Below are 388,828 nucleotides of genomic sequence, written 5' to 3' on the forward strand. Positions count from 1 at the left end.
TCGACTTGCATGTGTTAAGCACGCCGCCAGCGTTCGTCCTGAGCCAGGATCAAACTCTCCAACAAAACCCTGACAAACACCACGATCCATCGACGAGGCCGACCGAACCATGGCAAAAACAAACTGGCACAAAAACGCCAAAACAATAAATAGCTCGACACACTGTTGAGTTCTCAAAAGACACCCGCGCTCCGGCTTCCCGGCCCGATGACCGTTGCACCCGGGGGCGTTCGAGTCGCCCCTGCGGGGAGGCAACTCTCTTATGCTACTTGGACCGAAGCTCAGGGTCAACCCTTGCTCCGGGCGGCCGGATCTTCACCGAGGTGAACATCCGAGGTGATCGCCCTGGCCGGTCGCGCGGCCCGGCCTCTCGGCCTGCCCTGCGCTCTCCGTCCCGTCTCGGCGACGAGGAGAAAGTTACAGGACCCGCCCGGGGCCCTCTGCAGGGGGGTCCACTTTCGGCGTCGTCGCAGGTCAGGAGCCGTTCTCAGCGGCCGAGCCGGACACCGGCCAGGTTCCGCTTGCCGCGGCGCACCACCAGCCAGCCACCGTCCAGCACGTCGCCGGCGTCCGGAACCCAGTCCTCGTCGGTGACCTTGACGTTGTTGACGTACGCCCCGCCCTCCTTCACGGCACGGCGGGCGGCGCCCTTGCTCTCGGTCAGCCCGGTCGCCACGAGCAGGTCGACGATCGTGTCGGCGCCACCGCTGTCGGTGTGCGGGACCTCGGCGAGGGCCGCGTCCAGGGTGCGCGCGTCGAGGTCGGTGAGCTCGGCGCGCCCGAACAGTGCCTGGCTCGCCGTCGTCACCTGCCGGGTCTGCTCCTCGCCGTGCACCAGGGTGGTGAGCTCCGCGGCCAGCCGGCGCTGCGCGCTGCGCAGGTGCGGCTTCTCGGTGAGCTCGGCGCCGAGCGCCTCGATCTCCTCGCGGTCGAGGAAGGTGAACAGCTTCAGGAAGCTCAGCACGTCGCTGTCGGCGACGTTCACGAAGTACTGGTACCAGGCGTACGGCGAGGTCCGCTCCGGATCGAGCCACACGTTCCCGCCGCCGGTGGACTTGCCGAACTTGCGTCCCTCCGAATCGGTCACCAGCGGCGTGGTCAGCGCGTGCACGTGCGCGCCCTCGACCCGCCGGATGAGATCGACGCCGCCGACGATGTTGCCCCACTGGTCGGAGCCGCCGATCTGCAGCCGGCAGCCGAGCGTCCGGTGCAGGTGCAGGTAGTCCTGCGACTGGAGCAGCAGGTAGCTGAACTCGGTGTAGGACATGCCGTCGGCGGCGAGCCGGCGCTTCACCGTCTCGCGGGCCAGCATCGTGTTGACCGGGAAGTGCTTGCCGAGGTCGCGGAGGAACTCGAGCACCGTCTGCTGCCCGGTCCAGTCCAGGTTGTTGACCGTCAGCGCGCCGGTCGGCGAGTCGTCGAACCGGACGAAGCGCTCCAGCTGCCCGCGGATCAGGCCGGTCCACTCGGCGACGGTCCGCTCGTCGTGCAGGGACCGCTCCCCCACGTCCCGCGGGTCGCCGATCATCCCGGTCGCGCCCCCGGCGAGGATCACCGGCCGGTGCCCGGCCTCCTGGAACCGGCGCAGCGTGAGCATCTGGACCAGGTGGCCGGCGTGCAGGCTCGGTGCGGTCGGGTCGAACCCCGCGTAGAGGGTGACCGGCCCGTCACCGGCGAGCTCCTTCGCGAGCGCGTCGCGGTCGGTGCTCTGCGCGATCAGCCCGCGCCACTCGAGGTCGTCCAGGATGTCCGTACTCACGCCCCCATCTTCGCCGCCGCGCGACGCGACGCGCACCCGGGTTCCGCTCCCGGCCGTCGCCGGTGCGGCGGCACGGCCGGAGGCGGCCCCGGATCAACCGGTGCGGCGCCGGGAGCGCTTCGTACCGGCCCGGTAGCTGCTCACCGCGCGCGAACCGTCGATCCAGAACCGCCAGGGCAGCTCGGCCGCGGCCGCCACCCCGACCCGCGGCCCGCTGCGGATCGACGCGCGCGGGACGGGCTCGCCGGCCAGCAGCCGCACCCGGGAGGCCGGATCGGTCAGGTCGGTGCCGTCGTCGTCGCGGCCGAGCCCGAGCAGCGACGCCAGCCGGGCCGGCCCGCGGGCGAGCTCGGCGTCGTTGCGGGCGGTCGGGCGCCGGACCCGGGCCACCCCGGGATCACCGAGCACCTCACCGGCCCGGAACAGCACCGCGCCCGGCTCGCCGTCGGTCAGGCAGGAGACGTTCGCGCAGAAGTGCATGCCGTAGACGAAGTACACGTAGAGGTGACCGGCCGGGCCGAACATCACGCCGTTGCGCGGGGTGCGGCCGCGGTGGCTGTGCGATGCCGGATCGTCCGCCCCGCGGTAGGCCTCCACCTCGACCAGGCGCACCGCGACCGCGCCGTCCGGGGTGTCGGCCGCCAGCACGCAGCCGAGCAGGCGCTGCGCGGCCGGCAGCACGTCAATCGCCAGCTCGGACCGGTCGAGCAGCGCCGACGGGCCCGTCCGGCCACCCGCGCGGGGCGGCCCGACGGGCCCGTCGGTCGTGCGGTCCGCCACTCAGCGGCGGGACAGCGCGAGCTGCACGCAGGTGACCACGCCGGCCATCGCCTTCTCGACCTCGTCCTGCGGGGGCAGGGTCGGGGCGAGCCGGATGGTCGCGTCCTGCGGGTCCTTGCCGTACGGGTGCGTGGCGCCGGCCGGGGTCAGCACGACGCCGGCCTCCTTCGCCAGCCGCACGACCTCCGAGGCCAGCCCGTCCGGCACGGTGAGGCTCACGAAGTAGCCGCCCTTGGGCGTCGTCCAGCTGACGCCCTCGGTGTCGGCGAACGCCTCGGTCAGCAACCGCTCGACGGCGGCGAACTTCGGCGCGATCAGCGCGCGGTGCGCGGCCATGTGGGCCCGCAGGCCCGCGGCGTCCTTGAGGAACGCGGCGTGCCGCAGGTGGTTCACCTTGTCCGGGCCGATCGACTTCTTCGAGGTGAGCGCGAGCCACCAGCCGATGTTCGCCTCGGACCCGCCGAAGAACGCGACGCCCGCACCGGCGAGGGTGATCTTCGACGTGGAGCCGAACACGAACGGCCGGTCCGGGTTGCCCGCCTCGGCGGCGAGCGCCAGCAGGTCGGCGATCTCGATCTCGTCGGAGGTCAGGTGGTGCACCGCGTAGGCGTTGTCCCACATGATCCGGAAGTCCGGTGCGGCGGTCGGCATCGCGGCCAGCCTGCGGACTACCTCGTCGGAGTACACGACGCCGTCCGGGTTCGAGTACTTCGGGACGCACCAGATGCCCTTGATCGACGGGTCGTCGGCGACCAGCCGCTCCACCTCGTCCATGTCCGGGCCGTCGGCCGTCATCGGCACGGTGACCAGGTCGATCCCCAGGCGCTCGCAGACGCCGTAGTGCCGGTCGTAGCCGGGGACCGGCGCGATGAAGGCGACCCGGCCGGCGTCCACCCAGCGGGCGGGGGCGCCGGGGACCGGCGAGAGCAGGGCGTGCACCAGCACGTCGTGCATCAGCTCGAGGCTGGAGTTGTTCCAGGCGACCAGCTGACCGACCGGGACCTGCAGCGCGGGCGCGAAGATCTCGCGCAGCTCGGGCAGGCCCTGCAGGCCGCCGTAGTTGCGGGTGTCGGTGCCGTCCGCGGCGCGGTACTCGCCCGCGCCCGGCAGGCCGAGCAGGCCGTGCGCCAGGTCGAGCTGCTCCGACGACGGCTTGCCCCGCGTCAGGTCCAGCTTCAGGCCGGCGGCCTTGAGCTCCTCGTAGGCTGCGGCAGGGTCGGTCATGCGGTTCCTCCGGTGAACTCTCTCGCTGCGGCCGCCTCGGTGCGCAGGTCGGCCAGCTGCTCGGCGACCCGGTCGCCCGCCGTGCCGCCCCGCGCGTTCCGCGACGCGATGGAGCCTTCCACGGTCAGCACGTCGCGGACACTCGGGGCCAGTGCCGGGTGCACGGCGGCCAGCTCGGCGTCGGTCAGGTCGGCCAGTCCGACGCCGCGCGCCTCGGCGGCCCGGACACAGCCGCCGGCCGCCTCGTGCGCCACCCGGAACGGCACGCCCTGCCGGACGAGCCACTCGGCGACGTCGGTGGCCAGCGTGAAGCCGGCCGGGGCCAGCTCGGCCAGCCGCCCGGTGTGGAAGGTCAGGGTCGCCACCATCCCGGCCACCGCCGGCAGCAGGAGCTCCAGCTGCGCGACCGAGTCGAACAGCGGTTCCTTGTCCTCCTGCAGGTCCCGGTTGTACGCCAGGGGCAGGCCCTTGAGGGTGGTGAGCAGCCCGGTCAGGTTGCCGACCAGGCGCCCGGACTTGCCGCGGGCCAGCTCGGCGACGTCCGGGTTCTTCTTCTGCGGCATGATCGAGCTGCCGGTGGAGTACGCGTCGTCGAGGGTCACGTACCCGAACTCGGCGGTCGCCCAGAGGATGATCTCCTCGGACAGCCGGGAGAGGTCCACCCCGATCATCGCGAGCACGAACGCGGCCTCGGCGGCGAAGTCCCGCGACGCCGTCCCGTCGATCGAGTTCGCCGACGACCCGGCGAACCCGAGCTCGGCGGCGACGGCCTCCGGGTCCAGCCCGAGCGACGAGCCGGCCAGCGCGCCCGACCCGTAGGGCGAGTACGCGGTGCGCCGGTCCCAGTCGCGGAGCCGGTCGACGTCGCGCAGCAGCGCGTGCGCGTGCGCGCCGAGCTGGTGGCCGAGCAGCACCGGCTGCGCGTGCTGCAGGTGCGTCCGGCCGGGCATCGCCGCGCCCGGGTGTGCCTGCGCCTGCGCGACCAGCGCGTCGACGACGTCGAGCACGCCGTCGGCGACCCGCCGGGTGGCGTCCCGCAGCCACATCCGGAACTGGGTCGCGACCTGGTCGTTGCGCGACCGGCCGGCGCGCAGCTTCCCGCCCAGGTCCGGACCGGCCCGCTCGATCAGGCCGCGCTCCAGCGCGGTGTGCACGTCCTCGTCGCCGGGCTCGGGCCCGAACGCGCCGGACCGCACGTCGGCGGCCAGCTCGTCGAGCGCCTTGTGCATGCCGGCCAGCTCGTCGTCGGTCAGCAGCCCGGCGCCGTGCAGCACCCGGGCGTGCGCCTTCGAGCCGCGGATGTCGTAGGGCGCCAGCGCCCAGTCGAAGTGCGTGGACCGGCTCAGCGCGGCCAGCGCGTCGGCCGGGCCGGACGAGAACCGGCCGCCCCACAGGGCGGAGCCGCCGGCCATCAGTCGGTGCCCGCTTCCAGGGCGGCGTCGTCGAGCAGCGTCTCGTTGCCTCCGCTCCCCTCGCCCGCGCCGGCGATCCGGTCGAACCCGCCGGAGGGCAGCTCACCGAACAGGGTGCCGTGCTCGACGAGCACCGTGCCCTGCTCCTGCGGCTGCCCGGCGTAGGTTTCCAGCTTCGCGCGCGAGTCGGCGATGTCGAGGTTGCGCATGGTGAGCTGCCCGATCCGGTCGGCGGGCCCGAACGCGGCGTTCTCCACGCGCTCCATCGAGAGCCGGTCGGGGTGGTACGAGAACCCGGGACCGTCGGTGTCGAGGATCGTGTAGTCGTCGCCGCGGCGCAGGCGCAGCGTCACCGTGCCGCTGACCACCGAGGCGATCCAGCGCTGGATCGCCTCGCGCACCATCAGCGCCTGCGGGTCCAGCCACCGGCCCTCGTAGAGCAGCCGGCCCAGCTTGCGGCCGTCGGCGTGGTAGTTGGCGACGGTGTCCTCGTTGTGGATCGCGTTGATCAGCCGCTCGTAGGCGATGAACAGCAGCGCCATCCCCGGCGCCTCGTAGATGCCGCGCGACTTCGCCTCGATGATCCGGTTCTCGATCTGGTCGGACATGCCCAGGCCGTGCCGGCCGCCGACCGCGTTCGCCTCGCGCACCAGGTCCACCCGGTCCGCGAACTGCTTGCCGTTGATCGCCACCGGGTAGCCGGCCTCGAAGGTGACCGAGACGTCCTCGGTCTCGATCTCGACCGACGGGTCCCAGTACTTCACGCCCATGATCGGCTCGACGGTCTCCAGGGACACGTCGAGCTGCTCGAGCGTCTTGGCCTCGTGGGTGGCGCCCCAGATGTTGGCGTCGGTGGAGTACGCCTTCTCCGCGGAGTCCCGGTACGGGAGGCCGTGCTCGGTCAGCCACCGGCTCATCTCGTCCCGGCCGCCCAGCTCGGAGACGAACGCGTCGTCCAGCCACGGCTTGTAGATCCGCAGGCCCGGATTGGCCAGCAGGCCGTAGCGGTAGAACCGCTCGATGTCGTTGCCCTTGAACGTGGAGCCGTCGCCCCAGATGTTCACGTCGTCGGCCTGCATCGCCCGGACCAGCAGCGTCCCGGTGACGGCCCGGCCCAGCGGCGTCGTGTTGAAGTAGGTCTTCCCGCCGGAGCGGATGTGGAACGCGCCGCAGGCCAGCGCCGCGAGGCCCTCGTCGACCAGCTGCGGCTTGATGTCCACCGCGCGGGCGATCTCCGCCCCGTACTCCCTGGCCCGCGTGGGCACCCCGGACATGTCCGGCTCGTCGTACTGGCCGAGGTCGGCGGTGTAGGTGCACGGGATCCCGCCCTTGTCACGCATCCAGGCGACCGCCACGGAGGTGTCGAGCCCTCCGGAGAACGCGATGCCGATGCGCTCGCCCCGGGGGAGGGAGCTGAGGACCTTGCTCACGGGATGGATGCTCCTTCGTCAGACGTCGGGCTCGGTGTTCGTTCAGAGCTCGCGCAGCAGCGCGAGGAGTTGCTCGCCGGTGAGCGGCTCGCGGGCCACCACCAGGAGCGTGTCGTCGCCGGCGATCGTCCCGACGACGTCGTGCAGGGCGGCCCGGTCCAGCGCACTGGCCAGGTAGTGCGCCGCGCCCGGCGGGGTGCGCAGCACCGCCAGGTTCCCACTCGCGTCCGCGGAGACGAGCAGCTCCCCCAGCAACCGGGACAACCGCCCGGTACCGCCCTCGACGCCGCGCACCGGGCTGCCGTCCTCCGGGATGAGGTAGACCGGTGCGCCGCCGTCCGCGCCGCGCACCTTGACCGCCCCCAGCTCGTCGAGATCGCGCGAGAGCGTCGCCTGGGTCGTCTCGATCCCGCTGGCGCGCAACAACGCCAGCAGCTCGCTCTGGCTGCGCACGGCGCGCTGGGTGATCAGCTCGACGATCCGGGCCTGCCGTGCGACCCGGGTCGCCGCGCCGCCGCGAGCCCCCTTCATCGCTCCAGGAGCCACGTCAGCAACGCCTTCTGTGCGTGCAGCCGGTTCTCCGCCTCGTCCCAGACCGCGCTGGCCGGGCCGTCGAGCACCTCGTCGGTGATCTCGTCGCCGCGGTGCGCCGGCAGGCAGTGCAGCACGATCGCCCCGGGTGCGGCGTGCCGCAGCAGGGCGGCGTTGACCTGGTAGGGCCGGAACGGGGCGACCCGGTCGAGACCGTCGGCCTCCTGCCCCATCGACGTCCAGGTGTCGGTGACGATCACCTCGGCCCCGGCGACGGCGGCCGCCGGATCGGCGACCAGCGCCACCGAGCCGCCGGTCTGCTCGGCGCGGCCCTTCGCGTCGCGCAGCACCGCGGAGTCGGGGGTGAACCCGGCCGGCGCGGCGATCCGCACGTGCATCCCGGCGGTCGCGCCGCCGAGCAGCAGCGACTGCGCGACGTTGTTCGCGCCGTCCCCGAGGTAGGTCAGCGTCCGGCCGGCCGTGCCGCCGAGCCGCTCCCGGATCGTCTGCAGGTCGGCCAGGATCTGGCAGGGGTGGAACGAGTCGGTCAGCGCGTTCACCACCGGGACGGCCGCGGCCGCGGCCATCTCCTCGATCCGCTCCTGGCCCGAGGTGCGCCAGACGATCGCGTCGACGTAGCGGGACAGCACCCGGGACGTATCGGAGATCGTCTCGCCGCGCCCGAGCTGGCTGGCGTTGCCGTCCAGCACGATCGCGGTGCCGCCGAGCTGGGTGATCCCGGCCTCGAAGGACACCCGGGTGCGGGTGGAGGACTTGTCGAAGACGACGGCGACCGCCTTCGGCCCGGCGAGCGGGCGCGCGGCGAACCGGTCCGCCTTGAGCCGGTCGGCGAGGTCGAGGACCTCGGCCTGCTCGGCGGGCGAGAGGTCGTCGTCGCGCAGTAGATGGCGGACCATCAGCTGCCCTGCCCTTCCACCGCGGCCGCGGCGTCCAGGATCGCCGGCAGCGCTGACAGGAACTCGGCCGACTCGTCGTCACCGAAGGTGAGTGCCGGGGCCAGCCGGAGCCGCTCCGGGGTGGCGTTGTTGACCAGGTGGCCCGCGTCCCGGGCGGCCGCGGCGACCTGGGCCGTGACCGGGTGCCGCAACCCGATGCCGATGTGCAGGCCGTCGCCGGAGACGTCGGAGACCAGCGGATGGCCCAGCCCCTCGATGCCGCTGCGGAGGTCCTTACCGAGCCGGTCGACGTGCTCCAGCAGGCCGTCGGTGGCGATCGTGTCGAGCACCGCGAGCGCCGCGGCGCAGGAGATCGGGTTGCCGCCGAAGGTGGTGCCGTGCTGGCCGGGCCCGAGCAGCGTCCCCGCGTCGCCGATCCCGATGCAGGCGCCGATCGGCAGGCCGCCGCCGAGCCCCTTCGCCAGCGTGACGACGTCCGGCACGATGCCGTCGGCCTGGTGGGCGAACCAGCGGCCGGTGCGGCCGATGCCGGTCTGCACCTCGTCGAGCACCAGCAGGGCGCCGCGCTCGGCGGTGATCCGGCGGGCGCCGGCGAGATAGCCGTCCGGCGGCACCACCACGCCGGCCTCGCCGAGGATCGGCTCCAGGAACACCGCGGCGGTGTCGGCGGTGACGGCGGCGTCGAGCGCGTCCAGGTCGCCGTACGGGATGTGCGCGACGCCGGGCGGCATCGGCTCGAACGGGGCCCGCTTGGCGGGCTGCCCGGTCAGCGCGAGCGAGCCCATGGTGCGGCCGTGGAAGGCGCCCTCGCAGGCGACGATGCCGGGCCGGCCGGTCCGGCGGGCGATCTTGAAGGCGGCCTCGTTCGCCTCGGTTCCCGAGTTGCACAGCAGGGTGCGGGCGTCGTCGCGGCCGAGCAGCCCCTGCAGCCGCTCGGCGAGCTGCAGCGCCGGGTCGGTGATGAAGAAGTTCGAGGTGTGCCCGAGCGTGCGGACCTGCTCCGAGACGGCCTCGACGATCGCCGGGTGCGCGTGCCCGAGCGCGTTCACCGCGATCCCGGAGTACAGGTCCAGGTAGGCACGCCCCTCCGCGTCCCACACCCGGGAGCCCTCGCCGCGGACCAGGGCCAGCGGCGGGGTGCCGTAGTTGTCCATCACCGCGGCCTGCCACCGCGCCGTGTACGAGCTCATGCCGTTCCCCCAGCAGCCGGGTCGGGATCGGGAAGCACCATCGTCCCGACGCCCTCGTGTGTGAAGACCTCCAGCAGGACCGAGTGCGGCACCCGGCCGTCGATCACGTGCGCCTGGGCCACCCCCGACCGGACCGCGCGCAGGCAGGCCTCCATCTTCGGCGCCATCCCGCTCTCCAGCCGGGGCAGCATCGGCTCCAGCTGGCCCGCGGTCAGCGAGGTGATGATCGAGTCGGGATCGGGGTAGTTCGCGTAGAGCCCCTCGACGTCGGTCAGCACCACGAGCTTGGCGGCGTCCAACGCCCCGGCCAGCGCGGCGGCCGCGCTGTCGGCGTTGATGTTGTGCACCTGCCCGTCGACGTCCGGCGCGACGCCGGCCACGACCGGGATCCGGCCGGCCGCGATGATGTCGAGCACCGCGTCCGGGTTGACCTTCGTGACGTCGCCGACCAGGCCGATGTCGACCGGCTCGCCGCCGACCAGCGCGGTCCGCTTCTCGGCGGTGAACAGCCCGGCGTCCTCACCGGACAGTCCGACGGCGAGCGGGCCGTGCGCGTTGATCAGGCCGACCAGCTCCCGGCCGACCTGGCCGAAGAGCACCATCCGGACGATCTCCATCGTCTCCGGTGTGGTGACGCGCAGGCCGCCGCGGAACTCCCCCGGCATGCCGAGCCGCCGGAGCATCGCGCTGATCTGCGGGCCGCCGCCGTGCACGACGACCGGATGGATGCCGGCCAGGCGCAGGAACACCATGTCCCGCGCGAACGCCTGCTTGAGCTCGTCGTCGATCATCGCGTTGCCGCCGTACTTGACGACGACGATGCGGCCGTGGAAGCGCTGCAGCCAGGGCAGCGCCTCGGCCAGCACGCCGGCCTTCTCGCCGGCCCGCTTCAGCCGGTCCGGGGCGGCGAGCGGTTCAGGAGGAGTAGGCACTGTTCTCCTCCACGTAGGCGTGCGACAGGTCGGTGGTCCGGATCTCGGCGGTGTTGCCGTCGGCGCCGCCGGTCAGGCCCAGCTCGACCTCGATGGTGATGTCCTCGCCGGACAGGTCGCAGTCGGCCCGGTCCCCCGCGACGGCGGCGCCCTTGCAGAGCAGCACCCCGTTGATCGTCACGTCGAGCCGCTCGGGGTCGATCTGCGCGTCGGCGCAGCCCACGGCGGCGGCGATCCGGCCCCAGTTCGGGTCGGAGCCGAACATCGCCGTCTTGACCAGGGAGTCCCGGGCGACGGTCCGGGCGACGGTCACCGCGTCGTCCTCGGAGGCGGCGCCGGTGACCCGCACGGTGATCCGCTTGGTGACGCCCTCGGCGTCGGCCTGCATCTGCTCGGCCAGGTCCCGGCAGACCTGGGTCAGCGCGGCGGTGAACACGGCCGGATCGGCCGCCACGCCGGATGCGCCGGAGGCGAGCACCAGCACGGTGTCGTTGGTCGACATGGAGCCGTCGACGTCGAGCCGGTCGAAGCTGTAGCGGACCGCCTCGCGCAGCGCCGCGTCCAGCAGCGGCCGCTCGACGACGGCGTCGGTGGTGAGCACGGTGAGCATGGTCGCCATCGACGGGGCGATCATCCCGGCGCCCTTGGTGGTGCCGCCGACCGTCCAGCCCACCGGGTCGGTGACGTGCGCCTGCTTCGGGACGGTGTCGGTGGTCATGATCGCGGTGGCGACGGCGGTCGCCGCCTCGGGGGTGGCGGCCAGCTCCCCGGCCGCCTTCTGCACCCCGGCCAGCACGGTGTCCCTGGGCAGCTGATCGCCGATCAGGCCGGTCGAGCAGACGCCGACCTCGACGGCCCCGCAGCCGAGCACCTCGGCGACCTTCTCGGCCGTCGCGTGCGCGGTCCGGAAGCCCTCCGGGCCGGTGCAGGCGTTCGCACCGCCGGAGTTCAGGACGACCGCGCGCAGCGCACCGTAGGTGAGGACCTGCTGGGTCCACAGCACCGGCGCGGCCTTCACCTTGTTTCGGGTGACGACGCCGGCCGCCTCGGTGCGCGGGCCGTCGTTGACCACCAGCGCCAGGTCCGCCCGGCCGGATTTCTTGATCCCGGCGGCGATCCCGGCGGCCCGGAAGCCCTGAGCGGCGGTGACGCCGGTCGGCTCGCTCACGGTGCCACTCCTGTCGTCGGCAGTCCGGTCGTCTCGGGCAGGCCGAGCGCCAGGTTCATGCACTGCACGGCCCCGCCCGCGGTGCCCTTGGTCAGGTTGTCGATGGCGGAGACGACGACCAGGCGGCGCGCGTCCGGATCGACGGTCAGCTGCAGCGCCACCAGGTTGGAGCCCAGGGTCTGCGCGGTCGTCGGCCACTGCCCCTCGCCGAGCAGCCGCACGAACGGCTCGCCGGCGTAGGCCTTCTCGTAGGCCTGCCGCACGGTCGCGGTGTCGGTGGCCGGATCGGCCAGCGGCGCCGAGCAGGACGCCAGGATGCCGCGCGGCAGCGGCGCCAGCACCGGCGTGAAGCTCACCGAGACCGGCGAGCCGAGCGCGGCCGAGAGGTTCTGCGCGATCTCCGGGGTGTGCCGGTGCACGCCGCCGACCCCGTACGCGGACAGCGAGCCCATCACCTCGGCGCCCAGCAGGTGCGGCTTGAGCGACTTCCCGGCGCCGGAGGTGCCGGTGACGGCGGTGACCACCACGTCCGGCTCGACCAGGCCGGCGACCAGTGCCGGGAACAGCGCGAGGCTGATCCCGGTCGGGTAGCAGCCGGGCACGGCGACCCGGCTCGCGCCGACCAGGCGCTCCCGGGCGCCGGGCAGCTCGGGCAGCCCGTAGGGCCAGTGCCCGGCGTGCTCGCCGCCGTACCAGCGGTCCCAGGCGGCCGGATCGGTCAGCCGGTGGTCGGCCCCGCAGTCGATCACCAGCGTGTCGCCGCCGAGCTGCGCCGCGAGCTCGGCCGAGCGGCCGTGCGGCAGCGCGAGGAACACCGCGTCGTGCCCGGCCAGGCTCTCCGCGGTGGTCTCGGCGAGGACCCGGTCGGCGAGCGGCGCCAGGTGCGGCTGATGCTCGCCGAGACGGGTGCCGGCATTGCCGCCCGCCGTCAGCGTGCCGATCTCGACGTCCGGATGGGCGAGGAGCAGCCGGAGGAGCTCGCCCCCGGCGTATCCGCTGGCTCCCGCCACTGCGATGCGTACCACGGTGAATTATTATGCAGACCCGCGAGAGTTCATGCAACGCGGTTCGCGATCGCGATCAGGCTGCCGGGGCCGGCCGCGCAGCTGCCGGGCGAACCCTAGCCTCCCGCCGGTGCGGACGGAGCGGACGGTGCGGACGGAGCGGACGGAGCGGACGGAGCGGACGGAGCGGACGGTGCGGTGTCGACGGGGCAGGACCCGCGCGGGCGGTCGCGCCCGGCGGACGGGGTACGCGCTGGTGGCCGCGGTGCTCGCGCTGGCCCTGCCGGGGTGCGCGACGACCGTGCCCGGGACCGCGTGGCCGGCCGGTGCCGGGCCGGCCACACCCGCCGCGCCGGCCGCACCGGACGCGCCGGATGCCGGGGTGCCCGGCAAGCGGCCGGGCCCGCCGACGTCGTTCACCGGGCCGGCGGACCGGCTCCCGGCACCCGCCGTGCCGGCCCCGGGCCCGGGAGCCGACGGCGGCCCGGTGGTCGTCCCGACCCGGACGGTGCCCCCGGTCCCGGTCGGCGGCCGTCCCGGATCCGGCCCCGCCGCGGATGCCGGCACCGACGGCACCCGCGGCGCCGTCGTGCCGCTCACCGCCGACGTGCTGACCGACGAGTGCCTGGTCGGGGCCGAGGCGCTCGCCGGGCTGCTCGGCGCCGAACCCGCGGTGCCGGCCGCCAACGCCGAGATCGCCCGGCCGGACGGCGCCCGGACCCGGGCCTGCTTCGCGGTCGGCGGCTCGGCGACCGCCGCGGTGAACGTCTACACCACGAACCGGGGCACCCCCGCCGATCACGTCCGCTCGGCGGGCGGCGCGCGCGGGATCGGCGGGACCGGCGACGGGACCGTCGCCGTGCTGCTGGAGACGGTCGCCGGGCCGGCGGTGCAGGTCGGCGCCGGGCGCTACCTGGTCACGATCGCGGTGGCCGGCCGGAACCCGACCGACGAGCAGTGGCGGACCGCCGTCCGCAGCGCGGTCGCCGCGCTCCCCCGCTGACCGCACCGCCCGCGGGCGTCGGTCATCCTGGGGGCCGATCCACGACGGGCCGGGAGCGGGGTGAGGGGTGGGACAGCTGCTGCGGGCGTGCGTCCCGTCGGCCGACGCGGCCCCGCTGGCCCGGCTGGACGCGGAGCTCGCCGACGTCCTCGGGGCGTCCGGGCCGCGCTGGCACGACACCGTCGCGGCCGACCCGGGGCGGGCCCACCTGGTACTCGACGACGGCGGGGAGCCGGCCGGCTACCTGGTCCTGGCCGCGCCGCGCGGGCCCGAGCCGGGGATCGAGCTGCACCGGCTGGTCGTCGCCGCCGACCGGCGCGGCCGCGGCCTGGGCCGCGCGCTGCTGCGCACCGCGCTGGCGCTGGCCGCGGTGCCGCAGCCGCCTGCCGGGCTGGACCCGGATCCGGCCTGGATCCGCCCGGACTGGCTGCCGGCGGGCCGGCTGTGGCTGGAGGCGCACCCGGCGAACAGCGCCGCGGTGCACCTCTACCGGTCCGAGGGACTGCTCACCGAGGCCCGGCTGCCGTCGGTGCCCGGCGACCCGTCGTCACCCGCGCGGCGGCTGGTGCTCGCCCGCGGATGAGCGGGATCAGGAGTCGTCGCCGCCCTTGGGCAGGCCCTCGAAGATCTTCTTGCAGTCCGGGCAGACCGGCGAGCCGGGCTTCGGCGACTTGGTGACCGGGAAGGTCTCGCCGCAGAGTGCCACCACCATGTTGCCCAGCACCGCGCTCTCGGTGATCTTGGACTTCTGCACGTAGTGGAACATGTCCGGCGTGTCGTCGCCGGTGGTCTCGGTACCCTCCGGCCGGGTGTCGACCTCGGGAAGAGTCGTCGTGGTCATGCGCACATGATGCACCACGGCGCCGGTCAGCCGGTCGCACCGCGGGGCCCGGCGTCGCGGACCCCGTCACCGCCGGTGTCACCGGCGGGCTCGCGGCCCTCGTCACCGCCGGTGTCCCGGCCCTCGTCACCGCCGGTGTCCCGGCCCTCGTCACCGCCCTCGACGACCGGGTGCGGGCGCTCCTCGATCGCCCGGTGCTCGTGCCGGTAGCGGTTCGGCTTCTCCGCCTTGCGCGGCAGCCGGTCGTTCGCCACGAGCACCGCGATCCACGGCAGCGGCACCGAGATCGCCAGCAGGGTCACCGCCAGCCAGGGGATCTGGTAGAAGACCCCGGCCAGGATCATGCACGGGATCCGGAGGCCCATCGTCCACTTGTAGCGCCGCTTACGGACCTCCAGCTCCTCGTCGTAGGACATCTGCGCGTCCGTGATGAGCACGGGGTCCTCGCGTCGCTGGTCGCTCACGTGACCACCTCCGATTCCATGGTGACACCTGCGGCGCGACTTCGCGCAGCGCCCTCACCCGTGATCATGAGGGGGTATCGCGACGGACGCCGGCCCGGCGTCCGTCGATGTGGTTCGGCGCGGCGGCACCGCGCGGTTCGGCCGGTCAGGCGCCGTCGGGCCCGTTCCCGAGCAGCGGCTCGTCGGCCGAACGCACCTCGGAGCCGGGCAGCCCGTCCGGGTGCTCGGTGCGGACCCGCTCGACGGCGTCGAGCGCGATCCCCAGGTGCTTGCGCTTGCTGGCCTCGTAGAACGCCCGGGCGCCGCCGGCCAGCTTGGGCTCGGCGTGCAGCGGCTTGTCCGAGACACACAGCAGTGTGGCGTTCGGGATCCGGTAGCGGAACCCGTTGGCGGCGATCGTGGCCGACTCCATGTCCACCGCGACCGCCCTGGCGAGCCGCATCCGGTGCAGCGTCGCGGCCTGGTTGAACTCCCAGTTCCGGTTGTCCGTGGTGTGCACGACACCGGGCCGGTAGGTGGTGCCGGCGCGCTCGAGCGCGTCCATCAGGTAGCCGTTGAGCCGCAGGCTCGGGATCACCGGGACGTCCGCGGGCAGCACCTCGTCGAGCACGTGATCGGCCCGCTGGTAGGCCGTCGCCAGCACGAAGTCGCCCAGCTCCTGCCGGTTCCGGAGGCCGCCGCAGTGTCCGATCATGATCATCGTGTCCGGCCGGAGGACGGCGAGGTGGTCGGTGACCGTCTTCGCGTTGGCCGGCCCGACCCCGATGTTGACCAGGGAGACGCCGTCGCCGTCCGGGCGCGGATGGTGGTAGGCGGGCATCTGCACGCCGGCCCGGTCCGGCCGTTCGGCGTCCGGGAAGCGCTCCAGGAACGATTCGACGTGCATCGCGTAGTTGGTGAACAGGACGTGCCGCTGGAAGGACTCGGCGGGCGTCCCGGTGTAGTGCGACAGCCGATCCAGCGACAGCGCCATCCGCTCCGGCCCGAACAGGAACAGCTTCTTGACGCGCAGGTCGAAGCGGTCCTCGTCGAGCGCGGCGAAGAACTCCGGATCGGTGAAGGCACGGGCCGGGCGAGCGCCCCGCGCGGTGACCGTGGCGCCGGCGGCGACCAGGCCGCGCAGCTCGCGGTGCAGGTAGCGGCGGATCGCGCTGGGCCGGGCGAACTCGCCGGAGATCCGCGGGTTGTGCGCCGACCAGGGCCGCACCACCTCCAGCTCGGGGTACCAGCCGTCCCGGTGCACCGCGTCCAGCGCGTCCAGCAGCCGGTCGATCTCCAGGTCGAGCTTGTCCTCGGGGACCGGCGGACGCACCTGCTCCACCAGGGCCGGGGTCATGCGGAGTCCGACCGGTCGGCGGCGGGCTCGGCGTCGGTGCCGCCGTGCGCGTGCAGGTGGCCGGGTGCGACCGCCACCGACGACACCACCTCGAGCAGCCTGCGGGGCAGCCCGTCGGCCAGCCGGTAACGGACCAGCCTGCCGTGCCGGTGCGCGGTCACCATGCCGTGCGCGCGCAGCAGCCGCAGCGCGTGGGACACCGCCGAGTCGCTCATCCCGACCGCCACCGCCAGGTCGGAGACGCAGAGGTCCCCGGCGTGCTGCAGCGCGAGCAGGATGGACAGCCGGTTGACCTCGCCCAGAACGTCCAGGACGGTGGCCGCCTCGGCCACCTTGTCGCCGTCGGACAGCACCGCGACGGCGTCGCAGACCTGGTCCGGGTCGATCACACGAGCGCCGCTGAGTGCCTCCGGAACCTTGTGCACGGCACCGATGCTAGCCCTACGCCGGTGCTCACCCCGCCGCTGCGGCCTTCTTCTCCCGTGCGGCGGCCTTCAGTGCCTTCTTGGTGTCCCGTACCTCGGTCAGTGTCTGCGCGTCGACGACGTCGGCGGCGGAGAGCCGGGTGTCCGCCGCGCCGTAGTCCCCGGCGGCCTCCCGCCAGCCGTCCGGGGTGACGCCGTACTGCTTGCCGAGCAGCGCCAGGAAGATCTTCGCCTTCTGCTCGCCGTAACCCGGGAGGGCCTTCAACCGGCGCAGCACCTCCCGGCCGTCCGGCTCGCCGCGGGTCCAGATCGCCTCCGGGTCGCCGTCCCAGTCCTCGACGATCGCGCGGCACATCTCCTGCACCCGGCGGGCCATCGAGCCGCCGTAGCGGTGGATGGCGGGCGGCGTGGTGGCCAGCGTGGCGAACCCGGCCGGGTCGTGGTCGGCGATCACCCGGACGTCGAGCCCGCCGAGCCGTTCGTGCAGCTTGAGCGGACCGCGGAACGCGACCTCCATCTGGATCTGCTGGTCGAGCAGCATGCCGATCAGCAGCGCCAACGGCTCGCGCTCGAGCAGCGCGTCGGCCTCGGGATCCTGGGCGATGCAGATGCCGGTCATGCCGGACAGGATGGCACGGGACGGCCACGGGACAATGGGGTCGTGCCCCGCTCTCCCCGACCCAGCACCGAACCCGGCCTCGATCCGGGGCAGACCGAGCGCGTGCGCGGCTGCCTGCTCGACGCCGGCTACACCCCGGACGGCGTCCGGGCCCTGCTGGGCCGCGCCGCGCACGACGCGCTCACCCGCGGCGAGCCCGAGCCCGCCGCCCGGGCCAGCCGGGACGGCGACGAGCTCGGCACCCTCGTCCGGCTGTTCCTGCTGGAGGACACCGAGCCCGAACCGGCCGTGACCGCCGCGCTGGGCGATCTCGATCCGCTGCTGGCCGGCCGGATCCTGCGCCGCACGCCGGACGGGATCCGGGCGGCGCTCGACGTCCGGCCCTACGGCGAGGGCCCGGGCGACGACGGCGAGCCGGGCGCGGACTGGTGGGTGGTGTCGGACCTGGACAGTCCGGCCTCTCGGCAGGACCGCGAGCACGTGACCGGGGTGGGCGGGGCGTCGCTGTCACTGGCCGCCGCCGCGGTCCGCCGCCCGGTCGGCTCGCTGCTCGACCTGGGCACCGGCTGCGGCGTGCAGGCCCTGCACGGGTCCCGGCACGCGGTGCACGTGGTCGGCACCGACGTGCTGCCCCGCGCGCTGGCGCTGGCCCGGCTGTCCTGCGACCTGTCCGGGGTGCAGGTGGACCTGCGGGAGGGGCCGTGGTTCGCCCCGGTCGAGGGCGAGCGGTTCGACCAGATCGTGTCGAACCCGCCGTTCGTGCCCGGCCCGGAGCGGATCGACTACGTCTACCGGGACTCCGGGCAGGCCGGCGACGCCGCGCTGGCGGCGCTGCTCCGCGGGCTCCCCGACCGGCTCAACCCGGGCGGGATCGCGCAGCTGCTGGGCTCCTGGCTGCACGTGCGCGGCGAGGACTGGCCGGACCGGGTGCGGTCCTGGCTGCCCGACGGCGTCGACGCATGGGTGCTGCAGCGCGAGGTCGTCGACCCGGCGATGCACGTCGGCACCTGGCAGCGCGACGCCGGGCTGGTCCCGTCCTCGTCGGCCGCCCGGGAGCAGGCCGGTGCCTGGCTGGACTGGATGGCCGCCGAACGCGTCGAGGGCGTCGGGTTCGGCTTCCTGATGCTGCGGCGCACCGACTCCGAGCCCACCGTCGTCGTCGAGGACCTGCCCGGCGAGCTCGGCGAGGGCCTGGGCCGGGAGATGACCGGCTGGCTGGACCGGATCGACTGGCTGCGCGCCCACGAGCGGGACGGCGACCTGCTCGGCGCGACGCTGCTGATCGCCCCGGAGACGGTGCTGGAGAGCGCCTCCGCGGTCGATCCCGGCGGCGGCTGGTCGGAGCTGTCGACGACGGTGCGCCGCTGGGGCGGGCCGGGCTGGGAGCACCAGATCGACGGCCCGGCCGCCGCACTGCTCGCCGGGTGCCGCGGGCACCTGCCGCTGTCCGAGCTGGTCGCGCTGCTGTCCTACGCGCACGACCTGCCCACCGACGCGCTGGTCGCGGCGACCCTGCCCGCGGTGCGCGAGTTCGTCCGGCACGGGCTGCTGCTGCCGGTGGACGGCTGGCCGCATCCGGTCGCGCAGCGGGTGACCGCGGCCGACCCGGCCGGCCCGGTCGGATGAGGGCGGTCGTCGCCCGGGTGCGGCGGGCGTCGGTGACCGTGGAGGACGACGACGGCACCCCGCTGCGGGTGTCCGGCCGGATCGGGCCCGGGCTGCTGGTGCTGCTCGGCGTGCACCGCGACGACGTCGGGAACACCGACCGGCCCGTCACGATGGCCCGGAAGCTGCACGAGCTGCGGCTGCTGCGCGGCGCCGACGGGACCGAGGCGTCCTGCGCAGGCACCGGCGCCCCGCTGCTGGTGGTCAGCCAGTTCACGCTCTACGGCGACACCCGCAAGGGGCGCAGGCCGAGCTGGTCGGCGGCCGCCCGGCCGGCCGACGCCGAGCCGGTGGTGGACGCCGTCGTCGCCGCGCTGCGGGAGCGCGGCGCGACCGTCGGGACCGGCGAGTTCGGCGCGAACATGGCCGTCGAGTCGGTGAACGACGGCCCGTTCACGGTGCTGGTCGAGGTGTGAGCGCCGTGCGGCCCGTGGCCCGCCAGGACCGGGCGTGGGGCCCGTCCGCGGCGAGCAGATCGCGCGACAGGTCAGCGGATCCGCAGGGCCCTCTCACCGGACTCTCAGGTGTGAAGGGGACGATGAGGGCATGATCGCGTCGCTGCTCGGCCTGATACTGCTGATCTTCCAGTTCGTGCTCATCGCGCGGGTGATCGTCGACTGGATCGACGTGCTCGGCTCCGGCCGCGGCGGTGCCGCGCTGGACACCGCACGCCGGATCACCCACGGCGCCACCGAGCCGGTGGTGGCGCCGATCCGCCGCCGGCTGAACACGGTGCAGATCGGGTCGATCGGGCTCGACGTGTCCGTGCTGATCGTGTTCCTGGTGGTGCTGGTGCTGCGGATCGTCGTCGTCCCGCTGATCCCGTTCTGATCGCGGCTACCCGGCCGCGCCCAGCCGCAGTGCGGTGACCCGGCCCTGCGCGTCCAGCGTGGCGCGGGCGAGACCCTCGGCCCGGTCGCCGTCCGGCGTGCTGATGCGCACCGCCCACACCGCGTCGTCCCGGGCGACCTGCTTGCGGGTGGTGTCGATGGCGAACTCGCCGGCCAGGATCTCCCCGACCGCGTCGCCCAGCGGCGAGCCGCCGGGGGCGCGCTCGCGGAACGGCGCGGTGGACCAGAGCCGGGCGCCCGGGGCGATCGCCGCGGCGAGACCGGCGGCGTCCCGCTCGCGGACGGCCCGCTCGAACGCCAGCGCGCCGAGGAAGCGATCAGCCTGCGCCGCTCCGCGCCGCTGCAGCCGCTCCAGGAACACCGCGTCCCGGTTCAGCTTGGACGCCGACCCGAGGATCCGGGACGCGATCACCGAGGACGGCATCTCCAGGATCCGGACGGTGACGTGCCGATACCCCGCCTCCGGCCGCAGCTCGCCGTCGGCGAGCAGCCGGTCGATCGTCTCGATGAACCCCAGCTCCTGGTTCAGCGACAGGTTCCCGGCCAGCGCGTTGCGCCGCTCGGAGATCTCCACCAGGGTCCGCGGCTCGGACCGGATCCGGGACGGGTTGATCTGGATGACCCAGAGCTCGTCGGGGTCGGTGTCGAGCAGGTCCCGCACCGGCGGGTTCTGCGAGAACAGGCCGTCCCAGTAGACGCCGCCGTCGGCGTGCACGGCGCGGAACAGGTTCGGGATCGCCGCGGAGGCGAGCACCATCTCGCCGCTGATCGTGTCGGTCCGGCTGGAGAACGCGCGGAACCGGCCGTCGAGCACGTCGACGGCGCCGAGCAGCAGCAGCGGCTCCCGGCCTGCCGGGTCGGCGGCGATCGCGTCGAAGTCGACGTGCCTGCCCAGTAGCTCCAGGAACTGGCGGGTGCCGTCGATCGGGCGCGGGATCGCGTACGGCGTGCTCGCCGGCAGCAGCCCGAGCCCCTGCAGCGCGCCCACCCAGACCATCCCGGCGTTCTGCAGGCGGGCGATCGGGCCGCGCGCGGCGTTGTCCGCCCAGAACGCCTCCAGCGCGTCCGCGGCGGCGGCGCGGTGCTCGGGATCGTCGCCGTGCCGCAGCCGGTCCCAGGCGACGAGCGCGCAGATCGCGCCGCCCGAGGTGCCGGACAGGCCGACGATCTCGGTGCCGTCGAACGCGCCGGTGCGCAGCATCCGGGCCAGCACACCGGCGGTGAACGCGGTGTGGCTGCCCCCGCCCTGGCAGGCGATCGCGATCCGGCGGGGACCAGCGGAAGTGCTCATGCGCCAAGGTCTACCGGCGACCGGCCGGAAGGGACAGGGCCGGATGCCTGCGCGCCGGTCACTCGGACTCCGGGCCGGTGCGGCCCCGCACACGACGGGGCCCCGTCCGGGTGGACGGGGCCCCTTCTGCTGCGCCTGCTCGGCGGGACTACTTCGAGGACGGCCGCGCGGTGCGGGTCGACTTCTGGGCGGTCTCGGCGACCTTCTCGGTGCCGGCCGCGGTGTGCTCGGTCACGGCCTCGGCGGCCCGGCTCGCCTGCTCGGTGAGCTGGTCGACGACCGAGGTGCCGGCACCGACCACGGTGCGGGCGAGCTCGCGCTGGTGACCCAGCAGCTGCTCGTAGAAGTCGAAGACCCGGTCGACGGTGACGCCGGCGTCCGGCAGCTGCGGGCGGGAGCCGCCGGTGAACTGGCCGGCCAGGCCCTGGACGGTGTCGGTCCAGCTGCGGACGGACTCGGTGACGAGGTCCTGCCCGCGCTTGGCGAAGTCGGCGAACTGCTCGGTGGGGGCGCTCATGGCGAACTCCTCTCGTGGAGGTCTGCTCCGGAATGCCGGACGCGGTTCCGCGCCCCGGCCATGCCAGGGAAACTACGCACGATCGTTAAGTATGTCAAGCAAGCACTCAGCTCCGGCCGCGCTCCACGAAGCTCCGGTACACCCCGAGAAGGGCCGCCCGCTGCTCGTCGGACAGCCTCGGATCGACCGCGATCGCGGCCTCGACACCGGGCACCTCCTCGGCGACCGGCGCCGCCGGCTCCGCCTCGGCCTCCGCCGGGTCGCGGACCGTCCAGCCGGCCCGGCTCAGCATCTGGTCGGTGTTGAGGTGCAGCGCGTCCGCGATGGACCGCAGCACCTTCAACGACGGCTGGTGCAGCCCGCGCTCGACCTGGCTCAGGTAGGCGTTCGACACCTTGGTCATCGCCGCCATCTCGCGCAGCGAGAGCTTCGCCATCTGGCGCTGCGCCCGGATGAAACCGCCGAGCGCGTTCACCTGCGCGCTCCAGGCGTCCTCCGCGGCGCGCTGCCCGGCGTCCCGCAGCCCCTCCGCGGCCGACGCGGCATCGGCGCCGTCGGTCCCGGCCCGGCGGTGGCCGTTGCCGTGAGTGGCGGGATCGGTGCCCCGCTGCGCGCGGCTCACCGGCCGGCACCGGCGTGGATCGGTCCGCGCGGCGGGCGCCGGCGCGCGGACGGGAAACGTACGCGGTCCATGGCCGCGCATTGTCCCCGTTGCACGCCCGTTGCGCACCCACCGGCGCGGCGGCACCGGCGCGTCCCGGATCAGCCCCGCAGCACGTACCGGCCCGGCGCGGGCTCCAGCGGGGGGTGCGCGTCGCTGCCGATCCGCTTCGGGGCCGCGATCTCCGGACCGGCGTGCGCGGCGATCCACGGGGTCCAGTCCTCCCACCACGACGCCGTGCGCTCACCCGCGTCGTCGCGCCACTCGTCGGCGGACTCGGGGAGATCGTCGGACTCGCCGAACCAGTGCCGCGACTTCGGCGACGGCGGGTTCACCACGCCGGCGATGTGCCCGGAGTTCGACAGCACGAACCGGACCGTCCCGCCGATCTTCGCGGCTCCCGTGTAGACCGACCGCCACGGCGCGATGTGGTCGGACTCGGCGCAGATCACGTAGCTGTCCTGCCGCACGTCGGCGACGTCGAGCCGCTCCCCCGCCAGCTCCAGCTTGCCCTCGGCGAACCGGTTCTCCAGGTAGAGCGTGCGCAGGTACTCGGTCTGCATCGCCGCGGGCATCCGGGTGGAGTCGGCGTTCCAGCTCAGCATGTCGAACGGCTTCGGGTCCTCGCCGAGCATCCAGTCGTTGACCACGTAGTTCCACACCAGGTCGGTGGCCCGCAGCAGGTCGAAGGTGGTCTTCATGCTCGATGCCGGCAGGTAGCCGTCCTTGCGCATGCTGCGCTCCAGCCGGTTCACCGTCTTCTCGTCGGTGAACACGCCCAGCTGCCCGGGGCCGGTGTAGTCGAGGAGGGTGTTCATCAGGGTCAGCGAGTTGACCGACTGCCTGCCCTTCGCCTCCAGCCAGGCCACCGCAGCCGCCGACAGCGCCCCGCCCAGGCACAGCCCGGCGACGTTCACCCGGTCCTGCCCGGTGATCTCCCGGACGACGTCGAGCGCGGCGACCGGACCCTCCTGCAGGTAGTCGCTCATCGTGACGTCGGCGAGCGCCGAGTCCGGGTTGCGATAGCTGATCATGAACACGGTGTGCCCGTGCTGCACCGCCCACTCCACCAGCGACTTACCCGGCGCCAGATCCATGATGTAGTACTTGTTGATCCACGGCGGGCTCATCAGCAGCGGGATCTCGTGCACCGTGTCGGTCTGCGGCTCGTACTGGATCAGCTCGATCAGCCGGTTCCGGTACACCACCTGGCCCGGGGTGACCGCGAGGTCCTTGCCCACCACGTACTCCCCCGGGGTCACCTGGCGCGGCATCCCCCGGTTCTGGACGGCGTCGCGCAGCAGGTTCCGGGCGCCGCGCACCACGTTCAGCCCGCCGGTGTCGACGATCTTCTTCGGCCACGCCGGGTTGGTGACGATCGAGTTCGGCGGGGCGAGCGCCTCGATCGTCTGGGCGACCAGCCAGTCGAGCTTGCGCCGCGCGACCGGCGAGACCCGGGCGGCCGCGGACAGCTCGGTGAGCCGGTCGGCCAGCAGGGCGTGCTCCTGGCGAGCCAGGTAGTACCAGGCGTTGTCCTCCCAGGCCGGGTCGGCGTACCGCTTGTCGCGCTCCGGCAGCGACGCCGGGCCGGTGGTCGTCCCGCCGACCGCCCGGGACGCCGCGGCGGCGACCGCCCGCGCCGAGTCCAGGCCGAAGCCCAGGCCCGCACGCAGCACCGCGCCCGGGCTGGTGGCGAGCGACTTCGCCGCTTCGCCGAGCGCGCCGCCGAAGCCCACCGGATCGACCTTCGCGGCCACCCCCTCGGGATCGGCCAGCTCGCGCAGGTCGCGCACCAGACCGGCGGCCTGCCGGCGCAGCACCTCCGCCGCGTGACCGGCCTGACTCGCCGGGGTGGCGTCGTTCGCGGGCTCGGGCGTGGTCAGGGGCTGCGTCGTCACTGTTCGCCTCACTCCTGGAGGGCCGGGTGGGTGTCCGTGCGTTCCGCGCGGCCCCGAAAGGGGGTGGCGCGAAAGCGATGTCCCATCGTGACGGGGTACTCACCGGTAGGCAGCACGGGGCGCGCCGGGTCACGTTGAGACCCCTCTCACCTGCGCTTGATAGAGCAAGCACTACTCCTGAGTAGGCCGCTGCTTGCTTGACATACCGAACACGGTTTACCGTTCGGTAACCGGTGAGCCCCGGTCATCAGAGTTGATGGGAGAGGCCCATGAGCACAGCGACCTCGCACGCGAGCTCCCCGACCGGGGAGCGTCGCCCGCACGCACTGCCCGAGACCACCTCGGACGCCGCCCCCGAGAAGGGCGGACGGATCGACCCGCTGCGCTTCCTGATCTCCTACAACGCGCACAACGTCACCAAGGTGGTGACCGAGGTCGGCCGCGCGACCGGCGCCTACTGGATCGACGCCGTCCAGCGGATCGCCAAGCCCGGCGACGCGGCCCGCCGCTCGCTGCTCTGGCTGTCGACGATGGCCGACCGGCGCGAGCCGCAGTGGCACCTGCCGAACGAGATCGCCCTGGCGACCCCGTTCGCGCTGCTGCGCAACTTCACCGAGGCCGAGCACCGGGACGATGCCGTCGTCCCCACCCTGGTGCTGCCGCCGCAGGCCGGGCACTCCTCGACCGTCGTCGACTACTCGCCGCAGCAGAGCCAGCTCGCGATGATCCGCGCCGCCGGCCTGACCCGGCTCTACGCGCTGGACTGGCGGCCCGCGACGACGGCCACCCGCAAGGTCACCATCACCGACTACCTGGAGGTGATCGACCGCTCGATCCGGCGGATGGGCGGCCGGGCCAACCTGGTCGGCGACTGCCAGGGTGGCTGGCTGGCCACGATCTACGCGGCACTGCACCCGGAGCGGGTGAACACGCTGACCCTGGCCGGGGCGCCGATCGACTTCCACGCGGGCGACTCGGTGATCGCCGCCTCCACCAAGCTGATGGCCGGGACGATGGGGATGGCGCCCTACAAGGCGCTGGTCGCGGCGGGCGGCGGGAACATGCCCGGCTCCGCGGTGCTGTCGAACTTCATCTCGATCCAGCCGCAGTCCGAGATCTCCCGCCAGCTGCAGCTGCTGGAGAACATCGACGACCCCACGCACGTCGAGCGGTACCGGGTCTTCGAGGACTGGTTCAAGTACACCCAGGACATCCCCGGCGCGTTCTACCTGTGGCTGGTGGAGAACCTGTTCTGGAAGAACCGGCTGATCGACGGGACGCTGACGGTCGACGGACGGCCGGTCGACATGGCCGCGATCGACTGCCCGCTGCTGATGCTCGCCGGCTCGACCGACCACATCACGCCGGCTCCGCAGCTATTCGCCGCGGCGGACAAGGTCTCCACCCCGGCCGAGGACATCACCTACCGGACGGCCACCGCCGGGCACCTGGGCCTGTTCATGGGCCGGGACGCGCTGCGCCACGACTGGCCGGTGCTGATGGAGACGGTCTACGGGCACTCGGTGCACGAGCCGGCGAAGCGGAGCGGTGGCAAGGCCTCGCGCCGGCGCAGCAGCGTCCGGGCGGTGGCCGACCCGCGGAACACCCCGCGGGTGCCCGCGCCCTGAGGGCTCTCTAAGAGGGCCCTGAGAGAACCGCAACCTCATGTGACCGACGACACGGGCCCCGGCGACGATTTCCTGGTCGCCGGGGCCCGGTCGCGGGAACGATCCACTGCGACAGCGCGTTGGACCCCGTGTAGGGCGATGCGACGAGAACCCACCGTCCCTCGTCGCGCCCGAGCAGGGGAGGAATGCACATGACGGCGACCACGACCGCTGCGGCCGTGCCGACGGCCGAGAACCCGGCCGTTCCCGGCCCCCGCCTCACGACGGAGGCCCCCGCTCCCGGAAGCGTGACCAAGGCCGTGCCCAGTGCCCCGGTCTCCCGGCGCTCCCGGTCGGCCGGCTCGAACCGCGACACCACTCTCACGACCACCGTACCCGGTGCGGCTGCTGCCGTGGCCGAGGATCTGGACGCCCAGAGCCCGGCCGCCGACCTGGTGCGCGTCTACCTCAACGGCATCGGCAAGACCGCGCTGCTCACCGCGGCGGAGGAGGTCGAGCTGGCCCGCCGGATCGAGGCGGGCGTGTTCGCCCAGCACCGGCTGGACACCGCCGCCGCCGACGGCACGCTCGACGAGCTGGACCCGCAGTACCGGCGCGACCTGCGCGCGATCGTCCGGGACGGGCTGCTGGCGAAGAACCACCTGCTGGAGGCCAACCTCCGCCTGGTGGTCAGCCTCGCCAAGCGCTACACCGGGCGCGGGATGCCGCTGCTGGACCTGATCCAGGAGGGCAACCTGGGGCTGATCCGGGCGGTCGAGAAGTTCGACTACACCAAGGGCTTCAAGTTCTCCACCTACGCCACCTGGTGGATCCGGCAGGCCATCACCCGCGGCATGGCCGACCAGGCCCGCACCATCCGGCTGCCGGTGCACCTGGTGGAGCAGGTGAACAAGCTGGCCCGGATCAAGCGCGACATGCACCAGCGGCAGGGCCGCGAGCCCAGCGAGGCCGAGCTGGCCGAGGAGTCCGGGATCCCGGAGCACAAGATCGCGGACCTGCTCGACCACGCCCGCGACCCGGTGAGCCTGGACATGCCGGTCGGCTCCGAGGAGGAGGCCCCGCTCGGGGACTTCATCGAGGACGCCGAGGCCACCGACGCCGAGAACACCGTGATCTCCAGCCTGCTGCACGACGACCTCCGCCGGGTGCTGGCCACCCTGGAGGACCGCGAGCAGAAGGTCATCCGGATGCGGTTCGGTCTCGACGACGGGCAGCCGCACACGCTCGACCAGATCGGTCGCGCCTTCAAGCTCTCCCGGGAGCGGGTGCGCCAGATCGAGCGCGAGGTCATGGCGAAGCTGCGGGTCGGCGAGCGGGCCGACAAGCTGCGCGCCTACGCGAGCTGAGCCGGGCCGGGCACTCCCCCGCCCCGGCACGCCCACGGCAGCTACCCGACGGCCGTGCGGAGCGATCCGCACGGCCGTCGTCGTGTGCGGGGCCTGGCGGTCGGTACAGCTCGGTCCGTACAGCACGGGGCCGCGTCGCACTGGGTGGGACGGCGAGCCGGTGATCATTGGCCGCCGGGGCGCGGGTTGCCTAGGGTCGGGGCATGCCCGGATCCACGACCCACACGTCGTCCGTTCCCGGCCCGGTCACACCCGAGGCGATGCGCGACACGCTCGGTGCGTTCGCCTCCGGGGTCGTCGTCGTGACGGCACAGGGACCGGACGGTCCGATCGGCTTCACCTGCCAGTCGTTCTCGTCGCTGTCGCTGGACCCGCCGCTGGTCAGCTTCTCGCCGTCTCGCGGCTCGTCCACCTGGCCGCGGATCCGGGAGGTCCGCCGGTTCTGCGTGAACGTGCTGGCCGCCGACCACGAGCACCACAGCGCCGGGTTCGCCCGCTCCGGCACGGACAAGTTCGCCGGGGTCAGCTGGACACCGGCGCCGTCCGGTGCGCCGGTGCTCGAGGGGGTCGGCGCCTGGGTCGACTGCACCCTCTGGAACGAGTACGACGGCGGCGACCACACGATCGTCGCCGCCCGGGTCGAGGCGCTGGGCGCCGATCCGCAACGCCTGCCGCTGCTGTTCTACCGCGGCGGCTACCACCTCACCCCGCGGGAGTCCTCGTGAGCAGCATCGTCGGTGTCGTCGCAGGTCCGGAGCCGGGCGGGCGCACCGCCGCCGCGGTCGCCGGGATCCTCGCCGGAGCGGAGAAGGCCGGCGACAGCACCCGGCTGATCGAGCTGTCGCAGACCTCGTCCGAGGACGTCACCGCGGCGTTCGCCGAGGCCGACGCCGTGGTGTTCGGCAGCCCGGTGTACCGGGCCGGGCACACGGCGTCGCTGAAGGCGCTGCTGGAGGCGACCGAGCGCGGCAAGTGGGGCGAGCAGACCGCGCCGCTGCAGGGCAAGGCCGCCGCCGTCGTGCTGACCGGCGCGACCGGCCACCACTTCCTCGCCGTCGACGGGCTCCGCTCCGTGCTCGCCGGCTTCTTCGCGGTGCAGGTGCTCTCCCCCGGCCTGTACCTGGACCACTCCGGCTACGTCGACCGCAACACCCTCACCGGGGACTCCGCGGAGCTGGCCGCGGCGCACGGGCGGGCGCTGTCCGACCTGACCGCCGCGGTGCGGTCCTCGGAGGCGCTGCGGTCGATCACGCCGGTCGTCTGACAGCGGTCCGGCAGGTCCGGCAGGTCAGGCCGGTCCGGCGCGGCCGGCTCGTTCAGCCGCCGCCGGCTCGTTCAGCCGCCGCCGGCGCCGGGGCCGGCCAGCACCCGGGCCGCGCTGCGGTGCCCGGCGGCGGTCGCCGGGACCGGCCGGGCGCCGGCGAGCACCGCGGTCAGGTAGCCCGCCGCGAAGGCGTCACCGGCCCCCGTCGTGTCCCGGACGGTGTCGACCCGTTCCGCCGGGACCCGGGTGGGCGGCCCCGACGTCCACACCCGGGCGGGTGCGCCGCCGTCCTTGATGACCACGACCGTCCGGGGTGGTGCCGTCCCCGGCAGCCCCAGCAGGTCCGCCTCGTCCCGGTTCGCGAGCAGGTGCGCCGGGGCGAGCGCGGCCAGGTCGTCGAGGAACCGCCCGGGCCCGTAGGCCCGCAACACACCGGTCGACGACACGTCCACCGAGACCGCTCCCCCGGCGTCGCGGACCCGGGCGGCCAGCCCGCGCGCGGCCGTCGCGCACGGATCGGCCAGCAGCCCGTAGGCGGGCAGGTGCAGCAGCGTCACCCCGTCGACGACCGACGGATCCGGCAGCGTGTACCCGGCGGCGGCGCCCCGGTCCGGCAGCATCGTGCGCTCGCCGTCCGCGTCGACCAGCACGACCACGCAGCCGGTCGTCCCGTGCCGCTGCACCCGGACGTCCACCCCGCCGCCGGCCAGGTCCGCGACCAGCGCCTCGCCCACCCGGTCCGCGCCGACCCGGCCGAGGAACCGCACCGGCGCGCCGAGCAGCGCGGCGCCCGCGGCGACGTTCGCGGCGCTGCCGCCGCGCCGGCGGAAGATCCGGGCCGGGGTGTCGGTGCCGGGATCGAGCGGGCCGGACGCCCAGACGACGACGTCCTCGACCAGGTCGCCGAGCACCGCCAGCGTCCCCGCGGTACCCGGCACCGGATCAGCCGGCCAGCGCAGCGGCGATCCGGGCGCCGAGCGTCATGTTGTTCCGGTAGACCGCGACGTTCACCTCGAGGCTGCGGTCACCGGTGGCGTCCCGGACCCGCTGCAGCAGGAACGGGGTCGCGTCCTGGCCGGTGATCCCGGCCGCGCCGAGGGCGGCCAGCGCGTCCGCGAGCGCGGCGTCGTGCTCGGCGGGCGACAGCTGGTGCTCGACCGGCACCGGGTTCGCGACCAGCAGCGCGGCGTCCAGGCCGAGCTCGCGGGCCGCCCGCCAGGCGGTCGCCGCCTGCTCCGGGGACTCCACGCGCTGGGTGACCGGATGGCCGGAGTCGGCGACGTAGAAGCCGGGGAACGCGTCCGTCCGGTACCCGGCGACCGGGATGCCGAGGGTCTCCAGCCGCTCCAGGGTGGCCGGCACGTCGAGCACCGACTTCACCCCGGCGCTGACCACGACGATCGGCAGCCGGGCCAGCGCGGGCAGGTCGGCGGACTCGTCGAAGGTGGTCGACGCGCCCCGGTGCACACCGCCGAGGCCGCCGGTGGCGAACACCCGGATCCCGGCCCGGTGGGCGAGGTGCGCGGTCGCCGCGACCGTCGTCCCGCCGGACACCCCGGTGGCCGCGGCCACCGGGAGATCCCGCGCGCTGAGCTTGGCGACACCGGCGTCGCCCGCCAGCCGGTCCAGCTCGGCGCCCGACAACCCGACGACGGCCTCGCCGTCCAGGACGCCGATCGTCGCCGGGACGGCACCGAGCGACCGGACGAGCTCCTCGGCCTCCCGCGCGACCTGCAGGTTCCGCGGCCGGGGAAGGCCGTGCGTGACGATCGTGGACTCGCAGGCCAGCACCGGCCGGCCCGCGGCAAGGGCGTCGGAGACCTCGTGGGCGATCCTCATCGTGATCGACACTAGCGATCGGGCGCCGGGGCCGGGCGCAGGCCGGGTGCCGGCGGCGGGCCCGCCGCCGTCAGGGCACGGGGCTGCGCGCCGCCACCCGGGCACAGACCAGCGCCACGACCGCACCCACGATCGTCGCACCGACCGCGACCAGCACCGCGACGTGCCAGCCGACCAGGAGCTGCGCGGCGGTCTCCCCGCCGGTGGGCGCCGTGAGCACCGAGGTGACGGTCACCCCGATCGCGGCGCCGAGGTAGCGGCTGGTGTTGTTGATCCCGCTGCCGGTCCCGGCCCGGTCCGCCGGGACGGACGCGACGGCCTCCCGGCCCAGGCTCGCGTTCACCACGCCGGTCGCCGCGCCGGTGACGATCAACGATGCCAGGACCACGCCGGATCCGCCGCCGGCGGCCAGCAGGCCGACCTGCCCGCCCGCCATCACGAGCAGCCCGGCACCGAGCCGGACGCTGTCGCCGATCCGCTCGCTGATCCGCCGGGCGAGCAGCGCGGTGACGATGCCGGTGCCGGACCAGCCGAGCAGCAGCAGCGCGGAGACGGCGGGCGGGTCGCCGTGCACCCCGTGCATCAGGGCGGGCAGGTACGAGCTGAGCGAGATGATGCCGAGCCCGGTGGCGAGGCTGGCGACGGTCGCCGCGATCAGCCCGGGATTGCGGAACAGCTCCGGGCCCGCCATCGGGTGCGGCGACCGGAACTGCACGACGACGAACCCGGCCAGCAGCAGCACCCCGGCGACCAGCAGGCCCACGGTGCCGGCGCCGACCGGCAGCCGGCGCGCCTCGGTCAGGCCGGCCAGCAGCACGGCGAGCCCGGCGGCCAGCAGGACCATGCCGGGGAGGTCGACCGGGCGCGGGCGGGCGGCCGAGGACTCGACGAGCAGCGACCGGGCGGCGACCGCGAGCAACACCGCCGCGACCGCGATCAGCAGGTAGAGCCACCGCCACGGCAGCACACCGGCGAGCAGCGGGCCGGCGGCGATCCCGGCGGCCAGCGCGGCGCCCCACAGGCCGGTCGCCCGGGCGCGTTGCGGGCCGGGTGGCAGCGCGTGCCCGATCAGCGCCAGGCTGCAGGCGATCATCGCGGCCGCGCCGACACCCTGCCCGATCCGGCCCGCGACGAACCCGGCCGTGCCGGTGGCGAGCGCACCGCCGGCGGAGGTCAGTGCGAGGACGGCGGCGCCGGTCACGAAGGTCGCCCGCCTGCCGAACCGGTCCGCGAGGGTGCCTGCGGTCAGCAGCAGCGCGGTGAGCCCGAGGCTCATCGAGCTGAGGATCCAGGACCGCCCGGAGGGGCCGGTCCCGAGATCGGCCGAGATCGCCTCCAGGGTCGCGAGCGGGGCGGTGTAGGAGATCAGCGCGAGGGTCGTCCCGAGGGCCGCCACCGCCACCGTGCGTCGCGCCACGCGTTCCCCTCCCCGACCGATGAGCCGAGCCGACCGTACGCCCGGGCGCACGCGGTGGGACCTCACCGGGTGGCCGGGCTCAACCGGGCAGCCCGAGCAGCGCCGGGAGATCGGCCACCGAGTCGATGACGGCGTCCGCGCCGGCCGCCCGCAGCCGGGGCTCGCCGTGCGCTCCCCCGCGGACGCCGATCACCAGTCCGGCCCCGGCCCGGACCGCGGCGTCGATGTCGGCGGTGGCGTCCCCGGCCACCGCCACCTGCGACGCCGTGCAGCCGGTCCGGCGGATGGCGGCGTGCAGCAGGTCGGGCTCCGGCAGGCCCCGCCCGTCGACGTCGGCGGGTGAGAGCAGCAGGTCCACCCGCGCCCCGAAATCCAGGGCGACGACCAGCCGGTCCCGCAGGTCCGGATCGAAGCCGCAGATCACGGCGATCTTGAGGCCGGCGTCGTGCAGGGCGTCGAGCGCCTGCGGCGCGCCCGGGACCGGGCGGACCCGGCCGTCGTCCGCGGCGGCGGTCAGGTACTCGGTGAACGCCGAGTGTGCACGCCGGGCGCGGTACATGTCGCCGTCGAGCAGCTCGCCCAGGACGGTGATCGCGGACCGGTCCATCGTCGAGCGGGCCTGCCGGTCCAGCGCCGGGTAGCCCGGGCCGTCCACCCGGACCCGGGCCGCGCGCAGTCCGGCCCGCAGCGCCGCGAGGACCAACCCGTCGTCGGCCATCGTGGTGCCTGCGAGATCGAGGACCGCGAGTTGCACGGGGGAACTCCAACGTCCCCGGGTGTCCGGCGGGCGACCTCGACCTGACGCCGCGGTGAACCGGCCCGGTCACTCCGGGGCGGCGCCCGCACCGCGCGCGGTCACCAGAGCTCGCCGTCGCGCCAGTCGCAGATCAGCGGCACCGCCGGGTCCAGCGGCGCGTCCACCGGCAGGACGTGCACGCTGCCGGCCTCGTCCGGGGTGGCGACGACACCGTCCGGGGTGACCGCTGCCAGCGGTCCGCGCCACAGCTGCCAGCCGCGCCTGCGGTAGAGCGGCGCGGCGCGCTCGGAGGCGCCGAGCACGCCGAGCCGGTAGCCGCCGCGGACCAGCCCGTCGACGACGTCCATCAGCTCGCCGCCCAGCCCCTGCCGCTGCCGGGACGGGTGCACGGCGACCGCCTCGACGTAGCCGGTGCGCAGCGCGACGCCGCCGTGCAGCACCCGCCGGAGCACCACGGCGGCATGCCCGAACGGTGCGTCCGGCGGGCCCGCCAGCACATGCAGGCCGCCGAGCGCGTGGTCCCAGGACGCGTCGTCGAAGTCGTCGAACGCCGCGTCCAGCAACCCGCGCAGCCCGCGCAACCCGTCCTTCCCGAGGTCGGCGGTCGGCAGGACGCGGAGATCGGCACGCACGCCGCGATCCTTCCGCAGTCGGCGCCGCGCCGCCGCCCCTCGTCGTCCCGCCACGTCCGGGGCCGGTCACCCGTTACCGTGCTCCGATGACCACCATGACCCGGCCCGGCCCGGCCCGGCCGTTGCGGGCCGACGCGGCGCGCAACCACCGTCGGATCGTCGAGGCCGCGGCGGCCGCGTTCGAGTCCGACGGCCCGGACGTGGCGCTCGAGGAGATCGCACGCCGGGCGGGCGTCGGGGTCGCGACCCTGTACCGCCGTTTCCGGACCCGGGACCAGCTGATCCGCGCGGTGCTGGAGGAGGTCTTCGCCGACGAGATCGAACCGACCGCCGCGGCCGGCACCGACGACCCGTGGGCCGACCTGGCCGGGTCGCTGTCCCGCGCGGTCGAGGCGATCGCCGGCCGCCGCACGATCCTGCGGCTCGCCCGCGAGGCGGGCGCCTTCGACGTGGAGTCGGTGCAGCGCTACGGCCGGACGCTGAACCGGCTGCTCGACCGGGCCCGCGACGCCGGTGCCGTCCGGCCCGAGCTGACCGCCCGCGACCTGTCGGCGCTGCTGGTCATGGCGCTCGCCGTCGCCGAGGGCGCGGAGGGCGCCGGGGACACCACCGGCGAGGACCGGCGCCGCTATCTGGCCCTGCTGCTCGACGGGCTGCGCCCGGGCCACCCGCCGCTGCCCGCCGCCGGGTAGCGCGCCACGGCAACGATCGAATCTCGCCCGCTGTACTCGGCCACAGGTGTCGGGTTACGGTCACCGGCGTCCGCTCGGCAACGGCGCCGGGCGGATGCACCCACTCCCCCGCACCGCTCCCGGGTCAGCCGTCCGTGAACAGCTCCGGATGCAGCCGACCGGCCAGCGTGCGCACCGCGTCGGCGTTCCGGATGCCGGGGCTCACCTCGGCGAACGTCGTCGTGAAGACCTTGCCGTCCCGGACGGCGGGCACCGTGGCGAGCGCCGGGTCGTCGCGCAGCCGCTGGGCCAGCGGCTCCGCGGACTCCGGGCCGGCGTCGATCCCGCAGCAGGCCGGGATGACGACGACGTCCGGCCGGGCCGCGATGATCCCCTCGGGGCCGACCGTCCGCTGACGACCGGCGACCTCCGGGAACGCCTGGGTGCCGCCGGCCGCCTCGATGATCGTCGTCGCGACGTCGCCGGTGCCGAACACCCGCAGCTCGGTGCTGCCCGCCGGGGCGTTCAGCATCGCGACCCGGGGTCGTGCGGTGACCCCGTCGAGCCGCTCGGCGACGTCGGCCAGGGTGGCCTGCATCCGGCCGGTCAGCTCGGCGGCGCGGTCCTCGGCGCCGAGCAGCCGCCCGAGATCGGTGAGGTCGCGCTGCACGGCGTCGAGCGAGACGTCGTTGGCGGCCAGCGACTCCTGGGTGCCGCCGTCGGCGGCCGGGCAGAACGAGCTGAACAGGAACGTGTTCATCCCGGTCCCGGCCAGGTCGGCGCGGGTGCCGAGGCCCTCCCGGGTGAACGCGCCGGTGAACCCGGAGACCACCAGGTCCGGTGCGACCCGCAGGACCTCCTCCCGGGACGGGTACTCGTCCGGCCAGTGGACGGGCCGGTCGGTCTCCGGGTGGAACTCGCCGGCCAGCTCGGGCAGCAGCGGGTTGTCGAGGTAGGCCGCGCCGGCCAGCCGGTCGGCCGCGCCGAGCGCGAGCACCGCCTCCACCGCGTTGTGGAACATCGCGACGATCCGCTCCGGGCGCTCGACCGGGACGTCGACGTCGCAGTTGCGGATCGTCCCGGCGGCCGGCTGCTCCGCCGGGACGTCCGGTTCCGGTCCGGCGGCGCAGCCGGCGAGCAGGGCGGGCACGAGCGCCAGCGCCGCGATCAGCGACGCGGCCGGGATCCGGCGGGAGCGGGGCACCGGGACACGCTAGCCCGCACTCCCGCCGGGGTCGACATCTGTGCAGTCGTTCAGTCGTGATTCACAGCGTCTGCTGCAGCCGCTCCGCGAGGAGCCCGACGAACCGGGACGGATCGGGCAGGTCACCGCCCTCGGCGAGCAGCGCCATGCCGTGCAGCAGCTCGGCCGTCCCGCTCTCGTCGCGGCCCGCCGCCTGGGCGTCGCGCAGTCCGGTGACCAGCGGGTGCGACGGGTTCAGCTCCAGGATCCGCTTCACCTTCGGCGGCTCCTGGCCCATCGCCCGGTACATCTTCTCCAGGGTCGGGGTCATGTCGAACTCGTCGCCGACCAGGACCGCGGGCGAGGTGGTGAGCCGGGACGACAGCCGGACCTCCTTGACGTCGTCGGCGAGCACCCCGGCCATCCACTCGCAGAGCCCGCCGAACTCGGCCTGCCGCTGCTGCGCCTGCTCCTTCTCCTCGTCGGTCTGCAGGTCCACCTGGCCCTTGGCGATGGAACGCAGCGGGGTCCCGCCGAAACCGTCGACGGTGTCCACCCACACCTCGTCGACCGGGTCGGTGAGCAGCAGGACCTCGTAGCCCTTCTCGCGGAACGCCTCCATGTGCGGCGAGGACTCGATCGCGCTGCGCGAGTCGCCGGTCATGTAGTAGATCGCGTCCTGGCCCTCGCGCATCCGCTCGACGTAGGCGGCCAGGCCGGTGGGCTCCTCGCCGTGCGTGCTGAGGAACGACGACACCCCGAGGATCGTCTCCCGGTTGTCGGCGTCGGAGAGCAGCCCCTCCTTGAGCGCCCGGCCGAACTGCTCCCAGAACGTCGCGTACTTCTCCGGCTGCTCGTCGCGCAGCGTGCCGATGGTGGACAGCACCTTCTTGACCAGCCGCCGGCGGATCGCCGAGATCTGCCGGTCCTGCTGGAGGATCTCCCGGGAGACGTTCAGCGACAGGTCCGCGGCATCGACGACACCCTTGACGAACCGCAGGTACTCGGGGACGAGCGCCTCGCAGTCGTCCATGATGAACACCCGGCGGACGTAGAGCTGGACGCCGCGGCGGGCGTCGCGCATGTAGAGGTCCATCGGCGCGACCTTCGGCAGGAACAGCAGCGCCTGGTACTCGAAGGTGCCCTCGGCGGCGAGCCGGATCGTCTCCAGCGGCTCCTGCCAGTCGTGGCTGACGTGCCGGTAGAACTCGGCGTACTCCTCCTCGGAGACGTCGCGCTGCGGACGGGCCCAGAGCGCCTTCATCGAGTTGAGGGTCTCCGGCCCGGCCCCGTCGCCCTCGCCCTCGCCGTCGCCCTCGGCCGGCATCCGGACCGGCCAGGTGATGAAGTCCGAGTAGGTCTTCACCGTGCGGCGCAGCACGGTGCGGTCCGCGAAGTCGTGCAGCTGGTCCTCGGCGTCGGACGCCTTGAGGTGCAGCGTGACGGCGGTGCCCTGGGGCAGCCCCTCGGCCGGTTCGATCGTGTAGGAGCCCTCGCCGTCGGACTCCCAGCGGACGCCCTCGTCGGTGCCCGCCTTGCGGGTGGTCAGCACCACCCGGTCGGCGACCATGAACGCCGAGTAGAAGCCGACCCCGAACTGGCCGATCAGGTTGCGCTCGGAGGCCGAGTCGCCCTCGGCCTCCTTCAGCCGGGCGAGCAGCTCTGCGGTGCCCGACTTCGCGATCGTGCCGATCAGCTCGACGACCTCGTCCCGGGTCATGCCGATGCCGTTGTCGCGGACCGTCAGGGTGCGCGCCTCCGGATCGGGGACCAGCTCGATGTGCAGGTCGGACGTGTCGGCGCCGAGATCCTTGTCCTGGTAGGCGGCGAGCCGGACCTTGTCCAGCGCGTCCGAGGAGTTCGAGATCAGCTCGCGCAGGAACACGTCCTTGTTCGAGTAGATCGAGTGGATCATCAGCCGCAGCAGCTGGCGTGCCTCGGCCTGGAACTCGATCGTCTCCGTGCTCACGTCGGTCCTCTCTTCCCTGGTGCTGCCGTGTGCCCCGGTGCGGGTGACCCGATTCTGCCGAACCCGCCGGCGTGATTGACATCCCGTCCGCCTTGTCGCGGCCGGACCTCCCGGCCAAGATCGTTGCTCGCCGGAATCCCGACCGAGGAGGCACCGTGCGCATGGCAGCGGTCGCGTTGTGCGCCACCCTGGCACTCGGCGTGGTCGCCGGCTGCGCGGGGACGCCCCCCGGCGGCACGGCGGGCGGAGGAGGAACGGTGGACCTGGATCTCGACCGGACGGACCTGGCCGGGCTGGAGGCGGCGATGGCGGCCGGCCGGCTGACCTCCGCCCGGCTGACCACCTTCTACACCGATCGGATCGCCGAGCTGGACCCGCAGCTGCGCGCGGTCGTCGCCGTCGACCCGACGGCGGCGGCGCAGGCGGCCGAGAGCGACCGCAGGCGCGCCGCCGGGGAGCCGCCCCGGCTGCTCGAGGGCATCCCGGTGCTGGTGAAGGACAACACCTCGACCGGGCCGCAGCTGCCCACCACGGCCGGGTCCACCGCGCTCGCCGGGTCCCGCCCGCCGGCGGCCGCGATCGCCACCCGGCTGCGCGAGGCCGGTGCGGTCCTGCTCGGGAAGACCAACCTGTCGGAGTGGTCGAACTTCCGGTCCGGCCGCTCGAGCAGCGGCTGGAGCGCGGTCGGGGGGCTGACCCGCAACCCGCACTCCCCCGGGCGGACCGCCTGCGGGTCGAGCGCCGGCTCGGCCGTCGCGGTGGCCGCCGCCCTCGCCCCGGTCGCGATCGGCACCGAGACCGACGGCTCGATCGTGTGCCCCGCCGCCACCAACGGGATCGTCGGGATGAAGCCGACCCTGGGCACCGTGTCGCGCAGCGGCATCGTGCCGATCTCGGCGGAGCAGGACACCGCGGGCCCGATGGCGCGCTCGGTCGCCGACGCCGCCCGGGTGCTCGCCGCGATCGCCGGACCCGATCCCGCCGATCCGGCGACGGCGCAGGCACCGGTCCCTCCGCTGCCGGCCACACCGGCGGCCCGGGACCTCGACGGCGTGCGGCTGGGTGTCCTGCGGGTCGCCGAGGGGGCCAGCCCGGAGACCGACGCCGCGTTCGCCGCCACCCTGCGGACCCTGCGCGACCGCGGCGCCGTGCTCGTCGATCCGGTGGAGCTGCCCGGCAGCGCCGACGCCGCCGGGGCGGAGCTGACCGCGCTGGTCACCGAGTTCGCCCGGGACATCGACGCCTACCTGAGCTCGCCCGGCGTGACCGGCCCGGCCTCGCTGGCCGAGCTCGTCGAGTACAACCGCCGGCACGCCGACGTCGAGATGCCGCACTGGGGCCAGGAGCTGTTCGAGGCGGCACTGGCGACCGGCGGCGACACCGGCCGCGCCGACTACCGGGCGGCGCGCGACACCGCGACCACGCTGAGCCGCCGCGACCTCGACGCCGCGCTCGCCGGGCACCGGCTGGACGCCGTGATCGCCCCGACGAACAGCCCGGCCTGGCCGGTCGAGCTGGGCGCGGGCGACGACTTCGTGCTGGGCAGCTCGGGTGCGGCCGCGATGGCCGGATACCCGAACATCACCGTCCCGGCCGGCGGTGCGCCGGACGACGACGGCGGGACCCTCCCGCTGGGCGTCTCGCTGATCGGCCCGCGCTGGGGCGACGCCGAGCTGCTCGCACTCGCGGCGGCCGTCGAGGCCGCGCTGCCGGAGCGCGTCCGGCCGCCGCTGCCGGCGGCGGTGCTGCCCGCCGACGGCTGACCGCGCGGGCGCCGGTACCGTCGGGACGGAACCGCCGTATCCCTCCCGAACCGGACGGACCGCTCGTGAGCCCGACCCGCACACCCGCGCGACGCGTCGTCGCCGTGCTGCTGCTGTCGCTGTTCGCGGTCCTCGCCCCGGTCGCGGGGCCCACCGTGGCCGAACCGGCACCGGCGCCGACGACGGTGCACAGCGAGTTCGCGCCGAGCGCGTCGGCGCCGCAGTCGGCGCTGCCCGGCCGGGCCGCCCCGGGCGGCCCCGGCTCGGCGCCGGACGACAGCACCGTGCACGGGCATCCCGGACCCGCACTGGACGCGCTGGTCCTGGCGCTGCCGGAGGTCGCCGCGGACGGCGCGACGCCGGACCGGGACCCCACCACCGGGCCCGAACCGGGGCACCGGACCCCGGCCGATCCGCGCGGGCCGCCCACGGCCTGATCCGCGGCCGCCCTCCCGGATCGCCTCCGGCTCGCACCCCGCGTGCCGGAGCCGGGTCCGGGCCGGCGCGACGCGCACCCGCCCGCCGCCCCTCCCCCGTCCCACACCGGACGCTCCCCCGAGGATCCCCGTGCAGCAACGACCCGTGCTCTGGCGCTCGCTGATCGCGCTCGCCGTACTCGTCCTGTCCTCCGTCATCGCGCTGACCACCGCCCCCACCCTGGGCCTGGACCTGCGCGGCGGCACCCAGATCGTGCTGGAGACCCGCGACACCGAGGAGGTGGCCGCCGACGCCGAGGCCACCGACCGGGTGCTCGAGGTGCTGCGCGGCCGGATCGACGGTCTCGGCGTCGCCGAGCCGAGCCTGGCCCGCTCCGGCGAGAACCGGATCATCGTCGAGCTCCCCGGCCTCACCGACCCGGCCGAGGCCGCCGAGACACTCGGCCGGACCGCCCAGCTGACCATGCATCCCGTGGTCGGCCTCGGCGTGCCCGGCGAGGACCAGGCCAACACCGACGAGGAGGGGCAGCCGCTGCAGCTCGGCCCGCCCGCGCTGGCCGGTGAGCTGATCGGCTCGGCGATGTCGGCGCCGAATCCGCAGGGCGTCGGGCACGTCGTCGACGTCCGGTTCGAGGGCGAGGGCCCCGCCCGGTGGCAGGCGCTCACCGGGCAGGCGGCGTGCAACCCGCCCGGCGACCCGCAGCGCCGGGTCGCGATCGTGCTCGACGACCAGGTCATCTCCTCGCCGCAGGTGCACGAGACCATCCAGTGCAACATCGGCATGGTCGGCGGCCAGACCCAGATCAGCGGCAACTTCTCGCCGGAGCAGGCGTCCGAGCTGGCCGTGCTGATCGAGGGCGGCGCGCTGCCGGTGCCGGTCGAGATCATCGAGCAGCGGACCGTCGGCCCGACGCTCGGCGCCGACGCCATCGAGGCCAGCGCGCTGGCCGCGATCATCGGTTCGGCGCTGGCCGGTGCCTTCCTGATCGTGGTGTACCGGCTCGTCGGCCTGGTCGCCGTCGTCGCGCTCGGCGGGTACGCGCTGACCGCCTACGCGGTGCAGACCGGGCTCGGCGCGACACTGACCCTGCCCGGCCTCGCCGCGTTCGTGCTCGCCGTCGGTATGGCGGTGGACGCGAACGTGCTGATCGCGGAACGGTCGCGCGAGGAGTACGCGGTCAAACCACGCCTGGAACGCGCGTCGGAGAACGGCTACAAGAACTCGCTGTCCGCGGTCGGCGACGTCGCCGTCACCTCGCTGCTGGCGGCGGTGCTGCTGTTCGGCCTGGCCTCCGGGCCGGTCCGCGGATTCGGCGTCACGCTCGTCATCGGTGTCGTGGTGTCGCTGTTCTCGGCGCTGGTGCTGTCCCGGCTGCTGACCCTGGCCGTGCTGAAGATCCCCGCGGTGCGGCGCCGGCCGAAGATCACCGGTATCGCCGCCATCGGCCCGGTCCGCCGGAAGCTGGAGGCCCGCGATCCCGGCTTCCTGCGCAACCCGGGCAAGATCCTGGCCGTCGCCGGCGCCGTGCTCGTGGTCGCCGTCAGCGGGCTGTTCCTGCGCGGCCTCGAGCTCGGCGTCGAGTTCACCGGCGGCCGGCTGGTCGAGTTCACGACGACCGACGACATCACCGTCGAGCAGGCGCGCGACGCCGTCACCGCGGCCGGGTTCCCGAACCTGTCGGTCACCGCGACCGGCGACGGCGCGATCGGCCTGCGGGCCGGCGAGCTCGACGACGCCGGTGTGGCCGCGCTGCGCGAGGCCGTCGGCAGCGCGGGCGGCGGCGCCGAGGTGCTGCGCGACGAGATGATCGGGCCGAGCCTCGGCGCCGAGCTGGCCCGCGGCGGCATCATCGCGCTCGGCGTCGCGCTCGCCGCGCAGTTCGTCTACCTGGCCTACCGGTTCCGGTGGACGCTCGGCGCCGGCGCGGTGGCCGCGCTGTTCACCAACGTGATGGTCGTCGTCGGCGTGTTCGCCTGGACCGGCCGGACCGCCGACGGCGTTTTCCTGGCCGCGCTGCTCACCGTGATCGGCTACTCGGTGAACGACACCGTCGTCGTGTTCGACCGGGTGCGCGAGCACTGGGCGCAGCGGGCGAAGGAACCCTTCCACCGGGTCGTCGGGTCCGCGGTGCTCTCGACCCTGCCCCGGACGGTCAACACCGGCATCTCCACCCTGACGATCCTGGTGATGCTGCTGGTGCTCGGCGGGGCGACGCTCGCCGACTTCGCGCTGGCGCTGATCGTCGGCATCGTGGTCGGCACGATCTCGACGATCGTGGTCGCCGGCCCGGTCTCGATCCTGCTGCAGCGCCGCTGGGGCGGGATGCCGCCGCGGGTCGGGAAGTCCAAGCAACCGGTCGGCAAGGCGGGCCGGCGGAACCCGTCGCGGGCGGACCGGGCCCGCACCCGCAACTCCGACGGCGCCGTCGTGTGATCCCCGCGCGGGGGTCGCGCCCGGACCGGGCGTGACCCCCGCGCCTCACCCCGACACCGATCGGTCACCGCGGGCCAGCCGCTCGCCGCAGCGCTCGATCCCGGACCGGATCATCGCGCCGTAGCCGTCACCGGGGAGCGCGTCGACGCGCTCCGCCGCCTGCCCCAGGTGCCGGTGCGCCGCCGCGTCGTCGCCGAGCCTGCGGTGCACGTCGGCCAGGTTGAGGTGCAGCGACGGGTAGAAGCCGGCGATCCGCAGCGACGGATCGAGGCCGCGGGCCCGCTCGTCGGTGACCTCGCCTGCCGCGGCCAGCGCGCGCTCGTCCCACCGCAGCTCCTCGTGCACGTCGCCCGCCACATCGGCGGCATAGTGCGCCAGGATGCACCGGTACAGCGGGTCGCCCGCCGGACCGATGCGTTCCCAGAGCGCGGCGAGCAGGCCCCGCGCGGCCGCCGGATCGCCGGCTCGGCCCACCTCCACCGCTGCGGTGATCTCGGCCATCGTGGGGTCGCTCCCGGTCATCGCGCGCTCCTCGTCGTCGGTGTGCGCCGATGATGGCGCGCCCCACCGACAGTTCCGCGATCCAGGACAGCGCCTGACCGGGTTCGGCGGCACGGTCGGCGGTGTGCAGCTGCAGATCGCGTTCGACGCCGCCGACCCGCACGCGCTGGCCCGGTTCTGGGCGGCCGCCCTGGGGTACGAGATCGAGGACCACACCGCGGTCGTCGACGGGCTGCTGGCCGCGGGGCGGATCACCGAGGCGGAGACCGTCGCCGACGGCGACCGGCGGGCCTTCCGGGACGTCGCCACCTGCCGGGGTCCCGGGCCGCGGATCTTCATCGCCCGCGTGCCGGAGCCGAAGACCGCGAAGAACCGCGTCCACCTGGACCTGCAGGTCGGCCCGGACGCCGCGCCCGCCGAGGTGGCCCGGCTGGTGGCGCTCGGCGCCGCGGTGCTGTGGACGACGTCCGACCGCGGCCCGGTCACCACCACACTGCGCGATCCCGAGGGCAACGAGTTCTGTGTGTCCTGATCAGCCGGGCTCCAGGTCGTAGGTCCGGTTCCCCACCTGGATCAGGTCGACCGCGGACACCAGGCCCGCGGTGCCGCCGCCCTGGTTCACCCCGGCCGCGTACCCGGTGGCCTGCGGATACGTCTCGATGATCTGGTCCAGGGTCCGGCGCTCACCGCCGGCCACGCACTCCCGGTAGGCGTCCGCCGCGCCGACCTGCCGGATCAGGCAGAAGGTGCCGGAGCCGACGTCGTAGCGGGTCCACTCCCCGGCCGGCGCCGGTTCCGGGACGTAGCTCAGCACGTGCAGGTCGCGCGGCTCCAGGTTCCCGCCGTCGATGTCGACCGCGATCTGGAACGACGGCATCGCCGTCCCCGGCGACGCCGGGTCCCGCACCGCCCAGTAGCTGCTGGACCGGAACCGGCCGAGCGGGCCGGCGATCTCGTCGGTGCCGAACTGGATCCGGTCGTCGTCGCCGGGGGTGCGCAGCTCCAGCGCGCCCGTGCCGCCACCGGGCGGGGCGCCGAGCCGGGAGGTGAACCCGCGGCTGCCCGCGCCGCGGTCGTAGGTCCCGGCGAACTGGTTCGACGACGCCGGGGTGACCACCACGGTGCCGGACGGGCCGAACGGGTCGAACGCCAGTGCCGGATGCAGCGCCCCCGCCGTGACCAGGGCGGCGAGTGTCGCCGCGGTCGCCGCCAGTACGTTCCGTCGCCCTCGGCGCATGCGTCCCCCTCCACTCGCCGTGTCCTGCCCAACGAGCGGGACGGCGGGGGGTTACCGGCGGTTCACGGGCGGGCCGGTGGCCCGCCGTCGGTGCCGCCGGTGCCGTCGGTGCTGTCGGGCGGTCCGGGATCGAACGGTGACATCGTCCCTCCGCCCGGCGCCCACGCGTCGAGGAAGCCCTGCTGGGCATCGAGATCGACCAACTCCACCCGCGCCCCGACCCCGGTCAGGCGGTGGTAGGTGAAGGACCTGCCGTAAGGGCAGCCGTCGAAGTCGACGGGAGCTCCCCTGCGCACGAGCAGGTTCCGGTCCCGGCGGACGTCGGAGGACCAGTATCCGATGTGGTCGAACCGGGACCCGGTCTCCGTGACGTCCCAGGGACTCCCGGGGGAGCCCTCGATGACCTCGAAGAACGGCGGCCCGGCGGTCGAGAACACGATCCGGCAGGACCAGTCCCCCAGGCTGCCGTCCCGGATCGGGTTCCATTCCACTCCGAGCACGGCGGCGAGTTCCCCGGTCGCCGCCTCGATGCTCCGTACGGCGAAGCAGAGGGGGTAGGAGCCGCCCATGCCGTTGATCCTGGCAGCGGATCCGGCGCCCGCCCAGGCCCCGCCGCGCACTGCCCCCCGACGAGCGCGCCCGGGGCCCCACCCCGCGGGCGTCACGCCGGACCGGGCACACGCCCGTGACCTGAACCGCCGAGATGCGCGTGAGCGCGAGAAGCCGACCTCTGCGCAACACTGGTGCGCATCTCGGCGGTGCGGTCAGGCGGGGACGGCGGTACGGATGATGCGCGCCAGTTCGTCGCGGGTCGGTCCGTCGGACGGGGCGGGGCGCCAGCCGGAGTCGTAGACCTCCCTCGCCAGCGGTTCGGCGGCGGCCAGCGCGGACGGGCCCGCGGTCATCGCCAGGTAGTCCCCGCAGAACGCGCCGATCCGCGGATCGGCCTCGGCCGCGGCCAGCACCAGGCTCGACGAGAGCGGGCCGTCCGGGACGTCCGCGCCCGTCCAGAGCAGGCGGGTGCACGCGTCGGACCGGACGTGGTCGTCCACCCAGGGCCGCATCTCGGCGTCGCACCACGCCCCGAAGTCCCCGGGGGCGCCCCGGTCGAGGAGCCGGAGCAGCTCCCGGGCCTGCATCATCGTGGTGGCGAGGCCGCGGCCGAACATCGGCGTGGTGGTGCAGACGGCGTCCCCGGCCAGGACGAGGCCGTCGATCCCGGGCTGGGGCCGGTACCGGTTGTGCAGCCGGCCGCCGGGCAGCACGGGTGTGATCGGCGCGGCGCGGTCCGGGTCGGTCCAGTCGTCGAGACCGGGGACCGCCCGGCAGGCGGCGTCGAACGCGGCGTCGTGCCGCAGGTCGCGCAGCGTCCCCGCCGGCCGGACCAGCAGCACCGAGAAGATCCCGGCCTCGTACCGGAAGACGACCACCTGGTACCCGTCGGGATCGGCCTGCCAGGCCAGCGGGTTCGTCATCGGGCCGGGGCCGCCGGATCGTGCAGCCGGTACTGCCTGCTGACGTAGGCGATCCCGGTGTCGCCCGCCGGCGCCGGCGCCGGTCCGTAGGCGCGGGTCGCCCGACCGGACCGCCCGGACGCGTCGATCACCAGGTCGGACGGCAGCACCGCACCGTCCACGACCGGGCCGAGGGCGCGGCCGTCGGCGATCGCGACGGCGTCGACGTGCCCCTGCCGGACGGTGAACCCGGGCTCGCGCACCACGACCGCCCGCAGGGCGCGCTCGAACGTCTCGCGGCGCGAGCGCATGCCGCCGGACACGCGGCGCCCGTCCGGCAGGGTGAACGTGATCGGCTCCGCTCCGGCGGCCAGCCACGCGTCGTACGCCTCGGGGAGCTCGGCCCGCAGCGCCGCGCCGACCTGCGGGCGGACCCCGTGCGGATGGTGGAACTGCATGACGCCGCGCCGGTCCCAGCGCCCGTCGGCGGCCGGGCCGCCGTCACGGTCGACGGCGACGACCGCATGCCCGCGGCGCGCCAGCGCGGCCCCGAGGAACAGGCCGGCCGGACCGGCACCGATGATCGAGATCCGCACGACGCCTCCCGTATTATGACTGCACTCAGAGTGCACTGAAAGGTGGCCGATGTCGAGGACGTACCGCTCGGACCTGCGCGACGAGCGCGCGCGGGCCACCCGGCGAGCCGTCGTCGCGGCCGCCGCCGGCCTGTTCGAACGCGACGGGTACGCGGCCACCACCCTCGACGCGGTCGCCGCCGCCGCCGGGGTGAGCCGCCGGACCGTGGTCAACGCCGCCGGGGGCAAGCCCGCGCTGCTGTCGCTGGCCTGGGACTTCTGCCTGGTCGGCGACGACGAGCCGGTCCCGATGGCGGACCGGCCCGAGGTCCGGCGGATCGTCGCCGCCACCGACCCCGCCGAGGCGCTGCGCCTCTGGGCCGGGATGACCGTCGGCGTGCAGCAGCGCGCGGCGGCGCTCGGTGCCGTGATCGACGCGGCGGCCGACGTCGACGCCGACGCGGCCGCACTGCGGACGAAGGCCGAGACCGAACGGCTCGCCGGGGCGCGGGCGTTCGCGACCCACCTGGCATCGCTGGGCGGGCTGCGCACCGGGTTGTCCGTCGACGACGCCGCCGACCTGATCTGGACGCTGAACGACGGCGCGGCCTACCGTCGCCTCGTCGGGCTGCGCGGGTGGTCGGTCGCCGCGTACCGGGACTGGCTGGAGCGGGTCGCCGCGGCGAGCCTGCTCGGGGCGCGCGGGACGCCGTGAGCCGGGGCGCACCCGGCTTCGGCGCGTGCGGCCGCTACCGGCCGAAGTCCGGCAACGTGAGGGTGCCGTCGTCGGCCAGCGGGAACTCCGGGTTGTGCGCGACCTCCCACAGGTGACCGTCCGGGTCGGCGAAGACCCCGGAGCGGAATCCGAGCGGGGTGACGGCCGCCGGCCTGGTCACCGTGCCGCCGGCCCGCTCCGCGGTGGCGAGCGTGTCGTCGACCTCCGCGTCGGAGCGGACGTTGTGGGCGAGCGCCATCCCGCCGAACCCGCCGCCCCGCTCGTCGGGCACCCCGCAGTCCGCGGCGAGCTTCGCCCTGTCCCAGAGGACCAGTGCCAGCCCGCCGGCCTGGAAGAAGACCGTCGCCTCCACCTCCTGCCCCTGCCATCCGAGCGCCAGGTAGAACGCCCGGGCGCGCGGCAGATCGGCGACACCGAGCGTGATGAGGCTGACTCGCTGCTCCATGGTGTGGCAGGCTAGCGCGGGACCCGGAGCGAGGCGGGGGCCCCGCGGCCGGCGCTGGGGGGTGCGGACGAGTCGGTCTGTAAGCCGGATGTAGGGGTCGTTGCAGGTCAGAGACCTGCTATGCGCCGTGGGCCGTCTCCGGGCCGGACCAATCTGACGATCGCCGACAAGCGGCTCGGTCGGATGCATGGACTCGCCGCGGCGGTCGTGCCGCCTGTGCATCTGAAAGTGCACAATCGGCGAATTTACTCGTCATTCAATATGTGGCGCTCAAGAAATGCCATTACGACCCCGGCCACCTGCAAAATAATCGCAACCACGCCCCAGAACAGTAGCCCTGCCTCTGACATCACTATGAAAGGTTCGCGCATTCCTCGACCGACAGTTAATCCTCCTTGTATTACCAGCCCAATTGCCACGAAGAGTAATCCTGCAAGGACCACCCTGCCGCGAGCGCCCGATCGCACTTGCTCCCAGTTAAACCGAGCTTTGCCAATTCCGGTGAAAGTTGCAGTTGATTCGTCGTCAACCTTCGACAGTGTTCCCTTAGCTACAAAAATGGTTGACCCTTTAGCTCCACGTCGTTCCCGCGTCCTGAGAGCTACCCGGTCGTTACCAGCAGTTAGCATGATGTAGTCAGGGATCTTCGACGGGGGCGGATGGATCTCAGGGTAGAAGCCGTCCTTCCCCGAAATACGCACTTCACCAATAGTCGCCCGATGCCGTATCTTCCAGGGCTCGTCAATATCAGGCGTGCTCATAACGCCACTCCACGTGCCGCATCAGCTCGGACAGGTCTCGCCCCACGGCCCCCTGACCGAGCTCGAATCGGTGACACACGAAGAGCGCCAGTTTAACAAGTCGCTGAGGTAGCGGTGGCAACTCGTTCAAAGACGAGAACTCCTGCGTGAACGACACTTGCACTCTTTCAAGATCTGCAAAGAACTCGTCACCATAGCCAGGGCGCCGCCGCCTGAAGTCGTCGATATCTGTAATGGCCCAGTCTGCGGGATCCCGACCACTCCTCCACTGTTCGCAACCTGCTGCTACCGCGTCGATGACGGACGCAGGCTCGCTTGATAGCTCCGGCGCACCAATCTCGTCTGGAGATGCGACGCGTGCGCTAGCGGCCAGCATGGCCGGGTCACATTCGATACATCGATACTCCGGCACTTCGGCGTCTCGCATAGCGTGATGGCCACACGAAAATGCGTGGCAATTCTTACAGCAACCAGACGCAATTCTGTCGCCACCAGATATGTTCGACGTCAGGCGCGCACAGCCAGTGTTGCACAGGTAACAAGAATCGCCAACCATTTCGACCGTAGCCTCCTCGGCGCGAGAAAGTAGCATCCGAAGGTGATACCGGAAGTATCGATCCTTTTCGTGCAAGGCGAGGTGCTTGACCTCTAGATTGAGCGCTTCGCCCGTCTCCAAGACATAGACCCCGTCGACACAACTCACTGCAACGCCGTTGGTTGCGTGCAGCGTAAATGGACCTCGCTGTAAAAGCTCCTCCGGAGTAACGTCAAAGATCTTGATGTTGGGAAACTTGCCCATCCTTTCATTCTCTGAGACAACAAGAATCTTCTGACCTATCGCCTCTCTCTCAAGATCTGATCCCGCAGCACTCGACCGAAAGAGTACGAAATTCGCGCGATTGATAGACACGGCCTTCAAGAGTTCATGAATATCCAAGTCGCTGGCCTTTCTGACCCCGCATGGCAAGCATGCATGTCCGCAGTTATTCCGCGCCTAGACGCTCGCGCGCGCCGTGCGGTTCGTTACACGCTTCCGTCCGCTGGCACTCCAGGTTGCCCTTCTCATAAGCGACAGACACTCAACTGACGACCAGGCAGATTCCAGCGCGGCGCGCATCGCAAATAGAGCGCTATGCGCCGTGCCCGGCCTCCGTCGCGCCTGCGTTGCTCTCTCGAACCCCGAACACGGCGTCGATCGCACGACGGGTGCGGGCCGCGCTGGACGGCATCAGATGCGTGTAGGTCCGGAGCGTGAAGCCGGGATCGTGATGACCGAGGTACTCCGACAGCGCCCGGATGCTCTCCCGTGCGTCCAGCAGGACCGAGGCGTAGTAGTGGCGCAGCGCGTGCGTGCCGTCCTGCCGGGTCGGGTTCTCCACTCCGGCCGCCTTCCGGGCGGGCGCCCAGACACTCTCGTTGAAGTGGTTGCGGCGCAACGCTCCCCCGCGCTCGTCGGTGAGCAGGAGCCGGGCCGTGGCCGGTTCTCCGGCCGGGGTGCGCCACGGGAGCGTCACCGGGACCGGCGGGAACTGCTCGGCGTGCTCGTCGACCAGGCGCAGGATGCTGCGCGGCATCGGCACCTCGCGGGTCTTGTTGCGCTTCGGCGGCGCGAACACGAGTCGGCTGTCCACCAGCCGCACTTGCCGAATAACGTGCAGGACACCCGCCTGCCGGTCGACGTCATCCGGGGAGAAGCCGAACGCCTCCCCCTGGCGCAGCCCGCATCCGGCTCCGAGCACGACGAAGATCTCGAACCTGTCCTTCATCGCCAGCCGCAGCTTCGTCACCCGGGACCGCGACCACGGCACCACCTTGACCGGCGGGCGTTTAGGCCGGACCACCGAGCGGGCCTTCACCGGGTTCTCGCGGATGAGCCGGTCGTCCACGGCAGCGCTCAGGATTGACGAGACGTGCGCGAAGCAGCCTGCCTGGTAGCTCTCGGCGACGCCCCGGTCCTGCATGCCGCGTATCCACGTCCGGACGTCGGTGGGGGTGATGGCGCCCAGCTCGCGGCGCTCGAAGAACGGGAGGATCTGCGCGTTCAGCCGCCACGTCACGCTGTTGCGGGTCGACGCCTCGAACGTCTGGGAGGCCAGCCAGCGGCGCGCGTAGTCGCCGAACGTGATCCGGCCGGCCTTCGGGTCGATGTAGCTGCCGTGGCTCTTGTCGCTCTCCATGCTGATCAGGAACTCGTCGGCCGACCGCTTCCGGCGGTCCGCGAAGCTCCTGCTCCGCTCGCGTCCCTCCGGGTCGAGGAAGCGCACCCGGTAGCGGTTCCCGCGTCCGAAGCGTTCGGTCTTGTGCCGCAGCATCTTCCCGGTGGCCGGATCCCACTCGTCCCGCCACCAGCGATCTTCGAGGTGTCCCATCGCTACGCCGCCTCCGAACGCAGGGACGCGACCCAGGCGCGGACCTCGGCCGGGTCGTAGCGCAGGTGACGACCGATCTTGTGCACCGGCGGCCCCTGGCCGAGCCACTTCCACTGGTAGAGAGTCTGGACGGGAACTCCGAGGTAGTGGGACAGCTCGGCGGCCGTCCACAACGGATCGATCTCCGGTCGATCATGCTGCATGGCTGCCTCCCGTGCTGTTGTCGATCTCGGTTGCCGAACGGTCGGGTGGTTCGCCGGTCGCCATGAGCGCGGCGTCGTAGTCGGCCCGCCATCGCTGCCGTTGGTGGATCGCGTGCAACAGCAGCACCGGCCGCGAGGGCACGTCGGTGTCGCCAGGCTGGGTTGTCTCCCACACGAACGGGCCGTCGTCGACGGTGTAGCCCGGCTGTACGCCCGCCTTGTCGAGCAGTTGCCGAACGAACGCGGTCCGCTCGGCGCGGTGTTCGGCGAGGCTCTTGTTCGACCACTTGCGGGACACGAGGACGCGGCGTCCGGCGATGCCGAGGTGTTCAGGCTTGTGGGCCTTGCCCTTGCACTGGCCCGGCACCGTTCCCGGTCGGGCGCCCTTCGGTTCGACGCCGTAGAGCAGCCAGATCGGGCAGCGCGGCGAGCACGGGGTGATGGCAAGTTCGGCGGCCAGGCGGCGGGCGTGGTCACGCTGCCGATGGGTCGCAGTCTCGTCGAGGCCGGCGGCCTGGCCGACGCTCTTGGTGAGGTACTTGGTCAGGTAGCCGATGTGGCGCCCGGCCTCCTCGGTACCGCCCAGGATCCCCTTCACGTGGACCTGGTCGCCGAACGTGACGGTGTGCGCCGGGACGGTGAGCCGGTCCGGGTCGGTGGCCTCCTCCCAGGTCAGCAGCGGGTCGCGGGTGTCCGGGTCCACGAACGCCTTGTTATGGTTGTCCCAGCGCGGCAGCTTCTGTCCGGAGTAGACGATCGTGTCGTGCGGCGGCCACCACACCTGGTGATACGTCGCCGCCGTGATCGCGCGCAGCTCGGCGCGCGGGATGGTGCCGCGGATCGCGGCGTGGAAGTGCGGAGCACCGCGGCGTTGTGGTTCGACGGTGCCGAAGTACTGCACGTCCCAGCCGACACACCGGCGGGTGTTCTGCCAGAAGCGATCGATCAGGCGCGGGAAGTGGATCGCATCCCGCGCGGCGCGCCGGTAGTTGTAGTTCTCCGGGTCGACGGCCGCGCCGTTGCCGTCCACGCGCCCGTAGCTGTCCAAGGTCAGCGTGAGGAAGGTGGACGGGCGGTACTTCCCGCCGAACACCCGGCCAACGGTGCGGTCCTCCACCGGGCGCCGGGGCAGGTTCGGCGCGTCCTGACGACGCCGGGTCGAGCGCCTGACGGTCTGCGGTTCCGGGTCCAGGGCTGCCAGCCGGCCCCGCACGCCGAGCGCCCGTAGCTCCTGGTCGATCTCGGTGACGGTCTCCCGGATCTCCTCACACTCGTGCTCGTCCCCGTCCTCCCGGCCGCGCTGGTAGGCCGCGTGGAGGTCGGCGCGGGTGGCCATGAGGTCCTTCTGCGCCTGCGACGGATCGGCCGGCCTCGAGAGTGCTTCGTCCTCGAGATGCCAGCCCTCCCGGCACTGCACCATCCGCAGCCGCCGGGCCTTGTCCGAGCACGGGCGGCACTGGTCCTCCCGCGTCGACCCGCACGGCACCGGCACCACGTCCACACGTCCGGTGGTGGTGTCGATCCGGCGCATGGCCATCGGGCGCACACAGACGCCGTGGTCCTCCGCGAGCTGGGTCGCGACCTCGGTGGACAGCGCCAGGAGCGCCTTCTGCGCCCGCGTGAGCTGGTCTTGGTCCACGGCCTCGGTCGAGACGGTCGGGGGCTCGGTGGTGGTCATGCGGCACCTCCTGTCGGGGCTCCGGCGGCTTGCGGGAACGGCAGGACCGCGCGCGGTCCCGGGATGGCCAACGGCGCCGAACCGGTGACGAGCTGTTCCAGGGCCTTGATGGCGTCGTCGGGCACCCAGGCCGCGCGCACGCGCAGGGGTTCGCGGATGCCTTCGCCGAACAGGTAGCCGACGCCGGCCTCGGACTCGCCGACGCGGTTGGCCCAGGCGCCGCGGTCGTACGCGTGCTCTCCGAGCACCATCCCGACGTGGGACTTCGTGGCGACGCGTAGGCAGATGCGACGCGGGAACAGGTCCCGGACCGGGACGGTGTCCTTGGTGGGTTCCTGGACGTAGCCGCGCACCGTGTACCCGAGTGCCCGGCCCTGTGTGGTCAGTAGCGCCACCCGTTCTGTGATCGCTTCGCGGGTCTTGCGGTCGCCGACGTAGCGGACCAGGGCGCCGATCTCGTCGAACTCCAGCAGCTCCAGCGGGTTCTCCCGGGTGATCGGGACGGTGCGGACCTTCTGGGCGTGCTCGCGCTTGCGGGCCTCCATCCCGCCGATGAGGTCGTCGAGCAGCTCAAGGGCGTCCTTCGAGGTGACTGCGTAGCGGTGGAAGATGTCGCGGCCGTAGGCCAGCTCCATCCCCTTCGGGTCGATCCCAGACACTCGGCACAGGCCGTCGCGGATCGCCGGGCCGATCGAGACCAGCGGCGCCCACATGACGGAGTTCTTCCCGGCGCCGGTGGCTCCGGCGCACAGGATGTGGCCGCCGGCCAACGGCTGGTGCCAGTCGGTGCCGTACTCGGTGCGCCCGGACCACACCCGCGACAGGTCGAGGCCGTCCCCGGCGACCTGGCGCAGCTCGGCGACGTCCGGGCATGCGACGACGTCGGCGAGGAGGTTGCGGCGCTGGAAGTCAATCGACACGACGTTGGGCTCCAGCTCGCGGACCTGACAACGGGCGACGCCTCGGGCGACGGCCAACGCGCGGGCGGCCTCGTCGACGTCCTCCGGGGTCTGCCCCGGCACCAGCCGCACCTGGACCTCGTCCCAGGACGGGCCGGAGCGCACCCCGAGGATGCGCGGGGTCTGGTCGCGGCGGGGCCGCTGGCGGGGAACGGCGCCGCTGCGGCGCAGGGGGTTGACGTTGATGACCAGGGCGTGGCGGTCGTCGGGGACGGTCAGGCGGCAGGCGCGTAGCCACCGGGGCATGCGCGGGGCGTAGACGGTCCAGCGCTGCCACCACGCCCGGATCCGCCGCCCGGCCCGTACGTCGAACGTGCCGACCGAGCACCACCGCCACACGCCGAGCCCGGCTGCAGTCGCAGCGAAGGTGATCGCGAGCGAGGGCCAGCCGAGCCAGTGCCACCACGCGATCACGGCGGCGGTGGTGCCGACGGTGCGCAGGTGGCGGACGAGCCAGCGCGCCCCGAGGTAGGCGCCCTTGACCGCCAGCCAGAGCGCGACGAACACGGCCGCGATCGCGGCGAGCGATTCAAGTGCCTTGGTGACGGCGTGGCCGATCTTGGCGAGCACCCAGCAGCCGAGGGCGAGTCCGCCGCAGAGCAGGATCATGGTTCCGGCGTTCATCGCGAGCCACCTCCCTTCCGGGTGCTCTTGCGTGCGCGGGGTCGTCCCGGGACCTGGGTGAGCGGGACGAGGGCGAGTTGGTCGAGGTGATCGGCGCACCGCCGGCGACGCGGGTCGGGCCGCTCGTGCAGGACAGTCCGGCACACCTCGCAGCGGCCCGGGTGCTGGTTGTCGGTGGCGCTCACGCGGCACCACCCCCGGCAGTCGGGACGGTCGGAGACATCGGGGCCGGGGCGATGGTGAGTCCGGCGCGGTGCAGCGCGGTGCGCTCAGCCGGGGTAGTGCCGCCGCAGACGCCCCACCGTCGCGCGGGGTCCTCGGTGGCCATCACGTCGGCCAGGCAGGCGTCACGGACGGGGCAGCGGCCGCAGATCCGCCGCGCCGGGCGCACCAGCTCCTCGCGGCGGTAGGCCAGCGGGTAGAACGTCTCCGGGTCGCTGTCCCGGCACGCCGCGTTCTGGCGCCACTCCCCCGCGCTCATCGGGTCGTGGTGCGCCAGCGGGTCCAGGTACGGAGCAGTCGGCACCACCACCGTCGGCACAGCACCGGCGCCGGCCTGTCCGGTGGTAGCTGAGTCGGTCGTCCGCAGCGGGCGCAGCGCCGGACCACGCGCATGCCGGGTCACCGCCCGGCTCCGATCGGCGGGACCGTCTCCGCGAGGTGCGGGCGGCCGAGATCGCTGATGCCGAGGTCGTCCCAGTTCGACATCGCACCGGCGCAGTCCGAGGTCGGCCGGTCCAGGGCGCGGGCGGTCCAGTCGGCCGCCGTGTCGCGCCAGAACCGGGCGTCCTCCTCTGCCTTGAACCGAGCGCGAATCGCGGCGTCGACGTAGACGAACGGCACCGCCCGGTGATCAGAGTGCCGGACCACGACCGCCCACCACAGGGCCGTGCGGGCGTGCAGCTGCTCCAGACGCAGCGCGCGGGCCGCGTGCTCGACGTTTCCCGTGGGACGGACCGCGCCGACCGCCATGATCAGGTCGGCCAGGCGGGTAATGGACTGCTGGGCCAGCCGGATCGCGATCACCGTGGGGGTCTCGCCGGGGCCATGCGCGTATGGGGTTCGAGCGACGTACATCTACGATCGGTGTCCTTCCGGATCTGTGCTGCCTGCCAGGGCTTGTGCGTGATGCGGGAGACCGGAGGGGGGTCCGCTGCAACGGACTCCCCTCCACCCACGTGAGGGGCGGATCAAGCGGCCTCACCGTCGTGGCCGCTCTGCTGCTTGCCCCGGCCGCCGGACTGGTGGCCGTGCCCGCCAGGAGCCCGCATCCCGGCCGCGCGAATGCTGTAGGCGACTCGGGGACGGCCGCTGTTCTCGGCGACGTACGGGGTGACCGTCAGCCCCTCGAACTCGACCGGGCGGAACGGCAGCCCGGCCGCAGCCTCCGGCGGTACCGGCTGGTGGGTGGCCGCGATCTTCACCACGACCGTCTTGTCCTTGCTACGTGCCTCAGGGTCCGCGTCGAGCACCGACACCGACCAGACCGGCAGCCCGGTCTCCTTGTCGAGCTGCTGCACCGGACGGCCCGGCTGGGACTTGTCGAAGTCGCGCACCGGCTCGACCTCCGAGACGACGTAGGCGACGGCGTCGCGAAGATCGCCACCCAGCCGGTGCACATGCGTCAGGAAGGCGACCTGGTCCACATCGCCGCCACACAGCGCGGCCTCAGCGCCGACGAGGGCGGCTACCCCTGGACCGGGGAGCTACGCCTCTGGGACAACCAGGTCCTCACCGGCTGGTACGCCGCCACCGACGGCGCCGTCCGATCCAAAGGAACGATGTTTTACGCGATGCACCCGCACGGGATCTACATGACTGGGCGTTGGGTCGGCCTCGGCTATGACGACGAGGTAATGACCGGCTGGGCGAGCATGGGCAAAACCCGCGATGAATCCGAAAGTGCCATGACCGACCTCATCAGCAGCCGGGGAAGTATGCCATGACTGAACTCTGCGAGGTTGTTATCACCGCTCCAGATCCGGAATGGCTCCGCGAGTTCACCCGCGGCGCCTTGCGTCGAGCGTCCACAACTTCACCCCGGTCCAGTCGACCTACTGCTGGCAAGGCGAGATCCATGACCGCACCGAGGGCCGGGCTTCGCTACACACGCGGCGCGCGCTGATACCTGCGATCGTTAAGCGTGCTATAGCCGCACACCCATACCAAGTACCCGGGATCAGCGCCCGCCCAATCGTAGACGGAAACGCGGAGTATCTCGACTGGATAGCCGAGCAGACGAACGGCCCTGCTCACCGCTAGTTGAAGTAGGCGATCGGGAAGCCTTTGTAGTTAACCAAGGTTGTGATGCATCAAGATTCCCGCTCTGGCTCCGCCAGCCTAGTCAGAAGTTCTCGGCCATCAATCTCCTCTGGGGTAAATTCAGCCCTCGGTCGCAGTCTTGCAACATCGTCTACTGTAGGCGTAAAGAGGCGAACCACGAACGGGACTCGAAGAACTAAAACGACTTCGAGGAGAACAGTCATGCCTGCTGCAGCAATTGCAAGTATGCGAGGTACCGACCAGCCTCCAGGTCCAGGGATCAGAATCGATATAAGTCCACCTACAAAGAGAACAATTCCTGCGTTGAATGTGAACCTAGCGAGATCCGAGTAGTACTCGGCAAGTCGTTCACTTTTCCATTGATATCGCCGAACATCCTGGGCGCGAACATCATAGTGTTTCATCTCAGGGTTCCAGTCAACCCATTCAGACGGCTTGATATTGTACCTCGCACCGTTTATCGCTGTCTGTATCGCGACAATGAGGAAGCCAGCCGCTAGCGTGAATAGCAAGATTGCTATGTCGCCGCGTATACCTCGTTCGCTGCGCCCAACTATCTCAACCACAGCCGTAAGCGAGAAGCCCGCAAGAAGCGGCGCAGCGAGTGTGCCGAATCCCGACACCGACGAGGGCATCCCGAGCGGCGATGGCCTCTTCCAGACGTCCTTACCGTCGACACTGTGGTCACCCATCGACATTCAGCCTTCGCCATCTTTTCCCTGCGAGAACTGAATCATAACTGCAGGAAGTGGCTTCCAGCCGTACGCGGATGACTTTTCGTGTGACTCGAAACTCACATCTCTCGATTCGCGATAGAAGATGCCAACTCTTCCAGCGGCTCCGGGAAGGGTGCTCAGTATTGCACTCAGCTGCATCACCGATTCACGGCTGATGGTTCCGCAAATATCAACGCTATCAGAGATCACATTATTGGTGGCAGGTTCCATCGGCAGTTTCAGTACATCTTGTTCGTGTGATCTATCCTTGCGGACATAGGTATTTGGAGAACCCGGCAGGGGGGAGTACTGGAATTTTTCTCCACCCGGAGCGAAGACCAACACGCCCACTTTGGCAGACGGCGGGGTCGCAATCTCGTGGAACTTCTCAGCTATGGATTCGATCTCCGCAGCGTTGAATACAATTGTGTTGTCGGAACCGCCCATCTCCATCATCTTGTCTCACATCCTCACAGGCCGACGGCCAAGACTGGTGTTGGGTAGTCGCCAAGCGACGACCACGCGTTACGACCGCGCCCGCCCCCACGGGCCGAGGCTGCGGGCCCGCCGCTCATCAACAGCCAAGCCGTTGCGCGACCGAGCTCAATGGACACCTGGAACTTCTAGGGTGGTCTACGGCAACCCGGGGCGCACTGCGTGCCACCGCGGTACGAGACGGCATCTCGCAAATCGACAGAGAATCTCGAGACCTGGTTGCCGAATCCGACTCTATGGGATCAAGGCGCCGCCTCCGGCGGCGCGCGGGCCGGCCACGCCGGCCCGCCGTCCGACCCTCTACCTCCGGCCCGGGCGCGGCCGTCGGTCCGGCTACCCGGCCCGCAGCCACGGAGATGCGCCCAGATCGATAAGGCGATCGGCGACGAGCATCAGGGCGCCGAGCTGCGACCCCGGCACAGAGCGCCAAGACCGACAGAGCGGGCGGGCCACGTCCAACTACGACCTGCAGGTCGACGTGTAGGCACGCTCCGCGTCGCCGTACGCGAAGCTTGCCGCGAAGTAGGCGCGATCATCTTCGTTCTCGTACGCCTCGGACAGAGGCTCAATCGTGTTGGCCAGGTTGTCTGCGGCTGCGTTGTAGCTTTGCGCTGAGAAGTAGGCGGACTCGCCTGCACGCGTACGGAGCGCACTCTTCAACTCGTCCAAGGCGTCGACGATCTTGCCGTCGGGGTCACTTGCGCCAGGGCCATAGATCAGTTGCAGCTGGACAACCTTGTCGGTCGCGTCAATACCCTCCGGGCACGGCCGCTCCCCGGGCGGCGATTGCTCCGGCTGGCTGCTGCAACCGGCGACTGCGGCGACCGCGATCGCAGCTGCGCAGAGGGCGACGACTGTTTGGCGGCTACCCGTCATCACGAACCCAGGACCCTTTCGACGTAGGGGCTTCGTCCGATTGTCGTGACCTGGTCGCGATCGTTACCGGACGAACGGCCGAAGTACCCAGTTCTGATGACCACTCGGCTCGTATGGCAGCCCCCTCGGCCGAGGAGTGTCCACGCCGCAGAGTCGGCCACAAGGGCGCCTGACGGCGTCGCTGACGCGATGGCTGGCGCCACCCTTGTCCCCGCCTCTCCGACGGGCAGTGCGGCCAGGACGAGGGGGATGCCGGGAGAATGGGCACCAAGATCAATCCCTGGGCCGTGCCTGGGCCGTCGGACATCCGGGAGCGCCGAGAACTCGCCAGATGCCGCGAGACGGTTTCCGCTGGTCAGAACGGATGCCCCGCTCCCCCGGCGCATGTCGGGGAGAGCGGGGCGGACGAGCCGGTCTGTAAGCCGGATCCTGTTCCCGGGCACCTCACGGTGCACCGTTCGGCGACCATCCATCTCGGCCTGCCGTCGCCGGCAGGCTCCAGCGGTCCACCCGCAGGCTCGGGCGGGCAGCCCTCGAACGCCTGCGCAACCGCCCCGTCACGGATGACGGAGCCGTCTCTCGACCTTGCTCCGGGTGGGGTTTACCGAGCCACCCCGGTCACCCGGGGTGCTGGTGGTCTCTTACACCACCGTTTCACCCTTACCTCCGGGCGGACCCGGAGGCGGTCTGTTCTCTGTGGCACTGTCCCGCGGGTCGCCCCGGGTTGCCGTTGACAACCACCCTGCCCTGTGGAGTCCGGACTTTCCTCGACGGGACCCGTGGATCCCGACGCGGTCGCCCGACCGACTCGTCCGCACCGCGGATTCTAGCGATCCGGTTCGGCCCGGCCCCCGGTGGGCGGCAGGCCCGGCCGGGACTCGCCGAGACCGGCCCGGCGGGCCCGCAACACGGCCTCGGCCCGGTCGGCGGCCTGCAGCTTGCCGATCACGTTCGACACGTAGTTGCGCACCGTCTTCGACCGCAGCCCGAGCCGGCGGCCGATCGTGGCGTTGCCCAGACCGTCGGCCAGCAGGCCGAGGATCTCGCGTTCGCGCCCGGTCAGGTCCGGGAACGCCATCCGGTCGGGCATCGCCCGGTCGAGGCCCCCGAGCAGCCGCGCGGCGACCTGCGGACCGAACACGGAGTCGCCCGCGGCGACCGCGCGGACGGCGGCGACGATCCGGCCGGGCTCGGCGTCCTTCAGCAGGTAGCCGCGCGCCCCGGCCCGTACGGCCGCGGTCACCGCGTCGGCCGAGAGCATGGTCAGCACCAGCGGCGCGGTCCGTGGCGCGACGGCACCGAGCTGCCGGATCAGCTCGACGCCGTCGATGTCGGGCAGGTTCAGGTCGACCAGGACGACGTCCGGCGCGGTCCGCTCCACCAGCTCCAGGGCCGCTGCACCGGTATCGGCCTCACCCACGACGACGATGTCCGGCTCGGCCGACAGCCTGGTCCGCACCCCGAGCCGGAACACCGGATGGTCGTCGACGACCAGCACGTCGATCGGGCCCGCGGTGCCGTCGCTCACCGCGGGATCCTCGTCACGACGCGGGTACCGGTGCCGCCGGGTCCGGGGCCGACCGTGACCGTCCCGCCGAGCTCCGCGGCGCGCTCGCGCATCGACGCCCCGCCGATCCCGCCGAGGGCCGGATCCGGGCGGGCCGGCCGCTGCCCGCCGCCGTCGTCGGCCACGACGAGCACCGTGTCCGCCTCCTGCACCGTCAGCTCGATCCGCGCGGTGCGCGCACCGGAGTGCCGGACGACGTTGGCCAGCGCCTCCTGGGCGATCCGCAGGAGCGCGACCTCCGCGGCGGGGCTCACCGCGGCGGTCGCGCCCGGGTCGGTCCACAGGTGCACCGTCAGGCCGGCCGAGGTCAGCCGGTCGGCCTCGGCCTGCAGCGCCCCCGGCAGCCCCGCGTGGTCCAGCACCGGCGGGCGGAGGTCGTGGGCGACCCGGCGCACCTCGCCGATGGCGGACCGCACCTGCTCCTCCATCCGGGCCAGCAGCTCCGGCCGGTCACCGGTCACCCGGACCGTGTCCAGGATCAGCAGCTGGGACGCCAGGATCGTCCCGACGCCGTCGTGCAGGTCCCGGCGCAGCCGGCGGCGCTCGGACTCGCGCACCTCGGCCGCCGCCACCCGGGCCCGCCGCAGCAGCGTCGCCTCGTCCCGTGCGAGCAACACCAGCGCCACGAACGGCAGGACCTCGGTGAGCAGCCGCCGGTGGTGCCGGTCCAGGCGGTCCCCGTGCGCCGGGGCCAGCAGCAGCACGCCGCGGTCCCGTCCCGCGGCGTCCACGACGGACTCGCGGTGCGGGGCCGCCACCGGTTCACCGTGGCTCCAGAGCGGCGTCCCGGCGGCGTCGAGCACCTGCACGTACCGCAGCTGCAGGCCGGCCGCGAGCGTCGAGGCGAGGTCCCGGCCGGTCCCGGCGTCGGGCTCCCGGCCGTGCGCCGCGAGCGCCCTGGCCAGTCCGTGGCCGCCGAGGATCCGGCGACGCAGGCGTCCCCGCATGGCGTACCCGGCGAGTCCTGCGGTGAGCGCGAGGACACCGACCGCGGTACCGGCCGGCGCGGGCGCGGCGCGCCCGCTGAGCGCCGAACCGGCGACGGCCACCAGGCCGACGTAGACGACCGCCAGCCCGACCAGCGCGCCGCCGTACAGCACGGTCCGCCGCAGGACGACGTCGACGTCGTAGAGCCGGTGCCGCAGCAGGGCCCACCCCAGCCCGGCACCCAGCGCGGCGAACGCCAGGTAGTCGAGCAGCACGGCGACCGGCTGCACCGACGGGAGGGCACCGGTCACCCCCGCCACCGCGACGAGTGCCGCGTTGAACACCAGCAGCAGCACCACGAGCAGCAGCACCTTCGCCTGCTGCCGGGCAGCGGTGTCCGACACCGTCCGGTAGCGGTGCACCTGGATCCCGGCCAGCAGCAGCCAGGTGGCCAGCTCCGCGACCTCGTGCCCGGGCGGGCTGTCCGGGAACGGCGTCGTCCCGCTGACCAGCACCAGCGCCGGCAGCGGCCAGACCCACCGGTACCAGCGCGGATGCCAGCGGTCGTCCGGGAACAGGCCGACGAACACCGGGACGAGGACGGCCACCACCGCGGCACGGACGGCGTCCGCCCACCACATCGGCCCCGGACCGGCGGCGGCGAACGGGGCGAGTGCGGTCAGCGGGAGCAGCACCGCGGTGAGGACGACCAACCGGCCGGCCGGTCGCCGCAGCACCAGCGCGACGGCGACGGCGAGGAACACGAGAAGCTCCGCCCACGCCACGACGGCGACCACCACGGCATAGCCGGCCGGCCCCGTGCCTGCCGCCGCCAGCAGGTCCACCGCCTGCGGCGACGGCCGCTCGAACCGGCGGCAGATCCCGTCCGGGCACGGCTGCGCGACGGCGTCGACGAAGGCGGGCGTCCCCCACGCCGCCCAGCCGATCACCGCGACCGTCGCGGCAGCGGTCGCCGGCAGCCGCACCGCTCCGCCGGCCATCCCGCTCCCCGTGGGCTCGTCCCCGGCTCAGAGTGTGCTGGACCGGCGGGCCACAGCCAAGGGAGCACCGAGCACGGCGCCCAGCACGAACGGCACGAGCGGCGGGAGGGCGAAGCTCGCCACGACCGACGCGCCCGCCAGGCCGGCCACCACGGTGCCGGTCCGGCGTGCCACACCGCTCGGCCGCAGTGCCACCACGAGCGCGACGAGCGCGACGCCACCGGTCGCGCAGGTCACCGTCACCAGGACCGGCAACCAGCCCTCGACGGCCTTCCCGCCCACGCCCACCAGCAGCGCGACCACCTGCGCCGCACTCCATGCCGCCGCGCACACGACCGCCGCGGTCACCGCAACGGCGCCGGAGCCCCGCCGGGCCGGCCGCACGGCGCGCGCGACGGTGGCGATCCCGAACGCGAAGGCGGCGGCACCGGCGATCAGCAGGTACGGCATCGGGTCCAGCAGGCTCTGCTCGCCGTGGATCTGTGCGACGACCTCCGGCGGGAGCTCGTTCACGTCGACACCGAGTTCCTCGGCCGCCGCCGTCTCGGCGGCGAGCGAGCCGTCCAGCACGGTGCGGACCAGATCGACGACGATCATCGCGATGAGCACGGCGAACGAGCCGACCAGGAGGCGGGCGCCGCGCCGGACCCGGGGGACGTCGACGTCGTCACGGGACGTGCCCGTCGTGGCTGGACGTGTTCCGGACATCGGTCCTCCTGCGGCCTGGGACGACCGGGACGGTCGCCGGAGCACGACCGTGTCCGTCCTCGCGTCCCGGGTTCCAGGGACACCGCGTCCCGGCCCGCCCGGTCACCGAGATGCAGATCAGCGGGAATCGTCGATCTTCACGGCCCGCTGAGCTGCATCTCGGCGCGGAAACCGGTGCGAGGCGGGGCGGGGCCGGTCAGGTGCCGCAGAAGGTCATGAACGGCGGGGCGTCCGGGCCCGGCGGCCGGGCGTAGCGCTCGTAGCCCTCCCGCTCCTCGTAGGGATGCCCCAGCACCTGCAGCATCCACTGGATCGGCTCGAGATCGCCGTCGGCGACGGCCACGCCGAGCGCCTCCTCGACGAGGTGGTTGCGCGGCACGTAGACCGGGTTGACCCGGTCCATCGCCGCCGGGTCCGGCCCGGTCGCCAGCCAGGAGGCGAGCCAGCCGTCCACCGCGGCCGGGTCGTCGAACAGGTCGCGGACCGGTCCGGCGTCGCCGCGGGCCGCGTCGGCGAGGCGCCGGAGGAACAGCGTGTGGTCCGGCTTCCGCTCGGCGAGCAGCGTGGCGAGGTCGGTCAGCAGCGGCTCGGCGTCGAGCCCGTCCGGCAGGCCGAGCTTGTGGCGGTACCCCTCGTCGCGGGCGGCGAGGTAGCGGTCGGCGAACTCCTGGAGCACGCCGGTGGCGAGCCGGATCGCCTCGTCGGGGTCGTCGTCGAGCAGCGGGAGCAGGGCCTCGCCGAAGCGGGCCAGGTTCCACTGCGCGATGCCGGGCTGGTTGCCGTAGGCGTAGCGGCCGCCGTGGTCGATCGAGCTGAACACGGTCGCCGGGTCGTGCACGTCGAGGAACGCGCAGGGGCCGTAGTCGATGGTCTCGCCGGAGATCGTCATGTTGTCGGTGTTCATCACGCCGTGCACGAACCCGACCTGCATCCAGCGTGCGACCAGTCGCGCCTGCGCGTCCACCACCCGGCGGAAGAGCTCCAGGTACGAGCCGGCGCCGGGATGGTGCCGGGCGATCGCGTGGTCGGCGAGCCTGCGCAGCAGCTCGGTCTCGCCGGTGGCGGCGGCGAACTGGAACGTCCCGACCCGCAGGTGGCTCGACGCCGTGCGGGCCAGCACCGCGCCCGGTTCCGGGCCGCGCTCGCGCATGACGTGCTCGCCGGTCGCGACGACCGCCAGCGACCGGGTGCTCGGGACGCCGAGCGCGTGCATCGCCTCGGACACCAGGTACTCGCGCAGCATCGGCCCGAGCGGCGCCTTCCCGTCGCCGCCGCGGGCGAACGGGGTCCGCCCGGACCCCTTGAGGTGCAGGTCGCGGCGCTCCCCGGACGGCGTGACGAGCTCGCCGACGAGCAGCGCACGTCCGTCGCCGAGGCGCGGCGAGTAGTTGCCGAACTGGTGCCCGGCGTAGGCCTGCGCGACCGTCGTCGCCGACTCCGGCACCGCGGTCCCGGTGAGCAGGCCGAGTCCAGCGGGCCCGCGCAGCGCGGCCGGATCGAGGCCCAGCTCGCCGGCCAGCGCCTCGTTGAGCAGCACCAGCCGCGGTTCCGGCGCCGGTGCGGCGTTCCACGGCAGGTACAGGCCGTCCAGGTCGCGGACGAAGGTGTTCTCGAACGCGATCTCCGTGGCTGCGGTCATGCCGTCCAGGCTACGAGCCGCGGGCCGGACCGGCAGGGCCGGTGAGGGCGGCCCGCGTCACCCGCGCAGGGTCTGGCTGGGCAGCTCGCCGAACCGCTGCCGGTACTGCTGGGCGAACCGGCTCTGGTGCAGGAACCCCCAGCGGAGCGCGACGTCGGTGACCCGCACCGTCGCCGGGTCGCAGCGCTGCAGCTCGGCCCGGACCCGGTCGAGCCGGATCCGGCGCAGGTGCCCCATCGGAGACTCGCCCAGCTCCTGCTGGAACGCGGCGTGCAGGGTGCGGACGCTCATGCAGCCCACCCTCGCCAGCTCCTGCGGGGTCAGCGGATCGTCGGCGTGCTGCTCCATGTGGTCGAGGACCGGACCGAGCCGGCCGGAGCGCACCGGATCGGGCGGCCCCACCAGCGCGTCGCTGTAGCGGTGCCGCCCGGCGTGCAGCAGCTGCGTCATCACGAACGCCTCCAGCTGCTCGCGGGCGATCGGCATCTCGGCCAGCCCGCCGGGCCGGTCCAGCTCGCGGGCCAGGAACTCGACCGACGCGAGCAGCGTCCGGCCGGCCGGGGAGGTGAGGTCCAGACCGAACCCGAAGTCGACGACGTCGTGCACGGGCCGGTTGAGCTGCTCGCTCAGGTGGGTCTCCAGGCTGGTCCGCGGGATCTTGAGGATGAGCTGCTCGGCGTCCGGTGACCAGCGGACCGTGTTCGTCCGGTCCGGCAGCAGCACGATGCCCGACGCCCGGGCACCGGTCCGCGCCCGGTCGCCGTCGCTGCGTTCGGCCCTGGTGACGCCCGCGACCGTCAGGTTGACGTGGTAGTTGTCCTCGGTCGGTGGCATGACCAGCGTCGCCGGCGACCGGTAGGTCAGGTACCCGAGGGTGAACACCCGGTCGGTGGTGGCGTTCAGCGTCATCGCGACCTGCTCGTCGGGCGCGGTGAGGTCGTGCCGCAGGTAGGTCCGGGTGACCGCGTCGCGGGCCTGCTCCAGGCTGTGCGTCGCCAGTACCGGGAAGCGCTCGAGCGTGCCGCCGGACCGCATCGTCTCGACACCTCCTCGTGCCGCGGATCACTCGTCCCGCGCAGCCTATGTCCGTTCGCGGCGCCCCTACCAGCCGTTGCGTGCGTGCGGCCGTCCGCTGGGTGCAGATCCGCGCCGGTGCACGGAACGGCTGGACCGGCGCGGCGCGCGGATAGTCGCCGGCGCGCGGGCCGCCCTAGCGTCCGGATCCACCACCGACCGGCGACGGAGCCGGCCGGGGAGACCTGCGAGGGAGATGCCGGACACGATGTCGCAGACACCAGAACTGGAAGAGTTCGGGCTCTTCATCAACGGCCGGACGGTGCCCGCCCGGTCGGGGGCGACGTTCGAGTCGCAGAACCCCTACACCGGCGAGCCGTGGGCCCGGCTCGCCGACGGCTCCCCGGCCGACGTCGACGAGGCCGTCGCCGCGGCCCGCAGCGCGTTCGACGGCGAGTGGGGCGCGAGGACCGGGTTCGAGCGGGCCGCGATCCTGCGCCGCTGCGGTGACGCGATCGCCGCCAACGCGGAGCGGCTGGCCCGGCTGGAGGTGAACGACTCCGGCAAGCTGCTGCGCGAGATGCGCGGGCAGCTCACCGCGCTCCCGCAGTGGTACTACTACTTCTCCGGGCTGGCCGACAAGGTCGAGGGCCGCACCGTCCCGCCGGTCAACCCGAACTACTTCGGCTACACCACCCGCGAGCCGGTCGGCGTGGTCGGCGCGATCACCCCGTGGAACTCGCCGCTGCTGCTGCTGACGTTCAAGCTGGCGCCGGCGCTGGCGGCGGGCTGCACGATGGTCGTCAAGCCGTCCGAGCACTCCCCCGCCTCCACCGTCGCGTTCGCCCAGGTGCTGCACGAGGCCGGGCTGCCGGACGGCGTGCTGAACGTCGTCACCGGCTGGGACCGGGCGACCGGGGAGGCGCTGGCCGGGCACACCGGGGTGGACAAGGTCGCCTTCACCGGTTCGACGGCGACCGGTGCGGCCGTCGCGCAGGCCGCCGGGGCGAACGTCAACCGGGTCACCCTGGAGCTGGGCGGGAAGTCCCCGCAGATCGTGTTCCCGGACGCCGACCTGGACGCGGCGGCGAACGGGCTGGTCGCCGGGGTGTTCGCGGCGACCGGGCAGACCTGCATGGCCGGGTCCCGGCTGATCGTGCACGCCGACGTGCACGACGCGCTGGTGGAGAAGGTCGTCGCGCGGGCGAACGCGATCGTCCTCGGCGACCCGACCGAGCAGGCCACCGAGATGGGCCCGGTCGCGAACCGGCCGCAGTACGAGAAGGTGCTCGGCTACCTGCGCGGCGCCGCCGCCGAGGGCGCGACCTTCGCCTGCGGTGGCGAGGCGGACGCCGAGCGGGGCGGGCTGTTCGTCCGCCCGACCGTCGTGACCGGGGTGACGCCGGAGAACACCATCGTCCGCGAGGAGGTGTTCGGGCCGGTGCTCTCCGCCTACCGGTTCACCGACGAGGACGAGGCGCTCAAGCTCGCCAACGACACCCCGTACGGCCTGGCCGGCGCGGTCTGGACCAAGGACGTGCACCGCGCGCACCGGGTCGCCGGGCGGCTGCGCGCCGGCACGGTGTGGATCAACGCGTACCGGGTGATCGCCCCGAACATGCCGTTCGGCGGCTTCGGCGCCAGCGGCATCGGCCGGGAGAACGGCGTCGACGCGATCAACGAGTACACCGAGAACAAGTCCGTGTTCGTCGAGCTGACCGGCGGCACCCGCGATCCCTTCCAGCTCGGCTAGAGCCCGCCCGCACCCGATCCAAGGAGACACCCCCGTGACCGTCACCGCGAACGAGCGCCTCGGCCTCAACCCGACCGATCCCCGTCCGCCGGAGGAGACCCGGCCGCTGGTCGACCGCACGCAGACCAATCCGCTGTTCGGCGACCAGAAGATGAAGCTCGGCCTGTTCGGCACCAACTGCTCGTACGGGCTGATCATGAGCCACGCGCCGAGCGACTACCGGATCACCTGGGAGCACACCCGGGAGATCGCGACCCGGGCCGACGATCTCGGCTTCGACGTGCTCGTCCCGGTCGCTCGCTGGAAGGGTTTCGGCGGGTCGACGAACTTCAACGGCAACTGCTTCGAGACCTACGCCTGGGCCGCCGGGCTCGCCGAGGCGACCGAGCGGATCTCCATCGCCGCCACCTCGCACCTGCCGACCGTGCACCCGATCGTCGCCGCCAAGGCCGCGACGACCATCGACCACATCTCGGGCGGCCGGTTCGCGCTGAACCTGGTGATGGGCTGGGTGCCGCCGGAGATGGAGATGTTCGGCCACGAGCAGCGCGAGCACGACCAGCGCTACGCCTTCGGCCAGGACTGGATCGACTTCGCCACTCGGCTCTGGACCGAGGAGGGATCGTTCAGCCTGGAGTCGGAGTTCTTCCGGGGCGACCTGCTCGAGGCGTACCCCAAGCCGCACCAGGCGCCCCGCCCGGCGCTGCTCAACGCCGGCAACTCGCCGGCCGGCATCGAGTTCTCCGCGCGCAACGTCGACATCAACTTCGCGTCGCTGGACACCCTGGAGAACATCGCCGCCTACACCGACAAGGTCCGGTCCAAGGCGCGCGACGACTACCACCGCGACATCCAGGTGATGACCTACGGCCTGGTCGTCTGCCGGGACACCGAGGAGGAGGCCAGGCGGGCCTTCCAGCAGGTGATCGACGAGGGCGACTGGGGTGCCGCCGGCAACGTCATCAAGATCGCCGGATCGGGCGAGAGCAAGTCGTTCGACCACGCCGTCAAGGCGATGCAGGAGCGGTTCATCGCCGGCTGGGGCGGCTACCCGATCGTCGGCACCCCCGAGCAGGTCACCGAGGAGCTGGGCAAGCTCAACGAGGCCGGCATGGAGGGCATGATCTTCGGCCTGATCGACTACAACGAGGAGCTCAAGTACTTCGGCGAGCGGGTCATGCCGCTGCTGAAGGAGGCCGGGCTGAGGCACTGAGGAGCCACTGAGCAAGCACCCGGGCAGGTGCCGGTCACTCCCGCACGGCGGTGGTGGCCGGCACCGGGCGCTTCGACCAATAGCTCGCCAGCGCGGCGCCGGACACGTTGTGCCACACCGAGAACACCGCGCCGGGCAGGGCCGCCGCGGGACCGAAGTGCACGGTGCCCAGGGTCGCGGCGAGCCCGGAGTTCTGCATCCCGACCTCGATCGAGACCGCACGGCGCGCCGTCGCGTCGAGCCCGAACGCCCGGGCCACCGCGTAGCCGAGGGCGAGCCCGGCCAGGTTGTGCACGACCACCACACCGACGATCGCGAGCCCGGCGGTGAACAGCGCGTCCGCCGAACCGGCGACGACGATCATCACCACCACCGTGATGCCGACGACCGAGGCCAGCGGCAGCGCCGGCGTCACCCGGTCGACGACGCCGCCCGCGTACCGCCGGAGCAGGAAGCCCAGCACCACCGGGATCAGCACGATCTGCACGATCGAGAGGAACAGGCTGCCCGCCGAGACCGGCAGATACTGCCCGGCCAGCAGCAGCACCAGCAGCGGCGTCACGATCGGCGCGACCAGCGTCGACACCGACGTCATCGCCACCGACAGCGCGACGTCGCCGCGGGCCAGGAAGACCATCACGTTCGACGCCGTGCCGCCGGGTGCGCAGGCCACCAGGATCACGCCGACCGCGATCTCCGGCGGCAGGTCGACCAGCACGGTGAGCAGCCAGCCGACCGCGGGCATCACGACGTACTGGGCGCCCAGGCCGATCGCGAACGCCGCGGGCCGCCGCACGATGTAGCCGAAGTCGACCGGCCGCAGCGTCATGCCCATCCCCAGCATGATCAGCGCCAGCAGCCACGGCACGGCCGACGACCAACCCGTGAACACCCCCGGCACGGCGAGGGCGACCGCGCCCGCCGCGAGGACGATCACCGGGAACCATCGGCCGACCACGTCGCCCACCGCCTGCACGCGCTGCATCGCACTCACCCGTGCAGCCTCGCACCGCACCCCACCATCGGTGCAAACCGGACGTCCGGATGGCGGGACGCCGGCAGCATGATCGCCGTCGTGGTGCGTCCGGCCACGCGGATCGCGGCCCCGCGCACCACGATGGCGATCACGCAGGCGGGCGCGGGCCGGTCTACGGTCTGCTGGTGATCGACTGGACGCGACGGTCGTGCTGCTGACGCCGGTGGTGCTGGCCACCGCGGCCCGGCTGCGGATGCCGTCGCGGCCGCACTCCTTCGCGTGTGCGCACCTGTCGAACTCGGGCTCCGGGCTGCTGCCGGTGTCGAACCTGACGAACCTGCTGGCGTTCCCGGCGACCGGGCTGAGCTTCCTCGGGTTCGCCGGGCTGATGGTGGGGCCGTGGGTGGCGGTGCTCGCGGTGGAGTACCTGGTGCTGCGCCGGTACTTCGCCCGCGATCTGCGGGACGGGTCCGGCGGGGGCGGCGGCGGGACGGTCGGGCGGCGCGTCGGCACCGGGGATCCGGCTGCCGGGATGCCGGAGGGTCCGGTGGCCGGTCCCGAGGGGCCGGGGGCCGGTCCCGGGGAGCGGTTCGGCGGGGCGCCCCGACCGGAACCGGTGCCGGTGTTCGCGCTGTCCGTGCTCGCCGCGACGCTCGCCGGGTTCGCGATGTCCTCGGCGCTCGGCGTCGGCCCGGGCGTGATCGCCGCCGCCGGTGCCGCGGTGCTCGCGGTCCGGGCGCTGTGGCTCAGGGAGACCGGGCCGATGCGGCTGGTCGCGGCCGCCTCCCCCGGGTTCTGCCTGTTCGTGCTCGCGCTGGGCGTCGTCGTGGCCGGGGTGGCCGGGCAAGGGCTTGCCGCCGGGCTCGGGTCGCTGCTGCCCGACACCCCCGATCTCGCCGGGCTGCTGATCACCGCGGTCGTCGCCGCCGTGCTGGCGAACCTGGTGAACAACCTGCCCGCGACCCTCGTCCTGCTCGCCGCGCTCGGCCCGTCGCCACATGCCGGTCTGGTCCTCGCGATGCTGCTCGGGGTGAACATCGGGCCGAACCTGACCTACCCGGGATCGCTGGCCACCCTGCTGTGGCGGCGGATCGCGGCCGGGTACGGGGACCCGCCCCGGCTGGGGACGTTCGTCGGCCTGGGTGCCGTCACGGTGCCGCCGGCGCTGCTCGCGTCGACCCTGGCGCTGTGGGCGTCGCTGGCGCTGCTGACCTGAACGGCGCAGCGGCGGGGGCGGACGTGCGGCGGCCCCGCGCGGCGGGTGCCGGGCGGGGCCGTCGGTGGGTCTGCGCTGGGTGGGTCCGCGTTGGGTGGATCCGCGTTGGGTGGATCCGCGGTCGGTGGGTCAGATCTCGTGGGCCATGTCGTGCCCGAGATCGGTGTCCGGGTCCAGCTCGCGGGCCGGCGCACCGATCGGCCGGGACGTGCCGCGCCGCTGCTGGGGCAGCCGCGCGATCGTGCTCATCTCGTGGGCCAGGTCGTATCCGTAGTCGTGCTCGTGGGACAGCGCTCCAGAAGACCGCACCGACATTTGCCTCTCCGTTCCCCGACACCGAGACAGCGTTCACGCTCCGTACGAGTTCCACCCCGTACGGTGCTCGCAGATCATCGCCCGGGCGGGGTGGGGGGACAACGCTCCGCAGTCGACTCCGCCCGTTCGGGCCACGGTTGTATCGATCCAGCGGCGCGCCTGCGTGCACGGCGCGCCGTTCCGCGGTAGCGGGCCGGGCCCGGCCGCCCGCCGATTCAGTCCAGGTAGGACGTGTCGTTCACCAGGCGGACGGACGCCCCGCCGTCGGGGTAGAAGTCGGCGACGCTGGTGCACGCGAGATCGAGATGCATCCGGAACAGCACCTCGTCGCCGGCGCCGAGCGCGTCCCGGATCAGCATCTTGATCGGCGTCACGTGGCTGACCACGATCACCGTGGATCCCGGGAAGTCCTCGACGATCCGGCGGCGCTCCGCCTCGATCCGCTCCCCCACCGAGCGGAAGCTCTCCCCGCCGGGGGGTTCGACATCGGCCGAGCCGAGCCACCGGCCGTGCAGCTCGGGATCCCGCTCCCGCGCCTCGGCGAACGAGAGGCCCTCCCAGCCGCCGAAGTCGGTCTCGATCAGCGCGTCCCGGACCAGCAGATCGGCGCCGGTCGCCTCGGCGACCGCGGCGGCGGTCTGCCGGGCCCGGCGCAGCGGCGACGACAGCACCGCGGCCGGGGCGACGCCCTCCTTCGCCAGCCGGGCGGCGAGCGCGCGGGCCGCCGCGGCGGCCTGCTCCTGACCGACGGCGGTCAGCTCCGGGTCGCCGTGCCCGGAGTAGCGGCGCTCCACCGACAGCTCGGTCTGCCCGTGCCGCAGCAGGATCATCCGGACCGGGGTACCGACCTGCCCGGTCCAGGCAGCCGCCACCGCCGAGGAGTCGGTCGCGCCGATCTCGGAGGACTCGGTCGCCGATCCGGGCTTGGGCTCCGGGCCGGTCGACGGCTCCGGCGTCGGGTTCGATCCGCCGTCCATCGCCCGGTTCGCGAGCGCGTCGGCGCGCGCGTTGTCCGCACGCGGGATCCAACCGAACGTCACGGCGTCGAAGTGGCGAACCAGGTCCCGGGCCTCGTCGACGAGCTCCTGCAACGCCGGGTGCTTGACCTTCCAGCGACCGCTCATCTGCTCGACGACGAGCTTGGAGTCCAGCCGGGCCTCGACCTCGGTGGCGCCCAGCTCCCGGGCCGCGGCGAGACCGGCGATCAGCCCGCGGTACTCGGCGACGTTGTTCGTGGTGGTGCCCAGCCCGTCGTAGACCTCGGCGAGCACCTGCCGCCCGGTCGCGTCGAGCACGACCGCGCCGTATCCGGCGGGCCCGGGGTTGCCGCGCGACCCGCCGTCCGCCTCCACGACCAGCTTCACTTGCCACGCACCAGGATCGCGCCGCACTCCTCGCAGTGCACGATCTCGTCGGCCGGGGTACCGCGGACCTGCGCGATGAAGGTGCGGTCCAGCTCGAGCCGGCAGGCGCTGCACCGCGACTCGCGCAGCGCGCCGGCCGCGACCCCGCCCTTCGCCCGGATCCGCTCGTAGTCGGCGACCAGGTCGTCCGGCAGCGCGGCGACCAGCTCGGCCCGCGCGCGGTCCCGCCCGGCCCGGGACACGTCGATGTCGCCCTCGGCGGCGTCGCGGCGGACCCGGATCTCCGCGATGTGCTCCTCGGCGGCGGCCAGCTCGGCGCGGGCGTGCTCCAGCTCCGCCCCGACCGCCTCGCGCTCCTCCATGACGCCGAGCTGCTCGTCCTCCAGCACGCCCTGCCGGCGGGCCAGGGTGTCCAGCTCGTGCTGCAGCTCGGTGGCCTGCTTCGCCCCGATCCCGGCTCCGGCCAGCATCTTCTGGTCGCGCTCGGTGCGGGCCCGGACGCCGTCGACGTCCCGCTCGATCCGCGCGATGTCCCGGTCCAGGTCACCGGCCCGGGTCTCGGCCCGGACCGCGGCGTCGCGGGCGTCCCGGAGCCGCTGCTCGGCGTCGTCGAACTGCTTGTGCTCGGTCAGCGTCCGGCGCTGGTGGGCGAGCCGGCCGATCTCGGCGTCCACCTCGGCCAGCTGCAGCAGCTTCGCCTGGGCGGTGGGGTCGGCCTTCATGATCTCGCCTCCGTGTGATGGGGGATCGGCTGGTACGCAGCCGCTGAGGACGCGGCCCCGGGAGCGGCGGTGGCCGCCGTGGTCCACGGATCGGTGCGCAGCCGGGAGACCGACACCGAGACGCTACCGCCGAGCGCCGCCCGGACGACGCCCGCCGCCTGCTCGCACCACGGCCACTCCGACGCCCAGTGCGCGACGTCGACCAGCGCGGGCACCGGGCTGCCCGGCCCGGTGCCGTCGAGCAGGTGCTCGGACGCCGGATGGTGCCGCAGGTCGGCGGTCACGTAGGCGTCGACCCCGGCCCGGGCGGCGGCGCCCAGCGCGGAGTCGCCGGAGCCGCCGCTCACCGCGACCCGGTGGATCGGCCGGTCCGGGTCGCCCGCGCCGCGGACGCCCCACGCGGTGGCCGGCAGCGCCGCCGCCACCCGTTCGGTGAACGCGGCGAACGGCTCCGGCTCCGGCAGCGAGCCGATCCGGCCCAGCCCCCGCGACGACGGCAGCGGGGCCATCTCCAGCAGATCGTAGGCGGGCTCCTCGTAGGGGTGCGCGGCGCGCAGCGCGGCGACGACCTGGTTCCGCCGGGACCGCGGCAGCACCATCTCCAGACGGGTCTCGGCGACCCGCTCCAGCCGGCCGACCTCGCCGATCGCGGGCACCGCCCCGTCCAGCGGGAGGAACTGGCCGGTGCCGGCGGTGGCGAACGAGCAGTGCGAGTAGTTGCCGAAGCGACCGGCGCCCGCGTCCGACAGCGCGGTGTGCACCTGCGCGATCGCCGGCCCGACCGGGACGAAGGTGACGATCTTGTCCAGCGGCTCGGCGGGTTCCGGTTGCAGCGGGCCCGCCACGGCGAGGCCCAGTGCCGCGGCCAGCGCGTCCGAGACGCCGGGATCGGCGATGTCGGCGTTGGTGTGCGCGGTGAACAGCCCGACGCCGGCCCGGATCAGCGTGTGCAGCAGCGCGCCCTTGGGGGTGTCGGCGCCGACGCCGTGCACCCCGCGCAGCAGCAGCGGATGGTGCGTGACGAGCAGCCCGGCGCCCGAGTCGATCGCCTCCCGGACGGTCTCCGGGGTCGGGTCGACGGCGAACAGCACCGAGCCGACGGGCTCCGCGGGATCGCCGCAGACCAGCCCGACCGCGTCCCACTCCATGGCCAGGGCCGGCGGGTAGGCCGCCTCCAGCGCGTCGGTCACGTCGCGCAGGGTGGCGCTCATGCCGGCACCACCAGCGTGCGCAGGACCAGCTCCAGCTCCTCGACGAGCCGGCGGGCGAGCTCCGGCGGGCGCACCGCGACCCGGACGTGGTCCGGGCCCAGCCCGGGGAAGGTGTCGCCGCGCCGGACGCTGATCCCGGCCGCGCGCAGCAGCCGCCGGACGTCGTCCCCGGTGCCGTCCGGCAGGTGCAGCAGCAGGTACGGCGCCACACCGTGGGACACCGCGACGCCCTCGATCGCCTCCAGCACGGTCGTCATCGAGACCCGGTGCGCGGCCAGCTCGCGGGCCCGCTGGTCGGCGGCCGACAGCGCGTCCGGCTCGCAGCAGGCGATGATGGCCTCCAGGGCGGGCGTCGACACCGGCCACGGCGGGCGCGGGCGGGCCAGCCGGGCCAGCAGCGACGGCTCGGCGAGCGCGTAGCCGGCGCGCAGGCCGGCCAGCGCCCAGGTCTTGGTCAGCGAGCGGAGGACGAGCAGGCCGGGCACGTCGGCGGCACCGGCGAGCGACTCCGGTTCCCCGGGAACGGCGTCGGCGAACGCCTCGTCGACCACGAGCACCCGGCCCGGGCGGGCCAGCGCGCGCACGGTGCCGGCGGGGTGCAGCACCCCGGTCGGGTTCGTCGGGTTCCCGACGACGACCAGATCGGCCCGGTCCGGGACCGCCGCCGGGTGCAGCGCATGCCCGTCCGCGGCGTCGGTGTGCACCCGGACGACGTCCACCTCGGCGGCCCGCAGTGCGGCCTCCGGCTCGGTGAACCCCGGGTGGACGACGGCGGCGAGCCGCGGCCGCAGCGCCGGGAGCAGCGCGAACCCCTCCGCGCTCCCCGCCAGCGGGAGCACCTCGTCCGGGGTGCGGCCGTGCCGGGCGGCGGCGACCTCGCGGGCCCGGGCGTCGTGGCCGGCCCTCGGGTAGCGGCCGAGGCCGTCGAGCGTCGCGGCCAGGCGGTCGCGCAGCCAGGCGGGCGGCCCGTCCCCGACCACGTTGACGGCGAAGTCGAGCAGGCCGTCGGCCACCTCGGCGTCGCCGTGGTGGCGCAGGTCGTGGGCGCCCGGGTCACCGGGTCCGTGACCGGCCCGAGGGTGATCGAACGGCATCCGGACACCCTACGGCGGGCTCCCGCACGGACCGGCACGGCGGGGTGGGTGAGAATGGGCGGACCATGTCCGTCGCGCCCGCCCTGTTCCTGCTGTTCTCGCTGTCCGCCGTCAACGCCGACGTCCGAGCCCGTGCTCCCCGGGAGGGTTCACCGTGAACGTCGTCTTCGTCTGTACCGGCAACATCTGCCGCTCCCCGATCGCCGAGAAGATGCTGGCCGCCGAGGTCGAGGCCGTCGGCCTGGCCGACCGGGTGCGGGTGACCAGTGCCGGGACCGGTCACTGGCACATCGGCCAGCCGATGGACGAGCGTGCGGCCGAGGTGCTGACCGAGCACGGTTTCGACGCCGCCCACCAGGCCCGCCAGGTCGACTCGGAGATGCTCGCCGCGGACCTGCTCGTCGCGCTGGACGCCGGGCACCTGCGGTCGCTGCAGCGGTCGGTGCCCGACCCGAAGCGGGTCCGGCTGCTGCGCTCGTTCGACCCGGACGCGGCCGAGGGCGCCGAGGTCCCGGACCCCTACTACGGCGGCCCGGACGGGTTCACCGAGGTCTACGAGATGATCGTGGCGGCGCTGCCGGGTCTGGTCGAGTACGTGAAGCGGCAGGCGTGAGCGCTCCCGTCCACCGGTTGACCGGGCGGACGGTGACCGCGGACCTCGGCGGGCACCCGCCGCGGTTCCGGCTCGGCGAGGGGGCCGCGGCGGTCACCGTCGTCGTCAAGAACGGCGCCGCGGATCCCGGTTCGATCACCGCCGAGGCCGCCGGGCTGCGCTGGCTCGCCGTCCCCGGCGGCCCGCCGGTACCCGACGTCCTCGGCAGCGACGACGAGTGGCTGGTGAGCAGCTGGGTCCCGTCCGGGCGGCCCACCGAGGACGCCGCCGGGGAGCTGGGCAGGCGGCTCGCCGTCCTGCACGCCGCCGGTGCCGACGCCTTCGGCGCGCCGCCGCCGGGCGGCCCGGCGCAGGCGTGGATCGGGCACGCCCGGATGCGCAACGTCGGGCACGACGGGCAGTGGCACGAGTGGTTCGTGCAGGACCGGGTGCTCCCCTACCTGCGCGCCGCCCGCGACCGCGGCGAGCTCGACCCGGCCGGTGCGGCCGCGATCGACCGGGTCTGTGCGCGGATCGACCGGCTCACCGGGCCGGACGAGCCGCCCGCCCGGCTGCACGGCGACCTGTGGTCCGGCAACGTCCTGTGGTCCGGAGACACCGTCTGGCTGATCGATCCGGCCGCGCACGGCGGCCACCGCGAGTCCGACCTGGCGATGCTGGACCTGTTCGGGCTGCCCCGTCTCGACCGGGTGCTGGCCGGCTACGCCGGGGCGGCCGCCGACGCCGGGACGCCGCTCGCCGAGGGATGGCGCGACCGGATCCCGCTGCACCAGCTGTTCCCGCTGCTGGTGCACACCGTGCTGTTCGGGGGCGGGTACGCCGGCCGGGCCGTCGCCGCGGCCCGCCGGCTGGCCTGACGGTCGAGCGCCGCGGCCCGCCGGCCCGCCCGATCCACGCGATGCCGCACCCCTGGTCCGGCGCCGCACCGTCTGGAGCCGGTGCGAGACCACGCCGGGGGTGCGACACGGAAGCCGGGCCCCCGCGCGGAGCCCCGGGAGCCCCGCGCCCGGGGGCCTCCGGAGCCCGGGCCCGGTCAGTACGCCCCGTGCTGCCCGCGCAGCGGGAACCCGGCGGTGCCGTCGGCGTGCAGCTTCACCCCCAGCACCTGGTGCAGCTGGATGTTGTTCAGCTCGAACCCGAGGCGGCAGGCGGCCATGTAGAGCCGCCACACCCTGGCCCGCCCGATGCCGACCTCGGCGACCGCGTCGGTCCAGTTCCGCTCCAGGTTCGCGCCCCAGTCGCGCAGCGTCAACGCGTAGTGCTCGCGCAGGTTCTCGGCGTGCCGGATCTCGAAGCCGGCCTCGTTCATCGCGGTGACGAGGGTGCCGACCGGTTCGAGCTCGCCGTCCGGGAACACGTAGCGGTGGATGAACGGGTCGGTGTTGCGGTGGTCGGGCTTGTGCGGCTGGGTGATGCAGTGGTTGAGCATCCGGCCGCCGGGCCGCAGCTTGGCCTGCATCGCCCGGAAGTAGGCGTCGATGTTCGCCTTGCCGATGTGCTCGGTCAGCCCGATGGACGACACCGCGTCGTACGCGCCGTCCGGCAGGTCGCGGTAGTCGAGGTGCCGGACCTCGGCCAGCCCGTCGAGCCCCCGGCGCTCGATCTCGGCCTGCGCCCACGCGGCCTGCTCCCGGGACAGCGTGACGCCGAGCGCCTTCACCCCGTGCTCGGCGGCGGCGTGCCGGACCATGCCGCCCCAACCGCAGCCGACATCGAGCAGTGTCATCCCAGGCTCGAGATCGAGCTTGGCCGCGACCAGGGCGTACTTGTTCGCCTGGGCCTCCTCCAGGGTGGCGTCGGCGTGCGGGTACGCGGCGCAGGTGTAGGTCATCGACTCGCCGAGCACGAACTCGTAGAACCGGTTGGAGACGTCGTAGTGGTGCGAGATGGCCTGCGAGTCACGCCGCTTGGAGTGCAGCAGCCCGCGCGGCCGGGCCTCCAGGTCCGGTGGCGGCATCCGGTGCTCCCGCCAGTACGGCAGCAGCCGCCGGGCGAGCCAGAGCTGGTCCCGGCGCGGGATCGAGTGCAGCGTCACCTCGGCCATCGCGCGCAGCGCGGTGTAGAGATCACCCCGGACGTCGATCTCCTCGGTCACGTAGGCCCTGGCCAGCCCCAGCGACCCGGGGGCGCTCACCAGCCGGGCCAGCGCCCGTGGCGAGCGGACCTGCAGCGTCACCGGCGCGTCGTCGGGGCCGCTGCGGGACCCGTCGAACGCCTCGATGCGCAGTTCCGGCGCCCTGCCGATCACCCGGGACAGGATCCCGGCGACCGGTTCGGTCGTCGTGTCTCGTCGCTCCAGAACTCCCGTCATCGCCGATCCACCTTCCAGCTCCGCCGACCGCGGCATCCCCTCAGCGGCCGATCACCTTGCGGTACAGGTCGGGCGCCTGCCCGGCCGGGTCGTACCGCTGCTTCACCGCCCAGTACGCCTCGCCGTTGTAGTGCGCCCAGAACTCGTCCTCGCCGTAGTGCACGGTCGAGTACAGCGACTTGTGCCCGCCCAGCCGCGCGACGCACTCCTCGACCAGCCGGTTGTGCGCCCAGGGGTCACCGGGGCGTTCCGGCACCGACGACCAGAAGCCGACGTTGACGTAGAGCCGGCCCGGCTCCATCGGGTAGAGCGGCCAGGACCGCTCACCGCGCAGCCGCAGCGGGCACAGCCACACCGGGGCGATCCCCACCTCGGCGTGGAAGAACGCGAGGAACTCGGCGAGCCGCTCGACCGGGATCTCGACGTCCTGCACGACCATTTCCTCGGTCGGGACGCCGATCGCGCTACGGACCCGGTTCGACGCGCCGTAGCGCTGGTCGAGCGCGACCAGCCTGCGGTAGACGTCGGACCGGCGGTACCGGCGCGGCCAGAACCGGCGCACCAGCGGGTGCTGCACGCCGAACGCGCGCGAGCACCAGAACCAGTCCGGGTCCCAGCGCCACAGGTAGTCGTGCGTGGTCAGGTGATCGACCGGGCGGCGCTGCAGCGACCGGTAGAAGACCTCCTGGCCGGTGTAGTCGGAGATCCGGGCGCCGGGCATCGGGGCGTCGACGAACTCGCCGACGCTCAGGTAGTGCTCGCCGGGGCCGAAGACCACACCATCGAGGAAGTCCGCCCCGGAGCCCGCCAGCTCCTCGATCCCGGCCGCGACGGCGTCCGCGGTCGGGTACCGGTGATGGGTGAGCTTCACGAACGGGCGCACCGGCACCAGCTCGACGACCAGCCGCAGCGCGTAGCCGAGCGTGCCGTAGGAGTTCGGGAAGGCCGCGAACAGGTCGGCGTGCTCGCCGTCCGGGGTGACGTGCAGCAGCTCCCCGGCCGGGGTGAGCACGTCCATCTCCAGCACCGACTCGTGCGGCAGCCCGTTGCGGAACGACGTCGACTCCACGCCGAGCCCGGTCACCGCGCCGCCGAGCGTGATCGTCTTCAGCTGCGGGACGACCAGCGGCATCAGTCCGTGCGCGAGCGTGGCGTCCACGATGGTCTCGTAGGTGGCCATGCCCTGGACCTCGGCGGTCCGCGCGACCGGCTCGACGGCGAGCACGCCGTCCAGCGCGGAGGTGTCCAGCCGGGTGGCGCCGCGGCCGGTGTCCCGGTCGCCGAACCGGAACAGGTTCGACGACGGCTTGCCCAGCTGCACCCGCCCGGCGCCGGACCGCCGCCGGCGCAGCTCCGCCACTGCCGTGTCGTGCGCCGCACGGGATACGGAGGGGACGAGCGTCACCATGTCGGCGACGATAGACCTCTCTCGTTTGCGATGCGCACGGTTTTCATCCGGTCTACGTCACACCGCCACGTGACCGAAGGGTCCCCTTCCGCTGCTGGTCAGGTCGCGGGCGAGGGCGGGCAGCGCGCGCGGCCCGAGGGTCCGCCGCACGGCCGCGGCCGCCGCGGTGAGGCCGTCGTGCTCGTCGGCGGTGAGGGTGATCGCGGCGGCCGCCACGTTGGACTCCAGCTGGGCCAGGCTCGACGCACCCGGGATCGCGACCGTGTTCGGGTGGTGCACCACCCAGGCCAGCGCGACCTGCGCCGGCGTCGCGTCGTGCCCGGACGCCACGTCGCGCAGCACGTCGTGCAGCGGGCGCAGCGCCCGCAGGTTCTCCGGGAGCCAGGCGGTGTTGCGCCGCACCGCGTTCGACGGCCGGTTCGTCTCGTCGTAGCGGGCAGTCAGCAGGCCCTGGGCGAGCGGGCTGTAGGCGATCACGACCCGGCGCTGCTCGACCGCGAACGGCACCAGCTCGGCGGCCGGCTCGCGGCGCAGCAGGCTGAACTCCACCTGGTTCGAGTGCACCGGGGCGCCGAGCGCGGCGTCGGCGGTACGCCAGCGGGCCATCGGGTAGGCCGAGACACCGGCCGCGCCGACCAACCCGATCCGCTGCAGCGCGGCCATCCCGCGCATCGCGGAGCTGTCGCCGAGCAGCGGATGCGGCTTGTGGATCTGGTAGAGGTCGATCGAGGACACGCCGAGCCGGGCGGCCGAGGCGACCGCGCGCTGTTCGAGGACCGGCCCCAGCGGCAGCAGCGGGAGGAACTTGGTGGCGAGCACGACGTCGTCGGTGCCGCCGCAGGCGCGCAGCGCCTCGCCGAGGATCCGCTCGCTGCGCCCGAAACCGTAGACCTCCGCGGTGTCGAACACGGTGACGCCGAGCTCCCGGGCGCGGGCGACGATCCGCGCCGCCTCGCCGTCGAACCCGGCGCCGTAGCCCCACTCGGTGGAGCCGAATTGCCAGGTCCCCAGGCCGATCACCGACCACGGCGTACGGGTGGGCCCGGGGACGTCGAGAGACCGCATGGTCGCGATTGTTCCCCGACGTCCCCGGGCGCACATCCGCGCGGTGACCCCTCAGCACCGCGCGGGGGCCTCAGCGCAGGCGGTGCCTGCTGAAGAAGTCCCAGATCAGGTCGGTTGCCCGCACCGTGTAGGTGGTGCTGCCGCCGCCGCTGTAGAGCGTCGCGCCCGGCCAGGTGTGCCCGGCGTCGTCGATCGCGACGTGCTCGACGCGCGCCCGGTCGTCGCAGCCGGACCAGGTCGAGACGGTGACGTCCGGCTCGATCCGGCGGGTCGCCGGCTGCGGCGTGCAGGAGTTCCGGTCCGCCCAGCCGGCCACCCAGTCCGGGATCGCGGGGAGCCCGCGGGCGGCGTCGCCGGCGTAGGGGATCGTGACGTCGCCGGTGCCGTGGAACGACAGCACCGGCACCGCCCGGCCGGGCTCGCAGGGCGGCTCCCCCGCCCGGTAGTACGCGCCGGCGACCGGGGCGAACGCGGCGATCCGGTCGGCGAGCCGGCAGGCCAGGATCTCGGTGAACCCGCCGCCGTTGGACTTCCCGGTCGCGTAGACCCGCTTCGTGTCGACGCACAGCGTGGACTCGAGCTCGTCGAGCAGGTCGCCGGTGAACGCGACGTCGTCCACCCCCGGCGCCGAGTACGGGGCGCCCTGCCAGGCCCGGCGGTCCTCGCCGCCGGGCACGCCGTCCGGGTAGGCGAGGATCGCGGGCGGCGCGGACAGCTCGCTGAACTCCTCGGTGGTCGGGCCGCTGTTGCCGCGGCCGTGGAAGACCAGCACCACCGGCCACGCTCGGTCCGCGGTGTAGTCCGGCGGCAGGTGCAGCCGGACGGCGCGGTCCAGCCCGCCGGAGCGGACGGTCCGGTCCACGCTGGTGCCGGGCTGCTGCGGCGCGGGTGTGCCGCAGCCGGGGCTGCGCGGCGGCGGCCGTTCCCCCGCGGACGCCGTCGCGGCGGTGCCGATCACCCCCGCCACCGCGACGGACAGGCAGGCGGCGAGCGCGAGCAACCGTGCTCTCCTCGTTCCGGGCATACCGGCTCCCTTCGGACGGCGTCGTCGACGCCCGGTTCGGCCCGCCCGGGTGGTCCGGGCAGGGCGGGGGGGCGGCGGCACCGGTCGGCGCCGTCGCTGGTGCGGGACGGGGTGCGGGTGCTCCGGCCGTCGGCCGGTGCGGCTCAGCCGCCGACCGCCGAGCGGATCGCGGCCAGGTGCTCGGCGGTCAGCGACGCGGCCAGCTCCGGATCGCCGGCGCGGACGGCGTCGAGCAGCCGAACGTGTTCGGCGTGGTCGCGCTCACGGTCGTCGTAACGGTGCCGGATCTCGATCTGGTCCCGGGCTCGGACGTCGAGCAGCGCCTGCACGGTCTCCCGCAGCACGGCGTTGCCGCTGGTGGCGGCGAGCGCGACGTGGAAGTGCACGGCGGGGCGGAGATCACCCTGCGGCGGATGCAGCGCGTTGGTGACGCTGAGCTCCATCAGCCGCAGCCCCTCGGCTTCCCGGGTGCGGGCGGCCGCGGCGGCGATCGGTGGTTCGAGGACCAGCCGGGCCTCGACGAGCTCCAGCACGCTCTCCCGGGTGGCGGCGGGACCGTGCGGGTTGGCGAGCAGGCGCCGGTCGGCGCCGGGGCCGACGTAGGTGCCCGAGCCGTGCCGGAACTCGACGGCACCGGTGGCCTCCAGCCGGCGCAGCGCCTCGCGCACGGTCGGGGTGGTGACCTCGAACCGGCGGGCGAGATCGCGGGAGGACGCCAGCTGGTCGCCGGGGCCGAGCCCCTCGACCCGGATGATCCGCATGATGTCGTCGGCGAGCCGCTCCGACAGCGACAGCTGCCCCGCCATCTGCCCCGAACTCATAAAGTGACTAAATCACTTCGCTCCGACGCGGTCAAGGCCGGGCCGGGCGGGAAGGGTCAGCCGCCGGCGACCGCGTCGCCGGTGCTGCTACCGGTCGCGTCGTCGTCCCAGTCGGCGAGCGCCCGGTCCAGCTCCGGCCAGGTGCTGGTCCGGGCCCGCCGCCCGGTCAGCACGCCGAGGTGCCCGCCCGGCGCCGTCGTGAACCGCACCTCCGGACTGCCGGAGAGCAGCGGCACCGCGCTGCGGACCGCCTTGAGCGGGGCGATCACGTCGTCCCGGCCGGCGACGACCAGCACCGGCACGTCCACGTCGGACAGCTCGACGTCGCGCCCGGCCAGCCGCAGCCCGCCGGAGGCCAGGTCGTTGTTGCGCAGCAGCAGATGGAAGATCTGGCCGAACACCCGGCCCGGGTAGCCGTGCATGTTGGCCATCAGGTGGTCGACGGCCTCGATCTGGGCGAGGCAGTCCCGGTCGTCGATCCGGGACAGCACCGCGAGCGGACGGGTGACCAGCCGGTCCACCGCCGTCAGGTGGAAGGCCCAGCTCACCACCGGCGCCGGGAAGCTGCCGATGCCGCGGTAGATCGAGGAGACCATCCGGCCGCCCGCGACCTCGGCGAGCGGGCGCAGCGGCGCCACCAGCGGGACCCGCGAGATGTCGACCGGGGTGCCGATCGCGGCCACGCTGCGCACCGGCAGCGGCGCCCGGGACTGCACGGCGGCGGCGACCGCGAGCATCGCGAAGATCCCGCCCAGCGACCAGGCGACCAGGTGCACGTCGGAGCCCTCGGCGTCGGCGACCTCGCGGACCGCCGACGGCAGCAGGTCGTCCACCCAGTGCTCGATGCCCAGGCTCCGGTCGGAGAACGACTTCGGGCCGTAGTCGATCAGGTAGACGGTGCGCCCCTGCTGCAGCAGGTGCTCCACCAGCGAGCAGCCGCGCCGCAGGTCGTAGGCGAAGTCCGGGGCGCCGAGCGGCGGCACGAGCAGCACCGGGGCGCAGTCCTGGGCGTCCACCCCGGACAGCGGCCGGTAGCGGTAGAGGATCCCGGCCGGGGAGCCGACGACGGCCTCGCGCGGCATCCGTTCGAGATCGGCGAGATGCCCGACGACGGTCCGGTCCCAGACGTTGGCGACAGCGTCGACGAGGTGCACGCGCGCACCCTACGGCACTCGGGGGTCACCGACGGCCCGTGGAGACTCCCGTTGTTACCGACGGGTATGTGACACTCACCGCCATGCTGCGCGAGATCTTCGACGACGAGCACGACGCGTTCCGCGACCTGTGTCGCACCTTCATCGCGAAGGAGATCACCCCGCATCACGAGCGGTGGGAGGACGAGGGCCAGGTCGACCGGTCGATCTGGACCGCGGCCGGTGCCGCCGGGCTGCTCGGCATGGCCGTCCCCGAGGAGTACGGCGGCGGCGGGGTCGACGATTTCCGCTACAACGCCGTGCTGGACGAGGAGATCGTCGCTGCCGGCACCAGCGGGGTCGGCTACCCGCTGCACAACGACGTCGTCGCGCCCTACCTGCTGCGACTGTGCACCGAGGAGCAGAAGCAGCGCTGGCTGCCCGGGTTCTGCTCCGGCGAGCTGATCACCGCGATCGCGATGACCGAGCCGGGCACCGGCTCCGACCTGCAGGGAATCGCCACCTCCGCGAAGCAGGACGCCGACGGGGACTGGATCCTCAACGGCTCCAAGACCTTCATCACCAACGGCATCCTCGCCGACCTGGTGATCGTCGTCGCGAAGACCGACCCGGACGCGAAGCACCTGGGCTTCACGCTGTTCGTCGTGGAGCGCGGGATGCCCGGCTTCGAGCGCGGACGGCGGCTCAAGAAGGTCGGCATGAAGGCCCAGGACACCGCGGAGCTGAGCTTCACCGACGTCCGGGTGCCGGACGCGAACCGGCTCGGCGAGGCCGGCCAGGGCTTCGTGTACCTGATGCAGAACCTCGCCCAGGAGCGGCTGTCGATCGCCGTCGCCTCGGTGGCCGGCGCCGAGGCCGCGCTGCGGCTCACGCTGGAGTACACCAAGGAACGCAAGGCGTTCGGGCGTCCGGTGGCGAACTTCCAGAACACCCGCTTCGAGCTGGCGGAGATGGACACCGAGGTGTCGATCGCGCGGGTGTTCGTGGACCGGTGCCTGCGCGAGCACGTCACCTCCGAGCTGTCCGTGCCGGACGCGGCGAAGGCCAAGTGGTGGTGCTCGGACCTGCAGAACCGGGTGGTCGACCGCTGCGTGCAGCTGCACGGCGGCTACGGCTACATGCTCGAGTACCCGATCGCCCGCGCGTTCGTCGACTCGCGGGTGCAGGCGATCTACGGCGGCACGAACGAGATCATGAAGGAGATCGTGGGCCGGTCGCTCATCGGCTGAGCGCGGCCAGTGCCTGCTCCAGGTCGGCGACCAGGTCGCGCGGGTCCTCCAGGCCGACCGAGAAGCGCAGGTGGCCGTAGCGGCGGAACTCGGGCGGGAAGTGCGCGGCTCGGCCCTCGGCCCCGGCGCCGACGTGCACGATCAGCGACTCGTCGTGGCCGAGCGACACCGCGGAGGTGATGATCCGCAGGTTCGCGACGAACCGGTTCTGCAGCTCCGGCGGCCCGTCCAGGGCGAAGGCGAGCATCCCGCCGAAGCCGCCGTCCAGGGTGCGGGCGGCGAGTTCGTGCTGCGGGTGCGACGGCAGGCCCGGGTAGGCCACCCAGGCGATCTCCGGGCGGTCGTCCAGGAACCGGGCGATCTGCAGCGCGGCGTCGCAGTGCGCGCGCATCCGCATCGGCAGCGTCACCGAGCCGCGCATGATCAGCCAGGCGTTGAACGGGCTGATCACCCCGCCGGCGTCGACCATCGCGTCGGCCCGGATCCGGTCGACCAGCTCGCGCCTGCCGAGCACCGCCCCGCCCATCGCGTCGCCGTGCCCGTTGACGTACTTGGTCAGCGAGTGCACGACGAGATCGGCGCCGCGCTCCAGCGGCCGCTGCAGCACCGGGGTGGCGAACGTGGCGTCCACGCTGAGCAGCGCGCCGTGCTCGTGCGCGACGGCGGCGACCGCGTCGACGTCGGTGATCCGGGTCGTCGGGTTGGCCGGCGTCTCGACGTGCACCAGCCGGGTCTCCGGCCGGATCGCCGCCCGCACCGCCTCCGGGTCCGAGGAGTCGACCAGCGTCGCGGTGATGCCGTAGCGGTCCGGCAGCAGCTCGGTGAGCAGGCGGTGGGTGGCGACGTAGGTGACGTCCGAGCTCACCACGTGGTCGCCGGTGCGCAGGAAGGTGAACAGCACCGCGTGCAGCGCCGCCACGCCGGAGGCCAGCGCGACCGCCGCGCAGCCGCCCGGCGACACCCCGGACGGATCCTCCAGCGCGGCCAGCTTCTCCTCCAGCCACGCCTGGTTCGCGCCGCCGTTGCGGGTGTAGAGCCGGGTGCCGGTGCCCGACCAGTCCAGCTCGGACGGATCGTCGGGCAGCGCGTAGGAGTTCGCGGCGACGATCGGGCGGCGGATCGCCCCGGTGCCGGGATCGACGTCGTTCCCGGCGTGCACGGCGCGGGTCGCCAGGAACGGCGGACGGTCGGCAGGACGGTCGGCAGGGTCGTGCGGGCTCACCCGCCCGATCCTGCCCGACCGGGGATCAGCCGACGACACCCGCCAGCAGAAAGATCGGCAGCACCGCGGTGAAACCGACCACCGACTGGATGGTCTGCTGCACCGTCCAGGTCTTGAGCGTGGTCGCCACGTCGAGCCCCATCAGGCGTCCGACCAGCCAGAATCCGGAGTCGTTGACGTGCCCGGCGAACACCGAGCCGGCCGCGGTGGCCAGCACGATGCAGGCGACCTCGACCGAGTTGAACCCGCCGGCCAGCACCGCGGGCGCGACCAGCCCGGCCGAGGTGACCAGCGCCACCGTCGCCGAGCCCTGCGCGACCCGCAGCACCACCGCGATCACGTAGGCCGCCACGATCACCGGCAGCCCGACCGCGTCCAGCGCGTCGGCCAGCGCGTCGCCGATCCCGGACGCGCGCAGCACGCCGCCGAACATCCCGCCCGCGCCGGTGATCAGCACGACCGACGAGATCGGGCCCAGCGAGGACTCGAGCAGCTTCTCCATCGCGTTCTTGTCGGTGCCCCGGCGGCTGCCGAGCACGATCATCGCGACGAACACGCCGATCAGCAGCGCGATGCCGGCCGAGCCGAGGATGCTCAGGAACTGCACCCAGCCCGCGTCCGCGTCGACCACGCCGACCTGGGCGAGCGCGTCCAGCCCGGTGTTGCCGAGGATCAGCAGGATGGGCAGCGCGAGCAGCAGCACCACGGTGCCCAGCCGCGGCGGATCGGTGGGCTGGTCGTCGTCGACGGTGCCGAACAGCGCCGGGACCGGGTGCACGATCCGGCGGCCGATCCAGGTGCCCCACAGGTAGCCGGCCAGCCACCAGACGGACAGCACGATGATCAGGCCGATCAGCAGCACCAGGCCCAGGTTCGCGTCGAACTGGTCGGTCGCGGCGACCGGGCCGGGATGCGGCGGCAGGAACACGTGCATGACCGAGAACGCGGCCGCCGCCGGGATGCCGTAGAGCAGCACGTTGCGGCCGCCGTCGACCCGGCGGGCGACCGCGAAGATGATCGGCAGCATCAGCACGAGGCCGGCGTCGAAGAAGATCGGGAAGCCGATCAGCAGCGAGGCCAGGCTCAGCCCGAGGACGGCGCGCTGCTCACCGAACCGGTCGACCAGCGACTCGGCGAGCACCTTCGCCCCGCCGGAGTGCTCGATCAGCTTGCCCAGCATCGCGCCGAGCGCGATGAGCAGGGCGAGCGCGCCGAGCGTGCCGCCCAGGCCGTCGGTCAGGACGTCGACGACCGCGCCCAGCGGGACGCCGGTGGCCAGCGCGGTCAGCAGAGACCAGGATCAGGGTCAGGAAGGCGCGCACCCGGAACCGGATGATCAGCACCAGGATCAGTGCGATCGCCGCCGCGGCCATGCCGAGCAGCGGCCCCGCACCCAGTGTCTGTTCCCATTCGTCCACGTGTGCCCCCTTCGCCCGTTCCAGCCGGGAGCAGTGTCCATTTGCTTGATCATCGTGCTGACGGCAGGGGTGGTCCTCAGCCCTGCGCCACCGGGCCCGGTGCGTGCAGCGACGGACCGGCGTCCGGCACCACCAGCGGCGTCCCGGTGACCGGGTCCGGCAGCACCCGGGCGCGCAGGCCGAACACCTCGGCGAGCAGCTCCTCGGTGACCACCTCGGCGGGGGTCCCGGTGGCGACGATCCGGCCGTCCTTCATCGCGATCAGCCGGTCGGCGTAGCGGGCGGCCAGGTTCAGGTCGTGCAGCACCATGACGACGGTGCGGCCGGCCTCCGACTGCAGCCTGCGGACCAGCTCCAGCACGTCGACCTGGTGCGCCAGGTCGAGGAAGGTGGTCGGCTCGTCGAGCAGCAGCAGGTCGGTCTCCTGGGCCAGCGCCATCGAGATCCAGGCCCGCTGCCGCTGCCCGCCGGAGAGCTCGTCCACCGGCCGGTCGGCGAGATCGGACAGTCCGGTCCAGGCGAGCGAGTCCGCGACGGCGCGCTCGTCGTCGCCGGACCACTGGCGGTACCACGCCTGGTGCGGGTGCCGCCCGCGCGCCACCAGGTCGCCGACGGTCAGCCCCTCCGGTGCCAGCGGCGACTGCGGCAGCACGCCGAGCACCCGGGCGACCTCCTTGGTGGGGGTCCGGTCGATCCGCCTGCCGTCCAGCAGCACCTGGCCGGACCGGGTCGGCAGCAGTCGGCCCAGCGCGCGCAGCACGGTGGACTTGCCGCAGCCGTTCGGGCCGATCACGGTCGTGACCCGGCCGGGCAGCACGTCGAGATCGAGGTTCTCGACGATCGTGCGGTCGCCGTAGCCGAGCTCCACGCCCTCGGCCCGCAGCCGCACGACGTCGGGATCGACCGGGTCACCCCCGGTGGTGGTCCGAGCCTCGAGATGCGCGGTCATGCGCGGGCCTCCTGACGGGAGCGGGCGAGCAGGTACAGCAGGTAGGGCGCGCCGAGCACCGCGGTCACGATGCCGACCGGGAGCTCGATCGAACCGAGCGCGGTGCGTGCGATCAGGTCGGCGAGCACGGTGAGCGCGGCGCCGAGCATCATCGACACCGCGATCGGCGGGCTCCCGACCCGGCAGATCCGCCGGGCGATCTGCGGGCAGACCAGCGCGACGAAGGCGATCGGCCCGGCGGCCGCGGTCGCCACCGACGCGAGCCCGACCGAGACGAGCAGCAGCCCGGTGCGCGCGCCGTTGACCCGGATGCCCAGGCCGCGGGCGGTGTCGTCGTCGAACCGCAGGCCGCCGAGCAGGTGCGCCAGGATCAGCGCGGCCGGGACCAGCACCGCCATCGCGATGGACAGCGGCACCACCTCGTTCCAGCTGCGGGCGTTCAGGCTGCCGTTGAGCCAGACCTGGGCCTGCGCGGCCTGGTAGATCTGGGCGACCGTGAGCAGCCACTGCACCGCCGCGACCAGCACCGCCTGGATGCCGATCCCGATCAGCACCAGCCGGAAGCCCTGGATGCCGCGCCGCCAGGCCAGCACGTAGACGACCAGCGAGCTGGTCAGCCCGCCGGCCAGCGCGGCCAGCGGGATGCCGAGCGAGGCGAACATCCCGCCGACGCCGACCGCGCCACCGCCCAGCACGATCACGAACACCGCGGCCGCACTCGCCCCCCACTGCACGCCGATGATGTCCGGGCTGGCCAGCGGGTTGCGGGCGATCGACTGCAGGATCGCGCCGGACACCGCGAGCGCGCCCCCGACCAGCGCGCCGACCAGGGTGCGCGGCAGCCGTAGCTCCAGCACCACCAGCTGCTGGCCGGCATCGCCGGCGCCGAACAGGGTGGCCAGCACGTCGGTGATCGCGATCGGGTAGTCGCCGCGGCCCATGTTCGCCGCGGCCGCGAGCAGCAGCACCGCCGCGCACACCAGCAGCACGACGAGCGGGCGGACCCGCAGCACGCCGGAGAACCGGCCGTAGCGGATCGGGCGCCGGCCGGGCACCGCGGGCGCCGGGCGGGACTCGGTCGTGGCGCTCACACCGCCCCCAGCTTCCGGCGGCGCACCAGCGCGATGAAGAACGGCCCGCCGATCAGCGCAACCACGATGCCGACCTGCAGCTCACCGGGCCGGGCGACCACCCGGCCGACGACGTCGGCGAGCAGCAGCAGCACCGCACCGGCCAGCGCCGAGGCGGGCAGCAGCCAGCGGTGGTCCGGTCCGGTGAAGGCGCGCACCACGTGCGGCACGATCAGGCCGAGGAACACGATCGGCCCGCAGGCCGCGGTCGCGGCACCGGCGAGCAGGGTGATCGCGACGACGCCGACGATCCGGGTCCGGCGCACCGAGTGCCCCAGCGAGGTGGCGACGTCGTCGCCCAGCGAGAGCGCGTTCAGCGCGGGCGCGCTGGCCAGCGCCAGGATCGCGCCGGCCACGATGAACCACACCACCTGCCCGCCGACGGCAGCGTCCCGCCCGGCGAGCGAACCGACGCTCCAGAACCGGTAGGCGTCCAGGCTGGTCTCGTCGAGCAGCACGATCGACGACGTCAGCGCGCTGAGCAGGAAGGTCACCGCGGCCCCGGAGAGGGCGAGGGTGACCGGGGTGGCCCCGCCGGGCGCCCGGGTGCCGATCACGAACACCACCACGCTGGCCACCAGCGCACCGACGAAGGCGAACCAGACGTAGCCGAACAGTGAGGTGACCCCGAAGACGTAGATGCCGACCACCACGAAGAAGGCGGCACCGGCGTTCACCCCGAGCAGGCCGGGATCGCCGAGCGGGTTGCGGGTGAAGCCCTGCACCAGCGCACCGGCCAGGCCGAGCGCCATCCCGACCAGCACCCCGAGAGCGGTCCGCGGGATCCGCAGCGCGCGCACCACCACGTCGTTCTCGGTGCCGGTGGGGGCGACCAGCGCCGAGACCACCTCGCTCAGCGGGATGACCTTGGTGCCGATCGCGATGCTGGCCAGCACGGCGGCCAGCACCGCCGCCGTCAGGCCGGCGAGGCCGATCAGCCGTCTGCGCCGCAACGAGCGCTTCGGTGGCGCCGGAGGCCCCGTCGGACGGGATCGGACGCGGATCGCGTTCACCTGGCTGCGGTCTCCCTGCGCGTGGTTGCGGTGCGCACCCGTCTGGCGCGGCTCCGCTCACCATAAGTGAGCCTGACCTACGACAGAACACCCCGTGGGCCACGTCCTGATCACGCCGCGGGCACCCGGCATGCTCACGACGTGCAGCGACACCGGAACGGCCAACGGGTCACCGCGATCATGGTCACCTCGCTGGACGGCGCGGTCGCCGCGGGCGGGCGCGGTTCGCAGGGGCTGAGCACCCCGGCCGATCGCGAGCTGTTCCGCTCGGTGCGCCGGGCCGCCGACGTCGTGCTGGTCGGCGCGGGCACCGCACGGGACGAGAACTACCGGGGCGTGCGTCCGCGCCGGCCCGGCCCGGACGGCGCCGATCCCGGGCCACCCCCGCCGGTCGCCGTGGTCACCGGGTCGGCCGCGCTCGATCCGGCGGCACCGCTGTTCACCGACACCCGCACGGCGCCGATCGTGCTCACCACCGCGGCCGCGCCCGCGGCCCGGCGGGCCGCGCTGGCGGCGGCCGGTGCCGACGTCGTCGCGCTGGCCGATCTCGCGCCCGGCACGCTGCTGGCCGAGCTGGGCAGGCGCGGCCTGCGCGAGGTGCTGTGCGAGGGCGGCCCCACGCTGCTCGGCGCGCTGGTCGCCGCGGACGCGATCGACGAGCTGCGGCTCACCCTGGTGCCGGTGCTCGCCGGCGGCCCGGCCGGCCGGATCGCCGGCGGCCCGGACGCCGTCCCGCTGCGCCGGATGGAGCCGGTCGGGCAGCTCGCCGCGCCCGACGGGACCCTGCTGCTGCACTACCGGAGGGCCACACGTCCGCCGAACGAGTGAAGTCCCGTGAGGGCCGTCGCGCGTTGGGCATCACACGAGGGACCGCAGGACGAGTCGGCGGCCCGGGCCACGCCCGGGGCCGCCGCGAGAGGAGCACCACGATGACCTCCAGCAGCCCCGCCACCACCTCCGGCGCGAGCCCGGCGAAGATCGGCGACGACACCACCCAGGGCAAGACCTCGATCGCCGCGTCGGTCGTGCAGAAGATCGCCGGGATCGCCGCCCGCGAGGTCTCCGGCGTGCACTCGATGGGCAGCGGCGCGTCCCGCGCGTTCGGCGCCCTGCGCGAGCGCATCCCGGGCGGCAGCGCCACCGGCGCGTCGAACGTCGCCGGGGTCGCCGTCGAGGTCGGCGAGAAGCAGGCGGCGGTCGACCTCGATCTCGTCGTGGAGTACGGCGTCGCCATCTCCGAGCTGTCGAAGGCGGTCCGCCGCAACGTGATCGGCGCCGTCGAGCGGATGACCGGGCTGGAGGTCATCGAGGTCAACATCTCGGTGAACGACATCCACCTCGCCGGTGACGACGACGCCGACGCCCCCGCCGACCGCGCGCCCGCGCCGACCGGCCGCGTCGTGGAGTGACGACGGTGCCCGAGTCCCCCGACTCTCCCGCGGCCGTGGTCACCGGCCGTCCGGCCCCGGCCGCCGGTGCGGCCGGGCCCGCTGCCGACCCGGAGCCGGCCGCGCTGGCCGAGCTGGTCGCCGAGGCGGTCGCCGCGCATCCCTCGGTCGTCCGGCTGGACGGCGGGATCTTCGGCGCCGTCGCGACCTGGCTGCCGGGCCGGCGACTGGTCGGGGTGCACGTCGGCGGACCGGGCGAGCCGGTGGAGATCGGCGTGGTGCTGCACCTCGACCGGCCGATCCCGGATACCGTCGCGGCACTGCGCCGGACCGTCACACCGCTGGTCGGTGCGACGCCGGTCGACGTCACGGTGTCCGACGTCGTCCCGCTGGGCCCGATCGGCCCCGGTGCCGGCGGCGCCGGAGACCCGGCAGGCGCCCGATGACCCGCGGCACGGAGGTACGGATGGACGCTCGGGACGGCCGGGCCGGGCTCACGCCCGAGCAGCGCGCGGCGTACCGGTCGTTCGTCCGCACCCACCATCCCGACCGCGGCGGCGATCCCGAGGTGTTCCGGGCCGGCCTGGCCCGGTACCGGGCGCTGGCCGCCGGGCACGACCCGGACGCGGGCGCCGGGGCCCGGTCCCACGACCGGTACGACGACCGGCGCTACGACGCGCCGATCGAGATCGTCCCCGACCTGCCGCTGCCGACCCGGGTGCTGGTCGCGCTGATCCGCACCGTGCGCCGCCGCACACATCCCCGGGTCGACCGGCCCGGCCGGACCGACCGAAGCGAGCCCTGATCCCCGGCACCGGCGCCGGTCACACGGCACGGGTGCCCGTCTCGGAGGAAACGACATGAACGCCACCCAGACCGGCCTGCTGGCAGGTCTCCTGCTCGGCGTCGCCGGCTCCACCGCCGGATTCCTGGCCTTCGTCATCACCCTCGTGCTCGGCGTCATCGGCCTGCTGGCCGGGCGCGTGCTCGACGGTGAGCTCGACATCAGCGGCGTGTTCGGCCGCGGCCGCGACCGGTGACCGCACCGTGACCGAGCTGCCCGAGCCGGACGACCGCGGCTCGCTCGACATCGACCCGGCGGTCCTCAAGAAGATCGTCGAGTACGCCGCCGACACCGCACCGGCGACCCGGCACCGCGCCCGCACCGTGGCCGGGCTGGGGATGGGCGAGTCCGGGCCGAGCGCCCGGATCACCACCCGCTCCGCCGAGGAGATCGACGTCCGGCTGCGGCTGACGCTGGTCTACCCCGGCCCGGTCCGGGCGGCCGTCGCCGAGGTGCGCGAGCGGGTCGCCGCCGACCTGCGCCGGATGACCGGACGCCGGCTGCGCGGGTTCACCGTCGAGGTGGACGCGCTGCAGGCCGACCGGGCCGCCGGGCCCGAGACCACCCGGGTCCGCTGACCCGCCCTCCCCGACCCAGAAAGGCAGGTGGCACACCGTGCGTGTCCTGCTCCGCGTGCTCGCGCCCCTGGTCAGCCTGGCGCTCGCCGGGCTCGGCGCGCTGGTCGTCACCGAGGTCGTGGCGGCCTGGGTGAGCCCCGGGACCGGCTCCGGCCTGCTCGTCCCGTGGCGGGACTGGCGCGGCACCGCCGAGAACACCCTCTGGACCGCGCAGCCGGTGCTGTGGATCGCGGTCGCCGCGATCGTCGCCGGCGTGCTGCTGCTGGTCATCGGGCTGCTGGCCCGCCGGCACGACGTCGCGCTCGACTCGCCGTCGCCGGGCCTGACCGTCGCGACCGCGCCGCGGGTGCTGGCCCGCCTGGTCGGCAGCCGGGTCCGCGCACTGGACCCGGTCACCGCCGCCTCGGTCACCGCGTCGGCCCGCTCGGTCGTCGTCCGGGCCCGCGGGCGCGGCGAGACCGGCGCGCTGCGCGACGAGGCCCGCACCGCCGCCTCCGGCGTGCTCGACGCGCTGCCGCTCACCCGCCGTCCCCGGCTCACGGTGCGCGCCACCGCCGAGACGCCGGGCTCGACCCGCTCGGGAGTGCACTGATGACGACCGACACCACCCCGGCCGCCCCGGCCGGCGGCACCGACGACGGCGGAACCGACGCCGATCGCCCCCACTCCGGTGGCCCGCAGCCCTCGGCCGGCGGCCGCACCGTCGCCCCCGCCGACCCGCGCCGGGCGGCCAGGGCGGCCCGGCGGGCGCAGTACCGCTCGGCCGGCGGCGCCCGCTGGGGGCTGACCCTGCTCGGCGTCGTGCTGCTGGCCGCCGGCGTGCTCACCGTGCTGCTGGTGACCGGCGTGTTCGGGCAGAACCGCCCGCAGCGCCCGTTGCTCGATCCGCTGATCAGCGAGTTCCTCGTCGCGCACGGTACGGCGGCCCGGGTGGCCGCGATCGTCGCCGGGATCGTGCTGTTCGTGCTCGGCCTGCTCTGGGCGGCCCGCGGGCTGCGCCCGGAGCCGCGGCCCGACCTGGTGCTGGACGCCGGATCCGGCTCCGAGATCCGGATCGACTCGGCCGCCGCCGCGGACGCGCTCGCCGAGGGCGCCGCCGCGCTGCCCGGCGTCACCCGGGCCCGCGCCCGGATGGTCGGCCGGGCGTCGGCGCCCGCGGTGCGGGCCACCGTGTGGGTGGAGGAGGACGTCGCCGACACCGGCGTCGCCGAGATCTGCCGCCGGCTCGACAGCGAGGTGCTCCCGCAGGTGCGCGACTCGCTCGGCTTCCCGGACCTGCCGGTGGCGGTCCGCCTCGAGCTGGACTCCGGCCCCCGGGACCGGGGCCCGCGGGTCGCTTGAGACACCCCGTCGCACCAGTGTGATCCGCCTCATGGCGGACCGGCGCGCCGGGCGCCGTACGGTCGGCGGCATGGGTGCTCTGCTGGACGGCAAGAAGGCTCTCGTCACCGGCGCCGGGAGCGGGATCGGGGCCGCCGTGGCCCGCAGGCTGGTGGCCGACGGCGCATCGGTGTACGCGGTGGACCGCGATCCGGACCGGATCGCCGCACTGGCCGCCGACACCCCCCTGATCACGCCGCTGACCTGCGACCTGTCCGATCTCGACGCGGTCGAGGAGCTCCCCGCCGACGCCGACGTGCTGGTCAACAACGCCGGCCGCCAGCACGTCTCCCGGCTCGAGGAGTTCGATCCGGAGATCTTCTCGGCGATCCTGCGGCTGATGCTCGAGTCGCCGTTCCGGCTGATCCGCCGGTCGCTGCCGCACATGTACGCCCGGGGCTGGGGCCGGGTCGTGAACATCTCCAGCGCGCACGGGCTGCGCGCCTCGCCGTACAAGTCGGCCTACGTGTCGGCCAAGCACGGCCTGGAGGGGCTGTCCAAGGTGACCGCCCTGGAGGGCGCCGAGCACGGCGTCACCAGCAACTGCATCAACCCGGCCTACGTGCGGACCCCGCTGGTCGAGGCGCAGATCACCGACCAGGCCCGCACCCACGGCATCTCCGAGGACGAGGTGATCGAGAAGATCATGCTCACCCCGGTCGCGGTGAAGCGGCTGATCGAGCCCGCCGAGACCGCCGAGCTGGCCGCCGTGCTGTGGGGCCCGGCCTCGGCGTCGATCACCGGTGGCTCGCTCACCCAGGACGGCGGCTGGACCGCGCGCTGATCCGCCGGTCTCACCCGGTCCTCACCGGGCCGCGGGCACACTGGTGCACCGGCGGGACGACGAGCGGGGGATCACGGTGCGGCAGCGGTGCGGAGGCACCCCCGTCGGGGTGCCGGTGGTGCTGCTGGTCCTGACGCTGTGCGGGGCGCTGCTCGCCGGCTGCGCGGTCGGGCCGTCGCAGCGGCCACCGGTCGCGGTGCGCGGCGAGCTGCTGCCCGCCGCTCCCCCGCCCACCGCCGCCGGGCCCGCGGCCGATCCGGAGGCGCTGCCCGAGATCGAGGAGGTCCGCGGCGGACCGGCGTTCACCGACTGCACCGCCGACGTGCTGGCCGGCCTCGCCGCCGCCGGGACGCCGGTGCCGCCGGACCGGGAGCTGGCGGTCGGCTGCGGCCGGCTCACCGTGCCCGCCGATCGGAGCCGGCCCGATCTGGGCCCGGCCCGGCTCGGCCTGACCAGGGTCACCACGCCGGGCGCGCCGGCCGACCTGCCCGCACTCGTGGTGCTCGGCGACACCGGGACCGACGGCTCGGCGCGGGCCGCCGCGGCGGTCGCCGCCCGGATGCCCGCCGAGGTACTGGCGACCTACCAGGTGGTCGGCATGGACCGCCGCGGCGCGGGCGAGGACCTGCTGGACTGCGCGCCGATCGACGCCCGTGCCGCGCTGCTCGACGCCGCACCGGACCGCTGGGACGAGCCTGCGATGTCGGCGTTGCTCGACCGGTCCCGGTCGATCGTGCAGGACTGCTACCTGCTGCTGTCCGGCACGCTGACCAGTTACCGGGCCACCTCCACCGCCGACGACCTGGAGTCGCTACGCAGCGCGCTCGGCCCGGCCCGGCTGAACCTGCTCGGCATCGGCGACGGCGCGGACGCGGCCGCCGGCTGGGTCGCCCGGCATCCCGGCGCGGTCGGCCGGGTCGTACTGGACGGCCCCGGCGATCCCACCCTCGACGACCCGGCGCGCACCGAGGCGGCCACCGCCGCCGCCGAGGCCGCGTTCGACGCCTTCGCCACCGCCTGTGCGGCGGGCCCGGACTGCCCGCTCGGGCCGGACCCGCGGGCCACCGTGACCGGGCTGCTGGACCGGCTGGGGCGCACCGCGCTCCCGGTGGGCGACGGCGACGCGGTCACCGCCGGGGCCACCGTCCGGGCCGTCCGGTCGGTGCTGGCCCAGCCGGCGCGCTGGCCGGAGCTGCAGGCCGCACTGGCCGCCGCGGACGGCGGCGACGCGGCCGGGCTGGTCCGGCTGCTGGCGCCGCTGGGCGGGCCGCAGGGCCGGTTCGACGCGGCGCTGGCGACCCGGTGCAACGACAGCCGGGTCCGGGTCACCCCCGGCGAGGCGGCCGACCTGGCCGGGGACTGGTCGGAGCGCTTCCCGCTGTTCGGCAGCGCCGCGGCGCAGCAGCTGGTGTCCTGCGGGCCGTGGCCCTCCGGCGGACCGGTGCCGCCGTCCGCGCCGCAGGGCGGCGCGCCGCCGCCGGTGCTGGTGCTCGGGACCGCGCACGACCCGCGGACCGCGCAGAGCGGCGCCGAACGCACCGCCGAGCAGCTCGGCGACGGCCGGGTGGTCCGTTGGCAGGGTGCCGGGACCGGCGCCTACGGGCGCACCCCGTGCGTGACCGCCGCGGTCGATCGGGCACTCGTCGACGGGCGGGCACCGGCCGAGCCCGTCGTCTGTCCGCCGTAACCGCTTGCGGCCGACGGTGTACACGGAGTCACCACCGGTGCGACCGAACCGACACCGAAGGTCACGATTCCGTATCCAGCTGTTTCCGCGCCGGTTGCGCGAGCCACCGCCGCGCGCGGCGCGACCTGCAGAAACCGTTCGGGGAATCGTTTTTCCAAACCGCCACCACGCCGTCACGGAACGGACCGTTCGACTTACCCCGGCCGTGCCCGTCCCGCTAGGCTCCGTTCGGCGACAGGGTCACCGCAGGTCGTACCGGATCGCCGGGGGGCGCGCGGCCGAAGGCCGGCACGTCGTTCGGGAGGGTGTAACGCCGGTGGCACCAGTCGCCGAGTGGCGCAGAAGGACCGATCAGCCTGAGCCGCTCGGCGGGCACGGGATCCGGGCGGAAGGAGCACGGTGGATTTCTTCACCTATGTCGCGACACAGCTGAACCAGTTGGTGTTCTACGGCCAGCAGCACTTTCTGCTGGTCGGCATTGCAGTCGGAATCGCCGCCCTCATCTCGCTCGCGGCCGGGACCCTGCTGCACACGAACCGGCTCACCCCGGACTCGTGGAGCAAGCCGGTGCGGATGGGCACCCGGGAGGGATTGCTGATCGCCAGCTCGGCGGCACTCACCATTCCGTCGCTGGCCCTGTTCGGCATGCTGCAGCCGATCCTGGGCCTGGGCGCGACGCCGTCGCTGGTCGCGCTGACGATCTACGCGACCTACCCGATCCTGCGCAACGTGGTCGCCGGCCTCTCCTCGGTCGACGACGCGGTGCTCGAGTCCGCCCGCGGGATGGGGATGGGCCCGGTCCGCCGGATGCTGACCATCCAGCTCCCGCTGGCCTGGCCGGTGATCCTGTCCGGGATCCGGGTGGCCGTGCTCATCATCATCGGCATCGCCGTCGTCGCGGGGGCCATCAACGGCCCGGGCTTCGGCTCGTCGCTCCTGCTGGGCCTGCAGCGGCTCGGATCGGTCAACTCGTTCAACCAGGTTCTGGCGGCCACGCTCGGCTGCCTCGTCGTGGCTGCCGTCTACGAGCTCGTGTTCTGGTTCGTGCAGCGCTTCACCACCCCGAGGGGGATCCGTGTCTGATTCCGGCAAAACCATGATCGCCCTCGAAGGCATCAGCAAGACCTACCCGAAGGCCACCGCACCCGCGGTCCAGGAGCTCAACCTGGAGGTGCCCGAGGGCACCATCTCGATGTTCATCGGCCCGTCCGGCTGCGGCAAGACGACCACGCTCAAGATGATGAACCGGCTGATCGAACCCTCCACCGGCCGGATCATGCTCGACGGCGACGACGTCACCGAGGTCAACGCCGACGAGCTGCGCCGCCGGATCGGCTACGTCATCCAGCAGGTCGGCCTGTTCCCGCACTTCACCATCGGCGACAACATCGCCGTCGTGCCGCGGATCCTCGGCTGGGACAAGAACCGCATCTCGGCCCGGGTCGACGAGCTGCTGCACCTGGTCGGCATGGAGCCCAAGGACTACCGGGACCGGTACCCGCGCCAGCTCTCCGGCGGTCAGCAGCAGCGGGTCGGGGTCGCCCGCGGCCTCGCCGCCGATCCGTCGGTGATGCTGATGGACGAACCCTTCGGCGCGATCGACCCGATCACCCGCGAGCGCATCCAGGACGAGTTCCTCGAGCTGCAGCAGCAGATCGCCAAGACGATCTGCTTCGTCACCCACGACCTCACCGAGGCGGTCAAGCTGGGCGACCGGATCGCCGTCTTCGGCCCCGGCGGGACGCTCCAGCAGTACGACACCCCGGACATGATCCTCACCCACCCGGCCAACGAGTTCGTCGCCGAGTTCGTCGGATCGGGCGCCGCCGTGCGCCGGCTGTCGCTGCTCGAGCTGTCCCGGCTGGAGCTGCAGACCGTCGGGCTCGACGGGACCGCCGAGCGCAACGGCTCCCCTACCTACGAGGCCGACGCCGAGGGCCGCCCGGTCCGCTGGGCCTACCTCCCCGGCACCGAGGTGCTCCCGCAGCTGGTCACGGTGCCGCACTCGGGCACCGTCTACGACGCCGTCGACGTGATGCTGGACTCGCAGACCGAGCTGGTCGCCGTCGTCGACGACCAGCAGAAGCTGCAGGGCGCGCTCTGGTGGCGCGACCTCGTCGAGGGCCTCAAGACGAAGGCGGCGTCGTGAGCGCCCCGGCCCCCGAGGTCGCCACCGGCTCCGTCGAGGGGGAGGACGTCCCCCGCCGGGAACGCCGCAGGCTCGACAAGACGCTGATCGTCAACCCGCTGATCGCGGTGTTCGGCCTGGCCCTGGTCTTCGGCTACGCGGCGGCGACCGGCCTCGACGAGGTCGAGCGCTCGGTGATCAACCCGCAGGCGCTGGGCACCCGGCTCTGGGAGCACCTGGTCCTCACCGGGCTGTCCACCCTGGTCGTGATCGTGATCGCGATCCCGGCCGGGATCGCGATCAGCCGCCCGGCCGCCCGCCGGATCCAGCGGCCGGTGCTCGCCTTCACCGGCTTCATGCAGGCGCTGCCCGCCTTCGGTGTGATCGTGCTGCTCGCGTTCTCCCCGCTCGGGCTCGGCCTGACCACCGCCGTCGTCGCGCTCGCGCTGGCGGCGCTGCTGCCGGTGCTGACCAACACCGTCGTCGGGCTGCAGCAGGTCGACCGGGCGCTGATCGAGGCGGCCCGCGGGATCGGGATGTCCGCCCGGCAGACCCTGCTCCGGGTCGAGCTGCCGCTGGCCACGCCGGTGATGGTGGCCGGTGTCCGGGTCGCGCTGGTGCTCAACGTCGGCACCGCGGCGCTGGCCACCTTCATCGGCGCCGGCGGTCTCGGCGAGCCGATCAAGGGCATGCTCGAGCTCGGCCGGCCCACCGGGACCCTGATCGCGGCCGCGATCGTGGCCGCGCTCGCCCTGATCGTCGACTGGCTGGCCGGACTGGCCGAGTACCTGGTCGGCCGCTCCGCCGGCTGAGCCACCCTGATCTCCCCCGACGTTCCGTGCCGTTCGCAGTACCGCACTTCCTGGAGGACACCTTGAGATTCGGACGACGATCCCGGCGCATCGCGTGGACGGCCATGGCGGCCGTCACCGCGGTGGCGCTCGCCGGCTGTGGCGGCCTCGACGCCAGCGGCCCCTCGGCCTCCGGCGGCTCGCTCGCCGAGGCCGGCAACCTCGAGGGCGTCGACTACATCGTCGGCGGCAAGAACTTCGACGAGCAGCTGGTGCTCTGCGAGATCACGGTCGCCGCCCTGGAGTCGGTCGGCGGCAACGTCACCCCGCGCTGCAACCTCGGCGGCACCGACGTCGCGCGGCAGGCACTGCTCTCCGGTGACATCAACATCTACTGGGACTACACCGGCACCGCGTGGGCGTCGTTCTTCCAGGAGACCGAGCGCATCCCCGACGACAACGAGCTCTACCGCCTGGTCGCCGAGCGCGACCTGCAGGAGAACCAGCTCGTCTGGCTGGACAAGGCGGACTTCAACAACACCTACGCCTTCGCCGTCAACGGCGACCGGGCCCGCGAGGAGAACCTGGTCACGCTCTCCGACATGGCCGCCTACATCCGGGAGGGCAAGCCCGGCACGGTGTGCGTCGAGACCGAGTACAACTCGCGTGACGACGGTCTGCGCGGGCTGCAGCAGGCCTACGACTTCCAGGTGCCCGCCGACCGGCTGCAGGTGCTCGCCACCGGCGCCATCTACCAGGCCACCCAGAACGGCGACTGCACCTTCGGCCTGGTGTTCACCACCGACGGCCGGATCCCGGGCCTCGGCCTGACCGTGCTCGAGGACAACGAGCGGTACCACGTCACCTACAACGCGGCGCCGATCGTCCGCGAGGAGACCTACACCCAGAACGAGGCGATCCGTCAGGTGATGGCGCCGATCTCGACCGCGCTGGACTACGAGACCATGCTGCGGCTCAACGGCGAGGTTTCGTCCGAGGGTCGTGACGCCCGCGAGGTGGCACGCACCTGGCTGACCGAGGAGGGCTTCACCGGCTGACCGGTCCACCGGTTCGAACGCGGCCCCGCACAACCCCGTCCGCGGGTGGTGTGCGGGGCCGCGTCCTGTTCGCCGGGTTTGCGTCCGGCCGGTGCCGGAACCGGTGGCGCGGCGGTGTTGCACGGCGGGGCGTTCCGTGATCGGCTGACCCGCAACATACCTGCGACCTGGGACGACGCCGCGTGAGGATGCATCCGGACCGATCCCCCCGGCGGGCCGCGATGCTCGGCGCGATGCTGTCCGTCGTCGCCCTCGTGGCGGGCGGATGCGCGGGACTGGCCGGCAGCGGTCCGCGGGCGGCCTCCGGCTCGCTCGCCGAGGCCGTCGACCTGACCGGTCAGACCTACGTCGTCGGCTCGAAGAACTTCGACGAGCAGATCGTGCTCTGCCAGATCTCCGTCGCCGCGCTGGAGTCGGTCGGCGCGACCGTGACCGACCGCTGCAACGTCGGCGGTTCCGACGTGACCCGGCAGGCGCTGCTCTCCGGCGACATCTCGCTGTACTGGGAGTACACCGGCACGGCGTGGGCGTCGTTCCTGCAGGAGACCCGCAAGCTGCCCGACGACGAGGTGCTGCGCGAGCTGCGCACCCGCGACCTGGCGGAGAACGGTGTGGTCTGGCTGGACCGGGCCGGTTTCGACAACACCTACGCGTTCGTCGTCGACGGCGCCGAGGCCACCCGGCTCGGCCTGCGCACGATCAGCGACATGGCGGCCTACATCCGGTCCGGCCAGCCCGGCACGGTCTGTGTGGAGACCGAGTACCACTCCCGGGCCGACGGGCTGCGCGGCCTGCAGCAGGCCTACGACGTCGAAGTCCCCCGGGAGCGGATCTCCGTCCTGGAGCAGGGCCTGATCTTCCAGTCGACCGCCGACGGGGTGTGCCTGTTCGGCGAGGTCGCCGCCACCGACGGCCGCATCCCCGGCCTCGGGCTCACCGTGCTGGAGGACGACCGCGGCTACCACATCACCTACAGCGCGGTCCCCACGATCCGCCAGGACGTGTTCGACCGCGCGCCCCAGGTGGCCGAGGTGTTCGCGCCGATCGCCGCGGCGCTGGACCAGCGCACCGTCCAGGAGCTCAACGGCCAGGTCTCGGCCGACGGGCGGGACGCCCGCGAGGTCGCCAGGGACTGGCTCGCCGAGCGCGGCTTCATCGGCTGAGGGAGGATCCCGCGATGGCCCGCCGGCAGGTGCAGGAGGTCCGCGACGGGGTCGAGCTGACCAGCCTGGACGATCCGGTGTTCGACGGCGCCGGAGTCACCAAGCGGGAGCTGCTCGACCATCTCGACGCGGTCGCGGACCGGATGCTGCCCGCGCTCGCCGACCGCCCGCTGTCGGTGGTCCGGGCCCGGCCCGGGCAGCGGCCGTTCATGCAGAAGAACCTCCCGCGCGGGGCGCCGGACTGGATCCCGACGCTGCCGGTGTGGGCGGAGAGCTCGCAGCGCACCGTGCACTACCCGGTGTGCGCCGACCGCCGGACCCTGCTGTGGTTCGGCAACCAGCGGGCGATCGAGTTCCACCCGACCCTGCTGCGCACCGGCGCGACCGGCGCCGACGAGCTCGTGATCGACCTCGATCCGCCGCCGGACGGCGCGTTCGCCGCGGTCGTCGCCGCCGCCCGGCTGGTCCGGGCGGCGCTGCACGAGCTCGGGCTCGACGCCGTCGTCAAGACCAGCGGGGCGAAGGGACTGCACCTGGTCGTGCCGCTGTCGGCACCGCTCGGCGTCGACGACGCGTTCGCCGCGACCCGCGCGCTGTGTGCCCGGGCGGAGGCCCGCGGGCCGGACGTCGCGACGACCGCCTTCATCCGGGACGACCGCGGCGGCCGGGTGTTCCTGGACCCGACCCGTGCCGGCTGGGCGACCCTGGTCGCCGTCTACAGCCCGCGCGCCCGGCCCGGTCTCCCGGTCTCCTTCCCGGTGCCCTGGGACGCCCTCGACGGCCTCTCCCCCACCGACGTCACGCTGCGCACCGCCGCCGGGCTGCTCGGCGACACCGACCCCTGGCGGACGCTGCGCCCGGCGCCCGCGCTGCTGCCCGAGGTCCTGCTCGACGAGGGCCGGGCCATCCCGGTCCCCCGGGTGCAGGCCATGCACGAGGGGAAGCGCCGCAAGCGGGCCGGGGGACAGGGCTGACGCTCAGCGCGCCCGCCGGTAGATCCACCGGTCCGGGTCGTGGTGCGGGCCGATCAGGTCGTAATCGGCCGGCTCGCCGCCCGGGTCGGTCAGCTCGATCGTCCGAGGCGGGCGGCCCGAGGGCTCCGGGTCGATGCGCACGAGCTCACCGGCGTAGGGGCCGTCGTCCAGGAACGCGTACACGAGCGGTGATTCTGCCACCGCGCGCGCACGCATCCGGCTCGCCGCCGCAGTACCCGCCGGGTGTCAGTCCGCGGAGCCCGTCCGGGTCACGCTGGTGATCGCGAGGGTCGGCACGGTCGTCGAGCCGCCCATCGTGTTGGTGTAGGTGTACGCCTGCCCGACGACCACCTCGGCACGGAACAGGTCGCCCTGGACCAGATCCGCGACCGCGCCCCGTCCTCCGGTGAGCAGCGTGTTGGTCTGATAGTCGTACCACTGACCCTGCCGGACCCCGTCGACGTTGGCGCGGAAAGTGTCCAGCCCCGTGCCGGAGTCGAACTGGGTGATGTGTCCGTGCACGACGATGCTCTCGCCGAAATGGGAGCCCGGTTCCCGGGCGATCTTCTGCCAGTCCCGGGACGAGATCTCGCGGGCCGGCGCGGGCGGCGGCGGAGCGACGGTCGTGGTCGGCGGAGGTGTCGTGCGGGTCGTCGTCCGTATCGGCGCCGGCGTGGGAGACGTCCGGGTGTCGGATGATGCGGTTGCCGTCCCACCGCTCCCGACCGCCGACATCACGGCGACCACGAGCGCGGCGACGAGGACGGCGGTGACAGCGCTGCTCGCCGCCACCCACTGCCACAGCGGGCGCTCCCGCCGTGCTCCGGCCGGCCGGTTCGCCTGCGGTACGTACTCGTCGCCTTCCGGCGGGGGCGGGATGATGTTCACGCCGGGCATGTCCGGTGGGCGACCCGGAGTCGTTACCTGCTCGGCGGGCTCCGACCTGCGGATAGTCAGAACTGATGAGGATCGGCCACCTGGCGCAACATGCCCGTGGACATCTCCGACAACCGGATGTGCCCAGCCGTCAGCGTCCACCGTCGCCGTCGTACCCGCCGCCGTTGCGCCGTGGACGGTCGCCGTACGAACCTGGGGTGCCGCGGCGCAGGACGAGGCTCGCGACGTGGGCGCTGGGGCTCTCCGGCTGCGCGGTCCTGATCGGCCCGGTGCTGGGGTTCGGCCCGTTCACGGTGTCGGTGTGGTTGATCGCGACCGTCCTCGCCGCGGTGGCGCTGCGCCGGGCACAGTCCGGTCGGAGCGCCGGACGGGGCACCGCCGTCGTGGCGCTGGTGCTGAGTGGCGTCGCCTTCCTGGCGATGATCATCGGCTCGTCCGACTGGTCGGTCGCTCCCGGCGGGAAGGGCGCACTCGTCGTCGCACCGGAGGCGCCACGAGAGGTCACCGTCGCGGAGTGGAACGCGATCGTCCGCGATCCCGACTCGCACGCCGGGGAACGGATCGTCGTCCACGGGACCGTGCGTCAGGCCGATGCGAACACCGGAACCGAACTCGTACTGCTCTCTGCCGGACCGGTGCCGGCCGCGTCGTTCGACCATCCGACCACGCTCGCGCTGCGCGGAGACGTCCTCGCCCTGTCCGAGGGGGACACGGTGCACGCCGAGATCGAGATCAACGGGCTGCTCGCCTACGACACGACGCTCGGCGGATCCGACTCAGCGGTCGACGCCGACCTCCTGACACTCCGCTGACCCGGCACGGACGGCCCGGACAGCCACTCGTCGAGATGCGGCTCAGCGCGAATTGTCGATCTCCACGGAGCGCTGAGCCGCATCTCGACGGTCCTGTGCCGTTCAGGCGGGTTCGAACCGCAGGGCGAACCCCACGATGGCCCGGTCGGCGACCGAGATCCCGCCGACCGACGGGCGGGGGATCCCGTGGTCGGCCAGCGCGACCGGGACCTCGCCGGAGACGGTGACCTCGGAGGCCCCCCGGCCGACGGTCAGATCGACGGTGACCGGCCTGGTCACCCCGCGCAGCGTCAGCTCGCCGCGCGCCGGGACGGTGAACTCGGACCCGACGGCGGGACTGCCGGGCAGCTCCACCGGCCCGGTCAGCGCGAACGTGGCCGTCGGGTTGCCCGTCACGTCCATCAGGTTGTCCCGGAACTGGCGGTCCCGGCGCGGGTTGTCGGTGGCGACCGAGGCCATGTCCACCTCGACCCGGCCGGTCCGCACCGCGGTGCCCTCGATCTCGATCTCCCCGTCGACCTCGCCGGTCCGGCCGACCGCGGTGACCTCCTGGCCGAACAGGATCTCGTCGATCCGGTACTCGGCCTCGGATCCGTCCGCGGCGCGCCAGCTGCCGTCGAGCGGGGCCTCGGGCCCGTCGGTGGCCGGCTGCAGGCGCTCGGTGGCCAGCCCGGCCGGGGCGGCCTCGGCGACGTAAGTGGTGTAGACGTACGGGACGGCGGTCACCGCGAGGACGGCGAGCAGGACCCCGCCGATGCTCCACCGGATCCAGTGCCGCCGGATGTGGCTCAGCATGTGTCGTTCCTTTCCGTCGGTCCCCTCGGACGGATCGACCCCGCGGCCGGGCGGGGGCGCACGGCCCCGGCCGCCCCGGGACGATCCGGCGGGGGAACGGACACCCGCGGGCCGCTGTTTCCGGCCGGACCGGCCGGGGCGGCGCTTCTTCCGGGCACCGGAAACGAGCACCCGCCCGGCGCGGGTCGGCGTGCACGACAGGGCCCCGGGGCACGCCACGGCGGCACCGGTCGTCCGCCGGCCACAGCCGGACGCGGACCCGGACCGGAGCCGGACCGGTCAGGAGCTCACGCTTCCGGGGCCCTCACGCCGGGGGGTCGTCGCCGGCCGGACGCTTCGCCCGGGACGGCTGCACCCGCATCGGCTCGCCGGGCATCTTCGGGTACTCCGGCGGGTAGGGCATCTCCCCCAGCCCGCGCTCGCTCTCGTCCTCGGCGTACCAGCAGAGCGCGGTCCCGCAGTCCCCGCGATGATCGTCCATCGCCGCGTGCGGGTCGCCGTGCCGTTCCAGGATCCCGGGGACGGTGCGCAGGGTGAACTCGGCCGGATCGACGTCGGCGAGCGCGTCCCAGGTCAGCGGCATGGAGACGGTCGCGTCCGGCAGCCCGCGCACCGACCAGGCCGAGGCGATCGTCCGGTCCCGCGCGGCCTGGTTGAAGTCGAGGAACACCCGCTCGCCGCGTTCCTCCTTCCACCAGTCGACGGTGGCCCGCTCCGGGATGCGCCGGCAGACCCGGCGGGCGATCGCGATCACCGCGCGGCGCACCTCGATGAAGTCCCACTCCGGCCGGATCGGGGCGAACACGTGCAGGCCGCGCCCGCCGGACGTCTTCGGCCACCCGGTGAGGCCCGCCTCGTCGAGCACCTCGCGCAGCACCCCGGCGACGGCGACGGCGTCGGCGAAACCGGTCCCCGGCTGCGGGTCGAGGTCGATCCGCAGCTCGTCGGGCCGGTCGGTGTCCCGGCAGCGGACCGGCCAGGGGTGGAAGTCGAGGGTGTTGAGGTTCGCCGCCCACGCGATCGTCGCCGGCTCGGTGATCGCGACCGACTCGGCGGTCCGGCCGCTCGGGAACGTCACGGTGCAGGTCCGCACCCAGTCCGGGGCGCCCTTCGGCACCCGCTTGACGAAGAACGGATCGCCGTCGACGCCGTCGTTGAAGCGTTTGAGGTTGGTCGGACGGTCGCGCAGCGCACGGGTCATCGGCCCGCCGACGGCCAGGTAGTACTCGACCACCTCCCGCTTGGTGATCCCGAGCTTCGGGAAGGTGACCTTGCCCGGGCTGGTCAGCCGGACGTCCCGGGTCCCGTCCGGCCCGTCGACCTGCAGGATCACCACGTCTCGGCTCGCCACGCGGGGGAACCTACCGCGACGACTATCGTGGTGCCATGAACGACGACCGGTCCCCCCGGTTCGACGACGACCTCGCCGACCTCGATCCGGACGATCCGGAGGCGCGCGCGTTCGCCGCCCACCTGGACCGGATGCAGCGGGTGCCGTCCTGCTCGGTGGAGGGCTACATCCGCGGGGTCGGGGACTTCGCCGACGCGGCGAACCGGGTACGCGGACCGCATCGCACCGTGGCCGTCGCGGTCACCACGGTGCTGCTGCTGTTCGCGGCCTGGGTGATCGCGAACGCGGTGGTCTTCGTGGTCTCCACCTGGCTCTGAGGCAGCGCGCCCGGAGAAGGGTTAGCGTGGGTGCATGGGTCTGTTCAGCAGCAACACCGGCTCCGGGACGGAGCCCGCACCGAAGGTCGTCAAGTCCGACGAGGAGTGGCGGGCCCAGCTGAGCCCGGCCGAGTACCACGTGCTCCGCGAGGCCGGGACCGAGCGGCCGTTCACCGGCGAGTACACCGACGAGAAGCGGACCGGCGTGTACCGCTGCCGGGCGTGCGGGGCGGAGCTGTTCCGCAGCGAGACGAAGTTCGAGTCGCACTGCGGGTGGCCGTCGTTCTTCACCCCGCTGGCCGGTGAGGCCGTCATCGAGCGCACCGACTCCAGCATGGGCATGACGCGCACCGAGGTGCTGTGCGCGAACTGCCACAGCCACCTCGGGCACGTGTTCGCCGGCGAGGGCTACGGCACCCCGACCGACCTGCGGTACTGCATCAACTCGGTGTCGCTGACCCTGGAGCCGGGCGAGTAGCCCCGGATCAGGGCAGCGACGCGACCAGGTCGCCGACCTCGACCCGCGGGCCGGTGTAGAACGGGATCTCCTCCCGGACGTGCCGACGGGCCTCGGTGCCGCGCAGGTGCCGCATGAGGTCGACGATCCGGTACAGCTCGTCGGCCTCGAAGGCGAGGATCCACTCGTAGTCGCCCAGCGCGAACGCCGGCACCGTGTTGGCCCGGACGTCGGCGTAGTCGCGGGCCTCCTTGCCGTGGTCGGCGAGCATCGTGCGGCGCTCGGCGTCGGGCAGCAGGTACCACTCGTAGGAGCGGACGAACGGGTAGACACAGACGTAGCGCTTCGGGTCCTCGCCGGCCATGAAAGCCGGGACGTGGCTCTTGTTGAACTCCGCCGGGCGGTGCAGCGCGGTCTGGCTCCAGACCGGGACCGAGGCTCGGCCGAGCGCGGTGGTGCGGCGCAGGTCGGCGTAGGCTGCCTGCAGCGACTCGATCTCGGCGGCGTGCCACCAGATCATGTAGTCGGCGTCGTGCCGGACACCCGCGAGGTCGTACACGCCGCGCACCGCGACGTCCTTGTTCGCCAGCGACTCGAGGTACTCGGTCGCCTGCCGCGCCGCCTCGGACCGCTCGTCGCCGAGCCGGCCGGGCTCGACCCGGAACACCGACCACATGGTGTACCGGATGGTGTCGTTGATCGCTTTGACGTCGACGCGGGCCATGCAGCGCATGCTACGCCGGGTGGTCAGGGCGCCCTCACCACCCGGTCGGTGATCCGCCCGGCGGCGGCCCGCGCGGTGCCGACGCAGGCGGGCACGCCGACCCCGTGCAGCATCGCCCCGGCGACGGCCAGCCCGGGCTCGGCGGCGACCGCCGACTCGAGCGCGGCGACCGTGCCGCCGTGCCCGACGCCGTACTGCGGCAGCCCGCCGCCCCAGCGCTGCACGTGCACCGCCACCGGGTCGGCGTCGATCCCGTCGAGCTCGCGCAGGTCGGCGCGGACCCGGGCGACCAGCTCGGCGTCGTCGACCTGCAGGGTGGCCTCCTCGCCGAACCGGCCGAGCGAGGCCCGCAGCCGGACCAGGCCGTCCTCGCCGAGATGCGCCCACTTCGTCGACGCGTGGGTCACCCCCTTGATCGACAGCGGCTCGTCGGCGGCGACCAGGCAGCCGCTGGTCGCGGGCGGGTGCAGGTCGGACCGCCGGTAGGCGAGCGCAACCACGGCCGACGACGCCAGGCCGATCCGGGCGGCCGCGGCGGCCGCGGCCGGCAGGACCGGCTCGAGGAGCCTGCGCAGGGCGGGCGCCGGGACGGCGAGGACGACCGCGTCGACGTCCAGCACCTCGGGCGCCGGGACCGGGCCGAGCACCAGCCGCCAGCCCGCGGGGCGTCGTTCCAGGGCGCGCACCGCCGTCGCGGTGCGGACGGTCGCCGCGGACGCCGCGACCAGCGCGGCGACCACCTCCCGGTAGCCGCCGCGCACCGCACCGAAGACCGGTCCGGCCGGCGCCGGGCCCGGTCCGGCGGCGAGCGTCCCGCCCGGCTGCTGCCCGCCGGAGGTCATGCCGGCCGTGGCGGCGTCGGTCACCGACGACGCGCCCGCGTCCAGCGCCGCGGCCAGCGCCGGGACGGTCGCCCGCAGTCCGAGCGTGTCCACCCGCCCCGCGTACACCCCGCCGAGCAGCGGATCGGCGATCCGCTCGACCACCTCGGGCCCGAACCGCTCCCGCAGCAGCCCGCCGAGCGCGACGTCGTCCCCGGGCGCCCAGTGCAGCGGCATCGACGGTTCGGCGGCCACCCCGGCCAGTCCGGCCGCCGACAGCACCCCGGAGAGCTCGGCGGCGCGGCCGGGGACGCCCATCAGGGTCCCGCGCGGCAGCCGCACGGTCCGCCCGCCGGCCCGGATCGTGGCCGTCGCCGGTGTGGGGTGGGTGAGCGAGCCGGACAGGCCGAGCTCACCGAGCAGGTCGAGCATCTCCGGGCGGCGCACCAGGAACGCCTCGGCGCCGACGTCGAAGGGTGCACCGGCCAGGTCGACCGTGCGCAGCACCCCGCCGAGCCGGTCCCGCTGTTCGAGCACGGTGATCGCGGCGTCCGGGCCGAGCAGCGTCCGCAGCCGGTGCGCCGCGGCCAGCCCGGAGATCCCGCCGCCGACGACGGCGACCCGGGTCACCGGCTCACCCGGTCGGCTGGGCGTGGACGGTCTCGATCGTGCGGGTGACGACGTCCGGATCGGTCTGCGGGAGGACGCCGTGCCCGAGGTTGAACACGTGGCCCGGGCAGCGGGCACCCTCCGCGGCGATCCGGGCGACGTCGGCGTCGATCGCCTCCTGCCCGGCGAACAGCACCGCCGGGTCGAGATTGCCCTGCACCGGCACGGCGCCGCCGGCGCGGCGGGCGGCGACGTCCAGCGGGGTGCGCCAGTCGACCCCGATCACATCCGCGCCGGCCTCGGTCATCGCGCCGTACAGCTCGGCGGTGCCGACCCCGAAGTGGATCCGCGGCAGGCCGGTCCCGGCGAGCGCGCCGAGCACCGCCGCCGAGTACGGCAGGACGAACTCGCGGTAGTCCCGCTCGGACAGCGCGCCCGCCCACGAGTCGAACAGCTGCAGGGCGTCGACCCCGGCCGCCGCCTGCTGCTGCAGGAAGGTGCCGGTCGACCGGGACAGCTTGGCCATCAGCGCGTGCCACACCTGCGGCTGCGAGCGCATCAGCGCCTTGGTCCGCTCGTGGTTGCGGCTGGGACCGCCCTCGATGAGATAGGACGCGAGGGTGAACGGGGCGCCGGCGAAACCGATCAGCGGCGTCTCCCCCAGCTCGGGGAGCAGCAGCGCGATGGCGTCGGCCACCCGGGCCACCTGCTCGGGGGCCAGCTCCGGCAGGGCCTCGACGTCGGCGGCGGTGCGCACCGGAGAGTCGACCACTGGGCCGGTACCCGGGACGATGTCGACCCCGATCCCGGCCAGGTAGAGCGGCACCACGATGTCGGAGAACAGGATCGCCGCGTCGACGCCGTGCCTGCGCACCGGCTGCAGGGTGATCTCGCAGGTCAGGTCCGGGGTCAGGCAGGCCTCGAGCATCCCGTTGCCGGCCCGCAGCGCCCGGTACTCGGGCAGCGAGCGCCCGGCCTGGCGCATGAACCAGACGGGCAGCCGGGACGGCCTGCGGCCGCGCACGGCGTCCAGGAACGGGGACCCGGCCAGGTCCCGCCGGGCGGCGGCGGTCGAGGGGGCGGGAACGGTGCCTGCGGTACCTGCTGTCATGACCCCGCCATCCTCCCACGTCCCCGGCGCCGACCTGCCGCCCACCCCGGCGCGCCTGCCTGCGACGACGGGCGGTTCGCCCTAGAGTCTCCCGCCGTGCCGGACGCGATCTCCCCACCACCGCTGTTCCACCATGCGGTCACCTCACTCGCCTCGGTGGCGCCGCGCCCGGAGCTCGTGGTGCGCGCGCTCGAGGCGCCGCCCCGGCTCGCCCCGTTCAGCTGGGCGACGAGCGTCGAGGCCGACATCGGCCACCGCGGCGACGGCACCGACGACCTCGACGAGCCGGACACCTCCGGCCGGCTGATCCTGCTGCACGACCCGGACGGCCAGGACCGCTGGCAGGGCACCTTCCGGTTGGTCTGCTTCGTCCAGGCCCGGCTGGAGATCGGGCAGCTCGGCGACGACATGCTGCCGAGCATCGGCTGGTCCTGGTTGACCGACGCGCTCGAGCACTCCGGCGCGGAGTTCACCGCACTCGGCGGCACCGTCACGCAGACCTCGTCGGTCCGTTTCGGGGGGCTCCAGGGGGCCGGCGACGACCCTCCGCGGGAGGACGACGTCGAGCTGCGGGCCTCCTGGACGCCTACGGAGAGCGACGCCGACCTGTCCCGACACGCCGTCGCGTTCGGTTCCCTGGTGGCCACCGCGGCCGGACTGCCGCCGGTGGGCGCCGTACCGTTGAGTCGGTCACCCGGCTGATAGATGCAGGTCAGCGGCGCGTTGACGAGAAATGTCACCCGTCGGAGTGGGAGCGCACCCACATCCATGTAACTTTCCGGGGCAGAAGTTCGAATGCACACGCGACGTTAGGCCGCATGGAGGGATACCATCTCCCGCATGGCACCCACCCGGGCGGCCGAGCGCCACTCTCCGTCCCTCGGGTTCCGGTGTTGGTCGGGGGCTGACGACCGACTCCAGGAAGGTTGACGACGTGGCTGTACTTGGCCAGCAAGTGCCGGCGCAGAGCTCCGGCAGCACCACCGCAGGTGGCGCTCCGATCGGTGGAGCCGTGCTCTCGCCGGGGATCGTCCCGCAGCCACGGGAGGAGCTGTTCACGGTTCTCGTCGTGGACGACCACCCGCTGCTGCGGGAGGCGATCGCCGGCAGGCTCCGCTCGATGGGGGCCGGCACCGTGCACGAGGCCGCCTCGGTCACCGAGGCACGGGCCCGCGCCCACGCGGCAGGGCCGTGCGATCTCGCGATCCTGGACCTGACCCTGCCGGACGGCAGCGGTCTGGACCTGGTGAGCGAGCTGCGGTCGCTCGGCTGGAACCGGCTCGTGGTGCTGGCGTCCTCGGACGACCCGTACGCGGTCCGCTCGGCGTTCCAGGCCGGAGCGCAGGCGTACCTGCTGAAGTCCGCATCGCCGTCGGTCGTGACCGACGGCGTGAAGCGGGTGCTCGACGGCGGCGTCTACGCCGACCCGACGGTCGCCCCGCTGCTGGCGACCGGTTCCCGGGTGCCGGGCACCGACAACACCCCGCGGGAGCTGTCGGCCCGCGAGGTCGAGGTGCTCCAGCTCGTCGCGGACGGGCAGTCCAACAAGGAGATCGGCGAGGCGCTCAACCTCTCCGCGCTCACCGTGAAGAGCCACCTGTCCCGGATCGGGCGCAAGCTCGGCACCGGTGACCGGGCTCAGATGGTGGCGCTGGCGATGCGTGCGGGGGTCATTCGCTGAACCAGGGGACGCGGACGACAGGCGGTGCGGAGGTCCGGTCGCCCGGTCGTCCGTCCCCGGATGGTTCACCCGATCCGGTTCCCCTGCTCCGGCCGGCCGACGGCCTGCCCGAGGTGACGGCGTGCCCGGACGCTCTCGCCGAGGTGGCCGACCGGTTCGCCGGGGGCACCGGCCCGATCGCGGTGGACGCCGAGCGCGCGTCCGGTTTCCGTTACTCGCAGCGCGCCTACCTGGTGCAGCTGCGGCGGGCGGGCGCCGGGACCGCACTCGTCGATCCCATCCCGCTGCGCGGCGCACTCGCTCCCCTCGCCGCCGCGCTCGACGGTCCGGAATGGGTGTTGCACGCGGCGTCCCAGGACCTCCCCTGTCTCGCCGAGATCGACCTGCTCCCCGCGTCCCTGTTCGACACCGAGCTGGCCGGACGGCTCGCCGGCCTCCCCCGGGTGGGTCTCGGCCCGATGGTCGAGAACCTGCTCGGGCTGTCCCTGGAGAAGGGGCACGGGGCGGCCGACTGGTCGCGCCGTCCGCTCCCGGAGGACTGGCTGGTCTACGCCGCGCTCGACGTCGAGGTCCTGATCGAATTGCGCGACGTGCTCGCCGGGCTCCTCGAGGAGCAGGGCAAGACCGAGTGGGCGCGGCAGGAGTTCGAGGCGGTGCGCACCGCGCCGCCGCCGGGTCCGCGCGCCGAGCCCTGGCGGCGGACCTCCGGGATCCACAAGGTGCGCCGGCCGCGTCCGCTGGCCGCGGCCCGCGAGCTGTGGCACGCCAGGGACTCCCTGGCCGCCGAGCGGGACATCGCCCCCGGCCGGGTGCTGCCGGACGCCGCGATCGTCGACGCGGCCGTCCGGAACCCGGAGTCGCCGCAGGCGCTCGCCGAGCTGCCGGTGTTCCGCGGCCGCTCGCAGCGCCGGCTCGCCCGCTACTGGTTCGACGCGCTGCGCCGCGCCGCCGAGCTGCCCGAGTCGGAGCTGCCCCGCGGATCGGCGCCCTCGGACGGGCCGCCGCCGGTGTCCCGGTGGGCCGACCGCGATCCGGACGCCGCCGCCCGGCTCACCGCCGCGCGCGCCGCACTGGCCGCCGTCTCCGAGGAGCACGGCGTGCCGGTGGAGAACCTGCTGCAACCCGATCTGCTGCGCCGGCTGTGCTGGGCGCCGCCCGCCGGCGGCGACCTCCGCGGCGCGCTGGCCGCGGGCGGGGCCCGCGCGTGGCAGGTCGATCTGCTGGCCCCGCTGCTGGAACCGGTGCTCGTCACCGGCTGAGCGGCCCGGGATTCAGCGGTCCGGGAACGCCGGCAGCCGCCGGTCCGCGGAGCGCCGGCCGGTGACCGGCGATCCGTCGTCGGCCGCGGGCACGGTGTCCCGGTCGTCGACGCCCGGCAGCGTCACCCGGACCTCCAGCCCGCCGCCCGGCACCGCCTCGGCGGTCACCGCGCCGCCGTGCGCCTCCGCGACGGCCCGGACGATCGACAGCCCCAGCCCGGAACCGCGGGTGTGCGCGGTGCGGGCGACCGGCCCCCGCCGGAACGGCTCGAACAGCTCGGCCACCTGGTCCGGCGCCAGCTCCGGGCCCGACGACACCACCCGCAGCTGCGCCACCGGCCCCGGCGCGCAGCCCGCCTCGATCCATCCGCCGTCCCGGTTGTGCCGCACGGCGTTCTCCAGCAGGTTCGCCACCAGCCTGCGGAGCAGCGGCTCGTTCCCGGCGACCGGCGCGGTCCGCGGATCGGCGCGCACGGTCAGCGCCCGCGCGGTCACGTCCGGCGCGATCACCGACAGCTCGCCGGTCAGCAGCTCGGCGAGGTCCACCGGATCGCGGTCGGCGCCGCTCAGCGGCCCGGTCGCCTCGGTGCGGGCGAGCAGCAGCAGCCCGGTCACGAGCTCGTCGCAGCGGCGGCCCGCGTCCCGCACGACCTCGGCCATCCTGCGCAGCTCGGCCGCGTCGGCGTCCGGGTCCTGCAGGGTCACGTCGACCTCGGTGCGCAGCACCGCGAGCGGCGTGCGCAGCTCGTGCCCGGCGTTCGCGACGAACCGGCGCTGCGCGTCGAAGGCCGCCTGCAGCCGGTCCAGCATCGCGTCGAACGCCATCGCCAGCTCCGCCACCTCGCCGCGCGCCGGTCCGAGCGCCACCCGCTCGTCCAGCGAGTTCGCCGACAGTCGCGACGCGGTGTCGACCACCTGGCGCAGCGGGTCGAGCAGCCGCCCGACGAGCACCCACGCCGTCACCGCCCCGGCCAGCACGACCAACGGGAACGCGATCAGCCCGGCCCGCAGCACCTCGTCCCTGGCGGACGCGGCGATCGCGTCCCGGGCCGTCTCGGCGGGCACCGGCACGCCGTCGACGACGACCGTCCCCGGCAGCGCCGGGGTCCCCGCGACGGCCGACCCGACCAGCATCCAGCCCAGCCACAGCAGCAGGGCTGCGACCACCGCCACCAGCACGGTGGCCAGCGCGGTCAGCCGCGGCCGCAGGCGGTGCACCGGCTCAGCCCGCGGCCGACCCGGGCGGGATGCCGGTGTGCGCGGCGTCCGGCACCCGGTAGCCGGCGCCGACCACCGTCTCGATCAGGGCCGGCTCGCCGATCTTCTTGCGCAGCGTCATGACGGTGACCCGCACGGTGGTGGTGAACGGGTCGGCGTTCTCGTCCCAGACCCGCTCCAACAGCTCCTCCGACGACACCACTGCGCCGCCCGCGGCGAGCAGCACCTCCAGCACCCCGAACTCCTTTCGGGTCAGCTCGACCGGGCGCCCGGACCGGACGACGGTCCGCCGGGCCGGGTCGAGCACGAGATCGCCCGCGGCGAGGGTCGGCGGCAGCGCGGGGGTGGCCCGGCGGCCCAGTGCGCGGACCCGCGCGACCAGCTCGGGGAAGTCGAACGGCTTGGCCAGGTAGTCGTCGGCACCGCGGGACAGGCCCGCGACCTTGTCCGCCAGGGTGCCGGACGCGGTGAGCATCAGCACCCGGGTGGTGCCCCCGGCGGCGACCAGCTCGTCGCACAGCTCGTCGCCGCTGCGGCCGGGCAGGTCTCGGTCGAGCACGGCGACGTCGTACCGGGTCACCGACAGCTTCTCCGAGCCCTCGTCGCCGTCGTAGGCGACGTCGACCGCGATCCCGTCCCGGCGCAGCCCGCGGGCGACCGCGTCGGCCATGGCGGGCTCGTCCTCGACCACGATCACACGCATCTCAGGCCCCCCGGACCGCCCGGCCGGGCGCGCCCAGCTCCGGCACCGCCGGGGCGGAGGCGGCGGCCCACTCGGTGACCCGCCGAGCGACGTCCTGGACGGTCAGGCCGGTCCGGGCCAGCACGTCGTCCCGGCTGCCGTGCTCCAGGTACTCCTGGGGCAGCGCCAGGTCCCGCTGCCGGACGTCGATGTCGGCGGCCCGCAGCGCGTCGGACAGCGCCGAGCCGAAGCCGCCGTGCGTTCCGCAGTCGGACACCGTGACGACGAGCTGATGGTCCGCGGCGAGGGTGAGGACCTCGCGCGGGACCGGGAGCACCCAGCGCGGGTCCACCACGGTCACGTCGACGCCCTGGTCGGCGAGCCGCTCGGCGGCCGCCACGCCCAGCGCGCCGAACGCGCCGACGCAGACCATCAGCACCTGGGCGCGCCGGTCGGACGGCTCGTGCAGCACGTCGACGCCGGCCGGGCCGTCGAGCCGGCGGACGGCGGGCACCGACGACACGACGGCGCCCTTCGGGTAGCGCAGCGCGGTCGGCCCGTCGGTGACGGCGACCGCCTCCCGGAACTCCTCGCGCAGGGTGTCCTCGTCGCGCGGGGCGGCGACCCGCATGCCGGGCACGATCCCGAGCAGCGACAGGTCCCACATGCCGTTGTGCGACGGCCCGTCGCTGCCGGTGACGCCGGACCGGTCGAGCACCAGGGTGAGCCGCTCGGTGTGCAGGCCGACGTCCATCAGCAGCTGGTCGAACCCGCGGTTGAGGAACGTCGAGTACAGCGCGACGACCGGGTGCATCCCGGCCCGGGACAGGCCGGCGGCGGTGGTCAGCGCGTGCTGCTCGGCGATGCCGACGTCGATCAGCCGGTCCGGGTAGGCCGCGGCGAACGGGGCCAGCCCGGTCGGGCCGAGCATCGCGGCGGTGATCGCGACGACGTCGCTGCGGCGGCCGCCCAGCTCGACGACCTCCTCGGCGAAGATGTCGGTCCAGCCGGTGCACGGCGTGCCGGTGGGTTCACCGGTCGCCGGATCGAACGCGGCCGGGCTGTGCATCTGCTCGGCGTCGTCGTTCTCGGCCGGGGGGTAGCCGTTGCCCTTGCGGGTCACCGCGTGCACGATGACCGGCCCGCCGAACCGCTTCGCCCGGCGCATGGCCGACTCGACCTGCGCGATGTCGTGCCCGTCGACCGGGCCGAAGTACTTCAGCCCGAGATCGCCGAACAGCTCCTGCGGGCTGACCGCGTCCTTGACGCCCGCCTTGATCGCGTGCAGGCCGGCGTAGAGCGCCGGTCCGACGACGGGGGTGCCGCGCACCGTCCGCTTCCCCGCCTCGAGCATCCGCTCGTAGCCGGGCTGCAGCCGCAGCGAGGCGAGCCGGTCGGCCAGCCCGCCGATCGTCGGCGAGTAGGACCGGCCGTTGTCGTTGACGACGATCACGACGTTGCGGTCGTCGCCGGCCGCGATGTTGTTGAGCGCCTCCCAGGCCATCCCGCCGGTGAGCGCGCCGTCCCCGATGACGGCGACCACGTGCCGGTCGCGCCCGGCGAGCTCGTTCGCCCTGGCGATGCCGTCGGCCCAGGACAGCGACGACGACGCGTGGCTGGACTCCACGTGGTCGTGCTCGGACTCGGCGCGGCTCGGGTACCCGGACAGTCCGCCGGTCTTCTTCAGCCGGTCCCAGCCCTCGTGCCGGCCGGTCAGCAGCTTGTGCACGTACGCCTGGTGCCCGGTGTCCCAGATCACCGTGTCTCGTGGCGAGTCGAAGACCCGGTGCAGGGCGATCGTCAGCTCGACCACACCCAGGTTCGGGCCCAGGTGACCGCCGGTCCGTGAGACCGCCTTGATCAGGAACCCGCGGATCTCGGCCGCCAGCGAGGCGAGCTCGTCCGCACCGAGCCCGCGCAGGTCGGCCGGGCGCCGGATCGCGGTGAGCCCCCGGTTCGTCGTCACGTACTGCCTCCTCGCCGCCGGGGACCTCCCGCAGGCGGGGAACCGCCCTCGACGCCCCGGCATCGACTCACGCCCACACTCTACGGAGCGGTCGTCGAACGGGCCCGCGGGCGCGCGCCGGGTGGTGGTCACCACCCGGCGCGCCGCATCCCGTCACCGGCGGGTCCGGTTTCGCAAGATCAGAATCCCCAGTTGCGCATGATCGCTCCCCTCGCCTTGTCGATCGGCCGCGAAATGCATTCGACACGTCCGCCGGGCGGACTCAGAAACCCCAGTTGCGCACGACACCCTCGCTTTCGTGATCGAACTCCTGCGTGGCGCGCTTTCCCGGCCCCCACCTGGCGACCCTCTGCCGGACGGGTCGCTGCCGGCGGAGCCGGAAGACGAATAGGCGGCGGGTCCAGAATCGCGCGGTATGCCGGTGCGAACAATGCAGCAGGCACCATTGTGTGCAGGCGCTCCGCACTATCCACTTCGCGACATTACGCAGGGTAGTCGGGCCGGGGCGTGAGCTGCTGGGGCACTGTGCGAAAGGCGACTTCGGCCACTCCGAGCGACGGGCGGCCCGCTACGATCGGTCGCACCACCGCCTCCACGGCGGCTCCAGCCCGCGGCACGACGAGAGGGGGCGGCATGACCTCGCCGCCCGCCCCGTTGTTCCGGGTCGACCGCTGGCAGGTGTGGCGGGTCCCGTCGAGCCTGCTGGGCGCGATGCTGGCGGTGGAGCTGCTGGCCGGCGCGCTGACGTTCAGCGACCTGGTGCTGCGCCCCGATCTCGACCCGGCGACGCTGGGGCTGCTCGTCACCCTGGCGGTGGCCGGGGTGCTGCACACCGAGATCGTCGTCGGGATCGAGCGGATCCGGCGCTACACGGCCGACACCCACCACGTGAACCTGACGTCGGTCTGGACGCTCGCCGCGGCGCTGCTGCTCCCGCCGGCGCTGGGGGCCGTCGTGGTCGTGGTGGTCTACACCCACCTGTACTGGCGGGTGCTGCGCCCGGTGCCGCTACCCGACCGCCGCCCGGCCTACCGGGAGGTCTACAACGCCAGCACCGTGATCGTGGCTGTGCACGGCGCCTCGGCGATCGTCGGTGCCACCGGCCCCGGCGGCGTCTACGAGGGGCTGCCGCCGGTGCTCGGGCTGGTGCTGGCACTGCTCGTGTACACCGTGGTGAACACCTGCCTGGTGCTCGGGGCGGTCGCCATCGTCAATCCGGAGACCCGCATCCTGCAGATCCTCTTCGGCGGCGACGAGCTGGTGCTGGAGCTGGCGACGCTCTGCCTGGGCGCGCTGACCGCGGTCGCGCTGCTCGCCGTCGGCCCGCTCGCGGCGGTGCTGGCGGTCCCGCCGATCATCGTGCTGCACCGTACGATCCAGGTCCGGCACCTGCGGGAGAAGGCCGACCTTGACGCGAAGACCGGGCTGCTCAACCACTCCGCGTGGAGCGTGCGGAGCGCGCACGCGCTGCAGGTCGCCGAGCGTGAGCGGCGGCAGGCCGCGCTGCTGATCCTCGACCTGGACCACTTCAAGGAGATCAACGACACGCACGGGCACCTCTACGGCGACCAGGTGCTCGCCGCGACCGCGCAGGTCCTGCGCGAGGAGCTGCGCGACCACGACCTGGTCGGCCGGTTCGGCGGCGAGGAATTCGTGGTGCTGCTCCCCCGGCTCTCCGGTCACGACGGGCGCGACGAGGTCCGGCAGATCGCGGAGCGGCTGCGCGCCAGGGTGTCCGGGCGGCAGACCGGTCCCCCCGACGGCGCCGGCCCCACCAACGGCTCAGGGTCTGCCGACGGTGCTGCCGAAGGCGGGCCCGACCCGGGCCGCGGCGGGCTGGGCATCACCGTCTCGATCGGCGGAGCGCTGTTCCCGGCCGACGGCACCGGGACGACGGCGCTGCTCGAGGTGGCCGACTCCGCGCTGTACGCGGCGAAGCGGGCCGGGCGGGACTCGGTGCGGATCGGCCGGCAGCAGTTCCCGGCCCCGGAGCGGCCCTGATCCGCGCCGGCGGCTAGACCTCCGAGCCGGGCTCGGCCGCCGTGCGGCCCAGCCGGACCCGGTTGCGGCCGGCCCGCTTCGCCGCGTACAGGGCGTAGTCGGCGACCTGCATGAGCTCCTCCAGCGACTCGCCGTCCTGCCCGGTGATCGCCACACCGACCGAGACCGACAGGTCGGTGATGGTCAGCGGCCCGCCGGGCAGGTCGACGGTCACGGCGAGCCCGCGCACGGCGCGCCGGATCCGCTCGGCCGCGGCGTGCGCCAGCGTGCGGCCCTCCGGCCCGCGCGGCAGTCCGGCCAGCAGCACGACGAACTCCTCGCCGCCGAACCGGCCCACCGGGTCGACCTCGCGGACCTGCGCGGTCAGCGTCCGGGCCACCGCGGTGAGCACCTCGTCACCGGCCAGGTGGCCGTAGCCGTCGTTCACCGACTTGAAGTGGTCGAGATCGAGGATGAGCACGGCGACCGCGTCCCGGTGCCTGCGGCCGCGGGCGATCCCGCGGTGCGCACGGCCCCGCCAGGCCGCGGCGGTGAGCAGCCCGGTCTTGGCGTCGGTGTTGGCGCGCTCCTCGAGCTGGCGGATCAGCACCGCGCGGTGCAGCACCAGCAGCGGCGGCAGCACGAGCAGCATCAGCAGCGGCTGGCGGAGCGCGGCGAGCGCCGCCAGCACGGCCAGGCACAGCGTGGCGCCCTCGAGGATGTGGTCGTCCCACTCCCCCAGCACGCCGCGCAGGGCGAACCGGCGCCCGGTCGTCAGGGCCAGTGCCAGGGCGACCAGCAGCTGGTTGACCACCACGTAGACGGCCATCGCGAGCAGCAGCAGGCCGGCCGCCGGGAGCATGCCGCCCGGCCCGGTGCCGGCCCCGGCGACCGTCTCCAGCCCGTGCGGCGCGACCAGCGTCGACGCGGCGATGGCGGCGAGCACGACCGTCGAGGTGGTGTAGACGTGCCGGTAGAAGCCGGCGCCGGCGGGCCGCCAGACCCGCCACCACAGGTGGCTGTAGACGCCGATGACCACCACGCCGGCCAGCCCCGGCGGGAGCAGCAGCGCACCGGCGAACGTCCAGACGCTGGACAGGTCGAAGTAGGACGCGTGCGCCACCCGCCGCCGGACCCGTTCGATCCCGGTGGCGAGCTCGGTGTGCACCACCCCGAGCGCGATCAGGCCGAGCGCGCCGAGCGCGGCCAGGCCGGTCGAGCGGTCGGCGGGCAGCGCCGCCAGGCCGCCGATGACCAGTACGACGGTGAGCAGCTCGACGGTGAGCAGCACCAGGAGCATCGGTCTGGGCAGTTCCAGGGTCGGACAGCGGGGGCGCCGTCGTCGCTCTCCGGTCATCGGACCGCCCCCCACCGTGACACCGAACACACCCTAAATGGGACAGCACGATCGATTTCTCGTGGTGGCGTCACCCGAACGGGTACACTGGTGACGAGTTGATCGCGCACAGTGATCCACCCCGGCACCTGTCGTACAGGAGGTGACATCATGCGCAACCGTGGCTGGTGAGAACCGACGGAGCGACATCGGCTCCCGGGCGAGCCGGGACCCCGTTCCTGCGGGGTCACCCGGCTGCTCCCGGTTCGCCGACCGACGGGCACCCGACGAGCCTGCGCGCCCCGAGCGCCAGGAACACCCCGAGTACCCCGAAGATCCCCAGCGCGGTGGCCGGCTCGGTCCACTGCGCGAGCACCCCGCCGAGCAGCACCACCGCCCCCTGGCTGCCGACCAGTCCGGACGCCGCGACACCGGTGGCCCGGCCGCGCACCGCGGTCGGCGTCTCCCGGGCGAAGCCGGCCTGTGCCTGCACCAGGCAGGCCGTCGCGCAGGCGCCGGACACGGCCCACAGCCCCACCGCGGACCAGAGCCCCGGTGCGAACGGCGTGAGCGCCAGCGGGACCGCCGCGCCGACCGCCAGCGGCACGATCCACCGTTCCCGGAAGCGCGCCGGGAGCACGAAGGCGAACAGCAGCGCGCCGATCACGCTGCCGGCCGGATCGGCGGCCATCAGCAGCCCGGTCGCCATCGGCCCGGCGCCGATCGCGACGGCGTAGGCCGCGGCGAGCGCCTCGGGAAGCACGTAGATCCCGATCAGCCAGGCCACCAGCACCAGGTAGCGGCGGCGCGGGTGCCGGAACACCAGTGAGAGCCCCGACCGGGCGCCCTCCAGCCAGCTCCCCGGCCCGGGATCCCGGTTCGGGTCCGGGTCCACGGAACCGTCCCCGGCACGCCGGACCGCCCAGCGCGAGCGCATCCCGAACCCGACGACGGCGGCGGACAGGGCGAAGGTGGCCGCGTCGACCAGCAGCGCGCCGGACGGCGTCAGCAGCGCCACCAGCACCCCGCCGGTGCCGAAGCCGACAACCTGCGCCACCTGCACCGAGACCTGGCGCAGCGCGATGCCGCGGGCCAGCAGCGCGCCCCCGAGGAGGTCCGGGAGCACCGCCGACCGGGCCACGTTGTGCGGCCCGCCGAGCAGCACGACGACGACCAGCAGCGCGCACAGCACCGGCAGCGGGAGCCCGGGCAGCGCCATCACCCCGACCAGCCCGGCCCGGACCAGATCGGTCGCGACCATCACCAGCCGGCGCGGGAACCGGTCGGCCAGCTGACCCAGCAGCAGGCCCCCGGCGAGCGCGGGAAGGAAGGTCAGCGCGTAGAACGTGGCGGACCAGGCCACCGAGCCGGTCCGCTCCAGCACCAGTACGGTGAGCGCGACGCGGGCGACTTGGTCCCCGGCCGCCGAGAGCATCTCGGCCGACCACAGCGCGCGGAAGTCGGGGACCCGGAACGGGCTCCCGGTCGTGGACGGCCCGGTGCCCCGGGGGTTCCCGGACGCCGCACTCCCCCCACTGCCGGTCACTGCCATCCGGTACGGATCCCTTCGACGAGCCATGGGAGGGTCCGGCGGTTTCTCCGCCCGTCGATCCGACTCGGATGCCGTCGGGCTCGCAAACGGCCACCGGGATTCTCGTCGAGCGTATGTATACGGCCCGAGAACGTCAGGTCAGCGAGGGTGCGTACCGACGGACGGCAGCACGACGGCGACGAACGGCAACAACGGGTCGCATCCGGTTGCCCGATGGGGCGCACGACCGGACGGATGCACGGCCCGCCGTCGCCGGACGGTCGCCCTCCCCGGACGGGCCGTGCCCGCCCGCGGGCCCGTCCGACCGGTCACTTCGGACTCACACCAGGCCCCTGACGTGCGAGATGTCGTTGACCGTACGGGCCTTTCGCAGTCCGTCCCTGGCGCAGAAGACCCGGGTCACGCCGACGTAGTCCAGCGGGAACGGCAGCATCCGGTCGGTCCTCAGCACGGTCGCCAGGTAGGCGTTCACCACACCGGCGTGTGCGACGACGACGGCGGTCGCCCGGCCCGGATGGGCGGCGACGATCTCCTCGATCCCGGCCCGCACCCGGCCGACGAACCCGTCGACGTCGACGTGCGCGGGCAGGTGCCCGGCGCGCATCCGTTCCCAGGACTCCGGATCGGCCTCGGCCATCTGCGCGATCGGGACGTACTCGGTCCGCTCGGCGTCGAACTCCCGCAGGTCGGCCCGGGTGATGGCGGTGATCCCGCGGGCCGCGGCGAGCGGCGCCGCCGTCTCCACCGCGCGGCGCATCGTGCTGGTGTAGAGCGCGTCGACCGGCTCGCCGTCCAGCGCGGTGACCAGCCGTTCCGCCTGGGCGTGCCCCTCTGGTGTCAGGCCGGGATCGGCGAACGTGCCGTCGCCGTGCTCGACCCGCTGCGGGAGTGCGTGCCGGACCAGGATGAGCTGCACGGCCCGGTCAGGCCGGGACGTGGTCGCCGTGGCCGGCGGCGCGCAGCGCGCCGCGCAGCGCCTCGGCGTGCCCGTCCTGCTCGGCGGCGTCCACCGTCGCGGCGGCGTTGGCGAAGTCGAAGGACGCCATGTCCCAGGCCGGGAACACGTGCACGTGCAGATGCGGGACCTCGAAGCCGGCCACCAGCAGCCCTACCCGCGGCGGGTCCCAGACGTCGCGCACCGCGCCGCCGACGGCGTGCGCCACCCGGGTGAGGTGCGCGTTCAGCTCCACGTCGGCGTCCACCCACCGGTCGACCTCGGTGCGCGGCACGACCAGCGTGTGGCCCGGGCCGAGCGGGTTGATCGAGAGGAAGGCCACGCACCGGTCGTCGGACCAGACGAACCGGCCGGGGATGTCGCCGTCGATGATCTTGGAGAAGACACTGGTCACGGGTCCGGACCCTAGTACGCCGGGCGACGGCCGGGCCGCGGCCATACGCTGACCCGCATGCCGCGCACCATCGCCACCGCCACCCGCGTCGAGCTCGACGAGCTGCTCGAGTTCGTCCGGCCGCGCCACCACATGGTGCTGCTGACCGCCCGCTCCGACGGCGGCGTGCAGGGATCGCCGGTCACCGGCGGCGTCGACGACCGGGGCCGGATCGTGATCTCCACCTACCCGGAGCGGGCGAAGGCCACCAACGTCGGGCGGACCGGCACCGCCTCGGTGATCGTGCTGTCCGACGACTTCGGCGACGCCTGGGTCCAGGTCGACGGCGACGCCGAGCTGCTCACCCTGCCCGAGGCGCTGGAGCCGCTGGTCGACTACTTCCGGTCGATCTCCGGCGAGCACCCGGACTGGGACGAGTACCGGCGCGCGATGGCCGACCAGGGCAAGGCCCTCATCCGGATCACCCCGACCCGATGGAGCCCGGTCGCGACCGGCGGGTTCCCCGCCCGGCTCGCGGACACCTGAGCCCGGCTCCCGGCTCCGCGCGTCCCTCCTGGGACACTGGGCTGAGCCGAACGCACACCCAGCGCTGTGACGTGCACGTCACGCGGTCGCGGGTGACCCACGCGTCCCTGCGGCAACGGTGCCGGCCCCGATAGGTTTGAGCGCGCGCACGGCCGTCGGCCGCACGCGAGGAAAGGACCGCAGCATGCAGCCCTGGCCCGGGCACGCCTACCCGCTGGGCGCCAGCTACGACGGCACCGGCACCAACTTCGCCCTGTTCTCCGAGGTTGCCGAGGCGGTCGAGCTCTGCCTGTTCGACCCGGACCCGGACGACCCGGGCGCGCTGACCGAGACCCGGGTGAAGCTGACCGAGGTGGACGGCTTCGTCTGGCACGGCTACCTGCCCGGCGTCGAACCGGGCCGACGCTACGGCTATCGGGTGCACGGCCCGTACGACCCGGCGCAGGGCCTGCGGTGCAATCCCAACAAGCTGCTCATCGATCCCTACGCCAAGGCCCTCGACGGCCCGGTGGACTGGGACGAGGCCGTCTTCGGCTACAACTTCGGCGATCCCGACTCGCGCAACGACACCGACTCCGCGGCGTTCGTCCCGAAGTCGGTCGTGGTGAACCCCTACTTCGACTGGGGCTCGGACCGCCCGCCGAAGATCCCGTACAACGAGACCGTCGTCTACGAGGCGCACGTCCGCGGGCTCACCACGCTGCACCCGGACGTCGAGGAGGAGCTGCGCGGCACCTACTCCGGCGTCGCGCACCCGGCGATGATCGAGCACTACCGCCGGCTCGGGATCACCGCCGTCGAGCTGATGCCGGTGCACGAGTTCGTGCAGGACCACCACCTCACCGAGAAGGGCCTGTCGAACTACTGGGGCTACAACACGATCGGCTTCCTGGCCCCGCACCACGCCTACTCGGCGGGCTCGGTCCGGTCCGGGTCGCAGGTCGCGGAGTTCAAGGCGATGGTGCGCGACCTGCACGACGCGGGCATCGAGGTGATCCTCGACGTCGTCTACAACCACACCGCCGAGGGCTCGGACATGGGACCGACGCTGTCCATGCGCGGCATCGACAACCACGCGTACTACCGGCTGGTCGACGACGACCCCCGCTACTACATGGACTACACCGGCACCGGCAACTCGCTCAACGTGCGCAACCCGCACACCCTGCAGCTGATCATGGACTCGCTGCGCTACTGGGTCACCGAGATGCACGTCGACGGGTTCCGCTTCGATCTCGCCTCCACTCTGGCCCGCGAGTTCTACGACGTCGACCGGCTGTCGACCTTCTTCGACCTGGTCCAGCAGGACCCGGTGATCTCGCAGGTCAAGCTGATCGCCGAGCCGTGGGACGTCGGGCCCGGCGGCTACCAGGTCGGCAACTTCCCGCCGCTGTGGACCGAGTGGAACGGCAAGTACCGCGACACCGTCCGCGACTTCTGGCGCGGCGAGGCCGGCTCGCTCGGCGAGTTCGCCTCCCGGATCACCGGCAGCTCGGACCTGTACCAGGCCGACGGCAGGCGGCCCTACGCCTCGATCAACTTCGTGACCGCGCACGACGGCTTCACCCTCGCCGATCTCGTCTCCTACAACGAGAAGCACAACGAGGCCAACGGCGAGGACGGCAACGACGGCGAGAGCCACAACCGCTCCTGGAACTGCGGCGTCGAGGGCCCCACCGACGACGAGGAGGTGCTCGAGCTGCGCGCCAGGCAGCAGCGCAACTTCCTCGCCACCCTGCTGCTCTCGCAGGGCACCCCGATGCTGCTGCACGGCGACGAGCTGGGCCGCACCCAGGGCGGCAACAACAACGTCTACTGCCAGGACAACGAGATCGCCTGGCAGGACTGGGAGCTCGGCGACAAGCACGACGACCTGGTCGGCTTCGTCTCCGGGGTGACCGCACTGCGGCACGCGCACCCGGTGTTCCGGCGCCGCCGGTTCTTCGCCGGCAAGCCGATCGGCAGGTCCTCGGCCGACGACGCGATCGCCGACATCGGCTGGTTCACCCCGGCCGGGCGGGAGATGCGCGAGGAGGACTGGGACAACGAGCTCGGCCGCGCCGTCGTCGTGTTCCTCAACGGCGAGCAGATCGCCGACGTCGACCAGCGCGGGCAGCGGATCACCGACGACTCGTTCCTGCTGTGCTTCAACTCCTACTGGGAGGACATCGACGCCACCCTGCCGCCGGCCGAGTTCGGTGCGGCCTGGGAGACCGTCGTCGACACCCACTCGGGAGAGGTGCACCCGCCGGCCGGTGCCGGTCACGGCGGCGCCGACCTCGATCCGGTCTCCGCGGGCTCGGTGCTCACCCTGCCCGCCCGTTCCCTGCTCGTCCTGCGATCGAAGGTCTGAGGCGCACCGCATGAACCGCCTTCCGGGTTCCACCTACCGGCTGCAGTTCTCCCGGGACCACACGTTCACCGACGCCCGGGCGCTGACCGGCTACCTGGACCGGCTCGGCGTCGGCGCGCTGTACGCGTCGCCGCTGCTGGCCTCGGGCACCGGCTCGAACCACGGCTACGACGTCGTCGACCCGACCCGGATCTCCGCCGAGCGCGGCGGCGAGGACGGGCTGCGCGCACTGCTCGCGACGCTGCGCGAGCGCGGCCTCGCGCTGCTGCTCGACATCGTCCCCAACCACGTCGGGGTCGCGACGCCCGCCGAGAACCCGTGGTGGTGGGACGTGCTGATGCACGGGCCGGCGTCGCGCTGGGCGGGCCACTTCGACATCGACCGGGGCGCCGGGCCGCTGCTGATCCCGGTGCTCGACGCCGACGAGGACGACGCGCTGCAGAAGCTGACCGTCGTCGGGGACGAGCTGCACTACTTCGAGCACCGCTTCCCGATCGCGCCCGGCACTGGCGAGGGGTCCGCGCAGGATGTGCACGAGCGGCAGCACTACCGGCTGGTGTCCTGGCGGCGCGCCGCCGCCGAGCTGACCTACCGGCGGTTCTTCGACGTCTCCGATCTCGCCGCGGTCCGGGTCGAGGACCCGCAGGTCTTCGCCGACACCCACGCGACCGTGCTGCGGCTGCTGCGCGAGCACGACACGATCATCGGCCTGCGCGTCGACCATCCCGACGGCCTGTCCGATCCCGGTGGCTACCTGCGCAGGCTCCGGACGGAGATCGGGCCGTGGAAGTGGCTGCTGGTGGAGAAGATCCTCGGCGTCGGCGAGGACCTCCCGGCGTCCTGGCCGGTCGACGGCACCACCGGCTACGAGGCGCTGCGCGAGGTGTGCGGGGTGTTCGTCGACCCGGACGGCGCCGGGCTGCTCACCCAGTTCGCCGCCGAGCACACCGGGGAGAAGCGCTCCGCGCACTCCGTCGAGGACGACGGGCGCCACCTGGTCGTCGGGCAGATCCTGGTCGCCGAGGTGCAGCGGATCGCCGACGCGTTCCGGGCCGGCCCGGGCGCCGATGCCGGGCTCACCGGCGTCGACCTGACGACGGTCACCGCCGCGGACCTGCACGACGCCGTCGGCGAGCTGCTGTGCGGGTTCCCGGTGTACCGGTCCTACCTCACCCCGGCGATCGCCGAGGGGCGCGCCGCCGCGGACGTCGCGGTCGGTGTCGCCCGGACCCGGCGGCCCGATCTCGCGGCGCTGCTCACCGGGCTGTACCGGGGGCTGGTCGACGACCCGGGCTCGGAGTACGCGACCCGGCTGCAGCAGACCTCCGGGATGGTCACCGCGAAGGGCGTCGAGGACACCGCGTTCTACCGGTACAACCGGCTCGTCGCGCTGAACGAGGTCGGCGGCGCCCCGGCCCGGTTCGGCGTCTCCGTGCCCGAGTTCCACGCCGGGCTCGCGCACCGCGAGGCCGGCCGGTCGCGCACCATGACCACGCTGTCCACGCACGACACCAAGCGCTCCGAGGACGTCCGCGCCCGGCTCGCCGTGCTCGCCGAGCGGCCCGCCGACTGGGCGGACCGGGTGCGCCGCTGGTCGGTACGCCATCCGCTGCCGGACCGGTCGCTGGAGCTGCTGGCCTGGCAGTCGCTGGTCGGGGCGTGGCCGATCCCGGCCGACCGGCTCGCCGGCTACCTGAACAAGGCGGCGAAGGAGGCGAAGCTCGTCACCTCGCACGTCGACGCGGACGCCGACGCGGACGCCGCGATCGCGGACTGGCCCTCGGCGGTGCTCGCCGACACCGAGCTGGTCGAGGAGATCGAGGCGTTCGTCGCCGGGATCGCCGGGCCCGGCCGGTCGAACTCGCTCGGCCAGAAGCTGCTGCAGATGGCCGGACCGGGTGTGCCGGACGTCTACCAGGGCACCGAGCTGTTCGAGTACTCGCTGGTCGACCCGGACAACCGGCGGCCGGTCGACTTCGGTGCCCGGGACCGGCTGCTGGAGCGCATCGACGCCGGCTGGCAGCCGCCGGTGGACGTCGACGGCGGGGCGAAGCTGCTGGTCACGGCGGCGGCGGCGCGGCTGCGCCGGTTCCGGCCGGAGCTGTTCAGCGGCTACGGGCCGCTGCCAGCGCAGGGCGCGGCCGCGGAGCACGCCGTCGCGTTCTCCCGGGGCGGCGGCGCGCTGGTGGCCGTCGCCACCCGGCTGCCGGAGGGGCTCGACCGGCGCGGCGGGTGGGGCGACACCACGCTGCCGCTGCCCGGCGGGTTCGACGACTGGCACGACATGATCGCGAACCGGCCGGTGGGGAGCGCGGCGCCCCGGCTCGGGGAGCTGCTGGACCGCTATCCGGTCGCGCTGCTGGTCCGCCCGGCCTGAGTCCCGCGACGCCGGGCGCGGCGGGCCGCCGCGCCCGGCCGGCTCTGACCTCGTCGTCGCCGATCACGTGCACCGCGGCCTCCTCGGCGGACGCCCCGGCGCCGTCGATGCCCGCATCGCCCGCGGTGAGTTCCTTGGTGCCGCCCTCGCTGCCGTCGAAGGTCGGATCGTCGACGGTCAGCCGGCCCGCCCGGCGGTCGCCGACCTCGTCGTCACGCAGCTCGCCGTCGGTGTCGGTCGCGTCACCGAGGTACTCCCCCGTCGCGTCGTCGACGTCGCGCCGGTCGTCCGGCTCGGCGGCCGGGTCGGTGGCGTTCCACGGATCGGGCTCCTCGTCGGCGAGGCGCTCGTCGAGGGTCTCGTGGTCGCGGTCGTTCCACGGGCGTTCCGGCGGCGAGTAGCCCTCGTCCAGGACGTCGGTGAGGCCGCTGCCGTCGAGCGTGTCCTCGGGCTGGAGCTGGGCGTACTGGTCGAGGTCGCCGACCTCGACGCCGGAGTCCGGGTCCGTCATCGGTGCAGCGTAGAACGATCCGCGGCGCGGCGTGAGGGGCCCCACCCCGGCCCGGGCGGGCGGGAACCCGGCCCGGTGCGGAAGGATCGGCGTCCGTGACGGAGTTCGCCGTGTGGGCCCCCGACAGGAACCGTGTCAGCGTCGTGATCGGCGAGGACCGGATCGCGCTGGATCCGGCCCCCGGCGGGTGGTGGCGGACCGAGCTGCCCGACCACGGGCACGGCACCGACTACGCCTTCGTCGTCGACGACGACCCGGCCCCGCTGCCCGACCCGCGTTCGGCCTGGCAGCCGGGCGGGGTGCACGGCCGCTCCCGGGTGTACGAGCACGACACCTTCTGGTGGACCGACGACGGCTGGACCGGCCGGGCGCTCGCCGGGGCGGTGCTCTACGAGTGCCACATCGGCACCTTCACCGACGGCGGCACCTTCGACACCGCGATCGGGCGGCTGGACCATCTCGTCTCGCTCGGCGTCGACCTGGTCGAGGTGCTGCCGGTGAACGCCGTCGACGGCCCGGTGAACTGGGGGTACGACGGCGTCGGCTGGTACGCCGTCACCGAGAACTACGGCGGTCCGGAGGCGTTCAAGCGGTTCGTCGACGCCTGCCACGCCCGCGGGCTCGGCGTGCTGCTCGACGTCGTCTACAACCACCTCGGCCCGTCCGGCGCCTACCTGGACCGGTTCGGCCCGTACTTCGCCGGCTCGAACATCTGGGGCCCGTCGCTGAACCTGGACGGCGCCGGGTCCGACGAGGTCCGCCGGTTCGTGATCGACAACGCGCTGATGTGGCTGCGCGACTTCCACGTCGACGGGCTGCGGATCGACGCGGTGCACGCGCTGCGCGACACCCGCGCCCAGCACGTCCTCGAGCAGCTCGCGATCGAGGTCACCGCGCTGGAGGCGCACGTCGGGCGGCCGCTGTCGCTGATCGCCGAGTCCGATCTGAACGACCCGCGGATGATCACCGCGCGGGAGGGCGGCGGGTACGGCCTGGACGCCCAGTGGGCCGACGACGTGCACCACTGCCTGCACGCCGTGCTCACCGGCGAGGGCCAGGGCTACTACGGCGACTTCGCCGAGGCCGGGCTGGACGGGCTGGCCCACGTGCTGACCCGCGGGTTCCTGCACGAGGGCACCTGGTCGTCGTTCCGCGGGCGCAGCCACGGCGCCCCGATCGACACCGCCCGCATCCCGGGCAGCCGGCTCGTCACCTACCTGCAGAACCACGACCAGATCGGCAACCGCGCCACCGGCGACCGGCTCACCCACACGCTCTCCCCCGGGCTGCTGGCCTGCGGGGCGGCGCTGCTGTTCACCTCGGCGTTCACCCCGATGCTGTTCATGGGCGAGGAGTGGGGCGCCCGCACGCCGTGGCAGTTCTTCTCCCGGTTCCCCGATCCCGGCCTGCAGCAGGCGGTCCGCGACGGGCGGCGCGCGGAGTTCGCCGACCACGGCTGGTCCGACGCCGACGAGGTGCCGGACCCGAACGCCGAGTCCACCTTCGCCGACTCGACGCTCGACTGGTCCGAACCCGAGCAGGAGCCGCACGCCACCCTGCTGCGGATGCACCGCGAGCTGATCGCGCTGCGCCGGGCCTGGCCGGAGCTGTCCGATCCGTGGCTGGACTCGGTCGGCGTCGACGTGCACGCGCACGCGCGCACGCTGGTGGTGAACCGGGGCTCGATGCGGGTCGTGGTGAACCTCGGCCCGGAGCCGGTCACGCTGTCGCTGGGCGCGACGATCACCCGGATCCTGCTCGCCTCGGAGCCGACCCGCAGCGCCGACGACTCGTTCACCGTGCCCGCGGAGGCGTTCGCGATCTGCCGCATCGCGGGGTAGCGGGTCACCCGTTCGAGGGACGTCGTTCCACACGGCGCCGGACGTTCGACACCGATCGTCCACATCGGGCTGACACGGTCACGGGGGTCGCAAGGACGCGGTCCGCCGACCGTGTCCCCCGACCCGCCGTGAGGTCCGATGACGTCCACCATCACCCGTTCCGACGTGACGGCGCGGGACCGGCCGGTGCCGCGCCGGCGCCGCTTCAGCGGGCGTGACCGGCACGACTTCTGGGTGTTCCTGGCGCTGGTGGCGCCGAACGTCGCGCTGATCATCGTGTTCGCCTACCGGCCGGTGATCGAGAACGTCCGCTACTCGCTGCTCGACTGGACACTCGGGTCGCCGACGGCGAGCTGGGCCGGGCTCGACAACTACGTCCGGTTCCTGACCTCGCCGTCGTCCTGGACAATCCTCTGGACGACGCTGGTGTTCACCGTCGTCACCGTCGGCGGGTCGATGGTGCTGGGCCTGTTCGTCGCGCTGGCGCTGAACCGGCGGGTGCCCGGCACCGGCCTCGCGCGGGCCGCGGTGTTCTCGCCGTACGTGCTGTCCGGTGTCGGCGTCGGCCTGGTGTGGCTGTTCGTGTTCGACCCGACGATCGGCGTGCTCGGCGCGGTGCTGCGCGCCCTGGGCGGCACCGCCCCGGACTTCTTCAACGACCCCACGCTGTCGCTGGTCATGATCTGCGTGGTCTACGTCTGGAAGAACATGGGCTACGCCGCCGTGATCTACCTGGCGGGGCTGCAGTCGATCCCGCGCGACCTGCTGGAGGCGGCCGCGCTGGACGGCGCAGGACCGGTCCGGGCGTTCGTCCGGGTGGTGCTGCCGCTGCTGTCGCCGACGACGTTCTTCCTGCTGGTCACCAGCGTGCTGAACTCGCTGCAGGCGTTCGACCTGATCCGGATCATGACCCCGCTCGGCAACGGCACCACGACGCTGATCTACGAGGCGTACCTGCAGGCGTTCGGCGGGTACAACCGGGCCGGGTACTCGGCGGCGGTCTCGACGATCCTGTTCGTGCTGCTCGTGGTGTTCACCATGGTGCAGCTGCGCTGGCTGGAGAAGCGGGTGCACTACGCATGAGCACCCCCGCCGCACCGCGCCGGGTGCTGTCCGCCCGCAGCCTGCTCGACGCCGCGCTGTCCGCCTACCTGCCGCTGCTGCTCGCGGTGCTGGTGGTGGCGTTCCCGCTGGTCTGGATGGCGCTGACCTCGATCAAGCCGCTGCCCGAGATCATCACCCGGACCCCGACGCTGCTGCCGCTCGACCCGACCTGGGAGAACTACGCGACGGCGGCCGAGCGGCTCCCGTTCGGCCGGGTGTTCGCGAACTCGGTGCTGGTCACCGCGGTCGGCTCGGTGATCAAGGTGGCGCTGGCCGTGTGCACCGCCTACGGGCTGGTGTTCGTCCGGTTCCCCGGCCGGAACCTGATCTTCGCCGGGTTGCTGGTGACGCTGATGGTGCCGCCGCAGGTCGCGCTGCTGCCGAACTACACGCTGATCACGTCGCTGGGCGGGGCGGACACCTACTGGGGGATCATCCTGCCCGGTCTCGGCACCGCGTTCGGCACGTTCCTGCTCCGCCAGCACTTCCGGACGATCCCGCCGAGCCTGGTCGAGGCCGCCGAGCTCGACGGCGCCGGGCACTGGCCGCGGCTCACCCGGGTGGTGCTGCCGGTGTCCGCGCCGACCGTCGCGACCGTCGGGCTGATCACCATCGTGTCCGAGTGGAACGACTACCTCTGGCCGCTGGTGATCATCTCCCGGCCGGAGATGATGACCCTCCCGGTCGGGCTCACCCTACTGTCCAACGTGGACAACCGGGCCGCCGCCTACGGCCAGCTGATGGCCGGGTCGGTGGCCGTGATCGTCCCCGTGCTGATCGTCTTCATCGCCCTGCAACGGCACGTCATCGCCGGACTCACCCAGGGCGCCGTCAAGGACTGAGCGGAACCGCTCCCCCGTCGCCACCCGTCATCCCGGAAAGAGGACCCTGACATGACCCTGTCCGTCGACCGCCGCTCGTTCCTGAGGTTCGCCGGCATCGCCGGGGCCGCCGCCGCACTCGCGGCCTGCGGCGGGCCCTCCACCTCCGGCGGCGACGACGCCGCCGCGACCGACATCGACTACACGGGGCTGCAGCCGGCGAGCGAGATCACCTGGTGGTCGAACAACCCGGGCGGCTCGGAGGCCGTCTCCCGGCAGATCATCGAGGCGTTCCACCGGGAGCACCCCGGCATCCGGGTCGACCTGGTGACCGCGGGCACCAACTACGAGGAGATCGCGCAGCGGTTCCAGACCGCGCAGGCCGGCGGCACGCTGCCCGATCTGGTCGTACTGTCCGACGTCTGGTGGTTCCGCTACTACATGCAGCGCTCGATCGTGCCGATGGACCCGCCGATCGACGCGGTCGGCATCGACACCGCCGACTACCGCGAGCAGCTGATCGAGGACTACCGCTACGACGGCAGGCTGTGGGCGCTGCCGTGGGCCCGCTCGACGCCGCTGTTCTACTACAACAAGGCGCACTGGGCGGCCGCCGGGCTGCCCGACCGGGCCCCCGGGACCTGGGCCGAGCTGGGCGAGTGGGGTCCGCGGTTGCAGGCCGCCGGCACCGGGGTGCAGAAGGCGTTCCAGCTGCCCGCGCTCGCCGACTACGCCGGCTGGACCTTCCAGAACAACCTGTGGGGCGAGGGCGGCGGTTTCAGCCGGGACTGGGAGGTCACCTGCGACGCCCCGGAGGCGGTGCGGGCGATCCGGTTCCTCGCCGACGCGGTGTACACCGGCGGCTGGGCCGGTGTCGCGGCCACCGAGTCCACCACCGATCTCGCGGCGGGTGCGGCGTCGGCCACCGTCGGTTCGACCGGCAGCCTGGTCACCATCCTCGACGCCGCCGACTTCGAGCTCGGCGCCGGCTTCCTGCCCGCCGGGCCGGTCGCCGGGCCGGTCTGCCCGACCGGCGGCGCCGGACTCGGGATCCCGGCCGGGATCGAGCCGGAACGGCAGCTCGCGGCGGCCACCTTCGTCAAGTTCCTGACCTCGCCGGAGAACGCGGTGCTGCTCTCCCGGGCGACCGGCTACCTGCCGATCCGCACCTCCTCGGACACCTCGGCGCTGCTCGCCGAGTCGCCGCTGCGGCGGATCGCGATCGATCAGCTGGAGGTCACCCGCACCCAGGACCGGGCCCGGGCGTTCTTCCCGGGCGCGGACCAGGAGATCGCCCGGACCTGCGCGAACATCCTGAACCAGCGCGCCGACGTGGCCGCCGAGCTGAGCACGCTGAAGGGCACCCTGCAGGGCATCCACGACGCCGACGTGGCCCCGAACCTCTGATGGCGACGGTCAGCTTCGAGGGCGCCACCCGGATCCACCCCGGCGCGGCGGCGCCCGCCGTCGACCGGCTCGACCTGCAGATCGCCGACGGCGAGTTCCTGGTGCTGGTCGGCCCGTCCGGCTGCGGGAAGTCGACGTCGCTGCGGATGCTCGCCGGCCTGGAGGACGTCGACGCCGGCACCGTGCGGATCGGCGGGGAGGACGTCACCGACGTCCGGCCGCGGGACCGGGACATCGCGATGGTGTTCCAGAACTACGCCCTCTACCCGCACATGACGGTCGCGGCGAACATGGGCTTCGCGCTCACCAACGCCGGACGGCCGCGGGCCGAGATCGACCGGCGGGTGCGCGAGGCCGCGGCGATCCTGGACCTGCTGCCGCTGCTGGACCGCAAGCCGCGGGCGCTGTCCGGCGGGCAGCGGCAGCGGGTGGCGATGGGCCGGGCCATCGTCCGGGCACCGGCCGTGTTCTGCATGGACGAGCCGCTGTCCAACCTGGACGCGAAGCTGCGGGTGTCGACGCGCACCCAGATCGCCGGGCTGCAGCGCAGGCTCGGGATCACCACCGTCTACGTCACCCACGACCAGGTGGAGGCGATGACCATGGGCGACCGGGTCGCCGTGCTGGACCGCGGGGTGCTGCAGCAGTGCGCGTCCCCGCGGGAGCTGTACGCCCGGCCGGCGAACGCGTTCGTCGCCGGGTTCGTCGGGTCGCCCGCGATGAACCTGGTGACGGTCCCGGTCGACGGCGACGCGGTGTCGCTCGGTGGGGTGCGGATCGCGCTGCCGCGGTCGGGTTCCGGGGCTCGCCGGGGGGCCGGGGCGCGCCCGGGTGCCGGGGCCGATGGCGACCCGACCGGGGCCCGCGCCGGGACCGAGGTCCGGGCGGCCGCGACGGTGACCGTCGGGATCCGCCCGGAGCACCTGGTCCCGGCCACCGGGGCCGACGCGCTGGAGGTGACCGTCGACGTCGTCGAGGAGCTGGGCGCGGACGCCTACGTGTACGGCAGCCTCACCGGATCCGGCACCCCGCTCGTCGTCCGGGTGGACCCGCGCACCCCGCCCGACCGGGGTGCGCAACTCCGGCTGGTCCCGGACCCGGCCCACACCCACCTGTTCGACGGCGCCACCGGGAAGCGCCTCGGCTGACGTCCACACCCCCTGGCCCCGGTACGCACCCGCCGCGGCAGGTGCGAACCGGGGCGAAGGGCCGCGAACCAGGGGCCGCCCCAGCCGCTGCACACCCCTCCACCTCGCCGCACACCTGCTGCAACGGGTGTGCGGCGGGGCGGAGGGGTGTGCAGCGCGCAGCCGGGCGCTGCGCGGCCGGGGTCGGGGCTGTGCCGGATGGATGTGCGCGCCGGTCTCCCGGTGGAGCCGTCCCGGGAGCTCGCCGATCTCGTCGCGAGCCTGCGCTCCATCGACGCCATGTATCTCGAGTGGCGGCGGACGCTCGGCACCGGGACCCGGCGGCGGCAGCCGGCCTCACTCAAGCGGGAGGGTGACGCCCGGCTGCTGCGCTGGTACGAGCCGGTTCTCGTCCCGGGGTTGCTGCAGACGGCCGAGTACGCCGAGGCGGTCCTCCGGCAGGTGATCGAGTTCTACGGTGTGCCCGACGACGTCGCCGGCGGGGTCGCCACCCGCATGCAACGCCAGCAGGTGCTCTACCGCGGCGGCCGCCGTTTCGTGTTCGTGCTCGCCGAGCAGGCACTGCGGACCACGGTCGGCGACGACGACGTGATGGCCGGCCAGCTCGATCGGCTGCTCACCGTCATGTCGACGGCGCGGGTCGTCGTCGGGATCGTCCCCGCGTCGGCGCCGTACCGGGTGCCGACCAATCAGTTCATCCTGTTCGACGACCGCACGGTCAACGTGGAGACCGTCTCGGCCGAGCTGACGATCACCCAGCCACGGGAGATCGCGCTCTACGCCGCCGCCTTCGAACAGATCTGGGCGCAGGCCACCACCGGCGACGCCGCCCGAACCCTCATCCGATCGGCCCTGCAACAACGCAACCCCACCTGACCCGCGCCCCCGGTTGCCCCACACCCCTGCACCTCGCCGCACACCTGCTGCAACGGGTGTGCGGCGGGGCGGAGGGGTGTGCGGCGTTGCCGGGCGCTCACGGCAGTCGGACCGGTGGGGTCTGCGTCAGAGCAGGCCGAGCTTCTGCACGGCGTCGCGCTCCTCGCCCAGCTCGGCGACGCTCGCGTCGATCTTCGACCGCGAGAAGTCGTCGATCTCCAGGCCCTGGACGATCTTCCACTCGCCGTTCTCGGAGGTCACCGGGAACGAGGAGATGAGGCCCTCGGGCACACCGTAGGAGCCGTCCGACGGGATCGCGGCGGAGGTCCAGTCGCCGGCCGGGGTGCCGTTGACCCAGTCGTGGACGTGGTCGATGGCGGCGTTCGCGGCCGACGCGGCGGAGGAGGCACCGCGCGCCTCGATGATCGCCGCACCGCGCTTGGCGACGGTCGGGATGAAGTCGTTCTCCAGCCACTCCCGCTCGACCTGCTCGGCGGCGATCTTGCCGCCGACCTCGGCGTGGAACAGGTCCGGGTACTGGGTCGCCGAGTGGTTGCCCCAGATGGTGAGCTTCTTGATCTCGTCCAGCTGGACGCCGAGCTTCTTGGCGAGCTGGGCCAGCGCGCGGTTGTGGTCCAGGCGGGTCATCGCGGTGAACCGCTCGGCCGGGACGTCCGGCGCGGCGGCCTGGGCGATCAGGGCGTTGGTGTTGGCCGGGTTGCCGACGGCGAGGACGCGGATGTCACTCGCGGCGCCGTCGTTGATGGCCTTGCCCTGCGGGCCGAAGATCCCGCCGTTGGCCTCGAGCAGGTCGCCCCGCTCCATGCCCTTGGTACGCGGGCGGGCACCGACCAGCAGCGCGACGTTGGCGCCGTCGAAGGCGGCCTTCGCGTCGTCGTAGATGTCGATGCCGCGCAGCAGGCCGAAGGCGGAGTCGTCGAGCTCCATCGCGGTGCCCTCGGCGGCCTTGACGGCCTGCGGGATCTCCAGCAGGTTCAGCTTCACCGGGGTGTCGGACCCCAGGAGCTGACCGGAGGCGATCCGGAAGAGCAGCGCGTAACCGATCTGGCCAGCGGCTCCGGTGACGGTGACGGTAACTGGGGTAGCAGACACGAGCGGGACCCTAGCCCTGTGCGCCGCGGATCGCCGCGACGGGGAGCACAGGGATCGCTCCAGGTGTCCGGAACCACACCCGGTAGCGTCGCCTCGGTGCGTGCACTCCCGGTGGCGAGGCGTTCCGCTGCCCCGGACCTGGCCCGCGGGGCCGCACTGCTGCTGATCGCGGTGGCGAACGCGCACACCTTCGTGCACGACCGCGGGATCGGCGTCCGCGGCTACCCGCAGGACCTGTCCGGTGCCGACGCCGCGGTCGCCGCGGTGCAGCTGATGCTGGTCGACGGCCGGGCCTATCCGTTGTTCGGCGTGCTGTTCGGCTACGGCATCGCGGTGCTCGCCCGGCGCCGGACCGGGCCGGGGCAGGTCGCCGGGGAGGCGGTCGTCGCGCTGGCCCGCCGCCGCGGTGCGGCGCTGTTCGGGATCGGTGCGGTGCACGCGATCCTGCTGTGGTCCGGCGACATCGTCGCCGCCTACGGCCTGCTGGCGATGCTGCTGGCCGGGCTGCTGGTGCGCGGGAGCACCGCGGCGCTGGCCGGGACCGCCGCCGGGACGATCGCGGTCAGCTGCCTGCTGTACCTGCCGGTCGCGACGACCAGCGTGGACGTCGCGTCCGGCACGCCGTCGACGGTGACCGATTCGGCCACGGCGGCCCTGACCGCGCGGTTCGGCGAGTGGCTCTTCGGGTTCCTCCCGATCAACGCGCTCGCGCTCGCCGGGGCGGTCGCGGTCGGCGTGCTGCTGGCCCGCGCCGGCTGGCTGGACGACCCGGTCAGGTACCGCGGGCAGCTGGCCCGCACCGCCGCCGCCGGGATCGCGGCCGGGATCCTGGGCGGCATCCCGCTGGCGCTGGTCGCCGCCGGGATCTGGGTGCCGGGCACGGCCGCCGGGCTGATCGCGGGGCCGGTCCAGGCGCTGTCCGGCTACGCCGCCGGGATCGGGTACGCGGCCGCCGCCGGCCTGGTCGCGGCCCGCTGGGCCGGGCGCGGCGGGCCGGGGCCGGTGGGGGCGGCGCTGCTGGCCACCGGGCAGCGGTCGCTGTCGGCCTATCTCGCCCAGTCGATCGCCTTCGTCGCGCTGTTCCCGGCGTGGACGCTCGGGCTCGGGTCCGGGCTGCCGGTGTGGGCGGCGACCCTGTGCGGGATCGGGGTGTGGGTGGTGACGGTGCTGGTGGCCGCCGCCTCGGACCGGGCCGGTCTGCGCGGACCGGCCGAGACGGCGCTGCGCGCGCTCACCTACGGCCGGACGGCCCGGCGCGCGCCCTGAACGCGGGCCCGACGGCCCGGATGCCGACCGGCCGTACCGACGGGGATCCCGGGCGGTGGGTGGGAGCGCTACCGTCCGGGGGTGGGCGAGGAGCGCGACCCCTGGCAGGGCGCACCGGGCTGGTCCGGGGTGGACCCCGACCGGCTGGCCCCGCACGAGCCGATGCCGGGGGCGCCGCCGTACCCGCCGGGGACCGCCCCGGAGCCGGCCGCACCCACCGCACCGGCCGGTGCCGGCCCGGCACTCCCCCGCTGCCTCGCCGCGCCGGCCGGCTGGGTCGCCGTGGCACTGCTCGTGGCCGTGGTGACCGGGGTGGGTTCGTGGCCGCTGCGCGGGCTCGCGCTCGTGCTGCCGTGGCTGGCCACCGCGGCGGTGCTGGTGTTCCCGGCCCGCCGAGGGGCCGGTCCCGGCCTGCTGGTGGCGCTCGCGTCCGGACCGTTCTGGCTGCTGCACGCGCTCGCCGTGGGCCTGCTCGGCTGGTGACCTCCCCCGGCATCAGCGGACCGGCGGGATGTTCGCGTTCCGGGCGAAGACGTTGTCCGGGTCGTACACGGCCTTGATCGCGGCCAGCCGGTCGTACCGGTCGCCGTAGGTCGCCCGGGTGCGCGGGGCGTCGTCGGCCATCATCGAGTTGACGTAGACGCCGCCGCCGATCGCGTGCGGCAGCAGGCCGGCGTGCAGGTCGCGCACCCAGGCCGTCTCGGTGGGCAGCCCGGCGGCGTCCGGGGACGCGCCGACGACGAACGCGCCGAGCCGCGGGGTGCGGTCGCCGCCGAAGGCCGTCGCGTCGTCGGGCACCTCGCAGTAGGCGCCGTCGAGCGTGTAGAGGTGCACCAGCGACAGCGGCGACACCTTCCGGCGGGCGTGCTCGGCCAGCGTCTCGATCGCCCGGTCCGGGAGCCCGGGCAGGTAGCAGCCCTTCTCGTACCAGTGCACGCCCCGGGCGTTGGCCTCGTCGAACATCTGCTGCAGCGCGGTGAACGGCATCGGGGTGCGGAACTCGAACAGCGGGGCGGGTGCGGCGGCCAGGATCCGGTCGCGGGCGGCGTCGGCGTCCGGGTCCGGCTGCTCACCGCTGGTCCCGACGACGACGAGCGCCCAGCCGGTCCAGCCCTGCACGTCCGCGGGCACGAACGGGGCGGGCGGCGCCGTCAGGCAGATGATCTGGAACCCGAGGGTGGGCGGGAGCCCGGGGAGCAGATCGCGGGCCAGGCGCAGCACGGCGGCGCCGTCGTCGAGCCGGAAGAAGGTCATGCCGAACGACACCAGCGGCCCGACCGGCACCGCCGAGAACTCGAACTCGGTGACGATCCCGAAGTTCCCGCCGCCGCCGCGCAGCGCCCAGAACAGGTCCGGGAGCTCGTCGGCCGAGGTGCGGACCACCCGCCCGTCGGCCAGCACGACCTGCGCACCGAGCAGGTGGTCGACGGTCAGCCCGGCCCGGCGGGTCAGCCAGCCCATCCCGCCGCCGAGCGCGAGGCCGCCGATCCCGGTGTGCCCGACCTCCCCGGCGGGGACGGCGAGCCCGTGCTCCTGGCAGGCCGCGTCCATGTCGCGCAGCAGCGCCCCGCCGCCGACCCGGGCACGCCGGGCCGCCGGATCGACGACCACCTCGTTCAGCGCGGCCAGGTCGATCACCAGCGTCCCGTCGCCCACCGACAGCCCGGCCGAGCTGTGTCCGCCGGCCCGCACCGACAGCGGCAGCCCGTTGCGCCGGGCGTGGTCGAGGGCGACGACGACGTCCTCGACCCCGGCGCAGCGGGCGATCGCCACCGGCCGGTGGTCGATCGAGCCGTTCCACACCCGGCGGGCCTCGTCGTAGCCGGGATCGGCCGGGGTGACGACCTCACCGGCCATCCGTGAGCGCAGCTCCCCGAGGTGGTCGACGGTCGCTGTCATGGCGTCCTCCGTGGCGTCGGCGGTGTGCCGGACACCGTCGCGTCACGCCCCGCCGCTGTCACGGGAGCGGGGTGGATTTCGCCACGGTTGACGACGGGCCGGAGCCCGTCCGGGACGCCGCCGTCAGCCCCGTCGCCGGGAGCTGATCACCCCGGTGTTGAACCCGGCCAGGTGCAGTCCCCCGGCGAACCGGGCGTGCTCCACCTTGAGGCAGCGGTCCATCACCACCTCCAGCCCGGCCGCCTCCGCCCGGCGGGCCAGGTCGGCGTCGAACAGCCCGAACTGCAGCCAGAAGGTGCGCGGGAGCGGATCGAGGGCGAGCACCTCGTCCAGCACGCCGGACAGGTCGGCCGGCCTGCGGAACACGTCGACCAGGTCCGGCACGACCGGCAGCTCGGCCAGTGACCGGTACACCGGCCTGCCGAGGATCTCGGTCGCGTTCGGGTTCACGAAGTACACCTCGTACCCGGTCGACGCGAGCAGGTAGGTCGCGACGAAGTTGCTGGCCCGCGACGGGTTCGCCGAGGCGCCGACCATCGCGACGGTGCGGGTCTCGGCGAGGATCTGCTGCCGCCGCACGGCGGGCGGGTTCTCCCAGGTCTGCTCCGGGTTCACGGGGTCTCCTCGGTCGCGGCGGTCAGGGCCTGGTCGAGATCCCACAGGATGTCCTCGGGGTCCTCCAGGCCGACCGAGATGCGGATCATGTCCCCCGGCACGCCCGCCTGTTCCAGCTGCTGCGGGGTGAGCTGCTGGTGCGTCGTGGACGCCGGGTGCAGCACCAGGGTGCGGGCGTCGCCGACGTTCGCCAGGTGGCTGCACAGCTGCACCGCCTCGATGAACCGGGCGCCCGCCGCCCGGCCGCCCGACCGCTGCCCGCCCGGCTCGGCGACCCCGAACGCGAACACCGCGCCGGGCCCGTCCGGCAGGTACCGGGCGGCCCGCTCGTGGTGCGGGTGCGACGGCAGGCCCGGGTAGGTGACGTAGGAGACCCGCGGATCGGCGTCGAGCCACTCGGCGACCCGGCGCGCGTTCGCGACGTGCGCCGCCATCCGCTGCGGCAGCGTCTCCACGCCCTGCATCAGCAGGAACGCCGAGTGCGCCGACAGCGTCGCCCCGACGTCGCGCAGCTGCTCGGCGCGCAGCTTGGTCAGGAAGCCCAGCTCCTTGAAGTTGCCCCACCAGGTCAACCCACCGTACGAGGGCACCGGCTCGGTCATCCCGGGGAAGTTCCCGTTGCCCCAGTCGAACGTCCCAGCCTCGACGACGACGCCGCCGAGCGTGGTGCCGTGCCCGCCGAGGAACTTGGTGACCGAGTGGATGACGATGTCGGCGCCGTGCTCGATCGGCCGGCACAGGTAGGGCGTCGCCAGGGTCGCGTCGACGACCAGCGGCAGCCCGGCGGCGTGCGCGACCTCGGCCAGCCCGGCGACGTCGGCGACCTCCCCGCCCGGGTTGGAGACGATCTCGGCGAACAGGCACTTGGTCCCCGGCCGGATGGCCGCGGCGTAGTCGGCCGGATCGGTGCCGGGGACGAACGTGGTGTCCACCCCGAACCGGCGCAGCGTCACGTCGAGCTGGGTGATCGTGCCGCCGTAGAGCCCGGCTGCGGCGACGACGTGGTCCCCCGCGCCGGCGAGCGCGGCGAAGGTCAGGAACTCGGCGGACTGGCCGCTGGCGGTGCAGACCGCGCCGATGCCGCCGTCCAGACTGGCCAGGCGCTCCTCCAGCGCGGAGACCGTCGGGTTCGCGATCCGGGAGTAGATCAGCCCGTACTTCTGCAGCGCGAACAGCGCCGCGGCGTCGTCGGTGTCCCGGAAGACGTAGCTGGTGGTCTGGTGGATCGGCACGGCCCGCGAGCCGGTCGCCTCGTCCGGCACCGTCCCGGCGTGCACGGCCCGGGTGCGGAAACCCCAGGCGCGGTCCTGCTGCTGGCGCTCACTCACCCGGCCCATCCTGCCCGCACGCCCGGGACGGCGTCACAGGTGCTCCGCCAGGAACGCCAGAACCCGCGCGGTCGCGTCGGTCGCGGACGGCTCGTGGTACTCCAGGTGCATCGGCGTCCGGGCGGCCAGCGCGCCGGTGACGCCCGGCGTGCGGGTCATGAAGGAGTGGCCCGCGTCGGGGTAGACCTTCACGTCGTGCGGGATGCCGCGCTCGGCGAGATCGGCCTCCAGCCGCTGCGGGTAGCCGTCGCGGAACTCCAGGTCGCGGCCGCCGAAGCTGGCAACGACCGGGCAGAGCGGCTCCACCCGGGCGGCGGTGCGCCCGTAGAACGGGACCGCCACCCGGTACAGGCCGGTGCCCGACAGCAGCAGCGCGAAGCCACCTCCCATGCAGAACCCGATCACGCCGATCCGGTCGGCGTCGACGGTGGGCTGCTCGGCGAGCCAGCGCCGGGCCGACTCGCAGTCGCCCAGCGCGGCACCCCGGCCGGTCGCCATCGTGGTCATCGTGGACGCGACGCACAGCGGCTTCACCCGGCCGCGGGCGAACAGGTCCGGGATGAGCACGGTGTAGCCCTCGCGGGCGAGGTCGCGGGCGATCCGGCGCATCTCCGGGGTCATCCCGAGCGCCTCGTAGATCATCACCAGCGCCGGCCCGGGGGTGCCGCCGCCGTCCGGCCGGGCCAGGAACCCGGGCAGCCGCCCGCCGTTCACACTGGGGACCGACACGTCCGCCTCGATCGTCACGACTGCTCCCTCGACCCGGGGACCCGGACCAGGCCCTCCTGCATGGTGGTCGCCACCATCCGGCCGTCCTCGGTGAAGAACCGGCCCCTGGCCAGGCCGCGGCCGCCGGACGCGGCCGGCGAGTAGCACTCGTAGAGCAGCCACTCGTCGGCCCGGAACGGCTCGTGGAACCACATCGCGTGGTCCAGGCTGGCCATCTGCACCTCGCCGGTGGGTGCCGGGTGCCGGGCGAGTACGGAACCGAGCAGCGTCAGGTCGCTGGCGTAGGTGAGCAGGCATACGTGCAGCAGCCGCTCGTCGGGCAGCTCGCCGTCGGCCCGCAGCCAGAGCCGGGTCGGCTCGTCGGTCGGCCCGGTGGTGCGCGAGCGCGGCGGCTCGTCGATCAGCCGGATGTCCAGCGGCCGGGGCAGGCCCGACATCCAGCTGCCGTCCCCGCGCAGCGCGCGGGTGCCCAGGTCGTCCAGCTCGCCGGGCCGCGGCAGACCGGCCGGCATCGGCTCGGAGTGCACCAGCCCGTGCTGATCGAGCTGGAACGACGCGGAGAGCGCGAAGATCGCCTCCCCGCGCTGGACGGCCAGCACCCGGCGGGTGGTGAACGACCGGCCGTCGCGCACCCGCTCGGTCTCGTAGACGATCGGGATGCTCGGGTCCCCCGGCCGGATGAAGTAGGCGTGCAGCGAGTGCACGCCGCGGTCGTCGGGGACGGTGCGGCCGGCGGCGACCAGCGCCTGCCCGGCCACCTGCCCGCCGAACACCCTGGGCAGCGACACCGGTGGGCTGACCCCGCGGAAGAGGTTCTCCTCCAGGCGTTCCAGGTCCAGCAGCGCGACCAGGTCGTCGAGCACGGCCTGGCCGCGCGGCACGCCGTCGACGGCGGTCGGTCCGGTCGCGGGTTCGGGATCGGGACTCACGGGGACGGAGTATGCCGGTTCGTCAGGCGTGGTCGTCCTCGCCGAGCCGGTGCACCCGGATCAGGTTGGTCGAGCCGACCGTGGCAGGCGGCGAGCCGGCCACGATCACCACCAGGTCGCCGGCCTTGAACCGGCCGATCGAGAGGATGGCGTGGTCGACCTGGCGGACCATCGCGTCGGTGGAGTCGACCTTGTCGACCAGGAACGTCTCCACCCCCCAGGTCATCGCGAGCTGGCTGCGCACCGCCGGCTCCGGGGTGAAGGCCAGCAGCGGCAGCCGGGTGTGCAGCCGGGCGAGCCGGCGCACGGTGTCCCCGGACTGGGAGAACGCGACCAGCGCACGTGCGGAGAGCCGCTCGCCGATGTCGCGGGCCGCGTAGGACAGCACACCCCGCTTCGTGCGCGGCACGTGGTTCAGCGGCGGAACGGTCGCCGGGCCGGCCTCGACGGCCTCGACGATCTCGGCCATCGTGCGGACGGTCTTGATCGGGTACCGGCCGACGCTGGTCTCGCCGGACAGCATGACGGCGTCGGTGCCGTCGAGCACCGCGTTCGCGACGTCCGAGGTCTCGGCCCGGGTCGGGCGCGAGTTGGAGATCATCGAGTCCAGCATCTGGGTGGCGACGATGACCGGCTTGGCGTTCTCCCGGGCGATCTGGATGGCCCGCTTCTGCACCAGCGGCACGTTCTGCAGGGGCAGCTCGACGCCGAGGTCGCCGCGGGCGACCATGATCCCGTCGAAGGCCAGGACGATGGCCTCCAGGTTGTCGACGGCCTCGGGCTTCTCCAGCTTGGCGATCACCGGGATCCGGCCGCGGCCGGTGTTGTCCATGATCTTGTGGACGAGGTCGATGTCCGCGGGGCTGCGCACGAAGGAGAGCGCGACGACGTCGACCCGCAGCGACAGCGCGAACTCGAGATCGGAGACGTCCTTCTCGGAGAGCGCGGGCACCGTGATGTTCATGCCCGGCAGGTTGAGGCCCTTGTTGTCCGAGACCGGGCCGCCCTCGGTGACCCGGCAGACGACGTCGTTGCCGTCGATGGCGACGACCCGCAGGCCGACCTTGCCGTCGTCGACCAGCAGCCGGTCGTCGACCTTCGCGTCCTGCGCGAGGCCCTTGTAGGTGGTGGAGACGCGGTCGTGGGTACCGGCGACGTCGTCGACGGTGATCCGGACCTCCTCGCCGGTGCGCCACTCGGTGGGGCCGTCGGTGAACCTGCCGAGCCGGATCTTCGGCCCCTGCAGGTCGGCGAGGATGCCCACGGCGCGCCCGGTCGCGTCGGCCGCGGAACGGATCATGTCGTAGACGCGCTTGTGGTCCTCGCGGTCGCCGTGGCTGAAGTTGAGCCGGGCCACGTCCATCCCGGCGTCGACGAGGTCCCGGATCCGGTCCGGCGTCGCGGTGGCCGGACCGATGGTGCAAACGATCTTGGTTCGACGTGTCACGGCGCCCACCCTAGCGCCGTTCTGGAACGATCCGGTTCCCGCGACGCGGCCTGTCGGTGTCCGGTCCGGGCCGATCCGTCGATGGACACCCGCCGGGGTCCGCCCACGGGCGTCCGGCGGCCCGACCGGGCGGCCGGGCCGGCCGGGCCGCCCGGCAGACTGGGCCGGTGCGTGTCCAGCCGTTCGTCCTCGCGCTGCTGCTGAGCCTGGTGGTGCTGTTCACCCCCGCGGCCGGGGTACCGGACGCCCCGCCCGGCACCGACAAGGTCATCCACCTGGTGTTGTTCGCGATGCTCGCGGTCACCGGGCGGATGGCCGGGATCCGCCCGTGGCCGCTGCTGGCGGGTCTCACGGTGTACGCGGCGGCCTCCGAGGTGCTGCAGGCGCTGCTGCCGCTGGGCCGCAGCGGGGACCTGCTCGACGGGCTGACCGACGTCGCGGGCGCGCTGCTCGGGCTGGGGCTCTACGCGGCGCTGGACCGGTTCCGGGCCCGCGCCGGGTGAGCCCTCATCCCGACGGCCGCTCGGTGGCGTCGGCGAACCGGGCGACCGTCGCGGCGATCGCCCTGGTGTAGCGGTCGAACCGGTCGGGGTCGACGTTGCCGAGGGTGTCGCAGGCGGCGTGGTAGCAGCGGTCGTACACCTCGCCCGCCGTGCCGCCCCACTGCCGCGCCTGGTCGTCGGTCTTGCTGTCGCCGTCACCGGTGACGGCACCGGCCACCGGGATCCCGGCCGCCGCGAACGGGGCGTCGTCGTCGCCGTAGAGCGGGATCCGCTCGACCGTGACACCGGTCGCGGCGAGTTCCTCGGCGAGCACCCCGGCGACCGCGGCGGACCCGCTCGGGCCGGTCTCCTCCTCGTCGTCGCCGGTGCCGCCCTGGACGAAATATCCGCCGTTCGGCGAGCCGAGCATGTCAGCGTTGAGATAGAGCAGGTGCGCGCTGCGCTCGTCGGGGGACAGCGCGTTCGCGGCGTGGCCCGTGACGGTTCGGGGCGGGGCCGGGGTTCCGGCGGGACCGCTCAGCGGCGGGGCTGCTCGGTGGGCCCCACGTGGTCGTCCAGCCACTCGGTGACCGGACGCGCGGCGCGCCACACCTTCTGGACCCGGTCGCGGGCCCGCGGTCCGTGCAGCACGTCGTCCGGCGGCCAGCGGCGGGACACGAACAATCCCTTGTGCCGCAACAGGTCCAGTCTCGGGTGCGCGGGATCGGTGCCGCGCGGGCGGGTCGCGAGGGTTTCCCCGTCGACGGTCAGGCCGTCGCGCTCGGCGGCGGCCAGCCGGGCGCGGAGGTCCTCGCCGCGGCGCTCGTCGTCGACCGCGGTGCGGAAGCGGGCCAGCTGGTCGGGGGCCATCCGGTAGTAGCCGCCCGCGGCGAGCAGGCCCTCCGACGAGACCTCCACGTAGAACGGCGCGGTGTAGCCGCCGCAGTGCGTCTTGTAGGGCGTCTTGTCGGCCGAGAACCGGACGTCGCGGTACGGGCGGAACACCTTCCCGGCGCCGAACTCGGGCTCCAGGTCGGCGAGCAGCGCGTCCATCGGACCGCGGACGTCGGCGTCGTAGATCGCCCGCTGGTCGGTCCAGTACGCCTTCGAGTTGTCGGCCAGCAGGCCGTCGTAGAACTCGACCGCGCCGTCGCCGAAGCCCACGAAGGAGCTCACGCGTCCTCCCGGGTCGCGGGACTCTCCTCCGGATCCGGTTGGGAGAACTCCTCGCGGCCCTTGGGCGCGAGCACCAGGTAGGCGATCGCCCCGGCGAACAGCACCGCCGCCACCACCACGTTGATCCGCAGGTCACCGAAGACCCGGGTGGCCGGGTCCGTGCGCATCAGCTCGATGAAGAACCGGCCGAAGGTGTAGCCGGCGACGTAGACGGCGAAGGCGCGGCCGTGGCCGAGCCGCAAGCGCCGGTCCGCGTACACCACGAGCCCCGCGACGGCGAGGTTCCACAGCAGCTCGTAGAAGAACGTGGGGTGCACGACCGCGATCGGCGTCGGGTCCAGCGCGACGCCGCCGAGCGGGTCCTCCAGGCCGGTCCCCGGATCGACCCGGCGGTAGATCTCCAGGCCCCAGGGCAGCGTGGTCGCCGCACCGTAGAGCTCCTGGTTGAACCAGTTCCCGAGCCGCCCGACGGCCTGCGCCACCACGATGCCGGGGGCGACCGCGTCGGCGAACACCGGCAGCGGCACGCCGTGCCGCCGGCAGCCGATCCAGGCGCCGACACCGCCGAGCGCGATCGCGCCCCAGATGCCGAGCCCGCCGTTCCAGATCGCCAGCGCACCCCAGGGGTCGCCGCCGGGGCCGAAGTAGACGTGCCAGTCGGTGGCGACGTGGTAGAGCCGCCCGCCGACCAGGCCGAACGGCACCGCCCACACGGCGACGTCGAGCACCGTGCCGGGCAGCCCGCCGCGGGCGACCAGTCGCCGCTCGCCCCACCACAGCGCGATCGCGATGCCGGCGATGATGCACAGCGCGTACGCCCGGATCGGGATCGGGCCGAGGTGCCAGACCCCGCGGTCCGGGCTGGGGATGGACGCGAGGACGGTCGTGACCATCTCAGGCCCCGGTGCGGCTGCAGGACGGGTGGAAGCCCGCCGCGACGAGCCCGCGGACCGCGGCCGCCGGGTCACCGCTGGTGACCAGGCCCTCGCCGACGAGCACCGCGTCGGCGCCCCAGCCGGCGTAGGTGAGCAGGTCACCCGGGCCGCGGACGCCGGACTCGGCCACCTTGATCACGTTCGACGGCAGGCCGGGCGCGATCCGGCCGAACACCGAGCGGTCCACCTCGAGCGTGTGCAGGTTGCGCGAGTTCACCCCGATCAGCTTCGCCCCGGCCTCCAGCGCGCGGTCGCACTCCTCCTCCGTGTGCACCTCGACCAACGGGGTCATGCCGAGCGACTCGACCCGGTCGAGCAGCGAGTCGAGCACCGGCTGCTCCAGCGCGGCGACGATCAGCAGCACCACGTCCGCGCCGTGCGCCCTGGCCTCGTGCACCTGGTACGGCGTCACGATGAAGTCCTTGCGCAGCACCGGGACGTCCACCCGGGCGCGCACCGCGTCGAGATCGGCGAGCGAGCCGCCGAACCGGCGCTGCTCGGTCAGCACGCTGATCATCCGGGCGCCGTTCGTCGCGTAGGCGTCGGCCAGCTCCGCGGGATCCGCGATGTCGGCGAGCGCACCCTTGGACGGGCTGGCCCGCTTGACCTCCGCGATCACCCCGACGCCCGGCTCGCGCATCGCGGCCATCGCATCCCGGGGAGGCACCGCCGCAGCGGCCCGCCGCTTGATCTCCGCCAGGTCGACGGCACGTTCACGTTCGGCGAGGTCCGCGCGGACTCCGTCCACGATGGACTCCAGCACGCTCGGCACACGCCCGCCGTCCTCGTTCTGGCCCACCGCGTCGATTCCTCCTCCACCGGCGCTCCGCCCGGTCGTCGGCGCCATGCTAGTTGTCGCTCTCGCGCGGCCCGACGGTCGGGTCGCCGCCCGCGTCGAGCCGCTCCCAGGCCGCCCGGTCCGGGTCGGTCTCGGGCGGCTTCGCCCCGGGCGCGGCGTACCGGGCACCGAGCCGCGGCAGCCGGTGCTCCCGGATCACCAGCAGCACCGCGACGACGACGGCGACCGCGCCCCCGGCCACCGCCAGCCACGGCCACGGGGTCGCCTGCACCGCGCCGATCCCCTCCGGCGCGCCGCCGGTGTTCAGCCCGGCTCGGGCCGAGGCGAGCTCGGCCGGGGACGGCGGCACCGCGACCAGCCGCAGGGTCAGCACGACGGCGGCGCCCGCCCCGAGCGCGACGAGCATCCCGAGCAGCCGGCGCGCGATCCCGGACAGCGCCACCAGCGCGGCGACCGCGGCGACCAGCAGCGCCGCCACCGCGGTCACCGCGGGCTGCAGCTGCGCGCCGGTCGCCGAGGCCGCGACCGTCCCGCGGGTCGCGGTCGGCACGTCGACGGTGAACCACGGCGCGGTGCCCGACCCCCACAGGGCGGCGGCGCCGACGAGCAGCCCGAGCACCACGACACCCAGGCCGCGGCGGTCGTCGCGGGCGGCGGGCACGGCCGTCATGCGGTGACCTCGGGCGGTCGCAGCGACCCCGCGGCCGCGACGGCCGACAGCACCGCCCTGGCCTTGTTCAGGCACTCGGTGTCCTCGGCGGCCGGGTCCGAGTCGGCGACGATCCCGCCGCCTGCCTGCACGTACGCGGTGCCGTTGCGGATCAGCGCGGTCCGGATGGCGATCGCGGTGTCGGCGTTGCCGGCGAAGTCGAGGTAGCCGACAATGCCGCCGTACTGCCCGCGGCGGGTCGGTTCCAGCCGGTCGATCACCTGCATCGCGCGCACCTTCGGCGCCCCGGACAGCGTCCCGGCCGGGAAGCAGGCGAGGACGGCGTCGAAGGCCGCCCGGTCCCGGCGCAGCAGCCCGGTCACCGTCGACACCAGGTGCATGACGTGGCTGTAGCGCTCGATCTCGAAGAAATTCCGGACCGTCACCGTGCCCGGCTCGCAGACCCGGCCGAGATCGTTGCGGCCGAGATCGACCAGCATCAGGTGCTCGGCGCGCTCCTTCTCGTCGCCGCGCAGGTCCTTCTCGAGCTGCAGGTCCTCCTCCTCGGTGGCGCCGCGCCACCGGGTGCCCGCGATCGGGTGCGTCGTCGCGCGCCCGTCGAGCACGGTGACCAGCGCCTCCGGGCTGGAGCCGACGATCGAGAACGGCTCGCCGCCGGCGGCGTCCTCCAGCTGCAGCAGGTACATGTACGGGCTGGGGTTGGTCGTCCGCAGCACCCGGTACACCTCGAGCGGGTCGGCCGCGCAGGGCATCTCGAACCGCTGGGACAGCACGATCTGGAACGCCTCACCGGCCCGGATCTGCTCCTTGGCGTCCTCGATCGCGGCGTGGTGCTGCTCCGGGGTGCGGCGGCGGGTGAACTCCGGCTCGCCCGGCCGGTAGACCGCCACGGTGCTCGGCGCGGCGGCGCCCAGCTCGCCGGTCATCCGGTCCAGCCGGGCGACCGCGTCGTCGTAGGCCTGGTCGACCCGGGCGTCGGTGGCGTCCCAGTTGATCGCGTTCGCGATCAGGGTGATCGTGCCCTCGTGGTGGTCGAGCGCGGCCAGGTCGGTGGCCAGCAGCATCACCAGCTCGGGGAGGTGCAGGTCGTCGACGGCCGGATCGTCCGGGTCGGCGATCCGCTCGACCCGGCGGACGACGTCGTAGCCCAGGTAGCCGACCATCCCGCCGGTCAGCGGCGGCAGCCCGGGCAGCGGCTCGGAGTGCAGCTCGGTGACCACCGAGCGGAGCGCGTCCATCGGGTCGCCGGTGGTCGGCAGCCCGTCCGGGACCTCTCCGGTCCAGTACAGCTCGCCGTCGACGGCGGTCAGCGCGGCGGCGCTGCGGGCGCCGACGAACGACCAGCGCGACCAGGACCGCCCGTTCTCGGCGGACTCCAGCAGGAACGTGCCGGCGGCCCCCTGTGCCAGCTTGCGGTAGACCCCGACCGGGGTCTCGTCGTCGGCGAGCAGCCGGCGGCTCACCGGGATCACCCGGTGCTCCCGGGCGAGCTCCCGGAACTCCTCGCGGCTCGGGCTCACCGCACCCAACGCGGCCACGGGGACGGACGTGGTGGTGGGGCTCGCGGTCATGCGACCCATTGTCCCCGAGCCCGCCGGGCGCGGACGGCGGGGTGAAGCCGGGCCGCTATCCGGCCGGGAACCGCGGGTCGACGAAGCCGGACTCGTAGGCGGCGACGACGGCCTGGGTGCGGTCCCGGGAACCGGTCTTCGCCAGCACGGCGGCGACGTGCGTCTTGACCGTCTCGACGCCGAGGTGCAGCTCGGCGGCGACCTCGGCGTTGGACAGGCCGCGCGCCACCAGCCGCAGCACGTCGCCCTCGCGGGCGGTGAGCCCGGCGCCGGCGAGCCGGTCGCCGTCGCCGGTCGCGAACCCGGCGACCAGCTCCCGGACCGCGGCCGGGAACAGCAGCGACTCCCCCGTCGCGACGGTGTGCACGGCACGCACGATGTCCCGCGGTGGCGTGCGCTTCAGCAGGAAGCCGGTCGCCCCGGCGCGCAGCGCGTCGTAGACGTGGCGGTCGTGACCGAAGGTGGTCAGCACCAGCACCCGCGGCGGGTCCGGCCGGCGCAGCAGCTCCCGGGTGGCGGTGATCCCGTCCACCGCGGGCATCCGCACGTCCATCAGGACGACGTCCGGCCGCAGCCGTCCGACCAGGCCGGGGACCTCGGCCCCGTCGACGGCCTCGCCGACGACCTCCAGACCGGGCTCGGCCCCGATCACGGCCCGCAGGCCGGTGCGGACCAGCTCCTCGTCGTCGACCAGCAGCACCCCGGTCGTCATGTCCCTCCCCCGCCCGTGGGCAGGTGCGCGTGCAGCACCCACCACCCGTCGTCGTCGGGGCCCGCGCCGAACGTGCCCCCGAGCAGCGCGACCCGCTCCGCCGCACCGGCCAGTCCGCTGCCGGTCCGGCCGCGCCGGCGCCGGACGCCCGCCGGATTGGCGATCCGCAGCTGCACCGCGTCCCCGGTGCGGCCCAGCCGCAGGGTCGACGGCCCGGGGCCGCTGTGCCGCAGCGCGTTGGTCAGCCCCTCCTGGACCAGCCGGTGCAGTTCCCGGGACACCGTCGCGGGCAACCCGGCCACACTGTCCACCTCGGCGGACAGCTCCAGCCCCGCGGTGCGGGCGCCGGTCAGCAGGGCGTCCAGCGCGGCGGGGCCGGGGGCCGGCGCGTCCCCGGCCGTCGGGTCCCCGGCTGCGGTGTCACCGTCCCGCAGCAGGCCCAGGACGTGGTCGAGATCGTCGAGCGCGGCCCGGCCGGTGTGCTCGATCGCCTCCAGCGCCCGCCGGACGAACGCCGGATCGCTCTCCAGCACGGTCGCCGCCGCGCCGGCCTGCAGGGTGGTCACGGTCAGCGCGTGCCCGACCGAGTCGTGCAGCTCGCGGGCCAGCCGGGCCTGGCCGGCCTGCCGGTCGGCGCACCGCCGGGAGCGCTCCAGCTCGGCGGCCAGCCGTTCGGCCGCGGTGGGCCCCAGCAGCCGCGGCGCGATCCGGGCCTGCACCCCACCCAGCAGCACCGGGACGGCGGCGGCGACCGGCAGCAGCGCCAGGCCGGCGAGCGGGGTCCACCACGCCGCCGCACCCGTCGGCAGCCCGGGCAGCGGCTCCCACGGCGCGAGCAGCAGCCCGGCCGCCTGCGGGATCACCAGCAGCACCGCCGCGGCGGCGACGGTCCCGCAGGCGACGCAGAACAGCAGCCAGCAGGCGGCGCGCAGCCGGCCCTCGGCGCCCGGTGCGGCGGCCGGCCCGGGCAGCGTGGCGGCGGGTGGCTCAGCCGGCTCGGAGACCGGATCGAGCAGCGTGCGGGCGGCGGCCGTCGCCAGCTCCCGGACCCCGGGCAGCACCAGCACCCCGGCACCGACCAGCACCGCGGGCACCGCCAGCAACGTCGCCGCGGCCGCCCCGGCGCCGGAGCGCACGACCTCCGACAACAGCCAGGCCAGGCCGGCGTAGGGCAGCAGGACCACGGCGCCCAGCAGCACGTGCAGTGCACGGCGCGCGGCCCTCCCAGCACTCACCCGACGATCGTGGCAGATCGGGGGCCCCGCGGGCTCCCTCCCGCGGGGGACCCGGTCCCCTCGCCGGTGGGATCCGCCCGACGGCCCGGCCGCGCAGGCTCGACGGCATGACGACCGACACGATCACCGCCCGCCGCGCCCTCGGGGTCGCCGCGACGGCGGGCACGCTGCCCTATCTGTCCCTGAAGATCGCCTGGCTGACCGGGAACCCGGTCGGGATCGACGACCCGGCCCTGCTGCGGGACAACGCCTGGATCGCCGCCAACACGGTCACCGTGCTGCTCGCACTGTGCGTGGCCGGTCTGGCCGCGGTGCTCGGCTCGCGGTGGGCGCTGCGGGCGCCTGCGGCGGTCGTCCTGCTGCCGGCCTGGGTCGGGACCGGGCTGCTGGTGCCGGCCGCGCTCGTCGCCCCGCTCGCCCTGCTCACCCCCGCCGCGCCGGGCGGCGGGGTGGCCGGCTGGGTCACGCCGATGGTCTACGGCGGGTTCGCCTGGCAGGGCCTCTTCCTGCTCGCCGCGTTCGCGCTGTTCGCCGGAGACCGCTGGTGGACGGCCGTGCTGCGGCCCGGCCCGGCGCCGGAGCCGGTGCGCCCGCTGCTGCGCGCGACCGCGGTCGGCGGCGCACTGACCGCGGCCGGGTCGGTGACGCTGCATCTCGTCCTCGCCGCCGGGGCCGGGCCGGTCGGGGCCGTGGTGGACATCGTGCAGGCCGCGCTGGTCGCCGCCGGGATCGCCGGGGTGCTCGCACTCGCCGCCGGCCGTCCGGGACCGGTGGCGGTGGTCGCCGCGTGGACCGGGAGCGCGGTGCCGTTCGCCGGCGGGCTGTGGGTGGTCGTGTCGGCGGTGGGCATCGCCGGGCCCGGGAGCGCTCCGCCGCTGCGCGTGCTCGCCGACCTGGCCGGCCTGCTGGGCGGGTTCGCGCTGGCCGTCGCCGCGCTGCTGGCCGTCAGCAACTCGGTCACTTCGTACACAATCCAGCCGACTGCACATCGCAATCCAGCCGTCAACGGTTGAAAACCGGCACTGTCCGCCTTATTTTGTGCACAATCACGAGGAGGTGGTCGCGTGACCTGGGACGACGACGTTCCGGGCGCCGGCGAGCAGGCGGCGGACCGGGTGCACGCCACGCTGCGCGCCGAGATCCTCGACGGCGTCCGGACCGCGGGATCCCGGTTGCGCGAGGAGGAGATCGCCGCCGCCCAGGGCACCAGCCGGACCCCGGTCCGGGAGGCGATCCGCAGGCTCGCCGCCGACGGGCTCGCCGAGATCGCCCCGCGGCGCGGCGCCGTCGTCGTCGCCTGGGACGCCGACGACCTCGACGAGCTGTTCGACCTGCGGGTCGTGCTCGAGGGGCACGCGGCCGCCCGGGCCGCCGTCTCCGGGCGGGCCGATCTCGACCGGCTGCACGCGCTGTGCGACCGGATGGAGGCGCTGCGCACCCCGCCGGACTATCCCGCGATCACCCGGCTGAACCTGGAGTTCCACCGCGAGGTGCACCGCGCGGGCGGGCGGCGGGTGCTGCCCGAGCTCGTCGCACGCGTCGTCGAGGCCCCGCTCGTGCAGAGCACCATCCGGCGCTACACCCCCGCCCGGCTCGACCGCAGCTTCGCCCAGCACCGCGACCTGGTCGCGGCGATCGAGGCCGGCGACGCCGACTGGGCCCGCGCCGTCATGACCGCGCACCTGCGGGCGGCCCGCGAGGTCGTCCGGGACGCGGTCACCGCCGATCCCGCACCGACCGGCCCCTGACCGACCCCGTCCGATCCCGACCGATCCCGACCGATCCCGACCCCCGACGACGACGCCGCCGAGGAGTACCGCCCGTGGACCACCGCCGATCCGCACCGACGCCCCCGCCCGGGGAACGCGAACCCATCCGGTCACCGTGGCTGTTCGCGGTACTGCTGGCGATCGTGCTCGCCGGCACCCCGGTCTGGTACCCGACCGGGCTGATCGAGCCGCTGGTGTTCGGGGTGCCGTTCTGGTTCGCGATCTCGGTCGCCAGCACGCTGGCGTTCGCCGGGTTCGTGTCCTGGATCTGCCTGCGCCGCTGGAACATCGCCGAAGCCGCAGAGACCGCCGAGGCGGCCGCCGCCGCGGACCGGGGTGACGACCGGTGAACGACCTGATCTTCGCCGGGCCGAGCGGCATCGCGATCCTCTGCGCCTATGCCGTCGTCATGCTGCTGATCGGCTGGTACGCCGGGCGCAGCGGCAACACCGGCACCGCCCGCGGCTACTTCACCGCCGGCGGCGGCCTCGGCATGGTGACCCTGTTCTTCACCCTCTACGCCACCCAGTACAGCGGCAACTCGGTCGTCGGCTACCCGCCGCAGGCCTACCGCGAGGGCTTCCTGTGGTGGCAGTCGGTGCCGTTCATGATCGCGGTCATCGCGGTCTACCTGCTCTTCGCGCCGCGGCTCTACGTGCTCGCCAAGCAGAAGGGCTTCGTCACCCCGACCGACTTCGTCCGGGACCGCTTCGGCAGCACCCGGCTCAGCCTGCTGACCATCGCGCTGATGCTGTGGGGGCTCGGCAACTACGTCCTCGAACAGCTCGTCGCGATGGGGCACGGCATCGCCGGGCTGACCGGCGAGACGATCCCCTACGAGATCGGGGTGATCGGGTTCATCGTCGTCATGCTGGCCTACTCGTGGACCGGCGGGATGCGGGCGATCGCGATGACCGACGTCATGCAGGGCACCGCGATGCTGGTCGGCATCGGCGCGCTGCTGGCCGGCGCGGTGTACCTGACCGGCGGCCTCGGCACCCTGACGACCTACCTGGCCGATACCTCGCCGGAGCTGGTCGGTGTGCCGGAGACCGCCGACGCGGTCAACTGGTTCGCGATGATCGTCATGATCGGTTTCGGGGCCGCGGTGTACCCGCACGCGATCCAGCGCGTCTACTCGGCCCGCAGCGAGCGCACCCTCAAGCGCTCGCTCGCGTTCATGGCGTGGATGCCGCTGGTCACCACCGGCGTGGTGTTCGTCGTCGGGATCGCGGGCATCCAGCTGTTCCCCGGCCTGGACACCGCGGCGTCCGAGCAGCTGGTCGGCCTCATCGCGAACGAGGTCGCCGCCACCAACGTGCTGTTCTACCTGCTGATGATCCTGCTGTTCGGCGGCATCGTCTGCGCGATCGTGTCCACCGCGGACTCCGCGGTGCTGGCGTTCTCCTCGGTGGTGTCGAGCGACCTCTACGGCCGCTACATCGCCCCCGGCGCGTCGGACCGGCGCAAGGTCGTCGTCGGCAAGCTGGTCGGCGTGGCGATGGTGTTCGGCCTGCTGGCGATCGCCTGGAACCCGCCGGGGACGCTGTTCAGCATCTTCGTGCTGAAGTTCGAGCTGATCGTGCAGCTGGCGCCGGTGTTCATCCTCGGCCTGTACTGGAAGCGGATGACCGCCGGGCCGACGTTCTGGGGGATGCTGGTGGGTGCCCTCGTCGCCGGTGGCGCGACGCTGATCGGGTGGGGCCCGTTCTACGGAGTGCCGGCCGGGCTGGTCGGGCTGGCCGCGAACGTCACGATCGTCGTGATCGGGTCGCTGCTGCTCACCCGCGACGGCGTCCGCGACGACGTGCCGGCCACCCGCTGATCCGCCTGGCCGGGCCGGTGCCCGGCCCGCACACTGGACGAATGGTCGATCTCACCCCCCGGCTGCCGGGCGCCGTCACCGACCGGCTCGCGATCCTGCGGTCGCGGGCCGGTTCGGCGGTCTTCTCCCGGGTCGCCGGGGACGAGGGATCCGGCCGCCGGGCCCGGGTCCTCGGCGCGGAGGGGCCGCGCTGGTTCGCCGGGGACGCGCCGATCCGCCGGGTGCACGGCGACGCGTCGATGTTCGTCGGCGGCCTGCGGGCGTTGCTGCTGCAGTCGCTGCACCCGCTCGCCATGGCCGGTGTCGCCGGGCACTCCGGCTTCCGCGGTGACCCGTGGGGACGGCTGCAGCGCACCTCCTACTTCCTGGCCGCCACCACGTTCGGGCCGGCCGACGAGGCGCAGCGGGTGATCGAGCGAATCCGGCGGGCGCACGCACCGGTGCAGGGGGTGACCCCCGACGGGCGGCGCTACTCCGCGTCCGATCCGCACCTGCTGCGCTGGGTGCACGTCGCCGAGATCGACAGCTTCCTCGCCGCGCACGACCGCTACGGGAAGGAACCGCTGGACGCCCGGGGCCGGGACGGCTATGTCGCCGACACCGCACGGGTGGCCCGTGAGCTGGGAATACCCGACCCGCCGGAGACCGCCGCCGAGCTGGCCGAGCAGCTGGCCGGCTACCGGCCCGAGCTGGCGGGCACCCCCGAGGCCCGGGACGCGGCCCGGTTCCTGCTGCTGCAGCCGCCGCTGCCGCTCTCCGCGCGGGTGCCCTACGCGGTGCTGGCCGCCGCATCGGTCGGGCTGCTCCCGCGCTGGGCCCGGCTGCCGTTGCGGCTGCCCTGGCTGCCGGTCACCGAGGCCACCGTGGTCCGGGCCGGCGGGACGTTGATCACCGCCGGGATCCGCTGGGTGACCACCGGGTGATCACCGGGTGTGGAGCGCCGGGCCGCGCAGGCGGGTGCTGCGCTCCACGACCGGTGATCAGTCGGCGGCGAGCAGGACGTCGGTGTCGAAGCAGGTCCGGGTGCCGGTGTGGCAGGCCGGGCCCTCCTGGTCGACGACGACCAGCAGCGCGTCGCCGTCGCAGTCCAGCCGCACCTCGTGCACGTGCTGGACGTGCCCCGAGGTGTCGCCCTTGACCCAGTACTCCTGCCGGGACCGCGACCAGTAGGTCCCCCGGCCGGTGGTCAGCGTGCGGTGCAACGCCTCGTCGTCCATCCAGCCGACCATCAGGACCTCACCGGCCCGGGACTGCACCACCGCGCACACCAGCCCGTCGGCGTCCCGCTTGAGCCGGGCGGCGATCGCCGGATCCAGCGCCGACTCGGTGACCCGCACGCTCGCCGAGCTCACCGCACCTCCACCCCGTCGGTCCGCATCGCGTCCTTCACCTCGCCGATCCGCAGCGTCCCGAAGTGGAAGACGCTCGCCGCGAGCACCGCGTCCGCGCCCGCCCGCACCGCCGGGGCGAAGTGGTCGACCGTCCCGGCGCCGCCCGATGCGATCACCGGCACGTCCACCACCTTCCGGACGGCCTCGATCATCTCCAGGTCGAAACCGGCCCGGGTGCCGTCGGCGTCCATCGAGTTGAGCAGGATCTCGCCGACCCCCAGCTCCTGGCCGCGGGACGCCCACTCCACCGCGTCCACCCCGGCGGAACGGCGCCCGCCGTGCGTGGTCACCTCGTAGCCGGACGGCTGCGGGCGCTCCCCCTCGGGGACCCGCCGGGCGTCGACCGAGAGCACGATGCACTGCGAGCCGAACCGGCGCGACATCTCGTGCAGCAGCTCGGGGCGGGCGATCGCGGCGGTGTTCACCCCGACCTTGTCCGCGCCGGCGCGGAGCATCCGGTCGACGTCGTCGGGGGTGCGGATGCCGCCGCCGACGGTCAGCGGGATGAACACCTGCTCCGCGGTCCGGCGGACCACGTCGATCATCGTCGCGCGTTCCCCGGAGGACGCGGTGACGTCGAGGAAGGTCAGCTCGTCGGCGCCCTCGGCGTCGTACACCCGGGCCATCTCGACCGGATCGCCCGCGTCCCGCAGCTCCTTGAAGTTGACGCCCTTGACCACGCGCCCGGCGTCGACGTCCAGGCACGGGATGACGCGGACCGCGACGCCCATCAGCCCACCTTCCGCACGGCCTCGAGGGCCTCGGGCAGCGTGAACCGGCCGGCGTAGAGCGCCTTGCCGATGATCGAGCCCTCGATGTTCACCCCGCTCGCGGCGACCTCGGCGAGCCGGACCAGGTCGGCCACCTCGGAGATGCCTCCGGACGCGACGACCGGGGCGCTGGTGGCCTTCGCGACCTCGGTGAGCAGCTCGACGTTCGGTCCGGTCAGGGTGCCGTCCTTCGAGACGTCGGTGACGACGTAGCGGGCGGCCCCGTCACCGTCCAGCCGGGCGAGGGTTTCCCACAGGTCGCCGCCGTCGGCCGTCCAGCCGCGGGACGCGACCCGGCGCCTGCCGTCGATCATCCTGACGTCCAGCCCGATCGCGATCCGGTCGCCGTGCTCGGCGAGCACCTTCGCGCACCACTGCGGCTGCTCCAGGGCGGCGGTGCCCAGGTTGAGCCGGGCGGCGCCGGTGGACAGCGCGCGGTCCAGCGACTCGTCGTCGCGGATGCCGCCGGACAGCTCGACCTTCACGTCCAGCCTGCCGACCACCTCGGCCAGCAGCGGGGCGTTCGAGCCGCGACCGAACGCGGCGTCCAGGTCGACCAGGTGGATCCACTCGGCGCCGTCGCGCTGCCAGGTCAGAGCGGCCTCCAGGGGCTCGCCGTAGCCGGTCTCGGTACCGGCCTCGCCCTGTACCAGCCGGACGGCCGCGCCGTCGGCCACGTCCACCGCGGGAAGCAACGTGAAGCTCACCGGTCCAGCCTACGAGCGGGCCCCGAACCCCGGTCGGGCGGCATGCTCAGCCCGGGGTGAACCGCAGGATGCACGGGTAGCGGTCGGCGCGGACGTACGCGCGGTGCGTCACGGTGCTGCCGTCGTCCAGCGTGTGCGTGGTGTCGACCCGGTACACGGCGATCCCCTCCCCCAGCTCCAGCGCCTCCCGGACCGCGGCGGGCGGGACGTCGGGCAGCACCGACTCCGGACCGGGACGCAGCGCGACCGGTGGGGCGCCGAGCCCGAGCAGTCCCGGGGCCAGCTCGGCGGCCGGGGGTCCGGGGCCCTCGACCCGGCAGTGCGAGTCGGCCAGCGGGAGACCGTCGGCGCGCAGCAGGTGCCGGGCGGCGGTGGCGGCGCCCTGGCCGTGCGCGGTGTCCGGACCGGTCGGGCCGCCCTCACGCGGGTCCCCGCTGTGCGGGCCGGGGAGCAGCTCCAGCCGGACGCCCAGCGCCGCCAGGGTCCGGCCGAGCGCGGGGAGCGCCCCGGTGGCGGGCGCGCGGACCCGGCCGCCGAGCCGCGGCCTGCGCTCGACCACGCCGAGCCGGCGGACCGCCTCCCGGACGGTGTGCCTGCTGACCCGGTAGCGGTCCATCAGCTCGCGGTCGGTGGGGAACCGGTCGTCGAACTCGCGCGCCGCGAGCCGATCGCGGAGATCGGCGAGCACGGTGGCCCACAACGGATCCCGGCCGGGCGTTCCACTGGACGGCACGAGCGGGGATGCTACAGACTGGCCGCTGATTAGTCCGGACGAATGCAGGAGACACCGATGACCAAGAGCTGCTCGACGCTGGACCTGGCCACCCTCGAAGCCACCAGGGCGGCCGTCGCGGAGGATCCGTCCGTCGGCTCCGGGTCCTTCACCACCGTCACCAGCTGGGAGGACGGCGCCCGCGCGCGGACCACGGCCCGGTCGTTCGTGCTGCAGACCGACGAGCCGGCCCCGCTCGGCGGCACCGATGCGGCGATCGACCCGATGGAGCTCGTGCTCGCGGCGATCGGCACCTGCCTGACGATCGGCTGGGTGACCCAGGCGGTGCAGCGCGGCATCGAGTACCGCGACCTGCGGATCGAGGTCAGCGGCGACTTCGACCTGCGCGGCTACCTCGCGCTGGACGAGAAGGTGCGCCCCGGGTTCTCCGGGATCAGCTACACCGTGCACGTCGACACCGACGCCGACCAGGCCGTCCTGGACGAGATCCGGGCCGCCACCGAGGCGACCTCGCCGATGTTCGACAACGTCCTCAACGCCACCCCGGTCGCCGGCACGATCGAGCGCGCCTGACCCGGCCGGCGCACCCGTTCGCACGGGTCCGTCGCATCCGCACGGGATCGGATCCCGTGCGGATCACGTGAACCCGTGCGAACGGGCCCGGGTGCGATCAGGAGAGGGACTTCAGCCAGTTCTCCAGGACGGTGGCGCCGGCGTCGCCGGACTTCTCCGGGTGGAACTGGGTGGCCGCGAGCGCGCCGTTCTCGACGGCGGCGACGACGTCCTCGCCGTGCCGGGTCCAGGTGACCATGGGCGGGGTGATGGCGTGCGACTCCTCGAGCTCCCAGCGCCGGACGCCGAACGAGTGCACGAAGTAGAACCGGGTGCCGGCGTCGAGGCCGGCGAACAGGGTGCTGTCCCGCGGGGCGCGGACGGTGTTCCAGCCCATGTGCGGCAGCACGTCCGCCCGGATCCGCTCGACGGTGCCCGGCCACTCGCCGCAGCCCGCGGTGTCCTCGTCGAACTCGACGCCGCGCTCGAACATCACCTGCATGCCGACGCAGATGCCGAGCACCGGACGGCCACCGGCCAGCCGGCGCCCGATGAGCTGCGGGCCGCGCACCGCGTGCAGGCCGCGCATGCAGGCCGCGAACGCGCCGACACCGGGGACGACCAGCCCGTCCGCCTCGGCCGCGGTGTCGAAGTCGGGGGTGACGGTGACGTCCGCGCCGACGCGTTCCAGAGCCCGCTCGGCCGAGCGGAGGTTTCCCGATCCGTAGTCGAGGACGACGATCCGTGCCACGCCGACCAGCCTAGTCTCCCGGCCGGGCCGCGCCGGGGGCACCGTCGCACCGAGCGTGCTTGTCGGCGCCGTGGCGGCGGGCCTAGCCTCGATCCGTGGCCGCCGCTCCGCTCTCCCGCCCCGGACCGCGGCCGGGCGGGTACCTGCGCCCCTGCCGGTCACAGCGGCGCTGGCTCGACCTCATGCGGGTCCACGCCACCGCCTGTCCGGGCTGATCCGGCACCGGCCTGCCCGCACAGCTCCGCGGCCCACGGCGGACCTGCCGCCTCCCGCACCGCGACGTCGGGCCCATCCCGGGATCGACGACGCGCGGAGCCGCGGCACCGGCACGACCGTCGTGGCCGGGGCACCGGCGCGACCGTCGTGGCCGGGGCACTGGCACGAACGCCCGTGGGCGGGCCGCAGCGTGGCCGCGCGGCCGGGGCCACAGTGCCGCCGCGCGGCCGGGGCCACAGTGCCGCCGCGCGGCCGGGGGCCACACGCCGCCGCACACCCACCGAGCCAGACCTCATCGAGTCCGCACCGAAGGAGCACACCGTGTCCCCGATCCTGCCCCCGCTCGTCTCCGCCGACGAGCTCGCCGCGGCCGCCGACCGCCCCGACGTCCTGGTCGTCGACGCCACCACCCGTCTCGCCACCACCGTCGAAGGGGAGCCCTACCGGGTCGCCCCGGACATCGACGGCTTCCGCGACGCGCACCTGCCCGCAGCGGTGTTCGCCGACATCCCCGGCGCGTTCTCCGATCCGTCCGCGCGGTTCTCGCTCGCCGTCCCCACCGCCGAGCAGTTCGCCGCGGCGGCCGGCGCGCTGGGTATCGGCGACGGCACGCACGTCGTCGCCTACGACACCGCAGGCAACGCCTGGGCCACCCGGCTGTGGTGGCTGCTGCGCGCGTTCGGCCACGACGCGGTGTCCGTGCTCGACGGCGGGCTGCGGGCGTGGACCGCGGCCGGGCGCCCCACCGAGTCCGGCGAGCCGAAGCCGGTACCGGCGACCTTCACCCCGCGCTGGCGGCCGGAGCTGCTCGCCACCACCGACGAGGTGCGCAGCCTCAGCACCGGCGACGATGCCGGCGTCGTCGTCAATGCGCTCGACCCGGCCACCTACCGGGGCGAGCAGGAGATCAGCCCCTACAGTCGCCGCGGCCGCATCCCGGGCAGCACCAACCTGCCGCTGTTCGACCTGCTCGACCCGGCCACCGGGCGGTTCCTCGACGAGGCCGGACTGACCGCGAAGCTGCAGGAGGCGGGCATCCTCGACGCCCGGCGGGCGGTGACCTACTGCGGCGGCGGGATCGCGGCCACCCTGCCGGCGTTCGCCGCGTTCGTCGTCAGCGGGGCCGAGGTGGCGGTCTACGACGGGTCGCTGTCCGAGTGGACGGCGGACGCGGCGCTCCCGATCGAGACCGGCTGACCCGGCGGCCGGGGTCGGTACGGCTACGGAGTCCCGCACCGGGACGGCGCGCGACGATGCGGGCATGGCCGTCCGACGCCCGCGACCGCGCACCGTCCTGCTCGTCCTGCTGATCCCGGCCGCGCTGGTGTCCGGCGGGCTCCTGCTGCTGGCCCACCTGCTGACCCGGGTGCAGCACTGGGAGGGCGAGTTCCCGGCCCAGGTCAGGTACGTCGACGAGGCGGACGGAACCATGTCCGTGCGCCTGTCCCCGCCCGGACCGCCGGACGCCCTGCCGAGCGGCTTCGTCCGGTCCGACCGGATCGAGCTGCTCCCCGGGGTCCGGGCGGGAGACCCGCTCGTCTGTCACGTCCGGCAGACCTACATCGCGAACAAGCACCTCGCGACCGGTTCCGACACCGAGCTGCTCTCCTGCCGGCGCGCCTGACCGTGCGTCGTCCCGGACCGGCAGGCGGGTCAGTCCGGAGGGGGCAGCCTGGCGATCACGTCCTGCCAGAGATCGGCGCCGTCACCACCGGGCACCCATCTCGGACCGTGCATCGCGTCGTCCGGGAGCGACAGCACGTCGACCCCCCACTCCCGCAGGTTCCGGACGGCCGCACCGAAGGCGGGGTGCCCGCGGAGCGCCGGACTCCCGTACGGCACCGCCACCACCGGTAGCCGCCTGCCCACCGCCTCGACCAGCGCGCCGAGCGCCAGCGTGTCGCAGATCCCGGCGGCCCACTTGTTGACGGTGTTGACCGTCGCCGGGCAGACGACGATCGCGTCGCACTCGGGGACCGGCTTCGTCTCACCGCGGCCCGGTGCTCCGAGCGGACCGGATGGCCGGTCAGGCGCTCCAGCTCGGCGACCGGCGCCCACTTCGTCGCGCTCGGTGTGAGTGTCACGTACGGAGCCCATCCGGCCCGCCGCGCCAACGCGACCAGGTGCCCCACGTGCCGGGTCGGCGAGCAGCCGCACCCGATGATCTGCAGGACGTCGCCCATCGGCGCACCGATCCTCTCGATCCGGCTCAGATCCGGGCTCCGGCCCACGGTGCGAACGCGGACAGCGACCGGGTACTCCGACGGTCCTTCAGCGCCACCGTCCGGAGGACGTCGAGTGCCTGTGGATGGTATCGAGTGATCTGCGGCGATGATCGCCGGTCCCCATCGTCGTCCGGGCCGAGCTGTCGGCAGCACCCGGCCCGCCATCGTGTCCACCACTCGCGGTGGACGCCGTCGGGACCGACGGTGCAGGACCGCCAGCAGCTGCGTGTGCTGCTGCTGGTCGCCGCACCGTGGACGGTCACCGCGTGGGCCGGGGCCCGGGCCGCCCTCACCCGCACGGTGCTCGGTCCCCGCGGCACCGAGCTGGGCGAGGGGCTCGCCGACGTCGCGACCACCCGGGCCCGGCTGGTCGGGGCGTTCGAGACCGAGCGGGCCCGGATCGAACGGGACCTGCACGACGGCGCCCAGCAGCGGTTGGTCGCGCTGGGGGTGTCGCTGGGACTGGCCCGGCTCGACGTGGCGGACGGCTCGGCCCCGGCGGCCCGGCTGGACGACGCCCGCGAACAGCTCGGCCTGGCGCTCGGTGAGCTGCGCGACCTGGTCCGCGGCCTGGACCCACGGATGCTCACCGACCACGGCCTCGCCGCCGCCGTCACGGACCGGACGCGGCGCTGCCCGGTGCCCGTCCGGGCCGACCTGCAGCTGCCCGACCGGCTGCCCCCGCAGGTCGCCACGACCGTGTACTTCGTGCTCACCGAGGCGCTCACCAACATCGCCCGGCACAGTGGCGCCCGCTCGGCCTCGGTGTCCGGCCGGACGCACGCCGACCAGGTGATCCTCGAGATCCGCGACGACGGCCGGGGCGGTGCCGATCCGGCCACCGGCTCGGGCCTGGACGGGCTGGCCGAACGGGTCGAGCTGGCCGGAGGCCGGTTCCGGCTGTCCAGCCCGGCGGGCGGGCCGACGCTGCTGCGGGTGGAGCTGCCGTGCGGGTGACCGTCGCCGAGGACGCCGTGCTCATGCGCGAGGGTCTGGTCGCGCTGCTGGAGCGGTTCGGGCACACCGTGCTCGCCGCCGTCGGCGACGCCCCCGCCCTGCTCGGCGCGGTCCGCCGGGACCGCCCGGACCTGGTGCTCACCGACGTGCGGATGCCAGCCGGGGACAGCGACAGCGGGCTGCGTGCGGCGATCACGCTGCGCACCGAGGATCCGGCGCTGCCGGTGCTGGTGCTCTCCCAGTACGTGCAACCGGTCGCCGCGGAGGCGCTGCTCGACACCGGCGGGGGGACGGGGGTCGGCTACCTGTTGAAGGACCGGGTGGCCGACGTGACCGGCTTCGCGGCGGCCGCGGCGCAGGTCGCCGGCGGCGGGACGGTGCTGGATCCGGAGGTCGTGCACCGGCTGGTCGGACGGCGGCGGGACCCGGTGGCCCGGCTGTCCCCGCGCGAGCGGGAGGTGCTGGACCTGATGGCCCAGGGCCGGTCGAACGGCGAGATCGCGGAGGCGCTCGTGCTGTCCGGCGCCGCGGTGGGCAAGCACGTCCGGTCGGTGTTCACCAAGCTGGACCTGCCCGCCGAGACCGGTGGGCACCGCCGGGTGCTGGCGGTGCTGGCCTGGCTGCGGTCCGGCGGACCGGAGTGACCCGCTACAGCGCACCCTTGGTCGACGGCACCCCGCTGACCCGCGGGTCGGGCTCGGTCGCCGCGCGCAGCGCTCGGGCGACGGCCTTGAACTCGGCCTCGGTGATGTGGTGCGGGTCCCGCCCGTCGAGCACCCGCACGTGCAGCGCGAGGTGCCCGTGGAAGGCCAGCGACTCGAACACGTGCTTGTTCAGCACGGTCGGGTAGTGCCCGCCGACGACGAAGCCGCGCATCATCTCCGGCTCGCCGGTGCACACCGTGTACGGCCGCCCGGACACATCGACGACGGCGTGCGCCAGCGCCTCGTCCATCGGGATCCAGGCGTCGCCGAACCGGCGGATGCCCGTCTTGTCCCCGAGCGCCTGCCGGATCGCCTGGCCGAGCACGATCGCGACGTCCTCGACGGTGTGGTGCGAGTCGATCTCGATGTCGCCCGAGGCCTGCACCGACAGGTCGAACGACCCGTGCTTGCCGAACGCGTCCAGCATGTGGTCGTAGAACGGGACCTTGGTGTCGATGTCGGTCGTCCCGGTGCCGTCGAGGTCGATCTCGACGACGATCCGGGTCTCCTTGGTGACGCGTTCGACGCGGCCCACTCTGCTCACAACAGCTCCTTGACGGCGAGGTCGCCTGCAACCTGCAGGAAGACGTCGTTCTCCTCGGGGGTTCCGATGGTGACCCGCAACCGCTCTGGGATACCCACGTCGCGGATCAGCACACCCTGCTCGAGGAAGCCCTTCCAGGCCCGGCCGGCGTCGGCGAACCGGCCGAACAGCACGAAGTTGGCGTCGGACCCGATCACGTCGTACCCGGCGGCGGCCAGCTCCGCCGAGACCCGGTCCCGCTCGGCGGCCAGCAGCGCGACCGAGCCGAGGGTCGCGTCGGCGTGCCGCAGCGCGGCCCGCGCGGACGCCTGGGCCAGCACCGACAGGTGGTAGGGCAGCCGGACCAGCTGGACGGCGTCGACGACCGCGGGTGCGGCGGCGAGGTAGCCGAGCCGGCCGCCGGCGAAGGCGAACGCCTTGCTCATGGTGCGCGAGACGACGAGCTTGTGCCCGTGGCTCGCCAGCAGCGTGGTGGCGCTGGGCCGCCCGGTGGCCTCGGCGAACTCGGCGTAGGCCTCGTCGACGATGACCAGCCCGGGTGCGGCGTCGACCAGGCGGGCCAGGTCGGCGGGGGCGATCGACTGCCCGGTCGGGTTGTTCGGGCTGGTGACGAACGTGATGTCCGGCGCCTGCCGGCGGACGGTGCTGATCGCGTCGTCGATGTCGATCGAGAAGTCGGCCCGGCGCGGGACCGGCACGAACTCGGTCTGCGTGCCCGAGGAGATGATCGGGTGCATGGAGTAGCTGGGCACGAACCCGAGCGCGCTGCGCCCCGGCCCGCCGAACGCCTGCAGGAGCTGCTGCAGGATCTCGTTCGAGCCGTTCGCGGCCCACAGGTTCCGCTCGGTCAGCGCGACCCCGGTCTGCCGGGTCAGGTAGGCGGCGAGATCGGCGCGCAGGGCGACCGCGTCCCGGTCCGGGTAGCGGTGCAGCTCGCGGGCCGCCTCCTCACAGGCGGCGCCGACGTCGGCGACCAGATCGGGCGGCGGCGGGTACGGGTTCTCGTTGGTGTTGAGCCGGACGGCGACGTCGAGCTGCGGCGCCCCGTACGGGCTCTTACCGCGCAGGTCGTCGCGCAGCGGCAGGTCATCGAGCCGGACGCCGTCCCCGGGGGTGCTCATGCGCCGCCCTCGAACCGGGCGGTGACGGCCTCGCCGTGCGCGGGCAGGTCCTCGGCGTTCGCCAGGGTGACGACGCGGTCGGCGACCTCGCGCAGCGCCTCGGCGGTGTAGTCGACGACGTGCACCCCGCGCAGGAACGTCGAGGTCGACAGGCCGCCGGAGTGCCGGGCGCAGCCGCCGGTGGGCAGCACGTGGTTCGATCCGGCGCAGTAGTCGCCCAGCGACACCGGCGAGTAGGCGCCGACGAAGATCGCCCCGGCGTTGCGGACCCGGGCGGCGACCGCGGCCGCGTCGGCGGTCTGGATCTCCAGGTGCTCCGCGGCGTAGGCGTCGACGACGGCGAGCCCGTCGTCGATCGACCGGACCAGGATGACCCCGGACTGCGGACCGGTGAGCGCGGTGCGGACCCGCTCGCCGTGCTTGGTCGCACCGACCCGGGTCTCCAGCTCGGCCTCGACCCGGGCGACCAGCTCCTCGGACGTGGTGACCAGCACCGACGCCGCGTTCGGGTCGTGCTCGGCCTGCGAGACCAGGTCGGCGGCGACGTGCCCGGCGTCGGCCGTGTCGTCGGCCAGGATCGCGATCTCGGTGGTGCCCGCCTCGGCGTCGATCCCGACGACGCCGCGCAGCATCCGCTTCGCGGCGGTGACGTAGACGTTGCCCGGGCCGGTGACCATGTCGACCGGCTCCAGCTCGCCGCCGTCGGTGTCGGTGCCGCCGTGGGCGAGCAGCGCGACGCACTGCGCACCGCCGACCGCCCACACCTCGTCGACGCCGAGCAGCGCCGCCGCGGCCAGGATCGTCGGGTGCGGGAGGCCGCCGAACTCGGCCTGCGCCGGGGACGCCACGACCAGCGACTCGACGCCCGCGGCCTGCGCCGGGACCACGTTCATGATCACGCTCGACGGGTAGACGGCGAGCCCGCCCGGCGCGTACAGCCCGACCCGGCGGACCGGGACGAACCGCTCGGTGACGGTGCCGCCCGGCACCACCCGGGTGACGACGTCGGCCCGGCGCTGCTCGAGGTGCACCACCCGGGCCCGCTCGATCGAGGTCTCCAGCGCCGCACGGACGGCCGGGTCGAGATCGCGCAGCGCACCGGCGAGCGCGGCCGCCGGCACCCGCACCGACTCCGGGCGGACCTTGTCGAACCGCTCGGTGGCCTCCAGCGCGGCCTCGGCGCCACGCTCCCGCACGGCATCGACCAGCGGTCGCACGGCGGCGAGCGCACCGTCGATGTCCAGCTCTGCGCGCGGCATCGTCGCGCGCAGGACGGCGGGCCGGGGTAACGCGTCGGGTCGCAGGTCGAGACGACGGAGCATGGTCCCCAGGGTACGGCGGGGGTCCGACAGGAACGCGACCCGGCGGTGAGCACGGGCTCCGCCGCCGGAACCGCCGCCTGTGTCCCCATCGGATCCGTGTCCGCACCGGAGCTGTCGTACCCCCGGTCGATGCTGCCACCATGGACCCCGACGCCACGGAGGTGAGCAGCCGATGGCCGCACCCGCCTACGACCCGCAGCCGGACGCGCCCGAGCACTGGTCCGAGGAGAGCTTCCTCGAGCTGCCCGACGACCGGCGCCGGATCGAGCTGCTCGACGGGGGGCTCCTCGTGAGCCCCAGCCCGGGCAGCCCGCACCAGAAGCTGTCGTCGCGGCTCTGGTACCTGTTCGAACGGGCCCGCCCGGACGATCTCGACGTGTTCGAGGCGGTGAACGTGCGGCTCGGGCCGGACCGGATCCTCATCCCGGATCTCGCGGTGGTCGATGCCGGGCCCGGCATCGACCCGGATGCGGTGGTGTGGGAGGCCCGGCACGTCCGGCTCGTGGTCGAGATCGACCGGGCGAACCGGCGGCGCACCGAGGACCAGGTGAAACCCGCGCTGTACGCGGCCGCCGGGATCGGGCACCTGCTGCGGATCGACCTCACCGCGGCCGGGCCGGACGCCACCGGCTACGCGCTGCACGAGGGCCGCTGGGTGGAGACCGCCCGGGCCCGTCCCGGCGAGGACCTGGTGCTCGACGCCCCGGTGCCGCTCACCACGAACCTGGCCGCGCTGCTGGCCGCGCGCCGGCTCCCCGACTGACGGCTGTGAGATGCCGGTTGAGATGCCGGCTGTGGGATGACTGTCGGTACCCCGTGGCACCCTTTCCGGCCATGCGCACCGGTGAGCCCGTCCGGCACGTCGACGACGCCGAGCGCCGGGCCCGGCTGACGATCCGGCACCGGCTGGCGCCGCACGCCCGCACCGACGACGTGGTGGCCGTCGCCGACGACCTGGTCGCGCTGCACTCCACCGATCCGGTCACCGTCTACCTGTCGGCGGCGGCGCGGATGCGCTCCCCCACCCTTGAACCGGTCTCGGCCGCGCTGTACGACGAGCGCACCCTGCTCCGCCACCACGCGATGCGCCGCACGCTGTGGGTGTTCGGGCACCGGCACGCCGCGCTGGCCCACCACGCCGCCACCATTGACGTCGCCGCCGTGCAGCGGCGCGCCCTGCTGGGCGGGCTCGGCACGGCCGGGATCGCCGATCCCGCCGGGTGGTACGACTCCGCCGCCCGCGCGGTGCTCGAACTGCTGGCCGAGCGCGGCCCGACCACCGCCCGCGAGATCGGCACCGCGCTCCCGGAGCTGTCCGCGACGTCGGTGCCGATCGGCCCGGGCAGCTACCCGGCACACAGCAGGGTGCTGCTGGTCCTCGGGTTCGAGGGCCGGGTGCTGCGGGCCCGCCCGACCGGGACCTGGATCAACGGCCAGTACCGGTGGGCGGCCGCCGGGGACTGGCTGCCCGGCGGGCTCGGCGAGCCGATCGACCGGCGGGCCGCCGCGGCCGGCCTGGCCCGCGTGTACCTGCGGGCGTTCGGCCCGGCCACCCGCGACGACCTGCGCTGGTGGGCGGGCTGGACGGTGGCGACCACGAAGGCCGCGCTGGCCGACGTCGGCGCGGTCACCGTGTCGCTCGACGGCGGCGGCACCGGCCGTTTGCTGCCCGACGACGTCGACCCGGTCGGCGACCCCGGGCCCTCGGTGGCACTGCTGCCCGGCCTCGACCCGACGACGATGGGCTGGAAGGCCCGCGCCTGGTACCTCGGCCCCGAGGCGGCGCCGCTGCTGTTCGACCGCAACGGCAACGGCGGCCCGGCGATCTGGGTGGACGGGCGGATCGCCGGGAGCTGGGTGCAGCGCCCGGACGGCACGATCGCGACCCGGCTGTGCGCCGGGACCGACGTCGGCAGCGCGGCGCTCGCCGGGATCGACGCCGCCGCGCAGCGGATCCGCGAGCTGCTCGGCGACGTGCGGTTCTCGGTCCGCTATCCGGCGCCGGTCCAGCCGGAGCTGCTCGGCCGGTGATCCCGGAGCCCGCGCAACCCACCGGACCGGCTGCCCGGACGGGCCGGGCAGCCGGTGGCCGGGCGGTCCCGGGTGCGCCCGGCACCGCCCGGTCAGCCCGCGACGAGATCCAGTCCGAGGTCCAGCGCGGTCACCGAGTGCGTCAACGCACCCACGGCGAGGAAGTCGACCCCGGTCCCGGCGTAGGCGCCGGCGTTCATCAGGGCCAGCCCGCCGGAGGACTCCAGCAACGTCCGGTGCCCGGACGCGGCCGTGGCGGCGTCCCGGCGGCGGACGGCGGTCGCGGTGTCGGCCACCGTGAAGTTGTCCAGCAGCACCAGCTCGGGTGCCAGGCCGAGGACCTCGTCGAGCTGCTCCAGCGAGTCGACCTCGACCTCGCAGGGCAGGTCCGGCGCGGCGGCGCGGGCCGCGGCGAGCGCCGCGGTCACCGATCCGGCGGCGGCGACGTGGTTGTCCTTGATCAGGACTGCGTCGCCCAGCCCGAGCCGGTGGTTGACCCCGCCACCGCAGCGCACGGCGTACTTCTCCAGCAACCGCAGCCCGGGCAGCGTCTTGCGGGTGTCCCGGATCCGGGCGCCGGTGCCCTCGACGGCGTCCACCCAGGCCCGGGTAGCGGTCGCGATCCCGGAGAGGTGGCACAGCAGGTTCAGCGCGGTCCGCTCCGCGGTGAGCAGCCCCTGCACCGGCCCGTACACGACCAGCGCGGGCTCCCCGGCCCGCAGCCGGTCCCCGTCGGCGGCCGCCGAGACGACCGAGTAGCCGACCTCGTACTGCGCCTGCCCGGTGCCCGGGCCGATCCCGTCGCCGAGCACCGCGTGCAGCACCGCGTGCGCCGCGGGGAGTCCGGCGAGGACGCCGTCGGCGCGCGGGGTGAACGCGGCGTGCGCCATCGCGTCGGTGCGGACGGTGGCCCGGGTCGTCGCGTCCGGCCCGTAGCGCAGGTCCTCGGCGAGCGCGGTGCGCACCACCCGGTCGAGATCGTCCGGGTCGGGGACGCCGATCGACGCGGTCCCGCCGACGCCGGCCGCGATCCGCGCGGTCACGCCGCACCGACCAGGGCGTCGGCGACGACCACCGGCCGGCCGGAGCCGTCCAGCCGGACCGCCAGCGAGGCCCGCTGGTGGACGTCGTCGCGGTCCGGGAAGTCGGTGCGCACGTGGCAGCCGCGGGTCTCCCGGCGGGTGCCCGCCGCGGTGAGCACCGCCTGTGCGAGCAGGGTCAGCGCGGCGTCCTCCACCCCGGCGCGGGCGACCGGGACCGCCGTGACCGTGGCGGCCTCGATCGCGTCCGAGGCGGTCGCCAGCCCGGTCGCGTCCCGGCCGATGCCGGCGCAGGTGGTCATCGCCCGCTGCACCACCGCCCGGTCGGCGACCGGCAGCGCCGGAGCCGGCTCGACCGGCGCGGCCAGCGCCGCGAGCCCGCGGTCGGCCAGCACCGCACGGACCGCGCGCTCCCCCACCACCAGGCCCTCCAGCAGCGAGTTGGACGCCAGCCGGTTCGCACCGTGCAGGCCGGTGCGGGCCACCTCCCCGGCCGCGTACAGCCCGGGCACCCCGGTGCGGCCGTCGGTGTCGGCGACCACCCCGCCGCAGGCGTAGTGCGCGGCCGGGGTGACCGGGATCGGGTCGGTCGCCGGGTCGATCCCGACGGCCGCGCAGGAGGCGTGCACGGTCGGGAAGCGGCGGGCGAACCCGTCCAGCCCGGTGGCGTCCAGGTAGACGCAGTCGGTGCCGGTCTCGATCATCCGCCGGGTGATCGCGGCGGCGACGACGTCGCGCGGGGCCAGGTCGGCGCGCTCGTGCACGGCGGCCATGAAGGCGTGCCCGGTCCGGTCCCGCAGCACGGCGCCCTCGCCGCGGACGGCCTCGGTGACCAGCGGACGCCTGCCCGCGGTGTCCGAGCCGGGGCCGGACCACAGCACCGTCGGGTGGAACTGCACGAACTCCAGGTCGGACGCGGTCGCCCCGGCCCGCAGGGCGAGCGCGATCCCGTCCCCGGTGGCGGTCGTCGGGTTCGTGGTGGAGGCGTAGAGCTGGCCGTAGCCGCCGGAGGCCAGCAGCACCGCGGGGGCGCGCAGCATCCCGGTGCGGCCGTCGCCGTCCAGTACGGACAGCCCGACCACCCGGCCGGCGGCGTCGCGCAGCGCGTCCACCGCGACGTGCCCGTCGAGCACGGTCAGTCCCTCGGAGCGGGCGGCCTCGACCAGCGCGCGCTCGATCTCGGCACCGGTCGCGTCGCCGCCTGCGTGCACCACCCGCAGCGCGGAGTGGCCGCCCTCGCGGGTCCGTTCCAGGCGGGTGCCGCGGGCGTCGAACAGGGCGCCGCGCTCGCGGAGGCGGCGGACCGCGGCCGGCCCGCCGCGGACGATCGTGTCCACCGCGACCGGGTCGCACAGCCCGCCGCCTGCGGCGAGCGTGTCCGCGACGTGCGCCTCCAGACTGTCCCCGGCGATGTCGCCGAGCACCACGGCGACCCCGCCCTGGGCCCACCGGGTGGAGCCCTCGCCGATCCCGTCCTTGGTGACGACGACGGTGCGCAGCCCGGCGGCGGCCGCGTCCAGCGCGGCGGTCAGCCCGGCCACCCCGGACCCGACGACGACCAGATCGGCGCCGGCCTCCCAGGTCACTCCGCGCTCCCCGGGTTGCCGATCTCGATCATGCGCTGGACCGCGGCCCGACCGCGGGCGGCGAGATCGGGATCGACGTGCACCTCGTCGGTACCGTGCCGCACCGACCGGAGCAGCGCCTCCGGCGTGATCATCTTCATGTAGGTGCAGGAGGCCCGGTCGTTGACCGCCCGGAACTCGATCTCCGGTGCGGCCCGGCGGAGCTGGTGCAGCATGCCGACCTCGGTCGCCACCAACACCTCCTTCGCCCCGGTCGAGCGGGCGGCGTCGATCATGCCGCCGGTGGAGAGGATCTTGACCTGGCTCTCCGGGACGGCACCGGTGCCCGCCAGGTAGAGCGCCGACGTCGCGCAGCCGCACTCCGGGTGCACGAACAGGTCGGCCTCCGGGTGCGATCTCGCCTGGTCGGCGAGCTGGCGGCCGTTGATGCCGGCGTGCACGTGGCACTCGCCGGCCCAGACGTGCATGTTCTCCCGGTCGAGCACCCGGCGGACGTGCGCGCCGAGGAACTGGTCGGGCAGGAACAGCACCTCGCGGTCGCGCGGGATGGAGTCGACGACCTCGACCGCGTTCGACGAGGTGCAGCAGACGTCGGTCTCGGCCTTCACCGCCGCGGTGGTGTTCACGTAGGACACGACGACGGCGCCGGGGTGCTCGGCCTTCCACTCCTGCAACTGCTCGGCGGTGATCGAGTCGGCGAGCGAACAGCCGGCCCGCGCGTCCGGGATCAGCACGGTCTTGTCCGGGGCCAGGATCTTCGCGGTCTCCGCCATGAAGTGCACGCCGCAGAAGACGATGGTCGACGCCTCCGACGCGGCCGCGATCCGGGACAGCGCGAGCGAGTCCCCGACGTGGTCGGCGATGTCCTGGATCTCGGGCAGCTGGTAGTTGTGCGCCAGCAGGACCGCGTCCCGCCTGCGCGCCAGGGTGCGGACCTCGTCGGCCCAGGCCGGGTCGACCGCTGTCGCCCCCGGTGCCGTCAGCGTTCCGGTCATCTCGCCCTCCCGGGCCGATCAGGTTTTCGCCTAGTGAGCGGAAACTAGGCGGATCGTAGCACCGGGGCCGGGGTCCGGACACCCACGGCGTGACCGGGACCTCACCTTGTGGCTACCCGGCCGTCACCCGCCCGTGCCTCTCGAAACGCCCCCTAGGCTCCCCCCGTGACGTACCCGCCGGCCCAGCACGAGGTACTCGCCGCCGTGCTCGGCATCCGGGACGGCCGGCTGCGGGTGCTGCTGTGGCAGCGCGCGCTCGCCCCGGACGCGGGCCGCTGGTCGCTGCCCGGCGGGCGGCTGGCCGCCGACGAGGACGTCGAGAGCTCGGTCCGCCGCCAGCTCGCCGAGAAGGTCGACGTCCGGGAGATCGCGCACGTCGAGCAGCTGTCGGTGTTCTCCGACCCGCACCGCACCCCCGGACCCCGCACGATCGCGACCGCCTTCCTCGGCCTGGTGCCCTCGGACGCCGATCCGGAGCTGCCCGCGGACACCGCCTGGCACGAGATCGAGGCGCTGCCGCCGACCGCGTTCGACCACGCCGGCATCGTCGAGTCCGCCCGCGAGCGGCTCCGCGCCAAGCTGTCCTACACCAACCTCGGGTTCGCGCTCGCGCCCGCCGCGTTCACCATCTCGGCGCTGCGCGAGCACTACGTCGCCGCGCTCGGGCACCCGGTGTCGGCGACCAACCTGCAACGCGTCCTGACCCGGCGGGATCTGCTCGAGCCCACCGGCGGCACGGTGCCGCCCGGCCGGGCCGGCGGGCGTCCGGCCGCGCTGTTCCGGTTCACCGACCGCACGCTGCGGGTGACCGACGCCTTCGCGGTGCTCCGCCCGCCCGCACGCGGCGCGGCCGACCGGCGGTCGGGCGGGCCGACCGACGTCGTATTACCGTGAACCGGTGGCCGCGACGATTCCGCTGTTCCCGCTGGGGACGGTGCTGATGCCCGGCGCGGCGCTCCCGTTGCACATCTTCGAGCCCCGCTACCGGCAGCTCACCGTCGATCTCATCACCGGCACGGTGCCGGACAAGGAGTTCGGCGTCCTCGCGGTGCGCGAGGGGCACTCCCCCGACCGGTCCGGCGCGGCCGGGATGCACCGGGTCGGCTGCACCGCGGTGCTGCTCGACGCGCGCCGGCTGCCCGACGGGCGCTACGACATCGTCACCCGCGGGGGACGCCGGTTCCGGCTGCTCGACGTCGACCGGGAGAGCCGGTCCTACATGTGCGGGACCGTCGAGTTCCTGCCCGACCGCACCCCCACCGGCGGGACCGATCCGCGCCTGGTCACGATGCTGGAGGGGGCGGCGCGGGCGGCGCACCGCAGCTACTGCGGGACCGCCTGGCGGGCCGGTGACTGGTCCGAGCCGGGCGACGACACCCCCACCGCCGAGCTCGCCCACCTGCTCGCCGAGGACTGCCTGCTCCCGCTGGCCGACCGGCAGGACCTGCTCGAACAGACCGACCCGGTGCAGCGGCTGCGCGAGGTGCGCCGGCTGCTCGCCCGGGAGCGCGGGCTGCTGGACCGGCTCCGTGCGGTGCCGGCACCACAGGGGACCTTCCCGGACGAGCAGAGCCTCAACTAGCGGCCCGCAGCTCCAGCACCGGCCCCTCCCACCGCCGCCGCAACCACCGGTCGTGCGAGGTGACCAGCACCGTCCCCGGCGCCGACCCGAGCGCCTCCTCCAGCTCACCGGCGAGCCGCAGCGAGACGTGGTTGGTCGGCTCGTCGAGCAGCAGCAGGTCCGGCGCGTCGGCGATCGCCACCGCCAGCGCCAGCCGGCGCCGCTGGCCCAGGCTCAGCTCGCCGACCCGGGTGCCGTGCTCGCGCGGGTGCAGCAGGCCGAGTTCGCGCAGCGGCATCCGCTCGGCGAGGGCCGGGCCCAGAAGCGCGGCGTAGGCGTCGGCCGCGGTGCGCTCCGGCGGCCCGACGTCGGGGTCCTGGGCGAGCAGCCCGGTCCGGCGGGCCCGGACGTCCACGGTGCCCGACGACGGCGCGAGATCGGCGTTCAGCACCGCCAGCAGCGTCGACTTCCCGGACCCGTTCGGGCCGGTGACGAGCAGCCCCGATCCGGCGGGCAGGTCCAGCCTGTCGAGCCGCAGCCGGTCCGCAACGACCAGGTCGCGGACCCGCACCGCGAGGCCCCCACCGACGCTGCCGTTGCCGGTCAGCCGGCCGGCGAAGCGCAGCGGCTGCGGCGGCCTCGGCAGCGCCGCCCGCTCGGCGACCTCCAGGCGGCGCTGCGCGTCGTGCACCCGGCGGGCCCGGGTGCGCTCCACGTTCGCGCCCTTGAAGGCGTGGATGAACTTGTCGTTGTCCCGCGGGCCGCGGCCCGGGGCGATCGCGGACGTCGCGGTCCGGGCCCGCTCGCGGAGCCGCCCGATCTCCTCCTGCTGGGCGGCGAATGTCTCGGCCCAGCGCCGCCGGCTCGCCGCCCGCGCGCCCAGGTACTCGGTGAACGACCCGCCGAACCGGCGGCCGCCGTCGCCGTCGGTGCCGAGCGCGCCCGCGTCGAGATCGAACAGACCGGTGCAGACCCGGTCCAGGAACATCCGGTCGTGGCTCGCCGCGACGACCACCCCGGGCAGCTCGTTCAGCGAGCGTTCCAGCAGGTCGAGCGCTGCGTCGTCGAGGTGGTTGGTGGGTTCGTCGAGCAGCAGGCAGGCCGGGCGGCGGACCAGCGCGGCGGCCATCGCGAGCCGGGTGCGCTGCCCGCCGGACAGCGTCCCGACCGGGCGGTCCCGGTCCAGATCCGCGACGCCGAGCGCACCCGCGGTGACCTCGGCGCGGCGGTCGGCGTCCCAGGCGTCGTGCGCCACCGCCCAGGCGAGCATCCGGTCGTAGCCGGCGGCGGCGGACGGGTCGTCGACCAGCTCGGCGGCGAGGCGTTCCAGCTCGGCGACCGCGTCGTGCAGCGGGCGCAGCGCGTCGTCGAGCAGGTCACCGACGGTGCCGTCGGCGTCGAGCACCGGTTCCTGCGGCAGGTACACCAGATCGGCCGGTGCGCGGACCTGCCCGGCGTCCGGCCGCTCGACGCCGGAGAGCAGCCGCAGCAGCGTCGACTTCCCGGTGCCGTTCTCCCCGATCAGGCCGAGCCGGGTGCCGGGCGCCACGGTGAGATCGATGCCGTCGAGCACCGGTGGCCGGCCCGCCCGGGCGGCGTAGGAATGGGTCAGGCCGTGCGCGGTGAGGGCCTGGAGATCAACAGCGGAGGACACGACGACGCTCCGGGACACGGAGGACGACCGGCGGGGGCGAGAGCCACGGCCGCGGTCGGGGACGTCGTCAGAGCCTCATGATGATCGGGACCCTACACCGTGCTCAGCGCCAGCCGTAGCGGTTTCTCAGCTCGGTGGCGACCCGGTCGAACCGGCTGCGGTCGAGCACCGCACCCTCCCGGCGGATGCCGTGCTCGTCGATCTCCAGCACCCGGTCCAGCCGGATGAAGGACTCCCGGCCCTCCCGGTCCCAGGCCCCGGAGCCGATGCCCACCCAGTCCGGGTCACCGGACCGCCGCTCCTGGCTGGACAGCATCAGCGCGAGCAGGTCCCCGCCGGACCGGCCGACGACCAGCAGCGGGCGGTCCTTGCCCTGGTCCGGGTCCTCCTCGTAGGGCACCCAGGTCCAGACGATCTCGCCCGGGTCGGCGGAGCCGTCCGGCTCGGGGGCGTAGACGACCTGCCGGGCGCGCTCGCCGGTCGGCGCGGCGCGCACCCGGCCCGCCGCCGCCGGTGGCGCCGACGGGCGCGCGGACCGGGGCCGCTGCTTCTGCTGCCCCTGCTGCTTCTGGGAGTCCTTCAGCAGCCGCAACGCCAGGTCGGCGGCCTTGCGCAGCAGCGGGCCCCACGAGATCGCCATGCCGCCAGCCTGCCGTATCGGCATCCGCCGTCCGGCGCCGGGGGTGGCACCGGTCTCACCCCGCAACGCGGCGCGCATGGCCCGGCACGCATACGGGAATCCGGGCGCCATGAAGGCCACCCTCATCCACGGCAGGCACGACATCCGCGTCGCCGACGTCCCGGACCCGGTCCTGCGCGACGACGCCGACGCGATCGTGCACGTCCTGCGCTCCTGCATCTGCGGCAGCGACCTGTGGCCGTACAACTCGGCCGTGGACTCCCCCGGCGGCAACCGGATCGGCCACGAGTTCCTCGGCGTCGTCGAGGACACCGGCTCCGCGGTGCGGACGCTGCGGCCCGGTCAGCTGGTCGTCGCCCCCTTCGTGTGGGCCGACAACACCTGCGACTTCTGCACACAGGGTCTGCACACCTCGTGCCGGCACGGCGGCGGCTGGGGCTCCGACGGCACGGACGGCGGCCAGGGCGAGGCGGTCCGGGTCCCGTTCGCCGACGGCACGCTCGTCCCGATGCCGGGTGAGCCGGACGACGCCCTGCTCGCGTCGATGCTGACCCTGTCCGACGTGTTCCCGACCGGCCACCACGCCGCGGTGTCGGCGAACGTGCGCCGCGGCGACACCGTCGCGGTCGTCGGCGACGGTGCCGTCGGGCTGTCCGCGGTGCTCGCCGCGCACCGGCTCGGCGCCGAGCGGATCATCCTGCTCGGCAGGCACACCGACCGCACCGACCTGGGCCGCACGTTCGGCGCCACCGACGTGGTCGCCGAGCGCGGCGACGAGGCCGTCGAGCGGGTCCGCGAGCTCACCGGCGGGGACGGCGCGCACGCGACCCTGGAGTGCGTCGGCTACGTCGAGGCGCTGCGCACCGCCATCGAGTCCACCCGTGACGGCGGCCTCGTCGGGCGGGTCGGCGTCTCCCAGTACACCGACGTCCCGCTGGGCGTCGGCTCGTTCATGCGCAACGTCGGCATCCGCGGCGGCGTCGCCCCCGCCCGCGCCTACATCGAGGAGCTGCTGCCCGACGTGCTGGACGGGACGGTCCGGCCGGGCCGGGTCTTCGACCGGACCGTCGGCCTGGACGGGGTTCCGGACGGCTACCGCGCGATGAACGAGCGCGAGGCGCTGAAGGTCCTCATCGCGCCCTGATCTCGCCGTGCCGCGAGCAGCGCGCGCTCCAGCCGACCGGATCGACCTGCACCACCATCCGCCGCGCACAGGACGGGCAGAACCGGGGCGGCTCCAGCTCGCGGCGGGCGGCGCAGCGCGGGTGCGCCGGCGCGGCCGCCGGCTCCCCGCACTGGTCGCAGTACGGCCCGCCCGCCTCCCGCGGGTGGGCCGCGGCCGCAGCGCTCACAGCGACTCGTTCAGAGCCTTGATCGGCATCTCCAGCTCGCCGAGCAGGTCGATGTCCGCCTCGGCGGGCCTGCCGAGCGTCGTCAGGTAGTTGCCGACGATCACCGCGTTGATCCCGCCGAGCAGGCCCTTGCGCGCGCCGAGGTCGCCGAGGGTGATCTCCCGGCCGCCGGCGAACCGCAGGATGGTGCGCGGGAGCGCGAGCCGGAACGCGGCGACGGTGCGCAGCGCGTCCGGGCCGGACATCGGCTCCAGGTCACCGAAGGGCGTCCCCGGGCGCGGGTTGAGGAAGTTCAGCGGCACCTCGTCGGGCTCCAGCTCGGCGAGCTGCCCGGCGAACTCGGCGCGCTGGTCCAGGGTCTCGCCCATCCCGACGATGCCGCCGCAGCAGACCTCCATCCCGGCCGCGCGCACCATGCGCAGGGTCTCCCAGCGCTCCTCCCAGGTGTGCGTGGTGACGACGTTCGGGAAGTGCGAGCGGGCGGTCTCCAGGTTGTGGTTGTAGCGGTGCACGCCCATCTCGGCGAGCCGGTCGACCTGGTCCTGGGTGAGCATGCCCAGCGAGCAGGCGATGTTGATGTCGAGCTCGTCGCGGATCGCCTGGACGCCGGCGGCCACCTGGGACATCAGCCGCTCGTCCGGCCCGCGGACGGCGGCGACGATGCAGAACTCGGTCGCCCCGGTCTTCGCGGTCTGCTTGGCCGCCTCCACCAGCATCGGGATGTCCAGCCAGGCGGAGCGGACCGGCGAGGCGAACAGCCCGGACTGCGAGCAGAAGTGGCAGTCCTCCGGGCAGCCGCCGGTCTTCAGCGAGATGATGCCCTCGACCTCGACGTCCGGCCCGCACCAGCGCATCCGCACCTCGTGGGCGAGCTCCAGCAGGTCGTCGAGGCTCTCGTCGGGCAGGTCGAGCACCTCGCGCACCTGGGCCGGGGTGAGGCCGGTCCCCTGCTCGAGGACCTGGGCGCGCGCAGCGGTGAGGACGTCGGTCCGGGCGGTCGTCATGATCCGGCATCCTGCCAGCGCCCCAGCGGCGACGGGCCCAGTGTGTGACACGCAACGGTGCGGAACCGGTCCGGCGGGGCGGTGCCGAGGCGGGCCGGCAGCGCGCCGAGCAGCGGCACCCCGGTCGTCGCCGGGAGATCGGCGAGATTGCACTCCGCCGCGAGATCGGGCGTGTCCGGCCACTCCCCGACGACGACGCCGGCGCAGACCAGTCCGCGCGCGTGCAGCGCCTGCACGGTGAGGCTGCTGTGGTTGAGCGTGCCGAGCCCGGCCACCGCGACGACGACGACCGGCGCGCCGAGCGACCGGGCGACGTCGGCGAGGGTGCCGCCGTCGTCGTCGAACCGGACGAGCAGCCCGCCCGCCCCCTCGACCAGCACCAGGTCGTGGTCGCGGGCCAGCGCCCGGGCGGCGCCGGCCGCGGCGTCCGGGGTCACCGGCGGCCGGCCCGCCCGCCGGGCCGCGGTCGCCGGGGCCAGCGGATCCGGGTAGCGGGCCAGCTCGCGGACGGTGACCCCGGGCACCAGGGCGGCGACCACGTCGGCGTCGCCCGGCTCGTCCGGCCCGATCCCGGTCTGGGCGGGTTTGAGCACCGCCACCCGCTGCCCGGCGGCCAGCGCGACCGCGGCCAGCGCGGCCGTCACGATCGTCTTGCCGACCCCGGTCCCGGTGCCGGTGACGACGACGGTCGCGCTCACCGCGGGCTCCCGGCGCGGACGCCGTCGAGCACCTCGGCCAGCACCGACCCGGCCCGCCCCAGCTCGGCGCCGGAGAGCCCGGCCCGGGCGGTGAGCCGCAGCCGGGAGGTCCCCGGCGGCACCGACGGCGGTCGGAAGCACCCGACGTGCACCCCGCGGGCCAGGCAGGCCGCGGCCGCTGCGACGGCCGGACCGGGCTCGCCGAGCACCACCGGCACGACCGCCGAGACCGGGACCGGCGCCCCGGCGGCCGCCGCCAGCACCCCGGCCACCCGCAGCACCTCGCCCGCCCGCTCCGGCTCCGCGGCCAGCACCCGCAGCGCGGCGAGCGCGGAACCGGCCGGTGCGGGCGCCAGCCCGGTGTCGAAGATGAACGACCGCGCCGCGTCGACCAGGTGCGCGATCACGGAGGGCGGACCGAGCACCGCGCCGCCCTGGCTGCCGAGCGCCTTGGACAGCGTGACCGTGGCGACGACGTCGTCCTGGCCGGCCAGGCCGGTCTCGGCGAGCAGGCCGCGCCCGCCCGGCCCGCGCACGCCGAGGCCGTGCGCCTCGTCGGCGAGCAGCACGGCGTGGTGCTCCCGGCAGGCCCGGTGCAGCGCCCGCAGCGGCGCGAGATCGCCGTCCGCGGAGCCGACGGTGTCGGTCACCACCAGCGCGCGCTCCTCGGTGCGGGCGGCGAGCGCGGCGGCGACGGCGGCCGGATCGGCGTGCGGGACGACGACCACCCGGGCCCGGGACAGCCGGCAGGCGTCCACCAGCGACGCGTGCGCCGCCGCGTCCGACACGATCAGCGCGCCGGGACCGGTCAGCGCGGTGACGACGCCGAGGTTCGCGGTGTAGCCGGAGGAGAACACGAGCGCGTCGGCGAACCCGCAGAAGCCGGCCAGCTCGGTCTCCAGGTCGCGGTGCAGCGTGGTGCTGCCGGTGACCAGCCGCGAGCCGGTGGAGCCGGCGCCCCACACCCGCAGCGCCTCGATGCCGCCCGCGACCACTCGCGGATCGGCCGCGAGGCCGAGGTAGTCGTTGCCGGCGAGATCGATCGGCGGATCGGCGCCGGTCGGCGGGCGGGGCCGCAACCTGCGGCGCAGCCCGGCCGCGGTGCGGGCGGCGGCGCGCTCGTCGAGCCAGGCCAGCGGGTGCGCGTCGGGGCGGATCACGCCCCGGAGCCTAGGCAACCGGGGCGCGACGACGACCGGCCCCGCACACCGTGGTGTGCGGGGCCGGGACGGCGGCGGGGCGGATCAGGCCTGCGGGGCGCCCCCGCCGGCCTGCTTCTCCTGCTCGGCGACGGCGGCGCGGACCTCGTCCATGTCGACGGCCTTCACCTGGCCGATCAGGTCCTCCAGGGCCTCGGCGGGCAGCGCACCGGGCTCCGAGTAGAGGACGACACCGTCGCGGACGGCCATCACGGTCGGGATCGAGGAGATCCCGAACGCGCCCGCCAGCTCCTGCTGCGCCTCGGTGTCGACCTTGCCGAAGGTGACGTCCCGGTGGTTGTCGGACGCGGCGTCGTAGACGGGTGCGAACTGCTTGCACGGGCCGCACCAGGACGCCCAGAAGTCGATCAGGACGGTCGCCCCCGGCGCGCCCACCACGTCGTTGAAATTGTCGGTGGTCAGTTCCACGGTGGCCATGCCCGGCTCCAACGAGCAGCGGGGGCCGGATGTTCCCGGCGCGGACCACCCGATCGGGTCCGCGCCGGGACCGCTCGCGTCACACCCGCAGCAACCGGGCCGCGGTCGTGGCCACCCCGTGTCCGTGTCCGGCGGCGATCCGCTCCAGGTCGGAGCCGGGGGTGGCGTCGTCCGGCCGGATCGGGACGAACCGCCCGGCCTCCTCGTCGAGCACCAGCACCGCCGCCGTCCCGATGTCGTAGAACAGCCCCATCAGCGCCGGACCCGGACCCGGATCCGAGCCCGGACCGGACTGCTTGGCGCGCAGCATCTCCAGCTGCAGGGCGACGTTGACCATGGCCAGCTGGTCGGTCTCGTCGAAGCCGTCCGCGGCGGCGGCGACGCCGACCGGATGACCCTGCTCGAACGCCCGCAGCACCGGCCGCGCCTCGAGCAGCCACCGGCCGAGGGCGCCGTCGGACCCGGCCAGGCCGGACCGGAGCCCGTTCATCGCGCCGCAGCCGGAGTGCCCGCAGACGGCGACCAGCGGCACGTCGAGCGCCGAGGTGGCGAACTCGACGGCGGCGGCGGTGCCCGGGCCCACGGCGAGGTTGCCGACGTTCTGGACGGTGAACACGTCGCCGGGACCGCTGTGCGTGATCACGTGCGGCAGCACCCGCGAGTCCGCGCAGGTGATCATCATCGCGGCCGGCGCCTGGCCCCCGGCCAGCTCGGACATGGTCGGGCGGATCCGGTCCCGGGTGTTCTCGTGGTACGCCGCGACGCCGGCCATCATCGGCTCGTGCGGCTCCTGGTGCACCGGCTGCACCGACTGCCACTGCGACCAGGTCGCGTAGGACGGCGTCGGGGCGGGCCGGGCGGCGTCCGGCTCGATCACCGTGACAGTGGCCCCGGTCCCCTCGTGCCGGGCCTTCCAGGCCAGCAGGTGGTCGTAGGCGGCGTGGTCGAGGTAGTCGGTGACCAGCCGGACGGTGGTGTCGACCCCGCGCGGAACGGTGGTGAGCTCGCGGGACAGCCGGGGCACCGAGAGGAAGCACAGCGATCCCTCGACGACGAGCTCGCAGTGCCCGTCGGCGTGCTGCTCCAGGTGCGGGCGCGACCGGACGGCCCGCCACAACAGCATCAGCCCGGCCAGTGCGAGGCCGATCAGCACGCCCTCCAGCAGGTTCAGCACGACCACACCGGCCAGCGTCGCCAGGTAGATGGCCAGCTCGCCGTGCGAGCGGGCGGTGCGGATGTCGGCAGGCTTGACCAGCTGCAGGCCGACGACGACCAGCAGCCCGGCCAGTGCGGCCATCGGGATGAGCTCGATGACGTCGATCAGCACGATCGCGAACAGCGCGATCCAGATGCCGTGCAGAACGCCCGACGCGCGGGTCCGGGCGCCGGCGCGCACGTTCGCCGAGGACCGGACGATCACGCCGGTCACCGGGAGGCCGCCGATCATGCCGGAGACGGTGTTGGCCGCGCCCTGGCCGAGCAGCTCCCGGTCGGCGTCGGTGCGGGTGCCGGGTCGCATCCGCTCGACGGCGACCGCCGAGAGCAGCGACTCCACGCTGGCGATCAGTGCGACGGTCAGCATCCCGCCGAGCACGCCGGCCCAGTCCGACTCGGGTAGCACCGGCGTCGACAGCGCGTCCAGCAGCGAGCCCCCCAGCTCGACCCGGACCACGTCGGCGGCGCCCGGGAGGACCAGCGAGAGCGCGGTGGCGGCCAGCACGGCGACCAGCGCGCCGGGCACGGCGGTGACCGGCCGCGGCAGCCGCGGCCAGGTGAGCATCAGCGCGATGACCAGGGCGCCGAGCAGCAGCGCGACCGGCGACAGCGCGGCGACCGAGCCGGGCAGTGCGGCCAGCGACTCGACCGCGCCGGTGCGCGACTCCCCGCCGAACACCACGTTCAGCTGGGAGACGGCGATGGTGACCCCGATCCCGGCGAGCATGCCGTGCACGACGGCGGGCGGGATGGCCTGCGCGAACCGGGCCAGCCGGGTGAGCCCGAAGACCAGCTGCAGGACTCCGGCGCCCGCGGTGATCAGGCAGGTGACCTCCCAGCCGAAGCGGTTGACCAGCTCGGCGACGATCACGGTGAGGCCGGCCGCGGGGCCGGAGACCTGCAGCGGGGAGCCGCCGAGCAGCCCGGCCACCACGGCGCCGACGACGGCGGCGACCAGCCCGGCGAGGATCGGCGCGCCGGAGGCGACGGCGATGCCGAGCGAGAGCGGCACCGCGACCAGGAACACGACGACCGACGCCGACAGGTCGGCGCGGGCGTGCGGGAACATCCGGCCGAACCGGCCGCCGGGCGGGGAGTGCTCGCCCCGGCCGGACTCGGCGGGCGCGTGCTCGTCCTGGGTCGAGCGGGTGGAACTGGTGTTACGAGTGTTGCTGATGTTGCTGGAGTGATTGTGCGAATGCACCGGATCCTCCGAGATCGGTCCGTTGGGGGCGCCGGACCGCGACGATGCGGTCACTGCACGGCTGTGCCTGGGCGACGCCGACCGGGTTCGTGGCCCGGTCCGGCGTTGCACCACCTCACGCAAACGGATCTTGATGAGAGCCGTTCTCATCGATTCGGTCGCTCACGACGAAACGCCCGGTCAGGACCGTTCACCCGAGCGTAACGTGACTCGGATCACAGTGGCTTCCACTCGGTCCGGTGGTTCAGGTCACCGTCGATCCTGTTGTCCGGCAAGGGCTGCAGCGCGCATGGCGGCAGCGATCAGGCCGATCTCCTCGCGCGAGCAGACGAACGGCGGCATCGCGTAGACCAGGTTCCGGAACGGTCGCAGCCAGGCGCCGGCGAGCACCGCGGCGGCCGTCGCGGCGGGCAGGTCGATCTCGCCGTCCAGCTCGATCACGCCGATCGCGCCGAGGATCCGGACCTCGCGCACCCCGGGCAGCGACCGCGCCGGGGCGAGCCCGGCGCGCAGCCCGGCCGCGATGTCCTTCACCTCCCGCCGCCAGTCGCGCTCCAGCAGCAGGCTCACCGAGGCGTGCGCCACCGACGCGGCGAGCGGATTGCCCATGAACGTCGGCCCGTGCATGAGGACCCCGGCCTCGCCCTCGCTGATCCCGGCCGCCACCCGGGAGCTGCACAGCGCGGCGGCCATCGTCAGATAGCCGCCGGTGAGCGCCTTGCCCAGGCACATGACGTCCGGGGCGATCCCGGCGTGGTCGGCCGCGAACAGCTCGCCGGTCCGCCCGAAGCCGGTGGCGATCTCGTCGAAGACCAGCAGCACGTCGTGCGCCAGGCACAGCTCGCGCAGCACGTGCAGGTAGCGCGGGTCGTGGAAGCGCATCCCACCGGCGCCCTGCACCACCGGTTCGACGACGACGGCGGCGAGCTCGTCGGCGTGCGTCTCGACCAGCTCGGCCAGGTGCGCGACGTAGGCGTGCGAGAAGTCCTCGGGCGGCGCGTCGGCGAACACCTGCCGGGGCAGCACGTCGGCCCACAGCGAGTGCATGCCGCCGTCCGGGTCGCAGACGCTCATCGCACCGAACGTGTCCCCGTGGTAACCGCGCCGCCAGGTCATCAGCCGGTGCTTGCCCGGGCGGCCGCGGGACCGCCAGTACTGCAGGCACATCTTGATCGCGACCTCCACCGACACCGAGCCGGAGTCGGCGAGGAAGACGTGCTCGAGGCCCTCGGGGGTGATCTCGACGAGCAGCCGGGCCAGGTCGACCGCGGGCCCGTGGGTGATCCCGCCGAACATCACGTGGCTCATCCGGCCGAGCTGATCCTGCACCGCCCGGTCCAGCCTCGGGTGCCGGTAGCCGTGGATCGCCGACCACCAGGACGACATGCCGTCGACCAGCTCCCGGCCGTCCGGCAGCCGCAGCCGCACGCCGGACGCCGACTCGACGACCAGCGGCGTCGCCGTCGCCGGCATCGGGGCGTAGGGGTGCCAGACGTGCGCCCGGTCGGCCGCGAGCAGTCCGGAGGTGCCGTACGGGGTCTCCCCCGGCGTGCTGTCGGATCCGGGGGCGGTCACGGACCCACCGTAGTACCGGCGGACGGGTGTGCCCGGCCGGACCGATCACCGCGCCCGCCCGCCCGTCAAACCGAGTTAGTCACCGTTGACAAAATGCCCGTGCAGGCCGCTAGTCTTGCCCTTGAATGCGGCCCTCTCGGCGGGAGCGGCCGACACTCACTATTAGCTCTGACTGACTTGCTGAGGCTGTGAGGCTTGACCATGAGCGAACGGGACTTCATCGACTTCTCGGCCGACGGCACGATCGGCCTGGTACAGCTCGACCGCCCCCCGGTGAACGCGGTGAACGGGGCGATGTACCGCGAGATCACCCGCTTCTTCGGCGACGTCACCACCCACCTGCCGGACGCCCGGGTGATCGTGCTGTCCGGTCGCGGCAGGCACTTCTGCGGCGGCAACGACCTCGCCGAGTTCCAGACCATGACCGCCGAGAACGCCGCGGAGCGGATGCGGCTGGTCCGCGAGGCGTTCTTCGCCATCTACGAGTGCCCGGTGCCGGTGATCGCCGCGGTGCACGGGGTGGCCGTCGGCACCGGGCTGGCCATCGCCGCGTCGTGCGATCTCGTGGTGGCCGCCGAGGGCGCGCGGTTCGGGCTCCCCGAGGTCAACGTCGGGGTGATGGGCGGCGCCAAGCACCTGTCCCGGCTCGTACCGCAGGGCGTGGTCCGGCGGATGCACCTGCAGGGCGATCCGGTCCCCGCCGAGGAGCTCCTGCACTACGGCGGGATCACCGAGATCGTCCCGGCCGACCAGCTCGACGCCGCCGCTCGCCGGCTCGCCCGCTCGATCGCCCGGCACAGCCCCACCGTGCTCCGCTTCGCCAAGCGCAGCCTCAACGCGATCGAGTACCTGCCGCTCAAGGAGGGCTACCGGCTCGAACAGGGACTCACCGGCGAGCTCGCCGCGTACGACGACGCCAAGGAGGCCGTCAACGCCTTCCTCGAGCGGCGCGAGCCGGTCTACACGGGCCGCTGAGATGGTCACCTCCGCCGATCCGGACACCGCCGACCTCGGGCGATACCGGGAGCGCTGCCGCAGCTGGCTGGCGGCCACGCCGATCCCCGAGGTGCCACTGGACCTCACCGAGCGGTTCCGGGTGCTGCGCGGCTGGCAGCGCACCCTGCACGACGGCGGCTGGACCGGCATCGCCTGGTCCCGGGCGGCCGGTGGCCAGGGCCTGTCGCACCGGCACCAGCTGGTCTTCTCCGAGGAGCTGGCCCGGGCCAGGGCCCCGCAGCCGATCGGGCTGATCGGGCTCGACGTCGTCGGTCCCTCGATCGACCGGTTCGGCACCCACCGCCAGCGCACCGAGCTGCTGCCGCGGCTGCTGTCCGGTGCCGACATCTGGTGCCAGGGCTTCTCCGAGCCCGACGCCGGCTCGGATCTGGCGTCGCTGCGCACCCGCGCCGAGCCCGACGGGGACCACTTCGTCGTCACCGGGCAGAAGGTGTGGACCAGCTGGGCGCATCTCGCGTCCTGGTGCGCGATGCTGGTGCGCACCGATCCGGACGCGCCGGGCAGCCGCGGCATCAGCTACCTGCTGGTCGACATGTCCACCCCCGGCATCGAGACCCGGCCGCTCACCCAGATGACCGGCGACCAGGAGTTCTGCGAGGTCTTCCTGGACGAGGTCCGGGTGCCCCGGGAGAACCTCGTCGGTGGGCTCCACCAGGGCTGGCCGATCGCCCGGCACACCCTCGGCACCGAGCGCGCCGCCTACACGCTGCGCCGCCGGGTCGAGTACGAGGTCGCCCTGCGGGACGCGATCGCCGAGCTGTCCGCCTGCGGCACGCTCGACGCCGACCCGCACCGCGCGCACCGGGTGCGCAGCGCCGTCGGCCGGTCGCACGTGGCACTGCGGGTGCTCGAGGCACGGACCCGCGGCACGATCGACCGGCTGGCCGCCGACACCGGGCCGGTCCCGGCGGACTCGGTCGACAAGCTCCTGCTCAACGACGTCGAGCAGCAGGTGTACGGGTCCATCGGGGACCTGCTGGGCCCGCTGCGGGCCACCCCGGCCGGCCGGCCGCTGGGTCTCGACCCGGCCCGGTGGGCGCACGACCACCTGTACTCGCGGGCCGCGTCGATCTACGGCGGCACCTCGCAGATCCAGCGCACCATCATCGCCGAACGACTCCTCGGACTGCCCCGTGACTGACACCTCCCGCACCGCGACCGGGGCTCCCGCAGCCACCGTGACCGAGATCGAGAAGACGGTCGACGCCTACCTGACCCGGTCCTACGACGCGGACCGCAGGCGCGCCCTCATCGGACGCCAGGGCTGGGACCCGGCCTTCCTCGGCGAACTCGACGAGCTCGGCTGGTTCGCGCTCGCCGTCCCCGACGAGCACGGTGGGCTGGGCCTGCCGCTGTCCGCCACCGGCGCGGCGATGCTCTCCGTCGGCAGGCACCTGGTGCCCGGCCCGCTGCCCGAACGGCTGCTGCTCCCGGCGCTGCTGCTGCGCCACCTCGGCAGCGCCCACCCGGGCCCGGACCTCACGGGCGCACTCGTCGCGCTCGTCGATCCGGCCGCGCTGGGGAGCTGGGCCGCCGACGACGCCGGGCTGCGCGCCGGACCGGACGGGCCGATCGGCGGCATGCTGCCGGTCCGGTTCGCCGCCGAGGCCGATCTGCTGCTGACCGTCGCCCGCTCGGCGGACGGCAACGGCACCGTCGTGCACCTGCTCCCGGCCGACGCGCCCGGGATCGCCGTGCAACCGGTCCGGAGCGCCGATCCGACCGCCCGGCTCGCCCGGGTCACCCTCACCCGGACCGGGCCGCCCGGGCCCGCGCCGGTGCTCACCGGCCCGGCCGCCGACCGGTTCGCGACCGAGCTGCGGGCCTGGGCCCGGATCCTGGCCGCCTGCGAGCTGTCCGGGATGGCCACCCGGCTGGTCGAGGACACCACCGCGTTCGTGCTGGTCCGCAAGCAGTTCGGCCGGCCGATCGGGTCCTTCCAGGCGGTCAAGCACCTCCTCGCCGACCTGTACACGCTGGCGAGCTCGCTGCGGAACCTCTGCGACGTGACCCTGGCCGACGCCGCCGCCGGGACCACCGACACCGCCACCGGGCAGGCCCGGTCGGCTGCCGTCGCCAAGGCGTACGCGGCGGACGTCGCGGTCCGGGTCGCCGAGGGCGCGATCCAGCTGCACGGCGGGACCGGTTTCACCACCGAGACCGACCTGCACCTCTACTACAAGCGTGCGCTCGCCCTGCGGGCCTGGTTCGGCGATCCGGAGGAGCTCGCCCACGAGATCGGCGACGGCCTGCTCGGCGGGGCCGGGGGCGCGCCGTGACCGGCCCGGCACGTCCCGCGGCCCGGCCCGGCGCCGCACCTGCGCCGGGCCGGATCGACGCCCACCTGCGGGCCGCAGCCGCCCGGCACCCGGACCGCCCGGCGCTCGTCGACCGCGGACGCACCTGGACCTACGGCGAGCTCGACCGCGAGACCGACCGCTGGGCCGCCGCCCTGGCGCGGCACGGCGTGCGACCCGGCGCGGTGGTGTCCTGGCAGCTGCCGAACCGGGCCGAGGCGGTCGTCCTGCACCAGGCGACACTGCGGATCGGCGCGATCAGCAACCCGATCGTCCCGATCTACCGGCACGCCGAGGTCGGCTTCATCCTCCGCCAGGCCCGCTCGGAGATCGTCGTCGTCCCGGCGGAGTTCCGCGGCTTCGACTTCCCGGCCATGGTCGGCGACCTCCGCGCCGACCTGCCGGACCTGGCCACCGTGGTCGTCGTCGGCACCGCCCCACCCGGGGACGGCGTCGTCGGGCTGGAGGACTTCCTGTCCGCTCCGGCGACGGAGCCGACGCCACCGGAACCGGCCGTCCCGGACGACCCGGACGCGCTCGCCCTACTGCTCTACACCTCCGGCACCACCTCGGACCCGAAGGGCGTCCTGCACACCCACGCGACGCTCGAGCACGAGAACCACAGCATGATCGAGTTCTTCGGGCTCACCGGCTCCGACGTGGTGTTCATGCCGTCGCCGGTCACCCACGTCACCGGGGTGCTGTACGGCCTGCAGCTCCCGTTCATGATCGGGGCGCCGGTCGTGCTACTCGACGTCTGGGAGCCCGGCGCCGGACTGGACCTGATCGAGCGCCACGGCTGCACGTTCGTCGTGGCCGCCACACCGTTCCTGCACGGGCTGGTGCACCACCCGGGCCGCACCCCGGAGTCGACCCGCACGCTGCGCGTCTTCGCCTGCGGCGGCGCGGACGTGCCGCCCGATCTCGTGCGGCGGGCCGGCGAGCAGCTGGACTGCCTGGTCGTCCGGATCTACGGGTCCACCGAGTTCCCGACCGCGACCAGCACCAACCTGTCCGATCCGGTGCGCACCCGGGCGCACACCGACGGCAGGCCGATCGGCCGGGCGCAGGTAAGGGTGGTCGACGACCGGGACCGGCCGGTCCCGCCCGGAACCGCCGGGCACCTGCTGGTGCGCGGGCCCGAGCGGTTCGTCGGCTACCTGGACCCGACGCTGGACGCGGACGCCTTCACCGCGGACGGCTGGTTCCGCACCGGCGATCTCGCCGTCGTCGACGACGCGGGCTACCTGGAGATCACCGGCCGGGAGAAGGACATCATCATCCGCGGCGGCGAGAACCTCAGCGCCAAGGAGATCGAGGACCGCCTGTTCGAGCATCCCGGGGTCGCCGACGTCGCCGTGGTGGCGGTCCCCGATCCGGTCCTGACCGAGCGCGCCTGCGCCGTCGTCGTGCCCGAGCCCGGCGCGGACGTCACCCTGCCGGCCCTCACGACCTGGCTGCGCGAGCGGCACCGTCTCGCCGTCCAGAAGCTGCCCGAGCGGCTGCTGCTGGTGGACGAGCTGCCCCGCACCGCCAGCGGCAAGGTGCAGAAGTTCAAGCTGCGCGACCGGCTCCGCCGGTCCGCCCCGTGACGGGGCAACCCGCACGTACCGACAGGGATCAGGAGGAACAATGAAGCTCCACCGGACCACCCCGTTCTCCAGCGGCCACCAGTTCCTGGAGGCTCCGCGCTGGCACGACGGCCGGCTCTGGGCCAGCGACTTCTTCGCCGGCCACGTGCTCCGCATCGAGGCGGACGGCAGCCACCAGCCGGTCGCCGAGATCGAGGGGGCACCGTCGGGACTCGGCTTCCTCGCCGACGGGTCGATCCTCGTCGTCTCCCAGGCCACCGCCACCGTCCGGCGGATCGCCCCGGACGGCGCGGTCACCGAGTACGCCGACTTCAGCCACATCGCCACCGGGCTCGGCAACGACATGCTGGTCTCCCCGTCCGGCCACGCCTACGTGGGGAACTTCGGGTTCGCGCTCGGCTCCGAGGACCCGCGCACCACCAACCTCGCGCACGTCGATCCGGAGGGGAAGGTGCACCGGGTGTTCGGCGACGTGCTCTTCCCGAACGGCGCCGCGCTGACCGCGGACGGGCGGACGCTGCTGCTCGCCGAGACCTTCGCCCACCGGATCAGCGCGTTCGACATCACCGAGGACGGCTCGCCGGCGAACCTGCGCACCTGGGCGCAGCTGCCGGACACCGTGCACCCGGACGGCATCGCGCTGGACACCGACGGCGGAGTGTGGTTCGGCAACGCGCTCGACCCCGGTCCGGCGTCGGGGTTCTACCGGGTGCTGGAGGGCGGCGAGATCACCGACCACATCCCCACCCCGGACACCTGGTCGATCGCCTGCGCGTTCGGCGGCGCCGAGCTCGACGTCCTCCACCTCATGTGCAACACGACCACGCTGGAGGAGTTCCACGAGGGCCGTTCCGCCGGTGAGGTCCGCACCGCGTCGGTGGGCCGTCGCGGGGTCGATCCGGCGCGGACCGGGTGAGCCCGCGGCCGGGTCGCCGCGCACGGCACCGCTGCACCCGGCGATCCGGCCGCTGCGCACGGCTGCCTAGGATTCCGGACGGGCCACGGCAGCCGAGGAGGAGCGATGAGCAGCGCAGGCGCGACGGGCGGTGGCGCCAAGCGCCCCAAGACCCGCCGCGCCGACATCGGCCTCTCGGCCGGTGCGCTGTTCGCCGCGCGCGGGTTCCACTCGGTCCGGATGGACGACATCGCGCAGGCCAGCGGGATCACGGCGCGGGCGCTCTACCGGCACTACGCGAACAAGCAGGCCCTGCTGTCGCACGTCGTGCACGAGGACCAGGCGCGGCTCGTCGAGCTGCTCACCGGGTTCGACGCGACGCCGCCTGCCGATCTCGGCACCGGGCTCCGGCGGCTGGTCGAGACCGCCCTGCAGAGCCTGCGCCTGTCGCTGCTGTGGCAGCGCGAGGCCCGCCACCTCGGCCCCGACGACTACGCCGCGGTACGGGCCCGCACCCGCTGGATCGCGGACCGGATCGACGCGGTCTGCGTCGCGCCGGCCCGGCCGGACCTGGACCCGTACCTGACCGAGCTCCGCAGCTGGGCGGTCATCGGGCTGGTGACCAGTCCCGGTCACTACGACACGAGCCTGTCCACGACCCGGCTCACCGATCTGCTGGTACAGGCGGCCACCCGGCTGGTGCACTGCCCGGCCGGGCGGGCGCCGGACCCGGACGGCGGACGCGAGCCGGTCGACCGGCTCCCCACGTCGCGGCGGGAGCTGCTGCTCCGGGCGGCCGCGCGGACCTTCCGCAGGCGCGGCTACGGCGGCGTCACGATCGACGAGATCGGCGGCGCGGCGGGCGTGGTGGGGCCTGCGCTGTACCGGTACTTCGACACCAAGGCCGATCTGCTGGTCGCCGTGGCCACCCGGTTCGGCGAGTGGTCGGCGCTGGAGACCTCCCGGGCGCTGCGGCTGCCGGTGCCCGACGACGAGGTCGTCACGGCCCTGGTCGACGGCTACGTCCGGCTCAGCGTCGAGGAGACCGACCTGGCGTCGGTCTCGATCACCGAACGGCTCTACCTCCCGCCGGACGTCGACGAGCGGCTCAACCGGATGGCCGGCGACACCGTCGGCGAGTGGCTGCGCCGGCTCGGCGCGGCCCGCCCCGATCTTCCGGAGACCGAGGCGCTGACCCTGGTCAACGCCGCACGCACGACCGTCGACGGAATCGTCCGCATCCCGCACCTGCGGGCCGACCGGCGCTTCGCCCCGGAGCTGGCCCGGCTGACGGGGGCCGTCCTCGGCCTGCCGTCCGGCACCGCCTGAGCGCGACCCACTCCTCCGCTCCGTCCCGCCAGACGAATGAGCGCTGATGGACATTTTTCGTGCGCTCGACTCTCCGTGCGCGGCACCGGAATGAGCCAGCGTTACCCCATCGCGGTCCGCTGCTCTGCGCAAACGCCACGTGAAGCGGACTTCCAACCACGGCAAGCCTGCGATCTTGGGCCAGAAATCAGTTAGCCGTCATTGACAACACCGAGCAGAGGCTCTTCAATGAGGCGGTGACCAGGGTCACCCTTCGGCAGCCCTGACTGACACTTCGTCCGCGCCGAGGTGAGCCTCCGACGCCCGGGACTCACCACCCACAGGAAGGAACTCGCATGGAGACGTCTGTCGTCGAGGAGCTCGACGTCCTCGTCATCGGAGGCGGTTTCTCCGGGATCTACCAGCTCGAGCGGCTCCGTTCACTGGGCTTCTCGGTCTCGCTCTACGAGGCCGGGGCCGACGCTGGCGGGGTGTGGCACTGGAACCGCTACCCCGGTGCCCGGGTCGACACCGAGGCGACCCTCTACCAGTTCTCCGACGAGCGGATCTGGCGGGAGTGGAACTGGTCGGAGATCTTCCCCGGCCAGGAGGAGCTGCAGGCCTACTTCCGGTTCGTGACCGACCGGCTCGATCTCGCCCGCGACATCCGCTACAGCACCCGGGTCGTCGCGGCCCGGTTCGACGACCGGACCGACACCTGGACGGTCGAGTCCCGCGACGAGCGGACCGGCGAGACGTTCCGGACCAGGGCCCGCTACGTCCTCCCGCTGCTGGGCACCGGCTCGAAGGCGCTGGTCCCGGAGATCCCCGGGCTGGCCGACTTCGCCGGCGACCACTTCCACACCTCCCGCTGGCCGCAGGGCTACGACATGACGGGCAAGCGGGTGGCCGTCATCGGGACCGGGGCCAGCGGGGTCCAGGTCGTGCAGTCCATCGCGCCCGAGGTCGCGCAGCTCACCGTGTTCCAGCGGACCCCGGCGACCGCGCTGCCGATGATCTCCCGCAAGCTCGACGCGGCCGCCAACGACGAGCTGCGCCGCGGCTACCCGGAGCTGTTCCGGTACCGCGAGACCACCTTCGGCGGGCTCGAGTACGACGTCATCTACACCCCGACCGCCGACGTCTCCGACGAGGAGTTCGAGGCCACCCTCGAGGAGCTCTGGGCGAAGGGCGGCCTGCAGATCTGGCTCGGCGGCTACGCCGACATGTTCTTCAACGCCGAGGTCGGGCACCGGATCTACGCGTTCTGGCGGAAGAAGACCCTCGCCCGGATCAAGGACCCGGCGCTCGCCGAGAAGCTCGCACCGGAGACGCCGCCGTACCCGTTCGGGACCAAGCGCTGCCCGCTCGAGTACACCTACTACGACGCCTTCAACCGGGACAACGTCGAGCTCGTCGACGTCCGGGAGACGCCCATCGAGAAGGTCACCCGGACCGGGATCGTCACCGCCGACGGCCGCGAGCACGAGTTCGACGTGATCGTCCTCGCGACCGGCTTCGACTCCTTCACCGGCGGCCTCACCGACATCGACGTCCGCTCCACGTCCGGGGAGTCGTTCGCCGAGGTGTTCCGCGACGGCGCCCGCACCGCACTGGGCAGGGCGACCTCCGGCTTCCCGAACATGCTCTACGTATACGGCCCGCAGAGCCCGTCCGCCTTCTGCAACGGGCCCACCTGCGCCGAGCTGGAGGGCGAGTGGGTCGTCAACTGTCTGGTGCACCTGCGCGACAACGGCCTGACCCGGATCGAGGCGACCCCGGAGGCCGAGAAGGAGTGGCACGACCACCTCGAGGCCCTCGCGAGCGCGACCACCTTCCCGCTCGCCAACTCCTGGTACATGAACGCCAACGTGCCCGGCAAGAAGCGGGAGCTGCTCGCCTACCCCGGTGGGCTGCCCACCTACCTGGAGAAGTGCCGGCAGTCGGCGGAGAACGGCTACGCGGGCTTCGCCCTGTCCTGACCGCGGCCGCCGGACCGCGGGTGCCGCCCGTCCGGGCGGCACCCGCGACGTCCCGCATCGCCCGCTGGTGCCCGGGCACCGGGGTTCTAGGCTGACCCGACCATGGCCACCCCATTCCGCGATCCCGCCTCCACCGAGCCGGACCCTCCGGACGACGCGGCCGACCCGGCACTGCGCCGCCGCGAGCTCGGCCAGACCTCCGCCCGGTCGTTGCTGCTGACCGTGCTCGGGGAGTTCGTCCTACCCTCCGGTGAGCCGGTGTGGACGCGGGCGCTGCTCGAGGTCCTGGGCGGGCTCGGCGTGGAGTCGAAGTCGGCCCGCCAGGCGCTCGCCCGCACCGCCGGCGAGGGCCTGCTCAGCTCCGACCGCGCCGGCCGGCGGGTCCGCTGGTCGCTGACCGCGTCCGGGCACCGGCTGCTGTCCGACGGCGCCGCACGGATCTACGCCTTCGGCCGGCCCGCCACCGGGTGGGACGGCCGCTGGCTGGTGCTGCTCGCCAGCGTCCCGGAGTCCCGCCGTAGGCTGCGCCACCGGCTCCGCACCCGGCTCGCCTGGGCCGGGCTCGGCTCACCGGCGCCCGGGGTGTGGGTCTCCCCCGACCCGGGCAAGGAACCACAGGTCACCGCCGTCCTGGACGAGCTGGACCTGCGCGGCATGAGCAGCTCGTTCATCGGGCACTACGGCGGCATCGGGCGCCCCGCCGACGTCGTCGAGCAGGCCTGGGACCTGGACCGGGTCGAGCAGGCCTACCAGGAGTTCCTGGACGAGTTCGATCCCGACCTCTCCGGTGGCCCGGCTCCCGGCCAGGGGGTGCTGACCCGGCAGGTCCAGCTGGTGCACGCCTGGCGCCGGTTCCCGTTCCTCGACCCGGAGCTGCCCGCCGAGCTGCTCCCCGACCGGTGGGCGGGCGCCCGGGCCGCCGAGCTGTTCAGCACCCTGCACGCCCGGTGGGACGCCGAGGCCCGAGCGGCCTGGGCCGCCCTCGCCACCGGGCCCTGACCTCGCGCGCGCCGCACCCGCACCCGCACCCGCGGGAATGCGCTCCGCGCCGCACCCCGCCCTGCGCGTCGCACCCCCGTCGCTCGTCGAGATGCAGCTCAGCGGGCCGCGAAGATCGACAATTCCCGCTGAGCTGCATCTCGGCGGGCCGAGGGGTGCGACGTCAGCCGAGGCAGCCCGGGCCGAGCAGGGCTTTCAGGTCGCCCATCAGGGCCGAGGTGTGGAGCACCTTCAGCGAGTCGTCCAGCTTGAGGGCGGTGACCTTCTTGCCGTAGACGAGCGACAGGTGCACCTCGGAGGTCCCCGGGTGGTGCGTCAGCACCTCCTTGAGCTTCGCGACCCGCTCGGGGGTGCACTGGTCGGTGCGCAGCGACACCCGGATCGGCAGACCGGCCTCCCCGGCCGCGGCGAGCTCGGGCACGGCGAGGTCGTTGGCGATCAGCGAGACGCGATCGTCCCGCTTGTTCACCCGCGCCTTGACCAGCACGATCGCGTCCTCCGCGACGTCCACCCCGACGACCTGGTAGGCCCGCGGGAAGAACAGCACCTCGATGCCGCCGGCGAGGTCCTCGATCTGCGCGGACGCCCAGGGCTCGCCGTTCTTGTTCACCCGGCGGTTCACGTTCGCGAGGATCCCGCCGACGGTGACCTGCGCGCCCTCGGGCACGGTGCCTTCGACGATGTCGGCGATCGAGGTGTCGGCCTTCGCGGCGAGCGCCTGCTCCAGGCCCTGCAGCGGGTGGCCGGACACGTAGAGCCCGAGCATCTCGCGCTCGACGGCCAGCTTGTGCTTGGAGTCCCACTCCTCGTCGGGGACCTTCACGTCGAAGATCCCGCCCAGCTCGTCACCGCCGTCGCCACCGGAGCCGTCCATCGACCCGAAGAGGTCGAACTGGCCCATCGACGCGGCCTTCTTGGTGCTCATCACCGCGTCGATCGCGTCGGCGTGCACCAGCAGCAGGCCCTTGCGGGAGTGCCCGAGCGAGTCGAACGCGCCGGCCTTGATCAGCGACTCGACGACCTTCTTGTTGCAGACGACCGCGTCGACCTTGCGCAGGAAGTCGGAGAAGTCGACGAAGTTCCCCTTCTCCCGGCGTGCCGCGACGATCGCGTCGACCACGTTGTGCCCGACGTTGCGGATACCGCCCAGGCCGAACCGGATGTCGTCGCCGACCGGGGCGAAGTTGCGCACCGAGTCGTTGACGTCCGGCGGGAGAACGGTGATGCCCATCCGCCGGCACTCGGCCAGGTAGACGGCGGCCTTGTCCTTGTCGTCGCGGACCGAGGTGAGCACCGCGGCCATGTACTCGGCCGGGTAGTTCGCCTTGAGGTACGCCGTCCAGTACGAGACCACGCCGTACGCGGCGGAGTGCGCGCGGTTGAACGCGTAGTCGGAGAACGGGAGCAGAATGTCCCAGAGCGTCTTGACGGCGTTCTCGGAGTAGCCGTTCTCCTTCATCCCGCCGGCGAAGGTGACGTACTCCTTGTCCAGGATCTCCTTCTTCTTCTTGCCCATCGCCCGGCGGAGCAGGTCCGCCTGACCCAGCGAGTACCCGGCGAGCACCTGGGCGATCGACATGACCTGTTCCTGGTAGACGATCAGGCCGAACGTCTCGCCGAGGACCTCCTTGAGCGGCTCCGCCAGCTCCGGGTGGATCGGCGTGACCTCCTGCCGCCCGTTCTTGCGGTCGGCGTAGTCGTTGTGCGCGTTCGCGCCCATCGGGCCGGGGCGGTACAGCGCGCCGACCGCGGAGATGTGCTCGAACTCGCTGGGCGCCATCCGGCGCAGCAGGTCCCGCATGGGGCCGCCGTCCAGCTGGAAGACACCGAGCGTGTCGCCGCGGGAGAGCAGCTCGTAGGTCTTCGGGTCGTCGAGCTCGAGATGGTCGAGATCGACCGCGGGCTTGCCGTTGAGCTCGATGTTCTCCAGGGCATCGTCGAGGATCGTGAGGTTGCGCAGCCCCAGGAAGTCCATCTTGAGGAGACCGATGGTCTCGCAGACACCCATGTCGAACTGGGTGATGATGGCGCCGTCGGACTCCCGGCGCTGGATCGGGATGACGTCGATCAGCGGCGTCGACGACATGATGACGCCGGCCGCGTGCACGCCCCACTGGCGCTTCAGGCCCTCCAGGCCCCGCGCGGTGTCGATGATCTCCTTGACCTGCGGGTCCGCCTCGTACAGCGCACGGACCTCGGTGGCCTCGGAGTAGCGCTTGTGCGACGGGTCGAAGATCCCGGACAGCGGGATGTCCTTGCCCATGACGGCGGGCGGCATCGCCTTGGAGATCCGGTCGGCGACCGAGTAGCCGGGCTGGCCGAACAGCACCCGCGCCGAGTCCTTGATCGCGGCCTTCGCCTTGATCGTGGAGTAGGTGATGATCTGGGCGATCCGGTCCTCGCCGTACTTCTCGGTGGTGTACCGGATCATCTCGCCGCGCCGGCGCTCGTCGAAGTCCATGTCGATGTCGGGCATGGAGACGCGGTCCGGGTTCAGGAACCGCTCGAAGATCAGCTTGTGCCGGATCGGGTCGAGATCGGTGATCCCGAGGACGTAGGCGACCAGCGACCCGGCGGCCGAGCCGCGGCCGGGGCCGCAGCGGATGCCGACCGACTTGGCGTGCTGGATGAGATCCGCGGTCACCAGGAAGTAGCCGGGGTAGCCCATCTTGATGATGACGCCGACCTCGTAGTTGGCCTGCTGCCGGTACCGCTCGGTGACGCCGTTCGGGAACCGCATGTGCAGCCCCCGCTCGACCTCCTTGATCAGCCAGGACTCCTCGGTCTCCCCCTCGGGCACCGGGGCCTTGGGCTGCAGGTCCTGCCCCGTGGTGAAGTCGATGTTGCAGCGCTCGGCGACGAGCAGCGTGTTGTCGCAGGCCTCCGGGTGGATCGGGTCCCACAGCGCGCGCATCTCGTGCGCGGGCTTGAGGTAGAAATCCTGCGCGTCGAACTTGAAGCGGTTCGGGTCGGCGAGGGTCTTCCCGGTCTGGACGCACAGCAGCACCTCGTGCGCCTTCGTGTCGTCCGGGTAGGTGTAGTGCAGGTCGTTGGTGGCCAGGCCGGGCAGGTCGAGCTTGTCCTTGAGCCGGAACAGGTCCTCCTGGACCCGCTTCTCGATCTCGATGCCGTGGTCCATCAGCTCCAGGAAGAAGTTGTCCTTCCCGAAGATGTCCCGGTAGTCGCTCGCCGCCTGGCAGGCGCCGTCGAAGTCGTTCTGCTGGAGCAGCCGCGCGACCTCGCCGGACGGGCAGCCGGTCGTCGCGATGAGCCCCTTGCCGTACTGCTCCAGCAGCTCACGGTCCATACGCGGCTTGTAGTAGTACCCCTCGAGGCTGGCCAGCGACGAGAGCCGGAAGAGGTTGTGCATCCCCTCCGTGTTCTCGGCGAGCAGCGTCATGTGGGTGTACATGAGGTCGGGGTTGTTGTCGGCGGCCGCCGGATTGCTCCCGCCCAGCGCCGTGCGCTTGCGCTCGTGCCGGGAGCCGGGCGCGAGGTAGCCCTCCATGCCGATGATCGGCTTGATGTCGTGCGCCTTGGCCTTGCGCCAGAACTCGAAGGCGCCGTAGACGTTGCCGTGGTCGGTCATCGCGATCGCCGGCATCTCGTACTTGGCGGCCTCGGAGAACAGGTCGTCGAGCCGGGCGGCGCCGTCGAGCATCGAGAACTCGGTGTGGGTGTGCAGATGGACGAAGGAGCCCGTTCCGGATGTGCCGCCGGCCATGTGTCTTCCGCGCTCCTCTCCCGCGCCCTGGGGTGACGCGGTGCTCCCCGTGCCGCACGCTGCGCACCTGCCGGGGCGCACCGTGCCGTGACCACTCACCCACCGGCCCCGACGGCCGGCAGCGCGCCGGACGACCCCCTGTCGCGGCTCCTGGCGGGGGCCACGAGGGTGCCGGTGGGACTCCTGCGCGGGGCCGGACCGACCGGATCGGTGAGGGCTTCAGACTAGCCGCGGGGTCCGACAGTTCCGGCGACCGCGGGGGTCCCCCGCGGCCCCCGGTGCATCGGTCCTGCTCACCGGTGCCGGTCCGGTGGCGACGGCGTGTCGGGGTCCGGCGGGCGGCCCGCCGGCCGCGCACCCCGGGCCCGGCGCGGGGGCCGACCCGGCGCGCCGCGCGGCCGATGGGACCGGCGCGACGACGCCGCCCCGAACCGGGCCGGACGACCTGCGTCCGACCGGCCCGCAGGCCCCCTCCGGGGGTTACGCTCCCCCGACGATGGATCATCACACGGCACGCGGCCGGGAACCCAGGTCCGACAGCCCACCCGACCACGAGCGCCGGACGGTGGTGTTCGATCTCGGCGAGGTGCTGGTCCCCTCGCAGGGCCTGGAGCGGCGGCTGGCCGCCGAGCTCGGCGTCCCCGAGCCGGAGCTGCGGGTGGCCTACCGGGCGCACCGGCGCCGGCACGACCTGGGTGATCCGCCGCACCGCTACTGGTCGGCGGTGTTCGCCGATCTCGGCCTCCCGCCGGATCCGGACCGGATGGACGCCGCCGAGCGGCTCGACGTGACGTTCTGGTCGGCGCTGCCGCCGAGGTCGTCGATGCTGCTGGCCGATCTCGCCCGGGCGAAGGTGCGGCTGGCGGTGCTGTCCAACGCCCCCCGCGGGCTGGCCGCCGCGGTCCGGGCCGCGGCCTGGAGCGGCCCGTTCGACCGCATGCTGTTCTCCGCCGACGTCGGGCTGGTCAAGCCGTCGCAGGATGTCTACCGGCGGGCCGACGTCGAGTTCCGGACGGTCCCCGAGCAGGTCGTGTTCTTCGACGACCGGGTGGACAACGTCCGGGCGGCGGTCGCGCACGGCTGGGACGCGCACCTGTGGCGCGGCGCCGCCGCGGCGGTCCGCCTGCTGCGCGACCGCGGCGTGCTCGGCTGATCCGGGCTCACCCGGCGGGCACCGGGCCGTCGTCGGGCGGCGGGGTCGCCGCCGTCGTCTGCTCGGGCAGCAGCGGGGACAGCGCCAGCTGTGCCGCGCTGGAGCGCTGCGGCGCCGCGTGCACCGCGCGCACCCCGGCGGTGCCGGCGAGCGCCTCCAGCGCGTCCCGGTCGGCGGTGACCACCAGCCCGATGACGCAGGCGCAGTCCGGCGCGGCGAGCATCCGCTGCTCGGCGGCGGCGATCGCGGCCCGCCGGGTGAGCAGCGCGCCGGTCTCCGGGTCGGCCGCCGGGTCGGCCGCCCGCTCGGCCCGCTCGCGGTCGGCCTCGGCGCGGAACGCCGCCTGCTCCCGGGCGACGCCGAGCGCCGCCGCGGGGTCACCGGTCCCGGTCACGTGCTCGAACCGCAGCGCCGTCTGCACCCGCTCCAGCGGCACCCGGAACACGACGGTCCCGACCGGCGACGTCCCGGCGAGCGCCGCCGCGTCCGGCACGTCCAGCGGGCGGTCGAACTGGACCAGCGCCGGCACCGGCATCCCCTCGGGCGGCAGCTGCCCGGGCAGCGAGGCGAGGTACTCGCCGACGTCCTGGCCGGGTTCGGGGCCGAGCCGGATCGAGCCGGTCGAGGTGCCCGCCGGGACGGGCGGGCCGGACCCGGCCACCCACAGCGTGCCGAGCAGCACCACGCCCATCAGCGCGACGACCACCCACAGGCCGCGCGTGCTCAGCCCGGTCACGGGTCCCGCAGTGCCTCGAGCGCCGCGGCCAGGTCGTCCGGGTAGGGGCTGGTGAACTCGACGTGGCGGCCGTCCGCCGGATGCTCGAAGCCGAGCGTCCTGGCGTGCAGCCACTGCCGGCTCAGCCCGACCCGCTTGGCCAGCGTCGGATCCGCACCGTAGGTGAGGTCGCCGACGCAGGGATGGCGGAGCGCGGAGAAGTGCACCCGGATCTGGTGCGTACGCCCGGTCTCCAGGTGCACGTCGAGCAGGCTGGCCGAGCGGAACGCCTCGATCGTGTCGTAGTGGGTGATGCTCGGCTTGCCGCTCTGCATGACGGCGAACCGGTAGTCGTGCCGCGGGTGCCGGTCGATCGGCGCGTCGATGGTGCCCGACGACGGATCGGGATGTCCCTGGACGACGGCGTGGTAGCGCTTGTCGACGGTGCGCTCCTTGAACGCCCGCTTCAGCGCCGTGTACGCGTGCTCGGAGGTGGCGACCACCATGACGCCGGTGGTGCCGACGTCGAGCCGGTGCACGATCCCCTGGCGCTCGGCGGCGCCGGAGGTGGACAGCCGGAACCCGAGCGCCGCGAGGCCGCTGGTGACGGTCGGCCCGGTCCAGCCCGGCGACGGGTGCGCGGCGACGCCGACCGGCTTGTCGACGACGACGATGTCGTCGTCGGAGTGCAGCACGGTCAGCCCGGCGACGACCTCGGCCGGGCCGGCGATGACCGGCTCGGCGGTCTCGACGTCGGGCAGCTCGATCTCCAGCCACGCCCCGCCGAGCAGCCGATCGGACTTGCCGGCGACGCTGCCGTCGACCTGGATCCGGCCGGACTCGGCCAGCCCGGCGACGACCGTGCGGGACAGGCCCAGCAGCCGGGAGAGGCCGGAGTCGATGCGCATGCCGTCGAGGCCGTCAGGGACGGGCATGCTCCGCAGGTCACCCACGGCTCAGCCACCCACCCGTCCGTCGATCTCCACCCCGCGCAGCGCCATCAGCACCAGCAGGATCCCGCCGCAGGCGATGCCGGAGTCGGCGATGTTGAACACCGGGAAGACGCTGCCGTCCGGCGCGAACACGGCGAACATGTCGACGACGTGCCCGCGCATCGGGCCGGGCGAGCGGAAGAACCGGTCGACCAGGTTGCCCAGCGCGCCGCCCAGGACCAGTCCGAGCCCGATCGCCCAGCCGATGGAGACCAGCCTGCGGGCGATCCGGATGATCACCCCGACGACGACGACAGCGACGATCGTCAGCACCCAGGTGTACCCGGTGGCCATCGACCAGGCGGCGCCCGGGTTGCGCAGCAGCGTCAGGTAGAACAAGCCGTCGATCACGGTGACCGGGTCGCGGTCCTCCAGCGTCGCGACGGCGGCGATCTTGGTGGCCAGGTCGAGGGCGAGCACCACGCCGGCGATCCCGGCCAGCAGGAACACCCCGCGCCGCCGTAGCGCGGGATCGACGGGTGCCTCGCCGGCGGCGGGATCGGAACTCACCCCCCGAGTATGACGAGCGCCGGCGGCGCACGTTCCGGCGGTCCGGTCCGGCGGTCGCCGACTCAGGGCGACCAGACGATCGTGACGGCGTCGGTGCGCCGCGGCGGCACCGTCGCCAGCGCGGACTCGACCTCCGCGAGCCGGGACGCGGGCAGGCACAGCCGGCGGGCCACCCAGCCCGCGTCGTGCGGGAGCCGCCGGTCCCGGGTCCAGTGCCGCACCTCCGGCGCGACGCCGAGCTCCTCGCGCAGCACCGCGACGGCGTCGTCGGCGGTGGCGCTCGGCGGGCGGTCCAGGTCGTGGAAGTGCCGCCACAGCGGGTCCAGCCAGGCCATCGGGTGCTCGGGCAGCATCTCGACCACCACGCCGCCCGCCGGGCCGCGGGCGGCGGCGTGCAGGGCGGCGAGGAACGGCGGGAGATCGACGACGTTGTGCAGCACGTGATGGCAGACGACGACGTCGTGCCGGTCGGCGTCGGCGGCGACCTCCGGCCAGGAGCCCTGCACGGTGCCGTACGGGATCCCGCGCTCGTGGGCCGTCGCGGCGAACACGGCGAGCATGTCGGCCTGCCGGTCGACGCCGACCACCCGCGCCACCGGCGACGGATCGGGCCGGACGACGGCGAACGCGGCGTCACCGCCGCCGCAGCCGACGTCGAGCACCGACGCGCCGGCGCAGCTCCAGGCCGCGGCACGTTCGGCGAGCGCCCGGGCCGCGGCCCGGGACGGGGTGTCGGCGGGCTCGGCGGGCGGCGCGAAGTCGGCCGCGCGGTGCGTCCACGGATCGGCGGGGGCGGCGCGCCGGATGTGCTCCGGGATCCCCCGTCCGGACTGGAGTTCCCGCCACCGATCCGCTGCCGCGCCCACCCGGCGAGCCTACGGGGGCGCCGGGCCGGGTGACCGGCCCGGCACCCCGGGGTTCAGGCGCGCTCGACCCGCGCGCGCAGCTCGACGGCGGACCCGTCCGGGCCGACCACCTGCCCGGCCGAGGCCCCGTCGGCCACAGCGCCGTAGGCCACCGCGGTCGCGAGCACCTCCCCGCCGACGAACGACTCGTGCGTGCGGACCGCGTCCAGCACCACGTCCGGCCCGTCCAGGGTCAGCGCGATCCGGTCGGCCACCGCCAGCCCGGCGTCCCGGCGGGCCTGCTGCACGACCCGGACGACGTCGCGCGCGGTGCCCTCGGCCGCCAGCTCAGGGGTGACGGTCGTGTCGAGCACGACCAGCCCGCTGTTCCCCGGCAGCGCGACGGTGTGCGCCGGGTCGGCGGCGACCAGCCGCTCGGTGAACTCGCCGTCCTGCAGGGTGATCCCGGCGGCGACGACGGTGTCCAGGCCGCCGTCGGTCTCCCGGCTCCACTCCCCCGCCTTCACCGCGCGGATGCACTTCTGCACGTCGGCGCCCAGCCGCGGGCCGGCGACCCGGGCGTTCACCGCGATCTCGAAGCGTCCGTGCTCCGCGACGTCCTCGGTGAGCTCGACCGTGCGGACGTTCACCTCGTCGCGCAGCAGGGCGATGAACGGCTCCAGGTCCGCGGCGTCGGCGGCGGCGACGGTGAGCCCGGGCAGCGGCTGGCGCACCCGGACCTTCGCCGACTTGCGCAGCGACAGCGCCGCCGACGCGACCTGCCGGATCCGGTCCATCCCGGCGACCAGCTCGGCGTCGTGCGGCAGCCCGGCCCCCGCCGCGGCCGTCCCGGGCAGCGCCGGGTCGGACCCGCCCGGCCAGTCGGCGAGGTGCACCGAGCGGCCGCCGGTGAGGCCGCGCCAGATCGCCTCCGCGGTCAGCGGCAGCAGCGGCGCCGCAACCCGGCAGGTCACCTCCAGCACGGTGTGCAGGGTGTCGACGGCGTCCCGCCGGACGGCCTCGGCGTCGGCCGATCCGGTCGCCCAGAACCGCTCCCGGGAGCGCCGGACGTACCAGTTGGTCAGCGTCTCGGCGTGCTCCCGGATCCGCTCGCAGGCGCCCGCGATGTCGTAGGCGTCCATCGCCGCGGTGACGCCGTCGACCAGGTCCGCGGTCTTGGCCAGCACGTACCGGTCGAGCACGTGCTGGCTGTCGATGCGGAACGTCCCGCGCTGCCCGCCGGCGTAGAGCGACAGGAAGTACCAGCTGTTCCACAGCGGCAGGATCGCCTGCCGGACGCCCTCCCGGATGCCCTGCTCGGTGACGATCAGGTTCCCGCCGCGCAGGATCGGCGACGCCATGAGGAACCACCGCATGGCGTCCGAGCCGTCCCGGTCGAAGACCTCGTTGACGTCCGGGTAGTTCTTGCGCGACTTGGACATCTTCGCACCGTCGTCGCCGAGCACGATGCCGTGCGCCGAGCAGTTGCGGAACGCGGGCCGGTCGAACAGGGCGGTGGCGAGCACGTGCAGCGTGTAGAACCAGCCGCGGGTCTGGCCGTTGTACTCGACGATGAAGTCGCCCGGGTAGTGGTGCTCGAACCAGTCGGCGTTCGCGAACGGGTAGTGCACCTGGGCGAACGGCATCGAGCCGGACTCGAACCAGCAGTCCAGCACCTCCGGGACCCGGCGCATGGTGCTCACGCCCGTCGGGTCGTCCGGGTTGGGCCGGGTCAGCTCGTCGACGTACGGGCGGTGCAGGTCGGTCGGGCGCACGCCGAAGTCGCGCTCCAGCTCGTCGAGCGAGCCGTAGACGTCGGTCCGCGGGTAGCGCGGGTCGTCGGACTGCCACACCGGGATCGGGCTGCCCCAGTACCGGTTGCGGGAGATCCCCCAGTCGCGGGCGCCCTCCAGCCACTTCCCGAACTGGCCGTCGCGCACGTGCGCGGGCGTCCAGTCGATCTGCTGGTTGAGCTCGACCATCCGGTCCCGGAACTGGGTGACCCGGACGAACCAGGAGTCGACGGCACGCTGGATCAGCGCGTTACCGCAGCGCCAGCAGTGCGGGTACGGGTGGTCGTAGGTCTCGTGCCGCAGCAGCACGCCGCCGACGTGCTCGGACGTGCGCTCCTTCAGGTCCCGGATGATCTGCGGGTTCGCGTCGAACACCTGCATGCCGGCGTACGGCGGGACCTCGGTGGTGAACTCGCCGCGGGAGTCGACCGGGTTGACGACCTCGATGCCGGCCGCGTCGGTGACCTCCTTGTCCTCCTCACCGAAGGCGGGGGCGATGTGCACGAGCCCGGTGCCGTCCTCGGTGGTGACGTAGTCGGCGGCCAGCACCCGGTGCGCGTTCTCCCGGCCGGTGAAGAAGTCGAACGGCGGGGTGTAGGCGGCGCCGAGCATGTCGGAGCCCTTCAGCACGGTGACGACGTGCGGGTCCTCGCCCAGCTCGCGGGCGTAGGCGGCGACGCGGGCCTGCGCGAGCACCCAGCGCTCCCCGTTCGCCTGCACGACCGCGTAGTCGACGTCCGGGTGCACCGCGACGGCCAGGTTCGACGGCAGCGTCCACGGGGTGGTCGTCCAGACCAGGGCGAGCGCGCCGTCGAGGTCCGCGCAGCCTGAGTCGGACAGCCGCAGCCCGACGGTGACGGCCGGGTCCTGCCGGTCGAGGTAGACGTCGTCCATCTTGGTCTCGGTGGCGCTCAGCGGCGTCTCGCAGCGCCAGCAGTACCAGAGCACCCGGAAGCCCGAGTAGACCAAGCCCTTGTCCCACAACGACTTGAACGCCCACATGACGGACTCCATGTAGTCCAGGTCGAGCGTCTTGTAGTCGTTGTCGAAGTCGACCCAGCGGGCCTGGCGGGTGACGTAGTCGCGCCACTCGCCGGTGTAGCGGAGCACCGAGGTGCGGCACGCCTCGTTGAAGGCGGCGACGCCCATCTCCTCGATCTCGGACTTGTGCTTGATGCCGAGCTGGTTCTCGGTCTCGACCTCGGCGGGCAGGCCGTGGGTGTCCCAGCCGAAGCGGCGCTCGACCCGGTTGCCGCGCATGGTGCGGTAGCGCGGGACGACGTCCTTGACGTAGCCGGTGAGCAGGTGGCCGTAGTGCGGCAGGCCGTTGGCGAACGGCGGGCCGTCGTAGAAGACGTACTCGCACGAGCCGTTCTCCCCGGCCGGGCGCTGCTCGACGGACGCGCGGAACGTGTCGTCGGCCTCCCAGGACGCCAGGACGTCGCGCTCCAGCGCAGGGAACGTGGGATGTGCGGGAACCTCGGGGTAACCGGTGTCGCTCATGGCGCTCCTCGTGCGAATGTCGGTTCGCACGGGGACGACGACGGCCCGTGGAGGCCGTGCCGCGGTACCACCCCGCTTGCGCACCCTGGCTCGCGTGCGCCTCTCGTTCGACGGCGATGACGGGCCGCACCCGTCCGGTTCTACTCCGGCCCGCGCAGGACGGGCCGTTTCTTCCGGAGGCTCCCCGGTGATGGCCGGATCGGTGCCTGTGGAACCAGAGTAGCGCGGGCGGGCACCCGGTTATTCCACAGCCCGGCGAAGCGGGCTCATTCACACAGCCCGGCGAAGCGGGCTCATTCACACAGCCCGGCGAAGCGGGGGCCGGCTAGCGGACCTGGGCCGGGTGCCGCTCGCCGAGCGAGCGGTTCGGCGAGCACCAGCCACACGGGGTGAACCCGAGCTCGACGGCCTCGCTGACCGGGAGCGGGATCACCGGCCTGCCGGGCAGCGCCCGGCAGGTCTGCACGTGGTAGCGCGGGTGCTCGTCGATCACCAGCACCTCGTCCGGGAGTCGGGCCACCAGGCCCGCCAGGGTCGGGTCGCGCGGCTCCTCGGGGGCCTCGCCGGCGATCGGCTGCTGCTCCGACGCGGCGCCCACGTCGGACGGCGGCCGCCCGGCATCGGCCCCGGCGGCTCCGTTCTCGACACCGCCGGCGCGGGTATCGGCCCCACCGGAGCGGGAGTCGGCCCCGCCGGCTCCGCTGTCGGCACCAGCCGCGCCGGCTGCACCGGCAGCGCCTGCGGCCAGGCCCGCGCCGCCCGCGGCCTGCGCCGCGGTGGTGCGTCCGGCGGATCCCGCCGGTACCGCTGTGCCGCCGAGCGGCACAGCGGTGGTCGCGGACTCCACCGATCCTGCGCCGGCCGCCCGGGCTGCGGCAGTCCGGTCCGGCGTGTCGCCCGGCCCACCGGCAGCGCCGGGAGCCGATCCGGCAGTCCCGGAACCTGGTCCGCCGGCGCCGGGAGCCGATCCGGTGACCCCGGTGGCCGTGGTCCGGGCGGCGTCACCGGCACCCGGCGCGCCCGCCGGGGCCGAACCGGAGCCGAAGCCCGGGTCGTCGGCTCCGCCGCCGGCGGCGGAGCCGGTCCCGGCGGCCGTCGTCGTGTCGCGCCGGCTCACCCCAGCGGAGCCGGCCGGCGACCGGTCGGAGCCGTGCGGCGGGACCGCATCCCGGGGATCGGCCTGCGCCGCCCCCGTCGTGCCCGGGGCCCGGGCGTCCCCGGGCGGGCCGTCGGGACGTGCCGGGTCGCCGCCACGACCCGTGTCGTCCCGATCGGCCGGCCCGGAGCCGTCCTGGGGGTTCGGGGCCTTCGAAACCCCCCGGGCATCCGAAGCAGCCGGAGCGTCGGGCGTCGTCGGCACCCGGGCCGCAGTCGTCGCCGCGGCCGCGGACTCGTCCGGCGACCCGGCCGGGTGTCCGCCGGACGACGTGTCGCCGTCCGCAGCCGCCCCGTCCGTCACTGAGCGTGATGAAGAACCACCCGATCGGGAAACGGCGGGCGGTCCCTCCTCAGAGCCGGACGGCCGGATCACCGGGATCTGGATGGTCGCATCCGACGCGTTGGCCGCGTCCGGAACTCCACCCGCGGCCCCCGGCAGGCCGGCACCGGCCCGGCCGGGGCCACCCGTCTCCGGCCGGACGACAGGCAGGATCTGGGTGGCGGGTTCCATGTCCGGGCCCTGGTGCCGGGGCGGACCGGGCCGCTCCGGGGTCGGTCCGGCATCGGCGCTCTCCGACCGGTCCCCGGCCCGTACGGCGGACCGGGTCTGCCACCAGTCGTAGAGCAGCACCAGACCGGCGATCAGGCAGACCCCGACCGACGTCCAGAACAGCGCAACGACCTGCAGGAACCATCCGGCAAGCCAGAGCGCCAGCGCGATCGCTACCAGCACCAGCACCAGCATCAACATCGGCGAACTCCGTCGGTCGGCAGTGGCACCCGGCCGCTACCCCATCGTCGTCGGGCATCCCGGCGCGCATTGCTCGCGCGCCGGGCGTCAGCTCCCGGTGTCGGCCCGCTGGCCGTATCCGGAGGCGGCGTAGCCACCGTTCGAACCGGAGCGGTTCGCGTTGCCGGAGTTGTCCGTCGGCGCCGCAGACCCGCGGCCCTCCAGGTCGCGCAGCTGCGACTCCAGATAGGTCTTGAGCCGGGTGCGGTACTCGCGCTCGAAGGTGCGCAGCTCGTCGATCTTCTTCTCCAGCACGGACTTGTCCCGCTGGATCGCGCCCATGATCTCGTTCTGCTTGCGCTCGGCATCGCTGACCAGGCCGGACGCCTTGTCACGCGACTGACGCTCGAGCGTCTCGGAACGGGTACGGGCGTCGTTGAGCATGGTCTCGGCACGCGAGCGCGCGTCGTTGACCAGGCCGTCGGCCTTGGTACGGGCGTCGGAGAGGAGCTGCTCGGACTTGGTCCGCGCATCCGACAGCATCGTGTCGGCCTCGTTCTTCGCCTCGGCCGTCAGCCGGTCGGCCATCTCCTGGGCCAGGCCCAGGACCTTGGCCGCCTGCACGTGATGGTCCCCGCCCTCGGCGTCGGCGGATCCCCCCACTCCGGCGAGCTGGGGCGCGGGGGCTCCGCCACCACGTCCCATCGGCGACGGCGACGCCTGCAGCGCCTGCGTCTGTGCCGGGGCCTGCTGGTTGCGGGCCTCGTCCAGGTCGGCCTCGGCATCGCCGAGGCGCTGCTCGAGCTGTGCGACCTGGTCTCGGAGGTCGTCGTTCTCCCCGATCAGCCGGGCCAGTTCGGCCTCGACCAGATCGAGGAAGGCGTCGACCTCGTCCTCGTTGTACCCCCGCTTCCCGATCGGGGGTTTGCTGAACGCGACGTTGTGAACGTCGGCGGGCGTCAGCGGCATCGGATCACCTCATGCGGTCCTCGGCGGCACTCCCGGGTGACTGGGGCTCAACCCAGGAGCTGTGATCTGACGGCGCTCATCGAGATGAACACCACCAGCAACAGCACCATAATCGACAGGTCCAGTCCTACGCCTCCGATACGGACCACGGGGATCACTCTCCGCAGCAACTTGACCGGAGGGTCGGTCGCGGTGAAGACGACCTCGAGCGCCACCGCGGGGGCTCCGGCCGGTCGCCACTGACGCGCGAAGGACCGGACCATCTCGACGACGATCCGGGCCGCGAGCAGCAGCCAGAAGAAGAACAGGACGTAATAGATCAGGAAGCCGATGGCGGTGGACACGCGTCAATCCTGTCGGAAAGCTCCGCGCTCGGCGAGCCTCCGCGCGTCGTCGGCGGACACCTCGACGTCCGCCGGGGTGAGAAGGAACACCCGGTCGGTAACCTTGTCGATCGATCCGCGCAGCGCGAACGCAAGGCCGGCGGCGAAGTCCACCAGGCGTTTCGCGGCCGCGCCGTCCAGATCGGTGAGGTTCATGATGACCGGCACACCGTCCCGGTAGCGCTCGCCGATCGTGCGCGCCTCGTTGTAGCTGCGCGGGTGCAGCGTCGTGATCGAGGCCGGCGCGACGGCCGTCCGGTCGCGCTGCTCGGGCACCGCCGAGGGCGCGGGCGCCGACGCGACGGGTGTCGGCCGTTCCTCGCGCTGATGTTCCCGAGAGGGGCTCCGGAACGCGTCCGGATCCATCGCGAGCGACCCGCGGACGGCCGCTCCGGCGGCCCCGCCGATCGGCGAGACCCGCCCGAGGTGATCACCGGGCTCCCGCTCACCGCGCGGATCCGGCCGCACACCGCGCGCCGGACGGGGGGTGTCCCGCGCCGTGCGGGGTCCCCAGCCGTCGTCGAAGCCCGCGGCGGGCTCGTATCGTTCGTCGTCGTAACCGTCCTGGTCGGCGAACCGACCCGCACCGGTCGCCCAGCGGTCGCCGCGACCGCTCGAGGAGTGCTCGTGGGCCGCCCGGTAGTGGGCCGGCTCGTCCACGTAGTCCATCTCGTCGGCCGGGACCATGCCGAAGTACGCCTTCAGCCGGTACATCGCGCTCATCCGCTGTCCCCTCGCAGTACTGCTCGACTCCGTACGCGCTCACCTCGCGCGCGCACCCGCGTTCTGGCGACGGTCTCGCCGATGGCCTCGTACCCGCACCGACCAGCGATTACTCCGAGGTTATCCGCCGGTCCCCCACAAGGGCCGTACCGACACGCACCACTGTCGAACCGTGATCGACCGCGATCTCCAGGTCCCCGCTCATCCCGGCGGACAGGGTGCGGGCCGCCGGATGCCGCTCCCGGACCCGGCCGGCCGCGGCGGCGATCGCGGCGAACGACGCACCGGCCTCCCGGCCGAGCGGCGCGACCGCCATCAGGCCGGCGAGCTCCAGGCCGGGCAGCTCCGCGACCAGGTCGGCCAGCTCGTCGAGCCCGTCGCCGGGCACGCCACCGCGGGCCGGATCGCCGTCCACGCTGTACTGGACGAGCACCGGCAGCGGGGCGTCCCGCTCCCCGCCCCCGCGCAGCCGGCCGACCTCGCGGTCGATCGCCCGGGCCAGTCGTGGCGAGTCGACGGACTGGATGCAGGTCACCCACGGGAGCACCGTGCGCACCTTGTTCCGCTGCAGGCCACCGACGAAGTGCCATCGCGGCTCCGCGCCGGGCCGGGCGGCCGAGACGTCGGCGACCTTGGCCGCCAGCTCCTGGGCCCGGTTCTCGGCGAACTCGGCGAGCCCGAGGTCGATCAGGGTCGCGACGTCGGCCGGGGGCACCGTCTTGGTCACCGCGAGCAGGGAGACCTCGGCCGGATCACGGCCGGCGGACCGGCAGGCCGCCGCCAGGCGGGCGCGGACCGCGGCGAGGCGTTCGGTCAGCTCGGCGGTGCGTTCGGGGGTGTCGGGATCGGCCACGCCGATCATCGTGCCGCGCGGGCGGTGGTGCTGCGAGGGTCGCGCACGTCACGCGGGTCGAGCCAGGTGATCGCGGCCTGCCGGCCGCACCGGCCCTCCCGGCGGTGGCTGTACAGGTCGGGATCCTCGATGGTGCAGCGCGGGTCGGTGCCGACCTGGGTCACGCCGAGATCGGCGAGCCTGCGGGCCAGCCCGGCCCGCAGGTCCAGCCCGGCGGTGCCGGTCCGGGTGGTCGACGCGCTGCCGGGCAGCGCGGCCTCCACCTCGTCGCGCATCGCGGGCGGCACCTCGTAGCACCGGCCGCACACCGCGGGCCCGAGCAGCACCTCGAGCCGCTCGACGGCGGCCCCGAGCCCGGTCATCCGGTCGATCACCGCGTCGAGCACGCCGGACGCAGCACCCACCCGGCCGGCGTGTGCCGCCCCGACCACCCCGGCGACCGGGTCGCCGAGCAGCACCGGGACGCAGTCCGCAGCCAGGACCGCGATGCCGAGCAACGGGACGTCGGTGACGACGGCGTCCACATCGGGCACATCCGGCGCGACCCCGCCGGTGCCCGGGCGGGCCCGCGGCGCCTCCCGGAGGACGGCGACGTCGCGGCCGTGCACCTGACGCAGGAACACCAGCCCGGTCAGGCCCAGCTCACGGACGATCCGGGCCCGGTTGGCGGTCACCGCCGCCGGGTCGTCGCCGACGCCTAGCGAGAGATTGAACCGGGAGTACGGGCCGGCCGACCGGCCGCCCGCCCTCGTCGTGGTGACCCGGCGGACGCGGACCGGCGGCGAGTCGGCCTGCGTCATCGGTCAGCGCCGCATGAACGGCGGGACGTCCACCTCGTCCTCGACCGGATCGGCCGGGCGGGCCGCCGGGGCGGAACCGTTGCCGGTGGCGGTCGGCGCCGGATGGTGCTCGGTGCCGGCCGGGGACTCCGCACGCAGGTCCGGCTGCCGCGGCGCGGGCGCGGTGGGCTGCGCGGGCGGCAGCACGCCGGTCCGCTCCGGCGACGACGGCACCGAGGCCGGCAGGTCCGGCGTGGTGGCCTGCGCGCTTCCGGCACCCGAGCCGTACCCGGTCGGGTTGTTCTGCTGCGGTGCCTGCTGTGCGGGCTGGGCCTGCTGCGCCGGCTGGGACTGGGACTGGGACTGGGACTGGCCCGCACCGGCCGCCGGCTCGGACGCCTTCTGGGTGCCGCGGCTGAACACGGCCGGTTCCAGCTTCTTGTGGGTCGGGGTCCCGCCCTCGAAGCCGGCCGCTATCACGGTGACCCGCACCTCGTCGCCGAGCGAGTCGTCGATCACGGTGCCGAAGATGATGTTGGCCTCGGGGTGCGCCGCCTCCTGGACCAGCGACGCCGCCTCGTGGATCTCGAACAGACCCAGGTCGGAGCCGCCCGCAATGGACAGCAGCACGCCCTGCGCACCGTCCATCGACGCCTCGAGCAGCGGGGAGTTGATGGCCTTCTCGGCGGCCTGCACCGCCCGGCCCTCACCGCGCGCGGACCCTATTCCCATCAGCGCCGAACCCGCGCCGGACATCACCGACTTGACGTCGGCGAAGTCCAGGTTTATCAGGCCCGGGGTGGTGATCAGGTTGGTGATCCCCTGCACGCCGGAGAGCAGCACCTCGTCGGCGGAGCGGAAGGCGTCCATCAGCGAGACGCCGACGTCGCCGAGCTGCAGCAGCCGGTCGTTCGGGATGACGATCAGGGTGTCGCACTCGTTGCGGAGCGCCTGGATGCCGTCCTCGGCCTGGCCGGCGCGACGGCGGCCCTCGAAGGTGAACGGGCGGGTGACGACGCCGATCGTCAAGGCGCCGAGCTTGCGGGCTATCGAGGCGACGACCGGTGCACCACCGGTGCCGGTGCCGCCGCCCTCGCCCGCGGTGACGAAGACCATGTCGGCCCCCTTGAGGACCTCCTCGATCTCCTCGGCGTGGTCCTCGGCGGCCTTGCCGCCGACATCGGGGTTCGCGCCGGCGCCGAGCCCACGGGTGAGCTCGCGGCCGATGTCGAGCTTCACGTCGGCGTCCGACATCAGGAGGGCCTGGGCGTCGGTGTTCACCGCGATGAACTCGACCCCCTTGAGGCCGACCTCGATCATGCGGTTGACGGCGTTCACGCCGCCGCCACCGATGCCGACGACCTTGATCACGGCCAGGTAGTTGTGCGGGGGCGTCATGCGCGGCACCTTCCAGTCGCTCGGGGGGTCCGGTCCAGCTCCGGGTGCCCCGGGCCTTCGGGCGAAACGCTAGGTCGCTTCCCCGGCCCGGGTCCAGCAGGCGCGCCGCGCGCCGACAACACCCCGCCCGGGTGGTTCACCGTTCCGGTCACGTGAAACGCGCTCAGTCGCCGGCCGGTGACCCTACGCCGACCCCGCCCTCGGTACGGAAGGGATCGCGCCGAGGTTGGCCCGCACGGGCCCGGCGGCCGGGGTCCGGCCGGGCGTGGCGCGAGGGCCGTTCGGGTGGCATCGCGGCACGTTCGTGCGCGGGCCGGTTCACCGGCGGACCGTGACCAGGGCCGGGCTGGACACGTCGTAGACCGAGCCCTCCCGTTCGAGCAGCGGCCCGAGCACCTCGGCCCGCTGCGCGGTGGCGGCAGTGTCCGACCACGGTCCCCACAGCACCCGCCTGCCCTCGGTCAGTCCCAGCTCGAAGGTGCTCCCGCCGGCCCCGAGGGACAGCGTCTCCACCTGGCCGCGCACCGGTTCCGGGAGGGCGCGCAGGGCGCCGACGGCGGCCAGGGTCGCCGGGTCCTCCGGGCCGACGGACGGCAGCTGCAGCCGGGGCAGCCGCAGGTCCGGCGGTGCCTTCCGGTAGACGAAGCCGGTCACGTCGACGAGCTGCAGCCCGTCCTGGGTCTCGACGAGCGCGGCCGGGGTGCGTTCGGTCACGGTCACCGACAGTGTGTCCGGCCAGATCCGGCCGACGTCGACGCTCGCGACGCCGGGGATCGCCGACACCCGCGCGGCGACGGCGCCGGTGTCGACCGCGGCGAGCGGGACACCGGTGCCGACGTCGGCGGCGGCCTCGACGTCGTGCACCGGGATCTGCCGGGTGCCGCTCACCTCGACCGCGGACACCGGCGGCCCGAAGCTGCCGAGCGCCCACCAGACCGCGGCGGAGAGCCCGATCAGCACCACCAGCACGGTGGCCGCCAGCGCGACCAGGCGCCGGCGGCGGTGCCGCGGGTCGGCGGCGCGCTCCCGCGCGGCCGTCCGTGCCGCCGTCCGTGCCGCCGTCCGTGCGGCAGTCCGTTCGCGGGCCGTCCCGCCGGTGTCCCGGGGGGCGGCGCGGTCAGCGGTCCCCCGGCCGGCGCGGCCCGGGTCGCGGGTCCCGGCGGCGTCCGGGGTGGCGGCGTCGTCGTCGGTCTGCACGGCGGTGGCCGGGCGCGCCGAGTCCCGCTCGCCGGCCCGGTCGGCCCGGCGCGGCCGCCCGGTCTCCCCGGTGTCCGCCGAGCCTGCGGACCGCTCGGCCGCGCGGCGTTCCCGGATCCGGCGGGCCCGCTCGGCCGCCTGCCGTTCCTGCTCCGGGGTGCGACGTGCGGTGCCGCCGGGCCCGGTGCGTGCGCCGGTCTCGTCGCCCCTGCTCATCGCGCCCCCTCGGCGGTCGTCGGTGCCGGGTGCGCCCGGCATCCGGTCATTCCCGGTCGCCCCCGGCGAGCTCGCGCAGGATCTCCGGGCCGAGCGCCGTGACGTCCCCGGCCCCCATCGTGATCACGGTGTCGCCGTCGACGGCGAGCGCGGCGACAGCCGCCGGCGTCTGCTCCCACGACGGGGCGCGGTGCACCCGCTCGGCGGGCAGCCGCACCTCGTCGGTGATCAGCGCCGGACCGACCCCGGGTTCGGGGTCCTCCCGGGCACCGTAGACGTCGAGCACCACGACCTCGTCCGCGAGCGACAGCGACTCGCCGAACTCGCGCGCGAACAGCCGGGTCCGGGAGTAGAGGTGCGGCTGGAAGGCGACGAGCACCCGGCCGCGCCTGCCGTGCACGGTCGGTGCGGACTCGCGAGCGGCGCGCAGGGTCGCCGCGACCTCGGTGGGGTGGTGGGCGTAGTCGTCGTAGACGGAGACGCCGCGGACCCGGCCCTTGAACTCGTACCGGCGCTGCACCCCGCCGAACCCGGCGAGCCCGTCGAGCAGGGTCTCCGGGTCGGCGCCGGTCTCCCCCGCGGCCAGGTAGGCGCCGAGCGCGTTGAGCGCCATGTGCTCGCCGGGCACGCTCAGCCGCAGCTCCCGCTCGGCGCCGCCGTGCCGGAACAGCGACCGCGAGCCGGTTCCGTCGGGGGTGAAGTCGAGCAGCCGGGCGTCCAGCGCCCCCGGTGCGGACCGGCCGTAGCGCAGCACCCGGATCCCGGCCCGCTCGGCGGCGGCGGCGACCGTCTCGGCGCCGGGGTCGTCGGCGCAGGTGACCAGCACGGCGCCGGGCACCAGCCGGTCGAGGAACCGCTCGAACACCGCGTAGTAGGTCTGCGCGTCGCCGTGGTGGTCCAGGTGGTCCGGCTCGACGTTGGTGACGACCGCGACCGACGGTGCGAACGCGGTGAAGGAGCCGTCGCTCTCGTCGGCCTCGACGACGAACACCTCGCCGCTCCCGTGGTGCGCGCCGCTTCCGGAGATCGACAGGTCACCGCCGATCGCGAAGGACGGATCGGCGCCGGAGTGCTGCAGCGCGACGGTGACCATCGACGTCGTCGACGTCTTGCCGTGGGTCCCGGCGATCGCGATCAGCCTGCGGCCCTCGGTGAGCGCGGCGAGCGCGACCGCCCGGTGCACGACGGGCAGGCCCTGCTCGCGCGCGGCGGCGAGCTCGGGATTGGTCTCCCGGATGGCGGTGGAGACGACGACGGTCGGTGCGTCCTCGCCGTCGTGCCGCAGGTGGGCGGCGTCGTGGCCGACCTCGACCCGCGCACCGAGCGCGCGCAGCGCGGTGACGGTCCGGGACTCGCGGGCGTCGGAGCCGGACACCGCGGTCCCGCGGGCCAGCAGGATGCGGGCGATGCCGCTCATCCCGGCACCCCCGATGCCGATCAGGTGCACGTGCGTTCCGAGCGGGCTCGGGGTGTTCACCGGCGGGCCACCTCCATCACGATCCGGGCGAGCTTCTCGTCGGCCTCGCCGTGGCCGGCCGCCCTGGCCCGCCGACCCATGGCGAGCGCCAGGTCCGGGTCGGTGAGCATCGGCATCAGCTCGTCGACGGCGCGCGCGCCGCTCATCTCCTCGTCGGGCACCAGTTTGCCGCCGCCGGCCTGGACGACCGGGCGGGCGTTGAGCGCCTGTTCCCCGTTGCCGTGCGGGAGCGGGACGTACACGGCGGGCAGCCCGACCGCGGTCAGCTCGGCGACCGTCGTCATCCCGGACCGGCCGAGGACGACGTCGGCCGCGGCGTAGGCCAGGTCCATCCGCTCGATGTAGGGCGTCGGGAAGTAGCCGGGCCGCGGATCGGCCGGGGTCCCGTTGCGCCCGTAGGCGTGCAGCACCGAGATCCCGCGTTCGGTGAAGGCGGGCAGCGACTCGGCGATGGCGTCGTTGAGCGTGCGGGCGCCCTGCGAGCCGCCGAAGACCAGCAGCAGCGGAGCGTGCGGCGGCACGTTGAAGTAGGTGCGTGCCTCGGGCCGCAGCGCGGCGCGGTCGAGCGTGGTGATCGAACGGCGCAGCGGCATACCGACGACCTGCTCGTGTGCCAGCCCGGTGCCGGGTACGGCGGTGGCGACGGCGGCGGCGAACCGGGCACCGACCTTGTTCGCCAGCCCGGCGCGCGCGTTCGCCTCGTGCACGACGATCGGCACCCGGCCGCGGGCGCCGAGGTAGGCGGGCAGCGAGACGAACCCGCCGAAGCCGACGACGACGTCGGCCTGCACCGCGTCCAGCACCTCGCGGACCCGGCGGACCGCGCCCCGGACGTTGCCGGGCAGCTTCAGCAGGTCGGCGGTGGGCTTGCGGGGCAGCGGCACCGGCGGGATCAGCTCGAGCGGGTAGCCGCGGGCCGGGATGAGCTGGGTGTCCAGTCCCTTCTCGGTGCCGAGCGCGGTGACCCGGGCGCCGGGGACGAGCCTGCGGATCGCGTCGGCGACGGCCAGCGCCGGCTCGATGTGCCCGGCGGAGCCGCCGCCGGCGACGACCACGGACAGCGCGCCGGGCGCCGGGGGCTGGAGCTGCTCACCGGCGGGACGGGTGGTGGCGGGCGGGAAGGCACGGGCGCCCTCGGGGCCGCCGGCGTTGCCCGGGTTGTCCGGACTTCCGGGGTTGCCGGGGTGCCCCGGGTTGCCGGGATGACCGCCGCCGGGGGCTGCGGGGCCGGGGTTGCCCGGAGCCGCGGGGTTCCCCGGACCGCCGGGATGCCCCGGACCGGCCGGGCTGCCCGGTGCGCCGGGGGTGCCGGGCTCGGCGAGGCTCGCGGGCCGTCCCGCCGCCGGGCGGGCGTCGGGCCGGGCCGGGAACACCGGCTGGCCCGGGCCACCGTCCGCCGTGGCCTGGCCGAGCTGGGCAGGGCGGACCGGCTGGTCCGGAAGACCGGGCGCGACGCCCTGGCCCGGGTGCTGGGCGAAACCGCCCGGCTCCGGTGCACGGCCCGGCTCGGTCCGCCCGGCACCGGACGGGCCCTGCCGGGGCTGGCCGGCATCGGGACGGTTCGGAGCACCGCCCGGCCGCCCGCCGAACGGCGGCTGCGCACCGCCGGGCCGCTGGCCGCCCGGCGACGGCAGGGCACCGGGCGGCTGCGGGCCGCCGGGGGGCTGCGGGCCGCCACGCCGTGCCGCACCGTCGAAGGACTGCGGCATCCCGGCCGACCGACCGGGCTGCGCCGGGCCGCCCGGACGGTGCCCCACCGGGCCACCGGACGGCGGCTGCTGCCCGCCCGGGCGGGCGCCGGGTCCCGGGCCGGCCGGCGGGACGGCGCCGCGCGGACCGGACGCGGACAGCGCGGCACCACTCTGCGGGCCGGTCCCGGAGACGCCGCTCGGCCGGCCCTGGCGGGACGGCCCGTTGCCGGGGCGTCCCGCGCCGTGCTGGTCGCCCGCGGACGACCCGGCGACGTCGCGGCCGCCGGGGACCGGGTTACCAGCCGGCGGAGTGCCGGCGTCCTGCGGCGCACCGCTCGGCGGGGTCGCGACCGGGTCGTCGGGACGGGACGCGGGACCGTTCCCGGGATTCTGTGCAGGCTGCTGTGCGGGGTGCTGTCCCGGGTTCCGGTTGCCGGGTGTCCCCGGTGCCCGGTCGGGGGCACCGGCGGCACCCGGACCGCCGGGGGCACCGGGTCCCTGCGTTCCGGTGCGGCCGGCGCCGGGACGCTCCGGTCCGCGGGCACGCGGTCCGGCCGGCGTGAACAGTCCGCCGGGCGGCATCGCACCGGGCGGGGTCGGCCCGGGCTGGTGGGGACCGGGCCGCTGCCCGGCGTCGCCGCTCGGCGGGCGCGCGCCGTCCGACCGCTCCGGCTCGTCGGCGCGGGAGGCGCCGTTGCGCCGGACGCCGTTGCGCGGGCTTCCGTTGCGCGGGCTCCCGTTGGCCCGGCCACCCGGGCCGGGGGCCTCCCCCTGGCCCGGCCGGAACGGCGGCCGGCCGCCGTGGGTGTGCGGGTCCCAGCCGGTGGAGGGCAGCCGGCTGGGGCCGCGGACGCCCCCGGTGTCCGGCAGCTGCGTCCCCGGCCCGCCCGACGCGGCACCCGAACCGGAGCCGGCGACGGTACCCGGAGCCGAGCCGGACGCAGTCCCCGGAGCAGAACCGGCTGCGGTGCCCGTAGCGGCGTCGGACGCGGTGCCCGAAGCAGCGCCCGCGGAAGCGCCATCAGCTGCGCCCGCAGCAGTGCCATGCGCAGCGCCCGCAGCAGTGCCATGCGCAGCGCCCGCAGCAGTGCCATGCGCAGCGCCACTGCCAGTGCCAGTGCCGGCGGCACCACCCGGAGCAGCGCCCGCGGCGGAGCCGGACGCAGGACCCGGAGCGGAGCCTGCGGCTGGGTCGGACGCAGCGCCCGGAGCAGCGCCCGCAGCAGGGTCGGACGCGGGGCCCGGACCGGATCCCGCGGCAGTGCCCGAAACAGGGCCCGACGCGGAGCCGTCGGCAGATCCAGAAGCAGATCCCGGAGCCGATTCCGCACCAGTGCCCGCGGCAGAGCCCGAGACAGAGCTCCCGACGGAGCCCGAGACAGAGTTCCCCGCGCTGCCCGGGACGGCGTTCCCGGCAGCACCCGGAGCGGAGTCCCCGACGGTGCCCGACGCACTGCCCGAACCGGCGCCGGACGCCGAGCCCGCGGCACCCCCGGCGGATTCGTGGGGCGGACCCTCGGCGGAGCCGGATGCGGAGCCCTCGGCCGCCTGCCCACCGGCGGGCGCCACCGGGTCCGCAGACCCGGGCTCCGCCTGCGGGGAGCCGGTACCCGGGGCGGCGATCCCCGCCCGGGCGCCCGGGCCCATCGGGGCGGGTCCATCGGCGGGCGGCGCGGCCGGGCCACCGGGCTCCCCCGCACCCCCGTCCGGCCGGGACCCGGTTGCCTCCGGTGCGTCCGGGACGATCTCGAACGCCGCCGTCGGCCCGGCGGGTTCCGGGCCGGGCGCGCCGGCGCCGGTCCGCCGCTCGGGGCCGGACACCTCCAGTCGGACGGTCCGCCGCTCCCCCCGCGACGGCCGGGACGGACCGGGACGGCCCGGGCCGTCCGGCCGTCCGAACAGCACTCCGTCCGGCTCGACCGGCCCGGTCTGCGCCGGGCGTCCCATCGTCGGCCGCCGGGGCGGGCCGTCGGCGGCGCCCGGGGCGGCCGGGTCGGCGCCGTGGCCGTCCCGGCCCGCGCCGGGTCCGCCGGTGCCGCGGTTACCGCCGGTGTGATCCGTGCCCGTCACGCTCTCGTGCCCCTCGCGTCGTCCGACTTCATCTGCTCCCGGCCCGCAGGAGCGTTCTCATCGTGCCGCCCACCGTGACGACGGCCCCGGCGCCCGGTAGGGCTCCGGCAACGGCAGCCGCAGCAGCTTCGCCACCCGGCCCTGCCCGTCCTTGCGGAGGGCCGCGACGGCCTCCGGTTCGTGCCGGGCGGCGTTGGTGAGCAGCCCGAACAGGAACATGGTCACCACCAGCGAGGTCCCGCCGGAGGAGATCAGCGGCAGCTGCAGCCCGGTCACCGGGAGCAGCCCCACGACGTATCCGATGTTGATGGCGGCCTGGACCACCAGGCCGGTTGTCGAGGTCGCCACGACGATCCGCAGCCACGGGTCGGTGTTGCGGGCCGCGATCCGCATCCCGGTGTAGGCCAGGGTCGCGAACAGCGCCAGCACCGCGAACGCGCCGACCAGGCCGAGTTCCTCGCCGATGATCGCGAAGATGAAGTCGTTGTGCGCGTTCGGCAGGTAGTCCCACTTGGCCCGGCCCTGGCCGAGGCCGACCCCGAGCAGCCCGCCGTCGGCCAGCGCGTAGAGCGCCTGCGTCGCCTGGTAGGCGGGGCCCAGCGGATCGGCGGTGGCCGGCGAGAGGAACGCGGTGATCCGGCTCGCCCGGTAGCCCGCGGTCAGCCCGAGGATCACCGCGCCGGCCAGCCCGCCGCCGGCGATCAGCGCGAGCAGCTTGACCGGGGCGCCGCCGAAGTAGAGCAGCGCCAGCATCACGATGCCGATCGAGATGGTCATGCCCAGGTCGGGCTGCAGCACGAGCAGCGTGAAGACCAGCAGGGTGACCGGGACGACCGGGTTCAGCGCGTGCTTCCAGCGGTGCATCACCGCCCGCCGGGCGACCAGCACGTGCGCGCCCCACAGCGTCAGCGCGATCTTGATGGCCTCGGACGGCTGCAGCGACACCGGCCCGATCGCGAACCAGGAGCGGGCGCCGCCGCGGACCACGCCGATCCCCGGGATCAGCACCGCGACCAGCGCGACGATGCCGACGATCAGCAGCACCGGGGCGGCCGAGCGCAGCGTCGCCGGCCGGACCCGCAGGCCGACGTAGAACAGCACCAGGCCGACCGCGCAGAACATGAGCTGCCGGGTGAACACCGAGTACGACGAGCCGCCGGCCGACACCGCGGACGCCGACAGCACCATGACCAGGCCGAACAGCGTGAGTAGGCCGAAGACGCCGAGGATCAGGTGCAGCGAGGTGAGCGGGCGGCGCAGCCAGCGCCGCAACCGGCGCGAGCCGCCGCGGATCCCGCTGACCAGGGCCGCACCCGCGGTCCGGCGCGGCCCGGAGCGCGGTACCGCCGGGCTCACCGGCCACCGTCCAGCGCGGCGACGGCCGCCGCGAACGCCGCACCGCGGTGCGCGTAGTCGCGGAACTGGTCCATCGAGGCCGCCGCCGGAGCGAGCAGCACGACGTCGCCCGGACGGGCGATCGCAGCCGCCCGCCGAACCGCCTCGGGCATCGGATCCGGCTGGTCGGAGGGCACCATGACCCCATCGTGACGCTGCCCGACCTCCACGACCGGGAGATCAGGGGTGTGTCGCGCAAGGGTCTCGACGATCGGCGCCCGGTCCGTCCCGATCACGACGATCCCGGCCAGCTGCGCCGCCCGCGCCGCGGCGAGCTCGCCGAGCGCATCCGGTGCGACCCCCTTGAGCAGCCCGCCGACCACCCAGACCGTGCGCGCGCCCGGGCGGCGGGCGGCGATCGCGGCCAGCGCCGCCGCTGCCGCGTGCGGGTTGGTGGCCTTCGAGTCGTCGAGGTAGTCGACCCCGGCGTGCGTCCCGACCGGGGCACTGCGGTGCGGGCCCGGGGTGAACGACGCGAGCGCCCGCCCGATCGGCCCGGTGCCGACCCCGTAGGCCCTGGCCAGCGCGGCCGCGGCGAGCGCGTCGGTGATCCCGGGCGGTCCGGGCGGCACGACGGCGCCGGCGGCGACCAGCTCCCCGCCGCCGAACGCGCGATCGACCAGCATCCCGCCGGACACACCCAGCTGGTCGGGGCCCGGCTCGTCGAGGGTCACCCCGATCCGGCGGGCGGCCGGTGCGGCGGCCAGCAGCCGGGCGGCCACCGGATCGTCCACCCCGGCGACGGCGACGTCCCCGACCAGCGCGGCGGCCTTCGCCGCAGCGTAGCCGGCCGCCCCGCCGTGCCAGTCGAGATGATCCTCGGCGACGTTCAGCACCACCCCGGCCAGCGGGCGGACCGACGGCGACCAGTGCAGCTGGAAGCTGGACAGCTCGACGGCGAGCACCTCGTGGCCCGCGGCGACCGCGCTCACCACGGGATAGCCGATGTTACCGCAGGCGATCGCGTCCAGCCCGGCGGTGTGCAGGACGGCGGCGAGCATCTCGGTGGTGGTCGTCTTGCCGTTGGTGCCGGTGACCACCAGCCAGGCCGGCGGCTTGCCGGTCAGCTCGCCGAGCCGCCAGGCCAGCTCCGGCTCGCCGATCACCTCGGCGCCGGCCGCGGCGGCCTCGGCGACCAGCGGGTGGTCCGGGCGCCGGCCGGGCGAGGTGACGACGGTGCGCACGCCGTCCGGCAGGCCGGGCCCGGCCCAGGCGCGCACGCCGTCGGGCAGCCCGGCCAGCGCCGCGGGGCGGTCGTCGGAGACGAACACCGGGGAACCGGCGTCGCGCAGCGCCACCGCGGCGGCCAGCCCGGACACGCCGGCCCCGGCGACGAGCACCGGACCGCCGGCCGCCGGCTCGCTCACGCCGAACCCGATGCGGCGAGCCACTCGCTGTAGAAGATCCCCAGCCCCATCGCCGCGCAGATCGCGGCGAGCAGCCAGAACCGGATGATGACGGTCGTCTCGGCCCAGCCGGCCAGCTCGAAGTGGTGGTGGAACGGCGCCATCCGGAACAGTCGCCGGCGCGACGTGCGGAACACCAGGATCTGCAGCGACACCGACAGCGCCTCGACCACGAACACACCACCGATGACGACCAGCAGCAGCTCGGTGCGGGTCACGATGGACAGCCCGGCGAGCAGCCCGCCCAGCGCCAGCGAGCCGGTGTCGCCCATGAAGATCCGGGCCGGTGCGGCGTTCCACCAGAGGAAGCCGATGCAGCCGCCCATCGCGGCCGCGGCGACCAGGCCGACGTCGAGCGGGTCGCGCACCTCGTAGCAGCCGGCGGACGCGGCGATCGCGCAGCTGTTGCGGAACTGCCAGAAGGCGATGATCACGTAGGTGCCGAGCACCATCGCGGCGGTGCCCGCGGCCAGGCCGTCCAGCCCGTCGGTCAGGTTCACCGCGTTCGACCAGGCCGCGACGATCAGGTTGCACAGCAGCACGAACCCGACCACGCCGAAGCTCAGCACGGTGATGTCCCGGACGAACGACAGGCTCTCCGAGGCCGGGGTCAGGTTCCGCTCGTTGGCGAACCGGACGGCCAGGATGCCGAAGATCGTCGCCGTGAGGACCTGGCCGACGATCTTCGACGTCTTGTTGAGGCCCAGGTTGCGCTGGCGGCGGATCTTGAGGAAGTCGTCGATGAACCCGACCAGGCCCAGCGCGGTTGTCAGGAACAGCACCAGCAGCGCGGACGCGGTGATCGGTTCCCGGGTGAAGGCGTGCGAGCCCAGGTAGCCGACCCAGATGGCGATCAGGATCGCGACGCCGCCCATCGTCGGCGTGCCGCGCTTCGACTGGTGGCTCTGCGGGCCGTCCTCGCGGATCTCCTGGCCGAAGCCCTGCTTGGCGAAGAACCGGATCAGGTACGGGGTCAGCAGGATGGACACCGCGAGCGCGAGGCCCGCGGCCAGGAAGACGCCCCTCACCGGCGCACCAGCCCGTCGGTCGCCAGCAGCCCGGCGGCGACCCGCTCCAGCCCTGCGCTGCGGGACGCCTTCACCAGCACCACGTCGCCGGGCTCGATCTCGGCGCGCAGCAGGGCCAGCGCGGCCCCGACGTCGTCGACGTGCTCGGCGTCCGGGCCGTAGTCGGGGGCGCCGACCGCGACCACCCGGCGCACGCCGGTGTCCCGGGCGCGCCGGGCCGCCGTGGCGTGCTCCCCGGCCGCGCCGTCGCCGATCTCGGCCATCGGGCCGAGCACCGCCCAGGCCCGGCGGTCGGTCCCGGCGATCGAGGTCAGCGCGGAGATCGCGGCGGCCATCGCCTCCGGGTTGGCGTTGTAGGCGTCGTTGACGACGGTGACGCCATCGGCCCGGTCGGTCACCTCCATCCGCCAGCGCGACGCCGGGGTGGCCGCCGACAGCGCGGCGGCGGCCTGCTCCGGGGTGCCGCCCAGCTCCAGTGCGACGGCCGCCGCGGCCAGCGCGTTGGCGACCTGGTGCCCGCCGACCAGCTGCAGCCGGACCTGCGCCGACCCGGCCGGGGTGACCAGCCGGAACGACGCCCGCCCGGCGTCCAGGACGACCTGCTCGGCCCGCACGTCCGCGGCCGCGGAGCGGCCGAACAGCACCACCCGGGCGGAGGTGCGGTCGCGCATCGCGGCGACCGCGTCGTCGTCGGCGTTCAGCACGGCGACGCCGCCGCGGTCGCCCGGCAGGTCGCCCGGCGGCAGCGCCTCGACCAGCTCGCCCTTCGCCCGGGCGATCCCGGCCCGCGAGCCGAACTCGCCCAGGTGCGCGGATCCGACGTTGAGCACCACCCCGATCCGGGGCGGGGCGACCGCGCAGAGCGCGGCGATGTGCCCGGTGCCGCGGGCCGAGAACTCCAGCACCAGGTGCCGGGTCGCGGCGTCGGCGCGCAGCGCGGTCCACGGGGTGCCGAGCTCGTTGTTGAACGACTCCGGCGGGGCGACGGTGCGGCCCAGCGGCGCCAGCACCGCCGCGATCAGGTCCTTGGTGGAGGTCTTCCCGGCGCTGCCGGTGACCCCGACGACGGCGAGCCCGGGCAGCGCACCGAGCACGTGCCGGGCGAGCCTGCCGAGCCCGGCGAGCACCGCCGCACCGTGCCCGTCCGGGTCGACCGCGCCCAGGTAGGTGTGCGCGTCGCGGGCGGCGGCGGGCGGCACGACGACAGCGGGCGCATCGACCTCGCGGCCGGCGAGCACGCTCGCGCCGCGGGCCGCCGCGGCGGCGGCGAAGTCGTGACCGTCGGCCCGCTCCCCGGGCAGCGCCAGGAACAGCCCGCCCGGCCCGACCACCCGCGAGTCGAACTCGACCGCGGTCACCGTGGTCGCCGCGGCATCCGCCTCGGTCAGCCGGTGCAGCCTGCCGCCGGTCACCGCGGCGACCTCGGCCAGCGTCATCTCGATCATCGCCCGCTCGTCTCCACCGGCTCGGTCCGTCCTCCTGTCATGGCACCCGACGTCGTCACGAGGCCGCCCGGATCGCGGCGACCAGCTCGTCGGCGTCGTCGAACGGGTACTTGACCCCGTGCACCTCCTGGCCCGTCTCGTGCCCCTTCCCGGCGATCACCACCGCGTCGCCGGGGCGGGCCGAGCGCACGGCGTAGACGATCGCACTCCGACGGTCGCCGATCTCGATCACGTCCCCCCGGGCGGGCTCGTGGGTGGCGCCGTCGAGCATCGCCCGCCGGATCGCGACCGGGTCCTCGCTGCGCGGGTTGTCGTCGGTGATCACCAGCAGATCGGACCGGATCGCCGCGGCGGCCCCCATCAGCGGCCGCTTGCCGGTGTCCCGGTCGCCGCCGCAGCCGAGCACCGTCAGTACCCGGGCGTGCGGCTTGATCTGCGCGCGGAGCGCGTCGAGCAGCGCGGCGACGGCGGCCGGCTTGTGCGCGTAGTCGACCACGGCCAGCCACGGCTGCCCGGCGTCCACCCGCTGCATCCGGCCGGGCACCGACAGCTGCGCGAAGCCCTCCGCGGTGACCTGCGGCGGGATCCCGTCGGCGTCCAGGCAGGCCAGCGCGACCAGCGCGTTCGCCACGTTGTACCGGCCGGGCAGGGCGAGCGTCACCGGCTGGGCGAGGCCGCCGGGGCCGATCGCGGTGAAGGTCTGGGTGCCGTCCGGGTGAGCGGCGAGATCGCGCACCGTCCAGGTGGCGTGCGGGCCGTCGTCGGCCGCGCTGACGGTGACCGCCTCCGGCCGGCGGGCGGCCAGCCGGCGGCCCCACTCGTCGTCGATGCAGACGACGCCGTGCCGGGCCGGCTCCACACCGGCTCCGCCGCCGACGAGCAGCCGGGCCTTGGCCTCGAAGTACTCGGCCATCGTCGGGTGGAAGTCCAGGTGGTCCTGGGAGAGGTTGGTGAAGGCACCGGCGGCGAACCGGGTGCCGCCGACGCGGCCCAGTGCCAGCGCGTGGCTGGACACCTCCATCGCGACGTCGGTGACGCCCGCATCCACCATCACCGCGAACAGGGCCTGCAGGTCCGGGGCCTCCGGAGTGGTGAAGGCGCTGGGCAGCGCCCGCGGCTCGTGCCCGGGCACCCGCACCCGGGTGCGGACGGTGCCGAGCAGCCCGCTGGCCCGGCCCGCGGCGGCCAGTCCGGCCTCCAGCAGGTGCCCGACGGTGGTCTTGCCCGAGGTACCGGTGACACCCAGCACCCGCAGCCGGGCGGTCGGCTCGCCGTACACGGCGGCCGACACCGGGCCGAGCACCTCCCGCGGGTCCGGGTGCACCAGGACGGGCAGCCGGGAGTGCCGGATCTCGGGCCGGTCGGCGCCCGCCGGATCGGTCAGGACGGCGGCGGCGCCCGCCGCGATCGCCTGCGCAGCGAAGTCGGCGCCGTGCGCCCGCGCGCCCGGCAGCGCGGCGAACAGATCGCCGGGCCGCACCGACGCGGCGCGCAGCGTCACCCCGGTGACGGTGTGCGGGCCGGCCGCGGCGTCGAGCAGCGGGCCGGGGCCCGCTCCGGCGGTGCGCGGGTTGAGCTCGGCTCCGGCCAGCCGCCCGAGCAGGGCGACGTCGACCGGGCGCACCATCTCCGGGCGGTCCGGGAGCGAACCGGGGTGCCCGCTCATCGACGGGATCCCGGTGTCGACGTTCCCGGCCGGGGTGGCGTACGCAGCGTGGACGTCGGGCACAGCGCGGGAGGTTACCGACCGCCGGGGGTCGCCCTCCGGCCGGATCCGGCGGTCGCGACCGCTCACGGGCCGGGCCGCGCCGGACGGCGGGACGAGCGCCGTCGCAGACCCGGACGGCAGGCCGGATACGCCCGTCCGGCGCAGGCATCCGGCCGGTCGACGGGCCGCGTCCCGCGCATCCCGTGACGGCCGCGGCCGGCCGGACGGTCGGACGGCCGCCGGGACCGCCGGGCGCTTCCGGCCGGGTCCCGGCCGCCCGGGCGGCGCTCACGGCAGCTGCAGGGTCTGCACCCGCGGCGGCTCGCTCTGCACCGGGATCCGGTCCCGCTGGGCCAGGTAGGACGCGATGTCGTGGAACAGCGGCGCCGCGCTGGTGCCCCCGCGGGGGGCGTCGAGCATGATCCCGACCACGAACCGCGGATCCTGCGCCGGGAGCATCCCGGCGAAGGTGATCCAGTACTGGGAGCGCGAGTAGGCGCCGGTCTCCGGGTCGACCTGCTGCGCGGTGCCGGTCTTGCCCGCCACCTCGTACCCGGCGACGGCCGCTGCCGGGCCGGTCCCGGCCTGCCCGCGCTCGTTCTGGGTGACGGCGGTCAGCATCGTGCGCAGGGTCTGCGCGTTCTCCGGGGACATCACCCGCACCGGCTCGGGTGCCTCGGTGGGCACCCGGACGCCGTCCGGTCCCTCGGTGGCCGCGACCACCCGCGGCGGTACCCGGAGGCCGTCGTTCGCGATCGCCTGGTACATCCCGGCCATCTGCAGCACGGTCATCGACAGACCCTGCCCGATCGGCAGGTTGCCGAAGGTGGAGCCGGACCAGGTGGCGCGCGGCGGAACCGAGCCCGCGCTCTCACCGGGCAGCCCGACGCCGGTCCGCTGCCCGACCCCCATCCGGGTGAGCATGTCGGAGAACGCGTCCTCGCCGACCTTCTGGGCGGTCATCAGGGTGCCGACGTTCGACGACTTCGCCAGCACGCCGGTGAGCGTGTAGCGCTCGACGCCGTGCGCCCAGGCGTCCCGGATGGTGCGGTCGGCGACCTGGATCTGACCGGGGACCTCCAGCACGTCCTCCGGTTGCACGACGCCCGCCTCGAGCGCGGCCGCCATCGCGACCACCTTGTTCACCGAGCCGGGTTCGAACGGCGTGGTGACGCCCTTGTTGCCCAGCGTCGCCGGGTCGGCCTCCAGCAGGTTCCCCGGGTCGAACGAGGTGTTGTCGGCCAGTGCCAGCACCTCGCCGGTCTCCCGGTCCAGCACGACGGCCGAGCCGCTGCGGGCGCCGGACTCGGCGGCGTAGCCGGCCAGCATCCGCTGCACCTGGAACTGCAGGTCCGAGTCGATCGTGAGCTGCACGTCGGAACCGGACACGGCGGGCTGCTCGGACCGCACGCTGCCCGGGATGACGGTGCGGCTGCCCTCGGCGGTGTCGGCGATCTGGAAGCCGTCCCGGCCGGCCAGCAGGTCGTCGTCGGCGGACTCCAGGCCGATCCGGCCGACCAGCTTCTGGGCGTCGGCGCTCCAGGTGGCCGCACCGATGATGTTCGACGCGAGGTTCCCGCCGGGGTACTGGCGGGCCTCCCGGCTCTCCTCGGCGATCTCCGGGAACCGCTCGCGCAGCTCGCGGGCCGGGGCCGGGTCGACCGCGGTGGCCAGCACGATGTAGCCGCGGTCGCGGGCCAGCGCCCGCCGGAGCTCCTCGGGATCGCCGCCGGTGACCCCGGCGACCGCGTCGGCCATCGCGTTCTTGTAGTCGACGGCCTCGGCGCCCCGGGTCCGGTTGATCAGCCTCGGGTTGGTGACGAGCGCCTTCGACTCGGTGGAGAACGCGAGGACGTTGCCGTCCCGGTCGGTGATCGAGCCGCGCTCGGCCGGGATGACGATCCGGCTGGCGCGCTGCTTCTCCGCGTCCGCCGTCAGCGAGCCGGCCTGGACGGTCTGCACCACCACCAGCTTCGCGCCGGAGACCAGCAGCAGCGCGGCGAGCAGCACCCAGGCCAGCCGGAGCCGGAAACGCGGGTCGTCGGCGGCCGAACGCCTGCGCCGGGGCGGGCCGCCGCGGGGCGGCCCACCGCCGTACCCGGGGCGGCGGCCCCGGGGTGGTGCGTAGGTCATCAGTCCTGACCGCCCGCCGCACGGGCGTCGGCCGGGACCTCGCGATCGGCTCCCTCCTGCCGGTCGATGTCGGCACCGGCCTCGGCGCCGGCCGCCGCGGCGGCGTCGCCGCCCTCGGCCTCCGGGTCGGAGGTGCCGCCGCCGGGCACGGCCTGCGGCTGGGCCGCCTCCGGTGCGGCCGGATCTGCCGGCGCGGCCGGGTCGCCGGGTGCGGCCGGGTCCGGGGCAGGCGGGGCAGGCGGTGCGACGGGCGCCGCGGCCCGGGGCTCGCCGACCACCTCGACCTGCCCGTCCGGCCCGACGACCAGCCGGGCCGGGTCGGACACCGGGACCATGCCCTGGGCGGCGGCGCGCTCGGCCAGCGAGCCGGGGCTCTGCAGCACCGTCACCTCCTTGCGGAGGGCCTCGGAGCGCTCGGTCAGCGCGGCGGTCTGCTGCCGCGCCTCCTGCAGCCGGTAGGAGTCGGCGGCCGCCGCGGTGGACAGCCACAGCGTGGCGATCAGGCCGACCGCCAGCAGCACCATCACGACCAGCACGAACTTCGCGCGGCCGGTGTTCTCCCTGGCCACGGCGCGGGTGCGGCGCTGCTCCTGGGCGCGCCGGTTCTCGCCCGGACCGCGCTGTGCCGGGATCCGGGGCGGCGCCGCCGCCCGGCGGGCCTGCGGACGTGGCCGGGTACCGGGCGTCCCCGGGCGATCGATGACGGGTGTGCTCATCGGTTCCTGCCTCTCCGCCGTGCCCTGCCGCTGGTGGTGTCCGTCGTGACGGTGGTCATGACGCCACCCGTTCCGCTGCCCGCAGCCGCACCGGGGCGGCCCGCGGGTTGCGCGCGATCTCGGTGTCGGTCGCCGTCTCCGAGCCGCGGGTCAGCAGCCGGAACTCCGGCTCGTGCCCGGGCAGCTCGACCGGCAGGTCGAGCGGGGTGCGCGACCGGGTGCGCTCGGCGAGTGCCCGCTTGGTCATCCGGTCCTCCAGCGAGTGGTAGGACAGCACGACGATCCGGCCGCCCGGCGCGAGCGCGTCGAGGGCGGCGGGCAGCGCGCCGCGCAGTGCGTCCAGCTCGGCGTTCACCTCGATCCGCAACGCCTGGAAGGTCCGCTTCGCCGGATGCCCGCCGGTCCGGCGGGAGGCGGCCGGGACGACCGCGTAGAGCAGCTCGACCAGCTCGGCGCTGCGGGTGAACGGGGTGGTCGCGCGGTTGCGCACGATCGCGTTCGCGATCGGCCCGGCGAACCGCTCCTCGCCGTACTCGCGCAGGATCCGGCGCAGCTCGGGCGCGGAGTAGCTGTTGAGGACGTCGGCGGCGGTCGGCCCGGTCGTCGGGTCCATCCGCATGTCGAGATCGGCGTCGCGGGAGTAGGAGAATCCGCGGGCGGTCTCGTCGAGCTGCAGCGAGGAGACGCCGAGATCGAACAGGATGCCCTGCACACCGTCGATCCCGAGCTCGGCGAGCACCTCGCCGATCCGGTCGTACACGGCGTGCACCGGGCGGAACCGGTCGGTGAAGGCGGTGAGCCGCCTGCCCGCGATCTCCAGGGCCTGCGGGTCCCGGTCGAGGCCGACCAGGGTGAGCTGCGGGTACGCGGCGAGCAGGGCCGCGGCATGGCCGCCCATGCCGAGGGTGGCGTCCACGTGCACGGCGCCGGGTCCTGCGAGCGCAGGACCGAGGAGCTCGCTGGCGCGGTCGAGGAGGACCGGGACGTGCCGCTCGCCGGGCGCGGGCCCATCAGCGTCGTACGCGCCGTCGTTCGCGCCGTCGTGGATCGCGCCGTCGCCGTCGTCGGGAGTACCTGCCACGTCCCACCCCCGAGTCGTGCGTGCCGTCCGTCCCCCGTGGCCGTCCGGTCTGCCGGTTCCGGTCCCGGCCCGGTCGGGCCGGAACCGGTCGGACCAGTCCCTGGGTGCACCGCTCGCGCCGGTTCCCACAACCGGCATGCGATGCGCCTGTGGACAACGGCCGCCATCCCGCCACCCGAACTCCCCAGTCAGGGTGGGCGCCGGCGCCGTCCCCACCCGGGGGCCGTGCCGGTGAGGACCTGGCACCGGGGAAGGTGTGCCAGGGCCGCCGATCACGGCACCCGGGTCGGGACGGCGACGGTGATGCCGTCCGTCGTGTTGCATGCGATGCCGTTCCTCTCCCCCGCCCGCCAGCGGGGGTCAGAACAGCCCGGGCAGAACCTCCTCCTGCGCCTTCGCGAACTCGTTCTCGTGCTGCTCCTGGTACTCCTGCCAGGCCTGCGCGTCCCAGATCTCGGCGCGCGTGAACGCGCCGATCACCACGCAGTCCTTGGTCAGTCCGGCGTACCGGCGCAGCTCGGACGTGATCGCGATCCGGCCCTGGCCGTCGGGGTTCTGCTCGTCGGTGCCCGAGAAGAGGTTCCGCTGGAAGACCCGCGCCGACTCGTTGGTCAGCGGCGCCGCGGCGATCTTGCGTGCCATCTCGGTGAAGGCGTCACGGGTGAACACGTAGAGGCAGTGGTCCTGCCCTTTCGTGATCATGCAGCCGCCTCGCAACTCGTCGCGGAATTTCGCGGGCAGCGTGAGCCGCCCCTTGTCGTCCAGCTTCGGGGTGTAGGTGCCGAGGAACACCGACCCCACCTCCACCTGGGGCACCTGTTCGCCCCAGCGATCACCACACTACCCCACAACCACCCACCGTCAACCCGAGATGATTCCCGCACCTCCTGTTCATCGACTGTTTCCGCAGGTGAGAGGCAGTGGGGGGTGGTGGGGAGCCACCCGGTAGCGCGACCCCGGAGCGACCGTGGAGGGCCCGGACGGCCGGATCGGGCACTCCGCTCCCTCGCCGGCGTCGTCGCAGGTCGAAGGGGTTGTGCCGGGTCCGGTGCGGGCAGCCGGTGGGGAAGGGTGGGGCAGCCGGTGGGAGCGGGTGAGGACACCGGTGGGGAGTGGTGGGGCGGCGGGTGGGAGGCCGGTGGGGACGCCGGTGGGGACGCCGGCCCCGGCGTTCGACCGGGCCCCGCCCGCCCCGCCGCCCGGAGCAGCACCGCGCCGGATCTGATGACCCGTCCGGCCGTAGCCCGGCGGCCGGACGGCGGCGGCCGATCACGATCGGGCGACGTTTGACAGACTGGTCGTGCCCCGTCATCCCTTGAGGAGGCCCGTTGTCCTCGAGCGCACCCTCTGCGCCGTCCGTGCCGTCCGTCCCGTCCCCGCAGCCCGGGGTGCCGGGCCGCCGCGCGGAACCGACCGGCGCCACCCCCGGGTACGGCGCGGACCAGCTCGACGTCGGCGCGGTCGCCGAGGTCGCGGGCCGGATCGCCGGAACCGTCGGCCGGGTGATCGTCGGCAAGCCCGAGGCGATCCGGCTCGCGCTGGTCGCGATGCTCGCCGAGGGCCACCTGCTCGTCGAGGACGTGCCCGGCGTCGGCAAGACCTCGCTGGCGAAGGCGCTCGCCCGCTCCGTCGACGGCGCCGTGAGCCGCATCCAGTTCACCCCGGACCTGCTCCCCGGCGACATCACCGGCACCTCGATCTACAACCGGCAGACCTCGGAGTTCGAGTTCCGGCCCGGCCCGGTCTTCGCGAACGTCGTGATCGCCGACGAGATCAACCGGGCGTCGCCGAAGACCCAGTCCGCGCTGCTCGAGTGCATGGCCGAGCACCAGGTCACCGCCGACGGCGGCACCTACCCGCTCGGCGACCCGTTCATGGTCGTCGCCACCCAGAACCCGGTCGAGATGGACGGCACCTACCCGCTGCCCGAGGCCCAGCGCGACCGGTTCACCATCCGGATCAGCGTCGGCTACCCGGACCCGGCCGCGGAGCTCGCCATGCTCGACGAGCACGGCACCGACCAGCCGCTGGAGCGGATGCGGCCGGTCACCGACCTGCACACGCTGCGGTCCATGGTCGCCACCACCCGCGCCCTGCACACCGCGGCCGAGGTCCGCCGGTACTGCGTGGAGATCGTCGGCGCGACCCGGCGACTGCCCGAGGTGCGGCTCGGCGCGTCGCCGCGCGCGACGCTGCACCTGCTGCGCGCCGCCCGGGCGTGGGCGGCCACCGCCGGGCGCGGCTACGTCATCCCGGACGACGTCCAGGCGGTCGCCGTGCCGGTGCTGGCGCACCGGCTGATCCTCGGCCCGGAGGGGGTCGCCGCCCGCCGTTCGACCACCGATCTGGTGCGCGGCGCGCTGGGCCGGGTCGCGGTGCCCTCCCCGCCGCGGAGCTGACGTGACGGTGTCCTCCGGGACCGGCCGGTCCGCCCCGGCCCGCCCGCCGGTGGGGCAGGCCGCCGCGCCCGCCGCCCGCAGCGCCGCCCCCGGCGAGCGCGCGGACCCGACCCCCGGCCCGCTCGCCCACCGGCCCGGCATCGCCCGCCGGGAGCGGCCCGCCGGGCTGACGGTGCGCGGCCGCAGCCTGCTCGCCGGCGGACTGGCGATGGTCGTCTGCGCGGTCGTCCTCGACGAGCGCGACCTGGTGCGGGTCGGCGCGTTCGTCGTGCTGCTGCCGCTGCTCGCGCTGCTCGTCGCGCTCCGGTCCCGGCGCACGCTGCAGGTCACCCGCATCCTGGAGCCGTCCCGGATCCAGGCGGGCGAGGCGGGCACCGCGCTGCTCCGGATCGCCGGCGGATCGCTGCTGGGCTCGCTCCGGATCGCCGACACCGTGCCGGACGCGGCGGGCCCCTCGGACCGCTATCCCCCGCGCTTCACCGTGCACCGGCTCGGCCGCCGCGGCGCCCGGGTCGGCTACCCGCTGCGGCCCGCGGTCCGCGGCGCCTACCGGATCGGTCCGCTGCGCGGACGCGGCACCGACGCGCTCGGCCTCGCCGAGTTCCGGCACGACGTCCTCGCCGCCGACCGCTGGCTGGTGCTGCCCCGGGTCACCCCGCTCACCGGGCGGCCCGCGCTGACCTCCACCGCGGCCGGGCGGGGCGCCGAGGGCGGCAGCCGGCCGGGCGCGGGCACCCCGGACGTGCTGATCCGGCCGTACCGGCAGGGCGACGAGCTGCGACGGGTGCACTGGCGCTCCAGTGCCCGGCGCGACGAGCTGATGGTCCGGCTCGACGACCGGCCGGACCCGACCGGCGTGACGCTGCTGCTCGACCGGCGCGACGCCGCGCACCGCTGGCACGGCGCGCGGTGCAGCCTGGAGTGGGCGGTCGAGTTCACCGCCAGCGTCGCCGTGCACCTGCTGCGCCGTGGCGAGGCCGTCACCCTGGTCGACGAGTCCGGCACCCGGCTCGACGACGGCGGCGGCATCCTGGACGCGGTCTCCGGCGAGGACGCCGTCCCGCAGCGCCTCGAGACGCTGGCCGTGCTCCGGCCGTCGGCGACCGCTGCGCTGGGCGGCGCCCCCGATCCGGGCACCGGGCAGCCGGACGGTGTACTCGCCGTGCTCGGTGCCACCGCACCGCAGGACGTCACCGCGCTGGTCGCGGCCTGGCCGCGAGGCGGCCACGCGATCCTGCTCGACGTCGACGACTGGTCCTCCGGCACCTCCCCCGGCCGGCCCGCCGCGCTCGCCGCCGCCGCCCTGCGCCGGGCCGGCTGGCAGTCCACCGTGGTGTCCGGCGGGACGACCGTGCAGCGGGCCTGGGCCGACGCCTGCGGCACGCAGACCGCGCCCGGCGGGATCCGGTGAGCGCCCCCGCGACGCTCCCGCCGCCGTCGACCGCCCCGGCGCCGGGCGGGCCGCCCACCCCGCCCGGGAACGCCCTGCTGGGGCCGGTGGCGTCCGCGCTGGCGGTGCTGCTCGCCGGATCGGCCACCGGCGCCGTCGTGCAGGGGTTCGGCTGGCTCGGGTACGCGGTGCTCGCGGTCGCGGTGACCGCCGCCACCGGTGGCCTGCTGCTCGCGTTCCGGCCTGCGCTCGCCGCGCCGGGTCAGCTCCTCGCGCTGGTGCTGCTGGGCACCGGCCTGTTCACCGGCAGCGGCGTGCTCGGCGTGCTGCCCGGCCCGGCCGCGCTGGGCGAGCTGGCCGCGCTGCTCGGCGGCGCGGGCGCCCAGATCGACACCGGGCTCCCGCCGGTCGCCGCGACGCCGGAGATCCTGCTGCTGGTCACGCTCGGGTTCGGTGCGCTGACGATCGCGGTGTTCGGGCTCGCGGTGACCATCGGCGCGCCCGCCGCGGCCGGGGTGCCGCTGCTCGTCGTGTTCGCGGTGCCGGTCGCGCTGCAGTCCGAGCTGCTCCCGTGGTGGTCGCTGGTCGCAGCGGCCGCCGGGTTCGGCGTGCTGCTGCTCCTGCGGCCGGAGCGGTTGCGGCAGGCGCCGGCCGGTGCCGCGGTGGTCGCCGTCGCGGTCGCCGGGGCGCTGCTCGCCGGTGCCGCGGCGACCGCCGTCGGCACCGCGGGGCGGTTCGACGCGGCCGGTGGCGCCGGGGCGGGCGCCGGCGCCGACGGGTCGATCGGGCTGAGCCCGTTCACCTCGCTGCGCGGCCAGCTGACCCGCAGCGAGCCGCGCGAGCTGTTCCGGGTCCGCGGTATGGACGCTCCGGCCTACCTGCGCGCGCTGACCCTGCAGACCTACGTCCCGCAGGAGGGCTGGACCGCCGGCCGTCCGCAGCCCGGCATCCCGCTGACCGGGCCGCTCCCGCCGTCCACCTCGGGGCCCGCCGCCGAGCAGACGGTCCAGGTGGACAATCTCGGGTTCCGCGACTACTGGCTGCCGGTGTTCGGCGACCCGACGGCGATCGACGTCGGCCCGGAGGGCTGGGCCTACGACGCCTCGGGCGGCATCGCCTACAGCGAACGGCCGCGCGAGGAGGAGGGCTGGTCGCAGTCGATGCGGCTGCCCGAGCCCTCCGCCGAGCAGCTACGCGGCGCGTCCGGCCCGGTCACCGTGGACCGCGCCTACCTCGACACCGAGGGCGTCGATCCGCGGGTGGTGCAGATCGCGTGGGACGTGACCGCGGGCGCCACCAACCCGTTCGACCGAGCGATGGCGATCGAGAACCACTTCACCGGCCCGGACTCCCCGTTCACCTACAGCCTGGCGACCGCGCCCGGTGCCGGCGACGACGCCCTGGTCGACTTCCTGACCGTCGGGCGGACCGGGTACTGCGAGCAGTACGCCTCGGCGATGGCGGTGATGCTGCGGGCCGTCGACGTGCCGGCCCGGGTGGCGGTCGGGTTCACCGCGGGCACCGACGGGCCGGACGGCCGGACGATCTCCACCGAGAACGCGCACGCCTGGGTCGAGGCCTGGTTCCCCGGCTACGGCTGGATGACGTTCGACCCGACACCGCTGGCCGACGGGCAGACCATCGAACCCGGCTACGTCCAGCAGGCCCAGGAGCAGGACGGCGGGGTGCCCGCGCAGGAGCAGCCGGCGCCGGAGCCCGCGCAGGAGCAGCCGGCGGACGGCGGGGACGCCGCGCCGGAGCCGCCGGCCCCCGCCGAGGGGCAGCCCGCGACGACCGCCGGTGGCGGGTCGCCGTGGGTCACGCTGGTCGTCGTCGCGGCGCTGGTGGCCGGTCTGGTGCTGCTCGCGCTGACCCCCGGCCTGTGGCGGCGACGGCAGTACGTCCGCCGGGCCGGGCTGGCCCGCGCCGGTGGGACGGGTGCGGCCGCGGCGGCCTGGGAGGAGATCCTGGCCGCGTCCCGGGACCACGGGGTGCCCGTCCCGCCGGAGGACACCGTCCGCGCGGCCGCCGCGCGGATCACCGAACGGCACGGTCTGACCGGCCGCCCGTCCGCGGCGCTGGCCGAGCTGGCCGGCCGGGTGGAGGCGAGCTGGTACGGCGGTGTGCTGCCCGGGCCGGAGACCCTCGACGGCCTGGTCGACGAGGTGCGAGCCGCGATCGCCGCCGGTGGCGGCTCGCTGCGCTCCCGGATGCTGCCGCCGTCGGTGGTGCCCTCGGTGCCGTCGGCCGGGCGGGGCCGGGCCGGCCGTGCCGATCAGGACGATCCGGGGCCCACCACCCGGGACTGAACCGGACCGACCCGGCCGGTGGCCGGGTCGAGCCGGTGCCCCGGCCGGGGACGCGCGCCGCTGGTCAGCCCTCGTACGGCTCAGCGCCTCGTACGGCTCAGCGCCTCGTACGACTCAGCTCCCCGTACGACGACGGCGGGGCGGGACATCGCGATGATGTCCCGCCCCGCCGTGATGACGTGGAGGTGGGGTCACTCCTGCTCGAAGCGACGCCGGAAGCGCTCCTCCATCCGACCGGTGAAGCCACCGTTCTCGCCGCCGGACTTCGGGTCCTTGGGCGCCTCGGCACCTCCCTCGGCCTCGGCGTCCTGACCGCGGGCCCCGATCGAGGTCACCGCGAGCAGTGCACCGCCCAGCATGGCGAGGAATCCGACGACGCTGAGCACCGGGATGTCGCCCAGGTACAGCGCCTGGAACGGAATCCCGGCCACGAGCAGGACGAGGCCCAGCACGAAGACGACGGCCCCCTGGATGCGGCGCCGACGAGCAGGCTTGCTCATCCGGTTGCCGCTCACAGAAGAGGCGAACTTCGGGTCCTCCTGGTAGAGGGCCCGTTCGATCTGTTCGAGCAGGCGCTGCTCGTGCTCGGAGAGCGGCATGCCTTCACCTCCGGAACACGAATCGGACGGTAGGTCGCCCCGATCCGGGCTTCCCGGCCCCGATCGGCACGACGGGCGCCCCACCTGGGCGTCTGGACATAAGAGTACGAGGCGAATCGTGCTGCGACCACCCGGACCGGGCAACCTGCTCGGCTGATCGTCGAGCGGGCGGCGCGGCGCGGCGTGTCACCGGTCACGCGGGTGCCGGCCGGACCACCCGGACGGCGGCGGATCCGCAGGTCGACGGTGGTGGCACGGTCACCGTGGGCGACCGTCCGCCGGCCGTCCGGGGCGTCAGGATGCCGTCAAGACGCCGCGCGACCCGGGTTCAGAACCGCCGGGCGAGCAGATGCAACCGCGGAGCGACCTCACCCAGGGCCGGGACGGCCGACGCCAGCATGTCCAGTTCGTCATGCTCGTCCCGACCGGCCGGTTCGCCTTCCTGTCCGGGGCCGGGCAGCCACGCCTCCAGGGTCCCGTCGCCCTGCAGCACCTCGACGTCCAGCCGGCCGGTGCCGGCGGCCAGCTCGCGCAGCAGGGCCGCGTCGAACCGGCGCAGCAGCCGGTCCTCCGGGCCGGTCCGGCCGTCCGGGTCGGTCAGCAGCTGCCGGGCCTCGGCGAGCCGGCCGGCGGCGACCCGGCCGATGAAGGCGCCGTAGCGGCCTGCGGTGAGCACCGACACGCCGCCCCCGGGGGCCGCCGCCGACGCCAGCGCGGTGAGCACCCGGCCCGGTTCGTCGACGACCTCCAGCAGCCCGTGCCCGAGCACGAGGTCCGCGCCGTCGGCGGGCGCCACGTCGGCGAGCGTGTCCACGTCACCGTTCACCGGGGTGATCCGGTCGGTGACGGCCGCCTCGCGGGCCCGGCGGGCCAGCGTGGCCAGCGCGTTCGGGCTGGTGTCCACGACGGTGACGGTGCAGCCCGCGGCGGCCAGCGGCACCGCCCAGGTGCCACTCCCCCCGCCGACGTCCAGCACCCGGGGAGCGGCGCCGGTCCCGCGGCGGACGCGCTCGACCTCCCTGTCCAACACCCGGAACACGGCGGCACCGCGCGCTGCTCCGGCCTGCTCCCGTGTCGGCGATCCCACGCCGGCAGCCTAGTGGTCACCGGACCGGTGGCCACCCGCGCATGCGCCGGGCCCGGCGGCGGCCGGACCGGACACCCTCCGCGACACACCACGGTGGAACGACACGGTACGTTGAAGCGGTGCAGGTCGTCGCCACTCTGAGTCTCAAGGGCGGCGTCGGTAAGACCACGGTCGCACTCGGTCTGGCCGGCGCGGCGCAGCGGCACGGCGTGTCCACCCTCGTGGTCGATCTCGATCCCCAGGCGAACGCCACCACCGCGCTGGATCCCGAGCCCACCACCGCCACGGTCGCCGACGTCCTCGACGAGCCGCGCCGCGCCGTCGTCGAGCGGGCGATCGCCCCGTCGGCCTGGGGCGAGGGACTCGACGTGCTGGTCGGCGCGGAGCAGACCGAGCGGCACAACCATCCCGATCCGGGCGCCGCCCAGCTGCACCGCCTGGACCGGGCGCTGCAGCGGCTGGCCGACGAGCTGATCACCGACCCGGCCGACGAGGCCCGGGGCCTGGCCGAGGAGCGCTACCGGCTGGTGATCGTGGACTGCCCGCCCTCACTCGGACAGCTGACCCGCAGTGCGCTCTCCGCGGCCGACCGCGCGATCCTGGTCACCGATCCCACGATGTTCTCGGTGTCCGGGGTGCAGCGCGCCTTCGACGCGGTGCAGACCGAGCGCGAGCGCTCCAACGACCGGCTCCAGCCGCTCGGGGTGCTGGTGAACCGGGTCCGCCCCCGCAACACCGAGCACGACTTCCGCATCTCCGAGCTCCGCGAGCTGTTCGGGCCCCTGGTGTTCAACAGCGTCCTCCCGGACCGGTCCGCCGTGCAGCAGGCGCAGGGCGCCTGCCTGCCGATCCAGGCCTGGGACACCCCCGGCGCCCGCGAGATCTCGGCCGTGTTCACCTCCCTGCTCGGGCGAGTGCTGCGCAGCGCCTCCCGCGACCGGCCCGCCGCCTCGGCCTGACGGTCACCCCGCGCCCCGGCCGTCCGGCGGCCCGGCCGTGATCCCGCGGCCCCGCTGTGATCCCCGCGGCCCGGCGGCCGCCCGGCGCCCCGGCCGTCGCTCAGCGCGGCAGCAGTTGCTGCACCCGCCCGACGAACTGTTCGGCCTGCCGCAGCAGGTCGTCGGCCCCGCGCCGATCCACCATCCGTTCGATCCCGGCCTCGGCCGCTGCCCGCACCCGCGAGCAGGAGGCGAAGAACGACGCCCACTCCTCCAGCTCCGGTGCGACCTCGGCGAGCAGCCGCCAGACGTCCCGCGGCGCTCCCCGCCGCGGCCGCGGCCGTGCCCGCATCGCGAGCACCGCCGCCCCGGCCCGCAGCGCCGCCAGGTAGGCGGCGGGATAGCGGCGCATCGGATCCGGATCGCGATGCGCCTCGGCCAGCTGGTCGGCGGCCTGGCGGAGCAGCGCCAGCGCATCCCGCGACGGGGGCGCCCCCGCCCCCCCGTGCGACCCCGCACCGCCGGCCCGCGAGGTGCGGGCGACCGCACCACCGCCACGTGAGGCGGCGGCCCGCGGGGAAACGGTGGAGCCGCCGGACCGCGGAGACGCGACGGTCCCGCCGGACCGCGACGACCGTCTGCCGGTGCCGCGCTCGCCCCCGCGGCAGACGCCCCGGGGCGCCGGAACGACCGGCCGGCCCGGCTCGTCCGATCCGGTCGACCGGGTCACCGGCTCCCCCGCCGGGCCCGCCTGCCCCGGGTCGCGACCACCCGGCGCGGCCGGCGGCCACAGGTCCAGCTCCATCGTCGTGCTCATCGCGGCACCTCCATCCCGTGTCCCACCCGCATCCGTCAGTCGTTCACCTGCACGAGGTCCCAGACCCCCGGCCCGGCCCGCATCCGGAGCACCACCTCGCGGGGCGGCTCGAGCGGCTCCTCCACCGACCGCGCCTGCACCCGCCAGCAGCTGAGCCGGTCGCCGCCGATCGGCATCGGTGACGGGAACGGCCACGGCGACTCCTCGACCCACTGGTCACGCACCCCGGTGACCAGGAACCGTTCGCCGCGCCGCGACGGACGCCGCTGGAACTCGACCGGCTCACCGTTCTGCCAGCGCACGTCGACGGCCGCCGGCTGCCGCGCTCGGAACAATCGCGAGAAGCCACCCACTCCCACCACGCCCCTTCCCGCGGAGCGGGCCTCGGCCCCCGCTCCCCGGCATCGGTTCCGGGTCGCCCGGCGACGGAATGCTTCCCCCACCCCGCACCGGACGCCCGGATGTCGAACGCGCGTTCGACGTACTTCAGTAGAACGCGTGTTCGATCGGCAGTCAAGTCCGGCGGTCGGGTGGTCCGGTCGTCGGTGGTGCCGGTCCGGGCACGGTCCGGCACACCCGGGCCGCGGGACCGTTCGGAGCGTGATGTGATGGGTGCATGCGCGCCTCCACCCGTCCCGCTGCGGACGCCGGCCCCGCGGCCCGCCGCGGCGCGTGGGGCCCGCGGTGACCGCCGCGCCGGCACGGCCACGCCTGGTCGGGCTCAGCCGCAGCGACTTCGCCGGCCGGCTGACCGACGCCATCGACGTGTACGTGACCGCGATGGGTTACCCACGCTCGACCGCCCGGCAGCGCCGCTCGCTCTGGCTGGAGCACTCCTACCGGCCCGGCTGGCGCGCGGTCGGCTGGGTGGACGAGCGGAACCGGCTCGGCGGGATCGGCTACGGCTACTGGGGCGGGCCCGGCCAGTGGTGGTTCGAGGAGGTTCGGCGCGGCCTGCGCGCCCGCCGGGGCGATCCCGACGGCGTCGGCGCGGACTGGCTGACCGACTATTTCGAGCTGACCGAGCTGCACGTGCACCCCAGGACACAGGGCGCCGGCATCGGGGAGGCGCTGCTCCGCGCGCTGGCCCGGGACGCCGGGCGGTCCCGGATGCTGCTCTCCACGCCGGAGTACGGCCCGGAGCCCCCCGGCCGGGCGTGGCGGCTCTACCGTCGCGCCGGCTTCCGGGACGTGCTGCGCGAGCACCTGTTCACCGGCGACCCGCGCCCGTTCGCGGTGCTCGGCCGCGAGCTCCCGCTCGCCCCGCCCGCACCGGCCGCGACTCACCCGGGACACGACCCGGCGTGACGCCGGGCGGGCCGCCCCCGGGTGGCACGATGTCCGGCATGCCGCTCCCCCGCAGCTCCACCGTTCCGCACCGGCGGCGCACGAAGGCCGCGGTGCTGCTCGCGGTGCTCACCCTGCTCGCCCTGACCGGTTGCGCGCGGGTGCAGGTCGCGCTGGCCGTCCAGCCCGACGACACCGTCGACGGCACGATCGTCATCGCGACCCCGGACGGCAGCGGGCCGGAGGTCACCGTGCCCCCGGCCCTGGAGGACAAGGTCGATCTCGCGCCCTACGACGAGGACGGGTTCGTCGGCTCCAGGGCGTCGTTCGAGGGCCTGACCTTCCCCGAGGTCTCCGAGCTCGCCGCGCTCGGCGGCACCGCCTCGGCCCGGGCGAACCTGGAGATGCGCCGGGTGGGCGAGCGGATCGCGGTGCGCGGGCGGGCCGACCTGACGACGATGCCGGTGGACCGCTCGGACGTCCGGCTGGCGATGAGCTTCCCCGGCGAGGTGGTGGAGACCGACGGCGAGGCCGACGGCGGGACGGTCACCTGGACCTTCGCCCCCGGCGAGGTCTCCCAGCTGAACGCGTCGGTGGTCTCGACCGACCCGAACGCGCCGTCGGTGGTCGGCTGGTCGCTGCTGCTGGCCGGGCTGGTGGCGGTCGCCGCGGGGGCCGTGGTGTTCCTCGCCCACCGCGACCGGAACCCGGCGATCCGCCGCTGAGACCGTCCGGCACCCGGACGGTCCGGCGTTGAGACCGTCCGGACGCCCGGACGGTCCGGCGCCGTGGCGGCCCGGCCGCCGGTCCGGCCGGTCCGGCGCGGCCCGAGGATCCGCGGCGGATCCGGACCGGATCCGCCGCCGGGAACCTCAGACGGTGGCCGACGCGGTGGCCGACCGACCGGCCGCCGAGCGCCGCGGCTCGGCCAGGCCGAGCCGGTCGATCAGCTCGGTGGTCGCCGTCGACCGGTTCAGCGAGTAGAAGTGGATCCCGGACACGCCCTCGGCGATCAGCCGCTCGCAGAGCTCGCCGGTCACCTCCATACCCGCCGCGCGGAACGCCTTCGCGTCCCCGGAGTACGGGGCGAGCCGCTCGACCAGCGCGGGCGGCAGCGGCGAGCCGGACAGCTCCGGCCCCTTGTGGAAGGTCTTCTCCGAGGTCAGCGGCATGATCCCGGGGATGATGGGCTGATCGAACCCGGCCGCGGCGACCCGGTCGCGCAGCCGCAGGAAACCCTCGGGCTCGAGGAACAGCTGGGTCACGGCGAACTCCGCGCCGGCCCGGAACTTGCCGACCAGGCGCTCGGTGTCGGCCGCCAGGTCGGCCGAGCGGGGGTGGCCGTAGGGGAACGCCGCGACACCGACGCAGAACGGCCCGGACCGCTTGATCAGCGAGACCAGCTCGTCGGCGTACTCCAGTCCCTCCGGGTGGCTCACCCACTCGCCGAGCGGGTCGCCGGGCGGGTCGCCGCGCAGCGCCATGATGTTGCGGACGCCGGCCGCCGCGAGCGAGCCGATCACGTGCCGCAGCTCGTCCACCGAGTGCGACACCGCCGTGAGGTGCGCCATCGAGCACAGCGTGGTGTCGGTGGCGATCCGCTCGACGGTGCGCACCGTGCGGTCCCGGCTGGAGCCGCCCGCGCCGTAGGTCACCGACACGTAGGCCGGGTCCAGGACCTCGAGTCTGCGGATCGCCCGCCAGAGGTCCGCCTCGCCCTGGTCGTCCTTCGGCGGGAAGAACTCCACCGCGAAGAAGGGGCGGTCGACGCTGATCCGTTCGGTCACCGTGGATGCAGAGGTCGTCGTCACCCGGATGACCTTACGGTGCGAACGTGCCGCTGTGGGCCCCTGAAGCGCCCCGGGCCACCCGGCCGGGCCCCCGCACGCGCCCCCACCTGCGGTCGCCGGGTGAGTGTCGGTGACCACCGTTAGCCTGGCTCCGTGGTCGATCCCGCTGCTCCCGCCTCCGCCCCGCTCGGCCCCGGCGACATCACGACGGCCGGGCCCGCCCCGCTCGACGACGCGTTGCCCCAGCACGTCGAACGGGTGCTGGCCGGCTACCTGGACCGGCGCCGCACGGACGTGCTGGGCATCGACCCGGCCGTCGCGCAGGCGGCGGACTCGCTGGCCGGCTTCGTGCTCGGCGGCGGGAAGCGGCTGCGGCCCACCTTCGCCTGGTGGGGCTGGCGCGGCGCCGGCGGCGACCCGCAGGACGAGCACGCCCAGGGCGTGCTCACCGCGATCGCCGCGCTGGAGCTCGTGCAGGCGTGCGCGCTCGTGCACGACGACCTGATGGATGCCTCGTCCACCCGCCGCGGCCGCCCGACGGTGCACGTCGAGTTCGCCCGCACGCACGCGTCGAACGAGTGGTCGGGGCCGCCCGCCCGGTTCGGCGCCGCGGTCGCGATCCTGGTCGGCGACCTGGCCCAGGTGTGGGCCGACGACATGTTCCACTCCGCGTCGCTGCCAGACGGCGGGCACGCCAGGGCCGCCGAGGCGTGGCGGGCGATGCGCACCGAGGTGCTCTCCGGCCAGTACCTGGATGTGCTCGCCCAGGCCTCCGGCGACGCCGCCGAGTCGACCGCCCTGAAGATCGACCGGTTCAAGACCGCCGCCTACACCGTCGAGCGCCCGCTGCACCTGGGGGCGGCGATCGCCGGCGCGGAGCCACGGCTGCTGGGCGCCTACCGCCGCTACGGAGCCGACATCGGCGTCGCGTTCCAGCTCCGCGACGACCTGCTCGGCGTCTTCGGCGACCCCCGGGTGACCGGCAAGCCGGCCGGCGACGACCTGCGCGAGGGCAAGCGCACGCTGCTGGTCGCCGCCGCGCTGCAGCGCGCCGAGCAGCGCGGGGACCGGTCCGCGCAGGAGGTGATCACCGGTGCGCTCGGCGATCCGGGGCTCGCCGGGGAGGCGCTCGACCGGGTCCGCTCGGTGCTGTCCGAGCTGGGTGCGGTGCAGGTCGTCGAGCAGCGGATCGCCGCGCTGACCGGGTCCGCGCTGGACGCACTGGACGCCGCGCCGGTACTGGAGCCCGCCCGCGCCCGGCTGTTCGAGCTGGCCGAGCGCGCCACCCGGCGTGCCTGGTGAGCGGCGTGCGGACGGTGCCCGGCCGCACCGAGCACGTGGTCGTCGTCGGCGCCGGGCTGGCCGGGCTGTCCACGGCGCTGCACCTGCTCGGCGCCGGCCGCCGGGTGACGATCCTGGAGCGGGAGGAGTTCCCCGGCGGGCGGGCCGGGCGGCTCGACGTCACCGACGAGCACGGCGGGTACCGGCTCGACACCGGGCCGACCGTGCTGACCATGCCGGAGCTGCTCGACTCGGCGTTCGCCGCGGTCGGCGAGCGCACCGCGGACCGGCTCGACCTGGTGCGGCTCGATCCGGCCTACCGGGCGGAGTTCGCCGACGGCTCGGCGATCTCCGTGCACACCGACGCCGCGGCGATGGAGCACGAGGTCCGCGAGACCTGCGGCCCGGAGTCCGCGCAGGGCTACCGGCGGCTGCGGCGCTGGCTGACCGACCTCTACCGGGCCGAGATGGACTCCTTCATCGACGCCAACCTGGACTCGCCGCTCTCCCTGGTCGGGCCGGACCTGGCCCGGCTGGTCGCGCTCGGCGGGTTCGGCCGGCTCGGCCGGCGGATCGACCGGTTCCTGCCCGACGAGCGGCTCCGCCGGATCTTCTCCTTCCAGGCGCTCTACGCCGGCGTCGCCCCGCAGCGGGCGCTCGGTGCCTACGGCGTGATCGCCTACATGGACACCGTCGCCGGGGTGTGGTTCCCGCGCGGCGGCATGCGCGCGATGGGCACCGCGCTGGCCGACGCCGCGGCCGACGCGGGTGCCGAGGTCCGGTACGGCAGCCGGGTGACGCGGCTGGTCCGGTCCGGGGACCGGGTCACGGCGGTGCGGTCGGTCCCGGCCGGCGGCGGCGAGGAGATCGAGACCGCCTGCGACGCCGTCGTCCTCACCCCGGAGCTGCCCGCGGCCTACGACCTGCTCGGCGGCGCGCCGCGCCGTCCGCTGGGGCTGCGCTGGTCGCCGAGCGCGGTCGTCGTGCACGCCGGGATGCCCACCCCGTCCCCCGGCGTGGCCCGGCACCACCACACGATCTCGTTCGGCGGCTCGTGGGAGGGCACCTTCCGCGAGATCATCGACCGCGGCCGGCTGATGAGCGACCCGTCGCTGCTGGTCACCCGGCCCGGGCTGACCGATCCCGGGCTGCAGCCCGACGGCCGGGAGCTGATGAGCGTGCTCGCGCCGTGCCCGAACACCGCCGTCGCCCCCGGCATCGACTGGGACCGGATCGGCCCCGCCTACGCCGAGGAGCTGTTCGGCGTGCTCGTCGAGCGCGGCCTGGCCGATCCGGGGGCCACCCCGAGCTGGACCAGGCTGTGGACGCCGCGCGACTGGGCCGCCGCCGGGATGGCCGCCGGGACGCCGTTCTCCGCGTCGCACACGCTCGCCCAGACCGGGCCGTTCCGGCCGCGGAACCTGGTGCGCGGCGTGTCCAACGCCGTGCTGGCCGGCTGCGGCACCACCCCCGGCGTCGGTATCCCCCCGGTACTGGTCTCCGGGCGGCTCGCGGCGGAGCGGATCACCGGGCCGCGCTCGCCCGAGCGGGCCGGTCGCGGCGCGGGGTCGCGGGTCGCCCGCTGAGCCGGGCGTGGAATCATTCCGGCCACGATGACCGCCCAGCCCTCGCCCCCGATCCCCCGCCCCGCGGCACCGGAGCCGGTGACTGCGGCCGGTGACCCGAGCGACCCGCGCAGCGGGTCCCCGAGGTCCCGCTGGGGCACGCTCACCGCGCGGCGGGGCGACCCGCCGCGGCGCACCCTGCTGCTCGGCCTGGCCGGCACGGTGCTCATGTTCCTCGGCGCGCCGGGCGCCGGCGGGATCCCGGTGCGCGATCCGATCCTGGGCAACTCGCCGCTGTCGTTCTGGCGCTACGGCCACGGGGCGATGATCGCCGGGATCGTCGTCTACACCGGGCTGGCCCTGATGGTCTGGGCGTGGGTGCGGCTGGGCCGCGACGTCCTCGCCCACCGGGTCGGCGGGCGCGCGGTGCTGACCACGGCCTGCGTCTGGATGATCCCGATGCTGGTCACCCCGCCGCTGTTCACCCGCGACCCGTACAGCTACCTCGCCCAGGGCGCCCTGCCGCTGGCCGGGTACGACCCGTACCGGTTCGGGCCGGACACGATGGGCGGGATCTTCACCGACAACGTGCACTTCTTCTGGCAGGACACCCCGGCGCCGTACGGCCCGCTGTTCATCCTGCTGGCACAGGGCATCGTGCTGCTGGTCGGCCAGAACGTCCTGCTCGGCGTCATCGCGATGCGGCTGATGCTGGTCAGCGGCCTGGTGCTGCTGGTGGCGGTGCTCCCGGCGCTGACCCGGCGGCTCGGCGGCCGGCCCGCGGTCGCGCTGTGGATCGCGGTCGCGAACCCGGTGATGGTCGTGCACATGGTCGGCGGCGTGCACAACGACCTGCTGGTCGTCGGGCTGCTGCCGCTCGCGGCGCTGCTCGCGCTGCGCGACCGGTTCCTCTGGGCGATCGTCGTCGCCTCGCTCGCGATGGCGGTCAAGGCCTCGGCCGGCCTGATCCTGCCGTTCCTGGTCCTGGTCTGGGCCGCGAAGCTCACCGGGCCGTTCTGGTCCCGGCTGATGCGGGCCGGGCTCCCCTCGGTCGCCGTGTTCGGCGCGGTGTTCGGGGCGTGCACCTGGGCCACCGGCTACGGGCTGGGCTGGCTGCCCGCGCTCAGCGCACCGTCGATGATCGTCAACTGGCTGTCCTGGTCGACCGGCGCCGGGCAGGTGGCGCACGCCGTCGCCGGGATGTTCGTGGACGGCCTGAACCAGCAGGCGTTCGTCGAGGTCTTCCGGGCGATCGGCGCGGGCGTGCTGGGCGTGCTCGTCGTCGCGCTGTGGTGGCTGGCACGCGACGGCGGGACGATCGCGATCCGCAACGCGGCGATCGCGCTGGCACTCGCCGCCGTGCTCGCGCCGACGACGCTGCCGTGGTACCTGAGCTGGGGTTTCTGCCTGCTCGCGATGACCGCGTGGAGCGCTCGCGGACTGCAGTGGGCGGTCTTCGGCTCGATCTGGCTGATGATCGTCTACTTCCCGGACGGCGAGACCGCGCTCTACGCGCCGCCCTATCTCCTGCTGTGCGCCGCCGCCGGGCTGCTCGCCGCCGTCGCGCTGCTCCGGCCGGACCCGCTCGGCCTGCGTGCCGGCCGTCACCCGGCCGGCTCCTCCCCGGTGACCGACGGTGCCCGCGACGGCGGCTGAGCGGGCGGGGCGCGCGGAGCTCGACGCCGCCGGGCTGACCGACCCGGCGCTGCGGGCCGCGTACACCGCCTGCCGCGCCCTGCACGCCGAACACGGCCGCACCTACTACCTCGCGACCCGGCTGCTGCCACCGGAGCGGCGGGTCGACATCCACGCCCTCTACGGGTTCGCCCGGTACGCCGACGAGATCGTCGACGACCCGGACGGTGCGGGCGGCGGCCGTCCGCGGGCGGCGCTCGACGCCCTGGACGCGCAGCTGACGGCCGCGCTCGACGGGGCACCGCAGCCGGGGAGCAGGCCCGAGGTGCTCGCCGTCGCCGAGACCGCGCGCCGGCACGCGCTGGACCCGTCGCTGTTCCGCGACTTCATGGTCTCGATGCGGATGGACCTCACGGTGGAGGGCTACCCGACCGACGCCGATCTGGCCGTCTACGTGCACGGCTCGGCCGCCGTGATCGGGCTGCAGACGCTGCCGGTGCTCGGCACCGTGGTCCCGCGGGCCGAGGCCGAGCCGCACGCCGCGCTGCTCGGCGTCGCCTTCCAGATGACGAACTTCCTGCGCGACGTCGGCGAGGACCTGGACCGCGGCCGCGTCTACCTCCCGGCGGACGAGCTGGCCGCGTTCGGCGTGGACCGGGAGCTGCTGGCCTGGTCGCGGCGCACCGGGCGGCCCGATCCGCGGGTGCGGCGCGCGCTCGCCCACCTGGTGGCCCGCACCCGGGCCACCTACCGGCGCGCGGACCCGGGGATCCCGATGCTGGAGCCGGTGTCCCGGGCCTGCGTGGGCACGGCGCGCACGCTGTACGCGGGGATCCTCGACGAGATCGCCGACGCCGGCTACGACATCCTGCAGCGGCGGGTCGCGGTGCCGAACCGGCGCCGCGCCGCCGTCGCGCTGCCCGGCCTGGGCCGGGCGGTGCTGGCCAGGGGCCGGGAGCTGGCCCGGGAACGGACCGGGCGGGCCGCGCCGGTCAGAACGCCATCGCCTGGGCGCGGCGCTTGACCTCCTTGTGCCGGCCGGCGCCGATCGCCCCGATCGGCGAACCGGGCAGGGAGTCGTCCTCGGTGAACAACCAGGTCAGGATCGCGCGGTCGTCATAGCCGCCGTCGCGCAGCACGCTGATCGTGCCGCTGAGGCCGCGCACCACGTCGTTCCCGTCCAGGAACACGGCGGGGACGACCACCTGGCCGTCGTGCTTCAACGACAGGAGCTGGCCTTCCCGGACCAGCTGGTGGACGCGGGATGCGGGGATCGACAGCCGGGAGGCGACGTCGGAGACGGTCAGCGTCTCCTCCGTGACGGCCGCGGGGAGGGTCTCGCTCACAGACGGACACTGTTCCACATCCGCTCCCCGCACCCCACACTCCGGGACCCGGGCCGTGTCGCGCGCGGTGGCCGGGCACGCACCGTCCGCGGGCGGACGCTCGGCGTGCCGTACCCACCCGGACGGCGGGTAAGGGTCGCTGAAGTAGCCTTCCCGGCGTGAGCGCACCGTCCGGACCGGTCGATCCCGGCACGCCGGATGGGGCCGGTCCGGTGATGGCGGACGGCCCCGGCCCCGCCCTGCTCGACGGCCGGTACCGGGTCGGGCCGGTCCTCGCCCGCGGCGGCATGTCCACCGTCTACCACGGCACCGACACCCGGCTCGAGCGTGCGGTGGCGATCAAGGTGATGGACCCCCGGATGGCCGGGGACCACGCGTTCCGCACCCGCTTCGACCGGGAGGCGCGGCTCGCCGCCCGGATCGACCATCCGGCCGTGGTCGCGGTGTACGACCGCGGCACGGTGCCTGCCGGACCGCTCGGCGAGCCGAGCCTGTTCGTCGTGATGGAGCTGGTCGACGGCGGCACCCTGCGCGACGTGCTGCGGGCCCGCGGCGCGCTCGGCCTGTCCGCCGCGGTGCGGGTGCTGGAGCCGGTGCTGGCCGGTCTGGCCCGCGCGCACCGGCTCGGCATGGTGCACCGCGACGTGAAGCCGGAGAACGTGCTGATCTCCTCGTCCGGCGAGGTGAAGGTCGCCGACTTCGGATTGCTCACCGCGGCCGCCGAGGCCGGCGTCAGCCACGCCGGGATGATCCTCGGGACGATGGCCTACCTCTCCCCCGAGCAGGTCGTGTCCGGCCGCGCGGACGGCCGCAGCGACGTCTACGCCGCCGGTGTCGTGCTCTACGAGATGCTCACCGGCCACCCGCCCTACACCGCCGACAATCCGCTGTCGGTGGCCTACCGGCACGTGAACGAGGACGTCCCGCCGCCGTCGGCGACGGTGCCCGGCCTGCCGCCCGCGGTCGACGCGCTCGTCGCGCGGGCGACCGCCCGCGATCCCGCGGAGCGGCCGGTCGACGCCGAGCACTTCCGCCGCGAGCTGCTGGAGGTCGCCGACCGGCTGGGGCTTCCCCGGACCGGCGTGCCGCGGCCGCCCGGCCCGCCGCCGGTCGACGACGGCGCGACCCTCCCGGCCGGGCCCCGGCGGCACCGGGCGACCGGTGCCGAGCCGCGCGGCCCCGGCGGTACCCGGGCGCAGGCCCTGGTCGGCGCGCACGGCACCGCCGTCACCCCGGCGAGCGAGCCGGAGGCGCTGTCGGCGGCCGACCTGCGCGCGGACCGGCGCCGCAGCCGCCGCGTCTTCACGCTCTGGATGGTGCTGCTGGTGCTGCTCGCCGCGCTGGCCGGCACCGGGGCGTGGTGGCTCGGCTCGGGCCGCTGGACGACGATGCCCGCGGTCACCGGGCTGGACCGGGACCGGGCGACGGCGCTCGTCGCGGAGGCCGACCTGACCCCGTCGATCACCGAACAGGCCGACGACGACGTCGCGGCCGACCTGGTCGCCTCGGTCGATCCGGCCCCGGACACCCGGGTGCTGCGCGGCTCGTCGGTCACCCTCGTCGTCTCCACCGGCCGGCCCGCCGTCCCGGACGTCCCGGCCGGCAGTGCCGTGGAGACCGCCGAGGAGGCGGTGCGCCGGGCCGGGCTGACCCCGGTGCGTTCGACGGCCGCCGAGGAGTTCAGCACCGAGGTGCCCAGCGGCGCGGTGATCCGGACCGACCCGGCGGCGGGCACCCGGCTGCCGGGCGGCTCCGCCGTCACCCTGGTGACCAGCCGCGGCCCGGAGCCCGCCCCGCCACCGCCGCCGCCGAGCGACGAGGAATCCGACATCACCTCGGTGCCGTTCGTGATCGGCATGCGCGCCGACGACGCCGAGGAGCTGCTCGAGTCGCAGGGCTTCGACGTCGACATCGACCGGAGCTTCCCGTTCGGCCGCCGGGACGGCCGCGTCGTCGGTCAGGATCCGTCCGCCGGCGACGCCGAGCGGGGTGACACGATCACCCTGACCGTGCTCTGAGCCCGGCCGGACCGCCCGTCACACCAGGAACGCGAGCACCGCGAGGACGACGGCGCCCGCACCGAGCCCGGCCGCGGAGCGGATCGCGTCCCGGCTGCGCCGGCGTTCGGCGTCGAGATGGTCGCTGCGGTCCGCGGTGGTGAGGGTGAGCGGCTGCTCCGGGCCCGCCGCGACCCGCACCCCGCCGGCCGCGCACCGGGCCTCCCCGACGACGGTGATCCGCTCGCCCGGCTCGATCCGCCACTCGGTGCGCTCGTAGCCCTGGGTGCCCGAGCCGATCCGCAGCAGGCCCAGGTCGATCCCCTCGTCCGGGTCCGGGCCCTCCTCGCGGCGCTCGGCGACCGGGAGGTCCATCCGGGCGTCGACCGGATCGACGGTGACGACGGCGTCGCCGTCGCGCAGGGTGAACCGGGTGCCGCCGCGGCGGTCGCCGACGATCTCGGTCTCGGTGCCCTTGTCACCGCGGTAGCGGCGCAGCGTCCGCTCCCGGAACCACAGGCAGTCCGCGCCGCTCAGCGGGGCGGCGCGGGTCTCCCCCTCGGCGACGCCGGTGAGCGTGACGACTCGGCGGAACGCCCCGGAACCCACCTGGGCCGACGCGGCCCCGGCCATCTCGACCAGATCGGCGAGACCGACCTCGGCGGCCCCGAGGCCGCGGGTCCACCGCTCGTGGTTCTCCCGGGCGAGCAGGAACCGCTGGTATGCGAGGTAACCCATGATCCCCGCGATACCCAGGAGAACGATGTGGAAGGTCGTCACGCGGGCGACAGTAGCCGGACGAAGCGGACACGCTGCCCGGTAGGACTACTCAGCCGCGCAGCATCTCCGCGACCAGGAAGGCCAGCTCCAGGCTCTGCTGGGTGTTGAGCCGCGGATCGCACGCCGTCTCGTAGCGGCCGGCCAGATCGGTGTCGGAGATCCGCTGCGCGCCGCCCAGGCACTCGGTGACGTCCTCGCCGGTCACCTCGACGTGGATGCCGCCCGGGTGCGTGCCGAGCGAGCGGTGCACCTCGAAGAAGCCCTGCACCTCGTCGACGATCCGGTCGAAGTGTCGGGTCTTGTAGCCGGTGGACGCCTCGTGCGTGTTGCCGTGCATCGGGTCGCACTGCCAGATGACCTTGTGCCCGGACGCGGTGACCTTCTCGACGATCGCCGGCAGCACGTCGCGGACCTTGTCGTTGCCCATCCGCGAGATCAGCGACAGCCGGCCGGGCCGGTTCAGCGGGTCCAGCCGCTCGACGTACTCGACGGCCTGGTCGGGCGTCGTCGACGGGCCGATCTTCATGCCGATCGGGTTCGCCAGCAGCTCCGCGAACGCGACATGCGCGCCGTCGAGCTGGCGGGTGCGCTCGCCGATCCAGAGGAAGTGGGTGGACAGGTCGTAGAGCTTCGGGGCTTCCCCACCGGTCTGGTCCCGCTCCAGGTCCAGCCGCAGCATCGCCCGCTCGTAGTCGAGCAGCAGCGCCTCGTGGCTGGCGTAGAACTCGACCTGGTGCAGGTTGTGGTCGCGCACGCCGCAGGCGTCCATGAAGCGGACGGCGCGGTCGATCTCGGCGGCGACCGCCTCGTAGCGGACGCCCGCGGCGGAGGTGCGGACGAAGTCCTTGTTCCAGTCGTGCACCTTCGTCAGGTCCGCCATGCCGGTCGCGGTGAGCCCGCGGACCAGGTTCATCGCGGCCGAGGCGTTGGCGTAGGCGCGGATCATCCGGGACGGGTCCGGGACGCGGCCGGCCGGGTCCGGCGCGAGCCCGTTGACGATGTCGCCGCGGTAGGACGGCAGCCCGGCCGAGTCGACCGGGGAGCTGCGCGGCTTGGCGTACTGGCCGGCGATCCGGCCGACCTTGACCACCGGCATCGACGCGCCGTAGGTGAGGACGACGGCCATCTGCAGCAGCGTCCGGATGGTCGCCCGGATGTGCGGCTCGGTGTTGTCGACGAAGGTCTCCGCGCAGTCGCCGCCCTGCAGCAGGAACGCCTCGCCGTTGGCGACGTCGGCGAGCCGCGACTGCAGCCGGTCGACCTCCGGCGGGAGCACGACCGGTGGGACCGACTCGAGCACCTTCCGGACGTCACCCACCCGCGACGGCTCGGGCCACTCGGGCTGCTGCTGGGCGGGGCGGGAGAGGGCGTCGTCCAGCGCGGAGCGCAGGTCCGCGGGCAGCGGCGGCAGCTCCGGGAGGACGTCGATCGGCGCGTCGACGGACCAGTTCACGACACCCAGACTAGGCCCGTGCGATCGGCGCCGGAGCCCCGGCCCCTGTGCCGAGCGCCTCGGCGATGACCTCCCAGCGGCGCAGGTTGTGCCGGGCGTCGGCGAGCGCGTCGTGCGCGTCCCGCGGCGGCGGGGGCAGCGTGGGGCGGCCGGCGTCCTCCCAGCGCTGGCGCAGCTCCCGGGTGAACCGGGGCATCGGCCGGGGCAGCGCGGGCATCGCGCCCCACAGCTGGCAGAGCGCGACGTGGTCGTAGGCGGCGATCCAGGCCCACAGCTCGACGTCGCCCGGCGCGGAGGTGCAGAATTCCAGCAGCTCGTCGCGGATCCGGGCCCGCGACATCCACGCCCGGTCGGCCGGCGAGGGGAGCTTGGGCAGCACGTTCGCGCGGACCCACCTGCCGGCGCGGTCCGGGTCGAACTCGGTGGACACGGCGTAGAACTCGCGGCCGTCCTCGCCGACGACGCCGATCGACACCAGGTCGATCGTGGTGCCGTCCTCGATGAACTCGCAGTCGTAGAAGAAGCGCATGGTGGGACCTGTGTACCCGGCCGCTCAGCTGGCGCGGGAGTCGGGCACGTTCGCGTCCGGACGACGGGGGCCGGGCCGGGCCGGCGCGGGGGGCGGCGAGCCGGTGGCGGCCCGCTCCTTGACCGAGGCGGCGTAGAGGTCGACGTAGGTCTGCCCGGACAGCTCCATCAGGTTGTACATGATCTCGTCGGTCATCGAGCGCTCGATGAACCGGTCGCCGGCCATGCCCTCGTAGCGGGAGAAGTCGATCGGCTCGCCGATCACGATGCGGACCTTGCGCGGCCGCCACATCTTCGAGCCGATCGGGTTGACCTTGTCGGTGCCGACCATCGCCACCGGGATCACCGGGACACCGCCCTCCAGGGCCATCCGGGCGACGCCGGTCTTGCCCTTGTAGAGCTTCCCGTCCGGCGAGCGGGTGCCCTCGGGGTAGATGCCGAGCAGCTTGCCCTCGCCGAGCAGCCGGACCGCGGTGTCCATCGCGGCCCGCGCGGCCGAGCCGCCGGAGCGGTCCACCGGGACCTGGCCGACGCCGGTGAAGAACTGCTTCTTGAGCCAGCCGCGGATCCCGGGCTCGGTGAAGTACTCGCGCTTGGCGAGGAACGTGACCCTCCGCGGCAGCATCAGCGGCAGGAAGAACGAGTCGGCCACCGCGAGGTGGTTGCTGGCGAGGATCGCACCCCCGCGCTCGGGCACGTTCTCGGCGCCCACGATCTCGGGTCGGCAGAAGACCCGCATCAGCGGGCCGAGCAGCACGAACTTGGACCACCAGTACAGCACCCTGCGCTGCCTCCCTACGACTTCCGGCGACAGCCTACGGAGCCCTCGGTGCTCCCCACAACGGGGCCGTGCCCGCACCCGGCCGGGCGGTGCCCGGCCCGGTGCGGCCCGGCGGCGGGGCGTGACAGGATGGCCCGGCATGCGCCGGTGGGGCCGGGAAGGACGGGCATGGACCCAGCACGCGGCCGGGGAGACCGACCGGAGGACGACTTCGAGTCCATCGTCGCGGGATGGCGCGACGAGGGCTCGGTGCCCGACTGGCCCGGCGAGCGCGCCGAGCCGGCCGAGCCCACAGTGCAGCCCGGCGAGCGCCCCGTGCACCGGCCGGGCCCGTCGGCCGAGACCGAGGACGACGACCACTACCACCCGCCCGAGCCGCCGCCGCTGCCGCGGCCGGGCCCGCCCGCCGTCGTCGGCGGCGGGCTGATCGGGCTGGGCCTGGTGCTGTGCATCTCGCCGGGACTGATCGGTGTGGGCGGCAGCTGGCCGCTCCCGCTGGGGCTGGTGCTGATGGCGGCCGGACTGACCTGGCTGGTGCTGCGGCTGTGGACCGGCGAGCCGGGCGACGACGGCCCGGACCCGCACGACGACGGCTCCCGGCTCTAGCCGGCCCCCGCGCCGGCGACGGCCTCCCTGGCCAGCGTCGCCGCGCCCACGACGGCCGCGGCCGCGCCGAGCTGCGCGGTGCGGATCCGGGCCAGCGGCCGGTTCCCGGCGCCGGTGGCGATCCGTGCGTAGTGCTCGCGGGCCGCGTCCAGGAACTGCGGCGCGGACGCCGACACCCCGCCCGCGATCACCACCAGGTCCGGATCGAACACGTCGGCGACCAGCGAGAGCCCCTCCCCCAGCCAGTGCCCCAGCTCGGCCATCGCGGCCCGGCCGATCGGGTCGCCCTCCCGGGCCGCCGCGCCGACCCGCCTGCCGGTGATCCGGCCCGGGTCCCGTGCGGCCTCCCTGGCCAGCACCGACGGGCCGGGCGGGTGCGGCCCGGAGATCAGCTCCAGCGCGGTCGCGGCCAGCGCGGTGCCGCTGCAGTAGCGCTCCCAGCAGCCGCGCTTGCCGCACGGGCAGGCCCGGCCGTCCGGGACGACGCGCAGGTGCCCCAGCTCGGGTGCGACGCCGTGCGCCCCGCGGTACAGCTCGCCGTCGAGCAGCAGCGCCGCGCCGATCCCGGTGCCCAGCGCGATCAGCACCGCGGCGGACGCGCCCGCGGCGGCCCCGTGCCGGCGCTCCGCCAGCGCGGCCGAGTTCGCATCGTGCTCGACGACGACCGGCAGCCCGCCCAGGCGCTCCGAGATCCGCTGCGCGACCGGGGCCTCCCGCCAGGACAGGTGCGGGGCGTAGCGGACCAGCCCGCGACCGGCGTCGACGAACCCGGCCAGCGCGAGCCCGGCCGCGGACACCCGGTGCCTGCCGCGCAGCTCGTCGACGGCGCCGGCGATGGCCGCCTCCAGCGCGTCGTCGGTGCCGGGGGTGGGGGCCGAGACGGTGTCCAGGACCTCGCCGTCGTCGCCGACCGCCCCGGCCCGCACGCTGGTCCCTCCCACGTCGACGCCGACGGTGAGGGCGCGGGTCATGTCCGGTGCACCACGATCCGCTGCACGGACCGGCCGCCGTGGGTCCGGGTGCCGGGGCGGCCGTGCCCGGGGCGGGTGTGACCGTGCTGGCCGGGCCGGCCGTTCGGGGCGCCGCCCTCGTCGGGCCGGCCGTGCTCGCCGGACCGGCTGTGCTCGCCGGGCCGGCTGTGCTCGCCGGGCCGGCCGGGCGCGCCGTCCTGTTCCAGCACCGCCACCAGCACCGCGAGCAGCCCGGTCGCGTGCCCGGCCAGCGACTCCGCCAGTTCCGACCGCTCGCCCCGGAACACGGCGAGCAGCGCGCACACCGGGCAGGCGGTGCAGGAGCCGGCGGCGCCGGGGGCCGGCTCGGTGCCCGCGCCGCCGGCGACCGGCTCCAGCGCGACCCGCAGCCGTTCGAGCAGGTGCAGCGCGGTCTCCCGCAGGTCGTCCGGGAAACCGCCGTGAGTGCCGCAGGAACCGGCGGTCACGAGGTCATCCAGGTGCCCGGATCGGGCACGAAGGTGATCACCAGCCGGGCCTGCGCGCCGGTGCCCTCCAGCCGGGCGCCGGTGGCCTCGCAGCGCCGCAGCACCGACGGCAGCGACACCATCCGCCGGGAGAACCCGATCCCGACGACCATGTCGTCGCCGACCCGGGCCAGGTCCAGCGGGGCGTCCTCGGCGCCGGGCAGCGCGACGTCCAGCTCGAACTCGGTGTCGGCGGAGACGCCCTGGCCCGCGGTGCGGCGCAGCTCCATCAGCGGCCGCGGCGCGCGCTCCTCGGGCACCCCGGCCGGGTCGCGGTCGCCGTAGATCGAGCGGGCCAGCTCGCGCAGCGACCCCACGCCGGTCGGCTCGGCGGCGGTGTAGCGGACCGCGGTGACCGGCACGTCCGCGGCGAGCTGCTCCAGCTCGCCCAGCACCGCCTGCTGCTCGGTCGCCCGCTCGCGCAGCCAGCGGGCGGCCGGCCCGCGCAGCGACGGCGGCGGGCCGGGCATCACCCGGTTCGCCATCAGCGCGTCCACCCGCAGCTCGTGCAGGGCGAGCGCGGTCAGCGTGCGGCGGGTCTCCGCGGCGACCACCCGCTCCGGGGTGAGGACCAGCCGGATCGAGGTCCGGGAGCGGTCGGCGAGCAGCCCGCGCAGCCCGGCGAGCTGATCGGCCAGCGCGCCCAGCGCGGCGACCGTGCGCTCCCAGCCTGCGCCGTCGTTCTTCGCGCCCGCCAGGTTCGCGACCAGCCCGCGGACCGCCCTGCGGTGCGCCGGGAACAGGCGTTCCAGGTAGCCCGACAGCGCCTCGGGCAGGGTGAGCAGCCGCAGGGTCTCCGCGGTCGGTCCGCAGTCGACGACCACCACGTCGTACTCACCGGAGTCGGCGAACCGCTGCACCTCGACCAGCGCGAGCAGGTCCTCCACACCGGGCAGCACGGTCAGCTCGTCGGCCACCAGCTCGTCGACCCCGGCGCCGGCCAGCATCGTGCGCAGGTGGCCCTGCAGCTCGCCCCAGGCACCCTCGAGCAGGTGCCGGGCCTCGATGTGCGCGGCCCACAGGTTCTCCGCGACCGGGGTGGGATCGGCGCCCAGCTCGGCGTCCAGTGCGTCGCCCAGCGAGTGCGCGGGATCGGTCGAGACCACCAGCGCGGACCGGCCGGACCCGGCGAGCAGCGCGGCAGTGGCCGCGGCGAGGGTGGTCTTGCCGACCCCGCCCTTGCCGGTGAACAGCACGACGCGCACGCCGCGGAGCGTAACGATCGCTGCGACACCGGCTCCGCCTGACCCGCCGAAGCGGATCGCGAGGCGGGCCTCAGCCCTTCTCGACGCGCCGCTTCAGTCCCTTCAGGGCGGCGTCGATGATCACCTTCTCGGCCTTGCGCCGGAGCATCCCGATCATCGGGAAGTTGACCTCGACGGACAGCTCGTAGGTGACCGTGGTGCCGGAACCGTCCGCCTCCAGCCGGTAGGCGCCGTCCTGCGCGCGCTGGATGCCGCCCTTGACCAGCGTCCACCAGACGGACAGGTCGTCGTCGGCCCAGGTGTAGTCCAGTGTGTACGAGTCCTTGATCGCGCCGGCGTCCATCGAGAACCGCACCTGGGAGGCACGGTCGCCGCTGCCCGGGTCGAGGATCTCGACCGCGGTGATCTGGTCGGTCCACTCCGGGTACGACGCGAAGTCCGCGATCACCGCCATCACCTGGTCCGGCGGGGCGTCGATATGGATCGAGGAGGTGGTCGCGTCGGCCATGGCGGGAGGCTATCCCGTGCTCACAGGTGCAGCACGCAGGGCCGCTCGAGTGCGCGGAAGTGGCCGACGTTGACGCACTCCGTCCAGCCGAGCCGGGTGCGCCGGTGCAACGGCTGGTGGACGTGCCCGAACAGTGCGTGCGACGGCTGCTCGCCGCGGATCCGGGCGGCCAGCGGCACGCTGGCGATCTCGCCCCGCCGGGTGACGACATCGTAGGTCAGCAGCGGGAGGTCCGGCGGGACGTGCGTGCACAGCAGATCGGCCGGGCCGAGCGCGTCGAGCCGGGCGGTCCAGTCCTCGTGCCGCAGGAAGTGCGGCTGCCACGGTCCGCTCCGGCGCGGATCGACGCCGGGCGGGAGCGGCACCCCGCCGAGGAAACCGATCCGGCGCCCGCCGATCTCGATCACCCGGCCGTCCGCGCGGACCACCCCGTCGACGTCCGGCCAGACCTCGGGCATGTCGACGTTGCCGGGGATCGCCCAGACCGGGACGTCCAGCCCGCCGAGCACGCCGAAGATCTCGGCGTACTGCGCGGTGACCGCCTCGACGACGGCGGCGGCCGGATCGGCGAACCGGCTCCAGGACCGTTCGAGCAGGCCCTGGACCTGGGCGCGGGGCGCGCCGATCCGGCGCATCCGGCCGAACTCGGCGGCGATCCCGGAGCCGAGCAGCCGCGAGATGATGCCGTTCTCCGGGTCCCGGTAGTCGACGAACTCCAGCAGGTCGCCGAGCACGAGCAGGCCGTCCGCGCCGTCCGCGGCGCGGGCCAGGGCACGGGTGTTGCCGTGGACGTCGGAGACGACGTGCAGCCGCACTCAGCGACCCCCGTCCGGCGCGACCCCGGCCCGGCGCCCGGCCTCCAGCCTGCGCTTCAGCGCGAACGCGTGCGCCTTGAACGCGCGGTGCCGCCGGTCGGACTCGGCACGGCTGCGACCTGCGCGCCGGCCGCCCGGCCGGTCGGCCGACGCGCGCAGGAACCAATGCAGGACGGTGCCGTCGAGCACCTCCTCGCACCAGACCTCCATGGTCCCGGTGAGCGCGCCGGTGACGGTCCAGCGGATCCCGGCGGGGCCGCGGTCGTGCGCGACCTCCGGCGCCAGGTCCGGCCAGTAGGACGGCCAGCGGGCCGGGTCGGCGAACTCGGCAGCCACCCGCTCACGGGGGACGGCCAGGAACGTCTCGTCGACGACGTCCACCGACGGGGGCACGAACCGGCCCGGCTGCACTGGTGACGCGCTCGGCACGACGGTCAGCGTGCCACCCTGCCCACGGTCCGCCGACAGGGGTACCGTGCCGCCGTCGATACGGCCGGACGGGTCCGTTCCGTATCCGTTATGCCCGAGTCGATGTACTCGGACCCTACTTGACGGTAGGTTCGTGTCCCAGCAGGTCGGCATGCGTGCCGCCGACCGCATTCTGCCTGTCGAGGCCGCCAGGAGGTCGATCCCCGTGCGTGAGTACAGCGTCCCCGCCACGGTGTCCGTGGGTGCCGACGAGTCGGTCTCCGATGCCGTCTTCGAGAACGCCGCGCAGCATGCCGCCGACGTCCTCTACCGCCGCAAGGGCGCCGACGGCGTGTGGAGCGACATCACCGCAGCCGAGTTCGCCGAGCAGGTCACCCGGGTCGCCGCCGGCCTGATCGCGGCCGGCGTCCAGGCCGGTGACCGGATCGGTCTGCTGTCCCGGACCCGCTACGAGTGGACCCTGTTCGACTACGCGATCCTCGCCGCGGGCGGGGTGACCGTGCCGATCTACGAGACGTCCTCGCCGGACCAGATCTCCTGGATCCTCTCCGACTCCGGTGCGGTCGGGATCGTCGTCGAGACGGCCGAGCACACCGCGTCGATCGAGAAGATCCGGGCCGACGTGCCCGAGCTCCGGCACGTCTGGCAGATCGAGCCCTCGGGTGCCGCGCCGGACAGCCCGTCCGCGGTCGAGCAGCTCACCGGGCTGGGCTCGGACACCGCCGACGACGTCGTGCACGAGCGCCGCAACGCGGTGCGCGCCGACGACCTCGCCACCCTGATCTACACCTCCGGTACCACCGGCCGGCCCAAGGGCTGCGAGCTGACCCACCGCAACCTGCTCAGCGAGTGCCGCACGATCGCCTCGACGATCCCGGACCTGCTCGCCCACGGCGGTTCGGTGCTGCTGTTCCTGCCGCTCGCGCACGTGTTCGGCAAGGTCATCCAGTGCGGCGCGCTGACCAGCCGCACCGTGGTCGGGCACAGCCCGGACGTGAAGAACCTGCTGCCCGACCTGGCCGAGTTCAAGCCGACCTTCCTGCTCGCGGTGCCGCGGGTGTTCGAGAAGGTCTACAACGGCGCGCGGCTGCGGGCGCACAACGATGGCAAGGGCCGGATCTTCGACGCCGCCGCCGACACCGCGATCGCTTACTCCGAGGCGCTCGACACCGGCGGCCCCGGTCTGGTGCTCAAGGCCAAGCACGCGCTGTTCGACAAGCTCGTCTACGGCAAGCTGCGCGCCGCGGTCGGCGGGAACGTGACCGCCGCCGTGTCCGGCTCGGCCCCGCTCGGTGCCCGGCTCGGCCACTTCTTCCGCGGCATCGGGCTGCCGGTGCTCGAGGGCTACGGGCTGACCGAGACCACCGCGGGCATCACCCTGAACACCCTCGACGCCCAGCGGGTCGGCTCGGTCGGGCGCCCGGTGCCGGGCTGCGCGGTCCGGATCGCCGAGGACGGCGAGGTCATGCTGCGCGGCGACATCGTCTTCCAGGGGTACTGGCACAACGAGGACGCCTCGAAGGAGGCCCTGGAGGACGACGGCTGGTTCCACTCCGGCGACATCGGCGAGCTCGACGACGCCGGCTTCCTGACGATCACCGGCCGGAAGAAGGAGATCATCGTCACCGCGGGCGGCAAGAACGTCGCCCCGGCCGTGCTCGAGGACCGGCTGCGGGCGCACCCGCTGGTCGGCCAGTGCATCGTGGTCGGCGACCAGAAGCCGTTCATCTCGGCGCTGGTCACCATCGACCCGGAGGCGCTGCCCGGCTGGCGCGAGCGCAACGGCAAGCCGGAGGGCGCGGGCGGGTCCGCGTCCGACCTGGTCGACGACCCGGAGCTGCGCGGCGAGATCGCCGCCGCGGTCGAGGAGGCCAACCAGGCGGTGTCGCGGGCCGAGCAGATCCGCAAGTTCCGGATCCTGCCCGCCGACTTCAGCGAGGCCGGCGGTGAGCTGACGCCGACCATGAAGGTGAAGCGCAAGGTCGTCGTCGACACCTACTCCGGCGAGATCGAGGCCCTCTACTCCGGGGCGGCCGCCGAGCGGAGCTGATCCGCCGCCGTCCGTCCGGCCAGGTGGGCGTGCAGCCGTGTCGCCGCGGCCCGGCCACCCCAGATCCGCCGCACCCGGTCCCGCCCGGCCCGGCCCATCGCCAGGGCCCGGGCGGGATCGGTGAGCAGCCCGGCCAGCCGGTCCACCAGGGCCGCGACGTCCCGGCCCGGCACGACGTGGCCGGTGACGCCCTCGGCGACCGTCTCCGGGGCGCCGCCGGAGTCGCCGGCGACCACCGGTAGCCCGGCGGCCGCGGCCTCCAGCAGCGCGATGCCCAGCCCCTCGACGTCCAGCCCGCCCAGGTGGGTCCGGCAGGGCAGCGCGAACACGTCCGCCGCCGCGTGGTGCGCGGCGAGCTCGGCCGCAGGCACCCGGCCGGTGAAGACCACCGCGTCGTCCGTCCCGTGCCGGGCGGCGAGCCGGTGCAACCGGTCCCGGTACGGGCCGCCGCCGACCAGCAGCAGCCGGGTGCCGGGGACCCGGCGGCGCAGCAGCGGCAGCGCGGCGACCAGGGTGTCCTGGCCCTTGCGCGGCATCAGCCGGGACACACAGCTGACGACCGGCGCCTCACCCAGCCGGTACCGCGCCCGGATCTCCGCGCGGGCCGCCGGATCGGGCGCGAACCGGTCGGTGTCGACCGGTGGCGGCAGCGGCTCCAGCGCGGCGTACGGCCCGAACGCGGCGGCGATCCGGTCCCGGGTCCAGTGGGAGACGGTGGTGACGACGTCGGCGTCGGTCCCGATCCGGCGCAGCGCCTGCCGGGCCACGGGAAGCATCGACCAGCCGACCTCGTGCCCGTGCGTGCTCGCGACGACCCGGCCGATCCCCGCCCGCCTGCGCAGGTGCGGCCCGAGCAGGCCGAGCGGGGCGGCAGCGCCGAACCACGCCGTCTCCGCGCCGTGGCTGCGGGCGAGCCGGACCGCGCGGCGGGCCACGTCCGGTCCGGGGAGCATCAGCGGGCCGGGATGGCGGTGCACCGGGAACGGGGCGAGGGCGTCGAACTCCGCCGCGCCGGGCCAGTCCGGCGCGTAGACGGCGAGCTCACCGGGCGGCAGTGCGCGGGCGAGATCGTGCAGGTAGCTCTGGATCCCGCCGGTGCGCGGCGGGAAGTCGTTGGTCACCAGCAGCGTGCGGGGCACGTCCGCGACGGTATCCCGGGTGGTCGGGGACCGATGCGCACGGCGTCCGACGGCCGGTGCGCGCGCCCGGGCCGGGGGCACGTCCGGGACGGGGACGGCCGGGACGGCGGCGCCGCACGCGGGGGACGCGTCGGGGATGCGGGCCGCCGTCCGGCTCTCGGGGAGCGGACGAACCGCGCTCCGCACCGGTCCGCCGTGTCGCCCTCGGGGTGGGCTCCACGACTCGGCCGTCCGGGTGGCGGGGGACCATCCGTCGACACGGCCGGTGAGGAGGTCGTGCTGTTCAGGTGAACGAGCGGGAACGTCTCCGGTTACGGATCGGCAACGAAAAGATCTGCCGGGTCCCCGCAGCGGTCCGGTGGGCCGTTTCTGTCGGACCCCTGCCCTAGCGTCCGCGGTGATCGATCGACGACCCACCGGTACGACCCAGAAGGAGGCGTGATGATCGTCGACTGCGACCGCTGCCAGGTGCGCGACACCGCCTGTGGCGACTGTGTGATCGGGGTGCTCATGGATGTGCCCGAGATCGACCGCCCGATCCCCTACCTGCCCGTCGACATGCCCGGCGAGCTGCTCGGCACACCGGTCCGGGCCGAACACGCGGGCGGCCCGGCGAGCGGGCCGCTGGAGTTCTCCGAGCCGGAGCGGCGCGCGCTGCAGGTGCTCGCCGAGCAGGGGCTGATCCCGCACCTGCGGCTGGTGGAGGCCGGCGCCGGGCGGGCGCAGCAGCCGGCCCGCCCGATGCTGCCGATGCCGGTGGTGCCGCCCCGGCAGCGCGATGTCGGCTGAGCCCGGCGCGACCGGCCGGGGCCCCGCCGCCGGTGGGGTGTGCCGGTCAGCCGCCGAGCCGGCGCAGCAGCACCGCGGAGGGCACCGAGTGCGCGCCGCGGCGCCGGACCGAGCGGACGACCTCCTGGTCGGAGGTCGCGACGAGCAGCGGCCTGCCCCGCGGCTCGGCGGCTACCAGATCGCGGATCACGTCGTCGGCGATCACCCCGGCCTCGCTGAACAGCACCCGCACGCCGCGGGCGCCGCGCAGCGGGGCCGCGCTGACCGCGGCGCCGTCGAACACCACGGTGATCTCGGCGCCGGTCCGCGCGCCCAGCGCGCCGAGCTGCCCGACCAGGCGGGTGCGCTGGTCGGCCAGCGGCAGGTCCGGGTACCCGGTCTTGCTCACGTTGTAGCCGTCGACGATCAGGTGCACCGAGGGCATCGCGAGCAGCGTGTCCAGGGCCGCGAGACCGTCGACCGGCAGCCCGGCCCGGCCGCCGGTCGCGCCGGCGGCGGTGTCCGCCGTGCCCGCGACGAGATCGGCCGGTCGCGGGCCGCCCGCCCCGACGTCGAGCTCGCGGCGGAGCCCGGCGATCGCGCCACCCACCGTGTCGAGCAGCAGCTCGAGGCGCACCTCGTCGCCGCGCCGGGCCTCGCGCGCCGCCTGCCGCGCCGCCGCGACCTCGCGCGCCGCGGCGTCCGCCCGCCTGCGCTCGGCGGCGGCCCGCTCCCGTTCCCGCTCGGCGTCCGCGCGCGCCTCGGCCAGCCGGTCGTCGGCGCCCGCCCGCAGCGTCGCCACCTCGGCCTCCAGCTCGGCCCGCGCGTCCAGCGCCGCCCGCAGCCGGGCCCCCTGCTCACTGACCCGGCGGCGCATCTGCTGGTACTCGGCCTGGTGCTCGGTCACCACCGACCGGACCCGCTCGCGCTCCTCGGCCAGCTCGGCCTGCGCGCGTTCCAGCTCGGCGGTGACCTTCTCCACCTTCGCGATGGCCTCGTCGCGCTCGGCCCGCAGCGAGGACAGGTCACCGGTCTGCTCGGCCTCCGCGACCCGCCGGGCGGCCAGCGGATCACCGGTGAGCAGGGCGACCGCCGCGGCGTCCAGCTTGTCGACCGGGGCGGGTAGCGGCGGGTGGTCCCCGTCGGCGCCCGCGGCGGATCCCACCGGGCCCGGTCCGGTGGCTGTGCCGCTGTCCGGGGCCCCGGCCGGCGGGAGCTCCAGCTCGCCCGCCCGGTTCTCGGCCCACCAGGCGACCACGGCCGCCCGGAACGCCGGATCCCGTTCGAGGCGGGCGACCAGCGCCTGTCCGCCGAGCCGGGCCCGCTTCGCCGGGGTGAACCTTGCGAACCGGCGCAGCGGGCCGGGCACGTCCGCCACCGGCATCGCGGCGAGGGCGGTGCCGGCGATCTCCGCGAGCCGGGAGCGCAGCGGCGCAGTCAGCGGCGGCCAGTCCTCGGCGTCCGCGGGGGTGGCGGCAGCAGCGTCCGCGGGGTTGGCGGCAGCAGCGTCCGCGGGGGCTGCGGCGCCCGGTGCGGCCACGGCGCCGCGGGGCTCCGGGCCCGCGCACGGGGCTCCGGCGGGCTCCGGGCCCGACGGGGCGCCGCGGACCGCAGGCCCCGGTTGCTCTCCGTCGTTGTGCGCCATCGGTCAAGGCTATCTCCGACTGTGTCGGGGCGCCGCCGCCCGCGCCGGGCCGGTGGCCGGTCGCGCCCGATCGGTGACCGACTCCGCGGTCGCAGAATCGTCTCGAAAAGCGAGAATGAGACGCATCAGCTGGTTCTGATCGAATTTTGCTCCGCCTGAGCGGTATCGGACACCCTGCCGCACGGCCACCGGGTCCGGGCGCACTCGAACATACTGTCGGGCCCCGGCGCTACCGTCCGGCCGTGACCACCTGCTCCCCGCAGCTCACCTTCGACGAGCTGGGCACCCCCCTGCGCGACGTCACGTTCTGCGTCGTCGATCTCGAGACGACCGGTGGCAGCCACCGCACCGATGCGATCACCGAGGTCGGCCTGGTCTCGGTGCGCGGCGGCGAGCGGCTCGCCGAGCTGTCCACCCTGGTGGCGCCGGGCACCCCCGTTCCGCCGGACGTGTCCCGGCTCACCGGGATCACCGACGCGATGCTCGCCGGGGCGCCACCACTGGGCGCGGTGCTGCCCGGCGTGCTCGACCACCTGCGCGGATCGGTCCTGGTCGCGCACAACGCGCCGTTCGACACCGGGTTCCTGCGGGCCGCCTGCCAACGCCAGGAGCGCCCGTGGCCGTCGCCACCGGTGCTGTGCACCGCCCGGCTGGCCCGCGCCGTGCTGCCGCACTCCGAGTGCCCCAGCGTCCGGCTCGGCGCGCTCGCGGCGCACTTCGGCTGCGCCACCACGCCCGACCACCGGGCCCTCACCGACGCGCGGGCCACCGTCGAGGTGCTGCACCACATGCTGGAGCGGATCGGCAACCTCGGCGTGCAGAGCATCGAGGAGCTGCTCCAGCTGGTGCGCGACCGCGCGCCGCACCGTCCGACCACCGCCCAGCGCCGGCGCAGGCACCTCGCGAACGACGTCCCCGCCGCCCCCGGCGTGTACCTGTTCCGGGACGGTCGCGGCGAGGTCCTCTACGTCGGCACCAGCGGCGACCTGCACCGCCGGGTCCGCTCGTACTTCACCGCCGGGGAGCGGCGGCGCCGGGTGCGCGAGATGGTCGCCCAGGCCGAGCGGGTCGACACCGTCGTCTGTGCGCACGCGCTGGAGGCGTCGGTGCGGGAGCTGCGGCTGATCGCGGCGCACCGCCCCCGCTACAACCGGCGCTCCCGCAACCCCGGCCGGGTCTGGTGGGTGGCGCCGACCGCGGAGGCGTTCCCGCGGCTCTCGGTCGTCGCGACGCCGCGGCCCGGAGCGCTCGGCCCCTTCACCTCCCGGCGCGGCGCAGCCGACGTGCTCGACGCCGCGCTCGACGCGGTGCAGCTGCGCCGGTGCACGATCCGGATCCCGGCCCGCAATCCCGCGGCCACCCCGTGCGTGCTGCACGAGCTGGGGCGGTGCGCCGCCCCGTGCGCCGGCCTGCAGCCCGCCGAGGAGTACCGGCCCGCGGTGGACGCCTGGCACGACCTGGTCACCGGCCGCGACGACGCACCGCTGCGGGCGCTGGCCGCCGATGTCGCGTCCCGGGCCGCTGAGGGGCGCTACGAGGCCGCGGCCCGCGCCCGGGACCGGCTGGCCCACCTGGCCTCCGGGATCGACCGCGCGGGCACCCTCTCGGCGCTGGCCTGTCTGGACGAGGTGGTGGGTGCCCGGCCGGACGGTGCGGGCGGCTGGCAGCTCGCCGTCGTCCGGCACGGACGGCTGGCCGCCGCCGGGAACGCGCCGCGCGGGGTGCGGCCGATGCCGGAGGTGGAGTCGCTGCGGCGGAGCGCGCAGACCGTGCTGCCCGGGCCGGGGCCGCTGCGCGGCGCGCACGCCGAGGAGGTGCGGCTGCTGCACCGCTGGCTCACCGACGGCGGCACCCGCCTGGTGCGCAGCGATCCGCCGTGGGCCGAGCCCGCACACGGCGGGGGGCCGTGGCGGTCCTGGGCGGAGCAGGCCAGGGACGCGGCGCACCGCACCGGCGAGGAAGCGCGATGATCGCCGCGGTGGTGCGCAGGGCCGCGCGGATCGCGGTCCCGTGCACCACCGCGGTGATCACACGCGGAAGGGCCCCGCCGGTGGCGGGGCCCTTCCTATCGTGCGTGTCGTACGCGGGGGTCAGTCGCCCGGCTGCTGCGGGCGGCCGCCGTCGTCCGGTCGGCCGGACAGCTCCTCCCGGCGGGACTCCAGCTCCCGCCGGGCCGCCGCGCGCTCGTCGCGCTCGGCGAGCTCGCGCTCGTGCACCTCGTGCCGGGCCCGGGCGAGCGCCCTGGTCTCGTCCGCCGGGTCCGGCGAGAGCAGCGAACCGGGGACCGGCTCGCCGGCCGAGCCCAGCTGGTTCATCCGCTTCGGGACCGAGGTGCCCTGATACTCCAGCTCGATCGGGTGCCCGTGCGAGTCGACACCGGCCAGCGGCTGGTGCACCTCGATGAACTCGCCGTGCGGCAGCCGCTTGATGATGCCTGTCTCGATGCCGTGCTCGAGCACGGCCCGGTCCGACTTCTGCAGGCCCAGGCACCAGCGGTAGGTCACCCAGTACACGATCGGCGGCACGATCAGCAGACCCAGCCGGCCCGCCCACGTCGTCGCGTTCAGCGAGATGTGGAAGAACAGCGCGATCCAGTCGTTGAACCCGCACATCACGAGCCACAGGTAGAACGAGATCGCCATCGCGCCGAGCGCCGTGCGGACCGGGACGTCCCGCGGGCGCTGCAGCAGGTTGTGGATCGCGTCGTCCCCGGTGAACCTGCGTTCGATCGCCGGATAGGCGGCCGCCACCAGGAACAGCACCGGGAGGAAGCCCGCCGTCGGGATGAACGCGGACGGGATCGTGTACGTGTCGAAGAGGTAGAACTCCCACGGCGGGAAGATCCGGGCCATCCCCTCGGACCACAGCATGTAGAAGTCCGGCTGCGAACCCGCGGAGATGTGCGAGGCGTCGTACGGGCCCAGATGCCAGATGCCGTTGATCTGGAACAGGCCGCTGATCAGGCAGATCACGCCGGCGGTGACGGCGAAGAAGGCGCCGCCCTTGGCCGCGAACTGCGGCATGATCCGCACGCCGACGACGTTGTTCTCGGTCCGGCCCGGCCCCGGGAACTGGGTGTGCTTCTGGTACCAGACGAGCCCGAGGTGCACCGCGATCAGCGCCAGGATGATCCCGGGCAGCACGAGCACGTGGATGATGTAGAGCCTCGGGATGATCTCCGTGCCGGGGAACTCACCCCCGAACAGCGCCCAGTGCACCCAGGTGCCCATGACCGGCACGGTCAGCGTGATGCCCGAGGCGATCCGCAGGCCGACCCCGGAGAGCAGGTCGTCCGGCAGCGAGTAGCCGGTGAAGCCCTCGAACGTGCCGAGCAGGATCAGGACGATGCCGATGACCCAGTTCGTCTCACGCGGCTTGCGGAACGCGCCGGTGAAGAACACCCGGAACATGTGGATGATCATCGAGGCGACGAAGAGCAGCGCCGCCCAGTGGTGCACCTGGCGCATGAACAGGCCACCGCGGACCTCGAAGGAGATCTCCAGCGCCGACTCGTAGGCGCGCGACATGTGCACGCCGCGCAGCGGGTCGTACGGGCCGTTGTAGACGATCTCCTCCATCGAGGGATCGAAGAACAGCGCCAGGTAGGTGCCCGACAGCAACAGGATGATGAAGCTGTAGAGCGCGACCTCACCGAGCATGAACGACCAGTGCGTCGGGAAGACCTTGTTGAACTGCTTGCGCAGCCCCGCGGCCGGGTGGAAGCGCTGGTCGAGCTGGTCCAGTGCGTCGGCGGCCTTGGACGACCCCCCTCCCGGGGAGGACGTCGGTGTGGTGATCGAACTCATGTCGTCTTCGGCCTCTCCCAGAACGCAGGTCCGACGGGCTCGACGAAGTCGCTCACCGCGACGAAGTAGCCCTCATCGTTCACCGTGATCGGCAGCTGGGGCAGCGGGCGGGCGGCCGGCCCGAACACGGGCATGGCGTCCTCCGTCGCCAGGAACTGCGACTGGTGGCAGGGGCACAGGATGCGGTTGTCCTGCGCCTGGTACAGCGACGTCGGGCAGCCGACGTGCGTGCACACCTTCGACCAGGCGTAGTAGTCGCCGTAGTTGAAGTCCTCCTGACCGGGGCGCGGGTTCACCACGGTGCCGGGCCGGAGGCGGATCAGCATGACCGGCGCGTCGGAGGCGCGCTGCGCGTGCAGCAGCTCCTCCTCGTTCCCGCGCTCGCTCTCCCGGTACGGGAAGACGGTCATCATCGATCCGGGCTCCATGTCCTCGGGCCGCACGCGTGCGATCTCGCTGAGGATACCGGTGTCGGTGCGCAGGTACACCGTCTCGCCGTTCTCCGGGCGCCATCCGGTGTGCCACAGCGGGGCCTCGTCGCCCTCGGCCCACGGGTTCCGGATGATCCCGCCGAGCGCGACCACACCGGTGCCGATCCCGACCACCGTGGCGGCCAGCCCGGCGCTGCGGATGATCAGCTTCCGCCGCCCGAGGGTGGTGCCCTTCCCGGCGTCGGTCAGCTGGGCGATCACGGTCCGGCGGTCCAGCTCGTCGGACGGCCCGTCGTGCCGCTGCTGGACCGACACCTCGTGCGGGAACAGCTTCTTGACCGCCTGGATCACCGCGATGCCCAGCGCCAGGATGGAGAACCCGAAGGTGAAGCCGATCACCGGCGTGTACATCGAGTAGATCGTGTAGCCGGGCTCGCCGACGTTCACGTACTCCCACGGCCACCAGATGAAGGCGACCACGAACGCGAGCCCGGACAGCGCCGAGATCACGAACCACAGGGCGACCGACCGCTCGGCCCGCTTCTCCGCCCGCGTCCCCGGGATCGGGAACGCCGGCGTGTTGTGCACGACCTCGACCTCGTCGAGCTCGCCGGCCAACCGGGCCAGCTGCTCGGGCGACATCTCGTCGAGCTCCTCACGGGTCGGACGCCTGTCCGCCCCGGTGCTCACCTCGCTGCTCAACTCTTCGCCCCCAACCAGATCGCGAAACCGACCAGCCCGGACATGACGAACACGAACACGAAGATGCCCTCCGCCGTCGGGCCGAGGCCCAGCAGCGAGTACCCACCCGGGTCGTTGGTCTCGTTGACCGACTTGATGTACGCGATGATGTCGCGCTTCTCCTCCGGCGTGAGCTGCTGGTCGGAGAACCGCGGCATGTTCTGCGGACCGGTCTGCATCGCCGTGTAGATCTGCGACTCGCTGGCCGGGGCCAGCGCCGGGGCGTACTTGCCGGACGACAGCGCGCCGCCGACACCGGTGAAGTTGTGGCAGGACGCGCAGTTCAGCCGGTAGAGCGTGCCACCGCGGCCCGGGTCGTCCCCGCGCAGCGCCTCGCCCCGCTCGGCCGGCGTGATCGGCCCGCCGCCGTTGACCTGGATGTAGGCGCCCAGCGCCTCCAGGTTCGCGCGGCCCTCGGCGGTGTCCGGGTCGAAGATCGGCAGCGGGTGCTTGCGGGCTGCCTGCGCCTCCTGGCGGGCCATCGGCATCCGGCCCGACGAGACCTGGAAGTACACCGCCGCATCGCCGACGCCGATCAGGCTCGGCCCGCGGTCCTGCTCGCCCTGCAGGTTCGCACCGTGGCAGGTGATGCAGGTGTTGTTGTAGAGCTGCTCACCCTGCGCGATCAGAGCGGCGTCCGGCTGCGCCTCGGCGACCTGCGGCTGGGGCGCCAGGGCGGTGTAGAGGAAGCCGACGGTGACCAGGCTGAGGCCGATGGCCAGAGCACCCGCGATCCTGCGGTGGGTCTTGCCGTGCGGGCGGGAGCGGCGTCCGGCCTTCTGTTCGGGCCGGCCGCCCGGTGGTGGGTTCTGGGCTGCGCTGTCAGCGCCCTCGGGATTCTCGGTCATCGCTGGGGGTCTTCCAACCTCGACGTCGTGGCGGGTGCGGTCAGGGGGTCAGCCGGCTAGCGGATGAAGTAGATGACGGCGAACAGCGCGATCCACACCACGTCGACGAAGTGCCAGTAGTAGGACACGACGATCGCAGCGGTGGCCTGTGCCGGGGTGAACTTGCTCAGCTTGGTCCGGATGATCAGGTAGACGAACGCGACCAGACCGCCGATGACGTGCAGGCCGTGGAAGCCGGTCGCCATGAAGAAGACCGACCCGTAGGCGCTGGACGAGATCGTCGTCGCGTGGTGGGTGGCCAGCACGTAGTACTCGTAGGACTGGCCGATGACGAAGAAGGTGCCCATCAGCAGGGTCACGACGTACCAGCGGCGGAGCCCGAACACGTCGCCGCGCTCGGCGGCGAACACACCGAACTGGCAGGTGAACGACGACGCGACGAGGACGATCGTGATCGTCAGCGCGTACGGGACGTCGAGCTCCGTCGGGGGCGGGGGCCACGGTCCGTCGTTCTGCGCCCGCGCGGTGAAGTACATCGCGAACAGCCCGGCGAAGAACATCAGCTCGCTGGCGAGCCAGACGATGGTGCCGATACTGACCAGGTTCGGGCGGTTCAGCGAATGGATCCGCGCGCTGATGTTGGGTGCCGCTGTCGTCACGCCGGGCATTATGACCCGAGCCGAACTTCTACGGCTTGTCGGGATACCCATCCGCGCATCACGATCGGCGAACGGTGCCCGTGATCAGCAGATCCTCGGCCGGCCGGAGCGGCGGCCGTGTCGCGCCCGGTGCCGCAACGGTGGAACGGACGACGCCCCCGCCGGGTTCCCGGCGCCCGGCCGCCCGGCCGGGCCGCGCGCACCGTCTACTATCCGACGGGTGGCGAGCGGAGCAGCGGCAGAGATCGGCGGCGCGACCGGCGGGACGGCGGGCGGCACCAGCACCGTGCTGGTCTACAGCCACCGTCCCGAGGTGCGCGAGGGCATCATCAACGCGGTCGGGCGACGGCCCGCACCGGACGTCGGCCGGGTGACCTACCTCGAGGCGAGCGGCATCGCCGAGGTGCTCGCGGCCTGCGACGCCGGCGCGGCGGACCTGCTCGTCCTCGACGGCGAGGCGCAGCCGACCGGCGGGATGGGCGTCGCCAAGCAGCTGCGGCACGAGATCGTCGACTGTCCCCCGATCGTGCTGACCGTCCGGCGCCGCGACGACCGGTGGCTGGCCACCTGGTCGGAGGCCGACGCCGTGCTGGTGCACCCTCTCGACCCGATCGAGTCCGCCGAGGTCGTCGCCCAGGTCCTGCGCGAGCACCGCGCCGGAACCCTGACCGCACAGAAGTAGAAGGACACATCGCGTGAGCGCACCCACCTGGCCCTCCGTGATCGGCCGGCTGGTGAGCGGCCGGGACGTCAGCGCCGAGGAGGCCACCTGGGCGATGGGTCAGGTGTTCGCCGGCGAGGCGACCCCGGCCCAGCTCGCCGGGTTCCTCGTGGCGCTGCGCGCGAAGGGCGAGACCCCCGCCGAGATCTCCGGCATGGCCGACGCGATGCTGGCGCACGCACTGCGGGTGGACGTGCCCGGGCGGGCCGTCGATGTCGTCGGCACCGGCGGCGACCAGGCGCACACGGTGAACATCTCGACGATGTCGGCGATCGTCGTCGCCGCCGCCGGTGCGCCGGTGGTCAAGCACGGCGGGCGGGCCGCGTCGTCCCAGTCCGGCACGGCGGACGTGCTGGAGACGCTCGGCGTCGCGATCGAGCTGACCCCGGCCGCCGTCGAGCGGTGCGTCGCCGAGCTGGGCATCGGGTTCTGCTTCGCGCAGGCGTTCCACCCGGCCATGCGCTTCGCCGGCGGGGTCCGCCGCGAGCTGGGCGTGCCGACCGCGATGAACCTGCTGGGCCCGCTGTCCAACCCGGCCCAGCCGGCGACCGGGCTGATCGGCTGCGCCGATCCGGTGCACGCCCCGACGATGGCCGAGGTGTTCGCCCGGCGCGGCAAGTCGGTACTGGTCGTCCGCGGCGACGACGGCCTCGACGAGCTGACCACCACGACGTCCAGCTCGGTCTGGATCGCCGACGGCGGCGAGGTCCGCCGGGCCCGGCTGGATCCGGCCGATCTCGGCGTGCGCCCGGCCACCGCCGACGACCTGCGCGGCGGGACCCCCGAGGTGAACGCCGCCGTGGTGCGCGACCTGCTGGCCGGGAAGACCGGCCCGGTGCGGGACGCGGTGCTGCTCAACGCGGCGGGCGCGCTGGCCGCGCACCGCGGGATCGGGGACGACCTCACCGCCGCGATCGGCGACGCGCTGGAGACGGTCGCCCGGGCGATCGACTCCGGGGCCGGGGCCGATCTGCTGGCCCGCTGGGCGGCGCTGTCCACCGAGCTCGCCGCGGGCTGACGCCGAGCGCGGCCATCGCCGGCCCGACGACCCGTTCACCGAGTTCCGCCCCGGCCGGACCGGACGGGCTGGGTGCCCGTTCCAGCAGGATCAGCCCGGCGACGAGGTCCGGCCGGTCGAGCGCGGTCTGCAGCGCAGATGGCGCCGCCCGAGGAGTGCCCGACGATCCAGGACCGGCCGGCCCCCAGCCGGTCGGCACGGCGGCGCCGTGCCGGGCTAGCGGAGGGCCTGGTCGAGGATCGGGCCCGCCTCGTCCGGGCGGTCCGCGAGGACCCGGCCCCGCGCCACCCACATCAGCGCATGCCCGCGCACCCCGTCCAGGCGCAGCCGGGCCGCCCGGGCGGCGCACCCCATCGGGGGACGGCGACGTGGGCGGCCTCCCGGCCGTTCAGCAGCCGGGTGAGGCCGTCCGGTCGTCGCTCGTCGCTGCGGGCGGCGCCGACGATCCGCACCCCGGAGCCGGGCAGCGAAGGGGCGACGTACTGCAGCACCGCGAGGGTGTCCTCGTCCGCCGAGTGCAGGTCGTCGAGCAGCTCCAGGACCGCCTCGGCCGGCGGCCGGAAGGCGCCGCCGCCGGGGACCGCCCGGCCGCGGAACACCCGCTAGCCTGGAGGCGACCACCGGTCCCGACCCGAGGGGGAGTCCCCGTGATCACCGCGATCGTCCTGGTGCACACCGCTGCCGACCGGATCCCGGAGACCGCCCAGGCGATCGCGGACCTGGACGGGGTCGCCGAGGTGTACTCGTGCGCCGGGGACGTCGATCTCATCGCGATCGTCAAGGTCCGCGAGCACGAGCAGCTCGCCGACATCATCGCCGGCAAGCTGGGCCGGGTCGACGGGGTGATCGGCACCGACACGCACATCGCGTTCCGCTCCTACTCCAGGGCCGACACCGACGCCGCCTTCGCGATCGGGCTGGACTGACCGTCCGCGGCACCGGGCAGGTGTGGCGCAGGCCGCACCAGCTTGCTACTGTGATCGTCATGCGCCCCGTCGAGCACATCCTTGCTCCGGCCGCAGCGCTGCCCGCAGCACGACTTACCGCGGCAGTAGCACTGCGCGTCGGCTGATCCAGGCTGCCGACGCGCCGCGCCCCATCCAGGCGCACCCCTCCCGTCCACTGTCACGACGGTCGAGACCTGGCTCGCGTTCTGAGCCTCACTCGCGCAACGCACGGAGCCCTCCCATCATGAGCATCACCGCCGACCGACCCACCACCTTCAGCTTCCCCGCCGCCTCCGGTGGCCCCGCGGACATCGCGGCCCGGATGCCCCGCCGGCACACCGTCGTCACCGGCGACGGGATGGACGGCGTCATGCAGCTCGCGACCGCGCTGCAGGCCTGCGGCCGCCCGCTGCGGGAGTTCTCGGTCGACGTCCGCGAGGGCGTCGCCTACAGCTCGGTCACCTGCACCATGTCGATGACGCCCGCCGAGGCCGACGAGTTCGAGAGCCGGATGCTCGCGCTCCCCGGCGTCCTGGCTGTCGACCCGTACTGAGCGCCGCACCGCCCGGCGACCCCTCGGCGACCGCGCGGGACCTGCTCGCGATCGGCGGCTCCGTCGTGGTCGCGGCGGTGCTCGACGGGTTCTGGATCGCGATCGGGCCCGGCCATCCGTGGTCGCCGGGTAAGGCTGGGGCGCGCTGTGGCTCCTGCTCGGCGGCCGGGCCGTGCACGCCTGGCCGGCGCTGCTGCAGCGGTCGCTGCGCCTGCGGCTCCGGCCACTGGTCCCGCGCGCCGGCTGACGCTCAGGACCGGGCGCCGGTCCCCCGGGCCGCGTCGAGCATCAGTGCCCGGTCGGCGATCTTCACCCGCTCGGTACCGCCGCGCCGGACGCCCAGCCCGATCTCGGCGGCGTCCAGGCGCAGCCAGTCGTCCCACAGCACCGGCTCGATCCCGTGGTCGCGCAACCGGTCCAGCACCGCGTCGCCACCCGGCCGGGGCGGCGTGCCGAGATCGGGCAGGTCCGCCAGCACCGACGCCGCGGTCTCCGCCCCGTCGGCCTTGTTCGTGCCGATCACGCCGGTCGGGCCGCGCTTGATCCAGCCCGCCACGTAGCTGCCGCGCAGCGGCTCCCCGCCGAGCACGACCCGGCCCGCCTCGTGCGGCACGGTGCCGGTCGCCGCGTCGAACGGCAGGCCGGCGATCCGCTCGCCGCGGTAGCCGATCGCGCGCACCACCAGGCCCGCGTCGAGCACCTCGGTCTCCCCGGTGCCGCGGATCCGGTCGTCGGCGGTGATCTCGTTGCGCTCGACCTCGACGCCGGCGACCCGGTCGCCGGTGCCGAGCAGCCGCACCGGGGAGCGCAGGAAACGCAGGTGCAGCCGCCGGCGGCCGCCCCGCCCGGGCGGCTCGGCCGCCCACTCGGTCAGGGTCTCGACGACCTGGCGCATCCGCCGCTCGGCCGGTTCCGGGACACCCGCGGCGAGCACGCCGTCGTCGTGCACCCGGATCTCGACGTCGTCGAGCTTGGCGAGGGCGCGCAGCTCGGCCGGGGTGAACCGGACGTGCTGCGGGCCGCGCCGGACGAGCACGTGCACGTCGGTGACCGAACCGGCGCGCAGCGCGTCGAGCACCGCGTCGTGCGCGTCGGTGGCGGCCAGGTCCTCGGCCGGGCGGGCGAGCACCCGGGCGACGTCGATCGCGACGTTCCCGGCGCCGACCACCACCGCGCCGGGCCGGTCCAGCGCCGGGCCGGGGCCGCTCGCGTCCGGGTGACCGCAGTACCAGGACACGAACGCGCCGGAGCCGACCGACCCGGTCAGCTCCTCCCCCGGGACGCCGAGATCACGGTCCACCGCGCTGCCGGTGGCGTGCACGACGGCGTGGTAGTGCTCGCGCAGCGCCTCGCCCGGGATGCCGCCCTCCCCCACGTGGACGTTGCCGAGGAAGCGGACCCGGTCGGCGTCGTCGAAGGTGGTGACCAGCGCGCGGATCACCGACTTCATCTTCAGGTGGTCGGGCGCGACGCCGTAGCGGACCAGGCCGTACGGCGCGGGCAGCCGGTCGATGATGTCGACGTGGACACCCGGATCCCCCTCCAGCAGGGCCTCGGCCGTGTACAGCCCGGACGGACCGGAGCCGATCACCGCGACCCGGTACGGGCGGGGGGTGGGCACCTGCGCGGACGTCACGATCGCACCTCCGTGAGCGGATGGTGACGACGCTAACAGCCGCCCCTCGTCCGGGCGATCACGCAGCGGGACGCAGTCCGGATCCGGTCGCACGGACCGCGACGCGGCCGTCGGGCAGCAGCAGCTCGGTGCGCATCGCCCAGAACCGCCTGCCGTCGCGGACGGTCGTCGTGCGCGCCCGCAGTGCGACGTCGACGTGCGCCGGGCGGAGGAATTCGACGGCCAGCGACAGCGGGCGGGCCGCGGGGTCGCCGAAGTGGGCGACCTGCGCGGCGGCGGCGAAGCCGCTCAGCACGGCGCCGTGTGTGGTGCCGTTCAGGTTCACCGTGGACGGGCCGGGGGTGAGCACCGCGTCGGCGCCGTCGAACTCGAGCCGCTCGGGCCGCAGCCGCTGCGGGTCGAACGGCGGGATGGCGGACCGGAAGTCGGTGCCGGGGCCGGACCCGCCGTCCCGGGACCCGCCGGCGGCGGGATCGATCGCGCCGCCGGGCCGGGCGAGCCCGCCGGGCCGGTCCGGGACGGCGGTGACCGCCATGCTGACGACGGCGTGCGCGACCAGGACCCCGGTGTCGTCGCGCATCTCGGCGCGGCCGACGCCGATCTCGTCGTCGAGGTGCAGCAGGCTCAGCTCGGCGGTGAGCCAGGCCGCCTCCGGTGCGGGCGTCCCGGCGAGATCGAGCCGCAGCTCCACGGTGGGCGCGCCGGCGGCCAGCTTCCCGGTGGAGAACACCAGGTAGCCGATGCCGGAGTCGGCGAGCAGCGCCGGGAGCAGCGGCAACACCCGCCCGGTGGCGTCCCGGACGCCGTCGTGCAGCGGGATCCGCAGCCGCACGTCGTCCCGGGTGGACGCAGGATCGGGCGCCATCCCCAGGCCGGTCTCGACCGGGGCGCGGCGCATCCGCTCCCGGGTGGTGGTGGTCGTCGGTGCCGGTCCGGTCATCCCGTCATCGTGCGATACGGATGCGTTTCGCAGGCCGCGAGGGGCCTGTGGAGTAGGTCACGCGGGCTGCTGCTGCTCGTCCCGGTTGCAGCGGAAGGTGCTCCGGTAGTCCGCGGGTGAGACGCCCAGCGCCCGCCGGAAGTGGTGCCGCAGCAGGGCCGCGGTGCCGAACCCGGCACGGGCGGCGACCGCGTCCATCCCGAGCTCGGTCTCCTCCAGCAGGGTGCGCGCGTGCAGCACCCGCTGCGCGGAGATCCACCGGTGCGGGGTGGTGCCGGTCTCCTCGACGAAGCGGCGGGCGAAGGTCCGCTCGGACATCGCCGCCCGCCGGGCGAGCGCGGCGACGGTGTGCTCGGCGTCGAGGTGCTCGAGCAGCCAGGCGAGCAGCGGGGCGAGCGAGTCCGCGGTGCACTCGGGCACCGGCAGCTCGACGAACTGGCGCTGGCCGCCCTCGCGCTGCGGCGGGACGACCATCCGGCGGGCGATGCCGTTGGCGACCGCGCCGCCGAGCTCGCGGCGGACCAGGTGCAGGCAGGCGTCGATCCCGGCGGCGGTGCCGGCACCGGTGACCAGGTCGCCGTCGTCGACGTAGAGCGCGTCGTCCTCGACCAGTGCCTCGGGATGGGTGGCACGCAGCTCATCGGCGTGCTTCCAGTGCACCGTGCAGCGCCGGCCGGTGAGCAGCCCGGCGGCGCCGAGCACGAACACGCCCGAGCAGACGGACAGGATGGTGGCGCCGCGGGCGCGGGCCTCGCGCAGCGCGTCCAGCGCGGCCGGCGGGAACTCGCGCAGCGCGGTGGCGGCGACGCAGACCAGGTCGGCGCCGGGCAGCGCCTCGAGCCCGCGATCGGGGGTGATGGTGAAGCCGTTCTTGGTGGTGACCGGGCGGCCGGCCTCGGGGCCGCAGACCACCCAGTCGAGGACGGGCAGGCCGTCGTCGGAGCGGTCCAGCCCGAACACCTCGCAGAGCACGCCGAACTCGAAGACGGCGAGCTCGTCGAGCACGAGCACCGAGACGCTGCGCAGCATGCACCGACGGTAGGACGGCAGGAACGCCCGGTCCAGCAAGATCCTGCCAGTCGGTGTCAGTTTCCGGCCGGGGCGGCGTCAGGTTGCGTGCCAGGCCGCCAGCCGCTCCGCCTCGTCGGCCACCGCGCGGGCGTCGGCGGCGCGCAGCGGCGCGAACGGGACCGTCTCGATCCGCCCGTCCCGGTGGGTCCAGGTGCCGGCGACCCGGCCGTCGACCAGGAAGGTCGGCGCGGACCGGGGCCGGGTCGTCGCGAAGACGTGATGGCGGTGCGCGGCCGGCAGGATCCGGGCGCGCGCGGCGTGCCCGAGCAGCAGCACGGCGTCGAACGGGCCGAGGAAGCGCACCGGCGCCGGGGTCCGCGGATCGGGCAGCGGCGCCCGGGGAACGTCGACCAGCTCGGCGCCGTCCTCGCCGGTGAACCGGCGCAGCTCGGTCCCGGCCAGTGCGGTCCGGGCGACGCCGACCGGCCAGCCGGCGAACCGGGCGACGTCCGGTACCGACGCCGGACCGAACGCGCGCAGGTAGCGGCGCGCCAGCCCGGTCCGGGCGGCGCCTGCGCCTGTGCCTGTGCCTGTGCCTGTGCCTGTGCCTGTGCCTGTGCCTGTGCCTGTGCCTGTGCCGGCAGGGGCGAGGCCGTAGACGTGCGCCCGCGGCGAGTCCCAGGTCCCGGCGGGCGGCACCCGGACCAGGTCGATCCAGTGCTGGACGCCGGGGAAGGCGGCGGCGGGCAGCCCGCGGGCGGTGAGCCCGGCGGTGATCTCGGCCTGTCGCAGCGGCCCGCCGGCGAGCAGCTCGATGACCGCGGCCGCAGCCGCGGTCATGTCGTCGGCGGTGAGCTCGCGGCGCAGCCGCAGCCAGCCCGCCCGCTGCTCGGCCCGCACCGCCGCGGTGAACGAGGCGTGATCGCGGCGGGCGAGCATGTGGATCGTCGAGCGCATCGCCCACGCCTGCACGACCCGGCCGTCGTGCAGCATCGTGGTCAGCTCGCCGCGGTCGAACCGGGCCAGCCGCGCGTGCAGGCCCAGGTAGCCGGACGGCGCGTGCTGGGTCTGCAGGCCGCACAGCCGTTCCAGGGCGCGCGGCACCGGCAGCTCGGCCCGTTCCAGCAACAGCTGGCGGGCCAGCAGCGCACGCAGACTCTGGTCCGCGGTGAGCTCTCGCACCCCGCGGAGTCTGCCGGTCAGGCGACCGGGGCGGTGTACCGGTTCGCCGGGCGGGACAGGCCGAACCGGTCGCGCAGGGTGCCGTCGTAGGGGGCGGGCGCCCAGGTGTCACCGAGCGCGGGCAGCAGGCCGTCCACGATCTCGTCGATGCCGGTGGGCAGCGCCAGCGGGACCAGCACGAACCCGTCCGCGGCGCGCTCCTCGGCGGCGTCGCGCAGCAGCTCCGCCAGCTCGGCCGGATCGCCCACGTGCCGCAGCGTCGACGGCGCGATGTCCGCCCCGGTGGGGGCGAGCCGGTCCAGCTGGGCGAGCCGGTCCGCGGCGCCGGGCCCGAGCAGCGTCTCCACGTCGAGCAGCACGGCGACCTGCTCGGGATCGCGGCCCGCGTCGGCGACGGCGGCGCGCACCCGGTCCCGGGCCTCGGCCGCGGCGGCGATGCCGTCGGCGGCGACCCGGACGACGTCGGCGTACCGGGCGGCGACCGCCAGCGCCGCCGGCTCGTCGCCGCGCAGCACCGTCAGCGGGTGGCCCTGCGGCGGCCGCGGGGTGATCGAGGGCCCCTTCACCGAGAAGTACTCACCGGCGAAGTCGATGTGGTGCAGCTTGGACCGGTCGGCGAACCGGCCGGTGGCGGCGTCCCGGATCTCGGCGTCGTCCTCCCAGGAGTCCCAGAGCCGGGCGACGACCTCGGCCACCTCGCCGGCCTCCCGCCACAGCGAGCCGGGCTCGCGCGGGTCGGTGGTGCGGCCGAACAGGTCGGCCTCGGCGCGGGTCCGGGACACGTCCGGCTGCCAGCCGGCCCGGCCGGTCGCGACGAAGTCGAGCGTCGCGATCGCCTTCGACAGGTGGAACGGCTCGGTGTGGGTGACCGTCACGGTCGGCACCAGCCCGATCCCCGGCACGACCGGCGCGACCCGGGCGGCGATGCCGACCGCGTCGAGGGTGCCGGGCAGCGCCGCCGGGTCGTCGGACGGCGGGAGCAGCGAGTCGGGCAGCGCGACCAGGTCCAGCCCGCCGCGGGCGGCGGTGCGCACCAGCTCCACGTGGTGGCCGGCGCCGAAGAGCCGTTCCGGATCGGTCACATCCCGCCAACCCGCAGGATGCCGGCCCGCCGCGCCGAGTTCGACCGCCAGGTGCAGACGTCCGCTCACCGTGCCTCCGTAATGCTCGTGCCTCGTCCTGGCCAACCCGCACCGCCGTCCCGATGTTCCCCGGCCCGGCCGGCCGGCGTCACCCGGAGGCGCGCAGGTCCAGCTCGATCGCGGCCGCGCAGGCCCGCAGCTCCGGCAGCACCTCGGCGCGCAGCGCGGCGGCGTCCCGGCGGGACGCGTGGGTGGACACGTTCGCCGCCGCCGTCACCCGTCCGGAACGGTCGTGCACCGGCACCGCGATCGATCGCAGCCCGGCCTCCAGCTCCTGGTCGACGACGCAGTGCCGGTCCGCGCGTACCCGGTCCAGTTCGGCGCGCAGCGCATCGGCGCCGGTGACCGTGTGCTCGGTGAGCGTCTCCGGCCGCAGTCCGTCCAGGTAGGTGTCCAGTGTGGAGTCCGGGAGCGCCGCGAGCAGCACCCGGCCCATCGACGTCGCCCAGGCCGGGAACCGGGTGCCGATCGTGATCGTCACCGTCATGATCCGGGCGGTCGGCACCCGGGCGACGTAGACGACGTCGTAGCCGGTCGCCGGGTCGCCGTCGAGGACCGAGACCGACGCCGAGTCGCGCACGGTCGCGACCAGCCGTTCCAGGTGCGGTGCGGCGACCTCGGGCAGGCCCATCGCGGACAGGTAGGACCAGCCCAGCTCCAGCACCCGCGGGGTCAGCGCGAAGAGCCTGCCGTCGGTGCGGACGTAGCCCTCGTCGGCCAGGGTGAGCAGGAACCGGCGGGCGGCGGCGCGGGTGAGGCCGGTGGACCGGGCGACGTCGGCGAGCGTCTGCTGTGGGTGGTCGGCGTCGAAGGACCGGATGACGGCCAGCCCGCGGGCCAGCGAGCGGACCTGCTCACGGCGCTCCTCGCTCATCCGGGCCGCCCGGCGAGCACCCGGTCGACCAGCTCGGCGGCGTGCCCGCTGCCCGCGCCCTGCGCGCCGGCGGCGAGCGCGAGATTGCGGGCCATCGCGTCGGGGTGCACCTGCAGCCCACCCAGGCAGATCCGCAGCCGGGCGGCGGCGCCCGCGGTGACCCGGAGCAGCTCGGTGAGCGTCCCCCACTCGGCGTGCCAGGCACCGGCGGCCCGCTGGAACTCGTGATCGGCGTTCGCCAGCAGGGTCGCGACCAGCCCGGGTGCCCGGCGGGCCGAGCCGCGCGCGGTGACGGCGGCCGCCGGGTTGCGCTTGTGCGGCATCGACGACGAGTCGCCGGGCGCGGCCTCGGACACCTCGCCGAGCTCGGTGGCGGACAGCAGCACGACGTCGGTGGCCGGCTTCGCGCACGCCCCGGCGGCGACGCCGAGCGCACCGGCGAGCTCGCCGATCCGGGTCCGCTCGGTGTGCCAGGGGACGCCCTGCGCGGCGAGCCCGAGCCGGGCGGCGAGCGCGTCGGCAACGGCCGGGCCGTGCGGGTGCGACGCGGCGAGGGTGCCCGCGGCACCGCCGAACTGGACGGGCAGCGCATCGAGCAGCACGCCGAGCCGGACCCGGGCCCGGTCCAGCCCGGTGCACCAGGTGGCGGCGACCAGGCCGAACGTGGTCGGCAGCGCCTGCTGCCCGAGCGTGCGGGCGGCGCACGGGGTGTCCCGGCGGGCGGCCGCGAGCGCGGCGGCGGCGTCGGCGCAGGCGGTCAGGTCCTCGACGATCCGGTGCCCGGCCCGGCGGGTGAGCAGCACCAGCGTGGTGTCCAGGACGTCCTGACTGGTGGCGCCGGGGTGTACGGCGCGCTCGGCGCCCGGCTGGATCCGGGCCGCGGCCGCCTTCAGCCGCTTCACCAGCGGGATCACCGGATTGCCGCCCTCGACCGACTCGGCGGCGAGCGCGGCCGGGTCGAGCCCGGCAACGGCCGCGACGGCGCGCTCGACGCCGTCGGCGTCGCCCGGGTCGACGGTGCCCTGCTCGGCCGCGACGGCCGAGAGCGCCAGCTCGACCTCCAGCAGCGCCGCGATCCAGGCGGCGTCGTCGAGCACGGTGTCGACGCGTGCGGTGCCGGACAGCGGACCGAAGAGACTGTTCGACATGCGGACGAGTGTACGGAAGCCGCACGAACGGGATAGGCACAATGGTGCCGTGCTGACCCACATCCTGCTCGATCTCGACGGCACCCTCGTCGACTCCGCCCCCGGCATCCTCGGTTCGATGCGCCGCGCCATCGACGAGGCCGGCCTGGAGGTTCCCGACTCCGCGCTGGGCACCCACCTGCTCGGCCCGCCGCTCTACCGCTCGCTGCCGCCGATCCTGGGCGAGGAGGGCACCGCCCGGGTGCTCCCGATCTACCGGCGGATCTACGGCGACGAGGACGGCTGCCTGGACTGCGCCCCCTACCCCGGCATCGAGGACCTGCTCCGCGCGCTGTCCGACGTCGGCGTGACGATGGCGCTGGCGACCAGCAAGGCCGAGCCGTCGGCGCGCAAGATCCTCGCCCATCACGGGTGGACCGACCTGTTCGCCGAGATCGTCGGCGACACCCGCACCGCGGACCGGCCGACCAAGGGTGCGGTCGTCGCCGAGGCGCTGCGCCGGCTCGGCGGGCCCACCGGCGCCGACGAGCCGCTGATGGTCGGCGACCGCCTGCACGACGTCGAGGGCGCGGCCGAGCACGGCCTGCGCTGCGTCGGTGCGGGGTGGGGCTACGCCGAGCCCGGCGAGCTGGTGGCCGCCGGGGCCACGACGGTGTACGCATCCGCGGACGAACTGCGCACAGCCCTCCTCGGCTGAGGAACTGCTGGTCCGGGCGGGTTCGCGACCGGTAGACACACCGCCATGACCGTCGTCTCCCTGCACCGGTACCCGGTGAAGTCCATGCTCGGCGAGAGCCTCGACCGGGCGGACGTCTCCGCGCGCGGCCTGCTCGGGGACCGGGCGCTGGCCGTGTACGACGTCGAGTCGGGCACCGTCGCCAGCGCCAAGGTCCCCCGGTTGTGGTCCGGGCTGCTGGACTTCTCCGCCCGGTTCGCCGCCGATCCCGAACCCGGCCGGCCACTGCCCGAGATCGAGATCCGGTTCCCGGACGGGTCGATGCTGCGTTCCGACGATCCCGGGATCGACACCGCGCTGTCGGCCGCGCTGGACCGGGAGGTGCGGCTGATCACCGAGCCGCCGGAGGGCAGCCAGTTCGAGGAGGTGTGGCCGGAGATCGACGGCCTGCCGGTGGACCAGCTGGCCCCCGAACAGCTGATCGCAGGCACCACCGCCCGGCACGAGGAGACCGGCGAGCGGGTCAGCCGGTTCGACGTGTCCATGTTCGGCGCGCCCGGCACCTTCTTCGACCTGTCGACGCTGCACGTGCTCACCGAGTCCACGCTGGACCGGCTGCGCGAGCTCGCCCCGGAGGCGACCTTCGACGCCCGCCGGTACCGGCCGAACGTCGTGCTGCGCGGGGCCGATGCGGGCTTCGTCGAGAACGACTGGCCCGGCCGGGAGTCGCTGATCGGCGGCGTCCGGGTGCGGTTCTCGTTCGCCACCATGCGCTGCGTGATGACCACGCTCGCCCAGGGCGGCGACCTGCAGCGGGACCCGGACACGCTGCGCGCGGTCGCGAAGCACAACCGGATCGAGATCCCGCAGATCGGCGGGGTGTGGGCCTGTGCGGGGGTGTACGCCGACGTGGTGGCCGACGGGGCGATCGCGGTCGGCGACGAGCACTCCGATCCCGTTGCCGGGTAGGTGTTCGCACAGCGAACGTTTGTGCGTGAGTCGAACACCGCAGTACCATGGCGCCCGACGGAGGTGCGTGATGGACAAGGTGGTGTCATCCGCCGCGGAGGCGGTCGCCGACATCGGCGACGGCGCGTCGCTGGCGGTCGGCGGGTTCGGCATGTCCGGGGTCCCGACGGTGCTGATCGCGGCGCTGCTGGAGCTGGGCGCGACGGACCTGGAGACGATCTCGAACAATCTCGGCGTCGACGGGTTCGGCCTGGGCACGCTGCTCGCGGCCGGCCGGATCCGGCGCACGATCGGCTCCTACGTCGGCAACAACAAGGAGTTCGCCCGCCAGTACCTGGCCGGCGAGCTCGAACTCGAGCTCACCCCGCAGGGCACCCTGGCCGAGCGGTTGCGGGCCGGCGGCGCCGGGATCCCCGCGTTCTTCACCCCGGCCGGGGTCGGCACCCTGGTCGCCGAGGGCGGACTGCCGTGGCGCTACGCGCCCGACGGGTCGGTCGCGGTGATGTCGCCGACCAAGGAGGTCCGCGAGTTCGACGGCGTGTCCTACGTCCTCGAACGCGCCCTGACCCCCGATTTCGGGCTGGTCCACGCCTGGAAGGGCGACCGGCACGGCAACCTCGTCTACCGGCGCTCGGCGCGCAACTTCAACCCCGACGCCGCCGCCGCGGGCCGGATCACCATCGCCCAGGTCGAGCACCTGGTCGAGCCCGGCGAGATCGATCCCGATCACGTGCACACCCCCGGCATCCACGTGCAGCGCGTGGTGCACGTGCCGGACGTCGACAAGCCGGTGGAGTTCCGGACCGTCTCCACCACGACCGGGACGGAGCAGGGCTGATGGCGCGCACCCGCGACGAGATGGCGGCCCGGGTCGCCGACGAGCTGCCCGACGGCTCGTACGTCAATCTCGGCATCGGCATGCCGACCCTGGTCCCCGGCCACATCCCGGCCGGCCGCACGGTGATCCTGCACTCCGAGAACGGCATCCTCGGCGTCGGCCCCTACCCCACCGACGACGAGGTCGATCCGGACCTGATCAACGCCGGCAAGGAGACCGTCACCGTCAACGACGGCGCCGCCTACTTCGGCTCCTCGGACAGCTTCGCCCAGATCCGCGCCGGGAAGCTCGACGTCGCCGTGCTCGGCGGGATGGAGGTCGCGGCCAACGGCGATCTCGCCAACTGGGCCGTCCCCGGCAAGATGATCAAGGGCATGGGCGGGGCGATGGACCTCGTGCACGGCGCCCGCACCGTGATCGTGATGATGGACCACGTCTCCCGGGACGGCACACCCAAGATCGTCGAGCGGTGCAGCCTGCCGATCACCGGTCTGGGCTGCGTCACGAAGATCGTCACCGATCTCGCCGTCGTCGACGTCACGCCGGACGGCCTGACGCTGGTCGAGACCGCCCCCGGGGTGACCGCCGAGGAGGTGCGGGAGAGGACCGGGGCCCCGCTGCGCGGGTGACCGCGTCGCGGACGGGCCGGGCGCCCGTCCGCGACGAGCGGGGTCAGGCGCTGCGCGGCCCCGTCGTGACCGGCATGCTCGTCAGGCCGCGGACCAGCGTCGACTCCCGGTAGGTCAGGTCGTCGAGCCGGACCGCGAGCGCCAGCTCCGGGCGGTCGGCGAACAGCCGCCCGATCGCGACCCGACCCTCCAGGCGGGCCAGCTGGGCACCGAGACAGAAGTGGATGCCGTGCCCGAAGAACACCCCGCCGGAGGCGTCCCGGGTGATGTCGAGCCGGTCCGGCTCGGCTGCCCAGTCGCCGTCCCGGTTGGCGGCGGCGAGGCCGAGCATGACCATGTCGCCGGCCGGGATGGTCACCCCGGAGTAGGTGACGTCCTCCGCCGCGAACCGGATCGAGGCCTGCGCGACCGGCGAGTCGAAGCGCAGGAACTCCTCGACCGCCGAGCCGATCAGCGACGGATCCTCGGCCAGCAGCTTCCGCTGGTCGGGGTTGGTGAGCAGGGCGAGCACGCCGTTGCCGATCAGGTTGACCGTCGTCTCGTGCCCGGCGATCAGCAGCAGCATCGCCATCGCGACGAGCTCCTCCTGGGAGAGCCGGTCGCCGTCCTCGTCGGACACCGCCAGCAGCGACGACAGCAGCGCGTCGTCGGGCTCGGTGCGCTTGCGCTCCAGCAGCTCGGACAGGTACCCGTGCAGCTTGCCCATGGCCGCGTTCTTGTCGTCGGCCGGGGACTCGTCGACCAGCACCGAGGACCAGGCGGAGAAGTCGTCGCGGTCCTCGGCGGGCACACCGAGCAGCTCGCAGATCACCTGCACCGGGATCAGGAAGGCGTACTCGCGCATCAGATCGACGGTGCCGTCGTCGGGCATGCCGGCGAGCAGGCCGTCGGTGATCTCGGTGATCCGCGGCTCCAGCTCGTTCATCCGGCGGACCGTGAACGACCGCCCGACCAGCTTGCGCAGCCGGGTGTGGTCCGGCGGGTCCATCAGCAGCATCATCGGCGTCGGCGCCGCGGGCATGTCCGCCCGCTGGTCCTCGGGCAGCGTGTAGCGCCAGTCCTTCGACAGCCGCGCGTCGACGAACGCCTCGCGCACGTCGTGGTAGCGGGTGAGCAGCCAGACGGGGCCGTCCGGCAGCGCGAGCCTGCGCACCGGCTCCTCGGCGCGCAACGCGGCGTAGGCGGGGTGCGGGTTCTGCCAGAAGGTGCCCGAGAACAGATCGTGCCGCTCGGAGCCGGTGGTGGTCAGCGCCATGGGCCCATCGTGCCAGCGTGACGTAAGCAGGCGCTTACATCAGAACAGACGAGTGACCGAGCACACAGCCGGGTCGAGCGCGACGTCGTCCGGGACCGCGGTGCCGACGATCACCGACGCGGCCAGCGCCGCCAGCGCCGGGGACGACTCGATGCCCGACCCGCCCTGGCCGGCGACGAAGTGGAACCCGGGATGGCCGGGCCACTCCCCCAGCACCGGGGCGCGGTCGGGTGCGAACGTCCGCAGCCCCGCCCAGGCCGTGCGGACCGAGCGCAGGCCCAGCGTGGTGACCTCGCCGACCCGGTCCAGCCCGCGTGCGACGTCCAGCCCGTCCGGCCGGGCGTCGCCGGGCGGCTGCGGGGTCTCGTCGGCGGGCGACACCAGCACCGTGTCGGCCTCCGGCTTGAGGTACCAGCGCTCGGCGGCATCCGCGATCAGCGGGAGCGGGGCGCCGGCCACCCGCAGCGCGGCCGGGTCCGGCACCGGACAGGCCGCGATCGTCCGGCGCAGCGGGGTGAGCCCGGCCCGGGGCACCCCGGCGAGCCCGGCGATCTCGTCGGCCCACGAGCCGGCCGCATCGACGACGGCGGCGGCCCGCACCCGGTGCCCGGCCGCCGTCGCCACCCGCCAGCCGGCGCCGTCCCGGGTCACCGCGGTCACCCGGGCGCCGCGCAGCACCGTGCCGCCGCGGGCCCGCAGGCCACGCCGGTAGCCGTCGTGCAGGGCGATCGCGTCGATGTCGGCCGATCCGGCGGTCCAGGCGGCGGCGCGCGGCGCCCGGCGCAGGACCGGTGCCCGCCGCAGCGCCTCGGCCGGATCCAGCTCGACCGGGGCGTGCGGCTCGCCGCGCTGCTCGTCGAGCATCGCCGCGATCCCGGCGGCGCCCGCGTCGTCGTCGCCGAGGTGCAGCACCGGGCGCGGGGACAGCAGCGGCGGCGTGTCCAGCTCGGTCTGCAGCGCGCCGAACCTCGGCCCGGACGCGTCGATCAGCGCCCGGAACGGGCCGGACCCGTGCCCGGGGATGTAGGTCGCCGCGGACCGTGCGGTGGAGTGCACCGGCATGTCCGCCTCCGCCTCCAGCAGCACGACGCGGCCGTGCGCGGCCAGCTCGTACGCCACCGAGACGCCGGCGATGCCGCCGCCGACCACCACCAGGTCCGTGTCATGCGCGTCCACCGGGCCGACGGTAGCCGCGGAAAACCGGTGGACCGCCGGCCGGGCCCGGCCTATCGTCGCCGTCATGCTGATCCGGTTCCTCTGAGCGGCCCGCGGACGACCGTCCGCGCTCCCGCCGGCCCGTGACGTCCCACGCACGCAGGCCCGGAACCGATGCTGCGCCGTCCCTCCGGCTTCCCTGCGTCCGGCAGTGCGTCACCGGCCCCCGGTCCGTGCGACCGCCCCTGCCCGACCCGACCTGTTGGAGGCCCGTATGCGCACCACCCCGTCCCGATCGTCCGGAACCGCTCCGGCGCCGCAGCCGGCCAACCGCGCCGAGCGCCGAGCGGCCCGCCGCGGCCGCCCGGTGGAGGACACCGGCACCGGTCCGGCGGCCCCCCGCCTCACCGGCCCGGCGCCGCACGCGAAGCCCGCGCACGTCCGAACGGACTTCGCCGCCCGGCGCAGCGGCTGAGCCACGCTGATCACGGATCGGGCACCGGAACGGTCGCCGCGCGACCGTCCGGGTTCCCGATCCGTGATCGGCCGGCGCGTGCGAGGCTGGACGCCGTGACCGTGACCGTGTGGTGGGCCGCCCCGACCGATCCCGGTGGGCGGCCCGATCTCGTGGCCCTGCTGGACGCGCACGAGCGCGAGCGGATGGCGGCGCTGCGCCGCGCCGGGGACCGGGCCCGTTACCTGGCCGCGCACGCGTTGGCCCGGCTGGTGCTGGCGGAGCACCTGGGCGCCGATCCGGCGTCGATCGACATGGACCGCACCTGCCGCTGCGGGAAGCCGCACGGCAAGCCGCGACTCGCCGGGCACGGCGACGCCGCCCCCGGCTTCTCGCTGACCCACTCCGGCGCGCTGGTCGGGGTGGCGCTGGGGCCCGGCCCGGTCGGCGTCGACGTCGAGCAGCACCGCGAGCTGACCGGGCTGGAGGGGCTGGCCCGGCACGCACTGTCCCCCGGCGAGCGCGAGCGGGGACTGCCCGGCCCGGCCGGGTTCCTGGTCACCTGGACCCGCAAGGAGGCCCTGCTCAAGGCCACCGGCGACGGGCTGTCCGCGCCGATGGACGCCATCACGCTGTCCGCGCCCGGCGACCCGGCGCGGGTCCTGCACTGGCCGGACGCGACCGGCTCGTGGTGGCTCGCCGACATCGACACCCCGCACCCGGACCATCCCGGAGCCGTCGCCGGCGCCGGTGCCGACGTGCCGCTGATCACGGTCTCCGACGGCGACGCGGTCCTGTCGGTGGTCCGGGGCACCATGGGCGGGTGAGCTCGCCGGACCGGCCGGGCGCGACCGGGGCGCGCTGGGTGCTGCACCTCGACATGGACGCGTTCTTCGCCTCCGTCGAGCAGCTGACCCGGCCCACCCTCGCCGACCGTCCGGTGCTGGTCGGCGGGGCGGGGCCGCGCGGCGTCGTCGCGGGCGCCAGCTACCAGGCGCGGGTGTTCGGGGCGCGCTCGGCGATGCCGATGGGGCAGGCCCGGCGGCGCTGCCCGCACGCCACCGTGCTGCCGCCCCGGTTCCCGCTGTACAAAGCGGTCTCGGACGAGGTGATGGCGGTGCTCGCCGAGTTCTCGCCGGTCCTCGAACCGGTCTCGGTGGACGAGGCGTTCATCGAGCCCCCGGCGCTGGCCGGCGCCTCGCCGGACACCGTGCGGGACTTCGGCACCCGGCTGCGCGCGGCGGTCCGGGAGCGGACCGGGCTGCCCGCCTCGGTCGGCGCGGGCTCCGGCAAGCAGATCGCCAAGATCGCCTCCGAGCTGGCGAAGCCGGACGGGCTGCGGGTCGTCGCGCACGCCGAGCAGGGCGCCGTGCTCGATCCGCTGCCGGTGCGCTCGCTGTGGGGCATCGGGCCGGTGTCCGGCGAGGCGCTGCGCCGGATCGGGATCGAGACGATCGGCCAGCTCGCCGCGATGGACGGCCGGGAGGTCACCGGGGTGCTGGGCACGGCGATGGGCACCGAGCTGCACCGCCTGGCCCGCGGGATCGACGACCGGCCGGTCGCCCCGCGCGGCGCGGCCAAGCAGATCAGCGCCGAGACCACCTTCGACACCGACCTGACCGCGATGTCCGCGGTGCACGCCGCCGTCGAGTCGATCTGCGTGGCGGTGCACCGCAGGCTGGTCGCCGACGGCCGGGCCGCGCGCACCGTCACCGTCAAGGCGCGCACCGGCGACTTCGTCACCCACACCCGGTCGGAGACGACACCGTTCCCCAGCCGGGACCTCGCCACGCTGGTCGCGGTGGCCCGCCGGCTCGCCGACACCGCGGTCGGCGAGGGCGGGGTGCGGCTGCTCGGGGTGTCGGTGTCGGGCTTCGGCGAGGAGCCGCCGCTGGCCCTGTTCGACGCGGTGCCCTCGGCACAGGGGTGGCGCGCGGCCCCGGTGGACCCGGACGGCACGGGACCGGGCAGGGCGGCCCCGGGAGGCGAGGCCCCCGGCACAGCGGCCCCGAGCGGCGCTGCGGCCGGGCGGATGAGCACGCCGGTGGCGGTCGAGGAGCCGGCGGGGCACCCGGCGGTGCCCGGGGAGGAGCCGGCCGGCCGGGCGGCTCCCGGGGAGCCGCCCGGCGACGACCGGCCGTGGCGGGCCGGCGACGACGTCGGCCATCCCGAACACGGCCACGGCTGGGTACAGGGCGCCGGGCACGGCCGGGTCACCGTCCGGTTCGAGACCGCGCTGACCGGGCCGGGCCGCACCCGCACGCTGGACGCCGCCGATCCGCAGCTGACCCGCGCCGATCCGCTCCTGAGCTGGCGGCCGGCCGGGTGAACCGGCCGGACCGGGCCCGGCCGATCAGCGGACCCGGCCGATCAACGCTCAGCCGACCAGCGGGCTCGGCCGACCGGCGCTCTGCTGACCAGGCTCGGCCGACCGGCGCTCAGCCGATCAGCGGGCTCCGGTGCGGCGGGGCGACCCGGGTGCCCGCGGCGACCCGGATCCCGAGTCCGGGTGCGGTGCGGGCGAGGCCGTCGAGCACCGCGCCCAGCGCGACGTCAGCGGCGGGCTCGCCCGCCACCAGCAGCACCCCGTTGCCGGCCGGGTGGTCGCCGGCCCAGGCGGTGATCCGGCCGACCGCGTCGCGCGGGGAGATCCGTTCGACCCGCCACGCCTCGGCGTAGAACAGGGCCACCGACTCCGGCCCGCGGGGGAACGTGAAGACGGTGTCGGCGTCCGCGAGCAGGCCCTCCAGCCCGTGCCCGGCCGACTCACCGGCCGGCTCGGTGCCGAGAACGACCAGGGTGGGGAGCGGGTCGACGCTCATCGCAATGTCCTCCTCGAGGGTCCGCGCCCTCAACAGTGGGAACTCCTGCGACGACGGCCAGTCTCCTGGCTCCCGGATCGACGCGCTCCCCCGCCTTCCCACCCTCGCCGGGCAGTGGCCTGCGGGGTGGGGAGCGCTCCCCGGTGACAGTGGCGGGACCGCGCCGGACTCGCACCGGCTTCCTGCACCGTCGTCCGGGTCAGCCCATCACGAGCCGGTCGGGGGGTCAACAACGAGTGACGGTGACGCCTGCCCGGCGGCGAGGTCCCGCACCACCGGGACCAGCGCACCGGCCAACCGCCGGTGCGAGTCCGCATCGAGATGGCAGCCGGCTATCCCGGTCCGGGTGATCGGGGCCGCATCGAGGAACGCGTGACCACCGGCGGCCGCCAGCGCGCGCAGCGGCCCGGCGAGCCGTCGTGACGCGGCGGCCGAGGCCGCGTCGTAGCCCCCGGGGGGCATCGACGCGACGAACCGCTCGGCGGTCCCGTCCATCGGCGGCGGCGCGACGACCACGAACCGCGGCGCCGGCAGCCCGAGCGTCGCCGCGGACCCGGCCGGATGGTCCAGGTAGCGGCCGAGCGCGCGGGCGACGTCGTCCGGGGTGCGGGCGTAGCGGGTCCGCAGGTCGTTCGTGCCGAGCATCAGGACGATCACGTCCAGCGGCAGGTGGCTGTCCACGCAGGCGGTGAAGTAGCCCGGCGCGGCCGGGCCGGCCGAGGATCGTGTCCTGGAGATCGGTGGTGCGCCCGGGGAGCCCCTCCTCGACGACGTCGTGACCGGCGCCGAGCAGCTGCTGCAGCACCCCCGGCCAGCGCACGCCGGCGGCGTACCTGGCCCGCTCCCCGGGACGATCCCGTAGGTGTTGGAGTCGCCGAAGCACAGCACCCGGGAGGAGCCGGGCACGGTCGTCACGGCCGGGGCTCCGGCGCCGGCCTGCGCCCGGGAGGGATCACCAACAGGCAGGCCAGCGCGGTCACCAGGGACAGCCCGGACGCGACCGTGAAGGCCGCGGCGCAGCCCTGCACGGTGGCCTCCGCCCCGCCACCGGCGGCGACGGCGACGGCGACCGTCGCGGCGACGGTGGACAGCGCCGCCGTGCCGAGCGAACCGCCGAGCTGCTGCATGACGTTGGTGGTGGCCGGGGCGACCCCGACCTGGTCGGCGGGCAGGTCGCGGGTGGCGCTGCTCATCGAGGTGCTGGAGGTCATGCCCTGGCCGACGCCGGACACGATCAGTGCGGGCAGCAGCCCGGTGGAGTAGCCGGTCCCGGTGTCGATCAGGGCGAGCACGGCCAGCGCGGGTGGACTGGGACATGTGGGGGTCTCCGCTCAGCTGAACACCGTCCGGAGTAGCGCGACCGCGCGCTCCACGTGGGGCAACGGGGAGTCGCCGGCGTCGGTCGAGCGCGCCCAGTTCTCCATGCCGGTGCGGACGGCGGCCATCGCCATCGAGGCGATCAGCACCGGGAGCTGCGGATCGACGTCGGGGCCCATCCGCAGCGCGGCGGCGTCGGCGAGCCTGCGGGTGGAGGACCGGCGTCACGGTCCGACGGGGGCCTCCAGCCCGGCGACCGGGCCGATCACCACGATCGCGGGCGGGCTGACCTCCTCCGCGGCGGCGACCTCGGCGGCCGTCGCCAGGGTCGCCCGCACGGTCCGCTGGATCCGGGTGGTGCCGTCCTGCACGATCAGCACCGGGGTCGCCGGGTCGCGGCCGTGCTCGACGAGGACCTCGGCGAACCGGCCGAGCCGCTCCACCGCCATCATCAGCACGATGGTGCCGGTCATCCGGCCGAGCGCCGTCCAGTCGGTGAGGCTGCGCGGGTCCTCCGGCGCGACGTGCCCGGAGACGACGACGATCTCGTGCGCCACCCCGCGGTGCGTCACCGGTGTCCCGGCGACGGCGGGCGCGGCGAACGCGCTGGTGATGCCCGGGACGACGGTGACCGGCACCCCGGCAGCGGCGCACGCCTGCACCTCCTCGAACCCGCGGCCGTAGACGAACGGGTCGCCGCCCTTGAGCCGCACCACGAACTTCCCGGCCCTGGCATGCTCCACCAGCAGCTCGTTGATCTTCTCCTGGGTCATCGCCCGGCCGTACGGAATCTTCGAGGCGTCGATGACCTCGACGTCCGGCGGGAACTCGTCCATCAGGTCGCGCGGGCCGAGCCGGTCGGTGACGACGACCTGGGCCCGGGACAGCAGCCGCCGCCCGCGGACGGTGATCAGCTCCGGATCGCCGGGGCCGCCGCCGACCAGCGCGACACCCGGCTGCGGGGGCTCCGCGCTCTCGTCGACGACGCCGGACTGCAGCGCCTCGACCAGCGCGGTGCGGACCGCCGCCGAACGCCGGTGCGCGCCCCGGGCCAGCACGCCGACGGTCAGCCCGTCGTGCGCGCCGGTGGCCGGGGTGACCGCGGTGCCCCGGGCCCCGTCGTCGGCGCGGACGCAGAACACCCGGTCCCGCTCCGCCTCCGCGGTGACCGCCCCGTTCACCGCCGCGTCGTCGGTCGCGGCGATCGCGTACCAGGCGCCTGCCAGGTCACCCTCGGCGTAGCGGCGGGCGGTCCAGGTGATCTCACCGGCCGACACCATGCCCTCGACGGCCGGGGTGACCTCGGGCGACACCACCTCGACCAGCGCCCCGGCCGCGATCAGCCGGGCGACCCGGCGCTGGGCGACCTGCCCCCCGCCGACCACGACGACGCGCCGGCCGGACAGGTCCAGACCGACCAGGTACTGCTCGTGCTGCGCGCTCAACGACGATCCTCTCCCGGGCGCTCCGTGCCCATCCCCCGGCGGCCCGTCCCCGGTGCCCCGTGCCCGCCCCGGCGGTGCGTGCCCGGTCCGGTGAACCCCGGCTCCCGTGCGGCGGCGGTCGAGGATAACGAGCCGGACGCCCTCGGCAGGCCCCGCGGAGGCCAAACCCACACCGGACCACCCATACCCCGCCCCAGCCCCGGCCCCGGCAGCCGCGCGGGCACGGGCCACGGCACGCGGCGCGCAGCCGCACCCGGCCACCGCCACCGCCCTGGCCACGATTCGCACGGGATGGCTGCGTTCGCACGGCATCGGATCCCGTGCGAACGCAGCGAACCCGTGCGGCTGGCGGGGCGAGGCCGGGTGCCGGGGGGGGGGAGGAGGGCCGGGCAGGTGGCGGCGCCGGGGGCGAGGGCGTGAACGGATCCAGGGGCGGCGCGGGATTCGAGGCAGGAGCGGCTCGGGGGGCCGGGGACCGTGCGACCGCCACGGTCACTCCCCGGCCCGCGGTCTTGGGCACCAGCAGCACCGCGCCGGGGCCGGCCGCCAGCAGCGCCGCGGCCTCGGCGACCGCGGGCGTCCCGGTGGCGGCGGCGACCAGATCGCTGGGGGTCGGCACCGGAACCCGGGCGAGCTGCTCGGCGGTGAAACCGCGCGGGATGCGCGGCGTGACGGCCTGCAGCAGCCCCGGCTCGGCGATCCGCCGGTCCAGCGTCGCGACGACGGCGGGACCAAGCTCCAGGCCGTGCTCCGCCGCCACCCGGCGCAGCAGCCCCTGCACCGCAGCGGCCGTCACCCCCGGCCGCATCCCCACCCCCACGGTGATCACCGGTTGTGGAGCCGGATCTCCACCTCGCGGGCGTTCCGCTCCAGAACCGGTGATCATGCGCCGGCGACCAGGCGGGCAACGGCGTCGGGGTTGCCCGCCGGATGGGTGTGCAGGAAGGAGGCGTGCACGCCGCGGGCCACGTGGCCCTCCGGCTCCCCGCCGCGCCACGCCCAGGCGGGTTCCGCACCTGCCCGCGGGGTGACCGCGCAGCGGTGGAACTCGTGCGCCCCCACCCGCGCCCCGGCGTCGAACAGCGGCGACGCCGACACCGCCACCGCGTCCCGGTAGCCGAGAGTGAGCCGGTCGGTCATCGCGGCCGAGGCGTCGAGCACCCCGCACATGGGAGTGCCGTCGAGGTCCCGGCACAGGTAGAGCAGCCCGCCGCACTCGGCGTGCACCGGTGCGCCGGACGCGGCCAGCCGGGCCACCGCCGCCCGCAGCGAGCGGTTCTCCCCCAGCGCGCCGACGTGCTCTTCCGGGAAGCCGCCGGGCAGCACGAGCGCCGACGTCCCGTCCGGCAGGTCCGGATCACGCAGCGGATCGACGACCACGACCTGCGCCCCGGCGGCGGCGAGCAGCTCGACGTGCTCGGCGTAGCCGAACCCGAACGCCGGGCCGCCGGCCACCGCGACCACCGGCCGGGCAACACCCGAGGCCACCCCCACCGGCCGGGCAGCGTCCCGGACTGCGAGGGCGGCGGCGATCTCGGCGTCCGGGTCCCAGAGCGGGCCGTCGGGCAGCGGCCGGGCGAGGGCGAGCACCGCGTCGAGATCGACGTGCGCCGCGACCAGCTCCGCCATCGCGTCCACGGCGGCGGTCGCGGCGGCACCGTGCTCCGCGGCGGTGACCAGACCGAGATGCCGGGAGGGCACGGCGAGCTCGGCCCGCCGCGGCACCGCGCCGAGCACCGGCAGCCCGATCTCGTCGGCGGCGGCGCGCAGCACCTCCTCGTGCCGCGCCGAGCCGACCCGGTTCAGGATCACCCCGGCGACCGTGACCGACGGATCGAACGACCGGAAGCCGTGCAGCAGCGCGGCCAGCGACCGGGACTGCCCGCGGACGTCCACCACCAGCACGACCGGCACGCCCAGCGCGGCGGCGACCTGCGCCGTCGAACCGGAGCCGTCCGGGATGCGGCCGTCGAACAGGCCCATCACCCCCTCGACGACGGCCACGTCGGCGTCCCGGGAGCCGTGCCGGGCCAGCGGGGCGAGCCGTTCCGCGCCCTGCAGCACGACGTCGAGATTGCGGCCCGGCCGTCCCGCCGCCAGCGTGTGGTAGCCGGGATCGATGTAGTCCGGGCCGACCTTGAACGGCGCGACCCGGGTGCCCCGGCGGCGCAGCGCGGCCATCAGGCCGGTGGAGACGGTCGTCTTCCCGCTCCCCGACGACGGTGCCGCGACCACCAGGGCGCGCGCGGTCACCACTCGATCCCTCGCTGCCCCTTCTGGCCGGCGTCCATCGGGTGCTTGACCTTCGTCGTCTCCATCACCAGGTCGGCGGCGTCGACGAGTGCCTGCGGCGCGTCCCGGCCGGTGATGATCACGTGCTGGTGCCCGGGCCGGTCGGTCAGCTCGGCGACCACCTCGTCGACGTCGATCCAGCCCCACTTCAGCGGGTAGGTGAACTCGTCGAGCACGTAGAGGCCGTGCCGCTCGTCGCGCAGCCGGCGGCGGATCTCGGCCCAGCCCTCGCGGGCGTCCTCGGCGTGGTCGGTCTCCGAGCCCTGCTTGCGCGACCAGGACCAGCCCGAGCCCATCTTGTGCCATTCGACGGGGCCGCCCTCCCCGGTCTCGTCGTGCACCCGGCCGAGCGCGCGGAACGCCTCTTCCTCGCCGACCTTCCACTTCGCCGACTTCACGAACTGGAAGACCCCGATCGACCAGCCCTGGTTCCAGCCACGCAGGGCCATCCCGAACGCGGCCGTCGACTTCCCCTTCATGACGCCGGTGTGCACGACCAGCAGCGGCCGGTTGCGGCGCTGCCGGGTGGTCAGCCCGTCTGCGGGGGTGACGCTCACCTGTCCCTGCGGCACGGCGGGCCCTCCTCTCAGGCGGTGCGGGCGGACCGGACGAGGTCCCCCACGCTCTCGGCGGTCAGCTCGTCCAGGGTCACCAGCTCGCCACCGGCGGACGCGGCGAGCGGCCCGGCCAGCCCGAGCCGGACGTGCCCGGACTCGCAGTCGACGACGACGGTGTGCACGCCGTCGTCGGCCAGCAGGCCGGCCGCGCGCCGGGCGTCGGCCACCGGATCGCCGCCGGGGCGGGCCGGCACGGTGGCGCGGCCGTCGGTCAGCAGCACGACGAGCGGGCGGCGGCGCGGATCGCGGCGGCGTTCGGCGGCGAGCACCGAGCGGGCCCGCAGGATGCCCTCGGCGAGCGGGGTCCGGCCGCCGGTGCGCAGCGTCGCGAGCCGCTGCTGCGCGGTCGGGACCGACGACGTCGGCGGCAGTGTCAGCTCCGCCGCCCTGGCCCGGAACGTCACCAGCCCGACCTTGTCGCGACGCTGGTAGGCGTCCCGCAGCAGGCCGAGGACGGCGCCGGAGACGGCCGTCATGCGGGTGCGCGCGGCCATCGACCCGGACGCGTCGACGACGAACAGCACCAGGTTCCCCTCGCGCCCCTCCCGCTCGGCGCGGCGCAGGTCACCCCGCTGCACGAGCAGCCCGGGGCCGCTGCGGCCGCGCTGCGCCTGGTGCGGCGCCGCCGCCAGCACGGTGGCCGGCAGGTGCAGGTCGGCGGCCCGGGCGGTGCCCCCGTCGGTCGGCCGGACGACCCGGCCGGTCTCGGTGCGGGCCCGCGACCGGCGCCCGGGTGCGCCCGCGCCGAGGCCGGGGACGGCGAACTTCCGGATCGTCGCCCGGCGCAGCCGCGCGGCGGCACCGACGACGACGGCGTTCCCCTTCCCGCCGTCGCCACCCGGCCGCCGGTCGGTGTCCCCCGAGCCGTCGGGACCGGGGTCCTGCTGCGCGTCCGTGCCGGCGGGATCGCCGGGGCCTGCGTCGTGGCTCGGGTCGTCCCCGGCCGGGCCACCGTCCGCGCCGGGCCGGTCCGGCCCGTCCTGCGGGCCGCGCCGGTCGTGCGGACCGGAGCCGCCCGGCGGTCCGGCCCCGTCCGGGCCGGATTCCTCGCCGGTTCCGTCCGGGCCGGATCCGTCGTGCAGATCTGATCCGTCGGGACCGGCCCCGCCGTCCGGGCCGTCGGGGTCCGGGCCGTCGGGGTCCGGGCTGTCGGGGTCCGGATCGTCGTCGGGGCCGAGCTGGTCCTCGGCGTCGCGCAGGGCCTCCTCGAGGTCCTTCTCGTCGATCCCCGGCTCGTCGAACGGGTCGCGCCGGCGCCGGTGCGGCAGCGCGAGCCGGGCGGCGACCCGGACGTCGTCCTCCACCACGGCGGTGCGCCCCTCCCAGGCGGCGTGCGCCGCGGCCGCCCGGCTGATCACCAGGTCGGCGCGCATCCCGTCGACGTCGAACCGGGCGCAGACGAACGCGATCCGGCGCAGCTCCCGGTCCGGCAGCCGGACCGCGGTGACCCGCTCCCGGGCGGCGCGCAACCGGGCGGCGGTGTCGGTCTCGGCGTCGGCGAACCGGGCGGCGAACCCGGCCGGGTCGTCCTCGAACGCCAGCCGCCGCCGGGTCACCTCGACCCGGGTGTCGACGTCGCGCGAGGCCCGCACCTCCACGGTCAGCCCGAACCGGTCGAGCAGCTGCGGGCGCAGCTCGCCCTCCTCCGGGTTCATCGTCCCGACCAGCAGGAACCGGGCTGCGTGCGCGACCGAGACCCCGTCCCGCTCGACGTGTGCGCGGCCCATCGCGGCCGCGTCGAGCAGCAGGTCCACCAGGTGGTCGTGCAGCAGGTTGACCTCGTCGACGTAGAGCACCCCGCGGTGCGCGTCGGCGAGCAGCCCCGGCTGGTACGCGCGCCTGCCCTCGGACAGCGCCCGCTCCAGGTCGAGCGACCCGACCAGGCGGTCCTCGGTGGCACCCACCGGCAGCTCCACCAGCCGGGCCGGGCGCCGGGCGCTGGGCTCGCCGAGCAGGTGCGGGCCGTCCGGGCAGCCGGGGTCCGGGGCGGCCGGATCGCAGCCGAACCGGCAGCCCTCGACGACGTCGAGATCCGGCAGCAGCGCGGCCAGCGCCCGCACGGCCGTCGACTTCGCGGTGCCCTTCTCACCGCGCACCAGCACACCGCCGACGCCCGGGTGCACGGCGTTGAGCAGCAGCGCCAGCCGCAGGTCGTCGTGCCCGACGACGGCGGAGAACGGGAATCGGGGGGACGTCACCGCAGCGCTCACCCGGCCGAGGCTGCCAGACCGGACGTCAGCACCGGGAGGTCGGCGGGTCCATCGTGTCGGATCACATGTTCAAGTGACGACGTGTCAAGGTGTCGTTCCACCAGGTCGGCCAGCAGATCGGCCTGCCGGGTCCGCTCGGCGGCGAACGACGTGTCGTCCGCCACCCGGAAGCCGTCCCGGCCCGCCTCGGCGGCCAGCCGGGTCAGCAGCGCACGCCGGAAGCCGTCGTTCTCGGCGAGCCCGTGCCAGTGCGTGCCGAGCACGTGGCCGCGATCGGAGCCCTCGTCGCCGACCAGGCCGGGATCGCCGGAGCGCACGACCCGGCCGTGGTGGATCTCGTACCCGGTCACCGGATGCCCCCAGGCGGTCGACGACGGCGTGGCCAGGTGCTTCGCCCGGTCGAAGGCGATCTCCAGGTCCAGCAGGCCGAGCCCGTCGACGGCGGTCCCGGCCGGCGCCTCGACGCCGTGCGGGTCGGCGATCGCGGCGCCCAGCATCTGGTAGCCGCCGCAGATGCCGAGCACCGGCCGTCCGGCGGCGGCGTGCGCGAGCACCGCGTCGGCCATCCCGGACGACCGCAGCCACCCGAGATCGGACACGGTGGACTTCGACCCGGGCAGCACAACGACGTCGGTGTCGGCGATCCGGGACGGCTCGGTCACGTACCGGACGGCGACGCCCGGCTCGCAGGCCAGCGCCTCGGCGTCGGTGGCGTTGGAGATCCGCGGCAGCCGGACCACCGACACCCGCAGCCACTGCCCGCCGCGCGGCGGTGCGGGCCGGCCGAGGATCCCGTCGGCGACGGCGGACAGCGAGTCCTCGGCGTCCAGCCACAGACCCTCGACGAACGGCAGCACCCCCAGGGTGGGACGGCCGGTGCGCGCCCGCAGCTGCCCCAGCCCCGGTTCGAGCAGCCGGACGTCCCCGCGGAACTTGTTGATCACGAATCCGGCGACCAGCGCCTGGTCGGCCGGTTCGAGGACGGCGAGGGTGCCGAACAGGTGCGCGAGCACCCCGCCGCGGTCGATGTCACCGACGACGAGCACCGGCAGGTCGTTGCGCCGGGCGAAGCCCATGTTCGCCAGGTCGGTGGCGCGCAGGTTGATCTCCGCGGGGGATCCGGCGCCCTCGCAGACGACGACGTCGTAGCGCTCCCGCAGCCGGGCCAGCGAGTCGGCCACGACCTCGGCGAGTGCCGCGGTGCGGTGCCGGTAGGACAGCGCCGACACCTGCCCGTCGGCCCGCCCCCGCACGACGACCTGGGAGGTCCGGTCGCTGCCCGGCTTCAGCAGCACCGGATTGAGATCGACACCGGGGGCGATCCCGCAGGCGTGGGCCTGCATCGCCTGGGCCCGCCCGATCTCCCCGCCGTCCGGCGTGACGACCGAGTTGTTGCTCATGTTCTGGGCCTTGAACGGCGCCACCGACACCCCGCGCCGGTGCAGCCAGCGGCAGATGCCGGCGACGACGGCGCTCTTTCCCGCGTCCGAGGTCGTCCCGGCGATCAGCACCGCGCCCGAGAGGTCGACTGCCACACCGGTCAGTATCCCTGTGCGGCACGACTACCCTGGACGGCGTGCGTTTCCTGTTCCGGCCCGGCTGGCTCGCCTTCATCGGCGTCGTCTGTGCGTTCGTGGTGGCCTGCTACACGCTGCTCGCGCCGTGGCAGTTCGATCGCGAGGCCGAACGGGAGGCGCAGAATGCCGCCATCGCCGCCGCCGACGGCACCCCGGCCGTCCCGTTCGCCGAGCTGGTCCCGCCGGGCGAGGCCGTCTCGCCGGACGACATCTGGCGCCGGGTCGACCTGACCGGCACCTACGAGCAGGACGCCGAGGCGCTGGTCCGGCTCCGGGTCGTCGACGGCGCACCCGCCTACGAGGTGCTGACGCCGCTACGGCTCACCGACGGGCGACTGGTCGTCGTCAACCGGGGCACGGTCGCCGGCGGCGAGGGCGGCGTCGTGCCCGGGTTCGCGCCCGCCCCGACCGGCACCGTGAGCGTCGAGGGGCGGCTGCGGCTCAACGAGAACGACCCGCAGGGCAGGCCGCCGCTGCTCGACGGCGGCACCCGGCAGATCTACGCGGCCGACTCCCGGGCCCTCGCCGAGGCGACCGGCACGGATCCGGTCGAGGGCGTCGTGTCCCTCGACGAGGACCAGGCCGGGGTGCTGAACCCGATCCCGATCGCACCGCCGGGCGGCGGGGCGCCGTTCAGCAACTTCTCCTACGCGCTGCAGTGGCTGACGTTCGGCGTGGTCGCGCTGGTCGCGCTGGTGATCTTCATCCGGCTGGAGATGCTGCAACGACGCGGCGGCCGGGACACCCGCGGCAGCCTGCGCGAGCAGCTGTCCGGCCGGGACGGCTACGGCTCGGACGGTCCCGGCTCAGAGGGTCCCGGCTCGGACGGTCCCGCGATGGCGACCGGCGAGGGTGTCGAGGGTCGCGCGGACCGGTGACGGCCCGGCGCTAGGGTCTCGCGCGCACACATCGGCGCTCCCCGAGGAGAGACATGGACCGCGCGACCGCATTCCGGGCCCTTCGTGACGTCGGCGCCGCCGCCTGGTTCGGCGGCTCGCTGATGGGGGTCTCCGGCCTGAACGCCGCGGCCGACGCCGCCGGCGGGCCCGCCGACCGGCAGCGGGTCGCGCAGGCCGGCTGGTCCACCTGGACCCCGATCGCGCGGGCCGCGCTCGCCGCGACCCTGACCGGGGGTCTCGGTCAGCTGGCGACCCGTCGCGGGAGCGGTGACGCGGTCGGGATCGGGCTGACCGTCGCCGCCGCGGGCGTCACCGCGGGCACCGCCGTGCTGGGCGGCCGCGACGACACCCCGGCGGCCGCGATCCGCGCCGCCGAGTGGGTCGTCCCGGCGCTGCTCGCAGGCGTGATCCTGAGCGGCGCGCGCCGGTAGGTCGCCGCCGGGTCGGGCCCCCGGGCGATGTCCGCCCACCTCGCGGGTGGGCCCGGGCAGCGCCGTCACGCCCCGGCGCGGGACCCGGCCGCCGTGCGGGCTGCGCCGACCGTGCAGGCTGTGCCGATCGCCAGCACCCCGGCGGCCGCGGCCACCAGCCGCGACAGGCGTGCGGCCCGCGCCAGGTCGGCCCGGCGCGGCGGGTGGCCGTCGCCGAGGGTGGGCCGGTTCTCGGTGCCGTACGGGTAGGTCGTCGGCCCGCCCAGCCGCAGGCCCAGTGCGCCGGCGGCGGTCGCCTCAACCGGTCCGGCGTTCGGGCTGGGATGGGCGGCGGCGTCGCGGCGCCAGGCGCGCAGCGCGTCCCGCGGCGATCCACCGACGACCGGGGCGAGCGCGACGGTGAGCAGGGCGGTGATCCGGGACGGGACGAGGTTCGCCACGTCGTCGAGCCGGGCCGCCGCCCAGCCGAACCGTTCGTAGCGTGCCGAGCGGTAGCCGACCATGGCGTCGAGGGTGTTCACGGCGCGATAGCCGAGCAGCCCGGGCACGCCCGCGACGGCGCCCCACACGAGCGGGCCGATCACCGCGTCCGAGGTGTTCTCGGCCAGCGACTCGACGCCGGCCCGGGCCATGCCGTCGGCGTCGAGCAGTTCCGGATCGCGGGCGCACAGGTGGGTCACCCGGGTGCGGGCCGCGGCCGTGTCACCCGCGTCGAGCGCCGCGGCGAGCGCGGTGCCCTCGCCGACCAGGGACGTCCCGCCCAGCACCGCCCAGGTGGACGCGGCGGTGACGGCGGTCCGGGTGACCGGCCCGCCGATCCGGCCGACCAGCACGCCGGCGGCGACCGTCCCGCCGACCAGCACCGTCGTGTACAGCACCCCGGCGGCCCGGGAGTCGCGGTACAGCCGCCGCTCCAGCGCGGCCGCGAGCGTGCCGAACGCCGCGACCGGGTGCCCGTGCCGCGGGTCGCCGAGCGTCGCGTCCGCCAGGATCCCGATCATCAGCCCGGCCGCCCGGGCACCGTCGCGCATGCGGGTGACGGTAGGTCGGCGCGCCGATCACCGAGCAGGCAGGATCACCCCATGCGCACCGACCACACGCCGGACGAGCTGGGCGCCGGCCCGTTCTACAAGCTGCTGACCAGCGTCGTCGTCCCCCGCCCGATCGCGTGGGTGTCCACCCGCTCGGCCGACGGCGTCGACAACCTGGCACCGCACTCGTTCTTCACGGTCTCCTGCGTCGATCCGCCGATGGTCCAGTTCACCTCGGTCGGGAAGAAGGACTCGCTGCGCAACGTCTCGGAGACCCGGGAGTTCGTGGTGTGCCTGGCCGGCGAGCCGATGTTCGAGAGGATCAACGCCACCGGCACCGACTTCCCGGCCGAGATCAGCGAGTTCGCCTCGGTCGGGCTGACCGCGGAGCCGAGCACCGCCGTCGCCCCGTGCCGGGTGGCGGAGTCCCCGGTCGCGCTGGAGTGCGTGCTGCACTCGGCGATCGAGCTCGGGAACTCCACCGTCGTGATCGGGCGGGTGGTGAACGCTGCGATCGACGACGACGTGTTCACCACCGACGAGCGCGGCCACTCGCTGCCCGACGTGCGCCGGCTCGCCCCGCTGGCCCGGCTCGGCCGCAACGAGTGGTCCCGGCTCGGCGAGATCATGGAGATCACCCGGATCCCCTACCGCGACTGGCCGGGCCACTACGCGAACGACTCCGACGGCTGACGGCCGGCCGCCGCCGGGCCCACTAGAGCGTGTACTCCGTCCCGACCGTGGCCTGCGGGTCGGAGTGGATCTCGCTCTCCCGGCCGCGCAGCTCCACCCGGCGGATCTTGCCGGAGATCGTCTTCGGCAGCTCGAAGAACTCGAGCCGGCGGATCCGCTTGTAGGGCGCCAGGTTGTCGTAGGCGAACCGCAGGATGTCGGTGGCGGTCGCCTCGGTCGGCTCGTGCCCGGCGGCGAGCACCACGTAGGCCTTCGGCACGGCGAGCCGCACCGGGTCCGGCGACGGCACCACCGCGGCCTCGGCGACCGCCGGGTGCTCGATGAGCACGCTCTCCAGCTCGAACGGGCTGATCCGGTAGTCGCTGGCCTTGAACACGTCGTCGGCCCGGCCGACGTAGGTGATGTAACCGTCCGCGTCCCGGGACCCGACGTCGCCGGTGTGGTAGAAGCCGCCGGCCATCGCCTCGGCGTTGCGCTCCGGGTCGTCGGCGTAGCCGACCATCAGCCCGGTCGGGCGGTGCTCCAGGTCCAGGCAGATCTCGCCCTCGTCGCCGACCTCGCCGGTCGCCGGATCGACCAGCGCCACGACGAACCCGGGGATCGGCCGGCCCATCGATCCCGGCTTCACCGGCTGCGACGGCGAGTTCCCGATCTGCACCGACGACTCGGTCTGCCCGAACCCGTCCCGGATCCGCAGCCCCCACGCCTTCTCGACCTGCTCGATGACCTCCGGGTTGAGCGGCTCGCCGGCCCCGACCACCTTGGCCGGCGGCGTCGCCAGCACCGACAGGTCGGCCTGGATCAGCATCCGCCACACCGTCGGCGGGGCGCAGAAGCTGGTCACGCCGCAGGAGTCGAGCACGCCCAGCACCGACTCGGCGTCGAACCGGGCGTAGTTCATCACCAGCACCGTCGCCTCGGCGATCCACGGCGCGAACACGTTCGACCAGGCGTGCTTCGCCCAGCCGGGCGAGGAGATGTTGAGGTGCACGTCGCCGGGTTCCAGCCCGATCCAGAACATCGTCGACAGGTGTCCCACCGGGTACGACGTGTGCGTGTGCTCCACCAGCTTCGGCTTCGCCGTGGTGCCGGAGGTGAAGTAGAGCAGCAGCGTGTCGGCGGCGGCGGTGCGGCCGTCCGGGGTGAACTCCGCGTCCGCGGCGTACGCCTCGCCGGTGTAGTCGCGCCAGCCGTCAACGGCGCCGCGCACCGCGATCCGGGTGAAGTCGCCGGTGACGCCGTCGAACTTCGCGGTGTCCGACGCGGCCGCGACGACGTGCCGGGCCGCGCCGCGGTCCACCCGGTCCTGCAGGTCGGCCGGGGTGAGCAGGGTCGTCGCCGGGATGACGACGGCGCCGAGCTTCATCGCCGCGAGCAGCGTCTCCCACAGCTCCAGCTGGTTGCCCAGCATCAGGATGATCCGGTCGCCGCGGCCGACGCCCTGGGCGCGCAGCCAGTTCGCCACCCGGTTCGACCGCTCGGACAGCTCGGCGAAGGTCCAGTGCGCCTGCGACCCGTCCTGCTCGACGATCCAGAGCGCGCGCCGCGCGCCGCGCTCCGGATCGGCGGCGACGACGTCGAAGTGGTCCAGCGCGAAGTTGAACTCCTCGAGCTCCGGCCAGCGGAAGTCCCGGTAGGCGGTGGTGTAGTCCTCGCGATGGGTGAGCAGGAAGTCGCGTGCTGCGATGAACTTCTCCGTCGCCGCGGTACCGGACGCCATTCTCGTGCACCTCGTCGGGCTCGTGCCGGGGCCGCTCCCCGTCGTTCACCGGCGACCCTAATCACTCCGGCGGCAACCGGCACCGTTCGTCCCGCCGGGTCGTCCGCCGGGCGTCGATCACCGGAACGGGATGGCGTCGCCTCCGCGGTCCGGCGCCGTCCCGGTCGTAGGGTGCCCGCGTGACCGCACCGGACCTCCCGCAGGTGACGCCGGCCGGGGCCGCACCGGGCCGCCCGGCCGGGATCCGGGTGGCCAGGTTCGGGCCGCGGGTGATGCTGCGCGGCGCGTTCGTCGGGCTGGCCCTGCTGGTGCTGGTGGTGCTGCTCGTCGGGTGCGGGAACGCCGCGCTCCCCGGGGCGCCGCAGGCACCCGGCCCGCAGCCATCCGCACCGCCGACGTCCGGAGCGTCGTCCGGGTCGTCGTCCGAACCGGTGCCGGAACCGTCGCCGGAGACCGGGACCGCAACCGGCTCCGGACCAGGATCCGGACCCACCGGCGGCGCGCCCGGTCCGGCCGGGGACACCGCGCGGCCCGCGCCGCCGCCCGGCGGGCACCCCGGGCCCCCGCAGGCGATGCAGGCACCGCGCGCCGAGCAGGACGTCCCGATGTGGCCGGCCGGCGACGCCGACACCGCGCAACGGATGCAGCAGCAGGCCGACCGGGGCGGCGACCCGTGGCTGCTCGACCCGCAGGAGGTCGCGATCTCCTACGTCGGTGCCGAGCTGGAGTACCGCAGTCCCGAGCTGACCGAGCTGGCCCCGGGCAACTACGACGTCGCCGACGGCCGGTCCGCCGCCCGGGCGACCGTCACCCTGGAGCAGACCGTCCGCCGGGGCCCCGGCGGGATCTGGGTGGTCACCGCCGTCACCCGGCGCTGAGCGCCGCACCGGTGCGGCCGTGCCGCCGCGGGGAACTACCCGGTGTCACCGGATCCGGCGACCCACCCGGGCCGTCCCCTCCGGCCCAGCCGGTCGTTGGACCTGCTGTGCCACTTCCGTATCGTGACGTGAACGACAGATGGCGCGAACGGGTGAATCCTCGCCCGAGGTGCAGCGCCGAGGGGCTCCCCGGCGATGTTCCTGGTGAGACCGCGGCACACACGGCGGTCCGGGGCACGGTTTTCGGAGGGCGAGCAGGATGACCAGCGACTCGATCCAGCAGGACGTCTTCACCGTGCTGCACGGCCAGGCGTCCCCGATCGTGAGCCGCTGGGCGTTCCGGGCGGCCGATCCGTTCGCGATCTCCTTCTCGGTGCGCCGCTCCGCCGACCGCTGGATCGAGTGGCTGGTCGCCCGCGACCTGGTGATCGAGGGACTGACCACGCCGACCGGGATCGGCGACATCCGGATGGCGCCGCGCCGGGTCGACGGCTACGACGTCGTCGAGATCGAGATCCGCTCGGACGGCGGGTCCGCGGTCCTCGAGGTCGACCGCGACCTGCTCGCCCAGTTCGTGGAGGCGACGCTGGAGATCGTCGACCTCGGCGAGGAGAACGACCACCTCGATCTCGACGGTGCGATCGCCCGGCTCACCGGCAGCGCGGCCTGAGCGGCGCCCCCTGAGCGGCGCCGTCTGAGCAGCCCTGCCCGAGCAGGGCCGGCACGGCGTCCGGCGCCGGTCAGCCGCGGTCGGCCCAGCCCGGATGGTTGTCGGCGTCCCACTCGGCGTGCGCGGCGGCCTCGTCGGCCCGGTCGGCGTCCTCCGCCAGCTGGGCGCTGACCTCCGGGTCACCGGCCGGGGACTCGTCGACCACCGGCACGATCAGGCGGTCCGCCTCGTGCACGGCGGCCTCCTCCGCACCGGCCGCCCCGCCGTCGATACCGACGTCGTGCGCCGCGCCGTCCACCGCAGGCTGCCCGGCCGGCGAGTCGGCCGCGTTCACCAGCCGCCCGGAGCGGTCGGCCCCCGCCGTGGACAGCTCGTCCGGGACCTCCTTCGCGAGCCGCTCGTCGAGCGTCTCGCCGGCCCGCTCACCGGCCGGCGTCACCGCCTTTTCCTCGACCCCGTACGGACGGTCCGGCGGCACGTAGCCGGCGTCCAGCGGATCGCTGTCCGACGGGCCGGTCAGCGCCTCGTCGGTGTCCAGCTGCAACGCCGACGCCAGGTCCGGCGCCTCCGGCTGCAACTCGTTCTCCTCGCCTGCGGCCATGGGTCCCACGTCCTCCTCGGTTCGGGTCTCGCACTCACCGGTCGCGGTGTCGCACTGCACGTACCCGGGCACCGGGAGTGCCATGCGCCGCCGGACGGGCGCTACCGTCCACTCACCTGATCACCGTGACCTGCAGGAGAGGAGGCCGCCCGTGAGCGCCGACTCCGGTGCCCCGCCGGTGCGTTCCGGCGACGCCACCCGGCGCGCGCTGCTCGCCGCGGCCGCGGACCTGTTCGCCGAGCACGGCTACGACCGCACCCCGGTCCGGGCGATCGCCGAACGTGCCGGGGTCAACCAGGCGCTCCTGTTCCGCTACTTCGGCAGCAAGGACGCGCTGTTCGCCCGGGTTGCCGCGGAACGCGCGCTGGCGGTGCTGCACGGCGGCCCGCCGGAGGAACTGCTGGAGCGCACCATCCGGTCGATCTTCGACGGCGGCAACGGGCCGGAGCACGACCTGTTCGGCTCGGTGGTCCGCTCGGCGGGCACCTCGGAGGCGGCGGCGGCCGTGCGGGTGGAGCTGGCCGGTGCGTTCACCGCGGCGTTCGCGGCCCGCGCGACCGGCGCCGCCGACCACGCCGACGCCGAGCTGCGGGCCGAGCTGCTGCTGGCCTGGCTGCTCGGGCTGAGCCTGGTGCATCCGCTGCTGCCGGACGGCTCGATCGGCCGGTCCGACCCGGCCGACGTGCTGGTGCACGTCCGGCGGACCGCGGCGGCGCTGCTCGACGGGCCGCTCACCCGGTGAGCCGGTCCACCTCCCGGGCGAAGCGCTCCCGGTCCGCGGCGCTCTCCCGGGTCCGCGACAGGTAGTGCTCCGGGCGCGTTGCCCGGTCGTGCCAGAACCGCCCGGTCCCGATCTCCGACGACGGCGTCGCGGCCAGCCACACCGCGGTGTCCGCGCCCTGCGCCGGGGTGCGCAGCAGCGGCCCCAGCAGCTTCCCGAACAGCGGCAGCGACCCGGTCACGCCGGGCGTCGCCGCCCATCCGGGGTGCAGCGCGTGCACGGTGACCTTCCGGGGCGCCAGCTCGTCGGCGAGCAGCCCGGTCATCACGACCTGCATCCGCTTGGTCCGCGCGTAGGCGGCCGTCCCGCCGTAGCTGCCCTGCTCGAACTGCAGGTCGTCGGCGCGCAGCGGCTGGGCGTACATCCCGCCGGACGACATGACGATCACCCGGGAGTCGGTGCCGGACCGCTGCGCGCCGTCGGCGAGCCGATCGGCCAGCAGCCGGGTGAGCAGCAGCGGGCCGAGGACGTGCACGGCCAGCGTGGTCTCGTTGCCCTCGGTGGTCTCGGCGCGCCGGTCGGGCAGCAGCCCGGCGTTGTGCACCAGCAGGTCGAGCGCGCCGACCTCGGTGGCGAACCGGGTCGCGAACGACCGCACCCGGGCGAGCTCGCCGATGTCGCAGATCTGCACCGGCAACCGGTCCCGGGACAGGCCGGGGACGGCTGCCAGGATCCGGTCCTGCGCGGCGCGGCCCTTGTCCGCCGAGCGCACCAGCAGGTGCACCGTCGCGCCGAGCCGGACCAGCCCGGTCGCGACGGCCTCGCCGAGCCCGCCGCCCGCACCGGTGACCAGCGCGGTCCGGCCGGTCAGCGCGCCGCGCGGCGGATCGGCCCGCGGGCCGGTCCAGCCGCGCCGGCGCAGCAGGTACCCGATCCGCGAGTAGCCGGGGACCACGGCACGGTCGAGTACGGTGTCCAGCACGCTGCACACGGGTCCGATCCGACCACAGCCGGGCCGGTCCCGCCCGCCGACCCGCGCCCGGCTCAGCCCGCGCCGCCCCGGCGCCTGCGGTGGCGCACCGCCCCGGCCAGGCATCCCCCGGCCGCGGCGGCCACGAACAGGGCCTCCACGACGCCGCCCCAGCGGGTGGCCGGGGTGATGTCGGTGCGCAGCGGCACCTGCTCGACCAGCGTCGCCGGGGTGTACATCGCGGTGGAGCGGGCGACGCTGCCGTCCGGCCGGACGACCGCGCTGACCCCGCTCAGGGCCGGCACGACGGCCGTCCGGCCGTGCTCGACGGCGCGCAGCCGGGCCATCGCGAGCTGCTGGTAGGTCATCTCGCCGGGGCCGTACCAGGCGTTGTCGGTGGGGACGACCAGCAGCTCGGCGCCCTGCGTGGCGGCCTCCCGGAGCACCCGGTCGTAGGCGACCTCGTAGCAGATCCCGACGCCCAGCCGGGTGTCCGCGAGATCGATCCGGCCCGGCCGGTCCCCGGCCACCAGGTCGGGGACGTCGACGAACGGGGTGACCAGGCTGGCGATCGGCCGCAGCGGGATCCGCTCGGCGAACGGGACGAGCTCCTGCTTGGCGTACCGCTCCCCCGGCCCGGTCCGCGGGCCCCAGGCGACGACGGCGTTCTCGGTGCCGCCCGCGTCCCGGTACATCGCGCCGATCAGGGTGGGCACCCCGAGATCGGCGACGGCGCGGTCGATCGCCGGGTCGGTGCCGTCGGTGCCGGTGGCGCCCTCCGGCCACAGCACGAGGTCCGGGCGCGGCACGGTACCGGCCCGGATCTCGTCCGCGAGCTGTGCGGTGACGGTGAGGTGGTTGCGGCGCAGTAGGTCACGCGCACCGAGCAGGCCCAGGCCGAGATCCGGCGCGTTGCCCTGGACGAGCGCGACGGTGCGGGTGCCGTCCTGCGCGTCGGTCGGCGGTGCGGGCACCCCGATCACGGCCAGCACCAGCACCAGCACCGGCACCGCCCGCAGCACGCTCGGCCGGGTGAGCAGCGCAGCCACCGTGAACCCGGTCGCGACCACCGCGAAGGTCACCAGCGGGGCGCCGCCGAACGCGGCCAGCGGCAGGTAAGGGCCCTCGACCTGGCCGAACGCCACCCGGCCCCAGGGGAACCCGTTGAGCGGGATCCGGCCGCGCAGCGACTCCTGCAGCACGAACGCCGCGGCCGCCCACAGCGGCGCCCCGGGCAGGCGGCACAGCAGCGGGACGACCGCCCCGAACGCCGCGGTGAACACCGCCATCAGCGCGGACAGCCCGATCCACGGCGCGGGCCCGAACTCGCGGCCGAGGAAGTCCTGGATCCACACCAGGTGCGGCAGGAAGAACGCCAGCCCGAACACGAAGCCGACCAGCGCGGCGCGGCGCACGGTCGTCCGCTGCAGCGCCCACCACAGCAGGGCGAACGCGATCGGCGCCGTCCACCAGAGCAGCCGGGGCGGGAAGGACAGGTGCAGCAGCACCCCGGCCGGGAGCGCGGCGGCGTGCCGCAGCGGGACGTGCCGCAGCGCGCGCAGGCGCTCCCGCCACGGGCCGTCCGCACGCCCGGTCACGACACCGCTCATCGGCTCATCCGTTCCTCCGGGGGTCCCCCGGGATCGACGCCCCCCATGATCCGGGACGTCCGGGCCGGACGGGCGCACCGGGGTGCGCATCACACCGCCGCCGGTCCGGCCGGCGCATCACGCCCGGCCGACGCATCAGGCCGCGGCCGGCCCGGCCGGTGTCCGCTCCCGGCGCAGCAGCACGGCCAGGGCGAGCCCGGTGACCAGTGCGGCCGTCGCGTAGGCCGCGACCAGCGTCCCGGGCCGGTCGCCGTGGTCCCCGGCGAGCGGCGGGAGCAGCACCGCGAACACCCCGGACAGCACGGCGACCCCGGCCCGGGCCCGGGTCGTCAGCGGGGACGCGGCCAGCGGCAGCACCGCCCACAGCAGGTACCACGGGTGCAGCACCGGCCCGAACAGCACGATCAGGCCGAACACGGCGCCGCAGGCCGGGACCGGCTCGATCCGGCCGCGCAGCTGCCGGTGCAGCACGAACGCGATCCCGGCGACGGTGAGCACCGTGCCGACCGCCCGGCCGGCGGCGATCACCGGGCCGGTGAGGTCGGCGCCGGCGAGCGCACCGATCCCGCCCGCGGCGAAGCCGGCCCAGTTGGTCGGCGCCATCCAGCTCCACAGCATGCCGGGGGTGCCGACCGACCCGATCCAGCCGGACCCGGCGCCGGTGAGCACCGACGTCACCGCCGCGACGACGGCGAACGCGACAGTGGCAGCGAGCCCGGCCGCCAGGAACGCCATGGGTGTCCCGCCGCGGCGGCGGGCCAGCGCCGTCCCGACCACCGCGAGCGCCGCCAGCACGGGCAGCTTCACCAGCGCGCCCAGCGACACCAGCAGCACGCCCGCGCCGAGCCGGACCGGACCGATCCGCTCCCGGTCCGCGTCGAGTGCCTGCAGCGCGAGCGCGGTCCCGGCGAGCCCGAGCCCGAGCATCAGCGCGTCGTTGTGCACCCCGCCGACCAGGTGCAGCAGCACCAGCGGGTTCCCCGGGCCGAGCCACATCGCGACCGCGGGCGGCGCACCGGACAGCGCGCACAGCCGGGGCACCGCGACGACCACCAGCACCAGCCCGGCCACCGCGGCGAGCCGGTGCAGCGCGACCCCGGCGACCGGGCCCTCCCCGGCGACCGCGGCGACCGCCCGGGCGACCGTGGTGAACAGCGGCCCGTACGGCGACGGGGTGTCCAGCCAGTACCCGTCGACCAGCGCCCCGATGCCGGATCCGGTGCCGAGCGCCGCGCGCGGCCCGACGAGATGCGGATCGAGCCCGCGGTGCGCGATCTCGCCCTGCGCGAGGTAGCTGTAGACGTCCCGGCTGAACAGCGGCGGCGCGACGAGCAGCGGCGCCGCCCAGAGCAGCAGCGTCCGGAGCGACCAGCCGGCGGTCGGCGGGCTGCCGCGCAGCACCCGGCGGCCGAGCAGCGCCCAGGCCGCCACCAGCAGGCCGGTGCCGGCGACGCCGGCGGCGAGCGCGGGGCCCGGCGGCGTGGGGCCGAGCAGCGCCCAGGCGCCGCCGGTCAGCAGCACGGCACCGGCGAACCCGGTCCACCGCAGCGGACCGGCCCCCGTCGCGTCGCCGCCCATGCCCGCCGGTCTCAGCGCTCCTCGGCGCCCCGCCGGAGCAGGTAGGTGTCCATGATCCAGCCCTTGCGCTCGCGGGCCGCGGCGCGCACCCGCAGGATCTCGTCGCAGACCTCGTCGAGCGGGCCGGCGACCAGCAGCTCGTCCGGGGTGCCCAGATAGGCGCCCCAGTAGACGTGCAGGTCGGCGCGCTGCTCCGGCGGGAGCGTCGCGAACGCGGTGCGGCCGTCGAGCATCACCACGACGTCGTCGACGTCGGCCGGCAGCCCATCGGCGATCCGGCGGCCGGTGGTGATCAGCACCGGCCGGCCGACCCGGTTGAGGATCAGCCGGTGCGCGGCGGCCAGCGCGGCGACGCTGGAGATCCCGGGGATCGACCGGACCCGCCAGTCGCCGTCCGGCGCGTCGGCCAGCACCCGGTCCAGCAGCCGCAGCGTGCCGTCGTAGAGCGACGGATCGCCCCAGACCAGGAACGCGCCGGTCGCGCCGTCGGCGAGCTCGGTCTCCAGCATCGTGCGGTAGAGCTCGGCCCGCCGGTCCTGCCAGTCGACGACGACGTCGCGGTAGCGCGCGTCGTCGTGCACCACGTCGGCGCCGCGGTTGCGGTCCACCTCGGGTGCGACGACGACCCGGTGCCCGCCGTCCGGGCGGTGCCGGTGCAGGATCCCGGTGCGCAGCGCGAGCAGGTCGTCCTTCACGTCGCCCTTGTCGATCACGAACACGACGTCGGTCCGCCGCAGGGCGTCGACCGCCTGGAGCGTCAGGTGCTCCGGGTCGCCCGCCCCGATCCCGATCACCAGCACCGTGCGCACGCTGCGACGGTAATCGACGGTCCGGCCCCGCCCGGCTCCCCTCCCCCGATACGCGCAGCGTCCCGGCCGTCACGGACCGCTGTCACTCGGTAGTGTCGGTGCCCCGCCGACCGACATCCCAGATCCATCCCGGGAGGCCGAAGCAGGATGAAGATCGGACACCTGGTCGAGTCGCTCGACCCGCGCGGCGTGGCGGCCGCGCTCGCCGACCTGGCGGCCGCGGGCCCCGCGGCCGGGTACGGCCTGGTCGTGGTCGCGCTGACACCGACCGACCAGCCCGGCATCGCCGCCCGGCTCGACCGGACGGCCACCCCCGTCGTGGAGCTGAACGTCGCCCCGTGGGACCCGCGGGCGGTGCCGAAGGTGCTCCGCGCGTTCCGCGAGCACGGGGTGGACCTGGTGCACACACACGGGCTCCGGCCGGACGTCGTCGGCTCGGCCGCCGCGGCCCGGCTGCGGGTGCCGGCGATCTCGACGCTGCACCACATCCACGCCCAGCCCGCGGACCGCGCCGACCACCTGCGGCGGACCGCGAAGACGTTCGCCCGCAAGCGGTTCATGACCCGCACCATCGCCACGTCGATGCTGCAGCGGGACTGGTACCGGGCCGCCGCCGGATCGACGGCAGGGCTGTCGGTGATCCCGGACGGCGCCGCCGATCCCGGCGTCGGGACGCCCGAGGCGGCGCTGAGGTTCCGGCACGGGCTGGGTGTCGGCGAGAACGAGGTGGTCGCCGTCTCGGTGGCGCCGATGCGCCGCGGGCAGGGCCAGGACATGCTGCTCGACGCCGTCGCCGAGCTGCCGCCGGACGAGCCGGTGACCGTCGTGCTCGGCGGGGACGGCCCGCTGCGGCCGTGGCTGGAGTCCCGGGTGGCCGGCGACGAGCTGCTGTCCGGGCGGGTCGCGTTCCGCAAGGACACCGATCTCGTGGAGCTGCTGCAGGTCGCGGACGTGCAGCTGCACACCAGCCGGCACGACACGATGCCGCGCCGGCTGGTGCTCGGGCACGGCACCGGGACGCCCGCGGTGGCGACCCGGGTCGGCGGGATCCCGGAGATCGTCACCCGGGAGACCGGCGCGCTGACCCCGGTGTCGGCGTCCCGGATCGCCGAGGAGCTGGTCCGGATGGCCCGCGACCCGCAGCTACGGGCCCGCCGCGGCGCCGCCGCCCGGGCCCGGTTCCTGGACCGGTTCGAGGCGTCGGTGTGGGCCCGCGCGCTCGACGAGGTCTACCGCAGCGCGCTCGGGCACGCCGACGCCCCGGCGCCCGCCGAGCTGGACGCGCCGGAGCCGGTGCTGCCGCTGGGCGGCGGCTGAGCCGTCGCGGCGGGATCAGCGCCGGACGACCGGGTTGGTGAGGGCGCCGATCCCCTCGATCTCCACGGTGACCCGGTCCCCGGGGGCCATCGGCCCGACCCCGGCGGGGCTGCCGGTGAGCACGACGTCGCCGGGCGACAGCGTGATCCAGCGGGTCACCCAGGCCAGGATCCGGGGCACGTCGAAGATCATCGCGCCGGTGTCGGAGCACTGCACGGTCTGCTCGCCGAGCCGGGTGGTCAGGGTCAGCGGCCCGGTGCCCGGGTCGGTCTCGATCCACGGCCCGAGCGGGCAGAAGGTGTCGGCGCTCTTCGCCCTGGTCCACTGCCCGTCGGCCCGCCAGTCGTCGGCGGTGACGTCGTTCGCACAGGTCAGGCCGAGGACGTGGCGCATCGCGTCGGACTCGTCGACGTCCCGGGCCAGGGTGCCGATCACCACCGCCAGCTCGCCCTCGTACTCCAGCCGGGTCACCTCGCGCGGGTGCCGCACCGGCTCCCCCGGCCCGACGACCGCGTTCGGCGCCTTCAGGAACAGCGCCGGCCGGTCCGGCCAGGGCCGCCGCTTCTCCTCGACCTGACACGGGTAGTTGCTACCGACGCAGACGATGGTGCGCGGCTCGCAGGGCGCGGCCAGCCGCAGCTCGTCGAGCCGCCCGGCGACCGCTCCCGGGCCGGACCGGCCGAGCTCCCGCACGATCCCGGCCGCCGGGCCCGCCGGACCGGGTTCGACGCAGCCGGTGCGCACCGGCCCGCCGTCGCCGTCGAACCGGACGATCCGCACCTGTTCAGCCCTGCCCGCGCAGCGCGTCGCGCACCAGCTCCAGCGGATGCCACGCGGTCCGCCCGACGCCGTGGAAGATCTGCTGCCGGCAGGACACCCCGGTGGCGGCGACCAGGGTGCCGGCGGACTCGGCCTCGATCGCCGGGAACAACCGGTCCCGGCCGACCTCCATCGACGTCGCGTAGTGCTCGACCTCGAAGCCGAACGAGCCGGCCATCCCGCAGCAGCCCGAGTCGATCTCGGCGACGTCCAGTCCGGGGATCCGGCGCAGCAGCGCCAGCGTCGCGGCGGTGCCGACCTCGGCCTTCTGGTGGCAGTGGCCGTGGTAGACGACCCGTCGCCCGCTCAGCCCGGACCGCTCCGGCAGCACCAGCCGGCCGTCATCGATCGCCTCGACCAGCAGCTCCTCGACCTGCCGGACCCGCTCCCCGACCTGCGCGGCCTCGGCCGAGTCGCCGAGCAGCGCGATCGTCTCGTCCCGCAGGGTGAACACGCAGGACGGCTCGCAGCCGACGATCGGCGAGCCCGGCAGGGTATCCCTGGCGAGCGCGGTGACCAGCCCGGACGCCTTGCGGCGGGCGTCGTCGAGCAGGCCCTTGGACAGGCTGGACCGGCCGCAGCAGCCACCGGAGGCGAGCTGCACGGCCCAGCCCGCGGACTCCAGGAGCTCGATCGCGGCCCGGCCGATGTGCGGCTCGGTGTAGGTGGTGAAGGAGTCGGCGAGCCAGGTGACGGTGCCGGCACTGCCCGGCGCCGGGCGGCGCCCGCGCTGCCAGCGGACCAGGTCGTCGCGGACGAACCGGGGCAGCGGCCGGGCCGCGGCGATCCCGACGGTGCGTTCCATGATCCGGCGCAGGAAGCCGATCCGGCCGGGCAGGTTGGACAGCGGGGCGGTCGCCGCGCCCAGCCGGTTCAGCGTCCGGATCGCCCCGAACAGCCGCGACCGCAGCGGGGTGCCGTGCCGGGCGTGCTGCTGGTGCAGCGCCTCGGACTTCAGCGACGCCATGTCGACGCCCATCGGGCACTCGCTCTTGCACGCCTTGCACATCAGGCAGAGATCGAGGATCTCGTGCAGCCGCTCGTCGCCCAGCGCGGCCGCCGGGTCCGGCTCGGACAGCGCCTTGACCAGCGCGTTCGCCCGGCCCCGGGTGGAGTGCTCCTCCTGCAGGGTGACCTGGTACGACGGGCACATCACCCCGGCGGTCGTCTTGCGGCAGAGCCCGATGTTCATGCACCGGTCGGCGGCGTCGCGCATCCCCGACGCGGAGCCGGAGCCGATCACCTCGAACGACAGCGCCGTGGTCAGCGGCGGGGCGGGCGGCAGCGCGTCCCGGTCGCGCAGGTTGTCGGTCATCGGCGGGGCGTCCACGATCTTGCCGGGGTTCAGCACGCCCGCCGGGTCGAACAGCGCCTTGACCTGCCGCATCGCCTCGTAGAGCCGGTCGCCGAAGATCTCCCGGTTGAACTCGGAGCGGGCCAGGCCGTCGCCGTGCTCGGAGGAGTTCACGCCGCCGTACTCGGCGACCAGGTTCTTGATCTTCTCGGCGACCACCCGCATCGTCTCGACCTGCTCGGGATCGGTGAGATCGACGAACGGCCGGATGTGCAGGCAGCCGACCGAGCAGTGCCCGTAGAACCCGGCCTCCAGGCCGTGCTCGGTGAGGATCTGGGCGAACCGCTCTGTGTACTCGGCCAGGTGCTCGGGGGCGACGGCGGTGTCCTCGATGAAGGCCAGCGGGCGGCGGGTCCCCTCGCCGGCCGCCATCAGCAGCCCGAGGCTGGACTTGCGCACCTTCAGCAGCGCGGCCTGCTCGGCCGGGGTGACCAGCCGCAGCGTGTGGTAGCCGTGCCCGTGCCGTTCCCACAGCGCGGTCAGCGCGTCCAGCTTCGCGACCAGCTCCGGCTCGTCGTCGCCGGAGAACGACACGAACAGCAGCGCCGCCGGGTCCCCGACCAGATGGTTGCCCAGGTCGGCGTACTCGATCTTCTGCCGGGACAGGTCGAGGATCGTCCTGTCCATCATCTCGACCTGGTGCGGCGCGCAGCTCAGCGCGTCCAGGGTCGCCGAGATCGCGCCGTGCACGGTCGCGAAGTGCCCGACCGCGTACACCGTCCGCCTCGGCTTCGGCACCAGATCGACCACGGCGCGGGTGGCCACCACCAGCGTCCCCTCCGCGCCCACGACGAACTTCGCCAGGTCGAACGGGCTCGCCCCGCCGTGGCCGGCCAGCCGGTCCAGCCGGTAGCCGCAGGCCCGCCGCCAGAACAGCGGCATGCCCTCGGCGATCGCCTGCTCGTTCGCCGCGACCAGGGCGGGCAGCTCGCGGTGGATCCGGCCCTCCAGGGTGTCGGCCGCGGCCCGGCGCAGCCGCTCGGCCTCGTCGACCGGTTCGAGGCGGGCGGTGGACCCGTCGGCGAGCACCACGTCGAGCGCCCGGACGTGGTCGATCGTCATCCCGAAGGTCAGCGAGCCGCTGCCGGCGGAGTTGTTGCCGACCATCCCGCCGATGGTGGCCCGGTTGCTGGTGGAGGTGTCCGGCCCGAACATCAGCCCGTGCTCGGCGGCGGCCCGGTTGAGCTGGTCCTGCACCACCCCGACCTCGACGACGGCGGTGCGGGCCGCCGGGTCGATCTCGACGATCCGGTTCAGGTGCCGGGAGGTGTCCAGCACGATGCCGGGGCCGACGGTCTGCCCGGCCAGGCTGGTCCCGGCGCCGCGCGGGACGACCGGTACGCCGAACTCGCCGGCGATCCGGACGGCCTCGGCGACGTCGTCGTGGGTGCGCGGGAAGACCACGCCGAGCGGCGTGATCGCATACATGCTGGCGTCCCGGGAGAACAGGTGGCGGCTGTAGTCGTCGAATGCGACCTCCCCGGCGAGCCGGGAGCGCAGCGTCTGCTCCAGGCCGGGGACGGCGGTGGCGGGCCGGGTGGTGGTGCCGGTCAGCTCGGCGGTCATGCGGGGCGTTCCTCTCGCGACGGTGCGTGTGCGGGCGGGCCGGCCCGGGTTCAGGACTGCTGCAGGACCTCCAGCGCGGCGTCCAGCCCGCGCCCGTCCACCTCGACGCCGGCCAGGCCGAGCCCCATCTGGACGCCGGCGAGGGTCCCGGCGAGCGTCAGGTCGTTGAACGCGCCGAGATGCCCGATCCGGAAGACCCGCCCGGCGAGCCGGCCCAGCCCGGCGCCGAGCGACATGTCGAACCGGTCCAGGATCACCGCGCGCACCTTGTCGGCGTCGACGCCGTCCGGGACCAGCACCGCGGTGAGCGCGGCGGAGTACTCGCGCTCGTCGAGGGCGAGCACCTCCAGTCCCCAGCCGCGCACGGCGGCGCGGGTGGCCTCGGCGTGCCGCAGGTGCCGGGCGAAGACGTTCTCCAGGCCCTCGTCGTCGAGCAGCCGCAGCGCCTCGCGCAGGCCGTAGAGCAGGTTGGTGTTCGGCGTGTAGGGGAAGTAGCCGCGCTCGTTCGCGGCGAGCATCGGGCCCCAGTCCCAGAACGTCCGGGGCATCCGGGCGGTGCGCGAGGCGTCGAGCGCCTTCGCGCTGATCGCGTTGAAGCTCATCCCGGGCGGGAGCATCAGGCCCTTCTGCGAGCCCGCGACGGTGACGTCGACGCCCCACTCGTCGTGCCGGTAGTCGATCGAGCCGAGCGAGGAGATGGTGTCGACGAGCAGCAGCGCCGGATGGCGGGCGGCGTCGATGGCCGCCCGGATCTCCGGGATCCGGCTGGTCACGCCGGTGGAGGTCTCGTTGTGCACCACGCAGACCGCCCGGATCCGGTGCGCGGTGTCGGCGGCGAGCCGCTCGGCGACGACCGCCGGATCGGCGCCGTGCCGCCAGTCGCCGGGGACGAAGTCGACCTCCAGCCCGAGGCCGCGGGCCATGTCCTGCCAGAGCGTGGCGAAGTGCCCGGTCTCGAAGGTGAGCACCGCGTCGCCCGGGCTGAGCGTGTTGACCAGCGCGGCCTCCCAGGCGCCGGTGCCGGTGGCCGGGTAGATCACGACCGGGCCGGTGGTGCCGAAGACCGGCCGGACGTCGCGCAGCAGCTGGGCCCCGAGCTCGCCGAACTCCGGGCCGCGGTGGTCGATCGTGGCCGCCGACATCGCGCGGAGCACCGAGTCCGGCACGTTCGTCGGCCCCGGGATCTGCAGGAAGTGCCTGCCGGCTGCGTACGTCATGGTTCCCCTCCACGCTCGGTGCCCGCGGTTCCGCATCACGGAAACCGGGTCTCGCGCAATCGACGGTATACCGTCTACAGTCTGCCGTCGATACGGATCGTCCCGAACATCCCTGAACCCTGACTGCGTCAACGCCGACCACAGAGGATCAAGATGTCCATCGAACTCATCACCGTCGTGGCCCTCGGCCTGGTGTTCCTGATAGCGACGGTCCTGCCGGTGCACATGGGGGCGCTGGCCTTCGTCGCGGCCTTCGTGGTCGGCACGGCGTTCGTCGGCGAGGACACCGACGACATCGTCGGCGGCTTCCCCGGGGACCTGTTCGTCATCCTGGTCGGGGTGACGTTCCTGTTCGCGATCGCGAAGGGGAACGGCACCGTCGACCGGCTCGTCCAGCTCGCGGTGCGCGCCGTCGGCGGCCGGATCGCGCTGATCCCGTGGGTGATGTTCGGCGTCACCGCGGTGCTCACGGCGGCGGGTGCGGTGGTCCCGGCGGCCGTCGCGATCATCGCGCCGATCGGGATGGGCTTCGCCCTGCGCTACCGGATCAACCCGATGCTGATGGGCCTGCTGATCATCAACGGGGCGAGCGCGGGCGGGTTCTCGCCGATCAGCATCTTCGGCAGCATCGTCAACGGGGTGGTCAGCCGGAACGGGCTGCCGAGCAACCCGGGCCTGCTGTTCGTGTCGTCGTTCGTGTTCAACCTGGCGCTGAGCATCGTGGTGTTCCTCCTGTTCGGCGGGCGCGAGCTACTGCGCCGCTCGGCGGAGAACGCCGCACTCGGCGGCTCCGGCCGGATCGCGGTCGCCGCGGAGCCCGGGACCTCGGTGGCGCTCGGCGGCGGGGCCGTCGGGCACTCGCGGACGTCCACCACGACCGGCGGCAGCGGCGGCAGGAGCGGCACCGGCACCGCGGGCTCCGGTGGCACCGCCGAGCCGGAGCACCTCCCGCTGGAGCGCGACCACGTGCTGACCGTGCTCGGCCTGGTGTTCCTGGCCGTCGGCGCACTGGCGTTCGGCCTGGACGTCGGGTTCACCGCGCTGACCGTCGCGGTGGTGCTGTCCCTGATCTCGCCGGCCTCGGCGAAGGCGGCGGTCGGCCAGGTCGCGTGGCCGACGGTGCTGCTGATCTGTGGGATCGTCACGTTCGTCGCCCTGATGGAACGGGTCGGCACGATCGACTGGCTCGGCAACCTGGTGACCCGGATCGGCGCTCCGCTGTTCGCGGCGATCCTGATCTGCCTGATCGGCGCGATCGTCTCCGCGTTCGCCTCGACCACCGGCATCCTGGGCGCGCTGATCCCGCTGGCCGTGCCCTTCCTGCTGGCCGGCGAGATCGGCCCGATCGGGCTGATCATCGCGCTGTCGATCTCGTCGTCGGTGGTGGACTCGTCGCCGTTCTCCACCAGCGGCGCGCTGGTCGTGGCGAACGCGCCGGCCGAGCAGACCGACCGGGTGTTCCGCGGCCTGATGATCTGGGGCTTCAGCATGTGCGCCGTCGCGCCGCTGCTCAGCTGGCTGATCTTCGTCGTGCCCGGCTGGGGCTGATGGCGAGCGGGGTCCAGTCCGTCGCCCGCGCGTTCGGCATCCTGGAGCTGCTGGCCGGGGCGGGTGGCGGGCTCTCGGTCAGCGAGCTGGCCCAGACCTCCGGGCTGCCGCTGCCGACCATCCACCGGCTCGTCCGGACGCTGGTCGATCTCGGCCACGTCCATCAGCTGTCCGACCGCCGCTACACCCTCGGTCCGCGGCTGATCGGGCTCGGCGACCGGGCGTCGGAGGTGCTGGGCGCGCGGGTGGGGACCGATCTGCGGTCGCTCGCCGAGCGGATCGGCGAGACGGCGAACATGGCGGTACTCGACGGCGAGCGGGCCGTCTACACCGCGCAGGTGCCGTCCCCGCACTCGATGCGGACGTTCACCGAGGTGGGGCGGCGGGTGTTCCTGCACAGCACCGGGGTGGGCAAGGCGCTGCTCGCGCAGCTGCCCGTCGTACAGGCCCGGCGGCTGCTGGAGACCGCCGGGATGCCGGGGCAGACCGGGCACACCGTGGTCGACGTCGGGACGCTGCTCGACGAGCTGGACGTGGTCCGGCTGATCGGGCACGCGGTGGACGCCGAGGAGCAGGAGGACGGCGTGTTCTGCGTCGCGGTGCCGGTGCCGGGCGCGCCGAGCCCGTCCGCGCTCTCGGTGTCCGGGCCGACCAGCCGGTTCTCCGCCGACCGCACCGACGAGGCCGCCGTGCTGCTGCGCGCGGCGGCGGCCCGGCTGGCCGGGCGGTTCGGGTGAACCCGGCCGGGTCAGCCGGTGCCGCGGCGCCGGGCGAGCCACTCCTCGGACTCCGGGCTGCCGCCGTCGAGCTGGTCGACGACGTCGAGCAGGAACGACCCGTGACCGTGCTCGGTGAGCGCCCGCTGCACGGCCTGCGGGTCGCCGTCCTCGATCACGGCCAGCAGCTCGCGGTGCCGCTCGACGTTCTCCAGCAGGCTCTCCCGGTCCCGCCGCGCGGTCCGGTTCAGTGCCATGCAGAGCTGCAGCTGCGAGGACAGCGCGCGGTAGGCGTCGGTCAGCCGGGAGTGCCCGGCGAGATCGACGACGGCGAGATGGAAGTCGAACTTGCGCTGCAGGAACCGGCTCTCGTCGGCCTCGCGGGCGGTCCGGTCGAAGGCGCGCAGCGCGTCGTGGCAGCGGGCCAGCCGGGCCGGCGAGCGCACCGGGATCCCGAGCCGGACGGCGATCGACTCGAGCTCCTCGCGCAGCGTCACGATCTCGTAGACGTCGTGCCTGCTCAGCATGCGGACGGAGGCGCCGCGCCGCGGGTGCGACACGACGAGCCCTTCGTGGCCGAGCCGCTGCAGTGCCTCGCGCAGCGGCGGCCGGGAGACGCCGAGCCGCTCGGTGAGCCGGGCCTCGACCAGCCGGTCACCGAGGGCGAGCTCGCCGGAGAAGATCATCGCCCGGATCGCGTCGGTCGCCAGGTCGGCCATGCTCGGCGGCGCGACGATCCGCCCCGACAGCCCGGACTGCACCGCGGTCATGGTCACCACCTCGAATCGGACAGTTCTCCGTATACCGTATAGCAGGTCGTCGCGGCGGCCCGCAGGATCCAGGAGTACCCAGCATGACGACGGACCCTCCCCTGACCGGGGTACTCGTGATCGAGGTCGGTGCCTTCATGGCGGCCCCCTTCGCCACCATGCAGCTGGCGGATCTCGGCGCCCGGGTGGTCAAGATCGAGCCGCCCGGCACCGGCGACCCGACCCGGTCCGCCGGACCGTTCCTGGACGGCGAGAGCTCGCCGTTCCTGCGGCTGAACCGGAACAAGGAGTCGGTCGTCCTGGACCTGAAGGACGAGCGCGGCCGGGACGCGTTCCTCGACCTCGCCGACCGGGCCGACGTCGTCGTGGAGAACCTGCGGCCGGGCGCGATGGACCGGCTCGGGCTGGGCGCCGGGACGCTGCGCGGGCGCCGGCCGGAGCTGGTCTACGCCTCGGCGTCGGGCTGGGGGCAGGACGGTCCGGCCGCCGGGCGCGCCGGGCTGGACATCATGGCGCAGGCGGCGAGCGGGCTGATGAGCGTCACCGGGGAGCCCGGCTGCGATCCGGTCAAGGTCGGCGTCCCGGTGTGCGACCTGGTCACCGGGCTGTACCTGGCGCTGGCGGTGACCGCGGCGCTGCGCGAGCGGGACCGGTCCGGGACCGGCCAGCAGATCGACGTGTCGCTGCTGGAGTCCGGGGTGTCACTGGCCGTGTGGGAGGCCGGGATGTACCTCGGCGACGGCGAGGTACCCGTCCGGCACGGGTCGGCGCACCAGCGCTACGCCCCCTACCAGGCCGTCCGCACCGCCGACGGGTACGTGACGGTCGGCGCGAACACCGAGCGGTTGTGGGTGTCACTGTGCGAGGCGCTCGCGCCGGCGCTGCGCGACGACCCGCGGTTCGCCGGCAACACCGCCCGGATGGCCGCCCGCGCGGAGCTGGTCGGGCTGATCGAGGAGACCACCACGACGATGACGACGGCCGACGTGGCGGCCCGGCTGGACGCCGCCGGTGTCCCGTGCGCGCCGATCGCCGGCTACGACGAGGTGTTCGACGATCCGGTGCTGCGCGAGCGCGGATTCTTCTGGGAGGCGCCGCACCCCCGTCTCGGGCCGGTGCGCCAGCTCGGCTCGCCGATGCGCTTCTCCCGGACCCCGGCCCGGCGCGGCGACGCCGGTCCGCCGCTCGGCTCGGACACCGCAGCCGTGCTCGGCGAGCCGGCCGGTCGCCCGGCCGGCCCATCGCAGCGGCCGGGGGACTGAGCCGACCCGGCGGCCGGGTGCGACCGCCGGGTCGCCGGGTCAGTTCCGGTCCGGCGCGGTCAGCGGCGGGCAGCTACCGCCCTCGGCCAGCACCTGCCGCCGGGTGCGCAGGTACAGCACCGGGCCACCGGCCAGGCCGCGCAGCTTCCGGGCCGCCGCCCCATCGGGCAGCGCGACCGTCTCGTGCCGCCGCTCCTCCGGGTCCGCCGGCACCTCGGCCACCTCGGCCACCTCGGCCACCGCGACCGCCGAGGGCCCGGCGCCCGGGGTGGCGTCCGCCGCCCCGGCGTCGCCACCTGCCGGGGCAGGCCCCGGGACGACCGCTCCGGCGGCGGGCTCCGGCTCGGGAGCGTCCCCGGCGCCCGCGGACTCGCGGCGCACGATCTCGCGCAGCCGGGCGATCCCGGCCGGGAACCGGCGCAGCGCGAGCCGGCGGGCCCGCCCGTCCAGCGCGACCTTGCCCAGGAACGCACCCAGCCCGAGCGCGTAGCCGCCGAGCTGGTCGCGCAGCTCGCCGTCCGAGGGCCGGTGGTGGTGCCAGACGTAGGCGGCGGGCAGGTAGCCGAGGGTGCCGCCGTCGAGCACGATCCGGACCAGCAGCTCGATGTCCTCGCCGCCGCGGGTCGGCCGGCCCGGGCCGAGCGCCTCGTCGAAGCCGCCCAGCTCACGGACCCGCCGGGCGCGCACCGCGAGGTTCGCGCCGATCCCGAACAGGCCCGGTGAGAACGGGAACACCGGCGAGTCCGACGGCGGGTCGTCCAGCCGGAACCGGCGCGGGGCGAACCCCTTGTTCCAGGCCAGGGCGACGTCGGCGGCCCGCTCCTGCGGGGTGTCCAGCCGGGCGGCCAGCACCGGCCCGCTGAGCCCGGTGAGCCCGGGATCGGCGGCGAACGCGCCCGCGATCCGGGACGCCCAGCGCCGGTCCGGCTCGGTGTCGTCGTCGGTGAAGGCGACGACCTCGGTCCGCGCCTCGGCCAGCCCCCGGTTGCGGCCGACCGACACGCCGCGCCGCAGCTCGTGGACGTAGCGCACCCGCTCGTCGCCGAACGCGGCGACCACGTCGCGGGTGCTGCCGTCCGGCGGGTCGTTGTCGACGACCAGCACGGTCACCGCCGCGTGGTCGCCGGCCAGGATCGCCGCGAGGCAGCGGCGCACGCTCTCCGGGCGGCCGCGGGTCGCGACGACGACGGTCATCGGCTCGTCCGAGGTCGGGGGCGGCTCCGGCGGGGTGGCCGCGACCACCGCGGCGGTCGCCCGGCCGATCTCCCCGGCGGAGGCGCGGCCACCGGTCAGCGGGACGTCGACCTGGCCGACGGGCAGGCCCGCGTCGGTGACCAGGAGACGGGCGGTGGTGAACCGCGGGGGGACGTGCAGGCCCGCCCCGGGCGGCCCGCCCGGGCCGCGCCGGTGGGCGGTCTCCCCGACCCAGATCGGGCCGGGTGGTCGGTCCGGCACTGCGGGGACCTCCGGTGTGTGTCGTCGACATGTGGTGGTGGTGGATTCGTACCGGATGCCCGGTCCGGTTCGGTCCCGGCGGCCCGCCCGGACGGGCAGGTGCGGGACGGCGCGTCGGTCGTGGTTCAGGTCGCGGCCGTCGTGGTGCGCGTTTCGGCACCGCACGGGTCGGTGCGGCCACACGATCGTGGCAGAGCACCCGGTTTCCGACACCGTCGCACCGGCACCGGCGGCCGGAGCGGCCGTGCGAACGGCATCCCTGCGCCGTCCGGCCCATCGGCCGATCCGGCACCCGGACCGTCACCCACTCGTACCGACCGTTCGTCGCAGAATTCGCTTCGGGAACCTCGAACGGCGCAGTACATCCACCGTTCGGCGGCCGCTCTGTGCGTGAATCGCGCGGAAAGCGCCGCTCGTCGCACGCGCGGCGGGGCTGACAAGCATGTGAGTCACGGAGCGGTTACGGTCCTGAGTGCTGGCCGACGAAACGTCGGCTGGTGCGCCTGGTCGGCCGTCCGAGCCCCGCCTGCCGACACTCCCCCTGGCGCCCACCAGCACGCGGCGGGGACGGGTTCGCAACCGGCCGAGGGCCGGGGTGGGCCCGTGGCGGCGAGGAACCACGTATGACCACTGCACTGAATCCGGTCGACTCCCCCGCGACCGAACTCCCCGACATCGGCACCCCCCGGCGCCGCCGCGATCGCGACTCCGGCGCCGGCATCTCGGCCGCCGAACTGCTCTCCCGCTACGCCGAGGCAGGCTTCGACACCCCCGCGTCCGGCGGCCGTCGCGCCGCCCGGGCCGCCGGTACCGGCGCGTTCGGCCCGGCGATCGAGCAGATCGACACCCCGGCCACCGGGTTCCCCGGCCTCCCCGGCACCGGCCTCCCTGGCACCGACGACTCGATCGTCTCCCGGGACCTCCCGGCCGGCGTCACCTCCCGGTCCGCGATCGGCCTGGTGCGCGGCACCTCCGACACCGGGCCGTTCGGCCGCAACCCGCGAGCGGTCGCCGCGACGATGTCCGCAACGCTGGTCGGCGCCACCGCTGTGATGGGCGTCGTGACGGCCATCAGCACCCCCGGCGAGCAGGCCGCCGAGGAGCAGGCGGCCGGGGTCGACCTGGCTGGCGTCAACAACGAGGCGACGATGACACTGTCGCTGCCCGCCGCCGGCTCCGAGCAGGGCGGCGCGGGCACCAGCGAGGCCGCGACCACGCTCGGCAGCGGGCTGGAGCAGGCCACCGCCGCGGTACCGCAGGCGTTCGAGCAGGCCGACGCGGCGCGGATCGCCGCGGTCGCCCAGCAGGAGGCGCAGGAGCGCGCCGAGCAGGAGCGCGCCCGCGCCGGTGAGCGCGCCGCGAACAACGCGGGCCGCGGCGCCGGATCGGGTGCCGGCGACATCGTCGGCGACCTGACCGGGTCCTCGGCCGGCATCCAGGCGCTCGCCACCGCGAAGACCGCCCTCGGGTCGCCCTACAAGTGGGGCGCCACCGGGCCGAGCGCCTTCGACTGCTCCGGGCTGATGGTCTGGGCCTTCGAGCAGGCCGGCATCGACCTGCCGCGGACGTCGAGCGCGCAGTCGCAGATGGGCGGCCAGTCGGTCTCCAAGAGCGAGCTGAAGCCCGGCGACATGGTGTTCTTCTACTCGCCGGTCAGCCACGTCGGCATCTACGCCGGCAACGGCCAGATCCTGCACGCGTCGACCAGCGGGGAACCGGTCAAGTACTCCGACATCGACGCGATGCCGTTCCACAACGCGATCCGGGTCTGACCCGGAACACCGCACGACGGCCGAGGCCGGGTCCCTGGGGAGGGGCCCGGCCTCGACGCATGTCCGGGTCGGGTCAGCGCGTCGGTGCCGTGAGTCCGGTGCCGCGGCCCGCGGACCCCGCACCCCGGCTACTACGTCGCACCTCCCGCACGTCGTCGCACCGGCTCGAGCGGGTGCGGCGTCGCGGTCGGGGTGCGGCGTCGCGGCAGGGGTGCGGCGCAGCGCCCGCCCACCCGTTCCGGGCGCCGGCTACAGCCCCCGCAACCGCTCCGCGACGGCCTCGGGGAGCACGTCGGAGATGAACGCCCCGGCCCCGGACTCCGACCCGGCCAGGTACTTGATCTTCCCGGGCGCCCGCCGGATCGAGTGCAGCCGCAGGTGCAGCCGGGCGTCACCGCGCCCGTCGGCCGCCCGGACGGGGGCCTGGTTCCAGGCGGCGACGTAGGGCAGCTCGTCGTCGTGGAGGGCATCGAGCCGGCGCAGCACGTCGAGGTAGACATGCCCGAACTCGGCGCGCTGCGACTCGTCGAGCGCCGGGAGGTCCGGCGTCGGGCGGTGCGGGTAGAGGTGCACCTCGACCGGCCAGCGGGCCGCCTCGGGCACGAAGGCCGTCCAGTGCTCCCCCGCCACGACGACCCGCTCCCCGGCCCGCTCGGCGGCCAGCCGGACGTCGAACAGGTTCTCCCCGGTCGCCTCCCGGTGCGCGGCCACCTGCGTGAGCATCCGCTGCGGGAACGGCGGCAGGTACGGGTAGGCGTAGATCTGGCCGTGCGGGTGCGAGAGCGTCACGCCGATCTCGGCGCCCCGGTTCTCGAACGGGAAGACGTACCGCACCCCGGGCCGGGCGCCCAGCTCGGCGGTGCGGTCGGCCCACGCCTCCAGCACCAGCCGGACCCGGCGGGCGGACAGCCGGGCGAACGGGGTGTCGTGGTCGTCGGTGAAGCAGACCACCTCGCAGCGCCCGGACTCCGCGACCGGTGTGTCCCCGGGCGGCTCGGCGACCGGCGCACCCGGCGCCGACCCGAACGCCGGGAACCGGTTCTCGAACGCGACCACCTGGTACTCCGGCGACGGCACCTCGGTGAGCCTGCCGTCCCGGCTGGGGCACAGCGGGCACTCGTCGTCCGGCGGCTGGTAGGTGCGGTCCTGGCGGTGCGCGGCGATCGCGATCCACTCCCCGGCGAGCGGATCGAGACGCAGCTGCGAGGCAGGTGTCACCCGGGGCAGGTCGCGCCGGTCCACCAGGGCGGCCGGATCGCGCGGCGGCGAGCCGGGCTCGTCGAACCAGAGGATCTCCCGGCCGTCGGCCAACCGGGTCGCCGAGCGGCGCACGTTCTCCATCACTGCTCCTCCGTCCGGACGACGATCACGCGGTCGATCTCGCCCTCGAGCACCGCCAGGTCGGCCCCGGCCAGACCGGAGTCGGTGACCAGCACGTCCGCCTCGCCCAGCTCGGCGATCGTCGAGATCCCGACGGTGCCCCACTTCGTATGGTCGGCGACGACGACGAGCTGCCGGCCGGAGTCGACGAGTGCCCGGTTGGTGTCGCGCTCGGTGAGGTTCGGCGTGGAGAACCCGGCCGCCGCGCTCATCCCGTGCACACCGAGGAACACGATCTCCAGGTTCAGCGAGCGGAGCGCGGCGATCGCGACCGGCCCGACCAGCGCCTCGGACGGCGTGCGCACCCCGCCGGTGAGGATCACCGTGCTACCGCGGGCCTCCGCGCCACCGGTGTGCAGCACCTCGGCGACGGCGAGCGAGTTGGTGACGACGGTGAGCCGCGGGATCCGGGCGAGCCGGTGCGCGAGCCGCCACGTCGTCGTGCCGGCGGACAGGCCGACCGCGGCACCGGGCTCGACGAGCGCGGCCGCGGCGGCCGCGATCGCCTCCTTCTCGGCGGGCTCGCGGACGGCCTTCGCCGAGAAGCCGGGCTCGGTGGTGGTCTGGTCGCCGACCGCCGTCGCGCCGCCGTGCACCTTGTCGACCAGCCGGCGGCGGGCCAGCACGTCGAGATCGCGGCGCACCGTCATCTCGGACACGCCCAGGTCCCCGGCCAGCTCGGACACCCGGACCGCGCCGCGGGCGCGCACCCGCTCCACGATCATCTCGCGGCGCTGCTCGGCGAGGAGGCTCACGGCGGCGGATCCGGGACGGCCATCACCCGCACAGGTTGCAACAAAACCGAACGCAGGACAACCACACACTCCGTGTTCACTTCTGTCCGGCTGCGGTTTATCTTGTTCGATGATTTGCGCAACGCAACCCTGCGCGTACCCCACTCGACGACGAGGAGCGTCCGGATGGACCAGTGCGAGACCGCCCTGCGGAAGGGCGTGGCATGACGACCGAAGAGATCCTCCGGCTCGATCCGAACCTCGTCGACTACCTGCTCGTCGCCTTCTACTTCGTGCTGGTGCTGGGCATCGGCTTCGCCGCCCGCCGCTCGGTCTCGTCCAGCCTGGACTTCCTGCTGTCCGGCCGGTCGATGCCGGCCTGGATCACCGGCCTGGCGTTCATCTCGGCGAACCTGGGCGCGATCGAGCTGATCGGCATGGTCGCCAACGGGGCCCAGTACGGCGTCCCGACCGTGCACTACTACTGGCTCGGCGCGATCCCGGCGATGGTGTTCCTCGGCATCGTGATGATGCCGTTCTACTACGGCTCGCAGGCCCGCAGCGTGCCGGAGTTCCTGCTCAAGCGGTTCAACCGGACCACCCAGCGGGTGCAGGCGGTGACCTTCGCCGTCGCCTCGATCCTGATCGCCGGCGTCAACCTGTTCTCGCTCGGCCTTGTCCTGGAGGCGCTGCTCGGCTGGTCGCTGTACCTGGCCATCCCGGTCGCCGCTGTCGTCGTGCTCGGCTACATCTCGCTCGGCGGGCTGTCCGCCGCGATCTACACCGAGGTGCTGCAGTTCTTCGTGATCCTGGCGCTGCTCATCCCACTGACCGTCGCCGGTCTGAACCGGGTCGGCGGCTGGGACGGCCTCACCCGCGCCGTCACCGAGGGTCCCAGCGGCGGCGCCGACCTCAACGCCTGGCCCGGCACCCCGCTGACCGAGATCCAGAACCCGTTCCTGTCCGTGCTCGGCATCGTGTTCGGGCTCGGCTTCGTGCTCTCCTTCGGCTACTGGACGACGAACTTCGCCGAGGTGCAGCGGGCACTGTCCGCGAAGAGCATGTCCGCCGCCCGCCGCACCCCGATCATCGGCGCCTTCCCGAAGGCGCTGGTCGTGCTGGTCATCGTGACCCCGGGCATGATCGCCGCGATCCTGGTCCCGCAGATCAGCGCGGTGAAGGAGGGCGGCGGCGGGGCCGTCGACGGCATCACCTACAACAACGCGCTGTCGCTGCTGATGAAGGAACTGCTGCCCAACGGCATCCTCGGCGTCGCGATCGCCGGGCTGCTCGCCGCGTTCATGGCCGGCATGGCGGCGAACATCAGCTCGTTCAACACCGTCTTCACCTACGACATCTGGCAGGACTGGGTCCGCCCGGACCGGGACGACCGCTACTACCTGCAGATCGGCCGGCTGGTCACGATCATCGGCTGCGTGCTGGCGATCGGCACCGCGTTCATCGCGTCCGGCTCGGCGAACCTGATGGACTACATCCAGTCGCTGTTCAGCTTCTTCAACGCCCCGCTGTTCGCGATCTTCATCCTGGGCCTGTTCTGGAAGCGGATGACCGGCCCGTCCGCCTGGATCGGGCTGCTGTCGGGCACCACCGCCGCGGTCACCGTGGACGTCCTGGTCCGCACCGGGGTGCTCGAGATCTCCAACCAGGCGGGCAGCTTCCTCGGTGCGATCGCCGCGTTCGTGGTCGGGGTCGGGGTGGCGGCCGGGGTGTCGCTGGTGACCGCACCCCGGCCGGACGCCGAGCTGGTCGGCCTGGTCTGGAGCCTCACCCCGAAAGAGGCCAGGGTGCACTCCACCGACGGCGACGACGCGGGCTGGTACCGCTCGCCCGCCGTGCTCGCCTCCGCGGTGCTCGCCCTGACCGTGGTCCTCTACGCCGTGACCGGCTGACCGGAACAGGAGCCCAGAGATGACCGACGATCCGGCAGGCGCCCGGGCGGGCGCCGACGCACCCGTCTCGACGACCGCCACCAACCTGTTCGACCTGCGCTCGGTGATCGCGCTGCTGTTCGGCGTCTACGGCGTGGTGCTCGTGATCATGGGCCTGGTCTCCGGTGACGACCCGGAGAACCTGGCCAAGACCGGTGGGACGAACCTGAACCTGGACACCGGGATCGCCATGCTGGTGATCGGCGCGCTGTTCGTGCTGTGGGTGTGGCTGCGCCCGCTGCGCATCCCGGCCGCACCCGCGGACGGCGGCCCGCCGCCACCGCCGTGACGGGGGTCAGCGGCGGCGCGCGGCGGGCGTCGGGTAGACCGGGTTGAACGCCTGCAGCGTGTAGGCGTCGATCCGGCGGCCCAGCCGGCTCAGGGCGGCGCGCAGTCCGCGCGGGAGGTGCAGCGTGGCGACGGTGTCGCTCATGGGCGGAGATCCCTTCTCCGTCGGGGACGTGCGGGGCGGTCGCCCCGCCGGACCGTTCCAGGATGCACTGAATCGATCCGGAAGGGCCATCGACGGCGACCCGGGTCACCCTGTGACCTGCATCGGGGCCGCTCCGTGCGGGTGATCGCCCGGGACGGGGCGCACGAGATCGAGATCCAGCGCTCCCGGTTCCTGTGCACGGTGGCCCGGGTCGCCGACGTCGCGGCGGCTACCGCGGTGATCGACCGGGTCCGCCGGGCCGGCCCGGACGCCACCCACCACTGCACGGCGCTGCGGATCGGCGACCCGGCGACCGGGGCGATGACCGCCCGCAGCAACGACGACGGCGAGCCTTCCGGCACCGCGGGCGTCCCGATGCTGGAGGTGCTGTCCCGGCGCGACCTGACCGACGTCGTCGCGGTGGTGTCCCGCTGGTTCGGCGGCACCAAGCTCGGCGCGGGCGGGCTGGTGCGGGCCTACTCCACGGCGCTGTCGGAGACCCTGGACCGGGTCGGCGAGCTGCGCCGGGTCCGGCACCGCGAGCTGCTGCTGGCACTGCCGCACGACCGGGCCGGACGCCTGGAGCACGACCTGCGGAACTCACCCTACCTGCTGCGCGAGGTCGAGCACGGCGCCGACGTGACGTTCACGGTCGCCGTCGCCGAGTCCCGGCTCGACGACTTCGGCGGCTGGCTGGCCGAGCACACCGGGGGCGCCGTCGAGGCCCTCGACGCCGGGCCGCGGGACCTCTATCTACCCTGATCACGTGCAGATCCGTGACGCCCACGACGACGACTGGCCCGCCGTCTGGCAGATCCTGCGGCCGATCTTCGCCGAGGGCACCACCTACACCGTGCCGGCCGACGTGGACGAGGGATGGGCCCGCTCGATGTGGATGCTGCGCCCGCCGGGCCGGGTGGTGGTCGCGGTCGACGACGACGGCGTGCTGGTCGGCACCGCGAAGACCGGACCGAACCAGCCGGGCCCCGGATCGCACGTGGCGACCGCGAGCTTCGCCGTCGACCCGCAGCGGGCCGGCCGGGGCACCGGGCGGGCGCTCGGCGAGCACGTCCTGGCGCTGGCCCGCTCGCTCGGCTACTCGGCGATGCAGTTCAACGCCGTCGTGCAGACCAACACCCGGGCGGTCGCGCTGTGGCACTCGCTGGGCTTCGCGACGGTCGGGATCGTGCCGGACGCGTTCGCCCTCCCCGACGGCACGACGACCGGGCTGTACGTCATGCACCGCCACCTGGGCGGCTGAGCCGGGCTCACACGCCCTTCCACACCGGCGCCCGCTTCTCGGCGAACGCGGTCGCGCCCTCCCGCGCGTCCTGCGAGCTCATCACCGCGGTGGCGATCTCCTCCTGGCGGGCCCATCGGTCGGCACCCCAGTCCGGCCCCTCCAGCACGATCCGCTTGCTCGCCGCGACGCCGAGCGGACCGTTGCCGGTGATCCGGGCGGCCAGCGCCAGTGCGGCGTCCAGCGCGCCGCCGTCGTCGACGACCTGGTTGACCAGCCCGGCTGCCTCGGCCCGGGCTGCGTCGATCGGGTCGCCGGTGAGCAGCATTTCCAGGGCGAGCGCGCGCGGCACCCGGTTCGCCAGCTCGAGTGCGCCGCCGGCCGCCGCGAACAGCGAACGCTTCACCTCCGGCACCCCGAACCGGGCGCCCCGGGCGGCGACCACCAGGTCGCAGGCCAGCATCAGCTCGAAGCCGCCGGCCAGCGCCCAGCCCTCGACCGCGGCGATCATCGGCTTGCGCGGCGGGGTCTGGGTGATGCCGCAGAGCCCGCGCCCGGGCAGCCCCGGCCGCTCGCCCCGCAGGAACGCCTTGAGGTCCATCCCGGCCGAGAAGACCCCGCCGGCGCCGGTGAGGACGCCGGCCCGCAGGTCGTCGTCGGCGTCCAGCTCGTCGGCGGCGGCGGCGATCGCGTGCGCGACGTTCTCGTTGAGCGCGTTCCGGGCGGCCGGCCGGTTGATCGTGATCACCTGGACGCCGTCGCGGCGCTCGACGAGCACCTCGCCGGCGGAAACGGTCAACTCTGACTGTTCGGTCATGGGGCCACAGTAGCCGCCGGATCCGGCCGTGCCGAGCGCAACGCCGGATGGAGGGCGGCGAGCAGCCCGCCGAGCAGGCAGGCGACGGCCGCGACGAACGCCGGGACCCCGGTCCCGAGCGTGTACAGGGCGGTCCCGGCCAGCGGGCCGATCACGAACGTCGATCCGTTGGTCGCGTTCACCAGCCCGGCCACCCCGCCCTGCCCCTCCGGCCCGGCCTGCAGGGTCGCCGCGGTGGTGTAGCCGGGCATCGCCAGCCCGAGACCGGCCGCGAGCAGCGTCATCGCCAGCCCGATGGTGAGCACCCCGGGTGCGACGGCGAGCAGCAGCAACCCGACAGTGGCGATCGGGAGGCCGACCCGCAGCAACCGGACCGGCGGCCAGCCCAGCCGGGGCACCGCGACGCCCTGCATCAGCACCAGCGCGACCCCGGACAAGAACGACATCGCGCCGGACACCCCGACCGTGCCCGCCGCGTCCAGCCCGAGCCGGTCCTGGACCAGGAAGCCGAGCACGATCAGCACCAGCCCGAGCGACAGCATCACCAGGAATCCGGTCAGCAGGACCGGCCACATCCCGGCGTCCCACGGGCGGACCGGGCCGGGCGGCGGGGCGGCGGGCCCGGTGGCCGGTGGCGCCGCGGGGGCCGGCCGGACACCGACCGCCACCACCGCGATCGACACCAGCACCGCGACCGGCGCCAGCCAGACCGGCCCGAGCAGGCCGGCGAACGCGAGCAGGGCGCCCAGCGCGGGCCCCAGCGCGACCGCGACGCCCTGCACCGCACCGAGCCTGCCGATGCCGGCGGTTCGCTCCGGGCCGGGCGCGGTCCGGGCGGCGATCAGCGCCATCGCCGCCGTCGGGACCGCGCCGAGACCGATGCCGAACACCACGCTGCGGGTCGCCATCATCCCGGCGAGGGCGGCCCCCGGCGACAGCGTCCCGGCCAGCGCGGCCTGCGAGACGAGCGCGAACCCGGTCAGCCCCAGCCCGGCCGTGGTCAGCCCGGCCAGCAGCACCCGGCGGTGCCCCCACCGGTCGACCACCCGCCCCCAGAACAGGCTGGTGACGGCGAACAGCCCGGCGGCGACCGTCATCACCAGCCCGAGCTCGACCGGGGTCAGCCCGACCTCGCGGGAGAGCGGGGCCAGCACCGGCACCAGGACCTGCTGCGAGACGATCGCGGCCAGCACCGCGAGCAGCAGGATCCGCTGTGCGCTCCCCGCCGACCGCCCGGACTCCCCCATCATGCCTCCCCGGCGCGGCCCGCACGGACCCACGCCGGGTGAGGTTAACCTAACCCACCGCCTCCGGTGCGGTCACCGGCACCGAGTACTCCCAGTCGGCCAGCAGCGTCCGCAGGGCGCTGAGCAGGGCGAGCGGCTGGTCGATCATCACGTGGTGCCCGGCGCCCGGGATCTCGATCACCGGGGCGGCGCGGCCCATCCGGTCCACCACCATCTCGCCCATGTCGGCCGGGACCAGCCCGTGCTCGGCCCGGAACAGCCCGATCCGGCAGCCCGGCCGGCCCAGGTCGGCCGGGGTGAGCCCGATGCCGGCGAAGATCCTCGGGTCGAACTTCCAGCGCCAGCCGCCGTCGACGGCGGTGATGCTGTGCTCGGCGATGTGCCGGTGCACCCAGGGCAGGTCGCCGTCCTGCTCCGGGACGGTGCGGAAGCGGGCGAGCAGCACGTCCCGGTCGGGATGCACCGTGGCCGGGCCGAACGCACGCTTCTGCCGGGCCGCCTCCTCCTCCGGGGACCGGTCGCGCACCGGCGAGTCGACCGCGACCGCCCCGGCCAGCTCCTCGCCGTAGCGCAGCGCCCCGGTCAGCGTGACGAAGCCGCCCATCGAGTGCCCGATCAGGGTGGGCCGCTCGCCGAGCCGGGCGTCGTCGATCACCGCCCGTACCTCGGCGGCCCAGCGGTCCAGGTCGTAGGACGGCGCCCGGCCGGAGTCGCCGTGCCCGGACAGGTCCACCGCGACGACCCGGCGCGAGCCCTCCACCAGCAGCGGCGCGATGTGGTCCCACCAGTGCGAGTGGGCGGCACCGCCGTGCACCAGGACGACGCCCGGCCCGCCCGGCTCGCCCCACGTCCGGTAGGCGATCGGCACCCCGTCGACCTCGACGCTGCCGGAACCGGACGGCGTGTCGACGGCCGAGGTGAACCAGGCGGGCGGGACGTCGGGCACGTGGGCCTCCGGCGGTGGTGTCGGGAACGGGATCGGGACGGCTCGAACGTACCTTCTCGCCAGTTCTGACTACGCGCGGTAACGAACGGTGGCAACCGGGCGACGCACCCGACAACGTCGGTACGGCCGAGGGGGCACATGAACGGATCGACGGGCGGGACGGTGATCCGGGCGGTGCCGCGCGACCGGATCGGCTGGGCGACGGCCGACCGGGTGCTGTGCACGGCGCTGGTCACGCTGTCCCGGGACGACGCACCGCCGGACGCGACGGCCGCCGCGGTGCGGTCCTGGTCCCTGCTCTCCGGGCCGCTGCGCGCCGCGCAGGCGCGACCGGGCTATCCGCCGGGACCGTGCCCGGACCTCTGCCTGGTCGCGGTCCATCCCGCCGACATCGAGCCGATCGGGCGGCTGGCCCGCGAGCTGGGACGATGCCTGCTCCCCGGTGCCCGCCCGACGACCGCGCGAACGCTGCTGCGGGCCGCGAGCGCCGCCGCCACCGGGCCGTGCGGGCTGGTCGTCGAGCTGGCCCGGATGCACGGCGTGCTCGATCTCGACCACGGCCAGGACGCGGAGCTGCTCTACGCGCTCGCCGGCGTCCGGACCACCGGCGCGACCATCCTCGCGGCGCACGACCGAGTGGCCGGACGGGTGGCGGCGATGTGGGCGGCGGGCGAGCCGGATCCCGGCCCGGTACCGGCCGACGGCCTGCCCGGGAGCGGGTACGGGCGACACACCGGCCCGCGGTGACACTGCGCGATCACGCGGGATACCGACCGTTCCCGTCTCGACTCTTGTTGACGGGTTTTCTATGATGACGTCGTGTCTCACAGTGATGTGGTGGAACGCACGACCGTCGTCACGACGCCGGACGGCCTGGGCCTCGCGGTCGAGGAGCGGGGCGACCGCACCGCGCCGACCGTCGTCGCCGTGCACGGGTACCCGGACGACCGGCACGTCTGGGGCGGTGTGGCCCGCCTGCTCGCCGCCGACCACCACGTCGTCACCTACGACGTCCGGGGGCACGGCGGCTCGGACGCCCCGGCCGGACGTGCGGGCTACGATCTCGAGCTGCTCGCCGCCGACCTGCGCGCGGTCTGCGACGCGGTCTCCCCGGACGCCCCGGTGCACCTGCTCGCCCACGACTGGGGCGCCATCCAGACCTGGCATGCGGTCACCGGCGACGCGCTGACCGGGCGGGTCGCGTCGTTCACCTCGATCTCCGGGCCGTGCCTCGACCACGTCGGGCTGTTCCTGCGCCGGCGCTCCCCGCGGGACCTGCGCGCGGTCGTCCGGCAGGCGCTGCACTCGTGGTACACGCTGGCGTTCCGGCTGCCGGTGCTGCCCGAGCTGGTCTGCCGCAGCGGGCTGCTCGGCGGGCTGATCGAGCGGACCGAGCGGATCCCCCGCCCGTCGGTGCGCGACGCGGTGAACGGCCTGGAGCTCTACCGGCGGAACCTGCCCCGCCGCCTGGGCCGCCCGGAGCAGCGCCGCACCGGCGTGCCGGTCCAGGTGCTGGTGCCGCGCGGGGACGCCTACGTGACCCCGGCGCTCGCCACCAGCGCCGCGCAGTTCGCCCCCGACCTGCGGGTCCGCTACCTGCCGGGCGGACACTGGATGGTGCGTCACCGGCCCGAGGTGATCGCCCGGTGCACCGCCGAGATGGTCGCCGGAACTGCCCGGCCGGACTCCCAGCCGGACGCCCGGCCGGATTCCCAGGCGCCCGCGCCCGCGCTCGCCCGGGCCGCGGCCCGGGGCCGCGCGCTGGTCGCCGCCGGTGGCCGGCCCGGGCGGCCGGTCCGCTGGGAGGGCGGTCTGGCCGTGGTCACCGGCGCCGGGAGCGGGATCGGGCGGGCCACCGCACTGGCGCTCGCCGAGCGCGGCAGCCGGGTGGTGGTCGCCGACCTCTCCGCGGACGGTGCCACCGAGACCGCCGGGATCATCGGGCGCAGACACGGCAGCGGCCGGGCGTTCGCGGAGACCGTCGATGTCGCCGACGACGACGCCGTCGCCGCACTGGCCGCCCGGGTGGCGGCGACGCACGGGGTCCCCGATCTGGTCGTCAACAACGCCGGGATCGCCGTCGCCGGGCCGTTCGCGGACACCACAGCCGAGGAGTGGCGGCGGATCGTCGACGTCAACCTGTGGGGTGTGGTGCACGGCTGCCGGCACTTCGGGGCGCTGCTGCGCGCGCACGGCGAGGGCGGGCACCTGGTGAACGTCGCGTCGGCGGCGGCCTACCTGCCGTCCCGCGCGCTGCCCGCCTACGCGACGACGAAGGCCGCGGTGCTGATGCTGTCCGAGTGCGTGCGCGCCGAGCTGGCCGAGGACGGCATCGGTGTCACGGCGCTGTGCCCGGGGTTCGTGGACACCCCGATCACCGCGCACACCCGGTTCGCCGGCACCGACGAGGCCACCCAGGAGGCCCGCAGGCGGGCGTCCGCGGCGGCGTACGCGCGCCGCGGCTACACCCCGGAGCGGGTCGCGTCGCGGCTGGTCCGTGCGGTGGAGCGGAACGTGGCGCTGGCACCGGTCACCGCGGAGGCGCACGCCGGCCTGCTGGCCTCCCGGCTGTCCCCCGGCCTGCTCCGTGCCGTCGCCCGGATCGACGGCGGAACCCGCTGACGCACGCGTCCCACCACGCCCGGAGAGAGGAGCACATCGATGAGCACGCTCGGCAAGCGCGGCACCCGGATCACCCGTGACCGGACCGCCGACGACCGCACGCCCCACGACCGGACGATCCATGACCGGATGGCCCATGACCGGATAGCCCATGACCGGATGGCCCACGACCGGATAGCACTGCACGCCCGTGACGTCCGGTTCGACTTCTCGGCGCTGCGCACCGACTGGATCCCCGGCGAACCGTTCGCGTCGCACCTGATCGACGTGCTGCACCTGCTGCTGCCGGAGGGTGAGCGCTGGTTCGTCGAGGTGTTCTCGCAGGCGTTGCCGATGGTGCGCGACGACGCGCTGGCCGAGGACGTCCGCGGGTTCATCGGGCAGGAGGCGATGCACGCGTCGTCGCACCAGGGCGCGCTGGACCACCTGGGCGAGGCCGGGATCGACGTGTCCCGGTACGTCGAGCAGGTGGAGTGGATCTTCGGTGAGCTGCTCGGCGAGCGCGGGCTGTCCGGGGACGCGGCGCGGGAGTGGCTGGTCGAGCGGGTCGGGCTGGTCGCCGCGATCGAGCACCTGACGGCGGTGCTGGGCGAGTGGATCCTGCACTCTCCCGAGCTCGACGCGGCCGGCGCCGACCCGCAGATGCTGGACATGCTGCGCTGGCACGGCGCGGAGGAGGTCGAGCACCGGTCGGTGGCGCACGATCTGTACGTGCATCTGGACGGGCGTTACCTGCGACGGATCCGGGCGATGCTGGTGACCGCACCGGCCCTGATCCGGTTGTGGGCGTCCGGCACGGCGCAGCTGTGCGCCCGGGATCCGGAGTTGCGCGGGACACCGGCGCGGCGGGCCCGGATCCGGGACTACCTGCGGGCGTCGCGGCGGGGTCTGGTGCCGGGTCCGATGCTGTTCGCCAGGGCGATGCTCACCTATCTGAATCCCCGGTTCCATCCGGCGAACCACGGCGACACCGACGCGGCGGTCGCCTACCTGGCGGTCTCCCCCGCGGCCCGCGCAGCCGACGGTGGGCCGGCGGACGGCGCCCCGGCCGAGCCGCGGCGGAGCGGCATGAGCGCGGCATGAGCGGCATCGCCCCGCCCCCGCATCCCAACCGGAGCGCACGGGCACTGGCGACGGTCACCGCCGTGGCCCAGAGGGTGTCGGTCCGCAGCGGCCGCCGCCGTCGCCCGGCCGCCCCGGTCGACCGGGAGCTGCCGGTCACGGTCCGGTCGGTGACCCACCCCTGCCCGGATGTCGCCGAGGTGGAGCTCGTCGGGGCCGGGTCGCTGCCCGGCTGGCGGCCGGGCGCACACCTGGACGTCGTGCTGCCGTCCGGCCTGCTCCGCCAGTACTCGCTGTGCGGCGACCCGGCGGACCGGTCGGTGTACCGGATCGCGGTGCGCGCGGTCCCGGAGGGTTCGGGATCGGCACAGGTGCACCGGCTCACCCCGGGCACCCGGCTGACACTGCGCGGCCCGCGGAACGCGTTCCCGCTGGCGGCGGCCCCGTCGTACCTGTTCCTGGCGGGCGGCATCGGGATCACCCCGATCGCGCCGATGGTGCGGTCGGTGCACGCCGCCGGGCTGCCGTGGCAGCTGGTGCACACCGGGCGCGACCTGGCGTCGATGCCGCTGTCCGGCGGTCTCGCCGCGCTCGCACCGGGGCGGGTCCGGCGCAGGCCGGACGACGCCGGCGGGATCCCGGCGGCGGCCGAGCTGCTGGCCGGGACGGACCCGTCCGCGGCGGTGTACTGCTGCGGCCCACCGGCGATGATCGATGCGGTGCGCCGGGCGCTGCCGGCCGGCCGGCGGTTCCACTCGGAGCGGTTCTCGCCGCCGCCGATCCGGGACGGCCGCCCGTTCACGGTGGCGCTCGCCGGCGGACCGGAGCTGCCGGTGCCGGCGGACCGGACGGCGCTCGACGTGATCCGCGAGGTCCGGCCGGACGTCCCCTACTCCTGCCGGCAGGGGTTCTGCGGGACCTGCCACGTGCGACTGGTCGAGGGGTCGACGGTGGGCGATCCGGCGGGCCCGGGCCTGACCGCCCTGTGCGTCGGGCGGGCGGAGGGTGCGCGTGTCGTCGTCGATCTCGGTCGCTAGGGGTGGCGGTTCCGTACCCTTTCCGGTGATGACCTCCTCACCCGCCCGTTCACCGCGTCGGATGACGCCCGAGGCCCGGCGCGCACAGCTCGTGTCGGCCGCGCTCGACCTCTACGGCAGCCGCTCCCCGGACGAGGTGGCCGTCGAGGACGTGACCCGGGTCGCGGACGTGTCGCGGGCGCTGTTCTACCGCTACTTCTCCGGCGTCGAGGAGCTGCACGTCGCGGCGCTGGGCAGCGTCGCGGACGAGCTGATCGCCCGGGTCGCGCTGGCCGGCGAGGGGCCGCTGGAGGAGCAGCTGGCGGCGGCGCTGGACGTGTTCCTGGACGTGGTGCAGCGGCACGCCCGTGCCTACGTCGCGCTGCTGCGCAGCGGATCGGTGGTGTCCACCGGCGAGACGGACGCGCTGGTCGACGGGGTCCGCGACCACATCGTGGACCTGCTGTGCGTGCGCGGCGGGGTGCCGGAACCCGCGCCGCTGCAGATGATGACGCTGCGCGGCTGGGTCGCGCTCGTCGAGGGCTCGGTGCTGGCCTGGCTGGAGGCCGGGCGGGTCCCGGACCGCGCCGGGCTGCGGGACTGGCTGGTGGAGCAGCTGTTCGCGATGCTCGAGGTGACCACCCGGCGGTCCTGACCGGTCCGGATCAGGGTGCGACGATCCCGAACGCGTTCGGGACGGCGCGGTGCGCGTCCTCGGACGGCGCGTTCACCACCCGGCCGCGGAACACCATCGTCGACGACCCGCCGCCGTCGACGTTGACGCCGTGCACCGCGCCGGCCCGGCGCAGCTGTTCGGCGGTCTCGGCGAGCGTGATGCCGACGCTGGTGGAGTCGCGGCCGTCCGCGGTCAGCAGGACCAGCCGTCCGTCGTCGGTGATCCCGGCCGCGCTGCGCGGCTCGCGGACGGCGTCGTCGAGGCCGGGGACGGGTGCGCCGTCGCGCAGCACCGGGCTCCCGCCGACCGCGGTCCGCGGCGGCACGCCGGACGCGGCAGCCAGCCGGTGCTCGACGACGACCCGGTCGCCGGGCGCCAGGCCGCGCAGCGCCGCGGCGCCGGCGTCCCGCCCGACCAGGATCTGCTCGCCGTCCGCGACCGGCCCGGTGCCGGGCGGTCGGACCTCGGCGACGGCGCCGTCGCGGACCGCGACCTCGATCCGGTCCGGCGCGCAGGGTGCGTCCCGGTCGGTGTCGCTGCCGCAGAGCGTGGCGTTGCGGTCGCCGTCCCAGTCGGGGGTGAGCAGGCCGATCCCGTCGACCGGGACGGCGTAGGCGTTGAGGGTGCGGATCGGCAGCGTCGTGCCGTCGGCGGTGCCGACCGAGGCGTCCAGGGTGAGCCGGTCGAGGCGGGGACCGCCGGCCGCGTCGACGGCGAGCACGTCGCCGGGGTCGCCGCCCGGGACGGCCGGTGCGAGCCGGCGCCCGGGCGGGACCGGCGAGGTGAGCGCCCGGCCGTCGCGCACCGACGGCCCGGCAGGCGCGTTGCTGCGGGCGAAGTCGAAGAAGTCACCGTTGACGGCCGCGGCGACGCCGGCCCGCCCGGCGTGCACCGGGACGGTCGCGCGCTCGCCGACGGTCGCGCCGGTGAGCAGCTCGGCCCGGACGCCGTCCCGGCGGAGGTCCGCGACGACGACGTCGGTGCTCACCGGGCCGCCCGGGGTGTCGATCCGCTCCTCCCGGTGGGTGATCGCGGGGGCGGGCGCGACGGTGTGCACCGCGACGATCGGTGCGGGCGCGGGCGCGGTCGCGGGTGCGGGCGCGGTGACCGGGCCCGCCGGCAGCAGCACGGCGAGCACCGCGGTGACGGCAGGCGTCACCATCCGGTCGCGCACCCGCCTCGTCATCGCACTCCCCCCGGTCGCCGGTCGGCCGGGGAGAGACGATCACAACGGGCCGGGCCGGGGCGCGCCGGTGCGGCACACCCCGGCCGTAACCACCCGGTCGTGGGACATCCGGCCGGGCTTGGGGGCGATCGGGATCACCGGAACGGGGTCCGGCGTCCGGGTGCCGGCGGACCGCCGGGGATCAGCGCTCCCGCACCCGGGTGTACAGCTCGGCCCAGTGCCCCGGCCCGAGGTCCCGGGGCAGCGTGCGCGCGTCCAGCCCGGCCCCGGCGGCCCAGCCGCGGGCGGTGGTGCGGCCGTACCGGCGCGCGACGACGTCGACCACGCCCCGCCCGCGGCCGGTGAACACCTGGTCGACCATCCGCTGGTAGGGCCCGGCCGGGCCGCCGACCAGCGGCCGGGCCCGGCGGGTGATCTCCAGGATGCCGCCGTCCACCGAGGGGACCGGCCGGAACGCGCCGGCCGGGACGCGCCCGACGAGGCGGAAGCCGAACCAGGGCCACCAGCGGGCGGTCAGCGCCGTCGTCGGGCCGACGGCGGCCCGCTTGCGCGCCACCTCCCACTGCAGCAGGAGCAGCGCGTGCGCCCAGCGCGGGGCGGGCAGCAGCCGGCGCAGCAGCGGGGTGGTCAGTGCGTACGGGACGTTGGAGACGACGTCGACCGGCCGGTCGAGCCGTTCGCGCAGGAGATCGCCGTGCCGGACGGTGACCCGGGCGCCGAACCGGCGGCGCAGCCGGTCGACCCGGTGCGGGTCGATCTCGACGGCGGTGACCGGCCGGTCGAGCCGCAGCAGCGCGGCGGTGAGCGCGCCGTCGCCCGCGCCGAGCTCGAGGACCGACCGCGCCGGGTAGCCGCCGACGACGGCGGCCAGCGCGGCCGGGACGGCGGGATCGACGAGGAAGTTCTGGCCGTGCTCGTGACGGCCGAGTGGGCGTGCCAAGGGAAGCTCCCGGGGCGGGGAGCCGGACGCGCACGGGGGCGCCGCCCGGCAGTGGTCGGGGACCGGCTGCGGGGACGGCGGTGCCGCGGAAGAGGGCGCCGCCGTCAGGCGACGCGCAGGCGTATGGAGGCTGCCACGGGACGTACGGTAGGCACCCGGTGCGGGCGGCGCACCCGGTTTCCGCGCCCCGGCGGGGCCGCGGTGTCAGCCCGCGGGAACGCAGCGCCGGGTCGACACCGTCACGCCGCCGTCGAGCCTGCCCCCGGCGATCCGGGCGGCCCGGATGCAGGCGTGCGTCCACATGTTGAGCTGCACCTCCTTCGCCACCCGCAGCCGGTCGTACATCAGGTGCGAGAGCCGGTCCCCCGGCCGCGCCCAGGACTCGATCGTGAACAGCAGGCGATCCCGGTCGCCGGGCTCGCCGGGCTCCCCGGGATCGCGGCCGGCCCGGAACCCGATCCGGCCGGCCTCCAGATGCCCGCGCAGGGTGACGAAGGAGAACCCCTCCGGATCGGCCGCGCAGACCCGCACCGGGCCGTCCCACGGGCCGGGCATCCGGATCAGGAACTCGTCGCCGACCGCCATCGCGCCCGGGGTGCCGCGGGTCCGGCGGAACACCGCGAACTCCGGCGACCAGCGGTCCGGGTCGGCGGTGAGGCGGCCCATCAGCTCCCGCGGGCCCAGGCCGGAACCGGCGATCCGGACCTGGTAGACGCGGTGCAGCAGGGTGCCGTACCCGTCGGCCGGGTGCTGGACGCCGTCCTCGTCGGTCCCGGCCGGGTCCGGCGGCGGCAGGTCGGACCGGTCGCCGGCGACGTCGCTGCGGTGGATCGGGGTGGTCCGCCAGAAGTACCGCCAGGACACCAGCGCGCAGCCGACCGGCCAGCGCAGGGCGGCCGCGACCCGCCGGGATCGGCGGTCACCGGTGGCCGGGGCGCTGCGTGCGTGCATTCCGGCATCGCAGCACGGGTGTAGGCGGCGCGCGAGCGGGGAACCGTCCGGCATGACGGTCGGACGGGTCCTGCTCCGCACTGGTCTGCGCGGCGCGCAGCTCCAGTGGCTCTCGCTCGGGTCGGTGGGCCTGTCGATCGGGTTGTGGTTGCGCGCCAAGACGGTCGACCAGGACGAGCGCGGCAACGCCGAGCGCCGGGCCGTGTTCGTCGGGCTGTGGCCGTCGATGCTCTGGATGATCGGCGAGTCGATGCGCCACGAGGAGAAGGGGGGCCGGTCCTGATCCGCACCCGCCTCGGCCGCCCGTCCGCCGCCCGCCGGGCCGCGGACCTGGACGCGCTCGCCGGGCTCGCCGTGAACGTCGATCCGGCGGACGAGCCGCGGGCCGCCGACGACCCGGCCTGGCACGTCGACCACGGCCGCGCCCTGGTCGGCGCCGAGCCGCCCGGCGATCCGGTGCCCGGCGGCGACTGGGAGCGCGCCTGCACGGTGGTGCGCGGCTACCAGTTCACCGACCCGCACCGGCTGCGCGGCATCTTCCGGCCGGACGATCCGCTGCTCGGCCGGGACATGCTGCTGGAGGGCCGGTTCGGGCCGCTGCGCTTCCACCTGGGGGTGCGGATCACCGGGATCGTCGACGAGGTGCGCGACGGGACCCGCGTCTGGGGCTGGAGCTACGACACGCTGCACGGCCACCTGGAGCAGGGCCGGCTCACCTACGAGGTCGTCAAGGATCTCGCGACGGGCGAGGTCGAGTTCGTGATCAGGGCCTTCTCCCGGCGGGCGCCCATCCCCGATCCGGTCCTCGTCACCGGGTTCGCCCTGTTCGGGCGGGCGGTGCAGCTGGAGTTCTACCACCGCGCCGGGCAGCGGGTCCGGGACCTGGTCGGCGCGGCGCGGGGCGGGCGGCCGCTGCCCCGGCCGGTCCCCGACCCGGACGGCATCGCGGTCGCACCGGAGGGCAGCAGGCACCTGCGGGGCGACTCGCTCGCCCTGCTCGTTCGCCGCCCGGGGCCGTCGGCGCCCCCCGCAGCACGCCGGGTTAGGGTCACCTGACTTGGAGGACGTCATGCAACGGCCGAACCCCTTCCGCTGGCTCGCCTACGCCTTCGGTGCCCGGCTGCCCGAGCGGCACCGGCGCTGGGTGCTGCACGACGTCACGTGCCGCACCTGGTGGCTGCGTCATCTCGCGCGCACCGCCGTCCAGCTGACCCCGCTGCTGGCGCTGCTCTACCTGGTCGTGCCCGGGCCGCCGTGGGTGCGGCTCGGCGCGATCATGTCGGGCGCGTTCATCGGGTTCTTCTACTCGCTGGTCTACATGGTCGAGGCCGCGGAGACGCGGGTGATGAAGGCCGGGTACCCGGTGGGTGCGGCGGCCTCCACCCGCGAAGCCCGCCGGTCCGAGCAGCACGTCGAGGCCCGCCGCCGGTACGACGAGATCCACCGCGACGAACGCGGCCGGGGCGACCGTCCGGGCTGAGCGTCAGCCCGTTCCGTAGTGCGCGATCTTCTCGTCCGGCACGGCGAGCGCCGCGTCCAGCCGGGACCGCCGTTCGAGCAGCTCCGCCCGGTGCGCGGCCAGGAAGGCCGCCGGGTCCGGGGCCCCCGGCCCGGTCGTCGAGCCGGAACTCGCGCAGATCGGCGATGCCCAGCCGGCGCGGCGCAGACAGCCGACCATGCCGATCCAGGCCAGGTCGTCGTCGGTGTAGATCCGGCGCCCGCTGCGGTCCCGGGCCGGCGCCGGGACCAGGACGATCTCGGTGCGTTCGCGGCCGGATCGCCGCGCTCGCCGGCTGACCCACGCACGCCGGTGGGCCCGGACCGCGACGGTCCGGGCCCACCGGGAGGGACCTGTGATCAGGGGATGACGACCGGGCCGCTCGTCGGGGCCGGGTCGTCGGCCCAGCGGTGGCCGCTCTCCCGCGGCGTGACGCCCTCCTCGGCCCACGCGGCCAGCAGCGTGGCGACCTTGGCGTGCATCACGGTGCGGAGCCGGTCGAACGAGTTCTGCGGGTCGTCGTCGACCTCCCCGAGCAGCAGCCACCAGGCCCAGGCGACCGCACCGGCGTTCGCGACGAAGTCCGGCAGCACCGGGACGCCGCGGGCGGCCAGCATGGCCTCGGCCTCCGGGGTGGTCGCGGCGTTCGCGGCCTCCACGACGACCCGCGCCCGGACGTCGAACGAGTTGTCCGGGGTGATCGCGTAGGAGATGGCCGCCGGGACCAGGATGTCCGCCTCGGCGGAGAGGATCGCGTTGCGCGGCAGCTCCTCGACGCCCGCCGGCAGCCGGCTGCGGTCGATCTCGCCGTAGCCGTCGCGCAGCTCCAGCAGGGCCGGGACGTCGAGCCCGTCGGCGCAGTGCAGGGTGCCTGCGGCGTCGGCCACGGTGGTGACCTTCATCCCGGCCTCGTGCAGGTAGTAGGCGGCGGCTCCGCCCATGGTGCCGACACCCTGGATCGCGACCGTCGTCTCGGCCGGGACCTGGCCCCAGGAGACCGCGGCGGCCAGGCAGGCGTGCGCAACGCCGTAGCCGCCGATCACGTCACCGAGTTCGAAGCCGCCCTCGACCTCGGCCGTGAGGCCCTTGCGGACCCGCTCCAGGGTGGCCGCCGGGTCGTCGGCGCGGCTGATCGCGGCGTGGTAGCTCTGGCCGAGGCCGAGCCGGGCGAAGACGTCGTCGATCAGGTGCTGCGGGACACCGAGGTCCTCCGCGGTGACCCAGTGCCGGTCGATCCACGGGCGCATGGCCTCGCAGAACCGCTCCAGCACCTCGACGGCGCGCGGGTCCTTCGGGTCGAAGTCGATGCCGCCCTTCGCCCCGCCGATCGGCAGATCGAAGGTCGCGGTCTTGTTGGCCATCCCGCGGGCCAGGTCCTCCACCTCGCTGAGCGTGCAGCCCGCCCGCATCCGGGTGCCGCCGGTGGCGAGGCCGCCGCGCAGGGTGTGCACCACGAGGTAGCCGACGGCGCCGGTCACCGAGTCGTTCCACTGCAGGCGCATGTACGGCTCGGAACGGCGGACCGCCGGTGCGACGGGCGCGGCGCCGATGCCCGGGACGGCCGGGGCGGCCTGAACCGCTGTCTGCGGGGTGCTCCCGGCGGGGTTCTGCATCGTGGTCATGGCGACCCACCTCCTCGTCGTGCTCGTGCCGGTCGCCTGGCCTGGGGCCACGCCGGTCGCGTCATCGCCTGTGCGGACCTCGTCGTCCCCCCGGCCCTGCGCTCGCCGACCGGTGACCCCAGCCTGCGGGCGCAGCGGCGGCCCCGTCCATTTACGGATCATTCACGGCGGTGTTCAGCGTTCCTGCACAACGCCTAGGCTCCGGTCCATGGACCTGTCGCTGCCCCGGCTGCGGATGCTGCGTGAGCTGCACCGGCGCGGGACGATCACCGCGGCCGCGACGGCACTGCACTACACCGCGTCCGCGGTGTCCCAGCAGCTGGCGCAGCTGGAACGCGACGTCGGCACCCGGCTGTTCGAACGGCGCGGCCGCCGGGTGCAGCTGACCGACCTCGGCGTGCTGCTGGCCGAGCACGCCGAGGAGATCCTGGCCGCCGTGGAACGCGCGACCCAGGCCATCGAGGAGGCCGGCGAGTCGGTCGCGGCGAAGGTCACAGCCGGGGTGTGGGCGTCGGTGGCGTCCGGGCTGCTGCCGGACGCGCTGACCGCACTGGCCCGCACACATCCGGGCGTCGTGGTGCGCAGCCGGGAGCTCGCCCCGGAGGAGACCGCGGCCGCCGTCCGCGACGGCGAGCTCGACCTGTCCTTCGTGATCGACTACTCCAACTACCCGATGACCTGGGACCGCAGCCTGGAACGCTCGGTGATCGCGGTGGAGCGGCTCTACGCCGCCGTCCCGGCCGGCGCGGTGCCCGCGGCGAGCGTCACGATGGCCGAGCTCGCCGAGCACCCGTGGATCATGTCCCCGGCCCGGTCGCACTTCGGACACGCCGCCCGGCTCGCCTGCCAGGCCGCCGGGTACGTCCCGCGGATCGAGCACGAGGTGGAGGAGCAGGCCACCGCGATGGCGATGGTGTCGGCCGGGCTGGGCGTGACGCTGGTGTCCGACCTGGGGCTGGCGCTGCGGCCACCCGGGGTGGACGTCGTCGCACTCGGCGACGCACTCACCCGCACCGTGTCGCTGGCCTACCGGACGAACTCCGGCCGGCGGGCCGCGCTGCTGCTGGTCATCGACGCGATCCGGACGGCCGCGGCACAGATGGGGCTGGGCGCCGACACCGCGCTGCCCGCCCCGGCGCCCGCCGCCGCTCCCCCGGCTGCGCCGCCGGCCCAGCCCCCGGGGTCCCGCACGGCGCGACCGCCGGCCCCGGACGCCGGGCCGGAGGTCAGCCGGGACGGCCGCACCGGCGTCGCACCTGCGTCGGAGGAGATCGGCTCGGGCGGCGATCGGCTCGGGCTGAGCTGACCCGGCCCCGCTCACCGGGCGAGCATTTGGGGGGCGAACAGGAAATCCTCCGAACCGTGCGGCCCCGCATTCTCGAAGAACAGGCGTGAGCAGCGACGAGCGGGCACCGGGAAACGCGATCACCGTTCTGTCACGGCGGGTCGCGATCGGCGTGGAACTGCTCGCTGTCGGCGCCGCGGTGGCGTCCGGGCATCTCGTCGCCGGGCTGCTCGCGCCGGCGTCGTCGCCGTTCGTCGCGGTGGGTGACGCCGTCGTGCGGCTGTCCCCGCAGCCGGTGGTCGAGTTCGCCAAGTCCGCGTTCGGCACCGCCGACAAACCGGTGCTGCTCGCCGGCACGGCCGTGCTGCTGGTTCTGGCCGGGGCGCTGGCCGGGCTCGCCGCCCGGCGCCGTCCGCTGCCCGGGACCGTCGCGGTCGCGGTGCTCGGCGCCGTCTCGGCGGCCGCGGTGCTCACCGCGCCCGCGCTGCAGCCACCGGACGTGGTCGCGCCGCTCGTCGCCCTGGTGATCGGGCTGGTCACCCAGCTGTGCCTGCACCACGCGGCCCGATCCGCGGCGGCCCACGCGGCAGGCCCGGCAGACCGGGCCGGCCCGGCAGCCGCACCCGGCGCGGCCGGCCCAGCAGGCGCGGCAGCGCCGGACGCGCCGATGCCCCGCGGCGGACCGGTCGCGACCCCGGTCCGCCGCCGCTCGGTCCTCGCCGGCGCCTCCGCAGCGGTGGCGCTGGGTTCACTGGTCGCGGGCGGAGCGGGCGTCGCGCTGGCGGCCTCCGGCCGCGGTATCGCCGAGTCCCGGTCGGCGCTGACCCGGCGGCTGGCCGCGGCCCGGCTCACCGAGCGGGCACCCGCGGTGCCGGAGTCGGCGGGCTTCGCCCGGTTCGGCACGGTCCCCTTCGTCACGTCGAACGCCGACTTCTACCGGATCGACGTCGCGCTGCGGATCCCCGCCGTGCGCGCCGAGGACTGGAGCCTGCGCATCCACGGCCGGGTCGACCGCGAGCTCACCCTCGGTGTCGACGACCTGCTGGCCCGTCCCCTCGTCGAGCGGACGATCACGATGACCTGCGTCTCCAACACCGTCGGCGGGAACCTGGTGTCGACCGCGAACTTCGTCGGTGTCGACCTGGCCCCCCTGCTACTGGAGGCCGGCGTCGATCCGGGCGCCGACCAGATCGTCTCGACCAGCCGGGACGGCTGGACGGCCGGCACCCCGACGGCGACCGTTCTGGAACCGGGCCGCGGCGCGATGCTCGCGATCGGCATGAACGGCGAGGCACTGCCGGTCGAGCACGGCTTCCCGGTCCGGATGGTGGTGCCCGGCCTGTACGGCTACGTCTCGGCCACCAAGTGGCTGACCGAGATCGAGCTGACCACCTTCGCCGAGCGGACCGTCTACTGGCGCGACCGCGGCTGGGCGGAGCGGGCGCCGATCAAGACCCAGTGCCGGATCGACTCTCCGACCGGGTTCTCCCAGCAGGCGGCGGGGGCGGTCCGGGTGGCCGGTGTCGCGTGGGCGCAGCCGGTGGGCGTCGCGCAGGTCGAGGTACGGGCCGACGACGGGCCGTGGGTGCGGGCCGAACTGGGCACCGAGGTCAATCCGAACACCTGGCGGATGTGGACGGCCGAGCTCGATCTCGGACCCGGCAACCACATCCTCACCGCGCGGGCCAACGACCGGCGCGGGCTCACCCAGACCGAGGAGCGGGCCGATCCGATACCGGACGGCGCCACCGGCTGGCCATCGGTGATCGTCACCGTCGCCTGACACCGCCCGAACGCGGTTCCGGGGCACCCCCATGCCATTTCCGGAAATCGTTGGGCCGACTCCTCAGAATATTTCCGGGATTGCCGAACCAATCGCCTCCCCGGATCGAACAACTCCACGACGGTCACGATTGATGAATGTATGGAACCGGACCGGAAAATCCACGGAAGGAACATCGCGATGCGCGCATCCCGCACCATGGCCACCGTCGGCCTGCTGGCCGCACTCTCACTCGGCCTGACCGCCTGTGGTGGCAGCATGGGCGGCGAGGAGGAGCCGGCCGCCTCCGCCCCGCCCGCGATGTCGTCGGCCCCGGCGGAGCCTGCCGCCGCCGACGGCGTCACCACCAACGACGACGTGTTCGGCCCGGCCTGCAGCCAGCTCCCGCAGGGCGACGAGCCCGGCTCGCTGAACGCGATGGGGCCGCAGCCGGTGGCGACCGCCGCGGGCAGCAACCCGCTGCTCAGCACGCTGGTCACCGCCGTCGGTGAGGTCCCCGGCCTGGCCGACACGCTCAACCAGCAGGAGGCCATCACGGTGTTCGCGCCGGCGAACCCGGCGTTCGAGGCGGTCCAGGAGCAGCTGGGCGAGGAGCAGTTCAACGCGCTGCTCGCCGACACCGAGCAGCTCCAGGGCCTGCTGTCCTACCACGTGACCCCGGAGCGTCTGGACGCCGCCGGGATCGTCGAGAAGGGCACGCTGGCCGAGCTGGCCGGCGGCGACCTCACCATCGGCGGCACCGCGGACGCCCCGACCGTCACCGACGGCCAGGGCAACACCGCCAACGTGCTCTGCGGCAACATCCCGACCGCGAACGCCACCGTGTTCGTGATCGACAAGGTGCTCATGCCGGAGGCCTGACCTGCGACATCCGCCGACGGGCCCGGGGAGAGCCCCGGGCCCGTCGGCGTGCCCGGCCGGTCGGGGTCCCCGTCCGGTCGGAGGGCCCGACCGCGCGGACCCGACTGATAGACAGGATGCGATACCCGCGTGCTTGCGGCGGCCGGTTCCACCACACCGTGTTCGCACTCGACGGCGGCATGCTGTTCGGGCTGCACACCCACCAGGGCCGGGAGTCCGGCGAGCCGTTCGACGAGGAGCGCACCGGGCTCGACCACGTCGGGTTCGCGGTCGGATCGCACACGGAGCTCGAGCAGTGGGCGCAGCGGCTCACCGAGCTGGGCGTCCCTCACGACGGCGTCAAGAGGGCGCACTACGGCAGCGGCATCTCGTTCCGCGATCCGGACAACATCGCGCTGGAGTTCTTCACCGGTCCGGACACCTGACCGATGCCGGTGGACACGGGACGCCGTTCGTGCTGTCGGCGGTACCGATCGGAGAATCCGCCGGCCCCCGACTTGCGCGCGGTGGGCCTGCACGGTCGAATCATGCTGTGATGCGCACCCGGCTCGAGTCGTTCTGGCCCAGCCGTCGCATCGTGCAGTTCGACGAGTTCTGTCGGTGGGCCGCGTAGCGACCCGTCGCACCGTGCGACCGGTGGGTCGCCGCGTGGCCGCCCCGTGCCCTTCTGCGCGGGCACGACGCCCGCGATCCCCCACGCTCCAGGAGAGCCCGTGTCCGTCACCGACGAACTTCTCGAGAACAACGCCCGCTACGCCGAGTCCTTCTCCGGCCCGCTGCCGCTGCCGCCCGCCCGCAAGCTCGCCGTGGTCGCCTGCATGGACGCCCGGATCGACGTCTACCGCGTCCTCGGCCTGAACGAGGGCGAGTCGCACGTCATCCGCAACGCCGGTGGCGTCATCACCGACGACGAGATCCGCTCGCTGGCGATCAGCCAGCGGCTGCTCGGCACCGAGGAGATCATCCTCATCCACCACACCGACTGCGGGATGCTGACCTTCACCGACGACGCCTTCAAGAAGTCGATCCAGGACGAGACCGGCATCAAGCCGGAGTGGGCCGCCGAGTCGTTCAACGACCTGGACACCGACGTCCGCCAGTCGATCGCCCGGATCAAGGCGAACCCGTTCGTGCCGAAGAAGGACTCGATCCGCGGGTTCGTGTTCGACGTCGCCACCGGCAAGCTCAACGAGGTCGTGTAGCACCGACCGATCGCCCGGCCCCGCACCGCGCGGGGCCGGGCCCGGTCACCCGGCCCACCGAGCCGGTCAGCCGTCGACGAGCACCAGCACCGCCGCCCCCGGTGCCCCCGCCTCGCCGAGCAGGAAGGCGGTCCGGTCGCGGTCGCCCAGCCGCACCCGGGGCCTGCCGAACGCGCCGATCCCGCGGCAGTCCCAGAGCGCGGCACGCTCGGGCGCGTCGTGCCGCAGCGCGTCCCGCACCCGGTGCGCGGCGGGCCGGCCGGGATCGAGGTCCGAGGCCATCCGGAACCGGCGGTGCAGCGCGGCGAGCAGCTCGTCGGTCCTGCCGATCCGGTGCCGGGCCGCCGGGTCCGCGGCGAGCTGCCACAGCACGTTGCGCCGGCCGGCCGTGTCCTGCGCGGGCGGGCCGACCGCCGCCTCCCAGGCCCGGTTCGCGGCGACCACACCGAGCAGGTCGTCGAGCAGGACGGCGGGCTGGTCGGGCCAGCTCGCCAGCAGCGGGCGCAGCGCGCCGGCGGCCGGCCCGGGGACCGGGTCGTCCTCCCGGGCGAGCCGGCACAGGTGGGCCACCCCCACCTCGTCGATGCCCAGGACCCGGCCGACCGCCCGCAGCACCTGGTCGGACGCGCTGACCCGGCCCTGTTCCAGCCAGGTGTACCAGGTCAGCCCGACCCCGGCGAGCGCCGCAACCTCCTCCCGGCGCAGGCCCGGTGTCCGCCGGCGCGCCCCCTCCGGCAGGCCGACCCGCTGCGGGGTGACCCGCTCGCGGTAGGAGCGCAGGCAGCGTCCCAGCTCCCGGCGGCGGGCCACCGTCGGCGCCGTGCCTGTCACCCCGGGTACCCCCATCGGTTCACTCCTGGTTCGTCGCGGGACCGGCCCGCACGGTGGTCGCATGATCGGTATCGGTGTCAACCTCGCGGCCGGGCTCCCGGATTCCACGACGCCCGGCTGGAACGTCGTCGACGCGGTGCTGGCCCGGGCCCGCGCCGCCGCAGCGGCCGGGCTGCGCACGGCGTGGCTGCCGCAGACCTACGGCTTCGACACGCTGACCCTGTTCGCCGCAGTGGCCCGCGAGGTCGGCGGGATCGAGCTGGGCGCGTCGGTCGTGGTGGTGCAGCCGCGGCACCCGCGGGTGCTGGCGGCCCAGGCGCAGACCGTGCAGGCGGCCGCACACGGGCGGCTCACGCTCGGCCTCGGGGTGAGCCATCCGGGCCTGCTGGAGGTGTACGGGATCCCGTTCGAGCGCCCGGTGGCGGCGCTGCGCGAGCACCTCGACGTGCTCGCACCGCTGCTGCGCGGCGAGCGTGCGCCCGGGGCGGCGGGTGCCGGTTCGTCGCCCGCGGAGACGGCGGTACCCGGTGCCGCTCCCCCGGTGCCGGTGCTGCTCGGCGCGCTGGGGCCGGTGATGCTGCGGCTCGCCGGGGAGCGCGCCGGCGGGACGATCACCTTCCTGGCCGGACCGCGGACGATCGGTGAGCACGTGCTGCCGCTGCTGAGCGCCGCCGCGGCCGGACGCCCGGCGCCGCGGGTCGTGGCCGGGGTGCCGGTGTCGCTGACCGCCGATCCGGACCGGGTGCGGGCCGAGGTCGCTGCCCAGTACGCGGGATACGCGGCACTGCCCACCTACGCGCGCACCCTGCAGCGGGACGGCGTCGCCTCGCCCGGGGAGCTGGTCGTCGCCGGTGACGTCGCGGCGATCGACGCCGGCCTGCGCCGATACGCCGACGCGGGCGCGACCGACCTGCTGGTCAGCCCGGTCGGCGACGCCGCCGAACGGGCCCGGACGCTCGACGTGCTCGGCGCGCTCGCGCGGGCGTGACGCACCGCGGGCCCGGCCGGAACCGGCCGGGCCCGCGATGTCGGTCAGGCCGACCGCGGGACGCGCCGCAGCGCGTTGCGGGCCACCGCCAGCTGCTGGGCCACCTCGGCGGTGATCAGCTCGGCGTGCAGCGTGCCCGCGGTGTCGCGGGCCAGCGCCCGGTGCCGCCGGACGAGGGCCTCGAGCCCGTCGAGCAGCTGGGCGCCGGGGTCCACGGCGCCGGATCGGCTGGTGCGGTCGGTCGGAAGGGTACGGACGGGAGTGCTCACGGCGGCCTCCTGGGCTCTGCGGTCTGGTCGGGTCGAGGTGGACCGGCCGGACGACAGAGCGTGGTGTGGGTGAGCCCGAAGTCGACGATCCGCCGCCGCGAGGTCACGGTGCGGCTCACCGGGCGGATCACCTGGCGGTTCACGGGGCGACCTCCGCCCGGCGGCCGGCGATCGCGGCCAGCAGCTCCCGGGTGTAGTCGTCGCGCGGGTCGTCGAACAGCTCCGCGGTGGGCCGCAGCTCGCGCAGCACCCCGTCCCGCATCACCCCGGTGCGGTGCGCGACCCGGCGCACGACGGCCAGGTCGTGCGAGATGAACAGGTAGGCCAGCCCGTCGCGCTCCTGCAGCTCGGCGAGCAGCTCCAGCACCTGCGCCTGCACCGACACGTCCAGCGCTGACACCGGCTCGTCGCAGACCACCAGGTCGGGCGACAGCGCGAGCGCCCGGGCGATCGCGACCCGCTGGCGTTGCCCGCCGGACAGCTCCGCGGGCCGGCGCTCCAGAAGCTCGGCGGACAGCGCGACCCGGTCGATCAGCTCGGCCGCCCGCTGCGCCTGCTCGGCCGCGGTGCCCACGGAGAACGCCCGCAGCGGTTCGGTGACGATCTCACGCACCCGGAACCGCGGGTCCAGCGAGGCGTACGGGTTCTGGTAGACGAGCTGGGCCCGGCGCCGCAGCCGTCGCCACGCCTCGCCCCGGACCCGGGTGACGTCCGCGCCGTCGATCAGGATCTCGCCGGACGTCGGGTCCTCCAGCCGCAGCAGCAGCCGCGCCGTCGTCGACTTGCCCGAGCCGGACTCGCCGACCAGGGCCAGGGTCTCGCCGCGGGCGATGCTGAACGACACCCCGTCCACCGCGCGGTGCGTGGGGCGCCGCCACTGCCCGCGCACCCGCGGCAGCGGGAAGTCCTTCACCAGGTCCCGGACCTCGGCGATCGGGGTGCCGGTGGGATCGACCGCGGGCCGCGGCGGCGGTGCGGTCACCGCCAGTCCCGGCGCCGCCGCCAGCAGCTCGCGGGTGTACGGGTCGGTCGCGCCGGCCAGCAGCTGCGCCGCGGGCCCCTGCTCGACGATCCGGCCGTGCCGCATGACGACGATCCGGTCCGCCCGGTCGGCGGCCACCGCCAGGTCGTGGGTGATCAGCAGCAGCGCGGTGCCGGAGCCGCGGCGCAGCGTGTCCAGATGGTCCAGGATCCGGCGGGCGACGGTCGCGTCCAGCGCGCTGGTCGGCTCGTCGGCGACGACCAGCGACGGATCGGCGGCGATCGCGATCGCGATCAGCACCCGCTGCCGCATCCCGCCGGACAGCTCGTGCGGGTACTGCCCGGCGCGGGTCGCCGGCTCGGTGAGCCCGGCCCGCTCCAGCAGCTCGACGGCCCGGCCGGCCGCCGAGCGCCGGTCGGCCAGGCCGTGCGTGCGCAGCACCTCGGCGACCTGCTCGCCGACCCGCTGCACCGGGTTGAGCCCGACCCCCGGATCCTGCGGGACGAGCCCGATCCGGGCGCCGCGCACGGCGCGGTACGCCTTCTCGGACAGGCCGGTCAGCTCACCGGCGCCGGCCAGCGAGATCGACCCGCCGGTGACCGAGCCGTTATCCGGGAGCAGCCCGAGCACCGCCTGGGCCAGCGTCGACTTGCCCGATCCGGACTCCCCGACGATCGCGACGACCTCGCCGGGCGCCACGTCCAGGTCGATCCCGCGCACGGCGTGCACCGGTCCCGCGGAACCGCGGTAGGTGATCTCCAGGTCGCGGGCCGACAGCAGCTCCCCGGTCATGCCGAACGCCTCCACTCGCCGTCCAGGGCCCGGGAGATCCGGTTCACCGACAGCACGGTCGCCGCGATCACCAGGCCGGGCATCGCGCACATCCACCAGGCGACGGCCAGGTAGTTGCGGCCGTCGGCGACCAGCGACCCCCACTCCGACGCCGGCGGCGGCGCGCCGTAGCCGAGAAACGACAGCGCCGAGATCGCCAGGATCGCCAGTCCGAACTCCAGCACGGCGAGCACCGCGACCGGCCCGGCGGCGTTCGGCAGGACGTGCCGCAGCAGCGTCACGTGCCTCCGGGTGCCGACCGCGCGGGCGGCCTCCACGTAGAGCGAACGGCGCACCCGCAGTGTCTCGGCGCGCATCACCCGGGCGAAGCTCGCGACGCTGGCGATGCCGACCGCGATCGCCACCTTCACCGTGCCGAACCCCAGTGCGGTGATCAGGGCCAGCGACAGCAGGATCGCCGGGATCGCCAGCAGCACATCGACGATGCGCATCAGGACCTCGTCCACCCAGCCGCCGGCGAAGCCGGCGACCAGGCCGATCAGGCCACCGGCGATCAGCGCGACGGACACCGCGATCACCGTGGCCTGCAACGACAGCGACGCGCCGTGCACGACCCGGGTCCACACGTCCCGGCCCAGGTGGTCGGTGCCGAAGAGGTGCCCGGGGCCGGGCGGGAGCATCCGGTCCGCGGTGTCGCCGATCGCCGGGTCGCCGGGGGCGAGCAGCCCCGGGACGAAGGCGGCCGTCAGCACCAGCAGCACGACCGCGACCGCGACCACCAGCCCCGGCCGGGCCCGCAGGAACCGGCCGAGCCGGGCGGGTCCACCACCCGGCCGTCGGGCCGGGCTGGTTCCGCCGCGGCCGCCGGAGCCGGGGCGGGCCGCGGGATCGGGTGCGCCGCGGGCGGCGCGGTCCAGCAGCTCGGTCATGACGCACCTCCGGGCGGGGGCAGCAGGGTCACCGCGTTCACCGGACGACTCCGGTGACGGCGACGCGCGGATCGAGCAGCGGGTAGGCGAGATCGACGATCAGGTTGACCACGACGAACGCCAGCGCCGCGAACAGCACGACGCCCTGCACGACCGGGATGTCCTGCACCCCGACCGAGGCGACGGTGAGCCGGCCCAGCCCGGGCCGGGTGAACACCGTCTCGACGACGACCGACCCGGCGAGCACGTTGCCCACGACGTAGCCGAGCACCGTCAGCGCGGGGATGACGGCGTTGCCGAGCGCGTGCCGCAGGTGCACCGCCGCCGGGCCGACGCCCTTGGCCCGGGCGGTGGTGACGAACGACGCCTCCAGGGTCTGGCTGAGACTCTTCGCCAGCACCTGGGCGATCAGCGCACCGGTCGGCAGGCCGAGCGTGATCGCCGGGAGCACCAGCGCGGCGAACCCGCGGTCGCCGACCGACGGGAGCCAGCCGAGCCGGAACGAGAACAGCTGGACCAGCATCAGCCCGACCCAGAACACCGGCAGCGACACGGCCAGCGAGGGCAGCCCGGCCAGCACCTGGCGCAGCCACGGGCGGCGGGTCCAGGTCGCGGCGACGGCGAGGGCGGTGCCGCCGACGATCGCGACCAGCAGACCCGCCCCCGCCATCTGCAGGGTGGGGGGCAGTGCCTCGGCGATCGCCGACCGGACGCCCTGCCCGGTGGCGAACGAGGTGCCGAGGTCGCCCTGCACCGCAGCCAGCAGCTTTGTCACGTACTGGACGATCAGCGGCTGGTCGAGCCCGTACCGGGCGCGCAGCTCGTCCAGCTCGGCCGGGCTGAGCTGCTCGCCGTCCCCGCCCCCGGCGGCCATGGTGGCCACCGGGTCGCCGGGGAGCAGGTAGAGCACGACGAACGACACCGTCCACGCCGCCCACAGGACGACGACGGCCAGGCCGAGCCGGCGCAGCAGGTACGGGACGGTCATCCGGACTTCCACGTGTCGTGCAGCTGGATCCGCGACGACGCGTCGAACGCCACGTCGTGCGCGGTCGGGCCGACACCGAGGACGGTGGTCAGCTCGACCACCGGCACGTTGTGGTTGCCCTCGGCGAGCAGCCGCTGCGCGGTCCCGGCCAGCTCGGCCCGCTGCGCCTCGTCGGTGGCGGCGGCCTGGCCGGCCAGCGCGTCGTCGAGCGGGCTCGGCGGGAACCGGTAGTAGTTGTTGCCGCCGGTCCAGTACTGCGACCGGAGGATGTCCGGGTCGGCCCGGGTCAGGTTGCCCCACAGGGCGACGAAGTCACCGTCCTGCTGGACGACCGGGGTCTCGGAGATCTGCACCTCGCGCAGCTGCAGGTCGATCCCGATCCGGCGCAGCTGCTGCTGGATCAGCTCCAGCGACGGCTTGGCGGTCGCGATGTTCTGCGCGAAGGTCAGCGGCAGCGTGAGCGGCCGGCCGTCCTTGGCCCGGATGCCGTCCGGCCCGGGCACCCAGCCCGCGGCGTCCAGCGCGGCGGTGGCCGCCGCCGGGTCGTAGTCGACCAGTGCGGACTGGTCGGCGTAGCCCGGTGTGGTCGAGGACAGCGAGCTGGTCGCCTTGACCGTCTGCGACGGGTAGACGGTCGTGACGAGCTCGTCCCGGTCGATGCCCCGGGACACGGCCTCGCGGACCGCGGGATCGGCGCCCAGCGGGGTCTCGTGGTTGAAGGTGATCCCGAACGGGATGCCCGGGTTCGGCCGGGCCACCAGCTCGACACCGGCAGCGGTGAGCGGTGCCTCGTCCTGCTGGCCGACGCTGGCGATCGCGTCGATCTCGCCGGACTGCAGGCTGCCCGAGCGCACGCCGGACTCCGGGACGACCCGGAACTCGGCGCGATCGAGGTAGGCCTCGCCGGGGCGGGTGAACAGCGACGAGCCCCAGTCGTAGCCGGTCCGCTTCGCCAGGACCGTGATGTCGTCCTTGACGTAGGACTCGAGGGTGAACGGCCCGGAGCCGATCACGCCGGCGCAGCGCTCCTCGTCGGTCCCGGCCGCGCTGGCCGGGGAGAGCAGGCCGAGGCTGTGTGTCGAGGTGCCCTGCAGGAACTGCACGTTCGGCTGCTCGAAGCGCACGGTGAACTCGGTCGGGCTGGTCACGTCGGTGCCCGCGTACCCGGCGAGGTAGCCCTTCGGGAGGGTGCCGCGGGCGCCGATGTCGGGGACCCGGTCGAAGTTGGCCTTCACGGCCGCGGCGTCGACCGGGGTGCCGTCGGAGAAGGTGGCGCCCTCGCGCAGGGTGAACGTCCACGCGGTCGCGTCGTCGTTGGACGACCACTCGGTGGCCAGCCACGGGACGATCTCGCCGGTCTCCGGGTCCTGGTCGGTGAGCGAGTCGACGACCTGGCGCAGCGAGTAGATCGAGTCGTTCGAGCCGACCTGCTGCGGATCGGCGCAGCCCTGGTCCGACGACACCGCGAACACCAGCGTGCCGCCGGGCTGCGGTTCCCCGGCGGCGCCGGCCGCCTCCGGCCCGGAGCCGCAGGCGGTCAGCGTCAGCGCGGTCGCCGCGAGCAGCACGGCACCGCGGCCCGCGGGGAGCCCGCGCAGCGCGCCGGGCAGCTGCGGGCGGCCGGTCAGCAGCCGCCGGAGCCGGGACGGCCGGTTCGCGGAGGCGCCGGCGGCTGCCGGACGGGCGGGGCTCACGACGCCACCGCCGCGCGCTCGCCGGAACGGCGTTCGCCGAACCGGGAGGGTGGTGCGAGGCCGAGGTTTTCGCGCAGCGTGCCGCCGTCGTAGGCGGTCCGGAACACGCCGCGCTCCTGCAGGATCGGCACCACCCGGTCGACGATCTCGTCCAGGCCGGACGGGGTGACGTGCGAACCGAGGATGAACCCGTCACTGGCGTCGGACTGCACGTAGCGGTCGATCTCGTCGGCGACATGCTCCGGGGTGCCGACGAACACGGCCCGGTCGAAGACGTGCTTCACGGTGTCCCGCAGGCTGTACCCGTTGGCCTCGGCGATCTCCCGCCAGGCGGCGGCGGTGGCGTGCGGGTCCTGGGTCAGCGGGGCCCGGCCCTCGATCCAGCGCGGCGCCTCCGGGGTCGGGTCGACGTCGGGCAGCGGGCCGTCCGGGTCGTAGGACGACAGGTCGCGGTTCCAGACCATCTCGGCGAGCACGATCGCGGTCCACGGGTCGACCTGCTGGTCGTGGATGTGCTCGTGCCGCTCCCGGGCCTCGGCGTCGGTGTCCCCCAGCACGACACCGGCGCTCGGCAGGATGCGGACCTCGTGCGGGTCCCGGCCGGCCTTGCGGACCCGGGCCTTGACGTCGTCGTAGAAGGCGCGGGCCTCGTCGAACTTCTGGTAGCGGGAGAAGATCGCGTCCGCGTTCGCCGCGGCGAAGTCCCGCCCGGCCGGCGACTCGCCCGCCTGCAGGATCACCGGATGGCCCTGCGGGCTGCGCGGGGTGGTGAACCGGCCGGCGATATCGAACTGGTTGCCCGACACCGCGAAGTCGCCCACCTGCGGATCGGACAGGAACCGGCCGGACTCCTGGTCGGCGACGACCGCATCGGACCCCCAGGAGTCCCACAGCGCGCGGACCGCGGCCAGCGTCTCGCCGGCGCGCTCGTAGCGCTGGTGGTGCCCGAGGAACGCGCCGCGCCGGAAGTTCTCCCCGGTCGGGGCGTCCGAGCTGGTCACGACGTTCCAGGCGGCCCGCCCGCCGGACAGGATGTCCAGGGTGGCGAACTTGCGGGCCAGCTCGTAGGGCTCGTTGTAGGTGGAGTTGATCGTCCCGGCGAGTCCGATGTGCTCGGTGACGGCGGCCAGCGCGGCGAGCACCGTGAAGGTGTCCGGGCGGCCGACGACGTCCTGGTCGAAGATCTCGCCGCCGCGGGTCCGCAGCCGCAGGCCCTCGGCGAGGAACAGCAGGTCGAGCCCGCCGCGCTCGGCGGTGCGCGCCCAGTGCTCGAACGACTCCCAGGCGATGTGGCTGCCGGACGCCGGATCGCTCCACACCGTGTCGTGGTTGACGCCCGGGAAGTAGGCGCCCAGGACGATCTGCTTGCGGGTCATGCGGGACTCCCGGTGGTGGTCGGGACGTGCGCGGGGACGAGCGCCGGGTCCGCATCCGGTGCGTAGCGGCTGGTGGGGCGGGGCAGGCCGAAGCGCTCGCGCAGGCCGGCCTCGGCGTAGCCGGTGCGGAACGCGCCGCGCCGCGCCAGCTCGGGGACCAGGCCGTCGACGATCGCGTCGAGGTCGGTGGGGAGCACAGCCGGGCGGAGCCGGTAGCCGTCCAGCCCGGCGGCCTGCCAGTCGAGCAGCGTGTCGGCGAGGCCGGCCGGGGTGGTGGCGAGCACCAGCGCGTCGCTGGAGAGCGGATCGCGGGCATCCAGCCGGGCCAGCCGGTCCCGCGCGGCCGCCTCGGTGTCGGCGAGCACGACGACGAGATCGGCGAGGATCTTCAGCGGTGGCGCGGTGCGCCCGGCGGCCCGCTCGGCGGTGCGGACCTGGTCGACGGTCCGGACGGCGTCGTCGGCGTCGTGCGGGGTGGTGAACACGACGTCGCCGACCTTCGCGGCGAGCAGCGACGGCTCGTAGCCGTGCGACAGCGACACCACCAGCGGCTGGCCCTGCGGCGGCCGCGGCACGATCGACGGGCCGCGCACCGAGAAGTGCGACGCCTCGACGTCGACCGTGTGCAGCCGGTCCCGGTCGACGAACCGGCCGGTGATCGCGTCCCGGATCTCGGCGCCGTCCTCCCAGGAGTCCCACAGCCGGCGCACCGTGTCGACCACCTCGGCGGCCTCGCCGAACAGCTCGGCGACCAGCGCGCGGCCCTGCGGGGTGTCCAGGTCGGCGCGGCCGACCGCCGGGACCTGCCTGCGTCCGAAGTGGGCGGCCTCGTCGGGGCGCACCGAGGTCTGCACCCGCCAGCCGGCCCGGCCGTGCGAGTCGTGGTCGAGCGTGGCCAGCGCGGAGGCGACGTGGAACGGCTCGGTGTGCGTGGTGGTGACGGTCGGGACCAGCCCGATCCGCGACGTCAGCGGGGCCAGGAAGGCGGCCACCAGCGAGGCGTCGAGCCTGCCCTGGACCCGGTCGGTCCGCCGCTGCGGCTCGGACAGGTGGTCGCCGGACTGCAGGCCGAGGCCGTCCTCGATGGTGATCAGGTCGAGCAGCCCGCGCTCGGCGGTGCGGGCCAGCTCCACCCAGTGGCGGGCGGTGAACAGCTCGCCGGGGCGGGTTCCCGGCTCGCGCCAGGCGGCGGGGTGCCAGCCGGCGCCGTCCAGCGCGACCGCCAGGTGCAGCGGCCGCGCCGGACGGACAGGGGTGTCCGATGAGGACATCAGGGCATCGCTTCCTCGCCGCGCGGCGGCGCGCGGCGGAACGTGTGTGGGGGCGGGAGGCGGGGACGCGCAGTCAGCCGCGACAGGCAGCGCTGGTGACCCGCAGCAGGTCGACGTGCCTGCGGTACCGCGGGTGGTGCGCGCCGCGCACCCGATCCGCCACCGACCGCATGATCCCCTCCATCGTGCCCGGCAGGAGCACCCGCACCCGCGTGCTGCGGGGGGTTGCTGCGGCGTCGTCGAGCCGGGTCTCTCGGCCGCTCCGGATGGTGTCCGACCACGACTCTAAGGAGTATCGCCACGGATGTGTCAACCCGCGCGAACCGGGAGTGACCTGCGACGCGTCCGGAATATTCCGGTCGTCCCGGGCTACGGACGGATGATCGTCGATTCCGGCCGATGTTGTCCGGACAGGATGTCCCGCTTCCTGGCGGGTGGACCGAGGGTTGTCCGGAGAGGTGACCGCACCGCACGCTGTCCGGGTGACGACGTGCCAGGGACGGCCATCGCGTCCCGGTCCGCGTCTCCGGGGCGTGCTCGAGGCTCCGGACACCACGACGCGGGGTGACCGGCCCGCCGCCGTGCGGTTCCGCATGCGGCGCTGCACGGTCCCCGTCCGCCCGACCGGCCTCGAGCCGTTCTGGCCCAGCCGGCGCGCCCCGGCCTTCAGCGAGCACTGTCGCTGAACCTCCACCCGGGGGACTCCCCCCGGCCGCCGGCCCGGCCGGCTCCCCGGTGTGCCGTGTCCCCGGCGCGCCCCGACCCCCGGCGACCGCACCGGGTGTCCCCGCCCCGCGCCCACTCTCCGGCGCGGGCCCCACCACGGAAGGACCACGTCCCGATGCCCCCGCACGTCCTGCGCCCCGGTTCCCGGAGGCGCACCACCGCCGTCCTCGTCGCACTGCTCGCCACGGTCGGTGTGCTGGCCGGTTGCTCCCGCGCCGACGAGGGAGCCGGCGCGGCCGCCTCGGGCGAGACCTCCCCGGCCGCCGAGGTCCGCCTCGGCTACTTCCCGAACATCACCCACGCGCCGGCGCTCATCTCGGTGCAGAACGGCCTGTTCGCCGAGGAGCTCGGCGACACCGCGCTCACCCCGCAGACCTTCAACGCCGGCCCGGACCAGGTCGCGGCGCTGCTCGGCGGCTCGATCGACGTCGCGTTCATCGGCTCCGGCCCGGCGATCAACGCCTTCTCCCGCTCGAACGGCGAGGCCGTCCGGCTGGTCGCCGGCTCCACCTCGGCCGGCGCGCAGCTGGTGACCTCCCCGGACATCACCACCCCCGACCAGCTCCGCGGCAGGACGATCGCGACGCCGCAGCTCGGCAACACCCAGGACGTCGCGCTGAAGACCTGGCTGAAGGAGAACGACCTCCCGATCGGCGACGGGCCGGACGCCGTCACCGTGCAGAACATCGAGAACCCGCGCACCCTCGACCTGTTCCGGACCGGCGAGGTCGCCGGCGGCTGGCTGCCCGAGCCGTGGAGCTCCCGGCTGGTCGACGCCGGCGCGTCGGTCTTCCTCGACGAGCGCACCCTCTGGCCGGACGGCGAGTTCCCGACCACGGTGATCATCGTCCGCACCGAGTTCCTGCAGCAGCACCCGGAGACCGTCGAGGCGATCCTGCGCGCCGAGCAGCGGGCGATCGAGTTCATCCGCGAGCAGCCCGAGCAGGCCCGCACGATCTCCAACCAGGCGATCCAGGAGATCACCGGCAACGCCCTGACCGAGCCGGTGCTGGAGCGGGCCTTCGGCGAGCTGACCTTCGACACCGACCCGCTGGCCGCGACCTGGCCGCAGCTCGCCGAGGACGCCGTCACCGCCGAGATCGCGGACACCCCCGCCGATCTCACCGGCTTCCTCGACCCGACCGCGATCGACACCGTCCGCGAGGCCGCCGGCGAGCCCGCCATCGACCCGGCCGGGCTCGACGCGAGCTGACGACCGCCACCACGACGAGGGGGACCCCCGCGATGCCCGCAGACCTCACCGACCTCACCGACCGCACGAGCCGCGCCGACGGCACCGGCGGCACCGACCGGGCCGGCGCCCGCTCCGCCACCGCCGCCGTGGAGCTGCGCGGCGTCGGCAAGACCTTCGGTCACGGCCCGGCGGCGGTGACCGCGCTGAAGGGGATCGACCTGCAGGTCGCCGACGGCGAGTTCGTCTGCCTGCTCGGCGCCTCCGGCTGCGGCAAGTCGACGCTGCTCAACCTGCTCGCCGGCCTGGACGACGCCACCGCGGGCTCCGTCTCGGTCGGCGCGGCCCGGCCGTCGTTCATGTTCCAGGAGGCCGCGCTGATGCCGTGGCTGACCGCCCGGCGCAACGTCGAGCTGCCGCTGCGGCTCGCCGGGCACGGCCGGGCGGCGCGCACCCGGCGGGCCGAGGAGCTGCTGTCGCTGGTCCGGCTGGAGGGCGTGGGCGACAAGCGCCCGCACGAGCTCTCCGGCGGCATGCGGCAGCGCGTCTCGCTGGCCCGCGCGCTCGCCGCGGCCACCGGTCTGGGCGCCGAGGACCCCGGTTCCGACGCGACCGGCCTGCTGCTGATGGACGAGCCGTTCGCCGCGCTCGACGCGATCACCCGGGACGTCCTGCAGGGCGAGCTGCTGCGGGTGTGGCGGGCCACCGGCACGACCATCGTGTTCGTCACGCACGACGTCCGCGAGGCCGTCCGGCTGGCCGAGCGGGTCGTGCTGCTGTCGTCGCGGCCCGGCACCGTCGTCCGCGAGTGGGAGATCCCCACCCACGGACACGGCGCCGAGCAGCAGGCGCAGCTGCACGACGACATCACCGGACGGCTGCGGCAGGTGATCACCAGCCATGCCGCGTGAGGACGGACGCCGCCCGGTCGGCGTGACCGGCGGCACCACGCTGGACGACCGCACCGCCCCGGACACCGACACCGCCGACGCGATCGCCGGCCTGGACGCGCTGGACACCCCGGTCGTCCGGCGGACGCCGTGGTGGCAGATGCTGCTGCGCACCTGGCTGCCGCCGCTGGTCGCGCTCGCCGCGATCATCGGGATCTGGCAGGCGGTGTGGGCCTCGGCCGTGCTGCCGGAGTTCCGGCTGCCCTCGCCGTCGGCGGTCGGCGAGGAGTTCGCCGCGATCGTGATCGACGGCTCGATCTGGTCGATCCTGTGGACCTCGGTCAGCCGGGCCGCGATCGGGTTCCTGTTCGCGCTCGCCATCGCCACCCCGCTCGGCCTGCTGGTGGCGAAGGTACCGCTGGTCCGCGCCGCGATCGGCCCGCTGCTGACCGGGCTGCAGTCGCTGCCGTCGGTCGCCTGGGTGCCCGCCGCCGTGCTGTGGTTCGGCCTGACCGACGCCACGATCTTCTACGTGGTGCTGCTCGGCTCGGTGCCCTCGATCGCGAACGGGCTGGTCGCCGGGATCGACCAGGTGCCGCCGATCCTGCCCCGCGCCGGACGGGTGCTCGGGGCGACCGGGTTCGCGATGGCCCGGTTCGTGCTGCTCCCCGCGGCGCTGCCGGGCTACCTGGCCGGCTGCAAGCAGGGCTGGGCGTTCGCCTGGCGGTCGCTGATGGCCGCCGAGATCATCGCGATGGGGCCCGCCCTCGGGCTGGGGCTGGGGGCCTATCTCAAGAACGGCGCCGACGTCAGCAACATCTCCCAGGTGTTCGCCGGCATCCTGCTGATCCTGATCGTCGGGATCGGGATCGAGCTGCTGGTGTTCCGGCCGCTGGAGCGCCGGGTGCTGCGCGCCCGGGGGCTGGCCCTGACGGTCTGAGCCCGCCCCACCCGTCACGAGCGGGCCTGCCGTGGGACGGTTCCCACGGACGGCCCGCTCGTGACGTGTGACGGGAGCGTGCAACGTGTCCGGACGGGTGCACCGGGTCCCACCAGCCGAAATGCAGTGAGGTCAATCCCAACCTCCGGGGTTGGGTTTCGGGCCGCGCCGGGTTACCGTCCTCCCATGACCGGATCGGTGCTGCTGACGACGCGAGGTCACATCGACCTGCTGCGCGTCGCGTCGGCGCTCTGTCGACCCTGACGGCACCCCCGGCTCCAGTTCGCACGGTCCCGGTCCGCACGGCCCCGGCCGGCTCCCGGACCGCGCGGCCGGCACCGCAGCGCGACCGGCCGCGCCGCACCCGCCCGCACCCGCAGGCACCCGATCCGCCCGTCGCCCGTCCCGGGCCGGGCGGTGCACCGGTGTGCCCGCACCCGCCCCGAATCCCGCTGGGAGCAGCCATGACCACGACCTCCGAACGGGCGCGCACCCAGGCGCCGCCCGACGTGGAGACCCTCCGGACCCGGCACGAACGCGGTGCCGGCCGGGTCCCGCGCTGGGTGGTGAAGACCGCATCGCCGGTGGCGCTCGTCGCGCTGTGGCAGCTGCTGTCCAGCACCGGCGTGCTCCCCCGCGACGTGCTCGCCGCCCCGCTCACGGTCGCCGTCACCGCCACCGACATGTGGGCCGACGGCGCGATCCAGAGCGCGGTGCTCGCCTCCACCGGCCGGGTCGTCGCCGGGATCGCCATCGGCCTGGTCACCGCGGTCGTGCTCGCCACCCTGTCCGGGCTGTTCCGGCTCGGCGAGGACGTGATCGACGCCCCGGTGCAGATGCTGCGCACGGTCCCGGTGATCGGCCTGATCCCGCTGCTGATCATCTGGTTCGGCATCGGCGAGGAGCCGAAGATCGCGCTGATCGCGCTGGCCGTCACCTTTCCGCTCTACATGAACCTCTTCGGCGGCATCCGCAACGTCGACGCCACCCTGGTCGAGGCCGCCCGCACCCTCGGGCTCGGCTGGTTCGGCCAGGTCCGGCACGTGATCCTGCCGTCGGCGATGCCGCAGTTCCTGGTCGGCCTGCGGTTCTCGCTGGGCACCGCGTGGCTCGCGCTGGTGTTCGGCGAGACGATCAACGCCACCTCCGGCATCGGGTACGAGATGAACACCGCCCGCGAGTTCTTCCAGACCGACGTGATCGTCGTCTGCCTGGCGCTCTACGCGCTGCTCGGGCTGCTCGGCGACTTCGTCGTGCGGATGCTGGAGAGGGGGTTCCTGTCGTGGCGACCGGCGTTCAGCGGGAGGTGACCCGCCCCGTCTCGGTGCGCGGGCTGACCCGCCGCTTCGGCGACCGCACCGTGCTGGAGGACCTCGATCTCGGCATCGAGCCCGGCCAGTTCGTGGCGCTGCTCGGCGCGTCCGGCTGCGGCAAGTCCACGCTGCTGCGGATCCTCGCCGATCTCGACCACGACGTCACCGGCGACGTGACGGTCGCCCAGCGGCGCGCCGTCGGGTTCCAGGCGCCTCGGCTGCTGCCGTGGAAGAAGGTGTGGCGCAACGTCGTCATGGGCCTCCCGGGGCGGCCGGACCGGGCCCGCGCGGAGGCCGCGCTGGCCGAGGTCGGCCTGTCGCACCGCACCGACGTGTGGCCGAAGGTGCTCTCCGGCGGCGAGGCGCAGCGCGCCGCGCTGGCCCGGGCCCTCGTCCGCGATCCGGACCTGCTGCTGCTCGACGAGCCGTTCTCCGCGCTCGACGCGCTCACCCGGATCACCGCCCGCGGACTGGTCGACGAGCTCTGGCAGCGGCACCGGTGCGCGGTGCTGCTGGTGACCCACGACGTCGAGGAGGCGCTGGTGCTCGCCGATCGCGTGCTCGTCATGGAGGGCGGCCGCATCTCCTACGACGCGCCGGTCGGGATCGACCGGCCGCGCGACGTCACCGATCCCGACTTCCAGCGCCTGCGCGCCGAGCTGCTCGGCCGCCTCGGCGTCCACTGACCGGAGGCACTCCATGTCCGTCGAGTTCATCGGCATGATCGGGACCCAGGAGGTCTCGGAGATCCGGGCGGCGACCGGCCCGGTGATCGACCGCGCCACCGTCCGCGGCTTCGTCGCGGCGCACGAGGAGGCCGGCTTCGACAAGGTGCTGGTCGGCCACTCGTCGTCCACCCCGGACGGTCTGCAGGTCGCCGCCTACGCGGCCGCGCACTCCGAGCGGCTCGGGTTCCTGGTCGCACACCGGCCCGGGTTCACCGCGCCGACGCTGGCCGCCCGCCAGTTCGCGACGCTGGACCACTTCACCGGCGGCGGCCGGGTCGCGATGCACGTCATCTCCGGCGGCAGCGACGTCGACCAGCGGCGCGACGGCGACTGGCTGGGCAAGGACGAGCGCTACGCGCGGACCGACGAGTACCTGTCCGTCGTCCGCCGCGCCTGGACCGAGCCGGACGCGTTCGACCACCACGGCGAGCACTACCGGGTGGCCGGCGTCCGGCAGGAGATCCGTCCGCTGTCGCCGATCCCGGTGTACTTCGGCGGATCGTCCGAGGCCGCCCACCGGGTCGGCGGCCGGCACGCCGACGTGTTCGCGCTGTGGGGCGAGCCACTGGCCGGGACGGCCGAGCAGATCGCCCGCGTCCGGGACGCGGCGCACGCGGCCGGGCGCGCCGAGGCACCGCGGATCAGCGTGTCGTTCCGGCCGATCCTCGGCGACACCGAGGAGCAGGCGTGGGCCAGGGCTCGCGACGTGCACGCCCGGATCGTCGCGGCGAACGGCGGCCACGGATCCTTCACCGGGACCCGGATGCGCGAGCCCGGCGCCCCGGCCAACGTCGGCTCGCAGCGGCTGCTGGCCGCGGCCGCCGCCGGTGAGGTGCACGACCGCTGCCTGTGGACGGCGACGGCGGCGGCGTCCGGCGCGGCCGGGAACTCCACCGCGCTGGTCGGCACCCCGGACACGGTGGCCGCCGCGCTGGCCGACTACGTCGACATCGGGGTGGGCACGCTGCTGATCCGCGGCTACGACCCGATCGCCGACGCCCGCCGCTACGGCAGCGAGCTGCTGCCCGCGGTGCGCGCCGAGCTGGCCCGCCGGGGCGCCGCCGTGGGGGTCCCGGCATGAGCGCACCCGCCACCGCGTCGATCCGCTGGACGCCGGAGAGCGCGTCCCGGGGCACCGTCGTCGTGCTCCCCGGCCGCGGCGAGCACCCCGGCCTCTACTCCCGGCTCGGTCGCCGGCTGGCCTTCGACGGCTGGACGGTCGTCGCCGCAGAGCTCATGGACGACTCGGACGGCTCCGGCAGCAACGGCAGCGGCAGCACCAGTAGCGGCACCGGCAGAACCGGCGCAGGCGGCATCGGCATCGCCCCCGGCGCCGATCCCGGCCCCGGCGCCACGACCGCGGCGGTCGCGGCGGCGCTGGACGGCGCGACCGGCGCCCGGGTGCTGCTCGGCTCGGACACCGGCGCGCTGCGCGCCTGGGAGATCGCCGCCGCGGGGTCCGTCGGGCTGGACGCGCTGGTGCTGGCCGGGCTGCCCGCCGCGCCGCCGGACGGCGGTCCGCCCCGCGACCGCACCGGCGAGCTGGACGCCCGCACCGCCTGCCCGGTGCACCGCGGCGTGCTGCAGGACGATCCCGGGTTCCGCTGGGGCGAGATCGCCGAGCCGGCCGGGGCGGTGCCGTCCGGCGAGCTGCCCGGGGTGCCGGTGCTGTGGCTGCACGGCGCCGCCGACGCCGTCGCCCCGGTCGCCGCGGTGCGGCCGCTGGTGCGGGCCGCCGACGAGCTCGCCGTCGTCGCCGACGGCGTGCACGACGTACTGAACGACCAGTTCCACCGGATCGTCGCCGCCCGCCTGGTGCTGTTCCTGGAGAAGGTCGCGAAGGGGGCGGCCTTCCTCGCCCCAGCCGTGGCGGAGCCCGCGGCGCGTGCCCGGCGGGCCGCACCGCTGAACGTGTCCGCCCGGCTCGACCACGCGCTGCGGGCACTGGCCGAGCTGGCAGCCGCGGCCGGGGGCGGCAGCGCAGCAGGGGACGGAACCGTCACCTGCGACGCCATCGCCCGGTCCCGCGGGATCCCGCTGAACTCGCTGGTCAACATCATGCTGCAGCTGCGCCGGGCCGGGCTGGTCACGAGCAGGCGCGGCTGCGAGGGAGGCTACCGGCTCGCCCGGCCGGCCGGCGCGATCAGCGTCGCCGACGTCGTCCGGGCCACCGAGGGCGCGCTCGCGACGGTCCGCGGAACCGGACCGGCCGCCGTCCTGTGGGCGGACCTCGAACGCACCGTGGCCGACTTCCTGACCGGCCACACCCTGACCGCACTCACCCCGGAGCGTGACCCCCGATGAGCAGTACCGACGCCTTCCATCCCGATCTCCCGGCGACCCCCGGCCACCCGCCGGCGCACGCGCGGGTGCACCTGGTCCGCGGTGCCGACCTGTCCGCGGACACCGCGCAGACCAGCGGCATGTCGCGGCGCGAGGCGGTCAGCGGCCGGACCGTCGGCTCGCGGAAGCTGTGGACCGGCGAGACGCACGTCGCGCCGGACACCAACTCCGGCGACCACCACCACGGCGAGGCCGAGACCTCGATCTACGTGGTCAGCGGGCGGCCCCGGTTCGTCTTCCACGACGGCACCGGCGAGGTCGTGCTGCAGACCGAGCCCGGCGACTACGTGTTCGTCCCGCCCTACGTCCCGCACCGCGAGGAGAACCCCGACCCGGACGATCCGGCCGTCGTGGTGATCTCGCGCAGCACCCAGGAGGGGATCGTCGTGAACCTCCCCTCGCTCACCCCGCTCACCGATCCGGAGCCTGCCCCGTGAACCGCCTGCTCGCGCTCCCCGCGCTGCTCGCCGCACTCGCCGTCGCCCTCACCGGCTGCGCCGGCGGCACCCCCGCCGACGACGACGCCCCGGTCGACCTGTCCCAGGTGACGCTGCGGGTCGGCGACCAGGCCGGCATCCAGTCCGCGCTGGTCGAGGCCTCCGGCGCGCTCGACGGCGCCCCGTACACCGTCGACTGGGCCCAGTTCCCGGCGGCGGCGCCGCTGCTGGAGGCGCTGCGCAGCGAGGCGATCGACATCGGCATCGCCGGTGACGCGCCGACCCTGACCGCGCTGTCCTCCACCGACAGCATCAAGATCGTGAAGGCCACCCGGTCCCCGGCGAAGGGCGGCCTCGCGCTGCTGGTGCCCGGCGACTCCCCGGTGCAGTCGGTCGCCGACCTGCGCGGGAGGACCGTCTCCCCCACCACGCAGGGCAGCATCGGGCACTACCTGCTGCTGCGGGCGCTGGAGGAGGCCGGGGTGCCCGCCGAGGAGGTCGAGATCTCGTTCCTGCAGCCGGTCGACGCGGCCGCCGCGCTGAACTCGGGTGCGATCGACGCGTGGTCGACCTGGGACCCGTACACCGCGGTCGCCCAGCAGGAGTCCGGCGCCCGGATCCTGCGCGACGCCGAGGGCCTCGGCACCGGCCTGACCTTCCTGGACGCGAACACCGCGGCCCTGGAGGACCCGGGCACCCGGGCGGCGATGGCCGACTTCACCGAGCGCTACGCCACGGCCCTGCAGTGGGCGCGGGAGAACCCGGCCGAGAACGCGGCGATCTACTCGGAGCTGACCGGCCGCCCGGCCGAGGTCGCCGAGCTGATGGCCGACCGGGCACAGCGTGAGTCCGAGCAGCTGGACGACGATCTGGTCGCCGAGCTGCAGGAGGTGGCCGACCGCTACGCCGACTACGGAGTGCTGCGCAGCCCGGTCGACGTCGGGTCGGCGGTGGAGGACCTGGCCGCACCGGCCGGTTCCTGACCTCGGTCCGTCCGGCGGCGGGCCCGCGATCCGGGCTGGACAGTCGTCCAGTAAAATCCTGACACCTGTACAGATCGTCCGGGCCGGGCCCGGATCCGGATCCACGGCCCGCCCGGGGCGGTGGGGGCCACCCGTGGGCTCCCGACCGGTGGCCCGCGTGTTCCGGGGGGGATACGCGGGCCGCCGGCGTGCCCGCCTGCTACGACAGGTGGTGCCGCTCCTGCAGCCCGTACACCGGCGTCGGGATGCCCTCCTGCCGGGCCTTGAGCTGCAACGCCAGGTACAGCGAGTAGAACCGGCTCTGATGCAGGTTCCCGCCGTGGAACCACAGGTTGGGCTGCTGGGTGGGCTTCCACATGTTGCGCTGCTCGCCCTCCCAGGGGCCGGGGTCCTTGGTGGTGTCCGAACCGAGGCCCCACACCTTGCCGACCGCGTCCGCGACCTCCTGGCCCACGATGTCCGCGGCGAGCCCGTTCATCGAGCCGTAGCCGGTCGCGAAGACGACCAGGCCGGCGTCGAGCTCGGTGCCGTCGGACAGCCGGACGCCCTTCTCGGTGAACTCGGTGACCTGCCCCTTGGCGAGCTTCACCCGGCCGTCGGCGACCAGCTCGGCGGCGCCGACGTCGATGTAGTAGCCGGAGCCGCGGCGCAGGTACTTCATGAACAGCCCGGAGTCGTCGTCGCCGAAGTCGAGATCGAACCCGGCGTCGGTGAGCCGCCGGTAGAAGTCGGCGTCGACCTCGCGGGCCTTGTCGTAGGTCGGCTTCTGGAAGGTGTGCATGATCCGGTACGGCAGCGACGCGAAGATCATGTCGGCGGTGTGGGTGTCGATCCCGTTCGCGACCGCCCGTTCCGAGTAGAGGTCGCCCAGACCGAGATCCATCAGGGTGTCGGACTTGATGATGTGGGTGGAGGACCGCTGCACCATGGTGACGTCGGCGCCCACCTCCCACAGCGCGCCGCAGATGTCGAACGCCGAGTTGTTCGACCCGATGACGACGACCTTCCGCCCCCGGTAGGCGTCCGGGCCGGGATGCTGCGACGAGTGCTGCACCTCCCCGGCGAACCGCTCCCGCCCCGGGACGTCCGGGATGTTCGGCTTCCCGGACACCCCGAGCGCGAACACCAGCTGCCGCGGCCGCAGCGTGATCTCCTCGCCCGCCCGGTCGACGACCACCGCCCACCGGCCGCTCGCCTCGTCGAAGGTGGCCGAGCGCGCCGTCGTCGATCCCCAGTAGGTGAGCTCCATGATCCGGGTGTAGAACTCCAGCCAATCGCCGATCTTGTCCTTCGGCGCGAACACCGGCCAGTTGTCCGGGAACTTCAGGTAGGGCAGGTGGTCGTACCAGACCGGGTCGTGCAGGGCGAGGCTCTTGTAGCGCTTGCGCCAGGAGTCGCCGGGCCGCTCGTTGCGCTCGACGATGATCGTGTCGACGCCGAGCTGCCGCAGCCGCGCACCCAGCGCGATCCCGCCCTGCCCGCCGCCGACGATCACGACCTCCGGGTCACGGGTGCGGCCGAGCTCGGCCAGCTCCTGCTCGCGCTGCTCCTTCCAGGTGACCCGGTTCGGGTTGGCGCCGTGCTCGGTGCCGAACGGCCGGTTGTCGCCGCGCGGCTCCTCGTGGCCCTTCAGCTCGTCGAGCGTGGTGAGGAAGGTCCAGGCCCGCGGCGCGCCGTCCTCGGACACCAGCCGGGCGTGCCCGGAGCCGCGGCCGACCGCCGTCTCGAAGGAGAACCAGACGTCGGTGACGCCGCCGGCCTCGCTGGGCTCGGCGGTGATCGTCCAGCTCGACGGGTCGGTGCTCTCCAGGGTGCTGGTCAGCAGGTCCCGGACGCCGTCGTGGTGCTCGACGGTCCTCAGGTTCCAGGTGAAGGCGACCAGGTCCCGCCAGTAGCTCTCGGCGGCGAACAGGCCGACGGCCCGGTCGACGTCGCGGGCGGCCAGCGCGTCGCCGAACGCGGTCAACCAGGTCTGCGCCGTGTCGCGCGCCGCGGACTTCTCGAGTGTCTCGGTCACGTCGGGGCCTCCTGCGAGCGGGTTCGCCACGACCGCGGCGGTGCTCGCCGTCCGTGCCACGGTCGTCGGGGCAACGCCTGCAGTGAACACCACCCGGCGTGTCCGGCGACACGGTTGCGGAGAGGTTGCAATCGCTGTGCCGCATCGGCGTGGTGCGGCATGCTCGCAAACGTGCGGGTGCTCGTGATCGAGGACGACGAGGGCGTCGCCGGGGCAGTGGTCGACGCCCTCCGGACCCGGGGCCACGGCGTGCTGCACGCGCCGACCGCGGGTACCGCGTCGGCGCTGCTGGGCGAGGCCGATCTGGTGCTGCTCGATCTCGGCCTGCCCGACGGCGACGGGCTGACCCTGCTGCGCAGGCTGCGCCGCGACTCGCCGGTGCCGGTGATCGTGCTGACCGCGCGGTCCAGCGAGCGCGACGTCATCCGCGGGCTGCACCTGGGCGCCGACGACTACCTGGTCAAGCCGGTCCGGCTGCGGGAGCTGCTGGCCCGGGTCGACGCCGTCGCGCGTCGGGCGCCCGCGGCCACGGCCGCGCCCGGTGTGGTCGACGCCGAGGACGTCCGGATCGACCTGGACGCGCGCCGGGTCACCGTGGCCGGCACCGAGCTGACGCTCACCGCCACCGAATACGCGGTGGTCGCGGTGCTGGCCCGGCGGGCCGGGGTCGCGGTCAGCCGCCAGCAGGTGCTCGACGAGGTGTGGGGCGACGCCACGGTCGCCGGCTCGAAGGCGCTCGACGTGCACGTCGCCGCGCTGCGCGCGAAGCTCGACCGGCCCGGTCTGGTCGCGACCGTGCGCGGGTTCGGCTACCGGCTGGGGCGGTGACGCCGTGCGCCGGCGGCTGCTGGTCGTGCTCTCGCTGTTCTCGCTGCTCACGATGACCGCGTTCGTCGTGCCGCTGCTCGACGAGCGGGCGACCGCACGGGCCCAGGTGCTCACGATGAGCCGGGCGCACGACCTGGACCGGTTCGTCGCGCTGGCCGCGCTGAACGCCGAGCGCGACGAGCTGTGCGCGGAGCTGGAACGCAGCGTGCGCCGGCATGCCGAGCTGTACGGCGAGGGCGTGCTCGTCGTCGACGCCCTGCGCAGGCCGGTGGTGTGGTCCGGACTGTCCCCGGACGCGCCCGGTGTGGACGCCGCGCTGAACGCCGCGCTGCGCAACGAGCCGTCCGCGGTGCCCGCCCGGGTCACCCCGTTCGACGACGAGCCGGTGCTGATGTGGCAGCCGGTCGGCACCGGCAGCCGGGCCGACGGCGCCGTCCTGCTGCAGGTCGACCCGTCCCGGGCGGCCGCCGACGTCACCGTCGCCTGGTCGCTGGTGCTGCTCGGGGCGCTCGCGGCAGCGCTGGCCTTCGCGGCGCTGGCGCTGGCCGTGGCGCGCTGGGTGCTGCGCCCGGTGGACGCGCTCGCGGAGGGGGTCGGCGCCCTCGCGGCGGGCCGGGCCGGCGAGCAGATCGCCGTCTCCGAGGGCCCCGCCGAGCTGCGCGAGCTGTCCGAGTCCTTCAACCGGATGTCGGCCTCGGTGCGGGCCGGCGCCGAGGAGCAGCAGCGCCTGGTCGCCGACGCCTCGCACCAGATCCGCAATCCGCTCGCCGCGCTGCGGCTGCGGGTGGACGGGTTGGAGACGCACGTCGACGGCGACGGCCGCTCCGCCTACGACTCCACGCTCAACGAGGTGGACCGGCTGGAGCGGCTGCTGGACGGGATGCTCGGGCTGGCCTCGGCGGAGGCGACGGCGTCGGCGGTCGCGGCCGGATCGGACGGCGGATCGCGGTGCGACGTCGGGGAGGTCGCCGCCGGCCGGGTGGACGCCTGGCGGCCGGTCGCCGACGCCGCGGAGGTCGCGCTGCTCGGCGACGGCACGGACGGGCTGGTCACCGGCTGGCCGGCCGGCGACCTGGAGCAGGTGCTGGACGTCTTGATCGACAACGCGATCCGGCACACCGGTCCGGGCACCACGGTGCGGGTCCGCTGGACCGGCGACGCGGACACGATCGCGGTCTCGGTGACCGACGACGGGCCCGGCCTCACCGCCGACGATCTCGCCAGCGCCCGCCAGCGCTTCTGGCAGGGGCGCTCGTCCGGCGGCTCCGGGCTCGGGCTGGCGATCGCCGACCGGCTCGTCCGGGCCCGGGACGGCGAGCTGACCCTGGGCCCGGCAGCGCGCGGTGGGCTGCTCGCCACGGTGACCCTGGGGCGGCGGTGACCGCGCTCGGCCGGCGGGCGTTCCTGGCCGGGCTGCTCGCGCTGCCGCTCGCCGGCTGCGCCCGCGCCCGGGCGGGCGGCCTGCCGTTCGCCGCGGGCGAGGCCGGCGGGTTCTACGCCGAGTTCGGCACCCTGCTCGGCGCGGTCTCGCGCGAGGCCGGGCACCCGCTGGACCCGGTCACGACCGGCGGATCGCGCGCCAACCTGGAGCTCGTCGCGAGCGGCGAGGCCGCCGTCGGGCTGGCGATGACCGACGTCGTGCGCGACGCCCGGGCCGGCGTGCCCCCGTTCGACCGGCCGGTCGAGTACCTGGCGATCGGCCGCGTCTACGAGAACTACCTGCAGCTCGCCGTCCGCGCGGACTCGCCGTTCACCGGGCTGCCCGATCTCGCGGGCAGGCCGGTGTCGCTCGGCTCCACCGGCTCCGGCTCGGCGCTCGCCGGGGCCCGGCTGGTCGCGCTGTCCGGGGTCGCGGTGCAGAGCCTGGAGCTCCCGCTCACCGAGGCCACCGCGGCGCTGGCCGAGGGCCGGATCGACGCCCTGCTGTGGTCCGGCGGGCTGCCCACCCCGGCCGCCGACGCGCTGGCCGCCCGGCTGGCGATCCGGTTGCTGCCGCTGGCCGGGTACGCCGGCGGGCTGCGCGAGATCGTCGGCCAGGGGCTGTACACGGCGACCGTCGTCCCGCGCGGGGTGTACGGCGCTGCCGAGCCGGTGCTGACCATCGGCGTGCCCAACCTGCTCGTCGCCACCTCCGCGCTCGCCGACGACGACGCGGGCGCGATCGCGCGGATGCTCGTCGAGCACGCGCCCCGGCTCATGCCGGGCTCGGCGCTGGGCACCCGCTATCTCGACCAGCCCTCGCTGGTCGACACCGGCGACGTGCCGCTGCACCCGGGCGCCGCGGCCGCCTACCGCACCCTGCACGGCTGATCCGCCTTAAGAAGCGGTAAAGACCGCCCGGCGCGGCCGTCCGCGGCGTCTAGCGTCCCCGCGTCCGAGATCCGGTGCCCCGAGGAGCTCTCCACCCCATGAGCAACGACGCACTGCAGCGGCACCCCGCGGAGCCGCTGGTCCCGCCGGCCGGGAAGGACCGGTTCCGTAGTCTCGGACCGGGCCTGCTGGCCGCGGCGACCGGGGTCGGGGCCGGTGACCTGGTCGCGACGATGATCGCCGGCGCGCAGTACGGCACCGCGCTGCTGTGGGCGGCCGTGCTGGGCACCGTGCTCAAACTCGCGCTCGGTGAGGGGGTCGGGCGCTGGCACCTCGCCTCCGGATCCACGCTGCTCGACGGCTGGCGGCGGCTCGGGCGCTGGGCGACCACCTTCTTCGCCGTCTACATCGTCATCTGGGGCTTCGTCTACGGGGCGACCGCGATGTCCGCCGTCGGGCTCCCGCTGAACGCGCTGTTCGGCGGCCTGTCCGTGCGCTACTGGGCGATGATCGCCGGTGTGGTCGGCCTGGCGCTGGTCTGGGCGCAGCGCTACCACGTGTTCGAGAAGTTCATGACCGTGCTGGTCCTGATCAAGTTCGTGTCCGTGGTGTCGGTGGCCGTGCTGGTCACCCCCGATCTCGGCGACCTGGCGAACGGGCTGGTGCCGCGGCTGCCCGAGGGCTCGGTCGTCTACGTGCTCGGCCTGATCGGCGGCGTCGGCGGGACGATCACCATGGCCGCCTACGGCTACTGGATGTTCGCGAAGGGCTGGAAGGGCACCGGCTGGCTGTCGATGATGCGGCTGGACAACGCCGTCGGCTACGTGATGACCGGCATCTTCGTGGTCGCGATGCTGGTGGTCGGCTCGACCATGCTGCTCGGCCAGGACCTCACCGAGAACGACCGCGGCCTGCTCACCCTGGGCGAGGCGCTCGGCGAGAGCTACGGCGAGTGGGCCCGGCTGCTGTTCCTGTTCGGGTTCCTCGCGGTGACCTCCAGCTCGCTGCTCGGTGTCTGGAACGGGGTCGGCCTGCTGTTCGCCGACATGGTCCGCACGCTGCGGCTGCCGCACGGCAGGGCCGCCGAGGCGGTCGGCAACGACGCCGCGGTCGGCGCCACGGCGAGCACCGCTGCGGCCGGTGCCGCCGCGGCCCCGGACACCGCCGAGGAGCGCTCCGGTGCGTTCGTCGCCACCGAGATCGAGCGCTCGCTGCCGTTCCGCGGCTACCTGCTGTGGCTGACGATCCCGCCGATGGGGCTGCTGTTCATCGACCGGCCGTTCGGGCTCACCCTGGTGTACGGGGTGCTCGGCTCGGTGTTCATGCCGTTCCTCGCGATCACCCTGATGCTGCTGCTCAACTCGAAGCGGATCCCGGCGCAGGGGCGCTCGCGGTGGCTGTCGAACACGCTGCTCGGCGCGTCCTCCGCGCTGTTCCTGACGCTCCTGGTGACCGACCTGTACCAGCGTTTCCTCGGCTGACGCCGGGAACGCTCCCCGGCGCCCGGCCCGCCCCCTTCCGGGCCGGGCGCCTCCCTCTCAGACCAGGTCCGGGCGCGGCGGCGTCCGCTCGCCCGCCTCGACGGCGACGTCGAGCGCGTTGCCCGCGGGTGGCAGCGGGCAGGTCGCGTACGCGGTGAAGGCGCACGGCAGGTTCACCGTGCGGTTCAGATCGACCTGCACGGTGCCGTCGGCGTCCGGATCGGCGGTCTGCAGGATGCGGCCGCCGCCGTAGGTCTCCCGGCCCGAGGTCGCGTCCCGGAAGTGCAGCGACAGCCCGCCGTCCTTCCCGGCCAGCGCGACCAGCCGCCGGGTGCCGCCATCAAGCTCGAACTCGACCTCGCCGACCGCGGTCGGGAAGTGTTTCAGCCCCTCGACGACCGCGTCCACGGTGATCCGGCGCGGCTCGTCGTAGGCGGTGAACCGGCCGGTCAGGACGGCACTCGGGTCGAAGTCCCAGGTGGGGACGCCGTCGAACGCGGTCCGGGTGACCGCCTGCGGGTCGCGCACCCGCAATGCGTAACCGTCGGTGCGGCGGGCGATCTCGACGATCCGCTCCCCCACCGTCACCATCGCGCCGGGCGCACCGTCGACCGGGCGGACCTGCGCGCTGCCGTCCAGCGGCCCGGCGGCCCCGGGCAACACGACCCCGTCGGCGGCCGTCGCGGTGATCTCGACGGTGTCGGCGTCGGCGACCCGCCAGGTGCCCGGGAGCGACCCGATGTCGCCGGGGCCGTCGTCGAGCCAGTGCAGGGCCGTCAGGGACAGCCAGCCGTGCGGTGCGCGGAGCTGCTCCTCCCGCTCGGCCCTCCACGCGGCGTGCTCGGTGCGGATGTCGGTTCCGGTCGTCGTCATGTCCGGGCAACGCCTGCGGTGCCGCCGGGCTTCCCGGGTCAGTGCACCCGCCTGCGCTGCGAGTCCGGATCGGGCCGGGTGAGCGCGACCACCCCGGCCAGCGCGACGACGACGCCCAGCAGCGCCGCGCCCTCCCAGCCCGGCCGGATCCGGTCGCCGAGCAGCGCGATGCCGACCACGCCGGGCACGACCACCTCGGTCACCGACAGCACCGCCGTCGCCGTGCCGACGGCGCCGTCCTGCAGCGCCTTCGCGAATGCCAGCACGCCGAGCACCCCCATCACCACGACGCCGTAGACGAGCGGATCGAGCAGCAGCTCGCCGACCGTCTCCCAGCGGATCGGGCCGGGATGGATGGCACGCACCGCGAGCGCGGTGCCGCCGAAGCCGAGCCCGGCCAGGAACGCGAGCAGCATCGGCCGTCCGGCCCGCCACACGAACGGCGCCGCGACCAGCAGCACCGCGAACGACACCAGCAGCACCGGCGTCGCCGCCGGGGGCAGCGCCTCCGGTCGTTCCGGCTCGGCGCTCGCCGCGACCAGCACCAGCCCGGCCAGCACCGCGACCACCGCCCAGCGGTCGCGGCGGATCAGGTTCCACGGGTTCCAGCCGTGGTCGGCCAGCGTGGTCAGCGCGATCGCCCCGGCCAGGATCGACTGCACCGCGAACACCGGAAGGTAGCGCAGCGCGACCACGGTCAGCGCCCAGGCGACGACGTCGGCGAACAGCCCGGCCAGGAACCACGGCTGCAGCCACACCGGCCTGCCGTACTTCGCCAGCCGGCTGCCCTTGGCCTCCCAGAGCGCCGCGACGGTGTTGCCGATCATCGCAGCGACGGCGATGAGCAGCGCGAACAGGGTCGTCATGGCGCGGCCCATCCTGCCCGTTCCGGGCCGAACCGGCGTCGGACACGCCGGTCTGCCACTGTCGGACCGGCAGTGCACACTCGACGGCATGCGCATGCAGTTCGGTGTGGACGAGGGCGACGCGTTCCATGAGCGGCTGGCGGAGCTGAGCACCGGCTTCGCCGCGTGGCTCGACGAGCACGAGCTCGTCGGCGAACCGATGTCCGCCGAGCTGTTGATGCAGTACAAGTGGCTCGCCGCCGATGGCGACCTGGCGAGCTGGCCGCTCGAGCAGCTCACCGAGTTCCTGGACGACTGGTGCCCGCACGTGATGGCCGAGCACCGGCTGCCGCTGCGGCTGGTGCCGCTGACCGTCGTCGTGTTCGTGGAGTACCTCGACGAGCAGGGCCTGCTCGCGCAGGCGAGCCCGCGGCCGTCGGCGATCCGGCGGCTGTGCACCGGCTTCGCCGACACCTACGACGAGCTGGAGGCCGGCCCGGTCGAGCCGCTGCTCGCCGAGTTCGAGTCGCCGCCGGACCCGGTGCGGATCCCGTCGCCGGCCGACCGGGCGCGCAGCGCCGCGCAGGCCCCGATCCTGCGCGACGCCCGGCTGCTGGCGCAGTGGTGCGGCGAGGGCGGCCGGGCGCTGACGAAGACCGGCAACCTCCGGCTCGCCGACGCGCGGGAGCTGGTGGAGCTGCTCGGCACCGGGGACGAGGTGGACCGCCCGGGCGGGACCCGGCTCGTCCGGGCCGGCCAGCTGCCGACGCTGACCTGGGTGCTGGGCGCGGCGGTGCGGGCCGGGGCGGTCCGCCGCGACGGCGGGCGACTGGTCGCGGTGCCCCGCTTCGCCGCGCTCGACGACACCACCGCGCACGAGGACCTGGTGCTCGGCGCCCGCGACGAGGGCGTGCTCACCGTGCTCGGCGACCGCCGCGCCGACGACGACGAGTGGTCCGGCGACCTCATCGACGAGGGCCTCGACGGGCTGCTCGACGCCGCGGACGCGCCGGCCGACGAGATCGAGCGGCACGCTGTCGAGGTCCTGCAGGAGCACCTGGAGGCGGTCGCCGGCCGGCCGGGCGACTCCGAGGACGACGACGAGCCGTTGCCGCATCCCGCCGACGACGCGACGCCCGGCTTCCTGGCCCTGCTCCGCCATCCCGCCGACGGCCTGGAGTTCGACACCCTCGCCGAGCTGCTCGGCCTGGTCCTCGGCTGGTCGGAGTGGTACCGGCAGCTCGACGTCGTCCCCGCGACGACCGGCACCCTGGTCACCCGGCTCGAGCGGCTCGGGCTGGTCCGCTGGGACGGCGCCGAGCCGGTGCCCGAATCCGGTTCGCCCGGGGAGGTCCGGCGGGCCGGCGGGCGGGTCACGCTCACCCCCGGTGGGATCGCCTGCGCGCTGCTGGTGCTCTCCGCCGAGGGGCTGGACTTCCCGACCCGGCCCGATCCGGCCGTCGCGACCGCCGCCGACGTCGTCGGGCTGGCCGGCGAGGTGCCACCCGACCAGTGGCGCGACGACATCGACGTCTGGTACGCGGCGCAGCCCGATCCGGCGCAGGCCGTCTCGGCGTTCGTGACCGAGGCGCTCGCCCCGGGCCGGCCGCTGGTCGTCGTCCTGACCGCGACCAGCGTCGCCGCCGAGCGGTTCGGATCGATCGTCGACGACCTGCTGCACGAGCACCTCGACGGGCCGCACCGCGCGCAGGTCGCCCGCCGGCTGGTCGGCCGCGGGCTGCTCGACCCGGACGAGGTGGAGCCGGACCTGCTGCTGCACGCCTCGGTCGACGTGCTGGCCGTCACGATCGACACGATCGCCCCCGACCAGTGGCCGGAGCTGTTCGCCCGGGAGTTCCCGCCGGAGACCGTCCCGGTGTTCGAGGTGCTCTGGCGGCTCGACAACCCGCACCTGGGCGACGTGCTCGCCGAGCTCGGCGCGAACCATCCCGACCAGGTCGTCGCGAAGGCGGCGCGGCGGGCCCGGATGCGCTGGGAGAGCCGCACCGGCGGCGGGTGACGCGGGGCGACCGGGTGTGCGAACATATGTTCGTGCGCGGCCTGGCCACGATCCTGCATGCCGACCTGGACTCGTTCTACGCCTCGGTCGAGCAGCGCGACGATCCGCGCCTGCGGGACCGGCCGGTGATCGTCGGCGGCGGGGTCGTGCTGGCGGCGAGCTACCAGGCGAAGGCGTACGGCGTCGCGACGGCGATGGGCGGCAGGCAGGCCAGGGCGCTCTGCCCGGCCGCGGTCGTCGTGCCGCCCCGGATGGCCGCGTACTCGGCGGCGAGCCGCGCCGTCTTCGCGATCTTCCGGGACGTCACGCCCGAGGTGGAGGGCCTGTCGATCGACGAGGCGTTCCTGGAGGTCGGCGGGCTCGCCCGGATCGCGGGCGCGCCGCGCGAGATCGCCGCCCGGCTGCGCGAACGGGTGCTGGCCGAGGCGGGCCTGCCGATCACCGTCGGCGTCGCACGCACCAAGTTCCTGGCGAAGGTCGCGAGCGGGGTCGCGAAACCCGACGGGCTGCTCGTCGTCGATCCGGAGCGGGAGCGCGAGTTCCTGCATCCGCTGCCGGTGGAACGGTTGTGGGGCGTCGGGTCGGTCACCGCAGGCCGGCTGCACGAGCTCGGCGTGCGCACCGTCGCCGACGTCGCGGGCCTCGGCGAGCCGGCACTGGTGTCGCTGCTCGGCCCGGCCGCCGGGCGGCACCTGCACGCGCTGGCGCACCTGCGCGATCCGCGCCCGGTCGAGACCGGCCGGGCGCGGCGCTCGATCGGGTCGCAGCGGGCGCTCGGGCGCCGGCACCGGGATCCGGAGGAGCTGGACGCGATCCTGGCCGGCACCGTCGACCGGCTCGCCCGGCGGCTGCGCGCGCCGAAGGGGAGCGACCTCGACCCGGCGGGGCCGGGCGGCGGGCGCACCTGCCGGACGGTGGTGCTGCGGTTGCGCTTCGCCGACTACGCCCGGGTCACCCGCTCGCACACCCTGCCGGCGCCGACCGCCCACACCCCGACCATCCTCGGCGCGGCCCGGCGGTTGCTGGTCGCGGCACTCCCGGAGATCCGCGAGCGCGGCATCACCCTGCTCGGGCTGTCGCTGACCAACCTCGACCGGGACGACGCGCCGCAGCTGGAGCTCGCGTTCGACGCGCGGTCCGGCCCGGCGCTGGACACCGCGCTGGACGCGGTGCGCCGCCGGTTCGGCGCCGCAGCGGTGTCCCGGGCGACCGGGCTCGGGCGGGGCGACGACCTGGAGGTCCCGTTGCTGCCCGAGCACGAGTGACGGGCCGCGCTCAGCAGGCGGGGGCGCTGCCGAAGTCCCGGGTGGTGCGGATGTAGTAGTTGGTCACCCAGCCCTGTTCCGGGGAACCGATCCGGTACCAGACGTCGTCGCCGCGCACCGGCTCGCCGCGCTGCCAGCAGCTCACCCGGACCGGGGTGCCCGCCTCCGGGATCGTGGCGACGACGCCGTGCCCGGTGCCGGGACCGGAGCGGACCTGCAGGCCCTCGATCGACGTGCGCGTGCACCCGGCCAGGACGAGCACGCCCAGCACGACGGCGGGGACGCGCAGCGACCGTACGGAACCCACTTCCCCACCCCACTCGATCCTCACTCGTTCAGGTGACCCAGAGGGTTGCGGACCGTAGCGCGATCCGGGCGGTGCCACGCCGTGGGAATGTGACCCGGGTTCGAGGCTCCTGCTCGGCGATGCCGCCTCGGCCGCTCGCACCGTCCGATGCTCTGCGTGCATCCCGCCCGGCCTGCCGCGGGTTCGCATCGCGCTGCACCCGCACCCCGGTCGTACCGCAGTGGGGGTTCCCCCGCTGCGCCGAAGCCGCCGACGACCGCGGTCCGTCACGGGGTGAGGTCAGCGATCCGGCCCGAGAGTCCGCCGCACGACCGCGGCGGCAGTCGTGCGGATCATCGAGATGCGGCCGGTGAGCGAGCTCGCCGCCGCGCCGCCGCGGTTCCCCCGGCGCCGGCCCGAACTGCGCCGCCACGGCATGCACGTGCGGCGCAAGCGGGTCGAGCGCGTCGAGCGCGTCGAGCGCGTCGAGCGCGTCGAGCGGATCATGCGCGAGCACGGCCCGCCGGACGCACACCCTGCGCCCGCAACCGGCTCCGCCCGCGAGAGCCAGCACCGACCCGCCCCGGACCTACGCGAGAGGGACTTCACCGCCTCCACCCCCGAACCGCGCCCCGGCGAGCGGGGAGCCGACCTGACCCCGACCGGCACCGGCGAGAGTGTCCGATGGCCCACCGCGGTGCGGGACGCGTTCACCGACCGGGATCTCCAGCGCGACGACACCAGTGGCGCCCCGGTCCGCAGACCGCTCCTGCCGCGCGGCCGCCCGCGAGGACCGGTGGCCCCCGGTCGTCGGCTGGGCCACCGACCCGCACCACGACGGCCCTGGCGCTCAGCTTCCCCACGCTCCCGAACCCTGCGCCCCGGGCGACTGATCCTCCACTGCGACAGGAACGCTCAGAACACCCGCTGCGAGTCGCCCCATCTGGTCGACGCCGATGCCACTTAAGATGTCCACAAAGGACACCTGTGCCAGCGCCGCCCTGGCCGAGAACCTGTGATGGAGTGCCTGTCCGATCAACGCCGGCCCCGTTGACCGGACGGGCCGGGAGAACCCGAGCGGGCCCGGACGTTCCTCCCCCTGCCTCCGGGTCAGAACGGCGGGGCATCGTCATCGTCATCGTCATCGGCTTCGTCACCGGCATCGGCTCGGGCCGTGGCCGCCCTGGCCGCGGGAGCCGTGGCTGCCGCGATCGCGGGCGCCGTGGTCGCGGGCGCCGTGGTCGCGGACGTCGTGGTCGCGGACGTCGTGGTCGCGGACGTCGTGGTCGCGGACGCCGTGGCCACCGTGGTCGTCGTGGTCGCCGTGGCCGCGGACGTCGCGGTCGTGGCTGCCGTCGTCGTGGTGGTTGCGGTCGCGGAGCCGTTGGAGGGCGGTGTCGTGTGTGCGTCGTGGAGGTGGGGTCGGTAGTCGTGTGGGTGGGTGGTCTCCTGGTGTCCGCACGGGCTGATCCAGGTCAGTGAGCCGTCGGTGGCGGCGAGGACCTGCCAGCCGGGTGCGTCTTTGAGTTTGTGGTGGTGCTGGCACAGGCCGTGCAGGTTCGCCGTGTCGGTCGTGCCGCCCTGGGCCCAGGGGATGAGGTGGTCGAGATCGCGGATCGGTCGGCTGCACAGCGGTCCGCGACAGAGGCCGTCGCGGGCTCGTACCAGGTCGGCCATGTCCTCGGGTGGGGTGTAGGTGCTGCGGCCGCGGTCGCGGACCGCTCCGGACAGCGGGTCGACCACCAGCCGGGCCCATACCCCGCCGGCGGCCAGGGCCCGCGCGGTGGTGGCGGGGATCGGGCCGTGTCCGACCAGTTCGCCGGGGTGGTCGTCGCCGAGCAGTGTGTCGAGGGAGACGACGACCTGGATCAGTGGTTTGCGTCCGATCGCCGTGCCTGGATCGGGGCGTGCTGCCAGTACGGCGGCGACGATCTCGGCGAGTATCTCGGTCGGGGGGCTGACGTATCCGGTGGCACCGGTGACCTGATCGATCTGCCCGATGCCCCCACCGGTCCCGGCCGATCCGACCCCAGCCGCGCCGGCACCGGCGGCTCCGGCCCCGGCGGCTCCGGCCCCAGCGGCTCCGGCCCCGGCGGCTCCGGCCCCGGCGGCTCGGTCTCCGGCGTCCGGCCCGGCCGATCCGGTTGCACCGGTCGTCCGGACAGCACCGGCGGTCCGGGCAGCATCGGCCGTGTCGGCGGCACCTGCTGTGCTGGTGGTGTCGGGTGGGTGGGGTGCCAGGATCTGGGTGACGGCCTCGCGGATGGTCTGCATGTCGGTGACCGTCACCGTGCCCTGCAGCAGTTGATGCGCCAGATCGACCCGCCGCTGGTCCAGTGTCCGCGGGTCATCAGCACCCAACGATCGGG

At 74.6% G+C, this 388,828-nt stretch carries 371 protein-coding genes, 1 rRNA gene, 1 other RNA gene, 5 pseudogenes and 1 riboswitch; of the genes and pseudogenes, 154 read left to right on the top strand and 224 right to left on the bottom strand.

The window, feature by feature from the left end:
* The 12 genes from ABZ881_RS03820 to argC form a co-directional block, all read right to left on the bottom strand.
* A 16S ribosomal RNA gene (locus ABZ881_RS03820) occupies positions 1 to 65 on the bottom strand; the annotation flags it as partial.
* A 422-nt stretch (positions 66 to 487) separates the two neighbouring features.
* Positions 488 to 1,759, bottom strand: coding sequence for a tyrosine--tRNA ligase (gene tyrS, locus ABZ881_RS03825; protein ID WP_358481596.1), 1,272 nt, complete (start codon positions 1,757 to 1,759; stop codon positions 488 to 490).
* Between the two features lie 93 nt (positions 1,760 to 1,852).
* Positions 1,853 to 2,470, bottom strand: a complete 618-nt coding sequence (locus ABZ881_RS03830; RefSeq protein WP_358482083.1) for a DNA-3-methyladenine glycosylase — start codon at positions 2,468 to 2,470, stop codon at positions 1,853 to 1,855.
* A gap of 69 nt (positions 2,471 to 2,539) precedes the next feature.
* Positions 2,540 to 3,763 carry an aminotransferase class I/II-fold pyridoxal phosphate-dependent enzyme gene (locus tag ABZ881_RS03835; protein WP_344019312.1) on the bottom strand — a complete coding sequence of 408 codons (1,224 nt, stop codon included), beginning with the start codon at positions 3,761 to 3,763 and terminating at the stop codon, positions 2,540 to 2,542.
* On the bottom strand, positions 3,760 to 5,175 hold the full coding sequence (argH, locus tag ABZ881_RS03840) for an argininosuccinate lyase (RefSeq protein WP_358481598.1): 1,416 nt from the start codon (positions 5,173 to 5,175) through the stop codon (positions 3,760 to 3,762). The genes ABZ881_RS03835 and argH overlap by 4 nt, the downstream gene beginning before the upstream one ends.
* Positions 5,175 to 6,605, bottom strand: a complete 1,431-nt coding sequence (gene argG / locus ABZ881_RS03845; protein WP_344019306.1) for an argininosuccinate synthase — start codon at positions 6,603 to 6,605, stop codon at positions 5,175 to 5,177. Before argG ends, argH begins: the two co-directional genes overlap by 1 nt.
* 42 nt (positions 6,606 to 6,647) lie before the next feature.
* Positions 6,648 to 7,136, bottom strand: coding sequence for an arginine repressor (locus ABZ881_RS03850; RefSeq protein ID WP_344019303.1), 489 nt, complete (start codon positions 7,134 to 7,136; stop codon positions 6,648 to 6,650).
* Positions 7,133 to 8,053 (bottom strand): ornithine carbamoyltransferase, encoded by a 921-nt coding sequence (argF, locus tag ABZ881_RS03855; protein WP_358481600.1) that lies wholly within the window; start codon positions 8,051 to 8,053, stop codon positions 7,133 to 7,135. The genes ABZ881_RS03850 and argF overlap by 4 nt, the downstream gene beginning before the upstream one ends.
* On the bottom strand, positions 8,053 to 9,243 hold the full coding sequence (locus ABZ881_RS03860; RefSeq protein ID WP_358481602.1) for an acetylornithine transaminase: 1,191 nt from the start codon (positions 9,241 to 9,243) through the stop codon (positions 8,053 to 8,055). The genes argF and ABZ881_RS03860 overlap by 1 nt, the downstream gene beginning before the upstream one ends.
* Entirely contained in the window at positions 9,240 to 10,175 is a 936-nt protein-coding gene (argB, locus tag ABZ881_RS03865; RefSeq protein ID WP_358481604.1) for an acetylglutamate kinase, read from the bottom strand. The genes ABZ881_RS03860 and argB overlap by 4 nt, the downstream gene beginning before the upstream one ends.
* A complete protein-coding gene (gene argJ / locus ABZ881_RS03870) occupies positions 10,159 to 11,343 on the bottom strand; it encodes a bifunctional glutamate N-acetyltransferase/amino-acid acetyltransferase ArgJ (RefSeq protein ID WP_358481606.1) in 1,185 nt (394 codons plus the stop codon). Before argJ ends, argB begins: the two co-directional genes overlap by 17 nt.
* Positions 11,340 to 12,368 (bottom strand): N-acetyl-gamma-glutamyl-phosphate reductase, encoded by a 1,029-nt coding sequence (argC, locus tag ABZ881_RS03875; protein WP_344019291.1) that lies wholly within the window; start codon positions 12,366 to 12,368, stop codon positions 11,340 to 11,342. Before argC ends, argJ begins: the two co-directional genes overlap by 4 nt.
* A 235-nt stretch (positions 12,369 to 12,603) precedes the next feature.
* On the opposite strand from argC, the gene ABZ881_RS03880 reads away from it, so the two are divergent.
* Both ABZ881_RS03880 and ABZ881_RS03885 read left to right on the top strand, forming a co-directional pair.
* On the top strand, positions 12,604 to 13,350 hold the full coding sequence (locus tag ABZ881_RS03880; RefSeq protein ID WP_358481607.1) for a hypothetical protein: 747 nt from the start codon (positions 12,604 to 12,606) through the stop codon (positions 13,348 to 13,350).
* 67 nt (positions 13,351 to 13,417) lie between these two features.
* The gene (locus ABZ881_RS03885; RefSeq protein WP_358481609.1) at positions 13,418 to 13,933 is read left to right on the top strand and encodes a GNAT family N-acetyltransferase; all 516 of its coding nucleotides are present in this window, start codon (positions 13,418 to 13,420) and stop codon (positions 13,931 to 13,933) included.
* Between the two features lie 6 nt (positions 13,934 to 13,939).
* Here the strand turns inward: ABZ881_RS03885 and ABZ881_RS03890 are convergent, their stop codons facing one another.
* The 5 genes from ABZ881_RS03890 to ABZ881_RS03910 form a co-directional block, all read right to left on the bottom strand.
* Entirely contained in the window at positions 13,940 to 14,191 is a 252-nt protein-coding gene (locus ABZ881_RS03890; protein ID WP_085916132.1) for a DUF3039 domain-containing protein, read from the bottom strand.
* Between the two features lie 26 nt (positions 14,192 to 14,217).
* Entirely contained in the window at positions 14,218 to 14,655 is a 438-nt protein-coding gene (locus ABZ881_RS03895) for a DUF3099 domain-containing protein (RefSeq protein ID WP_358481611.1), read from the bottom strand.
* Between the two features lie 145 nt (positions 14,656 to 14,800).
* Positions 14,801 to 15,991 (bottom strand): AMP nucleosidase, encoded by a 1,191-nt coding sequence (locus ABZ881_RS03900; RefSeq protein ID WP_358481612.1) that lies wholly within the window; start codon positions 15,989 to 15,991, stop codon positions 14,801 to 14,803.
* Entirely contained in the window at positions 15,988 to 16,416 is a 429-nt protein-coding gene (locus ABZ881_RS03905; RefSeq protein WP_344019275.1) for a metalloregulator ArsR/SmtB family transcription factor, read from the bottom strand. The genes ABZ881_RS03900 and ABZ881_RS03905 overlap by 4 nt, the downstream gene beginning before the upstream one ends.
* A gap of 28 nt (positions 16,417 to 16,444) precedes the next feature.
* A complete protein-coding gene (locus ABZ881_RS03910) occupies positions 16,445 to 17,035 on the bottom strand; it encodes an HhH-GPD-type base excision DNA repair protein (protein WP_344019273.1) in 591 nt (196 codons plus the stop codon).
* 42 nt (positions 17,036 to 17,077) lie between these two features.
* Here ABZ881_RS03910 and ABZ881_RS03915 point away from each other — a divergent pair, with 42 nt between their 5' ends.
* The 3 genes from ABZ881_RS03915 (at position 17,078) to ABZ881_RS03925 (ending at position 19,531) form a co-directional block, all read left to right on the top strand.
* On the top strand, positions 17,078 to 18,661 hold the full coding sequence (locus tag ABZ881_RS03915; protein ID WP_358481614.1) for a methyltransferase: 1,584 nt from the start codon (positions 17,078 to 17,080) through the stop codon (positions 18,659 to 18,661).
* Entirely contained in the window at positions 18,658 to 19,116 is a 459-nt protein-coding gene (dtd, locus tag ABZ881_RS03920) for a D-aminoacyl-tRNA deacylase (RefSeq protein ID WP_358481616.1), read from the top strand. The genes ABZ881_RS03915 and dtd overlap by 4 nt, the downstream gene beginning before the upstream one ends.
* A 130-nt stretch (positions 19,117 to 19,246) precedes the next feature.
* Entirely contained in the window at positions 19,247 to 19,531 is a 285-nt protein-coding gene (locus ABZ881_RS03925) for a YggT family protein (protein WP_344019245.1), read from the top strand.
* A gap of 6 nt (positions 19,532 to 19,537) precedes the next feature.
* Here the strand turns inward: ABZ881_RS03925 and ABZ881_RS03930 are convergent, their stop codons facing one another.
* The 4 genes from ABZ881_RS03930 to ABZ881_RS03945 all read right to left on the bottom strand — a co-directional run bounded on the left by ABZ881_RS03930 (position 19,538) and on the right by ABZ881_RS03945 (position 23,918).
* Positions 19,538 to 20,842 carry a patatin-like phospholipase family protein gene (locus tag ABZ881_RS03930; RefSeq protein WP_358481619.1) on the bottom strand — a complete coding sequence of 435 codons (1,305 nt, stop codon included), beginning with the start codon at positions 20,840 to 20,842 and terminating at the stop codon, positions 19,538 to 19,540.
* A 148-nt stretch (positions 20,843 to 20,990) separates the two neighbouring features.
* The gene (locus tag ABZ881_RS03935; RefSeq protein WP_358481620.1) at positions 20,991 to 21,359 is read right to left on the bottom strand and encodes a hypothetical protein; all 369 of its coding nucleotides are present in this window, start codon (positions 21,357 to 21,359) and stop codon (positions 20,991 to 20,993) included.
* A 106-nt stretch (positions 21,360 to 21,465) separates the two neighbouring features.
* The gene (locus ABZ881_RS03940) at positions 21,466 to 21,981 is read right to left on the bottom strand and encodes a helix-turn-helix transcriptional regulator (RefSeq protein ID WP_344019239.1); all 516 of its coding nucleotides are present in this window, start codon (positions 21,979 to 21,981) and stop codon (positions 21,466 to 21,468) included.
* A 140-nt stretch (positions 21,982 to 22,121) separates the two neighbouring features.
* Complete coding sequence (locus tag ABZ881_RS03945; RefSeq protein WP_358481622.1) at positions 22,122 to 23,918, bottom strand: alpha/beta fold hydrolase; 1,797 nt, start codon at positions 23,916 to 23,918, stop codon at positions 22,122 to 22,124.
* Between the two features lie 269 nt (positions 23,919 to 24,187).
* On the opposite strand from ABZ881_RS03945, the gene ABZ881_RS03950 reads away from it, so the two are divergent.
* The 4 genes from ABZ881_RS03950 to ABZ881_RS03965 all read left to right on the top strand — a co-directional run bounded on the left by ABZ881_RS03950 (position 24,188) and on the right by ABZ881_RS03965 (position 28,156).
* A complete protein-coding gene (locus ABZ881_RS03950; RefSeq protein ID WP_358481624.1) occupies positions 24,188 to 25,546 on the top strand; it encodes an alpha/beta fold hydrolase in 1,359 nt (452 codons plus the stop codon).
* A gap of 185 nt (positions 25,547 to 25,731) precedes the next feature.
* Positions 25,732 to 26,892: a sigma-70 family RNA polymerase sigma factor gene (locus ABZ881_RS03955; protein WP_358481627.1), complete on the top strand. Its 1,161-nt coding sequence runs from the start codon at positions 25,732 to 25,734 to the stop codon at positions 26,890 to 26,892.
* Between the two features lie 203 nt (positions 26,893 to 27,095).
* Entirely contained in the window at positions 27,096 to 27,617 is a 522-nt protein-coding gene (locus ABZ881_RS03960; protein WP_344019230.1) for a flavin reductase family protein, read from the top strand.
* Complete coding sequence (locus ABZ881_RS03965) at positions 27,614 to 28,156, top strand: NAD(P)H-dependent oxidoreductase (protein ID WP_344019228.1); 543 nt, start codon at positions 27,614 to 27,616, stop codon at positions 28,154 to 28,156. Before ABZ881_RS03960 ends, ABZ881_RS03965 begins: the two co-directional genes overlap by 4 nt.
* A gap of 71 nt (positions 28,157 to 28,227) precedes the next feature.
* On the opposite strand, the gene ABZ881_RS03970 is transcribed toward ABZ881_RS03965, so the two are convergent.
* The 5 genes from ABZ881_RS03970 to ABZ881_RS03990 form a co-directional block, all read right to left on the bottom strand.
* Positions 28,228 to 29,094: a PfkB family carbohydrate kinase gene (locus ABZ881_RS03970; protein WP_358481629.1), complete on the bottom strand. Its 867-nt coding sequence runs from the start codon at positions 29,092 to 29,094 to the stop codon at positions 28,228 to 28,230.
* 4 nt (positions 29,095 to 29,098) lie between these two features.
* On the bottom strand, positions 29,099 to 30,007 hold the full coding sequence (locus tag ABZ881_RS03975) for a pseudouridine-5'-phosphate glycosidase (protein WP_358481630.1): 909 nt from the start codon (positions 30,005 to 30,007) through the stop codon (positions 29,099 to 29,101).
* A gap of 58 nt (positions 30,008 to 30,065) precedes the next feature.
* Positions 30,066 to 31,412, bottom strand: coding sequence for an MFS transporter (locus ABZ881_RS03980; RefSeq protein ID WP_358481632.1), 1,347 nt, complete (start codon positions 31,410 to 31,412; stop codon positions 30,066 to 30,068).
* A 79-nt stretch (positions 31,413 to 31,491) separates the two neighbouring features.
* Positions 31,492 to 32,166 carry an HAD family hydrolase gene (locus tag ABZ881_RS03985; RefSeq protein WP_344019218.1) on the bottom strand — a complete coding sequence of 225 codons (675 nt, stop codon included), beginning with the start codon at positions 32,164 to 32,166 and terminating at the stop codon, positions 31,492 to 31,494.
* Between the two features lie 101 nt (positions 32,167 to 32,267).
* Complete coding sequence (locus tag ABZ881_RS03990) at positions 32,268 to 32,801, bottom strand: GNAT family N-acetyltransferase (protein WP_344019216.1); 534 nt, start codon at positions 32,799 to 32,801, stop codon at positions 32,268 to 32,270.
* Between the two features lie 86 nt (positions 32,802 to 32,887).
* Here ABZ881_RS03990 and ABZ881_RS03995 point away from each other — a divergent pair, with 86 nt between their 5' ends.
* Positions 32,888 to 33,493, top strand: a complete 606-nt coding sequence (locus ABZ881_RS03995) for a helix-turn-helix domain-containing protein (protein ID WP_358481634.1) — start codon at positions 32,888 to 32,890, stop codon at positions 33,491 to 33,493.
* Positions 33,494 to 33,617: 124 nt separating this feature from the next.
* Here ABZ881_RS03995 and ABZ881_RS04000 read toward each other — a convergent pair whose 3' ends face one another.
* Complete coding sequence (locus ABZ881_RS04000; protein WP_358481636.1) at positions 33,618 to 34,676, bottom strand: ABC transporter substrate-binding protein; 1,059 nt, start codon at positions 34,674 to 34,676, stop codon at positions 33,618 to 33,620.
* A 61-nt stretch (positions 34,677 to 34,737) separates the two neighbouring features.
* Positions 34,738 to 36,624, bottom strand: coding sequence for a molecular chaperone HtpG (htpG, locus tag ABZ881_RS04005; RefSeq protein ID WP_358481638.1), 1,887 nt, complete (start codon positions 36,622 to 36,624; stop codon positions 34,738 to 34,740).
* 161 nt (positions 36,625 to 36,785) lie between these two features.
* Here htpG and ABZ881_RS04010 point away from each other — a divergent pair, with 161 nt between their 5' ends.
* The 3 genes from ABZ881_RS04010 (at position 36,786) to secD (ending at position 41,258) form a co-directional block, all read left to right on the top strand.
* Positions 36,786 to 38,387 carry an amidase gene (locus ABZ881_RS04010; protein WP_358482086.1) on the top strand — a complete coding sequence of 534 codons (1,602 nt, stop codon included), beginning with the start codon at positions 36,786 to 36,788 and terminating at the stop codon, positions 38,385 to 38,387.
* 65 nt (positions 38,388 to 38,452) lie between these two features.
* Entirely contained in the window at positions 38,453 to 38,824 is a 372-nt protein-coding gene (locus tag ABZ881_RS04015) for a hypothetical protein (RefSeq protein ID WP_358481640.1), read from the top strand.
* A 130-nt stretch (positions 38,825 to 38,954) separates the two neighbouring features.
* A complete protein-coding gene (gene secD, locus ABZ881_RS04020) occupies positions 38,955 to 41,258 on the top strand; it encodes a protein translocase subunit SecD (protein ID WP_358481641.1) in 2,304 nt (767 codons plus the stop codon).
* A 45-nt stretch (positions 41,259 to 41,303) separates the two neighbouring features.
* On the opposite strand, the gene ABZ881_RS04025 is transcribed toward secD, so the two are convergent.
* On the bottom strand, positions 41,304 to 41,780 hold the full coding sequence (locus tag ABZ881_RS04025; protein ID WP_358481644.1) for a hypothetical protein: 477 nt from the start codon (positions 41,778 to 41,780) through the stop codon (positions 41,304 to 41,306).
* Between the two features lie 103 nt (positions 41,781 to 41,883).
* Here ABZ881_RS04025 and ABZ881_RS04030 point away from each other — a divergent pair, with 103 nt between their 5' ends.
* Positions 41,884 to 42,291, top strand: a complete 408-nt coding sequence (locus ABZ881_RS04030; protein ID WP_358481646.1) for a VOC family protein — start codon at positions 41,884 to 41,886, stop codon at positions 42,289 to 42,291.
* Here ABZ881_RS04030 and ABZ881_RS04035 read toward each other — a convergent pair whose 3' ends face one another.
* The 4 genes from ABZ881_RS04035 to ABZ881_RS04050 form a co-directional block, all read right to left on the bottom strand.
* Positions 42,292 to 42,996, bottom strand: coding sequence for a hypothetical protein (locus ABZ881_RS04035; protein ID WP_358481647.1), 705 nt, complete (start codon positions 42,994 to 42,996; stop codon positions 42,292 to 42,294).
* A 62-nt stretch (positions 42,997 to 43,058) separates the two neighbouring features.
* Complete coding sequence (locus ABZ881_RS04040) at positions 43,059 to 43,565, bottom strand: VOC family protein (protein WP_358481649.1); 507 nt, start codon at positions 43,563 to 43,565, stop codon at positions 43,059 to 43,061.
* A 195-nt stretch (positions 43,566 to 43,760) separates the two neighbouring features.
* A complete protein-coding gene (locus tag ABZ881_RS04045; protein ID WP_358481651.1) occupies positions 43,761 to 44,471 on the bottom strand; it encodes a hypothetical protein in 711 nt (236 codons plus the stop codon).
* Entirely contained in the window at positions 44,468 to 45,046 is a 579-nt protein-coding gene (locus ABZ881_RS04050; RefSeq protein WP_358481653.1) for an NAD(P)-binding protein, read from the bottom strand. The genes ABZ881_RS04045 and ABZ881_RS04050 overlap by 4 nt, the downstream gene beginning before the upstream one ends.
* 49 nt (positions 45,047 to 45,095) lie before the next feature.
* Here ABZ881_RS04050 and ABZ881_RS04055 point away from each other — a divergent pair, with 49 nt between their 5' ends.
* Complete coding sequence (locus ABZ881_RS04055; protein ID WP_358481656.1) at positions 45,096 to 45,740, top strand: TetR family transcriptional regulator; 645 nt, start codon at positions 45,096 to 45,098, stop codon at positions 45,738 to 45,740.
* 34 nt (positions 45,741 to 45,774) lie between these two features.
* Here the strand turns inward: ABZ881_RS04055 and ABZ881_RS04060 are convergent, their stop codons facing one another.
* From ABZ881_RS04060 to ABZ881_RS04105, 10 genes are all read right to left on the bottom strand, one after another.
* Positions 45,775 to 46,206, bottom strand: a complete 432-nt coding sequence (locus ABZ881_RS04060) for a VOC family protein (protein WP_358481658.1) — start codon at positions 46,204 to 46,206, stop codon at positions 45,775 to 45,777.
* 245 nt (positions 46,207 to 46,451) lie between these two features.
* On the bottom strand, positions 46,452 to 46,967 hold the full coding sequence (locus ABZ881_RS04065; RefSeq protein WP_358481660.1) for a hypothetical protein: 516 nt from the start codon (positions 46,965 to 46,967) through the stop codon (positions 46,452 to 46,454).
* Positions 46,954 to 47,766, bottom strand: a complete 813-nt coding sequence (locus tag ABZ881_RS04070; RefSeq protein WP_358481662.1) for a hypothetical protein — start codon at positions 47,764 to 47,766, stop codon at positions 46,954 to 46,956. The genes ABZ881_RS04065 and ABZ881_RS04070 overlap by 14 nt, the downstream gene beginning before the upstream one ends.
* A 331-nt stretch (positions 47,767 to 48,097) precedes the next feature.
* Positions 48,098 to 49,336 (bottom strand): site-specific integrase, encoded by a 1,239-nt coding sequence (locus ABZ881_RS04075; protein ID WP_358481663.1) that lies wholly within the window; start codon positions 49,334 to 49,336, stop codon positions 48,098 to 48,100.
* Positions 49,337 to 49,338: 2 nt separating this feature from the next.
* Positions 49,339 to 49,539: a helix-turn-helix domain-containing protein gene (locus tag ABZ881_RS04080; protein ID WP_358481664.1), complete on the bottom strand. Its 201-nt coding sequence runs from the start codon at positions 49,537 to 49,539 to the stop codon at positions 49,339 to 49,341.
* Complete coding sequence (locus ABZ881_RS04085; RefSeq protein WP_358481665.1) at positions 49,529 to 51,217, bottom strand: replication initiator; 1,689 nt, start codon at positions 51,215 to 51,217, stop codon at positions 49,529 to 49,531. Before ABZ881_RS04085 ends, ABZ881_RS04080 begins: the two co-directional genes overlap by 11 nt.
* The gene (locus tag ABZ881_RS04090) at positions 51,214 to 52,800 is read right to left on the bottom strand and encodes an FtsK/SpoIIIE domain-containing protein (RefSeq protein ID WP_358481667.1); all 1,587 of its coding nucleotides are present in this window, start codon (positions 52,798 to 52,800) and stop codon (positions 51,214 to 51,216) included. The genes ABZ881_RS04085 and ABZ881_RS04090 overlap by 4 nt, the downstream gene beginning before the upstream one ends.
* 181 nt (positions 52,801 to 52,981) lie before the next feature.
* Entirely contained in the window at positions 52,982 to 53,326 is a 345-nt protein-coding gene (locus ABZ881_RS04095) for a WhiB family transcriptional regulator (protein WP_358481669.1), read from the bottom strand.
* A 95-nt stretch (positions 53,327 to 53,421) separates the two neighbouring features.
* On the bottom strand, positions 53,422 to 53,877 hold the full coding sequence (locus ABZ881_RS04100) for a hypothetical protein (protein WP_358481671.1): 456 nt from the start codon (positions 53,875 to 53,877) through the stop codon (positions 53,422 to 53,424).
* Between the two features lie 113 nt (positions 53,878 to 53,990).
* Positions 53,991 to 54,419, bottom strand: a complete 429-nt coding sequence (locus ABZ881_RS04105; protein WP_358481673.1) for a plasmid replication, integration and excision activator — start codon at positions 54,417 to 54,419, stop codon at positions 53,991 to 53,993.
* Between ABZ881_RS04105 and ABZ881_RS04110 the strand changes: the two genes are divergently transcribed.
* Both ABZ881_RS04110 and cutA read left to right on the top strand, forming a co-directional pair.
* A complete protein-coding gene (locus ABZ881_RS04110) occupies positions 54,420 to 54,746 on the top strand; it encodes a hypothetical protein (RefSeq protein WP_358481675.1) in 327 nt (108 codons plus the stop codon).
* Positions 54,747 to 54,786: 40 nt separating this feature from the next.
* Positions 54,787 to 55,062 carry a divalent-cation tolerance protein CutA gene (gene cutA / locus ABZ881_RS04115; protein WP_358481677.1) on the top strand — a complete coding sequence of 92 codons (276 nt, stop codon included), beginning with the start codon at positions 54,787 to 54,789 and terminating at the stop codon, positions 55,060 to 55,062.
* A gap of 50 nt (positions 55,063 to 55,112) precedes the next feature.
* Here the strand turns inward: cutA and ABZ881_RS04120 are convergent, their stop codons facing one another.
* From ABZ881_RS04120 to ABZ881_RS04160, 9 genes are all read right to left on the bottom strand, one after another.
* Positions 55,113 to 55,775, bottom strand: a complete 663-nt coding sequence (locus ABZ881_RS04120; protein WP_358481680.1) for a hypothetical protein — start codon at positions 55,773 to 55,775, stop codon at positions 55,113 to 55,115.
* Between the two features lie 6 nt (positions 55,776 to 55,781).
* A complete protein-coding gene (locus ABZ881_RS04125) occupies positions 55,782 to 56,255 on the bottom strand; it encodes a hypothetical protein (RefSeq protein WP_358481682.1) in 474 nt (157 codons plus the stop codon).
* Positions 56,256 to 56,753: 498 nt separating this feature from the next.
* Positions 56,754 to 57,173, bottom strand: a complete 420-nt coding sequence (locus ABZ881_RS04130; protein ID WP_358481683.1) for a hypothetical protein — start codon at positions 57,171 to 57,173, stop codon at positions 56,754 to 56,756.
* A 399-nt stretch (positions 57,174 to 57,572) separates the two neighbouring features.
* An RNA gene (gene rnpB, locus ABZ881_RS04135) (RNase P RNA component class A) lies at positions 57,573 to 57,981 on the bottom strand.
* 15 nt (positions 57,982 to 57,996) lie between these two features.
* Positions 57,997 to 58,698 (bottom strand): response regulator transcription factor, encoded by a 702-nt coding sequence (locus ABZ881_RS04140; protein WP_344019165.1) that lies wholly within the window; start codon positions 58,696 to 58,698, stop codon positions 57,997 to 57,999.
* Positions 58,695 to 60,665, bottom strand: a complete 1,971-nt coding sequence (locus ABZ881_RS04145; RefSeq protein WP_358481685.1) for a histidine kinase — start codon at positions 60,663 to 60,665, stop codon at positions 58,695 to 58,697. The genes ABZ881_RS04140 and ABZ881_RS04145 overlap by 4 nt, the downstream gene beginning before the upstream one ends.
* A gap of 27 nt (positions 60,666 to 60,692) precedes the next feature.
* Positions 60,693 to 61,373, bottom strand: coding sequence for a hypothetical protein (locus ABZ881_RS04150; RefSeq protein ID WP_358481687.1), 681 nt, complete (start codon positions 61,371 to 61,373; stop codon positions 60,693 to 60,695).
* 196 nt (positions 61,374 to 61,569) lie between these two features.
* Positions 61,570 to 63,012, bottom strand: a complete 1,443-nt coding sequence (locus ABZ881_RS04155; protein ID WP_358481688.1) for a protein adenylyltransferase SelO — start codon at positions 63,010 to 63,012, stop codon at positions 61,570 to 61,572.
* A gap of 57 nt (positions 63,013 to 63,069) precedes the next feature.
* A complete protein-coding gene (locus ABZ881_RS04160; RefSeq protein ID WP_358481689.1) occupies positions 63,070 to 64,047 on the bottom strand; it encodes an AraC family transcriptional regulator in 978 nt (325 codons plus the stop codon).
* A 247-nt stretch (positions 64,048 to 64,294) separates the two neighbouring features.
* Here ABZ881_RS04160 and ABZ881_RS04165 point away from each other — a divergent pair, with 247 nt between their 5' ends.
* Both ABZ881_RS04165 and ABZ881_RS04170 read left to right on the top strand, forming a co-directional pair.
* The gene (locus tag ABZ881_RS04165; RefSeq protein WP_358481690.1) at positions 64,295 to 65,779 is read left to right on the top strand and encodes an aldehyde dehydrogenase; all 1,485 of its coding nucleotides are present in this window, start codon (positions 64,295 to 64,297) and stop codon (positions 65,777 to 65,779) included.
* Positions 65,780 to 65,813: 34 nt separating this feature from the next.
* Positions 65,814 to 66,992: an LLM class flavin-dependent oxidoreductase gene (locus tag ABZ881_RS04170; protein ID WP_358481692.1), complete on the top strand. Its 1,179-nt coding sequence runs from the start codon at positions 65,814 to 65,816 to the stop codon at positions 66,990 to 66,992.
* A 34-nt stretch (positions 66,993 to 67,026) separates the two neighbouring features.
* Here ABZ881_RS04170 and ABZ881_RS04175 read toward each other — a convergent pair whose 3' ends face one another.
* Entirely contained in the window at positions 67,027 to 67,977 is a 951-nt protein-coding gene (locus ABZ881_RS04175; RefSeq protein WP_358481694.1) for a bile acid:sodium symporter family protein, read from the bottom strand.
* Positions 67,978 to 68,161: 184 nt separating this feature from the next.
* On the opposite strand from ABZ881_RS04175, the gene ABZ881_RS04180 reads away from it, so the two are divergent.
* The gene (locus ABZ881_RS04180) at positions 68,162 to 69,184 is read left to right on the top strand and encodes an SLC13 family permease (RefSeq protein ID WP_358482088.1); all 1,023 of its coding nucleotides are present in this window, start codon (positions 68,162 to 68,164) and stop codon (positions 69,182 to 69,184) included.
* 129 nt (positions 69,185 to 69,313) lie between these two features.
* On the opposite strand, the gene ABZ881_RS04185 is transcribed toward ABZ881_RS04180, so the two are convergent.
* The 5 genes from ABZ881_RS04185 to cobC all read right to left on the bottom strand — a co-directional run bounded on the left by ABZ881_RS04185 (position 69,314) and on the right by cobC (position 73,890).
* Positions 69,314 to 69,499 carry a hypothetical protein gene (locus ABZ881_RS04185; RefSeq protein ID WP_344019145.1) on the bottom strand — a complete coding sequence of 62 codons (186 nt, stop codon included), beginning with the start codon at positions 69,497 to 69,499 and terminating at the stop codon, positions 69,314 to 69,316.
* Positions 69,500 to 69,714: 215 nt separating this feature from the next.
* The gene (locus tag ABZ881_RS04190; protein WP_358482089.1) at positions 69,715 to 70,857 is read right to left on the bottom strand and encodes a bifunctional RNase H/acid phosphatase; all 1,143 of its coding nucleotides are present in this window, start codon (positions 70,855 to 70,857) and stop codon (positions 69,715 to 69,717) included.
* Between the two features lie 2 nt (positions 70,858 to 70,859).
* The gene (locus tag ABZ881_RS04195) at positions 70,860 to 71,585 is read right to left on the bottom strand and encodes a C4-type zinc ribbon domain-containing protein (RefSeq protein ID WP_358481696.1); all 726 of its coding nucleotides are present in this window, start codon (positions 71,583 to 71,585) and stop codon (positions 70,860 to 70,862) included.
* Positions 71,582 to 72,796 carry a Nif3-like dinuclear metal center hexameric protein gene (locus ABZ881_RS04200; RefSeq protein ID WP_358481698.1) on the bottom strand — a complete coding sequence of 405 codons (1,215 nt, stop codon included), beginning with the start codon at positions 72,794 to 72,796 and terminating at the stop codon, positions 71,582 to 71,584. Before ABZ881_RS04200 ends, ABZ881_RS04195 begins: the two co-directional genes overlap by 4 nt.
* The gene (gene cobC, locus ABZ881_RS04205; RefSeq protein ID WP_358481699.1) at positions 72,793 to 73,890 is read right to left on the bottom strand and encodes an Rv2231c family pyridoxal phosphate-dependent protein CobC; all 1,098 of its coding nucleotides are present in this window, start codon (positions 73,888 to 73,890) and stop codon (positions 72,793 to 72,795) included. Before cobC ends, ABZ881_RS04200 begins: the two co-directional genes overlap by 4 nt.
* Positions 73,891 to 74,101: 211 nt before the next feature.
* Between cobC and ABZ881_RS04210 the strand changes: the two genes are divergently transcribed.
* Together ABZ881_RS04210 and ABZ881_RS04215 are read left to right on the top strand one after the other, a co-directional pair.
* A complete protein-coding gene (locus ABZ881_RS04210; protein ID WP_358482091.1) occupies positions 74,102 to 74,503 on the top strand; it encodes a low molecular weight protein-tyrosine-phosphatase in 402 nt (133 codons plus the stop codon).
* Positions 74,500 to 75,360: a fructosamine kinase family protein gene (locus ABZ881_RS04215; protein ID WP_358481701.1), complete on the top strand. Its 861-nt coding sequence runs from the start codon at positions 74,500 to 74,502 to the stop codon at positions 75,358 to 75,360. The genes ABZ881_RS04210 and ABZ881_RS04215 overlap by 4 nt, the downstream gene beginning before the upstream one ends.
* Before the next feature lie 176 nt (positions 75,361 to 75,536).
* On the opposite strand, the gene ABZ881_RS04220 is transcribed toward ABZ881_RS04215, so the two are convergent.
* The 6 genes from ABZ881_RS04220 to ABZ881_RS04245 form a co-directional block, all read right to left on the bottom strand.
* Positions 75,537 to 76,814 (bottom strand): cyclopropane-fatty-acyl-phospholipid synthase family protein, encoded by a 1,278-nt coding sequence (locus ABZ881_RS04220; RefSeq protein ID WP_358481702.1) that lies wholly within the window; start codon positions 76,812 to 76,814, stop codon positions 75,537 to 75,539.
* Positions 76,815 to 76,854: 40 nt separating this feature from the next.
* Positions 76,855 to 78,222 carry an FAD-binding oxidoreductase gene (locus ABZ881_RS04225; RefSeq protein ID WP_358481703.1) on the bottom strand — a complete coding sequence of 456 codons (1,368 nt, stop codon included), beginning with the start codon at positions 78,220 to 78,222 and terminating at the stop codon, positions 76,855 to 76,857.
* A gap of 57 nt (positions 78,223 to 78,279) precedes the next feature.
* Positions 78,280 to 79,287 carry an aldo/keto reductase gene (locus ABZ881_RS04230; protein WP_358481705.1) on the bottom strand — a complete coding sequence of 336 codons (1,008 nt, stop codon included), beginning with the start codon at positions 79,285 to 79,287 and terminating at the stop codon, positions 78,280 to 78,282.
* 70 nt (positions 79,288 to 79,357) lie between these two features.
* Positions 79,358 to 80,311 (bottom strand): poly(3-hydroxybutyrate) depolymerase, encoded by a 954-nt coding sequence (locus ABZ881_RS04235; RefSeq protein ID WP_358481707.1) that lies wholly within the window; start codon positions 80,309 to 80,311, stop codon positions 79,358 to 79,360.
* 143 nt (positions 80,312 to 80,454) lie between these two features.
* Positions 80,455 to 81,132: an FCD domain-containing protein gene (locus ABZ881_RS04240; RefSeq protein WP_358481708.1), complete on the bottom strand. Its 678-nt coding sequence runs from the start codon at positions 81,130 to 81,132 to the stop codon at positions 80,455 to 80,457.
* Between the two features lie 56 nt (positions 81,133 to 81,188).
* The gene (locus ABZ881_RS04245; RefSeq protein ID WP_358481710.1) at positions 81,189 to 82,286 is read right to left on the bottom strand and encodes an alpha/beta hydrolase; all 1,098 of its coding nucleotides are present in this window, start codon (positions 82,284 to 82,286) and stop codon (positions 81,189 to 81,191) included.
* An 83-nt stretch (positions 82,287 to 82,369) separates the two neighbouring features.
* On the opposite strand from ABZ881_RS04245, the gene ABZ881_RS04250 reads away from it, so the two are divergent.
* Entirely contained in the window at positions 82,370 to 83,515 is a 1,146-nt protein-coding gene (locus ABZ881_RS04250) for an acyl-CoA dehydrogenase family protein (RefSeq protein WP_358482093.1), read from the top strand.
* Here ABZ881_RS04250 and ABZ881_RS04255 read toward each other — a convergent pair.
* From ABZ881_RS04255 to ABZ881_RS04275, 5 genes are all read right to left on the bottom strand, one after another.
* Entirely contained in the window at positions 83,505 to 84,737 is a 1,233-nt protein-coding gene (locus ABZ881_RS04255; protein WP_358481712.1) for an aminotransferase class I/II-fold pyridoxal phosphate-dependent enzyme, read from the bottom strand. The genes ABZ881_RS04250 and ABZ881_RS04255 overlap by 11 nt on opposite strands.
* Before the next feature lie 25 nt (positions 84,738 to 84,762).
* Positions 84,763 to 86,028 (bottom strand): GntP family permease, encoded by a 1,266-nt coding sequence (locus tag ABZ881_RS04260; RefSeq protein WP_358482094.1) that lies wholly within the window; start codon positions 86,026 to 86,028, stop codon positions 84,763 to 84,765.
* A gap of 203 nt (positions 86,029 to 86,231) precedes the next feature.
* Positions 86,232 to 87,104, bottom strand: coding sequence for an ABC transporter ATP-binding protein (locus tag ABZ881_RS04265; protein ID WP_344019115.1), 873 nt, complete (start codon positions 87,102 to 87,104; stop codon positions 86,232 to 86,234).
* On the bottom strand, positions 87,101 to 88,195 hold the full coding sequence (locus ABZ881_RS04270; RefSeq protein WP_358481714.1) for an iron chelate uptake ABC transporter family permease subunit: 1,095 nt from the start codon (positions 88,193 to 88,195) through the stop codon (positions 87,101 to 87,103). Before ABZ881_RS04270 ends, ABZ881_RS04265 begins: the two co-directional genes overlap by 4 nt.
* Entirely contained in the window at positions 88,192 to 89,187 is a 996-nt protein-coding gene (locus ABZ881_RS04275; protein WP_358481716.1) for an iron chelate uptake ABC transporter family permease subunit, read from the bottom strand. Before ABZ881_RS04275 ends, ABZ881_RS04270 begins: the two co-directional genes overlap by 4 nt.
* A gap of 201 nt (positions 89,188 to 89,388) precedes the next feature.
* Here ABZ881_RS04275 and ABZ881_RS04280 point away from each other — a divergent pair, with 201 nt between their 5' ends.
* From ABZ881_RS04280 to ABZ881_RS04355, 16 genes are all read left to right on the top strand, one after another.
* Positions 89,389 to 90,075 (top strand): dihydrofolate reductase family protein, encoded by a 687-nt coding sequence (locus tag ABZ881_RS04280; protein ID WP_358481717.1) that lies wholly within the window; start codon positions 89,389 to 89,391, stop codon positions 90,073 to 90,075.
* A gap of 101 nt (positions 90,076 to 90,176) precedes the next feature.
* On the top strand, positions 90,177 to 90,656 hold the full coding sequence (locus ABZ881_RS04285) for an Asp23/Gls24 family envelope stress response protein (RefSeq protein WP_358481719.1): 480 nt from the start codon (positions 90,177 to 90,179) through the stop codon (positions 90,654 to 90,656).
* A 5-nt stretch (positions 90,657 to 90,661) separates the two neighbouring features.
* Positions 90,662 to 91,081: a hypothetical protein gene (locus ABZ881_RS04290; RefSeq protein ID WP_358481720.1), complete on the top strand. Its 420-nt coding sequence runs from the start codon at positions 90,662 to 90,664 to the stop codon at positions 91,079 to 91,081.
* Positions 91,082 to 91,101: 20 nt separating this feature from the next.
* Positions 91,102 to 91,440: a hypothetical protein gene (locus ABZ881_RS04295; RefSeq protein ID WP_358481723.1), complete on the top strand. Its 339-nt coding sequence runs from the start codon at positions 91,102 to 91,104 to the stop codon at positions 91,438 to 91,440.
* A 55-nt stretch (positions 91,441 to 91,495) separates the two neighbouring features.
* Positions 91,496 to 91,675 carry a hypothetical protein gene (locus tag ABZ881_RS04300; protein WP_344019100.1) on the top strand — a complete coding sequence of 60 codons (180 nt, stop codon included), beginning with the start codon at positions 91,496 to 91,498 and terminating at the stop codon, positions 91,673 to 91,675.
* A 7-nt stretch (positions 91,676 to 91,682) separates the two neighbouring features.
* Entirely contained in the window at positions 91,683 to 92,057 is a 375-nt protein-coding gene (locus ABZ881_RS04305; protein ID WP_358481725.1) for an Asp23/Gls24 family envelope stress response protein, read from the top strand.
* Between the two features lie 37 nt (positions 92,058 to 92,094).
* Entirely contained in the window at positions 92,095 to 92,649 is a 555-nt protein-coding gene (locus ABZ881_RS04310; protein WP_344019095.1) for a DUF6286 domain-containing protein, read from the top strand.
* Positions 92,649 to 93,398, top strand: a complete 750-nt coding sequence (locus ABZ881_RS04315) for an alkaline shock response membrane anchor protein AmaP (RefSeq protein WP_358481727.1) — start codon at positions 92,649 to 92,651, stop codon at positions 93,396 to 93,398. The genes ABZ881_RS04310 and ABZ881_RS04315 overlap by 1 nt, the downstream gene beginning before the upstream one ends.
* Before the next feature lie 70 nt (positions 93,399 to 93,468).
* Complete coding sequence (locus ABZ881_RS04320) at positions 93,469 to 94,221, top strand: SDR family NAD(P)-dependent oxidoreductase (RefSeq protein WP_358481728.1); 753 nt, start codon at positions 93,469 to 93,471, stop codon at positions 94,219 to 94,221.
* 118 nt (positions 94,222 to 94,339) lie between these two features.
* Entirely contained in the window at positions 94,340 to 95,908 is a 1,569-nt protein-coding gene (locus ABZ881_RS04325) for an alpha/beta hydrolase (RefSeq protein WP_358481729.1), read from the top strand.
* 399 nt (positions 95,909 to 96,307) lie between these two features.
* On the top strand, positions 96,308 to 96,991 hold the full coding sequence (locus ABZ881_RS04330) for an ABC transporter permease (protein ID WP_358481730.1): 684 nt from the start codon (positions 96,308 to 96,310) through the stop codon (positions 96,989 to 96,991).
* 13 nt (positions 96,992 to 97,004) lie between these two features.
* Positions 97,005 to 98,057 carry an ABC transporter ATP-binding protein gene (locus ABZ881_RS04335; protein ID WP_358481731.1) on the top strand — a complete coding sequence of 351 codons (1,053 nt, stop codon included), beginning with the start codon at positions 97,005 to 97,007 and terminating at the stop codon, positions 98,055 to 98,057.
* Complete coding sequence (locus tag ABZ881_RS04340; RefSeq protein WP_358481732.1) at positions 98,054 to 98,848, top strand: ABC transporter permease; 795 nt, start codon at positions 98,054 to 98,056, stop codon at positions 98,846 to 98,848. Before ABZ881_RS04335 ends, ABZ881_RS04340 begins: the two co-directional genes overlap by 4 nt.
* A gap of 104 nt (positions 98,849 to 98,952) precedes the next feature.
* Positions 98,953 to 99,885, top strand: a complete 933-nt coding sequence (locus tag ABZ881_RS04345; RefSeq protein ID WP_358481733.1) for a glycine betaine ABC transporter substrate-binding protein — start codon at positions 98,953 to 98,955, stop codon at positions 99,883 to 99,885.
* 188 nt (positions 99,886 to 100,073) lie between these two features.
* Positions 100,074 to 101,048, top strand: a complete 975-nt coding sequence (locus ABZ881_RS04350; protein WP_358482096.1) for a glycine betaine ABC transporter substrate-binding protein — start codon at positions 100,074 to 100,076, stop codon at positions 101,046 to 101,048.
* Between the two features lie 14 nt (positions 101,049 to 101,062).
* The gene (locus tag ABZ881_RS04355; RefSeq protein WP_358481735.1) at positions 101,063 to 102,022 is read left to right on the top strand and encodes an ATP-dependent DNA ligase; all 960 of its coding nucleotides are present in this window, start codon (positions 101,063 to 101,065) and stop codon (positions 102,020 to 102,022) included.
* Positions 102,023 to 102,025: 3 nt separating this feature from the next.
* On the opposite strand, the gene ABZ881_RS04360 is transcribed toward ABZ881_RS04355, so the two are convergent.
* Both ABZ881_RS04360 and ABZ881_RS04365 read right to left on the bottom strand, forming a co-directional pair.
* Entirely contained in the window at positions 102,026 to 102,205 is a 180-nt protein-coding gene (locus ABZ881_RS04360; RefSeq protein ID WP_344019076.1) for a hypothetical protein, read from the bottom strand.
* Between the two features lie 63 nt (positions 102,206 to 102,268).
* Entirely contained in the window at positions 102,269 to 103,060 is a 792-nt protein-coding gene (locus ABZ881_RS04365; protein ID WP_358481736.1) for a hypothetical protein, read from the bottom strand.
* A 56-nt stretch (positions 103,061 to 103,116) separates the two neighbouring features.
* Between ABZ881_RS04365 and ABZ881_RS04370 the strand changes: the two genes are divergently transcribed.
* Positions 103,117 to 103,731: a hypothetical protein gene (locus ABZ881_RS04370; protein WP_358481737.1), complete on the top strand. Its 615-nt coding sequence runs from the start codon at positions 103,117 to 103,119 to the stop codon at positions 103,729 to 103,731.
* Between the two features lie 102 nt (positions 103,732 to 103,833).
* Here the strand turns inward: ABZ881_RS04370 and ABZ881_RS04375 are convergent, their stop codons facing one another.
* A complete protein-coding gene (locus tag ABZ881_RS04375) occupies positions 103,834 to 104,526 on the bottom strand; it encodes a YceI family protein (RefSeq protein ID WP_358481738.1) in 693 nt (230 codons plus the stop codon).
* Between the two features lie 304 nt (positions 104,527 to 104,830).
* Positions 104,831 to 105,877, bottom strand: a complete 1,047-nt coding sequence (gene ligD, locus ABZ881_RS04380; protein ID WP_358481740.1) for a non-homologous end-joining DNA ligase — start codon at positions 105,875 to 105,877, stop codon at positions 104,831 to 104,833.
* Positions 105,878 to 105,912: 35 nt separating this feature from the next.
* Between ligD and ABZ881_RS04385 the strand changes: the two genes are divergently transcribed.
* The gene (locus ABZ881_RS04385) at positions 105,913 to 106,194 is read left to right on the top strand and encodes a hypothetical protein (protein WP_358481742.1); all 282 of its coding nucleotides are present in this window, start codon (positions 105,913 to 105,915) and stop codon (positions 106,192 to 106,194) included.
* Positions 106,195 to 106,228: 34 nt separating this feature from the next.
* Entirely contained in the window at positions 106,229 to 106,672 is a 444-nt protein-coding gene (gene msrB, locus ABZ881_RS04390; protein ID WP_344019040.1) for a peptide-methionine (R)-S-oxide reductase MsrB, read from the top strand.
* Between the two features lie 7 nt (positions 106,673 to 106,679).
* Here msrB and hemQ read toward each other — a convergent pair whose 3' ends face one another.
* From hemQ to hemE, 3 genes are read right to left on the bottom strand one after another with little or no spacing between them, the layout of a single operon-like run.
* On the bottom strand, positions 106,680 to 107,375 hold the full coding sequence (gene hemQ, locus ABZ881_RS04395; RefSeq protein ID WP_358481743.1) for a hydrogen peroxide-dependent heme synthase: 696 nt from the start codon (positions 107,373 to 107,375) through the stop codon (positions 106,680 to 106,682).
* A 23-nt stretch (positions 107,376 to 107,398) separates the two neighbouring features.
* Complete coding sequence (gene hemG, locus ABZ881_RS04400) at positions 107,399 to 108,826, bottom strand: protoporphyrinogen oxidase (protein WP_358481745.1); 1,428 nt, start codon at positions 108,824 to 108,826, stop codon at positions 107,399 to 107,401.
* A gap of 4 nt (positions 108,827 to 108,830) precedes the next feature.
* The gene (gene hemE / locus ABZ881_RS04405; RefSeq protein ID WP_358481747.1) at positions 108,831 to 109,916 is read right to left on the bottom strand and encodes a uroporphyrinogen decarboxylase; all 1,086 of its coding nucleotides are present in this window, start codon (positions 109,914 to 109,916) and stop codon (positions 108,831 to 108,833) included.
* A gap of 96 nt (positions 109,917 to 110,012) precedes the next feature.
* On the opposite strand from hemE, the gene ABZ881_RS04410 reads away from it, so the two are divergent.
* The 3 genes from ABZ881_RS04410 to ABZ881_RS04420 all read left to right on the top strand — a co-directional run bounded on the left by ABZ881_RS04410 (position 110,013) and on the right by ABZ881_RS04420 (position 112,856).
* Positions 110,013 to 110,618, top strand: a complete 606-nt coding sequence (locus ABZ881_RS04410; RefSeq protein ID WP_344019033.1) for a DUF3000 domain-containing protein — start codon at positions 110,013 to 110,015, stop codon at positions 110,616 to 110,618.
* A 325-nt stretch (positions 110,619 to 110,943) separates the two neighbouring features.
* Entirely contained in the window at positions 110,944 to 111,597 is a 654-nt protein-coding gene (locus tag ABZ881_RS04415; protein WP_033199956.1) for a response regulator transcription factor, read from the top strand.
* 113 nt (positions 111,598 to 111,710) lie between these two features.
* The gene (locus ABZ881_RS04420; RefSeq protein ID WP_358481748.1) at positions 111,711 to 112,856 is read left to right on the top strand and encodes a ribonuclease D; all 1,146 of its coding nucleotides are present in this window, start codon (positions 111,711 to 111,713) and stop codon (positions 112,854 to 112,856) included.
* 12 nt (positions 112,857 to 112,868) lie between these two features.
* Here ABZ881_RS04420 and ABZ881_RS04425 read toward each other — a convergent pair whose 3' ends face one another.
* The 3 genes from ABZ881_RS04425 to dxs are packed head-to-tail and all read right to left on the bottom strand — an operon-like array spanning position 112,869 to position 116,722.
* Positions 112,869 to 114,074, bottom strand: a complete 1,206-nt coding sequence (locus ABZ881_RS04425) for a HAMP domain-containing sensor histidine kinase (RefSeq protein WP_358481750.1) — start codon at positions 114,072 to 114,074, stop codon at positions 112,869 to 112,871.
* A 4-nt stretch (positions 114,075 to 114,078) separates the two neighbouring features.
* A complete protein-coding gene (locus ABZ881_RS04430; protein WP_358481751.1) occupies positions 114,079 to 114,777 on the bottom strand; it encodes a response regulator transcription factor in 699 nt (232 codons plus the stop codon).
* A 1-nt stretch (position 114,778) separates the two neighbouring features.
* Positions 114,779 to 116,722: a 1-deoxy-D-xylulose-5-phosphate synthase gene (gene dxs, locus ABZ881_RS04435; protein ID WP_358481753.1), complete on the bottom strand. Its 1,944-nt coding sequence runs from the start codon at positions 116,720 to 116,722 to the stop codon at positions 114,779 to 114,781.
* Positions 116,723 to 117,355: 633 nt separating this feature from the next.
* Here dxs and ABZ881_RS04440 point away from each other — a divergent pair.
* Positions 117,356 to 118,723, top strand: a complete 1,368-nt coding sequence (locus ABZ881_RS04440; protein ID WP_358481754.1) for a GGDEF domain-containing protein — start codon at positions 117,356 to 117,358, stop codon at positions 118,721 to 118,723.
* Between the two features lie 13 nt (positions 118,724 to 118,736).
* Here the strand turns inward: ABZ881_RS04440 and ABZ881_RS04445 are convergent, their stop codons facing one another.
* The 4 genes from ABZ881_RS04445 to ABZ881_RS04460 form a co-directional block, all read right to left on the bottom strand.
* Complete coding sequence (locus tag ABZ881_RS04445; RefSeq protein WP_358481755.1) at positions 118,737 to 120,002, bottom strand: GGDEF domain-containing protein; 1,266 nt, start codon at positions 120,000 to 120,002, stop codon at positions 118,737 to 118,739.
* A 283-nt stretch (positions 120,003 to 120,285) separates the two neighbouring features.
* Positions 120,286 to 121,584 (bottom strand): MFS transporter, encoded by a 1,299-nt coding sequence (locus ABZ881_RS04450; RefSeq protein ID WP_358481756.1) that lies wholly within the window; start codon positions 121,582 to 121,584, stop codon positions 120,286 to 120,288.
* A 325-nt stretch (positions 121,585 to 121,909) separates the two neighbouring features.
* Entirely contained in the window at positions 121,910 to 122,506 is a 597-nt protein-coding gene (locus ABZ881_RS04455) for a histidine phosphatase family protein (RefSeq protein WP_358481757.1), read from the bottom strand.
* 7 nt (positions 122,507 to 122,513) lie between these two features.
* Positions 122,514 to 122,939 (bottom strand): HIT family protein, encoded by a 426-nt coding sequence (locus ABZ881_RS04460; protein WP_344019013.1) that lies wholly within the window; start codon positions 122,937 to 122,939, stop codon positions 122,514 to 122,516.
* 57 nt (positions 122,940 to 122,996) lie between these two features.
* Between ABZ881_RS04460 and ABZ881_RS04465 the strand changes: the two genes are divergently transcribed.
* The 3 genes from ABZ881_RS04465 to treY all read left to right on the top strand — a co-directional run bounded on the left by ABZ881_RS04465 (position 122,997) and on the right by treY (position 128,194).
* Entirely contained in the window at positions 122,997 to 123,464 is a 468-nt protein-coding gene (locus ABZ881_RS04465; RefSeq protein WP_344019011.1) for a PPOX class F420-dependent oxidoreductase, read from the top strand.
* 184 nt (positions 123,465 to 123,648) lie between these two features.
* Entirely contained in the window at positions 123,649 to 125,817 is a 2,169-nt protein-coding gene (gene glgX, locus ABZ881_RS04470) for a glycogen debranching protein GlgX (RefSeq protein WP_344019009.1), read from the top strand.
* 10 nt (positions 125,818 to 125,827) lie between these two features.
* A complete protein-coding gene (treY, locus tag ABZ881_RS04475) occupies positions 125,828 to 128,194 on the top strand; it encodes a malto-oligosyltrehalose synthase (RefSeq protein WP_358481760.1) in 2,367 nt (788 codons plus the stop codon).
* Positions 128,195 to 128,309: 115 nt separating this feature from the next.
* Here treY and ABZ881_RS04480 read toward each other — a convergent pair.
* Positions 128,310 to 128,705: pseudogene (locus ABZ881_RS04480) on the bottom strand (hypothetical protein); the annotation flags it as partial.
* A gap of 95 nt (positions 128,706 to 128,800) precedes the next feature.
* Here ABZ881_RS04480 and treZ point away from each other — a divergent pair.
* The 6 genes from treZ to ABZ881_RS04510 all read left to right on the top strand — a co-directional run bounded on the left by treZ (position 128,801) and on the right by ABZ881_RS04510 (position 135,902).
* On the top strand, positions 128,801 to 130,546 hold the full coding sequence (gene treZ, locus ABZ881_RS04485) for a malto-oligosyltrehalose trehalohydrolase (RefSeq protein ID WP_344019003.1): 1,746 nt from the start codon (positions 128,801 to 128,803) through the stop codon (positions 130,544 to 130,546).
* Between the two features lie 138 nt (positions 130,547 to 130,684).
* The gene (locus ABZ881_RS04490) at positions 130,685 to 131,629 is read left to right on the top strand and encodes a sugar ABC transporter permease (protein ID WP_358481761.1); all 945 of its coding nucleotides are present in this window, start codon (positions 130,685 to 130,687) and stop codon (positions 131,627 to 131,629) included.
* Positions 131,626 to 132,492, top strand: coding sequence for a carbohydrate ABC transporter permease (locus ABZ881_RS04495; protein ID WP_358481763.1), 867 nt, complete (start codon positions 131,626 to 131,628; stop codon positions 132,490 to 132,492). Before ABZ881_RS04490 ends, ABZ881_RS04495 begins: the two co-directional genes overlap by 4 nt.
* Positions 132,493 to 132,543: 51 nt before the next feature.
* Positions 132,544 to 133,878, top strand: coding sequence for an ABC transporter substrate-binding protein (locus tag ABZ881_RS04500; protein ID WP_358481764.1), 1,335 nt, complete (start codon positions 132,544 to 132,546; stop codon positions 133,876 to 133,878).
* Positions 133,878 to 135,026, top strand: a complete 1,149-nt coding sequence (gene ugpC / locus ABZ881_RS04505; RefSeq protein WP_358481766.1) for a sn-glycerol-3-phosphate ABC transporter ATP-binding protein UgpC — start codon at positions 133,878 to 133,880, stop codon at positions 135,024 to 135,026. Before ABZ881_RS04500 ends, ugpC begins: the two co-directional genes overlap by 1 nt.
* A 198-nt stretch (positions 135,027 to 135,224) precedes the next feature.
* Entirely contained in the window at positions 135,225 to 135,902 is a 678-nt protein-coding gene (locus ABZ881_RS04510; RefSeq protein ID WP_358481767.1) for a DUF5753 domain-containing protein, read from the top strand.
* A 126-nt stretch (positions 135,903 to 136,028) separates the two neighbouring features.
* On the opposite strand, the gene ABZ881_RS04515 is transcribed toward ABZ881_RS04510, so the two are convergent.
* Positions 136,029 to 137,015 (bottom strand): malate dehydrogenase, encoded by a 987-nt coding sequence (locus ABZ881_RS04515; RefSeq protein ID WP_358481769.1) that lies wholly within the window; start codon positions 137,013 to 137,015, stop codon positions 136,029 to 136,031.
* A gap of 96 nt (positions 137,016 to 137,111) precedes the next feature.
* Between ABZ881_RS04515 and ABZ881_RS04520 the strand changes: the two genes are divergently transcribed.
* The gene (locus tag ABZ881_RS04520) at positions 137,112 to 138,281 is read left to right on the top strand and encodes a DUF418 domain-containing protein (RefSeq protein WP_358481771.1); all 1,170 of its coding nucleotides are present in this window, start codon (positions 137,112 to 137,114) and stop codon (positions 138,279 to 138,281) included.
* 81 nt (positions 138,282 to 138,362) lie between these two features.
* Positions 138,363 to 138,764: a hypothetical protein gene (locus ABZ881_RS04525; RefSeq protein ID WP_344018985.1), complete on the top strand. Its 402-nt coding sequence runs from the start codon at positions 138,363 to 138,365 to the stop codon at positions 138,762 to 138,764.
* A gap of 12 nt (positions 138,765 to 138,776) precedes the next feature.
* Here ABZ881_RS04525 and ABZ881_RS04530 read toward each other — a convergent pair whose 3' ends face one another.
* The 6 genes from ABZ881_RS04530 to pyk form a co-directional block, all read right to left on the bottom strand.
* Positions 138,777 to 140,180: an FAD-binding oxidoreductase gene (locus tag ABZ881_RS04530; RefSeq protein WP_358481772.1), complete on the bottom strand. Its 1,404-nt coding sequence runs from the start codon at positions 140,178 to 140,180 to the stop codon at positions 138,777 to 138,779.
* Between the two features lie 123 nt (positions 140,181 to 140,303).
* Positions 140,304 to 140,795, bottom strand: coding sequence for a CoA-binding protein (locus tag ABZ881_RS04535; RefSeq protein ID WP_358481774.1), 492 nt, complete (start codon positions 140,793 to 140,795; stop codon positions 140,304 to 140,306).
* A complete protein-coding gene (locus ABZ881_RS04540; RefSeq protein ID WP_358481776.1) occupies positions 140,792 to 142,132 on the bottom strand; it encodes an O-acetylhomoserine aminocarboxypropyltransferase/cysteine synthase family protein in 1,341 nt (446 codons plus the stop codon). Before ABZ881_RS04540 ends, ABZ881_RS04535 begins: the two co-directional genes overlap by 4 nt.
* Positions 142,133 to 142,156: 24 nt before the next feature.
* Positions 142,157 to 142,870, bottom strand: coding sequence for a dienelactone hydrolase family protein (locus ABZ881_RS04545; RefSeq protein WP_358481780.1), 714 nt, complete (start codon positions 142,868 to 142,870; stop codon positions 142,157 to 142,159).
* Positions 142,867 to 143,781 (bottom strand): acyl-CoA thioesterase II, encoded by a 915-nt coding sequence (locus tag ABZ881_RS04550; protein WP_358481782.1) that lies wholly within the window; start codon positions 143,779 to 143,781, stop codon positions 142,867 to 142,869. The genes ABZ881_RS04545 and ABZ881_RS04550 overlap by 4 nt, the downstream gene beginning before the upstream one ends.
* 22 nt (positions 143,782 to 143,803) lie before the next feature.
* Positions 143,804 to 145,228, bottom strand: coding sequence for a pyruvate kinase (gene pyk, locus ABZ881_RS04555; protein WP_358481783.1), 1,425 nt, complete (start codon positions 145,226 to 145,228; stop codon positions 143,804 to 143,806).
* Between the two features lie 167 nt (positions 145,229 to 145,395).
* On the opposite strand from pyk, the gene ABZ881_RS04560 reads away from it, so the two are divergent.
* Positions 145,396 to 145,731: a VanZ family protein gene (locus ABZ881_RS04560; protein WP_358481784.1), complete on the top strand. Its 336-nt coding sequence runs from the start codon at positions 145,396 to 145,398 to the stop codon at positions 145,729 to 145,731.
* 4 nt (positions 145,732 to 145,735) lie between these two features.
* Here ABZ881_RS04560 and ABZ881_RS04565 read toward each other — a convergent pair whose 3' ends face one another.
* The 8 genes from ABZ881_RS04565 to ABZ881_RS04600 form a co-directional block, all read right to left on the bottom strand.
* The gene (locus tag ABZ881_RS04565; protein WP_358481785.1) at positions 145,736 to 146,320 is read right to left on the bottom strand and encodes a M28 family peptidase; all 585 of its coding nucleotides are present in this window, start codon (positions 146,318 to 146,320) and stop codon (positions 145,736 to 145,738) included.
* Positions 146,248 to 146,886 (bottom strand): DUF2461 domain-containing protein, encoded by a 639-nt coding sequence (locus ABZ881_RS04570; RefSeq protein ID WP_344018968.1) that lies wholly within the window; start codon positions 146,884 to 146,886, stop codon positions 146,248 to 146,250. Before ABZ881_RS04570 ends, ABZ881_RS04565 begins: the two co-directional genes overlap by 73 nt.
* Complete coding sequence (gene lgt, locus ABZ881_RS04575; protein WP_358481787.1) at positions 146,883 to 147,779, bottom strand: prolipoprotein diacylglyceryl transferase; 897 nt, start codon at positions 147,777 to 147,779, stop codon at positions 146,883 to 146,885. The genes ABZ881_RS04570 and lgt overlap by 4 nt, the downstream gene beginning before the upstream one ends.
* Position 147,780: 1 nt before the next feature.
* The gene (gene trpC, locus ABZ881_RS04580; protein ID WP_344019347.1) at positions 147,781 to 148,593 is read right to left on the bottom strand and encodes an indole-3-glycerol phosphate synthase TrpC; all 813 of its coding nucleotides are present in this window, start codon (positions 148,591 to 148,593) and stop codon (positions 147,781 to 147,783) included.
* Between the two features lie 76 nt (positions 148,594 to 148,669).
* Positions 148,670 to 149,290, bottom strand: a complete 621-nt coding sequence (locus ABZ881_RS04585) for a Trp biosynthesis-associated membrane protein (RefSeq protein ID WP_358481789.1) — start codon at positions 149,288 to 149,290, stop codon at positions 148,670 to 148,672.
* The gene (locus ABZ881_RS04590; RefSeq protein WP_358481791.1) at positions 149,287 to 150,861 is read right to left on the bottom strand and encodes an anthranilate synthase component I; all 1,575 of its coding nucleotides are present in this window, start codon (positions 150,859 to 150,861) and stop codon (positions 149,287 to 149,289) included. Before ABZ881_RS04590 ends, ABZ881_RS04585 begins: the two co-directional genes overlap by 4 nt.
* A 55-nt stretch (positions 150,862 to 150,916) precedes the next feature.
* Positions 150,917 to 151,573, bottom strand: coding sequence for a response regulator transcription factor (locus ABZ881_RS04595; protein WP_358481792.1), 657 nt, complete (start codon positions 151,571 to 151,573; stop codon positions 150,917 to 150,919).
* A complete protein-coding gene (locus tag ABZ881_RS04600) occupies positions 151,570 to 152,808 on the bottom strand; it encodes a histidine kinase (protein ID WP_358481794.1) in 1,239 nt (412 codons plus the stop codon). Before ABZ881_RS04600 ends, ABZ881_RS04595 begins: the two co-directional genes overlap by 4 nt.
* A gap of 107 nt (positions 152,809 to 152,915) precedes the next feature.
* Between ABZ881_RS04600 and ABZ881_RS04605 the strand changes: the two genes are divergently transcribed.
* The 5 genes from ABZ881_RS04605 to ABZ881_RS04625 all read left to right on the top strand — a co-directional run bounded on the left by ABZ881_RS04605 (position 152,916) and on the right by ABZ881_RS04625 (position 157,325).
* Entirely contained in the window at positions 152,916 to 153,821 is a 906-nt protein-coding gene (locus ABZ881_RS04605) for a hypothetical protein (protein ID WP_358481796.1), read from the top strand.
* A 51-nt stretch (positions 153,822 to 153,872) separates the two neighbouring features.
* Positions 153,873 to 154,556, top strand: a complete 684-nt coding sequence (locus ABZ881_RS04610; protein ID WP_358481797.1) for a GntR family transcriptional regulator — start codon at positions 153,873 to 153,875, stop codon at positions 154,554 to 154,556.
* A 74-nt stretch (positions 154,557 to 154,630) separates the two neighbouring features.
* Positions 154,631 to 154,927 carry a hypothetical protein gene (locus ABZ881_RS04615; RefSeq protein ID WP_344018953.1) on the top strand — a complete coding sequence of 99 codons (297 nt, stop codon included), beginning with the start codon at positions 154,631 to 154,633 and terminating at the stop codon, positions 154,925 to 154,927.
* Positions 154,924 to 156,402 carry a sodium:solute symporter family protein gene (locus ABZ881_RS04620; protein ID WP_358481799.1) on the top strand — a complete coding sequence of 493 codons (1,479 nt, stop codon included), beginning with the start codon at positions 154,924 to 154,926 and terminating at the stop codon, positions 156,400 to 156,402. The genes ABZ881_RS04615 and ABZ881_RS04620 overlap by 4 nt, the downstream gene beginning before the upstream one ends.
* A 41-nt stretch (positions 156,403 to 156,443) precedes the next feature.
* Positions 156,444 to 157,325: an oxygenase MpaB family protein gene (locus tag ABZ881_RS04625; protein ID WP_358481801.1), complete on the top strand. Its 882-nt coding sequence runs from the start codon at positions 156,444 to 156,446 to the stop codon at positions 157,323 to 157,325.
* Between the two features lie 57 nt (positions 157,326 to 157,382).
* On the opposite strand, the gene hisI is transcribed toward ABZ881_RS04625, so the two are convergent.
* The 4 genes from hisI to ABZ881_RS04645 are packed head-to-tail and all read right to left on the bottom strand — an operon-like array spanning position 157,383 to position 160,003.
* On the bottom strand, positions 157,383 to 157,754 hold the full coding sequence (gene hisI / locus ABZ881_RS04630; protein WP_344018947.1) for a phosphoribosyl-AMP cyclohydrolase: 372 nt from the start codon (positions 157,752 to 157,754) through the stop codon (positions 157,383 to 157,385).
* Positions 157,751 to 158,524, bottom strand: coding sequence for an imidazole glycerol phosphate synthase subunit HisF (hisF, locus tag ABZ881_RS04635; protein ID WP_358481803.1), 774 nt, complete (start codon positions 158,522 to 158,524; stop codon positions 157,751 to 157,753). The genes hisI and hisF overlap by 4 nt, the downstream gene beginning before the upstream one ends.
* A complete protein-coding gene (gene priA, locus ABZ881_RS04640) occupies positions 158,524 to 159,270 on the bottom strand; it encodes a bifunctional 1-(5-phosphoribosyl)-5-((5-phosphoribosylamino)methylideneamino)imidazole-4-carboxamide isomerase/phosphoribosylanthranilate isomerase PriA (protein WP_358481805.1) in 747 nt (248 codons plus the stop codon). The genes hisF and priA overlap by 1 nt, the downstream gene beginning before the upstream one ends.
* 46 nt (positions 159,271 to 159,316) lie before the next feature.
* On the bottom strand, positions 159,317 to 160,003 hold the full coding sequence (locus ABZ881_RS04645; protein ID WP_358481807.1) for a GntR family transcriptional regulator: 687 nt from the start codon (positions 160,001 to 160,003) through the stop codon (positions 159,317 to 159,319).
* 57 nt (positions 160,004 to 160,060) lie between these two features.
* Here ABZ881_RS04645 and ABZ881_RS04650 point away from each other — a divergent pair, with 57 nt between their 5' ends.
* Positions 160,061 to 160,576 (top strand): OsmC family protein, encoded by a 516-nt coding sequence (locus ABZ881_RS04650; protein ID WP_358481809.1) that lies wholly within the window; start codon positions 160,061 to 160,063, stop codon positions 160,574 to 160,576.
* Positions 160,577 to 160,673: 97 nt separating this feature from the next.
* Here ABZ881_RS04650 and hisH read toward each other — a convergent pair whose 3' ends face one another.
* A complete protein-coding gene (gene hisH, locus ABZ881_RS04655; protein ID WP_358481811.1) occupies positions 160,674 to 161,306 on the bottom strand; it encodes an imidazole glycerol phosphate synthase subunit HisH in 633 nt (210 codons plus the stop codon).
* Positions 161,307 to 161,843: 537 nt separating this feature from the next.
* On the opposite strand from hisH, the gene ABZ881_RS04660 reads away from it, so the two are divergent.
* Both ABZ881_RS04660 and ABZ881_RS04665 read left to right on the top strand, forming a co-directional pair.
* A complete protein-coding gene (locus tag ABZ881_RS04660) occupies positions 161,844 to 162,719 on the top strand; it encodes a rhodanese-like domain-containing protein (RefSeq protein WP_358481813.1) in 876 nt (291 codons plus the stop codon).
* A 64-nt stretch (positions 162,720 to 162,783) separates the two neighbouring features.
* The gene (locus tag ABZ881_RS04665) at positions 162,784 to 163,146 is read left to right on the top strand and encodes a hypothetical protein (protein WP_344018930.1); all 363 of its coding nucleotides are present in this window, start codon (positions 162,784 to 162,786) and stop codon (positions 163,144 to 163,146) included.
* Between the two features lie 29 nt (positions 163,147 to 163,175).
* On the opposite strand, the gene ABZ881_RS04670 is transcribed toward ABZ881_RS04665, so the two are convergent.
* Positions 163,176 to 163,619, bottom strand: coding sequence for a flavoprotein (locus ABZ881_RS04670; RefSeq protein WP_358481814.1), 444 nt, complete (start codon positions 163,617 to 163,619; stop codon positions 163,176 to 163,178).
* Between the two features lie 332 nt (positions 163,620 to 163,951).
* Between ABZ881_RS04670 and ABZ881_RS04675 the strand changes: the two genes are divergently transcribed.
* Both ABZ881_RS04675 and ABZ881_RS04680 read left to right on the top strand, forming a co-directional pair.
* Positions 163,952 to 164,704, top strand: a complete 753-nt coding sequence (locus ABZ881_RS04675; protein ID WP_358481815.1) for a histidine kinase — start codon at positions 163,952 to 163,954, stop codon at positions 164,702 to 164,704.
* Entirely contained in the window at positions 164,695 to 165,348 is a 654-nt protein-coding gene (locus ABZ881_RS04680; RefSeq protein ID WP_358481817.1) for a response regulator transcription factor, read from the top strand. The genes ABZ881_RS04675 and ABZ881_RS04680 overlap by 10 nt, the downstream gene beginning before the upstream one ends.
* 4 nt (positions 165,349 to 165,352) lie before the next feature.
* Here ABZ881_RS04680 and hisB read toward each other — a convergent pair whose 3' ends face one another.
* From hisB to hisD, 3 genes are read right to left on the bottom strand one after another with little or no spacing between them, the layout of a single operon-like run.
* Entirely contained in the window at positions 165,353 to 165,952 is a 600-nt protein-coding gene (hisB, locus tag ABZ881_RS04685) for an imidazoleglycerol-phosphate dehydratase HisB (protein WP_344018928.1), read from the bottom strand.
* Positions 165,949 to 167,073: a histidinol-phosphate transaminase gene (locus tag ABZ881_RS04690; RefSeq protein WP_358481819.1), complete on the bottom strand. Its 1,125-nt coding sequence runs from the start codon at positions 167,071 to 167,073 to the stop codon at positions 165,949 to 165,951. Before ABZ881_RS04690 ends, hisB begins: the two co-directional genes overlap by 4 nt.
* On the bottom strand, positions 167,070 to 168,395 hold the full coding sequence (hisD, locus tag ABZ881_RS04695; protein WP_358481821.1) for a histidinol dehydrogenase: 1,326 nt from the start codon (positions 168,393 to 168,395) through the stop codon (positions 167,070 to 167,072). Before hisD ends, ABZ881_RS04690 begins: the two co-directional genes overlap by 4 nt.
* 172 nt (positions 168,396 to 168,567) lie before the next feature.
* On the opposite strand from hisD, the gene ABZ881_RS04700 reads away from it, so the two are divergent.
* On the top strand, positions 168,568 to 169,158 hold the full coding sequence (locus ABZ881_RS04700; RefSeq protein WP_358481822.1) for a Uma2 family endonuclease: 591 nt from the start codon (positions 168,568 to 168,570) through the stop codon (positions 169,156 to 169,158).
* 71 nt (positions 169,159 to 169,229) lie between these two features.
* Positions 169,230 to 170,426 carry a winged helix DNA-binding domain-containing protein gene (locus ABZ881_RS04705; protein WP_358481823.1) on the top strand — a complete coding sequence of 399 codons (1,197 nt, stop codon included), beginning with the start codon at positions 169,230 to 169,232 and terminating at the stop codon, positions 170,424 to 170,426.
* A 92-nt stretch (positions 170,427 to 170,518) separates the two neighbouring features.
* Here ABZ881_RS04705 and nadC read toward each other — a convergent pair whose 3' ends face one another.
* From nadC to nadA, 3 genes are read right to left on the bottom strand one after another with little or no spacing between them, the layout of a single operon-like run.
* Positions 170,519 to 171,469 (bottom strand): carboxylating nicotinate-nucleotide diphosphorylase, encoded by a 951-nt coding sequence (nadC, locus tag ABZ881_RS04710; RefSeq protein ID WP_358481825.1) that lies wholly within the window; start codon positions 171,467 to 171,469, stop codon positions 170,519 to 170,521.
* Positions 171,466 to 173,052: an L-aspartate oxidase gene (locus ABZ881_RS04715; protein ID WP_358481827.1), complete on the bottom strand. Its 1,587-nt coding sequence runs from the start codon at positions 173,050 to 173,052 to the stop codon at positions 171,466 to 171,468. The genes nadC and ABZ881_RS04715 overlap by 4 nt, the downstream gene beginning before the upstream one ends.
* A complete protein-coding gene (nadA, locus tag ABZ881_RS04720) occupies positions 173,049 to 174,047 on the bottom strand; it encodes a quinolinate synthase NadA (protein ID WP_358481829.1) in 999 nt (332 codons plus the stop codon). The genes ABZ881_RS04715 and nadA overlap by 4 nt, the downstream gene beginning before the upstream one ends.
* A 165-nt stretch (positions 174,048 to 174,212) precedes the next feature.
* Between nadA and ABZ881_RS04725 the strand changes: the two genes are divergently transcribed.
* Positions 174,213 to 174,941 (top strand): NUDIX domain-containing protein, encoded by a 729-nt coding sequence (locus ABZ881_RS04725; protein WP_344018912.1) that lies wholly within the window; start codon positions 174,213 to 174,215, stop codon positions 174,939 to 174,941.
* A gap of 4 nt (positions 174,942 to 174,945) precedes the next feature.
* Complete coding sequence (locus ABZ881_RS04730; protein ID WP_358481831.1) at positions 174,946 to 175,629, top strand: LON peptidase substrate-binding domain-containing protein; 684 nt, start codon at positions 174,946 to 174,948, stop codon at positions 175,627 to 175,629.
* On the opposite strand, the gene ABZ881_RS04735 is transcribed toward ABZ881_RS04730, so the two are convergent.
* Positions 175,622 to 177,262, bottom strand: a complete 1,641-nt coding sequence (locus tag ABZ881_RS04735) for an ABC-F family ATP-binding cassette domain-containing protein (RefSeq protein ID WP_358481832.1) — start codon at positions 177,260 to 177,262, stop codon at positions 175,622 to 175,624. The genes ABZ881_RS04730 and ABZ881_RS04735 overlap by 8 nt on opposite strands.
* A gap of 103 nt (positions 177,263 to 177,365) precedes the next feature.
* On the bottom strand, positions 177,366 to 177,902 hold the full coding sequence (locus tag ABZ881_RS04740; RefSeq protein WP_358481833.1) for a type II toxin-antitoxin system PemK/MazF family toxin: 537 nt from the start codon (positions 177,900 to 177,902) through the stop codon (positions 177,366 to 177,368).
* 109 nt (positions 177,903 to 178,011) lie between these two features.
* Between ABZ881_RS04740 and ABZ881_RS04745 the strand changes: the two genes are divergently transcribed.
* A complete protein-coding gene (locus tag ABZ881_RS04745) occupies positions 178,012 to 179,046 on the top strand; it encodes a zinc-dependent alcohol dehydrogenase family protein (RefSeq protein ID WP_358481835.1) in 1,035 nt (344 codons plus the stop codon).
* Here the strand turns inward: ABZ881_RS04745 and ABZ881_RS04750 are convergent.
* The 7 genes from ABZ881_RS04750 to ABZ881_RS04780 all read right to left on the bottom strand — a co-directional run bounded on the left by ABZ881_RS04750 (position 179,033) and on the right by ABZ881_RS04780 (position 186,587).
* Entirely contained in the window at positions 179,033 to 179,254 is a 222-nt protein-coding gene (locus ABZ881_RS04750; protein ID WP_344018902.1) for a hypothetical protein, read from the bottom strand. The two genes, ABZ881_RS04745 and ABZ881_RS04750, sit on opposite strands and share 14 nt — an antisense overlap.
* On the bottom strand, positions 179,251 to 180,258 hold the full coding sequence (bioB, locus tag ABZ881_RS04755; protein ID WP_344018901.1) for a biotin synthase BioB: 1,008 nt from the start codon (positions 180,256 to 180,258) through the stop codon (positions 179,251 to 179,253). Before bioB ends, ABZ881_RS04750 begins: the two co-directional genes overlap by 4 nt.
* Positions 180,255 to 180,956: a dethiobiotin synthase gene (gene bioD / locus ABZ881_RS04760; protein WP_358481837.1), complete on the bottom strand. Its 702-nt coding sequence runs from the start codon at positions 180,954 to 180,956 to the stop codon at positions 180,255 to 180,257. Before bioD ends, bioB begins: the two co-directional genes overlap by 4 nt.
* Positions 180,953 to 182,113 carry an 8-amino-7-oxononanoate synthase gene (locus ABZ881_RS04765; protein WP_358482098.1) on the bottom strand — a complete coding sequence of 387 codons (1,161 nt, stop codon included), beginning with the start codon at positions 182,111 to 182,113 and terminating at the stop codon, positions 180,953 to 180,955. The genes bioD and ABZ881_RS04765 overlap by 4 nt, the downstream gene beginning before the upstream one ends.
* An 87-nt stretch (positions 182,114 to 182,200) precedes the next feature.
* Entirely contained in the window at positions 182,201 to 182,593 is a 393-nt protein-coding gene (locus ABZ881_RS04770) for a thioredoxin domain-containing protein (protein WP_358481839.1), read from the bottom strand.
* Positions 182,594 to 182,672: 79 nt separating this feature from the next.
* Positions 182,673 to 185,012, bottom strand: coding sequence for a SulP family inorganic anion transporter (locus tag ABZ881_RS04775; protein ID WP_358481840.1), 2,340 nt, complete (start codon positions 185,010 to 185,012; stop codon positions 182,673 to 182,675).
* Positions 185,013 to 185,261: 249 nt separating this feature from the next.
* Positions 185,262 to 186,587 (bottom strand): adenosylmethionine--8-amino-7-oxononanoate transaminase, encoded by a 1,326-nt coding sequence (locus tag ABZ881_RS04780; protein ID WP_358481842.1) that lies wholly within the window; start codon positions 186,585 to 186,587, stop codon positions 185,262 to 185,264.
* Between the two features lie 201 nt (positions 186,588 to 186,788).
* On the opposite strand from ABZ881_RS04780, the gene ABZ881_RS04785 reads away from it, so the two are divergent.
* From ABZ881_RS04785 to ABZ881_RS04820, 8 genes are all read left to right on the top strand, one after another.
* Positions 186,789 to 187,562 carry an enoyl-CoA hydratase-related protein gene (locus ABZ881_RS04785; protein ID WP_358481844.1) on the top strand — a complete coding sequence of 258 codons (774 nt, stop codon included), beginning with the start codon at positions 186,789 to 186,791 and terminating at the stop codon, positions 187,560 to 187,562.
* A gap of 1 nt (position 187,563) precedes the next feature.
* On the top strand, positions 187,564 to 188,745 hold the full coding sequence (locus ABZ881_RS04790) for an acyl-CoA dehydrogenase family protein (RefSeq protein WP_358481845.1): 1,182 nt from the start codon (positions 187,564 to 187,566) through the stop codon (positions 188,743 to 188,745).
* A complete protein-coding gene (locus ABZ881_RS04795; RefSeq protein ID WP_358481847.1) occupies positions 188,738 to 189,883 on the top strand; it encodes an acyl-CoA dehydrogenase family protein in 1,146 nt (381 codons plus the stop codon). Before ABZ881_RS04790 ends, ABZ881_RS04795 begins: the two co-directional genes overlap by 8 nt.
* Complete coding sequence (locus ABZ881_RS04800) at positions 189,880 to 191,493, top strand: AMP-binding protein (protein ID WP_358481848.1); 1,614 nt, start codon at positions 189,880 to 189,882, stop codon at positions 191,491 to 191,493. The genes ABZ881_RS04795 and ABZ881_RS04800 overlap by 4 nt, the downstream gene beginning before the upstream one ends.
* Positions 191,494 to 191,533: 40 nt before the next feature.
* Complete coding sequence (locus tag ABZ881_RS04805; protein WP_358481850.1) at positions 191,534 to 192,409, top strand: SMP-30/gluconolactonase/LRE family protein; 876 nt, start codon at positions 191,534 to 191,536, stop codon at positions 192,407 to 192,409.
* A 105-nt stretch (positions 192,410 to 192,514) separates the two neighbouring features.
* On the top strand, positions 192,515 to 193,717 hold the full coding sequence (locus ABZ881_RS04810) for a TetR/AcrR family transcriptional regulator (RefSeq protein WP_358481851.1): 1,203 nt from the start codon (positions 192,515 to 192,517) through the stop codon (positions 193,715 to 193,717).
* A 335-nt stretch (positions 193,718 to 194,052) separates the two neighbouring features.
* Complete coding sequence (locus tag ABZ881_RS04815; RefSeq protein WP_358481852.1) at positions 194,053 to 195,678, top strand: NAD(P)/FAD-dependent oxidoreductase; 1,626 nt, start codon at positions 194,053 to 194,055, stop codon at positions 195,676 to 195,678.
* A 102-nt stretch (positions 195,679 to 195,780) separates the two neighbouring features.
* Positions 195,781 to 196,677, top strand: coding sequence for a PaaX family transcriptional regulator C-terminal domain-containing protein (locus ABZ881_RS04820; RefSeq protein ID WP_358481854.1), 897 nt, complete (start codon positions 195,781 to 195,783; stop codon positions 196,675 to 196,677).
* A 163-nt stretch (positions 196,678 to 196,840) separates the two neighbouring features.
* Here ABZ881_RS04820 and dnaE read toward each other — a convergent pair whose 3' ends face one another.
* Positions 196,841 to 200,401: a DNA polymerase III subunit alpha gene (dnaE, locus tag ABZ881_RS04825; protein ID WP_358481856.1), complete on the bottom strand. Its 3,561-nt coding sequence runs from the start codon at positions 200,399 to 200,401 to the stop codon at positions 196,841 to 196,843.
* A 496-nt stretch (positions 200,402 to 200,897) separates the two neighbouring features.
* Between dnaE and ABZ881_RS04830 the strand changes: the two genes are divergently transcribed.
* Entirely contained in the window at positions 200,898 to 201,554 is a 657-nt protein-coding gene (locus ABZ881_RS04830; RefSeq protein WP_358481858.1) for an HAD-IA family hydrolase, read from the top strand.
* 7 nt (positions 201,555 to 201,561) lie between these two features.
* Here the strand turns inward: ABZ881_RS04830 and ABZ881_RS04835 are convergent, their stop codons facing one another.
* From ABZ881_RS04835 to mraZ, 24 genes are all read right to left on the bottom strand, one after another.
* Entirely contained in the window at positions 201,562 to 202,290 is a 729-nt protein-coding gene (locus tag ABZ881_RS04835; RefSeq protein ID WP_358481860.1) for a hypothetical protein, read from the bottom strand.
* On the bottom strand, positions 202,287 to 203,204 hold the full coding sequence (locus ABZ881_RS04840) for an RluA family pseudouridine synthase (RefSeq protein WP_344018864.1): 918 nt from the start codon (positions 203,202 to 203,204) through the stop codon (positions 202,287 to 202,289). The genes ABZ881_RS04835 and ABZ881_RS04840 overlap by 4 nt, the downstream gene beginning before the upstream one ends.
* 21 nt (positions 203,205 to 203,225) lie before the next feature.
* Positions 203,226 to 203,771, bottom strand: a complete 546-nt coding sequence (gene lspA / locus ABZ881_RS04845; RefSeq protein ID WP_358481862.1) for a signal peptidase II — start codon at positions 203,769 to 203,771, stop codon at positions 203,226 to 203,228.
* 62 nt (positions 203,772 to 203,833) lie between these two features.
* A complete protein-coding gene (locus ABZ881_RS04850; RefSeq protein ID WP_358481864.1) occupies positions 203,834 to 204,637 on the bottom strand; it encodes a class I SAM-dependent methyltransferase in 804 nt (267 codons plus the stop codon).
* A 53-nt stretch (positions 204,638 to 204,690) separates the two neighbouring features.
* Positions 204,691 to 207,912 carry an isoleucine--tRNA ligase gene (gene ileS, locus ABZ881_RS04855; RefSeq protein ID WP_358481865.1) on the bottom strand — a complete coding sequence of 1,074 codons (3,222 nt, stop codon included), beginning with the start codon at positions 207,910 to 207,912 and terminating at the stop codon, positions 204,691 to 204,693.
* Between the two features lie 325 nt (positions 207,913 to 208,237).
* Positions 208,238 to 209,821 (bottom strand): hypothetical protein, encoded by a 1,584-nt coding sequence (locus ABZ881_RS04860; RefSeq protein WP_358481867.1) that lies wholly within the window; start codon positions 209,819 to 209,821, stop codon positions 208,238 to 208,240.
* 87 nt (positions 209,822 to 209,908) lie between these two features.
* Positions 209,909 to 210,769 carry a DivIVA domain-containing protein gene (locus ABZ881_RS04865; protein ID WP_358481869.1) on the bottom strand — a complete coding sequence of 287 codons (861 nt, stop codon included), beginning with the start codon at positions 210,767 to 210,769 and terminating at the stop codon, positions 209,909 to 209,911.
* A 47-nt stretch (positions 210,770 to 210,816) separates the two neighbouring features.
* Positions 210,817 to 211,113 (bottom strand): YggT family protein, encoded by a 297-nt coding sequence (locus ABZ881_RS04870; RefSeq protein WP_085914995.1) that lies wholly within the window; start codon positions 211,111 to 211,113, stop codon positions 210,817 to 210,819.
* A gap of 3 nt (positions 211,114 to 211,116) precedes the next feature.
* A complete protein-coding gene (gene sepF, locus ABZ881_RS04875) occupies positions 211,117 to 211,875 on the bottom strand; it encodes a cell division protein SepF (RefSeq protein WP_358481870.1) in 759 nt (252 codons plus the stop codon).
* Positions 211,876 to 211,984: 109 nt separating this feature from the next.
* Positions 211,985 to 212,728: a YggS family pyridoxal phosphate-dependent enzyme gene (locus tag ABZ881_RS04880; protein ID WP_358481871.1), complete on the bottom strand. Its 744-nt coding sequence runs from the start codon at positions 212,726 to 212,728 to the stop codon at positions 211,985 to 211,987.
* 5 nt (positions 212,729 to 212,733) lie between these two features.
* Positions 212,734 to 213,528 carry a peptidoglycan editing factor PgeF gene (pgeF, locus tag ABZ881_RS04885; protein WP_358481872.1) on the bottom strand — a complete coding sequence of 265 codons (795 nt, stop codon included), beginning with the start codon at positions 213,526 to 213,528 and terminating at the stop codon, positions 212,734 to 212,736.
* A gap of 3 nt (positions 213,529 to 213,531) precedes the next feature.
* Entirely contained in the window at positions 213,532 to 214,905 is a 1,374-nt protein-coding gene (gene ftsZ / locus ABZ881_RS04890) for a cell division protein FtsZ (RefSeq protein ID WP_358481873.1), read from the bottom strand.
* Positions 214,906 to 215,223: 318 nt separating this feature from the next.
* Positions 215,224 to 216,318, bottom strand: coding sequence for an FtsQ-type POTRA domain-containing protein (locus tag ABZ881_RS04895; RefSeq protein WP_358481875.1), 1,095 nt, complete (start codon positions 216,316 to 216,318; stop codon positions 215,224 to 215,226).
* Between the two features lie 46 nt (positions 216,319 to 216,364).
* Positions 216,365 to 217,795, bottom strand: a complete 1,431-nt coding sequence (gene murC / locus ABZ881_RS04900) for a UDP-N-acetylmuramate--L-alanine ligase (protein ID WP_358481877.1) — start codon at positions 217,793 to 217,795, stop codon at positions 216,365 to 216,367.
* Positions 217,792 to 218,856, bottom strand: coding sequence for a UDP-N-acetylglucosamine--N-acetylmuramyl-(pentapeptide) pyrophosphoryl-undecaprenol N-acetylglucosamine transferase (locus ABZ881_RS04905; protein ID WP_358482100.1), 1,065 nt, complete (start codon positions 218,854 to 218,856; stop codon positions 217,792 to 217,794). Before ABZ881_RS04905 ends, murC begins: the two co-directional genes overlap by 4 nt.
* Positions 218,857 to 221,613: 2,757 nt before the next feature.
* Entirely contained in the window at positions 221,614 to 222,912 is a 1,299-nt protein-coding gene (ftsW, locus tag ABZ881_RS04910) for a putative lipid II flippase FtsW (protein WP_358481878.1), read from the bottom strand.
* Complete coding sequence (gene murD, locus ABZ881_RS04915) at positions 222,909 to 224,318, bottom strand: UDP-N-acetylmuramoyl-L-alanine--D-glutamate ligase (RefSeq protein WP_358481880.1); 1,410 nt, start codon at positions 224,316 to 224,318, stop codon at positions 222,909 to 222,911. The genes ftsW and murD overlap by 4 nt, the downstream gene beginning before the upstream one ends.
* The gene (gene mraY, locus ABZ881_RS04920) at positions 224,315 to 225,385 is read right to left on the bottom strand and encodes a phospho-N-acetylmuramoyl-pentapeptide-transferase (protein ID WP_344018828.1); all 1,071 of its coding nucleotides are present in this window, start codon (positions 225,383 to 225,385) and stop codon (positions 224,315 to 224,317) included. Before mraY ends, murD begins: the two co-directional genes overlap by 4 nt.
* Positions 225,382 to 226,830 carry a UDP-N-acetylmuramoyl-tripeptide--D-alanyl-D-alanine ligase gene (gene murF, locus ABZ881_RS04925; protein ID WP_358481882.1) on the bottom strand — a complete coding sequence of 483 codons (1,449 nt, stop codon included), beginning with the start codon at positions 226,828 to 226,830 and terminating at the stop codon, positions 225,382 to 225,384. The genes mraY and murF overlap by 4 nt, the downstream gene beginning before the upstream one ends.
* Positions 226,831 to 226,885: 55 nt before the next feature.
* The gene (locus ABZ881_RS04930; protein WP_358482102.1) at positions 226,886 to 228,496 is read right to left on the bottom strand and encodes a UDP-N-acetylmuramoyl-L-alanyl-D-glutamate--2,6-diaminopimelate ligase; all 1,611 of its coding nucleotides are present in this window, start codon (positions 228,494 to 228,496) and stop codon (positions 226,886 to 226,888) included.
* 330 nt (positions 228,497 to 228,826) lie between these two features.
* Positions 228,827 to 230,671, bottom strand: a complete 1,845-nt coding sequence (locus ABZ881_RS04935) for a penicillin-binding protein 2 (RefSeq protein WP_358481883.1) — start codon at positions 230,669 to 230,671, stop codon at positions 228,827 to 228,829.
* Positions 230,671 to 231,387 carry a hypothetical protein gene (locus ABZ881_RS04940; RefSeq protein WP_358481885.1) on the bottom strand — a complete coding sequence of 239 codons (717 nt, stop codon included), beginning with the start codon at positions 231,385 to 231,387 and terminating at the stop codon, positions 230,671 to 230,673. Before ABZ881_RS04940 ends, ABZ881_RS04935 begins: the two co-directional genes overlap by 1 nt.
* A 55-nt stretch (positions 231,388 to 231,442) precedes the next feature.
* The gene (gene rsmH, locus ABZ881_RS04945) at positions 231,443 to 232,435 is read right to left on the bottom strand and encodes a 16S rRNA (cytosine(1402)-N(4))-methyltransferase RsmH (protein ID WP_358482103.1); all 993 of its coding nucleotides are present in this window, start codon (positions 232,433 to 232,435) and stop codon (positions 231,443 to 231,445) included.
* Positions 232,436 to 232,828: 393 nt separating this feature from the next.
* Positions 232,829 to 233,260: a division/cell wall cluster transcriptional repressor MraZ gene (mraZ, locus tag ABZ881_RS04950; protein ID WP_344019334.1), complete on the bottom strand. Its 432-nt coding sequence runs from the start codon at positions 233,258 to 233,260 to the stop codon at positions 232,829 to 232,831.
* A 689-nt stretch (positions 233,261 to 233,949) separates the two neighbouring features.
* Between mraZ and ABZ881_RS04955 the strand changes: the two genes are divergently transcribed.
* Genes ABZ881_RS04955 through ABZ881_RS04965 form a run of 3 tightly spaced genes read left to right on the top strand, consistent with a single transcriptional unit; the run spans position 233,950 to position 238,566 of the window.
* Complete coding sequence (locus tag ABZ881_RS04955; RefSeq protein ID WP_358482104.1) at positions 233,950 to 234,867, top strand: MoxR family ATPase; 918 nt, start codon at positions 233,950 to 233,952, stop codon at positions 234,865 to 234,867.
* A 1-nt stretch (position 234,868) separates the two neighbouring features.
* Positions 234,869 to 236,278 (top strand): DUF58 domain-containing protein, encoded by a 1,410-nt coding sequence (locus ABZ881_RS04960; RefSeq protein WP_358481886.1) that lies wholly within the window; start codon positions 234,869 to 234,871, stop codon positions 236,276 to 236,278.
* On the top strand, positions 236,275 to 238,566 hold the full coding sequence (locus tag ABZ881_RS04965) for a DUF3488 and transglutaminase-like domain-containing protein (RefSeq protein ID WP_358481888.1): 2,292 nt from the start codon (positions 236,275 to 236,277) through the stop codon (positions 238,564 to 238,566). The genes ABZ881_RS04960 and ABZ881_RS04965 overlap by 4 nt, the downstream gene beginning before the upstream one ends.
* Positions 238,567 to 238,757: 191 nt before the next feature.
* Here the strand turns inward: ABZ881_RS04965 and ABZ881_RS04970 are convergent, their stop codons facing one another.
* Positions 238,758 to 239,165 carry a DUF3040 domain-containing protein gene (locus ABZ881_RS04970; protein ID WP_358481889.1) on the bottom strand — a complete coding sequence of 136 codons (408 nt, stop codon included), beginning with the start codon at positions 239,163 to 239,165 and terminating at the stop codon, positions 238,758 to 238,760.
* 328 nt (positions 239,166 to 239,493) lie between these two features.
* Complete coding sequence (locus ABZ881_RS04975) at positions 239,494 to 240,252, bottom strand: class I SAM-dependent methyltransferase (protein ID WP_358481890.1); 759 nt, start codon at positions 240,250 to 240,252, stop codon at positions 239,494 to 239,496.
* Positions 240,253 to 240,371: 119 nt separating this feature from the next.
* On the opposite strand from ABZ881_RS04975, the gene ABZ881_RS04980 reads away from it, so the two are divergent.
* Complete coding sequence (locus ABZ881_RS04980) at positions 240,372 to 241,211, top strand: ParA family protein (protein WP_358481892.1); 840 nt, start codon at positions 240,372 to 240,374, stop codon at positions 241,209 to 241,211.
* 100 nt (positions 241,212 to 241,311) lie between these two features.
* On the opposite strand, the gene ABZ881_RS04985 is transcribed toward ABZ881_RS04980, so the two are convergent.
* Both ABZ881_RS04985 and ABZ881_RS04990 read right to left on the bottom strand, forming a co-directional pair.
* The gene (locus ABZ881_RS04985; protein ID WP_358481893.1) at positions 241,312 to 242,007 is read right to left on the bottom strand and encodes an SAV_6107 family HEPN domain-containing protein; all 696 of its coding nucleotides are present in this window, start codon (positions 242,005 to 242,007) and stop codon (positions 241,312 to 241,314) included.
* A gap of 35 nt (positions 242,008 to 242,042) precedes the next feature.
* Positions 242,043 to 242,342, bottom strand: a complete 300-nt coding sequence (locus tag ABZ881_RS04990) for a hypothetical protein (RefSeq protein WP_344018803.1) — start codon at positions 242,340 to 242,342, stop codon at positions 242,043 to 242,045.
* Between the two features lie 349 nt (positions 242,343 to 242,691).
* Between ABZ881_RS04990 and ABZ881_RS04995 the strand changes: the two genes are divergently transcribed.
* Positions 242,692 to 243,315 (top strand): GNAT family N-acetyltransferase, encoded by a 624-nt coding sequence (locus tag ABZ881_RS04995; RefSeq protein WP_358481895.1) that lies wholly within the window; start codon positions 242,692 to 242,694, stop codon positions 243,313 to 243,315.
* Between the two features lie 38 nt (positions 243,316 to 243,353).
* On the top strand, positions 243,354 to 244,019 hold the full coding sequence (locus tag ABZ881_RS05000) for a DUF3153 domain-containing protein (RefSeq protein ID WP_344018797.1): 666 nt from the start codon (positions 243,354 to 243,356) through the stop codon (positions 244,017 to 244,019).
* Between the two features lie 147 nt (positions 244,020 to 244,166).
* Here ABZ881_RS05000 and ABZ881_RS05005 read toward each other — a convergent pair whose 3' ends face one another.
* The gene (locus ABZ881_RS05005) at positions 244,167 to 245,105 is read right to left on the bottom strand and encodes a methylenetetrahydrofolate reductase (protein WP_358481897.1); all 939 of its coding nucleotides are present in this window, start codon (positions 245,103 to 245,105) and stop codon (positions 244,167 to 244,169) included.
* A 252-nt stretch (positions 245,106 to 245,357) separates the two neighbouring features.
* On the opposite strand from ABZ881_RS05005, the gene ABZ881_RS05010 reads away from it, so the two are divergent.
* The 4 genes from ABZ881_RS05010 to ABZ881_RS05025 are packed head-to-tail and all read left to right on the top strand — an operon-like array spanning position 245,358 to position 250,589.
* Positions 245,358 to 246,386 carry a polyprenyl synthetase family protein gene (locus tag ABZ881_RS05010; protein WP_358482105.1) on the top strand — a complete coding sequence of 343 codons (1,029 nt, stop codon included), beginning with the start codon at positions 245,358 to 245,360 and terminating at the stop codon, positions 246,384 to 246,386.
* Between the two features lie 5 nt (positions 246,387 to 246,391).
* Positions 246,392 to 247,951: a phytoene desaturase family protein gene (crtI, locus tag ABZ881_RS05015; RefSeq protein ID WP_358482106.1), complete on the top strand. Its 1,560-nt coding sequence runs from the start codon at positions 246,392 to 246,394 to the stop codon at positions 247,949 to 247,951.
* A 27-nt stretch (positions 247,952 to 247,978) separates the two neighbouring features.
* Entirely contained in the window at positions 247,979 to 249,586 is a 1,608-nt protein-coding gene (mptB, locus tag ABZ881_RS05020) for a polyprenol phosphomannose-dependent alpha 1,6 mannosyltransferase MptB (protein ID WP_358481899.1), read from the top strand.
* Positions 249,567 to 250,589 carry a phytoene/squalene synthase family protein gene (locus ABZ881_RS05025; RefSeq protein WP_358481900.1) on the top strand — a complete coding sequence of 341 codons (1,023 nt, stop codon included), beginning with the start codon at positions 249,567 to 249,569 and terminating at the stop codon, positions 250,587 to 250,589. The genes mptB (ABZ881_RS05020) and ABZ881_RS05025 overlap by 20 nt, the downstream gene beginning before the upstream one ends.
* On the opposite strand, the gene ABZ881_RS05030 is transcribed toward ABZ881_RS05025, so the two are convergent.
* Positions 250,558 to 250,911: an Rv2175c family DNA-binding protein gene (locus tag ABZ881_RS05030; RefSeq protein ID WP_344018791.1), complete on the bottom strand. Its 354-nt coding sequence runs from the start codon at positions 250,909 to 250,911 to the stop codon at positions 250,558 to 250,560. The two genes, ABZ881_RS05025 and ABZ881_RS05030, sit on opposite strands and share 32 nt — an antisense overlap.
* A gap of 158 nt (positions 250,912 to 251,069) precedes the next feature.
* On the opposite strand from ABZ881_RS05030, the gene pknB reads away from it, so the two are divergent.
* On the top strand, positions 251,070 to 252,929 hold the full coding sequence (pknB, locus tag ABZ881_RS05035; RefSeq protein ID WP_358481902.1) for a Stk1 family PASTA domain-containing Ser/Thr kinase: 1,860 nt from the start codon (positions 251,070 to 251,072) through the stop codon (positions 252,927 to 252,929).
* Positions 252,930 to 252,947: 18 nt separating this feature from the next.
* Here pknB and ABZ881_RS05040 read toward each other — a convergent pair whose 3' ends face one another.
* Genes ABZ881_RS05040 through ABZ881_RS05055 form a run of 4 tightly spaced genes read right to left on the bottom strand, consistent with a single transcriptional unit; the run spans position 252,948 to position 256,450 of the window.
* Positions 252,948 to 253,688, bottom strand: coding sequence for a GIDE domain-containing protein (locus ABZ881_RS05040; protein ID WP_358481904.1), 741 nt, complete (start codon positions 253,686 to 253,688; stop codon positions 252,948 to 252,950).
* Between the two features lie 49 nt (positions 253,689 to 253,737).
* Positions 253,738 to 255,141, bottom strand: coding sequence for a class II 3-deoxy-7-phosphoheptulonate synthase (locus ABZ881_RS05045; protein ID WP_358481906.1), 1,404 nt, complete (start codon positions 255,139 to 255,141; stop codon positions 253,738 to 253,740).
* Positions 255,142 to 255,151: 10 nt separating this feature from the next.
* On the bottom strand, positions 255,152 to 255,670 hold the full coding sequence (locus tag ABZ881_RS05050) for a polyadenylate-specific 3'-exoribonuclease AS (RefSeq protein WP_344018783.1): 519 nt from the start codon (positions 255,668 to 255,670) through the stop codon (positions 255,152 to 255,154).
* A 24-nt stretch (positions 255,671 to 255,694) separates the two neighbouring features.
* Positions 255,695 to 256,450: a lysophospholipid acyltransferase family protein gene (locus ABZ881_RS05055; RefSeq protein ID WP_344018780.1), complete on the bottom strand. Its 756-nt coding sequence runs from the start codon at positions 256,448 to 256,450 to the stop codon at positions 255,695 to 255,697.
* A 168-nt stretch (positions 256,451 to 256,618) separates the two neighbouring features.
* Here ABZ881_RS05055 and ABZ881_RS05060 point away from each other — a divergent pair, with 168 nt between their 5' ends.
* Positions 256,619 to 257,056, top strand: coding sequence for a DUF308 domain-containing protein (locus tag ABZ881_RS05060; protein ID WP_358481909.1), 438 nt, complete (start codon positions 256,619 to 256,621; stop codon positions 257,054 to 257,056).
* Here the strand turns inward: ABZ881_RS05060 and ABZ881_RS05065 are convergent.
* From ABZ881_RS05065 to ABZ881_RS05090, 6 genes are all read right to left on the bottom strand, one after another.
* Positions 257,053 to 258,027 carry an ROK family protein gene (locus ABZ881_RS05065; protein ID WP_358481910.1) on the bottom strand — a complete coding sequence of 325 codons (975 nt, stop codon included), beginning with the start codon at positions 258,025 to 258,027 and terminating at the stop codon, positions 257,053 to 257,055. The genes ABZ881_RS05060 and ABZ881_RS05065 overlap by 4 nt on opposite strands.
* Complete coding sequence (locus ABZ881_RS05070; protein WP_358481912.1) at positions 258,024 to 258,494, bottom strand: hypothetical protein; 471 nt, start codon at positions 258,492 to 258,494, stop codon at positions 258,024 to 258,026. The genes ABZ881_RS05065 and ABZ881_RS05070 overlap by 4 nt, the downstream gene beginning before the upstream one ends.
* A complete protein-coding gene (locus tag ABZ881_RS05075; RefSeq protein WP_358481913.1) occupies positions 258,491 to 259,738 on the bottom strand; it encodes an ArsA family ATPase in 1,248 nt (415 codons plus the stop codon). The genes ABZ881_RS05070 and ABZ881_RS05075 overlap by 4 nt, the downstream gene beginning before the upstream one ends.
* A 70-nt stretch (positions 259,739 to 259,808) precedes the next feature.
* Positions 259,809 to 260,246, bottom strand: coding sequence for an SRPBCC family protein (locus ABZ881_RS05080; RefSeq protein ID WP_344018769.1), 438 nt, complete (start codon positions 260,244 to 260,246; stop codon positions 259,809 to 259,811).
* Positions 260,247 to 260,266: 20 nt separating this feature from the next.
* Positions 260,267 to 261,061: a metallophosphoesterase gene (locus ABZ881_RS05085; protein WP_358481915.1), complete on the bottom strand. Its 795-nt coding sequence runs from the start codon at positions 261,059 to 261,061 to the stop codon at positions 260,267 to 260,269.
* Positions 261,062 to 261,490, bottom strand: coding sequence for a polyketide cyclase / dehydrase and lipid transport (locus tag ABZ881_RS05090; protein ID WP_358481916.1), 429 nt, complete (start codon positions 261,488 to 261,490; stop codon positions 261,062 to 261,064).
* 205 nt (positions 261,491 to 261,695) lie between these two features.
* Here ABZ881_RS05090 and ABZ881_RS05095 point away from each other — a divergent pair, with 205 nt between their 5' ends.
* Positions 261,696 to 263,540, top strand: a complete 1,845-nt coding sequence (locus ABZ881_RS05095) for an AMP-dependent synthetase/ligase (protein ID WP_358481918.1) — start codon at positions 261,696 to 261,698, stop codon at positions 263,538 to 263,540.
* Here the strand turns inward: ABZ881_RS05095 and ABZ881_RS05100 are convergent.
* The gene (locus ABZ881_RS05100) at positions 263,510 to 264,679 is read right to left on the bottom strand and encodes a glycosyltransferase family 4 protein (protein WP_358481919.1); all 1,170 of its coding nucleotides are present in this window, start codon (positions 264,677 to 264,679) and stop codon (positions 263,510 to 263,512) included. The two genes, ABZ881_RS05095 and ABZ881_RS05100, sit on opposite strands and share 31 nt — an antisense overlap.
* 441 nt (positions 264,680 to 265,120) lie before the next feature.
* Here ABZ881_RS05100 and ABZ881_RS05105 point away from each other — a divergent pair, with 441 nt between their 5' ends.
* Complete coding sequence (locus ABZ881_RS05105) at positions 265,121 to 265,468, top strand: hypothetical protein (RefSeq protein ID WP_358481921.1); 348 nt, start codon at positions 265,121 to 265,123, stop codon at positions 265,466 to 265,468.
* Between the two features lie 46 nt (positions 265,469 to 265,514).
* Here the strand turns inward: ABZ881_RS05105 and ABZ881_RS05110 are convergent, their stop codons facing one another.
* On the bottom strand, positions 265,515 to 267,092 hold the full coding sequence (locus ABZ881_RS05110; RefSeq protein ID WP_358481923.1) for an NYN domain-containing protein: 1,578 nt from the start codon (positions 267,090 to 267,092) through the stop codon (positions 265,515 to 265,517).
* Positions 267,093 to 267,334: 242 nt separating this feature from the next.
* On the opposite strand from ABZ881_RS05110, the gene ABZ881_RS05115 reads away from it, so the two are divergent.
* Entirely contained in the window at positions 267,335 to 269,062 is a 1,728-nt protein-coding gene (locus ABZ881_RS05115) for a DEDD exonuclease domain-containing protein (RefSeq protein WP_358481925.1), read from the top strand.
* Between the two features lie 120 nt (positions 269,063 to 269,182).
* Here ABZ881_RS05115 and ABZ881_RS05120 read toward each other — a convergent pair whose 3' ends face one another.
* The 4 genes from ABZ881_RS05120 to ABZ881_RS05135 are packed head-to-tail and all read right to left on the bottom strand — an operon-like array spanning position 269,183 to position 273,586.
* Entirely contained in the window at positions 269,183 to 270,898 is a 1,716-nt protein-coding gene (locus tag ABZ881_RS05120) for a cytochrome bc complex cytochrome b subunit (RefSeq protein WP_358481926.1), read from the bottom strand.
* Positions 270,895 to 272,031 carry a Rieske 2Fe-2S domain-containing protein gene (locus ABZ881_RS05125; RefSeq protein ID WP_358481927.1) on the bottom strand — a complete coding sequence of 379 codons (1,137 nt, stop codon included), beginning with the start codon at positions 272,029 to 272,031 and terminating at the stop codon, positions 270,895 to 270,897. Before ABZ881_RS05125 ends, ABZ881_RS05120 begins: the two co-directional genes overlap by 4 nt.
* Positions 272,028 to 272,918, bottom strand: coding sequence for a cytochrome c (locus ABZ881_RS05130; RefSeq protein WP_344018747.1), 891 nt, complete (start codon positions 272,916 to 272,918; stop codon positions 272,028 to 272,030). Before ABZ881_RS05130 ends, ABZ881_RS05125 begins: the two co-directional genes overlap by 4 nt.
* A gap of 56 nt (positions 272,919 to 272,974) precedes the next feature.
* Entirely contained in the window at positions 272,975 to 273,586 is a 612-nt protein-coding gene (locus tag ABZ881_RS05135; protein WP_344018745.1) for a heme-copper oxidase subunit III, read from the bottom strand.
* Positions 273,587 to 273,863: 277 nt separating this feature from the next.
* Between ABZ881_RS05135 and ABZ881_RS05140 the strand changes: the two genes are divergently transcribed.
* The gene (locus ABZ881_RS05140) at positions 273,864 to 274,259 is read left to right on the top strand and encodes a response regulator (RefSeq protein WP_344019328.1); all 396 of its coding nucleotides are present in this window, start codon (positions 273,864 to 273,866) and stop codon (positions 274,257 to 274,259) included.
* Between the two features lie 13 nt (positions 274,260 to 274,272).
* Entirely contained in the window at positions 274,273 to 275,316 is a 1,044-nt protein-coding gene (gene trpD / locus ABZ881_RS05145; protein WP_344018743.1) for an anthranilate phosphoribosyltransferase, read from the top strand.
* A gap of 293 nt (positions 275,317 to 275,609) precedes the next feature.
* Here the strand turns inward: trpD and ABZ881_RS05150 are convergent, their stop codons facing one another.
* Positions 275,610 to 275,915, bottom strand: coding sequence for a hypothetical protein (locus tag ABZ881_RS05150; protein ID WP_358481929.1), 306 nt, complete (start codon positions 275,913 to 275,915; stop codon positions 275,610 to 275,612).
* A gap of 48 nt (positions 275,916 to 275,963) precedes the next feature.
* Here ABZ881_RS05150 and ABZ881_RS05155 point away from each other — a divergent pair, with 48 nt between their 5' ends.
* Both ABZ881_RS05155 and ABZ881_RS05160 read left to right on the top strand, forming a co-directional pair.
* Entirely contained in the window at positions 275,964 to 276,242 is a 279-nt protein-coding gene (locus tag ABZ881_RS05155) for an Lrp/AsnC ligand binding domain-containing protein (RefSeq protein WP_358481931.1), read from the top strand.
* A gap of 265 nt (positions 276,243 to 276,507) precedes the next feature.
* The gene (locus tag ABZ881_RS05160) at positions 276,508 to 276,816 is read left to right on the top strand and encodes a hypothetical protein (RefSeq protein ID WP_358481932.1); all 309 of its coding nucleotides are present in this window, start codon (positions 276,508 to 276,510) and stop codon (positions 276,814 to 276,816) included.
* 250 nt (positions 276,817 to 277,066) lie between these two features.
* Here ABZ881_RS05160 and ABZ881_RS05165 read toward each other — a convergent pair whose 3' ends face one another.
* From ABZ881_RS05165 to ABZ881_RS05195, 7 genes are all read right to left on the bottom strand, one after another.
* A complete protein-coding gene (locus ABZ881_RS05165) occupies positions 277,067 to 278,452 on the bottom strand; it encodes an FAD-dependent oxidoreductase (protein ID WP_358481933.1) in 1,386 nt (461 codons plus the stop codon).
* Between the two features lie 58 nt (positions 278,453 to 278,510).
* A complete protein-coding gene (locus tag ABZ881_RS05170) occupies positions 278,511 to 279,392 on the bottom strand; it encodes an acyl-CoA thioesterase domain-containing protein (RefSeq protein ID WP_358481935.1) in 882 nt (293 codons plus the stop codon).
* A 57-nt stretch (positions 279,393 to 279,449) separates the two neighbouring features.
* On the bottom strand, positions 279,450 to 280,421 hold the full coding sequence (locus ABZ881_RS05175; RefSeq protein WP_358481937.1) for a helix-turn-helix domain-containing protein: 972 nt from the start codon (positions 280,419 to 280,421) through the stop codon (positions 279,450 to 279,452).
* Between the two features lie 78 nt (positions 280,422 to 280,499).
* Complete coding sequence (locus ABZ881_RS05180) at positions 280,500 to 281,585, bottom strand: winged helix DNA-binding domain-containing protein (RefSeq protein ID WP_358481938.1); 1,086 nt, start codon at positions 281,583 to 281,585, stop codon at positions 280,500 to 280,502.
* A 17-nt stretch (positions 281,586 to 281,602) separates the two neighbouring features.
* Positions 281,603 to 282,736 (bottom strand): LLM class flavin-dependent oxidoreductase, encoded by a 1,134-nt coding sequence (locus ABZ881_RS05185; protein WP_358481940.1) that lies wholly within the window; start codon positions 282,734 to 282,736, stop codon positions 281,603 to 281,605.
* Positions 282,737 to 282,815: 79 nt separating this feature from the next.
* Positions 282,816 to 283,601: an IclR family transcriptional regulator C-terminal domain-containing protein gene (locus ABZ881_RS05190; RefSeq protein WP_358481942.1), complete on the bottom strand. Its 786-nt coding sequence runs from the start codon at positions 283,599 to 283,601 to the stop codon at positions 282,816 to 282,818.
* Entirely contained in the window at positions 283,598 to 284,749 is a 1,152-nt protein-coding gene (locus tag ABZ881_RS05195; RefSeq protein ID WP_358481943.1) for a lyase family protein, read from the bottom strand. The genes ABZ881_RS05190 and ABZ881_RS05195 overlap by 4 nt, the downstream gene beginning before the upstream one ends.
* 49 nt (positions 284,750 to 284,798) lie before the next feature.
* On the opposite strand from ABZ881_RS05195, the gene ABZ881_RS05200 reads away from it, so the two are divergent.
* The 4 genes from ABZ881_RS05200 (at position 284,799) to ABZ881_RS05215 (ending at position 287,861) form a co-directional block, all read left to right on the top strand.
* Positions 284,799 to 285,446, top strand: coding sequence for an HAD hydrolase-like protein (locus tag ABZ881_RS05200; protein WP_358481945.1), 648 nt, complete (start codon positions 284,799 to 284,801; stop codon positions 285,444 to 285,446).
* A 45-nt stretch (positions 285,447 to 285,491) separates the two neighbouring features.
* Positions 285,492 to 286,394 (top strand): MOSC N-terminal beta barrel domain-containing protein, encoded by a 903-nt coding sequence (locus tag ABZ881_RS05205; RefSeq protein ID WP_358481946.1) that lies wholly within the window; start codon positions 285,492 to 285,494, stop codon positions 286,392 to 286,394.
* A gap of 70 nt (positions 286,395 to 286,464) precedes the next feature.
* Positions 286,465 to 287,232, top strand: a complete 768-nt coding sequence (locus ABZ881_RS05210; protein ID WP_358481948.1) for a CoA transferase subunit A — start codon at positions 286,465 to 286,467, stop codon at positions 287,230 to 287,232.
* Entirely contained in the window at positions 287,232 to 287,861 is a 630-nt protein-coding gene (locus ABZ881_RS05215) for a 3-oxoacid CoA-transferase subunit B (RefSeq protein ID WP_358481949.1), read from the top strand. Before ABZ881_RS05210 ends, ABZ881_RS05215 begins: the two co-directional genes overlap by 1 nt.
* Positions 287,862 to 287,904: 43 nt before the next feature.
* On the opposite strand, the gene ABZ881_RS05220 is transcribed toward ABZ881_RS05215, so the two are convergent.
* Both ABZ881_RS05220 and ABZ881_RS05225 read right to left on the bottom strand, forming a co-directional pair.
* A complete protein-coding gene (locus ABZ881_RS05220) occupies positions 287,905 to 289,116 on the bottom strand; it encodes a cytochrome P450 (protein ID WP_358481950.1) in 1,212 nt (403 codons plus the stop codon).
* A 39-nt stretch (positions 289,117 to 289,155) separates the two neighbouring features.
* Entirely contained in the window at positions 289,156 to 290,292 is a 1,137-nt protein-coding gene (locus ABZ881_RS05225; RefSeq protein ID WP_358481951.1) for an FAD-binding oxidoreductase, read from the bottom strand.
* A 549-nt stretch (positions 290,293 to 290,841) separates the two neighbouring features.
* Here ABZ881_RS05225 and ABZ881_RS05230 point away from each other — a divergent pair.
* Positions 290,842 to 291,552, top strand: a complete 711-nt coding sequence (locus ABZ881_RS05230; protein ID WP_358481953.1) for a 4'-phosphopantetheinyl transferase superfamily protein — start codon at positions 290,842 to 290,844, stop codon at positions 291,550 to 291,552.
* Complete coding sequence (locus tag ABZ881_RS05235; protein WP_358481955.1) at positions 291,549 to 293,054, top strand: DNA polymerase IV; 1,506 nt, start codon at positions 291,549 to 291,551, stop codon at positions 293,052 to 293,054. The genes ABZ881_RS05230 and ABZ881_RS05235 overlap by 4 nt, the downstream gene beginning before the upstream one ends.
* A 109-nt stretch (positions 293,055 to 293,163) precedes the next feature.
* On the opposite strand, the gene ABZ881_RS05240 is transcribed toward ABZ881_RS05235, so the two are convergent.
* From ABZ881_RS05240 to ABZ881_RS05285, 10 genes and pseudogenes are all read right to left on the bottom strand, one after another.
* Positions 293,164 to 293,547: a hypothetical protein gene (locus ABZ881_RS05240; RefSeq protein WP_358481957.1), complete on the bottom strand. Its 384-nt coding sequence runs from the start codon at positions 293,545 to 293,547 to the stop codon at positions 293,164 to 293,166.
* Positions 293,548 to 293,584: 37 nt separating this feature from the next.
* Positions 293,585 to 293,781: riboswitch (cobalamin riboswitch) on the bottom strand.
* Entirely contained in the window at positions 293,755 to 294,228 is a 474-nt protein-coding gene (locus tag ABZ881_RS05245) for a hypothetical protein (protein WP_358481959.1), read from the bottom strand. It overlaps the preceding riboswitch by 27 nt.
* A 230-nt stretch (positions 294,229 to 294,458) precedes the next feature.
* Positions 294,459 to 294,839, bottom strand: coding sequence for a hypothetical protein (locus tag ABZ881_RS05250; protein ID WP_358481960.1), 381 nt, complete (start codon positions 294,837 to 294,839; stop codon positions 294,459 to 294,461).
* A 39-nt stretch (positions 294,840 to 294,878) separates the two neighbouring features.
* Positions 294,879 to 295,061: pseudogene (locus ABZ881_RS05255) on the bottom strand (TetR family transcriptional regulator); the annotation flags it as partial.
* Positions 295,062 to 295,088: 27 nt separating this feature from the next.
* Positions 295,089 to 296,309: a uroporphyrinogen-III C-methyltransferase gene (cobA, locus tag ABZ881_RS05260; protein WP_358481961.1), complete on the bottom strand. Its 1,221-nt coding sequence runs from the start codon at positions 296,307 to 296,309 to the stop codon at positions 295,089 to 295,091.
* 490 nt (positions 296,310 to 296,799) lie between these two features.
* Positions 296,800 to 297,195, bottom strand: a pseudogene (locus tag ABZ881_RS05265) (cobalamin biosynthesis protein); the annotation flags it as partial.
* A complete protein-coding gene (locus ABZ881_RS05270; protein WP_358481963.1) occupies positions 297,192 to 298,562 on the bottom strand; it encodes a cobyrinate a,c-diamide synthase in 1,371 nt (456 codons plus the stop codon). The pseudogene ABZ881_RS05265 and the gene ABZ881_RS05270, both read right to left, overlap by 4 nt.
* Positions 298,559 to 299,173 (bottom strand): cob(I)yrinic acid a,c-diamide adenosyltransferase, encoded by a 615-nt coding sequence (gene cobO, locus ABZ881_RS05275; RefSeq protein WP_358481965.1) that lies wholly within the window; start codon positions 299,171 to 299,173, stop codon positions 298,559 to 298,561. Before cobO ends, ABZ881_RS05270 begins: the two co-directional genes overlap by 4 nt.
* 14 nt (positions 299,174 to 299,187) lie before the next feature.
* Positions 299,188 to 301,428: a VWA domain-containing protein gene (locus ABZ881_RS05280; RefSeq protein WP_358481966.1), complete on the bottom strand. Its 2,241-nt coding sequence runs from the start codon at positions 301,426 to 301,428 to the stop codon at positions 299,188 to 299,190.
* Positions 301,425 to 302,963, bottom strand: a complete 1,539-nt coding sequence (locus ABZ881_RS05285; protein WP_358481968.1) for a cobyric acid synthase — start codon at positions 302,961 to 302,963, stop codon at positions 301,425 to 301,427. The genes ABZ881_RS05280 and ABZ881_RS05285 overlap by 4 nt, the downstream gene beginning before the upstream one ends.
* 41 nt (positions 302,964 to 303,004) lie before the next feature.
* Here ABZ881_RS05285 and ABZ881_RS05290 point away from each other — a divergent pair, with 41 nt between their 5' ends.
* Both ABZ881_RS05290 and ABZ881_RS05295 read left to right on the top strand, forming a co-directional pair.
* Positions 303,005 to 303,883 carry an SURF1 family protein gene (locus ABZ881_RS05290; RefSeq protein ID WP_358481970.1) on the top strand — a complete coding sequence of 293 codons (879 nt, stop codon included), beginning with the start codon at positions 303,005 to 303,007 and terminating at the stop codon, positions 303,881 to 303,883.
* 53 nt (positions 303,884 to 303,936) lie between these two features.
* Positions 303,937 to 304,335, top strand: coding sequence for a hypothetical protein (locus ABZ881_RS05295; RefSeq protein ID WP_358481972.1), 399 nt, complete (start codon positions 303,937 to 303,939; stop codon positions 304,333 to 304,335).
* 65 nt (positions 304,336 to 304,400) lie between these two features.
* Here the strand turns inward: ABZ881_RS05295 and ABZ881_RS05300 are convergent, their stop codons facing one another.
* Complete coding sequence (locus ABZ881_RS05300) at positions 304,401 to 305,366, bottom strand: cobalamin biosynthesis protein (RefSeq protein WP_358481973.1); 966 nt, start codon at positions 305,364 to 305,366, stop codon at positions 304,401 to 304,403.
* Positions 305,367 to 305,417: 51 nt separating this feature from the next.
* On the opposite strand from ABZ881_RS05300, the gene ABZ881_RS05305 reads away from it, so the two are divergent.
* On the top strand, positions 305,418 to 306,059 hold the full coding sequence (locus ABZ881_RS05305) for a flavin reductase family protein (protein WP_358481975.1): 642 nt from the start codon (positions 305,418 to 305,420) through the stop codon (positions 306,057 to 306,059).
* Between the two features lie 22 nt (positions 306,060 to 306,081).
* On the opposite strand, the gene ABZ881_RS05310 is transcribed toward ABZ881_RS05305, so the two are convergent.
* The gene (locus ABZ881_RS05310) at positions 306,082 to 307,779 is read right to left on the bottom strand and encodes an AMP-binding protein (RefSeq protein ID WP_358481977.1); all 1,698 of its coding nucleotides are present in this window, start codon (positions 307,777 to 307,779) and stop codon (positions 306,082 to 306,084) included.
* Positions 307,780 to 307,958: 179 nt separating this feature from the next.
* Between ABZ881_RS05310 and ABZ881_RS05315 the strand changes: the two genes are divergently transcribed.
* On the top strand, positions 307,959 to 308,657 hold the full coding sequence (locus tag ABZ881_RS05315) for a hypothetical protein (protein ID WP_358481978.1): 699 nt from the start codon (positions 307,959 to 307,961) through the stop codon (positions 308,655 to 308,657).
* Positions 308,658 to 308,916: 259 nt separating this feature from the next.
* Positions 308,917 to 309,327: an SsgA family sporulation/cell division regulator gene (locus ABZ881_RS05320; RefSeq protein ID WP_344018549.1), complete on the top strand. Its 411-nt coding sequence runs from the start codon at positions 308,917 to 308,919 to the stop codon at positions 309,325 to 309,327.
* A 70-nt stretch (positions 309,328 to 309,397) separates the two neighbouring features.
* On the opposite strand, the gene ABZ881_RS05325 is transcribed toward ABZ881_RS05320, so the two are convergent.
* On the bottom strand, positions 309,398 to 309,928 hold the full coding sequence (locus tag ABZ881_RS05325) for a DUF5709 domain-containing protein (RefSeq protein ID WP_358481980.1): 531 nt from the start codon (positions 309,926 to 309,928) through the stop codon (positions 309,398 to 309,400).
* A 151-nt stretch (positions 309,929 to 310,079) separates the two neighbouring features.
* Here ABZ881_RS05325 and ABZ881_RS05330 point away from each other — a divergent pair, with 151 nt between their 5' ends.
* On the top strand, positions 310,080 to 310,670 hold the full coding sequence (locus ABZ881_RS05330) for a helix-turn-helix domain-containing protein (RefSeq protein WP_358481982.1): 591 nt from the start codon (positions 310,080 to 310,082) through the stop codon (positions 310,668 to 310,670).
* Here ABZ881_RS05330 and ABZ881_RS05335 read toward each other — a convergent pair.
* The 4 genes from ABZ881_RS05335 to cobF form a co-directional block, all read right to left on the bottom strand.
* On the bottom strand, positions 310,660 to 311,631 hold the full coding sequence (locus ABZ881_RS05335; RefSeq protein ID WP_358481984.1) for an SDR family NAD(P)-dependent oxidoreductase: 972 nt from the start codon (positions 311,629 to 311,631) through the stop codon (positions 310,660 to 310,662). The genes ABZ881_RS05330 and ABZ881_RS05335 overlap by 11 nt on opposite strands.
* A gap of 62 nt (positions 311,632 to 311,693) precedes the next feature.
* Positions 311,694 to 313,229, bottom strand: coding sequence for an apolipoprotein N-acyltransferase (gene lnt, locus ABZ881_RS05340; RefSeq protein ID WP_358481986.1), 1,536 nt, complete (start codon positions 313,227 to 313,229; stop codon positions 311,694 to 311,696).
* Between the two features lie 135 nt (positions 313,230 to 313,364).
* Complete coding sequence (gene mptB, locus ABZ881_RS05345) at positions 313,365 to 314,807, bottom strand: polyprenol phosphomannose-dependent alpha 1,6 mannosyltransferase MptB (protein ID WP_358481987.1); 1,443 nt, start codon at positions 314,805 to 314,807, stop codon at positions 313,365 to 313,367.
* An 11-nt stretch (positions 314,808 to 314,818) separates the two neighbouring features.
* Positions 314,819 to 315,616 (bottom strand): precorrin-6A synthase (deacetylating), encoded by a 798-nt coding sequence (gene cobF, locus ABZ881_RS05350; RefSeq protein WP_358481988.1) that lies wholly within the window; start codon positions 315,614 to 315,616, stop codon positions 314,819 to 314,821.
* Between the two features lie 147 nt (positions 315,617 to 315,763).
* Here cobF and ABZ881_RS05355 point away from each other — a divergent pair, with 147 nt between their 5' ends.
* On the top strand, positions 315,764 to 316,933 hold the full coding sequence (locus ABZ881_RS05355; protein WP_358481989.1) for a glycosyltransferase family 4 protein: 1,170 nt from the start codon (positions 315,764 to 315,766) through the stop codon (positions 316,931 to 316,933).
* 15 nt (positions 316,934 to 316,948) lie between these two features.
* On the opposite strand, the gene ABZ881_RS05360 is transcribed toward ABZ881_RS05355, so the two are convergent.
* The 3 genes from ABZ881_RS05360 to ABZ881_RS05370 are packed head-to-tail and all read right to left on the bottom strand — an operon-like array spanning position 316,949 to position 321,889.
* Positions 316,949 to 317,713 (bottom strand): fumarylacetoacetate hydrolase family protein, encoded by a 765-nt coding sequence (locus ABZ881_RS05360; protein WP_358481990.1) that lies wholly within the window; start codon positions 317,711 to 317,713, stop codon positions 316,949 to 316,951.
* A gap of 4 nt (positions 317,714 to 317,717) precedes the next feature.
* Positions 317,718 to 320,672, bottom strand: coding sequence for an FAD-linked oxidase C-terminal domain-containing protein (locus tag ABZ881_RS05365; RefSeq protein ID WP_358481992.1), 2,955 nt, complete (start codon positions 320,670 to 320,672; stop codon positions 317,718 to 317,720).
* A gap of 50 nt (positions 320,673 to 320,722) precedes the next feature.
* On the bottom strand, positions 320,723 to 321,889 hold the full coding sequence (locus ABZ881_RS05370; protein ID WP_358481993.1) for an aminotransferase class V-fold PLP-dependent enzyme: 1,167 nt from the start codon (positions 321,887 to 321,889) through the stop codon (positions 320,723 to 320,725).
* A gap of 153 nt (positions 321,890 to 322,042) precedes the next feature.
* Between ABZ881_RS05370 and ABZ881_RS05375 the strand changes: the two genes are divergently transcribed.
* Both ABZ881_RS05375 and ABZ881_RS05380 read left to right on the top strand, forming a co-directional pair.
* Complete coding sequence (locus tag ABZ881_RS05375; RefSeq protein ID WP_358481994.1) at positions 322,043 to 323,437, top strand: SLC13 family permease; 1,395 nt, start codon at positions 322,043 to 322,045, stop codon at positions 323,435 to 323,437.
* The gene (locus tag ABZ881_RS05380) at positions 323,437 to 324,174 is read left to right on the top strand and encodes an IclR family transcriptional regulator (RefSeq protein WP_358481995.1); all 738 of its coding nucleotides are present in this window, start codon (positions 323,437 to 323,439) and stop codon (positions 324,172 to 324,174) included. The genes ABZ881_RS05375 and ABZ881_RS05380 overlap by 1 nt, the downstream gene beginning before the upstream one ends.
* 11 nt (positions 324,175 to 324,185) lie before the next feature.
* On the opposite strand, the gene ABZ881_RS05385 is transcribed toward ABZ881_RS05380, so the two are convergent.
* Positions 324,186 to 324,923, bottom strand: coding sequence for a GntR family transcriptional regulator (locus ABZ881_RS05385; protein ID WP_358481996.1), 738 nt, complete (start codon positions 324,921 to 324,923; stop codon positions 324,186 to 324,188).
* Between the two features lie 83 nt (positions 324,924 to 325,006).
* On the opposite strand from ABZ881_RS05385, the gene ABZ881_RS05390 reads away from it, so the two are divergent.
* Positions 325,007 to 326,185, top strand: a complete 1,179-nt coding sequence (locus ABZ881_RS05390) for a CoA transferase (protein WP_358481997.1) — start codon at positions 325,007 to 325,009, stop codon at positions 326,183 to 326,185.
* Positions 326,186 to 326,224: 39 nt separating this feature from the next.
* Here the strand turns inward: ABZ881_RS05390 and ABZ881_RS05395 are convergent, their stop codons facing one another.
* Positions 326,225 to 327,640 carry a glycosyltransferase gene (locus tag ABZ881_RS05395; RefSeq protein WP_358481998.1) on the bottom strand — a complete coding sequence of 472 codons (1,416 nt, stop codon included), beginning with the start codon at positions 327,638 to 327,640 and terminating at the stop codon, positions 326,225 to 326,227.
* A gap of 623 nt (positions 327,641 to 328,263) precedes the next feature.
* Between ABZ881_RS05395 and ABZ881_RS05400 the strand changes: the two genes are divergently transcribed.
* Positions 328,264 to 329,412, top strand: a complete 1,149-nt coding sequence (locus ABZ881_RS05400) for an NlpC/P60 family protein (RefSeq protein ID WP_358481999.1) — start codon at positions 328,264 to 328,266, stop codon at positions 329,410 to 329,412.
* A gap of 249 nt (positions 329,413 to 329,661) precedes the next feature.
* Here ABZ881_RS05400 and galT read toward each other — a convergent pair whose 3' ends face one another.
* A complete protein-coding gene (gene galT, locus ABZ881_RS05405; protein ID WP_358482108.1) occupies positions 329,662 to 330,744 on the bottom strand; it encodes a galactose-1-phosphate uridylyltransferase in 1,083 nt (360 codons plus the stop codon).
* An 8-nt stretch (positions 330,745 to 330,752) separates the two neighbouring features.
* Positions 330,753 to 331,547 carry a DeoR/GlpR family DNA-binding transcription regulator gene (locus ABZ881_RS05410; RefSeq protein ID WP_358482000.1) on the bottom strand — a complete coding sequence of 265 codons (795 nt, stop codon included), beginning with the start codon at positions 331,545 to 331,547 and terminating at the stop codon, positions 330,753 to 330,755.
* A 203-nt stretch (positions 331,548 to 331,750) separates the two neighbouring features.
* On the opposite strand from ABZ881_RS05410, the gene ABZ881_RS05415 reads away from it, so the two are divergent.
* Positions 331,751 to 333,436 (top strand): sodium:solute symporter family protein, encoded by a 1,686-nt coding sequence (locus ABZ881_RS05415; RefSeq protein ID WP_358482001.1) that lies wholly within the window; start codon positions 331,751 to 331,753, stop codon positions 333,434 to 333,436.
* Between the two features lie 19 nt (positions 333,437 to 333,455).
* Positions 333,456 to 333,764 (top strand): hypothetical protein, encoded by a 309-nt coding sequence (locus ABZ881_RS05420; protein WP_358482003.1) that lies wholly within the window; start codon positions 333,456 to 333,458, stop codon positions 333,762 to 333,764.
* 6 nt (positions 333,765 to 333,770) lie between these two features.
* Here ABZ881_RS05420 and ABZ881_RS05425 read toward each other — a convergent pair whose 3' ends face one another.
* The gene (locus ABZ881_RS05425; RefSeq protein WP_358482005.1) at positions 333,771 to 333,908 is read right to left on the bottom strand and encodes a hypothetical protein; all 138 of its coding nucleotides are present in this window, start codon (positions 333,906 to 333,908) and stop codon (positions 333,771 to 333,773) included.
* 135 nt (positions 333,909 to 334,043) lie between these two features.
* On the opposite strand from ABZ881_RS05425, the gene ABZ881_RS05430 reads away from it, so the two are divergent.
* Both ABZ881_RS05430 and ABZ881_RS05435 read left to right on the top strand, forming a co-directional pair.
* The gene (locus tag ABZ881_RS05430) at positions 334,044 to 334,670 is read left to right on the top strand and encodes a YigZ family protein (RefSeq protein ID WP_358482008.1); all 627 of its coding nucleotides are present in this window, start codon (positions 334,044 to 334,046) and stop codon (positions 334,668 to 334,670) included.
* Positions 334,671 to 334,674: 4 nt separating this feature from the next.
* Positions 334,675 to 335,169, top strand: coding sequence for a GNAT family N-acetyltransferase (locus ABZ881_RS05435; RefSeq protein WP_358482009.1), 495 nt, complete (start codon positions 334,675 to 334,677; stop codon positions 335,167 to 335,169).
* Positions 335,170 to 335,176: 7 nt separating this feature from the next.
* Here the strand turns inward: ABZ881_RS05435 and ABZ881_RS05440 are convergent, their stop codons facing one another.
* From ABZ881_RS05440 to ABZ881_RS05450, 3 genes are read right to left on the bottom strand one after another with little or no spacing between them, the layout of a single operon-like run.
* The gene (locus ABZ881_RS05440) at positions 335,177 to 335,965 is read right to left on the bottom strand and encodes a crotonase/enoyl-CoA hydratase family protein (protein WP_358482011.1); all 789 of its coding nucleotides are present in this window, start codon (positions 335,963 to 335,965) and stop codon (positions 335,177 to 335,179) included.
* Positions 335,962 to 337,212 (bottom strand): MFS transporter, encoded by a 1,251-nt coding sequence (locus ABZ881_RS05445; RefSeq protein ID WP_358482013.1) that lies wholly within the window; start codon positions 337,210 to 337,212, stop codon positions 335,962 to 335,964. Before ABZ881_RS05445 ends, ABZ881_RS05440 begins: the two co-directional genes overlap by 4 nt.
* 49 nt (positions 337,213 to 337,261) lie before the next feature.
* A complete protein-coding gene (locus tag ABZ881_RS05450; RefSeq protein ID WP_358482015.1) occupies positions 337,262 to 338,158 on the bottom strand; it encodes an alpha/beta hydrolase in 897 nt (298 codons plus the stop codon).
* Between the two features lie 138 nt (positions 338,159 to 338,296).
* Here ABZ881_RS05450 and ABZ881_RS05455 point away from each other — a divergent pair, with 138 nt between their 5' ends.
* The 5 genes from ABZ881_RS05455 to ABZ881_RS05475 all read left to right on the top strand — a co-directional run bounded on the left by ABZ881_RS05455 (position 338,297) and on the right by ABZ881_RS05475 (position 343,513).
* Positions 338,297 to 338,905, top strand: coding sequence for a hypothetical protein (locus ABZ881_RS05455; RefSeq protein WP_358482017.1), 609 nt, complete (start codon positions 338,297 to 338,299; stop codon positions 338,903 to 338,905).
* 90 nt (positions 338,906 to 338,995) lie between these two features.
* Positions 338,996 to 340,780 carry an SDR family oxidoreductase gene (locus tag ABZ881_RS05460; RefSeq protein WP_358482018.1) on the top strand — a complete coding sequence of 595 codons (1,785 nt, stop codon included), beginning with the start codon at positions 338,996 to 338,998 and terminating at the stop codon, positions 340,778 to 340,780.
* Between the two features lie 159 nt (positions 340,781 to 340,939).
* The gene (locus ABZ881_RS05465; RefSeq protein WP_358482110.1) at positions 340,940 to 341,863 is read left to right on the top strand and encodes a metal-dependent hydrolase; all 924 of its coding nucleotides are present in this window, start codon (positions 340,940 to 340,942) and stop codon (positions 341,861 to 341,863) included.
* 62 nt (positions 341,864 to 341,925) lie between these two features.
* On the top strand, positions 341,926 to 342,879 hold the full coding sequence (locus ABZ881_RS05470) for a PDR/VanB family oxidoreductase (protein WP_358482021.1): 954 nt from the start codon (positions 341,926 to 341,928) through the stop codon (positions 342,877 to 342,879).
* Positions 342,880 to 342,907: 28 nt separating this feature from the next.
* Positions 342,908 to 343,513 (top strand): TetR/AcrR family transcriptional regulator, encoded by a 606-nt coding sequence (locus ABZ881_RS05475; protein ID WP_358482022.1) that lies wholly within the window; start codon positions 342,908 to 342,910, stop codon positions 343,511 to 343,513.
* A gap of 10 nt (positions 343,514 to 343,523) precedes the next feature.
* On the opposite strand, the gene ABZ881_RS05480 is transcribed toward ABZ881_RS05475, so the two are convergent.
* The 3 genes from ABZ881_RS05480 to ABZ881_RS05490 all read right to left on the bottom strand — a co-directional run bounded on the left by ABZ881_RS05480 (position 343,524) and on the right by ABZ881_RS05490 (position 346,611).
* Positions 343,524 to 344,720, bottom strand: coding sequence for a phosphodiester glycosidase family protein (locus ABZ881_RS05480; RefSeq protein WP_358482024.1), 1,197 nt, complete (start codon positions 344,718 to 344,720; stop codon positions 343,524 to 343,526).
* Between the two features lie 181 nt (positions 344,721 to 344,901).
* Entirely contained in the window at positions 344,902 to 345,660 is a 759-nt protein-coding gene (gene erm / locus ABZ881_RS05485; protein ID WP_358482025.1) for a 23S ribosomal RNA methyltransferase Erm, read from the bottom strand.
* A gap of 204 nt (positions 345,661 to 345,864) precedes the next feature.
* On the bottom strand, positions 345,865 to 346,611 hold the full coding sequence (locus ABZ881_RS05490; RefSeq protein ID WP_358482027.1) for a DUF1990 family protein: 747 nt from the start codon (positions 346,609 to 346,611) through the stop codon (positions 345,865 to 345,867).
* A gap of 52 nt (positions 346,612 to 346,663) precedes the next feature.
* Here ABZ881_RS05490 and ABZ881_RS05495 point away from each other — a divergent pair, with 52 nt between their 5' ends.
* From ABZ881_RS05495 to ABZ881_RS05505, 3 genes are all read left to right on the top strand, one after another.
* Positions 346,664 to 346,894: a hypothetical protein gene (locus tag ABZ881_RS05495; RefSeq protein ID WP_358482029.1), complete on the top strand. Its 231-nt coding sequence runs from the start codon at positions 346,664 to 346,666 to the stop codon at positions 346,892 to 346,894.
* A gap of 71 nt (positions 346,895 to 346,965) precedes the next feature.
* Entirely contained in the window at positions 346,966 to 347,667 is a 702-nt protein-coding gene (locus tag ABZ881_RS05500) for a DUF1990 family protein (protein ID WP_358482030.1), read from the top strand.
* Positions 347,668 to 347,680: 13 nt separating this feature from the next.
* Positions 347,681 to 348,091 (top strand): DUF5313 family protein, encoded by a 411-nt coding sequence (locus ABZ881_RS05505; RefSeq protein WP_358482032.1) that lies wholly within the window; start codon positions 347,681 to 347,683, stop codon positions 348,089 to 348,091.
* Positions 348,092 to 348,094: 3 nt separating this feature from the next.
* Here ABZ881_RS05505 and ABZ881_RS05510 read toward each other — a convergent pair whose 3' ends face one another.
* Positions 348,095 to 348,289, bottom strand: coding sequence for a hypothetical protein (locus ABZ881_RS05510; RefSeq protein ID WP_358482034.1), 195 nt, complete (start codon positions 348,287 to 348,289; stop codon positions 348,095 to 348,097).
* 179 nt (positions 348,290 to 348,468) lie between these two features.
* The gene (locus tag ABZ881_RS05515; protein ID WP_358482112.1) at positions 348,469 to 349,611 is read right to left on the bottom strand and encodes a Glu/Leu/Phe/Val dehydrogenase dimerization domain-containing protein; all 1,143 of its coding nucleotides are present in this window, start codon (positions 349,609 to 349,611) and stop codon (positions 348,469 to 348,471) included.
* A gap of 328 nt (positions 349,612 to 349,939) precedes the next feature.
* Here ABZ881_RS05515 and ABZ881_RS05520 point away from each other — a divergent pair.
* The 5 genes and pseudogenes from ABZ881_RS05520 to ABZ881_RS05540 all read left to right on the top strand — a co-directional run.
* Positions 349,940 to 350,860 (top strand): annotated as a pseudogene (locus ABZ881_RS05520) (LysR substrate-binding domain-containing protein); the annotation flags it as partial.
* Positions 350,861 to 351,122: 262 nt separating this feature from the next.
* Complete coding sequence (locus ABZ881_RS05525; protein WP_358482035.1) at positions 351,123 to 352,799, top strand: molybdopterin-dependent oxidoreductase; 1,677 nt, start codon at positions 351,123 to 351,125, stop codon at positions 352,797 to 352,799.
* Between the two features lie 180 nt (positions 352,800 to 352,979).
* Positions 352,980 to 353,660, top strand: a complete 681-nt coding sequence (locus ABZ881_RS05530; protein ID WP_358482038.1) for a fasciclin domain-containing protein — start codon at positions 352,980 to 352,982, stop codon at positions 353,658 to 353,660.
* 158 nt (positions 353,661 to 353,818) lie between these two features.
* A complete protein-coding gene (locus ABZ881_RS05535) occupies positions 353,819 to 354,085 on the top strand; it encodes a VOC family protein (protein WP_358482039.1) in 267 nt (88 codons plus the stop codon).
* A 288-nt stretch (positions 354,086 to 354,373) separates the two neighbouring features.
* The gene (locus ABZ881_RS05540) at positions 354,374 to 354,862 is read left to right on the top strand and encodes a carbonic anhydrase (protein ID WP_358482041.1); all 489 of its coding nucleotides are present in this window, start codon (positions 354,374 to 354,376) and stop codon (positions 354,860 to 354,862) included.
* A 66-nt stretch (positions 354,863 to 354,928) separates the two neighbouring features.
* Here the strand turns inward: ABZ881_RS05540 and ABZ881_RS05545 are convergent, their stop codons facing one another.
* Positions 354,929 to 355,708 (bottom strand): helix-turn-helix domain-containing protein, encoded by a 780-nt coding sequence (locus ABZ881_RS05545; RefSeq protein ID WP_358482043.1) that lies wholly within the window; start codon positions 355,706 to 355,708, stop codon positions 354,929 to 354,931.
* A gap of 46 nt (positions 355,709 to 355,754) precedes the next feature.
* On the opposite strand from ABZ881_RS05545, the gene ABZ881_RS05550 reads away from it, so the two are divergent.
* Complete coding sequence (locus tag ABZ881_RS05550; protein ID WP_358482044.1) at positions 355,755 to 356,681, top strand: TIGR03564 family F420-dependent LLM class oxidoreductase; 927 nt, start codon at positions 355,755 to 355,757, stop codon at positions 356,679 to 356,681.
* A 44-nt stretch (positions 356,682 to 356,725) separates the two neighbouring features.
* Here the strand turns inward: ABZ881_RS05550 and ABZ881_RS05555 are convergent, their stop codons facing one another.
* The 8 genes from ABZ881_RS05555 to ABZ881_RS05590 all read right to left on the bottom strand — a co-directional run bounded on the left by ABZ881_RS05555 (position 356,726) and on the right by ABZ881_RS05590 (position 365,145).
* A complete protein-coding gene (locus tag ABZ881_RS05555) occupies positions 356,726 to 356,950 on the bottom strand; it encodes a hypothetical protein (protein ID WP_344018452.1) in 225 nt (74 codons plus the stop codon).
* 139 nt (positions 356,951 to 357,089) lie between these two features.
* Positions 357,090 to 358,724 (bottom strand): ABC transporter ATP-binding protein, encoded by a 1,635-nt coding sequence (locus ABZ881_RS05560; protein WP_358482045.1) that lies wholly within the window; start codon positions 358,722 to 358,724, stop codon positions 357,090 to 357,092.
* Positions 358,721 to 359,653 (bottom strand): ABC transporter permease, encoded by a 933-nt coding sequence (locus tag ABZ881_RS05565; protein ID WP_358482046.1) that lies wholly within the window; start codon positions 359,651 to 359,653, stop codon positions 358,721 to 358,723. Before ABZ881_RS05565 ends, ABZ881_RS05560 begins: the two co-directional genes overlap by 4 nt.
* Positions 359,654 to 359,690: 37 nt before the next feature.
* Positions 359,691 to 360,641, bottom strand: a complete 951-nt coding sequence (locus tag ABZ881_RS05570) for an ABC transporter permease (RefSeq protein ID WP_358482047.1) — start codon at positions 360,639 to 360,641, stop codon at positions 359,691 to 359,693.
* The gene (locus tag ABZ881_RS05575) at positions 360,638 to 362,335 is read right to left on the bottom strand and encodes an ABC transporter substrate-binding protein (RefSeq protein ID WP_358482048.1); all 1,698 of its coding nucleotides are present in this window, start codon (positions 362,333 to 362,335) and stop codon (positions 360,638 to 360,640) included. Before ABZ881_RS05575 ends, ABZ881_RS05570 begins: the two co-directional genes overlap by 4 nt.
* Positions 362,332 to 363,711, bottom strand: a complete 1,380-nt coding sequence (locus ABZ881_RS05580) for an NtaA/DmoA family FMN-dependent monooxygenase (protein WP_358482049.1) — start codon at positions 363,709 to 363,711, stop codon at positions 362,332 to 362,334. The genes ABZ881_RS05575 and ABZ881_RS05580 overlap by 4 nt, the downstream gene beginning before the upstream one ends.
* Entirely contained in the window at positions 363,708 to 364,982 is a 1,275-nt protein-coding gene (locus ABZ881_RS05585) for an LLM class flavin-dependent oxidoreductase (RefSeq protein ID WP_358482050.1), read from the bottom strand. The genes ABZ881_RS05580 and ABZ881_RS05585 overlap by 4 nt, the downstream gene beginning before the upstream one ends.
* A gap of 73 nt (positions 364,983 to 365,055) precedes the next feature.
* A complete protein-coding gene (locus ABZ881_RS05590; protein WP_344018438.1) occupies positions 365,056 to 365,145 on the bottom strand; it encodes a putative leader peptide in 90 nt (29 codons plus the stop codon).
* A gap of 678 nt (positions 365,146 to 365,823) precedes the next feature.
* Between ABZ881_RS05590 and ABZ881_RS05595 the strand changes: the two genes are divergently transcribed.
* The 10 genes from ABZ881_RS05595 (at position 365,824) to ABZ881_RS05640 (ending at position 374,534) form a co-directional block, all read left to right on the top strand.
* Positions 365,824 to 366,921 (top strand): ABC transporter substrate-binding protein, encoded by a 1,098-nt coding sequence (locus ABZ881_RS05595; RefSeq protein ID WP_358482051.1) that lies wholly within the window; start codon positions 365,824 to 365,826, stop codon positions 366,919 to 366,921.
* A gap of 32 nt (positions 366,922 to 366,953) precedes the next feature.
* Positions 366,954 to 367,811, top strand: coding sequence for an ABC transporter ATP-binding protein (locus ABZ881_RS05600; RefSeq protein ID WP_358482053.1), 858 nt, complete (start codon positions 366,954 to 366,956; stop codon positions 367,809 to 367,811).
* Positions 367,801 to 368,730 (top strand): ABC transporter permease, encoded by a 930-nt coding sequence (locus ABZ881_RS05605; protein ID WP_358482055.1) that lies wholly within the window; start codon positions 367,801 to 367,803, stop codon positions 368,728 to 368,730. Before ABZ881_RS05600 ends, ABZ881_RS05605 begins: the two co-directional genes overlap by 11 nt.
* Before the next feature lie 186 nt (positions 368,731 to 368,916).
* Entirely contained in the window at positions 368,917 to 368,994 is a 78-nt protein-coding gene (locus ABZ881_RS05610; protein ID WP_358482113.1) for a putative leader peptide, read from the top strand.
* A 200-nt stretch (positions 368,995 to 369,194) separates the two neighbouring features.
* Positions 369,195 to 370,040, top strand: coding sequence for an ABC transporter permease (locus tag ABZ881_RS05615; protein ID WP_358482057.1), 846 nt, complete (start codon positions 369,195 to 369,197; stop codon positions 370,038 to 370,040).
* Positions 370,013 to 370,729 carry an ABC transporter ATP-binding protein gene (locus tag ABZ881_RS05620; RefSeq protein WP_358482059.1) on the top strand — a complete coding sequence of 239 codons (717 nt, stop codon included), beginning with the start codon at positions 370,013 to 370,015 and terminating at the stop codon, positions 370,727 to 370,729. The genes ABZ881_RS05615 and ABZ881_RS05620 overlap by 28 nt, the downstream gene beginning before the upstream one ends.
* Before the next feature lie 13 nt (positions 370,730 to 370,742).
* Positions 370,743 to 371,852, top strand: a complete 1,110-nt coding sequence (locus ABZ881_RS05625; RefSeq protein WP_358482061.1) for an LLM class flavin-dependent oxidoreductase — start codon at positions 370,743 to 370,745, stop codon at positions 371,850 to 371,852.
* A complete protein-coding gene (locus ABZ881_RS05630) occupies positions 371,849 to 373,075 on the top strand; it encodes an Rrf2 family transcriptional regulator (RefSeq protein ID WP_358482062.1) in 1,227 nt (408 codons plus the stop codon). Before ABZ881_RS05625 ends, ABZ881_RS05630 begins: the two co-directional genes overlap by 4 nt.
* The gene (locus ABZ881_RS05635; RefSeq protein WP_358482063.1) at positions 373,072 to 373,551 is read left to right on the top strand and encodes a cupin domain-containing protein; all 480 of its coding nucleotides are present in this window, start codon (positions 373,072 to 373,074) and stop codon (positions 373,549 to 373,551) included. Before ABZ881_RS05630 ends, ABZ881_RS05635 begins: the two co-directional genes overlap by 4 nt.
* A complete protein-coding gene (locus ABZ881_RS05640) occupies positions 373,548 to 374,534 on the top strand; it encodes an ABC transporter substrate-binding protein (RefSeq protein ID WP_358482065.1) in 987 nt (328 codons plus the stop codon). The genes ABZ881_RS05635 and ABZ881_RS05640 overlap by 4 nt, the downstream gene beginning before the upstream one ends.
* 199 nt (positions 374,535 to 374,733) lie before the next feature.
* Here ABZ881_RS05640 and ABZ881_RS05645 read toward each other — a convergent pair whose 3' ends face one another.
* On the bottom strand, positions 374,734 to 376,551 hold the full coding sequence (locus ABZ881_RS05645) for an NAD(P)/FAD-dependent oxidoreductase (RefSeq protein ID WP_358482067.1): 1,818 nt from the start codon (positions 376,549 to 376,551) through the stop codon (positions 374,734 to 374,736).
* Positions 376,552 to 376,710: 159 nt separating this feature from the next.
* Here ABZ881_RS05645 and ABZ881_RS05650 point away from each other — a divergent pair, with 159 nt between their 5' ends.
* The 4 genes from ABZ881_RS05650 (at position 376,711) to ABZ881_RS05665 (ending at position 381,170) form a co-directional block, all read left to right on the top strand.
* Positions 376,711 to 377,379: a response regulator transcription factor gene (locus tag ABZ881_RS05650; protein WP_358482068.1), complete on the top strand. Its 669-nt coding sequence runs from the start codon at positions 376,711 to 376,713 to the stop codon at positions 377,377 to 377,379.
* A gap of 4 nt (positions 377,380 to 377,383) precedes the next feature.
* Complete coding sequence (locus tag ABZ881_RS05655; RefSeq protein ID WP_358482070.1) at positions 377,384 to 378,760, top strand: HAMP domain-containing sensor histidine kinase; 1,377 nt, start codon at positions 377,384 to 377,386, stop codon at positions 378,758 to 378,760.
* Entirely contained in the window at positions 378,757 to 379,689 is a 933-nt protein-coding gene (locus tag ABZ881_RS05660; RefSeq protein ID WP_358482072.1) for a TAXI family TRAP transporter solute-binding subunit, read from the top strand. Before ABZ881_RS05655 ends, ABZ881_RS05660 begins: the two co-directional genes overlap by 4 nt.
* A gap of 98 nt (positions 379,690 to 379,787) precedes the next feature.
* A complete protein-coding gene (locus tag ABZ881_RS05665) occupies positions 379,788 to 381,170 on the top strand; it encodes an Nramp family divalent metal transporter (RefSeq protein WP_358482074.1) in 1,383 nt (460 codons plus the stop codon).
* Positions 381,171 to 381,227: 57 nt separating this feature from the next.
* Here ABZ881_RS05665 and ABZ881_RS05670 read toward each other — a convergent pair whose 3' ends face one another.
* Positions 381,228 to 382,043 (bottom strand): DUF1684 domain-containing protein, encoded by an 816-nt coding sequence (locus ABZ881_RS05670; protein ID WP_358482075.1) that lies wholly within the window; start codon positions 382,041 to 382,043, stop codon positions 381,228 to 381,230.
* 38 nt (positions 382,044 to 382,081) lie between these two features.
* Positions 382,082 to 382,909, bottom strand: coding sequence for a hypothetical protein (locus ABZ881_RS05675; protein ID WP_358482077.1), 828 nt, complete (start codon positions 382,907 to 382,909; stop codon positions 382,082 to 382,084).
* 88 nt (positions 382,910 to 382,997) lie between these two features.
* Here ABZ881_RS05675 and ABZ881_RS05680 point away from each other — a divergent pair, with 88 nt between their 5' ends.
* Together ABZ881_RS05680 and dinB are read left to right on the top strand one after the other, a co-directional pair.
* Positions 382,998 to 384,908 carry a hypothetical protein gene (locus ABZ881_RS05680; RefSeq protein WP_358482078.1) on the top strand — a complete coding sequence of 637 codons (1,911 nt, stop codon included), beginning with the start codon at positions 382,998 to 383,000 and terminating at the stop codon, positions 384,906 to 384,908.
* A gap of 26 nt (positions 384,909 to 384,934) precedes the next feature.
* Positions 384,935 to 386,173 (top strand): DNA polymerase IV, encoded by a 1,239-nt coding sequence (gene dinB, locus ABZ881_RS05685; protein ID WP_358482080.1) that lies wholly within the window; start codon positions 384,935 to 384,937, stop codon positions 386,171 to 386,173.
* Between the two features lie 10 nt (positions 386,174 to 386,183).
* Here dinB and ABZ881_RS05690 read toward each other — a convergent pair whose 3' ends face one another.
* On the bottom strand, positions 386,184 to 386,480 hold the full coding sequence (locus ABZ881_RS05690) for an SH3 domain-containing protein (RefSeq protein ID WP_344018395.1): 297 nt from the start codon (positions 386,478 to 386,480) through the stop codon (positions 386,184 to 386,186).
* A 1,177-nt stretch (positions 386,481 to 387,657) separates the two neighbouring features.
* On the opposite strand from ABZ881_RS05690, the gene ABZ881_RS05695 reads away from it, so the two are divergent.
* Positions 387,658 to 387,888 carry a hypothetical protein gene (locus ABZ881_RS05695; protein WP_358482115.1) on the top strand — a complete coding sequence of 77 codons (231 nt, stop codon included), beginning with the start codon at positions 387,658 to 387,660 and terminating at the stop codon, positions 387,886 to 387,888.
* Positions 387,889 to 387,992: 104 nt separating this feature from the next.
* Here ABZ881_RS05695 and ABZ881_RS05700 read toward each other — a convergent pair.
* Positions 387,993 to 388,136: pseudogene (locus tag ABZ881_RS05700) on the bottom strand (HNH endonuclease signature motif containing protein); the annotation flags it as partial.
* Positions 388,137 to 388,262: 126 nt separating this feature from the next.
* Between ABZ881_RS05700 and ABZ881_RS05705 the strand changes: the two are divergent.
* A partial coding sequence (locus tag ABZ881_RS05705; RefSeq protein WP_358482082.1) for a hypothetical protein occupies positions 388,263 to 388,828 on the top strand: 566 nt, incomplete at its 3' end.

Origin of the sequence: Pseudonocardia sp. NPDC046786 (genome assembly GCF_040645415.1) — a bacterium.
Classification (GTDB): Bacteria; Actinomycetota; Actinomycetes; order Mycobacteriales; family Pseudonocardiaceae; genus Pseudonocardia; species Pseudonocardia kongjuensis.

Bases quoted from the DNA above. Each gene is read 5' to 3' on its own strand.
- dinB (WP_358482080.1), top strand. From the start codon at position 384,935: ATGTTCGTGCGCGGCCTGGCCACGATCCTGCATGCCGACCTGGACTCG.
- sepF (WP_358481870.1), bottom strand. From the start codon at position 211,875: ATGAGCGCGATGTACCGGCTGAAGGCGTACTTCGGCATGGTCCCGGCC.
- ABZ881_RS04265 (WP_344019115.1), bottom strand. From the start codon at position 87,104: ATGACCGCGCATCTCGAGGCTCGGACCACCACCGGGGGTGACCCGGTC.
- hemQ (WP_358481743.1), bottom strand. From the start codon at position 107,375: ATGGCCCGCGTCGACGTCAAAGCGATCAACGACACCATCCGGTACACC.
- ABZ881_RS03960 (WP_344019230.1), top strand. From the start codon at position 27,096: ATGCCCGGATCCACGACCCACACGTCGTCCGTTCCCGGCCCGGTCACA.
- ABZ881_RS04840 (WP_344018864.1), bottom strand. From the start codon at position 203,204: ATGCCCGTCCCTGACGGCCTCGACGGCATGCGCATCGACTCCGGCCTC.
- ABZ881_RS05215 (WP_358481949.1), top strand. From the start codon at position 287,232: ATGGCGCGCACCCGCGACGAGATGGCGGCCCGGGTCGCCGACGAGCTG.
- ABZ881_RS05425 (WP_358482005.1), bottom strand. From the start codon at position 333,908: ATGAGCGACACCGTCGCCACGCTGCACCTCCCGCGCGGACTGCGCGCC.
- ABZ881_RS04160 (WP_358481689.1), bottom strand. From the start codon at position 64,047: ATGCGGTCCGGCGGCACGCTCGAGCGCTTCCCGGTACTGGCGACGCAC.
- ABZ881_RS03925 (WP_344019245.1), top strand. From the start codon at position 19,247: ATGATCGCGTCGCTGCTCGGCCTGATACTGCTGATCTTCCAGTTCGTG.
- ABZ881_RS04895 (WP_358481875.1), bottom strand. From the start codon at position 216,318: ATGAGCAGGGGCGACGAGACCGGCGCACGCACCGGGCCCGGCGGCACC.
- ABZ881_RS04790 (WP_358481845.1), top strand. From the start codon at position 187,564: ATGGTCACCTCCGCCGATCCGGACACCGCCGACCTCGGGCGATACCGG.
- ABZ881_RS04665 (WP_344018930.1), top strand. From the start codon at position 162,784: ATGGCCGTCCGACGCCCGCGACCGCGCACCGTCCTGCTCGTCCTGCTG.
- ABZ881_RS05495 (WP_358482029.1), top strand. From the start codon at position 346,664: ATGACGGTCGGACGGGTCCTGCTCCGCACTGGTCTGCGCGGCGCGCAG.
- ABZ881_RS03890 (WP_085916132.1), bottom strand. From the start codon at position 14,191: ATGACCACGACGACTCTTCCCGAGGTCGACACCCGGCCGGAGGGTACC.
- ABZ881_RS04220 (WP_358481702.1), bottom strand. From the start codon at position 76,814: ATGACGGGAGTTCTGGAGCGACGAGACACGACGACCGAACCGGTCGCC.
- ABZ881_RS05670 (WP_358482075.1), bottom strand. From the start codon at position 382,043: ATGACGACGACCGGAACCGACATCCGCACCGAGCACGCCGCGTGGAGG.
- ABZ881_RS04595 (WP_358481792.1), bottom strand. From the start codon at position 151,573: ATGACGACCGGGGTGCTGCTGGTCGACGACGAGGAGCTGGTCCGCACC.
- ABZ881_RS05420 (WP_358482003.1), top strand. From the start codon at position 333,456: ATGACCGACGATCCGGCAGGCGCCCGGGCGGGCGCCGACGCACCCGTC.
- ileS (WP_358481865.1), bottom strand. From the start codon at position 207,912: ATGAGCGACACCGGTTACCCCGAGGTTCCCGCACATCCCACGTTCCCT.
- ABZ881_RS05385 (WP_358481996.1), bottom strand. From the start codon at position 324,923: ATGACCGCGGTGCAGTCCGGGCTGTCGGGGCGGATCGTCGCGCCGCCG.
- ABZ881_RS05550 (WP_358482044.1), top strand. From the start codon at position 355,755: ATGATCGGTATCGGTGTCAACCTCGCGGCCGGGCTCCCGGATTCCACG.
- ABZ881_RS04510 (WP_358481767.1), top strand. From the start codon at position 135,225: ATGGATGTGCGCGCCGGTCTCCCGGTGGAGCCGTCCCGGGAGCTCGCC.
- ABZ881_RS03835 (WP_344019312.1), bottom strand. From the start codon at position 3,763: ATGACCGACCCTGCCGCAGCCTACGAGGAGCTCAAGGCCGCCGGCCTG.
- ABZ881_RS04935 (WP_358481883.1), bottom strand. From the start codon at position 230,671: ATGACCTACGCACCACCCCGGGGCCGCCGCCCCGGGTACGGCGGTGGG.
- ABZ881_RS05135 (WP_344018745.1), bottom strand. From the start codon at position 273,586: ATGCCCGGCGTGACGACAGCGGCACCCAACATCAGCGCGCGGATCCAT.
- ABZ881_RS04590 (WP_358481791.1), bottom strand. From the start codon at position 150,861: ATGACCGCGAGCCCCACCACCACGTCCGTCCCCGTGGCCGCGTTGGGT.
- ABZ881_RS05320 (WP_344018549.1), top strand. From the start codon at position 308,917: ATGACCAGCGACTCGATCCAGCAGGACGTCTTCACCGTGCTGCACGGC.
- ABZ881_RS04830 (WP_358481858.1), top strand. From the start codon at position 200,898: ATGGATCATCACACGGCACGCGGCCGGGAACCCAGGTCCGACAGCCCA.
- ABZ881_RS04150 (WP_358481687.1), bottom strand. From the start codon at position 61,373: ATGTCCGGAACACGTCCAGCCACGACGGGCACGTCCCGTGACGACGTC.
- murF (WP_358481882.1), bottom strand. From the start codon at position 226,830: ATGATCGAGATGACGCTGGCCGAGGTCGCCGCGGTGACCGGCGGCAGG.
- ABZ881_RS04815 (WP_358481852.1), top strand. From the start codon at position 194,053: ATGGAGACGTCTGTCGTCGAGGAGCTCGACGTCCTCGTCATCGGAGGC.
- ABZ881_RS05170 (WP_358481935.1), bottom strand. From the start codon at position 279,392: ATGACCGGACCGGCACCGACGACCACCACCACCCGGGAGCGGATGCGC.
- ABZ881_RS04295 (WP_358481723.1), top strand. From the start codon at position 91,102: ATGGACGCTCGGGACGGCCGGGCCGGGCTCACGCCCGAGCAGCGCGCG.
- ABZ881_RS05050 (WP_344018783.1), bottom strand. From the start codon at position 255,670: ATGCGCTTCTTCTACGACTGCGAGTTCATCGAGGACGGCACCACGATC.
- ABZ881_RS04810 (WP_358481851.1), top strand. From the start codon at position 192,515: ATGAGCAGCGCAGGCGCGACGGGCGGTGGCGCCAAGCGCCCCAAGACC.
- ABZ881_RS04985 (WP_358481893.1), bottom strand. From the start codon at position 242,007: ATGAGCACGACGATGGAGCTGGACCTGTGGCCGCCGGCCGCGCCGGGT.
- ABZ881_RS05605 (WP_358482055.1), top strand. From the start codon at position 367,801: ATGCCGCGTGAGGACGGACGCCGCCCGGTCGGCGTGACCGGCGGCACC.
- ABZ881_RS04740 (WP_358481833.1), bottom strand. From the start codon at position 177,902: ATGGCGATCTCGTGGGGCCCGCTGCTGCGCAAGGCCGCCGACCTGGCG.
- ABZ881_RS05615 (WP_358482057.1), top strand. From the start codon at position 369,195: ATGACCACGACCTCCGAACGGGCGCGCACCCAGGCGCCGCCCGACGTG.
- ABZ881_RS05080 (WP_344018769.1), bottom strand. From the start codon at position 260,246: ATGGCCGACGCGACCACCTCCTCGATCCATATCGACGCCCCGCCGGAC.
- ABZ881_RS04440 (WP_358481754.1), top strand. From the start codon at position 117,356: ATGACCTCGCCGCCCGCCCCGTTGTTCCGGGTCGACCGCTGGCAGGTG.
- ABZ881_RS04375 (WP_358481738.1), bottom strand. From the start codon at position 104,526: ATGCTGAGCCACATCCGGCGGCACTGGATCCGGTGGAGCATCGGCGGG.
- ABZ881_RS05600 (WP_358482053.1), top strand. From the start codon at position 366,954: ATGCCCGCAGACCTCACCGACCTCACCGACCGCACGAGCCGCGCCGAC.
- ABZ881_RS04930 (WP_358482102.1), bottom strand. From the start codon at position 228,496: ATGAGCGGGCACCCCGGTTCGCTCCCGGACCGCCCGGAGATGGTGCGC.
- ABZ881_RS05565 (WP_358482046.1), bottom strand. From the start codon at position 359,653: ATGACCGAGCTGCTGGACCGCGCCGCCCGCGGCGCACCCGATCCCGCG.
- ABZ881_RS04345 (WP_358481733.1), top strand. From the start codon at position 98,953: ATGGCGGCCGTCACCGCGGTGGCGCTCGCCGGCTGTGGCGGCCTCGAC.
- ABZ881_RS05365 (WP_358481992.1), bottom strand. From the start codon at position 320,672: ATGACCGCCGAGCTGACCGGCACCACCACCCGGCCCGCCACCGCCGTC.
- ABZ881_RS04250 (WP_358482093.1), top strand. From the start codon at position 82,370: ATGCTGCGCGAGATCTTCGACGACGAGCACGACGCGTTCCGCGACCTG.
- ABZ881_RS04970 (WP_358481889.1), bottom strand. From the start codon at position 239,165: ATGCCGCTCTCCGAGCACGAGCAGCGCCTGCTCGAACAGATCGAACGG.
- hisF (WP_358481803.1), bottom strand. From the start codon at position 158,524: ATGGGCGTCGCGGTCCGCGTCATCCCGTGCCTGGACGTCGACGCCGGG.
- ABZ881_RS04465 (WP_344019011.1), top strand. From the start codon at position 122,997: ATGCCGCGCACCATCGCCACCGCCACCCGCGTCGAGCTCGACGAGCTG.
- ABZ881_RS05650 (WP_358482068.1), top strand. From the start codon at position 376,711: ATGCTCGCAAACGTGCGGGTGCTCGTGATCGAGGACGACGAGGGCGTC.
- ABZ881_RS04200 (WP_358481698.1), bottom strand. From the start codon at position 72,796: ATGAGCGCCACCCTGCGCGACGTGACCGACGCGCTGGAGGCGGCCTAC.
- ABZ881_RS04075 (WP_358481663.1), bottom strand. From the start codon at position 49,336: ATGGGACACCTCGAAGATCGCTGGTGGCGGGACGAGTGGGATCCGGCC.
- ABZ881_RS04010 (WP_358482086.1), top strand. From the start codon at position 36,786: ATGGCAGCGGTCGCGTTGTGCGCCACCCTGGCACTCGGCGTGGTCGCC.
- ABZ881_RS04195 (WP_358481696.1), bottom strand. From the start codon at position 71,585: ATGAAGGCCGACCCCACCGCCCAGGCGAAGCTGCTGCAGCTGGCCGAG.
- hisD (WP_358481821.1), bottom strand. From the start codon at position 168,395: ATGCTCCGTCGTCTCGACCTGCGACCCGACGCGTTACCCCGGCCCGCC.
- ABZ881_RS04230 (WP_358481705.1), bottom strand. From the start codon at position 79,287: ATGCGGTCTCTCGACGTCCCCGGGCCCACCCGTACGCCGTGGTCGGTG.
- ABZ881_RS04070 (WP_358481662.1), bottom strand. From the start codon at position 47,766: ATGGGCAAGTTTCCCAACATCAAGATCTTTGACGTTACTCCGGAGGAG.
- ABZ881_RS04065 (WP_358481660.1), bottom strand. From the start codon at position 46,967: ATGAGCACGCCTGATATTGACGAGCCCTGGAAGATACGGCATCGGGCG.
- ABZ881_RS04025 (WP_358481644.1), bottom strand. From the start codon at position 41,780: ATGACCGGGAGCGACCCCACGATGGCCGAGATCACCGCAGCGGTGGAG.
- ABZ881_RS04240 (WP_358481708.1), bottom strand. From the start codon at position 81,132: ATGAGTTCGGGGCAGATGGCGGGGCAGCTGTCGCTGTCGGAGCGGCTC.
- ABZ881_RS04770 (WP_358481839.1), bottom strand. From the start codon at position 182,593: ATGGCCACCGTGGAACTGACCACCGACAATTTCAACGACGTGGTGGGC.
- ABZ881_RS04500 (WP_358481764.1), top strand. From the start codon at position 132,544: ATGACCCTGTCCGTCGACCGCCGCTCGTTCCTGAGGTTCGCCGGCATC.
- ABZ881_RS04085 (WP_358481665.1), bottom strand. From the start codon at position 51,217: ATGACCACCACCGAGCCCCCGACCGTCTCGACCGAGGCCGTGGACCAA.
- ABZ881_RS04385 (WP_358481742.1), top strand. From the start codon at position 105,913: ATGAACGACGACCGGTCCCCCCGGTTCGACGACGACCTCGCCGACCTC.
- dnaE (WP_358481856.1), bottom strand. From the start codon at position 200,401: ATGGCCGGCGGCACATCCGGAACGGGCTCCTTCGTCCATCTGCACACC.
- ABZ881_RS03930 (WP_358481619.1), bottom strand. From the start codon at position 20,842: ATGAGCACTTCCGCTGGTCCCCGCCGGATCGCGATCGCCTGCCAGGGC.
- ABZ881_RS05105 (WP_358481921.1), top strand. From the start codon at position 265,121: ATGATCGTCGACTGCGACCGCTGCCAGGTGCGCGACACCGCCTGTGGC.
- bioB (WP_344018901.1), bottom strand. From the start codon at position 180,258: ATGACGACCGCCCGGACCGACGTCCTCACCGCTGCGCGCGCCCAGGTC.
- ABZ881_RS04315 (WP_358481727.1), top strand. From the start codon at position 92,649: ATGACGACCGACACCACCCCGGCCGCCCCGGCCGGCGGCACCGACGAC.
- ABZ881_RS03910 (WP_344019273.1), bottom strand. From the start codon at position 17,035: ATGACCGGCATCTGCATCGCCCAGGATCCCGAGGCCGACGCGCTGCTC.
- nadA (WP_358481829.1), bottom strand. From the start codon at position 174,047: ATGACCGGAACGCTGACGGCACCGGGGGCGACAGCGGTCGACCCGGCC.
- lgt (WP_358481787.1), bottom strand. From the start codon at position 147,779: ATGGTCACGACCGTCCTCGCGTCCATCCCCAGCCCGGACCGCGGGGTC.
- ABZ881_RS04285 (WP_358481719.1), top strand. From the start codon at position 90,177: ATGACCTCCAGCAGCCCCGCCACCACCTCCGGCGCGAGCCCGGCGAAG.
- ABZ881_RS04035 (WP_358481647.1), bottom strand. From the start codon at position 42,996: ATGCGCCGAGGGCGACGGAACGTACTGGCGGCGACCGCGGCGACACTC.
- ABZ881_RS05390 (WP_358481997.1), top strand. From the start codon at position 325,007: ATGACGACGGACCCTCCCCTGACCGGGGTACTCGTGATCGAGGTCGGT.
- treY (WP_358481760.1), top strand. From the start codon at position 125,828: ATGAACCGCCTTCCGGGTTCCACCTACCGGCTGCAGTTCTCCCGGGAC.
- lnt (WP_358481986.1), bottom strand. From the start codon at position 313,229: ATGAGCGGTGTCGTGACCGGGCGTGCGGACGGCCCGTGGCGGGAGCGC.
- ABZ881_RS04320 (WP_358481728.1), top strand. From the start codon at position 93,469: ATGGGTGCTCTGCTGGACGGCAAGAAGGCTCTCGTCACCGGCGCCGGG.
- ABZ881_RS05210 (WP_358481948.1), top strand. From the start codon at position 286,465: ATGGACAAGGTGGTGTCATCCGCCGCGGAGGCGGTCGCCGACATCGGC.
- dtd (WP_358481616.1), top strand. From the start codon at position 18,658: ATGAGGGCGGTCGTCGCCCGGGTGCGGCGGGCGTCGGTGACCGTGGAG.
- ABZ881_RS05630 (WP_358482062.1), top strand. From the start codon at position 371,849: ATGAGCGCACCCGCCACCGCGTCGATCCGCTGGACGCCGGAGAGCGCG.
- mptB (WP_358481899.1), top strand. From the start codon at position 247,979: ATGACCGCCCAGCCCTCGCCCCCGATCCCCCGCCCCGCGGCACCGGAG.
- ABZ881_RS05580 (WP_358482049.1), bottom strand. From the start codon at position 363,711: ATGACCCGCAAGCAGATCGTCCTGGGCGCCTACTTCCCGGGCGTCAAC.
- ABZ881_RS04350 (WP_358482096.1), top strand. From the start codon at position 100,074: ATGCATCCGGACCGATCCCCCCGGCGGGCCGCGATGCTCGGCGCGATG.
- ABZ881_RS05295 (WP_358481972.1), top strand. From the start codon at position 303,937: ATGGACCGCGCGACCGCATTCCGGGCCCTTCGTGACGTCGGCGCCGCC.
- ABZ881_RS05355 (WP_358481989.1), top strand. From the start codon at position 315,764: ATGAAGATCGGACACCTGGTCGAGTCGCTCGACCCGCGCGGCGTGGCG.
- ABZ881_RS03860 (WP_358481602.1), bottom strand. From the start codon at position 9,243: ATGAGCTCGTACACGGCGCGGTGGCAGGCCGCGGTGATGGACAACTAC.
- ABZ881_RS05160 (WP_358481932.1), top strand. From the start codon at position 276,508: ATGAGCATCACCGCCGACCGACCCACCACCTTCAGCTTCCCCGCCGCC.
- ABZ881_RS05440 (WP_358482011.1), bottom strand. From the start codon at position 335,965: ATGACCGAACAGTCAGAGTTGACCGTTTCCGCCGGCGAGGTGCTCGTC.
- ABZ881_RS04670 (WP_358481814.1), bottom strand. From the start codon at position 163,619: ATGGGCTCCGTACGTGACACTCACACCGAGCGCGACGAAGTGGGCGCC.
- ABZ881_RS05465 (WP_358482110.1), top strand. From the start codon at position 340,940: ATGGCCCACGACCGGATAGCACTGCACGCCCGTGACGTCCGGTTCGAC.
- msrB (WP_344019040.1), top strand. From the start codon at position 106,229: ATGGGTCTGTTCAGCAGCAACACCGGCTCCGGGACGGAGCCCGCACCG.
- ABZ881_RS05400 (WP_358481999.1), top strand. From the start codon at position 328,264: ATGACCACTGCACTGAATCCGGTCGACTCCCCCGCGACCGAACTCCCC.
- ABZ881_RS05445 (WP_358482013.1), bottom strand. From the start codon at position 337,212: ATGGGGGAGTCCGGGCGGTCGGCGGGGAGCGCACAGCGGATCCTGCTG.
- ABZ881_RS04235 (WP_358481707.1), bottom strand. From the start codon at position 80,311: ATGCCCGGAACGAGGAGAGCACGGTTGCTCGCGCTCGCCGCCTGCCTG.
- ABZ881_RS04125 (WP_358481682.1), bottom strand. From the start codon at position 56,255: ATGATGGAGATGGGCGGTTCCGACAACACAATTGTATTCAACGCTGCG.
- ABZ881_RS04210 (WP_358482091.1), top strand. From the start codon at position 74,102: ATGCTGGCCGCCGAGGTCGAGGCCGTCGGCCTGGCCGACCGGGTGCGG.
- ABZ881_RS04110 (WP_358481675.1), top strand. From the start codon at position 54,420: ATGCGTCAGGAAGGCGACCTGGTCCACATCGCCGCCACACAGCGCGGC.
- ABZ881_RS05000 (WP_344018797.1), top strand. From the start codon at position 243,354: ATGCCGCTCCCCCGCAGCTCCACCGTTCCGCACCGGCGGCGCACGAAG.
- ABZ881_RS05560 (WP_358482045.1), bottom strand. From the start codon at position 358,724: ATGACCGGGGAGCTGCTGTCGGCCCGCGACCTGGAGATCACCTACCGC.
- ABZ881_RS04860 (WP_358481867.1), bottom strand. From the start codon at position 209,821: ATGTTGATGCTGGTGCTGGTGCTGGTAGCGATCGCGCTGGCGCTCTGG.
- ABZ881_RS05190 (WP_358481942.1), bottom strand. From the start codon at position 283,601: ATGAGCGAGGAGCGCCGTGAGCAGGTCCGCTCGCTGGCCCGCGGGCTG.
- ABZ881_RS04060 (WP_358481658.1), bottom strand. From the start codon at position 46,206: ATGGAGCAGCGAGTCAGCCTCATCACGCTCGGTGTCGCCGATCTGCCG.
- ABZ881_RS05375 (WP_358481994.1), top strand. From the start codon at position 322,043: ATGTCCATCGAACTCATCACCGTCGTGGCCCTCGGCCTGGTGTTCCTG.
- ABZ881_RS05305 (WP_358481975.1), top strand. From the start codon at position 305,418: ATGCGCACCGACCACACGCCGGACGAGCTGGGCGCCGGCCCGTTCTAC.
- ABZ881_RS05475 (WP_358482022.1), top strand. From the start codon at position 342,908: ATGACCTCCTCACCCGCCCGTTCACCGCGTCGGATGACGCCCGAGGCC.
- cobC (WP_358481699.1), bottom strand. From the start codon at position 73,890: ATGCCGTTCGATCACCCTCGGGCCGGTCACGGACCCGGTGACCCGGGC.
- ABZ881_RS04705 (WP_358481823.1), top strand. From the start codon at position 169,230: ATGCGCACCGGTGAGCCCGTCCGGCACGTCGACGACGCCGAGCGCCGG.
- argH (WP_358481598.1), bottom strand. From the start codon at position 5,175: ATGGCCGGCGGCTCCGCCCTGTGGGGCGGCCGGTTCTCGTCCGGCCCG.
- ABZ881_RS04605 (WP_358481796.1), top strand. From the start codon at position 152,916: ATGACGACCGACACGATCACCGCCCGCCGCGCCCTCGGGGTCGCCGCG.
- ABZ881_RS04700 (WP_358481822.1), top strand. From the start codon at position 168,568: ATGGCCGCACCCGCCTACGACCCGCAGCCGGACGCGCCCGAGCACTGG.
- ABZ881_RS05585 (WP_358482050.1), bottom strand. From the start codon at position 364,982: ATGTCCTCATCGGACACCCCTGTCCGTCCGGCGCGGCCGCTGCACCTG.
- ABZ881_RS04225 (WP_358481703.1), bottom strand. From the start codon at position 78,222: ATGGTGACGCTCGTCCCCTCCGTATCCCGTGCGGCGCACGACACGGCA.
- ABZ881_RS05675 (WP_358482077.1), bottom strand. From the start codon at position 382,909: ATGACGACCCTGTTCGCGCTGCTCATCGCCGTCGCTGCGATGATCGGC.
- ABZ881_RS04165 (WP_358481690.1), top strand. From the start codon at position 64,295: ATGTCGCAGACACCAGAACTGGAAGAGTTCGGGCTCTTCATCAACGGC.
- ABZ881_RS03850 (WP_344019303.1), bottom strand. From the start codon at position 7,136: ATGAAGGGGGCTCGCGGCGGCGCGGCGACCCGGGTCGCACGGCAGGCC.
- ABZ881_RS04045 (WP_358481651.1), bottom strand. From the start codon at position 44,471: ATGACGAACCCGCTGGCCTGGCAGGCCGATCCCGACGGGTACCAGGTG.
- ABZ881_RS04805 (WP_358481850.1), top strand. From the start codon at position 191,534: ATGAAGCTCCACCGGACCACCCCGTTCTCCAGCGGCCACCAGTTCCTG.
- ABZ881_RS04865 (WP_358481869.1), bottom strand. From the start codon at position 210,769: ATGCCGCTGACGCCCGCCGACGTTCACAACGTCGCGTTCAGCAAACCC.
- ABZ881_RS05120 (WP_358481926.1), bottom strand. From the start codon at position 270,898: ATGAGTTCGATCACCACACCGACGTCCTCCCCGGGAGGGGGGTCGTCC.
- ABZ881_RS05300 (WP_358481973.1), bottom strand. From the start codon at position 305,366: ATGCGCGACGGTGCCCGGGCGGCCGGGCTGATGATCGGGATCCTGGCG.
- ftsZ (WP_358481873.1), bottom strand. From the start codon at position 214,905: ATGACGCCCCCGCACAACTACCTGGCCGTGATCAAGGTCGTCGGCATC.
- ABZ881_RS05505 (WP_358482032.1), top strand. From the start codon at position 347,681: ATGCAACGGCCGAACCCCTTCCGCTGGCTCGCCTACGCCTTCGGTGCC.
- ABZ881_RS04100 (WP_358481671.1), bottom strand. From the start codon at position 53,877: ATGTACGTCGCTCGAACCCCATACGCGCATGGCCCCGGCGAGACCCCC.
- ABZ881_RS04155 (WP_358481688.1), bottom strand. From the start codon at position 63,012: ATGACCGCAGCCACGGAGATCGCGTTCGAGAACACCTTCGTCCGCGAC.
- cutA (WP_358481677.1), top strand. From the start codon at position 54,787: ATGGCTCCGCGAGTTCACCCGCGGCGCCTTGCGTCGAGCGTCCACAAC.
- ABZ881_RS04445 (WP_358481755.1), bottom strand. From the start codon at position 120,002: ATGCTCCTGGTGCTGCTCACCGTCGAGCTGCTCACCGTCGTACTGGTC.
- ABZ881_RS04040 (WP_358481649.1), bottom strand. From the start codon at position 43,565: ATGGGCGGCTCCTACCCCCTCTGCTTCGCCGTACGGAGCATCGAGGCG.
- ABZ881_RS04690 (WP_358481819.1), bottom strand. From the start codon at position 167,073: ATGAGCACCCCCGGGGACGGCGTCCGGCTCGATGACCTGCCGCTGCGC.
- ABZ881_RS04120 (WP_358481680.1), bottom strand. From the start codon at position 55,775: ATGGGTGACCACAGTGTCGACGGTAAGGACGTCTGGAAGAGGCCATCG.
- ABZ881_RS04530 (WP_358481772.1), bottom strand. From the start codon at position 140,180: ATGACAGCGACCGTCGACCACCTCGGGGAGCTGCGCTCACGGATGGCC.
- glgX (WP_344019009.1), top strand. From the start codon at position 123,649: ATGCAGCCCTGGCCCGGGCACGCCTACCCGCTGGGCGCCAGCTACGAC.
- ABZ881_RS05545 (WP_358482043.1), bottom strand. From the start codon at position 355,708: ATGGGGGTACCCGGGGTGACAGGCACGGCGCCGACGGTGGCCCGCCGC.
- ABZ881_RS04495 (WP_358481763.1), top strand. From the start codon at position 131,626: ATGAGCACCCCCGCCGCACCGCGCCGGGTGCTGTCCGCCCGCAGCCTG.
- ABZ881_RS05415 (WP_358482001.1), top strand. From the start codon at position 331,751: ATGACGACCGAAGAGATCCTCCGGCTCGATCCGAACCTCGTCGACTAC.
- ABZ881_RS05060 (WP_358481909.1), top strand. From the start codon at position 256,619: ATGGACCCAGCACGCGGCCGGGGAGACCGACCGGAGGACGACTTCGAG.
- ABZ881_RS05570 (WP_358482047.1), bottom strand. From the start codon at position 360,641: ATGACCGTCCCGTACCTGCTGCGCCGGCTCGGCCTGGCCGTCGTCGTC.
- ABZ881_RS05205 (WP_358481946.1), top strand. From the start codon at position 285,492: ATGACCGTCGTCTCCCTGCACCGGTACCCGGTGAAGTCCATGCTCGGC.
- ABZ881_RS05530 (WP_358482038.1), top strand. From the start codon at position 352,980: ATGCGCGCATCCCGCACCATGGCCACCGTCGGCCTGCTGGCCGCACTC.
- ugpC (WP_358481766.1), top strand. From the start codon at position 133,878: ATGGCGACGGTCAGCTTCGAGGGCGCCACCCGGATCCACCCCGGCGCG.
- ABZ881_RS04490 (WP_358481761.1), top strand. From the start codon at position 130,685: ATGACGTCCACCATCACCCGTTCCGACGTGACGGCGCGGGACCGGCCG.
- ABZ881_RS05220 (WP_358481950.1), bottom strand. From the start codon at position 289,116: ATGGCGCTGACCACCACCGGCTCCGAGCGGCACGATCTGTTCTCGGGC.
- ABZ881_RS04090 (WP_358481667.1), bottom strand. From the start codon at position 52,800: ATGAACGCCGGAACCATGATCCTGCTCTGCGGCGGACTCGCCCTCGGC.
- ABZ881_RS03900 (WP_358481612.1), bottom strand. From the start codon at position 15,991: ATGACCCCGGCCCTGGTGGAGCAGGTGCGTCCGCCGGTCCCCGAGGAC.
- ABZ881_RS05665 (WP_358482074.1), top strand. From the start codon at position 379,788: ATGAGCAACGACGCACTGCAGCGGCACCCCGCGGAGCCGCTGGTCCCG.
- ABZ881_RS04430 (WP_358481751.1), bottom strand. From the start codon at position 114,777: ATGCGTGTGATCGTGGTCGAGGACGAGCCCGCCATGGCCGACGCGGTC.
- argF (WP_358481600.1), bottom strand. From the start codon at position 8,053: ATGGTCCGCCATCTACTGCGCGACGACGACCTCTCGCCCGCCGAGCAG.
- ABZ881_RS04625 (WP_358481801.1), top strand. From the start codon at position 156,444: ATGGTCGATCTCACCCCCCGGCTGCCGGGCGCCGTCACCGACCGGCTC.
- ABZ881_RS04585 (WP_358481789.1), bottom strand. From the start codon at position 149,290: ATGACGGCCGTGCCCGCCGCCCGCGACGACCGCCGCGGCCTGGGTGTC.
- ABZ881_RS05455 (WP_358482017.1), top strand. From the start codon at position 338,297: ATGAACGGATCGACGGGCGGGACGGTGATCCGGGCGGTGCCGCGCGAC.
- ABZ881_RS05195 (WP_358481943.1), bottom strand. From the start codon at position 284,749: ATGTCGAACAGTCTCTTCGGTCCGCTGTCCGGCACCGCACGCGTCGAC.
- ABZ881_RS05515 (WP_358482112.1), bottom strand. From the start codon at position 349,611: ATGCGCCTGCAGTGGAACGACTCGGTGACCGGCGCCGTCGGCTACCTC.
- ABZ881_RS03935 (WP_358481620.1), bottom strand. From the start codon at position 21,359: ATGAGCGCCCCCACCGAGCAGTTCGCCGACTTCGCCAAGCGCGGGCAG.
- ABZ881_RS04940 (WP_358481885.1), bottom strand. From the start codon at position 231,387: ATGAGCACACCCGTCATCGATCGCCCGGGGACGCCCGGTACCCGGCCA.
- hemE (WP_358481747.1), bottom strand. From the start codon at position 109,916: ATGACAGCAGGTACCGCAGGCACCGTTCCCGCCCCCTCGACCGCCGCC.
- ABZ881_RS05635 (WP_358482063.1), top strand. From the start codon at position 373,072: ATGAGCAGTACCGACGCCTTCCATCCCGATCTCCCGGCGACCCCCGGC.
- ABZ881_RS05310 (WP_358481977.1), bottom strand. From the start codon at position 307,779: ATGGCGTCCGGTACCGCGGCGACGGAGAAGTTCATCGCAGCACGCGAC.
- ABZ881_RS05130 (WP_344018747.1), bottom strand. From the start codon at position 272,918: ATGACCGAGAATCCCGAGGGCGCTGACAGCGCAGCCCAGAACCCACCA.
- ABZ881_RS04055 (WP_358481656.1), top strand. From the start codon at position 45,096: ATGTCGAGGACGTACCGCTCGGACCTGCGCGACGAGCGCGCGCGGGCC.
- ABZ881_RS03950 (WP_358481624.1), top strand. From the start codon at position 24,188: ATGAGCACAGCGACCTCGCACGCGAGCTCCCCGACCGGGGAGCGTCGC.
- ABZ881_RS04650 (WP_358481809.1), top strand. From the start codon at position 160,061: ATGACCAAGAGCTGCTCGACGCTGGACCTGGCCACCCTCGAAGCCACC.
- ABZ881_RS05325 (WP_358481980.1), bottom strand. From the start codon at position 309,928: ATGGCCGCAGGCGAGGAGAACGAGTTGCAGCCGGAGGCGCCGGACCTG.
- ABZ881_RS05610 (WP_358482113.1), top strand. From the start codon at position 368,917: ATGACCGGATCGGTGCTGCTGACGACGCGAGGTCACATCGACCTGCTG.
- ABZ881_RS04785 (WP_358481844.1), top strand. From the start codon at position 186,789: ATGAGCGAACGGGACTTCATCGACTTCTCGGCCGACGGCACGATCGGC.
- ABZ881_RS05240 (WP_358481957.1), bottom strand. From the start codon at position 293,547: ATGAGCGTCGACCCGCTCCCCACCCTGGTCGTTCTCGGCACCGAGCCG.
- ABZ881_RS05065 (WP_358481910.1), bottom strand. From the start codon at position 258,027: ATGACCCGCGCCCTCACCGTCGGCGTCGACGTGGGAGGGACCAGCGTG.
- ABZ881_RS04175 (WP_358481694.1), bottom strand. From the start codon at position 67,977: ATGCAGCGCGTGCAGGCGGTGGGCGACGTGGTCGGCCGATGGTTCCCG.
- ABZ881_RS03995 (WP_358481634.1), top strand. From the start codon at position 32,888: ATGACCACCATGACCCGGCCCGGCCCGGCCCGGCCGTTGCGGGCCGAC.
- ABZ881_RS04300 (WP_344019100.1), top strand. From the start codon at position 91,496: ATGAACGCCACCCAGACCGGCCTGCTGGCAGGTCTCCTGCTCGGCGTC.
- ABZ881_RS04355 (WP_358481735.1), top strand. From the start codon at position 101,063: ATGGCCCGCCGGCAGGTGCAGGAGGTCCGCGACGGGGTCGAGCTGACC.
- ABZ881_RS04820 (WP_358481854.1), top strand. From the start codon at position 195,781: ATGGCCACCCCATTCCGCGATCCCGCCTCCACCGAGCCGGACCCTCCG.
- ABZ881_RS05480 (WP_358482024.1), bottom strand. From the start codon at position 344,720: ATGACGAGGCGGGTGCGCGACCGGATGGTGACGCCTGCCGTCACCGCG.
- ABZ881_RS04745 (WP_358481835.1), top strand. From the start codon at position 178,012: ATGAAGGCCACCCTCATCCACGGCAGGCACGACATCCGCGTCGCCGAC.
- ABZ881_RS05510 (WP_358482034.1), bottom strand. From the start codon at position 348,289: ATGGTCGGCTGTCTGCGCCGCGCCGGCTGGGCATCGCCGATCTGCGCG.
- ABZ881_RS04145 (WP_358481685.1), bottom strand. From the start codon at position 60,665: ATGGCCGGCGGAGCGGTGCGGCTGCCGGCGACCGCTGCCGCGACGGTC.
- ABZ881_RS05490 (WP_358482027.1), bottom strand. From the start codon at position 346,611: ATGCACGCACGCAGCGCCCCGGCCACCGGTGACCGCCGATCCCGGCGG.
- ABZ881_RS05380 (WP_358481995.1), top strand. From the start codon at position 323,437: ATGGCGAGCGGGGTCCAGTCCGTCGCCCGCGCGTTCGGCATCCTGGAG.
- ABZ881_RS05625 (WP_358482061.1), top strand. From the start codon at position 370,743: ATGTCCGTCGAGTTCATCGGCATGATCGGGACCCAGGAGGTCTCGGAG.
- mptB (WP_358481987.1), bottom strand. From the start codon at position 314,807: ATGGGCGGCGACGCGACGGGGGCCGGTCCGCTGCGGTGGACCGGGTTC.
- ABZ881_RS05595 (WP_358482051.1), top strand. From the start codon at position 365,824: ATGCCCCCGCACGTCCTGCGCCCCGGTTCCCGGAGGCGCACCACCGCC.
- ABZ881_RS04185 (WP_344019145.1), bottom strand. From the start codon at position 69,499: ATGTCGGTGCGGTCTTCTGGAGCGCTGTCCCACGAGCACGACTACGGA.
- ABZ881_RS04080 (WP_358481664.1), bottom strand. From the start codon at position 49,539: ATGCAGCATGATCGACCGGAGATCGATCCGTTGTGGACGGCCGCCGAG.
- ABZ881_RS04540 (WP_358481776.1), bottom strand. From the start codon at position 142,132: ATGGGCCGGGTGAGTGAGCGCCAGCAGCAGGACCGCGCCTGGGGTTTC.
- pgeF (WP_358481872.1), bottom strand. From the start codon at position 213,528: ATGACGCAGGCCGACTCGCCGCCGGTCCGCGTCCGCCGGGTCACCACG.
- ABZ881_RS04335 (WP_358481731.1), top strand. From the start codon at position 97,005: ATGATCGCCCTCGAAGGCATCAGCAAGACCTACCCGAAGGCCACCGCA.
- ABZ881_RS05370 (WP_358481993.1), bottom strand. From the start codon at position 321,889: ATGACGTACGCAGCCGGCAGGCACTTCCTGCAGATCCCGGGGCCGACG.
- ABZ881_RS05110 (WP_358481923.1), bottom strand. From the start codon at position 267,092: ATGGCGCACAACGACGGAGAGCAACCGGGGCCTGCGGTCCGCGGCGCC.
- ABZ881_RS05175 (WP_358481937.1), bottom strand. From the start codon at position 280,421: ATGCTGCGCAGCGTCTCGGTGCTCGTGCTCGACGAGCTCGCCGTCTTC.
- ABZ881_RS03955 (WP_358481627.1), top strand. From the start codon at position 25,732: ATGCACATGACGGCGACCACGACCGCTGCGGCCGTGCCGACGGCCGAG.
- ABZ881_RS05680 (WP_358482078.1), top strand. From the start codon at position 382,998: ATGCGCATGCAGTTCGGTGTGGACGAGGGCGACGCGTTCCATGAGCGG.